Consider the following 458,024-nt stretch of genomic DNA (forward strand, 5'->3'; position numbering starts at 1 on the left):
ACGCCACATCGGAACATTCGCATGCACGGTGATTGCCATCCCGGAAACATGATGTGCCGGGACGAGGTGTTCCACATCGTCGACCTGGACGATTGCCGCATGGGCCCGGCGGTTCAGGATTTGTGGATGATGCTCGCGGGTGATCGCCAGGAGTGCCTGGGGCAGCTATCGGAATTGATGGACGGTTATCAGGAATTCCATGACTTCGACCCGCGCGAGCTGGCGCTGATCGAACCCCTGCGCGCCCTGCGCCTGATGCATTACAGCGCCTGGCTGGCGAGGCGTTGGGATGACCCGGCGTTTCCCCGCAGCTTCCCGTGGTTTGGCAGCGAGCGTTATTGGGGCGACCAGGTGCTGGCTCTGCGCGAGCAACTGGCGGCGCTGAATGAAGAGCCGTTGAAGCTGTTCTGACCGGACTGCATTCCAACAGTAACTGAAACCTGTGTGGGCCTGCGGTGGAACTACTTCCCAGCAAGGTTCACAGCAAAACTGGACAAATTTCCTTACAATCACTCTTTTGTTAGCTGCCTAAGCAAGGACTCTGCATGCAAGCCGCCAACCCGCGTCGCGGGTACATCCTGGGCCTGAGTGCCTACATCATCTGGGGTCTGTTCCCGATCTATTTCAAAGCCATCGCCAGCGTCCCGTCGGTGGAAATCATCATCCACCGAGTGCTCTGGTCCGCCCTGTTCGGCGCGGCCTTGCTGATGGTCTGGAAACACCCGGGCTGGTGGCGCGAGCTGCGGGACAATCCGCGGCGCCTGGCGATCCTGGCCCTGAGCGGCACGCTGATCGCTGCCAACTGGCTGACCTATGTCTGGGCTGTGAACAACGGGCGAATGCTCGAAGCCAGCCTGGGTTACTACATCAATCCGCTGGTCAACGTGTTGCTGGGCATGTTGATCCTCGGTGAACGGCTGCGGCGCATGCAATGGCTGGCGGTAGGATTGGCGGCGGTCGGCGTGGCCCAGCAGGTCTGGCAAGTGGGCAGCCTGCCGTGGGTGTCGCTGATGCTGGCACTGACTTTTGGCTTCTACGGGCTGATCCGCAAGCAAGCGCCGGTCAAGGCCTTGCCCGGGCTGGTGGTGGAAACCTGGATGCTGGTGCCGATCGCCATCGCCTGGCTGCTCTTCAACCCGACCGCCACCAGCGCCCAAGCCGCATTCTGGACCACTTCCGAAGCGTGGTGGCTGGTGGCGGCCGGTCCGGTAACACTGGTGCCACTGGTGTGCTTCAACGCCGCGGCGCGACACTTGCCGTACACCACGTTGGGTTTCTTGCAGTACATCGCCCCGACCCTTGTGCTGCTGCTCGCTGTGCTGCTGTTCGATGAACACTTGTCCTCCAGCACCCTGGTGGCATTCCTCTTCATCTGGGCCGGCCTGGCGGTGTACAGCATAGATGCCATGGTCGGCATGCGCCGCCGCGGCTGATCAAAAAACGCACACATCTCTACAGGCCACGCCCAGCGTGGCCTGCGCCAATCGATCCCAAGGTTATCCACAGCGTGGTCCCCGCCGTTTGTGCACAAGCCATTGAAAATTGGTGATTTTTTGACCATGACCCGCTAAGGCCCGACCGGCCTGGGCTGGCGATGGGTCTCTACAGGTTATCCACAGGCAGGCACAGTTTTTCCTTGGATAACCCGCGTCATGTCTCGTCGCTGAGTTTCAACTCGACCATCAATTCATCAGCCAGGTTTTCCAGGCATTCCTGCAATGTGTCCAACGAAAGGGTCAACGGCACGCCAAGGATCGCCTCGGCATGAAACAGCTGCTCGCTGCTCATGGGCGCGGGTCGGACGTGAGTGATCAAGCGCTCGACGTTCACACCCTGCTCGCTTAGCAGGCGAGTGATATCGCGCACGATACCCGGACGGTCATTGCCCACCAGTTCCATCGCGATAGGTTTCCAGGTGCAGGACTCTTCGATCGCATTCTCAGCGATCAACACACGAATGCCTTGGGCCGAAAGGCCTTGGAGGGCTTCGATCAACTCCTCATGGGACTCGGCCGGAACGCTGAGACGCAGGATTCCAGCAAACTGCCCGGCGAGTTGAGACATGCGGCCCTCCAGCCAGTTTCCGCCATGCTCGGCGATGCATTGGGCGATTCGCTCAACCTGCCCCGGTTTATCGGGGGCGAAAATGGTGATGACGAGATGGTCCATGACGCAGCCCTGTAATGGATGGAACAGACAGTATAGGCAAGGCTGCACGGCACGGAGGCGGAGCCACATTCAAGTTAATGTGTACAGTTGTTGAGATTTATCTGGAACAATCCATCTGTTTTTTGAGAACATCCCGTTCCGCGCTGTGACTGTACTGCTTTAGTCGGTCGCGGAACGACGCAATTAGTCTAATTTTCACAAGCGCAACTGATCATGTAGTATGCCGCAGCGCGCACTACATAACGGTAGCGCATGCTGTTTTACCGATGTCTGCCCAGGCAGGTCGCATCCCTGTAAAGCCCCGTCAGCAAGGCTTGATCACCCAGCCGCCAGCGATGGCATGTACTGGTCCAGGGGTTTGTGGTTTAAATGTCCCGAGGCTTCATTGTCAAAATCGAAGAGCTGAAAAGCGAAATAGCTGAGCAGAGTGAGGCAAGCAATGACTGAACACGTTCAAGTCGGTGGCCTGCAGGTCGCCAAAGTCCTGTTCGACTTCGTGAATAACGAAGCCATTCCCGGAACCGGCCTCACCGCCGACGCATTCTGGGCCGGTGCCGACAAGGTCATCCATGACCTGGCGCCGAAGAACAAAGCCCTACTCGCCAAACGCGACGACTTCCAGGCACGGATCGACGCCTGGCACCAGGCCCGTGCCGGCCAGGCCCACGATGCCGTGGCTTACAAAGCCTTCCTGCAAGACATTGGATACCTGCTGCCAGAAGCGGCGGACTTCCAGGCCACGACCCAAAACGTCGATGACGAAATCGCCCGCATGGCCGGCCCGCAACTGGTGGTGCCGGTGATGAACGCCCGCTTCGCCCTCAACGCCTCCAATGCCCGCTGGGGTTCGTTGTACGACGCGTTGTACGGCACCGATGCCATCAGCGAAGCCGACGGCGCGGAAAAAGGCAAAGGCTACAACAAGGTCCGTGGCGACAAGGTCATCGCCTTCGCCCGCGCCTTCCTCGACGAAGCCGCGCCGCTGGCGGCCGGCTCCCACGTGGACTCCACGGCCTACAAAATCGTCGACGGCAAGCTGGTGGTCACCCTCAAGGGCGGCAGCAACAGCGGCCTGCGTGACGATGCCCAGTTGATCGGCTTCCAGGGCGATGCCTCGGCACCGACCACCGTACTGTTGAAACACAACGGCCTGCACTTCGAAATCCAGATCGATGCCAGCACCCCGGTCGGCCAGACCGACGCCGCCGGTGTCAAAGACATCCTGATGGAAGCCGCGCTGACCACCATCATGGACTGCGAAGACTCGGTCGCCGCCGTCGATGCCGATGACAAAGTGGTGATCTACCGCAACTGGCTCGGCCTGATGAAAGGCGACCTGGCTGAAGAAGTCGCCAAGGGCGGCCAGACATTCACCCGCACCATGAATCCTGACCGCGTCTACACCGCCGTCGACGGTTCGAGCGTGACCCTGCACGGCCGCTCACTGCTATTCGTGCGCAACGTTGGCCACCTGATGACCATCGATGCGATCCTGGACAAGGACGGCAACGAGGTGCCGGAAGGCATTCTCGACGGCCTGATTACCAGCCTCGCGGCGATCCACAGCCTCAACGGCAACACCAGCCGTCGCAACAGCCGCACCGGCTCGGTGTACATCGTCAAGCCGAAGATGCACGGCCCGGAAGAAGCCGCGTTCACCAACGAGCTGTTCGGTCGCGTCGAAGACGTGCTGAACCTGCCGCGCAACACCCTCAAGGTCGGGATCATGGACGAGGAGCGCCGCACCACGGTCAACCTCAAGGCCTGCATCAAGGCCGCCAGCGAGCGCGTGGTGTTCATCAACACAGGCTTCCTCGACCGTACCGGTGACGAGATCCACACGTCCATGGAAGCCGGCCCGATGGTGCGCAAGGCGGACATGAAAGCCGAGAAGTGGATCGGCGCGTATGAAAACTGGAACGTCGACATCGGCCTGAGCACAGGCCTGCAAGGCCGCGCGCAAATCGGCAAGGGCATGTGGGCGATGCCGGACCTGATGGCGGCGATGCTGGAGCAGAAGATCGCTCACCCGATGGCCGGCGCCAACACCGCCTGGGTGCCGTCACCGACTGCCGCGGCGCTGCACGCGCTGCATTACCACAAGGTCGATGTGTTCGCCCGCCAAGCCGAACTGGCCAAGCGCGCCCGCGCGTCGGTGGACGACATCCTGAGCATCCCTCTGGCGGTCAACCCAAACTGGACGCCGGAGCAAATCAAGAACGAACTGGACAACAACGCCCAGGGCATTCTCGGCTACGTGGTGCGCTGGATCGACCAGGGCGTCGGCTGCTCCAAGGTTCCGGACATCAACGACATCGGCTTGATGGAAGACCGTGCGACGCTGCGTATCTCCAGCCAGCACATCGCCAACTGGCTGCGCCACGGCATCGTCACCCAGGAGCAGGTGATGGAAAGCCTCAAGCGCATGGCACCGGTGGTGGATCGCCAGAACGCCAGCGACCCGCTGTACCGCCCTCTGGCACCGGACTTCGACAGCAACATCGCCTTCCAGGCGGCGGTCGAACTGGTGATCGAAGGCACGAAGCAGCCGAACGGCTACACCGAGCCAGTACTGCACCGCCGCCGTCGCGAGTTCAAGGCAGCCAATGGGTTGTGATTGAGCGGTAGACAGCGCACCACGAAAAAAGCCCTGGTCGAAAGACCAGGGCTTTTTCATTTGCAATATCCGACTGCTTTTGTGGCGTGGGAGCTTGCTCCCGCTGGGGTGCGCAGCAGCCCTTCTTTCCGCTATTTCGAAACCTCACCAGCGGACTTGCGACTGCTGCGCAGTCGAGCAGGAGCAAAAAGCGGCCTAAAGGTCCATCCCCAACTCATGCTTGACCAACCCCAGCAGCTTATCGGTATCGATCGGCTTGAGCAGGAAATCCACTACGCTCAGGTGCATGGCTTCGATGGCGTCCTTCACGTCGGCGTCACCCGATACGATGATGATCGGCAGCGCGGCACGCTCGGACTCACGCACCAGGCGAACCAGCTCCAGGCCATCGACATGCCCCATGCGCAAGTCGGTAATCAGTAGGCCGATCGACGGCTTGGTTTCCAGCATCTTGAGCGCCGTTTCGCCACTGGCGGCGGTCATGCAGTGAATCCCGTCCAATGCCAGGATTTCCGACAACAGCTCACGAGCGTCCTTGTCATCGTCGACGATCAGGACGCGCTGCGGCGGCAGGTCAGGTTCAAGCATGACGGCACTCAGCGCCTCGCGCTCGGCGTCACTCAAAATATCGTGGTCGGACATGATGCTCTCTAAAGTTCTTGAATCGATCCCCTGGCACAGTGGTCAGACATCGTTCTGCGGCGCTTCAATGTGCACTTCGTCGGATTTTTTTCCAAGGGCCTTCCAAGAAGAATTTTCCGAGGCTAGGCGTAGGATATTTCTGTAGTTCCGGCCTTGTTGCGCCGACCTAGACTTACGTCCAATGGGCACTCCACGTTCAGAGGCCGACCATGGCGAAGAGATCCGACCACAACAATTCGAAAAAGATTGCGCAATGGTTATGAAAAAAGCGGACGCCTTCATCCAGGCAGGGAAAACCGCGGTGTTGCAGAACATCCAGGGGACGTTGCAATTCCTCCAGCGCTTCCCCCCGTTCAACCAAATGGAAAACGCCCACCTGGCCTATCTGGTGGAGCAATGCCTGCTGCGCTTCTATGGGCCGGGTGAAACGATCATCAAGCCGGCCGACGGCCCGGTAGAGCACTTCTATATCGTCAAGCAGGGCCGCGTGGTGGGCGAGCGCCCCCATTCGGCGAAGGGCGGCACCGAGACCACCTTTGAAATCACCACCGGCGAATGCTTTCCTCTCGCCGCCCTGCTGGGGGAGCGAGCTACCCGCACGGAGCACCGGGCCGGTGAAGATACGTTCTGCCTGCAATTGAACAAAGTGGCGTTCATCAAGCTGTTTGCCTTGTCCGGGCCGTTTCGCGACTTTGCCTTGCGCGGCGTCAGCAGCCTGCTCGACCAGGTCAACCAGCAAGTGCAGCAGAAATCCGCCCAGACGTTGGGTACGCAGTATTCGCTCAACACCCGCCTGGGCGAACTGGCGATGCGTCATCCGGTCAGTTGCTCCCCTGAAACGCCGTTGCGCGAAGCCGTCAAGCTGATGCACGAGCAACAGGTCGGCAGCATCGTGGTGGTGAATGAGCAGAAAGCGCCGTTAGGGATTTTCACCCTGCGCGACCTGCGGCACGTCGTGGCCGATGGTACTGGGGATTTTTCCGAGCCAATTGCGATGCACATGACCCAGGCGCCGTTTTTCCTTTCGCCGGACCACAGCGCCTTCGATGCCGCCATTGCCATGACCGAGCGCCACATCGCCCATGTCTGCCTGGTCAAGGAGCATCGCCTGTGTGGTGTTGTCTCGGAGCGGGATCTGTTTTCCCTGCAACGCGTGGACCTGGTGCACCTGGCGCGGACAATTCGCAATGCGCCACGGGTGGAAAACCTGGTCACCCTGCGCGGGGAAATCGGCCAATTGGTGGAGCGCATGCTGGCCCACGGCGCGTCGTCGACCCAGATCACCCATATCATCACCCTGCTCAACGACCACACCGTCTGCCGTGTCATCGAACTGACCCTGGCCGACAAGGGAGACCCGGGCGTGCCGTTCAGTTGGCTGTGTTTCGGCAGCGAAGGCCGCCGCGAGCAGACCCTGCACACCGACCAGGACAACGGCATCCTGTTCGAAGCCCGGGACGCCGCCCACGCTGCACAGATCCGTGGCCTGCTGCTGCCCATCGCCCAACAGATCAACCAGAGCCTGGCCCTGTGCGGCTTCACGTTGTGCAAAGGCAACATCATGGCCGGCAACCCCGAACTGTGCCTGTCCCGTGCCGAATGGGCGCGGCGCTTTGCGGCCTTCATCCGCGAGGCGACGCCGGAAAACCTGCTGGGCTCAAGCATCTATTTCGACCTTCGGGTGGTCTGGGGGGACGAGCAAGGCTGCGAGCAACTGCGCCAACAGATTCTCGATCAAGTGGCCGACAATCGCTTGTTCCAGCGCATGATGGCCGAGAACGCCCTTCGCCATCGCCCGCCCGTTGGGCGTTTCAGGGATTTCGTGCTCAGCCGCAAGAACGGCGAAAAAGCCACGCTCGACCTGAAAGTCCAAGGGCTGACGCCTTTCGTGGACGGGGCGCGTTTGTTGGCCCTGGCCAATGGCATCGAAGCCAACAACACCCTCGAACGCCTGCGACAACTGGTTGTCAAGGAAGTCATCGAACCGCTGGATGGCGCGGCTTATGAAGAGGCCTATCACTTCATCCAGCAGACCCGGATGCAACAACATCAGTTGCAGACCCGGGAAAACCTGCCTTACTCCAACCGAGTCGACCCGGACAGCCTCAACCACCTCGACCGGCGGATCCTGCGCGAGTCCCTGCGCCAGGCCCAACGCCTGCAAAGCAGCCTGACGTTGAGGTATCAACTGTGAGCCTGTTTTCCTGGCTGCGCCCGATCCAGCCGACGTTGCCCGAGGCTTTGCAACAACGCCTGGAAGCCCTGCCCGTAGCGGCCCAACTGACTGAATGCAGCCTGCGGGAACAGCGTTGGGTCGTGGTCGACCTGGAAACCACCGGCCTGAACCTGAACAAAGACCAAGTGTTGTCCATCGGTGCAGTGGTCATAGAAGACGGCGCCATCGACTTCAGCCAGCAGTTCGAGCGGACCTTGCAATGCGACAAGCAAAAGCTCGGGCCGAGCGTGTTGATCCATGGCCTGGCGCCAAGCGCCATCGCCGCCGGCAGCGACCCGGCCGAGGCCCTGTTGGCGTTCATGGAATTTGTCGGCGACAGCCCGCTGCTGGCGTTCCATGCGCCTTTCGACAGCCACATGCTCGGACGAGCATTGAAGGAATACCTGGGCTATCGCTTGCAGCATCCCTTCCTCGACGTAGCCGACCTCGCTCCGATGCTTTGCCCCCAGGCCCATATCCGCCAGGCGGGCCTGGACGACTGGATCGACTGGTTCAAGTTGCAAGTCTTCGACCGCCACAACGCCAGCGCCGACGCCCTGGCCACGGCGGAACTGGCGCTGATCCTGTTCAGCCGCGCCCGCCAGAAGGACATCCACAGTCCGCTGGATTTGCAACAACGCCTCGGGCATTGGAAACGGCGGCAGCAGGCGCCTTCGCTTTAATCCAAGCCCCGAGCACTCGGGGCCCGCTCCCTCGGAAGTATTGAGTTACTGGTCCCCGACCAGCGCCAATTGCTTTCCTTCCCCCGCCTCTGCCACAATCGCGAACAATTCTCGTTACTTAAAACATCGGTGATGCTTCGTGTCGTCAGTCCCCAGTCCCCACAGTGACCTGGTTGGTGCGTTGTACCGTGACCATCGCGGCTGGCTATTGGCATGGCTACGGCGCAACGTGGCCTGTGCGCAACGGGCCGAGGACCTTAGCCAGGACACTTTCGTGCGGCTGCTGGGTCGCGAGGAGTTAAAGGCGCCCCGCGAGCCCCGGGCGTTCCTGGTGGCGATCGCCAAGGGGCTGTTGTTCGATTACTTCCGTCGGGCCGCCTTGGAGCAGGCCTACCTCACCGAGCTGATGCTGGTCCCTGCAGACGAACAGCCGTCGGTGGAAGCGCAACAACTGATTCTCGAAGACCTGAAGAACATCGATCGCCTGCTTGGAAAGTTGTCCAGCAAGGCCCGGGCAGCCTTCCTCTATAACCGCCTCGACGGCCTCGGCCACGCTGAAATCGCCGAGCGCCTGGGGGTTTCAGTCCCGCGGGTACGGCAATACCTGGCCCAAGGCATGCGGCAATGCTACATCGCGCTTTATGGTGAACCGACATGAGTGCGGCGCTTGGCAAACCGGTTTCGGCCCGCGTCCTGGACGCGGCCATCGCCTGGCAACTGTCCCTGGACTCTGGCTGCGGCGGTCCTCACGAGCGCGAAGCCTTCGCCCAATGGCACGCCGCCGATGAGGAACACGCCCGCGCCTGGCAACAACTGGGCATGCTCGACCAGCGCTTCAGCATCGCCAGCGGGCCTGCCCGGGCCGCGTTGCTGCAATCAAAGGCCAGCATTCGTCGACGGGTGCGCAAGGTCGGCAGCGGCCTGGCCAGTATCGTCGCGGTCATCGGCCTGGCGCTGTTCGCTGGCGATCGTTACCTGCCGCTGGATTATTGGCTGGCCGACCAGCGCACCGCCACGGGCGAACAGCGCACGTTGCGCCTGGCGGACGGGACTTTGATCAACCTCAACACCCACAGCGCGCTGGACGTGCGTTTCGACGACAAGCAGCGGCGTATCGTCCTGCAGGAAGGCGAGATCCTGGTGGAAACCGGCCACAACGATCCGCGCCCTTTTATCGTCGAGACGCGCGAAGGCAGCATGCGCGCCTTGGGCACGCGTTTCCTGGTCAAGCTAGAAGATCAGGGCACACGCTTGAGCGTATTGAAATCCGCAGTGGCGGCGCATCCGCAGCGCAGCGATGAAGAACAGATCCTGCGGGAAGGCCAGCAAGTGCTGATGCGCCGGGATGGACTCGGGCCGACCTTGGCCTTGAACCCCGGCGCCGATGCCTGGACCCGCGGCATGCTGGTGGTGGATAACGCGCGCCTTGAAGACCTGGTCCAAGAGCTGGGACGCTACCGGCGTGGTTATCTGGGCGTCGAGCCCCAAGTGGCCGACTTGCGGATTACCGGCAGCTTTCCATTGCACGACACCGACCTGGCACTGGCCGCCCTTCTGCCGACCTTGCCGGTGCAGGTCGAACATCACACGCGCTGGTGGGTGATGGTGGGGCCTCGGGCTGAAGCCAAGCCCTGAAGCATATTGTTGTCAATGATGGCCTCATTGCGAGCTTGCTTGCGATGGGGCCATTCGCCCCCACAAAGCCACCGGCCGCAATCTGAATCTAAATTATTTTCATCAAGCCCTATCACATTTCGGATTTCATCCGGCACACAGGCAATTGAGAAATATTTCCATTCAGGAGCCGCCGTATGTCCCGCCCGCTTGAGACCCTGTTGCGCCCCAGCCTGTTGGCCGTTGCCATTGCCCTGGCTACTCCGTTGGCCTGCGGTCCGTTGCTTGCCGCCGAACAGGCATCCGCCGTTCGCGTCTACAATCTGCCCGCCGCACCATTGGCCGGCACCCTGAACCAGATCGCCAGCCAGGCAGGTCTCGCCCTGAGCCTGAATCCGTCCCTGGCGTCGGGCAAGACCTCGGCCCCGGTCCAAGGCCAATTCGATGCCACTGGTGCGTTGCGTGAAGCCTTGCGCGGCACCGGCCTGCAACTGGAGCAAAGCAGCGCCGGCACCTACAGCCTGGTGGCCGTGCCGGAAGGTGTGATGGTCCTGCCGGAAACCAGCGTGATCGGCGCGGGCATCAGCGAAACCGCGTGGGGGCCGACCGATGGCTACGCGGTCACCCGCACCGCCGCCGGCACCAAGACCGATACGCCGATCGTCGAGCTGCCCCGCTCGGTCTCGGTGGTCACGCGCCAGCAGATGGAAGACCGCTCGGTGCTCAACCTCAATGACGCGCTGCGCTACACCGCCGGCGTGCAGAGCAGCGGTTACGGTTCAGATTCCCGCAACGACTGGCTGCTGGTGCGCGGCTTCGTTCCCACTCAATTCCTTGATGGCCTGCCGCTGCCCAAGGGCAACTACGTCACGCCGAAAATCGAGCCCTGGAACCTCGAACGCATCGCCGTGCTTCGCGGCCCGGCCTCCTCGGTCTACGGCCAGACGCCACCCGGCGGCATGCTCGACATGGTCAGCCGCCGTCCACAGGCTGAAAGCAGCAATGAAGTTGAATTGCAGGCGGGCAGCAACGAACACAAGCAGATCAACTTCGACAGCACCGGCAAGGTCGATGACGAAGGCCAGTTCCTGTACCGACTCAGCGGCACCGTGCGCGACAGTAACGCCCAGGTCGATCACATCCCCGACAAGCGCTACAACATCGCCCCCAGCGTGACCTGGAATATCAACGACGACACCCGCCTGACCTTCCTGTCGCAATACACCCGCGACGACACCGGCATCACCGGGCAATTCCTGCCGCTGCAAGGCACCAAGCTGTCTTCGCCAGCGGGCAAGATTTCCCATCACAAGAACCTGGGTGATCCGGACTGGGAATTCTACGACCGCACCTACTACGCACTCGGTTACGCGTTTGAGCACCGTCTGAACGACACCTGGCAGTTCCGCCAGAACCTGCGCTATACCAAGAGCGACCTGGAAACCCAAGGCATCTCCGCCGGCGGCCAATTCTGGCCGGATGGCCCGGATCAATCGGTGGACGCCAACGGCAACGTCAAGCGCAGCGCCAGCGTCATCGACGAGGACATCAGCCAGTTCGCCGTGGATAACAATTTCCAGGCCGACTTCCAGACCGGCGTTCTGAACCACACGCTGCTGCTGGGCCTGGATCACCAGCGCTCCAACAGCAACTCGCGCTGGGATTGGGGTTCGACGGGCGTGCCGACCAGCAACATCAACAACCCGACCTACGGACAGGATTTTTCCAACGTCCAGTACTTCACGATGTACGACTACAACCAGAAGACCAACCAGACCGGCCTGTACTTCCAGGACCAGATCGCCTTGGACAACTGGCGCCTGACCCTCGGCGGCCGTGAGGACTGGATCCACACCGGCACCGTGTTCCACAACCAGAACGACGCGACCAACACCCAGCGCGACAAAAAATTCAGCGGCAACGCCGCATTGAGCTACGTGTTCGATAACGGGGTGACGCCGTATATCTCCTTCGCCCAGTCGTTCCAGGCGGCGGCAGGTTCAACCGTCAACAGCACCGAAGCGTTCAAGCCCACCGAAGGCGAACAGTACGAAGCCGGTATCAAGTATCAACCGCCCGGCACCAAGACCTTGCTCACCGCTGCGGTGTTCGACCTGACCCAGAAAAACAACTCCGTCACCGAAAACAACGTCACCCGCCAAGTCGGTGAAGTCCAAGTCCGCGGCCTGGAGCTGGAAGCGTCCGGCAATGTCACCGATAACCTGAAACTCGTCGGCTCCTACACCTACACCGACAGCGAAATCACCAAAGGCACCGCCGCCGAAGAAGGCAAGCGCATGGCCCAGGTGCCGCGCAACCAGGCCACCGCATGGGCCGACTACACCTGGCACAACGGCCCCCTGGACGGGTTCGGCGTGGGGGCCGGCGTGCGCTATGTCGGCGACACCTATGGCAACACCACCAATACCGATTGGGGCCACGTCAGTTCCTACACCGTGTACGACGCCTCGGCCCATTACGACCTGGGCCGCCTGAACAAAACGCTCAAGGGCGTCACGGTGGCCGTGGATGCGAAGAACATCTTCAACAAGGACTACCTGTCCACCTGCGATGGCTTCTATTGCTACTACGGCGACCAACGCAACGTCGTCGCCAGCGTGAATTACAAATGGTAAACGGTTAGCATTTGCGCAAACCTATTGAGGGTGCTCAGTTGGCAAGGCTGTTCAAGTAAGGAAAAACCATGGCGAGGGAGCTTGCTCCCGCTGGGCCGGGCCGACGCTTCGGGCGTAGCAGCCCCAAAAGCTTGGGATCGCTGCGCAATCCAGCGGGAGCACGCTCCCTCGCCACAATGGCTATCCCCAATGAACAGCGATATAGCCCCAGTGCCCCTCTCGCATTCGGATCGATCATGAAAAGCAAAACCATCCGCCGCTGGTCCTTCGTCCACACCTGGACCAGCCTGATCTGCACGGTGTTCCTGCTGATGCTGGCGATCACCGGGCTGCCGTTGATTTTCCATCATGAAATCGAGCACCTGCTGGGCGATGCGCCAGAGCTGCGGGAAATGCCGGCCGGCACGCCGCCGCTGGACCTTGCGCAGCTGGTGGAAAAAGCCAAGGCCCATCGTCCGGGCGAGGTGGTCCAGTATTTTGGCTGGGACGAGGATGACCCCAACGGCATCATCACCATCATGGCGCCGACGCCGGGCACCGAACCCAATTCCTCCCACACGTTCATGCTCGATGCGCGCACCGGCGAAGCCCTGGAAATGCCCTCGGCCAACGGCGGTTTCATGATGGTCATGCTGCGCCTGCACGTCGACATGTTCGCCGGTTTGCCGGGCAAATTGCTGCTGGCGTTCATGGGTTTCCTGTTCGTGATCGCCATCGTCTCCGGCGTGGTGTTGTACTTGCCATTCATGCGCCGCTTGAAGTTCGCCACGGTGCGCCAGGACAAATCCACGCGGCTGCGCTGGCTCGACCTGCACAACCTGATCGGCGTGGTCACGCTGGTGTGGGCATTGACCGTCGGCGTTACCGGTGTGATCGCCGCTTGCGCCGACCTGATCATCGCCGCATGGCGCAACGACAGTCTCAGCGCCATGGTCGAGCCCTATCGCAACGCGCCGCCATTGACCGAACTGGCGCCGGCAACCCGCTTGCTGGACATCGCCAAGGACGTCGCGCCAGGCATGGAACCAAGCTTCATCGCATTCCCTGGCACGCTGTTCTCCAGCGAACACCATTACAGCGTGTTCATGAAAGGCAGCACCCATCTGACTTCTCATCTGCTGACACCGGTGCTGATCGACGCCAGCACCCTGGACGTTACCGCCGTGGCCGAACGGCCGTGGTACATGGACATGATGAGCCTGTCCCTGCCCTTGCATTTCGGCGATTACGGTGGCCGGCCGATGCAGATTTTCTGGGCGACCCTGGACATCCTGACCATCATCGTCCTGGGCAGTGGTGTTTATCTGTGGGTCGTTCGGCGTAAGGCCGCCAAGCGCGCAACCGTCGGCGCGGAGGTCGCTCCGTGAGGCCTCGGCAGTCGAGTTTCTGGAAGGTGTTTGGTATTCCCGTGGTCATTGGCGCGTTGAGCGCGGCGGGGCTGTTTTCGGCGTTGTTGGGCGATGGCGCGTGGGATGCGGTGAGTTGGGTTGGATTGGGAATCCCGACGGTGCTGGGGACCTGGGGCTTGGTCAAGCGAGGATAGCCCCAGCCACGCTAGGGTTCACCACTCAACCGAGCACTCGCCAGCCGTCCCGCAACTGACTAGTCTAAGCCCTGCCCGCCCAATCGAGGATGCCCCGCATGTCCACACCCAGCATGACCCTGTTCCATAACCCTGCTTCGCCTTTCGTCCGCAAGGTCCTGGTGCTGCTGCACGAAACCGGCCAGCAGGACCGCGTGGCGCTGCAACTGAGTCAACTTACGCCGGTCAAGCCGGACCGGGCGCTGATCGATGACAACCCCTTGAGCAAGATCCCGGCCCTGCGGCTGGCCAACGGGACGGTGATCCATGACAGCCGCGTCATCCTCGACTACCTCGATCACCAGCACGTCGGCAATCCGCTGATCCCACGTGAGGGCGCGGCTCGCTGGCGGCGCTTGACCCTGGCCTCGCTCGCCGACGGGATCATGGACGCGGCGGTGATGATCCGCTATGAGACCGCGCTACGTCCTGCGGAAAAACACTGGGCCGAATGGCTCGATGCGCAACGGGACAAGATTCGTCGCGCCGTGGGCATGCTCGAAGCCGAGGCGATTGCCGAACTGGCCAGCCATTTCGACGTCGCCTCCATCAGCGTCGCCTGCGCCCTGGGTTACCTGGACCTGCGCCATCCCGACCTGGAATGGCGCAAGGCCAACCCCCAATTGGCGAAGTGGTTTGCCGAGGTGAGCTTGCGGCCTTCAATGGTCGAGACGGTGCCCAGGGTTTAGTTCTGTATTGGCTGCACCGACCTCTTCGCGAGCAAGCCCGCTTCTACAATCACTGGGCAATACCTGTAGGAGCGGACTTGCTCCGGACGGCGTCCGACGAATGGGCCAGCTCGGTTTCGAAGCAAACAACCCAGCAATCAGCGCCACCAACCGCTCCCCTTCACGCTGGTCCTCCCGCAACCCCAACAACCGACTCATTTCACCTCTCCCAGATCAAAGCTCATCGCCGCCGCAGGCTTCGCGCCCACCCCGTACCAGTCCAGCTTGCGGGTCAGCACCATGAACACGCCGAGCAGGCCGAACAGCAACAGCGAGCCCATCAACAGCGCGTAGTCTTCAGCATTCAGCAGGCCATAGAGCAAGCCGTACAACCCCGCCAACCCGGCTGAAAACCCCAGGCCGTGGCTGACGCTGCGCAGCACGTGGCAGACATAAAAACCGATCAACACCACGCAGGCACCGGCCGACGCCAGGTACGCCAGGGTGAAGCCGATGTGTTCCGACAACGACAACAGCAGCAAGTAGAAGAAGGCCAGGGCCACGCCCACCAGTGCGTATTGGACCGGGTGCACCGCCAGGCTCTTGAGCACTTCGAAGAGGAAGAACCCGGCGAAGGTCAGCGCGATGAACAGCAGCGCATATTTGATCGCCCGATCGCTCTTGAGGTATTGGTCCACCGGATCGACAAAACTCACGCCGAATGCACGACTGCGGAACGCTTCGCAGCCATCCCTGGGCTCGCACGCTTGCAGCGTTTCCAAGAGGTTGGTGGAGAAAAACGAGGTCTGCCAATCGGCACTGAAGCCCTGTTCATTGATTTCGCGATCGACCGGCAGGTAGTTGCCGATGAAGCTGGGGTGCGGCCAGTCGGCGGACAAGTGCACCTTGGTGGACTTGCCCACCGGCAGGATCTGCAGCTCACCGGTGCCTTGCAGGCGCAGGTCGAAACCGAAGGTCAGTTCCGGACTGCCTTGGGCAGTGATCATCGGCAGCGGCACATGTACGCCCTGCCCCAGCCAGCCAAGCCGTGAGCCGGGAAGAAAATCGACGGTCTGCTGGTTCAGCGTCAGGGTCAACGCATTCTCGATGCCGCGAATGTCGCTGATGCCGACGCTCAGGTACGGCTCGTCAAAGCGATAGTCGGCAAAGTCCTTCGCCGCGACGCCGTAGCGCTCCGGCACCTTGAAGCGCCCGTCGATTCGATTGTCGGCGTGGAACAAGCGCGCTTCGTAGATCCCCCGGGCACGGGTTTCGGTGCGGACCTGGCCGTCGAGTTCGAATTGCTCCGGCAAGAAGTACAACTCGCCACTTCGTTCGACGGTTTCCAGGAAACGCACGCCCGTCTTTTCGTTGGTATTCCAAACCTTCACGTCCTTGCGAAACGGCACGACGATCATCGGCCCGATCAGTTGCTGGCTGTGGCTGGAGCTGCGGGCAATGTCCTGCAGCACCCCATCGCGCAGTTCCTGGCGTTCATCGATAAGGCCGCTGATCATCAACAGCGGGATCATCAGCAAGAGGATCAAGAGGGCAATCATGCCCAGTTTTATAGCGAGACTGCGGTTCATGTGAGGCTCTCCCTGTTCGAATGGGGAAGAGTCTGGCGTGGCTGTGTGGGAGGTTTATGGGCGGAATGTGGAGATTGTGTGGAGATGGCGGCCCGTTCGCGAGCAATCCCGCTTCCACACTTGTGCTGACCTGTGGGAACGGGCTTGCTCGCGAAGGCCGCGCCTCGGTCTCAAGGCAACCGCAGCACCACTTCCACGCCACCTTCGACATTGCCGATGCTGAACGCCCCGCCATGCAACTGCACCACTTCCTCGACGAAGTTCAGCCCAAGGCCGGTGCTCTTGCGTCCGGTGCCTGGGCGCGGCAGTGAGTAAAAGCGCTCGCTCAGGCGCGGCAAGGCATAGTCGGGAATCGGCTCGGCCTGGTTGAACAGGCGGATTTCGACGAGGTTGCCGAGGCGCTCGGCGCTGATGCGCAGCAATCCTCCGGCGGGCGTGAAGTCCAAGGCGTTTTCCAACAGGTTGCCCAAAGCCTGGCGCAGCAAGAACGCCTCTCCCGTCAGCGTCAGGTCAGGCGCCATGTGCCGCTCGATCCGCAACTGACGATGTTCGATCCAGCCGCCGCGTGCCTCCAGCAGCTCTTCCATCATCGCCACCACCGGCACCGTCACTACGTCTTCCAGGCCTTGGCGCTGCTCGACTTGCGCCAGGTTGAGCAAACGCTCGATCAACTGCTGCATCCGCACGCTTTCGCTGTCGATGTTACTGACGAAACGCTGGCGCTGGGCGGTGGGCATGTCGCTCTGCAGCAGCTCGGCGGCGCCGCGGATCGCGGCCAGCGGACTTTTGAGCTCATGGGTCAGGGTGTGCACATAACGCTCGACGTACGCCTTGCCCTCAAGCTGGGTGCGCATGTGCTCCACCGCACCCGCCAATTGCTCGAATTCGCCGCCGCGATAATGAGGCACTTCCACCCGACGGCCCTGGCTGACCGCCTGGGCATAAGCCGTCAAGCGCCGCAATGCCGCGCTCAGCCACCATGAAAGCAGCGCGCCCAATAACAGGCCCAGCCCGATCAGACCGGCTCCGTAGGCGAGCAAACGCCGCTCCGTGCGGTCGATGTAAGGCTGCAACGAGCTGTTGGGCTTGGCCACCGTCACCACGCCGATGATTCGTCCGTTGTCGCGGATCGGCGCCCCGACGTGCATCACCGAAGAGGCCGGGTCGTCTGGATCGCTGCGGGTCGAGCGGGCGCCGTAGTGGCCGCGCAGGGTCAGGTAGACGTCGTTCCAGCGCGAATAATCCTGGCCCACCGCCACGCCACTGGAGTCCAGCACCACAATCCCTTTGCCATCGGTGACGTAGATGCGATGGCTGACCTGGTTTTTCGGCAGGCCCCAGATCGTCGCCGCCGGCTGGCGCTCGCCATAGGATTCGAGCAACTGCGGCCACCGGTTCTGGCTAAGCGTCCCGGCCTTGAAATCGTCCCGCAGGATCTCGGCCATCAGGTTGGCCGTATCCACCAGGGTTTCCTCGGTGGACTGGCGCACACCGGGGCGGATTTCCTCCATGACCGTGTTGAGCACGAAATACCCGGCCAAGCCAATAAACAGCACATAGGCAAGGAAGATGCGAATACCCAGGGACATCAACTATGCCCCGGGCTGTAGCTGTAGCCGAGGCCGCGGTGGGTCTGGATCGGTTCGGCCTCGGCCCGGACCAGGCGCAACTTAGCGCGCAGGCTCTTGATGTGACTGTCGACAGTGCGCTCGTAACCGGCGTCGCTGGCTACGCCGAGGGCATCGAGCAACTGTTCGCGGCTGAAGACCCGTTCGGGCTGCTCAAGCAAACAGTTCAACAACCGGAATTCGTGGCGAGTGAGGTTCAGCGGTTTGCCGCGGTAGCTGATCTGCACGCGATCATGGTCGACCTGGAACAACGCCGTGCCTGTCTCGGCGATCGGTCGCGGTGCCACTCGCTTGAGGATGGCGCGGACCCTGGCGGCCACTTCGCGCGGACTGAAGGGCTTGACCACATAATCGTCGGCGCCAATCTCCAGGCCTACCACCCGATCGATCTCGCCATCCCGAGCTGTAAGAAAAATGACCGGAACGTCGCTGAAACGTCTGATATTTTTACACGTCTCAAAACCGCTGATATCCGGCAGGCCTACATCGAGGATGATCAAGTCCGCAGGGGTATTTTTCTGGTGCTCAAGGGCAGCTGCGCCAAGGCTCAGCCAAGTGGTGTCAAAGCCCTCGCCCTGCAGCGCGAATACCAGCGTATCGGCGATGGCGGCTTCGTCTTCGACAATCAGAATATGAGGCATGGCGTCCGAGCCCGACAGGAAAGTTGCCGGAACGGTGCCCCAAGCCTCGGGGCGCGTCAATCGCGCAAATCAACAGTTCGGTTTATCTGCCGTAAACCGCCGCGCCGGGTTCACCGCTGCCTTGAACTCGCGCAAGGCCTTGGCGCCGATCAGCAGCGGGTAGTTGAAACTGCTGCGGTCGGTCAGGTTGACCTCCACGGTGCGCTTGACGTTACCCAGGCACATTTCCAGCTCCACCACCGGACGCTTGCTGGGCGCGATCTTTTCATCGTCGTCCTCGTCCTCTTCGGAACGGGTCTTGATCTTGCTGATGCGGGCGATCTTATGCTCGTAGATCTTGTTGCTCGCGTCTTTGGTCGCTAGGCGGAACCGCACCCAATCATCGCCGTCACGGGTAAACGTTTCGATGTCCTTGGCCGACAGCGAAGCGGTCAGCGCACCCGTATCCATTTTCGCCTTGAGCACTTCGCCGCCCATTTCCGGCAGCGCGATGTATTCATAGCGCCCGTACAGCGTGGGTTCGGCGGCCAACACCGGAAAGGCCACCAGGGAAAGCAGGGCTAGAACGGATTTCATGTAGGAAGCTTCCATTGTGGGAGTGGGATTTTAGACCGTGGCCGGTGAATTCGTTCGGTTAGTTTCGATAGCAATGCCTAAGAGTAAATTCAGCGAAACTTTCGTCCACGCCGATTTGGCCTGTCGCTCGAAGCTGCTTATCATGGCCCGCCCACCCGTTTTCAAGAGTCATCTATGCGCCGCCTGCTCACCGGCTGTCTCGTCACCCTGTTGCTGTTGCTCAACACCCTGGTGCTGTTCGGGCCGCTCATGGTGTTCGCATTGCTCAAGCTGATCCTGCCCGGACGCTTTCGCGACTATGCCTCACGGGCGGTCATGTGGATCGCCGAAACGTGGGCTGAGATCGACAAACTGATCTTTGCCCTGTGCATCCCCACTCGCTGGGACATTCGCGGTGGCGAAGGCCTGCGCGGCGACACCTCCTACCTGGTGATCAGCAATCACCAATCCTGGGTGGACATCCCCGCCCTCGTCCAGGCACTCAACCGACGCACGCCATTCTTCAAGTTTTTCCTCAAGAAAGAACTGATCTGGGTGCCCTTCCTGGGGCTGGCCTGGTGGGCCTTGGATTATCCCTTCATGAAGCGCTACACCAAAGCGTTCCTGGCGAAGAACCCGGAGTTGGCCGGCAAAGACCTGGAAATTACCAAGGCCGCTTGCGAGTTGTTCAAGCGCCAGCCGGTCACCGTGGTGAATTATCTCGAAGGCACCCGTTACACGCAGGCCAAAAGCCAGGCGCAGCAGTCGCCCTTCACTCACTTGCTCAAGCCCAAGGCCGGTGGCGTGGCGTTCGTGCTGGCGGCGATGGGCGAGCAATTGGACGCGGTGCTCGACGTCACGGTGGTCTATCCGCAGGAACGGATCCCCGGCTTCTGGGATTTGATCAGCGGCGCCGTGCCCAGGGTCATCATCGACATCCAGACCCGCGAACTGGACCCGACGCTATGGCAGGGCGACTATGAAAACGATCCGGTGTTTCGCCAGCATGTCCAGGACTGGGTCAACCAGCTCTGGGCCGAGAAGGACCAGCGCATCGCGACGTTGCGCAAAGAGCCCGAGTGATCAGATCCCGGCACCGCTTCCCCAGATGCCACCCAGGTTTTGCAGCAATGAACTGGCCACGCCCTGCTGACCGAGGTACTGCAAGATAATCGGCGCGAATTGGCCAATCATGCCGCTGTCCATGCCCAGCGCGCCGAAGGCGCTGTTCAGGTCGTTGGTGTCCTTGACGTTGCCCAGCAGCCCATCGAGCAAGGCATTTTTGCCCGACGCGTCGCCCAGCAAGCCACCCAATCCGTTGAGCCCGCCGATGGCGCTGTTGCCGGCGATCTGATCCAGCCCCGGCACGCTTTTGCTCAGTTCGGAGAACTGCGGCTCGCTGAGGCGGTTCCTTGCCAGCCCCAGCATCGCGCCGGCACCGCCAATGGCTTGCTCCGGGGTGATATCGAGCTCAGAGCCCAGGGAATTGAGCAGCCCGGCAGCTTCCGGCGCAGCGGCCACGGCGCCCTCCTGCTGATCGCCCTGCAGGGCCGACAACACGTTGGCCGCGTCACCGAGGCTGAACTGCGCGAAGGCCTGGCTGGCTGCCACTGACAACAGGCAAGACAGTGCAAAACCGCAAAAAACCTTCATCCAGACATTTCCTCTTGCCATGAAAAAGCCGCCCGGCAGTTGGACGGCTCATAGTGCAGCGTTGGACTGGAGTGGCAGGGGTTTGTTCAACGAGCCCCCGCGTCGCGTGGGGCCCCTGCCATCAACGTCACGGTTACCGTAAAGTGCCAAATCCTCCAGCAGAGCATGTCTATGAACGTACAAATCAGTGGCGGCGCCCTCGCGGTTATCCTGACAGGCATGCTCATCGCCTTCGGCGTCACCGAATGCCAGCGTGGCCCCTTGAATCCGGAACTCGCCGACAATCTCAGCGAGGCGGAAAAAACCTGGCTGACCATTGAGCATCGCATCAAGCGAACCGACCCCGCCCTCACCGAAGTGATTCGCGGCCAACAGTCACTGACCCTGCTCTACCGCCCAGAATCGGCCACGGAAGCGTCTGACCCGTGGGTCGATCGCATGCTGCGGGTGGTGGGCCATGGCCTGGCCGCTCTCAACGGCGCGCCCGGTGGCAAGGAATACACGCAAATCACGGTCAAGGCACGGATGCTCGTCGATGATGACGTGGAACTGGCCTACGACATGCCAGGCTTCGAGGCCATCAAGACGCAACAGGGCGGCTACGTGGACTTTGCCAGCACGCCACGCAGCATGACATTCAGCCGCGAGGCCTTGACCCAGGCCCAGGATTATTGCCGGGGTCCGAGCGGCCATGGGTTTTATCCAGCGTTCTGCGAGCGGATCAAAATGGCAACGGCACGTCAATAATCACCCATAAGCTTAATGTTTATAAGCGGCGCCCCAACCACGCAATTAAATACATGCAACGCCCATACAAATATAAACGCCTCTCACACATTCCACGACATCAACCGAACATTTAAACGAACATATTGTTTATAGGCTAGCGACCACACTTCACGAAAGTCCTACATTGAAAGCCACGACAAAATAACATCGACACAATTACAAACATTTCTATTATCTCGTCAAATAACGGCAGCCGCGATGAATGCTACGCTCCCTCATCTAACACCGACCAGAGCGGCTCGCGAAAACCAATGGCAGTTGCTCTTAACTTTTCTGTTGGGACTTAATAACCATGACAACGATGACTATCGACGCCAACCATGGGACAACGCCTCGCGCAGGAGAACTTGACCCCGAGTTCAATGGCGGAAATCTTCTCGAACTTCTAGGGGTCTCCGCCAATAATGTGGCGATCGGCCCCAACAACAATATTTATATAGCCGGAGCGACAAAAAAAATATTGGAGGAAGGCGACAGTGGCTTCGACCTTGACTATTGCATATCGGTTTTCACCCCTGACGGCACACCCGGCTCGTTCTACAACAACAGCAATATTATTCAAGGCGCTTACGCTTCAAATTTCCCAAGCGAGGCCTTCCGCATTTTCGTATCGCCGGACGGAAAGATCCTGACACTCGGGGCGGTATTGATTGATCGCGACAGCAATAAAATGCAATTCGGCCTGTCCCGCCACCTTCCAAATGGTGAGCTTGACTCTTCATTCGGCCATAAAGGCCACTCGGTTCTATCTTTTAAATTCGATCAGTTGCAGCTGGGACTGGCTAATCGCATAACAACCTCAAAAGATGGCGCCCCCAGCTATTTGAAACCCACGTTAGACGAAATATCATTATGCGTGCACGACAGCCGCATCTATATTGCGGGCAGAGCGATCAGGCCAAATTCCACACTAGGTCTTACACTGCTCATGTGTCTTGATGAGAGTGGAAACCTCGCAATGGATTTTGGCGATGGCGGGGCTGTCGTAATTGAATCGCCCGCAAAAATTGAAACGGTGCTAGCGAAGTTATTGGTAACCAATGAGCGCCTATATCTGGCGGGTTCCCTGGACGGTGTTCCGGCTTGGGCTCGCTTGCATTTGGACGGTCGCCTCGACACGAGTTTTGGCTCAGGCGGTTTCCTCCTGGGTTCCGTAGGCCCAGGCGTCATATACGCCACGGCTATTCACGGCAACTCCAAACTTCTCGGTGCCGGTTACAACGTACCCGATGGCCCTCCAGGTGGCATGCTGACAAGCATCGACAAGGACGGCGCAAAGGATACGGACTTCAATAATGGCGAACCCATCCTTCAACCCATAGAGCCAGACTTCAGATGGCGGGACTGCGCAATTGATCAGCGCGGGCATATCGTCGCCTGTGGCGAAACTGTACACATTCTAGATACGGGCACGAAATTGGTTTTCGGCCGCTACCTGCCAAATGGAACTTTGGATCTCAGCTTCGGGAATGGAGGCTTGTCACATTTTCACAAAAAGTGGCTCCTTACCAACCCAGCCATAGCTATACAGACGGACAACGCCATCGTTGTTGTAGCGATCAGTTTTGCAGACTTGAACTCACCCCCCGTGCACATCGTGTTTCGGCTGAAGGGATAATCCTCGCCGGCTCCGTATGAGGCGAGAGACCCAATATCCCGTAGACAGAAACGCTACTACCTTGCTGGGTTACCTTACTGAAACTAAAAAGGGCGACATCACTGTCGCCCTTCTTCCGTCCAGCCCTTTACCGCTTACGCCGCACTGAACAACTTATGCGGATCAATCACAAACTTCTTCGGCACGCCCGCGTCGAACTCGCCGTAACCCTTCGGCGCATCATCCAGGCTGATCACCTGCACACCGACGATTTCAGCAATGTTGATACGGTCCCACATGATCGCCTGCATCAGCTGGCGGTTGTACTTCATCACCGGGGTTTGGCCGGTGTGGAAGCTGTGGGATTTGGCCCAGCCCAGGCCGAAGCGGATGCTCAGGCTGCCCATTTTGGCTGCCGCATCGACGGCACCCGGGTCTTCGGTGACGTAAAGGCCGGGGATGCCGATCTTGCCGGCGACACGAACCACGCCCATCAACGAGTTGAGCACGGTGGCCGGGGCTTCGTGCTTGACGCCGTCGTGGCCATGGCCGCGGGCTTCGAAGCCTACCGCATCGACGGCGCAGTCGACTTCAGGCTCGCCCAGTAAGGCGGCGATCTGTTCGTGCAACGGCGTGTCCTGGGACAGGTCGGCAATTTCGAAACCCTGGGCCTTGGCGTGGGCCAGGCGAACCGGGTTGACGTCACCGATGATCACGACTGCCGCGCCCAGCAGGCGAGCGGAAGCAGCAGCGGCCAGGCCAACCGGGCCGGCACCGGCGATGTAGACAGTGCTGCCAGGGCCAACGCCGGCGGTGACGGCGCCATGGTAGCCGGTGGGCAGGATGTCGGACAGGCAGGTCAGGTCGCGGATTTTCTCCATGGCCTTGTCGCGGTCCGGCAGTTTCAGCAGGTTGAAATCGGCGTACGGCACCAATACGTATTCGGCTTGGCCGCCGGTCCAGTCGCCCATGTCCACATAACCATAGGCACCGCCGGCACGGGCCGGGTTGACGGTCAGGCAGACGCCGGTGTGCATTTCCTTGCAGGAACGGCAGCGCCCGCAAGCCACGTTGAACGGCACCGACACCAGGTCGCCGATCTTCAGGTTCTCGACATCGCTGCCCTTCTCGATCACTTCACCGGTGATTTCGTGACCCAGGACCAGGCCTGTCTGGGCGGTGGTGCGGCCGCGCACCATGTGTTGGTCGGAGCCGCAGATGTTGGTGGAGACTACGCGCAGGATGACGCCGTGCTCGATCTTCCTGCCGCGCGGGTCCTGCATTTTGGGATAGTCGATTTTCTGTACTTCGACCTTGCCGTTGCCGAGATACACGACACCACGATTACCGGACATGCTTTCACCTCGCTGTTGTTTTTATGAAACTGCGCCGCCCAGGCAGGCAGCGCGTTGATTGCTCGGGTTAGTGCTTGTGGCTTGTCTGTTTTTTGTCTCTCAGGGCCTCTTGGCGAGCCTGCTCGCGAATGGGCTGCGAAGCGGCCCTGGAAATTTAAAGAACGACCGTGCGATTGGCGTTCAAGAACACCCTTCGCTCAATGTGATACCCCACCGCCCGCGCCAACGTGAGCCCTTCGATGTCCCGGCCCTTGGCAATCAGGTCTTCGGGATAGTGGCTGTGGTCCACCACTTCCACGCCCTGGGCGATGATCGGGCCTTCGTCCAGGTCGTTGTTGATGTAGTGCGCCGTGGCGCCCACCAGTTTCACGCCTTTGTTATAGGCCTGGTGATACGGCTTGGCGCCCTTGAAACCCGGCAGGAGGGAGTGATGGATGTTGATCGCCTTGCCATCGAGCTTGCGGCACAGTTCCGGCGACAGCACTTGCATGTAGCGCGCAAGGATCACCAGCTCGGCGCCGGTGTCTTCGATCACCTGCCACACCTGCCGCTCCTGGGCCGGCTTGTCGTTCGGGTCCAGGGGAAAATGGTAGTAGGGAATCTGGTGCCAGTCGGCCAGCGGCTTGAGGTCCGGATGGTTCGAGACCACGGCCACCACATCCATGGAGAGTTGGCCGATGCGCTGGCGGTAGAGCAGATCGTTCAGGCAGTGATCGGCCTTGGAGACCATGATCACCACTTTGGGTCGGTAGTTGGGTGGCGTCAGTTCGAAGACCATGCCGAAGGCTTGCGCCCGCTCAGCCAGGCCCGCGCGAAAATTCTGCTCGTCAAAACCGTCGGGTTGGCGAAACTCCACGCGAATGAAGAAGCGCGCCGAGAGCCGGTCGTCGAACGAGTGATGCTCGGTGACGTAGCAGCCCTGCTCGAATAGAAAGCGGGTCACCGCGTCCACCGTGCCGAGCACGCTGGGGCAGTCGGCAGTCAGGATCCATGTGTCTGGGGCGCGGCTCATTGCGGTGACTCCTGTTCGAATTTAACGAAGCGACACAAAACCCCGTGGCGAGGGAGCTTGCTCCCTCGCCACATCAGCATTCCAAGGCCAAGAATCAGGCTTGCACGCTCAACCCATACTCCGCCGCCGCATCCTGCAGCCACAGCCACCAGTAATCGGAGAAGCTGCGGCGGATCACCAGTTCCCAGGTGTCTTCGGCAGTGTGGCGGATCACCAGTTGCGACTTGGCGAACACCGTGCCCACCGCCTTGCCCACCGGGAAGTTGCTTGGGTGGACATCGTAGCTGGTGGATTTCATCAGCACGTCGCGCACGTTCGGGCCGGACAGTTCGAGTATCTGCTGGCCGCCGCTGACGTTGACGATCTGGATGTGCAGGTCGCCCAGGGCTTCACGCAGCTTCTGCTCGGCGGCGAACTCTTCGCCGGTGGGGACTACCAACAGCCATTCATCCGGGCCGAGCCATTGCAGGCTGGTTTCGCCCTTGATGACGACGGTCAGGGCACCTGGCAATTCCAGGCCCAGGGCCTTGTGCACACCGGCGGCGAACGCCGGGTCGTGGCCGTCGCCCCGAAGGGTCAGGTGGCCCAGGAGTTTTTTCTCGCGCACGGTCACACCGGCATTCTTGCGACCCTTGCCCACCAGGCTGGCGAGGTCGGCATGATGCAGCGACGACTCGGCCTTGGCCCCGGTGGTTGGGCGTTGTTGGTACACGTTGACTGCGGTCATATGGAGCACCCGTTCCGTAGATTGATCGTTCCCACGCTCTGCGTGGGAACGATCAGGTATCAAATATTCTGCCGATCGCCTTTCGGATCGAAGAACACCGAAGAAACAATCTCTGCCTCGATCACGCTGCCGTCGGCCAATGGCGCGAACACCCGCTCGCCGAGGCGCTTGAGGCCGCCCTTGACCACGCCCATCGCAAACGAATAACCCAGGGAATTATGCGCATAGCTGGAGGTGACGTGGCCGACCATCGACATCGGGATCGCCTGCTTCGGGTTGAACACCAATTGCGCGCCTTCCGGCAGCCAGACATTCGGGTCGATCGGCTTGAGGCCCACCAGTTGCTTGCGGTCTTCACGCACGCAATCTTCGCGATTCATGCCGCGCCAGCCGATCCACGAGAACGGCTTGGTCCGGCCGACGCACCAGCCCATGTTCAGGTCGTCCGGGGTCATCGAGCCGTCGGTATCCTGCCCGACGATGATGAAGCCCTTCTCGGCCCGCAATACGTGCATGGTCTCGGTGCCGTACGGGGTCAGGTTGTACTTCTTGCCGGCCTCGACGATCTGCTCGAGCACGCCCATGGCGTAGTCGGCCTGCACGTTGATTTCGTACGACAGCTCACCGGTGAACGAGATCCGGAACACCCGGGCCGGCACGCCGCCCACCAGGCCTTCCTTCCAGGTCATGAACGGGAACGCGTCCTTGTCCAGGTCGATGTCGGTGACGTCGCCGAGCAGCTTGCGGCTGTTGGGGCCCGACAGGGTCATGGTCGCCCAGTGGTCGGTGACCGAGGTGAAGTACACCTTCAGGTCCGGCCATTCGGTCTGGTGATAGATCTCCAGCCATTGCAGTACGCGCGCCGCGCCGCCGGTGGTGGTGGTCATCAGGAAGTGGTTGTCCGCCAGACAGGCTGTCACGCCGTCGTCGAAGACCATGCCGTCTTCCTTGCACATCAGGCCGTAGCGGGCCTTGCCCACGTCCAGCTTGGTCCAGGCGTTGGTGTAGACGCGGTTGAGGAACTCGCGGGCATCCGGACCCTGGATGTCGATCTTGCCCAGGGTCGAGGCGTCGAGCAGGCCGACGCTGTCACGCACGGCCTTGCATTCGCGCTTGACCGCGGCATGCATATCTTCGCCGTTCTTCGGAAAGTACCAAGGGCGCTTCCACTGGCCGACGTCTTCGAACTCGGCACCGTTTTTCACATGCCAGGCATGCAGCGCGGTGAAACGCACCGGCTCGAAGATGTGCCCACAGTGCCGACCCGCCACCGCGCCGAAAGTCACCGGCGTGTAGTTCGGACGGAACATGGTGGTGCCCATCTGCGGGATGCTCACGTTCAGCGAGCGGGCCGCAATGGCCAGGCCGTTGACGTTGCCCAGCTTGCCCTGGTCGGTGCCGAAGCCCAGTGCGGTGTAGCGCTTGACGTGTTCCACCGACTCGAAGCCTTCGCGGGTGGCGAGTTCGATGGCGGCGGCAGTGACGTCGTTCTGCAGGTCGACGAATTGCTTCGGCGCCCGTGCGGTGGCTTTTTCATGAGGCACCTGGAACAGCGCCAGGGTCGGCTCTTCGTGACGGCTCAGGGCTTTGGGCAATACGCCCTCCACCGCTTTGAAGCCGGCTTCGCTGGCCGCGCGCACGCCGCCTTCAAAGCCGTCGGCCAAGCTATCGCCGAGGCTGTAGACGCCGTTCACACCACCGACGCAGACACGTTTTTGCGGTGCTTCGCCCGGTACGAAACCGAGGATGTCTTCACGCCAGATCGGCTTGCCACCCAAGTGCGAAGCCAGGTGGACCACCGGGCTGTAGCCGCCGGAGCTGGCCACCAGGTCGCAGTCCAGCCATTCGCCGGGGCTGGTGACTTTGTGGGCGCGGACGTCGATCGCGGCAACCCGTGCCCCGGTCACGCGCTTGCTGCCACGGGCCTCGATGACGGCGCTGCCGGTGAGGATCCGGATGCCCTTGGCGCGCGCTTCTTCCACCAGCGCGCCACGTGGGTTGCTGCGCGCGTCGGCGACGGCGACCACTTGCAGGCCGGCATCGAACCAGTCCAGAGCGACACGATAGGCGTGGTCGTTGTTGGTGCTCAGCAGCAGTTTCTTGCCCGGTGCCACGCCGTAGCGGCGGATGTAGGTGGACACGGCGCCGGCCAGCATGTTGCCCGGCACGTCGTTGTTGCCGTAGACCAGCGGACGCTCGCAGGCGCCGGTCGCCAGGACCACGCGCTTGGCGCGGACGCGGTTGATGCGCTGGCGAACCTGGCCGATCGGTGCGCGGTCGCCGAGGTGGTCGGTGAGGCGCTCATGGATGGTCAGGAAGTTATGATCGTGGTAACCGTTCACCGTAGCGCGAGGCAGCAATACCACTTCGGGCATCGAGCGCAGTTCAGCCACCGCGGCAGCGACCCATTCGGTCGCCGGCTTGCCGTCCAGGCTTTCACGGGAGTCGAGCAGGCTGCCGCCGAACTCTTCCTGCTCATCGGCCAGGATCACTCGGGCACCGCTGCGGCCGGCAGCCAACGCGGCGGCCAGGCCGGACGGGCCAGCGCCGACGATCAGCACGTCGCAGTGACGGTTCATGTAGTCGTAGGTGTCCGGATCGTTCTCGGTCGGCGAGCGACCCAGGCCTGCGGCCTTGCGGATGTACTTCTCGTAGGTCATCCAGAACGATTGCGGGTACATGAAGGTTTTGTAGTAGAAGCCCGGCGGCATCAGCTTGCCGCCGACCTTGCCGAGAATCCCCATCATGTCGTTGTTCACGTTCGGCCAGCCGTTGGTGCTGGTGGCGACCAAACCCTGGTACAGCGCCTGTTGCGTGGCGCGCACGTTCGGGATCTGCGTGGCTTCGGTGGCGCCGATCTGCAGCACCGCGTTCGGCTCTTCGGCGCCGGCGGCGAAGATGCCACGCGGACGGGAATACTTGAAGCTGCGACCGATGATGTCGACACCGTTGGCCAGCAGCGCAGCGGCCAGGGAATCGCCTTCGAAGCCTTTGTAGGTCTGGCCGTTGAAGGTGAATGTCAGCACTTTGTTGCGGTCGATCCGTCCGCCGTTGGACAGGCGATTGATCTGGCTCATACCTTCTCTCCCAGAGCCTGTGCAGCCGCTTTCGGACTGTCAGCCTTGTCGGTGAACTGCGGCTTTTCGCCGATCTTGTAGGTTTCGAGAATCTCGTAGGTCACGGTGTCACGGGTCGCGTTGAAATACTGGCGGCAACCGGCGACGTGGTCCCACAGCTCATGGTGCAAGCCGCGTGGGTTGTCACGGAAGAACATGTAGTCGCCCCACTCCTCGTCGGTGCAGGCGTTCGGATCCAGCGGACGCGGGATGTGCGCCTGGCCGGATGCATGGAATTCCTCTTCGGAGCGCAGTTCGCCGCAGTGAGGACAGAAGATGTGCAACATAGGGATTTCTCCTGTTAGTGGGCGACGGCAGCAGCGCCGTGTTCGTCGATCAGTGCGCCGTTGTGGAAACGGTCGATGGAAAACGGCGCGGCCAGTGGGTGCATTTCACCCTTGGCCAGGCTTGCAGCGAAGACGTTGCCCGAGCCCGGGGTGGCCTTGAAGCCGCCGGTGCCCCAACCGCAGTTGAAGAACATGTTCGGCACCGGGGTCTTGGAGATGATCGGGCAGGCGTCCGGCGTGGTGTCGACGATGCCGCCCCACTGGCGGTTCATGCGCACGCGGGACAACACCGGGAACATCTCGACGATGGCCTGGATGGTGTGCTCGATCACCGGGTACGAACCCCGCTGGCCGTAGCCGTTGTAGCCGTCGATACCGGCGCCGATCACCAGGTCGCCCTTGTCGGACTGGCTGATGTAGCCGTGCACGGCGTTGGACATGATCACGCTGTCGATAATCGGCTTGATCGGCTCGGACACCAACGCTTGCAACGGGTGGGATTCGACCGGCAGGCGGAAGCCCGCGAGCTTGGCCATGTGCCCGGAGTTACCGGCGGTGACCACGCCGACGCGCTTGGCGCCGATGAAGCCCTTGTTGGTTTCGACTCCGATGCACACGCCGTTTTCCTTGCGGAAGCCGATCACTTCGGTCTGCTGGATCAGGTCCACGCCCAACGCGTCCGCCGCCCGGGCAAAGCCCCAGGCCACGGCATCGTGACGGGCCACGCCGCCGCGACGCTGGACGGTGGCGCCCATCACCGGGTAGCGGGTGTTTTTCGAGCAATCCAGGTACGGGATCTCGTCGGCGACTTGCTTGGCGTTGAGCAGCTCGCCGTCCACGCCGTTGAGGCGGTTGGCGCTGACACGGCGCTCGGAATCACGGATGTCCTGCAGGGTATGGCACAGGTTGTAAACGCCGCGCTGGGAAAACATCACGTTGTAGTTCAGGTCCTGGGACAGGCCTTCCCAGAGTTTCATCGCGTGTTCGTACAGGTGGGCCGATTCGTCCCACAGGTAGTTGGAGCGCACGATGGTGGTGTTGCGCGCGGTGTTACCGCCGCCCAACCAGCCCTTCTCGACCACGGCTACGTTGGTGATGCCGTGTTCCTTGGCCAGGTAGTAGGCGGTCGCCAGGCCATGCCCGCCACCGCCGACGATGACCACGTCGTAGACCTTTTTCGGGGTCGGCGTGCGCCACATCCGCTGCCAGTTTTCATGATGGCTGAGTGAGTGTTTGAAGAGGCCGAAGCCCGAATAGCGTTGCATAGTCATTTACTCCAAAACCGACTCAGCGATAAACCGGGAAGTCCGCGCAAAGGGCCGCCACTTGTTGCGCGACATTGGCCTCGACATCGGCATCGCCGAGGTTGTCGAGAATGTCGCAGATCCAGCCGGCCAGCGTGACGCATTGGGTAACCTTGAAACCACGCGTGGTCACCGCCGGGGTGCCGATGCGCAGGCCCGAGGTCACGAACGGCGACTGCGGGTCGTTCGGCACGGCGTTCTTGTTGACGGTAATGTGGGCGCGACCTAGCGCAGCATCGGCGTCCTTGCCGGTCAGGCCCTGGCGAATCAGGCTGACCAGGAACAGGTGGTTGTCGGTGCCACCGGACACTACATCGTAGCCACGCTTGATGAACACGCCAGCCATGGCCTGGGCGTTATCGATCACTTGCTGCTGGTAAGCCTTGAAGCCAGGCTCCGCCGCTTCCTTGAAGCACACGGCCTTGCCGGCGATCACGTGCATCAGCGGGCCGCCCTGGGCGCCGGGGAATACTGCGGCGTTGAGCTTCTTCTCGATTTCTTCGTTGGCCTTGGCCAGGATCAGGCCGCCACGTGGACCGCGCAGGGTTTTGTGAGTGGTAGTGGTCACCACGTCGGCGTACGGCAGCGGGTTCGGGTACAGGCCGGCGGCGACCAGGCCGGCGACGTGGGCCATGTCGACGAACAGCAGCGCACCGACCTTGTCGGCGATCTGGCGGAAGCGTGGGAAATCCAGGGTCTTGGAGTAGGCGGAGAAACCGGCGACGATCATCTTCGGCTTGCACTCGACCGCCAGGCGCTCGACTTCGTCGTAGTCGATCAGGCCGGTGGTGGTGTCGATGCCGTATTGCACCGCGTTGTAGAGCTTGCCCGAGGACGAGACTTTGGCACCGTGGGTCAGGTGACCGCCGTGGGCCAGGCTCATGCCCAGGATGGTGTCGCCGGCTTGCAGCAAGGCCAGGTACACGGCGCTGTTGGCCGACGAACCGGAGTGCGGCTGGACGTTGGCGTAATCAGCGCCGAACAGTTGCTTGGCGCGCTCGATGGCCAGGGCTTCGACCTTGTCGACGTGCTCGCAACCACCGTAGTAGCGCTTGCCCGGATAGCCTTCGGCGTATTTGTTGGTCAAGCCGCTGCCCTGGGCCTGCATCACACGCTTGCTGGTGTAGTTCTCCGACGCGATCAGTTCGATGTGATCTTCCTGGCGTTGCTCCTCGGCATTCATCGCCGCCAGCAGTGCATCATCGTAGCCTTGGATTTGGTCTTGCTTGCTGAACATCGCGTCTCTCCCAGCGGCGGCGGTGCGCCTTTCGTCTCGGTGAGGCACGGACCGTTTCGGTCGTGCCCTTTGGATGCGATGGTATGGCCGGCGCAGGCAGGTCAAATGCCTATGGACGCCACGCAAAGGTGCGTTTACGACATGCGCTCAAATGGAATGGAGCACCGGCACTGTGGCGAGGGAGCTTGCTCCCGCTGGAGGGCGAAGCCCTCCCAAAAAGGCCCACGCAGATCTGCCTGATAAACAAGATGTCAGGTCTTGGGGCTACTTCGCAGCCCAGCGGGAGCAAGCTCCCTCGCCACGGGGTTAAGCCATTGCTTGGCGAACCGCGAGCAAGGCCAGGAAATGCGCGGGATAAAGGCCATACGCCCAGCGCCGCATCGGCAATGGATGAAAACGACTGGCATGTCGCAAGAGCATCAGCCCCAGCCATGGCGCAATCAGGCAAGCCACCAGCCCCCAAATCGCCACCGCATCCCCCAGCCATGCCGCGCCATACAAGACCCGCCATTGATTGGCCGCCACGCAGACCAATCCCGGCAGCAACGCGAAATACCAGGGCCGGCGAAACACCAGCAACATCGCCACCGGCAGCAGCACGCCGTAGAAGCCGAACATCAGCCGCGACGAAAACAGCGCTGCCAGCAGCAACGCCGTTGCGGCCAGGCATCGCGCCTCCAGCGTGGGCGTCTGCCAACAGCGCGCCACCAATAACCCAAGCATCAACGTTGGCATGACATTCAAGGTGGCGGGGTCGGGAATGAACAAGCGATAGGGAATTTCACTGACGGCACTGAACAGCAACAGCCAGCCCAGGTAGCGCCACGGGCTGCTGCTGGCATCGTTGCGCGCCAGGTTCGCCGCGATCGCCAGGCAGAACCACGCAAACGCCAACCGCCCCGGCACATACAACCAATCGGCGGAAAAACCGACATATCGCAGATGATCAAGGATCATCGACAACAGTGCCAGCCACTTGAGCAGGTCCAGCGCGCCATCACGTCGCCCCATGTTTATATCGACTCAATGACAAGGTCTTTTCCTGACAGAAACATCCCTTATGTTCCCCCATCAATCTTGGGTAAAGTGCGCACCAGAATCGTTCACGGCGTTGTGGACCCAAGCACGCCGAACCATGGAACCCCTCATCCGGGGAATTCCGCCAGGGATCTCTTACCCAGGACTCTCTATTCAAGGAGCAAGGCCATGACCGACAAGAGTCAACAATTCGCCAGCGACAATTATTCCGGCATTTGCCCCGAAGCCTGGGCGGCCATGGAAGAAGCCAACCAGGGGCACCAGCGCGCCTATGGCGATGACGATTGGACTCATCGCGCGGCAGATGGCTTTCGAGAGCTATTTAAAACCGACTGCGAAGTGTTCTTCGCGTTCAATGGCACGGCGGCCAACTCCCTGGCCCTGTCGTCGCTGTGCCAGAGTTACCACAGCGTGATCTGCTCGGAAACCGCCCACGTCGAAACAGACGAATGCGGCGCGCCGGAGTTTTTCTCCAACGGCTCCAAACTGCTGGTGGCTCGCACTGAAAACGGCAAGCTGACCCCCGAGTCGATCCGCGAGGTTGCCCTCAAGCGCCAGGACATTCACTACCCCAAGCCCCGCGTCGTCACCCTGACCCAGGCCACCGAAGTCGGCAGCGTCTATACGCCGGAAGAAATCCGTGCCATCAGCGTTACCTGCAAGGAGCTGGGGCTGAACCTGCATATGGACGGCGCGCGTTTCTCAAACGCCTGTGCCTTCCTCGGCTGCAGCCCGGCCGACCTGACCTGGAAAGCCGGCGTGGACGTGTTGTGCTTTGGCGGCACGAAAAACGGCATGGCGGTGGGTGAAGCGATCCTGTTCTTCAACCACGACCTGGCCGAAGACTTCGACTACCGCTGCAAACAGGCCGGGCAACTGGCGTCGAAAATGCGCTTCCTGTCCGCGCCCTGGGTCGGCTTGTTGCAAAACGACGCCTGGCTCAAGCACGCCCGCCATGCCAACCACTGCGCGCAATTGCTCGCCGAGCTGGTCAGCGACATTCCCGGCGTGGAACTGATGTTCCCAGTCCAGGCCAACGGCGTGTTCCTGCAACTGTCGGAACCGGCCATCGCCGCGCTGACTGCCAAGGGCTGGCGCTTCTACACCTTCATCGGCAAGGGCGGCGCACGCTTCATGTGCTCGTGGGACACCGAAGAAGCGCGAGTGCGGGAATTGGCGGCGGATATTCGGGAAGTGATGGCGGGCTAAGTAGAAACACACTCAAGACCGGGCCGGGACACCTGTGGCGAGGGGATTTATCCTTTCGCCACGGGTAAATCCCCGTAGGCACGAGTAAATCCCTCCAGGCACAGAGGGATTTACACCTGCCTGAGCGAGCAAATCAGAAATCGATCCGCACGTCCCCCTTCGGCACGCTGCAGCACGACAGGATGTATCCCTCAGCCTCGTCGTCTTCAGTGATCCCGCCGTTGTGCTCCATCTCCACTTCCCCGCCCAGCTTCAAGACCTTGCAGGTGCCGCAGATGCCCATGCCGCAGGCCTTGGGAATCATCATGCCGAGCTTGGCGGCGGCGGCGTGGACGGTTTCTCCCGGCCCCACGCGAATGCTCTTGCCCGATGAGGTGAATTCCACCATGTGCAGGTCCGCCGCGTCGATTTCAGGGGCGTCGGCCGCTTGTTCGGCCTGTTCCACGGCGTCGGCACGGGCTTCCGGTGGCGTGGCGCCGAAGGATTCCTCGTGATAACGCTTCATGTCGTAGCCGGCCGCTTCCAGCAGGCGCTTGACGGCGGTCATGTACGGGGTCGGACCGCAGCAGAACACTTCGCGCTCCAGGAAGTCGGGCACCATCAGTTCCAGCATCTTGTGGTTCAGATAACCGCGATACCCGGCCCACGGCTCGCCCAGGCCATGCTTTTCGCAGATCAGGTGCAAGCTGAAATTGTCGATCCGCGAAGCCATGTGCTCCAGCTCGCGGTGGTAGATGATGTCCTTGGGCGAGCGGGCGCTGTGGATGAAAGTCATGTCGACATTGGCGTTGGTGTCGTAGAACCAGCGCGCCATGGACATGCACGGCGTAATGCCCACGCCGCCACTGAGGTAGAGCACTTTCGGGCTCGGGAAATCGATGGCGTTGAACAGCCCCACCGGCCCGTGCACCGCCAGTTCCTGGCCTTCGTGCAGGGTGTCGTGCAACCAGTTGGAGACCTTGCCCCCGGGCACGCGCTTGATCGTTACGGAGAAACTGTAGGGCACGGACGGCGAGCTGGAGATGGTGTAGGAACGCATGATCGGCTGGCCTTCGATTTCCAGCTCCAGGGTGACAAACTGCCCAGGCTTGAAAAAGAACATGATCGGCTGGTCGGCCATGAAGCAAAAGGTGCGCACATCCCAGGTTTCCTGGATGACTTTGACGCAACGCACGATATGTCGGCCATTGGCCCAGGTCTGGGTCGTGACCGGGTTCAGGAAATTATTGGACATGCTGATCTCCACGGCCGACTGCCGGCCTTCATGAGGGCGATTGTGCGCAGGCGCCTGCGCCGCCATTTACCTATCTGCGACATTCACATACTTATCGCGACCAGCCCCCAACTACCGGGGCTTGCGCGTCGGGAACAGATTGGGCCATGTCGCCCATGGATAAGGTTGCGCCCCTGCGCGGCCCCACACTCGCCCCCACAGACAAACAGATTTTTTGCCTTGCGTAGCACAACCGATCAGCCACTTTTTTGATGGTCACGTAGAGGACCATGAGGACAAAACGATGGACGTCACCACTACCCTGAGCCTGGGCGATCCGCTGGAACCCGCACGCAAGGCCACCGCGCAGATGCTCCAAGAGCGCGAACGCACCTTTTCGCTGCCGCAACCGTTCTACAGTGATGAACGCCTGTTTGATATCGACATGCAGGAAATCTTCCAGAAGGAATGGTTGATCGCCGGCATGACCTGCGAAATCCCGGCCAAGGGCAACTACCTGACGCTGCAGGTCGGCAAGAACCCGATCATTGTGATCCGCGGTGCCGAAGGCGTGGTGCATGCATTCCATAACGTCTGCCGTCATCGCGGTTCGCGGCTGTGCACCAGCGACAAGGGCAAGGTCGCCAAGCTGGTCTGCCACTACCACCAGTGGACCTACGAGCTGGACGGTCGCCTGCTGTTCGCCGGCACCGAAATGGGCGCCGACTTCGACATGAAGCAGTACGGCCTCAAGCCGGTGAACGTGAAAACCGCTGGCGGCTACATCTTCATCAGCCTGGCCGAGAACCCGCCGGCCATCGATGACTTCCTGTCGACGCTGAACCATTACATGGAACCGTACGACATGGAGAACACCAAGGTGGCGGTGCAAACCACCTTGATGGAAAAGGCCAACTGGAAACTGGTGCTGGAAAACAACCGCGAGTGCTACCACTGCAACGCCTCGCACCCCGAATTGCTCAAGACCCTGCTGGAATGGGACGACGTCACCGACCCGCGCGCCGACCAGGCGTTCAAGGACCACGTGGCCGCCTCCGCCGCCGCCTGGGAAGCCGAGAAGATCCCTTACGCCCACGCCAGTTTCGGCCTGCGCAACCGTATCGTGCGCATGCCGCTGCTCAAGGGCACCGTGTCGATGACCATGGACGGCAAGCAGGGCTGCGCCAAGCTGATGGGCCGCATCAAGAACCCGGACCTGGGCTCGATGCGTATCCTGCACCTGCCGCACTCGTGGAACCACTGCATGGGCGACCACATCATCGTGTTCACCGTGTGGCCGATCAGCGCCCAGGAAACCATGGTTACCACCAAGTGGCTGGTGCACAAGGACGCGGTCGAAGGCGTCGACTACGACGTGGCCCGCATGCGCGAAGTCTGGGACGCCACCAACGACCAGGACCGTCGCCTGGCCGAAGAAAACCAGCGCGGCATCAACTCCACCGCCTACCAGCCGGGCCCGTACTCCAAGACCTATGAGTTCGGCGTGGTGAACTTCGTGGATTGGTACAGCGAGCGCATGCTCAACAACCTCGGAGCAGAACCGGCGCCTTACCTCAAGGGCGTTCCGGTACAAGGCTGAGCAGTCCATTGACGAACCCCGCAGACATCCTTGGATGCTGCGGGGTTTTGCTTTTTCCACTCGCTCAAGATGCAAGATTTCTACTGCATGTCATTCGCGTCGGAATCCAACGGCGTCTCGCCGATGACAATGCGGGAAATCTTGCCATCCAGGCCGTTCTCACGAACATAAACCAGCCTGAAATCGGCGTTATCCTCGTTGCGCTCGAACGTGCTGACCGTTATCGCTTCGTCGAGGCCGATATCGCGCTTGATATCGATGACGGCATAGTCATCCGTGATGCTACCGCTAGGCGAGTCATAGACCATCACACGCGTGCCCGCAGAAATGCCGCGTAACTTCATCGACCGCGCTTCATCATTCTCACAACCGCGCGCGGGCAATCTCAGGGACTGGCTTTGGCCTGCGGGAATGACGCAGGTGGTGTCCCCGACCGGACTGGCCTGATTCGCTTCATAAAAATAGAACCCGCCCTGAGTCAATGCAGCGGCATAGGAGAAGGCATCACCGGCCTGGTTGAAGTTGATCGCCAGGAAATTCGGCGCGGTACGCTTGCCCATCGCGACTGCGCAATGATTGTCCACGCGTCGCTCAAGCCAGGTCAGGTTGTTGTCCAAGGCCGCTGCGTGGTCCGCAGTCGCCCCCCAGGTGTGGAACTGATTCATCACGAACAGCCTCGGCCAATGACCAAATCCGGACGCCCATACGTGCGCGTCGTACTGTTCCCAACGCGATGGGCAGCTCCACTCGTGCTCCAGAACCGTGATGCCCAAGTCCCAGTAATTCTGGTTTTCCCACTGCTTGTCACGCAGCAGATGGAGGGTCTTGCCATCGATCTCATACGCTCCCGCGCTCCGGTCAGTCAGGATGACCAGGCGCCTGCCGCTGGCGATTATCTGGGCCAGCGTTGGCCAGGTGGGGTCTTCGGCGTAAGGACTTGGGTCGAACACCCAGTCCGCCAAGCCAGGTACACGGCTAAGCGCGTCTTGCAGGTTGATCCGGTCGACGTAGTTTTCCAGCAACAGGGTGACCACAACCTCCGGACTGCTGCGAAGGAACGGCAGGAACACGTCGTTCAATACGTCGACAAGCATCCGGTCATTACGCACATCGCAGCGCCCCGTCTCGCCTGCGTGGCAGAGGTAGACATCAGCCTCTCCCGACAGATTGCCGGGGTGCAGGTCCAGCATGAAGCCGCGCACGCCTCGCTCCAGTTGTGTGCGCATGTCGTCCACGTAACCGTTGTGTGCGGTCACCCAGGTGTATTGGTTGAAGGGTTTGCCGAGGTCATCGATGCCCGGCGCGGTTTCCCCCGCAAAAGCCGCGGACGCGGTCATCAACAGGGCGCCCGGAAGGCCCCACAGCTTTGGGATTTTCTTGAAAACAGACATTTTATCTTCCGTGAATGAACCGCCCTCCTCATGAGGACGGGAACCGTATTAACCGGAAGATAAAACGAGGCGTACAGCTCCAATCCATTTCTCGATATAAAAAAGCTCCCACAACGGATCTGCGACGCACCGAAGATTCCTTGTGGGAGCCTGCTCGCGAAGACGGTTTCACCTTTATCCAATCAACTCGAAGAAGACCACCTCACCGACCCATCCTCCCCATAGAACGTCTCGACAATCGCCTCCCCTTTCAGCGCCACCTTCACATACCCGTTCAGCACCCGCTCCGGATAAGCCTCGTCGCCCGCCAACTGGGTTTCCGACCACAACACCCGGGCATGTCCGTTCAACTCGCTCGTGGTGCCATAGGGAATCGCCCCATGCCCGGCGCAGCGCGCGTGCAAACCGCCTTGCGGCGCATAGCAGATGCCATTGTGCAAATGCCCCCAATACCAGTAATCCGGCTCACGCCCCAGGGCATCGCACACTGGTTGGTAAAGCGCGGTCTTGTGGTGCCCGGATATATCGAAGCCCTGATGATGGCTGAGGACCATGAGTTTCTTGCGCTTGGGCAGGGTTTTCATCCACTCGATCTGTTGGGTGTTGAGGGTGCCGTCCATGTACAGGTTCATCGCGTCCGAGGCGTACGCGCTGTCGAGGCCGACCACCAACCAGTCATCGTTGTACAAGGCGAAATAGCTGGTGCCCTGTTGCACCGGAAAACGCGCCGCCAGTTCCTTGAAATAGCCATGGGCGCCGCTGTACATCTCATGGTTGGAATTGAGGGTAAACGAACCGTGCTTGCCCTGCGGCCAGCCGGCCATGTCGACGTCCTCCTGGGAATGCGTGCCGGCGTAATAGACATCGCCCAGGTGAATGGTGAAATCCGCCTGGGCCAGTTGCATCTGGTTGGCGACGGCCACAGCGGGCGCATGGCTGTCGAACGGCCCGGTGCCCCAGTCGCCGGCGATGGCCAGCACCACGTCGTTGTCCATTTTCACCAGCGCCGGGTTCGTGGCGAACGGCGCATGGTGGCGCAGGTTTTCGATCCACTTGAGCAGCGCCTCGCTCCACAGCAGGTCCAGCAGTTCCCATTTGCGGCAGCCCAGTAACGTACCGTCCTTGAGCACGCGGGTCGGCAATTCTTCTTCTTTTTGCGGCAGGGGCGTGGCGTTGCCGATCTTGAGGATCGACAAGCCGTGGGCCAACTCCCACGGCACCGCCGGCTCGTCGTCAGGCAGATCCCCGTGATCGATAACGTGCCGGGCCTGGTCGTGGCCTCGTTGCAGCAGCTTGACGATGGCCTGGAACTCCTCGGGCTCCAGGTCGTTGACGAGTTTTTTCCAGGACATTTCCAGCCGCGTCACCAACCCGTGCAGGCGGACCTTGACCTTGTCGAACTCATGCTCCCAATGGTGCAGTAATGACATGTGGACGCTCCTTCGCTATGCCCTGGGCTACAGGGTTTTCATGAATTCGATCAGGGCCCGCTTGTCGACGTCCGACAGTTGCGTGCCATACAGGTGACCGCCGTTGTGGTTGCCTTCCAGGCGGGTGTCGTATTTGAAATCCGCCGACGCCTTCATCTGCGCGCCGCTGGTGATGAAGCCGACCTTCTCCTGGTCGTAGATGTCGGAGCCGGTGTAGAACACCTGCGGCCGCTGCTCCGGCGCTTGCAGCAAATCCCACAGGGTCGGCACCGAACCGTTGTGCAGGTACGGAGCCCGCAGCCAGATACCATCGGTGGGGGTGTTGCTGTAGCTCTGGGTCTTGCGGTAGGCGCCAAAGTCGAACGGCGGTTTCTTGAAGCCGTGGAAGGCCGTCACCAGGCCGGTGGTGAAGGAGTTCAGGCGATGGGGGTCGGTGCCCAACTGGTCGATGTTGGTGGTGACCTGGCCGGTGTCGCTGCGGCCGAAGTCGTGGCAGCCGGCGCAGTTTTTCTCCCAGATCGGTTTGCCCTGGGCCACTTTCCCCTGGTCCAGGGCGAACGGCCAGGCCGGTGCCTTGTGGCCCAGTAGCCAGTTCGTGACGCGGTTGAAACTCGGTGGCAGCACCGAATCGGGTGTCGCGCCCACGGCCATGGCCGCCGCGTAGTTGCGTTCGTGGATCTTGTTGTTATTGCCATCCCAATGCAGGTACATGGACTCCCGAGGTTTCTGGTTCCAGACCTGCGGCAGGTCCACGGTGCCGATGGTGGAATCATCCGGGAAGCCGAACACCACCATTTTGGTCGGGTTGAAGGTGTCGGTCCGTCCTGGCCCTTGGGCCGGGCGCAGCTTCTGCCAGGCGTACGCTTGTTTCTGCTTGAGCAACGCGCTCTTGGCCATCGGGATGATCAAGTAGCGGTTGTAGAGCTTTTCGAAAAAGCCCAGCTGGAACTTGCCGGTGATCGCAGCCATGACCGCGTCGGGGGTGAATTTCGGATCGCTGGCGCATTCGTAGGCGAACCACTGGAAGGCCTGCAGTTGCAGGGTATTGGCCGGCGCGGCGGCGACTGGCACCGCGACGTCAGTGGCATTGGCCCGGTAGGAGCCGGTGTGGCACAGGGCGCAGTTGGGCTCCACGGTCGGGTAGCCGAGCTGCCGCTTGGCCATGCCGATGGGCAAGTCGTTGCCGTTCTCATAGAGAAAACCGAACACCTCGTAGCCACCCGGCCTGGGCAGTTTTTCCGGACACATCTGCGGCAGCACGGCGAACAGGTAGTAGGGAATCCGCGCTTCGATGCCCAGGCCGATGGCGGCGTATTTGTAATGGTCTTCGTCGGAGGCGAAGTCCGGTTGTGGCACTTCCCGGATCATCTGGTACCAGGTCTGGTAGCCGATGAAACCCAACAGCAAGAGCACCACCAACGTGCCGACCTTGAAACCGTGGCTCTGCCAGCGCAGCGCCCAGCCGGCACGCCAATCCCGCCAACCGGCGCAGAGCAAGGCCAGGGGACGATTGGCCACCGGGCTGCCCAGGTACAGCAGCACGCCCAGGATCAGGAACATGCTCAAGTCGCCCATCAGCATCGGCACGAACAGCGAGCCCTGGTTGTTGGTGTTGATCAGGTAGACCCAGAACACCACGGCCACCAGCCGCGACAGCACGCACAACCATGAATGCACCACGAAACGCGGCGCGTTGAAGCCCGAGGGCATGTAGAACAGGCTGATCCCCACCAGCAACATGCCGGCGTTTTCCAGCCAGGGATCGGACAATACGGGCGGCAGACCGATCATGGACGTCAGCAACGCCGGCGCGAATAGCGCCGGGATCGCGAAGACCATGTTCATGACAATCCCGACCCAGATGACGCGTTGGAACCAACGGATGTAAGTGTTCATCGCATCCTTTTCCTTATTCTTGACTCACCACAAAACCCATGTGGCGAGCGAGCTTGCTCCCGCTGGGCCGCGTAGCGGCCCCCAAGACTTCAAAAGCGACGACTGCTTCGCAGCCGAGCGGGAGCAAGCTCCCTCGCCACGGAGGGCAGTCAGCTAGCCCAATGCAGTCTTCTCCAGGTGCTCAAGAATGATCGGATACACATCCACCACCGCATCCTTGCCGAACATGCAGTCGATGTGGCCGTACCCCGGTATTTCATGGCGACTGAACAGTTGCGGACCGTGCATGTCGCACAGCCGCTCGTAGGTCTTGAGGGTGCTTTGCGGCAAGTAGCACTGGTTGTCGGCGCCGCTGATGAAGCAGATCGGCAACTTCAGCCGGTCGAAATGCGGCATGTAGACGTCGTTGCCCTTGAAGTCCACCAGATGCCCCTTGCGCACGATCAGCGCCAGGTGCTCGAAGGTCTGGATGTTCGACTCGCCGAACAACTCATGCAGGTTGTCGTGCAGGGTTTCGTTGAGGGTGTCGTGGCGGTACAGCGAGGCGTACATGAAGGTAATGCGATGGCAGACCGGGTTGGTGCAATAACCCTGGGCCTCGATCCGGGCATAGCCGTTGAGGGCCTTGTCGTAGAGTTTGTTGAACCAGCTTTCCTTGGTGTCGGCGTACGCCGTCATGGACTTGATGCCGATGGCATCGAGCATGCCCGGCAAATGCAACCCGGCCTTCAGCCCGGTGGCGGTGGCGACCACCGTGTCGGCGGCGATCTGCGAGCAGACCACCGAGCGCACGCCCTGCAAGCCCGCCAGCATCGACATGAAGAAGGTCGTCGCGCCGTAGCAATGCACCACGCACTGCACGTCACGGGCCAGCGTTGCCTGCTGGATCTGCTCGATCGCTGCCTTGAAGTCGTACTGAGCCACCTGGTCGCCGTTCCATTCATGCTTGCTGGCCGGCAACAGGATGCTGACGCGCAGGTCCAGCAGCCAGACGTCGTATTCGTGCTTGCACAAATACTCCAGCAGGTTGGTGTGGATGGTGTCGGTGGAGAAGATATTCGAGCCCACGCCCAGGCCATGGACCAACATCACCGGCCCCTTGGTGCCGGCCTGGAAACGGGTCAGGCGCAACTCGACGTTGTCTTCGGTCTGGAAGAAATGCACCACCGGCGCTGGCGCGTCCAGCGGCCGTTTCAAGCGAGGCGGCGCGTCCGGGTTGAAGTAGACGTCGCCGGCGAAGACACCGCCGTAGCTCTCCCACAGGATCCCGGCGAAGAACTTGCCGAACCGCGCCAGTGCCTCCACGCGCTCGCGCTCATTGCGGGCGTTGAGCACTTTCATGGTGGTCATCTGCTTGGCGAAGTCGGCCGGCAGAATGTGCATCACCCCGGAGCCGATTACCGTGCCGGTCTTGTCCGGCCCGCGATACAGCGTGACGTAGAGCGTACTGGTGTCGTGCCAGATGTTCAGCACGCCATTGTCCTCGGGCACGGTCTTGAAGGCGCTGAAGAAGTAGTCGCTGCCATCCTCCGCGGTCAGCTTCATGTCGTAGTTCATGTGGCGCACGCCGACCTGTTCCTGGTACTGCTCGAACAGGTTGAACACGCCATTGCTGGCGACCAGCGGCTTGGGCGACAGCAGCGGCGCATCGAGGGTGCCCACCAGCGTCGCCGCATGCTCCGGTTCCTTGATCAGGCGATCGAGGTCGGCGGCGGTGATGGTCAGGGTGAATTCGATGGGTGAGTTATCGGCCTTGCCGCGCTTGGCCGCCGCTTCGTAAAGGTTGAGGTCGGTGCCTTGGGGCTCGGTGAACGCCGTGGAGAAGTAACCCTTCATGGTTTCGGTGAACTGCACGCCGAGGGTCGGCGCCGCCACCGGTTTGCGCGGAGCCGACGGCAGCGTGTAATCGATCAGCCAGCCGCGATCAGCCGCCAGCAACCCCATGTTGCGCTCACTCACCGCCGAAATGGTGAGCAGCGGGTTGACCGCCAGGGACGTCGGGATCACCGAGCCGTCCGTCACATACAGCCCCGGATAGACGTCGGTGCCACTGGCGCCGCTGAACACTTGGCCCTTGTGGTTGACCACGCCCTGGACTGCGTCCTCGCCCATCACGCAACCGCCCAGCGGATGGACCGAGACGATGCTGTGCTTGAGCAGCTTGGTCCAGATCGGGTTCTCGACCCAGATCCCGCCCAGGGCCTTGGTGCTCAGGTGCAGCCGTTCGTTGCCGAGGGTGACGTTCTCCTGTTCGCCGACACCGGGCCAGTCGATGCGCAGCTGATCCTGGTTATCGAGGACCATGCGGCCCTTGCCGTTGTCATGGCTCATGATCAGGTAGGTCTGCATGTTGTGCAGCGCGCCGTAATACGGGCCGCGCAGGAAGCTTTCGGCCTCGCGGCCCTTGTATCTGAGACTGGCACCGAAACCGGTGTCGGTGGGCACGCCGATCATCTCGGCGAACGCCGCCATGCTCGGCACCATGGCCCGGCCAAGGGCGCCGGGGATCGAGCCTTCCTCGATCACCATCCGGCTGCGCAAGTCGCCCTCGGTGCGCATATCGATCACCGACGTGATGCACGGCCCCACCGGCTCGAGCTCCTTGGCCGAATGGGCACCAAAGCCGATGCCATTGATAACCTGGTCGCAGTTGTGGCCAAAGCCGAGGATGTCACCGTTGCCGCTCATGTTTTCGCCCAACTGGGCAGACATCGACAGGCCCTTGTCCCGCGAGCGCAGCATGATCTCGGTGGAGCCCAGGGTGCCGGCGGACACCACGACGATGTCGGCGCGGACAAAAAGCGTCGGTGCCGAGAACATCTCGCGACCACTGTCCAGGTACTGGAAATGCACAATCCAGCCGTCGCCCTCGCGCTCCAGGTGCCGCACTTCGGCCTGGCAGAAAATCTCGGCGCCGTGGTTCCAGGCATCCGGCAGGTAGTTCATCAGCGTGGTGTTCTTGGCCTTGTTGTTACAGCCCGAGACGCAATCGCCACAGCCATTGCATGGCAGCTGTTCGACACCGACGTGATTGAGGTTATTGGGCAGCTTGTCGAAGGTCACGTTGATCGGCGGCTTGTAGAAATGCGCACCCTGCTTGAGGTAATCCGCTGATTTCTTGTGGGCGTCGAGCTTGGGCAGGTTCGGCGAGGATGCCGGATAGGGATTGGGCTTGAGCATCTCCCGTGCCCGGGCGTAGCCGTCCTTGAGCAGCGTGTCGCTGTGCTCGCGCATTGCCTGGGGCCAGCGTGGATCTTCGAAGACACCGGGTTCGGCTTCCAACGCGACGTTGGCGTTGATCAGCGAAGTCCCGCCCAGGCCACACCCGACCACAACGTTCTGCTGGGCGTTGACGTGCAGGTCGAACAACCCGGTCCGTGAACCGATGTGGCCGTCCGGGTCATGCACCTGCAGTTCCTCGGTGGCGGCGAGCAACGTGTTGGGATACTCGCCAGGCTGGATCTCCCGGCCCCGCTCCAGCAGGCAAACCTTGCGCCCGGCCCGGGACAAGCGTGACGCGGCAATGCCGCCGCCGTAGCCGGAGCCGATGACAATCACGTCGTAGTGTTCCTTGATTTCACTGATGGGGGTCGAGATCCGTGTCATGTTCAAGTCCTCTCAGGCAGAAGGGGCAACTCTGCGGTTGCCTGTAAATTCAAAGGCGCACGAACGCCTGGCCACTATCCCGTACGGGTTGAAGCGGCAGTCAACGGTGACCGGGGAAACACTCAGGCGTTATAGGCGTGCACGCTGATTGGCCGAGCGACGATGGATGCGTCGAGGCAGCGCGGTGGACGGCGTCGGGTTACACGTCGGGGCTGAATGGGGTATTGGAGTGGGGGCCTTGCTATCCATCGTGCGTTCTCCCTGAACCAGATATGGATAAAGTCTCGCTGTCCTTGTGCCATGAGTGAAGACAGGCGACACCTGTCCGTCAAGGCGGTTCCTTAGAACTGTATGAAATTTGATCTATCGCGTTTCGAGCTAAGCCAGCCGCGGCTTTCAGAACTCCGCAAACAAGTTATCCACATCGCCACCCACAGTAATTGGGGACAAATGTGCAGGTGACGGGGATCTTTGAGCGCCAATGTGAATAAAATCCGTGACTTAGCCAATGACAACGGTTTACTGACGGCTTGATCGTTTTTTGACCAGACCGATGCAGGTCGCGACCTACAAGGGCTGTAGCTCAGAGCGAACACCTTATCCACAGAACCGCCAACAGCGTTTGGGGGTAATTTTGACGGTTCTGTGGAAAACCCATGGAAGGCGCCGCAAATCGGCGTTTTCCGGTGATTTTTTCGGAGACATGTGGAGTTTGGCTATTATTTGATCAAATCTCTGAAAGAACCGCAGCGCTTGGCTTGTAGCGGATAGCGAACATCTTATCCACAGAAGCGCCAACAGAGATTGGGGGCAAGTTTTCCCCGGACGATGTTTTATTCACAGCAAAAAGCCAATTAAAACCGCGAGTTAGATTGGCTATTTTTTAAGCAAAGGGCTGGAGAGCGCGATTGGCATAGGCCGCAGCGAGGGGCGAACAGGTTATCCACAGAGGCGCGCACAAAGATTGTGGGCAAAACCAGAACTCCATGGGAGCGAGCCTGCTCGCGAAGGCGGTGTGTCACGCGAATCTTATATCGACTGACCTATAGCATTCGCGAGCAAGCCCGCACACAGGGGTTTATAGAGGGTCGGGGTTAGCGAACCACCCCCTCTTCTACCAGCAATTTTAGAATCGCCTGAGCCCCTTCCTCCGGGCTGACACCCTTGAGTACCTGCCCGCCTCCGCCGCTGGCCTTGGCGGTAGCGGCTTTCATCCGGTCGGCGCCGCTCTTGGCCTTGATCACTTTCAAGCGCTTGGGCCGGGGCTTGGCCGGTAGCAGAGCCGCCACCGCCAGCAAGGCATCGTCGATGATTTCGACTTCTTCAGCGTGCAATGCCCCACGCCGCGCCGGGCCGTAGGCGCTTTGCCGAGGTTTTGGCGCAGCGTTATCCACGGTGGCGAGAAACGGCAGGCGCACCTTGAGCCGTCGCCGCTGACCACGAGGCAAGGCTTGCAGCACCAGGGCCACGCCGTTTTCGATGGATTCGACCTGCGCCAGCCCCACCACCAACGGCCACCCCAGGTTCTCGGCCAGCAGGAACGGCAACATGCCCGAGCCTTCGCCGGTTTCCGCCTGGCTGCCGGTGAGCACCACTTGGGCGCCGGCATCCCGCAGATAGTCCGTCAGGGCCGGCAACGCGTCGGCCCCGTTCGGGTTCTCCAATACATGTAGCTCATCGAGCCCCATGCCCAGGTAGGCGCGCAGGGCCGGTTCGGCCACGTCGCCGGCGTGCAGCACTTGCAGGTCATTGCCGGCCAGTTGCAGGCCCAGCTCCACGGCGCGGGCGTCTTGCTCGGCACGCCGTGGCCGGCCGGAGGTCGGGTGGGCGCCGATGGAGACGAGGCTGATCACTTGGGTACTCATGAACGTTTCCTTAGCTTAAGCCGCATCGCGCCTGGCTTCGTTGCGGTAAGCCTCTACCGCCGCGATCAGGGCCTGGAGAATCGCCGCGCTGTCACCGATCACCGACAGGTCCGCACGCTTGATCATGTCGCAGCCTGGATCGAGGTTGATCGCCACCACCTTGTCGCAGGCGCCAATGCCTTGCAGGTGCTGGATCGCCCCGGAAATGCCCACGGCCACATAGACCCGCGCCGTGACCCAGGTGCCGGATGCACCGACCTGGCGATCGCGGGCCATGAAGCCGTCGTCCACCGCCACCCGCGAAGCGCCTTCGGTAGCGCCCAGGGCTGCGGCGGTCTGATGGAACAGCGCCCAGTCCTTGACCCCGTTGCCGCCGGAGAAAATGAATTCGGCCTCGGCCATCGGGATCGCACCCGGGTCCACGGCAACCGCGCCAAGATCTTCGATCCGCGACAAGCTACGGGCCACGCTTGTGGATAACTCCACCGGCAAGGCTTCGTGACGGGTTTCGCTGACCGGTTCGGCGCATTCGGCCGCCGCCAGGATCAAGCGCGCCAACGGTCGAGCCAAGTCTTGCAGGCCCGCACCGGCGCGACCGATGCATTCTTCGCCCTTGACCTGCCAGACCCGCGTGGCCGGGCGCTCGCCCAGGGCTGCGGCAAAGCGTCGGCCCAATTCACCACCGCCGCTGCGACTGTCAGGCAGCAGCCAGTGGCGTGGGTTGAACTGGTTATCCACAGCCCGCAAGCCTTGCACCCGTTGCTCCGGTGCATAACCGCTGAATTCCTCGCCCTCGAGTACCAGCAAGCGGTCGACACCCGCCGTGGCGAAGGTGCTTTCCTTATGCTCGCCAAACACCACGGCCAACACTGCGCCGTCGCTGCCGGCCAACTGATGGGCCAGGCCGAGCAAATCGCGGTCGTGGCTGCTGAGGCGGCCACCGACCATGTCCGGAACGACGCAAATGTGGAATGCCGGTTGCGGCACCTGATGCAGCGGCAATTGAACTTCGACGGCAGCGGTGCGCTTGCTCGCCCCACCTTGCTGGGCGCCGCTGCGGTCGATGCGCTTGATGCCGTTGGGGCCGATGAAACCGACACCATGTACATTCTTGCGGATGACGCCGTTGGGCCCCATCCAGCTGTGCTGCAACGGTTGCATGGCCGCGTGCAGCGGGTGCAAGCGGTTGCGGGCGATCCACTCGGCGCGAGGGTCGCGGCGGATGATGTCGCTCATTAATGCACCTCCGCAGGTTCACGTTTGGCCGGGGCCACGGGCTTGCTCGGGGCCGCGTCTTCCAGCAGCGCATCGGCCACCAGTTCGGCAATGTCCTTGATCATCGGTCGTGGTTCGACCACGCCTTCGAGCATCGCGGTGCATTGTGGACAACCCACCGCCACCAGTTCGGCGCCGGTTTCACGGATGTCGTCCATGCGCATGTCGGGAATGCGCTGCTTGCCCGGGATGTCAGTGATCGGCGCACCGCCGCCACCGCCGCAGCAACGCGAACGGAACCCGGAACGCTGCATCTCCTTGACCTCGATGCCCAGCGCACGCAGCACTTGGCGCGGCGCCTCGTATTCGCCGTTGTAGCGGCCCAGGTAGCACGGGTCGTGATAGGTCAAGCTGTCGCCCTTGTGCTGGCCGAGGTTCAGCGCGCCAGCGTCGATGATTTCCGCCAGGTAGGTGCTGTGGTGCTGCACCAGGTAGTTGCCGTCGAAGGCGCCGTATTCGTTTTTCAGCACATGGAAACTGTGGGGGTCGCAGGTGACGATGCGGTTGAAGCTGTACTTGGCCAGGGTCTGGATGTTGCGCTTGGCCAACAGCTGGAACGTCGCTTCGTCACCCAGGCGCCGGGCCACATCGCCGCTGTCGCGCTCTTCGAGGCCGAGCACGGCGAAGTCGATCTTCGCTGCCTTGAGCACTTTGACGAAGGCGCGCAGGGTGCGCTGGTTGCGCATGTCGAAGGCACCGTCGCCGACCCAGAACAGCACGTCGGTGGATTTCTTCTCGCTGAGCAGGTTCAGGTTCAGGTCCGCCGCCCAGTTCATCCGCCCGCCCGGGGCGAAGCCGCCCGGGTTGTCGGTGGCAATGAGGTTTTCCAGCACCTCGGCGCCCTTGTTCGGCGTCGCGCCTTTTTCCAGGGTCAGGTGGCGGCGCATGTCGACGATGGCATCGACGTGCTCGATCATCATCGGGCACTCTTCGACGCAGGCCCGGCAGGTGGTGCAGGACCACAGGGTCTCGGCGTCCACCAGGCCGTTGACGATCGGCTGGTGCGGATTGCCGCCGTGCTCACCTACCGGTTTACCTGGATACGGGCTGCCGGCGAATTTCGCATCGGTGCCGCCGGCCAGGCCGACGACCATGTCCTGGATGAGTTTTTTCGGGTTCAACGGCTGGCCGGCGGCGAACGCCGGACAGGCCGCTTCGCACTTGCCGCACTGCACGCAGGCGTCGAAACCGAGCAGTTGGTTCCAAGTGAAATCCTTGGGTTTTTCCACCCCCAGTGGTGCGGCGGGGTCGTTCAGGTCCAGCGGCTTCAAGCCCGTGGAGCGGCCGCCACCAAAGCGCTCGGCGCGGCGGTGCCAGGCCAGGTGCAGGGCACCGGCGAAGGCGTGCTTCATCGGCCCGCCCCAGGTCATGCCGAATAACAACTCCGACACGCCCCACAACACGCCGACACCCAGGATCGCCGCCACCAGCCAACCACCGAAGTTTTCCGGAAGGATGCCCGCCACCGGCAAGGTCACCAGGAAGAACGACGCCGAGAAGGCCAGCAGGCTTTTCGGCAGGCGCATCCACGGGCCTTTCGACAGACGCGCTGGCGGGTTGCGCCGGCGCAGATACATGAAGATCGCGCCCACGAACATCACCGCCGACATCAGCAGCAAGGCGTAGCCGAGGATGCGGTTGTGCAAGCCAAAACCGTGCACCAGGATCGCCAACACGATCGATGCCACCGCACCACCCGCCGTGGCGACGTGGGTGTTGGCAATGTATTTGTCCCGCGCCACCACGTGGTGCAAGTCCACCATGTAGCGCTTGGGCATGGCGAAGAGGCCGCCGATCAGGTCGACTTTCGATGGTCGTCCCCGGCGCCACATGTTCACCCGCCGCAGGGCGCCCAGGACCGCGAGGCCCAGGGCGGCGAACAGCAGGATTGGAAGAAGGGTGTTCAACATAGGTGTTGCTCCCAAAGACCTCAGGGTCATGTGCGCGCCAGTGAGAGCGACGCACCTACGTGTGGCGAGGGAGCTTGCTCCCGCTGGAGCGCGAAGCGCTCCCAAAACAGCCCCAGGTGTAAACCTGACGCTCCTCGACTGATCATCTGGGGCCGCTTCGCCCGAAACGTCGGGCCGGCCCAGCGGGAGCAAGCTCCCTCGCCACAGGTGATGGTGTTAAGCCGTTAGAAATCCTTGCACAGCCGCAGGGCGTCGTAGATGGCCGCGTGGGTATTACGCTGGGCCACGCAGTCGCCGATGCGGAACAGCAAGTAGCCATCGCCGCTCTGTTCCAGGCACGGCTGGGGCTTGATCGCGAACAGGGCTTCGACGTCGATCTGGCCCTTGTTGCGCGAACCCTCCTTGAGCGCGTAGTAGATTTCTTCGTCCGGCCTCACACCGTTCTCCACCACCACCTGGTCCACGACGCGCTCTTCCTTGGCACCGGTGTATTCGTTCTCCAGCACCGCCACCAGCTTGTCGCCTTCGCGGTAGACCTTCTCCAGCATCATGTCCCCGGTCATGATCACTTCCTTGGGGTACATGCTGCGGTAGTAGGTAGGGAACGACGTCCCGCCAATGGCCACGCCCGGCTTGATGTCGTCGGTGACGATCTCGACCTGGCTGCCCTTGTCGGCGAGGAAGTCGGCCACCGACATACCGGTGAACTCGCAAATGGTGTCGTAGACCAGCACGTTCTTGCCCGGCGCAACCTTGCCGTCGAGCACGTCCCAACTGCTGACCACCAGCCCTTCGGCGGCGCCCCAGTGTTCGTTCTGCTCCAGGTTCGGATGCCCGCCGACGGCCAGCACTACCACGTCCGGACGCAGGTCCATGATGGTCGCCGCGTCAGCCGCCACGCCCAGGCGCAGATCGACTTTCAGCCGCGCCAGTTCCAGCTGGAACCAGCGGGTGATACCGGCGATCTGGTCCCGTTGCGGGGCTTTCGAGGCCGTGGTGATCTGCCCGCCGATGAATTCCTTCTTCTCGAACAGGGTCACGTCGTGGCCACGTTCGGCGGCAACGCGCGCTGCTTCCATCCCGGCCGGGCCGGCACCGACCACCACGATTTTGCGCTTGGGCCCGGTGGACTTCTCGATGATGTGCGGCACGCCCATGTATTCACGGGATGTCGCGGCGTTCTGGATGCACAGCACGTCCAGGCCTTGGTACTGGCGGTCGATGCAGTAGTTGGCGCCGACGCACTGCTTGATCTGGTCGATCTGGCCCATCTTGATCTTGGCGATCAGGTGCGGGTCGGCGATATGGGCACGGGTCATGCCGACCATGTCGACGTAACCGCCCTCCAGGATCCGCGTGGCCTGGTTCGGGTCCTTGATGTTCTGCGCGTGCAGCACCGGGACCTTGACCACTTCCTTGATACCGGCGGCCAAGTGCAGGAACGGCTCCGGTGGATAACTCATGTTCGGGATGACGTTGGCCAGGGTGTTGTGGGTGTCGCAACCCGAGCCCACGACGCCGATGAAATCGAGCATGCCGGTGTCGTCGTAGTACTTGGCGATCTGCTTCATGTCCTCGTGGGACAAGCCGTCCGGGTGGAACTCGTCGCCGCACAGGCGCATGCCCACGCAGAAATCGTCGCCCACTTCGGCACGCACGGCCTTCAACACTTCCAGGCCGAACTTCATGCGGCCCTCAAAGCTGCCACCCCATTCGTCGGTCCGCTTGTTGACCCGCGGGCTCCAGAACTGGTCGATCATGTGCTGGTGCACGGCGGACAGCTCGACGCCGTCCAGGCCACCGGCCTTGGCCCGGCGCGCGGCCTGGGCGTAGTTGCCGATCACCCGCCAGATCTCTTCCGGCTCGATGGTCTTGCAGGTGGCACGGTGCACCGGCTCACGCACGCCGGACGGCGACATCAGGGTCGGCCAGTTGAAGCCGTCCCAGCGCGAGCGACGACCCATGTGGGTAATCTGGATCATGATCTTGGCGCCATGCTTGTGCATGGCGTCGGCCAGGTTCTGGAAATGCGGGATGATGCGGTCGGTGGACAGGTTCACCGAGCTCCACCATTCCTGCGGACTGTCGATGGCGACTACCGACGAGCCGCCGCAAATCGCCAGGCCGATGCCGCCCTTGGCCTTCTCTTCGTAATACTTCACGTACCGGTCGGTGGTCATGCCGCCGTCGGTGGCATAGACCTCGGCGTGCGCGGTGCTGAGCACGCGGTTGCGGATGGTCAGCTTGCCGATCTGGATCGGCTGGAACATTGCTTCAAAAGCCATGGCGCGATCCTCGACTTACAACGGCTTGACGATGAACAGGCCGTCGTCGTGGCCTTCTTCGGAACCGCCGTAGACCTGCTCGGCCACGGTGCGGATCTGACTGCCGCGCGCGGCGAGGATCTGGTCCATGGCGCCGGCGAACCAGCCGGTGAACATGTAGTCGACCTTGCGCCCGACCTTGCCGTACACATAGACGAACGCCGAGTGCTCGAGCTTGACGCTGGCGGTGCCTTTGTCCAGGTCGATGTCCTGGATCTTGAACAGGCCCCAGCCACGCTGGGACAGGCGCTTCATGTAGTGCTCGAACACCGCGACGCCTTCCAGGCCGTGGCATTCGGCTTCTTTTTCACACCAGTGCCAAGCGGATTTGTAGCCGGCCTTGTAGAGAATCTCGGCGTAGGCGTCGGCGCCCAGCACTTCCTCGATGCCCATGTGGTTGTTGACGAAGAAGTGACGCGGCACGTACAGCATCGGCAGGGCGTCGGACGTCCAGACACCGGTTTCGCTGTCGACTTCGATAGGCAGTTGCGGGGCGATCTTGGCCATGAAAACTTGACTCCGGAAATTCGTGATGTGCCTGCGGCGCGAGTGGCCGCAGGTAAAGGATTCAGTGATGCAGCGGGGTTTACTCGCCCCAGACGTCTTTAAGAACGTTCACCCAGTTCTCACCCATGATCTTGCGCACCACCCGCTCAGGATGGCCGCGCTTGAGCAGCGTCTCGGTGAGGTTCGGGAACTCGCCCACGGTGCGGATGCCCAGGGGGTTGATGATCTTGCCGAAGCTGGTCAGACGACGGGCGTAGCCCTTGTCGTGGGTCAGCATTTCGAAGAAATCCTGGCCGTGGCCCTGGGTGAAGTCGGTGCCGATGCCGATGGCGTCCTCGCCGACGATGTTCATGGTGTATTCGATGGCTTCGGCGTAGTCGTCGATGGTCGAATCGATGCCCTTGGCCAGGAACGGCGCAAACATGGTCACGCCGACGAAACCGCCATGGTCGGCGATGAACTTCAGCTCTTCATCGGATTTGTTGCGCGGGTGTTCTTTCAGGCCGGACGGCAGGCAGTGGGAGTAGCAGACCGGCTTTTTCGATTCGAGGATGACTTCTTCGGAGGTCTTGGAACCGACGTGGGACAGGTCGCACATGATGCCGACGCGGTTCATCTCGGCGACGATTTCACGACCGAAGCCCGACAGGCCGCCGTCGCGCTCGTAGCAACCGGTGCCGACCAGATTCTGGGTGTTGTAGCACATCTGCACCACGCCGACGCCGAGCTGCTTGAAGATCTCGACGTAGCCGAGTTGGTCTTCGAAGGCGTGGGCGTTCTGGAAACCGAAGATGATGCCGGTCTTGCCCTGCTCCTTGGCGCGACGGATGTCGGCGGTGGTTTTCACCGGGATCACCAGGTCGCTGTTCTCGCGGATCAGTTTCTGGCTGGCAACGATGTTGTTGATGGTGGCCTGGAAACCTTCCCACACCGACACGGTGCAGTTGGCTGCGGTCAGGCCGCCCTTGCGCATGTCTTCGAACAGGTCGCGGTTCCACTTGGCAATGATCAGCCCGTCGATAACGATGCTGTCGGCGTGCAATTCGGCTGGGCTCATCAGGCAGTCCCCTTGTTGGCGATTCATGCGCCGAATCGTGTGCCGGCGCTTTGGGGCCAGCATATGCCGGAGGGCCTTGGCGACCGGGTGCAAAAACGACAGGGGAATTGCCGAAAGCGTCAATCCGCGACAATGGACTACGATGCCCCCCCTCTGCCCATCTGTTATTTACCCGGCGCTTGCGCCAGAATCCGCGGCACCACTGGCTTTCACTGGATTTGAGCGACAACCCGATGAAATCGATTTTCCTCGCCCTGGCATTGATCAGCACCGTCGCCCATGCGACCGAAGACACCGAGCCCAACCCCTGCGACGAAGTTGAAAACGACGTCCAGACCCTCGCCTGTTCCGCCTACGGCAAAGCCGCCGCCGAGCAATTGCTCAGCGAAAACCTGCAAAGCCTCAATGAGCGCCTGCAAACCCGCTACGCCAGCGACAAGGCCCAGCTCAACGACATCACCGCCAAGGTCAAGGCCGCCCAGCAACTCTGGCAAAAACAGCGCGACGCCGACTGCGCCATCGCCGCCTTCCCGGCCAAACCCGGCAGCGACGCCTACAAGATCGCCGAAAACGACTGCATGGCCCAGGTGAGCGATGACAGGTCGGAGTTTTTGGAGTCGATTGGGCAGGAGTGATGCTTGAGCAGCCGCTTGGCACGGTAAGCTGCTTGCACAATTGGTAAAGGAATTCACATGAAAACGTGCGGCATCGAAATCAAAGGCAGCGAAGCGATCATCGCCGTTGCCTCGCTGGACCAGCAGGCGTTGAGCCACGTTACGCTGAGCACTAAGAAAATCGCCCTGGACGATGACGACGAAGCCGCCAACGTCAAGGCCTTTGCCGCCCAGGTGCGGACGTTCGTGACGGACAACGGCATCGAACGGATCACCATCAAGAAGCGCAGCAAGAAAGGTGAGTTCGCCGGTGGCCCGACCACGTTCAAGATCGAAGGGATATTGCAGTTGCTGGAAGGTTGCGAGGTGACGCTGCTGTCGCCGCAGACCATCAATGCGCAACACAAGAAGCACGACTTCGCCCTGCCAGCGACGCTGAATAAATATCAGCATGAGGCGTACAAGGCGGCGTGTTCGGCGTTGATGAAGAAATAGACCTGCTGACACCGCCGTGTGGCGAGGGAGCTTGCTCCCTCGCCACCGGAAATAGTCCAAGTTTCAACGCTGCTTGCGATACCCCTTCAACCACTCCGCAAACGCCTTGTCCTCGAGCGCATAACCACCGCGATTGGATTTCCACACCAATTCTTTTTCACGCAACGCATCGATACACGATTGGATGGTCTGGGTACCGGGCACGACTTCGCTTCCCATGCTCTTCAATACCTTGCTCACCGCCTCCAATGTTGAATCGGTGAAGGGCGCGAAGGGCTCGTTGTTCTGCGAGCGCTCGGCCATGACCTGCAACACGGCGCGTTGCGGCACCGTCAGGGCGTTCCAGGCGCTCTCGAATTCGGTCCAGACGCCGGCGCGCAGCATTTCGGCGCTGTTGCGCAGCAACTCCCCCAAATGGCTCGCCTCACCCAGTTCCAGGGCGATTTCGCCGATGACGCTGCGCAACATCTCCGGACGGCGACCTACCAACTCAAACGCCTGGTCCAGGTCATCGGCGTTGAACTGATTGGTCTGGGCCAAGTGTGCGTTCAAGTGGGTGGTGTACGCCTGGGTGAAGGCTTTGCCCAGCAAAGGAAACGGCGTAATGCTGGACCCATAGAACGGTTGGTTGCGACTCAGCACCAAGTGGGCGAGCTTATCGCGATTGGAACCGGTGAACACCAGCCGCAGGCCGCTGGTATCGCCCTCACGCCCCTGATTGAGCTGGTCACGGGCCGCCTTGAGACCGAACATCGCGTTGCCCCCGGCTTCGGTGGTCAATGCATGCTGGGCTTCGTCGATCACCAGCACCACGGTTTTCTCGGCAGCATGGTGCAACAGCTCCAGCGCCTGGGTCAGCGTCGCCCCTTCGGGCAGTTGCGGCTGGCTGAAATCCCAGGACAACGTGCGCAAGAAGCTGAGTTTGTCGATGCCAATGGACTTGGCAAGCTTGCGGATGCCTTTCTCATAAGGCACCAACGCGGCGGCAATGGCCGAGGCGATCAGTTCGGCAGGGTCCTTCTCCTTGTTTGCCCAAAGATCGACGTAGACCGCGAGCCAACCTCGCGCCTCGCATTCGGGAATCAAGTCTTCACGCAGGAAGGTACTTTTTCCGGTGCGCCTTGGCGCGGCCAGGAACAGGCCTGAGGTGTAATCCTGGATCCCGGCGCCAATCAGCCCGTCGACAATGTTGCGGGCCAGATCCGGACGCCGGAAGACAAAACCGGGGTGCTTGGACATGGTTTTATACTCAATTATGGCGAAAGGTATAATTTATAGCCGCGAGTATAATTGAGTATAAAAGCCTGTCAAACCGCCGCCCGCTCATCCCCCTGCCGCCGCCGATCCTCCCGCGGACACCGAGCAAACCGAGCCCGATAGCTGCGAGTGAAGTACGACGGCGATTCGAACCCACAGGCAATGCTCACCTCCAGCACGCTCATGTCGGTCTGGCGCAGCAGCTGCCGGGCCTTTTCCAGGCGCAGGCGCAGGTAGAAGTTGCTGGGCGTGTCGTTCAGGTGCAGGCGGAACAGCCGTTCGAGTTGGCGTCGGGTGACGCTGATCGATTCGGCCAGGGCCAAGGTGCTCAGGGGCGGTTCGCTGTGGGTTTCCATCTCACCGATGACGTGCACCAGCTTCTTGTTGCGAATGCCGTAGCGGTTGGCGATTTCCATGCGCTGGTGGTCTTTGCGGGGGCGGATGCGACCAAGCACGAATTGTTCGCTGACCTGGATCGCCAGTTCCGAACCGTGGGCCTGGCCGATCAGGTCCAGCATCAGATCAATGGACGCGGTGCCGCCCGCACAGGTGATGCGCCGGCGGTCGATTTCGAAGAGTTCCTGGGTCACGCTGAGCTGCGGATAGGATTCCTTGAACGCCTCGATCGCTTCCCAGTGCAGCGTGACGCGATGCCCTTCCAACAATCCCGCCTGCGCGAGGACTACGCTGCCGGTGTCGATCCCACCGAGGATGACACCATCGTTGTCCAGCCGGTGCAGCCAGCGCTCCAACACCGGGCTGACGAACTTCAACGGCTCGAAGCCCGCCACGATCCAGAGCGTCGCGCCTTTTTTCAAGGGCTCCAGCGCGGCGTCGGCGTTGACCGACATGCCGTTGCTCGCCAGCACCGCCCCGCCATCGGCGCTCAACACATGCCAGCGGTACAGCTCGCCGCGAAAGCGATTGGCGACCCGCAGCGGCTCGATGGCCGAGATGAAACCAATGGCCGAGAAACCCGGCAGCAACAAGAAGTAGAAATCCTGGGACATGGAGCGCACTCGGTTGGCGGGTGGCGTGCGGACCTTGATACGCCAGTTGCAAGCGGCGTTCAAGCATCCAGGTCGCTGCAGTGCAAGAGCACGTCGCCGCTGTGCGTTTTGAGCAAGCCCTGGCTGCGTACTTTGGCATCACCGGCGCGCAGACGCCGGAACCCATAACAACAAGCTGCCGAGGAACCCGACATGAAAAGACTGATCAGCTCCTGCGTTCTTGCACTCAGCGGTACCGCTTTCCTCAGTTCGGCCACCCTGGCAGCCGAGCCCGCCGCATGCCAGAACGTGCGCCTGGGCGTGGTCAACTGGACGGACGTCATCGCCACCAGTGCCCTGACCCAAGTGATGCTCGATGGCCTCGGCTACAAGACCAAGCAGACCAGCGCCTCCCAACAAATCATCTTCGCCGGCATCCGCGACCAGCGCCTGGACATGTTCCTGGGCTACTGGAACCCGTTGATGACCCAGACCATCACGCCATTCGTCGAGGCCAAGCAGGTCAAGGTGCTGGAGCAGCCCAGCCTCAAGGATGCCCGCGCCACCCTGGCCGTGCCGACCTACCTGGCCGACAAGGGCCTGAAGACCTTCGCCGACATCGCCAAATTCGAGAAAGAGCTAGGCGGCAAGATCTACGGCATCGAGCCCGGCTCCGGCGCAAACACCCAGATCAAGGCAATGATTGCCAAGAACCAGTTCGGCCTGGGCAAATTCCAGCTGGTGGAGTCCAGCGAGGCCGGCATGCTCGCCGCCGTGGACCGTGCCGTACGGCGCAAGGAAGCCGTGGTGTTCTTCGGCTGGGCACCGCACCCGATGAACGTCAACGTGCAAATGACCTACCTCACCGGCAGCGAAGATGCCCTCGGTCCGAACGAAGGCATGGCCACTGTCTGGACCGTCACCGCGCCGAACTACGCCGAGCAGTGCCCGAACGTCAGCCGCCTGCTGAGCAACCTGACGTTCAGTGCCGAAGACGAGAGCCGGATGATGCAGCCGTTGCTCGATCACAAAGATCCGCTCGAATCGGCGCGGCAGTGGCTCAAGGACCATCCGCAGGACAAGCAGCGCTGGCTCGAAGGCGTGACCACCTTCGACGGCAAGCCCGCCGCCGACAACCTGAAGCTCACCAGTAACTGACTGAACGTTCTCCCTCTGCGCAGCGCTTGTGGCCTGTACGGTTAATTCGAGCACTCAAATTCGAGTGTCAGGACTTGCCAGGCAAGGCGCCATGACGAGCCGTAAATTAGCCACACAGGCCACTAACTGCGCGGTGACTCACCACGCCTGAAGGAATCCGCACCATGAACCACGACGTCATTATCACCTGCGCACTCACCGGTGCTGGCGACACGACCGCCAAGAGCCCCCACGTGCCGGTCACCCCGAAACAGATCGCCGCCGCTGCCGTCGAGGCGGCGAAAGCCGGGGCCACGGTGGTCCATTGCCACGTGCGCGACCCGCAAACGGGCAAGTTCAGCCGCGACGTGGCGCTGTACCGCGAAGTGATGGAGCGCATCCGTGAGGCGGACGTCGACATCATCGTCAACCTCACCGCCGGCATGGGCGGCGACCTGGAGATCGGTGCAGGCGAACGGCCGATGGAGTTCGGTCCCAACACTGACCTGGTGGGCCCATTGACCCGCCTGGCCCACGTCGAAGAGCTGCTGCCGGAAATCTGCACCCTGGATTGCGGCACCCTGAACTTCGGCGACGGCGACACCATTTACGTCTCCACCCCTGCCCAACTGCGGGCCGGCGCCAAGCGCATCACCGAGCTCGGCGTGAAGGCCGAGCTGGAGATCTTCGACACCGGCCACCTGTGGTTCGCCAAGCAACTGATCAAGGAAGGCCTGCTGGACAACCCGCTGTTCCAACTCTGCCTGGGCATTCCATGGGGCGCCCCGGCCGACACCACCACCATGAAAGCCATGGTCGACAACCTGCCGGCAGACACGGTGTGGGCCGGCTTCGGCATCGGTCGCATGCAAATGCCGATGGCCGCCCAGGCGGTGCTGCTGGGCGGCAACGTACGGGTCGGGCTGGAAGACAACCTCTGGCTGGACAAAGGCGTACTCGCCACCAACGGCCAGTTGGTGGAGCGCGCTGGCGAAATCCTCAGCCGACTCGGGGCTCGCGTGCTCACTCCGGCTGAAGGCCGCAAGAAGATGGGCCTGGTCCAGCGCGGCTAAACCCGAATCCGTTCCTTGGATCTGCCGAGAAGGCAGATCCCATGTTCACGCAGACCCGCTCTCACCCTTTCAGATCACCGACCTTTCAGGAAACCACCATGAGCTTCATCACCGACATCAAGACCTTCGCCGCCCTGGGCAGCGGTGTCATCGGCAGCGGCTGGGTCAGCCGTGCCTTGGCCCATGGCCTCGACGTGGTCGCCTGGGACCCTGCGCCGGGTGCCGAAGCGGCACTGCGCAAGCGTGTCGCCAATGCCTGGGGCGCCCTGGAGAAACAAGGCCTGGCCCCTGGCGCTTCGCCGGATCGGCTGCGCTTCGTCGCCACCATCGAAGAATGCGTGCGCGACGCCGATTTCATCCAGGAAAGCGCCCCCGAGCGCCTGGAACTCAAACTCCAACTGCACAGCCAGATCAGCGCCGCCGCCAAGCCGAACGCGCTGATCGGCTCGAGCACCTCGGGGCTGCTGCCGAGCGAATTCTATGAAAGCTCGACCCATCCGGAGCGCTGCGTGGTCGGGCATCCGTTCAACCCCGTCTACCTGTTGCCGCTGGTGGAAGTGGTCGGCGGCAAGAACACCGCACCCGAAGCCGTGCAAGCGGCGATGCAAGTCTATGAATCTCTCGGCATGCGACCGCTGCATGTGCGCAAGGAAGTGCCCGGTTTCATCGCCGACCGCTTGCTCGAAGCGCTCTGGCGCGAGGCGCTGCATCTGGTCAATGACGGCGTGGCGACTACTGGTGAAATCGACGATGCCATCCGTTTTGGCGCCGGGTTGCGCTGGTCGTTCATGGGCACATTCCTGACCTACACCCTGGCCGGCGGTGATGCCGGGATGCGGCACTTCATGGCCCAGTTCGGCCCGGCGCTGCAACTGCCCTGGACCTACCTGCCAGCACCGGAGCTCACCGAAAAACTGATCGACGACGTGGTGGACGGGACGAGCGAGCAATTGGGGCAGCACAGCATTTCGGCGCTGGAGCGCTATCGTGATGATTGCCTGATGGCGGTGCTGGAGGCGGTGAAGACCACCAAGGAAAAACATGGGATGGCCTTCAGCGAATAAACATCCGCCTTGTGGCGAGGGCGCTCGCTCCCTCGCCACAGTTGTGTACACCAGCGACACTCTGTGGAGTTTCACAATGCCCACCCTCACCACTTACAAAACCCGAATCCTCCCCGAATGGGTCGACTACAACGGCCACTTGCGCGATGCCTTCTACCTGCTGATCTTCAGCTACGCCACCGACGCGCTGATGGACCGGCTCGGCCTCGACAGCCAGAGCCGCGAAGCCAGCGGCCACTCGTTGTTCACCCTCGAACTGCACCTCAATTACCTGCATGAAGTGAAGCTCGGCGCCCAGGTCGAGGTGCACACGCAGATCATCGGCCACGACGCCAAACGCCTGCATCTCTACCACAGCCTGCACCTGGTCGGCGGTGATAAAGAGCTGGCCGGCAACGAACAGATGTTGCTGCACGTCGATCTGGCGGGCCCACGGTCGGCGCCGTTCACCGAACCGACCCTGGACCAGCTCAAAGCCCTGCTCGACAGCCAGTCCGACTTGCCGACCCCGGCCTACATCGGTCGAGTCATTGCACTGCCCCCCGCCCGATAAAATCCCGAGGAGATCGCCATGCAACCCGTCGCCGCAATTGCCGACTTCCGCAGCTATCCCCTGGTCCACGCGTTGACCGCTGCGGCAGCGTTGGCCGACCGGGTTCATGTCACGTGGGCCGATGGCAGGATCAGTCCCTTTCATCACCAGTGGCTGCGTGATAATTGCCCGTGCTCGCAATGCGTCTATCGCGTCACCCGCGAGCAAGTCCTGGAAATCATCGATGTGCCCGAGGATTTGGCGCCCGGCGAAGTCGGCGTCGATGATGAAGGTCGCCTGTGCGTGGCCTGGCAGGACGGCCACCAAAGCCAATTCGACCCGGGCTGGCTGCGCGCCCACGCCTATGATGAACAATCCAGGGCCGAGCGCCTGGCGAGCAAGCCACAACGACAACTCTGGCAGCGCGACCTGCACCTGCCGGTATTCGAATACCAGGCGCTGATGGAGGACGCCAACGCGCTGCTCCAGTGGTTGCTGGCGGTACGCGACATCGGCCTGACCCAAGTCCGCGGCGTGCCCACCGAACCCGGCTCGCTGAAACAGATCGCCCAACGCATTTCCTTCATACGCGAGAGCAACTTCGGCGTGCTCTTCAACGTGCAATCCAAGGCCGATGCCGACAGCAATGCCTACACCGCTTTCAACCTGCCGCTGCACAGCGATTTGCCGACGCGGGAATTACAGCCGGGGTTGCAGTTCCTGCATTGTCTGGTGAACGACGCCGAGGGTGGCGAAAGTATTTTCGTCGACGGCTTCGCCATTGCCCAAGCCCTGCGCCAGGAAGACCCCGAGGCCTTCGACGCGCTGTGCCAGATCCCGGTGGAGTTTCGCAACAAGGACCGCCACAGCGACTACCGGTGCCTGGCGCCGATCATTGCGTTGGACGCCCTTGGGCAAGTCTCGGAAATCCGCATGGCGAACTTCCTGCGCGGCCCCTTCGACACCTCCGTCGAGCAGATGCCCAGGCTGTATCGCGCCTACCGCCGCTTCATCGCCCTGACCCGCGAACCGCAATTTCGCTTGGTGCAGCGACTCGAACCCGGGCAGCTCTGGTGCTTCGACAACCGCCGCACTCTCCACGCCCGCAACGCCTTCGACCCGGCGACGGGGGCGCGGCATTTCCAGGGGTGTTATGTCGATCGGGATGAGTTGCTGTCGCGGATTCTGGTGCTGCAGAGATAAATCACATCATCGTTCTTCGCGAGCCGCTCGCGAAGGCGTCTTGTGGGCAACCGGATATTGCGGATTTCCACAGGCAAAAAAATCCCCGATCAAGCCGTGACAGGATCGGGGCAGGAGCGTTACTGGAGGAGCTGTGGCGCGAGGGTGACCAAACCATCGTGATTCAGCTTGGGGCCAGTGTGCCCAGTCCAGGACCCGGCGAGTTAGCCGAAAACGACCCGCTCATAGTCATTCGTGACAGATCGACGATTCGCCCTTGCCGCCGCTTCGGGGGGCTACCAGAATCCAGGCACGACCCCAATCCCTGAACAAGGAAAAGCGTCATGATGTACGCCGATTTGATCGACCAGGAAGACCTGCTGGGCCACCTCAAGGCCCTGGGGCTGCAGATACCCAGCGGCGCCACTGCCGAGCAGGCATGCGAGTGCGCTGTGCGAGGGCTGGACAGGGCCCGCGCCAATGAACTGCGGCGGATGGTCAAGGACATGTACACCAGCAGCGCCACCATCCTGCCGGCCGTGCGCCAGGCGATCGACAAGCAGCTGTTGCCCGCGTTGACGCAATACCAGCAGAACCATAGCGGCTGATCGATCCGTTCTTGAGCAAGCCCCGCTCCCACATTTGGCCGAGTCTTCCATGGGAACTCGGTTGAATGTGGGAGCGGGCTTGCTCGCGAATACACGCGACTCGGTTTTAGAGCCTCACACTGGCAAACGTCGATTCATTACGCGCCTGGCTCAGTGCCGACAGCGGCCCGGACAATGGCGACAGCACCAGCGCTTGCGGCAGCGGCATCATCGCCACCTGTTGCGTGGTGTTGGAGCCGACGCGTTCGTCGCGCGGTGGAATGCCGAAGTATTCGCGGTAGCACTTGGAGAAATGCGGCGTGGAGACGAAGCCGCACACCGAGGCCACTTCGATGATCGACATCGGCGTCTGCTTGAGCAGTTGCCGCGCACGAATCAGTCGCAGCTTGAGGTAATAGCGCGACGGCGAGCAATGCAGGTACTTCTGGAACAACCGCTCCAACTGACGCCGGGACACGGCGACGTACACCGCCAGCTCGTCCAGGTCGATCGGCTCTTCGAGGTTGGCTTCCATCAGCGCGACGATTTCCTGCAGCTTCGGCTGGTTGGTGCCAAGCATGTGCTTGAGCGGCACGCGCTGATGATCCTGCTCGTTGCGGATACGCTCGTAGACGAACATCTCGGAGATCGCCGCCGACAGCTCCCGACCGTGATCACGGCTGATGAGGTGCAGCATCATGTCCAGCGGCGCGGTGCCGCCGGAGCTGGTGAACCGGTTGCGGTCGAGGGTGAACAGGCGCGTGCTCATCGACACCCGCGGGAAAGCCTCCTGCATCGCCGCCAGGCATTCCCAATGCACGCTGCAATCGAAACCGTCCAGCAGGCCGGCGCACGCCAGGGCCCAGCTACCGGTGCAGACCGCGCCAAGGCGACGGGACTGGCGGGCCTGGCTTTGCAGCCATGAGACATGTTCGCGGGTCACGGTGCGCTGGATGCCGATACCACCACACACGATGACGGTGTCCAGGGACGGCGCTTTGTGCATCGAGGCGTCCGGAGTGATCTGCAAACCGTCACTGGCCCAGACTTGGCCGCCATCGACGGTCAGGGTGGTCCAGCGGTACAGCTCGCGACCGGACAATTGGTTGGCCATGCGTAGCGGTTCCACCGCGGACGCCAGGGAAATCAGCGTGAAATTGTCCAGCAGCAGAAAGCCGATGGATTGAGGCGCACGGTTCTGGGGTTGGGCCCCGGAGTTGGACGTCGTCATCGCGGTATCTCCTCACACAAAGCGGGTGATGGCCTCAGGCGGAGGCTCTTGTTATTGCCCATCATTCTCTTGCGTGAGACGGGGCCTTTATCGGAATAGAGCAAATGCCATGCCTAAATTTGAATGGGCGTTCAATAACTCCTGAAAACGACATGCCGGCCTGTCTATATGAGGGGCCTGTCGAGGCTGGGTTCTAATTGCCATCAAGGGCGGCAGGCGCCTGCCAGGGCGGGCTGTGAGCAGATCGGTAGCACTTGTGGTAACTGGGCTGCGCCGTGTGCGCGACGGTTGTCACCGCAAGCGCGGGGACGAACGGTGGGGCGGCGTACAAAGGCGTGACCGACAAGTCACGTCTTATCTGTTTGCGACGCGCCAAAACGTGGCGAGTTTTTATAGCAGTGTGCATTTTACGAGCGGTTTTCGATCATTTTCATGGTGAGGGGATTTATCCCCCTCGCCACAAAATCAGCACTCCACCGCACTGACCGCCAAGCCGCCCCGTGATGTCTCTTTATATTTGTCGTGCATGTCGGCGCCGGTATCGCGCATGGTGCGGATTACCCGATCCAGGGAAATAAAATGCTGGCCATCACCGCGAAGGGCCATCTGCGCAGCGTTGATGGCTTTCACTGCCGCGATGGCATTGCGCTCGATACACGGCACCTGGACCAGGCCGCCCACCGGGTCGCAGGTCAGGCCGAGGTTGTGCTCCAGGCCGATTTCCGCCGCGTTGCACAGTTGTTCCGGCGTGGCCCCGAGGATTTCCGCCAGGCCCGCCGCCGCCATGGCGCAAGCCGAGCCGACTTCGCCCTGGCAGCCCACTTCCGCGCCGGAGATCGAAGCGTTCTTCTTGCACAGGATCCCCACCGCTGCGGCGCCGAGGAAGTAATCCACGACATTGGCGTCGGTCACCGCTTCGCTGAATTTCATGAAGTAGTGCAGCACCGCCGGAATGATCCCCGCCGCACCGTTGGTCGGCGCCGTGACCATGCGCCCACCGGCGGCGTTCTCCTCGTTGACGGCCAGGGCAAACAGGTTGACCCACTCCATCGCACTCAGGGTCGAGCCGATCACGTTCGGTTTGTTCAGCTCTTGCAGGCTGCGATGCAACTTCGCCGCACGCCGACGGACATTCAAGCCGCCGGGCAGGATGCCCTCGTGCTTGAGGCCCTGTTCGACGCAGTCCTGCATGGCCCGCCAGAGTTTCATCAAGCCGCTGCGAATCTCTTCTTCCGAACGCCAAACCTTCTCGTTGGCCATCATCAATTCAGCCACCCGCAGGTTGTGCGTGCGACACAGCGTGAGCAGTTCTTCGGCGCTGGAAAAATCATAAGGTAATTCGGTGGCGTCCAGATCCACCACGCCACTGGAGGCTTGGGCCTGGTCGACGACAAAACCGCCACCGACGGAATAGTAGGTATCGCGATGCAATTCGCCGCTTTCACCTTCGGCCACCAGCGTCATCGCGTTGGGGTGGAATGGCAGGTTTTCGTCAATCAGGCGCATGTCGCGGTCCCAGACGAAAGGCACCGGCAGGCGGCCGTCGAGCAAGAGGGTCTGGGTTTCGCGCAGCAACTGGATGCGCGTGACGATCTGCGACGGGTCAATCGCGTCGGGCCACTCGCTCATCAAACCCATGATCACCGCGTTGTCGCTGCCGTGACCGATGCCAGTGGCCGACAACGAACCGAACAGTTGCACCTCGACCCGACGCACATCGTGCAGCAGCGCCTTGGCCCTCAGCGCTTCGACAAACAGCGCCGCTGCGCGCATGGGTCCCACGGTGTGGGAACTGGACGGGCCGATACCAATCTTGAACAGGTCGAACACGCTGATGGCCATTGCCTTGACTCTCCAGAACGGTCACTTCCGGGCGCAGGAGCGCCCGGTGGCGCAGCTGCTACGCTCAACGCCGGGATGGCCGCATCATCGGGCTTTTGCCTTCGGTTTCAACGTCTGACACCGACGCAATCATGCCCAGCAACGCCGCGTTCCTTTCGCCCAGGTTTTACGACGTTTTTTGCGTCTCAGAAGCCAGTCGAGGGCTGAAAAAATCTGTAAACGACGTCACCAACACTGGATGCGACCCTCCCTGTACTGGATACGACGCGCCCTGTAGGCGTCAGATTTGCACTGGTACATGATCGGTTACGGCTCGTTTGCAAGGCCGCGTGCCACGAAGAGTGCCCACGCGCCACCAACCGCAACTCAAGAAAAGCAAAAAAGCGCGGTTGTCCCGACCGGACACTGCCGATAAAACACCAGGAGTCCACCCATGAAAGGTTCCACGCCGTTGTTGTTGGCCGCCATGCTGAGTCTTCCAATGCTGGCCAACGCTGCAGAACCCGCACAATGCAGTACCGTCAACTTCTCCGATGTCGGCTGGACCGACATCACCGTGACCACCGCGACCACCAGCGTCGTACTCGACGCCCTCGGCTACAAGACCAAGACCACGATGATTTCCGTGCCGGTGACCTACAAGTCCCTGGCTGATGGCAAGAACATGGACGTGTTCCTCGGCAACTGGATGCCGACCATGGAAAACGACATCAAGGCCTATCGCGAAGCCGGCACCGTGGAAACCGTGCGCGCCAACCTCGAAAACGCCAAGTACACCCTGGCGGTTCCCGAAGAGCTCTACAACAAAGGCCTCAAGGATTTTGCCGACATCGCCAAGTTCAAGAAGGAACTCGACGGCAAGATCTACGGCATCGAGCCGGGCAACGACGGCAACCGCTTGATCCAGAGCATGATCGACAAGAATGCCTTCGGCCTCAAGGACGCTGGCTTCAAGGTCGTCGAGTCGAGCGAAGCCGGCATGCTGTCGCAAGTCGATCGCGCCCAGCGTCGCAATACCGCCGTGGTGTTCCTGGGCTGGGAACCGCATCCGATGAACACCCGCTTCAAGATGAAATACCTCACCGGTGGCGATGAGTTCTTCGGCCCGAACTTCGGCCAGGCGACCATCTACACCAACACCCGCAAAGGCTACGCCCAGGAATGCAGCAACGTCGGCCAGCTGTTGAAAAACCTGGTCTTCACCCTGGACATGGAAAGTACGCTGATGGGCAACGTGCTGGACGACAAGATGAAGCCAGAGGCGGCCGCCAAGGCCTGGCTGAAGAAAAACCCACAGGTGCTCGATACCTGGCTGGCCGGTGTTACCACCATTGACGGTAAACCTGGCCTGGAGGCCGTGAAAGCCAAGCTCGCGCAGTAAAAAGCTTATGCCGGGCGGGTTCGCTCGCCCGGGCTGTTTATTCCTTGCATGCGGACGTTCACTACCATGCTTATTGATCAGAAAATACCCTTGGGCCAGTACATCGCGGGCTTTGTCGAATGGTTGACGCAAAACGGCGCCAACACCTTCGACGCAATCGCGATGTTCCTGGAAACGATGATTCACGGCGTGACGTTTGCGCTGACCTGGTTCAATCCACTGGTGCTTATCGGCCTCATCGCGCTACTGGCGCATTTCATCCAGCGCAAATGGGGCCTGACCGTTTTCGTCATCGCGTCCTTCTTGTTGATCCTCAATCTGGGTTACTGGCAAGAGACCATGGAAACTCTCGCCCAGGTGCTGTTCGCGACCCTGGTCTGCGTCTTGATCGGCGTGCCGCTGGGCATTGTTGCCGCGCACAAGCCGATGTTCTACACGATGATGCGTCCGGTACTCGATCTGATGCAGACGGTACCGACCTTCGTCTACCTCATTCCTACCCTGACCCTTTTCGGTCTGGGTGTGGTCCCGGGCCTGATTTCCACGGTGGTGTTCGCAATTGCCGCGCCCATCCGCCTGACCTACCTGGGCATCCGCGACGTTCCGGACGAACTGATGGACGCCGGCAAAGCCTTCGGCTGTTCCCGTCGCCAGCTCCTGTCGCGCATCGAATTGCCGCACGCCATGCCAAGCATCGCCGCAGGCATCACCCAATGCATCATGTTGTCGTTGTCGATGGTGGTGATCGCGGCGCTGGTCGGTGCCGACGGGCTGGGTAAACCCGTGGTCAACGCACTGAACACCGCTGATATCGCCCTGGGCTTCGAAGCTGGCCTGGCGATCGTATTGCTGGCGATCATGCTCGACCGAATCTGCAAACAACCCGACGCCAAAGTAGGGGGTGACGCATGAGCATAATTCGCTTTGAAGACGTTGACGTGATCTTCGCCCGGGACCCTCGCGAGGCCCTGAAGCTGCTTGACAAGGGCATGACCCGCAACGAAATCCTGAAGAAGACCGGGCAGATCGTCGGCGTGGAAAAGGCCAGCCTCGACATTGAAAAAGGCGAGATCTGTGTGCTGATGGGCCTGTCCGGCTCCGGCAAATCCAGCCTGCTGCGCTGCATCAACGGCTTGAACACGGTGAGCCGCGGCAAACTGTTCGTCGAGCACGAAGGCCGGCAGATCGACATCGCCTCCTGCACCCCCGCCGAACTGAAGATGATGCGCACCAAGCGCATCGCCATGGTGTTCCAGAAGTTCGCCCTGATGCCTTGGCTGACGGTGCGCGAGAACATCAGCTTCGGCCTGGAAATGCAGGGCCGGCCGGAGAAGGAACGCAAGAAGCTGGTGGACGAGAAACTTGAGCTGGTGGGCCTGACCCAGTGGCGCAACAAGAAACCCGACGAGCTGTCCGGCGGTATGCAACAACGCGTCGGCCTGGCCCGCGCCCTGGCGATGGACGCCGACATCCTGCTGATGGACGAACCGTTCTCGGCCCTCGATCCGTTGATCCGCCAAGGCCTGCAGGACGAACTGCTGGAGCTGCAGCGCAAGCTGAGCAAGACCATCGTGTTCGTCAGCCACGACCTGGACGAGGCCCTGAAACTGGGCAGCCGCATCGCCATCATGAAAGACGGGCGCATCATCCAGTACAGCAAGCCGGAACAAATCGTACTGAACCCGGCGGACGACTATGTGCGCACCTTCGTCGCCCATACCAACCCGCTCAACGTGCTCTGCGGTCGCAGCCTGATGCGCACCCTGGATAACTGCAAGCGCATCAACGGTTCGGTGTGCCTGGACCCGGGCGGTGACTCCTGGCTCGACCTGGCCGAAGGCAACACCATCAAGGGCGCCCGGCAGAACGGCGCCGCGCTGGACCTGCAAAACTGGGCGCCGGGGCAATCCGTCGAAGGCCTGGGCCGTTTCCCGACCTTGGTCGACTCCAGCATCGGCATGCGCGACGCCTTGCAGATCCGCTACCAGACCGGCAACAAACTGGTGCTCCACGATAACCAGAAAGTGGTCGGGATCCTGGGTGACAGCGAGCTGTATCACGCGTTGCTCGGCAAGAACCTGGGCTGAGCCCTCGCAAACAAGAACGCCGCGAGATGATCGCGGCGTTTTTGTTTGGGGTGCCAACTGCTGACAAGCCTTCCAGCCATCAGGCGCATTTGGCCTACATGCCAACCGACGAGTGTTATAAAGACATCCCCAAAAGTCCTCGCCCCGGCAAATAGCGACGACTTGTCATAGAACTTATTTTTTGTTGATTGAACGTTCAATCAAAACAAAATAGACTGGCTTTCGTTCCGGCAGACGACATTCGTGCGCCGGATGGCCTAAGGAGATGTGCTAGATGCCCAAGGTCGGTATGCAACCCATCCGCCGCCAGCAATTGATCGAAGCCACTTTGCAGGCCGTCGATCAGGTCGGAATGGGGGACGCCAGCATTGCGCTGATCGCCCGTTTGGCCGGAGTTTCGAACGGCATCATCAGTCACTACTTTCAGGACAAGAACGGCCTGATCGCGGCTACGGCCCAGTACCTGATGACTGTCCTGAGCGAGAACGTCACCGCGCGTCGTCAAGCGCTGACGGACTCGAGCCCGCGAGCTCACCTGAAGGTGATCATCGAAGGCAACTTCGACGCCAGCCAGGTCAACGGCCCGGCAATGAAAACCTGGCTGGCCTTCTGGGCCACCAGCATGCACCACCCGTCTTTGCACAGGTTGCAGCGGATCAACGATCACCGTCTGTATTCCAACCTGTGTTGCCAGTTCCGCCGCGTGTTGCCTGTCGACCAGGCGCGCAGTGCGGCTCGGGGCCTGGCCGCCCTGATTGACGGGTTGTGGCTGCGCGGCGCGCTGTCGGGAGACGCGTTCGATACCGCCCAGGCACACCAGATCGCTTACGAATACATGGATTTCCAATTGGCCAAGGCAGGGGCGCCAGAGCACACAGAACCGCTCGACGCCTGAACCGCCACCGCAGCGCGTAGTCAGCTATGAACGACACGCTCGGTGGTCAGCCAACCACTTATGCACTTGCGAGGACTTTATGGCCCGTTTCGAACTGCAAAAACTCTACATCGATGGCGCGTACAGCGATGCCAGCGGCGACGCCACTTTCGAAGCCATCAACCCGGCCAATGGTGAAGTGCTCGCCCTGGTGCAACGCGCGACGAAAGAAGACGTCGAACGCGCCGTGGTCAGTGCCGAAAAGGGCCAGAAAGTCTGGGCCGCCATGACCGCCATGCAGCGCTCGCGCATCCTGCGTCGTGCCGTGGACATTCTGCGCGAACGCAACGATGAGCTGGCCGCCCTGGAAACTCTGGACACCGGCAAGGCCTACTCCGAAACCCGCTACGTCGACATCGTCACCGGTGCCGACGTGCTGGAATATTACGCAGGCCTGGTGCCTGCCATCGAAGGCGAGCAGGTTCCGCTGCGCACCACTTCATTCGTCTACACCCGCCGCGAGCCCCTGGGCGTGGTGGCCGGTATCGGCGCCTGGAACTACCCGATCCAGATCGCCCTTTGGAAATCCGCCCCGGCCCTGGCTGCGGGTAACGCGATGATCTTCAAGCCAAGCGAAGTCACCTCGCTGACCACTCTGAAACTGGCCGAGATCTACACCGAAGCCGGCGTTCCAGCAGGTGTATTCAACGTGTTGACCGGCAGCGGCCGTGAAGTCGGCACCTGGCTGACCGAACACCCGCGCATCGAGAAAATCTCCTTCACCGGCGGCACCGATACCGGCAAGAAAGTCATGGCCAGCGCTTCGAGCTCCTCGCTCAAGGACGTGACCATGGAGCTGGGCGGCAAGTCGCCGCTGATCATCTTCGACGACGCCGACCTGGATCGCGCCGCCGACACCGCGATGATGGCCAACTTCTACAGCTCCGGCCAGGTCTGCACCAACGGCACCCGCGTGTTCGTGCCGAGCCACCTCAAGGCGGCGTTCGAAGCCAAGATCGCCGAGCGCGTGGCGCGCATCCGCATCGGTAATCCAGAAGACGAAAATACCAATTTCGGCCCGCTGGTGAGCTTCGCCCACATGGAAAGCGTGCTGGGCTATATCGAGAAAGGCAAAGCCGAAGGCGCGCGCCTGCTGTGCGGCGGTGGTCGCCTGACCGACGGCGAATTCGCCAAGGGCGCGTTCGTCGCCCCGACCGTGTTCACCGATTGCACCGATGACATGACCATCGTGCGTGAAGAGATCTTCGGCCCGGTGATGAGCATCCTCACCTATGAAACCGAAGAAGAAGTGATCCGTCGTGCCAACGACACCGACTTCGGCCTGGCCGCCGGCGTCGTGACCCGCGACCTCAACCGCGCCCACCGCGTGATCCACGAGCTCGAAGCCGGCATCTGCTGGATCAACGCCTGGGGCGAATCGGCGGCGCAAATGCCCGTCGGCGGCTACAAGCAATCGGGTGTAGGTCGCGAGAACGGCATCAGTTCGCTGACCAACTACACCCGCATCAAGTCGGTGCAGGTCGAGATGGGCGACTACACGTCGGTGTTCTGATCTGACACCGAACCTGGGGCTGGGGCTTTTGTGGCGAGGGAGCTTGCTCCCGCTGTGCTGCGAAGCGGCCCCAACTTCAAGTCCCAGACCATTCAGACAGAACACGGTCGCCCTGTTTGCGACTGCTACGCAGCCGGCCGGGGATACATCCCCTCGCCACAGGTAGCACAGGCGACCGCGACCTGAACCCAATTCCCGAAGAGGGTGCATTTCATGTCCCAAGAATTCGATTACATCATCATCGGTGCCGGCTCGGCCGGTAACACTCTGGCCAGCCGCCTGACCGAAGACGAAGGCGTCACCGTCCTGCTGCTCGAAGCCGGCGGCCCGGATTATCGCCTGGACTTCCGCACCCAGATGCCCGCTGCCCTGGCATTCCCTCTCCAAGGCCGTCGCTACAACTGGGCCTACGAGACCGACCCCGAGCCGCACATGAACGGCCGCCGCATGGAATGCGGTCGTGGCAAGGGCCTGGGCGGTTCTTCGCTGATCAACGGCATGTGCTACATCCGCGGCAACGCCCTGGATTACGACAACTGGGCCAAGCTGCCGGGCCTGGAAGACTGGACCTACCTCGATTGCCTGCCGTATTTCCGCAAGGCCGAAACCCGCGACATCGGCCCGAATGACTACCACGGCGGCGACGGCCCGGTCAGCGTGACCACGCCCAAGGCCGGCAACAACCCGCTGTTCCACGCCATGGTCGAAGCCGGCGTGCAGGCCGGTTACCCGCGCACCGAAGACCTCAACGGCTACCAGCAGGAAGGTTTCGGCCCGATGGACCGTACCGTCACGCCCAACGGCCGTCGCGCCAGTACCGCACGCGGCTACCTGGACGTCGCCAAGAAGCGCTCGACACTGACCATCGTCACCCACGCCCTGACCGACAAGATCCTGTTCGAAGGCAAGCGCGCGGTCGGCGTGCGTTACCTGGTGGGCGCCGCTGAAGAGCGCGTCGAGGCCCGGGCGCGCAAGGAAGTGCTGCTGTGCTCCGGCGCCATCGCCTCGCCGCAGATCCTGCAACGCTCCGGCGTCGGCCCGGCCAAGCTGCTGGAAAGCCTCGACATCCCCGTCGTCCACGACCTGCCGGGCGTCGGTGAAAACCTCCAGGATCACCTGGAGCTGTACCTGCAATACGCCTGCACCCAGCCGGTCTCGCTGTACCCGTCGCTGCTCTGGTACAACCAGCCGGCCATCGGTGCCGAGTGGCTGTTCAACGGCACCGGCATCGGCGCCAGCAACCAGTTCGAAGCCGGCGGTTTCATCCGCACACGCCCGGATTTCGAATGGCCGAACATCCAGTACCACTTCTTGCCGGTGGCGATTAACTACAACGGCAGCAATGGTGTGAAGGAACATGGTTTCCAGGCGCACATGGGCTCCATGCGCTCGCCGAGCCGTGGTCGGATCCAGGCCAAGTCCAAGGACCCGCGCCAGCACCCGAGCATCCTGTTCAACTACATGGCGACCGAGCAGGACTGGCAGGAATTTCGCGACGGCATCCGCCTGACCCGCGAGATCATGCAGCAGCCGGCGCTCGATCCGTTCCGCGGCAGGGAAATCAGCCCGGGGATCGAGGTGCAGACGGACGAGCAACTGGACCAGTTCATCCGCGAGCACGCCGAAACCGCGTTCCACCCATCCTGCTCGTGCAAGATGGGCACCGACGACATGGCCGTGGTGGACGGCGAAGGCCGCGTGCATGGCATGGAAGGCTTGCGCGTGGTCGACGCCTCGATCATGCCGATCATCACCACCGGCAACCTCAACGCGCCGACGATCATGATGGCCGAGAAAATCGCCGACAGGATCCGCGGCCGCAAGCCGTTGCCTCGCAGCACCGCGCCTTACTACGTAGCCGGCGATGCACCGGTGCGTGGCAGGCCGTTGCGTGAAGTGACCACGGCAGTGCAGTAACCACTCAAGACCGAGGCGCGGTCTTCGTCGGATCGCCGCCCGGAGCAGGCTCGCTTCCACAGGGGTTCTGAGGTGGACACAGGTTTTGTGACCACCGACGATCCCACCGTGGGAGCGACCCTGCTCGCGAAGGGGCCAGCCCATCCAGCATGGTCTCTGACTGCCGCATCGCAAAACTCCCATCTGCCTTGATCCCTCCCCCGCCCCAGGCCTACTCTAGAGCCACCGCGTCACTGCGCCGCACCTCGCTGCATCGCCACTCCAGACAAGGAGGTTCCATGTTCGACTTCCACCCCCAGCTCAAGCAGCGTTTTGCTGCCTTGCGCACGGGCGCTGAATTCTTTTCCCTGCGTTACGTGCGCGAGTCCGGCCAACACTTGTCGGTGCGCAAGAATGTCGCCGAACCGCCCAGCCTGGGCCATGACGAAGGGGCGATGCTCACCGTGAGGGTCAACGGGGTCGAGGCGTACGCTGCTACCAACGACCTGTCCCAGACCGGCCTGCAATCGGCACTGGAGCGCGCCGAGCAATACGCTCGCCAGCTCAAGCCCCACGCCCTGCTCGACCTGCGCGAGCAGACGGTGTCCAGCGACCGCGCCGATTACTTTTCGCCGCATTTCGACCAGGCGTTCCCTGCGCTGAGCGATTGTTACCAATTGCTCGGCGACGAGTCCGCCGCAGTGCCCCAGGACGAGCGCCTGGTGAACTGGCAAGCCAGCATCGGCCTGACCCAGGTCGAGCAGATCTACCTCAATAGCGCCGGCGCTGAACTGCGCCAGGCCCAACGTTTCATCTATCCGGCCCTGGACGTCACCGCCTTCGACGGCCAGGACAGCCAGACCCGCACCCTGGGCCGGGAAAACTTCGGCCAGCAAGGAGGCTTCGACGTGATCAGCCGTTGCGGCCTGATCGGCGCCGGGCCAAAAATCGCCGACCAGGCCCTGCAGCTGCTGATGGCGCCAAACACCCCGGCAGGCCCACGCGACCTTCTGCTGATGCCCGACCAGATGATGCTGCAGATCCACGAGTCCATCGGCCACCCGCTGGAACTGGACCGCATCCTCGGTGATGAGCGCAATTACGCCGGCACCAGCTTCGTCAGGACCAGCGATTTCGGACACTTGCAATACGGCTCCCGCCTGCTGAACGTAACCTTCGACCCGGACATTCCCGAGGAGCTGGCGAGTTACAGCCATGACGACGACGGCAGCGCCGCCAGCAAGCAATTCCTCATCCGCGAAGGCCTGCTGCTGCGTCCACTGGGCGGGGCACTTTCACAGTTCCGTGCCGGCCTCGACGGTGTCGCGAACAGCCGCGCCTGCGGCTGGAATCGGCCGCCCATCGACCGCATGGCCAACCTGAACATCGAGCCCGGCGACCAATCCCTGGAGCAACTGATCCAGGGCATCGAGCACGGCGTGCTGATGCGCACCAACCGTTCCTGGTCCATCGACGACGCCCGCAACAAATTCCAGTTCGGCTGCGAATGGGGCCAGTTGATCGAGAACGGCGAGCTCAAGGGCGTGGTGAAGAACCCCAACTACCGAGGTATTTCCGCGCAGTTCTGGAAAAGCCTGCGCGCCGTGGGCGACGCCAGCACCTCCCAGGTCCTCGGCACGCCGAATTGCGGCAAGGGCGAACCGAACCAGGTCATCCGCGTCGGCCATGCGTCGCCGGCCTGCGTATTCAGCAACGTGGATGTGTTTGGGGGAGATGCCTGATGAGCACCGTCAATAATCAAGCTGGGGCGTTCAAGGCACTGGTCGACTGGTTGCGCGACGCGCTGCACGAGCCTGAGCAATTCACCCTGGGCTACGCCGCCGAAACGTCGGCCTTCGTGCGCTTCAACCATGGCAAGGTCCGCCAGGCCGGCCAGGTGCAACAGGCCAATGTCAGTTTCAAGTTGATCAATGACGGCCGTCATGCCGACCTGCAGATCACCTTGTCCGGCGACACCGAGACCGACCTGCGACGCTTGGCCGACGGGCTGCAACAATTGCGCGAGACATTGCCGCTGCTGCCAGCCGATCCCTACCTGCTGCTCAACCACAACCATTGGCAGAGCACCAACGTGCAGGACCATCCGCTGCCGGACACCGACCAGGCCGTCGCTGAAATCACCCGCGCCGCCGAAGGCCTGGACCTGGTCGGTTTTTACGCCGCAGGTCCCATCAGCCGTGGCTTCGCCAGTTCGTCTGGCGCGTTCGGCTGGCATCAGGCCAACAGTTTCAACTTCGATTTCAGCCTGTTCCATGAAAATGGCCAGGCGGTGAAAGCCAGCTACGCCGGGCACGAGTGGAGCCACGACGGATTCGCCCGGCGCTTCGAGCAGGCCCGCGAGCAACTGGAATTCCTCGGTCGCCCGCTGCGCACCCTACCGCCCGGCGAATACCGCGCCTACCTGGCGCCGGCTGCGCTGGAAGAAATCATGGGCATGCTCAGTTGGGGCGGGTTCTCGGCCCGGGCAATTGCCAGCAAACAAAGCCCGCTGCAGAAGTTCTACGCCGGCGAAGCCCACTTCAGCCCCAACGTGTGGTTGACCGAGCAAGTCAGCGGCTCGTTGAGCCCGGCATTTTCCGACGAAGGTTATCCCCGCGATGACTTGGGACTGATCGCCAAGGGCACGGCTAACGCGCAGTTGGTCAACTCCCGCAGCGCCGCCGAATACGGCCTCGCCGCCAACGGCGCAAGCAGCTACGAATACCCCACGGCGCTGGACATGCAGGGTGGGCAACTGGAGCAGAAGTACATCCTCGAAGAACTCGGCACCGGGCTGTATATCAGTAACCTCTGGTACCTGAACTACTCGGACCAACCGGCGGCGCGACTGACCGGCATGACCCGCTTTGCCACGTTCTGGGTCGAGAACGGTCGGATCCAGGCACCGGTGAGCACGATGCGTTTCGACGACAGCGTCTACAGCCTGCTCGGCTCGCAACTCGAAGCGCTGACCCGGGAGCGGGAACTCCTGCTCTCGGCCAGCACCTACAGCCAGCGGGCCACGGCCTCGATGTTGTTGCCGGGGGCGCTGGTCAAGCGGTTGACATTGACGCTGTGACACGCGGCCCCCCGCGGCGAGGGAGCTTGCTCTCTCGCCACAAAAAGCGTTTTCGCCACAGGAAATTGTTCACTTTCCATCCAAGAGGTCCCATGCCCAACCGCGCTCCCCTCGACGCCGTCACCGCCCGCTGGCTCCCGTGGGTGGTGGCAATCGCTTTCTTCATGCAGTCCCTGGACGGCACCATCCTCAATACCGCCCTGCCCGCCATGGCCAGCGACCTGGCGGAAAACCCGCTGCGCATGCAGGGTGTGATCATTGCCTACATGCTCACCGTCGCCTTGCTGATCCCTGCCTCGGGCTGGATCGCCGACCGCTTCGGCACCAAGAAGATTTTCTTCGGCGCGATCCTGCTGTTCAGCTTCGGCTCGCTGCTGTGCGCCTTGTCCAATTCGTTGAGCATGCTGATCGGCGCCCGGGTGATCCAAGGCCTGGGCGGTGCGCTGATGCTGCCGGTGGGGCGGCTGGTGGTATTGCGGGCCTATCCACGTTCGGAGCTGGTGCGGATCATGGGCTTCATCACCATCCCCGGCCTGCTCGGCCCGCTGATCGGCCCGACCATGGGCGGCTGGATGGTCGAATACATGACCTGGCATTGGATCTTCATCATCAATCTGCCGGTGGGTGTGATCGGCTGCTACGCGGTGTGGAAGTTCATCCCAGACCTGCGCGGCACTGAGCGCACACGCTTCGATGGCCTGGGTTTCCTGTTGTTCGGTGCGGCAATGGTGCTGATCACCATCGCCATGGAAGGCCTGGGGGAACTGCACCTGCCGCACCTGCGGGTGATGTTGCTGCTGTTCGGCGGCATGGCCTGCCTGGCGGCGTATTGGTTGCGGGCCGGGCACGTCGAGAACGCGCTGTTCCCACCGTCATTGTTCAAGACCCGGACCTTTGCGGTGGGCATCCTCGGCAATCTGTTCGCGCGCCTGGGCAGCGGCGCCCTGCCGTTCCTGGTGCCGTTGTTGTTGCAAGTCGCCTTGGGTTATTCGCCCTCCCAGGCGGGGATGAGCATGCTGCCCCTGGCGGCCGCAGCGATGGTCGCCAAATCGGTCGCCCGGCCGCTGATCGAACGCTTCGGCTATCGCATCGTCCTGACCGCCAATACCCTGGCCCTGGGCGTGATGCTGGCGAGCATGGGCTTGGTCAGCGAGCAGACACCGTACTGGCTGTTGCTCGCGCATCTGGCAGTGCTGGGAGCGATCAACTCCCTTCAATTCACCGCGATGAACACCGTGACCTTGATCGACCTGGACGACGCCAGCGCCAGCAGCGGCAACAGCTTGTTGTCGGTGGTGGCGCAACTGTCCCTGAGCCTGGGCGTGGCTTGCGCCGGGGCCTTGCTCGGCGGCTTCACCGCCCAGGTTGGCAATGACGGCGTGGACACGGTGCTGGGCGCGTTCCAATTGACCTTCGTGACGGTGGGGATCATGGCGATGCTGGCGGCGACGATCTTTTCGCAACTGTCGAAGCAGGACGGGCGGCGGCAGAAGCGACCGGATGAGCACATCGAGCATTAAGCTGAGCTCAGCGGGCAGGCCGGTTTGGGGGCGCTTCGTACCTCAGCGGGGGCAAGCTCCCCCGCCACAGGGCTCCGCGGTCTGGCTACACAGCTCGTCCAGATCTTTCGAAGAAAGTGGCACGAGGCTGTTACACTGCGCGACATTTTGTTTTGCAGGCCCGTCCCGTGACCACCATCGCCACCGCTTTTAATACTTTGCCGCTGTCCGCCGCCATGCTGGCTAACCTCGAATCACTCGGTTATGCCCAGATGACGCCGATCCAGGCGCAAAGCTTGCCGGTGATCCTCAAGGGTATGGACCTGATCGCCCAGGCCAAGACCGGCAGCGGCAAGACCGCAGCCTTCGGCATCGGCCTGCTGAACCCGATCAACCCGCGCTATTTCGGCTGCCAGGCCCTGGTGATATGCCCGACCCGTGAGCTGGCCGACCAGGTCGCCAAGGAAATCCGCCGCCTGGCCCGTGCCGAAGACAACATCAAGGTCCTGACCCTGTGCGGCGGCGTGTCCTTCGGCCCGCAGATCGCCTCCCTCGAACACGGCGCCCATATCATCGTCGGCACGCCAGGCCGGATCCAGCAGCACCTGCGCAAGGGTTCGCTGGTGCTCGACGGCCTTAACACGCTGATCCTCGACGAAGCCGACCGCATGCTCGACATGGGTTTTTATGACGCCATCGAAGACATCATCCAGCAGACCCCGGAACGCCGCCAGACGCTGCTGTTCTCCGCCACTTACCCGGTGGGCATCAAGCAACTCGCCTCCAAGTTCATGCGTGACCCGCAGCAAGTGAAGGCCGAGGCATTCCACTCCGACGCGCAGATCGAGCAACGCTTCTACGAGATCTCCCCCGAGGAGCGCATGGACGCGGTGGTCAAGGTGCTGGCGCATTTCCGTCCGGCCTCTTGCGTGGCGTTCTGCTTCACCAAGCAGCAGGTCCAGGAAACCGTCGATCACCTGACGGCCAAGGGCATCTCTGCCGTGGGCCTGCACGGCGACCTGGAACAGCGTGACCGCGACCAGGTGCTGGCGATGTTCGCCAACCGCAGCACCTCGGTGCTGGTGGCCACCGACGTGGCGGCCCGCGGCCTGGACATCGATGCCTTGGACATGGTGATCAACGTCGAGCTGGCCCGCGACTCGGAAATTCACATCCACCGTGTCGGCCGCACCGGTCGCGCCGGTGAGAAAGGCATCGCCATCAGCCTGGTGGCGCCGTCCGAAGCCCACCGCGCCCAGGCCATCGAGCAACTGCAGAAGGCGCCGCTGAGCTGGGACCAACTGGACAACCTCAAGCCCCAGGGCGGCGGCCCGCTGCTACCGGCCATGAGTACGCTGTGCATCGGCGCCGGGCGCAAGGACAAGGTCCGCCCCGGCGACATCCTCGGCGCCCTGACCGGCGAGGCCGGCATCCCTGGCGCCCAGGTCGGCAAGATTGCGATCTTCGATTTCCAGGCCTACGTGGCGGTGGAACGCGGCATCGCCAAACAGGCCCTGCAACGCCTGAACGATGGCAAGATCAAGGGCCGGTCGTTGCGGGTGCGGATCCTCTGATTCCAGTTGACGCCCTTGCCACAAAAGCCCCTACCCCGCCGACCATCGAAACTTGAGGACACCGTTTTGCGCTCTACCGAAGTCGTGATCATTGGCGCTGGCGCCGCGGGCTTGATGTGCGCGCTGACCGCTGCCGGACGCGGGCGCCAGGTAATGTTGCTGGACCACGCCAACAAGGCCGGCAAGAAAATTCTCATGTCGGGCGGTGGGCGCTGCAATTTCACCAACATGTACACCGAGCCGGGCAATTTCCTCTCGCAGAACCCACACTTCTGCAAATCCGCCCTGGCCCGCTACACCCAGTGGGATTTCATCGCGCTGGTGGCCAAGCACGGTGTGCCCTATCACGAGAAAAAGCTCGGCCAGCTGTTCTGCGATAACAAGTCCAGCGACATCCTTGGCCTGCTGCTGGAAGAATGCGACCAGGCCGGCGTCAACCTGCACTTGGATACTTCGATCGAGCAGATCGAAAAGACCGAGGGCGGCTATCAATTGCAGACCACCCTTGGGCCCGTCGCCTGCCAGTCTCTGGTGATCGCCACCGGCGGGCTATCGATCCCGACCCTGGGCGCGACCGGTTTCGGCTATCAAGTAGCGAAGCAGTTCGGCCATCAACTGTTGCCGACCCGCGCCGGGCTGGTGCCGTTCACCATTACCGATCAGCTCAAGGCACTGTGCACCGAGCTGTCGGGTACATCGGTGGATTGCCTGGTGAGCTGCAACGACCAGAGCTTTCGCGAGAACATCCTGTTCACCCATCGCGGCCTGAGCGGCCCGGCGATCCTGCAGATTTCGTCGTTTTGGGAGCCAGGGGACACGGTGCAGATCAACCTGCTGCCCGACCACGACGTGCCGCAATGGCTGCAACAGCAACAGGCCGAACGCCCCAACAGTGAGCTGAAGACCCTACTGGGCGAGCTGTTCACAAAGAAAATGGCCAACCTGCTGGCAGACACCTGGTTCGTCTCCAAACCGATGAAGCAATATACCCACGCGGAACTGGCGGACATCGCCGAGAAGCTGGCGAGCTGGAACGTGGTTCCGGCCGGCACCGAAGGCTACCGCACCGCCGAAGTCACCCTTGGCGGCGTCGACACCCGTGAAGTGTCGTCCAAGACCATGGAGTCGCTGAAAAGCCCGGGGCTGTATTTCATTGGCGAGGTGCTGGACGTCACCGGGCACCTCGGCGGGTTCAATTTCCAATGGGCCTGGGCTTCGGGGTATGCGGCGGCGCAGTACGTCTGATTCCTCCCCATGTTGAGCCTGCTTCTGAGGCGAGGGAGCTTGCTTTCGCTCGACTGCGCAGTAATCGCAGAACAGGCACCACACTCTGTCTGAATAGACACAGCTCATAAGGAAGGGGCTGCTTCAGCCCAGCGGGAGCAGGCTCCCACGCCACAGGGTAGAGGTGTGTCCTTCGCATGCCGGAACACTTTTTGCTGCCAGATGTGATCGCCGCCATTGCATCGGCGTCCTTACTGCCTCAACTTAGCGTCATTGCCCGTCAGGCCCTTGCACTTCATGTCATCGACCTCGTTTAGCCAATCACTGCGTCGCCTTTGGGCGTTGGACAAGTTCAGTTATAGCGTGCGGGTGTTCATCGCCCTGACCGGCAGCATGGGCCTGTGCTGGTACCTGGATGAGATGGCGCTGCTGATTCCCCTGTTCCTGGGCATTATCGCCAGCGCCTTGGCCGAGACCGACGACAGTTGGCAGGGCCGTCTCAATGCGCTGGCGGTGACATTAGTGTGCTTCAGCGTTGCCGCGCTGTCGGTGGAATTACTGTTTCCGTACCCGATCCTGTTCATCGTCGCCCTGGCGTTGGCGGCATTCGGTCTGACCATGCTCGGCGCGCTGGGCGAGCGTTATGGGGCGATTGCCTCGGCGACCCTGATTCTCTCGGTCTACACCATGATCGGCGTGGACCAGCGCGGTGGCGCGGTCACCGATTTCTGGCATGAACCCTTGCTCCTGGTGGCGGGCGCCGCCTGGTACGGCCTCCTCTCGGTGCTGTGGCAAGCGCTGTTTTCCAACCAGCCCGTGCAGCAGAGCCTGGCGCGCCTTTTCCGTGAGCTGGGGCGCTACCTGAAGCTCAAGTCATTGCTGCTCGAACCGGTCCGCCAGCTGGACATCGAAGCGCGACGCCTGGAGCTGGCCCAGCAGAACGGCCGGGTGGTCGCCGCACTCAACAGTGCGAAGGAAATCATCCTGCACCGCGTTGGCAATGGCCGGCCGGGCTCGAAAGTCAGCCGCTACCTGAAACTCTATTTTCTCGCGCAAGACATCCATGAACGCGCGAGCTCTTCCCATTACCCCTATAACGCGCTGGCCGAAGCCTTCTTCCACAGCGATGTGCTGTTCCGCTGCCAGCGCCTGCTGCGCCAACAGGGCAAGGCCTGCCAGGCACTGGCCGAGTCGATCCAACTACGCCAACCGTTCGTGTACGACGACAGCTTCGCCGATGCCCTGAACGATCTGCATGCGTCCCTTGAATACCTGCGCATCCAGAGCAACCCGGCCTGGCGCGGGTTGCTGCGCTCGTTGCGGGCGCTGTCGGTGAACCTGGGCACGATGGACCGCCTGCTCAGCGACGCAAGCAACCCCGACGCCCTGGCCGATGCTACCGATAGCAGCCTGCTGGACCGTTCTCCGCGCAACCTCAAGGACGTCTGGCTACGCCTGCGCACACAACTCACCCCCACTTCGCTGTTGTTTCGCCATGCCCTGCGCCTGCCGCTGGCGCTGAGCGTCGGCTACGCCATGGTGCACTTGATCCACCCTTCCCAGGGCTACTGGATCATCCTCACCACATTGTTCGTCTGCCAACCCAACTACGGCGCCACCCGACGCAAGCTCGGCCAGCGGATCATCGGCACCGCCATCGGCCTGACGGTGGCCTGGGCACTGTTCGACCTGTTTCCCAACCCGCTGGTGCAATCGTGCTTCGCCATCGTCGCCGGCGTCATCTTCTTTACCAACCGCACCACCCGCTACACCCTCGCGACTGCCGCGATCACGATCATGGTGCTGTTCTGTTTCAACCAGGTGGGCGACGGCTACGGACTGCTGTTGCCACGGCTGTTCGATACCTTGCTGGGCAGCCTGATTGCCGGGCTGGCGGTGTTCCTGTTCCTGCCTGACTGGCAAGGTCGGCGGCTGAACAAAGTGCTGGCCAACACCCTGACCTGCAACAGCATCTATTTGCGGCAGATCATGCAGCAATACGCGGCAGGGAAAAGCGATGACCTGGCCTATCGCCTGGCCCGGCGCAACGCCCATAACGCCGACGCGGCGCTGTCCACCACGTTGGCGAACATGCTGATGGAGCCTGGCCATTTCCGTAAGGAAGCCGATGTCGGGTTCCGCTTCCTGGTGCTCTCCCATACCCTGCTCAGCTACCTGTCGGGCTTGGGCGCCCACCGGGGCACTGAGCTACCGACTGAGGTGCGCGAGTACCTGATCGACGGCGCGGGCGTAAAACTGGCGGCCAGCATCGATGAAATCGCCCAGGGGCTGGCGAGCAAACAGCCGATCGCCATCCAGAGTGACGAAGAAGAAGCCCTCGCCAGCAAGCTTGAGCAAATGCCCGATGAAATCGACGAAGGCCAGCGGCTGGTGCAGACGCAACTGGCATTGATCTGCCGCCAGTTGGGGCCGTTGCGCACCTTGGCGGCGCATCTGATTAAGGACACCAGTGGGGCTTGAGCGTTGCGACGGCCAAACCGGCCCCTTCGCCTGTAGGCTCGCGAAGGGCTATCAGCCACGCTGCGGTCTCACATCCCATGCGCCTTCAATAGCCGCTGATAACTCCCATCGGCCTTCATCGCCGCGATCTCGCGATCAAAGCCGGCCACGATCTGCTCATGCTCGGGGTTCTTCAGGCTGACCAGGATGTGCAGGCTGTTTTCGCTCAACGGCTTGGGCAGGAACTCCACGGCATTGCGCACCTTGGGGGACTCATGGGCCAGGTAGTAACGGGCGACGTACTCATCCTCCAGGGTCAGCTTCACCCGGTCGGCGGCCAGCATGCGCACGGCCATCGCGAAATTATGCACAGGGACCTTCTGCATCTGCGCATCCTCATCGAACGCCTTGGCGTAGGCGTAGCCGCGCACCACGGCGATGGGGTAGGCGTACAGCTGCTGGAGATTGTCGAACTCGATGGCCGCGTCCTTGCGCTTGATGAAGCGCACGCGATTGACGAGGTACTCTGCGGAAAACTGACCGATATGGGTGCGGTCTTCGGCGTACCAGGCATTGATCAGCACGTCATAGCGCCCTTCGCCGATGCCCAGCATCGCCCGGGCCCAGGGCACCTGCTCGAAGTCGCTGGCATAACCGGCCCGCGCCAGCGCAGTAGTGACGATGTCGGTGGCCAAGCCGCCATTGACCAGCGTCGAATCGGTGAAAGGTGGCCAGGCATCCGCGACCAGACGCAATTTCTGCGCGCAAGCGTGGTGGCTCAGCAACAGCAATCCGACCATAGCAAGAGCTCGATGCAATCGCGGCATGCCAAACATCCTTGACGGGTTCAAAGCCCGGTTTGTTTTTAGCCGAAACCCAAGGATGTCCTGGGACATCCGGTCCTAACGTTAGCTCATCGAAACCGTTGCGCAGTGCTGAAATCAAGATTACACAAAGAAGACAGGGCCGCGACACATCCATGATGGCATTTTGGCCTTTGTCGCAGATTTTTCGTCTCACCCCGCAAGAGACTTCCGACGCAAGGGCGCCTAATATCGGCATCAGGTTCTCAAGGAAATTCAAAAAAATGGACATCGACTGGGTTTGCAAACATCACAACGACCTGAACAAGGAACAGCTGTACGCCATCCTCAAGTTGCGCGCCGAGGTCTTCGTGGTGGAACAGAACTGCGCCTACCAGGATGTCGACGGGCTGGACCTGGAAGGCGACACCTGCCACCTGATGGCTTGGCGGGACAATCGCCTGATTGCCTACCTGCGCTTGCTCGATCCACATTCGCAAAACAGCGACGTCGTCATCGGCCGGGTGGTCATCGCGCCAGAAGCGCGCGGCCAGGGGCTGGGGCATATGCTGATGGAGCACGCCCTCCAGCAAGCGGAAAAGCACTGGCCGGGGACGTCGATTTCACTATCGGCCCAGGCGCATCTGCAGGGGTATTACGGGCGGTATGGGTTTGAGGTGGTGGGGGTGGAATATCTGGAGGATGGGATTCCACATATAGGCATGCATCGTCCCTGAGGTCCGCTTCGCGAGGGAGCCCGCTCCCACAGGAGTACGCATTTCAAATGTGGGGGCCTGCTCCGGGCGGCGATCTGACGAAGGCGCCAGGCGAGCCATTCTCAACATTCAGGGATAACCAAGCACCGTCTTGATCGGCTCCAGGTTCTGCTCGATCCATCCCCGATCGATCGCCCCCCAATCACGAATCCGATACTGCCCGGCATGGTTGCGCGCGCCTTTCTCTTGCTCGAATTCACAAATGATGTCCAGGTCCGCCAACGCCGCAACAGTGTCCTGGGCCGTACGCCGGGGCATGCCGGTGGCTTCGGTAAGGGCCGGGATGTTGCTGGCCAGACCGCTGTCGATCAGGTAAGCCACATACAGGCGGCGATAAAAGCTGCTCTTGGTCTTGCTGACGTCCATCCGCTCATTCCTTGTCTTGTTGCAGGTCTCGCCAGGTCAGGTACACCCGCAGGTCGAATTCCAACTGGTGATAGCCCGGCAGCATGTGTTCGCAGAGTTTATAAAACGCCTTGTTGTGGTCCGACTCCTTGAAGTGGACCAGTTCGTGCACCACGATCATCTTCAGGAACTCGGGCGCCGCGTCCTTGAACAACGAGGCAATGCGGATTTCCTTCTTGGCCTTGAGCTTGCCGCCCTGCACCCGCGACACCGCCGTGTGCAGGCCGAGTGCGCGGTGGGTCAGGTCGAGACGGTTGTCGAACAGCACCTTGTCGATCGCCGGTGCGTTTCGCAGGTATTGCTGCTTGAGATCCAGCGCATAACCGTACAATGCCTTGTCGCTCTGGATGGGGTGGCGACCGGGATAACGCTGGTGCAGGTAATCGCCCAGCCGATCCTGGGCAATCAATTGCTCCACCTGGGCTTGCAGCGCGGCGGGATAGGCCTGGAGGTACTTGAGCGGGGTCATCGGGCGCCAACACAATCACGAAAGGCCGCCAGTGTAGCGAATTCAGGCCTGTATCGCGCTCCAGTCGAATGGACGGGCAAACGCATCGGTATCTTCGGCCATCAAGGGCCTCGCCACTAAAAAGCCCTGAACATATTCACAACCGTGATTCTTGAGCCACTGGTATTGCGCCGCTGTTTCAACCCCCTCGGCGATGACTCTCAAGCCCAACTGCCCGCATAGATCGATGACCGAGGCGGCCAACGCGGCATCCCGTGGCGAGTCCGGCAAACGTGCGATCAAATGCCGGTCGAGCTTGAGCGTATCGAGCTCGAGGTCTCGCAGATGCGCCAGCGAGCAAGGGCCCGAGCCAAAATCGTCCAACGCCACCCGCACCCCGAGGTGACGCAGCAGCCGCAACTGTTTGTGCGTCTCGTCAGGGTTGCGCATCAGCGCATCTTCAGTCACCTCGACTTCCAGTTGCCGGGGCTTCAACGCATGGCGCTCCAGGACCTGGCGCAATTCGGTGACCAGGTTCGGCATGCCGAACTGGGTGCTGCTCAAGCTCACGCCCAAGACCAGATCATCCGCGAATACGCGTTCCCAGACTTTACGCTGGGCCGCGCTGCGATGATAAATCCAGCTACCCAGCCGGCTGATCAACCGCACCTCTTCCAGCAACGGCAGGAACAAGCCCGGCGGCACATCGCCGACGCTCGGATGCTGCCAGCGCAACAGCGCCTCGAAGCCGCGGGTGCGTCCATCGCGGATGCTCACCTGCGGCTGGTAGACCATATTGAAGTCGCGGTTCTCGATAGCCGAACGCACGCTCTCTTCCAGCATCAGGCGTGAACGGGCCCGACCGTTCATTTCGTGGTCGTAGAAACGATACTGCTGGCGACCGGCGCGCTTGGCTTCGTACATGGCAATGTCGGAGGCGCGCAGCAAACCGTCGAGGTTGGACCCGCAGTCCGGATAGGTCGCGATACCAATGCTGGCCCCCAGCGCCACGTCCATGCCGTCGATCTGCTGGCAGACCGAAACCCGCTCGATGAGCTTTTCGGCGATTTTCGCCGCCTGTTCGGGCAGTTCCAGATCCAACAGCGCCGTGAATTCATCACCGCCGAGCCGCGCCAGGATGTCGAACGGACGCAGGCACGCCTTCAGCTGTTCCGAGACCCAGCGCAGCACTCGATCACCGGCATCATGGCCCAAGGAATCATTGACCCGCTTGAAACCATCGAGGTCCAGGTACAACAACACCCAGTTGCTTTCCAGACGCTCGCTGCGCATCAGCAGGTTTTCGGCCGTCTGATAGAACCCGCGACGATTAAGCAGGCCGGTGAGGGGATCCGTGACGGCCTGGAACTCGAGCTGCTGGTGCAGGTGGCGTACCACAGACATGTCCTGGAGCGTGACAACCATGGCCTTCTGTTCCATCGGCAGCGGCGCGCAGGACAAGGCCACCGACACCTGCTGGCCAGGCGCGGTGCGCAAGACGGCATCGTGCAGCCGCCAGGTTTCGCCACGCCGATAGGCGGTATGGATCGCGGAATCAAGCCATTCCGGGATATGAGGCTTCTGCAGGAAATCGAGGAACGCCATGCCTTGCAATCGCTCGGCGGTGGCGTTGAGCAAGCGGCAGGTGGAAGGGTTGGCGAAACGGATACACCCGCTCTCGTCCACTACCAGGATTCCTTCGGCGGCGTTATCCAGCACCGAGGCGTTGAAGGCACGGGCGGCCTCCAAATCCTGACTCAGACGCTGCAAGGCCCGACGATTGCGCTGATGCTCCAGCAGGGCGTGCACCTTGGGCTTGAGGATCTGCGGGTCGAATGGCTTGAACAGGTAGTCCACCGCGCCACTGGCGTAGCCCTTGATCACCGCATCCTGGGATTGTTCATTGGCCGTCAGGAAGATGATCGGCGTGAGCCGCGTGCGCTGGCTGCCGCGCATCAGGCGCGCCACTTCGAAGCCGTCCATGTCCGGCATCTGCACATCCAGCAGCACCAGGTCGATATCGTGTTCGAGCAGCAGGTTAAGGGCCTCCACACCCGAGGACGCGGTCATCACCTGCCAATCCTGACGCTGCAATAACGCTCGCATGCTGAGCAGGTTTTCAGGGTAGTCATCGACAATCAAAAGGACAGAGCTGTCTTCGCCAAACGGGGGTTGCGCGCATTCCATGCTGCTTCTCTTATCGGGGCGCCATGTCCGTCTTGCTCGCAAGACGGACAACATACAGTGATCTCACTCTAGACCGGGATTTTGAAAAGCAGTAGGTGTCATCGCGCCATCATCCAGACAAAGCCCGAAATAGCCGACTAACGGTCACCCCTCTCAGGCACAAAAGCTGCAACGACAGCGCCGACAGTCAATTGACGTCAAACAATCGCCGAGCGGTCAACAAGAAAAGCCCCTATCCAGCGTTTCGACACGCTTCAAAAGGGCGGTTTAAAGCCTCCCGACGCGGCGTACACCTTTTACATCCGATACGTAGGAACCTGGACATGATCGATCTCGCAACCTGGAACTTGAGCATTCCTGAAGGCGCCCCACCGGCAACCATTCAAACCTCGCAACTGGTCCAAGGCTTCAAGAACCAGTACTTCAACTCTGAGACCGGCACCGTATTCTTTTGGGCTCCGGTGACAGGCGCCACCACGGCCAACGCCATTTACCCTCGCAGCGAACTGCGCGAAACCAACAGCGACGGCACGTTGCGCAACTGGCTTTACCCAGCGGCGGATAACAAGCTGGCCGCCACCTTGACCGTCGGCCAAGTGCCCAGCACCGGCAAGCTGGTGATTGGCCAGATCCACGCCAAGGACAGCACCAGCCCCATGGTGAAACTGGAATACCAGTACAAAACCTACAGCTCGACCGGCAACATCGTCGCCAAAGTGCGCATGCGCCCCGACGACGCAACGGGCCAAGTGATTACCATTGCCACGGGCATCAAGCTCAACCAGCCATTTTCGTACCTGATCCATCTCAACCGCGCAGGTCTCTTGACCATCAATGGCGCTGGATATCAGTGGAGCAGCACCGTCAGCAGCACCTGGAGCACCAAGCCGCTGTATTTCAAGGCAGGTGTCTATGTGCAAGACAACACCGGCTACGCCACCGAAGGCGGCAAAGTGACGTTCAGCTTGCTGGATATCGATCACAACCTCTAAGCCCTTCCCTACCGAGCAGCAGCATGGATCGCTGCCTGCCCGCGACCGACTCGCCTCCCTCCGTTCAATGTCGCAATGGCATCGCCAAAAAGCCATCGTTCAATAAAATTTTGACGCTCCCGACTAACGGTCGATTATCTGCGGCACAAAACCGCTAATTCCTACTCTGACGGTCTGCTGGCGCCAACGCTCCGCCGTACGATCGTGCCAATTTCTCGTCTGCGACCGCCTTGAGCCTCAGCAAACGCGCGTCTTAAAGCCTCCGGCTGTGGCGTAAATCATTTCTTCTTCTCAGAAAGGATCCGAACATGGTCGATATGGCAACCTGGAACCTGAGCATTCCCGAAGGCAGTCCGCCGAAAACCATCGAAACCCCTCGCCTGGTCGACGGGTTCAGGGATAAATATTTCAACTCCGAAGGCAGCACGGTGTACTTCTGGTCTCCCGTCACCGGCACCAAGACTGAAAATGCGATCTACCCCCGCAGCGAATTGCGTGAAACCTACAAGGACGGAAGGTTGCGTAACTGGGTTTATCCAGACGCCGACAATTTCTTGCGGGCAACGCTCGCCGTCAATCAAGTGCCCAGCAGCGGCAAGATCGTGATTGGCCAGATCCATGCGAAGGACAGCAGCAAGCCCATGGTCAAGCTGGAATACCAATACAAGGACGACAGCGCCACCGGCAACATCGTGGCCAAGGTCCGCATGCGTCCCGATGACAGCGAAGGCAGGGTTATCACCGTCGCCACGGGGGTGAAGCTCAACCGGTCGTTCTCCTACCGGATCCACCTGGATCGGACCGGCGACCTGGGCATTACCGCCGCTGGCAATAGTTGGTACACCACGGTCGGCGCCGCCTGGCGCGACAAGCCGTTGTACTTCAAGGCCGGGGTGTATGTGCAAGACAACACGGGCTATACCAGCGAAGGCGGGAAAGTGACGTTCAGCGCGTTGGATATCGATCACAACACCTGAGATTTCACTTCCGATAATCTCGTAGGAAACCCCCTCTTGTGGCGAGGGGATTTATCCCCGTTGGGCTGTGAAGCAGACCTCAACACCCTCACCAACGTCGCCCGGATTCTGGTCCAGGATGTCACTGACGTGTTCGGCGTCATCGAACAACGCGGCCTCCAAGACCAATAAAGCCCTCCCGACGGGAGATGTTCACCCTGTGGGAGATGCCCCCCCTGTGGGCGAGCTTGCTCGCGATAGCGCTGGGTCAGCAGCAGGGATGTCGACTGACACAGTGCTATCAGAATCTGTGTGTATACACCCAAATCCCAAACATAAAAAAACCCGCATCACTGCGGGTTTTCTCACAACGCTAAAACATCAATTAACCTTAGCGTTCAACTCACCTTTCAAATACCGCTGATACATCGCTTCCAAAGAAATCGGCTTGATCTTGGAAGCATTACCCGCCGTACCAAACGCCTCATAACGCGCAATACACACATCCCGCATCGCCGTTACAGTCGCGCCAAAGAACTTGCGCGGGTCGAACTCGCTCGGGTTGGTCGCCATCAGGCGACGCATCGCACCGGTAGAAGCCAGACGCAGGTCGGTGTCGATGTTGACCTTGCGCACGCCATACTTGATGCCTTCGACGATTTCCTCAACCGGCACGCCGTAGGTTTCCTTGATGTCGCCGCCGTACTGGTTGATGATCGCCAGCCACTCCTGCGGCACCGACGAAGAACCGTGCATCACCAGGTGGGTGTTGGGAATGCGCTTGTGGATTTCCTTGATGCGATCGATCGCCAGCACGTCGCCGGTAGGCGGCTTGGTGAACTTGTAGGCGCCGTGGCTGGTGCCGATGGCGATGGCCAGGGCGTCGACCTGGGTTTTCTTGACGAAGTCCGCGGCTTCTTCCGGGTCGGTCAGCATCTGGCTGTGATCCAGCACGCCTTCGGCGCCGATGCCGTCTTCTTCGCCGGCCATGCCGGTTTCCAGCGAGCCCAGGCAACCCAGTTCACCTTCCACCGAGACGCCGCAGGCGTGGGCCATGGCGACGGTCTGCTGGGTCACGCGCACGTTGTATTCGTAGTCGGTCGGGGTCTTGCCGTCTTCGCCCAGGGAACCGTCCATCATCACCGAGCTGAAGCCCAATTGGATGGAGCGCTGGCAGACGTCAGGGCTGGTGCCGTGATCCTGGTGCATGCACACCGGGATGTGCGGGAACTCTTCGATCGCCGCCAGGATCAGGTGACGCAGGAATGGCGCGCCGGCGTATTTGCGGGCACCGGCCGAAGCCTGGACGATCACCGGGGAGTCAGTCTTGTCAGCGGCTTCCATGATGGCGCGCATCTGCTCAAGGTTGTTGACGTTAAAGGCTGGGACGCCGTAGCCGAACTCGGCTGCGTGGTCCAGCATCTGACGCATGCTGATAAGTGCCATTGTGTGTATCTCTCCCGGTCGAGGGTCGTTAATCGTGCCAGCCTGCCGGAGCGGCGGCGGCTATTCAAGTCATTGCGGATCGGGGGTTGGCCCCGGCCCGCGTGTTCGGTGTCGCAAATCCAACGTCTTGCACAGATCCCCGTGGGAGCGGGCCTGCGATGTGTCTGTTACTGCGCCCTGCAACCACGCCCAATCAGGTCATTGGTGGCGACCCAGTACACCAGGCCTTCCTCGCCCTTGACGTGCAGCGCCAGCATGTCATCGCTGTACAGCGAGCCTTCAGCGCCCGGCTCCAGCTTGAGCCGATAAACCTTCTCGGCGCCGCCCAAGCGTACATCGACTTCCTTGCGCGCAGCGTCGGTATAACGCCAGAGCACCTTGGCTTCGCTGTCACATGTCCAACTCGTCCAGCCCTCTGCAACGGGTTCGGACGACTGCAAAAACCCCAGTTGCGAGCAACCGGCCAACAATGCCAACGCCATGACGGCGACAAAGCCTTTCATCCGTGTTCCCCAACCGACGGCGCAGGCCGCCGGCCTTGAGTTAATGAGTCTGACCCGTCAAGGGCAACCATGTTCCTTGACCGGCGCTTGCGTCTCGTATTTATCCAGGCCATCCGGCCCGGAGCGCTTGTTCAGCACCGGATTGGTCTCGGCCTGCCAGTCAGCCTGGTAGCAACCTTCCTCGGGCGCGGGCGCCGTATCATCCGGCGCCGTGCCTTTCGGGCTGCTGGAACAGGCGACCAGCAACGTCGCGGCCATCAGCGCCATGAACGTCTTGACCATCGGAACACTCCTTTGCCTGGTCAACGTCGCCTCAGGCCTTGGCCCGGCTTTCCAGGACTTCCACGGCTGGCAGCACTTTGCCCTCGACGAATTCGAGGAACGCGCCACCGCCGGTAGAAATGTAGGAGATCTGCTCGGCTACGCCATATTTATCGATGGCCGCCAGGGTGTCGCCGCCGCCTGCGATGGAAAATGCTGCGCTTTCTGCAATGGCCTGCGCCAGTACCTTGGTGCCGTTGCCGAACTGGTCGAACTCGAACACGCCGACCGGACCGTTCCACAGGATGGTCTTGGAGGATTTCAGCAGTTCGGCGAAGTTGGCTGCGGTTTGCGGACCGATGTCGAGGATCATATCGTCCTCGGCCACATCGGCAATCAGCTTGACGGTGGCGGTGGCGCTTTCGGCGAATTCCTTGGCGACGACCACGTCCACCGGCAACGGTACGCTGACCTTGGCGGCGATTTCACGGGCGGTGTCCAGCAGGTCCGGCTCGTACAGCGATTTGCCGACCGGGTGACCAGCGGCTGCGAGGAAAGTGTTGGCGATGCCGCCACCGACGATCAACTGGTTGCAGACCTGGCTCAGGCTGTTGAGCACGTCCAGCTTGGTGGAAACCTTGGAGCCGGCGACGATGGCCGCCATCGGTTGGGCGGGAGAACCCAGGGCCTTGCCCAGCGCTTCCAACTCAGCCGCAAGCAGCGGGCCGGCGGCGGCGACTTTGGCGAATTTCGCCACACCGTGGGTCGAGCCCTCGGCGCGGTGCGCGGTGCCGAAGGCGTCCATCACGAACACGTCGCACAGGGCAGCGTATTGCTGGGCCAGTTCATCGGCGTTCTTTTTCTCGCCCTTGTTGAAGCGCACGTTTTCGAACAGCACGACATCACCGGCCTTGACGTCGACACCGCCCAGGTAATCGGCCACCAGTGGCACGTCACGGCCCAAGGCCTTGCTCAGGTAATCGGCGACAGGCTTTAGGCTGTTCTCGGCGGAGAACTCGCCCTCGGTCGGACGGCCCAGGTGCGAGCAGACCATCACCGCCGCGCCTTTTTCCAGGGCCAGCTTGATGGTCGGCAGCGAGGCCAGGATGCGCGCGTCGCTGGTGACGACACCGTCCTTGACGGGGACGTTGAGGTCTTCGCGGATCAGTACGCGCTTACCTTGCAGATCGAGGTCGGACATCTTCAACACGGTCATGGGTCGCAATTCCTGGGTAACTGTTTAGAGAGCAGGTTTATTGGAAGCTGTTTGCAGGTAGTGCTCGGCAACGTCCAGCATTCGATTGGCAAAACCCCATTCGTTGTCGAACCAGGCCAGGATATTCACAAGCCTCGGCCCGGAAACGCGGGTCTGGCTGGCATCGACGATGGCCGAATGTGGGTCGTGGTTAAAATCACAGCTGGCATGAGGCAACTCGGTATAGGCCAATAAGCCTTTTAGCGGGCCGCGGGAGGCGGCTTCGCGCAGGATCCGGTTGACCTCGGTGGCGTCGGTATCGCTCACGGTCTGCATCGTGATGTCGAGGCAGGACACGTTGACCGTCGGCACCCGCACGGCTTTGGCCTGAATTCGCCCGGCAAGTTCCGGCAGCAGCCTTTCTATGCCACGCGCCAGACCAGTGGACACCGGAATCACCGACTGGAAGGCCGAGCGGGTACGCCGCAGGTCCTCATGGTGATAGGCGTCGATCACCGGTTGGTCGTTCATTGCCGAGTGGATCGTGGTAATGGACACGTATTCCAGGCCGATGGCCTGGTCCAGCAGTCGCAACAGCGGCACGCCGCAGTTGGTGGTGCAGGACGCGTTGGAGACCAGCAACTCTTCGCCGGTCAGGCAATCCTGGTTCACGCCATAGACAATGGTGGCATCCACGTCCGCTTCACTGGCCATCGGCTGGGAAAACAGCACCCGTGGCGCGCCCGCCGCAATGAAGCGTTGGCCATCGTCGCGAGTGTTATAGGCGCCGGAGCACTCAAGCACCAGATCGACGCCCAGCGACGCCCAATCGATGCCTTCGGGGGTGGCACTGCGCAGGACCTTCACGCAGTCGCCATTGATATGCAGACAATCGCCCTCGACCCGCACTTCGCCCGGGAACCGGCCGTGGGTGGAGTCAAAGCGTGTCAGGTATTCGATGCTGGCCATGTCAGCCAGATCGTTGATGGCCACGATCTCGAACCCAGCCTTCGCCCCTCGCTCGAACAACGCACGCAAGACGCAACGACCAATGCGGCCGTAGCCGTTGAGTGCAACTTTGTAGCGACGCGGTTGGGGCATGGGGGTTCTCTGACCTGTGAGTCCATTTAAGGCTACGGTGCCTGAACCGCCGCTATCACAAGCAAGCTCGCCCCCACAGGGTCCGTTGAAAAACCTTGTGGGAGCGAGCTTGCTCGCGAGGGCGCCGGAGACAACCTATGCGGATCAGTCTTCCAGCAGCTCTTCAGCCTGCCCCAGGATGTTATCCAGGGTGAAGCCGAATTCCTCGAACAGCGCTGACGCAGGGGCCGATTCGCCATAGGTGGTCATGCCGATCACGCGACCTTCCAGGCCTACGTACTTGTACCAGTAGTCGGCATGGGCGGCTTCGATGGCGATCCGCGCGCTGACTTGCAGCGGCAACACTGCTTGCTTGTAGCCGGCGTCCTGGGCGTCGAACACGCTGGTGCATGGCATGGACACCACGCGCACGTTGCGGCCCTGCTCGGTCAGCTTGTCGTAGGCCTGGACGGCCAGGCCGACTTCCGAACCAGTGGCGATCAGGATCAGCTCAGGTTCGCCGATGCAATCCTTGAGCACGTAGCCGCCACGGCTGATGTCGCCGATCTGGCCGGCATCGCGGGTTTGATGCTGCAGGTTCTGGCGGGAGAAGATCAGCGCCGACGGGCCATCATTACGCTCGATGGCGTATTTCCAGGCCACCGCCGATTCCACGGCGTCGCACGGGCGCCAGGTATCCAGGTTCGGTGTGCAGCGCAGGCTCGCCAGTTGCTCGATCGGCTGGTGCGTCGGGCCGTCTTCGCCCAGGCCGATGGAGTCGTGGGTGAACACATACAGGATGCGTTTCTTCATCAGGGCCGACATGCGCACCGCGTTGCGGGCGTATTCCATGAACATCAGGAAGGTCGCGCCGTAAGGCACCAGGCCACCGTGCAGGGCGACACCGTTCATGATCGCGCTCATGCCGAACTCGCGAACGCCGTAGTACATGTAGTTGCCGCTGGCGTCTTCGGCCGTTACACCCTTGCAGCCTTTCCACAGGGTCAGGTTGGAACCGGCCAGGTCGGCCGAACCGCCCAGCAGTTCCGGCAGCAGCGGACCAAAGGCATTCAAGGTGTTCTGGCTGGCCTTGCGGCTGGCGATGGTTTCGCCCTTGGCGGCAACCTCGGCAATGTAGGCAGAAGCTTTTTCGGCGAAGTCGGCTGGCAGTTCGCCGCTGAGGCGACGCACCAGCTCGTTGGCCAGTTCAGGGAATTCGGCGGAATAGGCGGCAAAGCGCTGGTCCCACTCGGCTTCGGCGGCGCGGCCTTTTTCCTTGGCGTCCCATTCGGCATAGATGTCGGCCGGGATTTCGAAAGGCCCGTGCTCCCACTTCAGCGCGGCACGGGTCAGGGCGATTTCCTCGGCGCCCAATGGCGCGCCGTGGCAGTCTTCCTTGCCCTGCTTGTTCGGCGAACCGAAACCGATGGTGGTCTTGCAGCAGATCAAGGTTGGCTGCGCGCTCTTGCGGGCCGTCTCGATGGCGATCTTGATTTCTTCCGGGTCGTGACCGTCGACGTTGCGGATCACCAGCCAGTTGTAGGCTTCGAAACGCTTGGGCGTGTCATCGGTAAACCAACCTTCGACTTCGCCGTCGATGGAGATGCCGTTGTCGTCGTAGAAGGCGATCAGCTTGTTCAGGCCCAGGGTACCGGCCAGGGAAGCGACTTCGTGGGAAATGCCTTCCATCATGCAGCCATCACCCAGGAACACGTATGTGTGGTGGTCGACAACGTCATGACCTGGGCGGTTGAACTGCGCTGCCAGGACCTTTTCCGCCAGGGCGAAGCCCACGGCGTTGGCCAGGCCTTGGCCCAGCGGACCGGTGGTGGTTTCCACGCCTGGGGTATAGCCATATTCCGGGTGGCCCGGGGTGCGGCTGTGCAGCTGACGGAAATTCTTCAGGTCATCGATCGACAGGTCATAGCCGGTCAGGTGCAGCAGCGAGTAGATCAACATCGAGCCGTGGCCGTTGGACAGCACGAAGCGGTCACGGTCGGCGAACGAAGGGTTGCTCGGGTTGTGCTTGAGGTAGTCGCGCCAAAGCACCTCGGCGATATCCGCCATACCCATGGGGGCGCCGGGATGGCCGCTGTTGGCTTTTTGCACGGCATCCATGCTGAGGGCACGAATGGCATTGGCACGCTCACGACGGCTGGGCATCGCTGATCTCCTGGGTTTTGAATAACGAAACTGAAAAAAGGCGAGCATTTTCCCTCACCCACCCGCCCCGGGGCAATCAGATACTCGTCCAAAGGCGATATTTGCGGCGGATAAACCCCCATCGGCCAGGTGAAACCTTTCCGCTGATGGTGGATAGAGTCAAGCACACCCGAGGAAGTGCCATTTATCGACCAATATCAAAACTTTTTGATATTGACCTTGCGATGCGCCAGACCCGTCACTAGACTGCCGCCCATGAATTTACGCGTGCCTTCCATTCGCCATGATGACAGCGATGAACTGGCGGCCCTTTGCAAGGCCGGCGGCGATCCGTTGCGGCTCAATGTATTGCGCGCCCTGGCCAACGACTCATTCGGGGTATTGGAACTGGCGCAGATCTTCGGCATCGGCCAGTCAGGCATGAGTCATCACCTCAAGGTACTGGCCCAGGCCGACCTGGTGGCGACGCGGCGCGAAGGCAATGCGATTTTCTACCGGCGCGCCCTGCCCCACAGCGACCTGCTGGGTGGCAAACTGCACGCCGCGCTGCTTGAGGAAGTGGACGAGCTGGACCTGCCGATGGAGGTGCAGGACCGCATCGCCCAGGTCCACGGGCAACGTGCCGCCGCCAGCCAGGATTTTTTCGCACGGGTCGCCGAGAAATTTCGCGCCCAGCAGGACCTGATCGCCGGGCTGCCGCAATACCGTGATAGCGTCGTGGCGCTGCTCGACAAGCTGAGCTTCGAGCCCTGCGCCACGGCGATGGAAGTCGGCCCCGGCGACGGCGCTTTCCTGCCGGAACTGGCGCGACGCTTCAGCCAGGTGACGGCGCTGGACAACAGCCCGGCCATGCTCGAACTGGCCCGCCAGGTGTGCGAGCGCCAATCCCTGGCTAATGTCAGCCTGCAACTGGCCGATGCCCTGAACGGCGTAGGCCTGCGAGCCGATTGCGTTGTATTGAACATGGTACTTCACCATTTTGCCGCACCGGCCGATGCGCTCAAGCACATGGCCAACCTGCTGCAACCGGGCGGTAGCCTGTTGGTGACAGAGTTATGCAGCCACAACCAGAGTTGGGCCAAGGAGGCCTGCGGTGATCTCTGGCTGGGGTTTGAACAGGACGATCTGGCCCGTTGGGCCACCGCTGCGGGTCTCGTGCCCGGGGAAAGCCTCTATGTAGGCTTACGTAATGGTTTCCAGATTCAGGTCCGCCATTTTCAGCGGCCGGCTGGCGACACTCACCATCGGTAACTTGTAGGAAAACATCGAGATGAGCGAATACTCCCTTTTCACCTCCGAGTCCGTGTCTGAAGGGCATCCGGACAAAATCGCCGACCAGATTTCTGATGCGGTGCTGGACGCCATCATTGCTGAAGACAAGTTCGCCCGGGTGGCGTGCGAGACTCTGGTGAAAACGGGCGTGGCGATCATCGCCGGCGAAGTCACCACTTCGGCCTGGGTCGACCTGGAACAGATCGTTCGCGATGTGATCCTGGGCATCGGCTACAACAGCTCCGACGTCGGCTTCGACGGCGCGACCTGCGGCGTGATGAACATCATCGGCAAGCAGTCCCCGGACATCAACCAGGGCGTTGACCGCGCCAAGCCGGAAGACCAGGGCGCGGGCGACCAGGGCCTGATGTTCGGCTACGCCAGCAACGAAACCGACGTGCTGATGCCGGCCCCGATCACCTTCTCGCACCAGTTGGTCCAGCGCCAGGCCGAGGCTCGCAAATCCGGCCTGCTGCCTTGGCTGCGCCCGGACGCCAAGTCGCAAGTGACCTGCCGCTACGAAGGCGGCAAGGTCGTTGGCATCGACGCCGTCGTGCTGTCGACCCAGCACAACCCGGAAGTGTCCTACAAGGACCTGCGCGAAGGCGTGATGGAGCTGATCGTCAAGCACGTGCTGCCTGCCGAATTGCTGTCCAAGGACACCCAGTTCCACATCAACCCGACTGGCCAGTTCATCATTGGCGGCCCGGTCGGCGACTGCGGCCTGACCGGCCGCAAGATCATTGTCGACAGCTACGGCGGCATGGCCCGTCACGGCGGCGGCGCGTTCTCCGGCAAGGATCCATCCAAGGTTGACCGTTCGGCGGCCTACGCCGGTCGTTATGTCGCCAAGAACATCGTTGCCGCCGGCCTGGCCGAGCGCTGCGAGATCCAGGTGTCCTACGCCATCGGCGTCGCCCAGCCTACGTCCATCTCGCTGAATACCTTCGGCACCGGCAAGATTGGCGACGACAAGATCATCCAGCTGGTGCGTGAAGTGTTCGACCTGCGTCCGTACGCGATCACCACCATGCTCGACCTGCTGCACCCGATGTACCAGGACACCGCAGCCTACGGCCACTTCGGTCGCACGCCGCAGACCAAGACCGTGGGCGACGACACCTTCACCACGTTCACCTGGGAAAAAACCGACCGCGCCGACGCCCTGCGCGCCGCTGCCGGCCTGTAATACCCGCCGCGATGAAAAAGCCCCTGGCGATGCAGAGTCGCCAGGGGCTTTTTTTCGCCTTTATGGCGAGAGGTGCTGCTACGTTCGCCGCGCCACCAACAAGAACGAAGCCGCGCTCGCCAACAGCCCCGCACACATCCGATTGAACAAGCGCTTGCCGCTTGGCCGTGCAAACAGTCGCCGCGCATAAATTCCCATATAGCAGTACAAGCCGATCGCCACGCACTCCAGGGCCAGGAACAGCCCGCCCAATACGGCGAACTGTTGGGTGACGGTGCCCGCACGATCAACGAACTGCGGCAAGAAAGCGGTAAACAACAGAATCGCCTTGGGATTGCCGATCGCCACCAGGAACTCCTGGCGCGCCAGGCTGGCCATGCTCATGGAAACGGTCGCCGCCTCGCCCCCGGACTCGGGCTGCGCACGCCACAACTGCACGGCGAGATAAAACAGATAGCCGGCACCAACCAGCTTGATGCACAGGAATAACAATTCCGAGGTGTGCAACACGGCGGTCAGCCCCACCGCTGCCAAGGTAATCATGATTGCAAATGCCAGCAGTCGACCGATACCGCCGCTGCACGCTCTGACAAAGCCATAACGCGAGGCATTGCTGATGGACAGCAGGTTGTTCGGGCCTGGCGCCATGTTTAGCGCAAAGCAGGCCGGGATGAAGACAGCGAGTGTCGTCAGGTCCATCGGTTGCACTCCTGGCATATCGGATCGAGCGTCCATTCTGCACCGGCCAACGACGTGTTCAAGGGACAGTTGTGCAACCAAATCGCCTTGGACTGTACCGTCCGCACTTCGCCTTCAGGTTTCGCAAAACCCGGTAACCCTCTGGGTCTCGCATCTTTTCGCACAGTGGCTAGCCTTCAGGGACTCAACCGAGCAAGGATGCTTCGATGCCACCGTTTTTGTACGCACTCGCCTGTCTTTTATTCATCGCCATACCCGCAATGGCCGCGCCTTGTCCCGACTGGCCCACGGAACGTGCGCGCGCAGAGATCACCGCGCTGCAGCAACAAATCGATATCTGGGACGACAGCTATCACCGCATCGGCCAATCCCAGGTGGCCGACGAACTCTACGATCAATCCCGCACGCAGTTGAGCCATTGGCGCGGCTGCTTCAATCTTCCGACAATCGATGATCCCCTGCGCTCAGCGGGCGGAACGGTGCGCCACCCTGTCGTCCATACGGGCCTGGAAAAACTGAAGGATGCCGAGGCCGTCGGTGCTTGGCTGCACCGTCGCGATGAGGTCTGGGCCCAACCGAAAGTCGATGGCGTGGCGGTGACGCTGGTGTATCGAAAGGGCCACCTGTACCAGGCGATCAGTCGCGGCGATGGGGTACTGGGGCATGACTGGACCGTTAACGCGCGAAAGATTCGCGCCATCCCGCAACGGCTGCGCCAAGCCATGGACCTGGTCGTCCAGGGGGAGTTGTACTGGCGCCAGGAGGGCCACGTCCAGGCCGACCGCGGCAGCATGAACGCCCGCGGGACCATGGCGGGCCTGATGGCACGTACCAACCTGACGACGCAAGACGGGATCTATATAGGCCTGTTTGTGTGGGAATGGCCAGAGGGGCCAGACACCCTGACCGACCGAATGGTTGCGCTGGGTGAGCTGGGCTTCGCTGACACCCTCGACTACAACCAACCTGTCCGGGGCCTGGCCGATGCCGAGCGGTGGCGCGACCACTGGTATCGCACCCCGCTGCCGTTTGCCAGCGACGGAATCGTTCTACGCCAGAGTCGTCGTCCTCCCGCCGATCGCTGGAAGGCCCGGGCGCCGTTCTGGAGCGTCGCCTGGAAATATCCGTATGCCCAAGCCATGGCCGAAGTACGCCAGGTGAACTTCAAGATCGGTCGCACTGGGCGTATCACGCCCGTCCTGGAACTTGAACGCATCCGGCTCGACGACCGGTGGATTCGCCGTGTAAGCGTCAGCTCGCTCAAGCGCTGGGAAGAGATGGACATTCGCCCCGGCGATCGGGTCGCCATCAGCCTGGCCGGCTTGACCATTCCGCGCCTCGATGGAGTCGTGCTTCGCAGCCTCGAACGCCAAGCAGTCAACGCGCCCGCAGTAGCCGACCACCATCTGCTGAGTTGCTGGCAACCCACGCCCGGTTGCGAAAGCCAGTTTCTGGCGCGACTGAACTGGCTCAGCGGCAAGCACGGTCTCGCCCTCCCCCATGTTGGCCCTGGGACTTGGGAAAAGCTGCTGGCCGCCGGTCGACTCGACGGATTACTGGATTGGTTGACCCTCGATGCCGCCGAGCTTGCTAACATTGCCGGTTTCGGAGAACGCAGCAGCGCCCGCCTGCTTGCCAGCCTGGGCAGCGCCCGGCAGCGGCCCTTTCACCTGTGGCTCAAGGCCCTTGGCCTGCCGCCTACAGCGCAGGCCAGGCTGGGTGGATCGTGGCAGGCGTTGGCCGAGCGCAGCACCGAACAATGGCAAGCCGAAGCCGGTATCGGGCCGGGACGCGCGGCGCAACTGAGCGCTTTTTTTCGCGACCCGCAGGTGCTGGCCTTGAGAGAAACACTACACACCGCTGGGATCGACGGTTTTTAAATCATCCTGGGGCGGTTGAACCCAAAGGGCGGAAACGCGTTCCAACAGCGCATCGACACAGACCGCCCGCAAGTCTTTATACGGAGTTGCTATGAATTTCCTGTCCCCCGTTGCCCTGCTCGCCTTGTGTGGCGTCATGGCTACGCCTTTGATGGCGACTGAGCAGCCCCCGGAACTGACCGGTTGCGCGGCAAAGCGCCAGGGCATCATCAATCAGATCGAACTGGCCAAGTCGCGAGGCAACCCGGACCAGCAAGCCGGCCTCGAGACAGCGCTGAACGAAGTCACCACCCATTGCACGGACGCGTCCTTGCGCAAGGAGCGGGAAAACAAGGTGCTCGAGGCCAAGCACGAGGTGAGTCGACGCCAGGCCGACCTGGAAAAAGCCATGAAAAAAGGCGACGCTGAACGGATCAACAAGCGCAAGGACAAACTGGCAGCTTCCCGCAAGGAATTGCAGGAAGCGGTGGATGAGTTGGACAAATAAGCTCCACCCTTGCGGCTGTTTTCATTCAGTAATCCCGAAATTCCTTGTGGCAGGCACTGCAGGCGTCTTCGACCTTTTGCACCGCCGGTCCCAACTGGCTGGCCCTGTAGGGCTGGACCTTGCTGATCGTCACCAACTCAGCGGTAGCGGTCTCAAGATTGCGGGCCATCTCCTGGAAGCGTGCCTGTTTTTGCCAGACCTCATCCGTGGCGCTGGTATGGTCTTCTTCACGAACCGGCGGGAAGTGCTTCCAGGGCTCGCGAGACAGTTGGTCCAGCTTGACCGCGCCGTCGGCGAAACGCGCGCCGTCGAACGGAACACGTCCACGCAGCATGCCGCCCAACTCTTCGTTGGTCTTGAGCATCTGTTTGAAAATAGCCTTGCGTTGGCCGAGGGGGGAGTTGGGATCCACACCACCGCAGCCGGATAACACCAGGCAGGCCAGCACGGCCATGGAAAATCGTCTTACAAACATCTTTGCCTCGGGGCAGGAAATGGCCGTTAGTATCCCCGGGGTCGTCAGAAAAGACCAATGGCCCTATCAACAATACGGGTTGTCGAGCGCGCGAAGGCACTCAACGACTGCAAAGGACATCTTCATGAATAGCCGCTTCAAGCCATGGCACAAACGCCTGGCGTTGACCCTGCCGTTGATCGCACTGCTGGCCGGCTGCAATCGCGGTGAAAAGGTCGAAGAGCCCAAGACCCATGCCCTCGCCACTTATGTCAGCGCTCCCTGGGAAGCATTGCCTTCGGTGTCCGATGAGGACTTGCTGGCCGGCTTCGGCTCATGGCGCAGCGCGTGCACCCGACTCAAGGCCGACGCGACCTGGGGCCCAACCTGTGCGGCGGCAGCCAATGTGTCGCAGACCCCACAGGCAGTGCGCGACTTTCTCAGGCGAACCCTGGACGTCTATGGTTTGCGCTCGGGGGACAACAGCCCCAACGGCCTGATCACCGGCTACTACGAACCGGTATACCCCGGCAGTCTCACACAGACCGCCACTGCCAATGTGCCGGTCTATGGCGTTCCGGAAGACATGATCATCGTGTCGCTGGACAGCATTTACCCTGAGCTCAAGGGCAAACGCCTGCGTGGCCGCCTTGAAGGCCGCGTGCTCAAGCCCTACGACGACGCGGCCACCATCGAAAACAACGGCGTGAAGGCGCCTGTCATCGCCTGGCTGACGGACCCGATGAACCTGCAATTCCTGCAGATCCAGGGTTCGGGACGCATTCGCCTCGACGATGGTCGCCAACTGCGCATCGGCTATGCCGACCAGAACGGCCATCCGTATCGCCCCATTGGCCGCTGGCTGGTCGAGCAGGGTGAGCTGAAGAAGGAAGACGTGACCATGGGCACCATCAGTGCCTGGGCCAAGGCCAACCCGAACCGTATTCCCGAACTGCTGGCGAGCAATCCGAGTTATGTATTCTTCAACCGCAACCCCGACAGCAACGAAGGCCCGAGAGGCTCGTTGAACGTCCCACTCACCGCAGGGTACAGCGTGGCGGTTGACCGCAAGGTGATTCCCCTGGGCAGCCTGTTGTGGCTATCCACGACTCGCCCGGACGGCAGCGCCTTGAACCGCCCCGTCGCCGCCCAGGACACCGGCGGGGCGATTGCCGGCGAAGTGCGGGCTGACCTGTTCTGGGGAACGGGCGACGCCGCCGGGCAACTGGCCGGGGACATGAAGCAACAAGGCCAGATCTGGATGCTGTGGCCCAAGGGCATGCCGCTGCCTCAGGTGCCGCAGGTGGCGAATGCAATCAGCGCCAATCATTGACGAATGAGCTGAATTGGCGGGCCCTTCAGCGAGCATGCTCGCGAAGAGGCCCGCACAAATCTCAAATATTCAGTAGTCAGGCTCAGGCCGAAACAAAGAAGAAACTCAGGACCAATCCCACCCCCACGAACCACACCAGCGAACGCAGGATCGCCCAGTCCGCCAAATAGCAAATGATGTACAGCAGGCGGCTGGTGATAAACAGCACCGCCAGCACGTTGATGGTCACCAGTTCGGCATTGCCGGCCAGGTGGGCGACGATCACGGCGGCGGCAAAGAACGGGGAGATCTCGAAGCTGTTCAGCTGCGCGGCGTAGGCTCGCCGGGGAGCGCCTTCGAGTGAATCGAGAAAGTCCCGGGGATCGTGGTTATCTTGCAGCCTATATTTCCCGCCTGCCTTGGCGATGCCGATACACAGGTAAGGCAGGAGGAAAGCGATCAAAACACACCACAGGGCAACCGTCATACCGCATTTTCCTTATTTGATTTTAGAGAATCGAGGGCAAGCGTCTCAGGAGTTATTACCAGCATGCCAACCAGCACCAGCCCGCAGGCTAAGAGTCGCGACCGGCCGAAAGGTTCTTTGCGGTGACGCAGCCCGAAGAGCGCAGCGCGGTTTGCACTGATCCTGGGCAGCGCCGTCGCTTCGGCGATCGAACCCAGCCGCATCGCCCATGACACCAGAGCGTAGCTGAACCTGGCCCCCGCAACCGACCGCCAGCCCCGGCACGGTCACCACCTTACATTGCGCCTGTAGAATTGACTCGCGATCCAGTAGCAGCTGTTTATACTGCACTCGACCACGCCGCACTCAGTTGCGCATAGATCAATTCCAATAATTCTGCTGCCGCCCCCGTTCGCTCGAACCAAAGCGTCGGCATGCGTATGCCTGATCAGAGCGTCAAGACTATAGACAGAGACCTTGCGCATGCCACTCGCCTTGCTTGCTTTGGCCGTTGCCGCTTTCGGCATCGGCACGACTGAATTTGTCATCATGGGCCTGCTGCCCGACGTCGCCCGAGACCTGGCGGTAAGTATCCCTCACGCGGGGCTGCTGATCACCGGTTATGCCTTGGGCGTGGTATTTGGCGCGCCGATCCTGGCGATCGGCACCGCGAACATGCCGCGCAAGGCCACGCTGTTGGGCATGACCCTTATGTTCATTCTCGGCAATGTGCTCTGCGCCCTGGCGCCGAACTACACCACGCTCATGGCAGCCCGGGTCATTACCGCCTTATGCCACGGCGCGTTTTTTGGTATTGGCTCGGTGGTGGCGGCCGGTTTGGTGGCGCCGAACAAACGGGCCCAGGCCATCGCGATGATGTTCACCGGCCTGACCCTGGCGAATGTCCTGGGCGTGCCGCTGGGTACGGCCTTGGGCCAATACGCCGGCTGGCGATCGACGTTCTGGGCGGTATCGGTGATCGGTGTGATTGCAGCCATCGCCCAGTGGGTCTGGCTGCCCAAGGAAATCCCCATGGACAAGGCCAACCTCGCCAGTGAGTTCAAGGTGCTGGGCAAGGCCAGCGTGTTACTGGCCCTGGGCATGAGTGTACTGGCCTCCACCAGCCTGTTCAGCGTATTCACCTACATCGCGCCGATCCTGCAGGACATCACCGGCGTCAGCCCTCATGGCGTCACCGTCATGTTGTTGCTTTTCGGGGTCGGCCTGACAGCGGGCAGTTTCCTCGGTGGACGCCTGGCGGACCGGCGCCTATTGCCGTCCCTGGTGGGCATGGCGCTGGCCGTGGTGCTGGTGCTCGCCGCCTTTAGCCAGACCAGCCGATCGGTGGTTCCGGCAGCGATCACTCTGGTGCTATGGGGCGTTTTCGCCTTTGCACTGTGCCCGATCCTGCAATTGCTGATCATTGACCAGGCCCACGAGGCCCCCAATCTCGGCTCGACCCTGAACCAGAGCGCCTTCAACCTCGGCAACGCCGCCGGTGCCTGGATCGGCGGGCTGGTCGTCGCCAGCGGTGCCGACCTCGCCGATCTGCCATGGACCGGCGCCCTGGTCGGCGGGCTGACCGTATCGACCGCCCTTTATTTTATTTTTCGGCAGCGTCGCCTGGACGCCGTGGCAGGCTTTGCCGACTGAGGGGTGTATTGGTTTCGCTGCGCACCTGCGCGTGGCTGATCAGGGCGAAGATGAAACTGCCACCGATGATGTTCCCCGCCAAGGTTGGCACGGCAAACACCATCCAGAAGTCCTCCCAGGACAGCTGGCCGGCAAACACCAGGTAAGACACTTCGGCCGAGCCGACGACGATGTGGGTGAAATCCCCAAGCGCCATGAGGTAAGTGATCATTACGATGATCCACATCTTGGCGCTTTCCATGGACGGGATCATCCAGACCATCGTGGCGATCATCCAGCCGGAAATGATGCCCTTGGCGAACATCTGGCCGGTGTCGTTTTCCATCACCTTGCGACCGATATCCAGGAAGGCCAGGTCGGTGCGCTGGTCGAAAATCGGCAGGTGCAGCATCACGTAGGCCACCAGCAACGTGCCGCACAGGTTGCCCACCAAGACCACGCCCCATAACCGGAACAACCGGCCAAAATTGCCCAAGGTTGGTTTGCTCATGATCGGGAGCACAGCGGTCAGCGTGTTTTCGGTGAACAGTTGCTGGCGTGCGAGGATCACCGCCAGGAAGCCCGCGCAATAGCCGAGACTGGCGATCACCTTGAAACCTTCGTGATCCGGCAACCGAGAGTTGAGCAACCCCATCGCCATCAACGACAACCCCATGGTCAACCCGGCTGCCAGGGCCGACCACCACAGCGCCGCCACGCTGCGCTCCAACTCCTGGTCGCCCTGGGTGCGGATGATTTCATGCAATACCGCCGCCCGGGGCGGCTGGTTGCGGTCGACCTCGTGCTGTTCCTCTGCTGAGAGATCAGGGGTCTTGCCGTCTTTTTGAGTGTCCATACAGCTCCTGAACCGGTGGCGTGATGTACCTACGACACACGGCGTCAGGAGCTGTTCAGTGGTGCCAGCAAATGAGAGGCATACCGCCTGCTCGCGAACGGCACGCCGCCGACCTCACTCGACGGCATCGTCCTTGAACTGGTCCTTGACGTACTTGATCTCGGTCCGGCCATGGGGCGCGGGCAAGCCGTCTTCGCCGAGATTGACGAAAACCATTTTTTCCACCGTCAGGATGCTTTTGCGGGTGATCTTGTTACGGACTTCACAGGTCAGGGTGATGGAGGTGCGACCGAACTCGGTGGCGGTGATGCCCAGTTCGATGATGTCGCCCTGGCGCGAAGCGCTGACGAAATTGATCTCTGAGATGTACTTGGTCACCACACGCTGGTTACCCAGCTGGACGATGGCGTAAATGGCCGCTTCCTCGTCGATCCAGCGCAACAGGCTGCCGCCGAACAGCGTGCCATTGGGGTTGAGGTCTTCGGGCTTGACCCATTTGCGGGTATGGAAATTCATGATCACTCCTGCGCGTCCGGCCGATGAATGTCCGCATCATGGCAGACCGGGCAGATACGCTCTACGCTGCGGCACCTATAACGATCATCGGCAATTTTGATTTGCCGACGGAAACCCTTTGGAAGATCCGATTAGCCCGTTATAATCGCCACCGCTTTATCCGGTCCACCCTTTGGACCGGTCCCGCCACCTGTCCGAGGGGCGCTGCAGCAGGCTCGACCTGTCAGGCTCGGATGGGGCGTTGCTTGTACGGGTTTGTCCGCACAGGCACTAAACGCACAACGGCGCCCATTCGCATACATTACGAATGGAGGCTCTTCATGAGCGCTGTAATCACGCCTGCTGCTTTTTCCGACTACAAAGTCGCCGACATGTCCCTGGCTGCCTGGGGCCGTCGCGAAATCATCATCGCCGAATCCGAAATGCCAGCCCTGATGGGTCTGCGTCGCAAGTACTCTGGCGAACAGCCATTGAAAGGCGCCAAGATCCTCGGCTGCATCCACATGACCATCCAGACCGCCGTGCTGATCGAGACCCTGGTTGCCCTGGGTGCCGAAGTTCGCTGGTCGTCCTGCAACATTTTCTCGACCCAGGACCAGGCCGCTGCCGCCATCGCTGCTGCCGGCATCCCGGTCTTCGCCTGGAAAGGCGAGACTGAACAAGAGTACGAGTGGTGCCTGGAGCAGACCATCCTCAAGGATGGCCAGCCGTGGGACACCAACATGATTCTTGACGACGGTGGCGACCTGACCGAGCTGCTGCACAAGAAATACCCGGCCGTGCTGGACAAGGTCCACGGCGTGACCGAAGAAACCACCACTGGCGTACACCGCTTGCTGGACATGCTGGCCAAGGGCGAGCTGAAGATCCCGGCCATCAACGTCAACGACTCGGTGACCAAGAGCAAGAACGACAACAAGTACGGCTGCCGTCACAGCCTCAACGATGCCATCAAGCGCGGCACCGACCACTTGCTGTCCGGCAAGCAGGCCCTGGTGATCGGCTACGGTGACGTGGGCAAGGGCTCGGCCCAGTCCCTGCGCCAGGAAGGCATGATCGTCAAGGTATCGGAAGTCGACCCGATCTGTGCAATGCAAGCCTGCATGGACGGTTTCGAACTGGTTTCGCCGTTCATCGACGGGATCAACGACGGCACCGAAGGCAGCATCGACAAGGCACTGCTGGGCAAGATCGACCTGATCGTGACCACCACCGGTAACGTCAATGTCTGCGATGCCAACATGCTCAAGGCCCTGAAGAAGCGCGCCGTGGTCTGCAACATCGGTCACTTCGACAATGAAATCGACACCGCTTTCATGCGCAAGAACTGGGCATGGGAAGAAGTCAAGCCACAGGTCCACAAGGTGCACCGCACCGGCGCTGGCAGCTTCGACCCACAGAACGACGACTACCTGATCCTGCTGGCCGAAGGCCGCCTGGTCAACCTGGGCAACGCCACCGGCCACCCAAGCCGCATCATGGACGGCTCGTTCGCCAACCAGGTCCTGGCCCAGATCTTCCTGTTCGGCCAGAAATACGCCGACCTGTCGCCGGCCCAGAAAGCCGAGCGCCTGACCGTGGAAGTGCTGCCGAAGAAACTCGACGAAGAAGTGGCCCTGGAAATGGTCCGCGGCTTCGGCGGCGTGGTCACCCAGCTGACCAAGCAACAGGCTGACTACATCGGCGTTAGCGTCGAAGGCCCGTTCAAGCCGCACGCTTACCGCTACTGATCGGCGTCGCCTGCTCTCCTTGTGGGAGCGGGCTTGCTCGCGAAGACGGAACTCCAGGCGCATCAATGCCGAATGATGAACCGCTTTCGCGAGCAAGCCCGCTCCCACATTGTGTTGCGCACGGCTCCAAGCCTACGAGTTTCCAAGGATATGACCATGTCCCAAGACCGTCGCTACAGCTTCGAGTTCTTCCCGACGAAGACCGATGCTGGGCATGAAAAGCTGATCGCCACTGCCCGCCAGTTGGCAAGCTACAACCCTGATTTTTTCTCCTGCACCTACGGCGCCGGCGGTTCGACCCGCGACCGCACGATGAACACCGTGTTGCAGCTCGAAAGCGAAGTCAAAGTCCCGGCCGCTCCGCATCTGTCTTGCGTGGGCGACAGCAAGGACGACCTGCGCAGCCTGCTGACCCAATACAAGGCTGCAGGAATCAAGCGCATCGTAGCCCTGCGCGGCGACTTGCCGTCGGGCATGGGCATGGCCAGCGGAGAGCTGCGCCACGCCAATGAACTGGTTGAATTCATTCGCGAAGAAACCGGCGAGCACTTCCACATTGAAATCGCCGCCTATCCGGAGATGCATCCGCAGGCGCGCAATTTTGAAGATGACCTGCGCAATTTCGTTCGCAAGGCCAACGCCGGCGCCAACAGCGCCATCACCCAGTACTTCTTCAACGCCGACAGCTATTTCTATTTCGTCGAGCGGGTTCGCCAGATGGGCGTGGACATTCCTGTGGTGCCGGGAATCATGCCAATCACCAACTACAGCAAACTGGCGCGTTTCTCTGACGCCTGCGGCGCGGAAATCCCGCGCTGGATCCGCAAGCAACTGGAAGCCTACGGCGACGACACGGCCAGCATCCAGCGCTTCGGTGAAGAGGTCATCACGCAAATGTGTGAACGCTTGCTGCAGGGCGGCGCACCGGGGCTGCACTTCTATACCCTGAACCAGGCCGAGCCTAGCCTCGCGGTATGGAACAACCTCAAGCTGCCGCGTTGAGCCCAGCCTGATGTACGGTACACAAAGGCCCTGGGACAACCAGGGTCTTTTTTTTCGCCTGTGCAAACCGAGCACACCCAGCCCGCGTGCCAGAGCGCTCTAGCTATTTGACAGGCTCTCGTCGTAACCTCCGGTCATGCCTGTATTCGCCCAGCTGACGACAATCCTCCTTCTCTTGTGCCTGAGCTTCACTGCCCAGGCCGAGAAGTTGCGCATCGTCACTGAACCCTGGGCACCCTATGTCTACGAGGAAAACGGCAAGATCCTTGGCCTGGATTATGAAACCACGGCCATTGTCTTCAAGCGCCTGGGCATCGATGTGGAATGGCAACTGCTGCCGTGGAAACGCTGCCTGGCCATGCTTGAGCAGGGGCTGGCGGACGGCGCGCTGGACATCTTCCAGAGCGATGAGCGCGATGCCCTGCTGCTTTACCCCAGCGAACCGCTATCGGACGTGGAGTTCGTCATGTTCTACGCCAATGCCCGCCCCCATCCTTTTCGTACGCTCGATGATTTGGACGGCCTGACCATCGGCACCTCGCCCGGTTACCTGTATAGTCAGGCGTTCCGAGAGTCGACACGGTTCAAGCGCGAAACGGCCCCCACCCATGAAGCCAACTTCGGCAAACTGCAGCTGGGTCGGATCGACCTGCTCATCACCGATCGCCGGGTTGGCCGGCATGTGCTCAATGAGCTGCGACTCGGCGACCAGATCACCGAGAATCCAGTGGTCGTCAGCCGCCAGAGCCAATACCTGGCGGTACGGCGCAGGGCCGGCATGGATTTGCTCGTGCAACGCTTCGGCGCTGAACTCAAGCGTTTCAAGCATGAACCGGCCTATGCTGAATTGAGTGCACGTTATGGCGCCATTCCGGTAGCCAAGGCGGCGGGGCAAGACGCGGCATCGCGCTGAAATGCACCGTTGAGCAGCAGGAAAGCAGCGCAACACGATTGCTCTGTTATACTCCGGCCTTCCCGCCAGGCTCACGCCCGGACGCCCGGTCTTGCAAAAGGCATCCCGACACCGCTACAGCGCAGCTTCCAGCCCGCGCGAGCCCTGTCCGGACCTGTCTTCCAGACCCGGCAGGACCGGACGGGATGAGGTCTCTGATCGACCGCATTCGCGCCAGGCAAGACTATCCCATTGGGCCAAGCCCTCACTAAAACAGGATTACTCATGTCCTTTGCTTCCCTCGGTCTCTCCGAGGCTTTAGTTGGCGCCATCGAAGCCGCCGGCTACACCCAGCCTACCCCGGTGCAACAGCGGGCCATCCCCGCCGTGTTGCAAGGTCGCGACCTGATGGTCGCTGCACAGACAGGTACTGGCAAGACCGGCGGTTTCGCCCTTCCCATCCTGGAGCGGCTGTTCCCCAACGGTCATCCAGACAAATCCCAGCGCCACGGCCCGCGCCAACCGCGCGTACTGGTCCTGACCCCCACCCGCGAACTGGCCGCCCAGGTGCACGAGAGTTTCAAGGTCTACGCTCGCGACCTGAAGTTCGTCAGCGCCTGCATTTTCGGCGGTGTCGGCATGAACCCGCAGGTCCAGGCCATGGCGCGTGGCGTCGATGTGCTGGTGGCCTGCCCCGGCCGTCTCCTGGACCTGGCCGGGCAAGGCAGTGTCGATCTGTCCCACGTGGAAATCCTCGTGCTGGACGAAGCTGACCGCATGCTCGACATGGGGTTTGTCCATGACGTGAAGAAAGTGCTGGCGCGCCTGCCGGCCAAGCGCCAGAACTTGCTGTTCTCGGCGACCTTCTCCAAGGACATTACCGACCTTGCCGGCAAGCTGTTGCACAACCCGGAACGTATCGAAGTCACCCCGCCGAACACCACGGTCGAGCGCATCGAGCAACGGGTTTTCCGCCTGCCGGCCAGCCACAAGCGTGCCCTGCTGGCGCATTTGATCACCACAGGCGCCTGGGAACAGGTCCTGGTGTTCACCCGCACCAAGCATGGCGCCAACCGCCTGGCTGAATACCTCGACAAACATGGCCTGCCAGCCGTGGCGATCCACGGCAACAAGAGCCAGAACGCCCGCACCAAGGCCTTGGCCGACTTCAAGGCTGGCGAAGTGCGCATCCTGGTCGCCACCGACATCGCCGCCCGAGGCCTGGATATCGACCAACTGCCCCATGTGGTCAACTTCGAGCTGCCGAACGTCGATGAAGACTACGTGCACCGTATCGGCCGTACCGGCCGGGCCGGTCGTTCGGGCGAAGCGATTTCCCTGGTCGCGCCGGACGAGGAAAAGCTGCTCAAGAGCATCGAGCGCATGACCAAGCAGAAGATTCCCGACGGCGATCTGATGGGCTTCGATGCCAGCACGATCGAGGCCGAGAAGCCGGAAGTACGCGAGCGTCCGGATGTTCGCAATCCGCGCAACCCACGCGGCCCGCGGGGCGATGGCCCGAATGGCGGCGGTGGCGGTCGCAAGGATAAAGGCAAGGACAAGGGCAAGGAAAAATCTGCCACCAACGGTCGCGGCGAACGCCCGGCCCGCGAGCAGAAGCCTCGCGAAGGAACGCCGGCCCGCGAACAGCAGCGCCCTGCTCCTCGCGCCGCGGCGGATCGTGCCCCTGACGAGTTCCTCGACGACGATATCGATAACTTCGGCAACCGTGTCGACTATGTGCCACAGCAGAAACCGGCCCAGGGACGCGGTCGTCGTCCTGGCGCCCCGGCACAAGGGGCAGGTTCGGGCGCACCACGCGGTGGCCAGCCACAAGGGCGCCAGAACGGTCCGCGTAACAGCAACGGCTCGTCCACCGGCACCCCGCCAGCCAAACGCAGTGGCCCGCGTAACGGCGCCCCACGTGACGGCCAGGCCCGCCGCGAAGAGTCCCGTCCTCGCCGCCAGGCCCGTGGTGATGACCAACCACGCCAGGAACCCGCCGTGCAGAACCCGCGTGGCAACCAGCCTAAAATCATCCACAAGGAATCGAAAACCGATCGTTTCCCGACGCCTGAACAGCTGGATCAATTGCCAAGCCGTCCCCGTGGCGAAAAACCGGCGTTGCTGACGCGCAATCGCTGAGTTTTTCCAAGTTGTAAAAAAACGCCCCTGGCCGCAAGACCAGGGGCGTTTTTTGTCAGGCGCGAACGTTACTTCGCTTTGACGCCTTCAAATGTCACGTACAGCTCGACCACGTCGGACGCTGGGCCCAGGTCCTTCTGCTTGCCGAAGTCGGAACGCTTGATGGTGGTGGTACCTTCGAAGCCGGCACGGTAGCCGCCCCACGGGTCCTTACCTTCGCCCAGGAAAGTCGCCTTGACCACGACCGGCTTGGTCACGCCCAGCAGGGTCAGGTCGCCGGTCACGTCGGCAGTGTTCTTACCGGTGGACTTGACGCTGGTGGATACGAAGGTGGCCTTGCCGAATTTGCTGGCGTCCAGGAAGTCAGCGCTGGCGATGTGCTTGTCGCGTTCGGCGTGGTTGGTAAACACGCTGGCGGTGTTGACGTTGAATTCGATCTTGCTGTCTTCAGGCTTGGCGGCGTCAAAGCTGAACTTGCCGTCGATGTCCTTGAAAGTACCGGTGATGTAGCTATAGCCCAGGTGGCTGATCTTGAAATCAACGAAGGCGTGCTGGCCTTCCTTGTCGACCACATAGTCTGCAGCCATGGCCTGGCCGGCGGACATCAGGGCAGAACCGATTGCCAGGGCGGCGAGCGTCTTTTTCAACATGCTTTCTATTCCTTTGGAGTCGAGGTTGAACATCAGGCTTGGCGCCCCAGCATTCGCTTGAGGGTCGCGTCACGGTCGATAAAGTGATGCTTCAATGCTGCCAACGCATGAAGGCCGGAAAAAATTACCAGCGCCCATGCGAGATACAGGTGAATCTGGCCGGCGACGTCTGCCTGATCGGGCAGTCCAGACACCAGCGCGGGTACTTCAAACAGACCAAACACCGAGATCCCGACACCGTCTGCGGTGGAAATCAGGTAACCGGCGATCATCACGGCGAACAGCCCGAGATACAGTGCGCTATGACCAAGCTTGGCGCCGACGCGAGTCAGGCGTCCGTAGGTTTCCAGTGTCGGCGGCGGCGGGCTGACGAAACGCCAGATCACCCGCAGCACCATCACCGCCAACAACACCAGGCCGATGCTCTTGTGCAGCTCCGGCGCGTCTTTACGCCAAGTGCTGTAGTAATCCAGCCCGACCATCCACAGGCCCAACGCAAACAACCCGTACACCGCGAGGGCAACGGCCCAGTGCGAAACGATGCTGACCCAGCCATAGCGAGAAGAAGAGTTGCGTAGCTGCATTGCTCATATCCTGTAAAAACTGTGACCAAGACTAGCGAGTTATCTATCGATTTAAAGCGGAAATTTTTGCTTTGAAATATCGAGAAATACGATGATCAGTCTGGGAGCTGTGCGTTAAGGAAAGATTAAAGCGATGGACTGCGTGATGGCGAGGCGGGTGCAGGAGGTCAGCTTGGGCTTGGAGGCCTCTTCGCGAGCAGGCTCGTTCTTGCCAAAGCCACTTATGGCCCACCGCCTCCTGGAGTCACTTGTTGATGCATTCAGCCCTATAAGGGTCTATGTCACATCTATAAACCAATTGAGGATCGTGCTTTTTTAGCACCGTACGGCCATCAGCACAGCCACCGACACCAAATACTGCCAATAGCATTAAGCCGCTATTAATTTCATATCAACTCCAGCTTCTACGAGGTTAAAGTTGCGAACTATTAATTCACCGAACACTCAGGCTTGTAGGGATCGAACACGCACTTGTAATCCATTTGAGGGTCCCGCTTCGGAGTCACCGGAACCATCAGGGGATCATGGCCTTCGCCATAGACACACCCATACATGGAAACCAGTACGACCACACCCATCACTATTTTCATACATCGCTCCTGTTTTTCGAGGAGCCTAGACTTATGGCGGGGTGCGTTCTATCGCCTGCTTCCGGTTAACGGGTGGGAAGTTTCCGATATATCGTAAAGAGGTGTAGGACGTCAGCGTTCGCTATACGACGCTGGGCGCTGGAGGACAGCGTCGGCGCGCCTGAATGTCGAAAAAAAAGCGGCCCTTGGGCCGCGTTTTTTACGCCTGAACGTTACTGAGCCTTGGTCTCAGTGGTCGTCGCCGGTTTGGCGACCGGCTTCTTGACCGGCTCGGCCTTCTTCACCGGGGCCTTGGCCGGGGATTTTTTGGCCGGTGCCTTGGCGGCCGGTTTTTTCGCCGCAGGCTTGGCCGCAGTTTTCTTGGCCGGCTCGGCTTTCGCCGGGGCCGGCGCTGGTGGTGCTACCGGGGCCGGCGCTGGAGCAGGTGCCGGTGCGGGCGCTGGAGGCGGTGCTACCGGCTCGGGGGCCTTGGCCGGCTCGGGCTTCTTGTCGTCATCCGAGCCACCGAACAGGTTGCTGAAGAAGTTGCCCTTCTTCGCTGCCACCGCGCCAGCAGCCGCCGCTGCGGCTGGGGCGACCTTCGGCGGTTCGAAGGATTTGCCAGCGGCCAGGTCTTCTACCTGGCTGGCGGCACGTTGGCCACTGCGCAGCGCGCCTTCCAAAGTGCCTGGATACATAGCGTCAGTGTGTTCACCGGCAAAGGCTACGCGCTGCAATGGCTTTTCCCACAAACGCCAGTATTTGCTGATCTGGCCCGGACCAAACGCCAGGTAAGCGCCGCCCATGGACGGGTCGGTGCTGTAGCGCCGGATTTCATAACCGGTGAATGCGCCACGGGCCTGTGGATAAAACGCGTGCAGGCGAATCAGCACCTGGTCGACCATCTGCTTGTCGCCGAAGGCCTGCATCACCCGTGCGTTGTCGCCGGACAGGTTGATGACCACGTTGGCGCCGCCCTTCATGGCCGGCTCGATCCACATCATGCCCAGGCCGGTGTTGCTGTAGATCTCACCCGACATGCGCGCCTTGCTGTCCCAGACCGGGGTCTTGAACTTGAGCATGATCTGGTCGCGCCAACCGTAGTTGGTGCCTTTGATCGCCCCCTGGTGCTGGGCATCCAGGGCCGGCGTCAGCTGGATCTTGTTCAGTGCGCGCAGCGGCACGGCGAGTACCACGTAGTCAGCCTGGTAACCGACGCTGCCGACCTTGACGGTGACGCCGTCCTTGTCCTGGGAAATGGCCGAGACCGGTGAACCGGTCTTGATGGTCTTCAGTTGCTTGACGAACGCCTGGGCCAATACCGGGCTGCCACCCAGCAGGCGCGAGGCGCGCCGGTCACGGTCGGACACGCCGCGATAGACGCGGTTCTGCTGGGCAAAATACAGCAGCGAAAGGCGCGAAGGCTCGTCATAGCGCGTGCGTATTTCCTGATTGACCAATTGCCGCGCGGTGGCGGGCAATTGCAAACGGTCGAGCCAGTTGGACACAGTGATCTGGTCGAGGGCGTGCAGCGTGTTGGTGGCCGCCGGGTTCAGCGGATCGTCGATGGACCGCGCCAGCTCATCCAGGGTGGTTTCATAGCGCTTGAGCGCTTCGGCTGTGGCGGGCTGTTTGGTCGCCAGGTCGGCGGCGGTGAAATAAGTGCCATCGATCAGGTAGCTGGGAGTCCGCACGAATTCCGGTGCCGGCGTGGTGCCCAGCTTGAAGGTGGAAACGTACTTGTTCAGCACAGGCTGGGTCTTTTCGTTGCCGATCCACTCGCTGGTGGCCATGCCCGACCGGCCACCCAGGCTCGGCTTGGCTTCCAGCAGGGTCACGGCCCAGCCCTTGTTCTGCAGCTCGTAGGCCGCCGTCAGCCCGGCCAACCCACCGCCGATGACGATGGCCGTCGGTTGTTTGTCCTTGGCCAGCGCCGAAACGCTGAACAGCCCTATCATCACCAGCGCACAGGCGCGCAGCCAACCAGCAGACATTCAACGAACTCCGGATTAAAACGTAGGAAATTTCAGCTTTCGAGCCAGTCGGCTCTCGGTTTTTCGAGCCAGTCGGCTCCGGGAACGGCGAAGAATACGTCAGCCATCAAAGCGCCGCCAGCGACGTCTATCGCCTTGTCCATAGTAGCCGGAACGACACAATGGGTTGTCCCCACGTCCGCCATTGCATAGGCTTGCGCGATTGTTTTGCCCGCGCCCGCCGCGAGCTGCCTCGAGGAGACTGTACATGGGCCTGAATAACCAGTGGATGCAACGCGACCTCGCGGTGCTGTGGCACCCCTGCACCCAGATGAAAGATCACGAACAACTGCCGTTGATCCCTATCAAGCGCGGCGAAGGCGTGTGGCTGGAAGACTTCGAAGGCAAGCGCTACCTCGATGCCGTCAGCTCCTGGTGGGTCAACGTGTTTGGCCACGCCAACCCGCGCATCAACCAGCGCATCAAGGACCAGGTCGATCAGCTGGAGCATGTGATCCTCGCCGGTTTCAGCCACCAACCGGTGATCGAGCTGTCCGAGCGCCTGGTGAAAATGACGCCCGAAGGCCTGACCCGGTGTTTTTATGCCGACAACGGCTCGTCCTGCATCGAAGTCGCGATGAAGATGAGCTTTCACTACTGGATCAATCGCGGCCAGCCCGCCAAGAAACGCTTCGTCACCCTGAGCAACAGCTACCACGGCGAAACCATCGCGGCGATGTCGGTGGGCGACGTGCCGTTGTTCACCGAAACCTACAAGGCGCTGCTGCTGGACACGATCAAGGTGCCCAGCCCCGACTGCTACCACCGTCCCGAGGGCATGGGCTGGGAAGAACATTCGCGAAACATGTTCGCGGCCATGGAACAGACCCTCGCCGAACACCACGGCAGCGTCGCCGCCGTGATCGTCGAGCCGCTGATCCAGGGCGCCGGTGGCATGCGCATGTATCACCCGGTGTACCTGAAGTTGCTACGCGAAGCCTGCGACCGCTATGGCGTGCACCTGATCCACGATGAAATCGCTGTCGGCTTCGGTCGCACCGGGACGATGTTCGCCTGTGAACAGGCCGGTATCACACCGGACTTCCTTTGCCTGTCCAAGGCCCTGACGGGCGGCTATTTGCCGCTGGCGGCGTGCGTGACCACCGATGACGTCTACAACGCGTTCTACGACGACTATCCGACGTTGCGCGCCTTCCTGCATTCCCACAGCTACACCGGTAACCCGCTGGCCTGCGCGGCGGCCCTGGCGACCCTCGACATCTTCGAAGAAGACAACGTCATCCAGACCAACCTGGCCCTGGCCCAGCGCATGGCGAGCGCCACCGCGCACCTGGCCGATCACCCGAACGTGGCAGAAGTCCGCCAGACCGGCATGGTGCTGGCCATCGAGATGGTCAAGGACAAGGCCAGCAAAACCGCTTACCCCTGGCAGGAACGCCGTGGCCTGGCGGTGTTCCAGCATGCCCTGGAGCGCGGTGCTTTACTGCGGCCGCTGGGCAGCGTGGTCTATTTTCTGCCACCGTATGTCATCACCCCGGAGCAGATCGATTTCCTCGCCGAAGTGGCCAGCGAAGGCATCGACATTGCCACCCGGGACAAGGTCAGCGTGGCGGTGCCGAAGGACTTCCATCCTGGCTATCGCGATCCGGGCTGACGACAAATTTCTCTGTGGCGAGGGAGCTTGCTCCCGCTGGGCTGCGTAGCGGCCCCATTTTTGCGATTGCTGCGCAATCGAGCGGGAGCAAGCTCCCTCGCCACAACAGCACTAGACCCAGCAGCAATGCACCCGTATCCAGAGAACGAAACATGAGACTGTCCCGCTTCTTTATCGACACACCCCTGAGCCTCGGCGACCACGAGCTGCCCGAAGCCCAGGCCCACTACATCGGCCGGGTGCTGCGCATGGCCGAGGGCGATGCGGTGCAGGTGTTCGACGGCTCCGGCCAGGAGTTTCGCGGGACCCTGGCCGAGGTCGGCAAGAAACGCGTGCGCGTGCAGCTCGACGAGCAGTTTGCCGGGCAGGCCGAATCGCCGCTGCGCATCCACCTCGGCCAGGGCCTGTCCCGCGGCGAGCGCATGGATTGGGCGATCCAGAAGGCCACCGAACTGGGCGTCAATGAGATCACACCGATCTTCACCGAGCGCTGCGAAGTGCGCCTCAAGGACGAGCGCGCCGACAAGCGCCTGCTGCATTGGCGGCAGGTGGCGATCAGTGCCTGCGAGCAATGCGGACGCTCCACCGTGCCGGTGATCCACCCGCCATTGCTGTTGGCCGACTGGTTGAAGCAGGCCGAAGCCGAATTGAAACTGGTGCTGCACCCGGTGGCCGATCCGCTGATCAGCCACCCCAAGCCATCGTCCCTGGCATTCCTGATCGGGCCCGAGGGCGGGTTGTCGGACGCTGAAGTAGAGCAGGCCAAGACCGCCGGCTACCACGCCGCCCGCCTCGGCCCCCGAGTGCTGCGCACCGAAACCGCGCCAGTGGTGGCGTTGGCAGTGGCGCAGCAGTTATGGGGGGATTTCTAAAAGTCTGATGTAGCTCCCACAGTAGATCGCGGATGTCCTTGCGACTTACTGCACCGGCTCACTGGTCGGCTTGGCAATGATCGCCTTCAATTCGCTGGTCATCGGGAATTCCAGGTTCAGACCCTTGGGTGGGATCGGCTTCTGGAACCAGCGATCGTAGATCGCGTTGATTTCCCCAGACTTGTACAGGTCCGCCAGGGTCGAGTTGACCAGCGCCAGGAACTGCGGATCGTCCTTGCGCACCATGCAGCTGTAGATTTCCCGCGATTGTTCTTCCCCGACCACGACCCATTTATGCGGATCACGCGCCTTGGCCCGCTCGCCGTAGAGCAGCGCGTCGTCCATGTAGAACGCCGCTGCCCGGCCGGTCTCGAGCATCTGGAAGGCTTCGCCGTGGTCCTTGGCGCTGATGACGAACATGTCGACTTTGTTGTCCTGGTTGTAGCTCTTGAGGAATCGCTCATTGGTGGTGCCGGCAGTGGTCACCACATTCTTGCCGCGCAGGTCGGCGAAGCTGTGGATACCGCTGTCCTTGGCGGTCAGCAGTTGGCCCTTCACGTAAATGAAACCGTAGGAAAACGCCACCTGCTTCTGCCGCTCGGCCGTTACGCCGGTGGAGCCGCATTCCAGGTCCACGGTGCCGTTCTGCACCAGTGGGATGCGGGTCTGGGACGTGACGAGGTTGTACTTCACGTTCAGTTGCGGCAACGCCAGTTGGTGCTGGATGCGCGCGACGATCTTGCTTGCCAGCTCCACCGAGTAGCCCATCGGTTTGCCGCTGTTGTCCGCAATGTAGGAAAACGGCACGGAGGCGTCGCGGTAGCCCAAGGTGATGCTCTTGCTGCTGGCGATCTTGTCCAGGGTGCCGGTCGGTGGCGCTTCATTGGCGAAAGCCGAGGCGCTCAGCAACAGGCTCAGGGTGCAGCCGATCAACGTGATTTTTTGCATTGTTATTCTCCGTTGCGGGTGGGTCATGCGGCGCGGGGCGTGAGGCCTCGCATGTCGATGGAAGGTGTACGTTGGCGGATCAGTTCACTGAGCAAGCGGCCGCTGCCGCACGCCAGGGTAAAGCCCAAGGCGCCATGGCCCAGGTTGAGCCACAGGTTGCGATAGCCGGTGGCGCCAATCAGCGGCACCCCGCTGGGCGTGGCCGGGCGCATGCCCGCCCACTCGATGGCGCGCTCGTAATTTCCAGCCAGGGGGAAGGTTTCCATGGCCTGGCGACGGATCAGGGCCAGGCGCCTGGGGTCTGGTGCCGGATCAAAACCGACGATGTCGACCATCGCCGCCACTCGCAACTGCTCACCGATGCGAGCGTAGACGACCTTGCGATCATAGTCGGTGATGCTCAGCTCCGGCGCCCGATGTCGCGCCTCGATCGGAACCGTCAGGCTGTAGCCCTTGAGCGGATACAGCGGTAGTCGCAGCCCAGGCACTGCAAGCGCTGCACTGCGATGGCCGGCGGCTATCACCACGGCGTCCACGTCCAGGCGATCTGCGCCCAGGTTGATCGCCTGCACCGTACCGTTAGCATGATGGACAGCAGTCACCGCACGCCCCAGGAGGAACTCGCAGCGCCCCGAAGCCCGTAGCCGCGCCGCCAATTGGAGGCAGAAAGCATGGCAATCGGCGACCTCCTCGTCCGGCGTGTAGATCCCGCCCACGAACGGCACGCCTGCCAGCGCGGGCTCCAGGCTGGCGCATTGGGCAGGGCCAAGTACTTGCTGATGCTCCAGATCAGTCACTCGCCGCCGAGCATGCTCGAAGTGGCGGCCGTTTCGAAACGTCACCAATTTGCCGTTGCGCCGCCAGTCAAAGCCATCGAGATGATCGTCTTCGCGCCAGGTCTGCAACGTCGCCTGGCTCAACAGCGCCAGGCGCAACAGATGCGCACCGTTGCGGCGGTTGACCGAGGTCCGGCACGCGGCGACAAACGACGCCATCCAGCGCCACTGGGCCGGGTCGAGGCGCGGGTGCAACTTCAGTGGCGAATCCGCGCGCAACATCCAGCCCAGGGCCTGCCAGGGCACCCCGGCATCCGCCAGCGGCGAGACGTAGCGATAGGACAACTGGCCGCCATTGGCGAAGCTGGTTTCGCTGCCCAGCGCGTCCCGGGCTTCGACGAGCGTGACGTCGATGCCTTCGCGAACCAGCGCATAAGCCGTCGCCACCCCGATCACGCCGCCACCGATGATGCAAACCCGCTGAGCCATGTCCATCTCACACCTGTTTCGAATGGCCCAAGGTTAGGATTGGATGACAGCGTTCGAACAATGAATAAAGATGGGCTTCCTATAAACAAAGGTTATGGGCTCGCCATGCGCCTTCGTCATATCGAGATTTTCCAGGCCATCCGCCAGACCGGCTCCATCAGCGGCGCCGCGCAGTTGCTGCACGTCTCCCAGCCGGCCGTGACCAAGGTGTTGCAGCATGCCGAGCAGCAATTGGGCTTTGCGCTATTCCTGCGAGTGCGCGGCAAGTTGCAGGCCACGCCTGAGGCGCTGGAACTGGAGCGCGAGGTCGACAAGGTCAGCGAAAGCCTTCAAGGCGTGCGGCGCCTGGCCCAGAGCCTGCGCCGCGAGCCGGGCCACAGCCTGCGGATCGGCGCCACGCCAGCCTTGGCCCTGTCGTTGATGCCGGCGGCGATCCATCAATGGACCCGACGATACCCCGACATCGTCTGCGAGTTATCCAGTGCCCACAGCCGCGAATTGACGCAAAACCTGCTGATGCGCGAAATCGACGTCGCCCTGACCTTGCAAGCGCCCGATCACCCTGGCCTCAAGGCCCAGGCCCTCGCCAGTGGCGTGTTGGTAGCCTTGGCACCAAATGGTCACTGGCCCGAGGCGACGATCGGCACGCCCATGCGGTTGCAAGCCTTGGCCGATGCGCCATTGATCGGCCTGTCCAGTACCGACCCGCTCTCGGCCAGGTTGGACGGTTACCTCAAGTCAGTGGAGCCGTCGCCACGCGTGAGCATTTCCGTGCAGACCTATTCACTGGCCCGGGCCATGGTCGAATCCGGCGCCGGGCTGGCGGTCATCGACCCGTTCACGGCTTTGGGCGCTTCGAGCGCCCGCACGGCCATCCGGCCCTTGTCGCCGCCGCTGCCCATTTCCCTGTACGCCGTGACCCGGGCCAACGAGGCCCCAGCCCATACGATGGGTGCCCTGCTGGAGATCTTTGCCAGCCAGGCCCAGGGGCAGCTGGATCGCCTGTTTGGAACGGCTCAAAGCACGTAGAACAGAATCGCCACGAAATGCAGCAGGCTGCCGGCGATGACAAACAGGTGCCAGATGCCATGGGCATGGCGCAGGCGATGGTCCAGCGCGAAGAAAATGATGCCGACGGTGTACAACACGCCGCCCGAAGCCAGCCAGGCAAACCCGGTGCTGCCCAGCGCCGCCAGCAACGGCTTGACCGCCACCAGGACGATCCAGCCCATTACCGCATAAATGACGATCGACAGGATCCTCGCTTCAGAGCGCGGCTTGATTTCCTGCAGGATGCCGATCAGGGCCAGCCCCCAGACAATCCCGAACAACGTCCAGCCCCACGGCCCGCGCAGGGTCACCAGGCAGAACGGCGTGTAGCTGCCGGCGATCAACAGGTAGATCGAAAAATGATCGACCTTCTGCATGATCTCTTTCTTGCGTCCGCGCACGCTGTGATAAACCGTCGAGGCGCTGTAGAGCGCCAGCAAGGTGAACCCATAGATCGCCACGCTGACGATCTTCCAGGGATCACCGGCCATCCCGGCAATCACCAGCAACCACACCGCGCCGATAAACGCCGCGACAGCCCCCACCAGGTGTGTCCAGGCGTTGAGTCGTTCCCCGTGATACATCCCAATCCCACCCCACATTCCGAAACTGGCGCCAAGGCTCAGGCCTGGCGCGGCAAAGTGCAATGCCTTGGCTTTTTTTAACTCGTGATAACGCTCCCTCGCCACAACAGCTCCCAAGCCACTTAAATCGCGTCGCCGGGAAGACATGGGGCACAATCAGCCCATACGAATAAGAGTCCACCCTCCCATGCTGATCGACGAAGAATTGACCCTGAAAAAACTCGAGGTGTTCCTGGCCTTCATGCGCACCGGCAACCTCGCGCGGGCGGCGGCCGAGTTGCAGACCAGCAATGTCAGCGTGCACCGGGCCATTCATTCCCTGGAGAGCGCCCTGCGTTGCCCACTGTTCAAGCATGAAGGCCGCAACCTCACGCCTTTGGAAAGCGCCTATGTTTTGGAAGAGCGTGCGCAGAGGCTGATCCAGGATGTGATCGAAAGCGTTCGACTGACCCGCGAGGCGGCGGGTTTTTCCGCTGAGCGCTTCAAGCTCGGCTCGCTGTACTCGCTGACGGTCAAGACCGTGCCCCAACTGATCATGGGCCTGAAAATCCGCCGCAGCGAACTCAACATCGACCTGATCATGGGCTCGAACATCGACCTGTTGTACAAGCTCAAGAACATGGAAGTCGACGCGATCCTGGTGTCGCTGGACGACAGCGTCAACGACCCGGACTGCGAGCAGATCGCGCTGTTTTCCGATGACATCTTCCTCGCTACCCCGGCCGACTCCCCCTTCGCCCAGCGCAGCGAAGTCGACCTGGCCGACGTGCGCAACGAGACCTTCATCACCCTGACCCAAGGCTTCGCCACGCATCAGGACGGTGTCCGGGTGTTCAAGCAAGCGGGGTTCGAGCCGAAGGTGGCGATGCAGGTCAACGACATCTTCACCCTGCTGAGCATGGTCAGCTCCGGGGTGGGTTATGCCTTGCTGCCGGGCAGGATCGCGGCGGTCTATGAAAACCGCGTGAAACTGATCCCATTGCAGGAAAAGTATCGGTTGCAACAGCACATTGGCGTGGTGTTCCTGAAGGCCAAGGAGCGTGATCCGAACCTGCTGGCGCTGTTGGCCGAGTGCCGGATGTATGCCAATCGCCAGGCCTGAGACCGAGTCTCGCCCTTCGCGAACAAGCCCCCTCCCACAGGGACACGCGGTCGACTGTGGCAGCGGGCCTGCTCGCGAAGAGGTCAGCGCGGTTAGCGAAGAGCCGAAGCCCTACCCCATCAACCCCCGCATGATCAAAAACAACAGCGAAGGCCCGAGCAAGCACCCAAGTGCCGTATAGAACGCCGCCGTCAGGCAGCCATACGGCACCAGCTTCGGATCGGTCGCCGCCAGGCCGCCGGCCACGCCACTGGAAGTGCCCATCAGCCCGCCGAAGATCACCGCGCTGCGCGGGTTGTTGAGGCCGATGAAGGGCGCCACGAACGGCGTCGCCACCATCACCAGGATCGCCTTGATCAGCCCGGCGGCAATGGACAGCGCCATGACCTCGGAGCTGGCGCCAATCGCCGCCCCGGTCACCGGTCCGACAATATAAGTCACCGCCCCGGCGCCGATGGTGGTGAGGCTCACCACATCGGTGTAACCGAAGGCCATCGCCACGCCAACGCCGGCAATGAATGAAGTCCCGACCCCGACGAACAAGGCCAGCACGCCAACGAAACCGGCGCGCTTGAGCTCCTCGACACTGACGCCGAACGCCGTGGCGACGATGGCGAAGTCCCGCAGCATGGCGCCGCCCAGAAGACCGATCCCGGACAGCAGCGGGATGTCCACCACGCCTTTCTGCCCACCGGTCATGGCCCCGCCGATGTACGAGAGCACCAGCCCCAGCAGGATGGCGATGGCCGAGCCGTGCAGGCGCCCTTTGGTGAACGTGTCGCTGATCCAGTAGGACACCCACATGGTGATGCCGACGATGGCAAAACCGCTGATCAGGCCGTAGCCGGTGATGACTTTCATCAAGGATTCGTACATGGCGGTCACCCTACCGTTTTCACGGACACGTTGGATTGAGGGTCCTTGTTGCCGATGCGCACCAGCACCGGCACCAACGCAAAGGCGATCACCACCGCCAGCGTCCCGGCCAGGATCGCCATCGGCCCGCCCTTCAAGGCGCCATAAACGTTTTGCTGCGCGGCCATCGCCACCACGATCGGGATATAGATGGCGCTCCAGAATTCCACGCCTGCCTCGGATTTGCCCGTGAACAGGCCGCGCTTGTTCAGGTAGCTGCCCAGGCCGATCAACAGCAGCATCGCAATGCCGACGCCGCCGACGTTGGCCGGCACGCCGATCAATTTGCCCAGCAGCTCACCGATGAAAATACCCGCCAGGGTACAAAAGGCCAGGAACGCCACACCGTAGATAATCATTGTCGTAGTCCTCAAAGTGCATCGTCGAAGTTGTTGTTTTTGTGCTTCGCCAGCTTGAGTCGGTGTCTAGGGTTGGCGGTGTCCCTCCTCATGCAACAGCGCTTGCAGGGTGTCGAGCCGCGCGCCGTCAAACGCCATGACGGTGCCCTGCTCGAACACCCGGCGCGCCAGCCCGGTCAGCACCGCGCCGGGTGGTAGTTCGATTTGCAGCCGCACGCCTCGTTCGTAGGCGCTCTGCACCGTGCCGCGCCAATCGACGACCCGGCACATGTTGAAAGCCAGGTCGTCGCGCAAGGCTTCGGTCTTGAGCACCGGCCGGGCGCGGCTGCCGCTGAGATAGCCCAGGGATGGCGCCTTCAACGACACGTTGGCGAATGCCTCGGACAGCGTCCGCGCCGGAGCCTCCAGCAACGGGCAATGGGATGGCACGCTGACCGCCAACCGACAGGCCTTGCCCGCGCCCTGGCGACGCGCCATTCCAGCAACGAGGCTCATGGCTTCGTCGCTGCCGGCAATAACCACCTGGTTATCGGCATTGATATTGGCCAGGTAGACCGGCGTTGTTTCACGGTGCACCTGGGCGAGCAAGGCTTCCACGGCGGCGAGGTCCAGGCCGATGATGGCGGTCATGCCATAGCCATGTGGATACGCCTGCTGCATCAATTCGCCGCGCAAGCTCACCAGTCGCAGCGCATCCGCAAAATCCAGCGCCCCGGCCACGACTGCCGCTGGATAAGCGCCGATGGACAACCCCGCCACGTAATCCGGTGCGGGAGCCTGCTCCAGCAACCGACGGGCCGCCGCCACGCCGGCAATCAGCAGGCACAGCTGCACGGCGCGGGTCGATTGCAACGCTTGGGCAGAGTCCAACAGCAAGACATCCTCGCCAAGCAGATCACTCGCCTCTTCCAGGATCTGCGGCGCCAATCCATGGAGCATGCCCACGCGCTGCGCACCCTGGCCGGGAAAGACGAAGAGGCTGCTCACGCGACCTGCTCCATTGAAGATTGCCAAGGATCGCTCACCAGGCGGGCCTGGATTTCGTTCTTGAGCAAGACCCGCCGCGACGAACCCGCCCACTCGCGCAAGGCGACGGCGCCGCAAGGGGTTTGCAACTGCATGTCCACGGCGCAGACCGAGGCATCCAGCAGCGCCAGCAGTTCCTTGGCCTGGAGACGATTCAGACGACGCGGCGTGCGCAGGATCAAATCCAGGTCACTGCGTTCATGCAACGCCTCGATGCCGGTGGCAAGCTCGAACCCGGCGCTGCCGCCGATGCCCCAGGCCCAACCGCTGGCATCGAGCAGCGGCCGCAGCCGGGCCAGCGCGTGCAAGGCCGGCAGGTCGCGACGGGATTCGACATGGCAAAGGTCTTCCGGGCGCACCCGGCGCTGGATCGCAGCTACTGGCATCGACGAGGCGTAACGCTGCTCCCGGGATCGACCACGCAAGCCCACCGCGATGTGACCAGGCGAGGCCAGCGCACGACGCACCACCACCGGTTGCCCGAGGTCGAGGGACTCGACAGCCCAGCCCGGCGCATCCGCAGGCAACTGCAAGGCAGTCATCCCCCAGAGCAGGTCATGGGCCAGGAACGTGCTCACCACTGCGCCCTCAGCAATTGGCGAACATGGCTGGAAGCTGCGCGATTGGCGGCCCCCAAACGTCCGCTGAGATCCCGAGGCGCACCGGCCGCCTCGTTGATCGCTTGTTGCAGGCAATCAATCACCCGGCCCAGATCCGCCACCGTCGGTTGCTCGATCTGTTCCACCGACAAGGTTTCCCAGAGCAAACCGAGGCTGGCGTAGCTGTCGATGTCATAGGCCATCGGCGGCACGCTGGCGGCCAGGGCTTCAAGCTCTTCGACGCTGCGCAGGGTGACCCGCGCCGCCGAGGCCTTGCCCATGGCGTGGACCATCACACCCGGGTCGCGCAGGGCGATCAAGCGGTTGGCCTGGTAGCCGTGGGCCAGGAACGCACCGGACATGGCCTTGCCCACCAGCAAACCAATCACCGGATGCCCGGCCAATCGGGCGCGGGCATAACTGTCCGCCGCGCCGGCCAAGGCCTGATGAATGCCCAAGGCTTCTTCGCGCCGGCCATAGGCCTGGCTGGGCACATCGACGATGGCGATCAGCGCACGTTTGCGCGGCGCATTGCGGTCGGCTTCGATGGCATCGTCAACAGCCTTGGCCAGGCCCCAGCCTTCGAGCAAGCCGACTTCGCCGTTGCGCGCCCGAGGGAAACGGTTGACGGGATCAGCCACCACGGCGAGCAGGCGCGCGGTTTGGTCGCCCAGTTGGACGTCAGCAGCTTTCAGCGAAGCAGGCAGACCGGCCAAAGGTTCGGCGCCGCCGCTCAGGGCCTCGAACCAGCGCAGGCCTCTCAATGAGTACGAAGTCATGGGCGTTCTCCCTGATACAGCTGGCGAACCGCTGCCGGTTCGATTTGCACGTCAGTGTCCAAGCGAGCCAGGCGTTGCAGGAACAGTTCGGCCTGGCCGCTGCGGTGTTCGTTGGGCACACCTAGATGCAACAGTTCGCCGACTTGTCGGCGGATCTGCTCGACGTCATCGGCGACGTAGCGGTCCACCAGCCCGGTCGCGTAGCGCTGCGCGCCACCGGTCAGGCTCCAGATGAATGGCCGGTCGCGGGAGTCGTATTCGTCGAGGCCGGCTTCCTGCTCGATCACTTGCGGACCGTTCAGGCCCAGCCGCGCTTCCTGGGTCACCAGCAGGTAACTGCACAACCCGGCGGCGATGGACATGCCACCAAAACATCCGACGCTACCGGCGACTACACCAACCACCGGCTGGTACTGACGCAAATCGACAATCGCCGAGTGAATCTCGGCAATCGCCGCGAGGCCGAGGTTGGCCTCCTGCAACCGCACGCCGCCGGTTTCCAGCAGCAACACAGCGCGGGTCGGAATCCCTTTGCGGTTGTCCTCGGCGGCCAGCTCCAATGCTCCGGCGATTTTTGCCCCGCCGACTTCACCGAGGCTTCCGCCCTGGAACGCGCCTTCGATGGCAGCCACGACAACCGGCAATCCGTCGAGGTTGCCCTTGGCGATCACCACGCCGTCATCGCTCTGTGGCACCACGCCCTGGCGCAACAGCCACGGCGACATGACCCGCTGGAACGGGTCAAGCAATTCGCGGAACGTTCCGTCGTCGAGCAAGGCCTTGGCCCGTTGCCGGGCACCAAGTTCGACGAAGCTGTGCTTGTTGAGCAGCGCTGCGCTGTCAGTCATGGCCGATCTCCTCGAAACCTTGTTCCAGGCGCAGACGCACCACGCCGGGGGTGGCGCCGAAATCATGGATGTCGATACTCATCGCCGGGGGCGTCTGGCCGTCGAACATGCGGGTGAACAAATGCTGCCAGCGTTGTTCGCTGCCGTTGACCGAGGTCTGCACCTGGATGGTCAATTTGCCCGCCAGGCCGGGTTCGATCAGCACTTCCAGGTCGCCCGAGCCGACGCAGCCCACCAGCGCCCGGCCCCGTGGCGGCTGCCCGGCAGGAAATTCAAAGGATAAGGTTTCCATCAGCACACTCCAGGGAAGAGGCCATCGCCGCGTTCGATGCGATCGAGGAACAGGCAGGCGGCGAGCAAGTCGGCAGCGCCGCCGGGCGAGGCGTTCAAGGCAATCAATTGTTGATCCAGCGCATGCAACTGGCGGCGACCGCCGAGGCTCGCGCTGCCACCGGCGTCGAGCACCGCTCTGGCGCCGTGCTGCATGGCCTGCAAACCGGCTTCGCCCGCGCGGTAGAGCACGCAGGTGTCGGCCAGGTTGGTCATGATCGCCAGCAAGGCATCGAGCCGGGCGTTCTGTTCGCCCGCACCCGCCGCCCGACTGCGCTTGAGTTGCGGCAGGCCCAGGCCGGTCACCGCCGGGAACGCCAGTTGCGCTTCTTCACGGGCACCGCGCACGCCGTAGCGTTGGGCGACCTGGGCGCCATGACTCAGGGGCTGCGGTGCATGGCGGTCGTTGAGCAGGGCCAGGCGAGCAGCGCGTAGAGTGACGGCGCCCGCGGCGTTGGCTTCAGGTTCCAGCGCCGCCGCAGCGACGAGCAAGCCCAAGGCCCAGATCGCGCCACGGTGGGTGTTCACGCCACCCGTGGTCACCAGCATGGCGGCTTCGCCTTCACGACCGATGCGGCCGAGGGCTTCGCGCAGCGGCAGGCCGATCTCGCCACAGTCGAGGGCGGCCTCGGCCATTTCCTTGAAGGCCGGCCACAGCGACAACGCCGAAGCGTGCATCAGGCCCAGGTGCAAATCGGTATGGGCGCCGCTGCCGCGCCGGTCCACCAGCGCCGGTTTGGGCGAGAGGTCGGCCTCGTCGATCAACGCATCCACCGCCAGGTCGGCCAGGCGCTCAGCGAGAGGTATCGGCGTGGGTTGCAGATTTAGGGCGCGCATTTACCAGCTCCTGAACTTGGCGGGCGGGTTGTAGAGGCCACCGGACCACTCCACCAGATCGGCCACGCTCTTGGCCGCGAGCAACTCGCGGGTGGCGTCGGTGCGGCGGATACCAAGGTCTTCCGGCAAGGCGATCAGCCCTTCGCGGCGCATGCGCGCGGTTTCCTTCGGGTCGTGGCGCAAGCCGATGGCAGTGACCCCGGCCACGGCGGCGATCATTGCCTGGCGCTCTTCCAGCGAGCGGGCCTTGTACAGGTAGGCGATGCCTTCTTCGGTCAGCAAATGGGTGACGTCGTCGCCGTAGATCATGATCGGCGCCAGGAGCATGCCGGCTTTCTTCGCCACCTCCACGGCGTCGAGGGTGTCGACGAAGGTCGGTTTGCCGCCCTCCTGGAATGTCTCGACCATCTGCACCACGAGCTTCTTGCCGCGTTCGAGCAACGGCGCCTCGCCATCGCCGTGGCGCATGTCGAGCCAGGCCGGCGTGCCGTGACGACGACCGCGCGGGTCGTGGCCCATGTTCGGTGCACCACCGAAGCCCGCGAGTCGGCCACGGGTCACGGTGGAGGAATGACCGTCGCCGTCCACTTGCAGGGTGGCGCCGATGAACAGGTCCACCGCGTACTGCCCGGCCAGTTGGCAGACCATGCGGTTGGAGCGCAGCGAGCCGTCGTGGCCGGTAAAGAACACATCCGGCCGGGCGGCGATGTAGTTTTCCATGCCGAGCTCGGTGCCAAAGCAATGCACACTTTCGACCCAGCCGCTTTCGATGGCGGGGATCAAGGTCGGGTGCGGATTGAGGGTCCAGTTACGGCAGATCTTGCCCTTCAGGCCGAGGGATTCGCCGTAGGTGGGCAGGATCAATTCGATGGCGGCGGTGTTGAAACCGATGCCGTGATTGAGGGATTGAACGTTGTGCTTTTCGTAGATTCCGCGGATCGCCATCATCGCCATCAGCACGTGCACAGGCTTGATGTGGCGCGGGTCGCGGGTGAACAGCGGCTCGATGTAGAACGGCTTGTCGGCCACCACCACGAAATCGACCCAGGACGCCGGAATGTCCACGCGGGGCAGGTCGCTGACGTCGTCCACCAACTGGTTGACCTGGACGATGACGATGCCGTCGCTGAAGGCCGCCGGCTCGATCAGCGCCGGCGTGTCTTCGGTGCTGGGGCCGGTGTAGATATTGCCGGCACGGTCGGCCATGAAACCGGCCGAGAGCACGACGTTGGGGATCAGGTCCACCACCAGCCGGGCATAGAGTTCGATGTAGGTATGGATCGCGCCGATTTCCAGCAGACCGTCTTCGAGCAACTGGCTGATGCGCAGGCTCTGGGTGCCGGCAAAGGAAAAATCGAGCTTGCGGGCGATGCCACGTTCGAACAGGTCCAGGTGCTCGGAACGACCAACGCTGGGCATGATCATGTGCAAGTCATGCAGCTTGCCCGGGTCGGCCTTGGCCAAGGAGCGCGAAAGGAAATCCGCCTGTTTCTGGTTATTGCCCTCCAGAACCACACGGTCGCCGGGCAGGATCAACGCCTCCAGCGCCGCGACGATCTTGTCGGTGGGCAACACCACACCATCGGCCAGCCCCTTCACCAGCCCGAGCCGCCGCTGCTTTTCGCTGCGCCGCCGCGTCCAGCGCGAGTCGGGGGATATTGTTGTTGTCATGACCACTCCACGGGTTCGCTGTCGTGGGGGTTACCTTAGGCGTGTTGCGGCGAGGGCATCAATCACGCCCGATGGCGGATCGTTACGGTGGGAGTAATTGTTTATGCTGGGCTTTGGGTCCCCTGGTCCGATAGAGACGTCGACCTGTCAACCTTGACAGTAGGCGAACAGTTTTTTTCAGCGCCCAATCTCGATTGCGGCAACTCGATATTGTTCCGATCCCTGCTCAAAAACGCCGCTTAGGAGAACAGCATGCCCTTCTATGAAGACGTCACCGATTTCAAAAATGGACAGCGGAACGGGTGGGAGAACGGCCCTGACTTACCCGATGGGACAATCGAACTCGAGAAAGGAAATTACTTTTGGAGAGGTAATCTGGAAGTTTCTTCCCAGGCATGGCCAATGATCCAACCTTCTCTTATGAAAACGTTTGATTTATCAGTTGAAGAGCGAAATAAGTACTACGACATAATATTTCACTACCGTATCCAGGAACGCCAAGCGGGCGAAGCGGGCGAAATAACCATCGCTATGTGCCCTGGAAATGTCCATTTTGAGGAGATTGTCGCTTGGATAGACAATGAAACTGAAATTAACCAATGGATAAAGGTGGTGGTGAAGCCAGCACGCTGGTTCGGCCCTTCACCGGTTCTTTGGATCGGCACACTAGGCTCGAGGCCCGACGATCGCCACCGAAAAATTGATATTGATAATATTACGATTCGGAACGTTCATCACCGTTCAATTGAGTTCCTTCGTTTAATCAGTTTGCGCTGAAAACTTTACTGAACATCTTTTCTTGATTTAGTTGATCGTACCGACTCAGGTACGATCAACCCGTCTGAACTCGTTTTAGTCCATGAGTTGCTAAGTCAACCCCGCCGCCATCACCAACTCCTCCAACGCCAACAGATCCGGCACTTTCGCCACGTGCTCCCCCACCTGCACCGCCGCCTGCTCCAGCCCGCACAGCGGCACATCGACGTAGCTCAACTGGCTATCGAGCTTGCAGGAACGGGGGATGCCTTGCACCAGCAGGGCAATGAAGCGCAGCTCCGGCCGGCCGCCCAGGGCGTTGAGCACGACGATGCGTACGCGCTCGCCCATCACGGTTTTCTGGCCGCAGGCCGACTCGAAGCTCAACAGCGGAATCTGCCGCTCGCGCCAGCTCACCCAGCCCAGGAACCACGGCGGGGTGTCCAGATCGAAGGCGCTGCTCTGGTAGTCGATCAGCTCCGCCACCGCCACGTTGGGCAGAATCAAATGCCGGTCGGCCAAGGGCAGCAACAGCCCCGTGAGATGGCTGGCGCGAAATTCATCCATGTTTTTTGCTCCAGTACGCGATGCTGTCGAGCAGCACCGATTCCTGGTACGGCTTGCCCAGGTAGTCGTTGACGCCGATGGCCATGGCGCGGTCGCGGTGTTTCTGGCCGGTGCGGGAGGTGATCATGATGATCGGCAGGTGCGCCAGGCGCGGGTCGTTGCGCACGTGGGTCGCCACTTCGAAGCCATCCATGCGCGGCATTTCGATGTCCAGCAGCATCAGGTCCGGCGTGTGTTCGGTCAACAAGGCGATGGCATCCACGCCGTCCTTGGCGGTGAGGACGTGCATGCCATGACGCTCCAGCAAACGACTGGTGACCTTGCGCACCGTTACCGAGTCGTCCACCACCAGCACCAGCAATGGCCGTTGCGGTTCGCCCTCGCCTTCAGTCGACACCTGGCGGCGCGGGACCTGGTGGGGCAAGGCGCGGATCGGTGCGAGCAGGTCGAGAATCAACACCACCCGGCCGTCCCCCAGGATCGTCGCCCCGGACAGGCCTTGCACCGCCGAGAACTGCGGGCCAAGGCTCTTGACCACGATCTCGCGAGTGCCGGTGGTGGCGTCGACTTGCACCGCGACATGCCGTTCGTTGCACTGCACCAGCAGCACTGGCAAAGGCTGGCTCTGCCCCAGCAACTTCGGCCGGGTGCCGGTTTTCAGCAGCTCGCCCAGGTAACACAGCTCGTAGCGTTGCCCGGCGTAGGTGTAGGTCGGCGGATCGAGCTGGTAATAGCCGTCCAGTTCGGCGGGCAATACCCGGACGATGCTCTCGATGGTGTTCAATGGAATCGCATACTGGTCTTCATGGCACTGGACCATCAGCGCGCGGTTGACCGACACCGTGAACGGCAGGCGAATGCGGAAGTGCACGCCCTGCCCCGGCGTCGAGTCGATGGACATGCTGCCCCCCAACTGCCGCACCTCTTCGTGGACCACGTCCATGCCGACGCCGCGCCCGGAAATCTGAGTGATCTTCTCAGCCGTGGAAAAGCCTGGCTGGAGAATGAATTGCAGTACGTCACGGTCGCTGATGTCGCTGTCGGGTGTCAGCAAGCCACGCTTGATCGCCTTGCGCCGAACCGCGTCCAGCGGCACCCCGGCGCCGTCGTCGCGGATGTCGAAGATGATGTCGCCTCCCTCGCGGGACAAGTCGAGGCTGATCCGCCCCTTGGCCGGTTTTCCGGCGGCGATACGCACATCGGCAGCCTCCAGGCCGTGGTCCACGGCGTTGCGCAGCATGTGTTCCAGAGGCGCGGCCATGCGTTCGAGCACGTTGCGATCCATCTCGCCCTCGGCATTGCCGACCACGAACTCCACATCCTTGCCCAGCTCTTGGGCGACTTGCCGGACGATGCGCTTGAGCCGCGGCAGCATGCGTTCGAACGGCACCATGCGCGTACGCATCAGGCCTTCCTGGAGTTCGGTATTGATACGTCCCTGTTGCTGCAGCAGGTTTTCCGCATCGTGGTTGCTGCGGTCGAGGGTTTCCTTGAGGTCGAGCAAGTCCGAGGCGGACTCGAACAGCGCCCGGGACAATTGCTGCAGTTGGGAGTGGCGGTCCATCTCCAGGGGATCGAACTCTTCGTAGCCCAGCCGCTCGGCCTCCACTTGCTGGCGACTGAGAATCCGCCCCTGGGTTTCGGTGTCGAGGCGGCGTAGTTGGTCGCGCATGCGCTCGATGGTGGTTTCCATCTCGCCCAGGGCAATGCGCGCGTCATTGACCTGTTGTTCGATACGGCCCCGGAAGATCGACGTTTCGCCGGCGAGGTTGACCAGGTCGTCGAGCAATTCGGCGGAGACCTTGACCGTGTCCGCGCCGTCGCCCGACACGGAGGGCTCGGGTCGCGCCGGCAGAGACGCCGGCGCCTGGACCGAAGCTGGCTCCGGTGCTGCAACAGGTTCAGGCGCGTCGCGCTCCTGCGGATGGCTCACCGCCTGGATCCGCGCAATCAATCGATCGCCCGGCGGGCACGGCTGACCGGCGCGGACCGCATCGAGCATCTGCGCCAGTCGGTCGTGACTGCTTTGCAGCAGGACAAATAGCTCGGGGCTCGGTTGCAGCAGGCCCGCCGACAGGCCTTCATAAAGATTCTCGAGCTCATGGGCGAGATCGCCGATGGGGGAAATTTCCACCATCCGCGCGCCGCCCTTGAGGGTGTGCAGATCTCTCAGCAAGGTCTCCACGGCCTGGCGATTGGCCGGGTCTTCCTGCCAGCGCAGCAACGCAGCGCCGGAGCTGTCGAGGATGTCGAAACCTTCCTCGAGAAAGATCTCCAGCAACTCGGGATCGTGCCCCGAGGCATCGCCCGTCGCAGTCGGTGTCTCGATGGCATTCGGCCGGTCCTGGCGGAACCGGTGAATGGCGTCGATCAGCGCAACGGGATCACCCAATGGCTGGCCTTGTTGCAGTTGCCCGAGCAACAGATCCAGGCGTTCGTGGCTGCTTTCGAGCAGTTGCGCCAGTTCCTCGCTGTAGCTGTAGCGGCGGTCCACCAGCCCCTCATAAAGGTTTTCCAACTCTTGGGCCAAGTCACTGACCGGTCGGATGCCCGCCATGCGCGCGCCACCCTTGAGCGTATGCAAATCACGCTGCAGCGATGACAGCGGCGCGCCGTTGTCCGGATCGGCGAGCCAGCGCTGCAAGGCCTGGGCGGCGCTTTCCAGGATGTCCTGCGCCTCTTCGAGAAAGATCGAAGCGATGTCATCGTCGACCGAGGTATCGGTGGTTGCGCCGTGTTCCATTTCGGCGGTCGCCTGGCTCAGCTCGCGGATGCTCAGGGTGCGGCTGCCGTCGCTGCGGATCAGCCCCGTAGCGGCTGGGTCGAGGCTGTCCTCGAGCAGTTTGCGAAGGGCCTGCACCCGCTCGGGCCGCGAATGCACATGCTGGCCGGCCGCCAACTCGTCGAGCATGTCGATCAACGCTTCGTGGGCGCGCTGAGCCTCCTGGAAAAAGGCGTCGCTGACCGCCAGGCTGCTTTCCTCGACCGCACCGTAAAGGTCCAGCAGCGCTTCGCAGAGCTCGTCCACCGGGTGCAGGTCAGCCAGGTGCGCACCTTCGCCCAGGGTGGTCAGCTCGTCGAGCAAGGCACTCAATTCCTGGCCTTCGGCGGGGTGTTGCTGCCAACGTTGCAACAGGTTTTCCGCGTCCAGCAGGATGTCCATGCCTTGGGCGAGGAAGTTATTGATCAACTGCGGATCACGCTTGGTCCGCGCGCCTTGATCCGCCGCGCCAGCCACTGCCTGCAAGCGCTCGACCAACAGCGACCGGGCCCGCTGGATCAAGTCCTCGGCACCGGCAATCGGTGCCTGCGGTTGGCTGTGTAACTGGCGCAGGCCGCGTCGCAGCAACCCCTCGCCCTCCAGCAGCAGTTCAATCTCATCCAGGTCCAATGCCAGCAGATGAGCCTTGTATTCCCGGGCCAGTTCGTCCAACGCCCCGGCGAGTTCGGCGATGGGCTGCACACCGGCCATCGATGCGCTGCCCTTGAGGGTGTGCAACGCCCGTTGCAGTTCGTCGCTGGCCTGCAGCGGCAGTTGTTCGGCGGCGTGATCAAGGAAGCGATCGAGCGTGGCGAGATGACCCTGGGCTTCGTTGTCGAAAATCTTCAAGAGCAGCGGATCGAGGGCAGTCACGTCCTGCTCGTCGTCATCCTCTTCTTCGCGGCCCTTGGCGAGGGCATGGGCGCGAGCGGCCAGGCGATCGACGTCGTCACGCTGGGATTGGCGATGATCGGCGAATTCGGTGATCAGCGCCGGCAGCAATTGCACGGTTTCTTCAATTAACCGAAGGACTGACGCGCCCGGTTCCACACTACGCTCCAGCACCCGATTGAGCAGGTTTTCCACCGCCCAGGCCAACTCCCCCAGGATCAACGCCCGCACCATCCGGCCGCTGCCCTTGAGGGTGTGGAAGGCCCGGCGCAGTTCCGTCAGCGCGCCGTGGTCGTCGGGATAGGCAGCCCAGCGCGGCAGGTATTCATTCAGCACATCCAGTACTTCGGCGGTCTCCTCGAGGAACACTTCGCGCAGCTCATCGTCCACCGGGGTTTCATCCGCCGGGGGCGGTAGCAGGCTGGCGGGCATGTTCCTCGCTGGCGGGTTGACCGCCGAGACCGGGCTGGCCAGGACTTCGGCCAAGGATTGCACGGTCTGCGGATCGTCCAGCTCCTGCAGGTCCTGCATGACCTGCGCTTCATTGGGGCTGAGCACATCGTCGAGCAATGGCACGCGGGCTTCGTCGGGGAAATACCCGAGGGCGCCCAGGCTGCGTTCGACCCCATCGAGCAGGCTCTCGGCAGGCTTGAGCGGGTCCTCGCTCAAGCGCTCCAGGTAATATTCCAGGCCGGTGATCACATCGGCCAGATGATCCAGCTCTTCCCAGCCCGGCCGGGCATGTTCGAGCAACAGATGCTCGTGGATGAAACCGTGGCACGCCTCCACGAGGCTGGCGGCACGGGTCAACGGAATCATCGCCAGCGCACCGCGCACCTGGGTCAGCAGCGCCGGTAAAGGCTGGAGTTGCTCGCTGTTCCAGTCCGCGTCGATGTAGTCGACGATCATGTCCTTGGCCTGTTGCAGGCAAGTGTGGGCTTCCTTGATGACGATCTGGTGGATCTGGGTCAGGTCGGTGGTCGGCAGGCGGTTGTCTTCGCGGCTTTCGGGTTCGACGGTGCCGACCATGCCGGCCAGGGTCGCCTCGACGTAGAGCAAGGCCCCGGCGACGTCCATCAGCGTTGCATCATCCGGCTCACGCTGGCCCTGGGCGAGGCTCAGCACCACGGCCAGTTGGTCGATGATCACTTTGCGCGGCTGGCCGAAACCCAACACCGCCAAGGTGTCGGCGATCTGTCGCAAAGGCGCCAGCAGGCTGTCGAGCTCGGTGACGTGCTGTCGATCGCTGCGCACGAACAGGTCCAGGCGCTCCTTGACCCGCACCAGTTCCTCGCAGAGCGCGGCCAGCACCGAGCGCATGGCATCGCGGTCGGGCCCGGCCAGGCGCGCGCGTTCTTCGTCGACCATCGCGCTGTCGGGCAGCGCGTCGTCCAGTGAGTAGCGTTCTTTCATGATCTGCATCTGCCCGCTGGGATGTTCGGCCTTGGCAATATAGAACAACAGGCTCTTGACCAAGTGTGACGGGGCCGGTTGATTGACGCCTGGCATGCCTTGCACCAGCAGGCGCTTGAGTTCCTTGTCGGCGTCCTTGAACAGACTGCGCAGCGCCGGGCTGTTGGCGATACGCCCCTCGCGCATGCCCTCGACCAACGCCGAAGCGACCTGCCACAACGCATTGAGCGGCGCCCCGGCGCACAGCGTCTCCAAACGGTGGAAGACCTTCGCCAGGTAGCCAAGGTGAGTGGCGTCGTCCTGTTCACGAAGCAACCCCACCAAGGCGACTTGCAAGGTTTGGCGCAGCTTGCGCAGGGTGCCTGGCAAGTCGGCCGGTTCGAGCCGCTTCAAGGCGTCATCGTTGAGTGGCGCGACATCCGGCAGCTGCGGACTGAACAGGCTGGTCTCCGACAACAGGCTTTCGCCCCGGGCACTGCGCAAGTCGTTTATCAACGGCAGCACCACCAACGGCAGGTCGCGACGGGCACCTTGCACACGCTCAAGATAGACCGGCAATTGGCCCAGGGCCTGGCGCAACAGGCTGATGGCCTCGTCGCGGTGGGCAATACGGTTGTCCTGCAGCGCGATGCACAGTTGCTCCATTTCTTCGGCGAGCAACGCCGCGCCATAGAACTCGACCATCTGCAGGCCACCATGGACCTGATGGATACAGGCCAGGCATTGGGCAAGGGCATCCGACGCCTGCGGGTCGTCCTCCGGGCGATTGAGTGCCAGATGAGCCTGCTTCAGCGTTTCGGCAATCTCGCCCTTGACCCATTCCAGGGCCACGTAGTCGTGCCGATCACCCATAACCACTCCAAATCAACAGTCATATGCCGCAGAGCGCATCAGCCCTTATCCCCATCCGCCACAGTTGCTGGCGGCAAGGTAAACCCCGACACCGAACGACGCAGCTGGCTGGCCATTTTCGCCAGGTTGCCGATGCTCTCGGCGGTGGCGGTAGAGCCGGAGGAGGTCTGCGAGGTGATCTGCTGGATCACGTTCATGGTCAGGGAAATCTGCCCTGCCGAGGTGGTCTGTTGCTGCGCCGCGTTGGAAATGCTCTGGATAAGCGCAGCCAGGGTCTTGGAAACCCCTTCGATTTCTTCCAGGGCAACGCCGGCATCCTGGGCCAGCCGGGCACCGCGCACCACTTCGGTGGTGGTCTGCTCCATGGAGATCACCGCTTCGTTGGTGTCGGCCTGGATCGCCCGCACCAGCGTCTCGATTTGCCGGGTCGCTGCCGAAGAACGCTCGGCCAACCGCTGCACTTCATCGGCCACCACTGCAAAGCCGCGCCCGGCATCGCCGGCCATGGACGCCTGGATCGCGGCGTTGAGCGCCAGGATGTTGGTCTGGTCGGCGATGTCGTCGATCAGGCTGACAATGTCGCCAATTTCCTGGGACGATTCGCCCAGGCGCTTGATGCGTTTGGCGGTGTCCTGGATCTGTTCGCGAATGTTGTCCATGCCATGAATGGTGTTGTGCACCACCTCGTTGCCCTTGTTGGCGATTTCCACGGAGCGCTCGGCCACCGCCGACGACTCGGCGGCATTGGCCGACACCTGGTCGATGGACTGGGCCATTTCATTGATTGAAGTCGATGCTTCGGAAATTTGCTGGGCCTGGTGCTCGGACGCCTGGGCCAGGTGCATCGCCGTGGCCTGGGTTTCCTGCACGGCTGCGGCGACCTGGCCGGCGGTGAGGTTGATCGTCGCCACCAGATCACGCAGTTGGTCCACCGAATAGTTGATGGAGTCGGCGATGGTCCCGGTGAAATCCTCGGTGACCGAGGCTGTGACGGTCAGGTCACCGTCGGCCAGGTCCTCGATTTCGTCCAGCAAGCGCATGATCGCGTTCTGGTTGCGCTCGTTCTTTTCCGCCGTCTCCCTCAGTTGGCGGTTGGTCTCGCGAACCATGACCAGGCCGATGAGGATGATCGACATCAACGCCAGCAGGCCCAATACGTAGCCGCCGATGGTGTTGACGGAACGCCCGCCCGCCAGGTTTTCGAACGCGGTGGCCAGGTGCGAGGCTTCATCGAGCAGGGTTTGCGACAGGTTGAAGATATTGCCCGCCGACTCACGGACCTTGAACAGCTCCGGCGAAGTTTCGAGGATTTCATCCACCGAGCCGGAGACAAACTCGAACAGTTCGCTGATGTCCGACAGGCGCGCCCGGGCGTCGCGATCCTGGACCTGGGAGATCTTCAAGGTCGGGTCGCCTTGCAGCATGCCATTGAGCACCTGGCCAAAACGCGCAGCGTCACGGCCAAAGGTATCGGCGGCCTGGCTGGCATTCTCGTCCCCGGCCAATACGGTGTTCACCGCGCCGAGGATCCGCTCGGCCAGCAGCGACTGGCGCTGGGCCATGGCGACCTGGGCGGCCGGTGCGCCACGTTGCAGGAGGATCTCGACGACTTTTTCGTACTCGACCTGCAGCTGTGGCACGGTTTCGGCCAGGGTCGCCGCGACCTGATGCAACGACAGGACGGTTTGTTCGCTGGAGAGGATGGCATCGGTGTTCTTCAGCAGCCGCTCCCAGTCCAACTGCACGGCACGCATCTGCGGGCGCAGGGTTGCAGGCGCCGGTGGCAGACCGGTCACGGGGTCGCCCTGTTTAAGGTAGCCCCAGCGCTGGGCGAAGTCGTTGCGCGCATCACTCAGCAGCTTGAACGCAGCCGCCTTGCCGGCCGCCGCCTCGGTGGCGTTCTTGGCGATGCGCTGGGACAACACCCGCAGCTCGCCAGCATGGCCGATGTACTGCTTGTCATAGGTAGATTGGGTGTTGAGGTACGCAAAGTTGGCGAACAGCAGCATGATGAAGACAATCAGCGCGACGAACAGCACGATGATCTGTGAACGACTGCGCGACGCTTCCAGTGGCTTGCCTGTTTTTGCTTTGATCATCGGTACTCGCCTGTCCTGCTCGAAACCCCAAACCAGCCACCGCAGCCTTCAAGCGGGAGCGAACCTGCTCGCGATCGCGTCGGATCAGTCGGCATTGATGCAACTGATCCACCGCCTCCGCGAGCAGGCTCATTCCCACAATGGCCTGCGTTGCGTTCTTTCAAACCGCCACATCCATGAACCCCGGCGACCGCGCCAGGGCAAACGGGCTGAACACCTGCCATTGCCGCTCGCCGGCGAAACGGCCCTGGACGAACGCCGATTCCGGGCCTTCCAGGGGGGCCGGGGGAATCGCTTCGAGGCTGTCCTTTGGGAAATGCTGCAGGCCAAGTACTTCGTCCACCAGCAATCCGGCAAAGACTTCGTCATGATCCACCACCAGCACCCGCCGCTGCTTGCGCACGCTGGACAGTTCGTGGCCGAAGAAACCGCACAGGTCCATCAGCGGCAACAAGCGCCCGCGCAGGTTAGCCACTCCGCGTACCCATGGCTTGACGCCGGGCAATGAGGTGTGGCGTGGCTCATGCAGCACTTCGCTGACCTCGCCCATCGGCGCCACGTACCAGTGTTCGCCCAGGCGAAAACCGATGCCGCTCCAACTGTCGCGATGTGCGGGCTGGGACGGCAGCTCCGCGCCCAGCAGCCGACAGCGTCGATCGATCTGGAGCAGCAGCTCGAATGCGGTCAGGGAGTGGCTCATGGCCGTGCGTTCAACCTGCCAGTACGTTATTCAAGGTCTTGATCAGGGTTTCTTCATCCACCGGCTTGGTCAGGTAGTCCTTCGCCCCCTGGCGCGTCCCCCAGACCTTATCGGTATCCTGATCCTTGGTGGTGATGATGATCACGGGAATGTGCCCGGTTTCAGGATCCTTAGTCAGCTGGCGCGTGGCCTGGAAACCGTTGAGGCCGGGCATGACGATGTCCATCAGTACCGCATCGGGTTTTTCCTGGCGGGCCAGCGCCACGCCATCGGCACCATTCTCGGCCTTCAGGACCTGGTGGCCGTGCTTTTCCAGCATGCCCGTCAACTTGTACATTTCAGTCGGCGAATCATCGACGATCAGAACTCGTGCCATGGTGTTCCCCATTCTTCTGGACCTCGGGCCCGAGGCCGAGCGTCATTAATGTGCCTGGTGCGACTGGACAGCGGCAAAGCCCGGGACATGGGCCTGTATCGCGCCCAGCAGTTCTTCCTTGCTGAAAGGCTTGGTCAGGAATTGATCGGAGCCGACGATGCGCCCCTTGGCCTTGTCGAACAGGCCATCGCGGGACGACAGCATGATCACCGGTGTCGCCTTGAAGGCGCTGTTGTTCTTGATCAGGGCGCAGGTCTGGTAACCGTCCAGGCGCGGCATCATGATGTCGACAAAGATAATGCCTGGATGATAATCGACGATCTTGGCCAGGGCATCGAAGCCGTCGATCGCCGTTATCACCTCGCAACCGACGTTGCGCAGCAAGGTTTCGGCGGTGCGGCGAATGGTCTTCGAGTCGTCGATGACCATGACTTTCAAGGCGCTGGGTTGCTGCTGCGTAAGATGCTCTGCCATTGCCACTGCGAACCGGTTTTTAACGCATAAGATTGATCGACAGCGCAAACCCTTGATGTTCAAGGCCCGCGCGTCGCATGGCAGCCTTTTTAGCACAGTCTCCAGCAACGATCTATCAGCCGCTCGGTACGGCGGTTTTTCCTTGACCGGCAATCTTCGGGGCGCCACTCTGACGCCACTTTTTCATGCCATTTCGTGCCCATCCAATTTTCGAGGAACCAAGCCATGAGCGTACGCGTCGGCATTGTCATGGACCCAATCGCCAGCATTTCCTATAAAAAGGATAGCTCGCTGGCCATGCTGCTGGCCGCTCAAAAGCGCGGCTGGGAGCTGTTCTACATGGAACAGCGCGACCTCTACCAGGCCGAAGGCCAGGCAAGGGCGCGGATGAAACCGCTGGAAGTCTTCGCCAACCCCGAGAAATGGTACGAACTAGGCCGGGAAAGCGACGCGCTGCTGAGCGACCTGGACGTGATCCTGATGCGCAAGGATCCGCCGTTCGACATGGAATTCGTGTATTCGACCTATCTGCTGGAGCAGGCCGAAAGCGCGGGCGTGCTGGTGGTCAACAAGCCGCAGAGCCTGCGCGATTGCAACGAAAAACTCTTCGCCACGCTGTTCCCGCAGTGCACGCCGCCGACCATCGTCAGCCGTCGCCCGGACGTGTTGCGCGAATTTGCCGACCATCACGGCGACGTCATCCTCAAGCCTCTGGACGGCATGGGCGGCTCTTCGATCTTCCGTCACACCGCCGGCCACCCGAACCTGTCGGTGATCCTGGAAACCCTGACCTTGCATGGCCAGCAGCAGATCATGATCCAGGGTTACCTCCCAGCCATCGTCGACGGCGACAAGCGCATCCTGATGATTGACGGCGAGCCCGTGGATTACTGCCTGGCGCGCATCCCGGCTGCTGGCGAAACCCGTGGCAACCTGGCGGCCGGTGGTCGCGGCGAAGCCCGTCCGCTGACCGACAAGGACCGCTGGATCGCCGCCCAGGTCGGCCCGACATTGCGGGAAAAAGGCTTGTTGTTTGTCGGCCTGGACGTGATTGGCGAGCACCTGACGGAAATCAACGTCACCAGCCCGACCTGCATCCGCGAGATCGACAATGCCTTCGGCACCGACATTGGCGGCATGCTGATGGATGCCATCGATCAGAAGCTCAAGGCACGTTGATCCAGATCCTGATGAAGGAAACCCACATTGCGTTATCATGCCCGGCCTGAAAAAACGTGATGTTGGTTTCCTTGTCATGACACTCCCGTCCGATCTGCCCCAAGAGCTCGCCCATCGTGGTGTGCGCCCGGCTGATCGTCTCGGCTTCACCCTGTTCCTGGCCGCGCTGATCCATCTGGCGGTGCTGCTGGGCGTCGGCTTTGCCACGGTCGAACCCAAGCAGATCAGCCAGACCCTGGAAATCACCCTGGCCACCTTCAAGAGCGAAACCAAGCCACAGAAGGCGGACTTCCTGGCCCAGGAAAACCAGCAGGGCAGCGGCACCCTGGAAGAGAAAGCGATTCCCAAGACCACCGAGATCGCGCCGTTCCAAGACAATAAAGTGCAAAAGGTGACCCCGCCGCCCGCCGCCAAGCCCGAGGTCCAGGAAACGACGCCCAAGGCTGCCGTCACCACCGTGGCACCGAAACCGAAAAAGGCCCCGGTCAAGGAAGAGGTCAAGCCCGATCCGAAGCCCAAGGCGCCGGAACCGACGTTCGACAGCGCGCAGTTATCCAGCGACATTGCCAGCCTGGAAGCCGAACTGGCCCACGAACAGCAGCTGTACGCCAAGCGCCCACGCATCCACCGCCTGAGCGCCGCCTCGACCATGCGCGACAAGGGCGCTTGGTACAAGGACGAATGGCGCAAGAAGGTCGAGCGCATCGGCAACCTGAACTACCCCGAAGAAGCCCGGCGCAAGCAGATCTACGGCAATCTGCGGCTAATGGTCTCGATCAACCGTGACGGCTCGCTGTATGAAGTGCTGGTGCTCGAATCTTCCGGGCAGCCATTGCTGGACCAGGCGGCCCAGCGGATCGTGCGCCTGGCGGCACCGTTCGCACCGTTTACCGGGGACCTGTCGGACATCGATCGGCTGGAAATCATCCGCACGTGGAAGTTCGCCCGGGGTGATCGGCTGTCCAGTAACTGATCCACATCGATGGTGGACACGGAACCTGGACTCGCCGCAGCCCCCTTGTGGGAGCGGTGTCACCTTCCAGATCGAGGCATTTGCTGCACATCCCCAGCTTGTCAGTTCGGCCCTGCGCCGCCACACTAGCGCTTATGAAAAACGTCAGCCCCACCTACCTCAAGCATCACTTCCTGATAGCCATGCCGCACATGGCCGATCCGAACTTTGCCCACACCTTGACCTATATCGTCGAGCACACGGCCAATGGGGCCATGGGATTGGTGGTCAACCGCCCGCAGGAACTGAACCTGGCGGACATCCTTGAGCAGTTGCGCCCCGACGTAGAACCGCCACTGCTGTGCCAGCACGTGCCGATTTTCATCGGCGGCCCGGTGCAGACCGATCGCGGCTTCGTGCTCCATCCGTCGGGCCCCAAATACCAAGCGACTGTAGACCTGGACGGCTTGTCGCTGTCCACTTCCCAGGACGTGCTGTTCGCCATCGCCGACGGCGTCGGCCCGGCAAAAAGCCTGATCGCCCTCGGCTATGCCGGCTGGGAACCCGGGCAACTGGAAGCCGAACTGGCCGACAACGCCTGGCTGACCTGTCCGTTCGACGCCGACATCCTGTTCGACACCAGCAGCGAACTGCGACTTGAAGCGGCGGCCAGTCGGCTGGGGGTCAACCTCAGCCTGCTCACCAGCCAGGCGGGACACGCCTGATGGCCCTGCGCCTGCTGCTGGGCTTCGATTACGGCACCAAACAGATCGGCGTAGCGGTCGGTCAGGTCATTACCGGCCAGGCCCGCGAGTTATGCACCTTGAAGGCGCAGAATGGCGTCCCGGACTGGAACCAGGTCGAAGCGCTGATCAAGGAATGGAAACCCGACGCCGTGGTGGTCGGCCTGCCGCTGAACATGGACGGCACGCCCAGCGACATGTGCCTGCGCGCCGAAAAGTTCGCCCGCCGACTCAATGGCCGCTACAACCTGCCCTTCTATACCCATGACGAGCGCCTGACCACCTTCGAGGCCAAGGGCGAGCGCCTGGTGCGCGGCGGGCAGAAAGGCAGTTACCGCGACAACCCGGTGGACGCCATCGCCGCCGCCCTGCTGCTGCAGGGCTGGCTTGATGCAAATACCGCCCTGTTCGAAACCTGATTTTTTTGAAAGCGCCGCCAAGGCGCTTTCTTCTAGCGATAAACCGAGTCACGAGCACCGACCCGGAAACCTGAAGGAGCCAGCATGAGCCTGCCCAATCCTGCCGAACTGATCAGCCAGATGGCGATCCGTCTCACGGCGCACCTGGAACAACGCGGCATCAGCGAACCGCGCTATATCGGCATTCGCACCGGCGGCGTCTGGGTCGCCCAGGCCTTGCTCGATGAACTGGGCAGCGATTCGCCGCTGGGCACCCTGGACGTGTCCTTCTACCGCGACGACTTCAGCCAGAACGGCCTGCATCCGCAGGTGCGTCCTTCGGCCCTGCCGTTCGAGATCGAAGGCCAGCACCTGGTGCTGATCGACGACGTGCTGATGAGCGGCCGGACCATCCGCGCCGCCATGAACGAACTGTTCGACTACGGTCGCCCGGCCAGCGTGACGCTGGTGTGCCTGCTGGACCTGGACGCCGCCGAGCTGCCGATCCGCCCGAACGTGGTCGGCGCGACGCTGGCGCTGGCCGCCCACGAGCGGGTCAAGCTCTCCGGGCCGTCGCCGCTGCAACTCGAACTGCAAGACCTTGCCCTTTAACTGCCCTTGTAAGAGTCCATCGCGATGACGCCTCTCGAAACCAAGCGCCCGCTGCAGCTCAACGATCAGGGCCAGCTGCGGCACTTCCTGTCCCTCGACGGCCTGCGCCGCGAGCTGCTGACAGAAATCCTCGACACCGCCGACTCGTTCCTCGAAGTCGGTGCCCGGGCGGTGAAGAAAGTCCCGTTGCTGCGCGGCAAGACCGTGTGTAACGTGTTCTTCGAAAACTCCACCCGCACCCGCACCACCTTCGAACTGGCGGCCCAACGCCTGTCGGCGGACGTGATCACCCTCAACGTGTCCACGTCCTCGGCGAGCAAGGGTGAAACCCTGCTCGACACCTTGCGCAATCTCGAAGCCATGGCCGCCGACATGTTCGTCGTGCGCCACGGTGATTCCGGCGCTGCGCACTTCATTGCCGAACACGTGTGCCCGCAAGTGGCGATCATCAACGGCGGCGACGGCCGGCACGCCCACCCGACCCAGGGCATGCTGGACATGCTGACCATCCGTCGGCACAAGGGCAGCTTCGAGAACCTGTCGGTGGCCATCGTTGGCGACATCCTGCACTCGCGAGTGGCCCGCTCCAACATGCTGGCCCTCAAGACCCTCGGTTGCCCGGACATCCGCGTGATCGCGCCGAAGACCCTGCTGCCCATTGGCGTCGAGCAATACGGCGTGAAGGTCTACACCGACATGACCGAAGGCCTCAAGGATGTGGATGTGGTGATCATGCTGCGCCTGCAACGCGAGCGCATGACCGGTGGCCTGCTGCCCAGCGAAGGCGAGTTCTATCGCCTGTTCGGCCTGACCACGGCACGCCTGGCCGGGGCCAAGCCGGATGCCATCGTCATGCACCCGGGGCCGATCAACCGCGGCGTGGAGATCGAGTCGGCGGTGGCTGACGGGCCGCATTCGGTGATTCTCAACCAGGTGACCTACGGCATCGCCATCCGCATGGCCGTGCTGTCCATGGCCATGAGCGGGCAAACGGCCCAGCGCCAATTCGACCAGGAGAACGCCCAGTGAAGCTCAGCATTCTCGGCGCACGCGTGATCGATCCAGCCAGTGGCCTGGATCAAGTGACTGATATTCATATCGATGCCTGCAAGATCGTCGCCCTTGGCGCCGCGCCGGCAGGTTTCGCGGCGGTCGAAATCCTCGACGCGAAAGGCCTGGTGGCAGCCCCCGGTCTGGTGGACCTCAACGTAGCCCTGCGCGAGCCGGGCTACAGCCGCAAAGGCAGTATCGTCAGCGAAACCCGCGCCGCCGCCGCCGGTGGCGTGACCAGCCTGTGCTGCCCGCCGCAGACCAAGCCGGTGCTGGACACCTCGGCCGTGGCCGAACTGATCCTCGACCGCGCCCGCGAGGCCGGCAACACCAAGGTCTTCCCGATTGGCGCACTGAGCAAAGGCCTCGAAGGTGAGCAACTGGCCGAGCTGATTGCCCTGCGCGACGCCGGCTGCGTGGCGTTCGGCAACGGCCTGAACAGTTTCCGCAACACACGTACCCTGTGCCGCGCCCTGGAATATGCGGCGACCTTCGGCCTGACGGTAATCTTCAATTCCCAGGACCATGATCTGGCCGAAGGTGGTCTCGCTCATGAAGGCCCGACCGCAAGCTTCCTAGGTTTGCCGGGCATTCCGGAAACCGCCGAGACCGTGGCCCTGGCCCGGGACCTGCTGTTGGTGGAACAAAGCGGCGTGCGCGCCCATTTCAGCCAACTGACCAGCGCCCGCGGCGCGGCGCTGATCGCCCAGGCCCAGGCCCGTGGCTTGCCAGTGACCGCCGACGTGGCGCTGTACCAACTGATCCTGACCGACGAAGCGCTGATCGATTTCAACAGCGTCTATCACGTCCAGCCACCACTGCGCACCCGCGCCGACCGCGATGGCTTGCGCGAGGCAGTGAAATCCGGGGTGATCTCGGCCATCTCCAGCCATCACCAACCCCACGAGCGCGACGCCAAGCTGGCACCGTTCGGCGCCACCGAGCCGGGTATCAGCAGCGTCGAGCTGCTGCTGCCGCTGGCCCTGACGCTGGTGGAAGACGGTTTGCTGGATTTGCCGACCTTGCTGGCCCGCCTGAGCGCCGGCCCGGCCCAGGCATTGCAGCTGCCGGCGGGGAAACTCGCGGTAGGCGCAGCGGCGGACCTGGTGCTGTTCGATCCTGGCGCGTCCACCCTAGCCGGTGAGGCTTGGCGTTCCAAGGGTGACAACTGCCCGTTCCTCGGCCATAGCCTGCCGGGTGTGGTGCGCTATACGCTGATGGATGGGCGGATTACCCACCAGGCCTGAAATCTGCGTCGCCTGCTTCGCGAGCAAGCCCGCTCCCACACTTGATCCGAGGTGCTCACAATCATGTGTTCACCGACGATCCCTGTGGGAGCGGGCTTGCTCGCGAATGCAGGCGACTCGATCTGCCTGTCTTAGTGAAAAGCCCCACGCTTCTGCGCGTTACGAATCGACACCTGGTCGTTCAGCGTCCAGAAGTCATACAGCACGCCCAGGAAAAATACCCCGCCGGTCAGCAGATATAGAATCCCGCTGAACCATTTGCCCTGATACATCCGATGTACGCCAAGTACCCCGAGGAACGTGAGCAGGATCCACGCCACGCTGTACTCGATCGGCCCAGGGGTGAATCGCAGGTCCGCTTCGCGGTCCATGGCCGGGATCAGGAACAGGTCGATCAACCAGCCGATACCCAGCAGGCCGAAGGTGAAAAACCAGATCGTGCCGGTGACCGGCTTGCCGTAGTAAAAACGGTGAGCGCCGGTAAATCCGAAAATCCACAGCAGATACCCAATGACTTTGCTGTGGGTATCGCGGATTGCTTCCTGCTGATAGCTGTTCATGAGTGGTCTCTTTTGCCTCGATAGAAAAATTTGTTCGGACTTTTTGTGACTTTTTTGTGTCTCGCCGACAAGCGGTACTGGGCGACCCGAGCCGGGGAAACGCCCGTAGAACGGGGCTTGTGTCTGACAATCGGGCCAAATTGTCGCAATTGCGCGCGGTACACGCTGGGTTTCGGATCGACAAACGGCCTCGGAATGCGAAAAAAAGCTGTTATAAAGTTGCGCGCTAACCTTTATGAGCCCTGCCTAATGCGTCCATTTTTCAAGACATGGCTGACCCTTTGCCTATTATTGCCACTGGCCGCCCACGCCACCAATCGTGAGCAACGTCTTCCCAACATTAATGGCTACACCCCGAAATCCCATGTTTCTGCTCCGTCGAGCAAGAACAAGCAAGGCGTCCAGCGCGTGAGCACGGCTCACAGCCGGTTGGTGCCTCCCATGGCGACCAAGACCACCAGCAACGTGTTGAGCCGCGCCGTGAATGTCCTCGGTACACCTTATCGTTGGGGCGGCAGCAGCCCAAGTAAAGGTTTCGATTGCAGCGGCCTGGTGAAATACGCCTTCAACGACTCCACGTTCGACCTGCCGCGCACGTCTAATGCAATGGCGGCCGGCCACGGCGAGAAAGTCGAGCGCAAGGACTTGAAGCCCGGCGACCTGATTTTCTTCAAGCTCAAGAGCCGCCGGGTCAACCATGTGGCCATCTACCTGGGCAACGACCGCTTCATCCACGCCCCTCGCCGTGGCAAATCGGTGACCATCGACACGCTGAACAAGCCGTATTGGAACACCCATTACGTGGTTGCCAAGCGGGTGCTGCCGAAAGAACCGGGTGCGATGCGCGTGGTTCAGCGCTGATCACCGGCCCCTGTGGCGAGGGGATTGATCCCCTCGCCACAGGGCTTGCCTTGCGCCCCCTCTAGAAATTGTCTGGCGTACGCGCCCGCTCCCGCGCGTGCTCGCGGCTGATCAATCCCTTGTTCAGCAGCTCCTTCAGGCACATGTCCAGCGTCTGCATCCCCAGCGAGCCACCGGTCTGGATCGACGAATACATCTGCGCGATCTTGTCTTCCCGGATGAGATTGCGGATGGCTGAGGTGCCGAGCATGATTTCGTGCGCCGCGACCCGGCCGCCGCCGATCTTCTTGACCAGCGTCTGGGAAATCACCGCCTGCAACGACTCCGACAACATCGAGCGAACCATGGACTTCTCGTCACCGGGGAACACGTCCACCACCCGGTCGATGGTCTTGGCTGCCGATGTGGTGTGCAACGTACCAAACACCAAGTGCCCGGTTTCAGCGGCGGTCAGCGCCAGGCGAATGGTTTCCAGGTCGCGCATCTCCCCCACCAGGATCACATCCGGATCTTCACGCAGGGCCGAGCGCAGGGCCGTCGAGAACCCCTGGGTGTCACGGTGCACCTCGCGTTGGTTGATCAAACATTTGCGCGGTTCATGGACGAACTCGATCGGGTCCTCGATGGTAAGGATGTGATGGTGCTTGTGGCTGTTGAGGTAGTCGATCATTGCCGCCAGGGTGGTGGACTTGCCTGAACCGGTCGGCCCGGTCACCAGCACGAGCCCGCGTGGGGCCTCGGTGATCTTGCGAAACACCTCGCCCATCCCCAGGTCTTCCATGGTCAGGACTTTCGAAGGGATGGTCCGGAACACCGCTCCCGCGCCACGATTCTGATTGAAGGCATTGACCCGAAACCGTGCCACGCCCGGCACGTCGAAGGAAAAATCGGTTTCCAGGAATTTTTCGTAATCCACTCGCTGCCGGTCATTCATGATGTCGTAGATCAATTCATGGACCTGCTTGTGGTCCAACGCCGGCAGGTTGATCCGCCGCACATCGCCGTCGACACGGATCATCGGCGGCAGCCCGGCAGACAGGTGCAGGTCCGACGCCCCTTGTTTGGCGCTGAACGCCAGCAGTTCAGTGATATCCATAGCGCTCCTCAATTCCAGTAGAATGCCGCGAACCTCAGACCCGCTGGCCTTTCTTTATGACCACGATAGCAGACAACATTGCTCAGGTTAGATCGCGCATCCATGCGGCGGAACAGGCCGCGCAGCGCACCGGACACAGCGTTCAACTGCTGGCCGTGAGCAAGACCAAGCCCGCCCAGGCCCTGCGCGAAGCCTATGCCGCCGGCCTGCGTGACTTCGGCGAGAACTACCTGCAGGAAGCACTGGGCAAACAGGCCGAACTGACCGACCTGCCCTTGATCTGGCACTTCATCGGCCCCATTCAATCGAACAAGACGCGCGCTATCGCTGAACATTTCGACTGGGTGCATTCCGTGGATCGCTTGAAAATTGCACAGCGTTTGTCCGAGCAGCGGCCAGCCGAGCTTCCACCGTTGAACATCTGCATCCAGGTCAACGTCAGCGGCGAAGCCAGCAAATCCGGCTGCACGCCCGCAGACTTGCCCGCCCTGGCCAACGCCATCAGTGCCTTGCCGCGCCTCAAGTTGCGCGGGTTGATGGCCATTCCCGAACCGACCGACGACCGCACCGAACAGGATGCCTCATTTGCCGCCGTCCAGCGCCTGCAAGCCAGCCTGGACCTGCCCCTGGATACGTTATCGATGGGCATGAGCCACGACCTCGAATCCGCCATTGCCCAAGGCGCCACCTGGGTGCGCATCGGTACTGCGCTGTTCGGGGCTCGCGACTATGGCCAATCGCCCAGCTGACTCACTCACTTTTTATAAGGACCCGTCATGAGCAACACGCGTATTGCCTTTATCGGCGCCGGCAACATGGCCGCCAGCCTGATCGGCGGCTTGCGGGCCAAGGGCCTGGAAGCTGCGCAGATTCGCGCCAGCGATCCGGGTGAAGAGACCCGCAACCGGGTGAGCGCCGAGCACGGCATCGAAACCTTCGCCGACAATGCGAAGGCCATCGATGGCGCGGACGTCGTAGTGCTGGCGGTCAAGCCGCAAGCGATGAAAAGCGTCTGCGAAGCCCTTCGCCCGAATCTACAGCCGCATCAACTGATCGTGTCGATTGCCGCCGGGATTACCTGCGCGAGCATGAACAACTGGCTCGGTGCCCAGCCGATCGTACGCTGCATGCCCAACACCCCAGCGCTGCTGCGCCAGGGCGTCAGCGGCCTGTTCGCCACCGAACAAGTGACCACCGCGCAACGCCAGCAGGCCGAACAATTGCTATCGGCCGTGGGCCTGGCAGTGTGGCTGGACACCGAGCAGCAACTGGACGCCGTCACCGCCGTCTCCGGCTCGGGCCCGGCGTATTTCTTCCTGCTGATCGAAGCCATGACCGCCGCCGGCGAAAAACTCGGCTTGCCACGGGAAACCGCTGCGCAATTGACCTTGCAGACTGCTCTCGGCGCCGCGCACATGGCGGTGTCCAGTGATGTCGATGCGGCGGAGCTGCGTCGCCGCGTGACCTCGCCGGCCGGCACCACCGAAGCGGCCATCAAATCATTCCAGGCTGGCGGCTTCGAAGCCCTCGTGGAAAAAGCACTCGGCGCCGCCGCGCACCGCTCGGCCGAAATGGCCGAACAACTGGGCCAATAAGGAGCCATTCATGATTGGATTGAACACTGCAGCGGTCTATGTCCTGCAAACCCTCGGCAGCCTGTACCTGCTGATCGTGCTGATGCGCTTCGTGCTGCAACTGGTGCGCGCCAACTTCTACAACCCGCTGTGCCAATTCGTCGTCAAGGCTACCCAGCCACTGCTCAAGCCGTTGCGCCGGATCATTCCGAGCCTGTTCGGCCTGGACATGTCTTCACTGGTGTTGGCGATCCTGGTGCAGCTGGCGCTGATGGCCCTGACCCTGCTGCTGACCTACGGCACCACCGGCAATCCGCTGCAATTGCTGATCTGGTCGCTCATTGGTGTGACTGCGCTGTTCCTGAACATATTCTTCTTCGCGATGATCATCAGCGTGATCCTGTCCTGGGTCGCGCCGGGCAGCCACAACCCAGGCGCCGAGCTGGTGAACCAGATCTGCGAGCCGGCCCTCGCGCCGTTCCGCCGCATCGTGCCGAACCTGGGTGGCCTGGACATCTCGCCAATCCTGGCGTTCATGGTGATCAAGCTGATCGACATGCTGGTGATCAACAACCTGGCGGCGATCACCATGATGCCGGAGATCCTGCGGGTGCTGATCTAAAGCACGCTGCAACTTTTCCTGTGGCGAGGGAGCAAGCTTCCTCGCCACCGATAGATCCAGTCACCACAGGGTTTGTATCAGCGGACAATCAGCGCCGCCGTTTGCTTGCCGCCTGCCACAGCGGTCTTTAGACTTACGCCTCATTTCAACGAGAGCAGGGTCGATGCCAGCTGCCTTTCCCCCCGATTCCGTTGGTCTGGTGACGCCGCAAATGGCGCATTTCAGCGAGCCCCTGGCCCTGGCCTGCGGCCGTTCGTTGCCAGCCTATGACCTGATCTACGAAACCTACGGCACCCTCAATGCCACGGCGAGCAACGCCGTGCTGATTTGCCACGCCTTGTCGGGGCATCACCACGCCGCCGGCTACCACAGCGCCGACGACCGCAAGCCCGGCTGGTGGGACAGTTGTATCGGTCCGGGCAAGCCCATCGACACCAACCGTTTCTTTGTGGTCAGCCTGAACAACCTCGGCGGTTGCAACGGCTCCACCGGCCCGAGCAGTATCAACCCGGAGACCGGCAAGCCCTTCGGCGCCGATTTCCCGGTGTTGACCGTGGAAGACTGGGTCCACAGCCAGGCGCGCCTGGCCGACCACCTCGGCATTGGCCAATGGGCGGCGGTGATCGGCGGCAGCCTCGGCGGCATGCAGGCCCTGCAATGGACGATCACCTACCCGGACCGCGTGCGCCATTGCCTGGCAATCGCCTCGGCGCCCAAGTTGTCGGCGCAGAACATCGCCTTCAACGAAGTGGCGCGCCAGGCGATCCTCACCGACCCCGAATTCCACGGCGGTTCGTTCCAGGAACACGGCGTGATCCCCAAGCGCGGGCTGATGCTGGCGCGGATGGTCGGGCATATCACTTATCTGTCCGACGACTCCATGGGTGAGAAATTCGGCCGTGGCCTCAAGAGCGAGAAGCTCAACTACGACTTCCACAGCGTCGAATTCCAGGTCGAAAGCTACCTGCGTTACCAGGGCGAGGAGTTCTCGGGACGTTTCGACGCCAACACCTACCTGCTGATGACCAAGGCGCTGGACTACTTCGACCCGGCGGCGAATTTCGACGATGACCTGGCGAAGACCTTCGCCAATGCCACCGCCAAGTTCTGCGTGATGTCGTTCACCACCGACTGGCGCTTTTCCCCGGCCCGTTCGCGGGAGCTGGTGGACGCGCTGATGGCCGCGCGCAAGGACGTCTGCTATCTGGAAATCGACGCCCCCCAGGGCCACGACGCCTTTTTGATCCCGATCCCGCGCTACCTGCAGGCGTTCGGCAACTACATGAACCGTATTACGCTGTGAGGACGCCATGAGAGCCGATCTGGACATCATCCAGGAATGGATCCCCGCCGGCAGCCGCGTGCTCGACCTGGGCTGCGGCAACGGCGAACTGCTGACCTGGCTGCGCGACAACAAGCAAGTCACCGGCTACGGCTTGGAAAACGACCCGGACAACATCGCCGAATGCGTGGCCAAGGGCATCAACGTCATCGAGCAGGACCTGGACAAGGGGCTGGGCAATTTTGCCAGCAACAGCTTCGACATCGTGGTCATGACCCAGGCCCTGCAAGCCGTGCATTACCCGGACAAGATCCTCGACGAAATGCTGCGCGTCGGTCGCCAGTGCATCATCACCTTCCCCAACTTCGGCCACTGGCGCTGCCGCTGGTACCTGGCGAGCAAGGGGCGGATGCCGGTGTCGGAGTTCTTGCCCTACACCTGGTACAACACACCGAACATTCATTTCTGTACGTTCGAGGATTTCGAAGAACTGTGCCGCGAGCGCAAAGCCAAGGTCATCGACCGTCTGGCGGTGGACCAGCAGCACCGCCACGGGTGGGCCAGCAAGCTATGGCCTAATCTGTTAGGTGAAATAGGCATCTATCGGGTCAGCAGCCCGGGCCTCGCCGACCACCGGGTCGCCGTATGAGCACCAGCCTTTTCAGGAGCACGACATGAAACGTCTAGCGTTGCTGTTAATCACCACCTGCCTGAGCGTCGGCGCCATGGCCGCCGATGTCATCAAGGCCGAGCGCAAGGAAGTGTTCGGTGACGTCACCGTGCACTACAACACGTTCAACTCCACCTTCCTGACGCCCGACATCGCCAAGGCCGCCGAGTTGATCCGCAGCAAGAACCAGGGCGTGATCAATGTCTCGGTCATCAAGGGCGGCAAGCCACTGATCGCCCAAGTCAGCGGGACGGTGAAGGACTTGACCAGCAAGACGGTCCCGCTCACCTTCCGCCAGATCACCGAAGCCGGCGCGATCTACTACATCGCCCAATACCCGGTGGACCAGCAGGAAACCCGCACTTTTGAAATCAAGGTGCAGACGGGCGACAAGATCAACACGATCAACTTCAACCAGGAACTGTTCCCGGGCCAATGATGAACCTTACCCAACTCGTACTGGCCAGCCACAACGCCGGCAAGCTCAAGGAACTGCAGGCGATGCTCGGCGGATCGGTGCAACTGCGCTCGATCGGCGAATTCAGCCAGGTCGAGCCGGAAGAAACCGGCTTGTCGTTCGTCGAGAACGCCATCCTCAAGGCCCGCAATGCAGCACGCATCTCCGGCCTGCCGGCGCTGGCCGACGATTCCGGCCTGGCGGTGGATTTCCTCGGCGGCGCGCCAGGCATCTATTCGGCCCGTTACGCCGACGGCAAAGGTGACGCGGCGAACAACGCCAAGCTGCTCGAAGCCCTCAAGGAGGTGCCTGAAGCCGAGCGCGGCGCACAGTTCGTTTGCGTGCTGGCCCTGGTGCGTCATGCCGACGATCCGCTGCCGATCCTCTGCGAAGGCTTGTGGCACGGGCGCATTCTCACTGAAGCCAGCGGCGAGCACGGTTTCGGGTACGACCCATTGTTCTGGGTACCGGAGCGCAATTGCTCCAGCGCCGAGCTGGGACCGGTGGAAAAGAACCAACTGAGCCACCGCGCCCGCGCCATGGCCCTGCTGCGTCAACGCCTGGGCCTGCAATGACCACCGACTCTCCCGCACCGCTGATCCACGGCGGTGCACAAACACCTCGGGCGCCGCTGCCGGTGCTGCCGCCCCTGGCGTTGTACATCCACATCCCGTGGTGCGTGCGCAAGTGCCCGTATTGCGACTTCAACTCCCACACCGCCAGCCCGCAGTTGCCGGAAGAGGAATACGTCGACGCCCTGTTGGCCGACCTCGACCAGGACTTGCATGCGGTCTACGGTCGCCCGCTGAGCTCGATTTTTTTCGGAGGAGGCACCCCGAGCCTGTTCAGCGCCCAAGCCCTGGGCCGATTGCTCAAGGGGGTCGAGGCGCGGATACCGTTCGCCCAGGACATCGAGATCACCCTGGAAGCCAACCCCGGCACGTTCGAGCAAGAAAAATTCCTCGCCTACCGGGCGCTGGGCATCAATCGCCTGTCCATCGGCATCCAGAGCTTCCAGCAGGCCAAGCTAGAAGCGCTGGGCCGGATCCATAACGGTGACGAGGCGGTGCGCGCCGCCGGCATGGCTCGCCAGGCCGGGTTCGATAACTTCAATCTCGACTTGATGCATGGCCTGCCCGACCAGTCCCTCGAAGACGCGCTGAGCGATCTGCGCCAGGCTATCGCCCTCAAGCCCACCCATTTGTCCTGGTATCAGCTGACGCTGGAGCCGAACACGGTGTTCTGGAACCAGCCGCCGACCTTGCCGGAAGACGACACGCTGTGGGACATCCAGGAAGCCGGGCAAGCCCTGCTCGCCAAACACGGCTACGCCCAATACGAAGTCTCGGCCTATGCCCAGCCCGGGCGAGCGGCGCGGCACAACCTCAATTACTGGAGCTTCGGCGACTTCATCGGCATCGGCGCCGGCGCCCACGGCAAGCTCAGCCATCCGGACGGGCGCATCGTGCGCACCTGGAAGACCCGCTTGCCCAAGGATTACCTCAACCCGGCCAAGCGTTTCCTGGCCGGCGAAAAAAACCTCGCCAACGAAGAGCTGCCATTCGAGTTCCTGATGAACGCCCTGCGCCTGACCGCAGGCGTGGAAGCGAGGCTGTACCCGGAGCGCACCGGGCTGCCACTTCAAAGCCTGGCCGAAGGCCGGCGCGAGGCCGAACAAAGTGGGTTGTTGCAGGTCGAACCGTCACGTCTGGCGGCGACCGAGCGCGGACAGCTGTTTCTCAACGACTTGCTGCAGAAATTTCTGAGCTGATCAATACAAGGAAATCGAATGGATCTGGTACTCGACCTGCTCGCCACCGTGTCCCGCTGGAGCCGCAGCAACCTGTCGGAAATCTCCCTGGCATTGGTAGGTTGCTTGCTGGTGCTGTTTGGTGCCGATATCAAGGGCTGGGTCGAACAACGCCTGGGCAGCATCGCCGGCGCGTTGCGCGTCCCGCTGATTGCCCTGCTGTGCATGATCGGCAGCGGCGCCGCGTTGATCTACGCCACGCCGTGGATCGTCCGGGGCTTGAGCCAGTTCAACAACTACAGCCTGGCGCCGGTATTGCTGGTGGTATTGGTGTTGATTGGTGTGGTGGCGGATCGGCGCTGAACCCCGCCTACACCTCAAAACAATGTGGGAGCGACGGTTCGGCGCTCCCACAGTTTTTATCGCGCGGTGTTTAGGACAGCTTCTCGAACTTCAAATCCCAAACCCCGTGCCCAAGCCGTTCGCCACGGCGTTCGAACTTGGTGATCGGCCGTTCGGCCGGGCGCGGCACGCACTTGCCGTCTTCGGCCAGGTTGCGATAACCCGGGGCGACGTTCATGACTTCCAGCATGTATTCGGCATAGGGTTCCCAGTCGGTGGCCATGTGCAGCACACCGCCGACCTTCAACTTGCTACGCACCAGCTCGGCGAACGACGCCTGGACGATCCGGCGCTTGTGATGGCGGCTTTTGTGCCACGGATCCGGAAAGAACAGCATCAGCCGGTCGAGACTATTGTCAGCCACGCAGCGGTTGAGCACTTCGATGGCATCGCAGTCGTAGACCCGCAGGTTGGTCAGCCCTTGAGTCAGGACGCCATTGAGCAGCGCACCCACGCCCGGACGATGAACCTCCACGCCAATGAAATCCTGCTCCGGCGCGGCAGCCGCCATCTCCAACAGCGAGTGACCCATGCCGAAACCGATTTCCAGCGAGCGCGGCGCTGAGCGGCCGAAAACCTGGTCGAAGTCGACCGGTGCGTCCGCCAGGGGCAGGACGTAAAGCGGGGCACCCTGCTCCAGGCCGCGTTGCTGGCCTTCCGTCATGCGCCCGGCGCGCATCACGAAACTCTTGATGCGGCGGTGCTGGCGCTCTTCGCCGTCTTCCGGAAGGACCGGCGTGTCGTTCGATTCAGTCATCAATGGCTCTTACTTGATCAGACCATCCAGCGGCGAGGACGCGCTGGCGTATAGTTTTTTCGGCATGCGACCGGCCAGGTACGCCAGGCGCCCGGCGACAATGGCGTGCTTCATGGCTTCGGCCATCAGGATCGGCTGCTGGGCGTGGGCGATGGCCGAGTTCATCAGCACCGCTTCGCAACCCAGCTCCATGGCGATGGTGGCGTCGGAGGCAGTACCGACACCGGCATCCACCAATACCGGGATCTTGGCTTCTTCCAGGATGATCTGCAGGTTGTACGGGTTGCAGATCCCCAGGCCGGTGCCGATCAGGCCGGCCAGCGGCATCACCGCGATGCAGCCGATTTCCGCCAGTTGACGGGCGATGATCGGGTCATCGCTGGTGTAGACCATCACGTCGAAACCTTCCTTGACCAGGGTCTCGGCAGCCTTGAGGGTCTCGATCACGTTGGGGAACAGGGTTTTCTGGTCCGCCAGCACTTCCAGCTTCACCAGGTTGTGGCCATCGAGCAGCTCACGGGCCAGGCGACAGGTGCGCACGGCCTCGATGGCGTCGAAGCAACCGGCAGTGTTCGGCAGGATGGTGTAGCGATCCGGCGGCAGGATATCCAGCAGGTTAGGTTCGCCCGGGTTCTGGCCGATGTTGGTGCGGCGCACGGCCACGGTCACGATCTCGGCGCCCGAGGCTTCGATGGCCAGGCGGGTTTCTTCCATGTCGCGGTATTTGCCGGTGCCTACCAGCAAGCGCGACTGGTAGGTACGACCGGCCAGGACGAAGGGCTTGTCGCTACGAACGATGCTCATGGGAAATCCTCTGTAGGGGTGAGGTTCTTGCGAAAGGCTGCGAAACCGAGGCGCCTAGCCGCCGCCGATGGCATGGACCACTTCGACGCTGTCGCCATCGTTCAACGTGGTGTCGGCATGCTGGCTGCGCGGGACGATATACAGGTTGAGTTCCACTGCGACACGGCGTCCGGCGAGTTCCAGACGGGTGAGCAGGGCCGCAACGGTTTCGCCGTCGGGCAGTTCAAGGGGTTCGCCGTTCAATTGAATGCGCATGCCGGATGCCGCCATCATTTTTAGGGGCTGGCATTCTAGCCCGATCAGTCTGGGCGACCCAAGCCATTCGTCATGAAATGGACTTGCTGGTCAGCTCAGCCGCCAGGCGGCAAGGCCCAGGCACAGCCAGCCAATCAAAAACGCCACGCCGCCGAACGGGGTGATGATGCCCAGCTTGCTGATCCCGGTGAGCGTCAGCAAATAAAGGCTGCCGGAGAACAGCAGGATGCCGACCACAAACGAAATCCCGGCCCATGTGACGATACGGCCAGGGATGTGCGTAGCCAACAATGCGACGCCAAACAGCGCCAGTGTATGCACCAGTTGGTAGGTAACCCCGGTGTGGAAAATCGCCAGGTAATCGGCGCTCAGGCGGTTTTTCAGGCCATGGGCGGCAAATGCTCCCAGCGCGACGCCGGTGAAGCCAAAAAAAGCCGCCAGCATCAGAAAGCTACGCAACATGGGAACTCCAGTCAGACTCGGTGGGCAGGGTCTGTATAATGGCCCGCTCGACGGGTTCGGCCAAGCCATCTCTATGCTGCGTACATTGTTTCGACGATTTCTCAAAGCCCTGCTCTGGTTCGCCGTCGGCAGCGTTGTGCTGGTGCTGCTGTTTCGCGTGGTGCCACCGCCGTTCACCGCGCTGATGATCGAGCGCAAGGTTGAGTCCTGGTTCGGCGGCGAGCCGATCGACCTGCAGCGTGACTGGCAGCCTTGGGACCGGATCTCCAACAGCCTCAAGGTCGCTGTAATCGCTGGCGAAGACCAGAAATTCCCCGAGCACTGGGGCTTCGACATCGGCGCGATCCAGGCCGCATTCGCCCATAACGGGCGCGGCGGTTCGATTCGTGGCGCCAGCACCCTTAGCCAGCAAGTCTCAAAAAACCTTTTCCTGTGGTCGGGCCGCAGTTGGCTGCGCAAGGGGCTGGAAGCTTGGTTCACTGCACTGATCGAGGTGTTCTGGCCCAAGCAACGGATCCTCGAGGTGTACCTCAACAGTGTTGAGTGGGATGACGGGGTGTTCGGGGCCGAAGCGGCGGCGCGGCATCACTTTCGCATCGGTGCCGACGGCTTGTCACGGCAACAGGCCAGCCTGCTGGCCGCGGTATTGCCCAACCCGCGGAAATGGAGCGCCAGCCGGCCGAGCCCCTATGTGCTTAGGCGGGCGGGGTGGATTCGCCAGCAGATGAACCAATTGGGCGGCGACAGTTATCTGCTGGAGCTCGATCGGGCGCGACGGGCGCCTTGGGCGCAGTAACCCAGCACCGTTCCCACAGGGATGAAGTTGACGTTTGCATCACACAAACAAAAACGCCCCGATCATCACTGATCGGGGCGTTTTTTATAGCTGCTACCGCAGGTCAAGCCGCGATCGACACCTTGAGCTTGTTCATCGCGCTCTTCTCAAGCTGGCGAATCCGCTCGGCCGACACGTTGTACTTCTGCGCCAGGTCGTGCAGCGTGGCTTTCTCCTCGGCCAGCCAGCGCTGGTAGAGAATGTCACGGCTGCGCTCGTCAAGCACTTCCAGCGCTTCGTGCAGGTTGGTGTTGGAGTTGTCACTCCAATCAGCGTCCTCCAGTTGTCGCGCCGGGTCATACCGGTGGTCTTCCAGGTAGTTGGCTGGCGATTGGAAAGCGCTGTCGTCGTCCGCTTCGGCGGCCGGATCGAAGGCCATGTCATGGCCCGTCAGGCGGCTTTCCATCTCGCGCACTTCCCGAGGCTCTACGCCAAGGCTTTCAGCCACGCGATGGACTTCGTCGTTGCTCAGCCAAGCCAAGCGTTTCTTCTGGCTGCGCAAGTTGAAGAAAAGCTTGCGCTGGGCCTTGGTGGTCGCGACTTTCACGATCCGCCAGTTGCGCAGGATGAACTCGTGGATTTCCGCCTTGATCCAGTGCACTGCAAACGACACCAGGCGTACACCCATTTCCGGGTTGAAACGCTTGACCGCCTTCATCAGGCCAACGTTGCCTTCCTGGATCAGGTCGGCCTGGGCCAGCCCGTAGCCGGAATAGCTGCGGGCGATATGTACGACAAAACGCAGGTGGGCGAGCACCATCTGCCGAGCCGCCTCAAGATCCTGCTCATAATAGAGACTCTCGGCCAGTTCACGCTCCTGCTCGGGCGTCAGCAATGGAATGCTGTTCACCGTATGCACATAAGCCTCGAGGTTCGCACCCGGGACTAGAGCATAAGCAGGTTGCAAAGAAGTGGTCATACGAAAAAACCTCCGACTCACATAACTCGTGCAGTTCAGCACTGCGAAAATTGACCGGGAACCGTAGGACAAGTTCCCACAAAAACTGAAAGGTCAATACGCGCAACAAATACTATTTTGGAGCAAGCTCACGCAGGTGGCGTGCTACCGCAATCCATGCACCGATATAACCCAACAGCACCGCGCCAAGCAAGAGCGACAGACCGTCGGCGGCTGGCACACCGGCCAGCGAGAAATCGCTGCCGTACAAACCGGCCAACCCCACTACCGCATCGTTCAGCCAGTCCAGGCCGAACGCCAATACGCCCCAGGACAGGATGCCGGCACCGAAGCCATACAGCGCTCCCATATAAAGAAAGGGCCTGCGCACATAACTGTCCGTCCCGCCGACGAGTTTAATCACTTCTATCTCGGTGCGGCGGTTTTCAATATGAAGACGAATGGTATTGCCTATCACCAAAAGTAATGCGGAAACCAGAAGCACCGTCAGACCGAAGACAAAGCGGTCGCCGAGCTTGAGGATCGCCGCAAGACGCTCGACCCAGACTAGATCAAGTTGCGCTTGTTGTACCTTCGGCAATTCGGAAAGTCTTTGTCTTAATGCTTCAAGGGTCGGCTTGTCGACCTCATTCGGGGTAACCAGCACCACGCCCGGAAGGGGGTTCTCGGGCAGTTCCTTGAGGGCTTCGCCCAGGCCGGATTGCTGCTGGAACTCTTCAAGCGCCTGCTCGCGCCCCACGTATTCGGCATCGGCCACGCCCGGCATGGCCTTGATCTGTTCACGCAGTGCCTCGCCTTCACCCGGCGTCGCATCCAGTTGCAAATAAAGGGAGATCTGCGCTGCTCGCTGCCAGGAGCCGCCCAAGCGCTCCACATTACTCAGCAGGAGCGACAAGCCCATGGGCAGGCTCAAGGCCACTGCCATGACCAGGCAAGTAAAGAAGCTGCCGATCGGCTGCTTGCCCAGGCGCCGCAGGCTGTCGAGCAGGCTGGCGCGATGGCTTTCGATCCAGGCGTGCAACAGCGTGGTGAAATCCGGGCCGTCGTCATCGTCGCGCTTTTTCTTTTGCGGCTGCGGATCGGTGCCCTTCGGGGCAACGCGTTCGGCCACTTTCGGGCTGCGGGTAGCACTCATACGCCTGCCTCCCCGTCGCCAATCAATCGGCCGCGTTGCAACGTGAGCATGCGATGGCGCATGCGTGCGATGAGCGCCAGGTCATGGCTGGCGATCAGCACGCTGGTGCCCAAGCGGTTGATGTCTTCGAATACGCCCATGATTTCCGCCGCCAGGCGCGGGTCGAGGTTACCGGTGGGTTCATCCGCCAGCAGCAAGGCCGGACGATGGACAATAGCGCGGGCGATACCGACGCGCTGTTGCTGGCCGGTGGACAGGTCGCCCGGGTACAGGTCGGTCTTGTCCGATAGGGCCACGCGCTCCAGCGCCGAGTCCACGCGCTTGTTGATTTCAGCCTTGGACAATCCAAGAATCTGCAACGGTAGCGCCACGTTGTTGAACACCGTGCGATCGAACAGCAACTGGTGATTCTGGAATACCACGCCAATCTGGCGCCGCAGATAGGGAATCTGGGCGTTGCTGATGGTGCTCAGGTCCTGGCCGGCCAGCAACAATTTGCCGGTGGTGGGCCGTTCCATCGCCAATAGCAGGCGCAGCAAGGTACTTTTACCGGCACCGGAATGGCCGGTAACAAACAGAAATTCGCCACGACGGACCCGAAAGCTCAGCTCATGCAAGCCGACGTGACCGTTCGGATAGCGTTTACCGACCTGTTCGAAACGAATCATGAATGCTCCCGCTCGGCAAACAATGCCTGGACAAACGGCTCGGCTTCGAAGGTGCGCAAATCATCGATGCCTTCACCCACGCCGATGTAGCGAATCGGCAGGCCAAATTGCTTGGCGAGGGCAAAGATCACCCCGCCCTTGGCGGTACCGTCAAGCTTGGTCAGGGCCAGCCCGGTCAGTTCGACGGTCTGGTTGAACTGCTTGGCCTGGTTGATAGCGTTCTGGCCAGTACCAGCGTCCAGTACCAGCAGCACTTCATGGGGCGCGTCGGCATCGAGCTTGCCGATCACCCGGCGAACCTTTTTCAACTCTTCCATCAGGTTGTCTTTGGTGTGCAGGCGACCGGCCGTGTCGGCGATCAGCACATCGATGCCACGGGCCTTGGCCGCTTGCACGGCGTCGAAGATCACCGAAGCGGAGTCGGCGCCGGTGTGCTGGGCGATCACCGGGATCTTGTTGCGTTCGCCCCACACTTGCAGCTGTTCGACCGCGGCGGCGCGGAAGGTGTCGCCCGCGGCGAGCATGACTTTCTTGCCTTCGAGCTGCAGCTTCTTGGCCAGCTTGCCGATGGTGGTGGTCTTGCCGGCACCATTGACGCCAACGACCAGGATCACGAACGGCTTGTTCTGCGAGGCAACCACCAGCGGTTTTTCCACCGGCTTGAGCAGGTTGGTCAGTTCGCCCTGCAGGGATTTGTACAGCGCATCGGCATCGGTCAGCTGTTTGCGGGCGACCTTCTGGGTCAGGCTCTGGATGATCACCGAGGTGGCCTCGACGCCGACATCGGCGGTCAGCAGGCGAGTCTCGATGTCTTCGAGCAATTCGTCATCAATGACCTTCTTGCCGAGGAACAGGCTGGCCATGCCTTCGCCAATGCTGGCACTGGTCTTGGACAGGCCCTGCTTGAGGCGGGCGAAGAAGCCGACCTTGTTCTCCTCGGCAGGACGCGGCGGCTCGGCCGATGCCGGAACCTCTGTCGGGGCAACCTCTGGCTCGGAAACAAGCTCAGGAACCGGAGGCACGACCACGGCGGCCGGTGTTTCCTCCGATTGCGTCGGGGCAGGAATTGGTGGGGTGACGTGGGGCGCCTGGGCGTCCTCGACCAATGCGACCGGCTCTTCCGCCACGGGCAGGGTCAGCCAGGGTGTCTGCCCGGCTGGCGGGGTCAGGGGTTGCTCATGCACTGGCCCATGCACGGGCTCGGCTTCAGCCTCGGCCGGTTGCAACACCGGCTCGGCAATCGGCAGGACAATGGGCGCAGCCTCTTCGACCACCGGTTCTTCGGCAGGCCCAGGCTGCGGTTGAGGCTGTTCGACTACGGTTTCCTGCGGCTTCTTGCGCAGCCATCCGAACAGGCTTTTTTTCTCGCCAGCCGCAGCTGGGGTCTTCTTGTCGTCGTTGGAACCAAACATGGAGGACGGCTATCTCACGGTAGCGACGCGCCTGGAGGGCGCCTCGGTGATAAATATTCGATGCTGAACAGACTGCGTTTCATCGAGCTTGTTCACGCGCAACAGATTGTCGAAATGTCCCCAGGACACCTCATGGTCGATTTTTTCGAAGGACTGGTACGGCATCGTCGGCGAAAACGCAGGGATAGAGAAGAAAACCCGACGTTTCTGCGCAGAACCCAGACAACCCAGGGCCGATAAAAGACCCGATAGGCGTGGCCGCCAGTAAAACGGACCGTTATCCTAGCACCTCCTCGCCTGCTGAGGCTAAGACCCGGCAGGCAGCCCGACAGGTTTAAACACGAATGAATGCTCTTGCCCGCCGCGCCGCAGGCCTGCTGCTCAGCACGGTTTGTCTGCCCTACTCAGCCTTGGCTGCCGATCCACAACCTACCCATGAATTCACCCTCGACAACGGCCTGAAGGTCGTCGTGCGCGAAGACCATCGCGCACCGGTGGTGGTTTCCCAAGTCTGGTACAAGGTCGGTTCCAGCTACGAAACGCCGGGCCAGACCGGTTTGTCCCATGCCCTGGAACATATGATGTTCAAGGGCAGCGATAAAATCGGCCCCGGCGAAGCGTCGCTGATCCTGCGCGACCTCGGTGCCGAAGAGAACGCCTTCACCAGCGATGACTTTACCGCCTATTACCAGGTACTGGCCCGGGATCGCCTGGGCGTGGCCTTCGAGCTCGAAGCCGACCGCATGGCGAGCCTGCGCTTGCCGCCGGAGGAGTTCAGTCGCGAGATCGAGGTGATCAAGGAAGAGCGCCGCATGCGCACCGACGACAAGCCGATGTCCAAGGCCTTCGAGCGCTTCAAGGCCATGGCCTATCCGGCCAGCGGTTACCACACGCCGACCATCGGCTGGATGGCCGACCTGGACCGCATGACCGTCGGCGAACTGCGTCATTGGTACGAATCCTGGTACGCCCCGAACAACGCGACCCTGGTCGTCGTCGGCGACGTGACGCCGGACGAGGTGAAGACCCTGGCCCAGCGCTACTTTGGCCCGATTGCCCGGCGCGACGTACCGGCGGCGAAAATCCCGCTGGAGCTGGCCGAGCCCGGCGAACGCAAGATCACCCTGCATGTACGGACCCAGTTGCCGAGCGTCATGCTGGCATTCAACGTACCGAGCATCGCCACCGCGACGGACAAGGCCTCGGTCAACGCCCTGCGCTTGATTTCGGCCCTGCTGGACGGCGGCTACAGCGGCCGGATCCCGACCCAGCTGGAACGTGGCGAAGAACTGGTCTCGGGCGGGTCGTCGAACTACGACGCGTTTACCCGTGGCGACACGTTGTTCACCCTGTCGGCAACGCCTAACACGCAGAAAAACAAGACCCTCGCCCAGGCTGAAGCCGGGCTGTGGCGCTTGTTGGAAGCGCTGAAGACGACCGCCCCGACCGCCGAGGAACTGGAACGCGTCCGCGCCCAGGTGATCGCCGGCCTGGTGTATGAGCGCGACTCCATTACCAGCCAGGCCACTGCGATCGGCCAACTGGAAACCGTCGGCTTGTCCTGGAAACTGATGGACACCGAGCTCGCCGAACTGCAAAGCGTGACCCCGCAGGATATCCAGAAGGCAGCCCAGCTGTATTTCACCCGCCCGCGCTTGAGCGTCGCGCATGTCCTGCCTGAGGAGAAAGCTCAATGAGTGAGCGCAAATCATCGCGCCCGGCGCTGATCGGCCTGGCGCTGGTCGCCTCGGTCGCCGCGCTGGCCTTTTACCTGTCGCCTACGAACAGTTCCGACGCCAGCCAGGCGCTGGACCAGGCCAAGTCAGGCAACAAATTGCAATCGCTGGCCGAACTGGACGATAAGGCGCCGAGCCGGCGCCAGCTCGATGTGCAAACCTGGAAAACCGCCGACGGCGCCAAGGTCCTGTTTGTCGAAGCCCGGGAATTGCCGATGTTCGACCTGCGCCTGACCTTCGCCGCCGGCAGCAGCCAGGACGGCGATGCCCCAGGCCTTGCCCTGCTGACCAATGCCATGCTCAACGAAGGCGTGGCCGGCAAGGACGTCAGCGCCATTGCCCAAGGCTTCGAGGGCCTCGGCGCGAACTTCGGCAACGGCGCCTACCGGGACATGGCCGTGGCCTCGTTGCGCAGCCTCAGCGCGACGGAAAAGCGTGAGCCGGCACTGAAGCTGTTCGCCGAAGTCGTCGGCAAACCGACCTTCCCCGCCGACTCGTTCGCCCGCATCAAGAACCAGATGCTTGCCGGTTTCGAGTACCAGAAACAGAACCCCGGCAAACTGGCGGGCCTGGAGCTTATGAAACGCCTGTATGGGAATCATCCGTACGCCCACTCCAGCGATGGCACCGAAAAGAGCATTCCACCGATAACCCTGGCCCAAGCCAAGGCCTTCCATGCCAAGGCCTATGCCGCCGGCAACGCTGTGATCGCGCTGGTGGGGGACTTGTCCCGCGCCGAAGCCGAAGCGATCGCCAGCCAGGTATCCGCCGCGCTGCCCAAAGGCCCGGCGCTGGCGAAAACCCCGCCACCGGTAGAGCCGAAGGCGAGCATCAGCCACATCGAGTTCCCGTCCAAGCAGACCAACCTGATGCTTGCGCAGTTGGGCATCGACCGCGACGATCCGGATTATGCCGCAGTGTCCCTGGGCAACCAGATCCTCGGCGGCGGAGGCTTCGGTACGCGATTGATGACGGAAGTACGGGAAAAACGCGGCTTGACCTATGGCGTTTACTCAGGTTTCACGGCGATGCAAGCTCGCGGTCCGTTCATGATCAATCTGCAAACCCGCGCCGAGATGAGTGAAGGTACGCTCAAGCTGGTGCAGGACGTGTTTGCCGATTACCTCAAGAACGGCCCGACCCAGAAAGAACTCGATGACGCCAAGCGCGAGTTGGCCGGGAGTTTCCCGCTGTCCACCGCCAGTAACGGCGACATCGTTGGCCAGCTTGGCGCCATGGGCTTCTATGATTTGCCGCTGAGCTACCTGGAAGATTTCATGCGCCAGTCCCAGGAACTGACGGTCGAGCAGGTCAAGGCAGCTTTGAACAAACACCTGAGCACCGACAAGATGGTCATCGTCACCGCTGGCCCGACCGTCCCGCAAAAGCCGTTGCCGGCGCTCACTGACAAACCTGCCGAGCAGCCGCTCGGGGTTCCGGAGCACTAATGGCCCGTTCATCGAGTTCCACCCGCAAACCCACGCACAACGGTGTGAACCAACTTCGCATCATTGGCGGTGAATGGCGCAGCCGACGCTTGAGCTTCCCGGATGCCCCAGGACTGCGGCCGACACCGGACCGGGTGCGCGAAACCCTGTTCAACTGGCTCGCACCCTACGTCGCGGGCGCCAAGGTGCTCGACCCGTTTGCCGGCAGCGGCGCGTTGTTTCTCGAAGCGCTGTCCCGTGGTGCCGCCATGGGCCAGGCGCTGGACGCCAGCAGCCTGGCGGTTTCCAGCCTGAAGGAACACCTCGGCACCCTGCGCTGCACCGTCGGCCAGGTGCAGACGGCCGACGCGCTGCGTTACCTCGACAGCCAACCGGCGACCCGCTTCGACCTCGTGTTCCTCGACCCGCCGTTCAATCAAAACCTGCTGCCGACAGTCTGCGCCTTGCTCGAGGAACGTCAGTGGCTGGCCGAGGATGCCTGGGTCTACACTGAAAGCGAGACCGCCCCGTCCACCCTGGGACTGCCGAGCAATTGGCGCCTGCATCGCGAGCAGAAATCCGGACAGGTCTTCTATGCACTTTGGCAGCGCAGTGCTGGAACCATCGTCCCGGACTGAACAGTAGAGAACTTGAAAAGTGCGGTACATAGTTACCGCCCATCACCAACCTGGAAACGCCACAGTGATTACACAATTTCTGTAATTCACTGAGGACGATACATCCATGGACTTTTTCCGCAGCCGGATGCTGCTTGTTTTTTGGCTGGCGCCACTAATCGCCCAGGCCGACTCCCCACCGACCCACGAATTCACCCTGGACAATGGCCTGAAGGTGGTGGTGCGCGAAGATCATCGTGCGCCACTGGTCAGCTCGCAACTCTGGTTCAGAGTGGGTTCGGCCGACGAAGCGCCAAGCCGTTCAGGGCTGTCTCACGCACTGGAACACATGGTCTACAAAGGTAGCCACAAGAGTTGTGCGGGCGAGGCCATGGAAATCCTGGGTTCCCTGGGCGCTCAATACAATGCCTTTACCGGGAAAGATTTCACCGTACATCATCAAACTCTTGAGCCTCGTCACTTGGGCGTCGCGTTCGAACTGATGTCAGACCTCATGTCAACTGCGCACCTGCGCGCCGAAGACTGGTTGCCGGAAATCGCCGTCATCCAGGAAGAACGGCGCGAGGGCCAGGACCAACCTGGGGAGCTGGCCCTGGAACGCTTTCTTAGCCTGGCCCACCTTTCAAGTGGCTACCGCACGCCCACCATCGGCTGGGCACACGACCTGCAGCGACTCGACATCGCTGACTTGCGCGACTGGTATCAAACCCGCTATGCGCCGGGAAATGCCGTGTTGGTCGTGGTTGGCGATGTCACGCTTGAACAGGTCAAGCGGCTGGCACAAAAGTACTTCGGTGCGGTAGCCGCCCGTCCTTTCACCATGGCGCGCGCACCGCTGGAGCTGGACCGACCCGGCGAGCGCAGGCTCATCCTTAATGTACCCGACGCCTCTCGGCAATTACTGATTGCGTTCAATGTCCCGGTGCTGGTGACCGCCGAGCCTCCACGAACCGTGCACGCGCTGCGCTTGCTGCAAACGCTACTGGCGGGTTCAAGCAGTGCCCGCCTGCAATCGCAGCTTCAATTCAAGACCTCGCTGTTCTCCACTCTATCCTCCCAGTACAACTGGCTGGCACGTGGCGACGGTCTTTTGTTGATCGACGGCCATATCTCCAATGCCTACACCGGCTCGCTCGATGACGCGGAGGCGCGCGTGTGGCAAGAAATTGAAAAGCTACGAACCCATCCCCCCGCGGCTGATGAACTGGAACGAGCCCGAACGCAACTGATCGCGCAAAACATTTACGGCCAGGACTCGATAGAAGGGCAGAGCTATTACCTCGGCGCCCTGGTAAGCAACGGTCTGCCCTGGCGATCGATGAACGACGAAATTGCCGACCTGAAAAAAGTGACTCCGGATGACATCCGACAAGCCGCCGCGACCTATCTGACCCGCGATCGCCTGGCCATAGCTCAAGTCCACCGGGAGCAAACCCATGAATAAACCAGCTCACGTAGGTTGTCATGCGTTGTTGGTCATCGCACTGTTGGGTTGTTGCGCACAGGCTTTGGCCGATACCGTTTCTCATAGCTCCAATTTGCGTCTGCAATCGCTTCTTGAGCCAGACATTGTCGCACCCCAGCCGCGCGCCCTGACCGTCAAGGGTTGGAAAACAACGGCAGGCAGCAAGGTCTTGTTCATCCGTACGACGGCAGCGCCGATGTTCGATGTCCATGTCAGCTTCGAGGCGGGAAGCGCCCGCAGCAATATCCCTGGCCTCGCCGGCGCAACCTACAACATGCTCAGCGAAGGCGTGCCAGGTATGGAAAGCCATCAAGCAATCATCGGCACCTTCCAGAGTCTGGGGGCGAGGCTCAGCATGGATATAGGTCTGCACCGCAGCGAATTTTCCTTGCGCAGCTTGAGCGAAGTGGAAAAGCGCGCTCCAGCCCTGCGGCTGTTTTCGCAAATGTTGGGCAGTCCTCTCCTAAGTGACGACGCATTGGTAAGGGCAAAAAACGAGGCGAAAGACATACTGCTGCGTGGCATACAGAACCCGACGAGCTTCGCGTTCCAAACCCTCAAGGAACAACTGGCCCCCGAACGTCCCTATGCTCAACCGACGTTCGGCACAAACGAGGCGTTGGAATCTCTGACGCGCCAAGCGGTACAGGACTTCCATCGGCAAGCCTACTCGGCTCCAACGGCGCAGATCACCTTGGTCGGCGACCTCACGCTCGAACAGGCGCAACTGATCAGCCAGCAGATCAGCAGCGCCTTGCCCGGCAGCCGCCAGGCCGTCGCCGGTCCCAACAGCTCCTCCTCGGCCGGCACGCCAAAAAACAGCCATATAGAACGGGAGCTGCAACAAACCCAACTTTTGCTCGCCCAGTCCACCGTGCCGCGCAAGCATGCCGACTACCTTGCGCTGGACGCAGCAAATATGATTTTCGAAAACCGATTGATGACGCAGCTGAGGGAAAAACGCGGCCTGGTGTATGGCACCGAGATTCTGCAGTGGGACTGGGCCGATGGCGCCCTGGCTGTCATCTCGCTTCGGACCAGTCCACACTTCAGCCAGGGCACTCAGACGTTGCTGCGCTCAATGTTCACCGACTATCTGCGCGACGGACCAACGCAACAGGAAGTTGACCAACTGAAACGCCGGATGAAGAGTTCGATTGCTCATGACACCGCCAACAATTCACAGATTCTCGATCAGTTGATCAAGATAAACCGATATGACCTGCCGCTGGATCTGGACCACACCGTCCAACAAATGCAGAAACTGACCCCCAAGCAAATAAAGGACGCACTGAATCGGCACCTTGAAGCCGATGGCTGGCACGTTCTGACGGTGGGCCCCACGGCTGAGCAGCAACCTTTGCCAGCGCCAGTGTCGCCGTCGGCCGATCCGCTCCAACAGGACATATGTCGCGCCACGCAGACCTTTATGGCAATTTAACGCTGCAGCGCCGGGCGCACCTTCACGCCTGGCGCCTATGCTTGAAATAACGAGATCCTACGTGCTTGCAGCTTCCTCCATGTCCAGCCAGCAATTTACACCGGCCTTTGGCCTGGCCAATCCACACCTGCAAACCTTGTGGGGGCCATTATGGCGAAAATCCTACCCCCTCAACCGTGAACGAGAGCGGCTGTGGCTGGAAGATGGCGACTTCCTCGATCTCGACTGGTACGGGCCCCATAGTGCCGACGCGCCGTTGGTGCTGGTGCTTCACGGGCTGACCGGTTCTTCCAGCTCGCCCTACGTGACGGGCTTGCAACGAGCACTCGACGACCAAGGCTGGGCCAGTGTCGCGCTGAACTGGCGCGGGTGCTCGGGGGAGCCGAACCTGCTGCCCCGCAGCTATCATTCAGGCGTCAGCGAAGACTTGGCAGCCACCCTGATCCACCTGCGGAGCCGACGACCATTGGCCCCCCTGTTTGCAGTGGGCTATTCCCTCGGCGGCAACGTCTTGCTCAAGCACTTGGGCGAGACCGGCAACGACAGCCAACTGCAGGGCGCGGTGGCCGTTTCAGTGCCGTTTCGCCTGGACCAGTGCGCCGACCGTATCGGACAGGGGTTTTCCCGGTTCTACCAAGCGCACTTCATGCGCGAGATGGTGGCCTACGTACGCAACAAACAACGCCAGTTCCAGCATGACGGACGCCACGAAGGGCTTGCGGCCCTGGCCGCGCTGGGCTCGCTGGACAACATGCGCACGTTCTGGGATTTCGATGGGCGAGTCACTGCGCCGCTGCACGGGTTTTCGGACGCGGCGGACTATTATCGACGCGCCTCCAGCCGCTATTTCATGGCGGGGGTCAAAACACCGACCTTGCTTATCCAGGCAGCCGACGATCCGTTCGTATTTCCCCACAGCTTGCCCGAGCCCGATGAGCTATCTGCGTCGACCCGGCTCGAACTGCATACCCGGGGCGGACACGTCGGGTTCGTCGACGGGACGTTGCGGCGCCCCGGCTACTATCTGGAAAGGCGCATCCCCAAATGGCTGGCGAGCCTGGGACACGGTTGAGCATTACTCGCCCTTCGCCACGCCCCGCTGTGGATCCGTGATCCACTCACTCCAGGAACCGGCATATAGCTTGCCCAACGGATATCCTGCCAGGCACAGCGCGAACAGGTTATGGCATGCCGTTACGCCGGAGCCGCAATAGGCCACCAAGCCGGTCGGCGAGCGATCACCGAGTTTTCCGGCAAAGCGCTGCTCGAGCTGGTCGGCCGGCAGGAAACGTCCATCGACGCCCAGGTTGTCGGTGAACGCCGCGCATTGCGCGCCCGGAATATGCCCGGCCACCGGGTCGACCGGCTCGACTTCCCCCTTGAATCGCGGCAATGCCCGCGCGTCCAGCAAGGTCATTTCCGGTTGGCCGAGGCGTTGCTGCAGCGCTTGCGCGTCCACCAGCAAATCCGCGTCCGGCGAACCATTGAAGGTGCCGGGCGCGATGGCAGGCGGATCGAGACTCAGGGGCAAACCCGCCGCGTGCCAGGCCTTGAGCCCGCCGTCGAGGATGTGGACGCCCTCACGCTTGCCCAGCCAGGCCAGCAACCACCAGGCCCGAGCGGCGTAGGCACCGGGGCCATCGTCATACAGCACGACGTCACTGTCGTTATTGATCCCCCAGGCCCGCAGGCGCGCAATCAACGCGTCAGGCTCAGGCAGAGGATGGCGCCCGGTCACACCCCTGACGACCGAGCCGCTCAGATCGCGCTCAAGGTCGGCGTGGGACGCACCGGCAATATGGCCTTCGGCGTAGCTGCGCTGGCCGTAGTCCGGATCTTCGAGGGCAAAACGACAATCAAGAATCACCAGCCCGGGCCGTGATCGCCTCTGTTCGAGGGCTTGGGGGCTGATGAGTTGCGCGATGGGCATGGCGAGCTCCTGTGGCTGAATCAAGCAGGTCCGACCCTTACTGCCCTTCTTCCAGGGTCTGGGCCAGGGGGACGTAGAATTCTTTGAACAACGCATCCACCGCTTCACGGGCCTGGTCGGTCACGAAACCCGCTTCGAGCACCAAGACCTGATACACGCCACGCTTGATGGCTTGTTCGCTCAGGTGATTGGAATTTTCCCGGGTGGTACACAGGAACCGTACCCAGGACGTGAGGATGATCCATGCGTTAAGGGTCAGTGATTCGATCTGCACGCGGTCCATTTTCAAGATGCCGGCAGCGACGAACCCCTCGTAGATCGCGGTGCCATGAATCAGGCAGCGCTGGGAAAATCGTCGATAACGAGCCGCTAGTTCCGGGTCACTGTCGAGCAGGTGCTCCAGGTCCCGATGCAGGAATCGGTAGCGCCACATCGCCGATAGCAATTCCTGCAGGTAAAAGCGCTTGTCATCCACCGTGGACAGGCGGCCCTGGGGCGGGCGCAAGAAGCTGTCCACCAGGTTTTCGTACTCACTGAACAGCACGGCGATGATCGCCTGCTTGTTGGGGAAGTGGTAATAGAGGTTGCCCGGGGACATCTCCATATGAGCGGCAATATGGTTGGTACTAACGCTGCGCTCGCCCTGCCGATTGAACAGCTCGAGGCTGTTCTGCACGATGCGCTCGCTGGTTTTCATTCGTGGGGCCATGGCTTGGGCTTTACTGAAAAAGTGATCGAAGGGCATCTTACGACCTATCGGTCACAGGATAAAACCCAAGCGATCTACAGAGGCTCATTTGACTTTTTAGAGCATAAGCTCTAGAAAGCACCGACTCCAATAAAAATCCGGTGCCCGCCATGCCCGCTGACGTTGCTTACCTGCACGAGTCCCAACAGCACCTGGACGAACTCCAGGCGCTCTTCAACGCCCAGCGCCAGGCCTACGCGGCTCACCCGATGCCGCCGGCCGAGCAGCGACGGCAATGGCTCAAGGCATTGGCCGAATTGTTGAGTACTGAACGGCAGGCCCTGATCGATGCCATCAGCGAGGATTTCAGCCACCGCAGTGCGGACGAAACGTTGTTGGCCGAGCTGATGCCGAGCCTGCACGGTATCCACTACGCCAGCCGGCACCTCAAAGGCTGGATGAAGCCCTCCCGGCGCAAGGTTGGCGTGGCTTTCCAGCCAGCGTCGGCCAAGGTGGTCTACCAGCCGCTGGGGGTGGTCGGGGTCATCGTACCCTGGAACTATCCGCTTTTCCTGGCGATCGGCCCCCTGGTCGGGGCGCTGTCGGCGGGCAACCGGGTGATGCTCAAACTCAGCGAATCGACCCCTGCCACTGGCTTATTGCTCAAGCAATTGCTGGCCCGGATATTTCCCCAGGACCTGGTGTCCGTCGTGCTTGGCGAAGCGGACGTTGGCATCGCATTTTCCAGGCTGCCGTTCGATCACCTGCTGTTCACCGGCGCAACCAGCGTGGGCAAGCACGTGATGCGTGCCGCCGCGCAGAACCTGACACCCGTTACTCTCGAACTGGGCGGAAAATCCCCCGCCATCGTTTCCAGTGACGTCCCGCTTGAACACGCCGCCGAGCGCATCGCCTTCGGCAAGACGCTCAACGCCGGACAGACCTGTGTCGCACCGGATTATGTGCTGGTGCCGCAAAACCGTGTCGGGGCGTTCGTCGAGGCGTATCGCGAGGCCGTGCGCGGGTTTTATCCGACGTTGATCGACAATCCGGACTACACCGCCGTCATCAACGAACGACAACTGGCGCGGCTCAACGGCTACATCGCCGACGCAACCAGCAAGGGGGCGTTGTTGATCGAGTTGTTCGAGCAAAGCCAGGGCCGACGCATGGCCCACAGCCTTCTGCTGAACGTCACGGATGAAATGACGGTCATGCAGGACGAAATTTTCGGGCCGCTGCTGCCTATCGTCCCCTATGAAACGCTCGACCAGGCATTTGCCTACATCAATCAGCGACCTCGTCCGCTGGCGCTTTACTATTTCGGCTACAACAAGACGGAACAGAATCGCGTGCTCAACGAAACCCATTCCGGCGGCGTCTGCCTTAACGACACACTGTTGCACGTGGCTCAGGACGATATGCCGTTCGGCGGCATTGGCGCTTCGGGGATGGGGCATTATCACGGACACGAAGGTTTCCTGACCTTCAGCAAAGCCAAGGGCGTGCTGGTCAAGCAGCGGTTCAACGCGGCGAAACTGATCTACCCGCCTTATGGAAAACCGTTGCAGAAACTGATCCAGAAGCTGTTCATCCGCTAACCAGCGTCTTCCCGGGTAATAACAATAATGAACCCAAGCCTGACCGATACGCCCACCCTGTCCCGACGCGGCTTGCTGCAACTGAGCTTCGGCGCCAGCGCCTTCCTGGTCACCGTCGGATTGGGCGCCAGCCTGAGCGGCTGCTCCTCCGGCGAACCGGCCCGCGGGCTGGCGGCATTGCGCGACAGCGACCTGCCATTCCTGCGCGCAGTGATCCCCGCCATGCTCGATGGCGCGACGACAGCTGGAACACGCCTCGTCGCCACCGATGCCACGCTGCAGAGCCTGGATCGAGGGCTGGCGCACCTGTCGCCAGCCATGCTCAAGCTCACACGCCAGTTGTTCGATGTGCTGACGCTGGGCGTTACCCGTGGGCCGCTGACCGGAATCTGGGGCGCGTGGGAAAACGCCAGCGCCGATGACATCCGACAGTTCCTGAGCCGGTGGGAAAATAGCTCGCTGAGCTTGTTGCGCCAAGGCCACGGCTCACTGCTGCAAATGGTGATGATGGCGTGGTACAGCCGGCCGGAGTCCTGGGCCCATTGCGGGTATCCAGGACCACCGTTGATTTCAAGCTAGCGCAGCCGTCCTGTGGAGCGGGTTTGCTCGCCAATGCAGTTGCACCTTCAACACCTATGCAAGCTGATCCACCGCCTTCGCGAGCAAGCCCGCTCCCACAGGTGACTGGTCGCCCAAAAATAACAACGAGCACCTGAACATGCCCTTACCCGACCCGTTCCGCGAAGGCCTCGCCCGTGGCTGGACTACCTACAACGGCGCGCAACTGACCCAGGACCTTGTGTTGGAGGCGGACGTGGCGATCATCGGCAGCGGCGCCGGCGGCGGCACCACGGCGGAAATTCTCAGCGCTGCCGGCTACAAGGTATTGCTCATCGAGGAAGGGCCGCTCAAGACCAGCCACGACTTCACGCTGCGCGAGGACGAGGCCTACACCAGCCTGTACCAGGAAGGCCTCGGGCGCATGAGCAAGGACGGCGCCATCACCATTCTCCAGGGACGCGCTGTCGGTGGCACGACGTTGATCAACTGGACTTCAAGCTTCCGCACGCCGCCGCAGACCCTCGAACATTGGGCGACCGAGCACAGCGTCAAGGGCCACAGCCCCGCCGAGATGGCGCCCTGGTTCGAACGCATGGAACAACGCCTCGGGGTGGCGCCCTGGATGATTCCACCCAACGCCAACAACGACGTGGTCCGCAAAGGCTGCGAACAACTGGGCTACGCCTGGCACGTCATTCCCCGCAACGTGCGGGGCTGTTGGAACCTGGGTTATTGCGGCATGGGCTGCCCGACCAACGCCAAGCAGTCGATGCTCGTCACCACCATACCCGCCACCTTGGACAAGGGCGGGACGTTGCTTTACCTGGCGCGGGCCGAACGTCTGGTCATCAAGGATGACAAGGTCATCGGCTTGGATTGCCTGGCCATGGATGAGCGTTGCGTGGCACCAACCGGGCGGCGCATCAAGATCAAGGCGCGGCACTACGTATTGGCTGGGGGCGGTATCAACAGCCCTGCCCTGTTGCTGCGCTCCGCGGCACCGGACCCGCACCAACGCTTGGGCAAGCGCACGTTCCTGCACCTGGTAAACATGTCGGCCGGCCAGTTCGACGACGTAATCAACCCGTTCTACGGCGCACCGCAGTCGATTTACTCGGACCATTTCCAATGGCAGGACGGTGTCACCGGCAAGATGTCCTACAAGCTGGAGGTGCCGCCGCTGCATCCGGCACTCGCCGCCACGCTATTGGGTGGCTTCGGCCCAGAGAACGCCATGCACATGGCGCAGCTGCCCCATACCCATGCCATGCTGGCGTTGCTGCGCGACGGTTTTCACCCCGATAGCCCGGGCGGCAGCGTTGAGTTGCGCAGCGATGGCACGCCGGTGCTCGACTATCAGGTTTCGCCCTACGCCTGGGATGGCCTGCGCCGGGCCTTCCACAGCATGGCCGAGATTCAGTTCGCCGGCGGGGCCCGGGCCGTCATGCCGATGCACAGCGATGCCCGTTATGTGCAAACCCTGGCCGAGGCCCGCGCGATGATCGACGGGCTCGAGCTTTCCCTCTACCGCACACGCCTGGGCAGCGCCCATGTCATGGGCGGCTGCGCCATGGGTGAAGACCCGGAGACTGCGGTGGCCGATAGTCTCGGCCGCCATCATCAACTGGGCAATCTTTCCATCCACGACGGCTCGCTGTTCCCCACCAGCATCGGCGCGAACCCACAGTTGTCGGTGTATGCATTGACGGCACAATTGGCGACATCCCTGGTCGAACGCCTGGGAAAACCTTGAAAACATGGATTATTCGCAGCGTCTATAGTGCTTTCCTGACCAACAGTCGACTTGGCCGACCGAGAAGGCTGCGATACCATCCGACTCCCCAACGGATTCCCGCCAGGACGACGCGATGAACCGAGTGTTGTACCCAGGTACCTTCGACCCTATTACCAAGGGCCATGGCGATCTGGTCGAACGCGCTTCGCGCTTGTTCGATCATGTGATCATTGCCGTCGCTGCCAGCCCTAAGAAAAACCCACTGTTCCCGCTGGAACAACGGGTGGAATTGGCTCGCGAAGTCACCAAGCACCTGCCCAACGTGGAAGTGGTCGGCTTTTCGACACTGCTGGCGCACTTCGCCAAGGAAAAAAATGCCAACGTGTTCCTGCGCGGCCTGCGTGCGGTCTCGGATTTCGAATACGAGTTCCAGCTGGCGAACATGAACCGTCAATTGGCGCCGGACGTCGAAAGTCTCTTCCTGACGCCGTCGGAACGCTACTCCTTCATTTCCTCGACCCTGGTGCGCGAAATTGCGGCGTTGGGCGGCGATATTACCAAGTTCGTCCACCCGGCCGTCGCCGATGCGCTGACCCTGCGCTTCAAGAAGTAGCCGGCTGTGCCGCGGGCCAGCCCCGCAGCACAGCGCAGTCCATCGCGCCCGCGTGCACTGTGCGCGTGATTGCGGCACAATTGCGCCTATTCGTTTTCAACTGCCCGGGCCCAACGCCCCGGCCGGAGCCTGCATGTCCCTTATCATCACCGACGACTGCATCAACTGCGACGTCTGCGAACCCGAATGCCCGAACGAGGCCATTTCCCAAGGCGAAGAGATCTACGTCATCGACCCGAACCTGTGCACCCAGTGCGTCGGCCATTACGACGAACCCCAGTGCCAGCAAGTCTGCCCGGTGGATTGCATCCCGCTGGACGAGGCTCATCCGGAGACTGAAGAACAGTTGATGGCGAAGTATCGCAAGATTACCGGCAAGGCTTGAGCCGGTAATTTGTAGCGTCCATACCGACCCCTTCGCGAGCTGGCTCGCGAAGGGGCTCTCAGCCGCTGCGAAGATTTAATTGTCGACCTCTATTCCTGCCGCTCGAACCCCTCCCCCACGCACCCCAGGCATCGCACGAACGTGGCTTTTGCCGGGTCCACCACCAATGCCTTGCCCGCATCGCCAACACCGCCACCCAGCGCGGTAAAGGGCAACGATACGACAAACGCCCCGGCACCGATCACGGTGGCGGCGAGCAGCAAAGGCCGCGCAATCAGCAAGTCGCCGATCATGGCGTAGGCGGGTGGGTTCTGGATGGTGTAGCGCGGATCACCGCTCTCGGTGTTTGCCGCGGCAGGCAAACTGGCACCCAGCAAGAGCGCCAGAACGAAAGGTCGAAGCAGATTCATGAGGCCATCCTTCGGCTAAATCAGTTGATTACTGACTATAGACCGTAGGACAAATCACTTCTGGCAGCGTGGACACCAGACGCTGGCGCGCTGCCCCAGGCGTATCTCCCGCAGTCCCGTGCCGCAGATCTTGCAGGTCTGCCCGCCTCGTCCGTAGACGAACAGTTCCTGCTGGAAATAACCAGGCTGCCCGTCTCCGCCGATGAAATCCCGCAGCGTGGTTCCGCCGCGCTCAATGGCATGGGCGAGGATGCGCTTGATCTCGATCGCCAGTTTCAGATAGCGCGCCCGGGAGATGCCCCCCGCTTCGCGACGCGGGTCGATCCCGGCGGCAAACAGCGCTTCGGTCGCATAAATATTACCCACGCCGACGACGACCGCGTTATCCATGATGAACGGCTTGACCGCCATGGAACGGCCCCGCGAAAGCTGGAAAAGTCGCTCGCCATCGAACAGATCGGTCAGCGGCTCCGGCCCAAGGCGGATCAGCAACTCATGGTTGAGCGGATCGAGGCTCCAGAGCATCGCTCCAAAACGGCGGGGGTCGGTGTAGCGCAGGGCCAGGCCGGACTCCAGTTCGATATCCACGTGTTCATGCTTGGCCGCGGGCATGCCGATTTCAACCAGCCGTAGATTGCCGGACATGCCCAGATGGCTGATCAACGTGCCGACTTCGGCATTGATCAGCAAATACTTGGCCCGCCGCTCCACCTGCACGATGCGCTGCCCGGAAAGGCGCACATCGAGGTCTTCAGGAATCGGCCAGCGCAAGCGGCGATCGCGTACCACGACGCGACTGACCCGCTGCCCTTCGAGGTGTGGCGCGATTCCGCGGCGCGTAGTTTCGACTTCCGGCAGTTCTGGCATGAGGCTCTCGACTAAGGCGAAGACTGGCGTTCAACGAGTGGCCAGGTCGCGTATTTCCTGTTTCTGGGTCTGGAAGTCATATTCCGACAACCCGATGTAATCGAGCACCAGCGGTCCAACACATTCCCATTCGTGATCATCGGCCTGGTTACCCAGCACGCGGTGGGAAGCGCAGATGTTTTCCGACATTTTCAGGATCGCCAACAGGTTTTTCAGTGGGCTGTTATTGCGCGAAGTCTCATCGCTGAAAATGGCCAGGGCGTTGTGGTGATTGGCGATGGCCTGGCTGACGTGGTCCGGCAGGCGCCAGGATTTGGAAGTGTAGTAACCGACCACGGCATGGTTGGTATTGAACACGCGGTTCTCGGTGTCCACCACGCGGCATTCGGCACTGGCGTTGGCGTAGGCTTCCTCCAGCACGCTCATGTAGGTGGGGAACTGCTTGAGCATCAGCGGCACACCACAGTCGTGGAACAACCCGAGGGCGTAGGCTTCATCACCATTTTGCAGACCGACGCGCTTGGCCAGGGTCAGGCAGGTCATCGCCACGTCCTGGGCCGTGTCCCAGAAGCGATTCAGGGTGACGATGGTGTCGTCGTGCAACTCACCCTTGATCGATTGGGCGTTGATCAGGTTGATGATCGAACGACTGCCCAAGAGGTTCACCGCGCGCTGGATCGAGGTGATCTTGTTGCTCAAGCCGTAATACGGCGAGTTGACGATCTTGAGCAAGGCCCCCGAGAGGCCGGGGTCCTGGGAGATCAGCTTGGCGATGGTCTCAAGGTCCGGGTCGGGCATGTACTGCTCCATCTGCAAATCCACCATGATTTGCGGCTGGGGCGGGACACTGATGCCTTGCAGGGAGTGTTGGATCTGTTCGGCGGAAAGCTCTTTGGACATGGATACGCACTCTGGGCCAGGCGGGGATTCTAACCCTTAAAGATGAATCCGACACACCGCCGGGTAGTCCGGCGGAACTTTCATTCAAGCCTCGGCTTCGGATTTTGTAGAGCCGACAGCCAAGCCTGCATACAGGCCTAGGTCGGCAGCCCACCCACTCAGCTTGAGGAGATTCTTTCATGCCCGGCTCCCTGAATGAAAAACGCGTAGCCATCCTGGTGACAAATGGTTTTGAGCAGGCCGAACTGACCGGTCCGAAACAGGCGCTGGAACAGGCCGGGGCCAAGGTGGAGATCGTTTCGGCCAGCGAAGGACAGGTCAAAGGCTGGAACCATGACCAGCCGGCGGACGATTTCCAGGTCGACCTGACCTTCAAGGCCGCCAATGTCGATCAATACGACGCTGTGGTGCTGCCCGGCGGAGTCCAGAACTCCGACACGATCCGCATCGATCCCGACGCACAGGACCTCGTCAAAGGCTTCGAGGCGGCCGGCAAACCCATCGCGGTGATTTGCCACGGTGGCTGGTTGCTGGTGTCGAGCGGGCTCGTCAAAGGCAAGACCATGACCAGCTACAAGACGCTCAAGGACGACTTGACCAATGCCGGCGCGAACTGGGTTGATCAGGAAGTCGTCACGGATGGCAAGCTGATCAGCAGCCGCCAGCCCGATGACATTCCTGCCTTCAATCGCGAGTTGATCAGCGCATTGTCTGCGTAAAGCCATGACGGCGAGGCGAGCGACGCTTCCTCGCCGCATGTCCAGCACAAGCCCCGCAAAGGTTGCAACACGGTATACTCCCGCTCTTTTTTCCGGAGCGACGTCATGTCCCTGCCTAGCCTGCGCCTCAAAGCCAACGCCGACCGTCGCCTGCGCGCCGGCCACCTGTGGGTCTACAGTAACGAAATCGACGTGGCCGCCACCCCGCTGCACGGTTTCAAGGCCGGCGACCAAGCCCTCCTCGAAGCCGCGGGCGGCAAGCCGTTGGGCATCGTCGCGATGAGCCCCAACAACCTGATCTGCGCGCGCTTGCTGTCCCGCGATGCGAAGCTGCCATTGGACAAGTCCCTGCTGGTCCACCGCCTCAATGTAGCGTTGTCCCTGCGCGAACGCCTGTTCGACAAGCCGTTCTACCGCCTGGTCTACGGGGACTCCGACCTGTTGCCTGGCCTGGTGGTGGACCGCTTCGGCGATATCCTGGTGGTGCAGATCGCCTCCGCCACCATGGAAGCCCATAAGGACGACGTGATCGCCGCCCTGACCCAAGTGCTCAAGCCCAGCGGCATCCTGTTCAAGAATGACTCCGCCGCCCGCGATGCCGAAGGCCTGGAGCGCTACGTCGAAACCGTATTTGGCCTCGTGCCGGAATGGGTTGCCCTGGAAGAGAACGGTGTGAAATTCGAAGCGCCGGTCATGGAGGGCCAGAAAACCGGCTGGTTCTACGACCACCGCATGAACCGCGCACGCCTGGCCCCCTACGCCAAGGGCAAGCGCGTACTGGACCTGTTCAGCTATATCGGCGGCTGGGGCGTGCAAGCCGCGGCGTTCGGGGCCAGTGAAGTGTTCTGCGTCGACGCATCGGCCTTCGCCCTCGACGGCGTGGAACGCAACGCGGCCCTGAACGGTTTCGCCGAAAAGCTGACCTGCATTGAAGGCGACGTGTTCGAAGCCCTGAAAGAACTCAAGGCCTCTGAAGAGCGTTTCGATGTCATCGTGGCCGACCCGCCCGCCTTCATCAAGCGCAAGAAGGACCTGAAGAATGGCGAAGGTGCCTATCGCCGCCTCAATGAGCAAGCCATGCGCCTGCTCAGCAAGGACGGCATCCTGGTCAGCGCTTCGTGCTCGATGCACTTGCCCGAAGACGATCTGCAAAACATCTTGCTGACCAGCGCCCGTCACTTGGATCGCAACATCCAACTGCTCGAACGCGGCGGCCAGGGACCTGACCATCCGGTGCACCCGGCCATCGCGGAAACACGCTACATCAAGAGCATTACGTGCCGCTTGCTGCCTAACAGCTAAGTCACCGCTGGGCGTAGCCACTGTCGCGCCCAGCACTTGAACATTGCAATTCCCGACGCAGCCCAGGCTGCGTTTTTTTTTGCGCGCCATGTAAGAAAAGTTACCGCAGCACGAAGACAAAGCCGACACTTACACTATTTGTATGAACTATCCCACGCAATTACTGGAGCCGTCCTACCTGATATTCGCTTGCCAAGCCCTCGCTAGAAACTATCATTGAACTGTCACACCGGAAGTGACAACCCTTAGAAGAAAACAACACTTATCAAGCAAGGAGCCCCATCATGAAAGCTATCACCCTGGAAGTTAACAAAATCGCCAACCTGGCAGGTTTGATAACGCCAAAAGTCCGCTAAGCAAGACGACGGGGCCGCGGATCGCCGGCACCTCGGCCCCATCTTTTCAATCACAGCGGAAACAATGCCATGCATATAAACCCTTGCCTGTTCATCCTGGCGCGCCCTCCGCATCAAATAGTATGGAACTATGAACAACACACTCAATACGAGCTGGACATCTATTACACCACTCGACTGGCGCAACTTGTAAACGACCCTTCCCGATTCGACCGTTCAAACCCCATCGATATGGAACTGGCAGACAAAGGGATATTGGTCGAGGGACCAGAGAAGCACATTGAATGGAAATGGGATGAGCTCTCGAAGATATTTCATATCGGGACGAAGAACATTCCTTGCGAAAACGTCCCCCGGAATGTGAATGAATGGGCAACGCTCTATCTCCACCATTGCGCCGAAGTGCTTTCCTCTCCACCGCCTCCAGCCAGGACAAAGCAGTATCCCGTCGAGCGAATCGCCCTGGAGCGCCCTTCATGGGGCGAGCTCGGAGAGGTCTCCCTGTTACGAACACTGCTCAACCGACGCACCTCCCGCTCATTCGACAATCGCCCCATTTCCCTCGACCAGGTCAGCACCCTTCTTTACCTGACCTTGGGATACCTGAACGAACGATCATGCCCCGACGCTGGATTCGACGCGCGACGAAGCAGCCCCTCGGGTGGCGGCCTCAATGCCTGCGAAGGATATTTATACGTACGTAACGTCAAGGGACTCGATACGGGCATCTATGCCTATCACCCGGACGAACATGCGATAAGCCTGGTCCGGAGGCTGCCGGATGAACCACTGGGCCAATTGTTGTGCGGGCAGCATTTCATCAATTCCCTGCCATTCGGACTGTTCATTACTTCGCGCTTCGACAAACTCTGGTGGAAATACGGGCACTCCCGCGCCTATCGGATGGCTTTTGTCGAGACAGGCCACGTCTCCCAGAGCTTCCTGATGGTTGCGACCGCCCTGGGCCTGGATACCTGGCTGACCGGGGCCTTGGCCGATCACCAGGTGGAGCGCCTGCTCGACCTTGAGCAAGCCCCCGAACAACCGCTGTTTTTTGTCGGCTGCGGCCACGGTGACAGCCAGGTCCACTGCCCCGAGCTGATGGCGTTGCTCGACAAACAGGACGTCATGCCATGAGCGGCCCGACCTCTGCCCGGGCATCGCGTTATACCTTGGGCGATTGGGACGGCAAGGCGGCCGTGCGAGCACGTCAAGACGACTATCGCTTGCCTGACGATCTTGAGCGGCAACTGTCGAGTCGGAACTGGTTTCCCCCGGCCTTCATTCCCTACATCGAACATCCATTGGTCATACAGGCGGGCCACTCCGTTGGCCAACGCCTCGCGGCCAATCACCTGGTGTACTTCCTCGATTACACGACGATGCTGGAGCACCGGGTCGTCAACCGCTCTGTTGAAACTCTTGTCCATGGCGAACTTGCCGTGCCGATTCCGAGGCAAATGAAAACTGCGGCGCTGCAGCTTTATACCGACGAAGGCTACCATGCACTGTTTTCCCATGAGGTGGCTGAACAGATCGCTACCTTCTATGGCATTCATGAGCGCCCTCCAGCCCGGCGAATCGGCCGGCTGCTGGAAGTGATCCAGAGGTGCCCCCTCCCAAACCGCCCTCTCGCATGGTTCCTGCTGGGATTCGTCTCCGAAACGATTATCGCCAGGGAGCTGCTGACCCTTACCCGGAAAACCCTGGTGAGCACGGTCTATCGGATGCTCCGGACCCATTTGGAGGACGAGGCGCGCCACAGCCGCTACTTCAGCGAGGTTTTCAGCTACCTCTGGCCGATCCTCGACGTAACGCAACGCCAACTGGCCGCAAGGCTCCTGCTGGAGATCATCGCGCTCTATTTTGAACCGGATATGCCCTGGCTGATGCGCAGCCTCGCCAGCGTGGGATTCGATGAGCCGGCATCGCGCCAGATCGTTGCCGGGATCGTGCTGCCACACGCTCATGCCGCACGGGTCAGGTCAGGCGCGGTGTCGACATTGCTGGCCATGAGACGGGCCGGTTTCTTTGACGATGACCACAACCGAGCGCTTTTCTGCGAGGCGGGGTTCATCGATGCCTGACCTATCCGAACGCCCTTCGATTCACAAGCGAGCCATTGTCGGCCTGCTGTCGATGCTGACGCTGCTGGGCGTATTCCCAATCGATGTTGTGCTGCCCTCATTCCCGGCACTGTCTGAACACTTTCGCAACTCATCGTCTGACATTGCCCTGTCCGTCAGCCTGTTCGCGGTCGGCATTGCGCTCTCCCAGCTATTGATAGGCCCGCTTTGCGATGCCTTGGGTCGTAAGAAACTGTTGTTGATCGGCATTGCCGTCTCTGCCATCGGTGCAGCGGGATGTGTATTCACGGACAATTTCTGGCTGTTCCTGTTATTTCGTATCATCCAGGCATTGGGTTGCGGTTGTTTTGTCATTTCCCAGGCCCTGATCCAGGATTTGTTCACCGGGGCGCAACAACAGCGCCTGCGTATTTTCCTGGTCACCTGCGGCGGCATCTTCATTTCCGTTTCGCCACTGGCCGGCACCGGCCTACAGAGCTGGATGGGTTGGCGCGGCAGTTTCATCGTGTTCATCGTCCTGGCCATCGGCGCATTTGCCGGCGCCTGTTTGCTCCTCGAAGGCGCGGTACAAGGCTGCCGATCCAGGCGGATGAGCCTCTTGGCGTCTTATCGAAACGTCTGCGGTCATTTCGGTTTCGTCGCCTATTGGCTGACGTCGGCGTTTGCGTTCTCCTGCCACTTTTCGTTCATCGTCATTTCGCCACTGATCTTTATCGAACAGTTGCAGCTCTCCCAGGAGGCTTTCTCAATGACATTGCTGGGCTATGGGCTGGCCTACATCGGCGGGGGCGCATGCGCGACCGTACTCAGCAACCGAATCGACTCGCACGCGCAGATCATCACCGGCCTGGGCCTGATCCTGGCGGCAGGTTTATCAATGCTGGTGCTCTTCAACATCTTGGGCCTTTCCATCACTACCGTGCTGCTGCCCATGGTTGTCTGTACCGCTGGCACAACGATTGCGCGCGCGGCAGCCCATACCCAGGCGATGAACATTTTTCCGGAGCAGGCCGGTACTTCCGCCTCGGCGGGCAGCGTGCTGATTTTTGTCACGGGCGGACTGACCAGCGCCGCCATCAGCCTTTCTCCGTTCGCCCTGCCCCTCACGCTGGCGCTGTGCCTGATAGCGTTCAGCCTCCTTGGCATAACGCTCAATGCCCTGGTCAGGCATCGTCACAGAGCGCTAATGCCCGGCTGAACGTTGCCAGTCGTCATCCCAAGCGTGACATTGGTGACAGATCAGCGCTTTGCGTCATTTCATCCTGACGCCAGCGGTGTAGAATCGCGACATTCATCGCCATTCATCCCCGGCGGGTTTATGAGCTCATGCTGAGGCGCGCAGCGATCCTGCAAAGTCATCGGCCATTTCCGGACACCGCCAATCCCGAGTGTTCCAGAGATCAATAGAAGCTCACTTCCCATTTGATACTTGATTAGCCGCCCGGAGTGCTCCATGCCTGATTACCGCTCGAAAACATCCACCCATGGCCGCAACATGGCCGGCGCCCGAGCCTTGTGGCGCGCCACGGGGATGAAGGATGACGACTTCAAGAAGCCGATCATCGCCATTGCCAACTCCTTCACCCAGTTCGTACCAGGCCACGTCCACCTCAAGGACCTCGGCCAACTGGTTGCCCGGGAAATCGAACGCGTCGGCGGCGTTGCCAAGGAATTCAACACCATCGCCGTGGATGACGGCATCGCCATGGGTCACGACGGCATGCTGTATTCGCTGCCGAGCCGCGAAATCATCGCCGACTCCGTCGAATACATGGTCAACGCCCACTGCGCCGACGCCATCGTCTGTATCTCCAACTGCGACAAGATCACCCCTGGCATGCTCATGGCCGCCCTGCGCCTGAACATCCCGGTGATCTTCGTTTCCGGCGGGCCGATGGAAGCCGGCAAGACCAAGCTCGCCAGTCACGGCCTGGACTTGGTGGATGCCATGGTCATCGCCGCTGACTCCAGCGCCTCTGACGAGAAGGTCGCCGAGTACGAGCGCAGTGCTTGCCCGACCTGCGGTTCGTGCTCCGGCATGTTCACCGCCAACTCGATGAACTGCCTGACCGAAGCGCTGGGCCTGGCATTACCGGGCAACGGTTCCACCCTGGCCACCCACAGCGACCGCGAACAATTGTTCCTGCAGGCGGGCCGGACCATCGTCGAGCTATGCAAGCGTTACTACGGCGAAAACGATGAGTCGGTGCTGCCACGCAACATTGCCAACTTCAAGGCATTCGAAAACGCCATGACCCTGGACATCGCCATGGGCGGTTCCACCAACACCATCCTGCACTTGCTCGCTGCCGCCCAGGAAGCCGAGATCGATTTCGACCTGCGCGACATCGACCGCCTGTCCCGCCACGTACCGCAACTGTGCAAGGTCGCGCCGAACATCCAGAAGTACCACATGGAAGACGTGCACCGCGCCGGTGGCATCTTCAGCATCCTCGGCTCGCTGGCCCGTGGCGGCTTGTTGCACACCGACCTGCCGACGGTGCACAGCAAGACCATGGCCGAGGCCATCGCCCAGTGGGACATCACCCAGACCACTGACGAAACCGTGCATCACTTTTTCAAGGCTGGCCCGGCGGGCATTCCGACGCAAACCGCATTCAGCCAATCGACTCGTTGGGAAACCCTGGACGACGATCGCGAGAACGGCTGCATTCGCAGCGTCGAGCACGCTTACTCCAAGGAAGGCGGCCTGGCTGTGTTGTACGGCAACATCGCCCTGGATGGCTGCGTGGTGAAAACCGCAGGCGTCGACGAGTCGATCCACGTCTTCGAAGGCAACGCGAAGATTTTCGAAAGCCAGGACAGCGCGGTGCGCGGCATCCTTGCCGATGAAGTGAAGGCCGGCGACATCGTGATCATTCGCTATGAAGGTCCGAAGGGCGGCCCGGGCATGCAGGAAATGCTCTACCCGACGTCCTACCTGAAGTCCAAAGGCCTGGGCAAAGCCTGCGCCTTGCTGACCGATGGCCGTTTCTCCGGCGGCACCTCGGGCCTGTCCATTGGCCACGCTTCGCCGGAAGCAGCGGCCGGCGGCGCCATTGGCCTGGTGCGCGATGGCGACAAGGTCTTGATCGACATTCCCAACCGCTCGATCAACCTGTTGATCAGCGACGAAGAACTGGCCGAACGCCGCATCGAACAGGACAAGAAAGGTTGGAAGCCGGTGGAAGTGCGTCCGCGCAAAGTCACCACCGCCCTCAAGGCCTACGCCCTGCTCGCCACCAGCGCCGACAAGGGTGCGGTGCGCAACAAGGCGATGCTGGACGGGTTGTAAGCGTCGACAGCGACAATAAAAATGCCCCGCCAAAGTGCGGGGCTTTTTTTGATTCCAGTTCGGCCCTTGGGGGTTTATCCCCTCGCCACAGGGTTCCTTGGTATCCCTGGATGGGAGCAAGCTCGCACACAGGGGGCCAGGGCTTATTGGATATCTTCCGGCTTGACGATCACCCAGTTCTTGTCCGCCGTCACCGGCAGCCCTTCCTTGGCCTGGGCCGCGGCGTGCTTGGCCATCATGCCGTTTATCTGGGTCATGTATTTGTCCTTGCGGTTGACCCACAAGTGAATGCCGCCCTTGGCCACGTCCACATCATGGAACAGCATGTAGCCGTCGCTGCTCGGCGTATCGCCGGCGACGAGCACAGGTTTTTTCCATTCGTCGATGTAGGTCAGGATTGCCGCATGCTTGCCGGCCATCCAGGTCGCCGGGGTCCACAGGTACGGTGTGTACTCCAGGTCCAGGTTGGCCTTCTCGTCATATTTGCCGTTCGTGATCTGTTTACGCGCAGTGGTCAGCTCGCCGGTCTTGCGGTCCTTGAGCAGCGTGGTCACGCCGATCACGTTCTGCGGCTTGAGGTTGTAGCCGTATTTCGGATCGGAGGCGACCATGCGCACCAACTCTTCGGAAGCGGCGGTCATGACATAGACTTCGATGCCGTTTTCCATCAGCTTGTTGTAAAGCTCGGCCTGGCCGGTGAAGATTTTCGGCGGGTTGACGTTGTACTGGACCACCTTGTCGCCATCGTAATAAGTCGTCGGCACCGGCTTGCCGGAAGCCATCAATTCGTCGACATACCCTTTCAATTCCTTGAGGGTGAAGCCGGAGAATACCTGGGCCACCCACGGGTAGCAGACCATGTCATCCACTTCGCACAGGCGATAGTAGTAGCTGAACAGGCTTTCCTTGTGATCCGCCGTGTCCTTGAACGGCATCAGCTTCAAGGACGGGTCGAGGGTTTCGCGGCTGATGAGGCCCTTGTTCTCCATGAACGGCAACAATGACTCCTCCAGGTCATAGCGGTAACTGGTGTTGTCCATGTCGAACACCGCGTAGTTACCCTTGTTGGCGTTGGCCGCGATCATCGCCTCCAGCGCCTTGGCCTGTTCCGCCGGCCAATGCTTGAGATCGGTGGCAAGCGCTTGGCCGGCGAGGCCCAAGCCTAGCGCGACAGCGAGCAAATGAGTTACGAGCTTCATCGGCGTTTACTCCCAGGTTGTAGGGGTTCGACGCTAACAAATGCCTGTGACAGATCCCGCCTGTGGGCGACCGCTTGCGTCTCGATAACGGCAGCGGCATGTCCGTGGGCGCCAGCGCCTTATTCCAAAAGCGACAGTAAACATTCTTTTTTAGTATTAATTCTTTAGATTTCAGGCTGTTAGGCTTTCCGGCTCACAGTCGCGGCGCTTGGCGGCTGGCAAAGTCTTATCGGAGTTTTTCATGAATGTACCGCTGATACTCAATCTGCTGGTGTTCATTGGCCTGCTGTTCGGCCTGGCGCAAACCCGCCACGGCACCTGGAGCCTGGCCAAGAAGGTCTTGTTGGCGCTGACGCTGGGCGTGCTGTTCGGTATCGCCCTGCATACGATTTACGGCGCAGGAAATCCGGTGCTCAAGGCGTCGATCGGTTGGTTCGACCTGGTGGGCAATGGCTACGTGCAGTTGTTGCAGATGATCGTGATCCCGCTGGTCTTCGCCTCGATCCTCAGCGCTGTAGCCCGCCTGCATAACGCCGCGTCCCTGGGCAAGATCAGTTTCCTGACCATTGGCACGCTGCTGCTCACCACCGCCATCGCCGCGCTGATCGGCATCGGCCTGACCAACCTGTTCGGCCTCACCGCCGAGGGCCTGGTGGCCGGCACGCAAGAGCTGGCAAGGCTGCAAGTGATCCAGAGTGATTACGCCGGCAAGGTCGCCGACTTGAATATCCCGCAGCTGTTGCTTTCGTTCATTCCGCAGAACCCGTTTGCCGACCTGGCCCGGGCGAAACCAACGTCGATCATCAGCGTGGTGATCTTCGCCGCGTTCCTTGGTGTCGCCGCGTTGCAGCTGCTCAAGGATGACGCCGATAAAGGCCAGAAGGTGATCAACGCCATCGACACCCTGCAAAGCTGGGTGACGCGCCTGGTGCGCCTGGTGATGAAGTTGACGCCCTACGGCGTGCTGGCGCTGATGACCAAAGTGGTCGCCGGTTCCAACCTGCAAGACATCATCAAGCTCGGCAGTTTCGTGGTGGTGTCGTATCTGGGGCTGGGCTTGATGTTCGTCGTCCATGGCCTGCTGGTATCGGCCGCCGGGATCAATCCGCTGCGTTTCTTTCGCAAGATCTGGCCAGTGCTGACGTTCGCCTTCACCAGCCGCTCCAGCGCCGCGACCATCCCGCTGAGCATCGAAGCCCAGACCAGCCGCCTCGGCATTCCCCGGTCGATCGCCAGTTTCAGCGCCTCGTTCGGCGCCACCATCGGCCAGAACGGTTGTGCCGGGCTTTATCCCGCGATGCTGGCGGTGATGGTCGCACCGACCGTGGGCATCAATCCACTGGATCCGATGTGGATCGCAACGCTGGTGGCCATCGTGACATTGAGTTCGGCCGGCGTGGCCGGTGTCGGTGGCGGCGCGACGTTCGCCGCGCTGATCGTGCTTCCGGCGATGGGTTTGCCGGTCTCGCTGGTGGCGCTGCTGATCTCGGTGGAGCCGCTGATCGACATGGGCCGCACCGCGTTGAATGTCAGTGGTTCGATCACTGCGGGGGCGATTACCAGCCAGGTGATGCAGCAAACTGACAAGGCGCTGCTCGATGCCGAGGAGCATGGGGAGTTGGCGCACGCTTGACGCGTGGCGCCTGCTCGCGAAGCTTTTTCTTTACAGCTTTTCCCAGACTTCGAAACTGTAGGCCGGCTTGTCCCCTTCCGCCGGATTCGGCTGGTTCGAGACCAATTTCCATTGGCTCGAATCAAACGCCGGGAACCACGCATCCCCTTCCGGGCTCAGCGCCACGCGGGTCAGGTATAGCCGATCCGCCTGATCCAGCGCCTGCCCATAGAGCTGGGCCCCGCCGATCAGCATCAGCTCATCCACACCCTGCTCCAACGCCCAGGCTTCGGCCCGCTCCACTGCGGCTTCAAGTGTGGAATAAACCTCCGCGCCTTCCAGAATCAGACCGGACTGGCGACTGACCACGATGTTCAAGCGACCCGGCAACGGTCGCCCCAGGGAATCCCAGGTCTTGCGGCCCATGATGATCGGCTTGCCCAGGGTAGTGGCCTTGAAGTATTTGAAATCCCCCGGCAAGTGCCAGGGCATGCTGTTGTCGATGCCGATCACACGGTTTTCACCGAGGGCTGCGATCAGGCTTAAGGGAAGAGTTTTTTTCATGACGGCGAGGATACCAGAGGCCCGGACCGGCGCCACAGCGGTTATGCTCTTTGCTCATTCGAGCAACGGAAGCCCCCGTGACAGAACTGCAGAACCTCTGGTTGACCGAGACGATACGCCTGCGTGAAGAACACGCCGGCCCGCTCGAGGACCAGGAAGCCAATCGCCTGGCCCGCGCGGCAGGAGGTGATCTATCCACCCGCATCCGCCACCGCGCCCGCTGGCTGGCCGACCGCGACGGCCTCGTCCAAGCCCTGCGCCACTGGCTGCAAGGCGCGCGCCTGGCACTGTTGGTATTGGCGGTGCTCGCCGTCGCGAGCGGCGCCGGCCTGGGGTTTGCCGCGCTCGGCGATGGACGTACGCCGGTGAATGTCTTCTGGGCCTTGGGTAGCTTGTTGGGGCTGAACGTGCTCCTGCTCATCGGTTGGGCCCTGGGCTTGATATTCGCCGGGGAACAAGGCGCCACGCTGGGACGCCTTTGGCTGTGGCTCAGCGAAAAACTCGCCCGCGATGCCAAGGCCGCCCAATTGGCGCCAGCCCTGCTGCTATTGCTGCAACGGCACCGACTCAATCGCTGGGCCCTCGGCGTGCTGGTCAACGGCTTGTGGCTGCTGGCGATGCTCAGCGCGCTGGTGATCGTATTGATGCTGATGGCGACCCGGCGTTATGGCTTCGTCTGGGAAACCACGATTCTTGGCGGCGAGACCTTTGTCACCATGACCCAGGTCCTCGGTGCGCTGCCCGCCTTGCTCGGCTTCAGCGTGCCGACCGTCGAGATGATCCGTGCCAGCGGCGACGCCGCGTTGAATATCGAAAGCGCTCGCCAGGCCTGGGCCGGCTGGCTGGTCGGCGTCCTGTTGGTCTACGGCTTGCTGCCGCGCCTGTGCCTGGCTTTGCTGTGCCTGTGGCGTTGGCGTCGTGGCCGCGCCAGACTTCGCCTGGACTTGAACCTGCCCGGCTACGCGCAGTTGCGCGAGCGATTGATGCCCAGCAGCGAACGCCTGGGAGTCAACGACGCCGCGCCCGCGCAACTGCACCGAATCGACAGCGCCATCGGCGCAATGGAAAGCGACGGCGCGTTGCTGGTGGCGATCGAGCTGGACGAACGTCCCTGGCCGCCAAAGCTGCCCGACTCTGTTAAAAACGCGGGCATCCTCGACAGCCGCGAGTCTCGCCACAAACTCTTGGAACAACTCTCACGCTTCCCTCCCGCGCGCCTGGCGATTGCCTGCGACCCTCGGCGTTCGCCGGATCGCGGCAGCCTTGCGTTGATTGCCGAACTGGCCCGCAGCGCCAGCGCTACCCGCATCTGGTTGTTGCAGGCGCCGCCCGGCGAAGCACTGGACGGCGAGCGCCTGGGGGACTGGCACAACGCGCTGCAACAACTGCAATTGCCATTCGCCGACTGCGCCCCGATGAACTGGCTGGAGACCGGCCATGACTGAACCCTTCAAGCCGTTGAAGCTCGCGGTGGTCGGCCACACCAATGTCGGCAAGACTTCGTTGCTGCGGACCCTGACCCGCGATGTCGGCTTCGGCGAGGTCTCCCATCGCCCGAGCACTACGCGTCACGTCGAAGGCGCTCGCTTGTCAGTGGATGGCCAGGCGCTGCTGGAACTGTACGACACGCCGGGACTGGAAGACGCCATCGCCTTGCTCGATTACCTCGAACGTCTCGAACGTCCCGGTGAGCGCCTGGACGGCCCGGCACGCCTGGCGCGCTTCCTTGACGGCAGCGAGGCCCGGCAACGTTTCGAGCAGGAAGCCAAAGTGCTGCGGCAGTTGCTCGCCAGCGATGCCGGGCTGTACGTCATCGATGCCCGCGAACCGGTGCTGGCCAAATACCGTGATGAATTGGAGGTCCTCGCCAGCTGCGGCAAGCCGCTGCTGCCGGTGCTCAACTTCGTCAGCAGTGCCCAGCATCGCGAGCCCGAGTGGCGCGAAGCCTTGGCGCGATTGGGCCTGCATGCGCTGGTGCGCTTCGACAGTGTTGCCCCGCCGGAAGATGGCGAACGACGCCTGTACGAAAGCCTGGCGCTGTTGCTGGAAAGCGCGCGCGGACAACTGGAGCGCCTGATCGTCGATCAACAGGCCCAGCGCCTGGCGCGCCAGCAGAGCGCGAAGCGCCTGATCGCCGAGCTGTTGATCGACTGCGCCGCCTGCCGCCGCAGTGTCGCCAGCGATGCCGATCTGGAGCACCAAGCCATCAGCCAATTGCGCGACGCCGTCCGTCAGCGCGAGCAACGCTGCGTCGAGGCCTTGCTCAAGCTCTACGCCTTCCGTGCCCAGGACGCAGCCGCCAGCGACTTGCCCTTGCTGGATGGTCGCTGGGGTGATGACTTGTTCAATCCCGACACCCTCAAGCAACTGGGCGTGCGGGTCGGTGGCGGAATCGCGGCGGGGGCTGCGGCCGGCGCCGGCGTGGACTTGCTGGTGGGAGGCCTGACCCTTGGCGCCGCCGCCCTGGCCGGAGCGATTGCCGGCGGTGCACTGCAAACCGCCCGCAGCTATGGCAACCGATTGATGGGCAAGCTCAAGGGCCAGCGTGAACTGACCGTGGACGACAACGTGCTGCGCCTGCTGGCCTTGCGCCAACGGCAATTGCTGCAAGCGATCAATCAACGCGGTCATGCGGCGATGGACAGCATCCGCATCGCCACGCCCCAGGACAAGACCTGGCGCGAAGGCAAGCTGCCCGAGGCCTTGAGCAAGGCTCGAGCGTATCCGCAGTGGTCGTCGCTCAATGCCAATCCTCGCTTGAGCCAGGCTGAGCGACAGGAACAGATCGAGCAGCTGGCCGGGCAGCTTTAGACCACCAGCCTGAGCCTTCTTTTGTGGCGAGGGGATTTATCCCCTCGCTACAAAAAAGCGGTTCGCCGCAACTATTCTGCGGCCAACTCGTTTAGCGCCGACGCCGCTTCAGCCAGCTCCAGTTCACTGAACACCCGCACGCCATGGCGCCTGAGCAACGCCGCCGTCACGCCCTCGCCAGGGACCTTCACGCCGCTGAACGTGCCGTCATAGGTCAGCAGGTTGCCGCACGAGGGGCTGTTGGCCTTGAGCACGGCGATGCGGATGCCGTGCTCGCGCACCAATTCCAGCGCTTGATAGGCGCCCGACAGAAACTGCACGGTCACGTCCTCGCCATCGGAGGTTATGACGGCCGCGTCGCCATCGAGCACCTGCGCACCCTGCCCTCCGGGGATCTCCGCTGCCGCCCGAGGCGTGGGCAAACCACCGGCGACTTCCGGACACAGGGGCACGATCCGACCCTCGTCGAGCCATTGCTGGAGCTGATCGAATGGCCCGCTGGCACCTGCGTCATAACGCACGCGGTGACCGAGCAGACAGCGGCTGACGAGGATCTTGTCCATGTTCAGAACAACTCGTTGCCGCGGCGTCGGAACCAACCGGTCAAGGACAGCCGCTCACGCGTCGCCGGCAACACTTCATGGGGAATGTCCCCCGAGAGAAACACCACCAGGCAGCCGCCCGTGGGCACTACGTCGTGCTCCGCACTTTCGTCCAGGTACATGCGCAACTGACCGCCGTGCTCCGGCAACCAGGCGTCATTGAGATAGAGCACCGCCGAGACCATGCGCCGATCATCGTCGCGAAAACGGTCGACGTGCTTGAGATAGAACGCGCCAGGCGGGTACAGGGCGAAGTGGCTCTCAAAGTCTTCCAGGCCAAGGAACAGCCCCCGGTTAAGGGCCTCGCGCAGGCTGTCCATCAGACCCAGGTAACGGTCGCAGGCTTCAACCTGGCCGGGCTCGATCCATTGGATGCGATCGCCACGAATCCCCTCGCGGATCTCCGAAAAAGGCCCGCGCCCAACGGCGGCCGGGGCCAGTTCACCTTCAGCGGCGCGCTGGCGGCATTCAGCCGCCAGGGCGCGCGTCAGCGCATCCGGCAGGAAGATGTTCTGCTGCGACCAGCCACGCTCGGCCAGGTCGTCGACGATACGTAACAGCAACGGATGATCAGAAGGTATTTGCATGGCGCGCATAGTATTCCTGTGCCTGCAAAACCGACAGCGCCGCGCAGCGGGTTGATCGCCCCTGTTGCACTGCAGTACGAACTTGATACGAATTCTCGACAAGTCCCCGCCCCCCACGGAGAATAGTCGGCTGCTGACAGGAGTCCCTATGCGCCGTTTGCTTTTCTCACTGTTGATGTTCTGCGTATTGCCCGCCTGGGCAGACAGCTACGACCAGTTGTACAAGGTCGCCGGCTGGCCGGAACAACGGGCGCATTTCAATGACGCCTTGAACGCCGCGCAGCAGCGCTATCAAAACAGCCTGCCGCCTGCGGTGTTCCAGGCGTTGGTGAACAACAGCAACCAACGGTTCGCGCCCCAGGCCATGGACCAACGGGCCGAGGCACAGTTGCGCAAGCATCTTGGCGATCCGAATCCGGCCCTGAGTTTCTTCCAATCGCCGCTGGGCCGCAAAGTTGTCGCGGCCGAACTGCTGGCGACCCGGCGCGACCAATTGGCAAAGAACGCCAAGGGCCTGCCGAAAATGCAAGCCAGCGACAATCGCCTGCTGATCATCGGTCATCTGGCCCAGGCCCTGCCCGCCCGTGAAGCCGGTGCCGAAGTCAGCCTGGCGATCGCCGGCGTGGCCGCCGACAGCCTGAGTTCGATGATTCCCGGCTTGCTGGGCGGTGGACAGGCCCAAGGCATGTTGAACGGCCAGCGCCAGCGCCTGATGGACCAGATCGGTACGGACCTGAACAACACGTTGCTGTACGTCTACCGTGACTTGAGCGACACCGAGCTGGAAGAGTTCGCGACCTTCGCCGAGTCGGCCGAGGGGCAGGCTTATTACCAGGCGGCGCTGGCGGCGATTCGGGCGGGGTTGGCGGTGGGGCAGAATCTGGGGCAGTAGTTCGGCACCGCCATCGCGGGCAAGCTCGCGGTGGCAATAGCCCGCTCAGCGCCGTATCCGGCTCATCCGCTTGCTCAAGAACTCAAACATCTCCTGGCGCATCGCCAACGCTTCATTCGCCAGGTGATGCCGCCCTTCAGGCAACATCAACACCTGCGGCCGATCGAACTTGCCCCGCAGCACTTGCAAGTTGTGCCGCCAATCCACTGTCATGTCCGCCTGCCCCTGCACAATCAGGGGTTGGCGCGGGCTGCTCGGCGCCGCCTCGATACGCTTGATCCACTGCGCGAGCGCGCCGACCCATGCGGTGGGCAGGCGCAACGGTTGCAGCGGATCAGCCTGCAGGAACGGCAAGAAATCCGGATCGGTGGAGTTCTCGGTGAACCGCCGGGCGATGCCAGTCACGAACGGCTTGAGCAGGTAATAACTGAGGCGCGACCAGCCCCAGGCGCGAGGCCGGACCAGGGGCGATAGCAGGATGACCTGGCCCTGGGCCGGGCTGTCAGCGCCCTGGCTGAGTACATGGTCCACCACGATCGCCCCGCCAGTGCTTTGGCCGCACAGGTGCCACGGCTGCGGCAAGCCCAGGGTTCGCGCTTCGACCAGCAGGCCCTGCAATGTCGCCTGGTAATCGGCGAAATCGCCGATGCTGGCGCGTTCGCCACTGGACAGCCCATGGCCCGGCAAGTCGCAGCTGATCACCACGAACCGCTGCTTCAGGGCCCATTCGATCAAATGCCGGTAAAGGCCCATGTGATCGTAATAACCATGAAAGACGAACACAGTCGCCACGGCGTTTTCCGGCCACCAGACCTGGCCGACCAGCTCATAGCCCGCGACGTCGAAACGACCCAAGCCCCTGCGCAATGCGCGTGCGGGGAAATCAAGTCCATAGAATCGCTGGTAGGCCTGCGCTTGCGCAGACAGCGGCTGCCACTGCGCCAAGGGTTGCAGGCTGGCGCGCAGATGATCAGGGTCGAAAGAAGCGGGCATCGGTATTCCAGGCAGAAGCGCATCGCGCGAAACAAGCTTTATAAGCCTGCGATATTCATCTGTCGCGCCGGGCATGGCAAGCTACGCGGCCTCAGAGGATCGACCCCATGCGCCCATCCCATCGCACGACCTTGCTTGCCAGCCTCCTCGCCCTCGCGTGCGCCGTCGTGCTGTGGCTCGCCTACGACTGGTTCCAGGGCCGATTCCTGAGGACATTCAGCCAACACACGGCGGTATTTTCCGGCGACCCCTTGCGCCTGCCTCCCGAACTGGCCGGCCCGGGCGCGATCCGCCTGGTGCATTTCTGGGACCCGGCCTGCCCATGCAACGTTGGCAATCAACAGCACCTCGCCGAGCTGGTCGATAAATACGCACCGCAGGGCGTGGAGTTCTATGCAGTACAGAAAACCGGCAGCCAAGGCCGCCTGCCTGCCACGCTGAACAGCCTAGAGGCACTGCCGGCGCTCCCCGGTTCGGAACAGATTCCTGCAAGCCCCGCGGTGGCGATCTGGGACCGCAGCGGCAAGCTCGCGTATTTCGGTCCGTACAGCGAAGGCTTGACCTGCAACTCGAGCAATAGCTTTATCGAACCGATACTTGAAGCACTAAGTGTTGACCGGAAAGTTAACGCGACGCATACGTTGGCGGTTGGCTGTTACTGTCCGTGGCCGACTTCAAATTGATCCAGGCAAACTACGATACGTATTGCTTAGATGCTTTCCTTGATCTCGCTAAGTTGGAGCTATTGCTCTTTTCTAGAGTCCTTGCTCGAACAGCGAGCCGGCACTGAACCGTTTGTCGGATCCAATTTTTCGAAAAGCTGCCGACCGGGCTGCTTTTCTGCCATGAACCCCCGTAAAACCGGACTTTCAGGGACTTTCAGCGTGATCTCACCGTTGAGCTGAATCGTTTAACAACCGTCGGCGCAACGTGAACTTTTCTTTAATCGGTTCTCTAAACCCGTACAGAAGATGTTGGTTACCCGTTCGATTGCGCGGCGGCGCTAGATACTGAGGAAGTTGTACACGCCCTTTTCATCGTTTTACTTGTCGACCCTCCTAAACCAAACAAAAAATGGAATCGTCAGTGATGCAAAAGTTGCTATGCGCTGCACTTTCCACTCCCACTAAAGAGGATGCTCTCAATCTTGAGGCATTTGCCCAGTGCGTGGCCCCGCTGGGGGTCGATGTGCTGTTGCGCGGCGAGACCGGCACCGGCAAGGATACGTTGGCGGAAAAAATCCATCGTATGTCTGGCCGCTCCGGCAAGTTCGTTGCAATCAATTGCGCCGCCATTCCCGAATCCCTCGCGGAGAGCCAGCTCTTCGGCGCCAATACCGGTGCGTTTACCGGTGCCAGCCAGAATCGCGCCGGGTTCGTCGAAGCCGCGCACAACGGCACGCTCTACCTGGATGAAATCGACAGCATGCCGCTGGGGCTGCAAGCCAAGCTGCTGCGAGTCCTCGAATCGAGGACGGTGCAACGGCTGGGCTCGACCCAGAACATCCCGGTGGACATGCGTGTCATCGCTTCGGCCCAGAGCCCGTTGGCGGACATGGTCGAGCGGGGCGAGTTTCGCCGGGACCTTTATTTCCGACTGAATATCATCAGCCTCAAATTGCCGCCATTGCGCAGCCGCAAGGAGCGCATCGTGCCGCTGTTCCAGTCGCTGGTGCGCCGTGAAGCCCAGGCCCTGGACCGGCCCTACGTCGCGCCTTCGCCCGCGCTGCTGCGCCAGTTGCTCGGCTACGCCTGGCCCGGAAACATCCGCGAGCTGCAATCGGCTGCCAAGCGCTACGTGCTGGGCCTGCCGGCGCTGCCCCGCGCCGAGCAGCTGGAGAACAACAGCTCGACATTGAAATTGAAAGAACATCTGCAGCAGTTCGAAAAGATCCTCATCGAGGACTGCATGCGCCGCCACCATCACTGCATCGACAAAGTCATCGCTGAGTTGGGCATCGCCCGCCGCACACTGTATTACCGGATGAAGTGCCTGCAAATATCGACGACTTGAGTAGATCGGTGGAACCGTTTTCCCAGCGGTCGCCACTCAATCGTCGAGACGTTCACGAGCGTCTTGCCATTCCACAATCCGGAGATACGACTATGAGTTTTGGTGGAGCTTCTCTCGCCGCCTCCATGGCTGCCATGCAGCAGATGGACGCCACGTCGGCGGCGATGACGACCATGAAATCCCAGTTCGACCAGCAGAAACTGGTTGCCGACACCATGAACGCCATTTCAGCGGAGTCGATGGACAGCGCGACCAAGGCCATCACCGCCATGGGGGAGGCATCGAAGAACATACGATTCTGACCCTCTCGCTCCAGCCCCGCTCCGGCGGGGAACCTCACGCGCGTTGGAGAGGAGGCCCTATGCAGATCCATTCGCCAGACAGCCTTCGTATTGCCAGGGATTCGCTCGGTGACGAGCCGACGCCGCGCCACGCCTCGACCGCGACTGGCCTGGCGAATCTGGTCGTCGAACACCTGACGCTGCATGGCGCAGGCAACCGGCTGCAGGAGTCGCTCGTTCGATGGAGCAGTGAACAGGGCTCGACAGGCGGGCAATCCCGGCCAGGCATGCCGAGCCCACAGGACAAGTGGGCCGCGCAGACCGAAGCGCCCTTGCACCTGGTGCTCGAAGATATCCTCGAAGAGATCAACGGCGGTACCGGCTCGACGCTTGATGTCGACAGCGACGATGCCTTCTCCCACGAAGACTTGTTAAACGATCTGGCGCAGATGCTCGCCCATCGCCGGCAACCCATCGGTGACAACGACGTCGACAGCCAGAGTGATTTCGGCAATGCCAACAACCCATTCTGCGGCGCGCTGTTCGGCGCCTGGGAACTGGAAGGCGAGTGCGCCACGCGGCGAAATCGCCATGACACGAGCCTGGCCCTGCTACTCAAGATCATCGCAGTGTTGGGCCGAAGGAAGCTGCTGACGCTGCTGGACGTCGACGAAGACGAAGGCCTGGCGCGCTACGAGCAGGACGACCTGGACCTGCTGTTCGAGGTCGCGGCATTCATGGACCAGCACCCGGCGCGATACCCGCCACCGACGAGCCTCGATGCACAGAAGTGGACATGGACCGAACGCATTGCCTGTGGCGCATGGCTGGACGCTCGCGAGACGCGGCTATTGCAACTTGCCCTGGAGGAACTGGACCTCGCCCTGGCCCGCTTGGCCGGCCAGCACGCCCCGATGCAGCGGCGCGGCCGACGCAACCGGGAAGAAATCGAATTTCACCTGAGCGTCACCGCAAGCACTCGCAACGTCTTGAGGCTGATGTACGCCTAAAGCATCACCCTGAACCTGGAGAACATCCATGACCCTGCAAGCCATCGACACCACCAGCGTTGCCTCCACCGCCACCAAACCCGGCGGCAGCCCGCACGCGCGGGCCGAGACCAGCGATGTCAGCTGGTTCAACGCGCAAATGCACGAAAAAACCCCCGTTCCGGACAGCGAAAACAACGTCGCGGCGAGGATCATCGATTCGCTGTCCAGCCGCTCCGGCGAGTTGCAGCGCCTGGAGGAACGCGCCAACCGGGACATGCTCAAGGCCATTCGCACCGCCGATCCCCAGGACATGTTGCAGTCGAACCGATCGCTGTCTTCCTTTCACCTGGAAAGCCTGATGACCGCGAAGATCGTCAGCAAGGGCTCCCAGGCGATCGAGAAGCTCACCAATCTCCAATAAAGGGACGCCAGCCATGTTCGCGCGCGCATTCTCCCCTCTAGTGCTGTGCCTGTTGCTCGCCGGTTGCGACGAAAGGACTGCGCTGCACAGCCACCTTTCCGAGCAGGATGCCAATGAAGTGATCGCCGAGCTGGCGGACAAGAACGTCGAGGCCAGCAAGCAGGTCGACAAGGATGGCTTGACCGTGCTGGTCGAACCGGCCGACATGAACAGCGCCGTGCAAGTGCTGGAAGCGGCCGGGCTACCGCGAAGATCGCGCTCCAGCCTGGGGGAAATCTTCCGCAAGGAAGGCGTGATCTCCACGCCGATGGAAGAGCGTGCCCGCTACATCTACGCATTGTCCCAGGAGCTCGAATCGACGCTGTCGCAAATCGACGGCGTGGTGCTCGCACGGGTCCATGTGGTCCTTCCGGAACGGGTCGCGCCAGGCGAGCCGGTGCAGCCGGCATCGGCCTCGGTATTCATCAAGCACACCAGCGCGCTCGATCCCGACAGCATCACGCCGCGAGTGCGCAACCTGGTCGCCAGCGGGATTCCTGGCATGGCCGACGCCGCCCAGAATCCGGCCAAGCTGTCGGTGGTCTTCGTGCCCGCCGCGGCTTATCAGGAACGGCGCAAGATGGCCTATTTCGGTCCGTTCCTGATGCAGGCCGATGACATCGGCTACTGGAGGGGCATGACCGTGGCGGCCGGCATCACGTTGTTCGCACTTCTGGCGGGCGCCATGTACGGCCTCTACCGGTTGTGGCGCAACGGCGTGCTGGTGCTGCCGCGCTTTTTCGATCGCAAGACCGGAACGCCGACGCCGCAACCGAGCGGTGCAACACCGTCGCTGTTTGCGGTAAAGAACCCGGGAGCCAAGCCTGACAGCAAGGGGACGGCAGCATGAAAACGGCGCTCGATTGGGTTCGCTGGTGGAGCCACGCGTGGCGCGAAGCCGACCCAGACTGGTATCCGCCAGCGCTTCGCCTGTTGACCGCAGCACAAATGGACGCCTTGGCGCGAGGGCATCATGCTGCACTGGCGCGCAGTTTCGGCATCACGCCCTGCATGCCGCCGCAGCCCAGCCCTTCGGTGCTGTCGCTATGCTGCGGCACGCCCCGAACCGTGCACCTTGCTTGCCAATTGGTGGCGAACACGTGCTCGCCGTCAACGGCATCCGATGAGCTTTGCCCACAGGACCGAGCCTGGTGCGAGCGCACCGCCAAGGCGCTGCGTCCCGGCCATTGGCTTGAACAAGGCCAGGATTCGCTCGCGCTGCTGCGCGCCTGGCTGGGAGAACGGACGTGGGAGCGGGCGCGCCTGGCCTTCCCTCGCAGCAGGATTATCGCCCTCCAATCGCAACCCTCCCCGCAGGCGCCTGGCGCCAAGCTCAATACGCTCTGGCAATCCGCCTGCTGGAAAGCCGAGCAAAGCCTGGCGCCCTCCACCACCCCAACGGAGACTCACGATGCTCGCCCGGCGCTCGCTTGAACTACGCCCCGACGGTCAAGGCCTGCAACAGTCCTACATCCCTCGAGAAACCCTGGCCGACTGCGGCCGGGCACAGGTTGTGCTCGAACAAGCCCAGGCCCAGGCCGCACAGCTGATTGCGCGCGCCGCCGAACAGGCCGACGCAGCAGTGATCGAGGCGCAAGCACAGTTCTGGAAGAAAGCCGAAACCGTGCTCGCCGCCTGGGAAACCCAGCGCCAGGCCATGTGGGAACGGATCGAGACCAGCGCCGCGCAGCTGGTCAACGAGGCCCTGGGGACGCTTCTGGAGGAGATTCCAGCGCAGTCACGCATCGATGCGCTCGTGCGTCAGCTTGCGACGCGCCAGGACGACCCCATCGAAGCCACCCTTCGCTGCCACCCCGCAGACCTGCCTCGCTTGACGCAAAGCTTGGGCACGGCTGGCGAACGTCCTTGGACGCCCATGGCGGACGCCAACATGGATGTTCACCAGCTGAGGCTGGAAACGCCAGGAGGTACGTTCCTGCTCGACTGGGAAACAGCCGTCGAGGCCTTGCGCCTGCCTGAATCGCAGCAATAGCACCAAGATCCCGTGGCGAGGGAGCTTGCTCCCTCGCCACGGGGGATTGCGCGCCCCTGAAGAACCGCGCGTCTCCCCTCCCGTTTCTTTTTCCTCACTTTTCGCGGAACCGCCACTGGCGTAACCACCACTCATCCGGTGAATACGTCTACCTCGGAGGAACCGTCCATGTCTTCTATCGATGCCATCCAGCGCCGCCTCGACACCTATTTCCAGCGCGCGACCGATAACGTCAACAACGCGGCAATCAACGCCGCGCAGAGCCAATCACTCGACGATATGCATTCGTTCGTGACCAGCATGAACGGCATGTCGGTGGCGGTGAACGCGGCGACTCAACAAACCGCCGCCCACCACAATCTCGCCAAGGCGATCATCGATGCAATGCCATGAGCTGCGCTCACAGCTCGCCCGCTGGAGCGCCAGCGTCGATGGCCCGGAGCATTTCGCCGTCGTCGTCGACGATGGCGAAGCAGCTTTCGACAAGCTTGAGGACGGCCTGCTGGTATCGGTCGAGTTGAACGCCCCGCAAAGCAACGAAGCCTCCCTGGAGGACATTTTGCGACTGGCGCAACCAAGCCTCTCGCGATTTCCCGGAGCGCTGGCCCGCTCGCCCCAGGACGAGCGGTTATGGCTACTGGCGCACCTGCCGCCGGACGCCCACGTCGACGACCTGGTCGAAGTGCTCGAAGCCCTGCTCAACCAGCGGGATACCTGGCAATCGATTCTCCATAAAGAACAACGTGCCGTGGCGCGACGCCCCTCGCACTTTCACTTGCTCGGAACAGGAATCCGCCATGCCTAACAGGTGGCTTGCACCGTACTGCTCGATGGCCTCAGGCAAGGTGAGCCTTGGCCGGTCGATCGCGCATCGCTGGACCAAAACCTCGCTGCTCGCGCTGGCGCTGGCTGCTGCCCTAGGCGCAGGCATGCCGGTCGAGGCGGCGGTCCCGACCGACTGGAAGAACACGCCATACGCCTACGACGCGCAGAACACGCCGTTGCCCAAGGTCCTCGGCGACTTTGCCAATACCTTCGGCGTGCAACTGGTGCTCGACGGTACGGTGAAGGGCACTGTCGATGGCCGGATGCGCGCCGACAGCCCCCAGGCGTTCCTCGATCGGCTCGGCCTGGAAAACCGTTTCCAATGGTTCATATACGGCAACACCATGTACGTCAGCCCACTGCAAAACCAGACCTCAAAGCGCCTGGAAGTGTCCGCCGACGCGGCACCGGACATGAAACAAGCCCTGACCGACATCGGCCTGCTCGACTCACGTTTCGGTTGGGGCGAGTTGCCCGACGAAGGTGTGGTGCTGGTCTCCGGCCCGGAACGCTACGTACGCCTGGTGGCGCGATTTGCCGAAGCGCGCAAGACGCCTGAAGAAAAGCAGGAAGTGATCAGCTTCCCGCTGCGTTATGCCACTGCCGCCGACCGCAGCGTCAATTACCGCGGCGATACGCTGGTGATCCCCGGGGTCGCGACTATCCTCAAAGGCCTGTTGGAAAGCCGCAGCGCGGTTTCGGGGGGAATGCAGGCCACTTCGCCGCAAGGCGCGTTCCAGAACATGCAGGCCCAGCAGTCCATGAGCATGGGCAACATCGAGCAGTTGGCGTTGAACGGCATGGGACGACCGAACACCAATCGCGTGCAACCGGGAGGGAACACGAGTTCCGGCGGCCGGGGGCGGATCCGCGTCGAAGCCGATGTGCGCAACAATGCGGTGCTCATCTACGACTCACCCAAACGGCGGGAGATCTACACACCGCTGATTCGTGATGTCGACGTCCCACGCAAACTCGTCGAGATCGATGCAATCATCCTCGACATCGACCGCACCCAACTGGCCGAGCTCGCCTCCAACTGGAACGTCGAGAGCGGCGACCTGATCGGCGGCGCCTCGATGATTCGCCCTGGCGCCAGCTCGACGGTGTTCATCCAGGACTACGGCGACTTCTCCGCACAATTGCGAGCCCTGGAAGGTCGTGGCCTGGCCTCGGTGGTGGCGAACCCATCGGTGCTGACCCTGGAAAACCAACCGGCGGTCATCGACTTCAGCCGGACCGAATACATCTCCGCCATCGGCGAACGCGTGGCCACCGTCGAGCCCATCACGGCGGGCACCAGCCTGCAGGTCGTGCCCCACACCATCGAGACCGGCGGTCGCAATCAGATCCAGATGTTCCTGGACATCGAAGACGGCCGCATCGAACCCTCGGAGGTCGGCCAGCAGACGCCCAGCGTACGCCGCGGCGTGGTCAGCACCCAAGCGGTGATGGGTGAAAGCCGCTCGTTGGTGGTGGGCGGTTTTCATACCGAGGAAACCGGCGACAACCTTGAGCGAGTGCCGTGGCTGGGGCGCATCCCGCTGATCGGGCCGCTGCTGTTCTCGTCAACCACGCGCGAGACCAGCCGCCGCGAACGGGTATTCATCCTGACGCCCCGCCTGATCGGCGACCAGGTCGACCCGGCGCGCTACATCTCCGCGCTCGACCGCGAACAGGTGGACAGCGCCATGGCGCGCCTGGAAGAACGGCGCAACGGCACCCGCCCCATCGGTCGCGTCGAGGTCAGCGATGTCTTGGCGCAACTGGCCGATGGCAACATTCCGGCGACGTTCAAGCAGGCCACCTCGATTCCTTACTCACCCGACACCCTGTGCGCGTTGCAACCGGGCTTGTCCCTGGATGCCGGCCGCGCCCAATGGTTCGCCGGCCCGGACTACGGCATCGCCGTGGGCGTGGTACGCAATGACGGCGACCGGCGGTTGCGCTTCGACGAAGCGAGCTGCAGCACCCGCTGGACCCTGGCGAGTTCCGCCTGGCCGAAGGTGTGGCTCGAGCCCGGTGAAGAAACGGAAGTGTTCGTCGTCATGAAACAACCCAAGCGCACGCCAGGCGGCGGACGCGCTTCCCTCTTGCAAACCAGTGCGAGGACCGCGCCATGAGTCGCACGCTGAAGCTGCTTGTCTTGTTGCTGAGCCTGCCGGTATTCGCCGGCTGTGCAAACCGCTGGGGCTGCGAGGGCGATGCCTGTGACCGCGCCGAACCCGATACCGGCCGCCTGGTGATCTGGTGGTCGCCGGGCATGCGCGGTGGCCTGGGCTCCCCCGAACACCCGCTCGACCACACGGTCGTTCCACTGGAGAACTGAAACGGTATGTCTTTTTCGGTACACAGCGTAAGCACGCGCCAGGCTTTTCAGAAAAACATCATCGCCGGCATCGCGACGTATTGGGAAATAGCCCCGGGCATCGAGTTTTGCTTGCGACGCGAGCCCCACAGCGTGGGGCTCGCCTTGCAGGTACAAAGCCAGGCACTGGGCGTCAATCAACTCCAGCGCGCGCTCGAACGCCGCTTCGCCCAGCCGAGTGACTATGCGCAGCTGTTCCTGTTTCTCGATCCGCAGCGGGCATTGGTGGTCTGGCAAGCGCTGCCCGAGGCGCCGATATCCTCGGAACTGCTCGATGAGATCCAGTCCAGGCAGTTATCGCTGCTGGGCCTGGAGGACCTTGACGACTATTGCGTCACTTATTAAGGGAGGCTTCATGATGGCCACACCGCTCGCCCAACGCCTGATCGCGGCGCTGGCGGAACATCTGCATACCGATCTTCAGCTGGAGGGCGGCGTGTGCGCACTGTACGACACGAACAATCGCGAGGCCGTGATCATCGAGCTGCCTGATCACGGCGACGTCGCCATCCTGCATTGTTCGATCGAGGTGCCCCTGCACACGCCCGGCCTGCACAAGCGCTTGCTGGAACTCAACTTTCGCCTGGACTTGCTCGCCGGCAGTTGGCTGGCCCTGGACGACCAGGGCAGCGTTCGCTTGTGTGCCCACTGCCCGTTGTCGATGCTGGATGAAGCGCAGTTCTGCCATTGGATCGTGGGCTTCATCGCGCAGGTCGGCGAGGTGCGTACACGCTTGGTAGCGTCCGCAACGCCAACGGCTTCACGTCCAGCCTCGCTCAATGCGAGCCGCCCGCGACTGGTCTAGACAGAACGTGGCGAGGGATTTATCCCTCGCCACGGGTTGTTCCTGCAAAGTGATCACGAATCCTACCGAAGCTTCATCGCCTCGCCACCCTCCTGCATGACTTTACGTGCGGTGTCCATGAAGCCCTTGGTGACCTCCGTCACCGTATCGCTCATCAGCTTGGCCATGTCGGCGGAGCTTTTGACCAGCACCATGGCGCTCTGGCGCTCCTCCATTTGCATTTGCATGTCGAACTGCCTTTCCATCAATTGCCTTTGACGGGTCTCCATTTCATTCATGAACGAGTCGGGCGTGCGAGGTGCCGGCGTTGAGCTGGACCCTTGCGTGTCATCCAGCGGCCGATCCTCGGCCCTTGCCGTGCGGTTCGCGCCCCGGGTGCGGGGCCGGCCACGTTGATGCACCGCAGGGGGCATCGACGACGAACGCCCTCGCTCGTGCAGGCTTTGGGTGCCGGTGCGCTGCTGGGCCTCGCGAGGCTGCTGGCTCAGCGAGGGTGAGCGCGATGAGTGCAAGCCTTCGGTGCCATGCAGGGCACCGGTGCTCCTTATGGATAGCGGATTGGGTTCAGGCATGGGAAATCTCCACGAGTCGATGGGCGTGCAAGGTGCACTGTCGGCAAGCAGGCATCGCTCGGGCGAGCCTCGCTCCCTAGCTGAGTGGTATCTCCCGGTGCGGCGGTTCCATCGTTCTCAGCGCAGGTTCAGTTCGGGGATTTCGATCACGTCGCCCTTGGCTTCGTCATCCAGCTCGCGCAGCACCCGATAGATGTGCGCAACGGCCTGGAGCGTCTCCCTCGGGATGTAACCACCAACGTCTTCGCGGTAAATCGTCCGCGCCAGCCAGATACATTGGATGACCGGGATCCGCGCCGCCTTCGCCCGCTCGATCAGCGCGCGGGCATCGGCGTCGACCCCTTTGGTGATCAACTGCGGCAACGGTGTTTCTTCCGGTCGGTAGAGCAGTGCGACGGCGAAGTGAGTGGGGTTGACCACCACCACGTCGGCCTCCTCCACCGGCTTGGTTTCCTTGCCGGCGGGTTGGTCGATCAATTGCCGGGCCAGGCTGCGGCGATGCATCTTGACGTGGGGGTCGCCCTCCATTTCCTTGAACTCCTTGCGCACCTCTTCCTCGCTCATGCGCAAGCGCTTGGCGAAGAAATACTTCTGCAAGCCGAAATCGAGAATCGCCAACACCAGCAACACGCCCAGGCAAATGTGCATGATGTGCCGGAACAAGCCGGCAAGCCCGCGCCAATAGCTGTCGAGGTCTCCATTGACCAGACTGATCAACGACCCGAGGGCAGGCATCGTCACCAGGTACAACACACTGGCAATGAACACCGCCTTGACCAGCCCCATGAACAGCTGGATCAGCGCCTGGGCGGAAAACATCTGCTGGGCCTGGTTCAACGGATTCAAGCGATTCGGATCGGGCTGGAGGGCCTCGGGTGCGAACAGGAAGCCGAACTGCACCCAACCGGCGATCAGGCGCGTGGCAATGGCCAGCCCCACGGTCATCAAGGTAAAACTCAGTAGCACGCCGCCGGCATGGGCCAGGGTTTCCTCGAAGGCGCGGACAAAGTCGCCATCGAGCCGGTGCAGCGGGAACGCGACCATGTCGCCCAGCGCCTGCATGCTGTTATCGGCCTGGGTCAATGCCACTTCGGTGACAGCCGTGAGCACAAGCAGGCTGCTCAGGTCCTGGCTCTGGCCGACCTGACCCTTCTTGCGTGCGTCGCGGATTTTTTTCGGCGTCGCCTGCTTGGTCTTTTCGCCGCTGTCTTCGCTCATGTACGAGCCCCTCCTTCAGGGCGCCGGCACTAACAGATGCAGCAGATGACGGATCTCTGCATATCGGCTGAGACGGCCGGTCATCGCGTCCCACAGCGTGGGCAGGTAGAACAGCAGGAAGCCCAGGCCGACCAGGCTCTTGGCCGGCATGGCGAGGACGAACACCTGCAATTGCGGGCTGTACAGGCTCAGCAGGGCCAGGGCGAATTCCACCAGCAACAGCAAGCCGATGAAGGGCGCTGCGTAGAGCATCATGTGCATGAACATCTCGCCAAGCAGCCCGAGAAACACGCCGAAGCCATCCGCGCCGGGCAACGGAAACCAGACCGTGGGCGACCACACCAGGTAGCTGTCCCAGATCACTTGGGTCAGCGTGCCGATGCCGAGAGTGGCGACCAGCAACAGGATGGTCATTTCCTTGAACAGATGGCCCAAGGGCGTCGTGTCGGTGCCGAGTGCAGGGTTCAATTGCCCGCCGATGAGCGCGCCACGCTGGTTGTCGAGCAAGGCCCCCACCGATTCGTAGAGCCAGAACGGCATCGCCAGCAGCACGCCCAGCAGCAGGCCCAGCAAGACCTCCTTGAACATCAGCCCGCCCAGGGTCAGCCAGTTGGCCTGGGCATCAATCAACGCCTGGCGAATACCCGGCGCGGGCAGCATGCCCAGGGCAAACACCACGGCGTGGCGTGGCAAGCCTCGCAGGTGCTGGAAGCAGAACACCGGGACCAGGTACGCCACCGGATAAATGCGCGCCATGCCGAGGGCGATCGACAGCAGCAAGTCGAAATAGGGAACGAACGCCTGGGCCGTCATCAGGTGCTGGCCATCAGTTCAAATGCCCGGCGTAGCAGCCCCAGCAACTCGCCGCCGATCCAGCGACCGGTAAACAGCAAGGTCAACCCCACTGCCACCAGCTTGATACCGAAGGGCAAGGTCTGGTCCTGGATCTGCATCAAGGCCTGCACCAGGGAAGTCAGCACGCCGACGATCACCGCCACGATCAAGGGCGGTGCGGAAAGCAGGACCACCAGCAACATGCCCTCCTTGAACAACGTCAGCGCGTCCATCGCGGGCCCTCAGAGATAGGAGTAGAAAAGACTGTCGAGCAGTTGCGTCCAACCTTGCACGAGGACGAACACCAACAGCTTGAGCGGCAGCGAGATGGTCATCGGCGCGACCATCTGCATGCCCAGCGCGAGCAGCAGGTTGGACACGATGAGGTCGATGACGATGAAGGGGATATAGATCAGGAATCCCATCTGGAAGCCTGCTTCGAGCTCCGACAACATGAAGGCCGGGATCAGCAGCATCAGGTCGTCGCGACTGGCTTGCTCGGCACGCTCCTTGGGCCACATGCGCTGGGTGTTTTCCAGCAGGTGGGCGAGGATGTCCGGGTTGGTGTTGCGCGACATGAAGGCCTGCAACGGCTTTACCGCGTTCAAGGCAGAACCTTGCAGTGCCTCGGTGTTGCTGAAATCCAGGGGTCGCTCCTTCAGCTCTTCGGCGATGTCATGGCCGACCGGCGCCATGATGAACAGTGTCGCGGCCAACGCAATGGCATACAGCGCCATGTTCGGCGGCACCTGCTGCACACCGATGGCGTTGCGGGTGATGGTCAGCACGATGGCGATCTTGAGGAAGGCGCTGCAAATGATCAGCAGCAGGGGAACCAACGAAATCCCGCCGATGAACAGCGCCAGCAGAAAGGGGTCGACCCCCTGGAAGCTCATCCAGCCACATCCACGCGGGTGATTTGCAGGCCGAGCCGGCCATCCACGTCCACCAATTCGCCATGGGCCAGGGCACGTTCGCCATGGAACAACGCCGCCGTGCCCGGCGCCACGCCTTGAATCTGAAGCACCGAACCGGGGGCCAGGTTGCGCAGCTCGCCCAGGGCCAGGCTCAAGCGGCCACAACGTATCGTCAGTGCCACGGACAGGTCATCGAAGCGCTCGCCGACGGCGGCCGGCTGGTAGCCCGGCGCATCGGCGTCTTGCGCGTGCGCATCGCCAGGCAATGGGTAATCAGCCGCCATGGGCGCTTCGGCGTCGGGTTCGTAGCCGGTGGTGTCGTCCCACTCGGGCGTCAGGATGTCGGTGTCGGCGGTGGTGCTCATATCGGTTTCCTCCAAGGCGAGCAAGGTCAGGCGCAACGGTGCGGCACGATCATCGACCCGCACCTGCAAACAATGCCGGCCCAGGCGAATCAGCCCCTGACCGGATGAATCGAACAGCGCGGATTCCGGCACCAGCACGTCACCGGGGCGCAGCGCAGCCAAGTGCCCGGCAGCCAACACCAGGTGTCCGAGCGGCAGCGGGACATCCAGCAGAACATCCTCGCGCCAGGGCGCCAGCCGCCGCTGCCAGGGCGCGGCGCGGAGCAGCCCCAGCAGGGTTGCCCCGCCGATGTGCAGCTGGTTCGTGACATGCGCCGCGCCCAGCTGAACGTCGATCCTGCAGGCAATGCCCTCGGCCACCGGTGCGGCGAGCGGCCGGAGAAAACCGAATGCCTGGCGCAAGGGCTCGCTCAGGGTTTGCTGGAACAGCGCCCAGAACCAGGCGTCATCCGAACCCGGCTCGGCAGGCATGACCACCGGGCATTCTCCGAACAAGCTGAGTAGCGGGCCGGGCTCGTCGAGGGCCAGGACACCATGGGCGCACGCCAGCCCATACGGCGCACTTCCCCCGACGCCGCTGCCCAGGGTCAGTTGCACAAGACCTGCTTCACCGGCCACCTGAAAGGGCAAACTGACGCCAGTTCCCAATAGCTGCCGGGCGACGGCGGCGTCGCCGCTCATCGTTGGCAACGCCAATGCTTGTACGCTCATGTCACGCTCGCCTCGTCTTCGTCGGTAACACGTACCGTCACCGGTTGGCCCAGGCTCTGGGCCAAAGCTTCTTCAAGGCGTCCGGATCGACTCGACAGCCGCGCACGCGCGCCTTCGGTTTCGCCGCTCAGGCCGATGTCCCAGCCGGACGCCCCGCCCAACCGCTGCGCAGAGACCCTGATGCGCCCCAGATGGGGAAGGTGCAGCAGCAGGTCCAGTTGCTGGTCGACCGTCGCTCGCAGCCGTGGCGACAGTTGGTCGACAAAGGCTTCCACTTCGCCGCTGTCCTGGCCCACCAGCCCCGACAGGGAACCGGTGCCGGCGGTGTCGTCCTCACAGCCGCCTTGTGGCGCATCGACCCACTGGCGAAACCAGTAGCCATCGCTGCGCTCCGCCACGGGTTCCGGGTCGCGCCCGGTTGCAGGCGCAGGCTCGCGCACCGCCGGACGACTGGCCTGGCTCACATGGGCCGGCAATTGTTCATACGCTCGAGGGGCGTGACGAACGGGTGGCGCGAGAGGGGATGTCGATTCACCGCGCAGGGTGCGTTCATTCATCACTGGGATCCTCCACCAGGTAATCCATCATGGCGCTGAGCTTTTCCAGGTCGCGCCTACGCCTTTGCAACCGCTGCCGGGCGGCTTCGGTGCTGCGCGCCTGTTGCGCCTGTTCCTCGTCGAGCGCCTGCAAGGCCTGCGCTTGCTCGGCCAGTTCGCCGATCAGGCGCCGTTCCTCGGTGCTCCAGGCATTGAGCTCACACACACTCAGCGCACGGCCGCGGTGCTCGCCGTACAACGCCTCGCGCTGCGTCACCTGCTGTTCGCTCGCGGCCTGCCAGCGCACCCGCGCGGCGGCAACCGCTGCTTCACGCTCGCGCAACAGGTCGCGCTGTTGCCGCCAGGCCCGTTCGGCTTGCGCTTCGCGGTGCCGACGCACCGGCGCCAGGGCGTCCAGATCAGCCCGGGACATAAGCGGTCAACTGCTGGAGATGGGCGAACGTCGCCGCAAACGGCTCCGGCTCGCGCAGGTCCTGGCGCAGGAATGCGTCCAAGGCGCTGCGCGATTCCACCGCCAGGTCGGTCAAGGGATCGGCGCCGGCCTGGTATTCGCCCAGGCGCAGCATCAGTTCGATTTGATCGTAGGCCGAGAGCAAGCGGCGCAGATTGATGCCCGCGCGCAGGTGCTCGGCCTCGGCCACATTGGCCAAGGTCCGCGACAGGCTGGCAAGCACGTCGATGGCCGGGTAGTGACCGCGTTCGGCGAGTTTGCGCGACAGGACGATGTGACCGTCGAGCAGCGAACGCACTTCGTCCGCCACCGGGTCGTTCATGGAATCCTGTTCGATCAGCACCGTGTACAACGCGGTGATCGCGCCGTCATTGCTCAGCCCGGCCCGCTCAACCAGGCGCGGCAACAGGCTGTACACCGAAGGAGGCAGGCCGCCGCGTCCCAACGGCTCGCCGGCGGCCAGGCCGATTTCCCGTTGCGCACGGGCGAACCGGGTCAGCGAATCGATGAGCAGCAGGACGCGTCGGCCCTCGGCACGAAAACCCTCGGCCAACGCCGTGGCGGTGAATGCCGCGCGGGCGCGCTCCATGCTGGAACGGTCGGACGTCGCGCACACCAGGACCGCACGGGCACGCAGTTCATCATCCAGCTCATGGTCGAGGAATTCGCGCAGCTCGCGCCCCCGTTCACCGATCAGGCCGAAAACGATTACGTCGCAGTCGACGTTGCGGGCGATCTCCGCCAACAGCGTCGTCTTGCCGCAACCGGCGCCGGCAAACAATCCGACACGTTGGCCTTCGCCGAGGGTCAGCGCTGCGTCGATGGCGCGCACGCCTGTCATCAGCGGCCGCTGGATGCGCGGCCGTGCAGTCGGCGGCGGGGCTTCGCCGATCACTTGCGAGGCATATGGCACTTGAGGTCCGGCGAACGCCCCAACGCCGCCCTCCAGCAGAGGCCGACCAAAGCCATCCAGCACCTGGCCCAGCAATTGCGGCCCGACGATCACCCGATGCGGCATGCCCAACGGTTCCACGGCCGCGCCGACACGAACGCCCTCCAGGCCGCCGAGGGCGCTGAGCAAGGCGTCGTGACGGTCGAAGCCGACGATCTCGGCCAGCAATGGCTCGCGTGCATCACGCTCGACTTGGCAGAGGTCACCGATCTGCGCCCCTGGCAGCCGGCATTGCAACAGGATCCCGCTGACCCGCTGCACCCGTCCACGCACCATGACCGGCGCGAATCGGCGCAGGCGTGCCCGCTGCCCGGCCTCCCAGCTCTCCAAACGGGCGATGGCGGCTTGCATCACCACGTAACCTCGTAGCGTTGCTCGCCTTCGAACGTCACCTTGCCGCTGTCGATGGCGGTCAGCCGCAGGCCATCGATCTGATCCCCCAGGAACAGCCGGCGCCCATCGGAGGTGACGACGTGACCACGCTTGCCACCAACAATCTGGGCGATCTGAAACGGTAGTTGCGTCAATCGTTCCTTGACGTTGGCGGTGATCTCGACCGACGTATCGTAGCGAGCATGGAAACGCTCCATCAGCCGCTCGACCACCGCCAGGCGCTGACGCGGCAGCTCGCCCACCAGCGCCAGCCGACCGTCCTGTACCTCGGTCCGCACATCGGCATCCAGGTCTCGTTCCTGGAGCATGCGATCCAGCTCCAGGCGAACCGCCTCCACCGTGTCCAAAGCAGCCTTGGCCTGCTTGTGCTGCTGCACCGCACTGGGCGCCACCGTCGGTGCCGGTTGGCTGGTAAAGGCCCAGGCGCTGGAGGCAACGGTGATCACCGCCACCGCGATCCCCACGCGCTTGGGCCATGACGGCCGCGCTGCAGGTTTATGGGCATCGCGCTCGACTGTCAGGTGCGCAGCGTCATCCAGGGCCGCGTCTTCGGGCCAAGGTTGGTCGGCGGGAGCCAGGCACAGCCAGATGCCGGCGATGGAAAAAGGCGTATTGCCCGGCAACGGCCCGGGCGATGCCCAAGGTTGGCCTTGCCCGTCACACACTGCGCCCTCCAGTGATTCCAGCAGCCATTGGCCCTCGACCTGCCTGAGAGTCGCGTGACGGCCGCAGACACCTGGGTCGTATAGCGCAAGGTCGGCATCCTCCGCCGCCCCGACCACCCATTGCTCACCTACCAGCGGCAACGCCGCACCTCGGTGCAGACCACTCAATACACGCAGCTCGAACATGGCCAACTCCTCAAGGCGCGACAGATGTGCGCCGGCAATCCGCTTGAAGGACGGGGCACGGGTGGCCCTCGTCCACTGTCACAGCCAGGCCAGTGAACGCGCCTGGAATCACATCGTTACGCGCGGCAGCGCTGTTCGCGTGCCAAGGGGAAAGACCCATCATGCGGCCTCCTCGATTTGCAGTTTTTCCTGCTCCAGATCAAAACGTCCCAACACGGTGACCTGGGCATTGCTGTGCAACTCGCTGAAGGCAAGCACGGGCACGTGGTTGAACTCGTCACGCAGCAGGTCACGCAGCGGTGCGCGCAAGTCCTGCGCCACCAACAGCACCGCCGTGCGCTTGGCCCGCAGCGGGAAACCTTCGCGCAGTTGCAGGACCAGGGCGCGGGTGTGCACGCTTTCCAGGGCAAAGAAAGTTTCCGTCTGGGTCTGGCGCAGCGCATCGCGCAGCAAGCCTTCGGTCTCCGGCGTCAACAGCCAGACGTGCAGGCCGTCTTCATCGCGGTACTGGTGGTAGATTTGTGATTTGAGGGCGATGCGCGCGTAGTCGGTCAGCGCACCGACGTCGCGCTCGTGCTGCCCATGCTCGATCAATGACTCGGCGATCAGGCGCACCGCCCGCAGCGGCACGCCTTCGCCCGCCAGGCGCTGCAGCACGGCGGCGAAACGGGCCAGCGGCATGGTCCTCTGCAACTCCTGCACCAGCTCTGGCTGCCCAGCTTCGAGCCAGCTGAGAATCGACTTGCTCTCCTGCAAGCCGAGGAACTGCGGGCCGGTGGCAAACATGGCGCGGCTCATGCGTTCCACCAGCAGCTCGCCCGCAGGCACCGCTTCCACTCGCTCGTCCGCCAATAACGGGTCGCCGGGCGCCAGCCATAGCCACTGATGCTCGTCGCGCACCTCGCTGCCGACCTGGGCATCCTGCGGCTCGAACGGCAGCGGCCCGCGCGCAACGGCCACGCGGTCACCGAAGGTGGCCCGCAACATCGGCACCTCATGCACGCAGAAGCGGAACTCATCGTCTTCCAGGAGCGCGCTGTACTCGATCTCGAACGGCGGCAAGGTCAGGCCAAACCCGGCAACCAGCGCGTTGCGCTTCTTGCGGATCGCCTGGATGACGTCTTCGGCGGCCGGGTTGCCTTGCATCGACTTGGAAAACTGCAAGAGATAGGCACGGGTCGGGTCGAAGCTGCGCAGGTCTTCGGCGCCATTGTGTTCCGGCGTGACGGTCGCTTCAGGTTGTTCGCCTTCGCGAGCCTTTCGCGCGCGCCCATACAGCTGGATGATGCCCGCCGTGCCGGTGATCACGGCAATGACGATGAACACCAGCGTCGGCATGCCGGGCAAGGCGGCGAAGCCGAGCATGCCTACCGAAGCGATCACCCAAGCCTTGGGCTCGGCGGTCAATTGCTGCGCGATTTCCTTGCCGACGCTGCTGCCCGCCGGCTGCCCTTCCGGCGACACGCGGGTAATGATCATGCCGGCGGTGAGGGAAATCAGCAGTGCAGGAATCTGCGCGATGAGGCCGTCACCGATGGTCAACACCGCATACAAGTGCATCGAATCGGACGCGCTCATATCGTGCTGGACCATGCCGACCGAGAAGCCGCCGATGAGGTTGATCACCACGATTACCAGGCCGGCGATGGCGTCGCCCTTGACGAACTTCATCGCGCCGTCCATCGCGCCGAACAGTTGGCTTTCCTTGTTCAATTCTTCACGACGGCGGCGCGCTTCGCTGACGTCGATCAGATTGGCGCGCAGGTCGCTGTCGATGGACATCTGCTTGCCCGGCAACGCGTCCAGCGTGAACCGCGCCGCCACTTCGGCGACCCGCTCGGAGCCCTTGGTGATCACCAGGAAGTTGACCACCGTCAGGATGAGAAAAATGACCAGCCCGACCGCAAGATTGCCTCCGACCACAAAATTGCCGAACGCCTGGACGATGTGGCCGGCGTCACCCTGGAGCAGGATCAGCCGCGTGGTCGCCACCGACAGTGCCAACCGGAACAGCGTCGTCAACAACAGCACCGCCGGAAACGACGAGAACGCCAACGGGCGCGGCAGGTACAACGAGAGGACGATCAGCAGGCAGGAAATGCAGATGTTGATAGCGATCAACGCATCGACCACCGACGTCGGCAACGGCAGGATCAACATGAACACGATGCCGAGTACCACAAACGCCCCGGCCACTTCGATACGCCGCACCGCCGCGTTGGCGACTTTGTTCAACAGGGCGATCATGACTGCGCTCCAATAACCGGTTCGGCGGTCTGTCCGCGGGTCTCGCCACGGGAGCGTTCATCGAGCAGCACCAGCAGATTCTTCAGCGCGGTCTGGCGGCTTTTCGCGTCACGCCAGAGCGCCAGCGGCAACCGCTTGAGCAACGGGTACAAGCCGTTCAGGGAGACCAGTTGATCGCGCTCCTGGTCGCCGCCCAATTCACGGCCGATGCGACGCACTTCTGCCGAAGACAGGCCGCTGCTGACAAACCCCAGCATGCGCTGGAGCAGTAACACAGCAGTGAGCTGGCTCGCCGGGCAGCTGTAGGCCAGTTGCTCCAGCAGTCGCCGGCAGCTTTGCAACACGCTGCTCAGTTGTGTCGACGCCGCCAGGCCGATCAGCAGCGTGCGCAGCAACGCCGTAGGCCGCGAAGGCGCATGGGCAGCGATGTCGTCAGCCAATGCGCGGCGCATCATGTCCAGCCCAGACACGAACGAGGCTTCACCAAACAGGCCCAGCAGTGCCTGCATCATGGTGGGCAATGATTGTTTGAGCACCACGGTGTCGTAATAAAGGCGCCGTACCGCCTGGCGCAATTCAGGATCGCCGCCGGAGGCGCGCAGGGCCTCGGCGATGTTCATGCCCGCCTGGATCTGCGCCCCATATCGCTCGCGCAAGAGTTGCAGATAGTCACGAGCACGCTTGGCTTCGACGAGACGGCCCTGCGCCTCGGCATCGAGCAGTGCCTGCTTGAGGATCAGGTCGGTACGGGCCGGATCACCGCCCGTGGACTGCACCAATTCTTCAAGCACCGGCTGGCCATTGAGCAACACGCCGGCCTGGGCCGCCATGGCGCCCAGGCTCTGCTTGCCGGGATGGCCGAGCTGGTCGTACCACTCTTCCAACTGCTCACGGGTCTCGACCCGCACCTGGCCCACCTCGCTGCGGGCGTTGCGGATGCGGCGCTGGCTCAGCGCCTTGGTGTTGCGTTCCACGTGATGGCTGAAGGTCATGCCGACCTCCTCCATCGAACTGGACTGGGCGGCCTGCGACGATTCCACAGGCCTGCCAACGCCCGCGACGGCCGATGCGGCCTGGGCGAGATTGACGGCAATGTGCGCGTTTGTCGGGGCTTCTACTTTCATGATGACCGGGAGCGTGGTTTCGGACGCTCAGTGGGTGGCGGCGATCTACCATTCGGTTCCATAGTCGCCACGCACTTTTTCGAAGCGAACGACGGTGCTCACCATCGGCACTGTTTCGAGGAATTGGCCGGTGCAATTTCATGCAGTGGACTCCAGGGACGCCGTGCATGACCTTGCACAAATAGAGCAATAGCACTAACAGAAAATACTTAATTTTCAATCGCTTAGCACACAAACACGGCTTGGCACAGGTCCTGCTGAAGGGGAAATGTCGACAGACGGGTCGACACCATGGAACCCATTCAGAGGGATTTATTGATGAACAGCCTGAACCTCATGCTCCCCCCGCAAACCTCACCGACACGCCCCAGTGCGCCAGGTGTCAGCTTCGGCGAGGAGCGCAAGCTGCGTCTGTTTGTGCAAAAGCGCGTCCTCAATCAGGACGACGCCGACGACATCATCCAACTCACGTATCTGGAAGCCTGGCGCAACCAGGAGAAATTCAAGGGCCTGGCCAAGCCGGACACCTGGCTGTGCGGCATCGCCTTGAACCTGATCCGCAATCACTTCCGCCGCTTCTATGCGCAACCGCCGCTGAGCACGTTCGATGAGAGCGATTTCAACGAATCCAGCGAGGACATAGACCTGAGTGAACTGTGCGACAACCATCGGCTGCTGGACCGCACGTTGTTGGCGATGGACGCGCTGCCCAAGGACATGCGCGACACCTTGTGGACCGCCGTGGACACCGAAAGCAGCTACCGCGATGCCGCCGAACGGCTGGGCGTGCCCATCGGCACCGTGCGCTCACGGTTGTTTCGCGCCCGTGAACAACTCAAGCGAAGCGTCTATGGAGAAGCCCGGCCATGAACAACAATCGTTTGAACAGCCGACCCGACCTGCCACGCGGCGTGCGCCGCTATACGCCCGACGACCTGCCGGTGATGACGGATATCTTCAACGAAAGCGCTCTGGGGGGAACCAGCTCTCCTGTGCTCAGAGCGTTTTCCCTGAAGGAAATGACGTTTTTCGTCGATTGCTTCGTCAAGGAAGGTGATCCGATCTACGTACTCGAACGCGGTGGCGAGGTCGTCGCCTGGCTGATTGTCAATCGCTTCTGCTGGGGGGCCCAGGCCTGTCGGTTGACCGGTGAGGTGTCGATCTATGTGCGCAACGACCACATCGGCAGCGGCGTCGGCATTCGCCTGGGCCAGGCCGCCGTGGTCCTTGCCAGGCAGTATGGTTTCGAGACGCTGGTGGCCTGGATCATCGAGCACAACGAGGCGAGCAAGCGTGGCGTGCAAGGGTTGGGCGCGACGCAATGGGGACGCTTTCCGGGCATCGCCCGGTTCGCTGACAAACGTGCGGATGTGGTGCTTTACGGGCTGCACCTGATACCCATCGAGACCACACCCATTACCGCTTCAGCACCTGCGCCAACATTTGAGGCCAGCCTGGCGTGAGTGCGCGGCTCGTCTGGCAGCCTGTCGGACGAGCCGCAACATTCATCGGCTTTCAGGCCCATGCCATTTTTTGCACAACCTTATCAATCCACCGACCAGCACACCGGCAACGCATCCGGTCCTCGAAAGTTGGGCACATAGCGCCAGCGCACAGCGGCTGGATCAACGGCCAGTCGCAGACCCGGACAGCGCCGCAGCAGCGTATTCAACGCAATCTCCAACTCCTGCCGGGCCAACGATGCGCCCAGGCAATAATGCGTGCCCTTGCCAAAGGACATGTGCGGGCAGGCCGGGCGCGTGACATCGAGCGTGTCGGGATTGGCGCACATCGCCTCGTCGCGATTGGCGGAACCCACCACCGCCACCAGCAACTGGCCCCGCTGCAAGCGCTGCCCTCCCAATTCAGTGTCCTGGGTGACGAAGCGGACCATCGCCCGCTCCACCGACGAGTCATAACGCAAAAGTTCTTCGACCGCGTCCGTCATCAGCGCTGGCTGGTCACGCAAGCGGGCCAGTGCCTCGGGGTGCTGCAAGAGCATGTGCACGGCGTTGCCGATCATCGACGCCGATGTTTCGTGACCTGCGATGATCAGCAACGCGATCATGCTGCACAGCTCGCTTCGGCTGAGCCTGCTGCCCTCTTCCTCGACCTGGGCCAGGGCCGAGACCAGATCATCGGTTGGCTGGGCACGGCGCTGGTCGATCAAGGCGAGCATGTAGCCGGCAAACTCGTTGTAGCAGCGCTGCAACTCGCTCAGGTCATGGCCCACCTGCCGGACGATCAGGTGGGACCAGCGTCGAAAGTCCTCGCGGTCACGGGCAGGGACACCGAGCAGTTCGGCGATGACCGTGATGGACAAAGGAAAGGCATATTCGCTCACCAGATCCATCCGCCCGTCCGGTTGGACGGCGTCGAGCAACGTCTCTGCGATCTGTCCGATACGCGGCCGCATGGCGTTGACCGCCTTCAACGTGAAAGCCTTGTTGACCAGCCGACGCAGCCGGCGATGGCTTTCCCCGTCGCGGTTGAGCATGTGGTCGTTGAGGAATGCAATGGACTGCTCGCCACCGAGCATCGCCGCAAACCGCGGATCGATCCGTGACGGATCACGGGCAAAACGCTCGGTGTCCAGCAGCACCTCCTCGACTTCCCGGGCACCGGTGACGTACCACATCGGCAACTGTCCTTCGGGCTGGCTGAGGAACACCGGGGACGCCTGGCGCAACGTCGCATAGTGCCGGTAGGCCTCGCCGCGAAACGCGTCGCTGTTCAGGTCAAGGGTGCGCTCGTAAGGCATCGACATTCTCCGGGGGTAGGAATCAATGCTCATGAGTGGCTGGGCTCGGCAAAAAAGATCCCTGTGGAAAGACTTCCGCTGGGTCAATGAACCGTTTCCCCAGCCCCCGTCACTCAAGGGAGAATCCCAACCCCGCATGGAGCTCACATGACGCATGCACTTACCATCCATGGCCACTGCAACCCTCGCTTCGAGTCGGTCAAGAAGGCCTTTATCGGGCTGATGCAAAGCCCTTTCGAACGCGGCGCCGCCCTGTGCATCCAGATCGACGGCGAAACGGTGATCGACCTCTGGGCCGGCATCGCCGGGCCGGAGCCCGCCAGCCATTGGCAGCACGACACGCTGCTCAACCTGTTCTCCTGCACCAAGCCCTTCACAGCCGTGGCGATCATGCAGTTGGTCGGCGAAGGCCGCCTGGACCTGGACACGCCGATCTGCCATTACTGGCCCGAATTCGCCAATGCCGGCAAAGCCTCCATCACCTTGCGCCAGGTGCTCTGCCATCGCGCCGGGCTGCCGGCGCTGCGCACGCCCCTGGCACCGGAAACCCTTTACGACTGGGACACCATGACCGGCCTGATTGCCGGGGAACAGCCGTGGGCCGACGCAGGGAAACGGCAGACCTATTCGCCGTTGCTGTTTGGCTGGATTCTCGGTGAACTACTGCGCCGGGTAGACGGCCTGAGCCCGGCGCAGAGCATCCACCAACGGGTGGCGATGCCGCTTGGGCTGGATTTCCATATTGGCCTGGATGACGCAACCATCGCTCGCTGCGCCTACATGGCGCGTACCAAGGACGACGTCGACGACGAGGCCTTCGGGCGAGTGTTGCAGTACGTGCTCACCGAGCCGAATGCAATGAGCTCACTGGCCTTCGCCAATCCACCGATGGTACTGGGGCGCAGCAACGAAGCTGGCTGGAAACGCATGACCCAGCCGGCTGCCAACGGTCATGGCAACGCCCGCAGCCTGGCCCAGTTCTACGCAGGCCTGCTCGACGGGCGGTTGCTGGAGTCGCCGCTGCTCAACGAAATGCTGCGCGAGCACAGCGCCGAATACGACCCGACTATCCAGACTCCCACGCGGTTCGGCCTGGGCATCATGCTCAACCAGTCGGATGTGGCGAACGGCAGCTACGGCATGGGGCCCGAGGCTTTCGGCCACATGGGTGCCGGCGGCACCATCGGTTTCGCCGACCCCGAGCGCGGCGTGGCGTTCGGCTTCGCCTGCAACACCATTGGCTCCTACGTCTTGATGGACCCTCGCGCCCGAGGGCTGGCAAATGTCGCGATGGGTTGCCTGTAAGGTTTGATCGCCGGCTCACACCCCTGGCGGAGCCGCTTGCGCGACCTGCGGCTCCGCCACCCCATTCTCCGGAGCGGCAACGGCTTGCTCTTCGACACTCACCCTGGGCAACGCCGCCTTGGCGATCATCTCCGGTTGCGCCAGCAGCCTGCGAGACGCTTCCACGGGCATCAACAGACGCCCCCCGACCCGGCCGCGTCCGGCCGGGTTGAGCATGCGCAGCTCCCGCTCATGGACGCCCGATAACTGCGCCAGCTGCGCCAGGTCCACCGGCTGCGCCAAGGCGACCATCTGGAAGTAGGGCTGGTCGGCGATCGGTGCCAGGCTCACGCCATATTCTGTGGGCGTGTTCACCAGTTGCGACAACGCCAGCAGCCGCGGCACGTAGTTCTGGGTCTCGCCGGGCAGCGACAGGTTCCAATAATCGGTCGCCAGTCCCCGCGCGCGGTTGCGCACGATGGCGTCGCGCACCCGACCTTCACCGGCGTTGTACGCGGCGAGGGCCAGCAACCAGTCGCCGTCGAAATATTCGTGCAGGTAGGACAAGTAATCCAGCGCAGCGCGGGTGGACGACGGAATGTCCCGGCGTTCGTCGTAGTCGCCACGCTGCTGCAGCTGGTAACGGCGGCCAGTGGCCGGAATGAACTGCCAGAGTCCCATGGCTTGGGCAGGCGATCGTGCATTGGGATTGAACCCGCTCTCGATCGCCGGCAGCAACGCCAGCTCCAGCGGCATGTTGCGTTTGTTCAGTTCGCCGACGATGAAGTGCAGGTAGCGACTGCCGGCCCGTCCGGTCTGGGTGAGGAACGCCGGGCGCTCCATCAACCAGCGGCGTTGCTCATCGATGCGCGCCACCCCTTGGGTCTTGGCCAGCAGGGAAAACCCCTGGCGCATGCGTGCCCACAGGCTGCCACCGCTTTGCGGCGATGATTCGCCAATCTTGATGATCGTGTCGGTGGGCGCCGGTTCAAGCCAGCGCAACTGGGCGCGGTACGGTTCATTGGCGAAGCGGTCGCCGATGGTCAGTTGGGGTTCGAGGTGCTGGCACCCGTACAGCAAGGTACCCAGGGCCAACATGGACAACCCTCTGGGGACAGCGCGAAGGGCCGGCGACGGTGCAAGTGATCGGGACATGGCGGTCAACCTTGAATGAGGTGGCGCCATTGGGTGGCAGATCACTTGCCAGCGGTTCCACACGGTGGAGTGGAACCGAAATGGCGCTGCTGTCACTCATCAGGGGCAGCAGGCGCTCGTCGGTGCCTGGATGACAATGCGAGGTCAATCATGGCGTCACCCACCTATTGCAAGCTGATCGATCAGCTCTGCGAACTCACGATGATCCCTACCCCGTCAGCGTTCTATGAACAGGCGAACCTGTCGGTCAAGGAGGTCGACTTCTCCCTCAAGCACACGCCTGGCGTGGGCGAGGGCGACGTTTTCATCTACTGCGGCTTCGGGCCGTTGCCAGTGGCAAATCGCGAAGCAGTCATGCAACGGCTGCTGGAAACCAACCTGTATCTGCTGAGCGGCGCGTTCTGCCCGTCGCTGTCGTACAACCGCGACAGCGAACAGGTGGTCCTGATCGGCCACGTCCCCCTGGACAACCTCAGCGCCGAGCGCCTGCTCGGGCTGATGGGCGGTGCCGCCGACATGGCGCTGATCTGGCGGGACGGCTACTTCTTCGACGGCGCCGGCCCGAACCAAGCCGCCAAGCCCACCCAGCAAAAAACCACCCCGCGCAGCGCAGGGCTCAACAACGCCCTGTCGATCTAGGAAGGAGAACACGACATGCCAGCAGTATCAGTAGGCGGAACCTCAAGTTCGGCGCCGTTACCCCAACAGGACGATCGGATCACACCGGTAAGACCCAGCCTGTCCGATCAGGTCCGTCCATCCACCACGCCCTTGGTGCCTTACCACTTTGAAGGGAAAGCGAGCAGCAAGACCCAGGAAACGCTCCAGGTCAAACAGAATCGTTTGGAAGGAATGATCGGCAGGCTCGGCAAGAAGGACCCACAAAGTGACCCCATCGGCTTTGCACGAGCGCACATGAGCCTTGAAGGCAAGGTATTGAGCTACGCCCCAGGAACCAGCTATCAAGACGTTCAGAAACATCTCGCGCAACTCGGCGGCACGCCACACCCGATGCTGTCAGGCCAGGAAGAAACCGAAGCATTCGCCAAGGATTTCAACGAGTACCTGGCCAAGAACGAGGGCGACAGGGAAGAGAGCGGAGGTTTCAAGGCAGTCTGGGACAAGCACTGCGAACGCGTTGGTAACACCCTCGGTGCCTATCATTCGCTGTGTCAGGAAGTGATCGATCAAACCCCGGGAGAAGATGATCTCAAGCTGCTGCGCAGCAGTCATGAAGCCTTTCGCGGCTATGCCAAAGGCGTCATGCAAGCCATGACGCAAGACATGCCCAAGCGGCTGAACACGTTCATGGAAAGCCGGATCGAGCACGCGCAACAAGCGGCGAGCAACGAGAGCCTTCCCCAGGCCGACCGAGACAAGGCGAGGGATGAGTTAGGGCAGTTGCGTGAGGTCAACAAAGAGCTTGGCGGATTGCTGAAGAAGGACGACGACAAACCCAGCAAACTGGCAGCGGCGACGAAAAAAAACGAGGTGCTGGACACCGCGCTGAAGAACGTCGCACGCCAGGACTACGTGGCCGAACTCAAGACCCATAGCGGCTTCGTGACAGGCCTGGCTGTATTTGCCGACGCTGGGATCCCCCAGGGCTTCGCGTCTGCCGGACACTTCGGCGCCGCCACCGCGGCGATCGACGAGGCGATGGCGGACCAGTCCTTCGGAAAACATGTGGCGGCGACGTCAACCGTCCTGGGTACCGCCCACAAGGTGATCAGCGATGGCCTGCGCCCGTTTGTCCAGGTCGTCGTCGACAAGACGATCGGCCGAGGGCTGGAAAAGGTCGATCCGCTGGCGGTATACCCCAAGGCCCTGCAAGACATCACCGTGAACGGACGGCGGGTTGCCAACCCACAACGCGATACCATCGACGCGACACAGAGCGAAAAGCGAGCTGATTTCAAACTGAAACAGAACGCCAACAATTTTGGCACCATGAGCGGCGACTTTACTGGTTACCTCGCCTTCGGCGCGGCCCATGCGGTAAGGGACACGATAGATCAGTTCACGTCCGTCAACGCCTCCGGCATCGCGGCTCGCAGTGTCGCCTCTGCAGTAGGCGGCACCTTCATGGCGGGCGGACAGGCGGTAGCCAAATATGCCCAGACCCACGGCGATGAGCAAATCCCCACCTACCGCGTCACGAAGGAAAACCGCGAGTGGAAAGAACTCCTGCCCAAGGCGCTTGCCGAGGCGAAAGGCAAACTCAACCCGATCAGCATGGCCAATGTCACTGACCTCGCCAACCGGATCGTGGGGGTGGGCCCAGGGATCGCCATGCGCACCGGCGCTGGGGATGCCGCCGCGGTGGGTGAAAACCCTGAAGTCAAAGAGAAAATGGAGCAGATCGTCACGACCTTCTTCTCGTCCGGCCTGACGCTGCTGCCATTCTTTGCCAACAGCGTGGCCGCACCGCTCGAGAACAAGGCACTGGGCGATGGCACTGACGACCTTGCCAAGCGGGCGCAGGTACCGTGGCAGAACGTAACCAACCCTAACCGGGACACCCTGCCCCACACCCAGACCGAAGGCTTGACCCGCAACCTGGAGAACGTCTATCACGTCACCCGTGGCCTGACCCAGATTGTTCCGCAGAGCAGCCTCTCTGCGCTCAACATCACTGCCGACTTCGCCAAGGGGTTGGCAACGGGGCCGAAAAAAGCGGGCGATGGGGTCGAACTGGCGGAACGCGGAGAAGCGCCACCGCTTGGCGGACCGTCCACCGAAGCCACTCCCACCCGACCCAGCTGACGAAACCGCCGGGCCATCGCCAGACGGTCCGGCATCCTCCTTTCCACCCTGGCCACAGGCAAACGCCCCTGTGGCCAGCCCTCGCGACACACTTCGACGCTCATCCCCTCGCCACGCAATTCGGTTGATCAGGAAAAATCCCTCCGAGGAACGATGCACCGGCAAGCGGTTGCATGTTAAACAGGGAATCAACAGCAAGATCATGGGACCGCTGTCACTCGAATAAGGATCAACCATGAAACGCACCCTCGTCGCCTTCCTGTCGCTGATCGTCACCGCAATCATCGTCGCGGGCGGCTACCTCTACAGCAAGCAGCCCACCCGCCAGGGCACGGTGCAGTTGGAGGGGCTGCAAGGCTCGGTGACGGTGCGCTACGACGAGCGCGGCGTGCCGCATATCCGCGCCGAGAACGAAACCGACCTGTATCGTGCGCTGGGTTATGTCCACGCCCAGGACCGGCTGTTCCAGATGGAAATCATGCGCCGCCTCGCCCGGGGCGAGCTGGCCGAGATCCTCGGGCCCAAGCTGCTCGACACCGACAAGCTGATGCGCAGCCTGCGCATCCGCGAGCGCGCCGCCAGTTACGTCGCCGAGCAGGATCGACAATCGCCGGCCTGGATCGCGACGCAGGCATACCTGGACGGCATCAACACCTATCAGCAAACCCACACGCGGCCGCTGGAGTTCGACGTGCTGGGCATTCCCAAGCGTCCCTTCACCGCCGAAGACACCGCCAGCATTGTCGGCTACATGGCCTACAGCTTCGCCGCTGCCTTTCGCACCGAACCCTTGTTGAGCTACGTGCGCGACAAACTCGGCACCGATTACCTGAACATCTTCGACCTTGACTGGCAGCCCCAAGGTGTCCTGCCGCAGGGCCCTGCAAGCGCTCCGGCACTCACCGCCCTCGATTGGAAAGACCTCAACGCACTCGCACGCCTGAGCGAACAGGCCTTGGCCGACAACGGCCTGCCGCAGTTCGAAGGCAGCAACGCCTGGGCGGTCTCCGGCAGCCGCACCCAAAGCGGCAAGCCCTTGCTGGCGGGCGATCCGCATATCCGCTTTTCAGCGCCGTCGGTGTGGTACGAGGCGCACCTTTCGGCGCCGGGGTTCGAACTCTACGGCCAGTACCAGGCCCTGATGCCGTTCGCCTCGCTGGGCATGAACAAGGACTTCGGCTGGAGCATCACCATGTTCCAGAACGACGACCTGGACCTGATCGCCGAAAAGATCAACCCGGACAACCCCGAACAGATCTGGTACCGCGACCAGTGGGTGGACATGACCCGCAGCGAACAGCAGATCGCCGTCAAGGGCCAGGCCCCGGTGACACTGGTGCTGCGCCAGTCACCTCACGGCCCGATCGTCAATGATGCCCTCGGCGCCAATGCCGGCAAGACCCCGATCGCCATGTGGTGGGGGTTCCTGGAAAGCCGCAATCCGATCCTCGAGGCGTTCTACCAGCTTAATCGTGCCGACACCTTGGCCAAGGCCAGGGGCGCGTCGACCAAGATCCATGCGCCGGGCCTGAATGTGGTCTGGGCCAATGCCAAGGGCGATATCGGCTGGTGGGCCGCGGCGCAATTGCCCAAGCGGCCGGCCGGCGTGAAGCCAGGCTTCATTCTCGACGGCAGCAGCGCCGAAGCGCAAAAGGACGGCTTCTATCCGTTCAGCAGCAACCCCCAGGAAGAAAACCCGGCCAGGGGCTACGTCCTCTCGGCGAATTTCCAGCCGGTGGCGGCCAGCGGGATCGAGATCCCCGGCTACTACAACCTCGCCGACCGGGGCCAGCAACTCGATCTGCAACTGAGCGACAAACAGGCCAAATGGGACATCCAGACCACCCAGAAACTGCAACTGGGTACTACCACCGCCTATGGCCCGCGTCTGCTCGCGCCCTTGCTGCCGATATTGCGCGAAACGGCCAGCGACCCGCAGGAGCGCAAATGGGTCGAGCAATTGGCCCAGTGGAAGGGTGACTACCCACTGGATTCCGTCAGCGCCACGCTGTTCAACCAATTTCTGTATGACTTGGCCAACACGGCCCTGCGCGATGAACTGGGCGATGGGTTCTTCGAAACCGCACTATCGACCCGGGCCATCGACGCCGCGCTGCCACGCCTGGCGGCCACGAAGGACTCGCCGTGGTGGGATGACCGCTCGACGCTGGGCACCGAAACCCGCACCGACACGGTGATGAAGGCCTGGGGAAGAACCCTCGCTCACCTGAAGGCGACACTGGGGGACGACCCCTCCCAATGGCAGTGGGGCCAAGCGCACACCCTGGCCCATGGGCATCCCCTGGGTCAGCAGAAGCCGCTGGATCGGATCTTCAACGTCGGCCCGTTCGCGGCTCCGGGCACCCATGAAGTACCGAACAACCTTTCGGCCAAGATCGGCCCTGCGCCGTGGCCCGTGACGTACGGCCCTTCGACCCGGCGCATCATCGACTTCGCCGACCCGACCCACAGCGTCACCATCAACCCGGTCGGCCAGAGCGGCGTACCGTTCGACAAGCACTACGAGGACCAGGCCGAAGCCTACATCGAAGGGCTGTATCACCAGGCGCACCTGGCCGAGGAAGAGGTCACCGCCAACACCCGCGGCACCTTGAAGTTGCTGCCCGCCAGGGTCGAGCCCTAAGCCTCGCGTGAGTATTTGTTTAAAAGACAGCCTTGGACATCATTGATGGGCAAGACTGCAACGGTCCCACCTCGTTCATCACAATGGAGTCGATGCAATGTTCAATAACTGGTCCGAACTGCTGCCCACCATCAAGAGCGCCTTTGGCGCCCTGGGCAAAAGCAACCCGAAAATGGTCGAGGCCTACACCGCCCTGGGTAAGGCCGCGGCCGACAACGACGTGCTCGATGCCAAGACCCGCGAGCTGATCTCCATCGCCGTTGCGATTACGACACGTTGTGACGGCTGCATCGGCGTACACACCGACGCCGCCATCAAGGCCGGCGCTACCCGCGAAGAGATCGCCGCCACCCTGGCGACAGCGGTCTCGCTGAATGCCGGCGCGGCTTATATTTATTCGCTGCGGGCGCTGGAGGCCCATGACGCGCTGAAGAAGTGAAGGGCGAATAACCCCGCAGGCCGCTATCGCGTTTGCAGGCGACAAAAACACCTGTGGGAGAGCTTGCTCGCGAAAGCGGTGTATCGGCCAACATGAATGTTGAACGTACTGCCGTCTTCGCGAGCAAGCTCGCTCTCCCTGTGTCGGTCAGACCGACGCGGTATCGGCTCGGCGGACTTCCGGTTGTTTCCAGGAATCGGCGGCGCTTTCCTCGATGGCTTGCTGGATCGCTCGCTTGCGGTTCTCTTCGGCGCGGCGGCTGAAGTACCAGACCAGGAAAGTCACCAGGGACACCGCCAACAGGATCAGGCTCGCCACGGCGTTGATTTCCGGTTTCACACCCAGGCGTACCGCCGAGAAGACTTCCATCGGCAAGGTCGTCGAACCAGGGCCGGAAACGAAGCTTGCCAGCACCAGGTCGTCCAGCGACAACGCGAACGACATCATGCCGCCCGCCGCCAGCGACGGCGCGATCATCGGAATGGTGATCAGGAAGAATACCTTCCACGGCCGCGCACCGAGGTCCATGGCCGCTTCTTCGATGGACAGGTCCAGCTCACGCAAGCGCGCTGACACCACGACCGCCACATAGGCTGCGCAGAACGTGGTGTGGGCGATCCAGATCGTGACGATGCCACGCTCCTGGGGCCAACCGATCATCTGCGCCATGGCCACGAACAGCAGCAGCAACGACAGGCCAGTGATTACTTCCGGCATTACCAGCGGCGCGGTGACCAGGCCGCCGAACAGCGTGCGGCCCTTGAAGTGGGTGATGCGGGTCAGCACGAAGGCCGCCAGCGTGCCCAGGGCCACCGCGGCAATCGCCGTGTAGCAGGCGATTTCCAGCGAGCGCATTACCGAGCCCATCAATTGGCTGTTGTCCAGTAGGCCGACGTACCACTTGACCGACCAGCCGCCCCACACCGTCACCAGCTTCGAGGCGTTGAACGAGTAGATCACCAGGATCAGCATCGGCGCGTAGATGAACAGCAGACCCAGCACCAGCATCAGGCTTGAAAAACTGAAGCGCTTCATTCCTTGCCCTCCATTTCCTTGGCCTGACTGCGGTTGAACAGGATGATGGGCACGATCAGGATCGCCAGCATCACCACCGCCAGGGCGGATGCCACCGGCCAGTCACGGTTGTTGAAGAATTCCTGCCACAGCACTTTGCCGATCATCAGGGTTTCCGGGCCGCCCAGCAGTTCCGGGATCACGAATTCGCCCACCACCGGGATGAACACCAGCATGCAGCCGGCGATGATGCCGTTCTTGGACAGCGGCACGGTGATTTTCCAGAAGCTGTTGAAGGTGCTCGAACCCAGGTCCGACGCGGCTTCCAACAGGCTGGCGTCATGCTTCACCAGGTTGGCGTACAACGGCAGGATCATGAACGGCAGGTAGGAATAAACCACGCCGATGTAGACCGCCAGGTTGGTATTGAGGATTTGCAGCGGCTCGCTGATCCAGCCCATGCTCATCAGAAAGCCGTTGAGCAAGCCGTTGTTGCTGAGGATGCCCATCCACGCGTAGACACGGATCAGGATCGCGGTCCAGGTCGGCATCATGATCAGCAGCACCAGCACCGTCTGCATCTCTTTGCGGGCGTTGGCGATGCCGTAGGCCATCGGGTAGCCGATCAGCAGGCACAGGGCGGTGCTGATCAGGGCCATTTTCAGCGAGCCGAGGTAGGCGGCGATGTACAGATCGTCCTCGCTCAGCAACACATAGTTGGCGAGGTTGAGCAGCACTTGCAGCTTCTGGTCGACGTAGCTGTAGATCTCGGTGTACGGCGGGATCGCCACGTCGGCTTCGGCGAAGCTGATCTTCAGGACAATGAAGAACGGCAGCATGAAGAACAGGAACAGCCAGACGAAGGGCACCCCGATGACCAACTGGCGGCCACCGGGCGTTATTCGGGCGAGTCGGCGTTTGAGTTTGCGCATGTTCATGAGCGAAGCACCACGCCGCTGTCATCTTCCCACCAGACGAACACCTGGTCGCCCCAGGTCGGACGCTGGCCACGGCGCTCGGCGTTGGCCACGAACGACTGCACCAGCTTGCCACTCGGCAATTCGACGTAGAACACCGAGTGGCCGCCCAGGTAGGCGATGTCGTGGACTTTGCCGCTGGACCAGTTGTGCTCGCAGGTCGGCTGTTCGGGAGTGACCAGCAGTTTTTCCGGGCGAATGGCGTAGGTCACGGACTTGTCCTGCACCGAGGTGCTGATGCCGTGGCCGACGTAGATGTCGCGGTCCAGGTCTTTGCAGGTCAGCACCGCGTGGCCCTCGGCGTCGTCCACCACTTCGGTCTCGAAGATGTTGACGTTGCCGATGAATTCACAGACCAGACGACTGGTCGGGGTCTCGTAGATGTCGATCGGGCTGCCGATCTGGGCGATCCAGCCCAGGTGCATGATCGCGATGCGCTCGGCCATGGTCATAGCCTCTTCCTGGTCGTGGGTCACCATGACGCAGGTCACGCCGACCCGTTCGATGATCTCCACCAGTTCAAGCTGCATTTGCGAGCGCAGCTTCTTGTCCAGGGCGCCCATCGGCTCGTCGAGCAGCAACAGCTTCGGCCGTTTGGCCAGGGAACGGGCCAGGGCCACGCGCTGGCGCTGGCCGCCGGAGAGCTGGTGCGGCTTGCGCTTGGCGTACTGGCTCATCTGCACCAGCTTGAGCATCTCGGCCACGCGGGCGTCGATCTCGGCCTTGGGGATCTTGTCCTGTTGCAGGCCGAAAGCGATGTTCTGTGCCACGGTCATGTGGGGGAACAAGGCATAGGACTGGAACATCATGTTGATCGGCCGCTCATAGGGCGGCATGTCGGTGATGTCCACGCCGTCGAGGAAAATCCGCCCCTCCGTGGGCCGCTCGAAACCTGCCAGCATGCGCAGCAAGGTGGATTTGCCCGATCCCGAACCTCCGAGCAAGGCAAAGATCTCGCCTTTCTTGATTTCCAGGGACACATCGTCCACGGCAATCGTCTCGTCGAACTTCTTCGTGACCCGGTCGATCTTGACCAGCACCTGCTTGGGTGTCTGGTCGCCCTCGAGGGCTTTCTTATAGGCGCCGGAGGCAACTGCCATTTACGAAACTCCCACAAAATTTGCAGCTCGCCCAAGACGGGCGAACCTTATAAAAGTTAGAGCGCTTAACGCTATTTACCCGACTTGACCTTGGTCCAGCTGCGGGTCATGAGTCGTTGGATCTTGGGCGGCAACTCGGAGTTGACGTAGAGCTTGTTGACAACTGCCTGCGGCGGATAAACCGCTTCGTCGGTGCGCACTTCCTGGTCCATCAGCTCGCCAGCCTTGGGGTTCGGGTTGGCATAACCGACCACGTCGCTGACCTGGGCGATGACCTCAGGCTTGAGCAGGTAGTTGATGAATGCATGGGCCTCCTTGACGTTGGAGGCGTCGCGCGGGATCGCCAGCATGTCGAACCAGAGGTTGCCGCCTTCCTTGGGGATCACGTAGGCAATGTTGATGCCCTTGCCGGCCTCGCTGGCCCGCTCGCGGGCCTGGAAGATGTCGCCGGAGAAACCGGCGGCCACGCAGATCTCGCCATTGGCCAGGTCGGAAATGTACTTGGAGGAATTGAAGTAGGTCACGTAGGGCCGGATCTTGAGGAGCTGGGCCTCGGCCTTCTTGTAGTCTTCAGGGTTCTGGCTGTTGGGATCCAGGCCCAGGTAATTGAGCATCGCCGGGATCATTTCGTCGCCCGAATCGAGGAACGAAACGCCGCAGTTGGAGAGCTTCTTGATATTTTCCGGCTCGAACAGCATCGCCCACGAATCGATCTTGTCGACGCCCAGGACCGCCTTGATCTTCTCGACGTTGTAGCCAATGCCGTTGGTGCCCCACAGGTAAGGCACGGCGTATTGGTTACCCGGGTCGTTCTTTTCCAGGCGCTTTAGCAGCGCAGGATCGAGGTTGGCGTAGTTGGACAGCTGGGACTTGTCGAGCTTCTGGAACGCCCCGGCCTTGATCTGTTTGCCCAGGAAGTGGTTGGACGGCACGACCACGTCATAGCCGGTGCGACCGGCCAGCAACTTGCCTTCCAGGGTTTCGTTGGAATCGAACACGTCGTAGACCGGCTTGATCCCGGTGGCTTTCTCGAAGTCCGCCAGGGTCGATTCGCCGATGTAATCCGACCAGTTATAAATATGCACGGTGGAGGCTGCCTGGACACTGACGGCGAGTGTCAGGCCGGCACCGACCAGCAAGGCGTTGCGCAACAAAGAAAAGACAGGCACGTGGAGGTCCTCTTAAATAGTTGGGCCCAAGTTGCCCCCGTGCCGGGTCACGATGTGCCCTGCAACAAAACCGGCGCGCAACTTACCCTCGATAAACCGATCCAGCAAAACTTTTAATTATTTAATTGCTCCGGTTGACGCCGTCGCGGGGGCGGCGAAAACCGGAGCGTATTTCAAGCCGGCTTATTTACCGGATTTGATCTTGGTCCAGCTGCGGGTCAGGATCCGCTGGGTGGCCGACGGCAAGTCGGCGATGGCGTACAGCTTGGCCTTCACTTCGTCCGATGGATAGATGCTCGGGTCACCAGAGATTTCCTTGTCCACCAGCGGGGTGGCAGCCTTGTTGCCGTTCGGGAAACGCACGTTGTCGGTAATCTCCGCCATGATTTCCGGCTGCATGATGAAGTTCATCCACTTGTAGGCGGCTTCGACGTTTTCAGCATCCTTCGGAATGGCAACCATGTCGTAGAACGAACCGGCACCTTCCTTCGGAATGGTGTAGGCCACTTTCACCTTGCCGCCAGCCTCGGCCGCACGGCTCTTGGACTGCTCGATATCACCCGAGTAACCCACGGCCACGCAGATGTTGCCGTTGGCCAGGTCCGAGATGTATTTGGAAGAGTGGAAGTAACCGATCGATGGGCGCAGCTTGAGGAACAGTGCTTCGGCTTCAGCCAGTTGCTTCTTGTCCTGGCTGTCGGTCGGGTAACCGAGATAATGCAGGGCCACCGGAATCATTTCGGTTGGCGAATCGAGGAAGCTCACACCGCAGCTCTTGAGCTTGGCGATGTTCTCCGGCTTGAGCAGGGTGTCCCAGGAATCGATCTTGTCGACGCCCAACGCGGCCTTGACCTTCTCGGGGTTGTAACCAATGCCGATGGTGCCCCACATGTAAGGGAAGGCGTGTTTGTTGCCCTGGTCGCTGGCATCGCCGACAGCCTTGAGCAAGTCGGTGTCCAGGTTCTTCCAGTTCGGCAGCTTCGACTTGTCCAGCTCTTGGTAGACGCCGGCCTTGATCTGCTTGGCGAGGAAGTTGTTCGACGGCACTACGACGTCATAGCCAGACTTGCCGGCCAGCAACTTGGCTTCCAGCGTCTCGTTGCTGTCGAACACGTCGTAGACGACCTTGATCCCGGTTTCCTTCTCGAACTTGGCGACCGTGTCCGGCGCGATGTAGTCGGACCAGTTATAGACGTGCAGTACTTTGTCGTCCGCCTGGACGGCGCCCGCCATCACGCCCATCAGGGACATGGCGAGGAGGGTCTTGCCAGCGATCTTCATACCTAATGCCTTCATGAAAAAATGCTCCAGTTATTCTTCTTAGCCACAGTTCAGTAGCCGACTCTCTGGCAACTTGAACAGCTGCGGTAGTCTGGCAAGTTACAGGGCAGGCTTTCAACCAAAGCCCAGTCTTTTGTTCATGCCGGGCGAGGCCCATGCCGGCACCTCGCTCAGAGCCTAGCACTTAGCCCTGTAACGCACTGAGCGTCAGGTCCAGGCAATGCCGCGCCTTGGTCACCAACTCGTCGATCTCGGCCTTGCTGATCACCAGCGGCGGCGCAATGATCATCGTGTCCCCCACCGCGCGCATGATCAGGCCGTTATCGAAGCAGAACTGCCGGCAGATCATGCCCACGCCTTTGCCTTCATAGCGTTTGCGCGTGGCCTTGTCCTGCACCAGCTCGATCGCCCCCAGCAAGCCGACACCGCGCACTTCACCCACCAGCGGATGATCGTTCAGTTCCCGCAGGCGTTGCTGCAAATAGGGTGCCGTTTCGCCGTGGACACGCTCGATGATCTTTTCTTCGCGCAGGATGCGGATGTTTTCCAGGGCCACTGCGGCGGCGACGGGGTGACCGGAGTAAGTGAAGCCATGGTTGAAATCACCACCCTCGTTGAGCACCTCGACCACATCGTCGCGCACGATCAGGCCGCCCATGGGGATGTAGCCGGAGGTCAGGCCCTTGGCGATGGTCATCATGTGCGGTTTCAACCCGTAAAAGTCGGTACCGAACCACTCACCGGTACGCCCGAAACCACAGATTACTTCGTCGGCCACGAACAGGATGTCGTACTTGGCGAGGATTTCCTTCATGCGCGGCCAGTAGCTGTCCGGCGGCACGATCACACCGCCGGCGCCCTGGATCGGCTCGGCGATGAACGCGCCGACATTGTCCACGCCGATCTCTAGGATCTTCTCTTCCAACTGGTTCGCCGCCCAGATGCCGAACTCTTCAGGGCTCATGTCGCCGCCTTCACCGAACCAGTACGGTTGGGCGATGTGGACGATGCCCGGGATCGGCAGGTCGCCTTGCTCGTGCATATACGTCATGCCACCCAGGCTCGCGCCGGCGACGGTCGAACCGTGATAACCGTTCTTGCGGCTGATGATGACTTTCTTGTTCGGCTGGCCCTTGATCGCCCAGTAGTGGCGGACCATGCGCAACATGGTGTCGTTGCCTTCCGAGCCGGAGCCGGTGAAGAACACGTGGTTCATGCCTTCCGGGGCGATATCGGCGATGGCCTTGGACAATGCCAGTACCGGCGGGTGGGCGGTCTGGAAGAACAGGTTGTAGTACGGCAGCTCCCGCATTTGCTGGCTGGCGGCGTCCGCCAGTTCATCGCGGCCATAGCCGACGGCCACGCACCACAGGCCGGCCATGCCGTCGAGGATCTTGTTGCCTTCACTGTCCCAGAGGTACACGCCCTTGGCGTGGGTGATGATGCGCGGGCCTTTCTCTTTGAGCTGTTTGAAATCGCTGAACGGCGCCAGGTGGTGATCGTTGCTCAAGGCCTGCCATTCACGGGTTTGCGGGTTGTTGCGGGTCATGCAAATTCTCCTTTATTCCATTTGGGGGCGGGGCCTGTGGCAGCCCCGCCCGGCGCATCAGACGGCAAAGAGCAGGAATTCCCGCTCCCACGAACTGATGACGCGCTTGAAGTTTTCATGCTCGGCCCGCTTGACCGCGACGTAGCCCGTGATGAATTTCTTGCCCAAGTACTTCTCGATGGTGGTGCTGTTCTCCATGCGCTCCAGGGCATCTTCGATGGTCAGCGGCAGGCGCAAGTTGCGGCGCTCATACCCACGGCCCACCACGGGCGCGCTCGGGTTGATGCCTTCGACCATGCCGATGTAGCCACACAACAGGCTGGCGGCAATCGCCAGGTACGGGTTGGCGTCGGCGCCCGGCAAGCGGTTTTCCACCCGACGGTTCTGCGGCCCGGCATCCGGCACCCGCAGGCCCACGGTGCGGTTTTCTTCGCCCCACTCCACGTTCACCGGCGCCGAGGTGTCGGGCAGGAAGCGGCGGAAGGAGTTGACGTTGGGCGCGAACAGCGGCAACAGCTCGGGAATGAATTTCTGCAGGCCACCGATGTGGTGCAGGAACAGGTCGCTCATGGTCCCGTCTTCGTTGGAGAAGACGTTCTTGCCGGTTTCCTTGTCGATGATGCTCTGGTGCAAGTGCATCGCACTGCCCGGCTCGCCGGTCATGGGCTTGGCCATGAACGTGGCGGCCACGTCGTGCTTGAGCGCCGCCTCGCGCATGGTGCGCTTGAACACCAGGATCTGGTCGGCCAGGGACAGCGCGTCGCCGTGACGGAAATTGATCTCCATCTGCGCGGTGCCGTCCTCGTGGATCAGCGTATCGAGGTCCAGCTCCTGCAATTCGCACCAGTCGTAGACGTCTTCGAACAACGGGTCGAATTCGTTGGCCGCTTCGATCGAGAAAGACTGGCGACCGGTTTCCGGGCGACCGGAACGACCAATCGGCGGCTGCAGCGGAAAATCCGGGTCGTCGCTGCGCTTGGTCAGGTAGAACTCCATTTCCGGCGCGACAATCGGCTGCCAGCCCTTGTCTGCGTAGAGCTTGAGCACCTTTTTCAGCACGTTGCGCGGCGACAGCTCGATGGGGTTGCCTTGCTTGTCGTAGGAGTCATGGATCACTTGTGCGGTGGGCTCGATGGCCCAGGGCACGAGGAAGACTGCGTTTTCGTCCGGGCGGCACATCATGTCGATGTCGGCAGGGTCGAGCAGTTCGTAATAGATGTCGTCTTCGACATAGTCGCCCGTTACGGTCTGGAGCAGGACGCTCTCGGGCAGGCGCATGCCTTTTTCGGCAATGAACTTGTTGGTCGGCGAGATCTTGCCCCGGGTGATGCCGGTCAGGTCGCCAATCATGCATTCGACTTCTGTGATCTTGTGGTCTTTCAACCAATCGGTGAGCTGGTCGAGGTTGTTACTCATAAATGCCTCTAGGCGTGAGTTTCCTGGCTGCTATTAGTAGTCAGGCGTTGTTTGACGCATCGGCGTCGCGTTGTGTTGCCCTTGCTCTGCAGGCATCGCCAAACGCCTGGAAGATTGCAAGGTAGTACGGATTAGAGCCTACCGCCCACTCCGGGTGCCATTGCACACCTAAAGCAAAAGCCTTGCCTTGTGCCACCGAAACGGCCTCGACCAGGCCATCCGGCGCGAGGGCTTCGGCCCGCAAGCCCGGTGCCAGTCGCTCGATGCCCTGGCTATGGATCGAGTTGACATCGATCTGCGGCGGCAGGCCCAGGCCCGCCAGGACGCCTCCGGGCTGGATATGCACGGCATGGGCCGGACCATATTGGACCTCCACCGGCTGGGTGTCGTCTTCACGATGATCGATGAACGTTCCGACTTCATGAACTTTCTGATGCAGGGTGCCGCCAAAGGCTACGTTCATTTCCTGGAAACCGCGGCAGATGCCCAGCACCGGGACGCCCGCATTGACAGCGGCGCGGATCAGCGGAAGGGTGATGGCGTCCCGTGCAGGATCATGGGCAGTGCCTGGCGCGCTGGCCGGGCCTTGATAGTGAAAAGGTTCTACATTGGAAGGAGAGCCGGTAAAAAGAATACCGTCCAGGGCGTCCAGAATATCGGACGGTGCGAACAGATCCGCCAGGGATGGGATCAGCACCGGCAGGCCCTTGGCGGCTGTAGCGACAGCCCGGACGTATTTGTCGCCAGTGGTGTGATACGCATGCAAACCGATCTGCCTGGAGCAGGTCGTGACGCCGATTAACGGCAGGCGAGACATGAAGCACCCCGGTATTATTGCTGTTATGGGTTTGAATCGAGCTTAGCCTTGTTCATTTTTTTACACAACACCCCCGTAAAAAATACAACACGGCACGCTCAAGCCTGCGGGCGCCAAGGCCTTCAAAGGGAAAAAAACGCCCCAAATTGCCTCAAAAATGCCCGTCGGGTGCTTTTTTAGGGCAAAAAAGGCCCTGCTTGACTTCGGCATGCCGTTCGGGTTGACTGGCTTTCGAAGAGATCAATGATTGATATTTTTAACAACAAAGGTGTTGCATCATGTCGGTACCCCCGCGTGCCGTTCAGCTTAACGAAGCGAACGCGTTCCTTAAGGAACATCCTGAGGTTCTGTACGTTGACCTTCTGATTGCGGATATGAATGGTGTGGTGCGCGGCAAGCGCATCGAACGCACCAGCCTCCACAAGGTTTACGAGAAAGGCATCAACCTGCCGGCCTCTCTATTTGCCCTGGATATCAACGGCTCGACGGTGGAAAGCACCGGGCTGGGCCTGGACATCGGCGATGCCGACCGCATCTGCTATCCCATCCCCGGCACCCTGAGCAATGAACCCTGGCAGAAGCGCCCGACCGCGCAACTGCTGATGACCATGCACGAACTCGAAGGCGATCCGTTCTTTGCCGACCCTCGGGAAGTCCTGCGCCAGGTCGTGACCAAGTTCGATGAACTGGGCCTGACCATTTGCGCCGCGTTCGAGCTGGAGTTCTACCTGATCGACCAGGAGAACGTGAATGGCCGCCCGCAACCGCCCCGCTCGCCGATTTCCGGCAAACGCCCGCATTCGACCCAGGTCTACCTGATCGATGACCTCGACGAATACGTCGACTGCCTCCAGGACATCCTGGAAGGTGCGAAGGAGCAAGGCATCCCCGCCGACGCCATCGTCAAGGAAAGTGCCCCGGCGCAGTTCGAAGTGAACCTGCACCACGTCGCCGACCCGATCAAGGCCTGCGACTATGCAGTCCTGCTCAAGCGCCTGATCAAGAACATCGCCTACGACCATGAAATGGACACCACCTTCATGGCCAAGCCGTACCCGGGCCAGGCAGGCAATGGTTTGCACGTCCACATTTCGATCCTGGACAAAGACGGCAAGAATATCTTTGCCAGCGAGGATCCCGAGCAGAACGCCGCATTGCGTCACGCGATCGGCGGTGTGCTCGAGACCCTGCCCGCGCAGATGGCTTTCCTCTGCCCGAACGTCAACTCCTACCGCCGTTTCGGCGCACAGTTCTATGTGCCGAACTCGCCGACCTGGGGCCTGGACAACCGCACCGTGGCGCTGCGCGTACCCACCGGCTCCGCCGATGCCGTGCGCCTGGAACACCGCGTCGCCGGCGCCGATGCCAACCCGTACCTGCTGATGGCCTCCGTGCTGGCAGGCGTGCACCATGGCCTGGTCAACAAGATCGAGCCCGGTGCGCCGGTCGAAGGCAACAGCTACGAGCAGAACGAGCAGAGCCTGCCGAACAACTTGCGCGATGCCCTGCGTGAATTGGACGACAGCGAAGTCATGGCCAAGTACATCGATCCGAAGTACATCGATATCTTCGTGGCCTGCAAGGAAAGCGAACTGGAAGAGTTCGAACACTCGATCTCCGACCTCGAGTACAACTGGTACTTGCATACCGTGTAAGCGGTTGCGGTAAAAAAAGAACGCCGCAGGCCATATGGCCTGCGGCGTTTTTTTGAGCGCTTACAACCCCCTCGCCACAGATAAAATCCCACGCCACAAGAAATCTTCTTCACCAAGTGCAGGTATGGACCATCCGCCCGCTCTGCGTACAATGCCCGGCAGCCCCGCAGGAGACATCCATGACGCGCATCGCCACCCCTCGCAAACCCCGCGCACGCAGCCAGGCCCGGATCGATACCATTCTCGATGCCGCCCGTACGCTGCTTGCCACCGAAGGCGTGGCCAGCCTGTCGATCTACAGCGTCGCCGAACGCGCCGGGATCCCGCCCTCCTCCGTCTATCACTTCTTCGCCAGCGTCCCGGCCCTGCTCGAAGCCCTGACCGCCGATGTCCACGCCGCCTTTCGCGCGTGCCTGCAAGCGCCGATCGACCACGCGGCCCTTCACCACTGGCATGACCTGTCACGACTGGTAGAACAGCGCATGCTGGCCATCTACAGCCAGGACGCCGCCGCTCGCCAGTTGATCCTGGCCCAGCATGGCTTGACCGAAGTCACCCAGGCCGACCGCCAGCACGACGTTGAGCTGGGCGCGCTGATGCACACCGTCTTCGCCCGGCATTTCGAGCTGCCGACACTGCCGTCCGACGTGGATGTGTTCGCCCTGGCGATGGAGCTGGGCGACCGCGTCTACGCCCGCTCGGTACAGCAACACGGACAAATCACCCCGCGCCTGGCCGAAGAAGGCATGCGGGTGTTCGATGCGTACCTGGGGCTTTACCTGCCGCCCTATTTGCCCAAACGAGAGACGCCCTGATCCTGGGCTGCTCCCGCTGGGCCGGTCCGACGCCTCGGACGCAGCAGCCCCTCGAACCTCATGGGGCGCATGTAAACACCGCCAGAGACCAAAAGCCCCGAAGGGCTCACGCCGTCCGGGGCCGCAGGTCAAGCATCGCTCACAACTTGGCGATGGAGACCTCGGTTGATTTGACGAAGGCAATCACCTCGCTGCCGATCGCCAGTTCCAGCTCTTTCACCGAGCGGGTGGTGATGACCGATGTGACGATGCCCGAAGCGGTCTGCACGTCGATTTCCGACAGCACATCGCCTTCGACGATTTCCTTGATGGTGCCTTTGAACTGGTTGCGGACGTTGATGGCTTTGATGGTCATGGTGTCGATTCCTGTCTGGATGAAGTTATTGCGCCCAACGCAACTGCGTGGGCAAGGGTGAAACGGGTTCGGGTGCCGGCGGTTGGCCGGGCAAGGACAGCACACGGTCGAGGACTTCGGTTTCCAGGCTCGCCAGGCGATGCGAGCCGCGAGCGCGGGGGCGTGGCAGGTCGATGGTCAGGTCGAGGCCGACCTGGCCGTCCTCGATCAGGATGACCCGGTCGGCAATCGCCACCGCTTCGCTGACGTCGTGGGTCACCAGCAGCACCGTGAAGCCGTGTTGCAGCCACAAGCGTTCGATCAATTGCTGCATCTCGATCCGGGTCAGGGCATCGAGCGCGCCCAGGGGTTCGTCGAGCAACAGCAGGCGCGGCTGGTGGATCAGCGCGCGGGCCAGGGCCACCCGTTGCTTCTGGCCACCGGACAACGACGCCGGCCATTCATGGGCGCGATCCGCCAGGCCCACGGCATCCAGCGCCTGCGAGGCTTGCGGCCGCCAGTCGCCCTGGAGCCCGAGGCCAACGTTGTCGATGACCTTTTTCCAGGGCAACAGGCGCGCTTCCTGGAACATCAGCCGGGTGTCCTCCCGTGCAGCGCTCAGCGATGCCGAGCCGGCCAACAGCTGGCCGCCCGAGGGCTGATCGAGGCCGGCGAGCAAGCGCAGCAAGGTGCTTTTACCGCAGCCACTGCGGCCGACAACCGCGACGAATTGCCCGGCCGGGATATGCAGGTCGATATCTCTCAATACCTGGCGCGCACCAAACGTCTTCTGAAGATTGCGCACCGCCAGCGGGATGCCCCGCAGCAAGCGCGGAGGTTGTTGAGCGCTCATGCAACACCTCCCTTGCTTACTTGATAGGCCGGATGCCAGCGCAGCCAGACCCGTTCGAGGCCACGGGCGGCGAGGTCAGCCAGCTTGCCGAGCACGGCGTACAAGAGAATCGCCAGCACCACCACGTCGGTCTGCAGGAACTCCCGGGCATTCATCGCCAAGTAACCGATACCGGCGCTGGCCGAGATGGTTTCCGCCACGATCAGCGTCAGCCACATGAAGCCCAGGGCAAAGCGCACGCCCACCAGGATCGACGGCAAGGCGCCCGGCAGGATCACCTGGCGAAACAGGCTGAAACCGGACAAACCGTAGCTGCGAGACATTTCCACCAGCGCTGGGTCGACGTTACGGATCCCGTGATAGGTGTTGAGGTAGATGGGGAACAGCGTGCCCAGCGCCACCAGGAAGATCTTCGCCGACTCGTCGATGCCGAACCAAAGGATCACCAACGGAATAAGCGCCAGGTGCGGGACGTTGCGTATCATCTGCACGGAGCTGTCCAGCAGCCGCTCGCCCCACTTCGACAGGCCCGTGATAAAGCCCAGGGTAAGGCCGATGCCGCCACCAATCAGGAAGCCGACCGCTGCGCGCCAGCCGCTGATAGCCAGGTGAGTCCAGATTTCGCCGCTGCGCACCAGGCTCACGCCAGCCTCGATCACCGCGACTGGCGCCGGCAGGATCCGCGTGGATAACCAGCCGGCCGACACCGATAACTGCCACGTTGCAAGCAACAGCAATGGCACCGTCCACGGCGCGAGGTTGTGGATAATTTTCCTCATGGCCGCCTCAACTCTGGGACGCGGCTTTAGGCAGGATGTCATTGGCGACCATCTCGCCGAACGGACTCACGTAGCCTTGGCTTTTCGGCAGCTCCGGGCGTTCCACATCCAAGTGCGGGAATAGCAGCTCCGCCACCCGATAAGACTCTTCCAGGTGTGGATAACCCGAGAAGATGAACGTGTCGATGCCCAGGCCGGCGTATTCCTTGACCCGCGCGGCCACGGTCGGGCCATCGCCCACCAGTGCCGTCCCGGCGCCGCCGCGCACCAGGCCGACACCGGCCCAGAGGTTGGGGCTGACCTCCAGCTTGTCGCGGCGACCGCCGTGCAACGCGGCCATTCGCTGCTGGCCCACCGAGTCGAAACGCGCCAGGGAAGCCTGGGCGCGGGCAATGGTTTCGTCGTCCAGGTGGGAGATCAAGCGGTCGGCCGCTTGCCAGGCCTCGGCGTTGGTTTCACGCACGATCACATGCAGGCGAATGCCGAAGCGCACGGTACGCCCCAGCTTCGCAGCCTTGGTCCGCACCTGTTGGATTTTTTCCGCGACGGCCGCCGGGGGCTCACCCCAGGTCAGCACCATGTCCACCTGCTCGGCGGCCAGATCCTGGGCCGCTTCCGACGAGCCGCCAAAGTACAGCGGCGGACGCGGTTGCTGGATCGGCGGATAGAGCAGCTTGGCGCCCTTCACGCTGATGTGTTCACCGTTGTAATCCACGGTCTCGCCTTCCAGCACCCGACGCCAGATCCGGGTGAACTCCACCGACGCTTGATAGCGTTGTTCATGATCGAGAAACAGCCCGTCGCCGGCCAGCTCATCCGGATCGCCGCCGGTGACCAGGTTGAACAGCGCACGTCCTCCCGATAGCCGATCCAAGGTTGCAGCCTGACGCGCCGCCACCGTTGGGGAAACAATCCCGGGGCGCAGGGCAACCAGGAACTTCAAGCGCTGGGTCACCGGAATCAACGACGCGGCCACCAGCCACGAGTCTTCGCAGGAGCGTCCGGTAGGAATCAATACACCGCCGAAACCCAGCCGATCGGCGGCCTGGGCGATTTGCTGCAAGTAACCATGATCGACGGCGCGGGCACCTTCAGCGGTGCCAAGGTAATGACCGTCGCCGTGGGTGGGCAGGAACCAGAAAATATTGAGGCTCATGGAGTGGTCTCCTAAGGGATCGAATTACTGCGCGTTCGCAACGGCCGCCGGCGGCGTCCAGATCACGTCCTTGATGCTCAAGGGCTTGGGAATCAACTTGAGCTGGTAGAAGCTGTCGGCGATTTTCTGCTGCGCCGCCACCACCTCCGGCGTGAGGAACAACGCCCCGTAGCCTTGGCGTTTCACAGACGTCAGGGTGATGTCCGCCGGCAGGCCAAGCAGCGGCGATACCTGTTGGGTCACGTCTTCAGGGTTGGCCTTGGACCATTCGCCCACCGCCCGCACTTCTTCCACCAGGGCCGTGATCACCTGGGGATTTTTCTGCGCGTAGGGTTTGGTCGCGAGGTAGAACTGATGGTTGTCGACGATGCCTTTGCCGTCCCGCAAGGTGCGGGCCTGCAATTGCTGTTCAGCCGCGGCCTGGTACGGATCCCAGATCACCCAGGCGTCCACGCTGCCGCGCTCGAACGCGGCGCGGGCGTCGGCTGGCGGCAGGAAAACCGTCTGGATCTCGGAATATTCAAGGCCGGCATCTTCCAGTGCCCGTACCAGCAGGTAATGGACATTGGAGCCTTTGTTCAACACGACCTTCTTGCCCTTGAGGTCCTGCACCGACTGGATCGACGAGCCCTTGGGCACCAGGATCGCCTCACTGTGGGGGGCTGGCGGTTCGTAGGCGACATAGAGCAAGTCCGCGCCGGCCGCCTGGGCAAACACCGGTGGAGTTTCACCGGTGACGCCAAAATCGATGGAACCGACATTCAAGCCTTCCAGAAGCTGGGGGCCGCCGGGAAATTCGGTCCATTGCACGTCGACGCCCTGGGCGGCGAGGCGTTTCTCCAATGTCCCCTTGGCCTTGAGCAGCACCAGCGTGCCGTACTTCTGATAGCCGATCCGCAAGGTTTCGGCTTGAGTCTGGGTAATGACGCCGAGGGACACAGCCGCAGCAAACAGAGCGACCAGCCCGCGACGCAAAATGACAGTGCGCATGGCGCCTCTCCTTTTTGCTGTGGGGTTTTGGCTGCACCTGCTTGGCCGTTGACGGCTGAGTAAGGTGGAGTTGAAGCAGGGATGTAGCGGTCAAATGCTCCAGCGAGCACTCAACAGACGTTCGTTCAATGCGCTGGGGTCGAGCGGCCTGGGCCGACGGGCCATGGCGCTGTAGAACTGTTCAAGCGCTTCGTCCAGGCGCTGCTGCAAGGCAGGCGTCAATTGCGCCTGGGCACTGCCTTCGCCATAGGCGATCTGGCTGTCTTCGGCAAAAATCCCATGGAGCATTTCCTGGGCCTTGAGTGCCGACAGCACGGGCTTGAGGGCATAATCTACCGCCAGCATGTGGGCGATGCTGCCGCCGGTTGCCATCGGCAACACCACTTTGTGGGCCAGGGCCCGTTCCGGCAGCAGATCGAGTACGGTCTTCAGCGCACCGGAAAAAGACGCCTTGTACACTGGCGTGGCGATGAGCAGGCCGTCGGCATTTTCAATCTGGGCCAGCAGGTCAATCACTTTGGGACTGTCGAAGCGGGCATGGAGCAGATCCTCTGCAGGGAAATCACGTACCTGATAACTCACCACTTCTACACCTTGCTGTTGTAACCAACGTTGCGAGCGCTCCAACAGCACTCCAGAACGGGAGCGCTGGCTGGGACTGCCGCCGAGCGAGACAACCAACATGCCAACCATTCCTTAAAAGTCACGTGCGATTCGCGATGGGCGATCTCGCTGGATGGAGCAAACCATAACAGCGCCATCATATATCTTTAAATCATATTTATTCATTTGGTTATTCCTTGAAGAGATAACCAATTGTCTTTTCCAGTCGCAATAAGAAAGGCCGTCGAAACGGCCAAATCCTTGATGCCCCCACAGGATCCAGTCAACTCGGACTCGGTGTCAGCGATTGGGCTGCGGCGTAAGGCGCAAGTACGGCTTCACCGCGCGATAGCCCTTGGGAAAGCGCTGCTTGAGTTCTTCTTCATCCTTGAGCGACGGCACGATCACCACTTCATCACCGTCCTGCCAGTTGGCCGGGGTGGCGACTTTGTAGTTGTCGGTCAGTTGCAGGGAATCGATCACCCGCAAGATTTCGTTGAAATTGCGGCCAGTGCTCGCCGGGTAGGTGATCGTCAGGCGGATCTTCTTGTTCGGGTCGATCACGAATAATGAGCGCACGGTCAAGGTATCGCTGGCGTTGGGGTGAATCAGGTCGTACAGGTCCGAAACCTTGCGGTCGGCGTCAGCCAGGATCGGGAAGTTCACGACGGCATTCTGGGTTTCGTTGATGTCTTCGATCCACTTGTGGTGCGAATCCACCGGGTCTACCGACAGAGCGATGGCCTTGACGCCGCGCTTGGCGAATTCGTCCTTGAGCTTGGCGGTGAGGCCCAGTTCAGTGGTGCACACCGGCGTGAAGTCCGCCGGGTGGGAGAACAGCACGCCCCAGCTATCGCCGAGCCATTCATGGAAGCGAATCTTGCCGGCGCTGGAATCCTGTTCGAAATCGGGGGCGATGTCGCCGAGTCTGAGGCTCATGGTGCGGCTCCTGGGTGGTTTCATGAGCGCAAACTGTGCACCGGTTTTCATCGTTTTAAAAAGAATGAATACCCATTTATCTAGATCATTAGGAAATATAAAAAACTGTTCACTGGTGCCGTAACGCATACCGGCCCAAGATCATTCCCGAGGTTTCGAGAAGGCCTCGAGTTGCTGAAAAGAGGAGGGTTTCGGGGAAGGCTACAGGGGTGGGCCGAACCGAAACGCGAAAGCCCCGCCCGGCGTGATGCCGGGCGGGGCTTTTTTTGTCTTGCGTCTACGATACGGAAATTCTTGATGCGATTTCAGAACGAGCGGCTAGGATAGGCGGCATGAACACTCAAGCTTTGTACTCATCTGCAAAACCGTTTGCCTGACCTGCTGGCGGTATACCTGTTCGGCAGCCATGCACAGGGCGATGCCGGGCCTGACAGCGATGTCGACCTGGCTGTGCTTTTGTCCGGCGAGATCGATCCAGTGTCCCTATGGCAGCTTTCGGGGGACCTGGCGGACATTGCTGGCAGTCCGGTGGATCTGATTGATCTACGGGCGGCAACCACTGTGATGCAATACCAAATCGTGACCCTTGGCCAGCGACTCTGGGCCAAAGACGTACAGGCGGGATTGTTCGAATGCTTCATTCTCAGCGAGAAGACCGCGCTCGATGAGGCTCGGGCGGGATTGCTCAAGGTTATCCAGGAAGAAGGCAGCGTATATGGCCGATGACGTACTGATCAACAAAGCCGCGAGCATCGAACGTTGCGTTGCGAGAGTGCGAGAGGAATACGAGAAGAACCCCGCTACTTTTGCTACGGATTTCACTCGCCAGGATTCGGCCGTCCTGAACATTCAGCGTGCCTGTGAAGCGGCGCTGGATATGGGACAGCATTTGATTCGCCGTGAACGACTGGGTATCCCGCAAAGTGCCCGCGATACCTTCGAGTTGCTTTTTCAGGGCGGCTGGATCGAAGAAGGGTTGGTGAAAAACCTGAAGAACATGGTGGGGTTCAAGAATATCGCCGTGCATGACTATCAAGCCCTGCAATTGCCGATCCTGGTGGCGATCATTACCGGGCACTTGGATGACTTTCTGGCGTTCAGCGGCTTCATTCTGCGTAAGGATGCGACGAAGGCCAAGGGATGAAGCCGTATTCGGCTCGTTGAGCCAAAAACGCAAAAGCCCCGCCCGGCGTGATGCCGGGCGGGGCTTTTTTACTTCGCTACGCCTTACATGAAGTTGTAGGTGTAGTTGAAGATTACGCGAGTCTGGTCCTGGTCATCACCCACACCGCTGCTGCGGTAGCTACCGTGACGCACGGTGGTACCGAAGCCTTTCAAAGCGCCCTGCTGGATGACGTAGTCGACACGCATGTCACGTTCCCACTCGGAGTATTCGCTCGTGCCGGAGGCTGTTTTGACGTCGTCACCACGCAGGTAGGAAACGGCAGCCTTCAGGCCTGGAACGCCCAAGGAAGCGAAGTCGTAGGAGTATTGACCGAAGGTGGTGTTTTCACCGGCACGGACAAACCCGTTGATCATGCTATCGGTGAACAGGTAGAAGCTTGCGCCACCAGCACCTTCAGGACGGCCGTTGCTGTCAACCACGTTGCCCTGGTTCAGGTAGACAAAGCCACCGTCATCGCCGACTTGTTGATGACCCAGCAAGAAAGCACTGCCACCCAGGGTGTAGGTGAACATGGCGCTCCAGGTCTTGTTATCGACCTCGCCCGGGGTCTTGGCATAGCCATTGTTGTTGTTAAAGCGATAGCCCGCGTCGCCGTTGCGGCCATCCGAGCTGCTGTCGAAGTAACGCAGATCAGTCTTGAACGATTGGCCTTCGCTGATCGGGAAAACGTGTACCGCGCCCAGGAAATGCTGCTTGTAGTAATCCTGCAGGTTGGCGTAGTAGTACTGCAGCGTCAGGTCTTTGGTGACCTTCCAGTCAGCACCTGCGTAACGGAACTGGTTGCTTTCCTCGGTACCGCCCGCGACCGCCAGACCAGTGCTGTTGCTCGATGCCCGACCTGTGGCGTGTTCCAACTGGCCCGCGTTGAAAGTGACGTTGTCGAGATCCTTGGAGGTGATGGTGCCACCTTCAAAGGTCTGTGGCAGCAAACGGCTGTCGTTGGCAACCAGGATCGGCAGGTTAGGCGCCAGCGCACCACCGAGGTGAGCTTCGGTCTTGGAGAACAATGCCTTCACGTTACCGGACAAACGGCTCCACTCATGCACCGCCGAGCCATTCGTGTCAGCAGGCATGTAGGAACCAGCGTTACGGCCCCGGCCGCCATCGAGACGGATCCCCACCAGTGCCTGGGCGTCGATACCGAAACCAACGGTACCTTGCGTGAAGCCAGACTTGTAGTCGAACTTGAGGCCGGTGCCCGTTTCGCGCAGATCCTCGCTGCCCGTTTCATGGTTGTCGTTATTGAAATACAACGTACGAGAACTGACAGACGCCTTGCTGTCTTCAATGAAACCGGCGGCGCCTGCCTGCTGCGCCAATACCCCAAGGGCCACTGCCATGGCCAAGGTGGACTTCTTCATGTATCGCTCCTCTCGTTTTCTAATTCTTGTGTGTCTTTGGTTCCGGTTCGAACGCCCGGAATCCGCGGATGCGCGATTAGCGCCAGACCGTGACTGGCAAGTCAACCGTAACCCTTTCGGACTACGACGAAGGTCTAACCCCGCGACACCGGCCCGAAGAATAAAGGATTTTTTATAAATCCAAATAGAATTGTTTCAACAGTTTTCAGCGCAGTTTGACATAAGAGTGCCATCACCGCTTCATCAAGCCGTGACATGCCTTATCGGCGACGCAGAGGATTACTGAACGGTCATTTCGCCAGGGATTTACCAGACCCCGTGATGCCGGGCGACGAAATGAGTTTGCGCGCCTCCTGCGCCTTCGATCCTGTTCACGGCCGCTCGCGTATGCCGCGATCTTGACCGGTTCCAGACTAGCTGCTCATTGTCTGAAATCAAGAAGACCGCGGTAAAGCGGGGCCGCCTACAGGGACTTTTCGAAGATCTTCGAATTGCGCTGATAGTTGTAGAGCGACGCCCGGGCCGCAGGCAGGCGCTCGACAGTGCTGGGTTCGAAGCCCCGCTCACGGAACCAGTGGGCGGTCCGCGTCGTCAGTACGAACAGCGTCTTGAGCCCTTGGGCACGGGCCCGGGTTTCGATCCGCTCCAGCAACTCATCGCCCCGGCCACCGTGGCGGTACTCCGGATTCACCGCCAGGCAGGCCAGCTCACCGGCATCCGAATCGGCGATCTGGTACAGCGCCGCGCAAGCGATGATCATGCCTTCACGCTCGACCACGCTGAACTGTTCGATCTCGCGCTCCAGCACCTCGCGGGAACGACGCACCAGGATGCCCTGCTCTTCCAACGGGCTGATCAGGTCCAGCAATCCGCCGACGTCTTCGATCGCCGCCTCACGCACCACCTCGAACTGCTCCTGTGCTACCAGCGTGCCGCTGCCGTCACGGGTGAACAATTCGGCCAGCAGCGCGCCATTCTCGGCATAGCTGACGATGTGGCTGCGCGCGACACCGCCACGGCAGGCCTGGGCCGCCGCATCCAGCAGTTCGGCTTGATAGTCGCTGCCCAGACGCTGCATGTGGGCCGGGACCTGTTGCGGACGCAACTCGCGAACCAGTCGCCCATCTTCGCCGATCAGGCCTTGCTCGGCGCCGAACAGCAGCAATTTGTCCGCTGCCAGGTCAATGGCCGCACGAGTGGCGACGTCTTCGCAGGCCAGGTTGAAGATCTCCCCCGTGGGCGAATAGCCCAACGGTGACAGCAAGACGATGGAGCGCTCGTCCAGCAGCCGATTGATGCCTTTGCGATCGACCCGGCGCACCTCGCCGGTGTGGTGATAATCCACGCCTTCAAGCACGCCGATCGGCCGGGCGGTGACCAGGTTGCCGCTGGCGACCCGCAACCGCGAGCCTTGCATCGGCGATGACGCCATGTCCATGGAAAGGCGCGCCTCGATAGCGATGCGCAACTGGCCGACCGCGTCGATCACGCATTCCAGCGTCGCGGCATCGGTGATGCGCATGCCGTGGTGGTAATGGGGCGTCAGGCCACGGGCAGCAAGACGGGTTTCAATCTGCGGGCGCGAACCATGGACCAGCACCAGGCGCACGCCAAGACTGTGCAGCAGCACCAGGTCGTGGACGATGTTGCCGAAATTAGGGTGTTCCACCCCATCGCCGGGCAGCATGACGATGAAGGTGCAGTCGCGGTGGGCATTGATATAAGGCGAAGCGTGACGAAGCCAATTGACGTATTCGGGCATGAACCTGGACCTGTAATAAATAACAGCCGAAAAAAGACGAAACAGAACGCACAGCGGGCTGGTGGTTATCGTCGGAACAGGCTTGGCGACACGCGCGCTCTCCTCATGTGATGAATACGGGCCCGCACGGGGGCAATTTAACCGGCCGTGGCCGGCGTCAGGCAGTAATGACCGATCAACTGACGCAGCAATTGCACGGTAGGTTGCAAACGTGACATTTCAAGGTACTCGCCGGGCTGATGGGCGCAGGCGATATCACCAGGACCCAGCACCAGGGTTTCGCAGCCAAGGCGCTGAAGATAAGGCGCTTCGGTGCCGAACGCCACTGCTTCGGAGCGATAACCCGTCAGCCGCTCGGCCACGCGCACCAATTCGGCATCCTCGGCCTGCTCGAACGGGGGCACCTCGGGAAACAACGGCGCGTAGTCGATCTTGACCTTGTGGCGTTCGGCGATGGGGTCGAGCTTCTGCTGGATCGCTGCCCGCAGCACCTGCGGGTCCATGCCTGGCAAGGGGCGCAAGTCGAATTCCATGGAGCATTGGCCACAGATCCGGTTGGGATTGTCACCGCCGTGGATGCAGCCGAAATTCAGCGTCGGTTGCGGCACGGTAAATTGCGGATTACGGAATTCACGCTGCCATTGCAACCGCAAGCCGCGCAGCTCACCCATGGCGTCGTGCATGGCTTCGAGGGCGCTGTGGCCCAGGCTTGGGTCGGATGAGTGGCCGCTGCGCCCGAGAATATCGATGCGCTCCATCATCACGCCCTTGTGCAGGCGAATCGGCCGCAGGCCGGTGGGCTCGCCGATCACCGCAGCGCGGCCCAATGGCCGGCCGGCATCGGCCAGGGCGCGGGCGCCGGCCATGGAGCTTTCTTCATCGCACGTGGCGAGGATCAGCAACGGTTGCTTGAACGGTTGGTCCAGCAGCGGCTTGACCGCTTCGATCGCCAGGGCAAAAAAACCTTTCATGTCGCAACTGCCCAGGCCCACCCATCGCCCATCGACCTCGGTGAGTTTCAGCGGATCGGTCTGCCACAACGCGCCGTCGAACGGCACCGTGTCACTGTGGCCAGCCAGCACCAGCCCGCCGGGGCCCGTGCCGAAACTCGCCAGTAGATTGAACTTGCCGGGGCTGACCTGTTGGATGTCACAGGAAAACCCAAGCTCGGTGAGCCAGCCCGCCAGCAGCTCGATAACGGCGCCATTGGACTGGTCCAGCGTCGCCTGGGTGCAACTGACCGATGGCGCAGCGATCAGGGCAGCGAATTGATCTTTCATGGACGGCAAAGGCATCGCTGGCTCCGGACTTGCAGATTGAAGTCCATCATAGAGCCATCGAGCGCAAGGATGGAACCGTTCGGCGCGTAGGCTCGAGGAGTCCTGTACACTGCACGGCCTTGGCAGCCACACCTTCCCCCGGCTGCGCACCCGATCCCTGGATTTTCCGGCCATGCAGAAAGAAACCGAAATCAAACTCCGCGTCAGCCGCGAGACCCTGGCAGCGTTGCGTGAGCATCCGCTGTTGAAAAAACGCAACAAGAGTGGCTGGGAACGCCACGAACTGATGAACCAGTACTTCGACACGCCGGAACGTGACCTGGCCCGGGCCAAAGTCGCCCTGCGCCTGCGTCGCGACGGCGAAGAGGTGATCCAGACCCTCAAGACCCGCGGCCAGAGCGTCGCCGGTCTGTCCGAGCGCAACGAATACGACTGGCACCTGCCCAAGGCCAAGTTGGACCTGAAGAAACTCGAGGGCGAGTGCTGGCCCGAGGCGCTGGCAGACCTGGATAAAAAGACCCTCAAGGCGATCTTCACCACCGACTTCGTTCGTGAACGCGCCGAAATCGCCTGGGGCCGTGGCAAAAGCAAAGTGGTCATCGAAGCCGCGCTGGACGTGGGCCACGTCGTGGTCGGTAAGCAGAAGGAAGAAATCTGCGAGCTGGAGCTGGAACTGCGTGAAGGCGAACCTGCCGCGCTGTTGGAGCTGGCCGCCGAGCTGGCCGCGACCTTGCCCTTGATGCCTTGTGATATCAGCAAGGCCGAACGCGGCTATCGCCTTCATGAAGCGGGCAGCTACGCCCTGAGCCTGCCAGCTCCGCAACTGAGCGCCGAAACACCGCTGGACGATGCTTTCGCGGCGCTGAGCTGGCATTTGCTGGGCAGCAGCCAGCGCCTGGCCGAGCAATATCGCTTCAACGGCCACTGGCGCCTGCTGCAGGACTGGGTCGAAAACCTCGCCGAACTGCGTGCATTGCTCAGCAGCCTCGGCCAGGCCGCGCCGCGCCAATCCACCCACGACCTGCGGGTTGCCCTGGACGCGCTGCTGGAAGACTGGCGTCCGCTGGTCCAGGCCGGCCTCGAAGACGAAGACGTGCGCAAGGCGGCACCGGAGCAGTTCCTCGAAGAACTGCAAGACCCGCGCTGGGGCCTCTTCTCCCTCCAAGCGTCACGCTGGCTGCTGGCCCGCAGCTGGGCCGCCGACCGCAACACCCGTGGCAACCGCCAGGGCGCGGCGCAACTGGGCAGCTGGTTGCCACGCCTGTTGAGCGAAGAAGCTTCGTCCTTGCAACTGCAACGTTACCAGCAGCAGCCAGAAGACCTGGCCGAGCAATTGCCGCGCATCGAACGCATCCAGGCCTGGCTGCATCATGCCCGCCAGGTGCTGGAAATTGCTGAGATGGACCGGCTCTACGGCGAATTGAACAAGCTGGCGCAATTGGCCAACGAACCGATCACCGACGAGCTTCTGGATGCGCGCAAGCAACAGGCGATCGCGGTGTATCAGAACCGGGCCTGGAAGACTTTGCTGCGCCTGTAACACCGCTTCGCGAGCAGGCTCGCACACAGGGGTTCAGCGTTAGAGTCAGATTTTGTGACCGCTGAAATTCAACTGTAAGAGCGAGCTTGCTTCGGACGGCGATCCGACGATGGGGCCGGCCCGCACACCTGCAGAAGCTTCAGCGCACCACCGGCAAACTCGTCGTGGACTTGATTTCCGACAGCGCCACGATCGAGTTCACTTCCTGGATCCCCGGCACCATCGACAGCTTCTCGAAAAAGAAGCGCTCGTAGGCCTCGATGTCCGCCGTGACAATGCGCAGCAAGAAATCCACCGACCCCATCAGCACGTAGCATTCCAGCACCTCAGGGAAGCCGCGGATCGCCTCGGTGAATTCGGTGAAATTCGAGCGTCCGTGAGCATTGAGCTTTATTTCGGCGAATATCTGCGTGTTGAGGCCGATTTTCTTGCGATCCAGCAGCGTCACTTGCCCGCGAATGATCCCCTCCTCCTTCATCCGCTGAATCCGACGCCAGCAAGGCGATTGGGACAGACCTACCTGCTCGGCGATCTGCGCACTGGAAAGCGAAGCGTCTTCCTGCAGCAAGGCCAGTATCCTGCGGTCATAAGCGTCCAGCTCGTTTTGCATAAATAAAGCCCAGATAGATCAAAATACGATTAATTCAATTCGGCTAATCCGCCCAATCAGCCCATCTTAGATAAGAAATACCCCGGCGCCCATGTAAAGATTTCTCCCGAACTTCTGGAGACTTCCCCATGCCCTCATTGGAATCCGTCAGCACACCAGTGCTTCGTGCCGACGCCTGGCACACCGCCAACACCCATTGTCGCGCTCACTATCATTTGCTCGGGGAAGCCGAGCCGGACCTGCCCTGCCGGGTGCTCAATCTGTTTGCCTTGCAAGGCCTCACGCTGGAAACGGCGCGGATCGAGCGCCTCGACGATCTGCTGTCGATAGAGATCCTCTTGGCCGGGCTGAGCTGGCACCGCGCGCAAGTGATCGCCGAAAAATTGCGTAACCTAATCAGCGTCTGTTCGGTGGACTTGCAGGACGCCGATATTGCGCGGGCCGGGCCGGTCCTGGCGGCCGGTTGAGAGCATCCAGGCAAGAATTGGAAACGCATTGGTCGGGTAGTGGCCCAACGGTCCATAGGGTCGGGACTATTCTTTTGCAGAACGAGCCAGGACGCCGAAGCGTCTGTATCGCGGCTTTGCTGCATTAGTCCAATAGGAACCCGAACGCCCATGTCCACCAAACACGCCACTCAGGACCGCTGGCTGGACCTCAACGACCTGCTGCGCCAATTGGTCACCCAAGGCCTCATCAGCCAGGATTCGGCCGAGACTGCGCTCAATGCCCGCCGGCGCCATAACGCCAACAGCCAGCTACACCCATTGGAATTCATCGCCAACCAGCATCTCGACGACCTCAGCCGCCCCGGCAAGCGCCTGGACCTGGAGAACCTGACGCTATGGCTGGCCCAGCAGGCCGACCAGCCCTACATGCGCATCGACCCTTTGAAGATCAACGTGGCGGCTGTTACGCCGTTGATGTCCTACGCCTTTGCACAGCGCCACAAGATTCTCGCGGTCGCGGTGGATCGCGACGCCGTCACGGTCGCCAGCGCCCAGCCCTATGTCAGCAGTTGGGAATCAGACCTGACCCACGTGCTCAAATTGCCGGTCAAGCGCGTGGTGGCCAACCCCGTCGACATCCAACGCCTGAGCGTGGAGTTCTATCGACTGGCCAAGTCGGTCAGCGGCGCGACGACGGTCGACCAGCAACCCAGCAACCTGACCAATTTCGAACAACTGCTCAACCTGGGCGCCAGTGACCAGGAGCCGGACGCCAACGACGCGCATATCGTCAATATCGTCGACTGGCTGTTCCAGTACGCGTTCCAGCAACGGGCCAGCGATATCCATATCGAACCGCGCCGGGAGCAAGGCACCGTGCGCTTTCGCATCGACGGCGTGCTGCACACCGTCTACCAATTCCCGCCACAGGTGACGATGGCCATCATCAGCCGGCTCAAGAGCCTGGGCCGGATGAACGTCGCGGAAAAGCGCAAGCCCCAGGATGGCCGCGTCAAGACCAAGACCCCGGATGGCGGCGAGGTGGAGTTGCGACTGTCGACCTTGCCCACCGCGTTCGGCGAGAAAATGGTCATGCGGATCTTCGACCCGGAAGTGCTGCTCAAGGATTTCGACCAGCTCGGCTTTTCCGCAGACGACTTGCGCCGCTGGCAGGACATGACTCGCCAGCCCAACGGCATCATCCTGGTCACGGGTCCCACCGGGTCCGGCAAGACAACCACCCTGTACACCACGCTGAAGAAACTGGCGACGCCGGAAGTGAACCTCTGCACCATCGAAGACCCGATTGAAATGGTCGAGGCCTCCTTCAACCAGATGCAGGTCCAGCACAATATCGAGCTGTCCTTTGCCGCAGGCGTCCGCGCGCTGATGCGACAGGACCCGGACATCATCATGATCGGCGAGATTCGCGACCTGGAGACCGCCGAAATGGCGATCCAGGCAGCGCTCACCGGACACCTCGTGCTCTCGACCCTGCACACCAATGATGCACCGAGCGCGATCAGCCGCCTGCTGGAACTCGGCGTGCCGCATTACCTGATCAAGGCCACGGTACTCGGGGTGATGGCCCAGCGCTTGGTGCGGACGTTGTGCCCCCATTGCAAGGCGCCCCTGACCCTGGACGAAGACGACTGGCAAACCCTGACACGTCCCTGGCAGGCGCCACTGCCCACCAACGCCCAACAGGCCGTCGGTTGCTCGGAATGCCGTGACACCGGTTATCGCGGGCGCGCCGGGGTGTACGAGATCATGCAGTTGAGCGACAGCGTAAAAGGCCTGATCCACCCTGACACCGACCTGCTGGCCGTGCGCCGCCAGGCGTTCAAGGAAGGCATGCGCAGCTTGCGGCTTTCTGGCGCGCAAAAGGTGGCGGCGGGCTTGACCACTGTCGAGGAAGTATTGCGGGTCACACCTCAGAGCGAGCAAAAGTAGGCACGGTCCGGCTAAAGGACCGGAAAACTCCCACGAACATACCGGAACGGACCGTAGCGAAGATAATGGCCGCTTGCCCTACACTCAGGGTTCGCAGGTCCATTCAATCCGCACAGGGAACCGTCATGCAGATCGGTAGCGTACTTCTACTTTTCATCGGCCTCGTGGTCGCCATCCTGTTCATGGGGTTCAAGGTCGTGCCCCAGGGCTACCAATGGACGGTCGAGCGGTTCGGCCGCTACACCAATACGCTCAAGCCGGGCCTGAACATCATCATCCCGGTGATGGACCGCATCGGTCGCAAGATCAACGTCATGGAAAGCGTGCTGGACATCCCACCCCAGGAAGTCATCACCGCCGACAACGCCACGGTGCAGATCGACGCCGTGTGCTTTTTCCAGGTGGTCAATACGGCCCAGGCCGCCTACGAGGTCAACAACCTCGAGCACGCCATCCGCAACCTGTTGCAAACCAACATCCGCACGGTGCTGGGTTCCATGGAGCTGGATGCCATGTTGAGCCAGCGCGACGGTATCAACGAGAAATTGCTGCGCACCGTTGATGAGGCCACGGCACCTTGGGGCATCAAGATCACGCGGATCGAGATCAAGGACATCAGCCCGCCGGCCGACCTGATGGCCGCCATGTCAGGGCAGATGAAAGCCGAACGTATCAAGCGTGCCCAGATCCTCGAAGCCGAGGGCTTGCGAGCGTCGGCGATCCTCACCGCCGAGGGCAAGAAACAGGCACAGATCCTCGAGGCCGAGGGCAGCCGCCAGGCCGCATTCCTCGAGTCCGAGGCCCGCGAGCGCCAGGCGCAGGCCGAAGCCCTCGCCACCCAGGTGGTGTCCCAGGCGATTGCCGACGGTAACGTCCAGGCCGTGAACTACTTCGTTGCGCAAAAATACATCGATGCGCTGGGCCAATTAGCCTCGGCCAACAATAGCAAGGTAATCCTGATGCCGCTGGAAGCCAGCCAGGTCATCGGAGCGGTCGGCGGCATTGGCGAAATCGTCAAGGCCACCTTCGACAGCAAGAAAGCCTGAGGCGCGCCTATGTGGGAGTTCCTGCAGCAGATGTCTTATTGGGACTGGCTGGCGCTGGGCGTCATCCTGTTGATCCTGGAAATATTCGGCGCCGGCGGATACCTGTTATGGATTGGCATGGCCGCCGCTGCGGTGGGCGTGTTGACCTTCGTCCTGCCGCAAATGGCGTGGGAGGTGCAGTTCCTGCTGTTCGGCCTGTTCGCTATCGCGACAGCCCTGTATTGGTGGCGACGCCAGCGCAGCGCTATCCGCCAGAGCGACCAGCCGCACCTGAACCTGCGCGGGCAGGAGCTGATTGGCAAGATATTCCAGGTCCATGAGGCGATCGTCGATGGGCGCGGCAAGATCAAGGTGGCCGATGGCGTTTGGTTGGCCAAAGGGCCCGATCTGCCTGTTGGCACAAGGGTCAGGGTAGTGGCGCAAGAAGGTACCGTGTTGACGATTGAAAAAGCTGACTGACGTGTCATGGAACTGAACCGGGGCAACGGCAATCCAAAATCATAGTTAACCCTGTGGAGTCACCTATCATGCGTCTCAAACTTGCTGTCGCGACCCTGGCCTTGCTTTCTCTTCCCGTGGGCTCGGCAATGGCCGACACGTTTTGGCGTAACGTCATCTCATCCGGTGCGACCACCGGTTCCACCTACCTGACCTTCAAGGATAACAAGCTGATCGTCGCCGCCCAGGACGACGCCGGCAGCTTCGTCGCCAGTGACGGCGGCATTCGTGGCCCTTACCTGGAAGCGGCCATGCAGAAAGTGCGTGCCGACAACCCAGGCCTGCAAGCCACCGACATGGAACTGGCCAACGCGATCCTGGCGAAAAACGCCGTCGCCCAGGAGTGATTCCGGGCCAATAAAAAATGCCGCTCGATCGAGCGGCATTTTTTTGCCCGGAGATTACCCAAGGCTGTCCCGTCTTATTCGCCGATTGCAGCCTTGTAGCCGGTAGCGTCCAGCAGCTTGTCCAGCTCGGACGCATCGCTTGGCATGAGTTTGAAGATCCAAGCCCCGTAAGGATCGGAGTTCAACAACTCTGGCGAACCACTCAATTCTTCGTTGACTGCAATCACTTCTCCGGCAATCGGGGAGTAGATGTCAGAAGCGGCCTTGACCGATTCCACCACACCGGCCTGATCGCCCGCAGCAAAAACCTTACCGACTTCAGTCAGCTCGACAAACACCACGTCGCCCAACGCTTCCTGCGCGTGGTCGCTGATGCCCACGGTGACGCTACCGTCGGCTTCCAGGCGAGCCCACTCGTGGCTTTCGGCGAAACGCAGTTCGGCAGGGATATCGCTCATAATTCTGTGTCCTCAAGAGAAAGTGTCAGCGGCCAGCGGCCCGCCGCAAAGGGTTAGATCAGGGTTTTGCCATGGCGGACGAAGGTCGGCTTGACCACTCGTACCGGATACCACTTGCCACGAATTTCCACCTCGGCACGGTCAGCCGTAGCCATCGGAACACGTGCCAGGGCAATGGACTTGCTAAGCGTAGGAGAAAAACTACCACTGGTGATCTCTCCTTCGCCAACATTGGCGATACGGACCACTTGGTGGGCGCGTAGCACACCGCGCTCTTCCAGTACCAGCCCCACCAGTTTGTGCTGTACGCCAGCGGCGAGTTCAGCCTCCAGCGCAGCGCGACCGATGAACTGGCGGTCCGCGGGTTCCCAGGCGATGCTCCAGGCCATGTTCGAGGCCAACGGCGAAACATCCTGGTGGATGTCCTGGCCGTAGAGGTTCATGCCGGCTTCGAGGCGCAAGGTGTCGCGCGCGCCCAGCCCGATGGGAGAAATGCCGGCACCCACCAGGTCGTTGAAAAAACTCGGGGCTTCATGGGCCGGCAGGACAATCTCCAGGCCGTCCTCGCCGGTGTAGCCGGTCCGGGCGATGAACCAGTCACCGTCGGCGCGACCTTCGAAGGGCTTGAGCTGCTGGATCAACTGGCCGCGTGGTTGCGTGACCAGCTCGGCGATCTTGTGCCGGGCCTGGGGCCCCTGGATAGCCAGCATCGCCAGTTCGGCACGCTCGTGAAGTTGTACCTGGTAATCGCCGAGCTGCGCCTGCATCCAGGCCAAGTCCTGATCTCGGGTCGAGGCGTTGAATACCAGCCGGTAACCGTCCTCGACGCGATAGATGATCATGTCGTCGACAATGCCGCCGCGCTCGTTGAGCATGGTGCTGTACAACGCACGACCGGTGTCCTGCAAGCGATCAACGTCATTGGCCAGCAAACGCTGTAGCCAGGCTTTGGCCTGGGGACCGGCGACGTCGATCACGGTCATATGGGATACATCGAACACACCGCAGTCGCGGCGCACCTGATGGTGCTCTTCAACTTGCGATCCATAGTGCAAGGGCATATCCCAACCGCCAAAATCGACCATTTTCGCGCCGAGGGCGAGATGAAGGTCATACAGAGGCGTACGCTGTCCCATGGGTTTCTCCTTCCGGGCTTGGCGAAGGTGCGGACGGGTACTGCCACAGCCCGAACGCCTAAAAAAAGGATTTTTCTGACGCTCCTAGCTACCCTGTCCGACAGACGGACCGCACCGAATGCCGCGCATTGTATCCGCATGATCCAGGACTGGCACCTAGGCGTGTGCTCTATTCACTGAGAACGCGCCGGTGGGCCGAACGCCGTATCAATCCGATGACCGGCAGCAATCCCACCAGCACCAGGGTCAGCGCCGGCAACGCAGCTCGCGCCCATTCCCCTTCGCTGGTCATCTCAAAAACCCGTACCGCCAGCGTATCCCAGCCAAACGGGCGCATCAGCAATGTCGCGGGCATTTCCTTGAGCACGTCAACGAACACCAGCAGCGCAGCGCTCAAGGTGCCTGGGAGCAGCAACGGCAGATACACTTTGAAAAACAGTCGTGGCCCACTCACCCCAAGGCTTCGTGCGGCTTCAGGCAACGACGGACGAATACGCGCCAGGCTGCTTTCCAACGGGCCGTAGGCCACGGCCAGGAAACGCACCAGGTACGCCAGCAACAGCGCCGACAAGCTGCCCAGCAGCAACGGCTTGCCCGCGCCTCCGAACAGGGTCGACAGCGGAATGACCAGTTCGCGGTCCAGATAGCTGAACGCAAGCATGATCGACACCGCCAGCACTGACCCAGGCAAGGCGTAACCCAGGTTTGCCAGGCCGACACCGGCGCGGATGGACCGGGTCGGCGCCAGGCGCCGAGCGAAGGCCAGCAGCAAGGCGACGCTGACCGTGACAAGGGCTGCGAGACCACCCAAATAGAGGGTATGGACAATCAGCCCGGCATAACGCTCGTCCAGGTCGAAACGACCGCGCTGCCAAAACCACACCACCAATTGCGTGACGGGAATGACAAACGCACAGGCAAAGACCAGCAGGCACCAGCCGCTGGCCGCCAGCGCCTTGAGTCCTCGCAAGGGGTAGAGCGCCTGCACACGCGGTCGCTCGTTGCCGGCCCGTTGGGCGCCCCGGGCGCGGCGTTCCCCATAGAGCACCACCATGACCGCCAACAACAGGAGGCTGGCCAGTTGGGCGGCACTTGAGAGGCTGAAGAAACCGTACCAGGTCTTGTAGATGGCCGTGGTAAACGTGTCGAAGTTGAACACTGACACCGCACCGAAGTCCGCCAGGGTTTCCATCAGCGCGAGCGCCACGCCAGCGCCGATTGCCGGTCGAGCCATCGGTAGCGCTACGCGCCAGAACGCCTGCCACGGCGACTGCCCGAGGACCCGGGCCGCTTCCATCAAGCCCTTGCCTTGCGCCAGGAAAGCGCTTCGCGCGAGCAGATAGACATAGGGATAGAAAACCAGGACCAGGACCAGGATTACCCCGCCAGTGGAGCGTACCCGAGGCAGGCGCAGGCCACTGCCGAACCATTCGCGCAGCAGCGTCTGCACCGGACCGGCAAAATCCAGCAGGCCAACGAAGACAAACGCCAGTACATAGGCGGGGATCGCGAACGGCAGCATCAACGCCCAATCGAGCCATCGTCGGCCAGGGAACTCGCAGAGGCTGGTGAGCCAGGCCAGGCTCACGCCCAGCAGCGTCACGCCGACACCCACGCCAAGAATCAACGTCAGGGTATTGCCCAACAGGCGCGGCATCTGAGTGTCCCAGAGGTGGGACCAGATTTGCGGATCGATGCTCTGCCAGGACAGCAGCAGCACACTCAGGGGCAACAAGACCAGCGCAGCGACGGCGAAGACCAGGGGATACCAGCGGCGTTGGGCGGGGTGGGTCAAGGAAAGCTCTCTTCTGATGTCATCGCTGACAAATGGTCTCATGTGGCGAGGGAGCTTGCTCCCGCTGGGCTACGAAGTAGCCCCAACGTCGAGATCATGCCCCGTCAGATAAACCTCGGCCGATATTCCGGGAGGGCTTCACCCTGGAGCGCCAGCCCGGTCCCGCGGGAGCAAGCTCCCTCACCACTCTTCATCGAATGACTGAGGGCAGTCTCAATTCCAGCCAGCGCGGTCCATCATGCGGATGGCTTCGGCCTGGCGTTTACCCGCGACTTCCACCGGCAACGTATCGGCCTTGAACTCCCCCCAGGCGGCGACCTCCTTGGAAGGCTTCACTTTCGGGTTCGCCGGGAACTCCTGGTTCACGTCGGCAAAGATGCTTTGCGCTTCAGGCGTGGTCATCCACTCCACCAGCTTCTTCGCGGCTTCCGGGTGCGGCGCATGCTTGGTCAAGCCAATGCCCGAGAGGTTGATGTGCACGCCCCGATCGGCCTGGTTCGGCCAGAACAACTTGACCTTCAAGTCCGGCTTCTGCTGGTGCAGGCGGCCGTAGTAGTAGGTGTTGACGATACCGACATCACACTGGCCGGCATTGATCGCTTCAAGCAGCGCAGTGTCGTCGGAAAACACGTCGGTGGACAGGTTCTTGACCCAGCCCTTGAGGATTTCCTCGGTTTTTTCCGCGCCGTGGGTTTCGATCAGGGTCGCGGTCAGGGACTGGTTGTAGACCTTCTTCGACGTCCGCAGGCACAAGCGGCCTTCCCACTCCTTGCCCGCCAGCGCCTCATAAGTGGTCAACTCGCCCGGTTTGACCCGGTCTGTGGAGTAAACAATGGTCCGCGCCCGCAGGCTCAGGCCGGTCCAGGCATTGGAAGACGCGCGATATTGAGCTGGGATGTTGGTGTCGATGACCGACGAGGTGAAGGGCTGGAGAATCCCCATCTGCTCGGCTTGCCAGAGGTTGCCGGCGTCCACGGTGAGCAGCAGGTCGGCGGTGGCGTTTGCACCTTCGGCCTTGATCCGCTGCATGAGCGGCGCTTCCTTGTCGGTAATGAACTTCACCGCTACGCCGGTCTTCTTGGTGTACGCATCGAAGACCGGTTTGATCAATTCATCGATGCGCGAGGAATAGACCACCACCTCATCGGCGGCCTGGGCGGCGGAAGTGCCAATCAGGGCCAGGGCGAGGGCGGACAGCAGGCGTTTAGTGGCCGACATGGTAGCGGTCTCTCGGTAATGAACGGAGCGCAAATGATAAGGACTCACATTTAGCACCACAATCGGACAGTGGGCAGACACGTTTCCAAATGTTGCACGGGTGACGTTGCGGTGGCTGCTCGCGATAGGCCATAAGCCCAAAACACCGTTCAGGCCTTGGCCAAATCCGGCAGATCCCCCATCAACCCGAGCGCCTCGCGCACAAACAGCGCCTTGGCCTCAGGCAGGCGGTCCACCAGTTTCAACCCGGTGTTACGCAACCAGCGAACCGGCAGCGGATCGGCCTGGAACAAGCGCTCGAACCCCTCCATCGCCGCCATCAACGCCAGGTTGTGGGGCATGCGTCGCCGCTCGTAGCGACTCAATACCTTCACATCCGCCAAGCGCTCGCCGCGTGCGGTCGCTTGCAGCAGCACTTCGGCCAGCACGGCGGCGTCGAGGAAACCCAGGTTCACCCCCTGCCCCGCCAATGGATGGATGGTATGGGCCGCATCGCCGATCAGTGCCAGTCCTTCTGCCACGTAGCGCTTGGCATGGCGCTGGCGCAGCGGCACGCACAGCCGCGGATCGGCGCTCAGTACCGTGCCGAGCTGGCCTTCGAAGGCGCGCTCCAATTCGTTGCAGAACGCGCTGTCATCGAGCGCCATCAAGCGCTGCGCTTCATCGGGAGTGGTGGACCAGACGATCGAGCACCAATCGTGCTGGCCGTCACGCTCGAGCGGCAGGAACGCCAGCGGGCCGTTATCGGTGAAGCGCTGCCATGCCGTCATTCGATGCGCCCGGGCAGTGCGCACGCTGGTGACGATGGCGTGATGCAGGTAATCCCATTCGCGCGTTGCCACGCCGGTCAGGCGGCGCACCGCGGAATTCGCGCCGTCGGCGGCAATGACCAGCGGTGCGCGCAAGGTGCGGCCATCGGCCAGGGTCAACAGCCAGTCGTCGCCGGAACGACGCATCTGCTCCAGCCGGGCATTGGCCAGCAGGCCCAGGTCGCAGTCATGCAGGCGATCCAGCAGGGCGTCCTGCACCACGCGATTCTCGACGATGTGCCCAAGCGCCTCGGCATGCAGGCTGGCGGCCGAAAAATGAATCTGCCCGGTGCCGCTGCCATCCCAGACGTGCATGTCGGTATAAGGGCTGGCACGCCGGGCGGTGATGCCCTCCCAGACGCCCAGGCGATCGAGGATCCGCTGGCTGGCCGTCGACAAGGCACTGACCCGGGGCTCGAATGCGGCTTGGGCATCGAAGGGCTTGACGCTCATCGGGCTGCCGTCGAGCAGCAGCACTTGCAAGCCACTGCCCTGCAAGGCCAGCGCCAGGGCGCTGCCGACCATACCGGCACCGACGATAAGCAGATCTGCACGCAATTCCATGCTTTAAGCCTGTGTTGCTGGCGACATCAGCCGCCGTTGGAAGGAATGATCGGGATCAAGCATCAGGGCGTATTCCCAATCCCATCGCTTGGCGGGCGAACCAGCGCTTGGCGGGTGGCAGCAGGTCCAGGCCCAGCAGGCCGAGATTGCGGCCCAGGGACACCAGCGGCAGGTCGCTGCTGAAAAGCCGCGTCACCTGGTCGGAGAAACCCACGGTCAGGGCCTGGTCCATCCGCTGGCGCTCGCGATAGGCTTGCAACACCGCGAAATCACCAGGCGTGCTGTCGCTCTCGAGCAACGCATCAGCCAAGGCCTGGGCATCGCGCAAGGACAGGTTGAAGCCTTGCCCGGCAATCGGATGCAAGCTGTGGGCGGCATTGCCCAGGATGGCCAGGTGCGGACGCACCTGTTCCTCGGCCTCCACCAGCGCCAACGGATAAAGATGCCGCGCGCCGACTTGCTTCAAGGTGCCCAGGCGATAGCCGAACACATTCTGCAGCTCACTGAGGAAACTGCGCTCATCGAGCGCTGCCAGCCGTTGCGCATCCATGCCCTGGCGCGTCCAGACCAATGCACAGCGATTTTCCGGCAGCGGCAGCAAGGCCATCGGGCCTTCGTCGGTGAAGCGTTCGAAAGCCATGCCATTGTGCGCTTCGCTGGGCGTGATATTGGCGATCAAGGCACTCTGGTCATAGGGACGGTTGCGGACCCCGACGCCAAGCTGTTCCCGCAGGCCCGAACGCCCGCCGTCGGCCAGTACCGCGAGGTCGCATTCCAGCACTGTTTCATCATCCAGGGTCAGGCGATAGCCCGCGACTTGCGGCTCCATGCGGGTCACCTGCGCAGGGCAGCGCCAACTGACGACTTCCTTGTCCAGGCCTTGCCACAGGCACTGGCCGAGCCAGGCGTTTTCAACCACATAGCCGAGGGCCGGCACGCCCTCCTCCATGGCGGACAGCCGCGCCGTGGAAAACCGCCCTCGGTCGGACACATGGATCTGCTTGATCGGCTCGGCCCGGCGGGAAATTTCCTGCCACAAGCCCAAGCGTTGATAAATCTGCCGCGCACCGAACGAAAGCGCCGATGAACGCGCATCGTAGCTCGGTTGCCAGGCGTCACCGGGGGCGAAGGGCTCGATCAGCATGATCTTCCAGCCCCTGGCCTTGGCACCGGCCTGCATGGCCAACGCCAGGCTCGCGCCGACCAGGCCGCCACCGATGATCGCTACGTTGACCCGGTTCATGCGGCTTGAGCCCGTGCGGCGGCCATCAAGGCCTCGATTTCGGCGACCGTTTTCGGCACGCCGCGAGTCAGGATTTCACAACCGGTCTTGGTCACTACCACGTCATCCTCGATGCGCACGCCAATGCCGCGCCATTTTTTCGCTACGTTGCGATTGTCCGGCGCGATGTAAATGCCCGGTTCAACGGTCAAGGTCATTCCAACCTCCAACACTCGCCACTCGCCACCCACCCGGTATTCCCCCACGTCGTGCACATCCATACCCAGCCAATGGCCGGCGCGGTGCATGTAGAATGCCCGGTGGGCTTCGCTGGCGATCAATTCATCGACCTCGCCTTCCAGCAGCCCAAGGCGGACCAGCCCCTCGGTAATGACCCGGACCGTCGCTTCATGGGCCTGGTTCCAGTGCTTGTCCGGCGCAATTTCGGCAAACGCGGCTTCCTGGGCGGCCAGCACCACTTCGTATATCGCTTTCTGCTCGGCAGAAAACTTGCCGCTGACCGGCCAGGTGCGGGTGATATCGCTGGCATAGCAATCGATCTCGCACCCGGCGTCGATCAACACCAGGTCGCCCTCCTTGAGCAGCGCGTCATTTTGCTGGTAATGCAAAATGCAGCTGTTGCGCCCCGCCGCGACAATGGAACCGTAGGCCGGCATTTTTGCCCCGCCCTTGCGAAATTCATAATCGAGCTCGGCTTCCAGGCTGTATTCGTACAGCCCCGGCCGCGCCGCCTGCATGGCCCGGATATGCGCCTGGGCGGAAATCCGCGCCGCTTCGCGCATCACTTTCACTTCCGCCGCCGATTTATACAGGCGCATGTCGTGCAGCAGATGATCCAGGGCAACGAATTCGTTCGGCGGCTGGGCACCGAGGTGGGCCTTGGAGCGGATCACGTTGATCCACTCCATCAGGTGCCGGTCGAACTCAGGGTTGCTGCCCATCGCCGAGTACACCCGGTCGCGGCCTTCGATCAGGCCCGGCAGGATGTCATCGATATCGGTGATGGGGAATGCGTCGTCGGCGCCGTAGTCGCGGATCGCCCCCTCCTGGCCGGCGCGCAGGCCATCCCACATTTCACGCTCGGCGTTGCGCTCGCGGCAGAAGAGGATGTACTCGCCATGGGCCCGGCCGGGCATCAGCACGATGACCGCCTGCGGTTCGGGAAAGCCGCTGAGATACTGGAAATCGCTGTCCTGGCGATAGACGTGCTCGACGTCGCGGTTGCGGATCGCAACGGCGGCGGCGGGCAGGATTGCGATGCTGTTGGGTTCCATCTGCGCCATCAAGGCCTTGCGGCGACGGCCGTATTCCGACTTCGGGATATGAATCATGGGCAGACGGTGTTCCCTTTCAAGCGATCAGTGCAGGGACGGCTTGGTGGCCGGCTCAGCGGTTTTCTTGGTCTCTGTGAACAGTAGCAGTGGCGCGACCCGCAGGTACTCCATGACTTCCATATAGTCGCTTTCGCCATCGTCGGACTCTTCCAGGGCATCCTGCACTTGGGAGATTGCTGCCAGGTCTTGAAGGACTTCTTTCGCTTCGTCGCTCAGGGCGTATTCGCGGCGGGTCAGGCCAAAACCGGCGAGGAAGCCCTGGCACCACTGGCCGAGCGCAGCGGCGCGTTCGCTCAGCGGCGCATCGTCGGTCGGCAGCAGCAAGACGACGGTCATGTCGTCGCTGGTCAACTCACCCTTGACCATTTCCTGCAGGCCGATGAGCGCATTGCGCACATTGTCTGCCGGCTCGCCTTCGAGCAGCTCGGCGGCGTCGGCCAGCCAGCCATCGGCGTCGAAACCGGCGCCGGCGCAGCTGCGGCCGAGCAACAGGCCGTGCAGTTCGGCAGGCGAGACAGGATGGCCGCTGGCGCTCAGCAGGGTGGCGAATGCTTGATACGGGGAATTCTGAATGGGCATGGGCAGCTAGGCGCCAGACGGCGCTATGTCTAGAATGGAGGCCTTGTATCCTACATCGACAGACTCGCCAAGACCATTAAAGGCTGTGCGACCCTTATTCCCCATCAGACACAATCTTCAGTGGACACAATGGAAGACACCGACCTGCAAGCGCTGATGGCCAGACTCGAGCTGCTAATTGAACGGGTCGAGCAACTTAAGAGCCAAAACGGACTCCTATTAGCTCAGGAAAAAACCTGGCGCGAGGAACGCGCGCACCTCATTGAAAAAAACGAAATCGCCCGGCGTAAGGTCGAATCGATGATTTCGCGCCTCAAGGCCCTGGAGCAAGACTCATGAGTTCAAGCAATAGCGTAACCGTGCAGATCCTCGACAAAGAGTATTCGATCATCTGCCCCCAGGAAGAGCGCAGCAACCTGGTGAGCGCCGCCCGTTACCTGGACGGCAAGATGCGCGAGATCCGCAGCAGCGGCAAAGTCATCGGTGCCGATCGCATCGCCGTGATGGCCGCCTTGAACATCACCCACGACCTGCTGCACCGCCAGGATACGCCCGACGTACAGGTGAGCGGCTCGACCCGTGAACAGGTTCGCGACTTGCTGGATCGGGTGGATCTGGTGCTCGCCACCGATCCGGACGTCAGCAAGGGCTGATTCACGAAGCTGCCTGGGGTATACTTGCGTCACTCCCTGGGGTGCTTGCCAGTTGGTGATGTCCCTGAGCCGATACGCACAACCACGGGGGTTGCACGTTGGGGCCGGTGTGCATGTCCGCTTGACGGAAAGCCTTAACGCCTCCTGCAACTTCCACCTTGAACTTTCGGGTTCAAGGGCTAAGCCGACAGCGGTTCATCCGGGGAGCCTGATTCTTGACGCAATGCCAGTCATCATGACTGGCATTGTCGTTTCTGGCGTTTGGCATTTCTGCTCCCCTCGTTTGCGGTTACGCTGTCTCGGTGTCCCCGTCTCGTGAAGCCTCGATATGACCGAACCTGCGTTGCCGACCCGCCCGCAACTTCGCCGCCTGCTGCGCCAGGCCCGTCGCGCCCTGACGCCGGCCCAGCAACGGGACGCCGCCCGAGGCCTTTACAGGCAACTGGCCCAGCACCCGCTTTTTCGTCGCGCACGACACATCGCCCTGTACCTGCCCAACGACGGCGAGATCGATCCACGCCTGCTGCTGCGCGCAGCCCAACGCAGGGGCAAGGCGACTTACCTGCCGGTGCTCAGCCCATGGCCGCAGACCAAAATGGTCTTCCAGCGAATCCATCCCGGCGAGAAGATGCAACCCAATCGCTTTCGCATCCCCGAGCCGCGCAAGAATATCGCCCGCCAGCGCAAGGTCTGGACGCTGGATCTGGTGCTGTTGCCGCTGGTCGGGTTTGATGATGCCGGAGGTCGGCTGGGCATGGGCGGGGGATTCTACGATCGCAGCCTGGCGTACCTGTCCCGCCGCAAACAATGGCGCAAGCCGACCTTGCTGGGACTGGCGCACGAATGCCAAAGAGTCGAGCGATTGGCGCAGGCAAGCTGGGATGTGCCGCTGCAAGGAACGGTCAGCGACAGGCGTTGGTACATTGCGCGATAGACGCCGCGCAAATCAGCGGCGCCTGGGAGATGAGCTCAGCGCTTGAGCGATGGCGCAGGCTGGGTGATGTCCATCGGAACATCGTTCTTGCTGCTCCACAAGCTCTGGGCGTAACCCGTGGTCACGACACCCAGGCCGAACAGAATGACCAGTATCCACAACAAATCCGGTTTGCGTTTCATCGATTGCCCCCCTCAAGGCATATCACACACGATGACAGCAGCGGTTTTCTTATTGGCCGTGCAGCAGCGTCAAGCTTGGAAGGCCGGCATTTTGCGGCAACCCGGACCCACACGCAAACTCTGACGTCAACCGACTGTCGGTTTGTCATAAAATCGCTGAACTATTTTCGTGTACATCGCCCAGGAGTAGAAATCATGGCCTATTGGCTGATGAAATCCGAGCCCGACGAATTGTCCATCCAGGGCCTGGAAAAGCTCGGCCACGCGCGCTGGGACGGGGTTCGCAACTATCAGGCGCGCAATTTCCTGCGGGCCATGGCGGTTGGCGACACGTTCTTTTTCTACCATTCCAGTTGCCCGGAGCCAGGCATCGCCGGGATTGGCAAAATCATCAAGGCAGCCTATCCCGATCCCACGGCCCTGGAGCCTGACAGCCACTACTTCGACGCCAAGGCCAGTGCGGAAAAAAATCCCTGGACCGCCATCGATGTCGCCCACGTAGAGACGTTCGCTCGTGTGCTCAAGCTCGACTACCTCAAACAGCAGGCCGCCCTGGCCGAAATGCCGCTGGTGCAGAAAGGCTCGCGGCTGTCGGTGATGCCGGTGACGGCCGAGCAGTGGGCGACGGTGATCGGCTTGAAACCTTGAGCAATGCAGCGACTAGTCAACCGTCTTCGCAAAAGGGCCCGCCTGGCCACCACAAGACTTATTGAATGATCAGGTTGTTGAACAACAGATCATCGACCATCGGCTTGCCGGTCTCGTCATTCATCACTTGCTGGGTCTGCTTCAACGCTTCCTGACGCAGTTTTTCCTTGGCTTCAAGGTTGTTCATGGTCTCGGTCGTCTGCTGGGCGAACAGCGCAACCAACTGGTTGCGAATCAACGGCTCGTTCGCTTTCACCGCCGCAGCAGCGGCATCGCCGGTCACGCGCAGGGCCACGTCAGCCTTGTAGACTTTAAGCCTGGTCGTACCGTCCAGCCCATAGTTGCCCACGAACGGTGGGCTCAAGGTGATGTAGCTGACTTTCGGCGCCTCGCCTTCCTTGGCTTCCTTGCTCTCTTCGGCCATCGCTGCCACAGGCAACGACAGGGCCAGCATCAACATGATCCACGCTTTCACATTTCACTCCTCATCCGGTTTGCGGCCCAGCATACCGACCCGTCGTCCAAGCACAAGCTTATGGCCGGCTATCAGGGCGGGGCATGCTCGTTGACCCATTGACTCCCACACCTACACTTATCGGCCATCACTCCCAAAGGAATAGCCCTGATGAAAGCCGTGCTGTGCAAAGAATTCGGCCCTGCCGAATCGCTGGTGCTGGAAGACGTCGCCAGCCCTGTCGTGAAGAAGAATGAAGTGTTGCTGGATGTGCACGCCGCCGGGGTGAATTTTCCTGACACGCTGATCATCGAGGGCAAATACCAGTTCAAGCCGCCCTTCCCGTTCTCGCCGGGCGGCGAAGCGGCAGGGGTCATCAGCGAGGTAGGGGAGAAGATCAGCCACCTGAAGGTCGGTGACCGGGTCATGGCCCTGACCGGCTGGGGCAGTTTCGCCGAACAAGTGGCGGTGCCGGGCTACAACGTGTTGCCGATTCCCTCCTCCATGGATTTCAACACGGCGGCCGCCTTCAGCATGACCTACGGCACATCGATGCACGCTCTCAAGCAGCGAGCCAACCTCCAGCCCGGAGAAACCCTGCTGGTACTCGGCGCCTCCGGCGGCGTCGGCCTGGCGGCAGTGGAAATCGGCAAGGCCATGGGCGCCCGCGTCATCGCTGCCGCCAGTAGCGCGGAAAAACTCGCCGTGGCCAAGGCCGCCGGCGCCGACGAACTGATCAACTACAACGAAACCAGCCTCAAGGACGAAATCAAGCGCCTCACCGACGGCCAAGGCGCCGACGTTATCTACGACCCGGTGGGTGGCGATCTTTTCGACCAGGCCGTGCGCGCCATTGCTTGGAACGGCCGGTTGCTGGTGGTCGGGTTTGCCAGCGGACGCATTCCCGAACTGCCGGTGAACCTGGCCCTGCTCAAGGGCGCCTCGGTGGTCGGCGTGTTCTGGGGCTCCTTCGCCCAGCGCCAACCCCAGGACAATGCCGCCAACTTCCAGCAATTGTTCGGCTGGTTCGCCGAAGGCAAGCTCAAGCCGCTGGTGTCGCAGGTGTACCCGCTTTCCAATGCCGCCCAGGCGATCAACGATCTGGGCCAGCGCAAGGCTGTGGGAAAAGTGGTGGTGCAGGTTCGCTGATTGCGTGCCTCACCGTTTTATGACCTGTACCGGGTCGAAGCCCTGCGACCCGGTTCCGCCATTCCCATAACGTCTTTCATTTATATCTGAGCGACATGTTCATAAAAGAACATGCGATATCCAGAATTTCCGCTGTTTGGCCGATGCGAACCGATGCTATTTTCGGTAACGAAACTGTAACATTCGCATCCGCAGTCAAAACAAGAATTCTGGAGCTCTTGAATGTTTGCTTTCTTTCGACCTGCCGCACATCAGGCAGCCCTGCCTGAAGAAAAAATAGACAGCACCTACCGACGCCTGCGCTGGCAGATCTTCGCCGGGATTTTCATCGGCTATGCCGGTTATTACCTGCTGCGCAAGAACTTCTCGCTGGCGATGCCGTATCTCATCGACGAGGGCTACACTCGTGGCCAGCTTGGCCTGGCCATGTCGGCCATCGCCATTGCCTATGGCTTGTCGAAATTCCTGATGGGCCTGGTGTCCGACCGCTCCAACCCGCGCTATTTCCTACCGTTCGGCTTGCTGGTATCAGCCGGGGTGATGTTCATTTTCGGTTTCGCGCCCTGGGCAACCTCCAGTGTGACGATCATGTTCATTCTGCTGTTCATCAACGGCTGGGCCCAAGGCATGGGCTGGCCGCCAAGCGGACGGACCATGGTGCACTGGTGGTCGCAGAAGGAGCGCGGCGGCGTGGTATCGGTCTGGAACGTGGCGCACAACGTCGGAGGTGGCCTGATCGGTCCGCTGTTCCTGCTGGGGATGGCCTGGTTCAATGACTGGCACGCGGCATTCTATGTGCCCGCTACCGTGGCGCTCGCCGTTGCGGTGTTTGCCTTTGCGACCATGCGCGACACCCCGCAGTCGGTGGGCCTGCCACCGATCGAGAAGTACAAGGACGACTATCCGGAAGGCTACGACGCCAGTCACGAGAACGAATTCAGCGCCAAGGAAATCTTCGTCAAGTACGTGCTGCGCAACAAAATGCTCTGGTACATCGCCATGGCCAACGTCTTCGTCTACCTGCTGCGCTACGGCGTGCTGGACTGGGCCCCGACCTACCTCAAGGAAGCCAAGGGCTTCACGGTGGATAAAAGCTCCTGGGCCTACTTCTTCTACGAATGGGCGGGTATTCCGGGGACGCTGTTGTGCGGCTGGATGTCCGACAAGATCTTCCGTGGCAACCGTGGCCTGACCGGCATGGTGTTCATGGCCCTGGTGACCGTGGCGACCTTGGTTTACTGGCTGAACCCGGCCGGCAACCCGACCGTCGACATGATTGCCCTGGTGTCCATCGGCTTCCTGATTTATGGCCCGGTGATGCTGATCGGCTTGCAGGCTCTGGAATTGGCGCCGAAAAAAGCCGCCGGTACCGCCGCAGGCTTCACCGGCCTGTTCGGGTACCTGGGTGGCTCGGTCGCGGCCAGCGCCGCCATGGGCTACACCGTGGACCATTTTGGCTGGGACGGCGGTTTTGTGCTGCTGGTCGGTGCTTGCCTGCTGGCGATGGCGTTCCTTGCGCCAACGCTGTGGCACAAGCAGATCGCCAGTCAGAGCCGCGAAGCAGTCGCCTGATCCCCTATTGATCGGCAGCGCTTGAGCCGCGCCTCCAGATTCCGGTCTGGCATGGCGTGGCTGCGCAGGGCGTGGATGGTCTGCTCGACATAATCGCGAGTCGTGCCATAACGCCCGCAAGCGCTTTCGAACACCTGGCTCAGCACATGGTCCGGCAAGTTGCCGGCATAGCTGGGCAGGTGTCGCTCCAGCACGAAGCCCAGGGCCTGCACCCGATTGCCATCCTCGAGACGGCAACTGAGCCAGTGCGGGCGATAGGACGGGACCGGCATTTCGCGTTGCCACAGGGCAAACAGCGAGTCCTCGAGATTTTCCTCCGGCAACCGGTAGGCGAAACCGCTGCACGAACCGCCACGGTCCAATCCGAACACCAACCCGGGCAGCTCCGGAGTGCCGCGATGCTCATGGGACCACAGGTACAAGCCGCGATGGTAACCATGGACCCGGCCTCGCACCCGCTCCACCGCCGTGCATTCCGGACGCCAGATCAACGAACCATAGGCGAACAGCCAGACCGGTCCGCCCTGATGAAGGCTCATGGTCGATCGCATCGAGGCGAGCAATTGTTCGCGGGTCAGCTGCGCACCCAGCTCGAGCCGGGGCGGGTACAGGGCGCAGGTTATGGCGGATTCGATAGCGGTCATGGCCGTTAGCGGTTGGCTTCTCAAAAATATGGGGACGCCAGGGTGTTGACGTTCGTGTGGAGCGAGGCAAGTTAAATGCCATCCCGACGCTATATACGTTATCGGTATCTGCCCGGCCGACTAAATACCGAAACGCAATATATGAAGTTATATCGAGGGGACATGGCCTTTTGTCGCGAGGGGAGCTTGCGCCCTCGCCACAAGGCATAACTCAAGGCTAGGTTGGCTCAAGCCCTTGGCGCATACGCAAACACGTCCGCGCGCATTTGATGGGCGTCCATGCCAGCTTCCACCAGCGCATCGAGTGTGGCGTAGATCATCGCCGGCGAGCCGCTGGCGTAGACGTGTACGCCGGAAAGATCGCTGAGGTCCTCGCATACCGCTTCGTGGAGCATCCCGCAACGCCCTTTCCAACCGCACAGGTCGCTGACGACCTTATGCAGGTACAGGTTCGGGAGTTCCTTCCACTCGTCCCAATGCTCGATCTCATAGAAGTCTTCGGGACGCCGCACGCCCCAATACAGATGCACCGGGTGCTTGAACCCCTGGGCGCGGCAGTGCTCGATCAGGCTGTGCATCTGGGCCATGCCGGTTCCGGCAGCGATGAGCACGAGCGGACCGTCGGGAAGCTCGGAAAGGTGAGTGTCGCCGAAGGGCATCTCGATGCGCACATTGGGGTTGCGCTGCAGTTGCTCCAGCAGCTTCTGTGCACTGCTTTCGCGCACCAAGACATGCAATTGCAGCTCGCGTCCGGAATGCGGCGCCGAAGCCAGGGAAAAAGCCGATTTCTCGCCGTTTTCCCGTTCGATCATCAGGTACTGCCCGGCGTGATAGCGCGGTGGCTTTCCCGCTGGCGCCCGCAGGCGCACTCGCCAGACATCGCCACCCACGTCGGCGCACTCGATGACCTGGCATGCCAGGTTGCGTACCGGCAGTTCGCCCGGCGCCAGCACGCCATCCCACAACACCACGCAGTCCTCCAGCGGCTCGGCGATGCACGTAAAAATCTCGCCATGATCACGTATTTCACCGGCCTGCTCCACGCGACCTTCCACCAGCAACGCGCCACACACGTGGCAGTTGCCGTTGCGACAGCTCTGCGGGCAGTCGTAGCCCAGGCGCCGCGCGCCGTCGAGAATCCGCTCGGCCGGCTGTATCTCCAGCACCGCGCCGGAAGGCTGCAAGGTTACACGCATCAATCTATTCCTAACTGATTCCAGATGGCATCGATCCGTTGGGTAACGGCTTCATCCTTGACGATAACCCGGCCCCACTCACGGGTGGTCTCACCGGGCCACTTATGCGTGGCATCGAGCCCCATCTTCGACCCCAGGCCGGACACCGGCGAGGCGAAGTCGAGGTAGTCGATCGGCGTATTCTCGATCATTACCGTGTCACGCTTGGGGTCCATGCGCGTGGTGATGGCCCAGATCACGTCGTTCCAATCCCGTGCGTTGATATCGTCGTCAGTGACAATAACGAACTTGGTGTACATGAATTGTCGTAAAAACGACCAGACGCCCAGCATGACCCGCTTGGCATGCCCCGGATACGACTTCTTCATGGTCACCACGGCCATGCGATAGGAGCAGCCTTCGGGTGGCAGATAGAAATCGGTGATCTCCGGAAACTGCTTTTGCAGGATCGGCACGAACACTTCGTTCAGCGCCACGCCGAGAATCGCCGGCTCATCAGGCGGACGACCGGTGTAGGTGCTGTGGTAGATCGGCTTGATCCGATGGGTGATGCGCTCGACGGTAAACACCGGGAAGCTGTCCACTTCGTTGTAGTAACCGGTGTGGTCACCGTACGGCCCTTCGTCGGCCATTTCGCCGGGGTGGATCACGCCTTCAAGGATGATCTCGGCGGTGGCCGGCACTTGCAGGTCGTTGCCGCGGCATTTCACCAGCTCGGTGCGATTGCCCCGCAGCAGGCCGGCGAAGGCATATTCGGAGAGGCTGTCGGGCACGGGCGTGACAGCACCGAGGATGGTCGCCGGGTCCGCGCCCAGGGCCACCGACACCGGGAATGGCTGGCCGGGATGTTTCTCACACCACTCACGGTAATCCAGCGCGCCGCCGCGATGGCTCAGCCAGCGCATGATGACCTTGTTGCGACCAATCACCTGCTGGCGATAGATGCCCAGGTTCTGGCGGTCCTTGTTCGGCCCCTTGGTGACGGTCAGGCCCCAAGTGATCAGCGGCCCCACATCGCCCGGCCAGCAGGTCTGCACCGGAAGCATGGCCAGGTCGACATCGTCGCCCTCGATCACCACTTCCTGGCAGATAGCGTCCTTGACGACTTTCGGCGCCATGGAAATGATCTTGCGGAAAATCGGCAGCTTGGACCAGGCGTCCTTCAGGCCTTTCGGCGGCTCGGGTTCCTTGAGGAACGCCAGCAGCTTGCCGATCTCGCGCAGTTCGCTGACGGCCTCGGCGCCCATGCCCAGGGCCACGCGCTCCGGTGTGCCGAACAGGTTGCCCAGCACCGGAATGTCATAACCCGTGGGGTTTTCGAACAACAGCGCCGGGCCTTTTGCGCGCAGGGTGCGGTCGCAGACCTCGGTCATTTCCAGGACGGGTGACACTGGCACCTGGATGCGCTTGAGTTCGCCGCGCTGTTCCAGCCCGCTGATAAAGTCGCGCAAGTCGCGATACTGCATGCAAAGCCTCATGGTGTCCGTGGCGTTCGGGGGCCCGAGTTTAACGCCGCCCGTTCGCAATAGTGAATGCACGGACAGCAAAAAGCCGGGTTTCCCCGGCTCTTGCTGGCCTGCTCGATTTACTTGCGTTTCATCGACAGGAAAAACTCATCGTTGGTCTTGGTCGTTTTCAGCTTGTCGACCAGGAACTCGATGGCAGCGACTTCATCCATCGGATGCAGCAGCTTGCGCAGGATCCACATGCGCTGCAACTCGTCATCGGCCGTCAGCAATTCTTCGCGACGGGTGCCGGAACGGTTGATGTTGATGGCCGGGAACACACGTTTCTCGGCGATGCGACGGTCCAGGGGCAGTTCCATGTTGCCGGTGCCCTTGAACTCTTCGTAGATCACTTCGTCCATCTTCGAGCCGGTCTCGACCAGCGCGGTGGCGATGATGGTCAGCGAGCCGCCTTCCTCGATGTTCCGTGCCGCACCGAAGAAACGCTTCGGCTTTTCCAGCGCGTGGGCATCGACACCACCGGTCAGCACCTTGCCGGAGCTCGGGATCACGGTGTTGTAGGCACGGGCCAGACGGGTGATGGAGTCGAGCAGGATCACCACGTCCTTCTTGTGTTCGACCAGGCGCTTGGCCTTCTCGATCACCATTTCGGCAACCTGCACGTGGCGGGTTGGCGGCTCGTCGAACGTCGAGGCGACCACTTCGCCACGCACGGTGCGCTGCATCTCGGTCACTTCTTCCGGACGTTCATCGATCAACAGCACGATCAGGTGAACTTCAGGGTTGTTGCGGGCGATGTTGGCCGCGATGTTCTGCAGCATGATCGTCTTGCCCGCTTTCGGCGGTGCCACGATCAGGCCGCGCTGGCCTTTGCCGATAGGTGCGCACAGGTCGATGACACGACCGGTGAGGTCTTCGGTGGAGCCGTTGCCGGCTTCCATCTTCATGCGCACGGTCGGGAACAGCGGGGTCAGGTTCTCGAAGAGAATCTTGTTCTTCGCGTTTTCCGGACGGTCGAAGTTGATCGTGTCGACCTTGAGCAGGGCGAAATAACGCTCGCCTTCCTTCGGAGGGCGGATCTTGCCAACGATGGTGTCACCGGTGCGCAAGTTGAAGCGACGGATCTGGCTCGGCGAGACGTAGATATCGTCCGGGCCGGCGAGATAGGAAGCGTCTGCGGAGCGAAGGAAGCCGAAGCCGTCCTGGAGAATCTCCAGCACGCCATCACCGGAGATTTCCTCGCCGCTTTTCGCGTGCTTCTTGAGCAGGGAGAAAATCACGTCCTGCTTGCGCGAACGGGCCATATTTTCTATGCCCATCTGTTCGGCCAATTCGAGCAGTTCGGTAATCGGCTTTTGCTTGAGTTCAGTCAGATTCATATAGGAATGACGTAATCATTTATGGAGGGGGGAAATTAAGCTTTTGGCTTAATGAGGCCGCGCCGCGGAGAAGGCGACAGGATCGCGTACTTATTCGAAAGGAGAGCGTCGGCGACGGCTTGCAGGGGGCAATGGAGAAACCAGTGCGGGGCCGAATGTAACACCTCGATTTGCGAGCGTCTAGCCCCGAACAACGAAAAAGCCCCGCGATTTGCGGGGCTTTTGGCAGGACATTCGACGCTTAGATGTTGGCGTCGAGGAATGCCGCCAGTTGCGATTTCGACAGCGCGCCCACCTTGGTGGCTTCGACGTTGCCGTTCTTGAACAGCATCAGCGTAGGAATACCGCGCACGCCGTGCTTGGCCGGGGTTTCCTGGTTTTCGTCGATGTTCAGCTTGGCAACGGTCAGCTTGCCCTTGTAGGTCTCGGCAATCTCGTCCAGGACCGGAGCGATCATTTTGCATGGACCGCACCACTCAGCCCAATAGTCGACCAGTACCGCGCCTTCGGCCTTGAGTACGTCAGCTTCGAAGCTAGCGTCGCTAACGTGTTTGATCAGATCGCTGCTCATGGAAATCTCCGGGGTAATCAGCAAAAAAACGTGGCCCATCATAACGACCCTTCCCGGGTTCAGGAAGCCGCAGTTGATTGAGTCTCGCTATAGCTGCCGACGGGTTTGCGTATGGCTCGGATCACGAAGCGGTCGGAGCAATAAACGAAATACCCGTGCGCAACGCAGCATTACGTACATGTTCCTGCATGGTTTTTTGCGCTGAAACCGATGCACGACGGGCCAGGGCGCGAAGAATCTTGCGGTGTTCCTGCCAGGTTTCCATTGCCCGCTCCGCCCTGATGAACGGTAGTTTCTGGCTCTCGAGGAAGATCTCGGCGCTGGCGGTGAGGATGCTCAGCATCGCCTGGTTGCCGCTGGCCAGCAGGATGCGCCGATGGAATTCGAAATCCAGTTGCGCCGCAGCGTCGAAATCCCCGGCCTTCAATTCCCGGCGCATGGCCTCGACGTTGTCCTCCAGCGCATCGAGCTCATCGGCACTCAACGTCACGGCTGCCAATCCGGCTGCGAAACCTTCGAGGGCATAGCGCAGCTGAAAGATATCCACAGGCGAGGCCTGGGCGGCGAAAGGCCAACCCGGTGTCGAGTCGTGACCTGCGGCTTGCGCCGGGGCCTGCACAAAAACGCCCCGGCCCGGCTGTACGCTGATCATTCCCAGGGCGCTCAACGACGAAAGCGCTTCGCGCAGGGACGCCCGGCTAACCCCCAGTTGCAAGGCCAGGTCCCGTTGCGAGGGCAGTGCATCGCCCGGGCCGAAGCCTTCGTCGGCGATCAGTTTGCGGATGGCTTGCAGCGCCACCTCAGGAACGGCACGAGCGATGGAATTCATGATTTTCCAGACAAACCGGGCAAATGAGCGGCTAGTTGTAAAGCTATTCGCCGCGCCCGGCAAGTCGTGCCCCAGCAGGGTTCGGCGCCCAATGCCGACGCTCGATAAAGGTGCGAAACGCTGCGCAACTGTTCAGACCAGTCAGACCGAACGGCGCCTGCAAAACCGTGGCTTTGGCGGATCAAGCGGGAGTTTGGCATGCCCTGTGCTCTGCCCAATTGCAGAAACCTCACCATCGACCGCGGAGATTCACCCATGATCCAGCGTTGCAGCGTCCTGCTCACTGCCCTGTTTGCCAGTTTGATGCTTTGCCAATTGCCCGCCCACGCCGATGGCCTGGAGGATGTGGTCAAGCGCGGCACGCTCAAGGTCGCCGTGCCCCAGGATTTCCCGCCGTTCGGCTCGGTCGGCCCGGACATGAAGCCGCGCGGCCTGGATATCGACACGGCGAAGCTGCTGGCCGACCAGCTCAAGGTCAAGCTGGAACTGACGCCAGTCAACAGCACCAACCGCATCCCTTTCCTGACCACCGGCAAGGTCGACCTGGTGATTTCCAGCCTGGGCAAGAACCCGGAGCGGGAAAAGGTCATCGACTTTTCCAGCGCCTACGCGCCGTTCTACCTGGCCGTATTCGGCCCGCCCGATGCCGCCATCAACAACCTGGACGACCTCAAGGGCAAGACCATCAGTGTCACTCGTGGCGCCATCGAAGACATCGAGCTGACCAAGGTCGCCCCCGAAGGCACCACCATCAAGCGCTTCGAAGACAACAACTCGACCATCGCCGCCTACCTGGCCGGCCAGGTTGACCTGATCGCCAGCGGCAACGTGGTGATGGTCGCCATCAGCGAACGCAACCCCAAGCGCGTCCCGGCATTGAAAGTGAAACTCAAGGATTCGCCGGTGTACGTGGGCGTCAACAAGAACGAGCCGGCATTGCTGGACAAGGTCAACCAGATCCTTGCCACCGCCAAGACCGACGGCAGCCTGGAGAAAAACTCCCAGACCTGGCTCAAGCAACCGCTGCCGGCCGATCTCTGACCGTCGCTTGAGAGGCTGAGCATGGCTTATCAGTTCGATTTCCTACCGGTGGTGCAAAACACCGAACTGCTGTTGCGCGGTGCACTGTTCACCTTGGAACTGACAGCCATCGGTGCGTTGCTCGGGGTTGGCCTGGGCATCGTCGGGGCGGTGGTGCGGGCTTGGAATATCCGTCCGTTCGCCCCGATTTTTGGCGTGTATGTGGAATTGATCCGCAATACGCCGTTCCTGGTGCAGTTGTTCTTCATCTTCTTCGGCTTGCCGTCCCTGGGCCTGCAGATTTCCGAGTGGCAGGCGGCGGTGCTGGCCATGGTGATCAACCTCGGCGCCTATTCCACCGAGATCATCCGCGCCGGCATCCAGGCGATCCCGCGAGGGCAACTGGAAGCCGCCGCGGCCTTGGCGATGAGTCGCTTCGAGGCCTTCCGCCATGTGGTGCTGCTACCGGCGCTGGGCAAGGTCTGGCCGGCCTTGAGCAGCCAGATCATCATCGTGATGCTCGGCTCGGCGGTCTGCTCCCAGATCGCCACCGAAGAACTGAGCTTCGCAGCCAACTTCATCCAATCGCGCAACTTCCGCGCCTTTGAAACCTACGCACTGACGACGCTGATCTACCTGTGCATGGCGCTGTTGATCCGCCAGTTCCTGAATTGGATCGGGCGTCGCTACATTGCCAGGAGCAGCCAATGAGCGATTTCACTTTCTGGGACGTGGTGCGCAACCTGCTCACCGGCCTGCAATGGACCCTGGCGCTGTCGCTGGTGGCGTTTATCGGCGGCGGTGTGATCGGCTTGCTGGTGATGGTCCTGCGCATTTCCAAAAACGCCCTGCCCCGCAACATCGCCCGCACCTACATCGAACTGTTCCAAGGCACGCCGCTGTTGATGCAACTGTTCCTGGTGTTTTTCGGCGTAGCCCTGGCCGGGATTGAGATCTCACCCTGGATGGCGGCGGCGATTGCCCTGACGCTGTTCACCAGCGCGTATCTCGCGGAGATCTGGCGCGGTTGTGTCGACTCGATTTCCAATGGCCAGTGGGAAGCCTCCGCGAGCCTGGCCCTCAACCCCCTGGAACAATTGCGCTACGTGATCCTGCCCCAGGCCCTGCGCATTGCCGTGGCGCCGACGGTTGGCTTCTCCGTGCAGGTGGTCAAGGGCACGGCCGTCACGTCGATCATCGGCTTTACCGAACTGACCAAGACCGGCGGCATGCTCGCCAACGCCACGTTCGAGCCGTTCATGGTCTATGGCCTGGTCGCCCTCGGTTACTTCTTGCTCTGCTACCCCTTGTCCCTCAGCGCGCGCTACCTGGAAAGGAGACTGCATGCCTCTGCTTAGAATTTCCGCCCTGCATAAATACTACGGCGATCATCATGTGCTCAAAGGCATTGACCTGAGCGTCGAGGAAGGCCAGGTCGTCGCGATCATCGGCCGCAGCGGCTCGGGCAAGTCCACCTTGCTGCGCACGCTCAATGGCCTGGAGTCGATCAACGATGGCGTGATCGAAGTCGATGGCGAATACCTCGATGCCGCCCGCGCCGACCTGCGCAGCCTGCGGCAGAAAGTCGGGATGGTGTTCCAGCAGTTCAACCTGTTCCCACACCTGACGGTGGGCGAGAACGTGATGCTCGCACCGCAGGTGGTACAAAAAGTCCCCAAGGCCAAGGCGGCCGAACTGGCGCGGCAGATGTTGGAGCGGGTTGGGCTTGGCGAAAAATTCGACGCCTTCCCTGACCGTCTGTCCGGTGGTCAACAGCAACGGGTGGCGATTGCCCGCGCCTTGGCGATGTCGCCCAAAGTGCTGCTGTGCGATGAAATCACCTCGGCGCTGGACCCGGAGCTGGTCAACGAAGTGCTCAGCGTAGTGCGGCAACTGGCCAAGGAAGGCATGACACTGATCATGGTCACCCACGAAATGCGTTTCGCCCGGGAAGTGGGCGACAAACTGGTGTTCATGCACCAGGGCAAGGTGCACGAGGTGGGTGATCCGAAGGTGCTGTTTGCCGATCCGCAGACAGCGGAGCTGGCCAACTTCATCGGTACGGTCGAGCCTGCCTGATTTTTGCTGCAGGAGAAAAACCCTGTGGCGAGGGGATTTATCCCCTCGCCACAAAGGCACCCTGCAGACTGCTCTGGCTCAAGGGTTTGGCTCAGGTGCGTTGGCGTAAGCGGTCGATCGTGGCAGGATGGCAAGGTTATCGACCGAGACTTTCTGACCATGCCGCCATCCCAAGCCAAGAATCTGTCCCTGATCGCCGCCATTGACCTGGGCTCCAACAGTTTCCATATGGTCGTCGCCAAGGCCCAGAACGGGGAAATCCGCATTCTTGAGCGGCTCGGCGAGAAGGTCCAGCTGGCCGCCGGGATCGACGAAGAGCGCCAGTTGAGCGAGGAGTCCATCCAGCGCGGACTCGATTGCCTCAAGCGTTTTGCCCAGCTGATCAACGGCATGCCCCTGGGCGCTGTGCGGATCGTGGGCACCAACGCCCTGCGCGAGGCGCGCAACCGTGGCGAATTCATCCACCGCGCCGAAGCGATCCTCGGCCATCCGGTGGAGGTCATTTCCGGACGTGAAGAGGCTCGCCTGATCTACCTCGGCGTCTCCCACACCTTGGCCGACACCCCCGGTAAACGCCTGGTGGCGGACATCGGCGGCGGCAGTACCGAATTCATCATTGGCCAGCGCTTCGAGCCGCTGCTGCGCGAAAGCCTGCAGATGGGTTGCGTGAGCTACACCCAGCGTTATTTCCGCGACGGCAAGATCACCCCGGCCCGCTACGCCCAGGCGTATACGGCGGCGCGCCTGGAAATCATGAGCATCGAACATGCCCTGCACCGGCTGACCTGGGACGAAGCCATCGGCTCCTCGGGAACCATCCGAGCCATCGGCCTGGCGCTCAAGGCCGGCGGCCATGGCAGCGGCGAAGTCAATGCCGAGGGCCTGGCGTGGCTCAAGCGCAAGGTGTTCAAGCTCGGCGATTCGGACAAGATCGATTTCGAAGGCATCAAGCCCGACCGACGAGCGATCTTCCCGGCGGGCCTGGCAATTCTCGAAGCCATCTTCGATGCCCTCGAACTGCAGCGCATGGACCATTGCGAAGGTGCCCTGCGCGAAGGCGTGCTCTATGACTTGCTCGGGCGTCATCATCACGAAGACGTGCGCGAGCGTACCCTGGGCTCGCTCATGGAGCGCTACCACGTCGATCAGGAACAAGCGACGCGGGTCGAGCGCAAGGCGCTGCATGCCTTCGACCAGGTGGCCGACGATTGGGACCTGAACGACGGCGTCTGGCGCGAACTGCTCGGTTGGGCCGCCAAGGTGCACGAGGTGGGCCTGGACATCGCCCACTACCATTACCACAAGCACGGCGCCTACCTCATCGAGCATTCGGACCTCGCGGGTTTCTCCCGCGAAGACCAGCAGATGCTCGCACTATTGGTACGCGGTCATCGCCGCAATATTCCAAAAGACAAATTCGCCGAGTTCGGCGACGACGGCATCAAGCTGATTCGCCTGTGCGTGCTGCTACGCTTCGCGATCCTGTTCCACCACATCCGCGGCACCCAGCAAATGCCCCAAGTGGCGCTGCATGCCGACGGCGATCAACTGGATGTGATGTTTCCCGAAGGCTGGCTGGAAGAGAACCAACTGACCCAGGCTGACTTTGCCCAGGAAGCCGAATGGCTGACTCGGGTGGGGATTTTGCTGAACATTCACTGAGTCCAGCGACACGAACCTTTGTGGCGAGGAAGCTTGCTCCCGCTGGAGGGCGACGCCCTCCCAAGGCGTTGGGCTGCTGGGCAGCCCAACGGGGATAAATCCCCTCGCCATAGCAAGCTCCCTCGCCACTAAGGCCTAGCTCGCCCCAGGACGTTTAACTAACCGCCAGCACCGGGCTGCTCAAGCGCTCCAGCAACGTCGCCTGGGCGCTGCGCGGGTTCTGGTTGCCGGTCGGCGTGTTGCGGATGTAACGACCATCCGACTGCAGGCTCCAGCTGTGGGTATTGTCGGTGAGGTAGCTTTCCAGCTCCTTCTTGACCCGCAGGATCAGCTTCTTGCCCTCCACCGGGAAGCAGGTCTCGACACGCTTGTCGAGGTTGCGCTCCATCCAGTCGGCGCTCGAAAGGAACATCTGCTCCTCCCCGCCATTGAGGAAATAGAACACCCGGGTGTGCTCCAGGAAACGCCCGATGATCGAGCGCACATGGATGTTGTGGGACACCCCCGGAATGCCCGGTCGCAAGCAGCACATGCCGCGCACCACCAGGTCGATGCGCACGCCCGACTGGCTGGCCTTGTACAGCGCACGGATGACTTTAGGATCGGTCAACGAGTTGAACTTGGCGATGATGTGCGCGGGCTTGCCGTCCAAAGCGAACTGGGTTTCCCGGGCAATCATGTCGAGCATGCCTTTTTTCAGGGTGAACGGCGCATGCAGCAGTTTCTTCATGCGCAGGGTCTTGCCCATGCCGATCAACTGGCTGAACAATTTGCCGACGTCTTCACACAGGGCGTCATCGGACGTCAGCAAGCTGTAGTCGGTATACAGACGGGCGTTGGCCGCATGGTAGTTACCGGTGCCCAAGTGGGCGTAGCGCACGATCTCGCCGGCCTCACGGCGCAGGATGAGCATCATCTTGGCGTGGGTCTTGAAGCCCACCACGCCGTAGATCACCACCGCACCGGCCGCTTGCAGGCGGCTGGCCAGCTGCAAGTTGGACTCTTCATCGAAGCGTGCGCGCAATTCGATCACCGCCGTGACTTCCTTGCCGTTTCGCGCCGCGTCCACCAGTGCATCGACGATTTCCGAGTTGGCACCACTGCGGTACAGCGTCTGGCGCACTGCCAGGACGTGAGGATCCTTGGCGGCCTGGCGCAGCAAATCGACCACCGGGGTGAACGACTCGAAGGGGTGCAGCAGCAAGATGTCCTGCTTGCTGACGACACTGAAAATGTTTTCGCTGTTTTGCAGCAATTTCGGAATTTGCGGCGTAAACGGCGAGTATTGCAGCTCCGGATGGCTATCCAGGCCAGTGATGCTGAACAGACGTGTCAGGTTGACCGGGCCATTGACCTGGTACAACTCGGTCTCATGCAGGTTGAACTGCTTGAGCAGATAGTCGGACAGGTGTTTCGGGCAGGTGTCGGCCACCTCCAGGCGCACCGCATCGCCATAACGACGGGAGAACAGCTCGCCGCGCAGGGCGCGGGCCAGGTCTTCGACGTCCTCCGTGTCCACCGACAGGTCGGCGTTGCGGGTCAGGCGGAACTGATAGCAGCCCTTCACCTTCATGCCCTGGAACAGGTCATCGGCGTGGGCGTGGATCATCGACGACAGGAATACATAGTTGTCGCCCGGGCCGCCGACGTCTTCCGGCACGCGAATGATGCGCGGCAGCAGGCGCGGCGCCGGAATGATCGCCAGACCGGAATCGCGACCGAAGGCGTCGATGCCTTCCAGCTCGACGATGAAGTTCAGGCTCTTGTTGACCAGCAGCGGGAACGGGTGCGTCGGATCGAGGCCGATCGGCGTGATGATCGGTGCGATCTCGTCGCGGAAATAGCGGCGCACCCAGGTCTTGATCTTGGTGTTCCAGTTGCGCCGGCGGATGAAGCGCACCTGGTGCTTTTCCAGCTCCGGCAGCAGGATGTCGTTGAGGATCGCATACTGGCGGTCCACATGGCCGTGGACCAGCTCGCTGATGCGCGCCAACGCCTGGTGCGGTTGCAGGCCGTCGGCGCCGGCCTGTTCACGGGCGAAGGTGATCTGCTTCTTCAGGCCGGCGACGCGAATCTCGAAGAACTCGTCCAGGTTGCTGGAAAAGATCAGCAGGAATTTCAGCCGTTCCAACAACGGATAGGACTCGTCCAGCGCCTGCTCCAGCACGCGGATGTTGAACTGCAGTTGCGACAGCTCGCGATGGATGTACAGGCTGCTGTCATCCAGGTTGGGGATCGCAATCGCCGGTGCCGGCGCCGGCTCGGGCGCGGCCGCAGGGGCTGGCTCCAGCTCCGCTGGCGTTTCGGCGACTGGCTCGGCCACGGGCTGAGCGTCTTTTACGGCAACTTCTGTGAGTCCTTCGGTATTCATCGCAAGTTCCTGGGAGGCTATTTTTGCTCTCGTAACAATTGGGCGGCACGCACGGCAAAGTACGTCAGGATGCCATCAGCACCCGCGCGCTTGAAAGCGGTCAGGGACTCCAGAATCACCCCTTCGCTCAGCCAGCCGTTCTGGATCGCTGCCATGTGCATCGCGTACTCGCCGCTGACCTGATACACAAAGGTCGGCACTTTGAATTCATCCTTTACCCGACAGAGAATGTCGAGGTAAGGCATCCCCGGCTTGACCATGACCATGTCTGCCCCTTCTGACAAGTCGGCAGCCACTTCGTGCAAGGCTTCATGGGTATTGGCCGGGTCCATCTGATAGGAGGCCTTGTTGGCCTTGCCCAGGTTGAGGGCCGAGCCGACCGCGTCGCGGAACGGACCGTAGTAGGCACTGGCGTACTTGGCCGAGTAAGCCATGATGCGCACGTTGACGTGCCCGGCCACTTCCAAGGCTTCGCGGATCGCCTGGATCCGACCGTCCATCATGTCCGATGGCGCCACCACCTGGGCACCGGCCTCGGCGTGGGACAGCGCTTGCCTGACCAGCGCATCGACGGTGATGTCGTTCTGCACGTAGCCTTCTTCGTCGAGAATGCCGTCCTGCCCGTGAGTGGTGAACGGGTCCAGCGCCACGTCGGTGATCACCCCCAGCTCCGGGAAACGTGCACGAAGGGCACGGGTCGCGCGCTGGGCGATACCCTCGGGGTTCCAGGCTTCGGCGGCGTCCAGGGACTTGAGACCCGCAGGCGTGACCGGAAACAGCGCCAGCGCCGGGATTCCCAGTTCGACCCACTCGGCCGCTGCTTCCAGCAGCAGGTCGATGGTCAGGCGCTCAACGCCCGGCATCGAGGCCACCGCCTCACGGCGATTCTCACCGTCCAGAACGAACACTGGCAGGATCAGGTCATCGACGGTCAGTACGTTCTCGCGCACGAGCCGACGAGAAAACTCATCCCGGCGGTTGCGACGCAGGCGAGTGGCGGGAAACAGACGATTGGCGGGGGTAAAGCTCACGGCAGACTCCTGAGCCCGCAGACGGGCGAGCGTGACAGTTATAAGCGGCCATTATGACGAACACATGACAGTTGTGCTAAAGCGCGACCGGTAGTCGCAGTCATTGTCTTCTGTAGGAAATGTTCACGTCGAGACACATTTCGATACTTTCCTGAATGTGCCTGAAGGGTTAGGCTGCGCGTTCATTTCGCCAGCACCCAGACAATGCTCCAACAATTTCTGCACGACTTCGGCTACCTGGCCCTGTTCATCGGCACGTTCTTCGAAGGCGAAACTATCCTCGTGCTCGCAGGCTTCCTGGCGTTCCGTGGCTACATGGACATCAACCTGGTGGTGGTCGTGGCATTTTGCGGCAGCTACGCCGGCGATCAGCTGTGGTATTTCCTCGGGCGCAAGCACGGTCGCAAGCTCTTGGCACGCAAACCGCGCTGGCAGTTGATGGGTGACCGGGCACTGGAGCACATTCGCCGACATCCGGACATCTGGGTCCTGAGCTTTCGTTTCGTCTACGGCCTGCGCACCGTAATGCCGGTGGCCATCGGCTTGTCGGGCTATCCGCCGGGCCGCTACCTGTTGCTCAACGGTATCGGCGCGGCGATCTGGGCCACGGCGCTGGCCGCCGCCGCGTATCACTTTGGCGCGGTGCTCGAAGGCATGCTGGGCAGTATCAAGAAATACGAATTGTGGGTCCTCGGCGCCCTGCTGGTGCTGGGCTTGGGCCTGTGGCTGCGCCGTCGCATCAAGAATGCGCGGCTGGCCAGGAAGACCCTCGAGGCCGAGCGACAGGAACAAGCCAGGGCCAGCGAATCTACGCCAGGCGAGTGAGTCGGGTGCGACAGCAGTAAAGCCCGATGCCACTGATCAGGCTGTAGCTCAGCAGCCCGACCCAAGCCATCGGGCTGGCCGGCCACAACCCGGCCACCGGTGCCAGCCATGCCAACGGTACGTTCGCCGCCAGCCGCAACAACTCCATCTTCAGCGCCCACGGGCGATTCTCCAGGGCCACGCCCAAGGCAAACACCCCCAACGCAATAACTCCCCAGCCCAGTATCAAGGCGGCGGCCGACAGACTGTCTTCAAGGTTCATCAGGTAGCTGCCCAGGGCGATATAGACACAGAACTGCAGCGCGACATACCACTGCTGTCGTCCGTCCAGCGGCACTTCGAATTTGCGGAACTGGCTCAGGTCTGGCTTGTTCAGCGGATATCGGGCAGCCACGTCAGCCGGGCGCCAACCGGTGGGCATGAACCAGATCCGCAATTTGTCCCACCAGCGCCCGGCCCGCCGGGCATCGGCCCAAAGCTGCCCATAGAACTGCAGATTCGCCCACAGCGGATTCCAACTGGCCAGCGGCGTAGTCACGCCAAAAACCACCGGCTCGTTCTCGTCCTCTTCCTGGAACGTGCCAAACAGACGGTCCCAAATAATGAACACCCCGCCGTAGTTGCGATCCATGTAGAGAGGGTTCTGCGCATGGTGGGCACGATGATTGGACGGCGTGACGAAGCACCATTCCAGCCAGCCGAGCTTTGGAATGTGTTGGGTGTGTACCCAGAATTGGTACAGCAGGTTCAGCGCCGCGACGCTGACGAACACCACCAGCGGCACGCCCAGGACCGCCAGCGGCAAATAGAAAATCCAGCTCAGCAAGAAGCCGGTACTGGTCTGGCGCAACGCGGTGGAGAGGTTGTAGTCCTCGCTCTGGTGATGCACGGAATGGGCGGCCCAGAGGATGTTGCGCTCATGGCCCATGCGGTGCAGCCAGTAATAGCAAAAGTCATAGCACACAAAAGCAACCACCCAGGCCCAGGCCTGGTCGGCCGGCAGCTGGAAGATCGCCAGGTGCTCCAAGGCAACGGCATAGGTGACCAAGCCGACGCCCTTGGTCAGCAGCCCGGTAGTGGTCGACAGCACGCCGGTACTCAAGCTGTTGATGGCGTCCGCCAGGCGATAGTGGCTCACGCCACGCCAGCGATCGGCCAGCAACTCGACGGCAATCAACACGAAGAAAAACGGCACGGCATACAGAATGAAATTCATGATGCGACCCGGACAGGCAAGGCAGGGAAGATAATCGGCAGGTTAGGTGTAGCTGCCCGATACCCCTATGGCAACGAGTGACAAATTAGTAGACATTTAACGCCATGAATCTGGAGAAAAGCCCATGAGCAAAAAAGTTGCAGTGATCCTTTCCGGCTGTGGCGTGTATGACGGCGCAGAGATCCACGAAAGCGTGATCACCTTGCTGCGTCTCGACCAGCGCGGTGCGCAGGTCCAATGTTTCGCCCCGAACATTGCCCAACTGCATGTCATCAACCATCTGACTGGCGAGGAAATGCCCGAAAGCCGCAACGTGCTGGTGGAATCGGCGCGCATTGCCCGAGGCGACGTGAAGGACCTGCGCGAAGCCAAGGCCGAGGACTTTGATGCGCTGATCGTGCCCGGCGGCTTCGGCTCGGCGAAAAACCTGTCCAACTTCGCCGTGGAGGGTGCCGGCTGCACTGTCCAGCCCGAAGTCCTGGCGTTGACCGAAGCCTTTGCCGAGGCGGGAAAACCGGTGGGGCTGATGTGCATCTCACCCGCCCTCGCGGCGAAAATCTACGGTCCGGGCGTGAATTGCACCATCGGCACAGATGCCGACACGGCGGCGGCCGTGACCAAGATGGGCGGGAATCATGAAGAGTGCCTGGTCACCGATATTGTCGAGGACACGGCGCGTAAACTGGTCAGCACACCCGCCTACATGCTGGCCAAGAACATCAGCGAAGCGGCTTCGGGCATCAACAAGCTAGTCGACCGGGTGTTGGAGCTGACGCACGAGAACGACGCCTGACCCCACAAAGGGCTCCAGGCCAGGCTCAAGAATTTCGAGCCAAGCGCGTCAATATCCGATCCAGCGCATTGGCAAACCCCTGCTTGTCCCGCTCGCTGTAAGCCGCCGGGCCGCCGCCCATATGGCCTTGCTCGCGCAAGTCGGTGAACAGGTTGCGCACCGCCAGGCGATCGCCCATGTTCTGCGCGTCGAATTCCTTGCCCCTGGGGTCCAGGGCGGCGACGCCCTTCTTCACGAGGCGGTCTGCCAGCGGCACGTCGGAGCAGATGACCAACTCACCCGGGACAGCGTGTTCCACCAGGTAGTCATCCGCCGCATCAGGACCGCTTGGGACCACGATCAGCTTGACCAAGGCAAGGCCCGGCTTGATTTGCGGTTGCCCCGCAACCAGCACCACTTCGAACTGGCGCTTCAAGGCGAACTTGACCACCAGTTCCTTCGCGGCCTTGGGGCAGGCGTCGGCGTCTATCCATACGCGCATTCGGTCAATCCTCTTTCAAAAGCTTCGCGAGCGGGCTCGCTCCGACAATGCATAGCCTACATCCTGTGGGAGGGAGCCTGCTCGCGGAAAGAGCTCAGGAAACCGGCACGCGACGTTTTTCTGCGACCCAACTGCGCCCGTACAGCACCACGATCGCCAGGATAGCCACCACTTGTGCGGCCAGCGAGTAAGCATCGGCATGAATGCCCAGCCAATCGAACTCGAAGAACGCCACCGGCCGCGTGCCAAAGATCCCGGCCTCCTGCAATGCTTTCACGCCATGGCCGGCGAACACCACCGACAGCGCACAGAGCAACGCGGCATTGATGCTGAAGAACAGCGCCAACGGCAGTTTCGCCGAACCACGCAAGATCACCCAGGCCAACCCGACCAGCAACACCAACGCCGTCGCGCCGCCAGCCAACACGGCGTCATGGCCGGCGGGTCCCGCTTGCAGCCACAAGGTCTCGTAGAACAGGATCACTTCGAACAATTCGCGATAGACCGAGAAAAACGCCAGGATCGCGAATCCGAACCGGCCACCGCCGCCCACCAGGCTGCTCTTGATGTAGTCCTGCCAGGCCGCTGCGTGGCGCCGGTCGTGCATCCAGACACCCAGCCACAACACCATCACGCTGGCGAACAGTGCCGTGGCGCCTTCAAGCAATTCCCGCTGCGCGCCGCTGACATCGATCACATACGCCGCCAACCCCCACGTCGCCAGGCCGGCAAGCAATGCCAATCCCCAACCGATGTTGACGCTGCGAACCGCCGACTGTTGGCCGGTGTTGCGCAAGAATGCCAGGATCGCCGCCAGCACCAGGATCGCTTCCAGGCCTTCGCGCAACAGAATCAGCAAGCCGGAGATGTAGCTCAACGACCAACTCAAGCCATCGCCACCCAACAGGCCGGCGGACTCCTTCAACTTGGCCTTGGCCGCGTCCAGGCGCTGCTGGGCCTGGTCCACGGGCAAGCCATCCTGCAAGGACTGACGGAAAGCCATCAAGGCCTTTTCAGTGTCTTTGCGCACCGTGGCGTCGACGTTATCGAGGGAGCTTTCCACCAACTCGAAGCCTTCCAGATAAGCCGCGACGGACAGATCGTAGGCCTGGTCATGATCACCAGCACGATACGCCGCGATGCTTTTATCCAACGTCGTGGCGGTGTAGTCGAGCAATTGGGCCGGGCCGCGCTGTACTTGCGGCGGCTGGGCACGTTGGGCGCGGAATGTCGCCGCTGCCGCAGGCCCTTGGGCTGCGAGGACTTCGGCTGGGGTCTGGCGGGCAAGGTCGGCGAGGTTGTAGGTCAGCTCGCTTTTGGCCGCAGCCGGGTCGGCGCTGAAGCTGGCAATGTAAGTCGCCAGGTCCCAGCGTTGGCGATCGTCGAGCTGATCGGCGAAGGCCGGCATGTCCGTGCCCTCGACGCCCATGCCCAGGGTGTTGTAGATCGCATAGAGGCTCAGCCGATCCAGGCGCTGGCCGTCACGCAGGTTCGAGGGCGGCGGCTCTAGGCCGACGCCGGCCGGACCATCGCCAGCACCGGCGTCTCCATGGCAAACCGAGCAATTCTGGGCATACAGCGGCGCGCCGCGTGCCGGGTCCGGGGTAATGATCGGCGCCTGGCTGACTTCATACGCCACCGCCAGCCTTGCCCCCAATTGCCGTGCCAGGCGGGCGACGTCGTTGCCGTCCCGGCGGTCGCTGATAGCACCGCGCAGAGTACCAATACCCTGGGTCAATTCAGCCTTTTCCGGCTTGTTCGGCAGCGCAGCGATCAGCCCTTCCAGTACCTGGGTGAACTCCAGTTGCTCGCGGTATTCGGAGTCGTCGATGACGTTTCCCGCCTCGACAGTCGCCGGGTAATCCGCCCCGATGTAATCCAACAAATGCAGGGCCTGAGGGGCGCCTTCGGCAGTGTCAGCCAGCAGATCGGCGCTGCATAACGCCAGCAACGGCAGCGCTAGCCAGGCGAGGAAACGAAACGGGGCAGCCATGAATGACTCTCGATTGGAAATAAGAAGTAACACATTGTTCACTTCCAATGCGCTTGGCTCAAGCACCGATGTGTTTCCCCCGCACATTTTCATCGGATCTTCATGCTTTGCAGGTGACATCACAAAAACATCATTTAGAGATTAAAAAGCCACTACTGCTTCAAACCTCCTGTTTATAATGCGCCGCCCTCTTATTTGTTGAAGGCATAAGAGCTCCTCTGGTCATGAGGAACCGACGGCGCCAATGCCCCGTTCGTGGATCGCCCCAGCCCGACCCGCACAACAGGCTGATACTCAGGGAAGAAGTGTTCATGGCAACCCGTGCCTATTTCTCGGTCGCCCTCTGCGCGACCACGCTGCTGTCCGGCTGTTCGGCCTTTCGCAACTACGACAGTGAGCTGGCCCAGACCAATCAACAGCTGGCCTCTGGCAACGTCGACGCCGCATTGACCCTGCTCGAAAAGAACAACAGCAGCCAGGACAAAGACCTGCTTTATTTCTTCGAAAAGGGTGAGCTGCTGCGCGCCAAGGGCGACTTGTCCGGCAGCCAGACGGCCTGGACCAATGCCGACCAACAGGTCGGCCAGTGGGAAGACGCGGTCAAGCTCGACACAGCCAAATATCTCGCGCAGTTCGGCAGTTTCCTGGTCAACGACAAGGTTCGGCGCTACGAGGGATATGACTATGAAAAGGTCATGCTCACCACGCAGATGGCCCTGAACCTGCTGGCCGTGAATGACTTCGACGGCGCTCGGTTGCAGATCAAGAAGACCCACGAGCGCGAGGCGGTGATCGCCGACCTGCGGGACAAGGAATACCTCAAGCGCGAGGAAGATGCCGAGAAACAAGGGGTCAAGACCGAGTACAAGGACCTCAAGGGTTACCCGGTCGCCAGCCTGGACGCGCCGGAAGTGGTCAGCCTGAAAAACAGTTACCAGAGCGCGTTCAGCCATTACCTGGCAGGCTTCGTCTACGAGGCGCTGGGTGAAAAAGACCTGGCCGCGCCGGGTTACCGCAAAGCCGCCGAACTGCGGCCCAACACCCCGCTGCTGGAACAAGCACTGCTCAACCTCGACAAGCCTGCCGCCAAGGGCGACGACAGCGACATCCTGATCGTGGTGCAGAGCGGTCTCGCGCCGTCCCGGGATTCGATCCGTATCCCGCTGCCCCTGCCCATCAGCGGCAACGTTGTCATCACACCGCTGTCGTTCCCGCTGATCAAGCCGGACACCTCCACCGCCACGTTCGCCCAGATCGGCGTCGACGGTCGGCAACTGGACCTGACCCAACTCAACAGCACCACGGCCATGTCGCGCAGGGCCCTGCGTGATGACATGCCGGGGATCATCCTGCGCACCACCGTGCGCGCGGTGACTCGTGGCGTGGCGCAAAAGCAGATCAACGAAACCAACCCCCTGGCCGGCCTGGCCGTGGGCATTACCTCGGCCGTGCTTGAAGGCGCGGATACCAGGACCTGGCGCACCCTCCCGGACTACACCCAGGTGGTGCGCCTGCGCCTGAAGAAAGGCGAGCACCAGGTCACCTTGCCAAGCGCGGTAGGCGGCTCGGTCGTCAAGGTCAAGGTCGATCAGCGATACCAGGTCATCAGCCTGCGGGCGGTGGGTAACCAGGTATTCGCCGGCGGCCTGGCGGCCCAGGTCATCCCGAGCGCCAATCCCACCGCCATCGCACTCAAGCAACCTTAAGAACGGAGTCTTGTTCACATGCGTTTTAAACTGATCGCCGTTGGCGCCCTGGCCTTGCTGGCCGGTTGCGCCACCCCACCGCCACCGGAGCCGGGCAGCGCCGCCAGCAAGGTCGTGGCGATGGGCAAGACCAAGAACATCGTGGTCGGCGCCATGCGCGTCGCCCGGGAAAACGGCTACATGACCGTCAGCGTGCAGCTGAGCAATACCAGCTTCAACAACAAGAACATGTACTACCGCTTCGCCTGGCTGGGGCCGGAAGGCTTCCCCATTGCGGAGGAGGAAAGCTGGAAAAGCCTGACGCTTTACGGCGAACAGACCCGCTTCCTGCCGGCCATCGCACCGACGCCCAAGGCTGTGGATTTCCGCTTGGAAATCAACACGCCGTAAGACAGATACACGTTCCTGTGGCGAAGGGATTTATCCCCTCGCCACAAAAACAAACTTTAGTTGAGAGCACCCAATGTTCCTACGCATTTCCTTCCTCGCCCTCGCCGCCCTGCTCGTCAGCGGCTGCGCCAACAACTCGCCGGTGCTGGGCAACAAGAACATCAGCTATGGCGATACCAAGGCCGTGGAAACCGTCACCAACGAATTCGGCTCCACCGATCTGCAAATGATCGCCGAATCCATGACCCGCTCCCTCGCCCAGTCCGGCGTGCTGCAGGGCCGTCCGGTGGTCCAGGTCTATGACGTGAAGAACAAGACCAGCGAGTACATCGATACCCGGGAAATCACCACCAGCATCAAGACCCAACTGATGAAGACCGGCGCCGCGCGCTTCGCCAGCGACAACAACGCCATGGACAGCCAGGTCGACCAGCTGAAGTTGCAGAACCAGAGCGGCTTGTACAAAAAGAGCACCGTGGCCAAGACCGGCAACATGATCGCCGCCAAATATCGCATCGAGGGCTCCATCAGCTCGATCGTCAAGCGCAGCGAAGACTACAAGGACGTGTTCTACAAATTCAGCCTGCAACTGATCGACGTCGAAAGTGGCCTGGCCGAATGGATGGACGAAAAAGAAATCCGCAAGACCACGGAGCGTTAAGCCATGCGCACATGGATCGGCATGATGGCCCTGGCTTGCGCATTCACTGCGCAAGCGGCCCCAAAAATCGCGGTGACGGACTTGGCGTATCAAGAGCGCGTCGAGGAATACATCCACACCGTTTCGGCCCAGAGCAACTTCCAGGCGAGCCCGTACAGTGCCAGCGCTTCGTCGAGCTACGACGAAATGGAGGCCACCAGCAGTTACATCGAGCAGGGTGAGCTGCGCAAGTTCACCGGCGATATCAAGGGCGAGATCCTGCGCAGCGCAATGTTCCAGCTGGTTCAAGGCACGCCTTATACCGCCTCGTCCAAGGGCGACGTGTACGACGTGATCAAGCGCATCAAGGCGGGGAATTTCAAGGGCGCCGACTACGTGCTGTTCGGCACCGTGTCGGACATCGATTTCACCCGCGACATCAATGAGCTGGGCACTGCCGACAGCTACTCGGCGGTGCTTGCCCTGACGTTGGTGGCGGATTTCAGCTTGATCAATACCAAGACCTTCGAAATCACCTCGGCCTTCACCGCCATGGGTGAAGGCCAGGACACCAAGCTGCTGAACCACCGGGACGTGCGCATCAGCCTCAATCGGCCACGGGTCGTACGTGAAGTGTCCAAGGCGCTGGGGGAAGATGTGGCGCGGCAGTTGAGCGAACAGCTCGGCGGGCCAGTCCATGAACAAGCCGGCGAACCCGCGCAACGCAACAACCTGCCGAGGGATACGGCGCCGGTGATCCTGCGCTGATCAATATCGGGAGGGCATTCTGTGGCGAGTAAGCTTGCTACCTCGCCACAGAATGCCTCCGTACAGACTTTAGCTACACCGCAGCCTTGCGGATCGTCGCCAGCAACCCCGCCGCACCAATGAACAATCCGGCAAAGGTCCTGTTCATCCGCCGTTGCTGCTTGGGAGTACGCAACAGGCGCAGTACCTTGGACGCCAATCCGGTATACCCGGCCATGACAATCAGATCGACACAAACCATGGTCACGCCCAGGATCAAGTATTGCTTGACCAGGGGTGCGTGAGGATCGATGAACTGCGGCAGCACCGCGAGCATGAACACCAGGGCCTTGGGGTTGCTGATGTTCACCAGGAAACCGCGAAACACCAACGCCAGGGGCTTGCCGATGGGCCGAACAGCCGCGTCGTCGCTGAGGTCGCCGGGAATCGCCCGCCATTGCTTGACGCCCAGGTAGACCAGATAGGCCACGCCGAACCATTTGATCGCGTAGAACGCGGTGGACGATGCGGTAAGGATTGCGCCGACGCCTGCCGCGACGATCGCGATTTGCAGTGCCAGGCCCAACTGCAGGCCCAAGGCATTCCAGTAGCCACGCCAGAAGCCGTACTGAAGACCACTGGACATCGAGGCAATGGCACCGGCGCCCGGTGACAGACTGATAACCCAACAAGCGGCAAAAAACGCCAGCCACGTTTCTAGCAACATTGCACACCTCGGCTCGGATCCGTCGAAACGAATAAGCTAATGCGCCGCCTTGCGGATAACCACTGTTTTCTTCATGCGCCGGCAAATAAGGCTATTCGACGAAACCGCCAACCGGGAACGCCTCGCTGCCGCGCCAGCGCCGCACCGACCGCTGGAAGAACAGGCTATTGGGCACCTGCACCATGGAGCTGCCGGTGCCGAGTTCCTCGGGCTCGATCAACGTGGTGTAGAGCAGATTGATCGCCACCACCCGCCCCTTGATGCCAGGCTTGTCGGTCGCCTCCACTAGCTCGACCACGTCGCCGAGACGGAACGGCCCGACGGTGTAGATCAGGATCGCGCAAAGCAGGTTCGACAACACGCTCCAGATGGCGAAGAACGCGACCGCCGCAACGGCAACGAAGCCCGACAGCGCAGTCCACAGCACCGTGGCCGAGACACCGAGGCGTTCCAGCGCCACCAGCACGGCACTGCCCATGATCAACCAGCGCAGCACGCCACGCAGAATGATCACCAGCTGGGTCGGCAATGGATAGCGCTCGCCGAGCCCCGTGAGGAAACGCGCGACGAAACGCTGGGCAACATAACCTACCAACAGGATCAGCAGGATTTGCACACCGAGCCAGATCGGTTCGATCCACATGACAGGTATGGGCAAGGACAACGCTTCCATCAGGACAACGCCTCCAGCTCCGCTTGCAGGTTTTCCAGCAACTCCAGGGCTTGCATCCACGCCTCCTCAAGTTCCGCTTCCCGAACCTTCAGCTTGGCCTGTTCGGCCAGCAGGTCACGCAGCTCATCCTTGCGTGCTGCCTCGTAGAGACCACTGTCACCGAGGCTGGTTTCGATTTTTTGCAGCTTTTCATGCAGCTTGCCCAGCTCGGCTTCGAGCTTGTCGGCCTCGCGCTTGTGCGGCGCTAGTTGCTGACGCAACGCCGCGGCGGCCTGGCGCTGTGCTTTCTTGTCGGTCTTGTCCGGGTTTACCGGCGTGCTGCTGACCGGTGCGTTGCGTTGGCGATAATCCACCAGCCAGCGCGCATAGTCCTCCAGATCACCGTCGAACTCTTCGACCTTGCCGTCTGCAACCAGATAGAAATTGTCCGTCGTGCTCTTGAGCAAGTGCCGGTCGTGGGAGACCACCAGCACCGCGCCACTGAACTCCTGCAAGGCCATGGTCAGGGCCAGGCGCATCTCCAGGTCCAGATGGTTGGTCGGTTCGTCGAGCAGCAGCAGATTCGGCCGTCCCCAGGCGATCAACGCCAGCGCCAGACGCGCCTTCTCGCCACCGGAGAAATTCAACACCGGTTCGTCGATGCGCGCCCCGCGAAAATCGAAACCGCCGAGGAAATCCCTGAGTGTCTGCTCGCGCTCGGTTGGCGCCAGGCGCTGCAAGTGCAGCAGTGGGCTGGCCTTGGCATCGAGGGAGTCCAACTGATGCTGGGCGAAGTAGCCAACGACGGTGTTTTCACCCCGCGTCAGGCGCCCGGCCAAAGGCTCGAGCTCACCGGACAGGTTTTTGATCAGGGTCGACTTACCGGCACCGTTAGGCCCCAACAGACCGATCCGCGCACCAGGAGTCAGTTGCAGCTTGACCTTTTCCAGCACGGTTTTATCGCCATAGCCCAGTCGCGCATCGGACAAGTCGATCAGTGGGCTGGAAATCTTCGACGACTCGCGGAAAACAAAATCGAATGGCGAATCGACGTGGGCCGCCGACAGCTCTTCCATCCGCTCCAGCGCCTTGATCCGGCTCTGCGCCTGGCGGGCCTTCGTGGCCTGGGCCTTGAAGCGGGCGATGTAGCTTTCCATGTGCGCCCGCTGGGCCTGCTGCTTCTCGTAGGCTTGCTGTTGCTGTGCCAGGCGTTCGGCGCGGGCGCGCTCGAAGGCGCTGTAGCCGCCACGGTACAAGGTGAGCTTGCGCTGGTCGACATGGGCGACGTGATCCACGACGGCGTCGAGGAAATCCCGGTCATGGGAGATCAGCAGCAGCGTGCCGGGATAACTCTTGAGCCAGTCTTCGAGCCAGATGATCGCGTCGAGGTCCAAGTGGTTGGTCGGTTCGTCGAGCAACAACAGGTCCGACGGGCACATAAGGGCCTGCGCCAGGTTCAGGCGCATCCGCCAGCCGCCGGAGAAATCGCCGACCTGACGGTCCATCTGCTCATTGGTGAAGCCCAGGCCGGCGAGCAATTTACGCGCGCGGGCATCGGCGGTGTAGCCATCGGCACTGTCGAGTTCCGAATGCAGCCGGGCCTGTGCGGCACCGTCGTGGGCCGCTTCGGCCGCCGCCAGGTCACTTTGCACCTGACGCAGGCGCAGGTCGCCATCGAGCACGTAGTCCACCGCCAGGCGTTCGAGAGTATCGACCTCCTGGCGCATGTGGGCGATGCGCCAGTCCGCAGGCAGGAAGCAGTCGCCGGAATCCGGGTGCAACTCGCCGCGCAACAAGGCGAACAGGCTCGATTTGCCGGCGCCGTTGGCACCGATGAGGCCAGCTTTGTGGCCGGCGTGCAGGGTCAGCTCGGCGTCTTCTAGCAGACGTTGCGGGCCACGCTGTAAAGTCAGGTTCTGAAGTCGAATCATAATGGCGGCGGAGTCTACCAGCTTCGCTCGCAACTGGCGCGAGTAGCACGATGTCCTCTGATCTGTGGAGCTTTTCAATCAACCTCTATGCCAAGCCCGGCGTGGAATCTGCGTGCCTGGCCTTGCAAGCGGATGGCGCGAATGTCTGCCTGGTGCTCTGTGGGTTGTGGTTGGAGCAACGCGGTGTGAGCTGTGATGAGCAAAAGCTACAGCAGCTTCAGCATCTGGCCGGCCCCTGGGACTCCAGCGTCGTGCAGCCATTGCGGGCATTGCGCACCCAATGGAAAAAACCCGCGCTGGAGGATCCGAGGCTGGGTGGATTGCGAGAACAGATCAAGAAACTGGAACTGGAAGCCGAACGGCTATTGCTTGAGCGGCTGGAGGCAACCGCCAAGGACTGGCCGACGGGACAAGCTGCGGATTCAGCGCAATGGTTGCGAAAGCTTGCCGGCCCAGCCAACCGCGACGCGCTGCAGCAGCTGCGCGTCGCGGTCTCCGGCGCTTAGGAAGCGCGGGTTGGAGTGGTGCTTGGGGCGGTGGCTACGCTCGGGTTCAGCGCCGGTGCTGGCGTGCCGGTCGTGGGCGCAGGGGTCGCCGTTGGGGCTGGCGCGGCAGGTTTGGCAACCGGAGCAGTTGCCGGTTTTGCAGCGGCAGGCTTGGCAGCGGCCGGCTTTTTCACGGCTGGCTTCGCAGCGGGCTTGGCTGCAGGTTTGGCAGCGGCCGGCTTGGTCGCCGCAGGCTTGGCCGCAGCCGGTTTAGCCGCAGGCTTAGCCACAACTTTGGCAGGCGCCTTGGCAGCAGCGGGTTTGGCCGGCGATTTCGCAGCAGGCTTGGCAGCGACAGGTTTTGCAGCAGCGGCCTTGGTCGCCGCTGGCTTGGCAGCCGGCTTCGCAGCGGGTTTGGCGGCCGCTTTGACAGCCGGTTTGGCAGCGGTGGCTTTCGTTGCAGCGGGCTTGGCAGCGGCGGTTTTAGCGGCAGGCTTGGCGGCCACTTTTGCAGCAGGCTTGGCGGCGACAGGTTTGGCTGCTGCTTTCACGACAGGCTTGGCGGCAGCCTTGGCGGCTGGCTTTTTCGCAACGGGTTTCACTGCGCTGGCAGCGACCGGTTTCTTCACGGCAGGTTTAGTGACTGGCTTGGCCGCCACCTTGGTTGCGGTTTTTGCCGCGACAGGTTTAGCCGCCGGCTTCTTGGCCGATACAACGGCAGGTTTGGCCGCGCGAAGAGACAGCGCCTTGCTTGCGGCTTCCTGGACGCGGCCGACACCTTGGGCCAGCTTCAGGCTTTCCTGGGCGTCACGCTTGAGTTGCAGGATGTAGGAACGGGTTTCGGACTGACGATCCTTCAGGGCATCGAGCAGGTCCTCGAGCTCTTTCATGGCGTCCTTGGCCTTGGCTTGTGCCTTGGCCTTGCCGGCAGTTGCTGCGTCTTGCAGCTTGGTGCGCGACTTGTGCAGTTTTTCCTGCGCCTTGCCGCGTTGTTTTTCCAGCTTGGCGAGCAATTTTTCAGCATCAGCCAGGGCTTGGGAGCAGGCATTTTCCAGATGCTCGAGCAAGCTGCCCGACAGTTGTTGGAGCAAGTGCAACGGAGTGTTTACAGGCTTCTTGGTGGCCGACATGGTTTACCTCCTGACTGACGTGAGTGCGGCTCATACTAGACCTCTGCTGCAACCGCCGCTAGGGCATGTTGACACTACACAAGGCGTTGCGTTGCACGGGACAAAAAATCTTCTGCGCCATCGCCTGGGCAAATCACTTTTACTGTCAGCGGCACTGGCATAATCCCTCGAATCGAGGCCGGAGCAAGTACACATGTCGCGTCACCTTTTTTTACTTCTTTGCATGGTTTTCCCCGTGGCCCAGGCCACCGAAAAAACCAACGCAAACGACGCCCGGGACCTGGCCTACAGTCTGGGCGCGAGCCTGGGGGAACGCCTGCGCCGAGACGTGCCCGACCTGGAGATCCAAGCCTTGGTCGAGGGCCTGCAACAGGCTTACCTGGGCAAGCCGCTGGCGTTGGAGGATGAACGCATCGAACGCATCCTGGCCGAACACCAGGCGCAGTTGACGGCGCAAGCGGCACCCGCCCAGGACGTAGCGGCGCTAAAGACCGAGCAGAAATTTCTCAGCGATGAGAAAGGCCGGCCTGGTGTCCAGCAGTTGCCGGACGGCATCCTGCTGACCGAACTAAAGCCAGGCAGTGGCGCGAAAGCCGGCCCCCACGGCAAAGTCCAAGTGTTGTATGTCGGTCGGTTGCCGGACGGCACCGTGTTCGATTCCAACCATCAGGCGCAGTGGTTCAACCTTGATAGCGTGATCGATGGCTGGCGCAGCGCACTGCCGCAGATGCCGGTAGGCGCGAAGTGGCGACTGGTGATTCCTTCAGCCCTGGCCTATGGCGCCGAAGGTGCCGGAGACGTGATCCCGCCTTTCACGCCCCTGGTCTTTGAAATCGAACTGCTGGGCGCGGCGACCTGACGGGCACAAACGAAAAACGGCGCGCAATGCGCACCGTTTTCTGTCGAGAAAGTTGGCTCAGGCCTGGACCGCAGCTTCTTCCTTGTGAGCGTTGTGCAGGACTTCGATCAGGCAATCTTCCAGTTCGAAACGTTCGTGCAACAAGCCGCCCAACTCCTTGAATTTTTCCGCTACGCATTTGCCCTCATCGCACAGGTCATTGAAGGCCAGCAGCTTCTCGGTGATGACATCGATGCGCGGATAAATCGTGTCGGCCAGTTCCAGGCCGCGCTTGTCGTTGAAGGCCTTGGCCTCGCCCGTCAGTTGCTCGTAGATCTCGAAATGACCGGCGGATACATAGTCCACCAGCACACCGCAAAACTCCTGCAGGGGCTTGCGGCTTTCACTCAGTGCCTCAGGCTTGTCGCCAAGCGCATCATAGGCTCGAACCAGTTCATGACGCTCCTGCAACCAGCGGTCGATCAGCAGATGCACCCCACCCCAGCGTTCCTGAGCATTCTGACAACTTTCGAGCATGGTGATTTCTTCCCTTCTGAGTCACGCCCCTCGCCGTCTGAAACATACGCCTGAATGATCAGGAGCAAGGCAGACACAACATGATCGAGTGGCATGATTCCAATGATACGTGCGGGCCAGATTATGCCCGCGCGACAACTGCTTCAAGGTACGCAGGAGATAAAGTTCATACAAGTGTTTAATCCAGCGCCCGGACAAACTGCGACGTCTTGCCGCTGAATGGCCCTACCAGGGCATCCCAGGCCAGGCGCAGCAGCAGGTAAGTCATCGAAACAGCAACAGCCAGAAAAAACAGCAGGCTCCATTCGGGAATGCTCAGATCAAACAGGGTCCAGGTCACTGTCGCGCAGTCGATCAAGCCATTGGCAACATGACGCATGGCGTGCCACCACGAGTCCGCGCCTCTCAGGTGAGTGACGCAGTCAGGTAGAAGCTCCACCGAATCGGTTTGCGCCAGGACATTGCGCCACGCCAGCACCAACCCGCCCGAAGCAAAAGCCCCACCCATCGCAGCATATATAACGCTGCCTTTTTGACCAGGGCCATGCACGCAGGCCGCCAGGCAGCTCATAAAGAACAGCATCAGGCACAACCGCTGCAAGATGCACAGACTGCAGGGGGAAAGGCCGACCACATATTCCAGGTAACTGGCAATGCCAATAGCCAGGGCTGCGGCGATGGAAGCCATGAGAAACAAGAAGCGTGAGCTGGCCAAAGACATGGCGAATCCGTAACAGAAGAGACAGGCTGTAACGGTAGAGGAAAGCCCTCGGGCCTTTCAAGGCAGCCCCACGCAGACACTTCACCTGGGATGTAGCGAATTCCCGACAGGCATAAGGGGATTTAGCTCAGTCCGCTGTAGGACTTTACTGAAGGAATAATCAAAACCCCAAAACCGGGCCGGGATCCACAACCGTTTGCCTCAAGAATATCCGGCCGCTGCGGCGAAGGACCCACACCGACCTCAACACTTGCTGATCACTGTCTCAAGTCGTCAGGACCTGTGGCGAAACCGGTAAGGGCGCGGCCAGAAGACGTTCATCCAGCAACCCCAACCCCTCCTGGAACAGTTGGTTACTACGCTCGGCATCCCCCAATTGCGCCAGCAGCCGCGCCAGTTCGGCGCAAGCCTCAGGGTTGCGCTGCATGCGCAAGCTGCTTTCCAGATAATCCCTCGCCTTGCCCCACAGGCTGTTTTGCAGGCACAGGCGTCCCAGCGTCAAGAGCAGGCCAGGATCATCCGGATGTTCCTTGAGCCAGCCCTCAGCCACTTGCAATTGCCGGATCGGATCAGCACCGCGGACCAGGCCATACAAGCGCGCCAAGTGGCTATCGTAATTTCGCTTGAGCGCGGCGCGCAGCACCTCTTCGGCCTCGACCTGGGCGCCCAACTGCCGAAGCTGCTCGGCATAAGCCAATACCAGTGCCGGCTCCTGGCGCTGGGCGGAGGTCAATTGCTGCCATGCGCGGTTGAGCGATTGCAAACCGACGCTGCCATCGGCTTCGCGGTGAGCTACCAGGGTGAGGTTTTCACCCCAGGCGCGACGCTCCAGCTCTGCCAGTTCAGCGGCAGGCAGGACCTTGTCCTTGCGCAACTCGGGCAACAGTCGGATCACCGCGGACCAATCCCCACGCTGCTGATGCAAACGTTGCAGCTGGCGCAAGGCCTGGGCGTTATGAGGGTGGCGTTCATGCATGGCTTGCAGCGTACTCAACGCACCGTCGGTATCGCCCCGGTCCATTTGCAACTGCGCGTGCGTCAGCGCGATCGCAAGCTCCGCCTGGGGCTGACGCTCCAAGGCGCGCTCCAGCAAACTATCGCTCTGGTCGTACAGGCCCTGCTCATTGGCCGCGCGGGCGGCTCCAAGGTAATACAGCAACGGCTGGCGTTCGGCTTCGGCGGCGCGGTGCAAATGCCGCTGGGCACTGGCCCACCGTCCTTCGGCCAGGTCCAACTGGCCGTGCTCGATCGCGACCTGGACACGACGACTGCGGTTGCGCCGCGACCATGGGTTGACGACGCCGGTGGAAGTGGTCACCAGTCGGATCAACGCGCTTATGCCCCGCCACAGCAGCCAGAGCACTGCAATCAATGCCAGCGTAACCCATAGCCCGGCCTCGTAGCGGAAGTTCTTGTACGCCACCAACACGTAACCCGAATGCTCGGCGATCGCCACGCCCAGCACGGCGGCGACGGCGATGACCACGAATAGAATCACGTAGAGGCGCTTCATGGCGTGGCCTCCTGCTCGCCTGCCTTGGGCATTGGCTTGACCGATTCTTCGGCATTCACGTTGCGGCGCTCAAGGTAGGCCTGGACGGCGCTGAGACTGCCTGCCAGGTCCGGCGTGACCACGGTCACCGGCATCTTGCCCAGCTCAACGACTCGTTCCAGCATGATCTTGCTTTGGGGGTTGTCCTGGTTGAAGTTGTTCTTGAGGACATCCCGGGCTTCGGCCAGTGCCTGGGTGTATACCGGAGCCTGGCCGTTGAGGGCAGCCCATTGCGCCTGCTCCAGTGCCAGGCTCAGCGCCAGGCGCACCTGCATCAAGCTCTGGCCGGCCAGGAGCGGACGGACATTTTCATCGGCATTGAAATCGATGCGGATGTAGCGCGAGATCTGATCCCACCACTGCGCCCACCGGCTTGCCCCATCGCCATCGGCGGTCAGCCCGAGCAGGGATTCACCACGATCCTTGTATTCGGGAGCGATCTCCGACAACTGCAGGACCTGGTCACGCAGGGCGCCCAACTGGAGGAACAGGCCGGTGCGATCCGGCTGCTCCGTGCTGCGCAACGCAGCGAGAGTCTTGGCCAGTTGTTCGCGGGCAGCGAAGGAACCGGGATCGTTTTGCTCGCGCAGGATTTCATCCGCGCCCTGCACCAGTGCCTGGGCACTGCTGATGTCCTGCAGGGCAGACAGTCGCAGACTGGCCAGGCGCAGCAAGTGCTCGGCTTCGGCCAGGCGCCAGTCCTTGCGGCTGGCACCGAGCACGGTTTCCAGGCGCTGGTTCAGGCGCTGCTGGTCACCTTGCAGTTGAGCGACCTGACGCCGCCGCTCTTCCAGCTCTTGAGCCGGAGGCAGTTGTTCCAGGCGTTCACTCAGGCGCTGCTCGTTGAGCTTGAGGTTCTGCGCCTGGTCATTGAGTGCCTGGACCTGGGTGGCCTGCTGCTGGGTGTTGGCTTGCAGATGACGCAATTGCCAAACGCCCCACCCACCCACGGCCACGCCGGCAGCGCCCAACAATAAAGCGACAATCGCCAGTCCGTTTCCGCGACGCGGCGCGACCGGGGCCGAGGCCGAGGCGTCTACCGGAACATCGATCGCTGGCTGGTCTTGATCTTTTGGCAAGGCTGTTTCGCTCACGTATCCATCCTTTGCATTAGAAAACGGCACGGATTGTTCCCGTAAAGCCGCCAGCAAAGCCGCGGCACTGGCGCCACGGCAATCCACAACTGTCCGGGCCCCGGCGGCACGCGCCATCTCGGCGACCCTGGGGCTTGGCACAAACAAGGGTAGCCGCGCCAGGGCGGCCCACGCATCACCGGCCAGCCGGTGCAGATGCTCGAAGCTCTGCCCACTGCTGACCACCAGCGCGTTCAAGCGTTCCGCTTCGACCTTCGCCGGTAATTCACCTTCGGCATAGTTCGGCAAGCCGCGACGGTACAGCTCCAGGTAATCGACACTAGCACCTTGCTCACGCAAACGCTCTGCCAGCAAACCGCGACCACCCTCTCCACGCACAATCAAGACACGTGGCTCAGGCCGGTCGATAGCCTGGCGCAACGTTGCCAGCTCAAGCAAGGCTTCGCTGTCATCGCCGTCATCAGGGTAAGAAACGCGGAGGCCGGCGTCGGCAAGAATCTGCCCGGTCGCAGCGCCCACGCTGAACCATGGCTGGTCAGGAAGACGCGGCCAATATTGGCGCAGCAACTCCACGCACAAGCGTGCCGCAGGCTTGCTCACCACGATCACCGCGCAGTACTGATCCACGGCCTTGAGCTTGGCTCGCTCGGATTCAGGCAGGGGGATCGGCGTGATATCCAGCAGCGGCAGGCTGCTGCCATATACCCCCGCCTCTGCCAGGACAGCCGCCAGCGCAGACGACTCTTGCGCCGGCCGGGTCAGCAGCAGGCGCCATCCCGTCACGCGTGGCCTGCCTCGCCGTAGACCTTCTTGAGGATGTCGTCGGCCCCTTGGCCCAGCAGATCCTCGGCGACGCGCACACCCAATGCCTCGGCATCGCGACGCGGCGCCCGCGCCTCGGCGCTGAGCAGTTTTCCACCACTCGGGTCGCCCACCAGGCCGCGCAACCAGACTTGCTCACCTTCAAGGACGGCGTAGCAGGCAATCGGCACCTGGCAGCCTCCGTTCAAATGCTTGTTGAGGGCGCGCTCGGCGAAGACTCGAGTGGCCGTGTCTTCGTGGTGCAGCGGCGCCAGCAGGGCATGGATCTCGCTGTCAGCGCTACGGCACTCGATGCCCACCGCCCCCTGTCCGCCGGCGGGCAGGCTGTCGTCGACGCTGATGGCCGAGGTGATGCGATCTTCGAAACCCAGGCGGATCAAGCCCGCGGCGGCGAGGATAATAGCGTCGTATTCGCCGGCATCGAGCTTGGCCAGGCGCGTATTGACGTTGCCACGCAGGAAACGGATCTGCAGATCGGGACGACGAGTCAGCAGCTGCGCCTGGCGGCGCAGGCTCGACGTGCCCACCACGCTCCGGGCAGGCAGCGCGTCAAGGCTGGAGAATGTATTGGAGACGAATGCATCGCGCGGGTCTTCCCGCTCACAGATGCAAAAAAGGCCCAGGCCTTCGGGGAAGTCCATGGGCACGTCTTTCATCGAATGCACGGCGATGTCGGCTTCGTTGTCCAGCAAGGCTGTCTCCAGCTCCTTGACGAACAAGCCCTTGCCACCGATTTTCGACAGTGGCGAGTCCAGCAGCTTGTCGCCGCGACTGACCATGGGCACCAGCGTCACGACCAGGCCCGGATGGGCCGTTTCGAGGCGGGCTTTGACGTATTCGGCCTGCCAGAGGGCCAAGGCACTTTTACGGGTGGCGATGCGGATCTCGCGAGGGGACATGGATCAATCCGTACTTAAAAGATACGGCAGATAATAACAGCTCAGCCAAATCCGCTTTGACTTGAATCACGACCCCGCGGCCTCCCTGGCCCCCAACCCTGGAAATGGAACGCCTGATGGCGGGCGCTAGAGCTGCTGCATCATCTTGCGGACGCCCGCTACATGCCGTCGGCTGACGATCAGCGCATCACCATTGAGCCCCTTGAGGTACAGCTGGAAATGTCCAAGGGGCGTACGTTGCAAGCGCTCGATACGCTCGCGGGCCACCAGGGCATTGCGGTGGATGCGCACGAACCGCTCGCCGAATTCGTCTTCCAGGGCCTTGAGTGGCTCGTCCAGCAACACTTCGCCACTTTCGTGGCGCAAGGTCACGTACTTGTGGTCGGCAATGAAATAGACGACCTGGTTCAGGGGTATCAGCTCGATGCCCTTGCGGGTCCGCGCGCTGATATGGCTGCGCGGGCCGCTGCCGCTTTCGGCGGCCGGACGGGTGAGCGCCGCCAATTGCGTGCGATTCGGCCGCTCAGCCTTGCGCAGTGCCTCTTCCAGCGCCTCGACCGCGACGGGCTTGAGCAAATAGCCCACGGCACCGGCCTGCAGGACCTCGGGGGGAAAGTCATCCCGAGTGGTACAAAACACCACCGCTGGAGGTGACTCGCGCTCGCAGAGCCTTGCCGCGACTTGCAACCCGTCGAGGCCGGGCATGCGAATGTCGAGCAGCACGATATCCGGCTTGTGGCTGTCGATAAGGGCCAATGCCTCTTCGCCATTGGTGGCGCTCGGCTCCAGGACACTGTAACCCTCGAGTTCGCCGAGCAGTCGGCTCAGGCGCTCGCGGGCCAGTGGTTCGTCATCAACGATCAGGACATTCATATTGCGCTGGATTCCTGCGTGAGTCTCGCACAAGGATAGCGTAGACAGGGGAAGTGACATCCGTCACCGCGATCCACGCTAAGACTGGTCCGAGGGCCAAAAAGTGCCGCGAGGCGGTTGTCTATCTTTACCAGCGCTTGCCGACCGATGCTCGAGGCCTGTTGTCGCACAGCGTCGCCACAGGGTTTGTTAAGACTCGATCTGACCAATATGAGCACCCCCCTTTATTTGGTGCGTCCGATGCGTCCAGGATGAAAAACCAAAGCCCTACCGTCCACTGTAGACGGTTGCCACGACGATATTGCTCAATCGAAAAATATCGTTGCGCGAAAAAGCCTTCTGGATCCCTGGCATTTGCGGCAAAAAACCTGCCGACCAGTGCCAGCGCCAGCCCCGGCAACCCTGTTATCATCCGGGGCAGCCTTTAACCGCTACCTTTTTCCAGCCGATCACGAGCGAATTCATGAGCACTGACAAGACCAATCAGTCCTGGGGCGGCCGCTTCAGTGAACCCGTCGACGCCTTCGTCGCCCGCTTCACCGCCTCCGTCAATTTCGACCAGCGCCTGTATCGCCACGACATCATGGGCTCGATCGCCCACGCCACCATGCTGGCCAAGGTCGGCGTGCTCACCGATGCCGAGCGCGACAGCATCATCGATGGCCTGAAGACCATCCAGGGCGAGATCGAGGCCGGCCAGTTCGACTGGCGTGTCGATCTCGAAGACGTGCACATGAACATCGAGGCGCGCCTGACCGATCGCATTGGCGTGACCGGCAAGAAGCTGCACACCGGCCGCAGCCGCAACGACCAGGTCGCCACCGATATCCGCCTGTGGCTGCGCGATGAGATCGACCTGATCCTCGCCGAGATCACGCGCTTGCAAAAAGGCCTGCTGGAGCAAGCCGAACGCGAAGCCGAGAGCATCATGCCGGGCTTCACACACCTGCAAACGGCTCAACCTGTAACGTTCGGGCATCACATGCTGGCCTGGTTCGAGATGCTCAGCCGCGACTATGAGCGTCTGGTGGATTGCCGCAAGCGCACCAACCGCATGCCCCTGGGCAGCGCCGCGCTGGCCGGCACCACCTACCCGATCGACCGTGAGTACACCGCCCGACTGCTGGGCTTCGACGCCGTGGGCGGCAACTCGCTGGATAACGTCTCGGACCGCGATTTCGCCATTGAATTCTGCGCCGCCGCGAGCATCGCGATGATGCACCTGTCGCGCTTCTCCGAAGAGCTGGTGCTGTGGACCAGTGCCCAATTCCAATTCATCGATTTGCCCGACCGCTTCTGCACCGGCAGCTCGATCATGCCGCAAAAGAAAAACCCCGACGTGCCGGAACTGGTACGAGGCAAGAGCGGCCGAGTATTCGGCGCGCTGATGGGCCTGCTGACCCTGATGAAAGGCCAACCGCTGGCCTACAACAAGGACAACCAGGAGGACAAGGAGCCGCTGTTCGACGCCGCCGACACCTTGCGCGATTCGCTGCGGGCTTTCGCCGACATGATCCCGGCCATCAAGCCCAAGCATGCGGTCATGCGCGAAGCAGCCCTGCGCGGTTTCTCCACCGCCACTGACCTGGCGGACTACCTGGTGCGTCGTGGCCTGCCGTTCCGCGATTGCCACGAAATCGTCGGCCATGCCGTGAAATACGGCGTGGACAGCGGCAAGGACCTGGCGGAGATGAGCCTGGACGAACTGCGCCAGTTCAGCGATCAGATCGACCAGGACGTGTTTGCCGTGCTGACCCTGGAAGGCTCGGTCAACGCCCGTGACCACATCGGCGGTACCGCGCCGGCGCAGGTCAAGGCCGCCGTGGTGCGTGGCCAGGCCCTGATCGCCAGCCGCTAAAGCCTGAAGCATCGCGAGCAAGCTCGCCCCACATCGGATCTTCGTGCTCACCCCATCGTGGGCTGACTCAAGATCTGAAATGGGAGCGCGCCTGCTCGCGAAGGCGCCCCCAAAAGCGCAAGAAATCTACTTCCTGGCGGAAATCTTAGCCAAAAACGCCGGCATCTCTGCCTCCCTGTCCGCCGCTATCCGTTGCACATGCGGATTCTGCCCCAGCAGTTCCATCAAGGCCTTCGCCTTCGGCATATCAGCCAGCAAATCGATATCGAACACCTTCTTGCCCACCTGCAAGGCCAGCGAAAGGCTGTAGTAGAAATACAGGTCAGCGAGACTCAGGCTGTCGCCCGCCACGTAAGGCGAAAACTTGCCATGCCGATCGAGCGAAGCGAACCCCAACAGCAATTCGGCCTTGGATTTTTCCTTGATGGCATCAGCCACAGGCATGCCGAAAAACGCTTCCGGGTAACAGGCACGCCCAGGCAGCTCGATGTACAGCTCGATTTCCCGGCACAAGGCCAATACCTGGGCACGCTCGAACGGGTCCGCAGGCAACAGGGCCTTGCCCGGCTGGGTTTGCTCGATGTATTCGAGAATCACGCTGGTCTCGTTGATGAAACCCTGCTCGGTCTTCAGCACCGGCACCTTGCCGCGCGGGCTGATGGCCAACGCTTCCGGAGTCTGGGCGCCGAAGAACTGGACCTCTTCGAAAGGCACCCCTTTCTCCAGCAACGCCAGCTTGACCATGTTGTAATAATTGCTGACAGAAAAACCATAAAGCTTGAGCATTCCATAGCCTCCAGGCCGTGCGGGGTTGGCAGCCTTGGGTTATAGACCGCCAAGGTGTTTCGCGCCAGGCGCATCACGCCCCTGAATGCAGGTAAACTGGCGCCCTTTCCTACAGGAGCCTGCCATGAGCGAGCCCATCGACATCGACAACGACGAAGAAGAATTCGTCGAGAACACGCTGATCCAGGCCATCGAGAACCAGATCGAAAGCGATAATCCACCAGCGGCCAAGGCCACGTTCAACAAATTGACCCTGGTGGGGTATGAGCGTGAAGAAATCCTCAACCTGATGGCCCACGTGCTGGCGGTGGAAATCGACGCGATCCTGGAAGAAGACCGTCCGTTCAATACCGAATGGTACGAAGGTGCGCTGCGCGCCCTGCCCGAGTTGCCACCGGAAATGAACTGAACCGCTCTTGTGGCGAGGGCGCTTAATCCGGCTGGACCGCGACGCGCTCCCGAAATGCTCACGGCTGCCGCGCACTCGGGCGGGAGCAAGCTCCCTCGCCACGGAGCACCGTCCTAAACAAAAAAGCATGACATTGAGACTGGACAGCTCGGCCAAGTGCGCTCACCTTAGTGACGCTGTCGTCCAAATTCCTAGAAAGTCTGGAGTCCTTATGTCGCTTACCCCTGAGCTGGTTGCCGAACTGGAAATCCTTGCACTCTTCAACCTGGACAGTTCCCAGGAAGGCCTGAAAATCCATCAGACCGCTGCCCCCAAAGCCATCGCCGCTGCCCAACGCCTGTTTGACAAAGAACTCATCACCCAACCCGATGGCGGTTACCTGACCAGCCTGGGCCGTGATGCCGCACAGAATGTGCAAACCGTCCTGACGATCCTCAGCGTGCAAGAAGCCGCCTGATTCTCTCCTCGCCCACGGAAGTCCCTGCATCGGGATTTCCGCAGGCGCACAGGCTCTTTCGTAAAAAATCCTGACGTCACCATCATTTTCAGCTTAAGAATTCCACGACTCGGGCGCTAACCTGCCATCACTTGTGCTTTCCCACGTTCGACGCCGCGAGCCGGTTTGAGCTGACATGACCCGCAACCACGAAATACGCCCCGATCTGGACGAGGGAATCGACCGCAAGGTCCTGAGCCAGTTGCGCGCGCGTTTCCTCAAGCTCAATACCGGACGCATGGAGCGCGCCCTCGAAGGGTTGTCGACCCGCCAACAGGGCGTGTTGACGTTGCTTCCGCTGTTTTTCCACGTCAACCATCCGCTGCTGCCCGGCTATGTCTCGGGCAGCACGCCCGCCGGGTTGTCGAATTACGAGCCCGACACAAACGTCCTCGCCGAGGCCCAACGGCTGACCCGCTCGTTCTCCTATAAAGCACGACATGGCAGCAACCCACCGCGACCGATCCTCGGCCTGTTCCTGATGGGCAGCCTCGGCACGCTCGCCCAGGCCGACCAGAGCGACATGGATGTGTGGGTTTGCCATGGGCCGGACCTGAGCGACGATGAGCTGGCCGAGCTGCGGAAAAAATGCCAACTGCTGGAAACCTGGGCCGCGACCCAAGGCGCCGAAGCGCACTTTTTCCTCATCGACCCGGCGCGATTCGTCCGCGGCGAGCGGGACAACCAACTCAGCTCCGATGACTGCGGCACCACCCAGCATTATCTGCTGCTGGACGAGTTCTACCGCACCGCCATCTGGCTGGCCGGGCGCACGCCAATCTGGTGGCTGGTGCCGGTGTATGAAGAAGAAAACTACGAGCAATACACCCATACGCTGATTTCCAAGCGTTTCATTCGTGCCGACGAAACCCTGGACCTGGGGCATTTGGCCTACATCCCGCCGGGGGAGTTCGTCGGCGCCGGGCTCTGGCAGTTGTTCAAGGGCATCGAATCGCCTTACAAGTCGGTGCTCAAGCTATTGCTGACCGAGGTCTACGCCAGCGAGCACCCGGACGTCCGCTGCCTGAGCCTGCGCTTCAAACAGGCGGTGTTCGCCAATCGCCTGGATCTGGATGAGCTGGACCCGTACATGGTCGTTTATCGCCGCCTCGAGGAATATCTGATCGCCCGCGGCGAGCCGGAACGCCTGGAGCTGATCCGGCGCGCGTTGTACCTAAAGGTCAATCGCAAGCTTACCGGCCACGCTCGCAGCAGTGGCTGGCAGCGCAACCTGCTGGAGCGCCTGGCTCGGGAGTGGGCCTGGGACCAGCGTCAACTGGCCCTGCTCGATAGCCGTAGCCAGTGGAAAGTCCGCCAGGTGAGCAATGAGCGGCGGGCACTGGTCAACGAGCTGACCTACAGCTATCGCTTCTTGACCGAGTTCGCCCGCACCGAGAAAACCGTCAGCCTGATCAACAAGCGCGACCTCAATGTTCTCGGTCGGCGGCTGTATGCGGCCTTCGAGCGCAAGGCCGACAAAATCGAATTCATCAACCCTGGCATTGCTCCGGACTTGGCGGAGGACACCCTGACACTGGTCCAGTCGCCAAACAAGAAAGAGCCTGGGCAGAACCAGTGGGGCTTGTACAACGGCAGCCTGAATGCCTTGGAATGGGAAAACTTCGCGCCCATCAAACGCAGCCGAGAGCTCCTTGAATTGCTCACCTGGTGCCATCGCAACGGTGTGATCGACAGCAGCACGCGCTTGGCGCTGCACCCTGGCGAAAGCGACCTGAGCGAGTTCGAGCTGTTCAACCTGCTGGGCAGCCTGCAACAGGCCATCGCCTTGCCCCTGGCCACGGTCGATGAAGTCCAGTTGCTGCACGCCAGCGTACCCAGCGAAGTGCTGATCCTGGTGAACGTCGGCGTCGACCCGCTCAAGCATCACCGCGACCTGAACATCCTGATGACCACCGAGCGCACCGATTCCCTGAGCTACGCCGGGGTTCGGGAAAACCTGGTGCTCACCCTCGACCAGGTCACACTCAATAGCTGGAATGAGGTACTGGTCAACCGCTTCGATGGCGAGCATGCCCTGCTCGATTGCCTGCGCGACTACCTCAACGCCTTGCCCACGGCACAACGCCAACCGCGCGTGCAGGTCCGGTGCTTCTGTCATAACCGCGCGCAATTCATTGCGCGCCGGGTCGAAGAAGTCATCGAGACCACCCAGGCCTTGCTACTGAGCAAACTCAACTACCGGTATCTGCTGCAAGTCCAGCAGCACTATCACGTACTGGAATTGGTGCCGGGCCAAGTCAACCACGTGGCGCTGGGCAGCCTGTCGGCGCTGATGGATTATCTCGCAGAAGAGCTGACCGCCTACAGCCCGCTGCACCTGGATTCAATGGCGCTGGAAGACCACGACGTGGCGCTGATCCTGCCCATGGGTCAACCCGAGTGCATCCAGGTGTTCTACAGGGTCTACGAAGACGAAGCCGAGCTGTATGTGCTCGATGAACTCAATGCGTTGTGGCAACAGCGCTTGCCATATCACGATGAACAAAGCCTGCTGGTACCGCTGCAACGTTTCCTGCAATCGGTGCTGTACCGCCGCGATGCCCTGCTGCCGATGGACGTTGCCCAGCCGCTGGCGCTGGAAATCCTGTATTACCAGCTCCTGCCTTCGGGTAACGGGCGGGCTCGGCGGGTCGAGTCACGGCCGGCACCGCAGACGCCCATCAACAAGCCCTTTTATGACGTGCAAGGGATCATCGGCAAAGCAGCGCATGGGCAGGTGCACGTCACCCTGTATTGCGACCAGCGGGAATTTTCGGAATTGGAGCATGGCGACCAACTGTTCCAGGTGGTCGCCAGGGAAATCGTCGGGCAGCGCCGCGAAGCCGAACGCTATCGCTGCTATATCACCGACCTCGACCTCTCCGGCCTGGTGGGCGACGGCGCGTGCTCAAGCATTCTGTACCTGCGCTACAAGGCCGACCTGGAGCGCGCACTGAACGAGGCACTGATTCAGGTCTGACAGGATTCAGAACGCGCAATCACCGCCATTGACCGGCTGCGACTCGACTTCCAGCAACGTCAGTTTCAGGGTCTTGCCACCCGGGGCAGGCCAGTCGATGTGCTGGCCTACCTTCAAGCCCAGCAAGGCACTGCCAACCGGTGCCAGGATCGAAATCTTGCCCTCGTCGGCGTTGGCATCCTGGGGATAAACCAGCGTCAGATGGTAATCCTTGCCGCTGCTTTCCTCTCGGCAATGCACTCGCGAATTCATGGTCACGACGTCGGCGGGCACTTCATCGTGGCCCACCAGGGTCTCGGCGCGATCCAGTTCGGTTTGCAAGGCGATCACGCCAGGGAGTGTTTCATCCAGGCTATCGATCAGGCGCTCCAGACGCTGCACGTCCAGGCGAGTAAGGGTGATTGAAGGTGCGGTCATGATCCAGGCAGACTCCTTTCTTCTGCACGAAAAAAGCAAAACCCCGCCACATAAAGGCGGGGTTTTCACTCGCCTCGATGAGTTGAGGCGTTGCTGGACACTACCACAGCTCAAAAAATATACAACCCGGGCGCTTGTCCATCCAATAAGTGGCTACTTCAGGGATCGGCGCTTGAGCGCCTCGGCACAAATAACCCGCCGACGCTCATCATCAGCCGAGCGCCACTCGCGAATATCCTCCACATGCCGGAAACAACCCAGGCAGACCTTTCGCTCGTCGAGCTTGCACACACTGGTACAAGGCGACGGCACGGCCGGGCTGACATTGCTGTAGAGCGGCTTGGGCGGCCGCGCCGGGACGGTCTGGCTCACCGAGTCACAGCCCTTCGAAATCGAATTCGACGTCAGCCTGCTGCTTGACGATGCGTTCGAGCATCTCGCCCAACTGCTCTTCGCTCTTGTCGCACATCCAGCGCTCGCTTTCCTCGTCGTAATCGAAGTGGAAGCCACCGGACACCGCCGCCAGCCACAACTGCCGCAACGGCTCCTGGCGGCTGAAAATCAACTGGCTGCCGTTCTCGAACTTGACGGTAAGTACACCGGCGGAAATTTCCAGGTCGATGTCCATGTCGCTGTCATCGAAGATATCCTCCAGTTTTTCCTGGGTTTCATCGACCAGATCGTGGAAACGGGCTTCGGACAAACTCATTGCGGCAACCTCAAAAATGTCTGATCGGGCTCAAGCGCCGCAAGATACGGACGCGCCCGGCTGAATGCAAAGGATAACGACCAAGGGCCCGTGGGCGCTGAACATTGTCCACCGAACGCGCCCACCTGGAGTGCAAGGCCCGCCGGACGGGCGCCCCGTTGCATAGGCAAGCTGACGGGTGGCCGGTATACTCCGGCGCAATTAACGCATTTTCAAGGATTTCGCCATGAAGCGCCTGATCTCTTCCCTTGCTGCGCTCGTCGCGGTTGCCTGCCTTGTGACAGCCTGTGGTCAAAAAGGTCCGCTGTACCTGCCTGATGACAGCAAGTCCCCTGAAGAGCAGGCCAAGTCGTCGCAATCCAAATCCCACGCGCACGACACCCAGACCACTTACTAAGGGACCGCCATGGACGCTTTTAACTACCGTGGCGGGGAGCTGTTCGCGGAAGGGGTTGCCCTGTCCGCGATCGCCGAACGTTTCGGCACGCCGACCTACGTCTACTCCCGTGCCCACATCGAAGCCCAATACCGGACATTCGCCGATGCCCTCGAAGGCATGCCGCACCTGGTGTGCTTCGCTGTAAAAGCCAACTCGAACCTGGGCGTGCTCAACGTCCTCGCGCGCCTGGGCGCTGGCTTCGACATCGTGTCCGGCGGCGAGCTTGAGCGCGTGCTGGCCGCTGGCGGCAGCCCCGACAAAATCGTGTTCTCCGGCGTCGGCAAGACCCGCGAAGACATGCGTCGCGCCCTGGAAGTCGGCGTGCATTGCTTCAACATCGAATCCACCGACGAGCTGGAGCGCCTGCAGGTGGTCGCCGCCGAGCTGGGCGTTCGTGCGCCGGTCTCGCTGCGCGTGAACCCGGACGTCGACGCCGGCACCCACCCGTACATTTCCACCGGCCTCAAGGAAAACAAGTTCGGCATCGCCATTGCCGACGCCGAGGATGTGTACGTACGCGCCGCCCAACTGCCGAACCTGGAAGTGCTGGGTGTCGATTGCCACATCGGCTCGCAACTGACCACCCTCGAACCGTTCATCGACGCCCTCGACCGCCTGCTGGCGCTGGTGGATCGCCTCGGCGACTGCGGCATCTACCTGCGTCACATCGACCTGGGTGGCGGTGTCGGCGTGCGTTATCGCGATGAAGAGCCGCCACTGGTGGCCGACTACATCAAGACCGTGCGCGAACGCCTTGAAGGCCGTGACCTGGCGCTGATGTTCGAGCCAGGCCGCTACATCGTCGCCAACGCCGGCGTGCTGCTGACACAGGTCGAATACCTCAAGCACACCGAGCACAAGGACTTCGCCATCGTCGACGCGGCCATGAACGACCTGATCCGCCCGGCGCTGTACCAGGCCTGGATGGACGTCACCGCCGTGCGCCCGCGCGATACCGCGGCCCGCGACTACGACATCGTCGGGCCGATCTGCGAAACCGGCGATTTCCTTGCCAAAGGCCGTGCGCTGGCACTGGAAGAAGGCGATCTGCTGGCCGTGCATTCGGCGGGCGCCTACGGGTTTGTCATGAGTTCCAACTACAACACCCGCGGCCGCTGCGCCGAGGTGCTGGTGGACGGTGATCAGGCATTCGAAGTACGCCGCCGCGAGACGGTAGCCGAACTGTTTGCCGGCGAAAGCCTGCTGCCGGAGTAATACCATGCTGCTGCGTTTTACCAAGATGCACGGCCTGGGCAATGATTTCATGGTCCTCGACCTGGTCAGCCAGCACGCGCACATCCTGCCCAAGCATGCCAAGCAATGGGGCGACCGGCACACCGGCATCGGTTTCGACCAGTTGCTGATTGTCGAGGCACCGAACAACCCGGACGTGGATTTCCGCTACCGGATCTTCAACGCCGACGGTTCGGAGGTGGAGCAGTGTGGCAACGGCGCGCGCTGCTTCGCCCGTTTCGTGCTGGACAAGCGCCTGACCGCCAAGCGGCAGATTCGCGTCGAGACCAAAAGCGGCATCATCGAACTGGATGTGCGCAGCGACGGCCAGATCGGCGTCAACATGGGCGCCCCGCGCCTGGTGCCGGCGGATATCCCATTCCAGGCACCGGCCCAGGCCCTGAGCTATACCGTTGACGTCGACGGTACCCCGGTGGAACTGGCGGCGGTCTCCATGGGCAATCCCCATGCGGTGCTGCGCGTGGACGACATCAACAGCGCACCGGTACACACCCTGGGGCCGAAGATCGAAAATCATCCGCGCTTCCCGGCACGCGTCAACGTCGGTTTCCTGCAGGTCATCGATCGCCACCGCGCCCAACTGCGTGTCTGGGAACGTGGCGCCGGGGAAACCCAGGCCTGTGGCACAGGCGCTTGCGCCGCCGCGGTCGCCGCGATCAGCCAGGGCTGGATGGATTCGCCATTGTTGATCGACCTGCCCGGCGGACGCCTGTCCATCGAATGGGCAGGCCCAGGCCAACCGGTGATGATGACCGGCCCGGCCGTACGCGTATACGAAGGACAAGTTCGTCTTTGAGTGAGCCAAAGCCATGACCGACAAGCCAAAGGTTCCAGCACCGCAGCCCGACGAATCCCCGAGCCTTCCAGACGCTGCGGCCGTGGCCGCGTATCTGGAGGCGCATCCGGACTTTTTCGTCGAGCACGAAGACCTGCTTGCAACGATGCGGATCCCCCATCGGCGCGGCGATACCGTGTCGCTGGTCGAACACCAGATGAAAATCCTGCGTGAGCGCAACATCGAAATGCGCCATCGCCTCTCGCACCTGATGGACGTCGCCCGGGACAACGACCGGCTCTTCGACAAGACCCGTCGGCTGATTCTCGCACTGATGGACGCGAGCACCCTGGAAGACCTGGTGATGAGTGTCGAAGACAGCCTGCGCCAAGACTTCCAGGTGCCCTTCGTCAGCCTGATCCTGTTTGGCGATAACGCCATGCCAGTGGGACGCTGGGTTACCCACGCCGACGCGCAGACGGCCATCGGCGGCCTGCTCACGGAAAACAAAAGCGTCAGCGGCAGCCTGCGCGAGCATGAGCTGGACTTCCTGTTCGGTGAAGAACAGCGCAAGCAGATCGGCTCCACCGCCGTCGTCGCAATTGCCCACCAGGGCGTGCATGGCGTGTTGGCCATCGCCAGTCGCGATCCGCAGCACTACAAGAGTTCGGTGGGCACGCTGTTCCTGAGCTACATCGCCGAAGTCACCGGCCGGGTGCTGCCACGGGTTGCCGGTTCGCTGCGTTCGGTACGCTGAGGATGGAGCGGCAACTGGACGCCTACTGCGAACACCTGCGCAGTGAGCGCCAGGTGTCGCCTCACACCTTGTCGGCCTATCGCCGCGACCTCGAAAAGGTACTGGGCTGGTGCCAGAAGCAGAACATCGAGAGCTGGGCGGCCCTGGACATCCAGCGCCTGCGCAGCCTCGTTGCGCGTCTGCATCAACAGGGACAATCCTCCCGCAGCCTTGCGCGATTGTTGTCGGCGGTGCGTGGCCTGTATCACTACCTGAACCGCGAAGGCCTGTGCGATCACGACCCGGCCACCGGCCTGGCACCGCCCAAAGGCGAACGCCGGCTGCCCAAGACCCTCGACACCGACCGTGCCTTGCAATTGCTCGATGGCGCCGTCGAGGATGACTTCATGGCGCGCCGGGACCAGGCGATCCTTGAGCTCTTCTATTCCTCCGGTCTGCGGCTTTCCGAACTGACGGGGCTGGACCTGGACCAACTGGACCTGGCTGACGGCATGGTCCAGGTACTCGGCAAAGGCAGCAAGACCCGCCTGCTGCCCATCGGCCGCAAGGCCCGGGAAGCCCTGGAACTGTGGTTGCCGCTGCGAGCGATGACCAATCCGGTCGATGACGCGGTATTCGTCAGCCTGCAAGGCCGCCGGCTAGGCCCGCGGACCATCCAATTGCGGGTCAAGGCCGCCGGCGAACGTGAACTCGGGCAGAACCTGCACCCGCACATGCTCAGGCATTCGTTCGCCAGCCATCTGCTGGAGTCTTCCCAGGACCTGCGCGCCGTCCAGGAACTGCTCGGCCACTCGGACATCAAGACCACCCAGATCTATACCCATCTGGATTTCCAACACCTGGCGACGGTCTATGACAGTGCCCACCCCAGGGCCAAACGCATCAAGGGCGACGAATCATGACCATCGAGCTCATCACTTTCGACCTGGACGACACGCTATGGGACACCGCTCCGGTGATCGCCAGCGCTGAAGCCGTCTTGCGCCAATGGCTGGCCGACAACGCACCCGACCTGGGTGATTTTCCGGTGGAGCGCCTGTGGACGATCCGCACCCAAGTGCTCAGCGAAGAACCCAACCTCAAGCACCGCATCAGTGCACTGCGCCGGCGCGTGCTGTTCCGGGCGCTGCAAGATGCCGGCTACGACCAGTGGCGGGCCTCGGAACTGGCGGACCAGGGATTCGAGGCGTTCCTGCATGCGCGTCATCAACTGGAAATTTTTCCCGAAGTCGAGCCGACCCTGGAAATCCTCGCCAATCATTTCGCCCTTGGCGTCGTCACCAACGGCAATGCCGATGTGAGTCGCCTGGGGCTGGCGGATTACTTCAAGTTCGCCTTGTGCGCCGAAGACATCGGTATTGCCAAGCCTGATGCAAGGTTGTTCCAGGAAGCCCTGCAAAGGGGCGGCGCCACGGCGCAAACCGCCGTGCATGTGGGCGATCACCCGGGCGACGACATCGCCGGCGCCCAGCAGGCCGGCCTGCGCGCTGTCTGGTTCAACCCGGCGGGCAAGGCATGGGATGCCGATCATGCACCGGACGCGCAAATCCGCAGCCTGACCGAACTGCCGGGATTATTGGCAGGATGGCATAGCCAGCGCTGAGCCCTGGAGAAGCGGTGTACTGCGTGCTATGCCAGGCGCAAATCCCACTGGGAATGCACCGGGCTTAAAAGCTGCATCCATGAAAAAGCCCGCAGCGACGGCGGGCTTTTTCAGCAAGCAAGGGCAGATACTCAGATAGGGCGGCTGCCGTACTTGTTGTCAGGCTTCTTGGGCGGATCGGCGACCACGTTGGCCTCCACTTCCTGCACCTTTCCGCCCCTGGCCAGGAATTCCTCCATGGCCTTGGCGAGCGCATCACGCTCCTTGTTCTTGGCCTCTACGCTTGGCAACTCGTCGACCGATACCGCGGCCTTGGCCTTGCCTTTGGCAGTCGGGACCGGAACATCGGCACCGTCGTCGTCAGCAACATCTTCAGCCGCCGCTTCCAGGCCTTCTTCGGTCTCGTCCTCGTCACCTACTTCGAGGTCGTCGTTTTCCAGATCATCGTCGCTCATGTTCTACCTCATGACTTGCGAAAAGCAGATTAGTTATAGCCCAGCTTCGCCATCTGTCGAAGGCTGCCAGAAAAAATTCAAGATCCGCCGGCAATCAGCGGTCATGCCCCTTCACCGTGCAAGGTGGCGAGGACTTTGCGAGCACCGCCATGATCACGGTGCTCGCCCAGATAAACGCCTTGCCAGGTACCCAACGCCAACTGTCCCGCCGTTACCGGAAGGCTGAGCTGACATCCCAGCACACTGGCCTTGAAGTGCGCCGGGAGGTCGTCCAGGCCTTCGTCGTTGTGCTCATAGCCGGCGGTTCCTTGTGGGATCAGCCGATTGAAAAATCGTTCGAAGTCTCGACGTACCGCCGGATCGGCGTTCTCGTTGATGGTCAACGAGGCCGAGGTATGCTGCAGCCACAGATGCAACAGACCGACCCGACAGGCCTTGAGTTCAGGCAGGCCGGCGAGCAACTCGTCCGTCACCAGATGAAAGCCCCGGGGCCTCGCCCGCAGGGTTATCAGCGTCTGTTGCCACATACAGATCTCCGCACGTTCGGCGCGCATTCTAGCGCGCTCTGGAAAAAAACAAAGGGCCTAATATTCCTGCCTCGATGTAAGTCTTTGGCGGTAGAAAAACCCATGTCGCATACACAACAAAAGGCGTCGGAAAAAACCAGCCCGCCTTGTGAGCAATGACAAATTCCAGGCAAAAAAATGCCCGGCGAACCGGGCATTTTTTTTTGCGCGTTGCTTACAGGTTGTAGCCACGCTCGTTGTGCTGGGCCAAGTCCAGGCCTACAGCTTCTTCTTCCTCGGAGACACGCAGGCCCATGACGGCGTCCAGTACCTTGAGGATGATGAAGGTCACGACCGCGGTATAGATCACGGTGAAGCCGACACCTTTGAATTGAATCCACACTTGCGCGCCGATATCGGTCACGGTGCCGAAGCCACCCAGTGCCGGAGCAGCGAACACGCCGGTCAGGATCGCACCGAGGATACCGCCGATGCCGTGCACGCCGAAGGCATCCAGGGAGTCGTCATAACCGAGTTTGCGCTTGAGGGTGGTGGCGCAGAAGAAACACACCACACCGGCTGCCAGGCCGATGACCAGTGCGCCCATCGGGCCCACGGTACCAGCGGCGGGGGTGATGGCGACCAGGCCAGCCACGACACCCGAGGCGATGCCCAGTGCGCTTGGCTTGCCGTGGGTGATCCACTCGGCAAACATCCAGCCCAGCGCCGCCGCAGCGGTAGCGATCTGGGTCACCAGCATCGCCATGCCGGCGGTGCCGTTGGCGGCGACAGCGGAACCAGCGTTGAAACCGAACCAGCCCACCCACAGCATGGCCGCGCCCATCAGGGTGTAGCCGAGGTTATGTGGCGCCATCGGAGTGGTCGGGAAGCCTTTGCGCTTGCCCAGCACCAGGCAGGCTACCAGGCCGGCGATACCGGCGTTGATGTGCACCACGGTGCCGCCCGCGAAGTCCAAAACGCCCCAGTCCCACATCAGGCCGCCGTTGCCGGACCAGACCATGTGCGCAATCGGCGCATACACCAGGGTGAACCACACGCCCATGAAGATCAGCATGGCGGAGAACTTCATCCGCTCAGCGAACGCACCGACGATCAGCGCCGGAGTGATGATGGCGAAGGTCATCTGGAAGGTGATGAATACTGCTTCAGGGAACAACGCCGCCGGGCCGGTCAGGCTGGCCGGCGTGACGCCCGCGAGGAACGCCTTGCCCAGGCCGCCCACGAAGGAATTGAAGTTGACGACGCCCTGCTCCATGCCGGTGGTGTCGAACGCGATACTGTAGCCATAGATGACCCACAGGACACTGATCAGACCAGTAATGGCGAAGCACTGCATCATCACGGAAAGAATGTTTTTCGACCGAACCATGCCGCCGTAGAACAGCGCAAGGCCAGGGATGGTCATGAACAGGACAAGAATCGTGGCAGTCAACATCCAGGCGGTGTCGCCGGAGTTGAGGACTGGGGCTGCCGCTTCTTCCGCCATGGCCAGGCCAGGCATTACGAAGGACAACAGGGCTCCTAGCCCTGCGAATTTACGCAGAGTCATATTGTTTTCTCCTGGGGCGTTGGGTTTGACGGCTTAGATAGCGTCGGTATCGGTTTCGCCGGTACGGATGCGAATGGCCTGTTCCAGATTGACCACGAAGATCTTTCCGTCACCAATCTTGCCGGTGTTGGCGGCCTTGGTAATCGCTTCGATGACCCGATCAAGATCCTTGTCGTCGATGGCAACATCGATCTTCACCTTGGGCAGGAAATCGACCACGTATTCCGCGCCGCGATACAGCTCGGTGTGACCTTTCTGCCGCCCGAAGCCTTTGACTTCAGTAACGGTAATGCCCTGCACGCCGATTTCGGACAGCGACTCGCGTACGTCGTCCAGCTTGAACGGCTTGATGATGGCAGTGACTAGCTTCATGAAACTCTCTCCCGAATTGGTGGACTTGCCCCAGGAAAACAAACCCGACTCAAGTCTAAGCGCAGTGCCTGGCTTTGTAACGCGTCGTCGGCCCAAGTTGCCCGACCGGCGCCAGCTGACTACTCCTGACGAAACTCCCCGCTCCGCCTGCTGCACTGCATTCGTCACAGCGACTGCATCAGTGCATGGGTCATCAGCCACTAAGCAGAAAGCTTGCCATCTGTACCCAACCTCCCTGATTTCAACCCTTTACCCGTTGCGCCGGCCTGCGCCGCGCCAGGAACCGGAGCGATACGCACAACAACGGTGCGACGGTGCCCGGGGTCGTGCGCGAAAAGCGTGCAACCCGATCCGCGAATTGACTATAGACACTGCGTGATACACTGGCCGCCATTGTTTCCAGGACACCTGACATGCTCGCGCCCAAAGATCTACTCGACGCCCTGAGCGGCCACGCCTCCCGCCTGTTGAGCGGCGACACGCCACTCCCCAGGAATGAAATCGAAAGCCAGTTCAAGGCCTTGCTGCAAAGCGGGTTCAGCAAGCTGGACCTGGTCAGCCGGGAAGAATTCGACAGCCAGATGGTCGTGCTGGCCCGCACTCGGGCGCGGCTGGAGAGCCTGGAAGCGAAGGTGGCCGAGCTGGAAGAGCGCCTGGCTCCGGCTCCGGCCCAGGATTAACCCCCCGGCTCACGTGACGGGCTTTGGCGGGGCACTCAAGCACTCGCCACCCGCTGAGCCTGGTCCGGAGTGAGTGCCAGCGGCAGCTCCAGGATAAACAGCGCGCCGCTGCCCGGCCCGGCGCTCCGGACAGTCAGATCGCCGCCCAACTCGTGCGCTGCCAGGATGCAACTGTGCAAACCAAAGCCGTGGCCGTCGACACGCGTGGTGAAGCCGTGCTCGAACACCCGCGCGAGATTGTCTTGCGCAATTCCCTCGCCATTGTCCTCGACCTCGACCCGTACGCGCCCATCGTCAATGACCCTCAGGCGCAGGATGATCTGCGGCGACCGGTTCGCACCCGCCTCCAGCGCTTGCTTGGCGTTGTTGATCAGATTGACCAGGATCTGCAGCACTCGATGCTTGTCCAGCGGCATTTGCGGGACATCACTGAACTCCTTGATCAGTGTGATGTGGTGGCGGGCCAGGGACACATCGCAAATGCGCACGACATCCTCGACCAGCTCTCGTAGCGAACCCGACTCCAGGACGCTGGCATTGCCGGCGTAGGACTGCTGGGTGGCGACGATTTCCTTGATGTGATCGATTCGGCGGGTCAACTGCGCCAACTCGGCGATCATGACCTGCTGCTCGATTGCCAGCGCATCGGCCAGCTTGTCCAGATAGTCCGGTAGCGCGCGCCCTTTCGGATCGCTGCTGATGAAATCGCCAAGATCGTCGGGGTGCTCTTTCATCAGTTGGGCAACCTTGGCCACGCCCGGCCCCTTCGACGTGTGCACCTTCTCGTAGAGAACCTGGGCGGAAACGTTGACGCTGTTGAGCACATTGCCTACGTTGTGCAGCACATTGGTGGCAATTTCCGCCATGCCGGCCCGGCGAGCCGTGGTAACCAGCTCAGCCTGCGCCTCGCGCAACTCGTCGTTGACCCTGGCCAACTGCTGCGGGCTGGGGATTTTCAAGGCCGCGGGTATCAGGCGGATCAACAGGATGGCAGTGATCACCGAAGCAATGGCGGTGATCACCTTGACCAGCGCCGACAGCCAATAATAAGGGTGCCAGATGGTCAGGATTTCCATTATGTGGCTGGTTCCGCAGGCCAGGATAAACACCCCGAACGCCGCGATCATCCAGTCGAACGGGACGTCCTTGCGCTTGTTGATGAAGTAGATGAGCGTGAACGGAATCGAGATATAGCTGAGGGTGATCAGGCTATCGGCGATCACGTTGGTCCACAACAGATCGGGACGCCACATATAGCAATGCCCGTGGGGCATGAAGCGCTTGTCGGTCAACAGCGCCAACAGATCGTTCATTTTCACTTCCTCGTTGTGCCGGTGATCCCGCCAAGTGCCGTGCGGACAAATCCAGCGTAGCAGAGCCCTCCTCCGTACTGTTTGCCCCAGGATGACGCCATCGCCCCGGTAATATCCTGCGAAGATTTCGCCGTGAAACCAGCTCCCGGCTCAGTTTCGCCGGACTAATCTTCAAGGGCCGCAGGACGCGGCCCTCCAACAGTCAAGGAACGCTACATGTCGCTCGCCATCGTCCATAGCCGCGCCCAAGTGGGGGTCGAAGCCCCTGCCGTTACCGTTGAAGTTCATCTCGCAAATGGCTTGCCGTCGCTGACGATGGTCGGCTTGCCGGAAGCGGCGGTGAAGGAAAGCAAGGACCGGGTGCGCAGCGCGATCATCAATTCGGGACTCAATTTCCCAGCGCGGCGCATCACCCTGAACCTCGCGCCGGCAGATCTTCCCAAGGACGGCGGCCGGTTCGACCTGGCGATTGCCCTGGGGATCCTGTCGGCCAGCGTGCAGGTGCCGACCTTGATGCTGGACGACGTGGAGTGCCTCGGCGAACTGGCCTTGTCCGGTGCCGTACGACCAGTGCGCGGCGTGCTCCCCGCAGCGCTGGCGGCGCGCAAGGCTGGACGCATGCTGATGGTGCCCCGGGCCAATGCCGAGGAAGCGTGCCTGGCGTCGGGGCTGAAAGTGATTGCCGTGGACCACCTGCTCGAAGCGGTGGCGCACTTCAACGGCCACACCCCCGTCGAGCCCTTCGTGTCCAACGGGCTGCTCTCGGCCAGCAAACCCTATCCCGACCTCAGCGAAGTGCAAGGCCAGGCTGGGGCCAAGCGCGCATTGCTGATCGCGGCGGCGGGGGCTCACAACTTGTTGTTCAGCGGCCCGCCGGGCACAGGCAAGACATTGCTGGCGAGCCGTTTACCGGGATTGTTGCCGCCGCTGGTCGAAAGCGAAGCCCTGGAAGTCGCGGCGATACAGTCCGTCGCCAGTGGCGTGCCGCTAAGCCATTGGCCGCAACGGCCGTTTCGCCAGCCACATCATTCGGCATCCGGCCCGGCGCTGGTGGGTGGCGGGTCGAAGCCGCAACCGGGGGAGATCACCCTCGCCCACCACGGCGTACTGTTCCTGGATGAGTTACCGGAATTCGACCGAAAGGTCTTGGAAGTCTTGAGGGAGCCCCTCGAGTCGGGACACATCGTGGTGTCGCGTGCCCGGGATCGCGTGCGCTTTCCAGCGCGCTTCCAACTGGTCGCGGCCATGAACCCGTGCCCCTGTGGATATCTTGGCGAACCCAGCGGCCGCTGCTGCTGCACGCCGGACATGGTGCAGCGGTATCGCAACAAGCTGTCCGGTCCGCTGCTCGACCGTATCGACCTGCACCTGACCGTGGCGCGCGAAGCCACGGCGCTGAATCCCAAGGGCGCACCCGGTGACGATACCGCCACAGCAGCCGAGCGCGTGGCCGAAGCCCGTGAGCGCCAGCAAACCCGCCAAGGCTGCGCCAACGCCTTCCTCGACCTGTCGGGGTTGCGCCGTCATTGCAAACTGTCCCCGACCGACGAAGCATGGCTGGAAACCGCCTGCGAACGATTGACCCTGTCGCTACGGGCCGCCCATCGCCTGCTGAAGGTCGCCCGCACCCTGGCCGACCTTCAGCAATTGGAACGAATCAGCCGCGAGCACCTGGCCGAAGCCCTCCAATACCGGCCCGCAACGCCATGAAAAGGGTCACGGCTTGCTCAGGTCCACCAACGGCGTGTCGCGCACTTCGGTTTTTCGATCGCCCTGGATGTCATCGATGCGCTTCAGAGCCTTGTCCACAGCCCCCTTGTCAGCCAGGAGGCTGTAGTGAATCTGGAACTGCTTGCGCTCTTTCGGTGCAATGCCAGGCACCAGGCCCAGCGGACGCTGGTAGCGACGGTTATAGGAAAAGCTGGTGCCAGGCTCCAGACCGGTCACATAGCCCTGGCCTTGGGTATCGGTATTCTTCCACAGGGAAAACACTGGAAGCGTACCGGTGTTGAAGCCCACCGCCACGCCGAGACTTCCGGCCTTGTTGTGCAGCACGGTCAGCGTATCGCCCTTGGCGTCGGCGTAAGGCACGACGTTGTAGACGGTTTCATCGTAATCCTTGGTAGGGGCTCGATAGGTGGTCCAATCCTTCAGGTCACCCTTGGCCTTGTCATTGAACGGCGAGACCTGTTTGACCGGCGCTGCGAAGCGAGCCCCCTGTTCCAGGAACGGCGTGCTGAAATTGCTGTGGTAGAGCGCCTGGTATTCCTTTGGATAATCGCCATTGTTGGTCAGCGTGTCGTTGAGGGCAAAGGTCACGCTACCGGGTTCGGTGACCAGCTCGGTCTGGACCGAGAAGTCGACCTTCTTGAACGCCTGCTCCTTCAACTCGCCGCGCAGCGTGATGGCGTAAGGAGGTTTTTCATCGATGTGCAACGTTACCTTGTTCGCCGGGATGTTCGCGGCGCGCCCATGCAAAGTGAGCAGTTCGCCGTTGTCCATGCCCGGATGGCCTACCCATTCGTAGCCGCAGCGAGTCACCAGTTCATTGAAGCCTTCGAGCCAGCCCAGGCCACCTCGGCCGTTAAGTTCGATGAATGATGGATTGACCACTTCCTTGACCGGTGAATCCCAGCCCATGCGTACATCGCCGACCGAAGCCTGCAACACGTTCATGCCGCGGGTGGGGACGACTGAGAGCTTCATGGTGCCATTGTCGATGTCGACGATGCTGACGCCCTCCTGGCGACCGCCATGGAGGGTACGCATCGTCACGGAAAACGGCTTGTCGGTTTTCACGCCGAGTTGCTGGCTGGTGATTTGCCAGGGTTGGGCGGCCTTATCGGTGTCAAGCAGGACGTAATCCCACGCCATCGCATGGGAAGCAGCGCCCATGGCGCCGAGGGCAACGAAGAGTTTGAGCGAATTCATGGAAACGGCCTTTTCTTGGAGTTGTGCGGATTTTATAGACTTGAAGAAACGTTTCAGCAAGCCGAAAAACAGCAATCACCTTAAAAAATCCGCGGGTAAGGATTTGAGAGTTTCTATGCGGGCGAGCCTGCTCGCGGTGACCTTTCGCCCAGACAACCCGAAACCCCGTGGCGAGGGAGCTTGCTTGCTCTCGACTACGCAGCGGTCGCAAGCCTCGACGTTGGGGGCTGCCGGGAGAAGGCCCGGGGGCCTGCTTCGCAGGCCAGCGGGAGCAAGCCCCCTCACCACAGGGGTCGGGTTGGCTTGCTATGGATGGGACTTCAGCGGAACCGATCGACTTCCTTGCGCAGGTCCTGCGCCAGTTTTTCAAGTTCCTTGGCGGTGATCGCCAGGTTCGACACCACTTCGCGCTGTTCGCTGTTGGCCATCGCAATGCTCTGCAAGTTGCTGCTCAGCAGGGTCGCGGTGCTGCTTTGTTCCTGGGTCGCGGTGGTGATCGCAGCGAATTGCTGGCCGGCGGAGCGGCTTTGCTCATCGATTCGCGCCAGGGCCGAGGCCACGTTGGCGTTACGCGACAAGCCTTCCTGCATGAGCAGATTGCCCTTCTCCATCGTGCTGATGGCGTTGCCGGTTTCTTGCTGGATGCTGTTGATCATCCCGGAAATTTCGTCGGTGGCCTGGCGAGTGCGCGAGGCCAGGCTACGAACCTCGTCGGCCACGACGGCAAAACCACGACCTTGTTCGCCGGCTCGGGCGGCTTCGATGGCGGCGTTCAGCGCCAGCAGGTTGGTTTGCTCGGCAATCGAGGTGATCACACCGACGATGCCGCCGATTTCCTGGGAGCGCTGGCCCAGTGTGTTGATGACCGTGGCAGTGCTGTTCAAGGCACCAGCAATCTGCTCCAGGGACGACGATGCTTCCTCCATCGAGGTCCGACCGATCCGGGTTTGCTGGGCATTGTCCTGGGCCAGGCGTTCGGTATTGCCCATGTTATCGGCGATGTTCAGCGAGGTGGCGCTGAACTCTTCCACTGCCCCGGCCATGCTGGTGATTTCTCCGGACTGCTGCTCCATCCCTTCGTACGCGCCGCTGGACAATCCGGACAGCGCCTGGGCACGACTATTGACCTCTTGCGAAGCTTTGCGGATGTGCTCGACCATGGTCGACAAGGCGTGGCTCATCTGGTTGAACGCACGGGCCAGTTGGCCGATTTCATCGTGGCTCGAAACATTCAGGCGCACGCTCAGGTCGCCGGCACCCAATGCTTCGGCCTGACGCACCAAGTCGCCGAGCGGAGCCAGTTTGCTGCGCAACAGCCACACCGCCGCGCCTACCGCCAGCAACATGGCCAGCAGGCTGCCGATCGCCAGTTGTGTGCCGACGCTCCAGGTCACTGCGTTGATCTCGGTTTTCGGCATGCTCGCCACGACGGCCCAAGGCCCGCCCTCGAACGGCACGGCGACACTGTAGAATTCTTCCGCGGTGTCGGCCCAGAAGGCACCCTTGCCCGGCTTCTTGATCAGCGCCGTGATGGCGGCGGTAGCGTTGTCGAGCGCCTGCACGCCAGCCGGCGGCACCAGCCATTTGTTCTGTTCGTCCAACAACGCCAGCGAACCGGTCTGGCCGATGCGGAACCGCTTGAGGTTTTCGAATTGCGCATTCTGCGCATCGGTGTAATCGAATCCTACATACAGCACCGCAATGATCTTGCCGCTGGTGTCGCGTACAGGGGTGTACTGCGACATGTAGAAACGTCCGAAAAGCAAGGCTCGGCCGATATAGCTCTGGCCGCTGATCACCGGGCCATAAGCCGGGCCGGCACGGTCGAGCACAGTGCCGATGGCCCTTGTCCCGTCCTGCTTGCTGACCGATGTACTGACGCGGATGAAATCGTCACCGCTGCGCACGAATATCGTGGCTACCCCGGCGGTCATCGCCTTGAACTCATCAACTTCCTTGAAGTTGTTGTTCAGCACTTCATTGCCCAGGCTCAAGCCAGGAGTCTGCACGCCCGCCACCGTCACCGGCTGGTCCGGGTGAACGCTCAAGCCTGCGCTGAAACGCTTCTCGAACAGCCCCGCCAGCCGCTGCGTGCTTTCGCGCAACGTACTGTGGAACGTATTGAGCTGGTCGGCCATCAGGCGCGCTTCGCTGGCCAAGTGCTCTTCACGGGTGGAAAGGTTTGCGGCGTCCAGCGAACGCAAGGCAAAGACGGTACTGCCGGAGATCACGACCGCCAATATCACGGCGAGGGCAAGGCCTAGCTGCGAGGCGATCCGGGCACGGGGTTGAGACATGACGGCTCCTGGCCGAGAGACCGGATCGTCCTGATCACGTCGCACGCTCGGCATTTTGATTCGATGAGGATTGAATGGGCCCTTTCTGAACGAAGGTTCTATGTTCACGGAGTCGGCCAGGATGCCGAATACTTGAGCGCCTTGGAGGGAATAATACCAAGTGGCTAGCACGGCACCTTCATCGTTTCAGCCCAGGCGCTCGACCTCGGGTAGCTGCATGGCCTTGACCTCGCCCTGAAGAAAGTCGCTGAGCCTGCGCAGACGTTCACCTCCGGGCCGGGTTTTCGGCCAGACCAAATAATAATGCTCGCCGCTGGCAACGGCCGTCGGCCACGGCAGGCTCAAGCGTCCCTGGGCCACATCCTCGGCGACCATCAACAAATCCCCCATGGACACACCGTAGCCACGCGCGGCCGCGATCATGCCCAGCTCCAACGTATCGAACACCTGCCCGCCCCTGAGCGAGACCTTGTCCGACAAGCCCATGCGCTGCAACCAATTGCGCCAGTCCCGGCGATCCGGAGTGGGGTGCAACAGCTCGGCCTTGGCCAATCGCGCCGCATCCCAAGGCTGATCATTGAGCAAATTCGGAGCGCCTACCGGGATCAATTCCTCGGGGAACAGCAAGCTGGCCTCCCAATCCGCAGGAAAATGCCCATTGCCCAGCAGTACCGCGCAGTCGAAGGGCTCGGTGTTGAAATCCACCGAATCGACGTCCATCCAGGCGCTCGTCAGTTGCACTTCGTTGCCGGGTTGCAAATGACGGAAGCGGCTCAGGCGCGCCAGCAGCCAGCGCATGGTCAGGGTCGACGGCGCCTTCATCCGCAGAATGCCGTCCTCGCCATGCAACGTGTGGCAGGCCCGCTCCAGCGCCATGAACCCTTCCCGCACGCCCGGCAACAGCAGGCGCGCCGCCTCGGTCAGTTGCAGGTTGCGCCCGCTGCGCTGGAACAGCCGACAGGCAAAGTGATCTTCCAACGTGCGGATGTGCCGGCTGACGGCGCTCTGGGTGATCGAGAGCTCCTCGGCGGCGCGGGTGAACGAGCTGTAGCGCGCGGCGGCCTCGAATGCCCGTAGCGCATAAAGCGGAGGAAGACGACGAGACATTGCAAAAGCTCCAAGACGCGGTTTGCAAACCCTACCAGAAACCCGTCAAGCATGAGTTTTAATCATGCCAGCGATCGTTTTTATCCTTTTGTGCAATCTGCCGGGAGGGCCGAGAATCGTCGCTCTACTGCCTTGTTTGAACATGGAGCGTGATGATCATGCAGCATCCTGCGCGTACCGAACTCTGGGCCATCCTGCGGCTGGCTGGGCCGTTGATTGCTTCGCAGTTGGCGCACATGTTGATGGTGCTGACCGACACCCTGATGATGGCTCGCCTGAGCCCCGAGGCCTTGGCCGGCGGCGGGCTTGGGGCGGCGACCTATTCGTTCGTATCGATTTTCTGCATCGGCGTGATCGCGGCGGTGGGCACCTTGGTAGCGATCCGCCAGGGCGCCGGCGACATCGAAGGCGCCACCCGGCTGACCCAGGCCGGATTATGGCTGGCCTGGTTGATGGCGCTGGTGGCCGGCCTGCTGCTGTGGAATCTCAAGCCGGTGCTGCTGATGTTCGGCCAGACCGAAACCAACGTGCTTTCCGCCGGGCAGTTTCTGCTGGCACTGCCGTTCGCGCTGCCCGGTTATTTGAGCTTCATGGCGCTGCGTGGCTTTACCAGCGCCATCGGGCGGGCCACGCCGGTGATGGTGATCAGCCTCGGCGGCACGGTGGCCAACTTCCTGCTCAACTATGCGCTCATCACCGGCATGTTCGGCCTGCCAAAGCTCGGCCTGATGGGAATCGGCCTGGTCACGGCCATCGTCGCCAACTGCATGGCACTGGCGCTGGCCTGGCACATTCATCGGCACCCGGCCTATCGTGCCTACCCATTGCTTGCCGGGCTGTCGCGGCCCAACCGCCAATACCTCAAGGAGCTGTGGCGCCTTGGCCTGCCGATTGGCGGCACTTACGCAGTGGAAGTCGGTCTGTTCGCGTTCGCTGCCCTGTGCATGGGCACCATGGGCAGCACGCCGCTGGCGGCGCACCAGATCGCCCTGCAGATCGTCTCGGTGGCCTTCATGGTTCCGGCGGGCATGTCCTACGCCATCACCATGCGCATCGGCCAGCATTACGGTGCCGGGCAATTGCTCATGGCGCGCCTGGCCGGGAGGGTCGGGATCGGCTTTGGCGCGGCCGCCATGCTGGCGTTTGCCATGGTGTTCTGGCTGCTGCCGAATCAGTTGATCGGCCTGTTCCTGGACCATGAAGACCCGGCGTTCCGCCCGGTCATCGAGCTGGCGGTGAGCCTGTTGGCCGTGGCGGCGTGGTTCGAGCTGTTCGACGGTACGCAAACCATTGCCATGGGCTGCATCCGCGGACTGAAGGATGCCAAGACCACCTTTCTGGTCGGCCTGGGCTGCTACTGGCTGATCGGCGCGCCGGCGGCGTGGTGGATGGCTTTCCAATTGCACTGGGGCCCAACCGGCGTCTGGTGGGGCCTGGCGCTGGGGCTGGCCTGCGCGGCGGTGAGCCTGACGTTGGCATTTGAGTGGAAGATGAAGCGGATGATTCTCAGCGAGCCGGGGCAGCGCAGCTTCGAAGCGATCCAGGCCAAATGAACTTGCTCCCACCGGGTTTGTGTCAGCTGATTTCCAGCATCGATTGCTGGTCACCCTCGAACGTCAGGTATTCCACCAACTCCACCAGCGGCAACGGCTTGCTGATCAGGAACCCCTGCACCTGATCGCATCCGAAACCGCGCAGCAAGTCCAACTGCTCGCGGGTCTCGACGCCTTCGGCCACCACTTCGAGGTTGAGGTTATGGGCCAGGTTGATCATCGCGTGCACCAGCTTGCGGTTCTCCTCACGCTGTTCCATGCCGCCGACGAAGCTCTTGTCGATCTTGAGCAGCGCAATCGGCAGGCTGTTGAGGTGCACGAACGAAGAGAACCCGGTGCCGAAATCGTCCAGGGAAAACCGCACCCCCAGGCGTCCCAGGGCATCCATGGTCTGCTTGACCAGTTCGCTGCGACGCATGACGGCAGTTTCGGTGAGTTCGAATTCCAGCCACTGGGCCTCGACGCCGCGTTCGGCAATCAGTCGACTCAGGGTCGGCAGCAGTTGGCTGTCCTGGAACTGCCGGAACGACAGGTTGATCGCCATGTGCAGCGGCGCCAGCCCGCGCTCGCGCAGGGCCTGCATATCGCGCAGGGCACGGGAGATCACCCAGTAGCCCAACGGCACGATGAGGCCACTTTGCTCGGCCAGCGGCACGAACTCACTCGGCGGCAACAACCCGCGCTCGCCATGACGCCAGCGTACCAGGGCTTCGAGGCCGACAATCGTGCCATCGGCCAGGTTCAGCCGAGGCTGGTAATGCAATTCCAGTTCATCGCGACGCAATGCCCGTCGCAGCTCGCTTTCCAGGTCGGCGAGGCTGCGGGCATTGCGGTTGATGCGCTCATTGAAGATGTGAAAGGTGCAGCCTTGGGTGCTCTTGGCCTGCTGCATGGCAATATGGGCATGCCACATCAAGGGGTCCGCGCCGGCCTGCGCCCGGGCGTGGGCAATGCCCAGGCTGCAACCGATCAACAGGCTTTCACCGTCCACCCAGTACGGTTCGGCCATGGCTTCGGTGATGCGTTCGGCCATCCACTCCGCTCGTTGGGGCGCGCGGCGGGTGTCGATCAACAGGGCGAACTCGTCGCTCCCCAGCCGGGCCAACTGATCGCCGGCCTCCAGCGCGCCCTTGAGCCGCGAGACCACTTGGAGAATCAAACGATCGCCGGCCTGGTGGCCGAGGGCGTCATTGGCGTGGCGGAAATTGTCGAGATCCAGGTGACCGAGGGCCAGGCCACGGCCTTCATTTTCAGCCAGGCGCGCCGCCAGCAAGGTCTGGAAGCCCTGGCGGTTGGCGATGCCGGTCAAAGGGTCCTGCTCGGCGAGCCGTTGCAGGGTGTTTTCCAGCACCCCTCGCTCGCGCACGTGACGCAGGCAACGGCGCAGCGTCGCCTCGTCGAGGGTGTCGCGCACCAGCCAGTCGCTGACGCCATCCGGGGACGCCGCAGGCTCGTGCTCAAGCAACAGAACCGTCGGCAGACGACAACGTCCCGGCCCCGGCTGCAGGGTAGCAACGGTCAGCAGCACCGCGTTGCGGTTGTCCTCGAACAGGCTGCTGACCGAGTCCCAGCTCGGGGCACTGATCAACACGACCGAGGGCCCCAAGGGCGCCAGGCACTCGCGCAGTATCGCTGACCACTCAGGCGTTTCGGCCAACAACAGCAAACGCAAGGGTTCGACAGGCGTAGACAAGCTGACTCCCTAGACTCTGCAAGGTGGTAGGCGCGGGGCATTATGACGCGCCAATGGTCAATCACCAATGCCAATGGTTCTCAAACACCCACTTTTGAGGGTTTATTCACCCAAAAACGAACGTTAGACCTAAATTCTGTCCGCATCCTGAGGGAAAGTCACAAAAGCGGCAATTGCAATGATGTGTCGCGTCACAAGTCGGACAGGCCAGCACAATTCTCAGAGCCTGTTAAAATGCCGGCCCATTTCGCAAACGACTCCCTGAACCCTGTCATGTCCCGACTCAATCCCCGGCAGCAAGAAGCCGTGAACTATGTCGGCGGCCCTCTTTTGGTGCTCGCCGGTGCAGGCTCCGGCAAGACCAGCGTGATCACCCGCAAGATCGCGCATTTGATCCAGAACTGCGGCATCCGCGCCCAGTACATCGTCGCCATGACCTTCACCAACAAGGCCGCCCGGGAAATGAAAGAGCGGGTCGGTGGCCTGTTGCGCGCTGGCGAAGGCCGCGGCCTGACGGTCTGCACCTTTCACAACCTGGGCCTGAACATCATCCGCAAGGAACACGCGCGGCTGGGCTACAAACCGGGCTTCTCGATTTTCGACGAGACCGACGTCAAGGCCCTGATGACCGACATCATGCAGAAGGAGTACTCGGGCGACGACGGCGTGGATGAGATCAAGAACATGATCGGCGCCTGGAAAAACGACCTGATCCTGCCGCCCGAGGCCCTGGAAAACGCCCGCAATCCCAAAGAACAGACCGCCGCCATCGTCTATGCCCACTACCAGCGCACGCTCAAGGCGTTCAACGCGGTGGACTTCGACGACCTGATCCTGTTGCCGGTCAAGCTGTTCCAGGACCACGCCGACATCCTCGAGAAATGGCAGAACAAGGTCCGCTACCTGCTCGTGGACGAATACCAGGACACCAACGCCAGCCAGTATCTGCTGGTGAAGTTGCTGATCGGCAAACGCAACCAGTTCACCGTGGTGGGCGACGATGACCAGTCGATCTACGCGTGGCGCGGCGCACGGCCGGAAAACCTCATGTTGCTCAAGGAAGACTATCCCTCGCTCAAAGTGGTGATGCTGGAGCAGAACTACCGCTCCACCAGTCGCATCCTGCGCTGCGCCAACGTGCTGATTTCCAACAACCCCCACGAGTTCGAAAAGCAACTGTGGAGCGAAATGGGGCACGGCGATGAAATCCGCGTGATCCGTTGCCGCAACGAAGACGCCGAAGCCGAGCGCGTGGCCATGGAAATCCTCAGCCTGCACCTGCGCACCGACCGGCCGTACAGCGACTTTGCGATCCTGTACCGCGGCAACTACCAGGCCAAGCTGATCGAGCTGAAATTGCAGCATCACCAGGTTCCCTATCGCCTGTCGGGGGGCAACAGCTTTTTCGGTCGCCAGGAAGTGAAGGACCTGATGGCCTACTTCCGCCTGATCGTGAACCCGGACGACGACAACGCTTTCCTGCGGGTGATCAACGTGCCGCGCCGGGAAATCGGTTCGACCACGCTTGAAAAACTCGGCAACTACGCCACCGAGCGCAAGATCTCGATGTACGCCGCCACCGACGAAATCGGCCTGGGCGAGCACCTGGACAGCCGCTTCACCGACCGCCTGGCACGCTTCAAGCGTTTCATGGACAAGGTCCGCGAGCAGTGCGCCGGGGAAGATCCGATCTCGGCGCTGCGCAGCATGGTCATGGACATCGACTACGAGAACTGGCTGCGCACCAACAGCTCCAGCGACAAGGCCGCCGACTACCGCATGAGCAACGTCTGGTTCCTGATCGAGGCGTTGAAGAACACCCTGGAAAAAGACGAAGACGGCGACATGACCGTCGAGGACGCCATCGGCAAGCTCGTGTTGCGGGACATGCTCGAACGCCAACAGGAAGAGGAAGAAGGCGCCGAGGGCGTGCAGATGATGACGCTGCATGCCTCCAAGGGCCTGGAATTTCCCTACGTGTTCATCATGGGCATGGAAGAAGAAATCCTGCCGCACCGCTCCAGCATCGAGGCCGACACTATCGAAGAAGAACGGCGCCTGGCCTATGTCGGCATTACCCGGGCACGCCAGACGCTGGCCTTCACCTTCGCCGCCAAGCGCAAGCAATACGGCGAGGTGATCGACTGCGCCCCGAGCCGCTTCCTCGATGAGCTGCCGCCGGACGACCTGGCGTGGGAAGGCAACGACGATACGCCGACGGAAGTCAAAGCCGTTCGCGGCAACAATGCCCTGGCGGATATACGCGCGATGTTGAAGCGTTAGACTATTTTTCACCTATTCCAGGCGCTGAACGCGTCATCAGAGGAGGCTTCATGGAAGCCCTGCACCAGAAAATCCGCGAGCTAGGCATCGTGCTGTCCGACCAGGTCCTGAAGGTCGATGCGTTTCTCAACCACCAGATCGACCCGCAGTTGATGAAGCTGATCGGCGATGAGTTTGCCGCGCTGTTCAAGGATTCGGGCATCACCAAGATCGTCACCATCGAAGCCTCGGGCATTGCCCCGGCGATCACGACCGGGCTGAACCTTGGCGTGCCGGTGATCTTCGCTCGCAAGCAACAGTCTCTGACCCTGACGGAAAACCTGCTGTCGGCCACCGTATATTCGTTCACCAAGAAGACCGAAAGCACCGTTGCCATCAGCCCGCGTCACCTGACCAGCAGTGATCGGGTATTGATCATTGATGACTTCCTGGCCAACGGCAAAGCCTCCCAGGCGCTGATCTCCATCATCAAGCAGGCCGGCGCCACCGTTGCCGGGCTGGGGATCGTGATCGAGAAGTCGTTCCAGGGCGGCCGCGCGGAGCTGGACGCCCAAGGCTATCGCGTCGAGTCGCTGGCTCGGGTGAAGTCGTTGGCGGGTGGGGTCGTGACCTTTATCGACTGATCCCCCGTTCAACCCTGGGGGAGTTGCGGGCCGCTAAGGTGCAGTCGCCTTGAGTCCCGCCAGCAGCAGCCGCTGGTACAACTCCTCCTTCAGCCCTTCCGGGGTCGTCAACTGCATCCGCTCCAGATGCCCGGCAAACTCCCAGGGCTCCGGCGCATCCAGCGCGGCTTTGCCCAGTTCCAGAATCTCGGTGAGCTTGAACTTGCTCTTGAGCCAGTTCAGCGCCCGCAACAAGTCCCGCTCGACCCCATCGAAATCGCAGCCCAGCGGATATTCGGGAAACAGGTTCGGATGCCGTGCCTGGATCGCCTGCAAACGCTCCGATGTATTGTCGGCAAAGCGTGGATCGAGACGAAAATCCTTCGGCAGCTTGCCAGCATTTTGCGCTTGCTCGATCAGCCCGGGCTGGAAGCGCGAGTCGCTGATATTCAGCAACGCCTCGATCACCGCGGCGTCGGTCTTGCCCCGCAGGTCGGCGATGCCGTACTCGGTTACCACGATGTCGCGCAGGTGCCGGGGAATCGTGCAGTGCCCGTAGTCCCAGACAATATTGGAACTGACCACCCCTCCTGACTCTCGCCAACTGCGCAACAGCAGGATCGAGCGCGCTCCTTCCAGCGCATGCCCCTGGGCAACGAAGTTGTACTGCCCGCCCACGCCGCTGAGTACCCGCCCATCTTCCAATTGATCGGCCACCCCGGCGCCCATCAAGGTCATGGTGAAGACAGTGTTGATGAAGCGTGCATCGATGCGTTGCAAGCGCTTGAGCTGCTCCTGGCCGTACAACTCGTTGATATAGCTGATGCGCGTCATGTTGAATTCACGCAGACGGCTCTGCGGCAGCTCCCGCAGACGCTCGTAGAAACTGCTCGGACCGAGGAAGAACCCACCGTGTATGCAAATGCCGTCGGGTTGCGCCGCCTCGTCGAGTGTCCCGGCGTTGGCCTGCGCCTGGGTCGGCTCGTCGGGATAGACCTTGCGCCGGATGATCCCGGCCTCCGCCAGCACCAGCAAACCGTTGACGAACATCTCACTGCATCCATACAGCCCCTTGGCGAATGGCTCGACGCCGCCCTCACGCTCGATCAACTGCGCCCACTGGCTGAGGTTCACATCTGCCAGCAGGGCCTGGTAACCGGCGTTATCGGCTTGGCGCGCCAGCAGTGCCGCCGTCAATGCGTCGCCCATGGAGCCGATGCCGATCTGCAACGTACCGCCGTCGCGCACCAAGGTACTGGCGTGCAGGCCGATCAGGTGGTCCTGGATACCCACCGGCATGTTCGGTGTGGAGAACAGCGTGTGGCTGTCCTTTTCGTCGATCAGCAAGTCGAAGTCGTCGATGCCTATTTCCGCATCCCCAGGCATATAGGGCAAATCGCTATGGACCTGGCCAACCATGAGAATCGTTTCCCCCGCCTCGCGCCGCTTGGCAATCATCGGCAACAGATCCAGGGTAATGTCCGGGTTGCAGCTCAGGCTCAAGCGATCCGGATGCTCGGGGTCGCTCGCCACCAGTTGGGCGATCAGGTTCAGGCCGGCCCCGTTGATGTCCCGGGCCGCGTGGCTGTAGTTGCTGCTGACATAGTCCTGCTGGGCGGACGCGCTGTGCAGAAGGCTGCCGGGCTGCATGAAGAATTGTTGGACGCGTATATTGGCCGGCAGGCTGTCGCGCTGCAGGTCGGCGAGGTAATCGAGTTCGGGATAATCGCCGAAGACCCGTTCGACGAAGGGTTCGAGGAAGCGCTTCTGCAACCCATCGCCCAGGCTCGGTCGGCCCAGGCTCAGCGCCGTGTAGAGGGTCAGTTGTCGCTCGGGCAGTTGCGCGATGCGCCGGTACAGCGCGTTGGCGAACAAGTTGGGCTTGCCCAGCCCCAGGGGCATGCCGAGGTGGATATGCGTGGGCAGGCGCTCGAGCACATCATCCACCGCCTGTTCGATTGAACACAACTGCACCATCCGACCCTCCGGGACATTCCATGAATGTGGGTTGGACCGAGCTTGCCGGGTCTTGGTTGCGATGAACAGTCCTGAAAAATCCCAGGCGCAAAAAAGCCGCTCGTAAGCGGCTTTTTTGTGAGTGATGCGGGCGTATTACAGGCCAGACATCTCTTTGATGGCGCCTTTGAGCTCTTCATCGGAGCAATCGGCGCAGGTGCCTTTCGGCGGCATGGCGTTAACGCCGGTGATGGCCTTGGCCAGGATGCCGTCGAGACCACCTTGATGGTCGGCGCGTTCTTTCCAGGCTGCCTTGTCGCCAATTTTTGGAGCGCCCAGCAAGCCCGTGCCGTGGCAAGCATTGCAATGCTTGGCAATCACGTCTTTTGGCGCCTTGGCACCGCCAGCGCCGCCAGCCGCAGTGGCCACTTCCATTCCCTTGCATTCCTTGCCCTGGACGCAAACCTGGCCTACGGGTTCAAGGCGCTTGGCGATTTCATCGTTGGGCGCCGCTTGAGCGCTCGCAGCCCATAGGGCCAATACGGTTGCTGGTGCAGCCAGCATTTTCATAATTAGGTTCACGCGTACACCCTCAATGGTGGCTAGTCACGCCTGCGGCCACGGTTTGCAGGCGGGCGCAAGTATAGCGGTAAGCCTGTCACTTCGAAACAACCCCAAAGTCACAAGGGTCTTGTTTGTCATGACAGCCCAACAGGTGGGCGCCTATGCCGTGCGGGCCTGGCGCCTCTTGGTCTAGAAATTGGCCGGCGTGGCTGCGCTGATCAGTCGCGCCGGCACGTCGAACGGATTACGGAAACGGTGTGGCTTGGTGCTTTCGAAATAGTAGCTGTCGCCCGCCTCGAGCACGAAGGTTTCGGCACCGACGACCAATTCCAGCCGCCCTTCCACCAGGATTCCGGTTTCCTCGCCTTCATGGGTGAGCATCTCGTCACCGGTGTCGGCGCCAGGCGGATAGATTTCATTCAAAAACGCAATCGCCCGGCTCGGGTGCGCCCTGCCTACCAGTTTCATGGTCACGGCGCCGTCGGAGATGTCGATCAGTTCGTTGGCTTTGTAGACGATCTGGGTCGGTTTCTCCTGGAGGATTTCTTCGGAGAAAAACTCGACCATGGACATGGGAATCCCGCCAAGGACCTTGCGCAGCGAGCTGATCGAGGGGCTCACGCTGTTCTTCTCGATCATTGAAATGGTGCTGTTGGTGACGCCCGCGCGCTTGGCGAGTTCACGCTGGGAAAGGCCTTTGAGTTTACGAATGGATTGCAGTCGTTCACCGACGTCCAATGCTGGAGCCTCCAGGGAATCAGGTTGTGTGTAAAGTGAGCGTTATCATGGCGACAGCGTTCAGTATTTACAACACCTTGGCCCGAATCCTGTGCGGTGAAGCGACTTTCGGTAGGTCACGCTGGGTGTCAGCCCTCGGAATAGAGCCTTGGCACCCGCCGCAGGTTGCAGAAAATCTGGTAGGGAATCATGTCGGCAGCCTTCGCCACGTCACTGGCGAGGACATTCTTGCCCCACAGCTCCACGGTTGAGCCAAGCCCGGCTTGAGGAATATGGGTCAAGTCAACGGCCAGCATGTCCATCGATACCCGTCCGACCAGTTGGCTAGGCTGCCCGTCCACCATCACTGGCGTACCGTTGGGCGCCTGGCGCGGATAGCCGTCGGCGTACCCCATGGCAACCACACCGACTCGGGTCGGTTGCGCCGTGACAAAGCGCGCGCCATAACCCACGGGCTCGCCGGCGGGAAGTTCACGCACGCTGATGATTTTCGATTCCAGCGTCATCACCGGTTGCAGGCGCGAAGCAACGGCATTCGCCTCCTCGAAAGGTGTCGCGCCGTACAACATGATGCCGGGCCGCACCCAGTCGCTGGGAATCTGCGGCCAGCCCAGCACTGCCGGCGAGTTGCGCAGACTGACCTCGGCCATCAAGCCCTGGCGGGCCTGCTCGAAGACCGCCAGTTGCTGAAGGCTGCTGGTGTCGTGCAGTTCATCGGCACGGGCGAAGTGGCTCATCAATACAATCTTCGCCACCTTGCCACTGGCCAGCAGGCGCCGATACGCCGGCTGGAAATCGTTCGGGTGCAATCCAACCCGATGCATGCCCGAATCGAGCTTGAGCCAGACCGTGATCGGTTTGCTTAGCGTCGCGCGTTCGATCGCTTCGAGTTGCCATAATGCATGCACCACGCACCACAAATCATGCTCGACGATCAAGGCAAGCTCATCGGCCTCGAAAAACCCTTCCAGCAGCAGGATGGGCCCGCGAATCCCACCGGCCCGAAGCTCCAGGGCCTCTTCGATGCACGCCACCGCGAAGCCGTCCGCCATATCTTGCAAGGCTTCGGCGCAGCGCACCGCGCCGTGCCCATAGGCGTCGGCCTTGATGACCGCAAGAGCCTTGGCCCCCGTAACTTCGCGGGCCAATTGATAGTTGTGACGCAGGGCTTGGAGATCGATCAGGGCACGGGCAGGACGCATGGCGGCAGGCTTCTAGGCAGTCATGAGTAAAAAAACCGGCGCGGGCTGACGGCTTCAACCATCAACAGCGCCGGGAGAGGGAGAGTTTCGCCAGCTTTCAGGGCAGCGCAGCCACGACGGACAGTTCCACCAGGATCTGCGGTTCGCACAACTTGGCCTCCACCGTGGCGCGCGCCGGGGCGACGCCCTTGGGCAGCCACTTGTCCCAGATTGCGTTCATGCCCGCGAAATGGGCATCGATGTCCTTCAGGTAGATGGTCACCGACAGCAAGCGTTGCTTGTCGGTCCCAGCCAGGTCCAGCAGGCGCTCGACATTGGCCAGAGCCTCGCGAGTCTGCTGCTCGACTCCGGCGCTCATGTCGTCGCCGACCTGTCCGGCCAGGTAAACGGTGCCGTTGTGCATGACAACCTGACTCATGCGGTCATTGGTGAGCTGGCGCTGGATTGCCATGTTTTGCGGACTCCTGGGGTTTGCTGCCATAACGGGAAATATCGAGGCCTTCGGCGCTGATCTGCGGCTTTTTCTTCGCCATCAGGTCCGCCAGCAGGCGACCGGAACCGCAAGCCATGGTCCAACCGAGGGTGCCGTGGCCGGTGTTCAGGAACAAATTCTTGAACGGGGTAGCACCCACGATGGGTGTGCCGTCCGGGGTGGTCGGGCGCAGGCCTGTCCAGAAACTGGCCTGGGCCAAGTCTCCGCCCCGAGGATAAAGGTCGTTGACGATCATCTCCAGGGTTTCGCGCCGACGCGGGTTCAGCGAGAGGTCAAAACCGGCAATTTCCGCCATGCCACCGACGCGAATACGGTTGTCGAAGCGGGTGATCGCAACCTTGTAGGTCTCGTCGAGAATGGTCGAGGTCGGTGCCATTGCCGGATCTGTGATCGGCACGGTCAGCGAGTAGCCCTTGAGCGGGTAAACCGGCGCGCGGATACCGAGGGGCTTGAGCAGTTGCGGCGAATAGCTGCCCAGGGCCAGGACATAACGGTCGGCCGTTTCCAGCTTGCCGTCGATCCACACGCCGTTGATACGGTCACCGGCGAAATCCAGGCGCTCGATGTTCTGGTCAAAGCGGAATTGCACGCCGAGCTTCACGGCCATTTCCGCCAGGCGAGTGGTGAACATCTGGCAGTCGCCGGTCTGGTCGTTGGGCAGGCGCAGCGCACCTGCGAGGATGTCGGTGACATTGGCCAAGGCCGGCTCGACGCGGGCGATGCCTTCGCGATCGAGGACTTCAAAGGGTACGCCGGACTCCTTCAACACGGCGATGTCCTTGGCCGCGCCATCGAGCTGGGCCTGGGTGCGGAACAGTTGGGTAGTGCCGAGGCTGCGGCCTTCGTAGGCAATGCCGGTTTCGGCGCGCAACTCGTCGAGGCAGTCACGGCTGTATTCGGACAGGCGAACCATGCGCTCCTTGTTGATCGCATAGCGGCTGGCGGTGCAATTGCGCAGCATCTGCGCCATCCACAGATATTGATCAATGTCGGCAGTGGCCTTGATCGCCAGCGGTGCGTGACGCTGCAGCAACCACTTGATGGCCTTGAGCGGCACACCCGGCGCGGCCCAAGGCGAGGCGTAACCTGGCGACACCTGCCCGGCGTTGGCGAAGCTGGTTTCCATGGCAGGCGCCGGCTGACGGTCGACCACCACCACTTCAAACCCGGCACGGGCCAGATAGTAAGCACTGACGGTACCGATGACGCCGCTACCCAAGACCAGAACGCGCATGTTGAAACCCTCATCGCGGATAACCGCTGACGTTTGTTATACAAAGCTTAGATGCGCGCAGTGTAAAAAAGATCAGCCAGTGCTTTTCACTATATAAACACCTATATTTGGCGAGAATTCTCGGCAAAAACCGTTTTCATGGAGGCGCATCACCTGTGCGTACCAATACCCAGACCAAACGCGAGCTGGACAAGATCGACCGCAACATCCTGCGCATCCTCCAGGCGGACGGGCGAATTTCCTTCACCGAGTTGGGGGAAAAGGTTGGCCTCTCCACGACGCCGTGCACCGAGCGGGTCCGACGCCTGGAGCGCGAAGGCATCATCATGGGCTACAACGCCCGGCTCAATCCGCAACACTTGAAGGGCAGCCTGCTGGTGTTCGTCGAGATCAGCCTCGACTACAAGTCCGGCGACACCTTCGAAGAATTCCGACGCGCAGTGCTGAAATTGCCTCACGTGCTGGAGTGTCACCTGGTGTCGGGGGATTTCGATTACCTGGTGAAGGCGCGGATTTCCGAGATGGCCTCGTACCGCAAGCTGCTGGGCGACATCCTGCTCAAGTTGCCCCACGTGCGCGAGTCCAAGAGCTATATCGTGATGGAGGAAGTGAAGGAGAGCCTGAACCTGCCGATTCCGGATTGAGCCCGGCTCCAGGCCGCTAGACCAGCACCTGGCGGGTGCTGGCCATGTATTCATGAATCTGCTTCTCGACACGCGGATGGATCAACTCCACCGGACGTCGACCATTGGGGCACGGCAGGGTCGCCGTCGTACCAAACAGCCTGCAGATCAGCGGCCGCTCGTCATACACCGTGCAACCGTTCGGCCCCAAGTGCACACAGTCGAGCGCCTCCATGGCGGCATCTTGCTCGGCGCGGGTCTTGCGCGGCAGGCGAGCCATTTCCTCCGGCGAGGTGGTCACCGGACCGCAGCAGTCGTGACAGCCCGGTACGCACTCAAACGTAGGAATCTGCTGACGCAGCGTGCGGATTTTTTGACTGTTGCAGCTCATCGAGGCGGTTACCGGGTCTGGACAGGCTTGGATTGTGCCTTAAAAGCCGCAGGCCAGACACCGCCAGCCGACCAGTGTTGCCGACGGAGGAAAGCACGGCTTATGCTCCGTAAAATTTCTCAAACACAACAATCAGGATTACGCACATGAACGCCCGTGTTCAGCAACCTGTCCCGAGCCACGCGCACGCCGCCTCTTATTACGCCGCCAGCAGCCTGCCGCAGCCGGACCATCCGGTGTTGCAGGGCGAACTGGTCGCGGACGTCTGCGTGGTGGGCGGCGGGTTCTCCGGGTTGAACACGGCCATCGAACTGGCCGAGCGCGGGATGAGCGTGGCACTGCTGGAAGCGCACAGGATCGGCTGGGGCGCCAGCGGGCGCAACGGCGGCCAGTTGATTCGCGGCGTTGGCCACGGCCTCGACCAGTTCGCGTCTGTCGTCGGCACCGACGGTGTTCGTCAGATGAAACTGATGGGGCTCGAGGCGGTGGAAATCGTCCGGCAGCGAGTCGAGCGTTTTCAGATTTCCTGCGACCTGACCTGGGGTTACTGCGACCTCGCCAACAAACCTGGCGACCTCGAGGGCTTTGCCGAAGACGCCGAAGAGCTGCGCAGCCTGGGTTATCGCCATACGACCCGGCTGCTGCAAGCTGACGAGATGCACAGCGTTGTCGGTTCGGATCGCTACGTCGGCGGGTTGATCGACATGGGCTCGGGCCATCTGCATCCGCTCAACCTGGCGCTGGGAGAAGCGGCGGCGGCCCAGCAACTGGGGGTTCGACTCTTCGAACGATCAGCCGTCACCCGCATCGACTATGGCCCTGAAGTGAAGGTGCATACCCAGCACGGCTCGGTCCGCGCCAAGACGCTGGTACTGGGCTGCAACGCCTACCTCAACGGCTTGAACCAGCAATTGAGCGGCAAAGTGCTGCCGGCCGGCAGCTACATCATCGCTACCGAGCCGTTGGGCGAAACTCAGGCACGTGCGCTATTACCGCAGAACATGGCGGTTTGTGATCAGCGGGTGGCGCTGGATTACTACCGGCTTTCAGCGGATCGCCGCTTGTTGTTCGGTGGGGCTTGTCATTATTCCGGGCGCGATCCGCAGGACATCGGCGCCTACATGCGTCCGAAAATGCTCAAGGTTTTCCCTCAGCTAGCGGACGTGAAGATCGACTATCAATGGGGCGGGATGATCGGCATCGGCGCCAATCGCCTGCCGCAGATCGGTCGCCTCAAAGACCAGCCGAACGTGTATTACGCCCAGGCCTACTCCGGCCATGGAGTAAACGCCACGCACCTGGCGGGCAAACTGTTGGCCGAAGCGATCAGTGGCCAGCAGGGAGTTGGCTTCGATTTGTTTGCCCAGGTCCCGCACATGACGTTCCCGGGCGGCAAGCATTTGCGCTCGCCACTCCTGGCATTGGGGATGTTGTGGCATCGGTTGAAAGAACTGGTGTGACTGTGGCGAGGGAGTTGGCTCCCGCGCCATAGGCTTCTATCGATTCAAAGTCGCCAGAACGGCTTCAGGCCTTCCGCCCGAGCCTGCTCCCGACTCAGCCCGATGTCACGCAACTGTTCGGTCGACAGGTCGAGCAAGGCTCTGCGTGTATGCAAACGATGCCAGAACAGTCCCCAGCGACTCAGGCCGGGCGGAGCATTGCGCAAGTCCCCGCTGCGCAGCTCCTTCGCCTGCCCAGCCGCCAGTTCCTGACTGTGTAACGTCAGCCGCACATCGCTCAAGCCGTTCATTTTGATCGCTCCTGTTTACTTGGGTAGCCAGAGCTTTCATGATGCGCGGACAGCCACAAGCAATACAGATTCAACCGATACCTTTTATAACCATACAGATTGGGCATTTTCGACACTGAATCGAAGTTTTGTGCCACAACTGTATGGGTTGTCGCTTTCCTACTTCATCGAGAATGCACCATGACTCTGTACGTGAATCTCGCCGAGCTGCTCGGCACCCGTATCGAACAGGGCTTCTACCGCCCCGGTGACCGGCTGCCGTCGGTGCGTGCCTTGAGCTCCGAACATGGGGTGAGCCTGAGCACGGTCCAGCAGGCTTATCGCATGCTGGAAGACAGCGGCCTGGCGACGCCGAAACCCAAGTCCGGTTATTTCGTCCCGGTCAGCCGGGAACTGCCGGACCTGCCAGCGGTAGGCCGTCCAGCCCAGCGCCCGGTAGACATTTCCCAATGGGACCAGGTGCTCGAACTGATACGCGCCATACCGCGCAAGGACGTGGTGCAACTGGGCCGCGGCATGCCGGATATCCACTCGCCGACGATGAAACCCTTGCTGCGTAGCCTGGCGCAGATCAGCCGGCGGCAAGACATGCCCGGCCTGTATTACGACAATATCTACGGCAACCTGGAACTGCGCGAACAGATCGCCCGGCTGTCGCTGGATTCCGGCTGCCAACTGGGCGCCAACGACCTGATCGTCACCACCGGGTGCCATGAAGCATTGTCCGTCAGCGTTCGCGCCACGTGCGAGCAAGGGGACATCGTCGCGGTGGACTCTCCCAGCTTCCACGGCGCCATGCAGACGCTCAAAGGCCTGGGCATGAAAGCCTTGGAAATCCCCACCGACCCACTCACCGGCATCAGCCTGGAAGCCTTGGAGCTGGCGTTGGAACAATGGCCGATCAAGGCCATACAGTTGACGCCTAGCTGCAACAACCCGCTGGGCTACATCATGCCCGAGGCCAACAAGCGCGCCTTGTTGACCTTGGCACAGCGTTTCGATGTGGCGATTATCGAAGACGATGTGTATGGCGAACTGGCTTACACCTACCCACGCCCACGCACGATAAAGTCCTTCGACGAAGACGGTCGCGTCCTGCTCTGCAGCTCTTTTTCCAAGACCCTGGCGCCGGGCTTGCGAGTGGGCTGGGTTGCACCCGGCCGCTATCTGGAACGGGTGCTGCACATGAAATACATCAGCACCGGTTCTACCGCGCCGCAGCCCCAGATCGCCATTGCAGAATTTCTCAAGGCTGGCCATTTCGAGCCGCATTTGCGCAGGATGCGTGGGCAATACCAGCGAAATCGCGACGTAATGATCGACTGGGTGAGCCGATATTTTCCCCAGGGCACCCGCGCCAGTCGCCCCCGGGGCAGCTTCATGCTCTGGGTCGAACTGCCGGAAGGTTTCGATACGCTGAAGCTCAACCGCATGCTTCATGATCAAGGAGTACAGATCGCCGTCGGCAGTATTTTTTCGGCGTCAGGCAAGTACCGCAATTGCCTGCGCATGAACTACGCGGCCAAGCCAACGGCACAAATCGAGGATGCCGTGCGCAAAGTCGGCACAGCAGCCGGCAGACTGCTGGCGGACGTGCCCGATGGTCCCTGAGCGGTGCCCGCCCACACCCAAGGCACCGCGGAGCTCAGCCTTCCTGGCAAGCCACCTCGAGACGGTCGTAGGGTTCGGTTGAAGCGGGCAATTGGCGGGTGTCGAATTCCAGACGGCAGACTCGCTCATCGGCACGCGTCACGTTGAGCCGAACCACGTCGGGGGCGTCCTCCAGGTAGACCAGGCCAGCGTCGACTACCGTCGTCAGGTACTGCCCCTCATGGTCATAGACGCCCAGGCCTTTCGCCACGGGCGCGCCTTCTTCGTTGCGCACGTACAGCATCAGACGGCGAACCATGCCGGCCTGGAAGTCGAGCCGCGGGACCGCGCCACGCGCCGCGCGCACTTCTTGGAACCCGTTAGGCACTTCGACGTTGCGCGGCAAGCTGACCGTGTCGATCTCAATGCGGCTCGCCTGGTAGGCCGGCAACGCGGCCGCCACTGCACGCCCCGCGCCGTCGGTCCAGACGGGCCCTTGGGAAGTGCCAATCTTGATTCCCGCGGAGTCGCCGACCTTGAGCAGACCAAACGTGTCGCGCAGCGGATACGGCGAAGGCGTAACACCCTCCTCATGCATCGCCAGCCCGCCGCGCAACGTCAGGTCATAATGACGCGCGCCAGCGCTGGTCTGGGCATATCCCAGCTCGGCGCTGGTGTAACGGGGCAAGGCGTTGAGCCTGGCATTGAGGTCGTTCCGGCCATCGGCGGAACGGTCTGCACCGATGCTGTAACCCAGGCTGTCACTGACCTGCTCGGTATAGCGCGCGCCCGTACGCAGCCCCCGTGAATCATCGTGACGAGCGGAAGTGCTCAGCCTTCGGTTACGCCCCAAGGGCACACCAACATTGGCGAACACACCGGTCCTGCCTGCCTGTTCAGCCCGGTCATGCTCGACACTCAATGAAAACGTCGCCCAATCGAATGCCCGTGACCATGCCGTACTGATGCGCGAGTTGCCGTTCCCGCCCGCGCCTTTGTAGCGAGTCAGCGATCCGCTGATTGCGCCCCACGACGAATCCGCCCGCCTCAGCGATAGACTCCAGTGATGGGTCGCCCGGGCAAACGGATCACCAACGGCAGGGTCGAGACTCGCCTCGGACAGATATCGAAACCCGGAACTGCGCTGGCCGGCCGTCAGTCCGACGGTTAGCCCGGCGCCCACCACGGTGTTGAGCCTAGCCTGCACTTCTTGGCCACGAGTGCCTGGCGCCGTGCGTGAACCTAGCTGTTGCAGGCCTAGTATTGTCGTTCGGGTCAATGCCTGGGAGATCCCCCAGCCCACGGACTGGTACCCTTCGGCCCCCATCCACCCTGCGCTTGTCTGGGTCTGCGGGCCCCATCGCCAATCCCGGCTGGCCGCAAAGAAAGCCGGCGTGTCACGCTCGCCCCCAGCGAACTGCCTGATCTTGCCTGCCGCCAACCCATAACTGGATACAGCCCCGAGCCTTGCCGGACGCACATCCGCGGCAGGCACATGAAAGTCGCGACGTTCGCCGTTCTCTTCAAACACGCTGACTTGCAGGTCCACCCGGTCACTGATCAACGGTAGATCGCGCAACGTGAACGGCCCCGCGGGCACCAGCGTGGTGTAAATCACTATTGCGCTCTGGCGGACCTCGACCCGGGCCGTCGAATAGGCCAGCCCGTGGACCAACGATCCAGCCCCCAACCCATCCGCACCCGACGAAAGCGCATTTTCAGGAAAGATTTGCACACCCGTGAAAGGTCCCGTGGAAAACAACGGCGAACGCATATTCAACTGGCCCAGTTGAACATGCGCATCGAAGCGCTCCCACGTCTTGGAAGCCTGGGTGTACAACGTCTCGAAACGCGTTACGCCCTGGAACGATGTGTAGTTCTGGCGACTGCGGACCACCCAATCTCCCGCATTGAAGCCCAGTTCGGTGCCCACGCTGCGATAGGAGCTGGACTGGCCGGCAGCGGAGCCGGCAATGACCAGCGCGTCGTAGTTCAACACGCCGGCCACACCCCCCGAATCCCAGCTTCCACGGCTCTCGGCGGGTCTCAAGAGCCAGTCTGCGGGGACCACCAGATGCACAAGGTTTTGCCCAGGATCGAGCCGCACCTGAGCACCGGCCAACCCTTGGGTAACAGATACGCACTGCGAATCGCCAGCGCCGGGATACGCATTAAACGACGTGGCAATACCCGCGCGCTCAAGCAGGTTCGCATCGAGGCACAGCTGCCCTTCACTATCGAACCTCGCCATGACCTGCCCGGATGGAATGCCATTGACGCTCAAGGCGACACGATGGCGCCCAGCAGCAAAGCGTGCGGCGCGGCGAAAATATTCGGCGACATCCGGATCCACTCCCCGGGCCTGCAGCACCGAGCGGTCAAATTCAGCGGATGCTTGTGCCGAGGCCTCGGCCCGGGCAATCGACATCAAGACCAGGCTGCCGCCAAGCCGCCAAAGGACACCCAGGCGCATTATTGCAGGCTCAAGCGTGCGTCATGACTCGCCGCCGCAAACCCGTAGGTAGTGGCTGGGAACAGCCGCACATGGGTGCCCAGGCTCGAGGGGGTGGTGAACGTCAACGTTTCCCCAGGCAAAATATAGGTCCGCCCCAGATCAAGTGTCGTACCGCCTGGAATCAAACTCACTGATCTTGCCAGCCTGACGACGTAGGGGCTGGGATTGCTCACGCTGACCTGCCCGGTCTTGGCGCTCCAGACCAGTCGCGTCCAAGGCATTCGCTCAATCGCCAGGTGTGCCGGGCGAATAATGACCGGGATGTTCTGACGCACGCCCATGGAAATCTGTGCGCCACCAGCCGCGGGACGCGCCTTGATGCCTTCGAACACCACGCGCTTGAGCCGCTCCGTCTGCAAAGGAGCGCCACTGTGCAGGATAAAACGCACCTGCTGGCTCTGCCCGGGCTCGACCCGAGCCACAGGCGGATTGACCAGGAGCAACGGCTCCAAGTCCTCTGGAACATCCAAGACAGAGCTGTAAAGCAGCGCCGGTTGTTCATCGGTGTTCTTGATATTCAGAGTCGCCTCACCCTTGCCCTGATCGACAATCACTACCGGCGTTTCCGGGACCATTCCAGCGGCCTGGGCGCTGGAGGCTATAAATGGCAGGCACAACGCTGCCACCGTGTTCAATACCGGCAAGCAATTTCGCAAAAACATGGGAATCTCCAGAAGCACCGGCCGAGACATGCCTGGCATGTCTCGTCGGCAGCAAACCAACCCGCCGGAGCGCAGACTTTTCAGGTCATTGCAGGCCTTTCAACGCTCACGACGCTCCGTCACTTTTAGGCGTCAGAGGTAAAACACATCGAACGTGACCGAACCATCAAGATCGAACTCATCGGTAGTCGGCGGCAACTCGGAAGTGGCGCGGATGGCCGCGGCGACTTTCATCGGCAATGTATGAAGACGAGCAGGAGCAGGGCCGTTTGCCAAGCTTGAACCCCAGGAGTAAGTCGTCGGCGCATTGGTAATCAAACCATTGGTCGGAACACTCCAGCTCGGATTGGCCAGCGTTCGCGCCAGCAAGATCTGCGGGACACCATCAGCCCGCGGCAAGCCACTCAACAGACCGAAACCACCGATTCCAACCCCCTGGGTGCTGCCCAGGCCGTAATACAGTTCTTCGCCCGAACGACCATTGAATGCCAGACCGGGAACCTTGGATGCACCGCGATTATCGGTGACGGCAATCTCCACGGATGCCGGGGCGCTACAGGTGATTTGCAAGCTGATATCGCGCTGGGGAAGATCGTTCTGCCTGTCGGGCGCCAGGGTCGAAGAGAAAATCCGACCGAGATTGACATCGCTACCGCCAGCAAATGCCGGAATGCAGGATGTCGGGATAACGCGGCCTGTCACGTTCAAATCAACACTGGCCGCCTGGGCGATCAAGGGTGTAGAGGCAGCGGCCAAACAGCTGGCCAAGAGTAGTTTTTTCATAGTCACGTACCTGCAAAAGAGAAAGGGATGCAGCCATGCAATGGCAATCGGGGAAAGAGAACCAACCACCCGTCCAATGCCTGCGTATCGTTGCCCATCAGGTAGGATTTTTATGTAGGAAAAGACTTTGCAAGGAACTGGCTTTTTCAGCATGGCTTGTGGCCTTTCAACTTCTGTAGCAAGTTCCCACAGCCTGAGGCGTCGTATCCCGCAAACAGGATGAATCACAAAGCCATGCCATACTTCCTCGCAACGATCCGGGACGACTTGATTTGAGACCACATTCGACGCTGCCCTTTGCTCTGCTGCTTGCGACGCTTCTCTGCGGCTGTACGAGCCTGGACATTTCTCGCGAGCCCAGCCAGGCGTTGCCAGCGGAGCAATCGACATTCGGTCGCTCAGTCCAGGCCCAGGCCGCGCTTCACGAGGGTCGCTCAGGTTTTCGCTTGCTATCGGACAGCACCGAGGCCTTCACCGCCCGTGCCGAATTGATCCGCAATGCCCAGAGCAGCCTGGACTTGCAGTACTACATCGTCCACGACGGGATCAGCACGCGAATGCTGGTGGACGAGTTGCTCAAGGCCGCCGACCGGGGCGTGCGCGTGCGCATCCTGCTGGACGACACCACCAGCGACGGGCAAGAGCAGACCATCTCGACGCTCGCTGCCCACCCCAACATCCAGATCCGTCTGTTCAACCCTTTGCACCTTGGGCGCGCCACTGGCGTGACCCGCAGCCTCGGACGGCTCTTCAACCTGTCATTGCAACACCGCCGCATGCACAACAAGCTTTGGCTGGCGGACAACAGCATGGCGATCGTCGGGGGCCGAAACCTGGGTGATGAGTACTTCGATGCCGAACCCAACCTGAACTTCACCGACATCGACCTGCTCGGCGTCGGACCGGTGGCCGAGCAGTTGGGACATAGCTTCGACCAATACTGGAACAGCGCCCTGAGCAAGCCCATCGAACAATTCATGTCCCATCGGCCCGCCGCCCAAGAACTGGTCGAAAGCCGCTTGCGCCTGCAAGCGTCCCTGGAGCAGACGCACAAGGAAAACCAGGCGCTGTATCAACAGCTGACCACCTACAAGACCCAGCCACGCCTGGATACCTGGCGCAGTCAATTGATCTGGGCCTGGAACCAGGCGTTGTGGGATGCGCCGAGCAAAGTGCTGGCAAGGGATGAGCCTGATCCCCAATTGCTGCTGACGACGCAACTGGGGCCGGAGCTGAGCGGAGTGAGCGAGGAGTTGATCATGATCTCGGCCTACTTCGTTCCCGGCCAGCCGGGCCTGGTGTACCTGACCAGTCGCGCCGATGCCGGCGTATCGGTGAGCCTGCTGACCAACTCGCTCGAAGCCACTGACGTGCCTGCGGTGCACGGCGGCTATGCGCCGTATCGCAAGGCCCTGTTGCAGCACGGCGTGCGCCTGTTCGAACTTCGACGACAGCCGGGCGATGATGGCAGCAGCCCGCATCTGTTCTATAGCAAGTCCTACGGCGAGTCGGACTCCAGCCTGCACAGCAAGGCGATTATTTTCGACCGGCAAAAGTCCTTCATCGGCTCGTTCAATTTCGACCCGCGCTCGGTTCTGTGGAATACCGAGGTCGGTGTGCTGGTGGACAGCCCGGAGCTTGCCGACCAAGTGCGCGAGCTGGCCTTGCAGGGCATGGCGCCGACCCTGAGTTATCAGGCCCGGCTCAAAGACGGAAGGTTGGTCTGGACCACTGAAGACAACGGCAAGCTACACGACCTGGACCGTGAGCCTGGTAGCTGGTGGCGTCGGTTCAATGCCTGGTTCGCCACCACCATCGGGCTTGAGAGCATGCTTTAGACGGGCTGTGTCGCTCCGAAAGCCCCTTGTCGCAACAACAGGATCACCAACCCGAACGCCCCTGCCGCCATGAACAGGGGCAGCGCATGCCCGCTGATCCATTGGCTGCCCGCCCCCGCCAGCAAAGGACCGACCAGGCATCCAATCCCCCAAAGCTGAGCGATATGAGCATTGGCCCGCACCAGCGCATCGTCGCGATAACGCTCGCCGATCAGAATCAGCGACAGGGTGAACAGCCCTCCCGCGCTGGCGCCAAACAGTACCCACAGCGGCCAGATGAAGAGCGTGTCGATCAACAGGGGCACCGCCAGGCTGGACACCATCAAGACCACCGCGCAACCAGTGAACAACGACCGACGCGAAAGGCGATCGGCCAAGGCACCGATGGGCAGTTGCAGCAAGGCATCGCCAACCACCACCGTGCTGACCATCGCCAGCGCGACATCGGCGCCAAAGCCCTGGCGCAAGCAATAGACCGGCAGCAGTGTCAGGATCATGGCTTCGAATGCGGCGAACAACGACACGGCCCAGCCAATCGCCGGCAAGCCACGGCAGAATTCCCACAGATCCTTGAAAGTGACCGCGCTGGCTTCGCTGGTGGGCGCCCCGCTGCGGCCAAGCAACAGCAACGGCGAGACCAGTAGCAGGCCGACACCCACCCAGAAGCCATAGTCGTGATCGGTCCCCAATGCGCCCAGCAGCAACGGGCCGGACAATTGACTCAGGGCATAGCTGCTGCCATACAGCGCCACCAACCGACCGCGCCATTGTTCGATGACCAGTTGGTTGATCCAGCTCTCGCCAAGAATGAACACCAGCGTCAGGACCACGCCAATCACCAACCGCAGCAGCAACCACACCGGATAGCTGGGCAACAGCGCCAGCAACCCGATGGACAGCGCCCCACCCCAGAGGCACAGGCGCATCAACGCCGCCGTGCCGAAGTACGCCGCCAGCCGGCTCGAAACCTTGGCCCCGACCAGTACCCCGACCGCCGGCATGGCAGCCATCACGCCGATGGCGAACGAGCCGTAGCCCCAGCCCTCCAGGCGCAGCGACACCAGCGGCATGCTCACGCCCAGCGCCAGGCCGACACTCAGGACAGACGCCAACACGGCGAAATAAGTCGCCCAACGCATTTCCACGCTCCTGTGGATAGATTTCAAGCGTTGTACATAACAGTTTGGGAGCGGGCTTGCTCGCGAAAGGGGAATGCCAGTCAACAGAACCGTTGAATGTAAAACCGCCTTCGCGAGCAATCCCGCTCCCACAATGGTCTATCGGCAAGCCCCGGGTGAATCCGGAGCTGTCATTTCGTCATAGCTTGATCCAGGTCGCCTTCAGCTCGGTGTACTTGTCGAATGCATGCAACGACTTGTCCCGGCCGTTACCCGACTGCTTGAACCCACCGAACGGCGCGGTCATGTCGCCGCCGTCGTACTGGTTGACCCAGACGCTGCCGGCGCGCAGTGCCTTGGCGGTCAGGTGAGCCTTGGAAATGTCCTTGGTCCACACAGCGGCTGCCAGGCCATAAGGCGTGTCATTGGCGATCTGGATGGCCTCTTCGGCGCTGTCGAAGGCGATGACGGACAATACCGGGCCGAAAATCTCTTCCTGGGCAATTTTCATCGCGTTGCTCACGCCGTCGAAAATCGTCGGTTCGACATACGTACCGCCGGTTTCCTCGAGGATCCGCTTGCCGCCCGCCACCAGTTTGGCGCCATCGCTGTGACCAGCCTCGATATAGGACAGTACGGTATTCATCTGCTGGGTATCGACCAGGGCGCCGACATTGGTGGCTGGGTCCAGCGGGTTGCCGGGCTTCCAGCTCTTGAGCGCCTCGATCACCAGCGGCAGGAAGGTGTCCTTGATGGAACGCTCCACCAGCAGGCGCGAACCGGCGGTGCAGACTTCGCCTTGGTTGAAAGCGATGGCGCTGGCGGCGGATTCGGCGGCGGCTTGCAAGTCCGGGGCATCGGCAAATACGATGTTCGGGCTCTTGCCGCCGGCTTCCAGCCAGACGCGCTTCATGTTGGATTCACCGGAATAGACCATCAATTGCTTGGCGATCCGCGTAGAGCCGGTGAACACCAGCGTATCGACATCCATGTGCAAGGCCAGGGCCTTGCCAACGGTGTGGCCGTAGCCCGGCAGGACGTTCAGCACGCCTTTGGGAATGCCGGCCTCAATCGCCAGGGCAGCGATGCGGATCGCGGTCAACGGGGATTTTTCCGAAGGCTTCAGCACCACGGAGTTGCCTGTGGACAAAGCCGGGCCGAGCTTCCAGCAAGCCATCATCAGCGGGAAGTTCCACGGCACGATCGCGCCGACCACTCCGACGGGTTCGCGGGTCACCAAGCCCAACTGATCGTGCGGCGTAGCGGCCACTTCGTCGTAGATCTTGTCGATGGCTTCACCGCTCCAGCTCAGTGCCTGGGCGGCCCCGGGCACGTCGATATTCAGCGAGTCGCTGATGGGCTTGCCCATGTCGAGGGTTTCCAGCAGGGCAAGCTCCTCGGCGTTCTGCTTGAGCAGGTCGGCAAAGCGAATCATCGCGGCTTTGCGCTTGCTCGGCGCCAGGCGCGACCAGACGCCGGAATCGAAGGTGGAGCGGGCATTTTCGACGGCGCGCTGGGCGTCGGCCACGTCACAACTGGCGATCTTGCCCAGCAGGCGCCCATCGACCGGGCTGAGGCAATCAAAGGTTTCGCCGGACACCGCATCGGTGTGTTCGCCGTTGATGAACGCGCGGCCTTCGATCTTCAGGTCGCGGGCACGCTGTTCCCAGTCGGCACGAGTCAGGGTGGTCATGCGAGTGTCCTCCTCTTATTGGGTAGGAACGCCGCGGCACCCGCAGCGCTCAAGAATTCTGCCCGGCCAGCCGGTTTTCGGCGCTGTTTTCGGCACGGAACATCCGCCACCCTAAACCAGCCGCCGGGGATGTTTCAATATATTTGACACAAGGCTGGCAAACGACCTTGCGATGTTCGTTTTAATAAACATAGACTCGACGCTTCCAAGCCATCACCGGAGATCAAGCGCATGAGCATCGAGGACATCGTCGATTTCGGCCAGGCCAACACCCCCGCCGATCGTTACCGCCCGGATCCGGCCAAGGTGCTCAAGGGGGATCCCGAACAAGCGGTGTTCAATCATTACAACAGCCCATGCGGCCAGATGAATGCCGGGGTCTGGGAAGGCGCCGTCGGCCAGTGGACGGTCAACTATACGGAGCACGAATACTGCGAAATCGTCCAGGGCGTCTCCGTGCTGCGCGACAGCGATGGCAATGCCAAGACGCTTCGGGCCGGCGATCGCTTTGTGATTCCCGCGGGATTCAAGGGCACCTGGGAGGTGCTGGAACCGTGCCGCAAGATCTACGTGGTGTTTGAAGCGAAAGCCTGAGTTGCACCGTAAAAGCCAGTGACACTTAATCAATGGTCATCTGGCGCAGCGACAACTAAAACGTTCCACAGGCACCACGCAAATTATCGTCGCAGCAGCACGCGCAGGACGCGCGGGCAACCCGAACGGTGAGTGCCTCAACTTTTGAATTATTAGCAAGGAGGCTAGAAATGCCTGATCGAAACGACGTCATTGTCACGCCCACACCTAACGATCAATGCGACATCACCATCGCCCGGTACACCATCGGCCAAAAATGCACACCTGAATTACTTGAAGAGGTTCGAGCCCTGGCCAACGGGGCCCCTGTTCGGGCTACCGGGCCCAAATACCCTACAAGCTGGGATCTTCGCCCGCGACGTATCAATCTTCAGACCGATGCCAACAGGATCATCATCGGCATCAAATGTGGTTGACCGCTAAACCAACAAAAAAGGGCCCGTATCTCACGATACGGGCCCTTTTTTGTAAGAGGGAAAAATCAATTACTTGATTTTGCCTTCCTTGTAGATCACGTGCTTGCGAACAACCGGATCATATTTCTTGATCTCGATTTTGTCCGGGGTAGTACGCTTGTTCTTGTCGGTAGTGTAGAAGTGACCAGTACCGGCGCTCGAGATCAAACGAATCAATTCACGCATGATTAGCTCCCTTAAACCTTGCCATCGCGACGAAGTTCGGCCAGCACGACACTGATGCCACGCTTGTCGATGATGCGCATGCCCTTGGCAGATACGCGCAGACGTACGAAACGTTTCTCTTCTTCAACCCAGAAGCGGTGATGCTGCAGGTTCGGCAGGAAACGACGACGGGTTTTGTTGTTTGCGTGGGAAATGTTATTCCCAGTCACCGGACCCTTACCGGTAACTTGACAGACTCTAGACATGCCTCAGCCCTCTAAACCTCATGCCCAACCCGGCATGGGTTGGCCGCTTAATCTCTCAGTCATTTGGCGCCAGGCGCCGCGTTTCTTTAAGGGTCTTACCGGCTACACCTACAGTGAAGGAACCGGGCCCCTAGAAAAGAGCGCTGCTTTATACCAGAAAGACCCAGGCACAACAACAGCCGGTGTGATTTGTCTTCGTTGTAAATCGTCGCCCAACAGCCCCAGGCGGCTGGCGCAAGGGTCGGCGACGCCCTTACCGCTCGTCGTGGCGCGCAGGTTTTTTCTGGTCGATGGCGAGTTCGCGCCCAGGACACCTTCTGCGAAGCGCAGGAAAGAGTGCCGGAAAATGCAAAAAGGGGATAGTCATTTGCAGGCGAGGCCACTAGGGTAGACCTTTTCCAGACTGCACTCGCAGATGGGCCTCCGACCTGCACAGGAAATCAAATCATGCGCCTCGCTGCCCTATCACTGTTGCTCGCCCCTCTGCTGATCAGCCCGCTGGCCCAGGCCGCCGCCCTGAGCGTATGTACCGAGGCCAGCCCGGAAGGGTTCGATGTCGTTCAATACAATTCACTGACCACCACCAATGCTTCGGCCGACGTGCTCATGAACCGCCTGGTGGACTTCGACACGGCCAGCGGCAAGGTGGTGCCGAGCCTGGCCGACAGTTGGGAGGTCTCGCCCGATGGCCTGACCTATGTCTTCAAGCTGCGTCCCCGGGTCAAGTTCCATCGCACCGACTATTTCACACCGCGCCGCGACCTGACCGCCGAAGACGTCAAGTTCAGCTTCGATCGCATGCTGGATCCGGCCAACCCTTGGCACAAGGTTGCGCAAAGTGGCTTCCCTCACGCCCAGTCCATGCAACTGCCGGCGCTGATTACCAAAATCGACGCGCTGGACCCTCTGACCGTGCGATTCACGCTGGGCCACGCCGATTCGACTTTCCTGGCCACATTGAGCATGGGTTTTGCCTCCATTTATTCAGCCGAGTACGCCGACCAATTGATGAAGGCCGGCAAGCCGGAACAACTCAACAACCAGCCCATCGGCACCGGCCCGTTCATTTTCAACCGCTTCCAGAAAGACGCCTCGATTCGCTACAAGGCCAACAACGAATACTTCGGCGGCAAGCCGCAGGTAGACCCTCTTATCTTTGCCATCACCCCGGACGCCAACGTTCGCCTGCAGAAACTGCGACGTAATGAATGCCAGATCGCATTGTCGCCCAAGCCACTGGACGTACAGGCTGCCAAGCAGGAGCCCACGCTGAAAGTGGAACAGACTGACGCTTTCATGACCGCTTTCCTGGCGATCAACAGCCAACACCCGCCCTTGGATAAACCGGAAGTCCGCCAAGCCATCAATCTTGCCTTCGACAAGGCCAGTTACCTCAAGACTGTTTTCGAAGGCACCGCCGAAGCGGCCAACGGTCCTTACCCACCGAACACATGGAGCTACGCCAGAAACCTGCCCGGCTATGCCCATGATCCGGCCAAGGCCCGGGACTTGCTCGCCAAGGCCGGTTTAAAGGAAGGCTTCAAGACCACAATCTGGACCCGCCCTTCCGGCAGCCTGCTCAACCCCAATCCAAGCCTGGGGGCACAGTTGCTGCAATCGGACCTGGCGGAAATCGGCATCCAGGCGGAAATCCGCGTGATCGAATGGGGCGAGCTGATCCGCCGCGCCAAGGCCGGCGAGCATGACCTGCTGTTCATGGGCTGGGCTGGGGATAACGGTGATCCGGACAATTTCCTCACCCCGCAATTTTCCTGCGCGGCGGTCAAGTCCGGCACCAACTTCGCCCGTTATTGCAACCCGGACCTGGACAAGCTGATCAGTGCAGGCAAGACCACCAGTGAACAAGGCGTGCGCACCAAACTCTACGAACAGGCCCAGGCGCAGATACAGCAGCAGGCCCTCTGGCTGCCGTTGGCGCACCCGACCGCCTTCGCGTTGACCCGCAAGGATGTGCAGGGTTATGCGGTGAGCCCGTTTGGGCGCCAGGATTATTCCAAGGTCAGTCTCAAATAACCCTGCCTGAAGCGCTCCCACAAGGATTCATATCGTCAGATCCGACCTCACATCCACCCATACTCCGCCATGGACAGCGGCTCCCCGTCACCGATGATGAAATGGTCGAGCACCCGCACATCGATCAGCTCCAGAGCCTCCTGGAGCCGCTCGGTGAGCACGCGGTCGGCTTGGCTCGGCTCGGTGTTGCCGGAAGGGTGGTTGTGGCACAGGATCACCGCGGCGGCGTTGTGGGCCAAGGCTCTCTTGACCACTTGGCGAGGATGGACGCTGGCGCTGTCGATCGAGCCGCGAAACAGCGCCTCGAAGGTCAGCACCTGATGCTTGGCATTGAGGAACAGGCAGCCAAACACCTCATGGGGTTCGTGGCGCAGCATTGATTTGAGATACTCACGAACCGCGAACGGGCTTTCCAGCGTGGTTCTTTCCCGGGCCCGCTCAGCCAAATGCCGACGACTCATTTCCTGGGCGGCTTGTAGCTGGGCAAATTTTGCCGGCCCGAGGCCCACATGGCTGCTGAAAGTGATCTGGTCCGCTTCCAGCAGCGCGCGCAGGCTGCCAAACTGGATCAAGAGTTGTCGCGCCAGATCCACCGCGCTTCTACCCGCCACGCCCGTGCGTAAAAAAATCGCCAGCAGTTCGGCGTCTGAAAGGCTCCCCGCCCCCGACGCCAACAACCTTTCCCGCGGCCGTTCGGCCACGGGCCAATCCCGAATACTCATGGCATCTCCCTGATAGTGGGCGCCGCTGTTCCGTAGCGGACGCTGTGATATCTTAGCCCATCTTTTTTGCAGGCGATTTTCACCCAGGCAGGCTGCTGCCGAGGGGTTCGTCTTGCACTGACCACTGAAATCGAAAGGCAGGCCTATGCAGCGGCTGTATCGGAAACGCATCGTTCTGGGCGTCGGCGGCGGCATTGCCGCCTACAAGAGCGCCGAGCTGGTTCGCAGGCTTATCGACCAGGGCGCGGAAGTGCGGGTCGTCATGACCCGTGGCGGCAGTGAGTTCATCACCCCGTTGACCATGCAAGCCCTGTCCGGACACCCGGTCCACCTGGATTTGCTCGACCCTGCGGCTGAAGCAGCCATGGGCCACATTGAACTGGCCAAGTGGGCCGACCTGGTGTTGATCGCCCCGGCCACGGCCGACCTGATCGCCCGCCTGGCCCAGGGTATCGCCGACGACCTGCTGACCACCCTGGTGCTCGCCACCGACGCCGTGGTTGCCGTCGCGCCGGCCATGAACCAGGCCATGTGGCGCGACCCGGCTACCCAGGCCAACCTGCAATTGCTGGAAAGCCGCGCCCTGAAAGTCTTCGGCCCAGCCTCCGGCAGCCAGGCCTGCGGCGATGTCGGCATGGGTCGCATGCTTGAGGCCACCGACCTGGCCCAGTGCGCCGCCGATTGCTTCAAGCGCGAGGCCCTGACGGGCAAGCACGTGCTGATCACCGCCGGGCCGACCCAGGAAAACATCGACCCGGTGCGCTACATCACCAACCACAGCTCCGGAAAAATGGGCTTCGCCCTCGCCGAAGCGGCCGTCGAGGCTGGCGCCCGAGTGACGCTGATCACCGGCCCGGTGCACCTGCCGACCCCAGACCGGGTCACGCGCATCGACGTGGTCAGCGCGCGGGACATGCTCGCGGCCTGCGAAGCGGCCATCCCGTGCGACCTGTTCATCGCCTCGGCTGCGGTAGCGGACTACCGACCTGAAGTCGTCGCCCCGCAAAAATTGAAGAAAGACCCTACAAGCGGCGACGGCCTGCTCCTGCAAATGGTGCGCAACCCGGACATCCTGGCCACCATCGCCACTCGTCCCGATCGTCCGTTCAGCGTGGGTTTCGCCGCCGAAACCGAACACTTGCTCGATTACGCGGCGCGCAAGCTCAAGGACAAGAACCTCGACTTGATTGTCGCCAACGACGTCGCCAACCCGAGCATCGGCTTCAACAGCGAAGAAAACGCCTGCAGCGTGATCGACCGCCAGTTGCACGCCACGCTTTTCGCCCAGACCAGCAAGGGCAAGATCGCCCGCCAACTGATCACTTTCATCGCCGAACGGCTGAACCAGGTTTAATTCCAATGCACGCGCTACAAGCCAAGATCCTCGACCCTCGCATCGGCAACGAATTTCCGCTGCCGCAATACGCTACACCGGGCTCCGCCGGTCTCGACCTGCGGGCGATGCTCAAGCAGGACACGGTGCTGGAACCGGGCCAGACCCTGCTGATTCCTACCGGCCTGTCGGTGTACATCGGCGACCCGGGCCTGGCCGCGCTGATCCTGCCGCGCTCGGGGCTTGGCCACAAGCACGGCATCGTGCTGGGCAACCTGGTAGGCCTGATCGATTCCGACTACCAGGGCGAACTGATGGTGTCGTGCTGGAACCGCGGCCAGACCGCTTTCAACATTGCCATCGGCGAGCGCATTGCCCAACTGGTGCTGGTGCCGGTGGTCCAGGCTCACTTCGAGCTGGTCCAGGAATTCGACGAAAGCCAGCGTGGCGCCGGCGGTTTCGGGCACTCCGGTAGCCATTGATGCGGCGTTTGCGGCCGGGCGCCCTGCCCGGCTGCTTTATTAAGCTTCTGTTTCAGGACTAAATATGCGTAACGGCTGCCGACGAGGTTTCCCACCCGGAATCAAGGTTTTAGACCGTTCAGACCGGGATAACGCTGTCTCATGGCACTTTCCCACCGCGAACTCTCTGCCAAAAACGTCGTCATACCCTTCAGCTTGAGCCTGCCGACGCCAAATGTCGGTGTGTCCAGTCACTTTCCTGAGTAGAGCGCCCCGCCCATGAACACCCCAGCCGCAATTGCCCCGATCTTTCCCGACAGCATCTTCCGCGCCTACGACATCCGTGGCGTCGTGCCGGAAACCCTGACGGCTGAAACTGCCTATTGGATTGGCCGCGCCATCGGCTCCCAGAGCCTGGCCCAGGGCGAACCGAACGTGAATGTTGGCCGCGATGGCCGCTTGTCCGGCCCGGAACTGGTCGAGCAACTGATCAAGGGCATCGCCGACAGCGGTTGCCATGTCAGTGATGTCGGCCTGGTGCCAACACCGGCGCTGTACTATGCCGCCAACGTGCTGGCCGGTAAATCTGGCGTGATGCTCACCGGCAGCCACAACCCGTCGAACTACAACGGTTTCAAGATCGTCATCGCCGGCGACACCCTCGCCAACGAGCAGATCCAGGCGCTGCACACCCGTCTCAAGACCAATGACTTGAGCAGCGGCAAGGGCACCGTGACCAAGGTCGACATCCTCCCGCGCTACAACGATGAGATCGTCAAGGACGTAAAACTCGCCCGCCGATTGAAAGTGGTGGTCGATTGCGGCAACGGCGCGGCCGGCGTGATCGCACCGCAATTGATTGAAGCCCTGAATTGCGAAGTCATCCCGCTGTTCTGCGAGGTCGACGGCAACTTCCCGAACCACCACCCGGACCCGGGCAAGCTGGAAAACCTGCAAGACCTGATCGCCAAGGTCAAGGAAACCAACGCCGACCTGGGCCTGGCCTTCGACGGCGACGGCGACCGCGTGGGCGTGGTGACCGAGACCGGCAGCGTCGTATTCCCGGACCGCCTGTTGATGCTGTTCGCCAAAGACGTAGTGGCGCGCAACCCCGATGCTGAGATCATTTTCGACGTGAAATGCACCCGTCGCCTGGTGCCGTTGATCAAGGAATACGGCGGTCGCCCGCTCATGTGGAAAACCGGCCACTCGTTGATCAAGAAAAAAATGAAACAGAGCGGCGCCCTGCTGGCCGGCGAAATGAGCGGCCACATCTTCTTCAAGGAACGCTGGTTCGGTTTTGATGACGGCATCTACAGCGCGGCACGCCTGCTGGAGATCCTCAGCAAGGAGCAATCCAGCGCGGAAGAGCTGTTCGCAACCTTCCCGAACGATATTTCTACGCCAGAAATCAATATCCATGTGACCGAAGAGAGCAAATTCAGCATCATTGATGCACTGCACGACGCCCAGTGGGGCGAAGGCGCCGAACTGACCACCATCGACGGTGTGCGGGTCGACTACCCACAAGGCTGGGGCCTGGTTCGCGCCTCCAACACCACACCGGTGCTGGTGCTGCGTTTCGAGGCCGACAACGAGGCCGAGCTGCAGCGCATCAAGGATGTTTTCCACACCCAACTCAAACGTGTTGCACCTGATCTCAAACTACCGTTTTGATTTTTGAATCACCACCGGAGCCCTGAATGACCCTCGAACGCGAAGCCGCCGCCAACACCGCCAAGGTCCTGTCCGAAGCGTTGCCTTACATCCGACGCTATGTCGGCAAGACACTGGTGATCAAGTACGGCGGCAACGCGATGGAAAGCGAGGAGCTGAAAACCGGCTTCGCCCGCGACATCGTTCTCATGAAAGCCGTGGGCATCAACCCGGTAGTAGTACACGGTGGTGGCCCGCAGATCGGCGACCTCCTCAAGCGGTTGTCGATCGAGAGCCACTTCATCGATGGCATGCGCGTCACCGACGCGCAGACCATGGACGTGGTGGAAATGGTCCTCGGCGGCCAGGTCAACAAGGACATCGTCAACCTGATCAACCGCCACGGCGGCAGCGCCATCGGCCTGACCGGCAAGGACGCCGAGCTGATCCGGGCGAAGAAGCTCACCGTCACCCGCCAGACTCCGGAGATGACCCAGCCGGAAATCATCGACATCGGTCACGTGGGCGAAGTGGTCGGCATCAACACCGACCTGCTGAACCTGCTGGTCAAGGGCGACTTCATCCCAGTCATCGCGCCAATTGGCGTGGGCGCCAACGGCGAGTCGTACAACATCAACGCCGACCTGGTGGCCGGCAAGGTCGCCGAGGCACTGAAGGCCGAAAAGCTGATGCTGCTGACCAACATTGCCGGCCTGATGGACAAGACCGGCAAGGTCCTGACCGGATTGTCGACCCAGCAAGTCGACGACCTTATCGCGGATGGCACGATCTACGGCGGCATGTTGCCGAAGATCCGTTGTGCGCTGGAAGCGGTCCAGGGCGGTGTCGGCAGCTCGCTGATCATCGATGGTCGCGTGCCGAATGCGATCCTGCTGGAGATCTTCACCGACACCGGCGTAGGTACCTTGATCAGCAATCGCAAGCGTCCTTAAGCGATACCGTTAAAAAAAGACCCCGCTCAATCTGGTTGAGCGGGGTCTTTTTTTACACTTTTGCAGATGCTCTTGTGGCAAGGGAGCTTGCTCCCTCGCCACAAGAGCCAATCAGCGGTTTTCTCAGACGCCGAACTGTGCCCGATAAGCCTCTACCGCCGGCAGATGCTGCTTGAGCTGCGGATCGTCGGCCAAGAATTCCAGCACCTGGTTCAGCGACACAATGCTGATCACCGGAATGCCGAAGTCACGCTCCACTTCCTGGATCGCCGACAGCTCGCCGTTGCCGCGCTCCTGGCGGTTCAGGGCGATCAGCACACCGGCAGCCTTGGCGCCTTCCTGGGAAGCGATGATCTGCATCACTTCGCGAATGGCGGTGCCCGCAGTGATCACGTCGTCGATGATCAATACTTCGCCGGTCAGCGGCGCGCCGACCAGGCTGCCGCCTTCGCCGTGGGCCTTGGCTTCCTTGCGGTTGAAGCACCAGGGCAGGTCGCGGCCGTGGTGTTCGGCCAGGGCGACAGCGGTGGTGGCGGCCAGCGGGATGCCTTTGTAGGCCGGGCCGAACAATACGTCGAACGAGATGCCGCTCTCGACGATGGCTGCGGCATAGAAACGGCCCAACTGCGCCAGGGCGGTTCCACTGTTGAACAAGCCCGCATTGAAGAAGTACGGGCTGGTGCGCCCGGACTTGAGGGTGAATTCACCGAAGCGCAAAACGCCGCGATCGATGGCAAAGCGAATGAAATCGCGCTGATACGCCTGCATGAAAAAAGCCTCAAATACCGCGGATTTAGCTAAATAGGTACACGGCGTGTATCATACACGCACGTGATTTTTGGGGCCATTTATGCGGATCATCAGTGTGAACGTCAATGGTATTCAGGCTGCAGTCGAGCGTGGTTTGCTCAGTTGGCTGCAAGCACAGAATGCCGACGTCATCTGCCTGCAGGACACCCGCGCCTCCGCCTTTGAACTGGACGATGCAGCCTTCCAACTGGATGGTTACTTCCTTTATGCCTGCGATGCCGAAGTCCCCGCCCAAGGTGGCGTGGCTCTGTACTCGCGGCTGCAACCGAAGGCTGTCATCAACGGTCTCGGTTTCGAGACGGCGGACCGCTACGGGCGCTACCTGCAAGCCGATTTCGACAAGGTCAGCATCGCGACCTTGCTGCTCCCTTCGGGGCAGAACGGCGATGAAGATTTGAATCAGAAATTCAAGTTGATGGACGACTTCGCCCGTTACCTTGATAAACAGCGGCGCAAACGTCGCGAGTACATTTATTGTGGCTCGCTGTACGTGGCGCAGCAGAAGCTGGATATCAAGAACTGGCGCGACAGCCAACAGTCTCCTGGCTTCCTGGCGCCGGAACGGGCCTGGATGGACGAGATCATTGGCAACATGGGTTATGTCGACGCCCTGCGTGAAGTCAGCCGTGAAGGCGACCAATACAGCTGGTGGCCAGACAACGAGCAGGCCGAGATGCTCAACCTCGGCTGGCGTTTCGACTACCAGTTGCTGACGCCCGGGTTGCGCCGCTTCGTACGCAGCGCCCGCCTGCCGCGCCAGCCACGGTTCTCGCAGCATGCGCCGCTGATCGTGGACTACGACTGGACGCTGACGATCTAAGCGTCATTCGCACCCATAAAAAAACCGACAGCAATGTCGGTTTTTTATGAGCGTTCATTCAAATGTGGGAGCTGGCTCCCACAAGGGCAATGCACCATTGATCGTTATTTAACCAACCGCCAGGTAAACGGATACCGATACGGCTGCCCTTCATTGGCTTTCACGCCACCAATGATGGTCAGCACCAGCGCACCGATGGCCACCAGGCCGAACAGGAAGAAGCCGATGACCACAATCATCAGCAGCAGGCTGATCGCCGAGGCAATCGCCACGGTGATCTGGAAGTTCAGCGCTTCCTTGCCCTGGGCATCGATGAACGGGTCGGATTCACGCTTGAGTTGCCAGAGCACCAGCGGCCCGATCAGCGTGCCAAACGGAATCCAGATCCCCAACAAGGCGGACAGGTGACAAAACATTGCCCATTGCCGCGCTTCTTTGCTCGGTTGGGGCAACAGGACTTGCTCATCACTCATGACATTCTCCTTGTCTGAAGCGCCTAACGATCAGTCGGCCAATGCGGCCTTTTGCAATTCGAAGATTTCGTTCATGCCTTTCTTCGCCAGCTCCAGCATAGCGTTCAATTCTTCCGGCTGGAACGGCGCGCCTTCGGCGGTGCCCTGCACTTCGATAAAGCCACCGGCGCTGGTCATGACCACGTTCAGGTCGGTCTCGGCGGCGGAATCTTCCAGGTAGTCCAGGTCCAGCACCGGCTCGCCCTGGTACATGCCCACGGACACGGCGGCGATCATTTGCTTGAGCGGGTCGCCGCCCTTCAGCCCGCCGCGCTTCTTGATCACTTTCAAGGCATCGACCAGCGCAACCATCGCACCGGTAATGGACGCCGTACGGGTGCCGCCGTCAGCCTGGATCACATCGCAATCGACGTACAGCGTGACATCGCCCAGCTTGGACATGTCCAGCGCGGCGCGCAGCGAACGGCCGATCAGACGCTGGATCTCCAGGGTCCGGCCGCCCTGCTTGCCACGGCTGGCCTCACGCTGGTTCCGCTCGCCGGTTGCGCGCGGCAGCATGCCGTATTCGGCGGTCAACCAGCCCTGGCCCTGGCCCTTGAGGAAACGAGGTACGCCGTTTTCGACGCTGACGGTGCAGATGACCTTGGTATCACCGAATTCGACCAGTACGGATCCCTCGGCGTGTTTGGTGTAGTTGCGGGTAATGCGGATCGAGCGAAGCTGATCGGCAGCGCGACCACTTGGACGTTTCATAGGGAACACCTGTACAGGGGACGGAAAACTGCCGGACATTATAGAGCCGTGGGCCGCTAGAGGGCAGTTCTAAAAAACCGATGCGACAGGTGAGCACGCCCGAAGTCCCGACCGACGGGCTGCAGCGCTTTTGTAACCGGAGCTGTTTGGGCGCATGCGTCCCACTGCGCTACAATCCTGCGCCTTTGCTGTTCTTCAGCATCAATCCACAGATCCCAGGCCCCACGAACCACGGTTGTGGCCGGCTTGCATAGCGAGGAATCCCCATGGTGCACAGCATGACCGCCTTCGCCCGTGTCGAAAAGGCCGGCGCCCAAGGCACGCTGAGCTGGGAATTGCGCTCGGTCAATAGCCGCTACCTGGAGCCGCACCTGCGCCTGCCAGAGTCCTTCCGCGACCTCGAAGGCGGTGTGCGCGAAGCGCTGCGCCAGGGCCTGTCCCGGGGCAAACTGGAATGCACCCTGCGTTTTACCGAAGAAAGCAGCGGCAAGACGCTGCAAATCGACCGCGAGCGCGCGGCACAACTGGTCGCCGCTGCCGAAACCGTCGCCAGCCTCATCAAGAATCCCGCCCCCCTGAACCCGCTGGAAGTCCTGGCCTGGCCAGGCGTCCTGGTAGGTGACGCCAGCGATCCACAGGCGCTGAACGCCGAGGCGCTGGCGCTGTTCAACCAAGGCCTGAAAGAACTCAAGGCCGGTCGCGAACGCGAAGGCGCGGAGCTGGCTCGGCTGATCAACGAGCGCCTGACGTCCATTGAAGAGGACGTCACCACACTGCGCGAACTGGTCCCGCAGATGCTCGCCACCCAGCGCCAGAAAGTCCTCGACCGCTTCGCCGACATGAAGGCCGAGCTGGACCCGCAGCGCCTCGAACAGGAAATGGTCATGCTCGCGCAAAAGAGCGACGTGGCCGAAGAACTCGATCGCCTGAGCACCCACATCATCGAAGTCCGCCGGGTGCTCAACTCCGGCGGCGCGGCCGGTCGCCGCCTCGACTTCCTGATGCAGGAGCTCAACCGCGAAGCCAATACACTGGGCTCCAAAGCCTTCGACCCGCGCAGCACGCAGGCGGCGGTCAACCTCAAGGTGTTGATCGAGCAAATGCGCGAACAAGTGCAGAACATTGAGTAAGGCTAACCCGACATGACCCACAGCACCGGCACTCTCTACATCATTTCCGCGCCTTCGGGCGCCGGCAAGACCAGCCTGGTCAAGGCCCTGATCGACGCCGAGCCGCAGATCCGCGTCTCGGTCTCGCACACCACCCGCGCCATGCGCCCGGGCGAAGTCAACGGCGTGAACTATCACTTCGTCGATCGCGAAGAGTTCGTGAAGATGGCCGAGCACGGCGACTTCCTCGAGCGCGCCGAGGTCTTCGGCAACCTCTACGGCACATCGCAAAGCTTCCTGCAGCAAACCCTCGACGAAGGCCACGACCTGATCCTGGAAATCGACTGGCAAGGCGCCGAGCAGGTGCGCAAGTTGATGCCCCACGCCCGTTCGATCTTCATCTTGCCGCCGAGCCAGCAAGCCTTGCGCCAGCGCCTGACCAACCGCGGCCAGGACAGCGACGAAATCATCGAGGGCCGAATGCGCGAAGCAGTCAGCGAGATGAGCCACTACGTCGACTACGACTACCTGATCATCAACGACGATTTCGCCCATGCGCTGGACGACCTGAAGGCGATTTTCCGCGCCAGCCAGCTGCAACAGAAACGCCAACAGCAACGTTTCGGTAAATTATTGGCCGAACTGCTGGGCTGAACAGCCCTTCCCAAAACCGCTGCGACGGCTTTACATTGGTACTCGCAGCGCGCCGAGGGGTTTGGTTAAAAAATCAGCGCTTCCCTAAACGCTGGTGTTTTTTTAAACTGTCGAGTCCGCTCGCCCAACCGGGCAGCGCGCATATTGCATTCGCTCCGAGGAATACCATGGCCCGCGTAACCGTTGAAGACTGCCTAGAACACGTGGAAAACCGCTTTGAGCTGGTCATGCTCTCTACCAAGCGTGCCCGTCAACTGGCCACCGGCGGCAAAGAGCCATTGGTCCAGTGGGAAAACGACAAGCCTACCGTGGTAGCGCTGCGTGAAATCGCCGAAGGCCTGATGAGCTACGAGTTCATCGCCAACGCTGAAATCGTTGAAGACGAACCGCTGTTCGCAGCGTTCGAGGACGAGTCCAACGAGGCGGTCTAAGCCTATGCCTGGTCGACGTAGCACGGCGCGGGGTCACAGCAGACGGCAGGAGTCATCATCATGCCGAGCATAGACGCCCTCGCCGATCGCTTATCGGCCTACCTCGGCACGGACCAGGTCAACCTGGTCCGCCGAGCCTATTTCTACGCCGAACAAGCCCACGACGGCCAGCGCCGCCGCAGCGGCGAGGCGTACGTCACGCACCCGCTTGCGGTGGCGAATATTCTTGCCGACATGCACATGGACCATCAGAGCCTGATGGCGGCCATGCTGCACGACGTGATCGAAGACACCGGCATCGCCAAGGAAGCGCTGCAAGCGCAGTTTGGCGAAACCGTGGCCGAACTGGTCGACGGGGTCAGCAAGTTGACCCAGATGAACTTCGAGACCAAGGCCGAGGCCCAGGCCGAGAACTTCCAGAAAATGGCCATGGCCATGGCCCGCGACATCCGCGTGATCCTGGTCAAGCTCGCCGACCGTTTGCACAACATGCGCACCCTGGAAGTGCTGTCTGGCGAAAAACGCCGGCGCATCGCCAAGGAAACCCTGGAAATCTACGCACCCATCGCCAACCGCCTGGGCATGCATGCGATCCGCATCGAGTTCGAGGACCTGGGCTTCAAGGCGATGCACCCGATGCGTTCGGCGCGCATCAACCAGGCCGTCAAGCGCGCCCGGGGCAACCGCAAGGAAATCGTCAACAAAATCGAAGAGTCCCTGAGCCATTGCCTGGCGATCGACGGCATCGAAGGCGAAGTCAGCGGGCGACAGAAGCACCTCTACGGCATCTACAAGAAAATGCGCGGCAAGCGCCGGGCCTTCAACGAGATCATGGACGTCTACGCGTTCCGGATCATCGTCGACAAGGTCGATACCTGCTACCGCGTGCTGGGGGCTGTACATAATTTGTACAAACCGTTGCCAGGGCGCTTCAAGGACTACATCGCGATCCCCAAGGCCAACGGCTACCAGTCGCTGCACACCACGCTGTTCGGCATGCACGGCGTACCGATCGAGATCCAGATCCGCACCCGCGAAATGGAAGAGATGGCCAACAACGGCATCGCTGCCCATTGGCTGTACAAATCCAGCGGCGACGAACAACCCAAGAGCACCCACGCCCGCGCGCGGCAGTGGGTCAAGGGTGTGCTGGAAATGCAGCAGAGGGCTGGCAATTCCCTGGAGTTCATCGAGAGCGTGAAGATCGACCTGTTCCCGGACGAGGTCTATGTCTTCACGCCCAAGGGCCGGATCATGGAGCTGCCCAAAGGCTCCACGGCCGTGGACTTTGCCTATGCCGTGCACACCGACGTCGGCAACAGCTGCATCGCCTGCCGCATCAATCGCCGCCTGGCACCGTTGTCCGAGCCATTGCAAAGTGGCTCCACGGTGGAAATCGTCAGCGCCCCCGGCGCGCGACCCAACCCGGCGTGGCTCAACTTCGTGGTCACCGGCAAGGCCCGCACGCATATCCGTCACGCACTGAAGCTGCAGCGCCGCTCCGAATCCATCAGCCTGGGCGAACGCCTGCTGAACAAGGTGCTAAACGGTTTCGACAGTTCGCTGGACAAGATCCCGACGGAACGCGTGCAGGTCATGCTCAACGAATACCGTCTCGAATTGATCGAAGACCTGCTCGAAGACATTGGCCTGGGCAATCGCATGGCCTACGTCGTCGCCCGCCGCCTGCTTGGCGAAGGCGAACAGCTGCCAAGCCCTGAGGGCCCACTGGCGATTCGCGGCACCGAAGGCCTGGTGCTCAGCTATGCCAAGTGCTGCACACCGATCCCGGGCGACCCGATTGTCGGCCACCTGTCCGCCGGCAAGGGGATGGTGGTGCACCTGGACAACTGCCGCAACATCAGCGAAATCCGCCACAACCCGGAAAAATGCATCCAGCTTTCGTGGGCCAAGGATGTCACCGGCGAATTCAACGTCGAACTGCGCGTCGAGCTGGAGCACCAGCGCGGCCTGATTGCCCTGCTGGCCAGCAGCGTCAACGCCGCCGACGGCAACATCGAGAAAATCAGCATGGACGAACGCGACGGTCGTATCAGCGTCGTCCAACTGGTGGTCAGCGTGCACGACCGTGTGCACCTGGCCCGCGTGATCAAGAAACTGCGCGCCCTGACAGGGGTCATCCGCATCACCCGGATGCGCGCATAGCGCCTCACCCGCCCACATTACAAGGAGTCATGAATGACCAAGACCGTAATCTCCAGCGACAAGGCCCCGGCCGCCATCGGCACTTACTCCCAGGCGATCAAGGCGGGTAATACCGTGTACATGTCCGGCCAGATCCCGCTGGACCCGAAAACCATGGAGCTGGTCGAGGGCTTCGAAGCCCAGACCGTGCAAGTTTTCGAGAACTTGAAGGCCGTGGCCGAGGCTGCCGGCGGCTCATTCAAGGACATCGTCAAGCTCAACATCTTCCTCACCGACCTGAGCCACTTCGCCAAGGTCAACGAGATCATGGGCAAGTATTTCGACCAGCCTTACCCTGCCCGCGCCGCCATTGGCGTGGCCGCCTTGCCAAAAGGCGCCCAGGTCGAGATGGACGCTATCCTGGTCATCGAATAAACAACCCGGCGCAGCCTCACCCGTTGCGCCGTTTTCGTTCTGAAAGGATTCCTTCATGCGCAAAGCGCTTGCCTTCTCGCTGCTTGCCCTCCTCCTGAGCGGCTGCGCCAGCAACCCTGCCGACCGTGACATCAGCGGCACCTGGATCAACCAGGCCGCCATCGACGCTGCCGCCAAGGGCGGCCCGCTTCGCGAAGCACTGCAGGCCTACGGGCCAAACCTGGAATGGGACGTCAACACCCGGGCCGGCCAGGCGCGCTACACCAATGGCTTTGAAAACGTTGAAGGCAAGTTGCTGGGCGAAGAAGACGGCGCCTGGAAAGTCAACTTCTACGGCAGCTCCGCCAGCGAACTCAAGCGCGACGGCGACCAGTTGAGCCAGACCGCTACCGAGAACGAACCACAGCAGGTGTTCGACCGTGCGCAAGTACAGGTACCGGAAGGCGCACCGATTGGCGCCAGTTTCGAACGAGCCCTGTATTCGGCTTATCTCGGCGGCACCTGGAACATTGCCGAAGGTCCCGGCCAGGGTGCCACCGTGCAATTCCAGCCTGATGGCCAGGTCAGCGGCTTGCCGGGCGCCGATCGCTACGCCTTGTGCCTGGCTGGCGGCTGCGCCTCCATGAGCAATGGCAACGACAATATCTGGCTACAGCAGAACGGCCTGGGCAACACCTGGATCTTTGCCCGCGACGGCAAGAAGCTGGAAATCTTCGAGACCGTCAACGCGTCTCTCGCCGATGAAATTCCATCGTTCACGCCGGGCGCTCGCAAGTGGGTGCTTGAAAAACAATAGGAGCCCCGACGGGTCCCCCTGTGGGAGCTTGCTCGCTCCCACAGTTTGTTTTGAGGTGACTGTAAATCAGCAGCGCCCTTCCAGAATCGCCGCATACCCCTCGCGAAAACTCGGATAACGCGGCACCCAGCCCAACGCCTTCGCCCGGGCATTGCTGCAGCGCTTGCTGCCGGCGCGGCGCACGCTGGCGTCTTCGGCCCATTCGGTGACGCCCATATAATCGCGCAACCAGCCCACCACCTCGGCCAGCGGCGCGGGGGCATCGTCGACACCGATGTAGCAGTCTTCCAGCGTCCGGCCCTGATGATCAGCTTTCAGCAGGTACGCCAGCAGGCCGGCGGCATCGTCGGCGTGGATGCGATTGGCGTACAGCGGTGGATCGATCACCACGCGATAGCCTTGGCGTACCTGGCTCAGCAGCCATTCCCGGCCCGGTCCATAGATGCCGGTCAGGCGCACACGACTGGCCGGGATGCCGCTGTCGAGCGCCAATTGCTCGGCCTCCAGCATCACCTGTCCGGAATAACCGCCCGCCTCGGTAGACGAGCTTTCATCGACCCATTCGCCTTTCTGCTGCCCGTACACACTGCTGCTGGACACGAAAAGCAATCGCCTGGGCCGCTGGCCATGCTGTTCCAGCCAGCCCAACACATGCCGTAACCCTTCGACATAAGCCGTGCGATAGCCCGCCTCGTCATGATCGGTGGCGGCGGCGCTATAAACTACATAATCCAAGGGGCCCGTGGGCCAATCAGCGGGGCATTGCTCGCTGAACAAGTCTCCTGCGACGCCGACAACCCCCGCCGGCAGGTTCGAAACCGTACGCCGCAAGCCATGGACGCGCCAATGCTCGGCCACCAGTTGGCTGGCCAGGCGACCACCAATATCACCGCAGCCGGCGATCAAAACAGAAGGCGCGGACATCATGAACTCCTCTGGAAAAGCCGCAGACTAGCCCTCGAGAGGGACGAGCGGCTAGCCATACGCGAAAAAAAGTTACTGTATTACTTTTGTTAACAAGAATTACTTGCAATAATGCTCGCCACTTTTGTTCTCGGCCTCACGAGGCCTGGAAGAACATCAACCTTCTTTAATTCTCAGGTCCGGCCAGCATGACACGCTCTCTCTCTTCCGCTTCGCCAACCAACCGACCTCGCGCCTGGAGCGCAGTGGCAGCCTTGTTGCTCAGCCTGATGCTGGCGCCAAGCGCCGCCTTCGCTGATGCCCAGGCGCCCGCCACGACACCGGCCACCACGCCTACGGCCGCCCAGGCACCCGCCGACCCGGCCGCCCCCGTTGCGACGCCCGTGGCCACCGATCCGGCCCAGGCCGTCGAGGCCGACACTCCCCAAGTGCTCGAAGCGGACAATACCCTGGGCATGGCCCACGACCTGTCGCCCTGGGGCATGTACAAGAACGCCGACGTGGTCGTCAAAGCCGTGATGATCGGCCTGGCCATCGCCTCGATCATCACTTGGACCATCTGGATCGCCAAGGGCTTCGAACTGCTGGGCGCCAAGCGCCGCCTGCGGGGTGAAATCGCCGCGCTGAAAAAAGCCGCCACGCTCAAGGAAGCCAGCACCACCGCCGGCAAGGAAGGCACCCTCGCCAACCTGCTGGTGCATGACGCCCTCGAAGAGATGCGCCTGTCGGCCAACAGCCGCGAGAAGGAAGGCATCAAGGAGCGCGTCAGCTTCCGCCTCGAGCGCCTGGTCGCGGCCTGCGGTCGCAACATGAGCAGCGGCACCGGCGTGCTCGCTACCATCGGCTCCACCGCGCCGTTCGTCGGCCTGTTCGGTACCGTGTGGGGGATCATGAACAGCTTCATCGGCATCGCCAAGACCCAGACCACCAACCTCGCCGTCGTCGCCCCCGGCATCGCCGAAGCCTTGCTGGCGACCGCACTGGGGCTGGTTGCGGCCATCCCGGCGGTGGTCATCTACAACGTCTTCGCCCGCTCCATTGCCGGCTACAAGGCCCAGGTTTCCGATGCTTCGGCCGAAGTCCTGCTGCTGGTCAGCCGCGATCTCGATCACCTGCCGCCCGAGCGTGGCTCGCAACCGCACATGGTGAAAGTGGGGTAATCGGCCATGGGCCTGCATTTGAAAGAAGGCGCAGACGACGATCTGGCCGAGAACCACGAAATCAACGTCACGCCATTCATCGACGTGATGCTGGTGTTGCTGATCATCTTCATGGTGGCCGCCCCGCTCGCCACCGTGGACATCAAGGTTGACCTTCCGGCATCGACGGCCAAGCCATCGCCACGGCCGGAGAAACCGGTGTTCCTGAGCGTCAAGGCCGACCAGCGCCTGTTCCTGGGCGAAGAGGAAATCAAGGTCGAGAGCCTCGGCCCGACCCTGGACGCCAAGACCCAGGGCAAGAAAGACACAACGATCTTCTTCCAGGCCGACAAAGGCGTGGACTACGGCGACCTGATGAGCGTGATGGACGCCCTGCGCGGCGCCGGTTACCTGAAGGTCGGCCTGGTCGGACTCGAGACGGCGCCGAAGAAATGATCACGACGCGCCAAAAGCTGACGCGTTACAGCGGTAGCCTGGCCGTGGTGCTGGGCGTGCACGCGCTGGCCATCGCACTGACGCTGAACTGGACGACACGTGCGCCCATCGAGTTGCCGCCCCAGGCGATGATGGTCGAACTGGCCCCGGTTCCAGCACCGCCACCGCCTGCCCCGCCGAAAGTCGTCGCACCGCCGCAACCGCCCGAGCCGGTGGAAGAGCTGCCGCTGCCGAAACTGGCCGAAGCACCGAAGGCGGAAATCGCCGTGCCCAAGCCGGTCAAGCCCAAGCCGAAGCCTCAACCGCCCAAGCCCAAGCCGGTGGAGAAGAAGCCGGAGCCGCCGAAGGAAACACCATCGGAGCAAAAGCCCGCCGACACCCAGCCCACCCAGGCCCCCACCGAAAAGTCGGCGCAGCCGGCCCCAGGCCCTTCGCCCGCGCAAATGGCGGCCAAGGCCAGCTGGCAAGGCACGCTGCTGGCGCACCTGGGCAAATACAAGAAGTACCCGGCGAGCGCCCAGGCACGCGGCAAGGAAGGCATGAACCGCTTGCGGTTCGTGGTGGATGCCGAGGGCAACGTCGTGTCCTTCGAACTGGTGGGCAAGTCAGGCAACGCCGATCTGGACCGGGCCACCCTGGAAATGATCCGTCGCGCCCAACCGCTGCCCAAGCCACCGGCCGACCTGTTGACCAACGGCACGGTCGAACTGACGGCGCCGTTCCTGTATTCCATCGACAAGCGTCGGCGCTGAGCTCAAATTGCAAGCCCCTGTTCCAGGGGCTTCTTATTTTCTGGCGAGTGTCGCACCGCGCCTCCAGTCTGATAACGTGCGTCTATCGATTGCAGCCGGTATGCTTGGCTCGCAACTTCACGGACGTTCGCCATGACCCTCACAGAATTACGCTACATCGTGACCCTCGCCCAAGAGCAGCATTTCGGCCACGCGGCCGAACGTTGCCATGTCAGCCAGCCGACACTCTCGGTGGGCGTGAAAAAGCTTGAAGACGAACTCGGTGTGCTTATTTTCGAGCGCAGCAAAAGCGCGGTGCGCCTGACCCCGGTGGGTGAAGGCATCGTGGCACAGGCGCAAAAAGTGCTGGAACAGGCACAGGGCATTCGCGAGCTGGCCCAGGCCGGCAAGAACCAGCTGACCGCCCCGTTGAAAGTCGGCGCGATCTACACCGTCGGGCCGTACCTGTTTCCGCACCTGATTCCACAACTGCACCGGGTCGCCCCGCAGATGCCGTTGTACATCGAAGAAAACTTCACCCACGTGCTGCGCGACAAGCTGCGCAACGGCGAGTTGGACGCGATCATCATCGCCCTGCCGTTCAACGAAGCCGACGTACTGACCTTGCCGCTCTACGACGAACCTTTCTACGTCCTGATGCCGGCCCAGCATCCCTGGACCCAGAAGAAAACCATCGACGCCGGCCTGCTCAACGACAAGAGCCTTTTGTTGCTCGGCGAAGGCCACTGCTTCCGCGACCAGGTGCTCGAAGCCTGCCCGACGCTGACCAAGGGCAGCGAAGGCGCCAAGCACACCACCGTGGAGTCCAGCTCCCTGGAAACCATTCGCCACATGGTCGCTTCGGGCCTGGGCATTTCGATCCTGCCGTTGTCGGCGGTGGATAGCCACCATTACTCCCCCGGCGTGATCGAAGTCCGCCCGCTGACGGCGCCGGTGCCGTTCCGTACCGTTGCCATCGCCTGGCGCGCCAGCTTCCCGCGACCCAAGGCCATCGAGATCCTCGCCGACTCGATCCGCCTGTGCTCCGTGGCCAAGCCGCCCGCCGCCAAGTAAGCCGTTGCCATGACTGAGCTGTCGAAAGTGCCGGTGACGACACTCAAGGGTGTCGGTGAAGCCATGGCCGAGAAACTGGCCAAGGTCGGCCTGGAAAACCTCCAGGACGTGCTGTTTCACCTGCCGTTGCGCTATCAGGATCGCACCCGCGTGGTGCCCATCGGTCATTTACGGCCCGGGCAGGATGCCGTGGTGGAAGGCACCGTCAGCGGCGCCGACGTGGTCATGGGCCGGCGTCGCAGCCTGGTGGTGCGCCTGCAGGACGGCACCGGCGGGCTGAGTCTGCGCTTCTATCATTTCAGCAATGCGCAAAAGGAAGGCCTCAAGCGTGGCACCCGCGTGCGCTGCTACGGCGAGGCCCGGCCCGGTGCATCGGGGTTGGAGATCTATCATCCGGAATACCGCGCCATCACCGGCGACGAACCGCCGCCCGTGGCGGAAACCCTGACGCCGGTCTACCCGCTCACCGAAGGCCTGACCCAACAGCGCCTGCGCCAGCTCTGCCAGCAGACGCTGACGATGCTGGGCCCCACCAGCCTGCCGGACTGGCTGCCCAAGGAGTTGGCGCGCGATTATCAACTTGCACCGCTGGCCGACGCGATTCGCTATTTGCATCACCCACCCGCCGACGCGGATGTGGAAGAACTCGCCCTCGGCCACCACTGGGCCCAGCATCGCCTCGCCTTCGAAGAGCTGCTGACCCATCAGCTGTCCCAGCAACGCCTGCGCGAAAGCCTGCGCTCGCTGCGCGCCCCGGCGATGCCCAAGGCGACGAAACTGCCGGCGCGGTACCTGGCCAATCTCGGTTTCACCCCCACCGGCGCGCAGCAGCGGGTCGGCAACGAGATCGCCTACGACCTGAGCCAGCCCGAGCCAATGCTGCGGTTGATCCAGGGCGACGTTGGCGCGGGCAAGACCGTGGTCGCCGCCCTCGCCGCGCTGCAAGCCTTGGAAGCGGGCTATCAGGTGGCGTTGATGGCGCCCACCGAGATCCTGGCCGAACAACACTTCATCACCTTCCACCGCTGGCTCGAACCCCTGGGCATCGAAGTCGCCTGGCTGGCCGGCAAGCTCAAGGGCAAGAACCGCGTCGCCGCCCTCGCGCAGATCGCCGAAGGCGCGCCGATGGTGGTCGGCACCCATGCGCTGTTCCAAGACGAGGTGCAGTTCAAGAACCTTGCCCTGGTGATCATCGACGAACAGCACCGCTTCGGCGTCCAACAGCGCCTGGCCTTGCGGCAGAAAGGCGTCGGCGGGCGGATGTGCCCGCACCAATTGATCATGACCGCGACGCCGATCCCGCGGACCCTGGCGATGAGCGCCTACGCCGACCTCGACACTTCGATCCTCGACGAACTGCCCCCGGGCCGCACGCCGGTCAATACCGTGCTGGTCACCGATACCCGACGAGTGGAAGTCATCGAGCGCGTGCGCAGCGCCTGCGCCGAGGGCCGGCAGGCCTATTGGGTTTGCACCTTGATCGAAGAGTCGGAAGAGCTGACTTGCCAGGCGGCCGAGACCACTTTCGAGGACCTCACCGCCGCGCTCGGCGAGCTGAAGGTCGGGCTGATCCACGGTCGCATGAAGCCCGCCGAAAAAGCAGCCGTGATGGCCGAATTCAAGGCCGGCGCCCTGCAGTTGCTGGTCGCCACCACCGTGATCGAAGTCGGCGTCGACGTCCCCAACGCCAGCCTGATGATTATCGAGAACCCTGAGCGCCTGGGCCTGGCGCAGCTGCACCAGCTGCGTGGCCGGGTCGGCCGGGGCAGCGCCGCCAGCCATTGCGTGCTGCTGTACCACCCGCCGCTGTCGCAGATCGGCCGCCAGCGCCTGGGCATCATGCGCGAAACCAACGACGGTTTTGTCATCGCCGAAAAAGACCTCGAACTGCGCGGCCCGGGTGAAATGCTCGGCACGCGCCAGACGGGTCTGCTTCAATTCAAGGTGGCCGACCTGATGCGCGACGCCGACCTGCTCCCGGCGGTACGCGATGCCGCCCAGGCGCTGCTGGAGCGCTGGCCCGACCATGTCAGCCCGTTGCTGGACCGCTGGCTGCGCCATGGGCAGCAATACGGCCAAGTGTGAGCACGCGCTCAGTTTTCTGGACGCGCCTTCTGGACAAGCTGGTTATACTGACCCACTTGTAGGAAAACGGATACAGACCATGACTGAAGCTGCCCTCGTCCCCGAAACCCCGCACGCTCCGTCTGTTATTCGGCAATTGCTCGAGAAACTGGGCATCGCCTTTGACGAAGTCATCGAGCGGCCGGGCCTCAACCCCGCTCGCAAAGTGCAGGCCGTGCTGTTGCATGATGCCGTCGGCGCGCTCATGGTCCTGTTTCCGCAAAGCCAGTTGCTGGACCTCAACCGCTTGGCCGAACTCACTGGCCGCAAGCTCACGGCGGTGCCGACCGAGCGCCTTGAACGCATGCTCGGCAAACACAGCCTGAGCCTGCTGCCCGGCCTGCCCGCGCTGACCAGTTCGCCCTGCCTGTACGAAGAAGGCCTGCTGCGCGAGCCCAAGCTGCTGATCAACTCGGGCGAGCCGGGGCTGCTGCTGGAAGTCACCAGCGAAGCGTTCAAGACCATGCTCACCAAGGCCAGCGCCGCGACGTTCGGCGAGCCGTTGAGCAATATCACGCCCAACCTGGACCGCCCGGACGACGACCGCAAGGAAATCACCCTGGCCGTGCAGGCGTTCACCGCGCGGCGCATCCAGCAACGGCTGGAAGAAACCATCGAAATCCCGCCGCTGGCTGAAACCGCGCAAAAAATCATCAAGCTGCGGGTCGACCCCGACGCCACCATCGACGACATTACCGGCGTCGTTGAAACCGACCCTGCCCTGGCCGCCCAAGTGGTGAGCTGGGCCGCATCGCCGTATTACGCATCACCGGGCAAGATTCGTTCGGTGGAGGACGCCATCGTCCGCGTGCTTGGCTTCGACCTGGTGATCAACCTGGCCCTGGGCCTGGCGCTGGGCAAGACTTTGAGCCTGCCCAAGGATCACCCGCAACACACCACGCCGTACTGGCAGCAATCGATCTACACCGCCGCTGTCATCGAAGGCCTGACCCGCGCCATGCCCCGCGCCCAGCGCCCGGAAGGCGGCCTGACCTACCTGTCGGGCCTGCTGCACAACTTCGGCTACCTGCTGCTGGCCCACGTGTTCCCGCCGCACTTCTCGCTGATCTGCCGGCACCTGGAGGTCAACCCGCACCTGTGCCACAGCTACGTGGAGCAACACCTGCTGGGCATCAGCCGCGAGCAGATCGGTGCCTGGCTGATGCGCTACTGGGACATGCCCGATGAACTGGCCACCGCCCTGCGCTTCCAGCACGACCCCCACTACGATGGCGAATACGCCGCCTACCCGAACCTGGTATGCCTGGCCGTACGCCTGCTGCGCTCACGCAGCATCGGCTCCGGCCCCGACGAAGACATCCCGGATGCGCTGCTCGATCGCGTCGGGCTGTCTCGGGAAAAGGCCAATGATGTGGTGAGCAAGGTGCTTGAGGCCGAAGTACTGCTGCGGGAACTGGCTTCGCAGTTCAGCCATTGATGGCCGGCTGGGAGTGGAGCCTTTTTGTGGCAGGGGAGTTGGCTTCCCCCGCCACCGATCCACAGCCACTCAAGCCAGATAGCGGACGAACCAGCTTCCAAAGGTGCGGGGCAAAACTATGCCGGGTCGCCGCGTAAAACCGCTAACGACAATCCGTCCGTCTGGCATTAGCGCCATGTCCTCGACAGTCGCCTCATAGTCTTCTTCGTTAAAAAGCACAAAGCCACTGCCATTGAAGGTCAGGTCCAACGAACCATCAGAGCGCAAACGCGCCGTCAGTGCTTTGTCTACTCCCGTGTCAATATAACCGGCCCTGCCGACAGTGCCCGCGGCGACGATGGAACCGTCTGCCTGCCATGCGCAGCGATGCCAGTTATGCCCGTTATCCACCAACTTAGAGAACAGTGGCTGCCCGCTATTGAAAGCAAAATCGAGAAATCCATCGTGAGTTAACACAAACATCAGACCCTGCCTGTCGTAGCCTTGGTCTGCGTCGGGCCAAGAATCCCCTGCAACAACAATCGCGCCGTCGCTTTCTCTCACCGCCAGCGCATTCGCATACGCGTAACGGAGATTCGGAACGGTCATAAAGCCCTTGCCGGCATTGAAACTGGTATCGAGACGTCCCGTTGCATCCAGACGCATCACATAAATACTGGAATCCAGAGTGTCGTTGCGATCTTCCCCGAAAACCAACACTTTGCCATCTGCTTGAAGGGCAACACCTTTGACAGTGGTACCGAAAAGGGGAATACCTGGCAACTCGATGTCCACGGATCCACTTCCGTTAAACGTGTCGTCAGGAGTGCCATCCGGGTTAAGACGAAGCACCACCCAGTGTGAACGGTTGATGCCGACATATACCAAACTGCGCAGAATGATCTTTCCATCCGGCTGCTCAACTGCAGAGGGGCCATTATCGGCTGAAGATCGCGTAGCCTGTGCGGAGGGTCCTCGGTCCTGCCACCTAAACGTCACCGGCCCATCTTCCCTACCTTCACCCCCTGGCTCAAGATGGAACGGAACCCAGCGCACACCATCCTTGCCAAAGGCCGTATTCAGTTGCCCATCTTGTAAGAACCGCACGAGATAAAGACCGTAAGAACTGGTCACCTTCACCAGCCATCCACCATCAATTAGGCCGCAGATGTCGATGATCTCGTCTAAACGTGCATCTAGGGAGAACTCCAGTACGCCCGTCCCGGCTCCACCAAACTCCCTATCGATCGACCCATCCTCGTTCACTTTCGCCAATCCGAAGGCGCCGGTTTTTTCCGGTAAGAGCACGGTGATCAGTAGCTTGTTGCCAGCTAGCGGCAGGATGGCTTGCGTGAAGTGGCCTCCTAATTCACCGGTCGGCCATTTCAACACCCCACCTTCGGCAAAGGTCGGGTCCAACGTACCTGAGTTTTCAGGGTGAGTGGATCGAGACATGATTATGGCTCCTATCAAGAAATGAAATCCAATACGGATATCGAGTCATGGAGCCTTCAAACAGCCGCGCATACACCTGTCATTGCTGACAGTTCTTTCAACCATTTAGGGATAAAAATTCAGTCTGCTAAGCCAAACCATTGCTCAAGACTTCGGCTTGGCCTTCTTCGGCTTCAAATACTTGGTCAGCCCTTGGAACCAGATCACCAGCGCCGGGTTGCCCTTGATCTGGATCGACTTGTCCTGGATCCCCGTCATGAACGCCAACTGCTTGTTCTTGGCCTGCATCGTGGCAAAGCCATAGGCAGCGTCCTTGAACGCGATGGCGAAGGCCGGCGTTGGATAAACACCCGACTGGCTGGTGATGCGCTGGTTCTTCACGGTGAAGTGCCGGGCAACCTTGCCGTCCAGGGTTTGCAGCTGGAACACCAGCTCTTTGTCGCCCAACTGCTGCTGGAACGCCGGATTGGTGCGGCTGGCCTTGCCCATCAACCACCCCAGCATCCACAACAGGAAACGAAATTTCATCGGCACAGCCTCGTGAGAAAAATGAACGGCTGGCGCAGTTTAGCGATTCTTCAGCGGAACGCCATCATCGAATCCGTTTAGCGGAAGATCGGACATATTTTGCGCATGATGACTGCCAAGTCACGTTTAGAAGCGACATTCGCTTGACTTCAGGTCTATCGGACATTTCCTTCAAAACGGCGAGCTGTTCATGAACTAGGCAGCGCAACCGAGCGCGGCTAACCTCTGTTCGTCATCCCAAAAAACGGTGACACGGACGTGCAAGTCCGGACTGGTACGCAATTGTTTATGGCTATTGATCGAGCATTTTTTTATGCTCGCGTCCGTTATGGCAATTGTGCGTGGGAGACCTTCGGGTCTGCCGGCGGTACCGGACCGGTCTTGCACACCTACGTACAGTTGCCACCTCTTCGAATGCAAGCGAAAGGATGTCGACCCCAACTCTGGTACATAGATATGGTCAAGCATTCACCGAATCCACCGCAGAAAGAACACAAATCCCGCGTCGAAAAAATCGAAGAACAACGGCTCGAAGACGCCACCAACCGCGCCCTCGACTACTACCTAAAACCCCAACCCGCCCCGCCGCCGGAACCCGATAAAGACCAGCTCTTCATCGTCTCCCCGCACATCGACACCGAAACCCTGCTCGCCAACGTCTCCGAAGACCTGCTCTCCATCAGCACCATCGCCGCCGACCTGGCCGACGACATCGACGAATCACGCCGCTGCATCGCCCTGGCGATCAGCCGCATGGCCGATGGGGTGCAGTTATTGGTCGAGCGGGCGTTGGATCATTTGGAAACGAAGGGGGTGACGGCGACTGCAGCCAAGGGATAGGCCCGACATCGAGGCAAGCCGAGCCGACGCCATTGCGAGCATGCTCCCACAGAAGAAACACGGCCTCACCAAAAGCCAGGTCGGCCCTAAGGCCGCCTCGGCTTGGCTTCTGATCTACGGGCCCCGTTAACCACGATGGCCGAACGCAGGCATTGCGCAGTGGGCTAACCCGGCATGGATGCCGGGTTAGCCGCGCGGGGTCATGGATGTCCCTTCGCGGCGGCCCACGGAGCAATGCCTGCGTTCGGGCATGCCGAGCCTAGGCGAGGCACCGAGTGGTGGGGCCAAGCCTTTTTTGCTTACTTTTTTTGGCGTCTGAAAAAAAGTGAGTCGCCGTAAGGGCGAAACCGCCAGCCGCCATCACCGCAGCAACGGATATGCACCCGATCAAACATTCGGGCAAGGCACCGGAGCCCAGTCACCCAGGTCCGGGTTTTTGCACATGCTGTTCACCTGAGTAGTACCCGCGCTGGCAACCTGCTTGCTTTCATCCTGCTTGGCCTTGGCGGTCTGCAGGGTCTTCTCGGTGGCGACCGCTTCTTTGGGCACGGTTGGCAGCACCGGTGGCTTCTTCGCCGGCTTCACGATTTTCTTGGTCTTGGTACTGGTCTGCGCCACAACCTGGGTAGTGTCAGCCGTCGCTACGGTCACCACGTCGGTACGCTGCACACCCACTTGCTGCAGGTCTTTCTCGTAAGCCTGGGTGTAGTTGTTCAGGTCTTCGGCAGCCTTGCCGTTCACCGCAACGATCAGGTCGTTCGACTCTTTCAGGCCAGCGACGATTTCCGCCAGGCGCTTGCGACCCTCGGTGTCGTTGACAGTCTTGGCCTTGCGGTCGGCAACCAGTTTGCTGAATGCGTTCTGGTAGCACTGCTGGGAAGCCCTTGCGTACGCGGTGCTGCGGTCGATGTCCGAAGCGCTCTTGCTGACGTCGGCGGCGTAGGAGGCGATGCGCATGTTGTCGTCGGCGATCTGCTTCTGGCGTTCGGTGTAGTAACCGGCAGCACCACCGGCGAAGGCGCCGCCCGCGGCACCGATGGCGGCGTTGCGACCACGGTCTTCCTTATCGGCGGTCAGGGCGCCCAGCAGCGCACCACCGACGGCACCGACGGCTGCGCCGGTGACGACCGACTTGGTCATGTTGCCTTCGGTGGAACGCAGGTGTTGCACCGGCTCGTAGCAGTTCGGGTAGTACTCGACCTTGGTGCTCGACGCGACCTTGGAGGTCGGCGACGTGGCGCAACCGGTCAGTACGGTGCTGAAGCCGACAGCGACCAGCAGCAGGTGACGCTTGGAAACCGAAGCCAAAGGTTTACGGGAGAAAAGCATAGTTGTGTTCTCGTTTAAGTGTTGACCAGCTCAGCGCGGCGCTATCGCCGCCTGAGTCCCTTCCAAGCTCGCTGACAACGAACACTCAAGACCGCTGAGCATTCGATGCGAGCAATTCCTTCAATATCGCCGCCGGGTCGGCTCGTTTCTGCTGACGATAAGCCCCGACATGACGAACGAATAATGTTGCACGCGCCACCAGGCTCTTGCCCAGTACCGGTTTGCGCTCAAGCTCTTCCTTGATGCGCTGGAACTGCGCCTGGATCACGACATCGGTGTAGCGCGTGCCGGTTGCCAGGTTGTCGATGTAGATCGCCACCGCGCCGTCCAGCGCACTGCGCCCGTTATCGATGGCCGTGGCGAACAGCGTGGCGCTGGCCTCGTCCTTGGCGTCCAAGGCCGCCTGCCGACTGTTCTGCAGGTTGGTCAGGCGAATGTTGTAGTTGTTGATGGTCTCGGCCACCAGGGCCGAAGACTGGATCAGGTTGCCCGCCGCTTCCTCGCGCTGCTGGGCGATGAGCGAGACGTTGCGCTTGAGCTCTTCGTTGACCAGGCCCAGCTCGGCTTGCAGGCGTGGATCAGCGCTGGCGGCGATGATGCTGTCCAATCGCTTGGTCGGGTCGTCGGCGTCATCGATGGCATCGGTCAGGGACGCGAGTCGCCCTTCTTTCTGCCACTGGGCGAACAATTCCTTGTACCGCGAACGCGGCGCCGACAACGCGCCGACGGCCACGCGGAAACCAGTGGTTTCGTTGCTCTGCTCGGTGCCGTCGGCGGCAAACAGCGGGTACTCGCGGCGCATGCCGGTGAACAACGTGCCCTCGCCTTCCAGGTAATTGCCGCCCTTGACCACAAAGCCGCCATAGGCGCCTTGGCGGCGACCGGCATGCACCAATTGAAAGGATTCCTGGACCATCTCGGCGGCGTTACCGACCACGTCGAACAAGCCGATGGGGTTCGGCAACCTGGTGCCGATGGGCATCAGCCGCGCGGCCTGGCCGGTGCCGCCGGCAACCTGGTTGAACACCGCCCAATCGGCCAGCGGCCCGTCGCTTTCGCTGCCTTCCAGGCGTCGTGGGAACAGTCGGCCTTCCAAGTCTTGACGGCTGACGGCGTGCCCACCCCGGGCGGCGAATTCCCATTCCACTTCGGTGGGCAGGCGCACGAAGCCCAGGCCGCCGTCCTCGGCGGACGTGCCGCGACCGCTCACCGGCAGCAGGTCCTTGTGATATTTCATCAGCCAGGCGCTGTACACCGCCGAGAAGCGCTCGGCTTCGAACTTCGACAATTTCACCTTGGGCAACCGCCCCGCCACGCCTTGGGGCAACTCGGCTTGCAAGGTTTCGCAGGCCGGTGCCGGCTCACCGCTGGCCAACGACTGGGCCTGGGCCATGACCTGGGCGTACTGGCGGGCGGTGACTTCGTATTTGCCGATGAAATACAGCATCGGCTTGAGCGGCGTCTTGGCGTCGGTCTTTGGCATCAACGGCGTGATGGTCTTGTTCCAGTCCTTGGGCAGGTCCTTGAGGGTGAACTGGCCGTTGATGAAGTCCCGGCGATAACCGGAGATGAATGACTGTTGATAGCCCGCCTCGCCCTCGCTGAACGGATAACCGAGGCTGATCTCGCGATCGTCCAGGGTGCCCTGGGCGAGGATGTAGACGTAGCGGAACACCATTTGCCCTTCACATGGCAGCGGCAGGCTGACGTCGTCGGGCAATGGCTTGGGGTTGTCCAGCTTGTCCGTGCTCTCATCTGCCCAGGCCAGGCTGGCCAGGCTCAGCGCCACGGCGGCGCCCAATAACTTATACATCGCGAATTCCTTCACACGCCTGGATGCGCGCCACCCGCCAGCCACCACATGCCGCCGCGACGGCGCTGACGCCGAGCACGGCCACCAGGGCCAAGGTGTAGTGACGCACCAGCAGATGACTGGCGTATTCACCGGGCATCTGCGCAAATAAATGATTCAGGCCCGACTGCGCCAGGCCATACAGCCCGGCGCTCAGCAGGGCCGCAAAGGTGGCGCTGTAGAGCGCCTGCAACACCACGAACAACAACAGCGCCGCCGTGGACACGCCCAACAGGCGCAACACCGACAGTTCCCGGCGCTTGCGCTCGACCGCCGCCAGGGCACCGGCAAAAATCGCCGCGAACGCGCCGGCCAAGGCCAGCCCGGCGATGATCCAGAACACGATCGACAGATTGCGGCTCAGCGATTGCACTTGGGCGATGGTCTGGGCCTGGGTCGAGACCAGCAGGTTCTGCCCGGCGAAAAACTGCCGCAGTGGCTCGACATCGCCGAGGCTGCGGGCATACAAGCGAAACGCCGGATACACCCGTTGCCCGCCCATGCCCACCGCATCGCCCGGCCAACCGAACGCGGGCACGGCACGACCGTCGCGGTAATCTTCCGCCGCTTCGAGCAAGGCCAGCGGCGCGAACAAGCCATCCCGGGCGAAGGCTTCCAGCGGCAACACGTGCAGCACTTGCACCTGGGTGCGCTGCGCCTCGCTGCGACCGGCCACTTGCCGACCGAAACTGGCCTGCAACCAATCACCGGCCTTGGCCCCGAGCTTTTCAGCGGCGGTCTGGCTGAGCACCACTTGATCCAAGCCTTGCGGCACCGGCAGATGATCGAACAACGGATCGCCAGCGGCCGTGGGAATCATCTCGACCGTGACCACCGATACCGCGCTGCTCAAATCCGCCGTCGCCGCGATCTGCCGGGTGCGCGGCAAGGCGAAGGCGACGTCGCTGCGCTGGCCCAGTTGTTCGACGAATCCGGCGCTGAAACGACCACCGCCCAAAGGGATGATTTCCCGGGTGGCCGGGTCGTTCTGCAAGCGTTCGGTCAGGCTGCTGACCAGGCCGAACTTCAGGCCGAACAGCACCAACAACGGTGCCACCACGGCCACCAACGCCAGCACCGAACACGCCGACAGCCACGCATCGTTGCGGTAATCCTGCCAGGCCAGGGAAGCCACCAGCGCGCCGCGCATCAGCAAGCCTCCCCGAGCGTGGCGGTAACGCCGCCATCGGTATCGCGACGGCAACTGATGCGCCGCACTTGCAAGCCGATGGCGCGGGCCAGCGCTTCGTCATGGGTCGCGACCACGCAGCAGACACCGTGCTCGCGCGCCTGAGCCACCAACAACTGCATGACGCGTTCGGCGTTCAGCGGGTCGAGGGCGGCGGTCGGCTCATCGGCCAGCAACAGGCGCGGGCCGTGGGCCAAGGCCCGGGCGCAACTGACCCGCTGGCGTTGGCCGACGGAAAGGTCCGCCGGTTTCTTGTCCAGTTGATCGGCAATGTCCAGTTGTCCGGCCAGGCGCTTCACGCTGCCGTCATCCTTCAAGCCCAGCAGTTTGCGCGACAACTCGATGTTGCCGCGTACGTCCAGGAAGCCCAGCAGGCCACCGGTTTGCAGAACATAGCCCAGGTGCCGGCTGCGCAGCTCGGCCAAGGCGCCTTGTTGCGACGCACGCCACAGTTTGGCGATGTCGAGCGGCGCGTTGGCCGGCGTGAAGTCGAACTGCGCGGCCTGATCCGGTGCGAGCACCAGCGCCAGCAAGTCCAGCAGCGTGCTCTTGCCGCAGCCGCTGGGGCCGACCACCGCCAGTTGTTCGCCCGCGCGCAGCTGCAGCCGTGGTATCACCAGGCTGTAGCGTTGGCCGCCGGTACCCCGGCTTTTGTGCACTGCGCTCAGGTTCAGCATCACGGCAGCGTCGACAACGGAACGCGGTACAACGCATCGCCCGGCTCGGCATCGCCGAAGCGCACCCAGTTGGCGAGGTCGTTGTGGAAGGTTTCGTAGAGGCGAATCTTCGATTCGAGTTCGTCGATGAAGTCCTCCTGCTCGGCGACGCTCAACGACAACCACAAATCCTGGGTCATGTTCAGCGATTTGCTGCGGTATGGCAGGCCTTCCAGGTACTCGCCGAGAATCCCGCCCGTGGCGAGGTTGCCACCCTTGCGCAGGGCCGACGGATCGCGGCTCATGTAGGCACTGGCGCTGGCGATTTCCTGGAAGAAATCCTTGGGCGAACTCTGGGTCTTGCGCGCCGCGTCGACGATCAGTTTCAGCGATTGTTGAAGGTCGTTGAGTTGCAGCTTGGTCAGCATCACGCAAACCTGGAACGCCGGCAGCGCCGGGTTGGTCAGGTCGCGGTCGGCGGTCCAGGCGCTGACCAGTTGCGGCGCCTGGCTGGCGGATTTGCGCCCCAAAAAGTCCATGTGCATTGCATAGCCGACCGCGGCCGATTTGTCGGCCAGGCTTGGCGCGGCGCTGAGCAACGGTACGCTCTGTGGCTTGTTGCTGCGCACTTGATGGACGAGGTCGGCGAACACCGAACCGATCTCGTCAACACGCTCGCCGAACTTGCGCACGTCGGCACCCGGCACCGGAATGTACAGGTCACCGATCTGCGGGTTGGCGTCGGCGGTCAGGGTGCGGTATTGAGTCTGCGCACCGCCATGGGTTTTCTTGCCTGCGTCGCTGAGCAGGTGCAGGGCGTAGATCTTGATCTGCTTGCCCAGCGCAGCCTGGCGCACTTCGGCCTCGTTCATTTGCGTGGCGGCAAACGGGTCGTTCTTGCGCAGGGCGCCGGCGTCGGTCACCAAGAGGATCAGGCGCCCGCCATAACCGGACCAGTCCATGCCTTCGACGGCTTCCATGACCCCGGCAAACGCATCTTCGTTGAACGAATGGCTCGACACCGTGGACGCCTTGACCTGCCGCGCCAATTCCAGGAAGCGTTGCGGGTCGCGGCCCTGTTCAAGGGTGATCAAGGTCTTGGCGACGTATTCCAGGCCCGGCGTTTTCTTGGTGCTGCTGCGAAAACCCACCATGCCGAAGCTGACACTGTCCAACTCGCCGCGCTCGGCGATGCGGGTTTGCAGTTGATGGACCACGTCGCGGACCTGGTCGATGTAGGGTTGCATCGATACGGTGGTGTCCACCACCAGCACCACGGCGGTACGGAACGCGTCGGCGTTGGCGGTGGTGATCGGCGTGTTGCTCGCAGCCTTGGGGGTACTGCCGGGATCGATGGACGCCACGTTCAGCAACTGCACCGGCTGACCGTTTTCATCGAGGCTCTCGCGGGAATCGAAGATCGGCAAGAGATAAAACTGGTTCTGTGGCACGGCGGTGGCGGCGGGTTCCAGGGCCAGCACTTGCTGGTTTTCCTGGGGGCTCTGCTGGGCCTTGAGCAACACATTCCTGGCCGCCGAAGGGTTAGCCAGGAGCTTTTCCACTTCGCCAGGCTGACGCAGGAACATCACCGGCGCACGGCCGGAACGTTCGGTGAACTTGAGCACCAGGCTCTGCTTCCAGTCGCTGACCTGGGCGGCGGGCAACCAGCCGTCGCTGCGCCCGTCGGTGGCTGCGCCGACCCGTACCCAGGCGCTGCCATCGATGTCTTTGCGCTGATACACATATAGCACCGAAAACGCTGGCAGCGCCTTGCCCGGTGCGGCGCCCGGCGCGTCGGCGAGTTTCGCCCCCGGCTTGCTGAGCACACGCTGGAACAGGGTCTTCTTGCCGGCCATCAGCAGCGGACGCTGGCCGCCGTCGACCTCGGCTGCCACGGGCGGCTGGGCCGCAGGGGTGACCGCAGGCACGTCGGGAGTCTTCGGTGGCGACACTTGCGGCGGCTTGGCCGAGGGGGTCGTGGCCACTGGCGTCTTACCCTCTTTGCCATCGTCACCGGCCAACCACCAATAACCCGCGCCGCCCAACGCCAGCGCCACGGCGACCGCCACGGCGGCCAAGGCGAACACCGGCCCCTTGCGTTGCTCCGAGACCGTGGATTGCGGTGTTGGCTTGATCGGCGAAGGTACAGGTTTGGATTGTGGCTGTGAGTAAGCCGGCCCGCTGGGAATGTCGATGGAAACGGGCGTCAGGCCCGCCAAATCATCCACCGCAGGCGGCGCGACAGGCAGTTCAAACGACAACGGCCGGATCAACGTCGCTTCCGCAGATGCCTCCGGCAAGTTATCCAACGCGCGCAGCAACGCCGCCGCATCCGGGAAACGCTCCGCCGGATCCTTCGCCAACAACTTGCGCAACACGTCCTGGTAACGGCCGTGATGCACCGGCAACTCCGGCAACGGTTCGGTCAGGTGCGCCAGGGCCGTGGAGAGTGCGTCATTGCCGGTGTACGGCAGCTTGCCGACGAGGATTTCGTAGAGCACTACGCCCAGGGCGTAAAGGTCGGCGCGGCCGTCGATGTCTTGTCCACGGGCCTGTTCCGGGCTCATGTAGCTGGGCGTGCCGACGGCAAAGCCGGCCTGGGTGAATTGGGTGCGGTCGTCCAGGGACTTGGCGATGCCGAAGTCCGACAACACCGCCGTGCCATCGGCGCGGAAGAGGATGTTGGCCGGCTTGACGTCACGGTGGACCAGGCCCAGCCCGTGGGCATAGCCCAGGGCCGAGGCGATCTGGCGAATGTAGGTCAGCCCCTGCTCCGGCGTCAGGCCCGCGGCGATGCGTTCCTTGAGCGTGCCGTTGGGCAGGTATTCCATCGCCATGTAATACAGCTCACCGACGTTGCCGATGTCATGGATGGTGACGGTGTGCGGGTGCGACAGGCGCGCCAGGGTCTTGCCTTCGCGCAAAAAGCGCTCGCAGAACGTCGGGTCGGCTGCCAGGGCGGCGGCCATGACTTTCAACGCCACCTTGCGCTCCAGCGAGCGTTGGGTCGCCAGGTACACGCTGGCCATCGCGCCTTCGCCGATCTCGCCGTCGATGTCGTAGCCGGGGATGACAATGTTCAGGGTCAAGCTCATGACGGCACCTTCACGACGACCACGGTGATGTTGTCCGGCGCGCCGCGCATCAGGCCCAGGGACACCAGGCTGCTGGCGATTTCGCCGGGCTCGTCGTGGCTCAATACTTCACGGATTTCCTCGTCCTCGACGGTCTTGGTCAGGCCGTCGCTGCACAACAGATAGCTGTCGCCGGGCACCAACAGCAGTTCGGTCAGCGCCAGGTTCAGTTGCGCCTCGACACCGATGGCGCGGGTGACGATGTTGGCGCGCGGATGCACGCGGGCCTCGGCTTCGCTGAGCAGGCCGCTGTCCTGCAAGTCCTGGACGTAGCTGTGATCCCGGGAGATGCCTTCGAGCACGCCGTCGCGCAGGCGATACAAACGGCTGTCACCGGCCCATAGGCACATGCCACGCAGGTCGCGGGCGGCCAACACCACCACGGTGCTGCCCATCATGGTCACGCCACGATTGGCGGTTTCTTCCCGCACGGCGGCGTTGACCCGCAGCAGGTCGCTTTGCAGCGCCGCGACGTATTCGTCCAGCGAACGTCCCACGGCAATGCTGCGCAGGCTGTCGACGATCAGGCTGCTGACATAGTCGCCCGCCGCGTGTCCGCCCATGCCGTCGGCCACCACCCAGAGGCCATTTTCCGGCAGGTCCAGGCAGGCGTCTTCGTTGACCTGGCGGACCATGCCGACGTGGCTCTTGCTTGCAGACTTGATTGCTTTTCCGGCACTTGGACGCATCTACACAACACCTTCTTGGCCGAGCAAAAATTGCGCAAAATCAGCCGCCGCCGGTAATCCCTGGCAGCGCATCAAACCGGGCGCGATGCGCTCCGAACCCTGGCCCCACCACAGGCTCGCGCCTTCGCAGGACGACTCGGCCAGGGCGCTCATGCGCCGTTGCGGGTCGGTGGCATCGAAGCGATGCAGGCTGGCGAAGCGACTGCTCGGGGTGCGCGGCAGGTACATCGGGCCGCCCAAGGTTTCCAGCTGTTCGTTGAAGGCTTCGAAACTCGCCTCCACGCTCAGCGTGCTCAGCAACAGATTCTCGACCCGCTCGAACCAATCGTCCGCGCCACCGACCACCGAGGCCGGGTCGGCATCCGGCTCCAGCAATACCGCGATGGTCAGCGGGAAATAACGCCCGACCCGATCGATGCTCGGCATCACCACGCCCACTGCCGCATCCGGCCCGCACACACCCGGTGCGACCATGAAGCGCCACAGCGGACTGACCAGATAGGCGTCCAGCCAACGCTCGCCGAGGCTGCTCTGGCTGGCGAGCAAACCCGCCGCCAACCAGGAGTCCCACGGGCCGATAAAACCCTGGGGCAAGCCACGGCTGACGAAATCCCCGCGGCTGGCCAACTTTCCATAGAAGCCCGGTGTACTCATAGCCGCTCCGGGAGGCTGAAGCCGCTGAGCACCCGGCTCTTGAATGGGTTGAAGGCGCTGTTGGCCCGCAGCTCATAAGAGGCGCTGGCGCCATCGACCCGCAGCCGCAGATTGAAGCGGTCCGGCGAGTTGCCGGCGGTCAGGTCCGATTGCTCCAGCAGCCGGAACCAGGCCCACGGCCCGTCCAGGGTAATGCCGGAACGACCGCTGGACGCCGGCGGCATGATCGAGATCCGCACCACGCCGATGCTGCCGGGGTTCGGCCATTGCATGGCGGTCGGACGGCTCGGGCCGTGGTCGTAGCTCAGTTGCTGGCCGTCGAGGTCGAGCAAAAACTGGGTGATGGTCGAGTCCATCGCCACCGGCTTGAGTTCGAAACGCACCATCGGCTGCGTGCCGCCGGAACGGAAGAAGGCATCGCGAATGGTCGCTGCGCGCTGGAAGGTTTGCAGCACGCCTGGAGAAATGCCGAGCTTCTGCGCCGCGCCCGGCTGCCAGCGCCAGGTCTGGGTCGAAGTATCCACGTACGGTTGCAGGTACTTGCGGAAGTAGTTGTCCATCACCCCGCCGACGCCGAAGAACTGGCCGAAGTCATCCAGGGTCGCGTCTCGCGCGCTGCCCGGCGACATGGGGTAGCGCCCGGCCAGGGACTGGCGATAGATGTTCACCACTTCGCTGGTCCAGGCGGCGTTCAGTTGGTTGCGCACCCCACCCATCATGGTGTTGGTGGTGGAGTTGACTACCGACTTGACCAGGCCCTGCACCAGCGGCGGCTGGCGTTCGGCGTTGAGGCTGACGCGGGTGGCGGCGGCCGATGCCTGGTTCTTGGCTTCGCCGAGCAAGGCATCTCCGCTGGCACCGACCATGGCGCTGACTTGCACGTACAGCGCGTTCATATCGGACAGCAGGCCATCGATGGCCGCAGGTTCGCCTTCGTTCTTGTTGACGATGCTGTTGAGCTCGGCGAAATGCGCGGTGATCGGGTCGTCGTTCGCTGCCGGCGCGTTTGGTGTTGCCTGCTCCTGGCCAAGCAGGCTGCCAAGGCGTTCCTTGAGCTTGTCCACGCCGTCTCCCGCCGGCACGCCTTGAGCGGCCAGCAGACGTTCATCCTGTTGCAGGTCGGTTTCCTTCGCCACCGCCACCAACAGCTTTTTCAACGGCGAGGTCGGGCCGGAAATCACCCGCAGCACATCGGCGGCCTGGGCCACGCTAGTGATCGGCACAAAGTCGATGTCGGCCAGCAAGGCATCCCATTGGCGCAGGTAGTCCTGGAAGTACAGGCGCCGCACATCGGCGGCCAGGCTGGCGACGTTCTGCTGGTCGGCCTCTTCATGGCCCAGCACCCATTGCTCTTCGGCCAGGGTGCCGGTCTGGCTCAGGCTGCTGAGCAAGAAGCCCTGGCGGTAGCCCTTGACGGTGAAGAACCCGCTCAAGGGTTCGCCCAATGGCTTGCCGCTCTTGCGGCTGAACACTAGCGCGGCGTCACGCCCGGCGGCTTCGTTGATGCGAAAGTCCGGAATGCCTTCGGGCAGTTTCTGGCGCTTGATGCGGTCGTAGACGCGCTGGGCCACCGGCAGTTGTTGCAACTGGCGGCGCAGGTCTTCGATCAGGCGTGGGTCGAGGCGCGCGGTCGGTGGACGGCGCTCGAAGATCGCCTGCAAATGTCCGGTCAGGGCCTGGCGCTGCTCGGCTGGCAGATCGCGTGGCAGGCTGCGATCCCAATCCAGGGCGATCCACGCCTTGATGAAGTCGGCATCGTAATGCTCGTTATCAGCGAGCATCAGGTACGCCTTCAAGCCTTCGTAGAGGAAATCCGAATTGCCGCCGCTGTGCAGCTGCTCTTCGATGCGCGTCAGCAGGCGCGGCGCGAATACCGCGATCAAGAGCTTGCGGTAGACGCTGCCGGACTCGGCTTCGAGCATGTCGCCCTGGTACAGGCCCAGGCCCTCGGCCCAGTCGGGCGCGTCATCGGCCAAGTGCTTGACGGCATTGAGCAGCGGCAACACCGCGAGGACGTCGCGTTGCGCCGGGCTGAGGTTCTGCACGGTCTGGCCCAGTGGCGCGACCTTCTGGTCGACCTGAGCGATGTAGGCCTGGTTGGCGCGGTAGCTGACCCACCACAACGTGCTGACCACCAATACCAACACCACTGTGGAGGCCAGCACGCCACGGGCGATCCATTTGCGCCGCCGCTCGACCTTAGGATCGACACCCACCAACCCGCGCTCGGCAAACGCCACGGCGGTGAAGAGTTTTTCGATGAAGTAGCTGCGCCCGGTGCCGGTCTGGCGCGCCAGGTGCTGGCGGTCCAGGTTCATGCTTTGGGCCATGGAGCCGATCAGACGATCGATCGGGCTGCCTTCCTGGGTGCCGCTGGTGAAATACACACCGCGCAGCAACACCCGCTCTTCAAAGGCGTTGGGTTTGAACACGCCGTCGAGGAAGCTTTGCAGGCAATCCTTCAAGGCACCGAACTGCTGAGGGAAGCCGTAGATAAGGTCGCGCCGCGCCGGGTCGCGCTCTTGTTGCAGGCGTTCGACCAAGCGGTCGTTGAGACGCTGTTCCAGCAAGGCAAATTCGCTTTGCAGGTGCGCCAGCGGGCTGTCGCTGCTCTTGCCGTCGTCGAGGGCAAACGTCATGCCCCAGACCTGGGCGCGTTCTTCCTTGCTCAGGCTGTCGAAGTACTCCATGAAGCCCGGCACCAAGTCGAGCTTGGTCAGCATCAGGTAGACCGGGAAACGCACGCCCAGTTGGGTGTACAACTCCTGGATCCGCAAGCGAATCGCCGCGGCATGGGCGGCGCGCTCGGCGTCGCTGCCCAGCAGCAGGTCGGACAGGCTGATGGCAATGAACGCGCCATCGATCGGCCGACGGGCCCGCTGTTTTTTCAACAGGCCGAGGAAGCCCAGCCAGGCCGCTTTATCGACGGTCGCGTCGCTGTCCTGGGTGGTGTAGCGACCAGCGGTGTCGAGCAGCACGGCCTCGTCGGTGAACCACCAATCGCAATTGCGCGTGCCGCCGACGCCGCGCACGGCACCGGCGCCGAGCTGCGCAGCCAACGGGAAATGCAACCCGGAGTTGACCAGCGCCGTAGTCTTGCCGGAGCCCGGCGGACCGATGATCACGTACCACGGCAGCTCGTAGAGGTTACGGCGCTCGTCGCCGCCGAGCTTGGCTTTCTTGAGCAAGGCCAAGGCCTCGTCCATGCGCTGGCGCAGGGTTTCGAGTTCTTCGGCAGTGGCGATGCTGGTGGGGTCCGGCGGGGTCTGCGCGGCCAGGCTGCGCATCACTTCGGCGGCCTGGCGGCGGGCTTGGATAATGCGCAGCACCCGGTAGGCGATCCACACCGCGAACACGAGGATGATCAATGTCCAGCGCCGGCCTTCAGGCACCAGCCAATCAAGCAGCGGACCAACGAACCAGATGATCAGGCTCAGGGCAATCAGCCCCAGCAACGGTATGACCCAGCGGATCATGAAACTGAAAAACGCCTTCACTCGACCCCCTCCGCCAACACTGTGATTTCAACCCGTCGATTGCGCGCACGGCCTTCGGTCGTGGCGTTGGAGGCCAGCGGCTCGGTGTCGCTGCGGCCTTCGGCGCTGAAGCGCTCGGGTTGGCCGGTCTTGGCCGAAAGAATGTCCAGCACCGAACGGGCCCGCGCCTCGGACAAGGCCCAGTTGGAAGGGAATCTCAAGGTGGCAATCGGCCGATTGTCGCTGTGCCCGGTCACCAGCACCTGGCCCTTGACCTTGCGCACCGCGTCGGCGATGCGCAGCATCAACGGCTGGAAATCGTCCTTGATGCTGGCGCTGCCGGAGGCGAACAGTTCATCGCCACGGATGGTCACCACCGAACGGTCGACGGCGTCTTCCACCGCCACCTTGCCGGAGCGGATTTCATCCGCGAGGAAACCGGCCAGGCGTGGGCGCTCGATCACTTTCGGCTGCACCACGGGACGATCGATGGTCTGCACTGGGATCTCACCGAGGAAGTGAATGTTCTTGAACACTGGTTCGGCATCGGAGGCCAGCTTCATGCGCAGGCCGAACAACAATGCCAATAGCAGCGCCGCGCCGATGGCCACGGCGATCCACGGCGGCATGAATTGCGCCAGTCGATCACGGGCCACGGTGACACCGCGCCAGTGCGGCGACAGTTCGCGCTCGTACTCGCCACGGGCGCTGCGGATGACGCCAGCGGTACGTTCGCGCAACGCTTCGAGTTGGCTGCGACCGTCGTTCATCACGCGGTAGCGGCCCTCAAAGCCCAGGCACATGCACAGGTACAAAAGCTCCAGCAGATACAGGCGCTCGCGCGGGCTTTGCAGGCAATGTTCCAGCAACTGGAACACCTTCTCGCCGCCCCAGGCTTCGTTGTGCACGGTGATCAGCAGGCTTTGCTTGCCCCAGTCGCTGGTGCCGCCCCACGGTGTGCTCAACACCGCCTCATCGAGGGCGGTGCACAAGGCGTAGCGGGCCAGCAATACATCGTTGCGCACCACGCCGGCGGCCTCGGCGCGCTCTTCGAACTGGCGCAGGTACGCCAACAGTTGTGCGCGCAAACTGGCCGGCGCCGGGTGGGCGATGGTGCTTCGCAGGCGCGTCAACAAGGCCAGCAGCGGGCCGGCGGCGCTTTCCAGCGGATTGAGGCCCTGGGCCTTGCCCGTCAGGACCGGCGCGGCCGGCATCGACAGCGGCGCCGGTGCGGGTGCCGGCTGCTGGCGTGCCGGGTCCGGACGAAACGGATCCGCGCCACGGCCACCGGGCGTCGGCATGAACTGGGTACGATCGTCGTTACTCATCGCGGTTTATCCTCGGATCGCCCAGAACGCCAGGTTCAGCCCTGGGAACTGACCGGCGATATGGAACGCAAAGCCACCGGAGTTGCTGAGTTGCTGCCAGTGGTCGCTGCCCCGGTCCAATTCGTAATAGGTGGAGCCGGCGTGGTACGGCAACTGGCGCGGCGCCACCGGCAGCGGCAGCAGGCCGATGCCCGGCAGCTGCAGGTTGACCAGGTCGCGGATGTGTTCCACCGAACCGACCTTGCTCTGCTGGCCGAAGCGGCCGCGCAGGGTTTCGGCGGGCACGTCGGCGCGCACCACCAGGATGAAGCTGGCGCTGTCGAGCAGGGTCTTGTCGGCGAGCATCGCCACGTGGATGCCGTAGGCTTTCTCGACAATCGGGATCGGCGTCGCCTTGCTGTCGATCAGCATCGACAGGGCCTCGCGCAGGGCCTGCATCACCGGCGCGTAGCTGAGCGCCAGGTCGTCGTGTTGATAAGGCGGGTATTGCTGCGGCCGTCGTCCGGAGGCGGTGAACGTCGAGAACTCGCCGGCCAGGCTCACCAGCTCGCTGTAGAAACGCTCGGGATGCAGCGGGCTCAACTGGCTCAGGTGCTGGATCAGCGGCTGGGCGCGGTTGACCAGCTGCAACAGCATGAAGTCGGCAATTTCCGAGGCGCCACCGGCACCGGACGCCACCACCCGCCCGGCCAGGGCTTCGCCGCGTTGATGCAGCAGGCCCAGCAGTTCGCTGCGGAACGCCGCCAGCGGCTTGGAGGCGCTGACATCCAGCAACGGCGGGATGTAGGCATCATCGAGCACCAGCGCCCGGTCGGCGCGTTTCTCCTTGATGCGCACTACGCCAATCGCGGCGTAGTCGCCGATGCCGTCCTGTTCAGTCAGCAAGCGCAACGCCCGGGAACCGAGGGCCACCGGCGCGCGGTTTTCGAACGGCGCGTTGTCGTCGCGCACTTCGCACACCTGGCTGACATAACGCGCGGCACCGAGGTCTTCGCCTTCGTCCACGGTGTCGCGGGAACCGGCGCGCTTGAGCGGCAAGGCCAGATACACCACGCCGTCGCGCTGGTTGTCATCGACGTTCAGCGGCGTCGGCGCCACGTCGTCCTGGGGAATATTGAACGGCGTGCCGTCCGGCAGCAGGCCCCGCGCCGAGATGATCGCCAGCTTGCCCTGGGCCAGCAGGCCCTGGTCGATCAGCAATTCGGAAAAACCCCAGGCGCCGGCCGACAAGGGGCGGCTGCGTGCGTCGATGAGGTTTTCCAGGTAACGGTCGTGCTGTTGGAAGTGCTGCGTTCCAATGAACATGCCTTCCGACCAGACCACGCGATTGTTCCAGGACATGGGGGCTCCGATTGCTTATTGGGCAGGGCTGGATGGGGCAACGACGACGGCGCTGCGCACGGCGCGCACATCGAGGCTGATCTGGTATTCGGTGTATTGGCGCGGCGGGACATTCATGACCGTGCGCCACAGCGATTGGTCCAGTTCGCGATAGCCCACCAGGATTCCGATATGACGGGTGGCCGGGTCGAGGTCGCGTTGCAGGCTCGATTGCTGGCCGGGTTGGATCAGCACCTCGTCCTGGTCGATCAGGTCGGCACCGAGGGTTGCCTGGGCCCGCTCGGCCAAGGCGAAATAATCGGAACGGCCAAACGTCGCGGCATTTTTCAATTCGAAAATGCGCACCCGGACCGGGGCCGGCTGGCCGGTGGCGCCGGGGTTGAGACCAGCGATGGCATGGAAATGCAGTTCGATGGCGGCGGTGTCGGCCTCAGCTTCTTCGGGCTGGGGGTTGGCCGCATCCTTGGCGCACGCCGTCAGCAGAAGCGCGGTGGCAACTGCGAGTAAAAACCTGGGAATCATCCTGCGTCCTCAATGACGTTTGAGCTATCCGTTGTTGTCTTGATCAGTCTTGTTATAAGGCGGCGGCGCTCAACGGCGTCGCTGTCGTGTGCTGTGTTCTTCGTAGGCGCGGCTGAACTCACGACCGAACAGGTCCTGGAAATCCTCCTGGGCTTCCCGGGAAATGTTGCTATAGAGCTCGGTGAATTGCTGCCAGTACTGGGCCTGTCGCGAGCCGCTGAAAATGCCTGACAGCCCGCCAGGCTTGCCCATGCGCTCTTCCAGTTGCGCCGGCTCAAAACGCGCCAGCAAATGTTTGATCGCCGCTTCCACGCCGGCCATGACCGCCAACTGGTGGGCACGCAAGTCATCGAAACTGTCGCGCACCGCCGCGTCCGGCGCCATGAACGCCTGGTTGCCATGGCGCAGCAGCAACAGCAGCGCTTCGTCGACATTGGGGGCGAACTTCAGCGGGTTGTTTTCCACCGGCTGGATCATTGTCTGCTGGATGCGGAACTCACCCTTGAGGCTGCTGCGGGCGCGCAGCACATCGATCAGGCCTTCGACCATCAACCGATAGCTGCGCCCGATGCTTTCCATCTGGGCTTCGGCGTTGGCCTTGTCCAGGCGCAGTTGATCCAGCCCGGCGCCGCGCAGGAAGGCTTGGAGCAGGTCGGGTTGAGAACTCTGCACCGGGGTGGGCGTAGGCTCGACACGGCTGACCGGCGCTTCTGGCGGTGGCGCGGATTCAATCGGCGCGACGACCTCAACCATCGGGATGGGCGGAGCAGGTACAGGCTCAAGCACGGGCAGCGGCGGCACGCAAACCGGTTCAGACAGCGGCGCGACAGGAATCGATGCCACCGGCGCAGGCTTGTCACTGAACAAATCCCAGTCTTCCGGGATGACCGGGGCCGATGTCACCGCCACCGGCTCGAACACTGGCTCAACTACAGGCGGCGGGCTCGGGCGCGGAATCGGCGTCGGCGGACGGAAGTCGTGTTGCTCGGCCGGCACATGATCCGGCTGGGTGGCCGGCGGGACGCTGGTCGGGGTGAGGAAATCGAACAGGTCCGGCAGGGTATCCATCGACGATACGCCCTGGAAATGCGCCGGCGTGCTCATGGGCATTGGCGAAGGCGTATTCACCGGGGCACTCTGGCGCCCCATCAAGGCTTCGAAGCTGCTCGGTGCTTCGGCGAACGGATTGCTGTCGGTCATCGGCAAGTCGAAGTCCACCCTGGCCTGGATCTCGTAGTCACCAATGCGGATCACTTCGCCGTCCTGCAACGGCTCGCTATTGCCTTTGCGCAAACGAATACCGGCCTTGACCAATTCCACACCATTAGTGCTGTTATCGGTCAAATAATAACGCCCGTCCTTGTATTGGATGATGCAATGTTTGCCCGAGACCAAACGCTCCGGATCCGGCAATACCCAATCATTATCGGAACTACGGCCAATTGCCATCACTCCCTGGCCCAAGGTCTTTTCAGAACACTGTCCGGGAGTAATCTTGTGATAACTAGTGATAGTCAAACACAGCGGCATCTCGCCTCCTTGCTGAATACTTCTTGTCGCCGACGATACATGAGACCTGGACCCCGGCCCTTGCGTAGCAAAAACCTTGCTAGCGACGGGGAACGGCTTTTTGCCAGCACAATGGCTGATCTTAACCGGCCTGCGTGACAAAAAAACCTGCTTCAGTGCGTACTCCGACCTATGGGTCGCGCGGGTTGTTAAGCACCTCACAACTGTCACATCGGCGAAATAGCTTACCTTGACAACGGATAAGTACTACACCAAAAATGCACAACTTCTTGAATATACATGATGGCACTTTAAGATCATCTCGCATCTATAGCGCCATTATCGTCAAGGAACATGTGAAGTTTCATCCGAAACTTGCGTGTGCACTGCCCGACTTCTTCAGCGGGTGATAGGGAGATCGATCCAAGTGGATGTGCCTTTGTTGCTCGCCGCCGTTTCCGCGAATTCGCCTTGCGGTGAAGACCTGGAATATGACGCGGATTTCTTGCGCCTGGAACGCGATTCCCGAGGCCAGCCCGAACGCAGCATGGGCGATTCGATCCTGCCTGCCGAGCCTCCCGAGTGGCGCAGCATCCAGCAGCAAAGCCTGGACCTGCTGCAACGCAGCAAAGACCTGCGCATCACCCATTTCCTGCTGCAAAGTTCCCTGGCCCTGGAAGGCATTCCCGGCCTCGCCCGCGTACTGACGCTGATCAGCGAACTGCTCAAGCAATACTGGGCAGAGCTGCACCCACGCCTGGACGCCGATGACGACAACGACCCCACCGTGCGGATCAATGCCCTCGCCGGCCTGACCTCGGACGTCACCATTCGCCTGCTGCGCGAGAGCATCCTGGCCCGCTCCCGGACGTTCGGCGCCGTCAGCCTGCGCGCCGCCGCCAATGCCAGCGGCTTGCAAAGTTTTCCCGATGAAAACCTCGGCGCCGAACAACTCGCCGGCGCCCTGCTCGACAGCGATCCCGAGCAGTTGGAAACCATCCGCGCCGCCCTGCTGGAAGCCCGCAGCGCCGCCGAAGCCATCGAACAGCAAGTCAGCGACCAGGTCGGTTCCGCCCAGGGCGTGGACCTCGGCCCGTTGAAACAGCCGCTGAAAATGGCCCTGCAGATTCTCGGTCAGTTCGCCCCGCAGAGCGGCGACAGCGACCTTGCCGATCCCGTCGAACCCGACCACACCGCGCCGGTTGAAAACGCCAGCGTACCGAGCGCGCCGCGCAACAGTACCGTCCCAGGGGAAATCAACAACCGTGACGATGTGCTGCGCAGCCTGGACCGGATCCTGGCGTACTACACCCGCCACGAGCCCTCCAGCCCGCTGCCGGTGCTGTTGAATCGGGCGAAGAATCTGGTGCATGCCGATTTCGCGGCGATCGTGCGCAATCTGATTCCCGACGGCATGAGTCAATTTGAAAACCTGCGCGGCCCGGAAAGCGAATAAAAAGCGAGCGGATCACGCAGTCACGTCATAGGTACCCCCGATGACGCCAACACCGTCGCTCAAGCGACCAGGAGCAGCAACGTGGCGAAGCAAAGTTCTCAGAAATTCATCGCGCGCAACCGCGCGCCTCGAGTGCAGATCGAGTACGACGTCGAGCTCTACGGCGCCGAGAAAAAGGTCCAGTTGCCCTTCGTCATGGGCGTCATGGCCGACCTCGCCGGCAAGCCCGCCGAGCCTCTGGCACCGGTGGCCGATCGCAAGTTCCTCGAGATCGACGTCGACAACTTCGACTCGCGCCTCAAGGCCATGCAGCCGCGCGTGGCGTTCCATGTGCCTAACGAACTGACCGGCGAAGGCAACCTGAGCCTGGACCTGACCTTCGAAAGCATGGACGACTTCAGCCCAGCGGCCGTGGCTCGCAAGGTCGATTCGCTGAACAAGTTGCTCGAGGCGCGCACTCAGTTGGCCAACCTGCTGACCTACATGGACGGCAAGACTGGCGCCGAGGAAATCATCATGAAGGCGATCAAGGACCCAGCGCTGTTGCAGGCCCTGGCGAGCGCGCCGAAGCCCGCCGACGCAGAGCCCAAGGCTTAAGGACTAACGATCATGAACGATTTGGTACGCGACAATCAGCCCCAGAACCTGGGCGCCACCGAAGAAACCAGCGAGTTCGCCTCGCTGCTGCTGCAAGAATTCAAACCCAAGACCGAACGCGCCCGCGAAGCCGTCGAGACCGCCGTGCGCACCCTGGCCGAGCAGGCCCTGGCGCAGACCGACCTGGTGTCCAACGACGCCATCAAGTCGATCGAGTCGATCATCGCCGCCATCGACGCCAAGCTCACCGCCCAGGTCAACCAGGTCATCCACCACCCGGACTTCCAGCAGTTGGAAAGCGCCTGGCGTGGCCTGCACTACCTGGTCAACAACACCGAGACCGACGAGCAGCTCAAGATCCGCGTGCTCAACATCTCCAAGCCTGACCTGCACAAGACCCTGAAGAAATTCAAGGGCACCGCGTGGGACCAGAGCCCGATCTTCAAGAAGATGTACGAAGAAGAATACGGCCAGTTCGGTGGCGAGCCTTACGGCTGCCTGGTGGGCGACTACTATTTCGACCAGTCGCCACCGGACGTGGAACTGCTGGGCGAACTGTCGAAAGTCTGCGCCGCGATGCACGCGCCGTTCATCGCCGCGGCTTCGCCGACCGTGATGGGCATGGGCTCCTGGCAGGAACTGTCGAACCCGCGCGACCTGACCAAGATCTTCACCACCCCGGAATACGCCGGCTGGCGTTCGCTGCGTGAATCGGAAGACTCGCGCTACATCGGCCTGACCATGCCGCGCTTCCTGGCGCGCCTGCCGTATGGCGCCAAGACCGACCCGGTGGAAGCCTTCGCCTTCGAAGAGAACACCGACGGCGCCGACAGCTCCAAGTACACCTGGGCCAACGCTGCCTACGCGATGGCGGTGAACATCAACCGTTCCTTCAAACACTTCGGCTGGTGCTCGCGCATCCGTGGCGTGGAGTCGGGCGGCGAAGTGGAAAACCTGCCGGCCCACACCTTCCCGACCGACGACGGCGGCGTGGACATGAAGTGCCCGACCGAGATCGCTATTTCGGACCGCCGTGAAGCGGAACTGGCGAAGAACGGTTTCATGCCGCTGCTGCACAAGAAAAACACCGACTTCGCCGCGTTCATCGGCGCCCAGTCGCTGCAGAAACCGGCCGAATACGACGACCCGGACGCCACCGCCAACGCCAACCTGGCCGCGCGCCTGCCGTACCTGTTCGCCACCTGCCGTTTCGCCCATTACCTGAAGTGCATCGTGCGCGACAAGATCGGCTCCTTCAAAGAGAAGGACGAGATGCAGCGCTGGTTGCAGGACTGGATCCTCAACTACGTCGACGGTGACCCGGCGCACTCCACCGAGACCACCAAGGCCCAGCATCCATTGGCTGCCGCCGAAGTGATCGTCGAAGAAGTCGAAGGCAACCCGGGGTACTACAACTCCAAGTTCTACCTGCGCCCGCACTATCAGCTCGAAGGGCTGACCGTGTCGCTGCGCCTGGTATCGAAACTGCCGTCGGCCAAGGGCGCGTAAATAGAGGATTTGTTGGAAAAGGCTCGCTCCTGTGCAGGAGCGGGCTTGCTCGCCAATGCGTCGGGTCAGTCGGCGTCGATGCTGGATGACGCACCGCATTGGCGAGCAAGTCCGCTCCCACAGGTTCGGTGTCTTGACTGACGTTCAAAGTAATTTCGCAAGGTCAGCGTCAACCAAACAATGTGGTAGAGACCACACAGGGAGAAAACATGGCTGTTGATATTTTCATCAAGATCGGCGACATCAAGGGCGAGTCCATGGACAAGGCCCACAAGGACGAGATCGACGTCCTGAACTGGAGCTGGGGCATGTCCCAGTCCGGCAACATGCATGTCGGCAGCGGTGGTGGCGCGGGCAAGGTCAACATCCAGGACCTGTCGCTGACCAAGTACGTCGACAAGGCTTCGCCGAACCTGATGATGCACTGCGCCAGCGGCAAGCACGTCGACAAGGTCAAGCTGACCGTGCGCAAGGCCGGCGGTGAAAGCCAGGTCGAGTACATGATCATCAACCTGGAAGAAGTGCTGATCACTTCCCTGAGCACCGGTGGCTCGGGCAGCGATGATCGCCTGACCGAAAACATCACCCTGAACTTCGCCAAGGTGCTGGTCGACTACCAGCCGCAGAAAGCCGACGGCACCAAGGAAGGCGGCCCGGTCAAGTTCGGCTGGAACATCCGTCAGAACGTCAAGGTGTAATCGAACACGCCCCCGGTGCCACGCGCCGGGGGTGTTTGGTGCTTGCTCGAATCCAATTCTTTCCCACGTGGTATCTGAGTCATGGCCAAGCCTTCGTTTGTCAATTTGTGGAAAGCGTATTCCGATCTGCTGGTGGCCCACCCCGACGCAAAACCTTGTGAAGGCCCCTGGGCAAACCAATGCGCCATACGCATGAGCCTGACGCTCAATGCGGAGAAGACCATCAAGGTCAACAAATCCACCTACACCGAACCCAAGTGTGCGCATGAACACGCCAGGGGGGCCGAATCGCTGGCCAATTGGTTGTGGAAACATCATCTCGGACGGCCAACCATCCTTGGCAACAGTGCCGAGGAACGCCGCAAATTGATGGGAAAAACCGGACTGATTTTCTTCAAGGACTGCTTCCAGCAATCTGGGGAGTCTGCAGAAGGTCGTACCGGTGACCATATCGATTTATGGAACCGTGGCCTGACCCAGACCAACGATCTTTTCTACAGATCCAAAGCCGTCTGGTTCTGGGAGCTCGCGTAATGAAAAAGCCCCTGCTCGCCGCAGGCCTGGCGATGAGCCTGGTCAGCCTGAGCGCATGCGCCGAGCATGCCGATACGCCGACGACCCAGGCTGTTTTCGTGGGTCAGCCGCTCAGCCTGGTTGACGACCAAGGTCAATGCACATTAGTCAAACCCGACCAGAGCCGCATGAAGCTGGACATGGAATGGCCGTGCGGCTTCAGCCTGGATAAACAGCAGAAGCTGCGCGTCGAAATGTTCAATGACATTCCGATATTGGCGGTCTGGCGCAGTGAACACATGCCGGCCCCCAGCCGCGATTGCCTGAGCAAAATGCAGGCTATTCGTCAGATGCCGACAGGTTTCGAGGCGGGAACGGTCAGCGTCTATGCGGCTTGCGGCTCCGGCGGCGACCAAAAAATGTATGTAGCGCCTTTCACGTGGTAACCGAAATCGCCACCCGCGATCGCCTGCAACCGTCCCTGCTGGACCGGCTGACCGACGACGATCCGACCAACCCCAAGGAAAGCGCCGACAAGCGCGTGCTCTCCCTGACCCAATTGAAAGCCTCGGTGCTGCGTGACCTGGCGTGGCTGCTCAACACCACGTCGTTGCTCGACGCCGATGCCACGCTGCACACGCCGGCGGGCACCTCGGTGGTGAATTTCGGGCTGCCGGCACTGGCCGGCAACAGCGCGTCGAACGTCGATGTCTCGGCCCTGGAAACCTTGATCCACCAGGCCATTGCCACCTTCGAGCCGCGCATCCTGCGCCACACCTTGCGCGTGCGGGCCCGGGCGACGGCCGAAATGAACCACAACGCCCTGAGCTTCGAGATCGAAGGCGACCTCTGGGCCCAGCCGGTGCCGCTGCGCCTGATGCTGCAAACCGACCTGGACCTGGAAACCGGCCACGTGCGCGTGGTCAACGCTGACCAGCGGAGACGCCCATGAACCCGCGCCTGCTGGAGCTGTACAACCAGGAACTGCACCACGTGCGCGAAAGCGCGGCGGAGTTTGCCAAGGAATATCCGAAGATCGCCAGTCGGCTGACCTTGGCCGGCATGGACTGCGCCGACCCGTATGTCGAGCGCCTGCTCGAAGGCTTCGCCTATTTGACGGCGCGGGTGCAACTCAAGCTCGACGCCGAATACCCGACCTTCACCCACAACCTGCTGGAAATCGCCTACCCGCATTACCTGGCGCCGACGCCGTCGATGACGGTGGTGCAGATGCAGGCCGACCCGGACGAAGGCTCCCTGAGCAGTGGTTTCCCGCTGCCGCGCGATACCGTCCTGCGCGCCGCCCTGGGTCGCGAATCCCAGACCTGCTGCGAGTACCGCACCGCCCACGCGGTGACGTTGTGGCCGTTGCAGGTCAGCCAGGCCGAATATTTCGGCAACCCGTCCGCTGTGCTCGGGCGCCTGGCCGCCAGCGAACCGAAAGCCAAGGCCGGCCTGCGCCTGACCCTGCGCACCGGCGCCGAACTGCCGTTCAACAGCCTGGCGCTGGACAATCTGCCGTTGTACCTCAGCGGTGCCGACGAGCAACCCTTCCGTCTTTACGAGCAACTGCTGGGCAACGCCTGCGCGGTGTTTGCTCGCCAGCCCGGCGGCAATTGGGTTGAACGGCTGCCTCAGGATGCGTTGCGCTCCCAGGGTTTCGATGATGCCGAGGCCGCGCTGCCAGTGGTGTCGCGGGCCTTCCAAGGCTATCGCCTGTTGCAGGAATACTTCGCCCTGCCCCACCGTTTCCTGTTTGTCGACTTCACCCAGTTGAGTCGCGCAGTCAAGCGCTGCGATGGCCAGGAACTGGAGTTGATCGTGCTGTTCGACCGCCACGATCCGAGCCTGGAAGGCAGCGTCGGCGCCTCGCAGTTCCTGCCGTTCTGCACCCCGGCGATCAACTTGTTCCCCAAGCGCCTGGACCGCATTCATTTGTCGGACCGGGTCAACGAACACCACGTGATTGCCGACCGCACCCGGCCGATGGATTTCGAAGTGCATTCGCTGACGGGGCTGACCGGCCACGGCACCGGGCCGGAGCAACCGTTCCTGCCGTTCTATGCGGTGCGCGATCCGTCCCGCTATGGCCGCGACAAAGCCTATTACACCGTACGGCGCGAACCGCGGGTGCTGTCCAGCGACCAGCGTCGCAACGGCCCGCGCTCGACCTATGTCGGCAGCGAGACCTTCGTCAGCCTGGTAGACAGCCAACAAGCGCCCTACCGCCACGACTTGCGCCAACTGGGCGTGACCGCGCTGTGCACCAACCGCGACCTGCCGCTGTTCATGAGCGTCGGCAACGGCAAGACCGACTTCACCCTCGCCGACAGCGCGCCGGTGGGTGCGGTGCGCTGCGTGGCCGGGCCAAGTCGCCCGCGGGCCAGCCACGCCCACGACGCCAAGGCCTGGCGATTGATCAGCCAGTTGTCGCTGAACTACCTGTCGTTGAGCGAACAAGGCCAAGGCGCCGCCGCCCTGCGTGAACTGCTGCGCCTGTACGGCGACAGCAACGACGCGGCGCTGCAATTGCAGATCGAAGGCCTGCGCGAGGTCAGCAGCAAGCCCTGTACCCGGCGCCTGCCGATGCCCGGCCCGATCGTCTTTGGACGTGGCCTGGAAATTACCTTGGAATTCGATGAAAACGCGTTTCGCGGCACCGGGGTGTTCCTGCTCGGCGCGGTGTTCGAGCGCTTCCTGGCACGCTACGTGTCGATCAACAGTTTTACCGAGACGGTGATCCGTACCACCGAACGCGGCGAGATCATGCGATGGAAAGCCAAGCCCGGACGTCGTCCGACCCTGTGAGTACCCTGGAAGCGATGCACCAGGAACCCTGGGAATACGACTTCTTCCAGGCGTTGCGGCGCATCGAATGCGAAACACCCGAGCTGCCGCGCCTGGGCCATTCCCTGCGCCTGGCCGATGACCCGTTGCGCCTTGGACAACAGGCCGAGTGCACCTTCGCCCCCGCCACCCTCGCCTCGGTGCAACCGGGTGTCGATGGCGCGCCGGCGCGCATGGAACAGTTCTTCTTCGGCCTCGGCGGCCCCAACGGCCCGATGCCGCTGCACATCACCGAATACGTGCGCGAACGTCAGCGCAACAATGGCGACAGCACCAGCAAGCGCTTCCTCGATGTGTTCCACCATCGTCTGCTCAGCCTGTTCTACCGGGCCTGGGCCGAAGCGCGGCCGACCGTCAGCCACGACCGCCCGGACGATGATTATTGGTCCGCACGCCTGGCGGCCCTCAGCGGCCGGGGCATGCCGAGCTTGCTCAACCAAGGGCTGATCCCCGACACGGCGAAGCTGCACTACAGCGGCCACCTCTCGGCGCAAACCCGCTACCCGGACGGCTTGAAGGCGATCCTCAGCGAGTATTTCGGCCTGCCGGTGGAGATCGAAGAGTACGTCGGCCAATGGCTGGAACTGCCGGAGCGCAGCCGCGTCGGTGTCAGTGCCAACCAGCTGGGCGTGGACTTCTGCCTGGGTCGCTTCGTGTGGGATCGCCAGCACAAATTCCGCATTCGCCTGGGACCGCTCAAGCTCGTCGACTACATGGGCATGCTGCCCGGCAGCCAACCGTTCAATGAGCTGGTGGCCTGGGTCGCCGAATACCTGGGCCACGAGCTGGACTGGGACCTGAACCTGGTCCTGGAACAGCCCGAAGTGCCCGCACTACAACTCAATGGCCGTTTCCGCCTGGGCTTCAATACCTGGCTGGGACGTCCTGAAACAGATGCCAACGATTTAATACTGGCCAGGCATTACGCCGAACAGGCCAACACCTCACAGACCTCAAGGAGCCATGAGCATGGGTGAAATCAGTCGCGCCGCGTTGTTCGGCAAACTCAACAGCGTGGCCTACAAAGCCATCGAAGCCGCCACCGTGTTCTGCAAGTTGCGCGGTAACCCATATGTGGAACTGGCCCACTGGTTTCATCAGTTGCTGCAACTGCAGGACTCGGACCTGCACCGCATCATCCGCCAGTTCAACATCGAGCCGGCGCGCCTGGCCCGTGACCTGACCGAGGCACTGGATCGTTTGCCACGGGGTTCGACGTCGATCACCGACCTGTCCTCCCATGTCGAAGAGGCCGTGGAACGCGGCTGGGTCTATGGCAGCCTGATGTTCGGCGAAAGCCAGGTGCGCACCGGTTACCTGGTGCTGGGCATCCTCAAGACGCCAAGCCTGCGCCACGCGCTGCTGGGCCTGTCGTCGGAGTTCGACAAGGTCAAGGTCGAAGCCCTGAGCGAGCGCTTTGACGAATACGTCGGCGACTCGCCGGAAAACGCCCTGACCGCCAGCGACGGTTTCAACGCCGGTGCCGTGCCGGGTGAAGCCAGCGGCGCCATGGCTCCAGCCGCCATGGGCAAGCAGGAAGCCCTCAAGCGTTTTACCGTCGACCTCACCGAGCAGGCCCGCAGCGGCAAGCTCGACCCCATCGTCGGCCGTGACGAAGAGATCCGCCAACTGGTGGACATCCTCATGCGCCGCCGGCAGAACAACCCGATCCTCACCGGCGAAGCCGGCGTGGGCAAGACCGCCGTGGTCGAGGGCTTTGCCCTGCGCATCGTCGCCGGTGACGTGCCGCCATCCCTCAAGGACGTAGAACTGCGCAGCCTCGATGTGGGCCTGTTGCAGGCCGGCGCGAGCATGAAAGGCGAATTCGAACAACGCCTGCGCCAGGTCATCGAAGACGTCCAGGCCTCGCCCAAGCCGATCATCCTGTTCATCGACGAAGCCCACACCCTGGTGGGTGCCGGTGGCGCCGCCGGCACGGGCGACGCCGCCAACCTGCTCAAGCCGGCGCTGGCTCGCGGCACCTTGCGCACCGTGGCCGCCACGACCTGGGCCGAGTACAAGAAGCACATCGAAAAAGACCCGGCCCTGACCCGTCGCTTCCAAGTGGTGCAAGTGGCCGAGCCGTCGGAAGACAAGGCCCTGCTGATGATGCGCGGCGTGGCCTCGACCATGGAAAAACACCACCAGGTGCAGATCCTCGACGAAGCCCTGGAAGCCTCGGTCAAGCTGTCCCACCGCTACATTCCCGCGCGCCAGTTGCCGGACAAGTCCGTGAGCCTGCTGGACACCGCCTGCGCCCGTGTCGCCATCAGCCTGCACGCTGTGCCGGCCGAAGTGGACGACAGCCGTCGGCGCATCGAAGCGCTGGAGACCGAACTGCAAATCATCGCCCGTGAGCACGCGATTGGCGTGGTCATCGGCACTCGCCAGACCCACAGCGAAAGCCTGCTGAGCGCTGAGCGCGAACGCCTGGCCGAACTGGAAAGCCGCTGGGCCGAAGAAAAAACCCTCGTGGACGAATTGCTGGAAACCCGCGCCACCCTGCGCGAACGCGTCGGCGTGGTGGACAGCGAGGACGGCAGCGAAACCAGTCACCAACTGCGCGAGAAACTGGTGGACTTGCAACAACGCCTGACCGCCCTGCAAGGTGAAACCCCGCTGATCCTGCCGACCGTGGATTACCAGGCCGTGGCCTCGGTGGTCGCCGACTGGACCGGTATCCCGGTGGGGCGCATGGCCCGCAACGAACTGGAAACCGTGCTCAACCTCGACCAGCATCTGAAAAAACGCATCATCGGCCAGGACCATGCCTTACAGATGATCGCCAAGCGCATCCAGACCTCCCGCGCCGGCCTCGACAACCCGAGCAAGCCGATTGGCGTGTTCATGCTTGCCGGCACCTCCGGCGTGGGCAAGACCGAAACCGCCCTGGCCCTGGCCGAAGCCATGTACGGCGGCGAGCAGAACGTCATCACCATCAACATGAGCGAGTTCCAGGAAGCCCACACGGTGTCCACACTCAAGGGAGCGCCACCGGGCTACATCGGCTACGGCGAAGGCGGTGTGCTGACCGAAGCCGTGCGACGCAAACCATACAGCGTGGTGCTGCTGGACGAGGTGGAAAAAGCCCACCCGGACGTGCATGAAATCTTCTTCCAAGTCTTCGACAAAGGCGTGATGGAGGACGGCGAAGGCCGGGTGATCGACTTCAAGAACACCTTGATCCTGCTGACCACCAACGCCGGCACCGAGTTGATCGCCCAGGTCTGCAAAGACCCGCAGAACGTGCCCGAGCCGGAAGAAATCGCCAAGGCGTTGCGCCAACCGCTGCTGGAAATTTTCCCGCCGGCCTTGCTCGGCCGCCTGGTGACGATCCCGTACTACCCGCTCAGCGACGAGATGCTCAAGGCCATCACCCGCCTGCAACTCAACCGCATCAAGAAGCGCGTGGAGAGCACCCACAAAGTGGCCTTCGACTACGACGACGCGGTGATCGATTTGATCGTCTCGCGTTGCACCGAAACCGAAAGCGGCGGGCGCATGATCGACACCATCCTGACCAACAGCCTGTTGCCGGACATGAGCCGCGAGTTCCTGACTCGCATGCTCGAAGGCAAGGCCCTGGCCGGTGTGCGGATCAGTGCCGTGGACAACGAACTGAAGTACGATTTCAGCGACGCAGCCTGACCTGATAGAACTGGAGCAAATGTGGGAGCGGGCTTGTTCGCGAAAGCAATCTGTCAGTGCCATTGATGTTGACTGACACAACGCCTTCGCGAGCAAGCCCGCTCCCACAGTGGGTATTCGGTTCCTTCAGTTACTACCATTTGCACGGGACATTCGATGCTATTCAACCAAGCCTCACGCCTGGCCAAGATCACCAGCCCACTGGGTCCCGAGGTGCTATTGCTCAAGGACATGGGCGGCGGCGAAGAGTTGGGGCGGCTGTTCAACTATGAATTGCAGCTGCACTCGCTGGACAACGCCATTGACCTCAACCAGGTACTCGGCAAGCCGATGTGCGTGAGCGTTCAGCTGGACGGCGGTGGCGAGCGACATTTTCATGGCATCGTGGCGCGCTTCAGCCAGAACGTCGACCAGGGCCAGTTCGCCAGTTACCAGGCCACGCTGCGGCCCTGGCTGTGGCTGCTGACGCGCACCTCTGATTGCCGGATTTTCCAGAACCTGACCATCCCGCAGATCATCAAGCAGGTGTTCCGCGACCTGGGTTTTTCCGATTTCGAAGATGCTCTCAGCCGCCCGTATCGCGAGTGGGAATACTGCGTCCAGTATCGCGAGACCAGTTTCGATTTCGTCAGCCGCTTGATGGAGCAGGAAGGCATCTATTACTTCTTCCGTCACGAACAGGGTCGCCATGTGCTGGTGCTGGCCGACGCCTATGGCGCCCACACCACCGCGCCCGGCTACGGATCGGTGCCTTATTACCCGAAGAACGAGCAGCAGCGCGAACGGGACCACATCCACGACTGGCACCTGGCGCAGGAAGTCCAGCCGGGTTCGCTGGAACTTAACGACTATGATTTCCAACGCCCCAGTGCGCGCATCGACGTGCGCTCGGCCATGCCCCGCCCACACACGGCGGGTGACTATCCGCTGTTCGACTACCCTGGCACCTACGTGCAAAGCGAAGACGGCGAACACTACGCCCGCACCCGCATCGAAGCCTTGCAGACCCTGCATGAACAAGTCGAGCTGGCAGGCAACGCCCGGGGCCTGGGTTCGGGGCATCTGTTCAGCCTCACCGGCTTCACGCGCCAGGACCAGAACCGCGAATACCTGATTGTCGGCGCGCGCTATTACCTGTCCCAGGAAAGCGGCGAGAGCGGCGTCGGCGCGCCTTCGGCGCAATTCGAAAGCAGCCTGACCTGCATCGACGCCCAGCAGAGCTTTCGTCCGATGGCGATCACCCACCGGCCTATCGTCAAAGGTCCACAGACGGCGTTGGTGGTGGGTCCTAAAGGCGAGGAAATCTGGACCGACCAGTTCGGCCGGGTAAAGGTGCATTTCTATTGGGACCGTCACGACCAATCCAACGAAAACAGTTCGTGCTGGATTCGGGTGTCGCAATCCTGGGCCGGCAAGAATTGGGGCTCGATGCAGATCCCGCGCATCGGCCAGGAAGTGATTGTCAGCTTCCTTGAAGGTGATCCCGATAGGCCGATCATCACCGGTCGCGTGTACAACGCCGAACAGACCGTGCCCTACGATTTGCCCGAGAACGCTACCCAGAGCGGCATGAAAAGCCGTTCAAGCAAGGGCGGCACGCCGGCGAACTTCAACGAAATCCGCATGGAAGACAAAAAGGGCGCCGAGCAGTTATACATCCATGCCGAGCGCAACCAGGACATCGTGGTCGAGGTGGACGAGAGCCATTCGGTGGGCCATGACCGCAACAAAAGCATCGGCCACAACGAAACCGTGACCATCGGCAACAACCGCCTGCGCATTGTCAAGCAGGAAGACATCCTCTCGGTGGGCCAGCGCAAGACCGACAGCATCAGCCAGAGCTACGTCATCGAAGTGGGCGAGAACCTGCGTCTTGTATGCGGCGAGAGCATCCTGGAGCTCAACGCCAGCGGCCAGATCAACCTGACCGGCGTGCAGATCAGCTTCTATGCCAGCGGCGACGCCGAGTTCAACACCGGCGGCGTGCTGCACCTGAACAATGGCGGCGGCCCCGGTGCCACGCCGGACGGCCAGGGCGTCAAGGCCAGTATCGACGCCAACATCAGCGCCGCGTTCCCCAAGGGCTAATTTCGAGATTTATGCGCCATGACTTACCGCCTCAATGAATTCCAGCTCCAGCTGCCGCCAAGCGAGTTGCTGGACGCGACGATCAACATCCTCAAGTTCCCTGAGCTGGGCACCTCCCTGATCGTCAGCCGCAGCCTGCTGGCCGAGGGCGAAACCCTGCAGAGCAACCTCGACGACCAGCTCAAGCGCCTGGACAAACAAGTCCAGGACCTGCGCTGCCAACCGGGCGCCACACTGCGGGTGGGCGCCAACCAGGAAGTCGAAGCCATCGAGCTGCGCAGCCAGTTCAACAAGGGCAACGAAAAAGTCTTCCAGTATCAACTGGCGCTGGTGTTGCCGGGCACGCGCAAGATGCTTGCCCTGAGTTACGTCAAAGCCGAGAAACTGGGCGATGCCGAAGCGGCGCATTGGGCGACGATCAAGGGCTCGCTGGTATTCGACGTCCCGGCTTGATGAGCACATTGCATGTCTGATGCACTCTGGGCCGCCCGGCTAGGCGACGCGCTGAACCACACCTCGATGATGGCCGATATCCTCGGCGGAGTCCTGGAAGTGGCCGCGAACATTGCGATCACCGCGGTGGCGACGGCTGCCGTGGTGGCGGCCACGGGCATTACCGTTGCCACCGGCGGCTTGGGTTGCTTCCTGCTCGGCGCGGTGGTGGGCGCCGTGGTCGGCCTGGCCATGAGCAAGACCGGGGCTGACAAGGGGTTGAGCAATATATGCGAGGGCATCGGCAATGCTCTTTTCCCGCCCACGGTGCAAGCCAACATCCTCACCGGCTCCACCAACACCCTGACCAACAACATCCCTGCCGCCCGCGCCGCCGGGGCGATCGAGTCCCATGTCGCGCCGGCCGGCACCGAACTTGAGGCACCCGAAGCCGAACCCAGCTACCTGGACATGGCCGAGAATTTCTTCTCGCAAATGTGGCGTCCCACCGTCGCCGTGCCCGCGCCCGGTGCCGTGCCCAAGCCGCTGGACATGATCACCTGCATGAAGCATCCGCCGATGCCGCCGCAATTCCTGGCAGAAGGCTCGGACAAAGTCACCATCAACGGCCAGCCCGCCGTGCGCAGTGGTGACCGCAGCACCTGCGATGCCACCGTGGTGTCCTCCGGGCTGATTTCACCCGACGTGACCATTGGCGGTGGCTCGGTGGTGGTGCGCGAGATCCGCAGCGGCAAGACCCCAGGCGTAGGCCTGGCGGTCACGGCGTTGCTGATGCTCAAGGGCGGCAAAGGCAAATTCCTCAGCAACCTGCCGTGCATGCTGGTGGGCGGCGCGGCGTCGATGGCGGTCAGCAGCGCGATGGGCGCAGCGGCCAATGCCGCCATGGGCTCGTCGAACCCGGTACACGCCGCCACCGGAGCCAAGGTCCTGGGCGATGTCGAGGAGATGGACTTCATCCTGCCCGGCATCCTGCCGATTGACTGGCAACGCTTCTACAACAGCCGTGACGAACGCCATGACGGGCTGTTTGGAGCGGGCTGGAGCGTGCCCTATGAGGTACGCGTCGAGATCCTGCCTCATGCCGAGGGCGGCGAAACGCTGGTCTACACCGATGAACAGGGCCGGCGTATCGACATGGGGTCGATTCCCTTGGGCGGCGCTGTATTCAGTGCTGGAGAAGGCCTGAGCGTACGGCGGCATGCCAACGGCCAATTGCTGATCGAAAGCGCGGACGGGCTCTACCGGCTCTTCGAACCCGCACCGGGCACTGCAACGTTGCTGCGCCTGGACCAACTCGGCGACCGCAACGACAACCGCATCCACCTGGACTACGACGACTCCGGACGCCTGGTACGACTGCGCGATACCTTCGACCTCACCGGCATCGCGCTGGCCTACGACGCTCGCTGGCCGCAGCGGGTCGAACGCATAGACCGGCTTTATGCCGATGAGCGCCGCGAAGTATTGATGCACTACGGCTACGACGCCCAAGGTGATCTCGCCTTGGTCCGTCAGTCCAACGGCCAGGTGAAGCGCCGCTACGCCTACGATGCCGGACGCAGGATGGTGGAACACCAACTGCCCACCGGACTTCGTTGTTTCTATGAATGGGGCCGGGTTGAAAACCTGGAGTGGCGGGTCGTGCGCCACTGGACGGACGCAGGCGACATCTACACGTTCGACTATGACTTGGCTGCCGGAACCACGCGCATCACCGACGGTTTGAATCGTATCAGCACCCGGCGCTGGGATGCCCGCTATCAGATCACCGAAGCCACCGACGCGCTGGGCCGCACCTGGGCCTTCCAGTGGAACGACGAAAGCCAGCTACTGACAGCGACCGCCCCCAACGGCGGCCAGCATCAGTTCAGCTATGACGACGCCGGCAACCTCTGTGAAACCCGCGACCCACTGGGGCGCATCGAATCGACCGTGTGGCTCGAGCATTGGGCCCTGCCGCTGGCTGAAACCGACGCGGCAGGCAACACCTGGCAGTATCGCTATGATTCACGCGGCAACCGGATCCGTGAAACCGACCCGCTGGGCCACGTCACGCGCTATCGTCACGACGCCCACGGCCAGGTGGTGGAAATCATCGACGCCGCCGGCAAACGCAAGACATTGCGCTGGACGCCCCTGGGCCAACTCAGTGAACACACCGATTGCTCCGGCTATACCACTCGCTTGAGTTATTGCGAGCGAGGTTTGTTGCTCAGCAGCACCGACGCGCTGGGAGAGCGGACGCTGTTCAGCTACGACGATCAGGGAAGGCTACTGAGCAAGCAATTGCCGGACGGACGCATCGAGCAATATCAGCGCGATGCGAGCGGGCAAGTGATTGGCTACAGCGACCCGGCCGGGCACACCACCCGTTTCCAACATACCTTGAGCGGGCAGCTGCAGGTACGCACCGACGCCCACGGCCGCCGGGTGGAACTGAGCTACGACAACTACGGGCGGCTGCTGGCGCTGACCAACGAAAATGGCGAGAGCTACCGGTTTGCCTGGGACGCCGCCGATCGCCTGGCCGTCGAACACAGCCTGGACGGCAGCCTCAAGCGCTACGCCTACGATCCACTGGACAATGTGACCCGGGTGGAAGCCGTTGCGGTGCCCGGCAGCACCGACCTGGACCTGTCGCCGCAGGCTCCAGTCATCCATGAACTGCAACGCGATGCAGTGGGACGCCTGACAGCGAAGGTCACCGAAGACGGACGCACCGAGTACAGCTACGACGCCCTCGACCAGGTCAACGCCGTCGCGTTCACCAGCAACACCGGTGAACAGCAGAAGATCGGCTTCGGTTACGACGCACTGGGGCAATTGATCGTCGAGCAGAGCTGGGCCGGGCGCCTCGAACATCGCTATGACGAATTGGGCAATCTGACCCAGACGTTGCTCCCCGACGGTCGCTGGCTGAACCGCCTGCACTACGGCAGCGGCCACCTGCACCAGATCAACCTCGATGGCCAGGTCATCAGTGATTTTGAACGCGACCGCCTGCATCGCGAAGTGCTACGCACCCAAGGCCGCCTCAGCACCCGTAGCGAATATGACCGCAGCGGCCGCCTGCGGGCTCGCCAACGTCGGCAGCAGGATCAATCCACTTTGTTGCCAGCGATGGTGCGGTCACTGTTTGGCTTTGACGCCAGCGACCAATTGGTCGAACGCTTCGACAGCCAACCCGATGGCGCCCATCGCCACTTGCTGCACTACGACGCCACGGGTCGCATTCTTGCTAGCCAGGACAACCTCCAGGGCCAGCGCGAAGGCTTCGCTTACGATCCGTCCGCCAACTTGCTTGACGGGCTGTCGTCCGGCACGGGTCGAGTCGCACATAACCGCTTGCTGACCTACCAGGACAAGCGCTACCGCTACGACGGTTTCGGTCGCATGGTCGAAAAGCGCGGTGCCCGGCGCGGCGTCCAGCGTTTTCGCTACGACGCCGAACAGCGCCTGGTGGAGGTTCGCAACGATAACGGCTCGGTCGTGAAGATGACCTATGACCCGTTGGGTCGACGTATCGAAAAAGCCCACTACGACCGCCACGGCACCTTGCTCGGCCGAACCCGTTTCACCTGGGATGCGCTGCAACTGTTGCAGGAGCACAGCGACGGCCAGACCAGCCTCTACATCTACGCCGACGACAGCCACGAACCCCTGGCGCGAGTCGACGGCCTGGGCGAGCAACAGAAAGTCCGTTATTACCACAACGACTTCAATGGCCTGCCCGAACAGCTTTGCGAAGCCGACGGCCATACACTCTGGCGCGCCCGCTACCATGTATGGGGGAGCACGGCCGAAGAGCTTCGCGAACCGTATTACATCGAAGAACAGAACCTGCGTTTCCAGGGCCAATACCTGGACCGTGAAACCGGGCTGCACTACAACACACTGCGCTACTACGACCCGGACATCGGGCGCTTCACCACACCGGACCCCATCGGCCTGGCCGGTGGGCTGAATCTCTACCAGTACGCGCCGAATCCGGTGAGCTGGATCGACCCCTCAGGGTTGATGAAATGCTCCACGCCGCCCAAGGGTCGCAAGGTCAACCGAACGGTCTATCGCTTTGAAGAGCCTGGACGGATCAGCACGACTTGGACGGCACACAAGTGGAACGTTGCCGCCCGGCACCGCTATACCGCCCCTGGACTGGGCGGTGTCTATGGCGCCAACTCGCGCAAGACCGCCATGGGCGAGGTGAATCACTGGGGCGTGGACCTGTCCACGCGGGTGCTGGTTAGCAAAAAAGTGCAACTCAATAACGTCCTGGACCTGACCCGGGCCGATGTGCGCAAGCAATTGGGCGTATCGCTCAAAAGCATCACCGGCAACAAATACACCCAGACTCATCAGATCGGCGCCTGGGCCAAGGCCAACGGCTATGATGGGATCCTGGCGCCGTCGGCCCGAAACCCGACAGGCAGCAACTTGATCTCCTTCGAAGGTTTTTAGTATGGGCTTGGAAGACGAATACGTCGGTGATGCCGGTTGGCAAAGCTTCGTGCAAGTGTACGAAGAGGATTACCTCAACGATGACGCCCGAGCCCTGGCCAAGGCCATGGATGACCATCTGGACATGGCCGTTGTGCTCTGCGGAAAAATGGGACGCGAGAGAGCGCTGCAGTGGCTGGAACGGTCCGTGCCTGCCCTGGGCGACAAACGCCCGGCCGATTGCCTCAAGTCGCCGAAACTGATCAAGCGCCTGAGAATGGCGCTGATGAGCATGCCGTAGTCGAGCGGTAGGAGAACTCGGCGGAAGCCCCTGAAAGGCACGTTTTCCTACAGAAATATCGCATCAACCGATTGCGGTTGCTGCACAACCGAGCGGGAGCAAGCTCCCTCGCCACGGGTTTTCGGGTGAATCCGAGGGTGTGTTTATTCGCTGTCCCTTAGCTTTCCACCAAGCCACACATCCTTGCGCCTTTGCCTACAACTACGCCAGAATCCGCCGGCTTGTGCGCCTTGCTCCCGGGTTCTATCGTTTGCCTGCCACTGCTCATCAGTGGTCGGGTTTAGTAGCCCGAGGTTTTCCCGCAAGATGCATGAGTCCTCAACTCAGGCAGGTATCTCAATTCCTGTCCTTGATGGTGACTGTGCGCAGGGCGCTTCGGCGCGCCGGCAATGCTGGAATCCCCGGTCTACTAACCTGCGTACAGCCGCCACCCTTCTTTTAGTAGGGACAGGGTCGCGGCCTAATTTGAGGATTCCAGCTTATGTTCAAGATAACGCCAAACCCTCCAGAAGCAGACCCCAACTCTCCTTATCTGGACGGCCTCAACGCCAAGCAACTCGAAGAAGCCACTACCCGCGCACTGGACTTTTATCTGAAGCCCAAACCAACAAGACCTAAAGAAACCATAAAGCCCGGCCAGCTATTCACCGTAGTAAAAGACCTCGACAACGAATGCCTGTTGGCCAACCTCAGCGAAACCCTGGCCTCAGCCGATGCGATGGTCAATGAACTGGCGTTCGATATGGAAGGCTCCAACCGTCACGTGCTGCTTGGGATCCAGCAATTGATCGAGCTGGGTTCGTTGCTGGCGAATCGCGTGTTGGATAACGTCGATCCCCGATAGCCGCCGCACCGCAAGCGCCTGTGGCGAGCGGATTTATCCCCTCGCCACAGGGGCTTGCGGTGGATTAACAGATGGTTGCTATCTAACAGCCACAAAAAAAGGCATACCGATCACCTTCGGTATGCCTTTTTTGTTGCCGCTTCCTTCCCTCGATCGAGGTACTCGCCGCAATTATGGGTTGACGCTGTCCTTCAAGGATTTGCCCGGCTTGAACGCAACGGTGTTGCTGGCCTTGATTTTCACCGGCTCGCCGGTTTGCGGGTTCTTGCCAGTGCGGGCGCCGCGGTGGCGTTGCAGGAAGGTGCCGAAGCCCACCAGGGTCACGCTGTCCTTGCGGTGCAGGGCGCCGGTGATTTCTTCGAGGACGGCGTTGAGGACGCGGTTGGCTTGTTCTTTGGTGAGGTCCGCTTTTTCCGCGATGGCGGCGGCGAGTTCTGGTTTACGCATGAATGAAGCCCCTTTGACGGTTTTTTTGTTGTTATGTCCGTGCTGTTCTCTTCGGAACAACCCCTAAGGCGCCGCAGGCTCTACTCTGCGGCAGACGGGAGTGAGGATGGCACGGGGCCGCAACCGGCGCCAGTGGCCGGCGGGTGTTTGTGGCGTCAAAAGCAGGGTATTTACGACAGAACGACCGCCATTTACGCCAGCAGCGCCGGAAGCTGCTTGTTCAGCGCCAGTTTCTCCATCACAGCCGCCCCCGTCAGGGCGTAACCCAGCAAATTGCCTTGGGTATCGCGGCACAAGGCCTTGATGTCGGCGCCCTGCCCTTCGACGCTCCAGACGCCTTCGCTGCCCCGTGGCGGTGGCGAAACCACCAGTGGGCACACCGGCGTCTTGACGGTGATCGGCATGGCGCCATAGCTGACAGCGGTCGGGTTGCCGGCCAGGGTTTGAGCCAGGGCGCGGGCGCAACTCATCAGCGGCATGACGTAGAGCAGGTTCAAGCCATCGACCTCGGCGCAATCACCCAAGGCGTAGATATTGGCGTGGGAAGTCTTCAGGTGACGATCGACCACCACGCCGCGGTTGACCAGCAGGCCGGCCGCGGCGGCCAGGTCGATGCGCGGGCGCAGGCCGATGGCCGAGACCACCAGGTCGCAGGTAATCACTTGGCCATCCGACAGGTGCGCTTCCGATCCATCGCCCACCCGTTGCAGGCGATTGAGCACCGGCCCGAGGTGGAAACGCGCGCCGAGGCTTTCCAGCCCGGCCTGTACCGCTGCCGCGGCGGCAGGGTGCAACAGCGTCGGCATGACTTGTTCGCACGGGGCCACCAGCTCGACTTCATAGCCGCCGAGGATCAGGTCGTTGGCAAATTCGCAGCCGATCAGGCCGGCGCCGAGCAGCAGCACCCGGCGCTTGCCAGCGGCGGCGGCGCGAAAGCGGGCATAGTCTTCAAGGTCATTGATCGGGAAGATCAAGTCTGCGGCATCGCCTTGCACCGGCACACGTACGGTTTCAGCGCCCCAGGCCAGGATCAGGTCGCGATAATTCACCGCCTCTTCGCCGATCCACAGGCGCTTGTGGCCCGGGTCGATGCCGCTGATGCGCGTGTGGGTGCGCACCTCAGCGTTCAGTTGGCCGGCCATCGCGCCGGGTTCGGCCATGCTCAGGCCATCGGCGTCTTTGTTCTTGCCAAAGCCGGTGGAGAGCATCGGTTTGGAGTAGGAGCGGCCGTCGTCCGCGGTAATAAGCAGCAACGGGGTTTCGCTGTCGAGCTTGCGAAATTCCCGGGCCAGGTTGTAACCGGCCAGGCCAGTACCGACGATAACGACAGGTGCGCTCATGTTGCTCTCCGTTTATGAAACGATCAGTTGATTTCGATCATTTCGAAATCCATCTTGCCGACGCCGCAGTCCGGGCACAGCCAGTCTTCCGGTACATCTTCCCAACGGGTGCCGGGCGCGATGCCATCGTCCGGCCAGCCATCGGCTTCGTTGTAGATCAGGCCACAGACGATACATTGCCACTTCTTCATTCCAATACTTCCTCAAGATGTCAGGCTTTGGCCGGTATTTTCCGGCTCAGGGCGGTTTTGTACTGATCGATCGCGACAGATGCAAGCGGCATCGGCGCGACGGCGGGTTGGCTCGGCCAAAACCGCCGACCGGCATGGTAAGCTCGCGGCCTCATTTGCTGCCATTCAAGACCCCTGTGCCGCCGACAAATTCGATATTTCCTACACTTCAATGGCTGCCTCAACACCTGCTATCGCCCCGCCCGGATGCGTGCGTCATGGACTGGCTATTCGACGAAGGCTCCCTGACCCGGCGTCTGACAGGCCTGTCGGATGATCACTTCAGCGTGACGCCGTTGTTCGAAGGCTGGCAGCCGTTGCGCGCCGACGAATGTGCTGCACTGGACCTGGCCGAGGGCAGCGAGGGTTGGGTGCGCGAAGTGTACTTGCGCGGCCACGGCGAGCCTTGGGTGTTTGCCCGCAGCGTGGCGGCGCGCAGCGCGTTGCAGGGCGACGGCTTGCAGATGGATGAACTGGGCAGCCGCTCGTTGGGCGAGCTGTTGTTTTGTGACCAGGCGTTCCAGCGTCGGGCGATCGAGGTCTGCCACTACCCGAGCCAATGGCTGCCGCCGCAGGTTCGCAGCAACGCGTTATGGGGCCGTCGTTCTCGTTTCGACCGCGGTGCGTTGAGCGTGCTGGTGGCGGAAGTGTTCCTGCCCAGCCTGTGGACGGTCGCCCGCGCCTATTCGGAGAATTGCTGATGTACGTGCAACTGCTCAAATCCTTGAACCGCCTCAATCCGCGGGCCTGGGACTTCGTGCAACTGACGCGCATGGACAAGCCCATCGGTATTTATCTACTGCTGTGGCCGACGTTATGGGCGCTGTGGATTGCCGGCGAAGGCTCGCCATCCGTGGCCAACATCGTGATTTTTGTACTCGGCGTGGTGCTGACCCGCGCCGGCGGCTGCGTGATCAACGACTGGGCCGACCGCAAGGTCGACGGCCACGTCAAACGCACCGAGCAACGTCCACTGGTGAGCGGCAAGATCAGCTCGAAAGAGGCGCTGGTGTTCTTCGCCGTGCTGATGAGCGTGAGCTTCCTGCTAGTACTGTGCACCAACGCGCCGACGATCCTGCTGTCCCTCGGCGGCCTGGCGCTGGCGTTCAGTTACCCGTTCATGAAGCGCTACACGTATTACCCGCAAGTGGTGCTGGGCGCGGCGTTTTCCTGGGGCATGCCGATGGCGTTTACCGCCGAAACCGGCCATCTCCCGGCGGCTGCATGGTTGTTGTACATCGCCAACCTGCTGTGGACGGTGGGCTATGACACCTACTACGCGATGACCGACCGGGACGATGACCTGAAGATCGGGGTGAAGTCCACGGCGATCCTGTTTGGCGATGCCGACCGGGTGATCATCCTGACGTTGCAGGGCCTGGCCTTGGGCTGCCTGCTGTTGGCCGGGTCGAAATTCCAGCTGGGCGGCTGGTTCCACCTGGGGCTGCTGGCCGCCGCCGCGTGTTTCGCCTGGGAGTTCTGGTACACCCGTGGCAGGGACCGGATGCGCTGCTTCAAGGCGTTCCTGCACAACCATTGGGCCGGGTTGGCGATTTTCGTGGGGATTGTGTTGGATTACGGGTTGCGTTGAGTCAAGCCGATCCGGCGCAAACATGAACCTGTGGCGAGGGAGCTTGCTCCCTCGCCACGAAAAGCGGTTCGAGCAGTCAGTCAGGGCTTGGCGACATGCCAAACTTTACCCTTTTCGTCACCGGTCTTTTCACCCGCCTTCTTGTCGTCGATGTAGGTGTAAAGCGGCTTACCCTTGTAGGCCCACTGTGACTTGTTATCGTCGCGGGTAATTACGGTCCAGTCACCGCTGGGCGTGGCGGTGCTGTCAGCCATGAGCGGCGGCCAGTTGGTTGCGCATTGGCCGTTGCACATCGATTTGTCGCCTGCATCCTTGTCGAACGTATACAGCGTCATGCCCTCATGCGTGGTCAGCACGCCATCCTTTGCCATCGCCGGCTCGCCCGCCGCAAACGCCATCCCAGGCAATGCCAGCGCAGCCACCAGCCCCAGCACCTTGATGGATTGGGTGAAGTGATTCATGGAAACCTTCCTTTGTAGTTGTCAGGATTCGGACTGAAAAGCGTAGTCCAGGATCCCCTTTGCTGCCGCGCACAGAAATTTCTGTCACACGACTGCAATAATTCCGTTATCTAATGCGGCGCAAGACAGTTAAATGACAAGAGGATTACCCCATGGTTGGCAGGAGCATTCTGATCGTCGACGACGAGGCGCCCATTCGCGAGATGATCGCCGTTGCGTTGGAGATGGCCGGCTATGACTGCATGGAAGCAGAAAATTCTCAGCAGGCGCACGCCATCATAGTCGACCGCAAGCCTGACCTGATCCTGCTGGACTGGATGCTGCCGGGCACGTCTGGCATCGAGTTGGCGCGGCGCCTCAAGCGCGATGAGCTGACCGGCGACATTCCGATCATCATGCTCACCGCCAAGGGCGAAGAGGACAACAAGATCCAGGGCCTGGAAGTCGGCGCCGACGACTACATCACCAAGCCGTTCTCCCCACGGGAACTGGTGGCGCGTCTCAAGGCCGTACTGCGTCGTGCCGGACCGACCGACGGTGAAGCGCCCATCGAAGTCGGTGGCCTGCTGCTCGACCCGATCAGCCACCGCGTGACCATCGACGGCAAGCCCGCCGAGATGGGCCCGACCGAATATCGCCTGCTGCAATTCTTCATGACCCACCAAGAGCGCGCCTACACCCGCGGGCAACTGCTGGACCAAGTCTGGGGCGGCAACGTGTATGTCGAGGAGCGCACCGTGGACGTGCACATCCGGCGCCTGCGCAAGGCCCTCGGCGATGCCTACGAGAATCTGGTACAAACCGTGCGCGGCACCGGTTATCGTTTCTCGACAAAGGCCTGATACGAGCCCTTACCGCCCGACAAGCTGACAAGGACGCGCGTTCACGTGAATCAAAACTGGCATGGCACCCTCATCCGCCATATGTTGTTGCTGGTTACCGGATGCCTGCTGATCGGCCTGATCAGCGGGTATTACGGCTGGAGCCTGGCCGTGGGGCTGGCGCTTTACCTGGCCTGGACTCTCAAGCAATTGCTGCGCCTGCATGAGTGGCTGCGCCTGCACCAACCCGACGAAGCGCCGCCCGACGGCTACGGCCTGTGGGGCGAGGTGTTCGACAGCATCTATCACTTGCAACGGCGCGACCAGCGCGTTCGGGGCCGCCTGCAGGCGGTGATCGACCGCGTCCAGGAATCCACGGCCGCGCTGAAAGACGCAGTGATCATGCTCGACAGCGAAGGCAACCTGGAATGGTGGAACCGCGCCGCCGAAACCCTGCTGGGCCTCAAGACGCCCCAGGACAGCGGCCAACCGGTGACCAACCTGGTGCGCCACCCGCGCTTCAAGGAATATTTCGAGCAGGACAATTACGCCGAACCCCTGGAAATCCCCTCGCCGACCAATGATCGGCTGCGCATCCAGCTCTACATCACCCGCTACGGCAACAACGAGCATTTGATGCTGGTGCGCGACGTGACGCGCATCCACCAATTGGAACAAATGCGTAAAGACTTCGTCGCCAACGTTTCCCATGAGCTGCGTACGCCGCTGACGGTGATCTGCGGTTACCTGGAAACCCTGCTCGACAATGTCGAGGAGGTGAACCCGCGCTGGAGCCGGGCCCTGCAGCAGATGCAGCAGCAAGGCGGGCGCATGCAGACCTTGCTCAACGATCTGCTGCTGCTGGCGAAACTGGAAGCCACCGATTACCCGTCGGACAACCAGCCCGTGCCGATCGACGAACTCCTGCAGATCATCGTCGAAGATGCACAGGAACTGTCCGGCCCCAAGCAACAAGCCATTACGCTCGAAGCCGACCCGGCCATCCAGCTCAAGGGCAGCGAGGCGGAACTGCGCAGCGCGTTTTCCAACCTGGTGTTCAACGCGGTCAAGTACACGCCGGAACAGGGAAGAATTCACGTCCGCTGGTGGGGCGATGAACAAGGCGCGCACCTGAGCGTGCGCGATTCGGGCATCGGTATCGACAGCAAGCACCTGCCGCGCCTGACCGAACGCTTCTACCGGGTCGACTCCAGCCGCAACTCCAACACTGGCGGCACCGGGCTCGGATTGGCCATCGTCAAACACGTCCTGCTGCGCCACCGCGCACGCATGGAAATCAGCAGCGTGCCCGGCCACGGCAGCACGTTCACCTGCCATTTCGCCCCGGCGCAGGTGGTTCGCGCACGCGTTTCGAATCGCGACGAGTGATGCCGACCAGCTCTTGCCACTAGGCAATCGCCAAGTCAGCCGCTACATTGGCTGACTTGCGCCTGCCTCTTCAGGCGCTGATTTCCTTCTCATACCAACATACGGAACCTGCAAAACTCCATCATGGACCCTTCCCCTGGTTTGTCCCTCGTCTCACTCTTCGCCGAATTCGGCATGATTCTTTTTGCTCTGGTCCTGGTCCTGCTCAACGGTTTTTTCGTTGCGGCCGAATTCGCCATGGTCAAGCTACGCTCGACCCGGGTCGAGGCCATCGCCGAGCAGCACGGCTGGCGCGGGCATATCCTGCGCACCGTCCACAGCCAGCTCGACGCGTACCTTTCGGCCTGCCAGCTGGGCATCACCCTGGCGTCCCTGGGCCTGGGCTGGGTCGGTGAGCCGGCGTTCGCCCATATCCTCGAACCGCTCCTGGGCGCGATCGGTGTCGAATCGCCGGAAGTGATCAAGGGCGTGTCGTTCTTCACCGCGTTCTTCATCATTTCGTACCTGCACATCGTGGTCGGTGAGCTGGCGCCCAAATCCTGGGCGATCCGCAAACCCGAACTGCTGTCGCTATGGACGGCTGCGCCGCTCTATCTGTTCTATTGGGCCATGTACCCGGCGATCTACCTGCTCAACGCCAGCGCCAACGCTATCCTGCGCATTGCCGGCCAAGGCGAGCCCGGCCCGCATCACGAGCACCATTACAGCCGCGAAGAACTGAAACTGATCCTGCACTCCAGCCGTGGCCAGGATCCGAGCGACCAAGGCATGCGCGTGCTGGCCTCCGCCGTGGAAATGGGCGAGCTGGAAGTGGTGGACTGGGCCAATTCCCGGGAAGACCTGGTGACGCTGGAGTTCAACGCGCCGCTCAAGGAAATCCTGGCGATGTTCCGTCGCCACAAATTCAGCCGTTACCCGGTGTACGACAGCGAGCGCCAGGAGTTCGTCGGCCTGCTGCACATCAAGGATCTGTTGCTGGAACTGGCGGCGCTGGATCACATTCCCGAGTCGTTCAACCTGGCCGAACTGACCCGGCCACTGGAGCGCGTGTCGCGGCACATGCCGCTGTCGCAGTTGCTGGAGCAGTTCCGCAAGGGTGGCTCGCACTTCGCCCTGGTCGAGGAAGCCGACGGCAACATCATCGGCTACCTGACCATGGAAGACGTGCTGGAAGTGCTGGTAGGCGACATCCAGGACGAACACCGCAAGGCCGAACGCGGCATCCTGGCCTACCAGCCGGGCAAGCTGCTGGTACGCGGCGACACGCCGCTGTTCAAGGTGGAGCGCCTGCTGGGGATCGACCTGGACCACATCGAAGCCGAAACCCTGGCCGGGCTGGTCTATGAAACCCTCAAGCGCGTGCCGGAAGAGGAGGAAGTGCTGGAAGTCGAAGGCCTGCGCATCATCATCAAGAAGATGAAGGGTCCGAAGATCATCCTGGCGAAGGTGTTGATGCTCGATTGAGTGTCAACTCGCGCGCAAGTTGAAGGCATAACCCATTGTGGCGAGGGACCTTGCTCCCTCGCCACAAAAAGCCCTCCGAATCTCCAGTGCTACTACTGCTTGCCCACTGCAAAGTTGGGCAAGTCGCCCACCGGCTGGTTGAACTGGTAGGGAATCGACACCAGCCCCAGCCCGGTATTGCGCTGCACCACGAAGTGCAAGTGCGGGCCGGAGCTGTTGCCGGTGTTGCCCGACAGCGCCAGCGGCGTACCCACCGACACCCGCTGCCCTTCCCGTACGCTCACCGAGCCCTTTTGCAGATGCAGGTACACGCCCATGGTCCCGTCATCGTGCAGCACGCGCACGAAGTTGCCGGAAGGGTCGGTGCCGCGCCCGGTCTGCTCGTTTTCGGTCTTGATGACCACGCCCCCCCGCGCGGCGATGATCGGCGTGCCTACAGGCATGGCGATGTCCATGGCGTAGCGGTTCTTCGGACCGTAGTGGCTGTATTGGCCGTTGGCACCCTGGCTCAGCCGAAACGGCCCACCGCGCCACGGCAGTGGGTAGCGATACGCCTGCGCCGTGCCTGCGGGGTCGCCCAGGGAATACTCGAACCGCGGGGTATACACCAGCGGCCTGCCGGGCCGGGTAGCCGTGAGCAGCGCCAGGCGCAGGTTGCTGCGCGCTGGCATTACTCGGCGAATCGGCCGGCTCGGCGCGCCGCTCACATTGCGCAGCCCAGCGAAACTCAGCTCGATCTCCACGGGCGCATACAGGTCGTTGCGTACATAAACCGCGTCCGCGCCCTTCTGCTTCCGGATGTCGAGATACACCTGCCGCTCGAGGCGCTCGACCATGCGATCGCGGAACACGAACACCTGGGCGCCTTTGCTGGGGCGGTCACTATAGGACACCACGCCATTGGCATCGGTGGATTTGTAGATGGTCATGGCCAGGGCCGGGGTGGCGGCCAGGACAAGACCACAGGCGAACAGCAACGGCACGAGCATGGGCAAGAATTCTGTCGAAATGAAGGCCTGCAAAGCAGCCTAGCAGCTGGGATGGACCAGCGTAGTCGACGGATGTTTCAAAATTGGATCGCAGAGGGCGTTAGATCGGATGGCCTCATCGCGAGCAAGCTCGCGATGTCGGACTGAAGCGCGCCGCCGGATCAGGCGCCCGGTACGAAGTGCTTCTGCGCAGTGCCGCGGGCGATCAGGCGGGAGATGTAGTCGAGTTTCTGTGGGTCTTTGTCGACGAAGCGGAAGGTCAGTTGCAGCCATTCGCTGTCCGGCGTCTGCTCGTGGGCGACGATGGCGTGGAGGTAGCCGTTCAGACGAGCGGTCTCGGCGTTGTCGCCCTGCTCCATGTCCAGCACCGAGCTTTCCAGCACTTGTGGCAGGGTGTCGGTGCGCTTGACCACCAACAGCGCTTCCTTGAGGCTCAGGGCCTTGATCACGCATTGCTGGGTGCCGCTGGACAGGCGCAGCTGGCCTTGCCCGCGATTGCTGGTCGGCGCGGACGCGGCAGGTGCCTTGACGGGCGGGCTGTTGAGCAGACCACGGGCCGGGGCGGCAGCCGCAGCGGGCGCAGGCGCAGCGGCCGGGGCGGCGGGCTTGGCGAACGGGTTCGCTGCGGGCGCTGAAGCGGCAGCCGGAGCAGCCTTGCCACCGGTCAGGGCGCTGAGGGAGTCATTGCCAAACGCCGAGTTCATCTTGGTCGGGGCGCTGTTCATCAACGTGTCGAGCTTGCCGACCTTGTTCAGGGCCTGCTTGACCTTGGTCAGCAGTTGCTCGTTGGTGAAGGGTTTGCTGACATAGCCGGACACGCCGGCCTGGATCGCCTGGACCACGTTTTCCTTGTCGCCACGGCTGGTGACCATCACGAACGGCATGCCCTTGAGGTTGTCCTGCTGGCGGCACCAGGTCAACAGTTCCAGGCCGGACATCTCCGGCATTTCCCAGTCGCACAGCACCAGGTCGAACGCTTCACGGGCCAGCAGGGCCTGGGCTTTCTTGCCGTTCACCGCGTCTTCGATGCGGATACCTGGGAAGTAGTTGCGCAGGCACTTCTTCACCAAGTCACGAATGAACGAAGCATCGTCCACGACCAACACACTGACCTTACTCATCCAGATACACCTCTAAAAAATCCCGGCAAGCATACCGCCTTACTGATGGCACATTGCCAAAAACCTTCAGTCACGCCGGGACTTTTCGTTCGCGGGGTGCTGCTTTCGGTTAAAAAAACCGCAAAAAAAAGCCCGACCAGAAGGCCGGGCGCTTTTCTTGGCAATCTTACTTATCGTCAGTTTCACCGGGAACATTAGCGGTTTCGGACGGGGTGCCCTCCACTTCTTCCTTCATCCGCTTGAGACCCATGTGCCGCACATCGGTGCCGCGCACCAAGTAGATCACCAGTTCGGAGATGTTGCGCGCATGATCGCCGATACGCTCCAGGGAACGCAGCACCCAGATGATGCTCAACACCCGCGAAATCGAGCGCGGGTCTTCCATCATGTAGGTCGCCAGCTCACGCAGGGCGGTCTTGTACTCGCGGTCGATGATCTTGTCGTATTGGGCCACCGACAGCGCCAGGTCGGCGTCGAAACGGGCGAAGGCGTCCAGCGCGTCGCGGACCATGTTGCGTACTTGGTCGCCGATGTGGCGCACCTCGACGTAACCGCGCGGGGCTTCGCCTTCTTCGCATAACTGGATTGCACGACGGGCGATCTTGGTGGCTTCGTCGCCGATCCGCTCAAGGTCGATCACCGACTTGGAAATGCTGATGATCAGGCGCAGGTCGGAAGCAGCCGGTTGGCGACGGGCCAGGATACGCAGGCACTCTTCGTCGATGTTGCGTTCCATCTGGTTGATCTGGTCATCGATTTCGCGCACTTGCTGGGCCAGGCCGGAATCGGCCTCGATCAGCGCGGTCACCGCGTCGTTGACCTGCTTTTCCACCAGCCCGCCCATCGCCAGCAGGTGGCTGCGCACCTCTTCCAGCTCGGCGTTGAACTGCGCGGAAATGTGGTGGGTAAGGCCTTCTTTACTAATCATCTTTGGCGTCCTTGGAGCGTCCGGTAAGGTGCGGCGGACCGCAGCGTGAAGTCAATGAGCAACTACGGCTGACTAGCCGTAACGACCGGTGATGTAGTCCTCGGTCTGCTTCATGGCCGGATTGGTAAACAAGGTGTCGGTGTCTCCAAACTCCACCAGCTTGCCCATGTACATGAACGCGGTGTAGTCCGATACCCGTGCCGCCTGCTGCATGTTGTGGGTCACGATGACGATGGTGAACTTGGACTTGAGCTCGTAGATCAGCTCTTCGACCTTCAGCGTCGAGATCGGGTCGAGTGCCGAGCAAGGTTCGTCGAGCAGCAGGACTTCCGGTTCCACGGCGATGGTGCGGGCGATGACCAGGCGTTGCTGCTGGCCGCCGGACAGGCCCAGGGCCGACTCGTGCAGGCGGTCCTTGACTTCGTCCCACAGCGCCGCGCCCTTGAGCGCCCATTCAACGGCTTCATCAAGGATGCGCTTCTTGTTGATGCCTTGGATGCGCAGGCCGTACACCACGTTTTCGTAGATGGTCTTCGGGAATGGGTTGGGCTTCTGGAACACCATGCCCACGCGCCGACGCAGCTCGGCCACGTCCTCGCCCTTGCGGTAGATGTTATTGCCGTAGAGGTTGATCTCGCCTTCGACGCGGCAACCGTCCACCAGGTCGTTCATGCGGTTGAAGGTACGCAGCAAGGTCGACTTGCCGCAGCCCGACGGGCCGATGAACGCGGTGACGCGTTGTTTCGGGATGTTCAGGCTGACGTCGTACAGCGCCTGCTTCTGACCGTAGAACAGGTTCAGGCCGGGCACTTCGATGGCGACGGTTTCCTGAGCCAGGTTCAAGCTCTGCTTGTCGCGGCCCAGGGCCGACATGTTGATGCCGTGTGTATGTGCTTCGTGTTGCATGGGAGGCTCCCTGTGCTAACAAATTCGGTTCGGTTGGCCAACTGAGCGGCCATGCCAATCTGTATAGGTGGGAGCAAGCTCGCTCCCACCTGAAAATCAACTATCCAGCGCTTTGTATTTCTCGCGCAGGTGGTTACGGATCCACACTGCCGACAGGTTCAAGATCGCGATCACCAGCACCAGCAGCAGCGCCGTGGCGTAGACCAACGGTCGGGCGGCCTCGACGTTGGGGCTCTGGAAGCCGACGTCATAGATATGGAAGCCCAAGTGCATGATCTTCTGGTCCAGGTGCAGGTACGGGTAATTACCGTCCAGTGGCAGCGACGGGGCCAGCTTCACCACGCCCACCAGCATCAACGGCGCCACTTCGCCAGCGGCACGGGCCACGGCGAGGATCATGCCGGTCATCATTGCCGGGCTCGCCATCGGCAGGACGATCTTCCACAGGGTCTCGGCCTTGGTCGCGCCGAGGGCCAGGGAGCCTTCGCGCACGGTCCGTGGGATCCGCGCCAAACCTTCCTCGGTGGCGACGATCACCACCGGCACCGCCAGCAGCGCGAGGGTCAGGGACGCCCAGAGCAGGCCCGGGGTGCCGAAGGTCGGCGCCGGCAAGGCTTCGGGGAAGAACAGCCGGTCAACCGAACCGCCCAGCACGTAGACAAAGAAGCCCAGGCCGAATACACCGTAGACGATGGCCGGGACACCGGCGAGATTGTTCACCGCGATGCGGATCAAGCGGGTCATGGGCCCTTGGCGGGCATATTCACGCAGGTAGACCGCCGCCAGCACGCCGAACGGCGTCACGATCATCGCCATGATCAGCGTCATCATCACCGTGCCGAAAATCGCCGGGAAAATCCCGCCTTCGGTGTTGGCTTCACGCGGGTCGTCGCTGAGGAATTCCCAGACCTTGCTGAAATAGAAACCTATCTTGGTGAACGTACCCATGCCGTTTGGCTGGTAGGCGTGCACCACTTTGCCGATTTCGATTTCCACTTCCTTGCCGTTGGCATCGCGGGCCGTCAGGCTGTCGCGGTTGAACTGCGCGTGCAAATCGGAGAGGCGCGCTTCGATGTCCTTGTAGCGGGCGTTGAGTTCGGCGCGTTCGCTTTCCAGGTCGGCCTGGGCGGCGGCGTCGAGCTTGCCGTCCAGTTCCAGCTTGCGACCATGCAGGCGGATACGTTCCAGGCCAGCGTTGATCGCGCCGATGTCGACTTTTTCCAGGGTCTTGAGCTCGTCGGCGAGTTGGTTGACACGTTCGATACGCGCCTGCAACTGCGGCCAGGCGGCTTCACCCTCGGCGATGACCTTGCCCTGTTCCTTGACGTTGACCAGGTAACCGTAGAAGTTGCCCCACTCGCGACGCTCAAGGGCCATGAGCTCTGGCGGTGTGGTCTGGTTGGTCAGCCAATCGCCAACGATCCAGGTGAAATCGGTGCCGTTGAGGTCACGGTTGCCGACCTTCACCAATTCGCGGGTCATGAACTCCGGGCCTTCGTCCGGCACCGGCAGGCCGGCGCTTTTCAGGCGCTCGCGAGGGACTTCTTCTTTCTGTACGACTTCGCCTACCACCAGGTGCGCAGGCATGCCCGGTACGTTGTAGCTGGCGTGGATCAAGTCGGCCGGCCAGAAATGGCCGAGGCCGCGCACGGCGATCACCGCCAGCAGGCCAATGGTCATGATGACCGCGATGGACACCGCGCCACCGCTGATCCAGACGCCTGGGGCGCCGCTCTTGAACCATCCTTTCAGGGAGTTCTGTTTCACAGACTTCTACCTTTCTTAAAGCGACGAATATTTCTTGCGCAGACGCTGACGGATCAGCTCGGCGAGGGTGTTCATGACGAAGGTGAACAACAGCAACACCAGGGCCGACAGGAACAGCACGCGGTAATGGCTGCCGCCGACTTCCGACTCGGGCATTTCCACCGCCACGTTGGCCGCCAGGGTGCGCAGGCCTTCGAACAGGTTCATTTCCATGACCGGGGTGTTGCCGGTGGCCATCAGCACGATCATGGTCTCGCCCACTGCGCGGCCCATGCCGATCATCAGCGCCGAGAAGATGCCCGGGCTGGCGGTGAGGATCACCACGCGAGTCATGGTCTGCCACGGCGTGGCCCCGAGGGCCAGCGAGCCCAGGGTCAGGCCGCGCGGCACGCTGAACACAGCGTCCTCGGCGATGGAGTAGATGTTCGGGATGACCGCGAAACCCATCGCCAGGCCGACTACCAGGGCGTTGCGCTGGTCGTAGGTGATGCCCAGGTCATGGGAGATCCACATGCGCATGTCGCCACCGAAGAACCAGGCTTCCAGGTACGGGCTCATGTACAGCGAGAGCCAGCCCACGAACAGGATGACCGGAATCAACAAGGCGCTTTCCCAGCCGTCCGGCACCCGCAGGCGAATGGATTCCGGCAGGCGGCTGAAGACGAAACCGGCGACCAGGATGCCGATCGGCAGCAACATCAACAGGCTGAAGATGCCTGGCAGGTGCCCTTCGACGTAGGGCGCCAGGAACAGGCCGGCGAAGAAACCGAGGATCACCGTCGGCATCGCCTCCATCAGCTCGATCACTGGCTTGACCTTGCGGCGCATGCCCGGGGCCATGAAGTACGCGGTGTAGATCGCGGCGGCAATGGCCAGCGGCGCGGCCAGCAGCATCGCGTAGAACGCAGCCTTCAAGGTGCCGAAGGTCAGCGGCGAAAGGCTCAGCTTGGGTTCGAAATCGGTGTTGGCGGCGGTCGATTGCCAGACGTATTTAGGTTCGTCGTAGTTTTCGTACCAGACCTTGCTCCACAACGCGCTCCAGGACACTTCCGGATGCGGATTGTCCAGTGCCAATGGTTGCAGCTTGCCGCCCTGCTCAACGATCAGGCGGTTGGCCCGTGGCGACATGCCGAACAGGCCCTGGCCGTCGACTACCTGGTCCACCAGCAAGGTGCGGTGGGCGGTGCTGTGGAACACGCCGAGCTTGCCGGCGGCGTCCAGGGCCACGAAACCCTTGCGACGCTCTTCAGCGCTGATTTCAACGATGGGCGCGCTGCCCATCTGGAAGGCACGAATCTGTTTGAAGCGCAGCTCGCCGTCCGGATCGCGGGCCATGAACCACTGGGCCAGGCCGCCCTTGGAATCACCGATGATCAGCGAAATCCCGCCGACCAGTTGAGCAGTCGCTGTGACTTCTGCGTCGGCGTTCTCCAGAAGTTTGTAGCGGCCGTTGAGGCTCTTGTCACGCAGGCTGAAGACGTCGGCCTGGGCGCGACCGTTGACCACGTACAACCATTGCTGGCGCGGGTCGACGAAGATGTTCTTCACCGGCTCGGTCATCTGCGGCAGGTCGATGCGGGTCTGCTCGTTGGTGACTTCACCGGTCATCATGTTTTCTTCGCTGGTCAGCGACAGCACATACAACTGCGCCCCACTGGAACCGGCGAGCAGCAGGGTCGAATCGGTGGCGTTGAGGCTGACGTGCTCCAAGGGCGCGCCCTGCTCGTTCAATGCAATCGGCGCCTCGCCGTAAGGGTATTCGATGGCGGGCGAGATGGTTTTCTTGCCGTCTGGATAGCTGACTTTATAGGTGTGGCGGAACACCAGGGCCTGGCCGTTGGAAAGACCGATTGCCACCAAGGGGCTGCCAGGCTGGTCTTCGCCAATGGAGGTCACGCTGGCGCCGGCCGGAATCGGCAGGTCGACGCGGCGCAGTTCGGCGCCGCTGTCGAGCTCGTAGAACAATGCCTGGCCCTTGTCGGAAACACGCATGGCCACCTGGTTCTGCTCTTCGATGGCGATCATCAGGGGTTTACCGGCGTCTTGCATCCAGGCCGGGGTGATCGGGTCCTTGGCGGTCAGGTCCGCACCCTGGAACAGAGGCAGCACCACGTAGGCAAGGAAGAAGAAAATCAAGGTAATGGCGGCCAGGACGGCGAGCCCGCCGACCAGCACGTACCAGCGGGTCAGGCGATCCTTGAGCGCGCGGATGCGGCGCTTGCGTTGCAGCTCAGGCGTATTGAAGTCAATGCGCTTGGGAGGGGAAGTCGTAGTCATTGTGGAGTTGGCCAGATCATTCATGCGCACACCCTAGCGATCCTGTATGACAGAAAGATGACAGTGAAGTGACGCAACAAATCCGCCGCCAGCTAGAAGCGGCAGCGGACGGGAAATTGGCCGCGAGAGTGACGTCCACCCCCGCAGCAGCCCGGGCGTTGGCCCAGGCTCAGGTATTACTTCTTGGCGACGCTGCCGCCTTCCGACAGACCCAGGTCAGCCAGTGCCTTGGCGGCTACTTTGGCTGGCAACGGGATGTAGCCGTCCTTGACCACGACTTCCTGGCCTTGCTTGGACAGGATCAGCTTCACGAACTCAGCTTCCAGCGGGGCCAGAGGCTTGTTCGGCGCCTTGTTGACGTAAACGTAGAGGAAACGCGACAGCGGGTACTTGCCGTTCAGAGCGTTCTCTTCGCTGTCTTCGATGAATTCGCCGCCTTCTTTCTTGGCCAAGGCAACGGTTTTCACGCTGGCGGTCTTGTAGCCGATACCCGAGTAGCCGACGCCATTAAGCGAGCTGCTGATCGACTGCACGACCGAAGCCGAACCTGGCTGTTCGTTGACGTTTGGCTTGTAGTCGCCTTTGCACAGGGCTTCTTCCTTGAAGTAGCCGTAGGTGCCGGACACGGAGTTACGGCCGAACAGTTGCACTGGCTTGTTGGCCAGGTCACCAGTCACGCCCAGGTCACCCCAGGTCTTGACGTCGGCCTTGGCGCCGCACAGGCGAGTCGAGGAGAAAATCGCATCGACCTGAGCCATGGTCAGGCCTTTGATTGGGTTGTCCTTGTGTACGAACACAGCCAGGGCGTCCACGGCAACCGGGATTGCGGTTGGCTTGTAGCCGTATTTCTGTTCGAAAGCCTGCAGCTCGTTATCCTTCATCTTGCGGCTCATCGGGCCCAGGTTGGAGGTGCCTTCGGTGAGCGCGGGTGGCGCGGTGGAAGAACCGGCCGCTTGAATCTGGATGTTTACGTTCGGATATTCTTTCTTGTAGTTCTCGGCCCACAAGGTCATCAGGTTGGCCAGGGTATCGGAGCCGACGCTGGACAGGTTGCCCGATACACCAGTGGTCTTGGTGTAAGCCGGAATTGCCGGGTCAACACCAGCGGCAACCGCGTTGGCAGTCGCAACGCCAGCAGCGACAAAGGTCATTGCCGCCATCAAACGCTTCAGTTTCATGCCTTACTCCTAGCAGATAGGTGTGTTAAGTCGGCCAAGTATTGGGAAGCCGTGTGAACACTCTATGGCTGAAATATGACAATTGGATGAAAGGCCAGTATTGGATTTTGCGGGGGTGTCGTGGCGAGGGGCTGTTTAGCGCCCCTTTTTCCAAAGATACCCACCAATCACCATCCCCATTCCGCAGATGATCGCCACGTAATACGCCGGCCCCATCGGGCTCTCTTTCAACAGCAGGGTCACGATCATCGGCGTCAACCCGCCGAAAATCGCGTAGGCCAGGTTGTAGGAGAACGACAGGCCGCTGAAGCGCACCACGGCCGGGAAGGCATTGACCATGACGAAGGGCACCGCGCCGATGGTACCCACCAGCAAACCACTCAAGGCGTAGAGCGGGAACAGCCACTCGGGGTGAGTGAACAGGCTGTGGTAAAAGGTCCAGAACGTGACCAACAACAAACCGCTGCCGAAGACGAACACCCGGCCCGCGCCAAAGCGGTCGGCCAGCACACCGGCTCCAATGCAACCAAAACTCAGGAATACGATCGCCAGGCTATTGGCCTGCAACGCCGTGGTCGGACTGAAGTGGTACACCGTCTGCAACACCGTCGGGGTCATCAGGATCACCACGATGACGCCGGCCGACAGCAGCCAGGTCAGCAGCATCGAAATGGCGATGGCGCCGCGATGATCGCGCAGCACGGCGCGCAACGGAACCTCTTCGGCCAGCGCCTTGCGCAGTTGCAGTTCGGCAAACACCGGGGTTTCGTGGAGCCAGCGGCGCAAGTACACCGAAAACAGGCCAAACACACCGCCCAGCAGGAATGGGATCCGCCAAGCGTAATCCGCCACTTCCACTGGCGTATAAATGCTGTTGATGGCGGTGGCGACCAGCGAACCCAACAGGATTCCTGCCGTCAGGCCGCAGGTCAGCGTGCCGCAGGCATAGCCGATATGGCGCGCCGGCACATGCTCGGAAACGAACACCCAGGCCCCCGGTACTTCGCCACCAATGGCTGCGCCCTGGATCACGCGCATCAGCAACAACAGGATCGGTGCCCACATGCCGATCTGCGCATAGGTCGGCAACAGCCCCATGATCAGGGTCGGCACAGCCATCATGAAAATGCTCAAGGTGAACATTTTCTTGCGCCCCAGCAGGTCGCCGAAGTGGGCCATGACGATCCCGCCCAGCGGCCGGGCCAGGTAACCGGCGGCAAAAATGCCAAACGTTTGCATCAGGCGCAGCCATTCGGGCATTTCGGCAGGAAAAAACAGTTTGCCGACCACGGTGGCAAAGAACACGAAAATAATGAAATCGTAGAACTCCAGCGCGCCGCCCAGGGCAGAAAGCGACAGGGTCTTGTAGTCGTTGCGGGTCAGCGGACGGGCGGGTTGCGCGGGCGTCGCCGTGCTCGAAGGCGCAGTGGTCATGGCAAGGGTTTCTCTTATAGTCGGTTCTCGGCCCGACAACACTGATGAGAGCCCGGGCAGGTTCGGCACGATAGCAAATTGTTCGAAAAAGCACATAGAGGCGCGTAATTGACAGTCAAAATCAGAACCCAGTGGTCGTCGCGACGTCTATCGCCCGATATACTCGCAACCTTGCGACACTCTGTAAGGGGTTGCTGTGCGAAAACGTCGTTGGTGATGTAGTACGAATCAGCCGGTTTCGCAGAGTTTCCCTTTGGCACGCCTTTACGAAAAACGTGACGAACGTGGCAGTTCGGGCTGAATCGTTTTTTACAAAGACGGCTATTCACCTGAAAGACAAGACAGAGTTACGGGTCAGAGGCACCCCCGGCATGATAGAGCTCGAACAAGAAGATCCAATCCCGCAAGGCGACCTGGCCTTGCAAATCACCGCGCTTCCCCGCGATACCAACGGCTTCGGGGACATTTTCGGCGGCTGGCTGGTGTCCCAGATGGACCTGGCCGGCACCGCGATGGCCAGCAAGGTGGCGGGCGGGCGCGTGGCGACCGTGGCGATTGATCGCATGGCGTTCCTGGTGCCGGTGGCGGTGGGTGCGCAGTTGTCCTTCTATACCCAGGCGTTGGAAATCGGCCGTAGCTCGATCCAGATGATGGTCGAGGTGTGGAGCGACGATCCGTTGTCCAGCGAATGGCGCAAGGTCACCGAAGCAGTGTTTGTCTTCGTCGCCATCGACGGCAGTGGACGCACCCGCTCGGTTCCACCCCGCGCCCGTTAAACGCGGCGACCGTTTTGCGGTCCATTGCAGTCCATGTTCCTGAACGAGATGCGCAATATGCCTACGCCCAATGTCGAAGCCGTCAAACTGGATGAACTGAATGGTTGGCGCATCCGCCACGGTCAGGCCGAGTTGCTGGTGGCCCAGCAGGGCGCGCATATCCTCAGCTATCAAGTGGACGGCCAGCCGCCGCTGATCTGGCTCAACGACCAGGCGACGTTCCAGACGGGCAAGAGCATCCGCGCCGGCGTGCCAGTGTGCTGGCCCTGGTTCGGCAACCTGACCCGCAATCCCGACAGCGTCCAGGCGATGCGCGTCAGCAACGAACCGGCCACGGCCCACGGCCTGGTGCGAGCGATGGATTGGGAGCTCAAGGGCATCGAGGCCGAAGGCGAGAGCCTGAACATCGAATTCGTGCTGCCCTACCCTGAAAATGGCCTGCCGGGATGGCCTCACCAGGTCGACCTGACGCTGACCATCGTGATGGACGAGCAGTTGCATATCCGTCTCACCAGCCATAACCGTGGCAGCGAAACCGTCAGCCTCAGCCAGGCGCTGCACAGCTATTTCGCCGTCAGCGATGTGCGCAACGTGCAGGTCGATGGCGTCGACGGCTTGAACTACATCGAGACCCTGGACGATTGGAACACCCATACCCAGGCCGGTGCCCTGCGCTTTGCCGGCGAAACCGACCGCATCTACCTCGATACCCCGCCGACGCTGAGCATCGTTGACCCGCACTGGCAACGACGGATCGAACTGACCAGCAGCGGCTCGCGCTCGGCGGTGATCTGGAACCCCTGGACCGAACGGGCCAAGGCCTTTAGCGACATGGCCGACGATGGCTGGCAGCGCATGCTGTGCATCGAGACGGCCAATGTGATGGGCGATGTGGTGACGTTGTTGCCGGACGCCAGCCATACCTTGGGCGTGAGCATTTGCAGCAAGCCGCTCTAAGCCACACCAAAAGACCTGTGGGAGCGGGTCGCTCCCACAGTTGAAACTGTGTCAGGCCAACCGGCCCGTTACAAATCCGCCTCCTGCACCACCCTCACCTTCTCCGCATCCAGCGCATACGCCGCGCTCGCCAGGTCGTTGTCGACCTTCTCGATCTTCAGCGTGCCCGTCACCCAAAGGGGCGTATAGATGTCGTCCAGCTTCACGCCCTTGGGATATCGCACCAACACCAATTGATTCGGCGGCGGCGGAGGAACGTGGATGCAGGCGCCCGGGTAAGGCACCAGGAAAAACAATGTGCTGCGGCCCTTGGCGTCGGTCTCCAAAGGGACCGGATACCCGCCAATGCGCAGGTGCTTGTCATTCATCGACGCCACGGTCTTGGTCGAGTACATCACCGCCGGCAAGCCTTTGCTTTGCTTGAGGCCACCTTTTTCGGTGAAGGTGCCGCTGGCTTCGGGGGAGTCGTGATCGATCTCGGGCATCGCTTCGAGGGCTTTCTGGTCCGACTTGGGCATCAGTTCGAGCCAGTCGGTTTCCGGCAGCTCGGCGGCGTGGGCCAGGCCACTGCCCAGCAAAAGAAGGGTCAATACTAGACGGCGCATGAAAGGGCTCGGCAATGAGTGGAATGTGACGCCGGGCAGTTTAGCCCTCTCCGTGCGCCGCGCGGAGAGGGCTTCATCTGGTTTGATCAGTTTCTTTTGATCAGGCCGTAGATCACCAGCAATACGACCGCACCCACCAGGGCGCCAATGAAGCCAGCGCCTTCGCCAGCCTGATAAATACCCAGGGCCTGGCCGCCGTATGTGGCCGCCAACGAACCGCCAATACCGAGCAGGATGGTCATGATCCAGCCCATGCTGTCATCGCCGGGCTTCAGGAAGCGCGCGAGCAGGCCAACGATCAAGCCGATAAAAATGGTTCCGATGATTCCCATGGCATTTCCCTCTGGTTGAGACTAAAGCCAAAGCCCAGTCGGGCTTTGGCACTTAGCCATGAGAGAGATAAGCCGATGAATGGTTCCACCGATGTTGCAGACTATTGCTCGGCAATCAGCGTTTCGACCTTGATGATCTGCTGTTCGAGCGTGGCGCGATCGGCGCAACGCAGGTTGGCGTGGCCGACCTTGCGCCCCACTTTGAAGGCCTTGCCATAGTGATGCAGGTGGCAGTCGGCAATCGCCAGGACTTTCTCACTGTCCGGCACCTTGCCGATGAAGTTCAGCATCGCGCTTTCGCCGACCTTGGCGGTCGACCCCAGCGGCAGCCCGGCCACCGCCCGAAGGTGGTTTTCGAACTGGCTGCACTCGGCGCCTTCAGTGGTCCAATGCCCGGAGTTGTGCACCCGCGGGGCGATTTCGTTGGCCTTGAGGCCGCCGTCCACTTCAAAGAATTCGAACGCCATGACGCCGACATAGTCGAGCTGCTTGAGCACGCGGCTGGAGTAGTCTTCGGCCAGGGCTTGCAGGGGATGGTCGGTGCTGGCGACGGACAACTTGAGGATGCCGTCCTTGTGAGTGTTGTGCACCAGCGGGTAGAAGCGGATTTCACCGTCGCGGGCACGCACGGCGATCAGCGAGACTTCACCGGTGAACGGCACGAAACCTTCCAGCAGGCAACCGACGCTGCCCAGCTCGGCAAACGTACCGGCAACGTCTTCAGGGTTGCGCAGGACTTTCTGGCCCTTGCCGTCATAACCCAGGGTACGGGTCTTGAGCACGGCCGGCAGGCCGATGGAAGCGACCGCAGCATCAAGGTCAGCCTGGGACTGGATGTCGGCGAAGGCAGGCGTCGGAATTCCCAGGTCCTTGAACATGTTCTTTTCGAACCAGCGGTCACGGGCGATGCGCAGGGCTTCGGCGCTCGGGTAGACCGGGACGAACTGGGACAGGAAGGCCACGGTTTCGGCCGGGACGCTTTCGAACTCGAAGGTCACCAGGTCAACTTCATCGGCCAATTGGCGCAGGTGATCCTGGTCGCCATAGTCGGCCCGCAGGTGTTCACCCAGGGCGGCGGCACAGGCGTCCGGCGCCGGATCCAGGAAAGCGAAGTTCATTCCCAGCGGCGTACCCGCCAGGGCCAACATGCGACCCAACTGGCCGCCACCGATTACACCGATCTTCATTCGTCAACAACCTCAGGCAATGCGTGGGTCCGGATTGTCCAGGACGCTGTCTGTCTGCTCAGCGCGGAATTTTTTCAGCACGGTATGGAATTGGGGATGCTTGGCGCCCAGGATACTCGCCGACAGCAAAGCCGCATTGATTGCCCCGGCCTTGCCGATGGCCAGGGTAGCGACCGGGATGCCGGCTGGCATCTGCACGATCGACAGCAGCGAATCGACACCTGAGAGCATCGAGGATTGCACCGGCACGCCCAGCACCGGCAGGTGGGTCTTGGCCGCACACATGCCTGGCAAGTGAGCCGCACCGCCGGCGCCGGCGATGATCACTTCGATGCCACGCGCCTCGGCTTCTTCGGCGTACTGGAACAGCAGGTCCGGGGTACGGTGGGCGGAAACCACTTTCACCTCGTAAGGGATGCCGAGCTTTTCCAGCATATCGGCGGTGTGGCTAAGGGTGGACCAATCGGACTTGGAGCCCATGATCACGCCAACCAGTGCACTCATCGTCGTGCCTCTTCTCTCTGGGCGCCCTCGGGCGCGTCAAAAAACAACAAGCCACGCGGGAAACCAGCGTGGCTTGTTGTACGAATTATGGCCGGGTGAACCGACCGAAGGCCGGGCAGTATACCTTAATGAAGCGGATAAACAGCACCTGCGACGACCATCTGTCATGCGCTGCAAAAAGCGTGATTTCCTGACCAAAAAGTCAGCGCCTTGTCATTCATGGATAACTACATATTTTGATCAAGAAGTTAAATTTCCAAGTTATAAGAATCCTTATAACTTTAGCGCGGTACCGACAACCTGCTTCCACTCAGCAATGATTAATCAACAAGGATGTTCAAATAATGAAAGATACGATCGCGATACTCGTCTGCCTCCATGACGACTTGAAAGGTTATGAATACAGAAAACTGTCTTCCGATCATTTCGTCTGGCTCAAGACCGAACTCGAGCTTATCTCCGGACGTGAAGTAATAATTACTTTCGCCCGCCCCCAACCCCCTTATTCCCATTTGCGCAGATTCGACTATAAAGGCGCAGATGCTTCCAGTAAATTGAGGGCATGGAGAAACGCGGCCCAGGATTGGCGCTACGAAACACTGCGGAATAACGATTATGATCCAAGGCTCACCAAGACGCTGCTGCTTACCAAAGATAACATCAATAAAACCATTTCCGGCATCGCCGAACTTGGGGGCCACTTCGGTATCGCCTCCATCAGGACTTACAATACCCCAGCCCATGAGATAGGCCACCTGTTCAACGCTGATCATAAAGACAGCGTCATTGAATACGACGGCTGGTGGAAGGACTCGATCATGCATGCCGATAGTTACTCAGACTTGCGTGGCAACACCTACCGGTTTTCCGAAAGCAACAGGGAAAATATTCGTCAGTATCTAATGGATTAAATGACCGCTCCGGCCTTGTTGCCAAGATTGTTCAAGCACATCCATTCAGCCAACGGAGCTCGCCACACCTCCCTCAAGCTTGCGCCAAAGCAACCGCACATTGGCCTTGCGCACCAGGGCACAGCGGTACAGGCGGATCTCCAGCGGGACATGCCACTGCGCCCCGCCGCAGATCACCAACTCGCCCCGGGCCAGTTCGTTGCGCACACTCAAGTGAGGGACCCAGGCAATGCCCAGCCCTTCCAGCGCCATGCTCTTCAGGCTGTCGGCCATGGCCGTCTCGTAGACGGTGGTAAACCGCAGGGCCCGCTGGCGCAACAACTGGTTGACCGAACGCCCCAGGAACGCCCCGGCGCTGTAGGCCAACAAAGGCACGCTGGCCTCGCCTTCGAGGTCGAACAACGGCCCGCCCTGCGCATCGGCCGCGCACACTGGGAGCATCTCGGTCTGGCCCAGGTGCAAAGAAGGGAAAATCTCCGGGTCCATCTGCATGGCCGAATCCGGATCGTAGAAGGCCAGCATCAAGTCGCAGCCCCCTTCACGCAAGGCATGGACGGCATCGCCAACGTTGGTCGCCACCAGGCGCGTGGCGATGTTCATCCCTTCGTTGCGCAATTGCGCTATCCAGCGTGGAAAGAAGCCCAGTGCCAAGGAGTGGGCGGCGGCCACTTGGATGACTTCGCCCTGCCCGCCCTCCAGATGATGCAGGTGCCGGAGCACCTCGCCCAACTGCTCGACCACCGTACGCGCCGTGACCAGGAACAGTTGCCCTGCCGCCGTCAGTTCGATCGGCGTACGCGAGCGGTTGACCAGCGTCAGCCCAAGGGCTGCTTCAAGGCTGCGAATCCGTCGGCTGAACGCCGGCTGTGTCACGAAACGCCGTTCGGCCGCCTGGGAAAAGCTGCGCGTCGCGGCCAGGGCACTGAAGTCCTCGAGCCATTTGCTTTCAAGATTCATCACCGCCCTCCCGGGACGCACCAAAACAGGTCACACGTTCGCCGCATCGTCGGCGTCACACGCGCATTATGCCGAATATGCATAGGCCAGTGTTTAACAGCATTGGCCCAAATTTTTCTGAAAGCCTAGGATTCACAGCGTTCCGGCTCTGACCGGGTTCTTATTGAGATGATTTCCATCATGTCCTCCGCTGCATCATTCCGCACAGAAAAAGACCTGCTTGGCGTACTCGAAGTACCGGCGCAAGCGTATTACGGCATCCAGACCCTACGAGCGATCAACAACTTTCGCCTGTCAGGTGTCCCGATTTCGCATTACCCCAAGCTGGTGGTCGGTCTGGCAATGGTCAAGCAAGCCGCCGCTGACGCCAACCGCGAGCTGGGCCAGCTCAGCGAAGCCAAGCACGCTGCCATCAGCGAAGCCTGTGCACGATTGATCCGCGGCGATTTCCACGAAGAGTTCGTGGTGGACATGATCCAGGGCGGCGCCGGCACGTCGACCAACATGAATGCCAACGAAGTCATCGCCAACATTGCGCTGGAGGCCATGGGCCACCAGAAGGGCGAATACCAGTACCTGCACCCCAACAACGACGTGAACATGGCGCAGTCCACCAACGACGCCTACCCGACCGCGATCCGCCTGGGCCTGCTGCTGGGCCACGACGCGTTGCTGGCCAGCCTCGACAGCCTGATCCAGGCGTTCGCCGCCAAGGGCGAGGAATTCAGCCACGTCCTGAAAATGGGCCGTACCCAGCTGCAAGACGCCGTGCCGATGACCCTGGGCCAGGAATTCCGTGCCTTCGCCACCACCCTGAGCGAAGACCTGGCGCGCCTGAAAACCCTCGCGCCTGAACTGCTCACCGAAGTGAACCTGGGCGGCACCGCCATCGGCACCGGCATCAACGCCGACCCACGCTACCAGGCCCTGGCCGTACAGCGCCTGGCAACCATCAGCGGCCAGCCGCTGGTGCCAGCCGCCGACCTGATCGAAGCCACCTCCGACATGGGCGCCTTCGTGCTGTTCTCCGGCATGCTCAAGCGCACCGCGGTCAAGCTGTCGAAGATCTGCAACGACCTGCGCCTGCTGTCCAGCGGCCCACGCACCGGCATCAACGAAATCAACCTGCCGGCCCGCCAGCCAGGCAGCTCGATCATGCCAGGCAAGGTCAACCCGGTGATCCCGGAAGCGGTCAACCAAGTGGCGTTCCAGATCATCGGCAACGACCTGGCCCTGACCATGGCGGCCGAAGGCGGCCAACTGCAACTGAACGTGATGGAACCGCTGATCGCTTTCAAGATCTTCGACTCGATCCGCCTGCTGCAACGGGCCATGGACATGTTGCGCGAGCACTGCATCGTCGGCATCACCGCCAACGAAGCGCGCTGCCGCGAACTGGTCGAGCACTCGATCGGCCTGGTCACCGCACTGAACCCGTACATCGGTTATGAAAATGCCACCCGTATCGCCCGTGTCGCCCTTGAAAGCGGTCGCGGCGTGTTGGAGCTGGTGCGCGAAGAAGGCTTGCTCGACGACGCCATGCTCGACGACATCCTGCGCCCGGAAAACATGATTGCCCCGCGTCTGGTCCCACTGAAGGCTTGATCGACGCGACCACTGCTCACCAGGTCGAGGGACTAGACACCTCTCACCTTTTGAGGGCTTGGGGACTCGTTCCCCAAGCCCTTTTTTTTAACAAAAAGCTGCAAGCAAGACAGAACTGTAGGAACGAGCTGACACTCGATAAACAGCGACGCGCTGCCGTTGTACCCCGCGTCTCTCGCCATCGCGAGCCGGCTCTCTCCCGCAAGAACCTGACCGAAAGGCCAGGAGATACAAGGGTTCGTTTCGTCGCATGCACCACAACTGTGCAGACGGGCGCCGCACTGATAGGTATAGTGCCGCCCCTCTTCGCATGAGTGGTCGTCGTCAACGAGGCCTCACAACATGCGAAAACCGAACTAATAACAAAACCCGCGAAGTGGACCGGGACGAAACATCGCCCTCTCTGTCGAGCCGCGTGCCGACCGATGTAACAGGATGTTTCCAAATGGCCATCATCGCTTAAACAAAAAACAGCGAGGAATACTCATGCTCGAAGTCATCAACGACTTCCTCTCAGGGAAAGTGCTGATCGCGCTCATTGTCGGGCTCGGTGGCTACTTCACGATCCGCTCGCGTTTCGTCCAGTTCCGTCATTTCTTTCATATGTTCGCGGTGTTCCGTGACAGCCTGAAAAGCAGCACCGACCAGCTCAGCTCGTTCCAGGCCTTGATGCTCAGCCTGGCTGGCCGCGTCGGCGCGGGCAACATCGCCGGTGTCGGCATTGCCGTGACCCTCGGTGGTCCGGGTGCCGTGTTCTGGATGTGGGTGACCGCCCTGGTCGGCATGTCCAGCAGCTTCTTCGAATGCTCCCTCGGCCAGCTCTACAAGCGCTGCGACTCCGAAGGCCAGTACCGTGGCGGCCCGTCCTATTACATCCAGCACGGCCTGCAGAAGCGCTGGTTGGGCATGATCATGGCGTTCCTGCTGCTGATCACCTTCGGCTTCGCCTTCAACGGCCTGCAAGCCCACGCGGTCACCCATTCCCTGAACAACGCCTTCGGCTTTGACACCACCTATACAGGCCTGGGCCTGGCGGTGCTGCTGGGTCTGGTGTTCATCGGCGGGATCAAGCGTATCGCCAAGGTGGCCGACCTGCTGGTACCGGTCAAGACCCTGGCCTACATCGGTGTGACCCTCTACGTGATCGTGCTGCAGTTCGAACACGTACCGGGCATGCTGGCGACAATCGTCAAGAGCGCCTTTGGCCTGGACCAGGCTTTTGGCGGCCTGATCGGCAGCGCCATCGTCATGGGCGTCAAGCGTGGCGTGTTCGCCAACGAAGCCGGCCTGGGCAGCGCGCCTAACGTCGCCGCCGTCGCGTCGGTCGAGCACCCGGTTGCACAAGGTGTGGTCCAGGCGTTCAGTGTGTTCCTCGACACCTTCGTGATCTGCACCTGCACCGCGTTGCTGATCCTGCTGTCGGGCTTCTATACCCCGGGCTTCGAAGGCGACGGCATTGCCCTGACCCAGAACTCCCTGGCAGCCGTGGTCGGTGACTGGGGCCGAGTGTTCATCTCCGTAGCCTTGTCGTTGTTTGTGTTCACCTCGATCCTCTACAACTACTATCTGGGTGAGAACAACCTGCGCTTCATGCTCGGCGAAAACCGCAAGGCACTGATGGCGTATCGCACCCTGGTCCTGGCATTGATTTTCTGGGGCGCCATCGAGAACCTGGGCACCGTGTTCGCGTTCGCCGACATCACCATGACCCTGCTGGCTTTCGTCAACCTGATCGCGCTGTTCCTGCTGTTCAAGGTCGGCATGCGCATCCTGCGTGACTACGATGACCAGCGTGCGGCCGGCATCAAGGTTCCTGTCTTTGACTCGAGCAAATTCCCGGACCTGGACCTGGACCGCAAAGCCTGGCCTGCGACCCCGTCGGCATCTGCCGCCGATGCCGGCAACGCTCCGGCGAGCCTGGCTGCAGCGCAACGCTGATCAACAGTCTGTTTGAAAAAAACCGGGCGCACCCCCAGCGCCCGGCGTGACACAACACAAGGTCGGCGTCATGCTCGACCTTATGTTGTGGCGGCTAACCCAAGCGGCCGTCTTCATCCTCGGAGAACACCCCCAATGAATGCCTCGACCTACCCTGCCGCCCAGCACGTCATGGTGCTCTACACCGGCGGCACCATCGGCATGCAAGCCAGCGCCAACGGCCTGGCCCCGGCGTCCGGCTTCGAAGCGCGGATGCGCGACTACCTGCACAGCCAGCCTGAACTGGTAGTGCCGCAGTGGCGCTTCCGGGAGATGTCGCCGCTGATCGACAGCGCCAACATGACCCCAGCCTATTGGCAGCAACTGCGCGAAGCGGTGGTCGATGCCGTGGATGTGCAGGGCTGCGACAGCGTGCTTATCCTGCACGGCACCGACACCCTCGCCTACAGCGCCGCCGCCATGAGCTTCCAGTTGCTGGGCCTGCATGCGCGGGTCTGCTTCACCGGTTCGATGCTGCCCGCCGGCGTGACCGACAGCGACGCCTGGGAAAATCTCAGCGGCGCGCTGGTTGCCCTTGGCCACGGCCTGGCGCCAGGCGTGCACCTTTATTTCCACGGGGAACTGCTGGCGCCGACCCGTTGCGCGAAAGTACGCAGCTTCGGGCGCCATCCGTTCAAGCGCCTGGAACGCCAGGGTGGCGGCATCAAGGCGACTTCTCTGCCAACCCAGTTGAATTACAAACAGCCGAAGCAACTGGCGAACGTCGCAGCGCTGCCACTGTTCCCCGGCATCGGTGCCGAAATCATCGACGGTCTGCTGGGCAGCGGCATCCAGGGCCTGGTGCTGGAGTGCTACGGCAGCGGTACCGGGCCGAGCGACAACCCGGCGTTCCTGGCCAGCCTGGAGCGGGCGCGGGACAGCGGTGTGGTGGTGGTCGCCGTCACCCAATGCCATGAAGGCGGCGTCGAGCTGGACGTGTACGAAGCCGGCAGCCGTTTGCGCGGCGCTGGCGTGTTGTCGGGCGGCGGCATGACCCGCGAGGCAGCGTTTGGCAAGTTGCAGGCGTTGATTGGCGCTGGATTGCCGGTGGATGAGGTTCGGCGGTTGGTTGAGCTGGATCTGTGTGGCGAGCTGATCTGACGGCCTGCAAAGTTTTTGGCCGGCATATAACTTGCTCCGTCTCCAGCCTCCCAAGGCTGGAAACGGACCATGCTGCATTCCCACCTCACGACACTCAACGCCGTCTCCCTGGTGCTCGACGCCTTCAAGCATGACGGCCTGCCACACGATGCATTGCTGGCCGGCAGCGGCATCAGCACGGCGGACTTGAGCCGGGCCGACACGCGCATCACCACCAACCAGGAGATGCAGGTCTGTGCCAACGCCGTCGCGCTCAAGCGGGATATCGGCTTGGAACTGGGCCGCAACATGCACGTTTCGTCCTACGGCATGCTGGGATACGCCCTGCTCACGAGTGCCACCTTAGGTGACGCTTTGCGTCTCGCGCTGCGCTACCCGGCGCTGTTGGGAACACTCTTCGAGCTGGCCCTGGAAGAGGACGGCGAGCACATCTGGCTCAGCGCTGGCGACTATCGGGAAAACCCGGCCCTGGCGGCGTTCAACGCCGAGTTCTGCATGGTCTCGCTGAAGGTAATCTGCAACGATTTGCTCGGTCACCCGCTGCCCTTGCGCGCAGCGCGGTTCGAACACCCAGCGCCGGATTACCACGCGCGCTACGCCAATCTCTTCGACTGCCCGGTCCGCTTCGATAGCATCGACAACGCCTTTGCCTTCGATCGCCATTGGCTGGAACAGCCCCTGCCGCTGGCCGACCCCATCACTCATCACGCCATGGCCGAACGCTGCCGCCGGCAGAACACCGAATTCACCGGCCGCCAGGCCTGGCTGGGACGCATCCGCCAACTGCTCGTCGCGCAACTCGATGCCGCCCCAGGCCTGGAGGGCTTGGCCGAACAAATGAACTGCTCGGCGCGCACCCTGCGCCGGCACCTCAAGGATCTGGGTTGCAGCTATCAGGAACTGCTCGATGAGCTGCGCTTCGAACGGGCCAAGCAGATGCTCTGTGAAGACCGACTGCCGATCTACCAGATCGCCGAACTGCTCGGTTTCAGTGAAACCGCGAGCTTTCGCCATGCCTTCGTACGCTGGAGCGGCGTGGCGCCGAGTCGGTTCAGGACGTGAAAGTTGGCTTCAAACACGATCCCCGTGGCGAGGGAGCCATAGACTCACGCCCCGAACCAGCGCACACCCGCGCCAACAAGGGGCGATTTACGGTCAAACCTTTTGGCCATTTCGATCCCCTTTTGGCCTTTCCTGCCGTTCTCCTAAACCCTGCGTGGCGCAAGACTTGATCCAGCGAATCAGCCCTGCGGAGAACAAGAATGCTGACGATCTACTCAGACGATCACCACCTGCACCATGGACGCTGCGAATTGATGGACGGGCAGTTGATGCCCTGTTTCGAGATGCCGTCCCGGGCCGACCATGTGCTGGAGCGGGTCAAGGCTCGGGCGCTGGGGCCGGTGGAGGCGCCGCAGGATTTTGGCCTGGCGCCGATCCTGCGTATCCACAGCCCGGCGTATCTGGAATTCTTCAAGGGCGCCTGGGAGCGTTGGACCGAGTTCAACCGCGACGGTGACCTGCTGCCCTACACCTGGCCGGCCCGCACGTTGCGCACGGTGATGCCGACCAGCCTGCATGGCCAACTCGGCTATTACAGTTTCGACGGCGGTGCGCCGATTACCGCCGGCACCTGGCAAGCGGCGTACAGCGCAGCCCAGGTCGCCCTCACCGCCCAGGCCGACATCCAACGCGGCGCCCGTAGCGCCTTCGCGCTGTGCCGTCCGCCGGGGCATCATGCCGCTGGCGATTTAATGGGCGGTTATTGCTACCTCAACAACGCCGCTATCGCCGCCCAAGCCTTTCTCGACCAAGGGCACAAGAAAGTCGCGATCCTCGATGTGGATTATCACCACGGCAACGGCACCCAATCGATTTTCTACGAACGTAGCGACGTGTTGTTCGCCTCGATCCACGGACACCCGGAGGCGGAGTTTCCATTTTTCCTGGGCTACGAAGATGAGCGCGGCGAAGGCGCCGGCGCGGGCTTCAACTTCAACTACCCTTTGCCGGCGGGCTCAGGCTGGGACACGTGGAGCGCCGCCCTGGAGCAAGCCTGCGGTGAAGTCCAACGCTACGACGCCGACGTCATCGTCGTATCCCTGGGCGTGGACACGTTCAAGGACGATCCGATTTCGCAGTTCAAGCTCGACAGCCCGGACTACCTGGCGCTGGGCAAGCGCATCGCCGCCCTCGGCAAACCGACGCTGTTCGTGATGGAAGGCGGCTACGCGGTGGCAGAAATCGGCATCAATGCCGTGAACGTCCTTGAAGGTTTCCAAAGCGCCCAATGAGGAACATCAGCATGAACAGACTCAAGCGTTTGATCGCCCCGGCCCTGTGCGCCGCGCTGCTGTGTGGCGCCGCCCAGGCCGAGGAGCGTACGTTGCGCGTCTACAACTGGTTCGACTACATCACGCCCAAGGCACTGGACGATTTCAAGGCGCAGAACAGCCAGGTCAAGTTGATCTACGACATCTTCGACACCAACGAAGCCCTGGAGGCCAAGCTACTGACGGGGAACGCCGGTTATGACGTGGTGGTGCCGTCCAATGTGTTCCTGGCCAAGCAGATCGAAGCCGGGGTGTTCCAACCGCTGGACCGCCGCAAGCTGCCGAACTGGAACCACCTCGATCCCAAGCTGATGAAGCTGATCGAAGCCAACGACCCCGGCAACAAATTCGCCGTGCCCTACATGTACGGCACGATCCTGATCGGCTTCAACCCGGACAAGGTCAAGGCAGCCCTGGGCGACAACGCGCCGGTGGACAGTTGGGACCTGATCTTCAAGGAAGAAAACATCAGCAAGCTCAAGCAGTGCGGCGTTGCCCTGCTTGATTCGCCGTCGGAAATCCTGCCCCTGGCCTTGCAGCACCTGGGCCTGGACCCCAACAGCAAGAAGCCGGCGGACTACACCAAGGCTGAAGCGCTGCTGTTGAAAATCCGGCCTTACATCACGTATTTCCACTCGTCCAAATACATGGCGGATATCGCCAATGGCGACATCTGCGTAGCCGTCGGTTATTCCGGCAGCTTTTCCCAAGCGGCCAACCGCGCCAAGGAAGCCAAGAATGGCGTGACCGTGGACATGCGCCTGCCCAAGGAAGGCGCGCCGATCTGGTTCGACATGCTCGCGATCCCCAAGGGCGCGAAGAATCCGGACGATGCCTACACCTTCATCGACTACTTGCTGCAGCCCAAGGTGATCGCGCCGATCAGCGACTTTGTCGGCTATCCGAACCCGAACAAGGACGCCACCGAAATGGTCGACCCGGCGATCCGCGGCAATCCCAACCTGTACCCGACCGAGGCGGCCATGGCCTCGCTGTACACGTTGCAACCGTTGCCCAGGGATGCCGAGCGCGCACGCACGCGGGCCTGGACGCGAATCAAGTCCGGCCAGTAACCAGGAGATCCATACATAGTTACCGCCTTCTCCGTCCCCTGTCTCCCTAGCATGAAAACCCCGAAGCGTTCGGCTTCGGGGTTTTCATCCATCTGCAGACAAGGACGTTCAAATGACACCAGAGCCAACCGGCACCCTCCCGGCCTCCGATGTGAATATCAGAGGTGCGCTGCTCAACCAGCTACTCGCGGGCCCCACATACCCAGAAGTGGCCGCCGTGCTCCTGCGGGATGCGCTCAAAGATCTCTATCCCGCCTTGGATATCAACCCTTTTACCACTGTCGTTGGCGAATCAGCCTGGGACATCGTCGACGGCGACATCGTAGAGCGCCCTAGCCTCTTTATTACCCTTAGCGATTTGCTGGCGGCACGGGTGGACACCG

425 protein-coding genes, 1 other RNA gene, 6 pseudogenes and 1 riboswitch (2 of these 433 running past the window's edge) are annotated in these 458,024 nt (G+C 61.8%); of the genes and pseudogenes, 215 read left to right on the forward strand and 217 right to left on the reverse strand.

The features are described 5' to 3' along the window. Together JZ00_RS06495 and rarD are read left to right on the forward strand one after the other, a co-directional pair. Positions 1-411, forward strand: the end of a protein-coding gene (locus JZ00_RS06495; RefSeq protein WP_039590683.1) for a serine/threonine protein kinase. 564 nt of this gene lie to the left of the window's left edge; only the last 411 of its 975 coding nucleotides appear in the window; its start codon lies off the left edge, out of view; the stop codon is at positions 409-411. Between the two features lie 134 nt (positions 412-545). Beyond that, positions 546-1,433, forward strand: coding sequence for an EamA family transporter RarD (rarD, locus tag JZ00_RS06500; RefSeq protein ID WP_039590681.1), 888 nt, complete (start codon positions 546-548; stop codon positions 1,431-1,433). A gap of 217 nt (positions 1,434-1,650) precedes the next feature. On the opposite strand, the gene JZ00_RS06505 is transcribed toward rarD, so the two are convergent. Beyond that, positions 1,651-2,169, reverse strand: a complete 519-nt coding sequence (locus JZ00_RS06505) for a glycine cleavage system transcriptional repressor (protein WP_039590680.1) — start codon at positions 2,167-2,169, stop codon at positions 1,651-1,653. Between the two features lie 439 nt (positions 2,170-2,608). Here JZ00_RS06505 and JZ00_RS06510 point away from each other — a divergent pair, with 439 nt between their 5' ends. Further along, the gene (locus JZ00_RS06510; RefSeq protein WP_039590679.1) at positions 2,609-4,786 is read left to right on the forward strand and encodes a malate synthase G; all 2,178 of its coding nucleotides are present in this window, start codon (positions 2,609-2,611) and stop codon (positions 4,784-4,786) included. A gap of 195 nt (positions 4,787-4,981) precedes the next feature. Here the strand turns inward: JZ00_RS06510 and JZ00_RS06515 are convergent, their stop codons facing one another. Further along, positions 4,982-5,428, reverse strand: a complete 447-nt coding sequence (locus JZ00_RS06515) for a response regulator (RefSeq protein ID WP_039590678.1) — start codon at positions 5,426-5,428, stop codon at positions 4,982-4,984. 253 nt (positions 5,429-5,681) lie between these two features. On the opposite strand from JZ00_RS06515, the gene JZ00_RS06520 reads away from it, so the two are divergent. The 8 genes from JZ00_RS06520 (at position 5,682) to JZ00_RS06555 (ending at position 14,847) form a co-directional block, all read left to right on the forward strand. Next, complete coding sequence (locus JZ00_RS06520; RefSeq protein WP_039590676.1) at positions 5,682-7,622, forward strand: putative nucleotidyltransferase substrate binding domain-containing protein; 1,941 nt, start codon at positions 5,682-5,684, stop codon at positions 7,620-7,622. Beyond that, positions 7,619-8,326: a 3'-5' exonuclease gene (locus JZ00_RS06525; protein ID WP_039590674.1), complete on the forward strand. Its 708-nt coding sequence runs from the start codon at positions 7,619-7,621 to the stop codon at positions 8,324-8,326. Before JZ00_RS06520 ends, JZ00_RS06525 begins: the two co-directional genes overlap by 4 nt. A gap of 139 nt (positions 8,327-8,465) precedes the next feature. Continuing rightward, positions 8,466-8,984, forward strand: coding sequence for an RNA polymerase sigma factor (locus tag JZ00_RS06530; protein ID WP_039590672.1), 519 nt, complete (start codon positions 8,466-8,468; stop codon positions 8,982-8,984). Beyond that, entirely contained in the window at positions 8,981-9,961 is a 981-nt protein-coding gene (locus tag JZ00_RS06535) for a FecR domain-containing protein (RefSeq protein WP_039590670.1), read from the forward strand. The genes JZ00_RS06530 and JZ00_RS06535 overlap by 4 nt, the downstream gene beginning before the upstream one ends. Before the next feature lie 176 nt (positions 9,962-10,137). Next, positions 10,138-12,576, forward strand: coding sequence for a TonB-dependent siderophore receptor (locus tag JZ00_RS06540; protein ID WP_039590668.1), 2,439 nt, complete (start codon positions 10,138-10,140; stop codon positions 12,574-12,576). A 236-nt stretch (positions 12,577-12,812) separates the two neighbouring features. Then, the gene (locus JZ00_RS06545) at positions 12,813-13,943 is read left to right on the forward strand and encodes a PepSY-associated TM helix domain-containing protein (protein ID WP_039590666.1); all 1,131 of its coding nucleotides are present in this window, start codon (positions 12,813-12,815) and stop codon (positions 13,941-13,943) included. Continuing rightward, positions 13,940-14,119: a hypothetical protein gene (locus JZ00_RS06550; RefSeq protein ID WP_039590664.1), complete on the forward strand. Its 180-nt coding sequence runs from the start codon at positions 13,940-13,942 to the stop codon at positions 14,117-14,119. Before JZ00_RS06545 ends, JZ00_RS06550 begins: the two co-directional genes overlap by 4 nt. 98 nt (positions 14,120-14,217) lie before the next feature. Further along, positions 14,218-14,847, forward strand: coding sequence for a glutathione S-transferase (locus tag JZ00_RS06555; RefSeq protein ID WP_039590662.1), 630 nt, complete (start codon positions 14,218-14,220; stop codon positions 14,845-14,847). Between the two features lie 194 nt (positions 14,848-15,041). Here JZ00_RS06555 and creD read toward each other — a convergent pair whose 3' ends face one another. The 4 genes from creD to rloA2 form a co-directional block, all read right to left on the reverse strand. Continuing rightward, positions 15,042-16,415, reverse strand: coding sequence for a cell envelope integrity protein CreD (creD, locus tag JZ00_RS06560; RefSeq protein ID WP_039590661.1), 1,374 nt, complete (start codon positions 16,413-16,415; stop codon positions 15,042-15,044). Between the two features lie 170 nt (positions 16,416-16,585). Continuing rightward, complete coding sequence (gene creC, locus JZ00_RS06565) at positions 16,586-18,004, reverse strand: two-component system sensor histidine kinase CreC (protein WP_039590660.1); 1,419 nt, start codon at positions 18,002-18,004, stop codon at positions 16,586-16,588. Further along, on the reverse strand, positions 18,004-18,684 hold the full coding sequence (gene creB, locus JZ00_RS06570) for a two-component system response regulator CreB (RefSeq protein WP_039590659.1): 681 nt from the start codon (positions 18,682-18,684) through the stop codon (positions 18,004-18,006). The genes creC and creB overlap by 1 nt, the downstream gene beginning before the upstream one ends. 69 nt (positions 18,685-18,753) lie before the next feature. Continuing rightward, positions 18,754-19,260 (reverse strand): retropepsin-like aspartic peptidase RloA2, encoded by a 507-nt coding sequence (rloA2, locus tag JZ00_RS06575; RefSeq protein WP_039590658.1) that lies wholly within the window; start codon positions 19,258-19,260, stop codon positions 18,754-18,756. A gap of 174 nt (positions 19,261-19,434) precedes the next feature. Here rloA2 and JZ00_RS06580 point away from each other — a divergent pair, with 174 nt between their 5' ends. After that, complete coding sequence (locus tag JZ00_RS06580) at positions 19,435-20,322, forward strand: acyltransferase (RefSeq protein WP_039590657.1); 888 nt, start codon at positions 19,435-19,437, stop codon at positions 20,320-20,322. On the opposite strand, the gene JZ00_RS06585 is transcribed toward JZ00_RS06580, so the two are convergent. Continuing rightward, positions 20,323-20,892 (reverse strand): DUF2780 domain-containing protein, encoded by a 570-nt coding sequence (locus tag JZ00_RS06585; RefSeq protein WP_039590656.1) that lies wholly within the window; start codon positions 20,890-20,892, stop codon positions 20,323-20,325. It abuts the gene before it with no gap. A gap of 171 nt (positions 20,893-21,063) precedes the next feature. Here JZ00_RS06585 and JZ00_RS06590 point away from each other — a divergent pair, with 171 nt between their 5' ends. After that, positions 21,064-21,639, forward strand: a complete 576-nt coding sequence (locus JZ00_RS06590) for a hypothetical protein (RefSeq protein WP_039590655.1) — start codon at positions 21,064-21,066, stop codon at positions 21,637-21,639. A 334-nt stretch (positions 21,640-21,973) separates the two neighbouring features. After that, a complete protein-coding gene (locus JZ00_RS06595) occupies positions 21,974-23,299 on the forward strand; it encodes an NHL repeat-containing protein (protein ID WP_082112051.1) in 1,326 nt (441 codons plus the stop codon). 134 nt (positions 23,300-23,433) lie between these two features. Here JZ00_RS06595 and fdhA read toward each other — a convergent pair whose 3' ends face one another. The 8 genes from fdhA to JZ00_RS06635 form a co-directional block, all read right to left on the reverse strand. Then, the gene (gene fdhA, locus JZ00_RS06600; RefSeq protein ID WP_039590652.1) at positions 23,434-24,633 is read right to left on the reverse strand and encodes a formaldehyde dehydrogenase, glutathione-independent; all 1,200 of its coding nucleotides are present in this window, start codon (positions 24,631-24,633) and stop codon (positions 23,434-23,436) included. A 154-nt stretch (positions 24,634-24,787) separates the two neighbouring features. After that, complete coding sequence (gene purU, locus JZ00_RS06605; protein WP_039590651.1) at positions 24,788-25,645, reverse strand: formyltetrahydrofolate deformylase; 858 nt, start codon at positions 25,643-25,645, stop codon at positions 24,788-24,790. 94 nt (positions 25,646-25,739) lie between these two features. After that, positions 25,740-26,372, reverse strand: a complete 633-nt coding sequence (locus JZ00_RS06610) for a sarcosine oxidase subunit gamma (protein ID WP_039590650.1) — start codon at positions 26,370-26,372, stop codon at positions 25,740-25,742. 59 nt (positions 26,373-26,431) lie between these two features. Continuing rightward, positions 26,432-29,449 carry a sarcosine oxidase subunit alpha gene (locus JZ00_RS06615; RefSeq protein WP_039590648.1) on the reverse strand — a complete coding sequence of 1,006 codons (3,018 nt, stop codon included), beginning with the start codon at positions 29,447-29,449 and terminating at the stop codon, positions 26,432-26,434. After that, complete coding sequence (locus JZ00_RS06620; RefSeq protein WP_039590645.1) at positions 29,446-29,775, reverse strand: sarcosine oxidase subunit delta; 330 nt, start codon at positions 29,773-29,775, stop codon at positions 29,446-29,448. Before JZ00_RS06620 ends, JZ00_RS06615 begins: the two co-directional genes overlap by 4 nt. 14 nt (positions 29,776-29,789) lie before the next feature. Further along, complete coding sequence (locus JZ00_RS06625) at positions 29,790-31,040, reverse strand: sarcosine oxidase subunit beta (protein ID WP_030139293.1); 1,251 nt, start codon at positions 31,038-31,040, stop codon at positions 29,790-29,792. Between the two features lie 22 nt (positions 31,041-31,062). Further along, positions 31,063-32,316, reverse strand: coding sequence for a serine hydroxymethyltransferase (gene glyA, locus JZ00_RS06630; RefSeq protein WP_030139294.1), 1,254 nt, complete (start codon positions 32,314-32,316; stop codon positions 31,063-31,065). Between the two features lie 306 nt (positions 32,317-32,622). Then, positions 32,623-33,327, reverse strand: a complete 705-nt coding sequence (locus tag JZ00_RS06635; protein ID WP_082112052.1) for a TraX family protein — start codon at positions 33,325-33,327, stop codon at positions 32,623-32,625. A gap of 195 nt (positions 33,328-33,522) precedes the next feature. Here JZ00_RS06635 and JZ00_RS06640 point away from each other — a divergent pair, with 195 nt between their 5' ends. Further along, the gene (locus tag JZ00_RS06640; RefSeq protein WP_039590636.1) at positions 33,523-34,563 is read left to right on the forward strand and encodes a threonine aldolase family protein; all 1,041 of its coding nucleotides are present in this window, start codon (positions 33,523-33,525) and stop codon (positions 34,561-34,563) included. 133 nt (positions 34,564-34,696) lie between these two features. Here JZ00_RS06640 and gbcB read toward each other — a convergent pair whose 3' ends face one another. Continuing rightward, complete coding sequence (gbcB, locus tag JZ00_RS06645) at positions 34,697-35,797, reverse strand: glycine-betaine demethylase subunit GbcB (RefSeq protein WP_039590878.1); 1,101 nt, start codon at positions 35,795-35,797, stop codon at positions 34,697-34,699. A gap of 283 nt (positions 35,798-36,080) precedes the next feature. On the opposite strand from gbcB, the gene gbcA reads away from it, so the two are divergent. Beyond that, positions 36,081-37,376, forward strand: a complete 1,296-nt coding sequence (gbcA, locus tag JZ00_RS06650) for a glycine-betaine demethylase subunit GbcA (RefSeq protein ID WP_039590635.1) — start codon at positions 36,081-36,083, stop codon at positions 37,374-37,376. Positions 37,377-37,456: 80 nt separating this feature from the next. On the opposite strand, the gene JZ00_RS06655 is transcribed toward gbcA, so the two are convergent. From JZ00_RS06655 to JZ00_RS06705, 10 genes are all read right to left on the reverse strand, one after another. Further along, complete coding sequence (locus JZ00_RS06655) at positions 37,457-38,767, reverse strand: PI-PLC domain-containing protein (RefSeq protein ID WP_052742288.1); 1,311 nt, start codon at positions 38,765-38,767, stop codon at positions 37,457-37,459. A gap of 182 nt (positions 38,768-38,949) precedes the next feature. Further along, positions 38,950-40,197, reverse strand: a complete 1,248-nt coding sequence (locus JZ00_RS06660; RefSeq protein WP_039590632.1) for a metallophosphoesterase — start codon at positions 40,195-40,197, stop codon at positions 38,950-38,952. A gap of 27 nt (positions 40,198-40,224) precedes the next feature. Continuing rightward, positions 40,225-42,093 carry a c-type cytochrome gene (locus JZ00_RS06665; RefSeq protein ID WP_039590631.1) on the reverse strand — a complete coding sequence of 623 codons (1,869 nt, stop codon included), beginning with the start codon at positions 42,091-42,093 and terminating at the stop codon, positions 40,225-40,227. A gap of 153 nt (positions 42,094-42,246) precedes the next feature. Next, complete coding sequence (locus JZ00_RS06670) at positions 42,247-45,699, reverse strand: GMC oxidoreductase (RefSeq protein WP_039590628.1); 3,453 nt, start codon at positions 45,697-45,699, stop codon at positions 42,247-42,249. Positions 45,700-46,793: 1,094 nt separating this feature from the next. Beyond that, a complete protein-coding gene (gene etfB / locus JZ00_RS06680; RefSeq protein WP_039590625.1) occupies positions 46,794-47,564 on the reverse strand; it encodes an electron transfer flavoprotein subunit beta in 771 nt (256 codons plus the stop codon). 15 nt (positions 47,565-47,579) lie between these two features. Further along, a complete protein-coding gene (gene etfA, locus JZ00_RS06685) occupies positions 47,580-48,800 on the reverse strand; it encodes an electron transfer flavoprotein subunit alpha (protein ID WP_039590623.1) in 1,221 nt (406 codons plus the stop codon). Next, entirely contained in the window at positions 48,800-50,749 is a 1,950-nt protein-coding gene (gene dgcB / locus JZ00_RS06690) for a dimethylglycine demethylation protein DgcB (protein ID WP_039590621.1), read from the reverse strand. The genes etfA and dgcB overlap by 1 nt, the downstream gene beginning before the upstream one ends. Positions 50,750-50,973: 224 nt before the next feature. Next, positions 50,974-53,034 carry a dimethylglycine demethylation protein DgcA gene (gene dgcA, locus JZ00_RS06695; RefSeq protein WP_039590620.1) on the reverse strand — a complete coding sequence of 687 codons (2,061 nt, stop codon included), beginning with the start codon at positions 53,032-53,034 and terminating at the stop codon, positions 50,974-50,976. A 15-nt stretch (positions 53,035-53,049) separates the two neighbouring features. Then, positions 53,050-53,580, reverse strand: a complete 531-nt coding sequence (locus tag JZ00_RS06700; protein ID WP_018612374.1) for a DUF5943 domain-containing protein — start codon at positions 53,578-53,580, stop codon at positions 53,050-53,052. 79 nt (positions 53,581-53,659) lie between these two features. Then, a complete protein-coding gene (locus JZ00_RS06705) occupies positions 53,660-54,637 on the reverse strand; it encodes a dipeptidase (RefSeq protein ID WP_030139307.1) in 978 nt (325 codons plus the stop codon). 233 nt (positions 54,638-54,870) lie between these two features. Here JZ00_RS06705 and JZ00_RS06710 point away from each other — a divergent pair, with 233 nt between their 5' ends. Both JZ00_RS06710 and JZ00_RS06715 read left to right on the forward strand, forming a co-directional pair. Then, on the forward strand, positions 54,871-55,272 hold the full coding sequence (locus JZ00_RS06710; protein ID WP_039590618.1) for a lysozyme inhibitor LprI family protein: 402 nt from the start codon (positions 54,871-54,873) through the stop codon (positions 55,270-55,272). 57 nt (positions 55,273-55,329) lie between these two features. Then, entirely contained in the window at positions 55,330-55,746 is a 417-nt protein-coding gene (locus tag JZ00_RS06715) for a DUF3010 family protein (RefSeq protein ID WP_039590617.1), read from the forward strand. Positions 55,747-55,809: 63 nt separating this feature from the next. Here the strand turns inward: JZ00_RS06715 and JZ00_RS06720 are convergent, their stop codons facing one another. After that, the gene (locus JZ00_RS06720; protein ID WP_039590616.1) at positions 55,810-56,985 is read right to left on the reverse strand and encodes an ATP-binding protein; all 1,176 of its coding nucleotides are present in this window, start codon (positions 56,983-56,985) and stop codon (positions 55,810-55,812) included. 68 nt (positions 56,986-57,053) lie between these two features. Then, a complete protein-coding gene (locus JZ00_RS06725; RefSeq protein WP_039590615.1) occupies positions 57,054-58,013 on the reverse strand; it encodes a GlxA family transcriptional regulator in 960 nt (319 codons plus the stop codon). Between the two features lie 192 nt (positions 58,014-58,205). Here JZ00_RS06725 and JZ00_RS06730 point away from each other — a divergent pair, with 192 nt between their 5' ends. From JZ00_RS06730 to JZ00_RS06755, 6 genes are all read left to right on the forward strand, one after another. Next, the gene (locus tag JZ00_RS06730; protein ID WP_039590614.1) at positions 58,206-59,150 is read left to right on the forward strand and encodes a choline ABC transporter substrate-binding protein; all 945 of its coding nucleotides are present in this window, start codon (positions 58,206-58,208) and stop codon (positions 59,148-59,150) included. 164 nt (positions 59,151-59,314) lie between these two features. Next, positions 59,315-60,202 carry a beta-keto acid cleavage family enzyme gene (locus JZ00_RS06735; protein ID WP_039590613.1) on the forward strand — a complete coding sequence of 296 codons (888 nt, stop codon included), beginning with the start codon at positions 59,315-59,317 and terminating at the stop codon, positions 60,200-60,202. A gap of 98 nt (positions 60,203-60,300) precedes the next feature. After that, a complete protein-coding gene (locus JZ00_RS06740; protein ID WP_039590612.1) occupies positions 60,301-61,266 on the forward strand; it encodes an L-carnitine dehydrogenase in 966 nt (321 codons plus the stop codon). A gap of 76 nt (positions 61,267-61,342) precedes the next feature. Then, positions 61,343-61,819, forward strand: coding sequence for a thioesterase family protein (locus JZ00_RS06745; protein WP_039590611.1), 477 nt, complete (start codon positions 61,343-61,345; stop codon positions 61,817-61,819). Between the two features lie 18 nt (positions 61,820-61,837). Continuing rightward, the gene (locus JZ00_RS06750; protein WP_039590610.1) at positions 61,838-63,001 is read left to right on the forward strand and encodes a gamma-butyrobetaine dioxygenase; all 1,164 of its coding nucleotides are present in this window, start codon (positions 61,838-61,840) and stop codon (positions 62,999-63,001) included. A gap of 323 nt (positions 63,002-63,324) precedes the next feature. Continuing rightward, complete coding sequence (locus JZ00_RS06755; protein ID WP_039590609.1) at positions 63,325-63,588, forward strand: hypothetical protein; 264 nt, start codon at positions 63,325-63,327, stop codon at positions 63,586-63,588. 106 nt (positions 63,589-63,694) lie between these two features. Here the strand turns inward: JZ00_RS06755 and gbdR are convergent, their stop codons facing one another. Both gbdR and JZ00_RS06765 read right to left on the reverse strand, forming a co-directional pair. Next, entirely contained in the window at positions 63,695-64,798 is a 1,104-nt protein-coding gene (gene gbdR / locus JZ00_RS06760; protein ID WP_039590608.1) for a choline metabolism transcriptional regulator GbdR, read from the reverse strand. Positions 64,799-65,263: 465 nt separating this feature from the next. After that, the gene (locus tag JZ00_RS06765) at positions 65,264-66,640 is read right to left on the reverse strand and encodes an L-serine ammonia-lyase (RefSeq protein WP_039590606.1); all 1,377 of its coding nucleotides are present in this window, start codon (positions 66,638-66,640) and stop codon (positions 65,264-65,266) included. A 433-nt stretch (positions 66,641-67,073) separates the two neighbouring features. Here JZ00_RS06765 and JZ00_RS06770 point away from each other — a divergent pair, with 433 nt between their 5' ends. The 12 genes from JZ00_RS06770 to yccS all read left to right on the forward strand — a co-directional run bounded on the left by JZ00_RS06770 (position 67,074) and on the right by yccS (position 84,308). Beyond that, a complete protein-coding gene (locus tag JZ00_RS06770; RefSeq protein ID WP_039590604.1) occupies positions 67,074-68,021 on the forward strand; it encodes a choline ABC transporter substrate-binding protein in 948 nt (315 codons plus the stop codon). A gap of 66 nt (positions 68,022-68,087) precedes the next feature. Continuing rightward, complete coding sequence (choW, locus tag JZ00_RS06775) at positions 68,088-68,933, forward strand: choline ABC transporter permease subunit (protein ID WP_039590603.1); 846 nt, start codon at positions 68,088-68,090, stop codon at positions 68,931-68,933. Beyond that, positions 68,930-70,108 (forward strand): choline ABC transporter ATP-binding protein, encoded by a 1,179-nt coding sequence (gene choV, locus JZ00_RS06780; protein ID WP_039590601.1) that lies wholly within the window; start codon positions 68,930-68,932, stop codon positions 70,106-70,108. The genes choW and choV overlap by 4 nt, the downstream gene beginning before the upstream one ends. Positions 70,109-70,382: 274 nt before the next feature. Continuing rightward, entirely contained in the window at positions 70,383-71,003 is a 621-nt protein-coding gene (betI, locus tag JZ00_RS06785; protein WP_039590600.1) for a transcriptional regulator BetI, read from the forward strand. 79 nt (positions 71,004-71,082) lie between these two features. After that, positions 71,083-72,555 (forward strand): betaine-aldehyde dehydrogenase, encoded by a 1,473-nt coding sequence (gene betB, locus JZ00_RS06790; protein ID WP_039590599.1) that lies wholly within the window; start codon positions 71,083-71,085, stop codon positions 72,553-72,555. 213 nt (positions 72,556-72,768) lie between these two features. Continuing rightward, on the forward strand, positions 72,769-74,472 hold the full coding sequence (gene betA, locus JZ00_RS06795) for a choline dehydrogenase (protein WP_039590596.1): 1,704 nt from the start codon (positions 72,769-72,771) through the stop codon (positions 74,470-74,472). A gap of 278 nt (positions 74,473-74,750) precedes the next feature. Continuing rightward, complete coding sequence (locus tag JZ00_RS06800) at positions 74,751-76,193, forward strand: TldD/PmbA family protein (protein WP_039590594.1); 1,443 nt, start codon at positions 74,751-74,753, stop codon at positions 76,191-76,193. Further along, positions 76,193-77,530 (forward strand): TldD/PmbA family protein, encoded by a 1,338-nt coding sequence (locus JZ00_RS06805; RefSeq protein WP_039590592.1) that lies wholly within the window; start codon positions 76,193-76,195, stop codon positions 77,528-77,530. Before JZ00_RS06800 ends, JZ00_RS06805 begins: the two co-directional genes overlap by 1 nt. A 92-nt stretch (positions 77,531-77,622) precedes the next feature. After that, positions 77,623-79,050 (forward strand): multidrug transporter subunit MdtD, encoded by a 1,428-nt coding sequence (gene mdtD, locus JZ00_RS06810; RefSeq protein ID WP_039590590.1) that lies wholly within the window; start codon positions 77,623-77,625, stop codon positions 79,048-79,050. 215 nt (positions 79,051-79,265) lie between these two features. Then, positions 79,266-80,603, forward strand: a complete 1,338-nt coding sequence (gene dbpA / locus JZ00_RS06815) for an ATP-dependent RNA helicase DbpA (protein ID WP_230633492.1) — start codon at positions 79,266-79,268, stop codon at positions 80,601-80,603. Positions 80,604-80,669: 66 nt separating this feature from the next. Next, complete coding sequence (locus JZ00_RS06820) at positions 80,670-81,848, forward strand: BaiN/RdsA family NAD(P)/FAD-dependent oxidoreductase (RefSeq protein WP_039590587.1); 1,179 nt, start codon at positions 80,670-80,672, stop codon at positions 81,846-81,848. A gap of 276 nt (positions 81,849-82,124) precedes the next feature. Then, entirely contained in the window at positions 82,125-84,308 is a 2,184-nt protein-coding gene (yccS, locus tag JZ00_RS06825) for a YccS family putative transporter (protein ID WP_039590585.1), read from the forward strand. Positions 84,309-84,376: 68 nt separating this feature from the next. On the opposite strand, the gene JZ00_RS06830 is transcribed toward yccS, so the two are convergent. Further along, entirely contained in the window at positions 84,377-85,114 is a 738-nt protein-coding gene (locus JZ00_RS06830; protein ID WP_039590583.1) for a substrate-binding periplasmic protein, read from the reverse strand. Positions 85,115-85,374: 260 nt separating this feature from the next. On the opposite strand from JZ00_RS06830, the gene JZ00_RS06835 reads away from it, so the two are divergent. Next, the gene (locus JZ00_RS06835; protein WP_039590581.1) at positions 85,375-85,827 is read left to right on the forward strand and encodes a GNAT family N-acetyltransferase; all 453 of its coding nucleotides are present in this window, start codon (positions 85,375-85,377) and stop codon (positions 85,825-85,827) included. A 108-nt stretch (positions 85,828-85,935) separates the two neighbouring features. On the opposite strand, the gene JZ00_RS06840 is transcribed toward JZ00_RS06835, so the two are convergent. Genes JZ00_RS06840 through JZ00_RS06850 form a run of 3 tightly spaced genes read right to left on the reverse strand, consistent with a single transcriptional unit; the run spans position 85,936 to position 88,906 of the window. Next, positions 85,936-86,232, reverse strand: coding sequence for a winged helix-turn-helix domain-containing protein (locus tag JZ00_RS06840; protein ID WP_039590580.1), 297 nt, complete (start codon positions 86,230-86,232; stop codon positions 85,936-85,938). 4 nt (positions 86,233-86,236) lie between these two features. Continuing rightward, positions 86,237-86,740 carry a YgjP-like metallopeptidase domain-containing protein gene (locus JZ00_RS06845; protein WP_039590579.1) on the reverse strand — a complete coding sequence of 168 codons (504 nt, stop codon included), beginning with the start codon at positions 86,738-86,740 and terminating at the stop codon, positions 86,237-86,239. 42 nt (positions 86,741-86,782) lie between these two features. Further along, complete coding sequence (locus JZ00_RS06850) at positions 86,783-88,906, reverse strand: putative bifunctional diguanylate cyclase/phosphodiesterase (protein ID WP_039590578.1); 2,124 nt, start codon at positions 88,904-88,906, stop codon at positions 86,783-86,785. 323 nt (positions 88,907-89,229) lie between these two features. Between JZ00_RS06850 and JZ00_RS06855 the strand changes: the two genes are divergently transcribed. The 3 genes and pseudogenes from JZ00_RS06855 to JZ00_RS31390 form a co-directional block, all read left to right on the forward strand. Further along, positions 89,230-89,898, forward strand: a complete 669-nt coding sequence (locus JZ00_RS06855) for a polysaccharide lyase family 7 protein (protein WP_039590576.1) — start codon at positions 89,230-89,232, stop codon at positions 89,896-89,898. A 308-nt stretch (positions 89,899-90,206) separates the two neighbouring features. Next, complete coding sequence (locus JZ00_RS06860) at positions 90,207-90,875, forward strand: polysaccharide lyase family 7 protein (protein ID WP_039590574.1); 669 nt, start codon at positions 90,207-90,209, stop codon at positions 90,873-90,875. 69 nt (positions 90,876-90,944) lie between these two features. Continuing rightward, a pseudogene (locus JZ00_RS31390) lies at positions 90,945-91,046 on the forward strand (fructose-bisphosphate aldolase); the annotation flags it as partial. A gap of 189 nt (positions 91,047-91,235) precedes the next feature. On the opposite strand, the gene fba reads toward JZ00_RS31390, so the two are convergent. From fba to tkt, 6 genes are all read right to left on the reverse strand, one after another. Continuing rightward, positions 91,236-92,300, reverse strand: coding sequence for a class II fructose-bisphosphate aldolase (gene fba, locus JZ00_RS06865; RefSeq protein WP_003177554.1), 1,065 nt, complete (start codon positions 92,298-92,300; stop codon positions 91,236-91,238). Positions 92,301-92,467: 167 nt separating this feature from the next. Continuing rightward, positions 92,468-92,803, reverse strand: a complete 336-nt coding sequence (locus tag JZ00_RS06870) for an MliC family protein (RefSeq protein WP_039590570.1) — start codon at positions 92,801-92,803, stop codon at positions 92,468-92,470. A 57-nt stretch (positions 92,804-92,860) separates the two neighbouring features. After that, entirely contained in the window at positions 92,861-93,085 is a 225-nt protein-coding gene (locus JZ00_RS06875) for a hypothetical protein (RefSeq protein ID WP_039590569.1), read from the reverse strand. 31 nt (positions 93,086-93,116) lie between these two features. Next, positions 93,117-94,280, reverse strand: coding sequence for a phosphoglycerate kinase (locus tag JZ00_RS06880; RefSeq protein WP_039590567.1), 1,164 nt, complete (start codon positions 94,278-94,280; stop codon positions 93,117-93,119). Between the two features lie 24 nt (positions 94,281-94,304). Continuing rightward, positions 94,305-95,360, reverse strand: coding sequence for an erythrose-4-phosphate dehydrogenase (gene epd, locus JZ00_RS06885; RefSeq protein WP_039590559.1), 1,056 nt, complete (start codon positions 95,358-95,360; stop codon positions 94,305-94,307). A gap of 144 nt (positions 95,361-95,504) precedes the next feature. After that, entirely contained in the window at positions 95,505-97,502 is a 1,998-nt protein-coding gene (tkt, locus tag JZ00_RS06890; protein ID WP_039590558.1) for a transketolase, read from the reverse strand. 255 nt (positions 97,503-97,757) lie between these two features. Here tkt and JZ00_RS06895 point away from each other — a divergent pair, with 255 nt between their 5' ends. After that, the gene (locus JZ00_RS06895; protein WP_039590556.1) at positions 97,758-98,753 is read left to right on the forward strand and encodes an ArsR/SmtB family transcription factor; all 996 of its coding nucleotides are present in this window, start codon (positions 97,758-97,760) and stop codon (positions 98,751-98,753) included. 19 nt (positions 98,754-98,772) lie between these two features. Further along, entirely contained in the window at positions 98,773-99,963 is a 1,191-nt protein-coding gene (metK, locus tag JZ00_RS06900) for a methionine adenosyltransferase (protein WP_030137860.1), read from the forward strand. A gap of 78 nt (positions 99,964-100,041) precedes the next feature. On the opposite strand, the gene JZ00_RS06905 is transcribed toward metK, so the two are convergent. Further along, positions 100,042-100,662, reverse strand: a complete 621-nt coding sequence (locus JZ00_RS06905) for a LysE family translocator (protein ID WP_039590554.1) — start codon at positions 100,660-100,662, stop codon at positions 100,042-100,044. A 206-nt stretch (positions 100,663-100,868) separates the two neighbouring features. Between JZ00_RS06905 and ligB the strand changes: the two genes are divergently transcribed. Together ligB and JZ00_RS06915 are read left to right on the forward strand one after the other, a co-directional pair. Further along, positions 100,869-102,542, forward strand: coding sequence for an NAD-dependent DNA ligase LigB (gene ligB, locus JZ00_RS06910; RefSeq protein WP_039590552.1), 1,674 nt, complete (start codon positions 100,869-100,871; stop codon positions 102,540-102,542). Between the two features lie 91 nt (positions 102,543-102,633). Then, complete coding sequence (locus JZ00_RS06915; protein WP_039590550.1) at positions 102,634-103,029, forward strand: DUF1090 domain-containing protein; 396 nt, start codon at positions 102,634-102,636, stop codon at positions 103,027-103,029. A 25-nt stretch (positions 103,030-103,054) separates the two neighbouring features. Here the strand turns inward: JZ00_RS06915 and JZ00_RS06920 are convergent, their stop codons facing one another. Beyond that, complete coding sequence (locus JZ00_RS06920) at positions 103,055-103,504, reverse strand: c-type cytochrome (RefSeq protein ID WP_039590548.1); 450 nt, start codon at positions 103,502-103,504, stop codon at positions 103,055-103,057. A gap of 124 nt (positions 103,505-103,628) precedes the next feature. On the opposite strand from JZ00_RS06920, the gene mltA reads away from it, so the two are divergent. Further along, on the forward strand, positions 103,629-104,816 hold the full coding sequence (gene mltA / locus JZ00_RS06925; RefSeq protein WP_039590547.1) for a murein transglycosylase A: 1,188 nt from the start codon (positions 103,629-103,631) through the stop codon (positions 104,814-104,816). An 82-nt stretch (positions 104,817-104,898) separates the two neighbouring features. Here the strand turns inward: mltA and JZ00_RS06930 are convergent, their stop codons facing one another. Both JZ00_RS06930 and JZ00_RS30015 read right to left on the reverse strand, forming a co-directional pair. Beyond that, positions 104,899-105,282, reverse strand: coding sequence for an MAPEG family protein (locus tag JZ00_RS06930; RefSeq protein WP_039590545.1), 384 nt, complete (start codon positions 105,280-105,282; stop codon positions 104,899-104,901). Continuing rightward, a pseudogene (locus JZ00_RS30015) lies at positions 105,279-105,512 on the reverse strand (hypothetical protein); the annotation flags it as partial. The pseudogene JZ00_RS30015 and the gene JZ00_RS06930, both read right to left, overlap by 4 nt. Positions 105,513-105,744: 232 nt before the next feature. On the opposite strand from JZ00_RS30015, the gene JZ00_RS06935 reads away from it, so the two are divergent. Then, a complete protein-coding gene (locus JZ00_RS06935; protein WP_039590544.1) occupies positions 105,745-106,914 on the forward strand; it encodes an MFS transporter in 1,170 nt (389 codons plus the stop codon). On the opposite strand, the gene JZ00_RS06940 is transcribed toward JZ00_RS06935, so the two are convergent. Continuing rightward, entirely contained in the window at positions 106,865-107,749 is an 885-nt protein-coding gene (locus JZ00_RS06940; protein WP_039590543.1) for a formate/nitrite transporter family protein, read from the reverse strand. The genes JZ00_RS06935 and JZ00_RS06940 overlap by 50 nt on opposite strands. Before the next feature lie 114 nt (positions 107,750-107,863). Then, positions 107,864-108,265, reverse strand: a complete 402-nt coding sequence (locus tag JZ00_RS06945) for an acyl-CoA thioesterase (RefSeq protein WP_039590542.1) — start codon at positions 108,263-108,265, stop codon at positions 107,864-107,866. A gap of 190 nt (positions 108,266-108,455) precedes the next feature. Beyond that, positions 108,456-108,562: riboswitch (S-adenosyl-L-homocysteine riboswitch) on the forward strand. Between the two features lie 23 nt (positions 108,563-108,585). On the opposite strand from JZ00_RS06945, the gene ahcY reads away from it, so the two are divergent. The 4 genes and pseudogenes from ahcY (at position 108,586) to JZ00_RS06965 (ending at position 114,034) form a co-directional block, all read left to right on the forward strand. Further along, positions 108,586-109,995 (forward strand): adenosylhomocysteinase, encoded by a 1,410-nt coding sequence (gene ahcY, locus JZ00_RS06950; RefSeq protein WP_039590541.1) that lies wholly within the window; start codon positions 108,586-108,588, stop codon positions 109,993-109,995. Between the two features lie 156 nt (positions 109,996-110,151). Continuing rightward, entirely contained in the window at positions 110,152-110,997 is an 846-nt protein-coding gene (metF, locus tag JZ00_RS06955) for a methylenetetrahydrofolate reductase [NAD(P)H] (RefSeq protein WP_039590539.1), read from the forward strand. A gap of 136 nt (positions 110,998-111,133) precedes the next feature. After that, positions 111,134-111,942: pseudogene (locus JZ00_RS06960) on the forward strand (substrate-binding periplasmic protein); the annotation flags it as partial. A 232-nt stretch (positions 111,943-112,174) separates the two neighbouring features. Next, positions 112,175-114,034 carry a DEAD/DEAH box helicase gene (locus tag JZ00_RS06965; RefSeq protein WP_039590537.1) on the forward strand — a complete coding sequence of 620 codons (1,860 nt, stop codon included), beginning with the start codon at positions 112,175-112,177 and terminating at the stop codon, positions 114,032-114,034. Between the two features lie 68 nt (positions 114,035-114,102). Here JZ00_RS06965 and JZ00_RS06970 read toward each other — a convergent pair whose 3' ends face one another. From JZ00_RS06970 to JZ00_RS06985, 3 genes are all read right to left on the reverse strand, one after another. Beyond that, the gene (locus tag JZ00_RS06970; RefSeq protein ID WP_039590536.1) at positions 114,103-114,684 is read right to left on the reverse strand and encodes a YceI family protein; all 582 of its coding nucleotides are present in this window, start codon (positions 114,682-114,684) and stop codon (positions 114,103-114,105) included. A 32-nt stretch (positions 114,685-114,716) separates the two neighbouring features. After that, a complete protein-coding gene (locus JZ00_RS06975) occupies positions 114,717-115,268 on the reverse strand; it encodes a cytochrome b (protein WP_039590535.1) in 552 nt (183 codons plus the stop codon). 802 nt (positions 115,269-116,070) lie between these two features. Continuing rightward, on the reverse strand, positions 116,071-117,831 hold the full coding sequence (locus JZ00_RS06985) for a flavin monoamine oxidase family protein (RefSeq protein WP_039590530.1): 1,761 nt from the start codon (positions 117,829-117,831) through the stop codon (positions 116,071-116,073). A gap of 247 nt (positions 117,832-118,078) precedes the next feature. Here JZ00_RS06985 and JZ00_RS06990 point away from each other — a divergent pair, with 247 nt between their 5' ends. Together JZ00_RS06990 and JZ00_RS06995 are read left to right on the forward strand one after the other, a co-directional pair. After that, positions 118,079-119,485, forward strand: coding sequence for an adenosylmethionine--8-amino-7-oxononanoate transaminase (locus tag JZ00_RS06990; RefSeq protein ID WP_039590529.1), 1,407 nt, complete (start codon positions 118,079-118,081; stop codon positions 119,483-119,485). 152 nt (positions 119,486-119,637) lie between these two features. Then, on the forward strand, positions 119,638-120,357 hold the full coding sequence (locus JZ00_RS06995) for a 16S rRNA (uracil(1498)-N(3))-methyltransferase (protein WP_039590528.1): 720 nt from the start codon (positions 119,638-119,640) through the stop codon (positions 120,355-120,357). Positions 120,358-120,402: 45 nt separating this feature from the next. Here the strand turns inward: JZ00_RS06995 and JZ00_RS07000 are convergent, their stop codons facing one another. Both JZ00_RS07000 and JZ00_RS07005 read right to left on the reverse strand, forming a co-directional pair. Next, the gene (locus JZ00_RS07000; protein WP_039590527.1) at positions 120,403-121,305 is read right to left on the reverse strand and encodes a transporter substrate-binding domain-containing protein; all 903 of its coding nucleotides are present in this window, start codon (positions 121,303-121,305) and stop codon (positions 120,403-120,405) included. Positions 121,306-121,328: 23 nt separating this feature from the next. Next, positions 121,329-122,570: a D-amino acid dehydrogenase gene (locus JZ00_RS07005; RefSeq protein ID WP_039590872.1), complete on the reverse strand. Its 1,242-nt coding sequence runs from the start codon at positions 122,568-122,570 to the stop codon at positions 121,329-121,331. A 105-nt stretch (positions 122,571-122,675) separates the two neighbouring features. On the opposite strand from JZ00_RS07005, the gene JZ00_RS07010 reads away from it, so the two are divergent. Continuing rightward, complete coding sequence (locus JZ00_RS07010; protein WP_039590526.1) at positions 122,676-123,599, forward strand: LysR family transcriptional regulator; 924 nt, start codon at positions 122,676-122,678, stop codon at positions 123,597-123,599. On the opposite strand, the gene trhA is transcribed toward JZ00_RS07010, so the two are convergent. Beyond that, positions 123,587-124,204, reverse strand: coding sequence for a PAQR family membrane homeostasis protein TrhA (trhA, locus tag JZ00_RS07015; RefSeq protein ID WP_039590525.1), 618 nt, complete (start codon positions 124,202-124,204; stop codon positions 123,587-123,589). The two genes, JZ00_RS07010 and trhA, sit on opposite strands and share 13 nt — an antisense overlap. A 187-nt stretch (positions 124,205-124,391) precedes the next feature. On the opposite strand from trhA, the gene JZ00_RS07020 reads away from it, so the two are divergent. Next, positions 124,392-125,306, forward strand: a complete 915-nt coding sequence (locus JZ00_RS07020) for a LysR family transcriptional regulator (RefSeq protein ID WP_039590524.1) — start codon at positions 124,392-124,394, stop codon at positions 125,304-125,306. A gap of 111 nt (positions 125,307-125,417) precedes the next feature. On the opposite strand, the gene madM is transcribed toward JZ00_RS07020, so the two are convergent. The 9 genes from madM to mdcA all read right to left on the reverse strand — a co-directional run bounded on the left by madM (position 125,418) and on the right by mdcA (position 132,670). Continuing rightward, entirely contained in the window at positions 125,418-126,182 is a 765-nt protein-coding gene (gene madM, locus JZ00_RS07025) for a malonate transporter subunit MadM (RefSeq protein WP_039590523.1), read from the reverse strand. A gap of 5 nt (positions 126,183-126,187) precedes the next feature. Continuing rightward, a complete protein-coding gene (gene madL, locus JZ00_RS07030) occupies positions 126,188-126,580 on the reverse strand; it encodes a malonate transporter subunit MadL (protein WP_039590522.1) in 393 nt (130 codons plus the stop codon). A 66-nt stretch (positions 126,581-126,646) separates the two neighbouring features. Next, positions 126,647-127,567, reverse strand: coding sequence for a malonate decarboxylase subunit epsilon (mdcH, locus tag JZ00_RS07035; RefSeq protein WP_039590521.1), 921 nt, complete (start codon positions 127,565-127,567; stop codon positions 126,647-126,649). Beyond that, positions 127,564-128,184, reverse strand: coding sequence for a malonate decarboxylase holo-ACP synthase (locus JZ00_RS07040; protein WP_039590869.1), 621 nt, complete (start codon positions 128,182-128,184; stop codon positions 127,564-127,566). Before JZ00_RS07040 ends, mdcH begins: the two co-directional genes overlap by 4 nt. Beyond that, positions 128,181-128,984, reverse strand: a complete 804-nt coding sequence (mdcE, locus tag JZ00_RS07045; RefSeq protein ID WP_039590520.1) for a biotin-independent malonate decarboxylase subunit gamma — start codon at positions 128,982-128,984, stop codon at positions 128,181-128,183. The genes JZ00_RS07040 and mdcE overlap by 4 nt, the downstream gene beginning before the upstream one ends. After that, entirely contained in the window at positions 128,981-129,832 is an 852-nt protein-coding gene (locus tag JZ00_RS07050; RefSeq protein ID WP_039590519.1) for a biotin-independent malonate decarboxylase subunit beta, read from the reverse strand. Before JZ00_RS07050 ends, mdcE begins: the two co-directional genes overlap by 4 nt. Beyond that, on the reverse strand, positions 129,825-130,124 hold the full coding sequence (locus JZ00_RS07055) for a malonate decarboxylase subunit delta (protein WP_039590517.1): 300 nt from the start codon (positions 130,122-130,124) through the stop codon (positions 129,825-129,827). The genes JZ00_RS07050 and JZ00_RS07055 overlap by 8 nt, the downstream gene beginning before the upstream one ends. Further along, positions 130,124-130,999 carry a triphosphoribosyl-dephospho-CoA synthase gene (locus JZ00_RS07060; protein ID WP_039590515.1) on the reverse strand — a complete coding sequence of 292 codons (876 nt, stop codon included), beginning with the start codon at positions 130,997-130,999 and terminating at the stop codon, positions 130,124-130,126. The genes JZ00_RS07055 and JZ00_RS07060 overlap by 1 nt, the downstream gene beginning before the upstream one ends. Further along, complete coding sequence (gene mdcA / locus JZ00_RS07065) at positions 131,000-132,670, reverse strand: malonate decarboxylase subunit alpha (protein WP_039590514.1); 1,671 nt, start codon at positions 132,668-132,670, stop codon at positions 131,000-131,002. Between the two features lie 252 nt (positions 132,671-132,922). On the opposite strand from mdcA, the gene JZ00_RS07070 reads away from it, so the two are divergent. Further along, entirely contained in the window at positions 132,923-133,447 is a 525-nt protein-coding gene (locus JZ00_RS07070) for a hypothetical protein (RefSeq protein WP_039590512.1), read from the forward strand. A 90-nt stretch (positions 133,448-133,537) separates the two neighbouring features. Here the strand turns inward: JZ00_RS07070 and JZ00_RS07075 are convergent, their stop codons facing one another. The 6 genes from JZ00_RS07075 to pilG all read right to left on the reverse strand — a co-directional run bounded on the left by JZ00_RS07075 (position 133,538) and on the right by pilG (position 143,559). After that, the gene (locus tag JZ00_RS07075; RefSeq protein WP_039590509.1) at positions 133,538-133,993 is read right to left on the reverse strand and encodes a chemotaxis protein CheW; all 456 of its coding nucleotides are present in this window, start codon (positions 133,991-133,993) and stop codon (positions 133,538-133,540) included. Then, positions 133,986-139,910, reverse strand: coding sequence for an Hpt domain-containing protein (locus JZ00_RS07080; protein ID WP_039590507.1), 5,925 nt, complete (start codon positions 139,908-139,910; stop codon positions 133,986-133,988). Before JZ00_RS07080 ends, JZ00_RS07075 begins: the two co-directional genes overlap by 8 nt. Positions 139,911-139,948: 38 nt before the next feature. Next, entirely contained in the window at positions 139,949-142,009 is a 2,061-nt protein-coding gene (locus JZ00_RS07085; RefSeq protein WP_039590505.1) for a methyl-accepting chemotaxis protein, read from the reverse strand. Positions 142,010-142,169: 160 nt separating this feature from the next. Continuing rightward, positions 142,170-142,709, reverse strand: coding sequence for a chemotaxis protein CheW (locus JZ00_RS07090; protein WP_039590503.1), 540 nt, complete (start codon positions 142,707-142,709; stop codon positions 142,170-142,172). 10 nt (positions 142,710-142,719) lie between these two features. Then, positions 142,720-143,085: a twitching motility response regulator PilH gene (pilH, locus tag JZ00_RS07095; RefSeq protein ID WP_039590866.1), complete on the reverse strand. Its 366-nt coding sequence runs from the start codon at positions 143,083-143,085 to the stop codon at positions 142,720-142,722. Positions 143,086-143,130: 45 nt separating this feature from the next. Further along, a complete protein-coding gene (gene pilG / locus JZ00_RS07100) occupies positions 143,131-143,559 on the reverse strand; it encodes a twitching motility response regulator PilG (protein ID WP_039590502.1) in 429 nt (142 codons plus the stop codon). 225 nt (positions 143,560-143,784) lie between these two features. Between pilG and gshB the strand changes: the two genes are divergently transcribed. The 7 genes from gshB to JZ00_RS07135 all read left to right on the forward strand — a co-directional run bounded on the left by gshB (position 143,785) and on the right by JZ00_RS07135 (position 149,740). Then, positions 143,785-144,738 carry a glutathione synthase gene (gshB, locus tag JZ00_RS07105; protein ID WP_039590500.1) on the forward strand — a complete coding sequence of 318 codons (954 nt, stop codon included), beginning with the start codon at positions 143,785-143,787 and terminating at the stop codon, positions 144,736-144,738. A 76-nt stretch (positions 144,739-144,814) separates the two neighbouring features. Continuing rightward, positions 144,815-145,711 carry an energy transducer TonB gene (locus JZ00_RS07110; RefSeq protein ID WP_039590864.1) on the forward strand — a complete coding sequence of 299 codons (897 nt, stop codon included), beginning with the start codon at positions 144,815-144,817 and terminating at the stop codon, positions 145,709-145,711. Between the two features lie 134 nt (positions 145,712-145,845). Beyond that, on the forward strand, positions 145,846-146,415 hold the full coding sequence (locus tag JZ00_RS07115; protein WP_039590499.1) for a YqgE/AlgH family protein: 570 nt from the start codon (positions 145,846-145,848) through the stop codon (positions 146,413-146,415). Then, positions 146,415-146,852 (forward strand): Holliday junction resolvase RuvX, encoded by a 438-nt coding sequence (gene ruvX / locus JZ00_RS07120; protein ID WP_039590497.1) that lies wholly within the window; start codon positions 146,415-146,417, stop codon positions 146,850-146,852. Before JZ00_RS07115 ends, ruvX begins: the two co-directional genes overlap by 1 nt. Positions 146,853-146,936: 84 nt before the next feature. After that, on the forward strand, positions 146,937-147,443 hold the full coding sequence (pyrR, locus tag JZ00_RS07125) for a bifunctional pyr operon transcriptional regulator/uracil phosphoribosyltransferase PyrR (protein ID WP_039590496.1): 507 nt from the start codon (positions 146,937-146,939) through the stop codon (positions 147,441-147,443). Between the two features lie 24 nt (positions 147,444-147,467). Beyond that, positions 147,468-148,472, forward strand: a complete 1,005-nt coding sequence (locus JZ00_RS07130; protein ID WP_003177495.1) for an aspartate carbamoyltransferase catalytic subunit — start codon at positions 147,468-147,470, stop codon at positions 148,470-148,472. Beyond that, a complete protein-coding gene (locus JZ00_RS07135) occupies positions 148,469-149,740 on the forward strand; it encodes a dihydroorotase (protein WP_039590494.1) in 1,272 nt (423 codons plus the stop codon). Before JZ00_RS07130 ends, JZ00_RS07135 begins: the two co-directional genes overlap by 4 nt. A gap of 131 nt (positions 149,741-149,871) precedes the next feature. Here JZ00_RS07135 and JZ00_RS07140 read toward each other — a convergent pair whose 3' ends face one another. Continuing rightward, the gene (locus JZ00_RS07140) at positions 149,872-150,300 is read right to left on the reverse strand and encodes an NINE protein (RefSeq protein WP_039590492.1); all 429 of its coding nucleotides are present in this window, start codon (positions 150,298-150,300) and stop codon (positions 149,872-149,874) included. A gap of 249 nt (positions 150,301-150,549) precedes the next feature. On the opposite strand from JZ00_RS07140, the gene JZ00_RS07145 reads away from it, so the two are divergent. Then, positions 150,550-151,161 carry a C40 family peptidase gene (locus JZ00_RS07145; RefSeq protein ID WP_039590490.1) on the forward strand — a complete coding sequence of 204 codons (612 nt, stop codon included), beginning with the start codon at positions 150,550-150,552 and terminating at the stop codon, positions 151,159-151,161. A gap of 61 nt (positions 151,162-151,222) precedes the next feature. On the opposite strand, the gene JZ00_RS07150 is transcribed toward JZ00_RS07145, so the two are convergent. Further along, on the reverse strand, positions 151,223-152,257 hold the full coding sequence (locus JZ00_RS07150) for a type IV pilus twitching motility protein PilT (RefSeq protein WP_039590486.1): 1,035 nt from the start codon (positions 152,255-152,257) through the stop codon (positions 151,223-151,225). Between the two features lie 56 nt (positions 152,258-152,313). On the opposite strand from JZ00_RS07150, the gene JZ00_RS07155 reads away from it, so the two are divergent. From JZ00_RS07155 to JZ00_RS07195, 9 genes are all read left to right on the forward strand, one after another. Then, entirely contained in the window at positions 152,314-153,006 is a 693-nt protein-coding gene (locus tag JZ00_RS07155; RefSeq protein WP_039590485.1) for a YggS family pyridoxal phosphate-dependent enzyme, read from the forward strand. Between the two features lie 27 nt (positions 153,007-153,033). Further along, on the forward strand, positions 153,034-153,852 hold the full coding sequence (gene proC / locus JZ00_RS07160; RefSeq protein ID WP_039590481.1) for a pyrroline-5-carboxylate reductase: 819 nt from the start codon (positions 153,034-153,036) through the stop codon (positions 153,850-153,852). 10 nt (positions 153,853-153,862) lie between these two features. Next, positions 153,863-154,453, forward strand: a complete 591-nt coding sequence (locus JZ00_RS07165) for a YggT family protein (RefSeq protein WP_039590480.1) — start codon at positions 153,863-153,865, stop codon at positions 154,451-154,453. Between the two features lie 163 nt (positions 154,454-154,616). Then, complete coding sequence (gene metX / locus JZ00_RS07170; RefSeq protein WP_039590479.1) at positions 154,617-155,756, forward strand: homoserine O-succinyltransferase MetX; 1,140 nt, start codon at positions 154,617-154,619, stop codon at positions 155,754-155,756. Between the two features lie 7 nt (positions 155,757-155,763). Beyond that, complete coding sequence (gene metW / locus JZ00_RS07175) at positions 155,764-156,384, forward strand: methionine biosynthesis protein MetW (protein WP_039590478.1); 621 nt, start codon at positions 155,764-155,766, stop codon at positions 156,382-156,384. 25 nt (positions 156,385-156,409) lie between these two features. Further along, positions 156,410-156,844: a DUF4426 domain-containing protein gene (locus JZ00_RS07180; protein ID WP_039590476.1), complete on the forward strand. Its 435-nt coding sequence runs from the start codon at positions 156,410-156,412 to the stop codon at positions 156,842-156,844. Further along, the gene (rdgB, locus tag JZ00_RS07185; RefSeq protein WP_039590473.1) at positions 156,841-157,437 is read left to right on the forward strand and encodes an RdgB/HAM1 family non-canonical purine NTP pyrophosphatase; all 597 of its coding nucleotides are present in this window, start codon (positions 156,841-156,843) and stop codon (positions 157,435-157,437) included. Before JZ00_RS07180 ends, rdgB begins: the two co-directional genes overlap by 4 nt. Beyond that, the gene (hemW, locus tag JZ00_RS07190) at positions 157,434-158,633 is read left to right on the forward strand and encodes a radical SAM family heme chaperone HemW (protein ID WP_039590471.1); all 1,200 of its coding nucleotides are present in this window, start codon (positions 157,434-157,436) and stop codon (positions 158,631-158,633) included. The genes rdgB and hemW overlap by 4 nt, the downstream gene beginning before the upstream one ends. 18 nt (positions 158,634-158,651) lie before the next feature. Continuing rightward, positions 158,652-158,975 (forward strand): DUF3392 domain-containing protein, encoded by a 324-nt coding sequence (locus tag JZ00_RS07195; RefSeq protein ID WP_014340681.1) that lies wholly within the window; start codon positions 158,652-158,654, stop codon positions 158,973-158,975. A gap of 70 nt (positions 158,976-159,045) precedes the next feature. Here the strand turns inward: JZ00_RS07195 and trmB are convergent, their stop codons facing one another. The 4 genes from trmB to JZ00_RS07215 form a co-directional block, all read right to left on the reverse strand. Beyond that, positions 159,046-159,771, reverse strand: coding sequence for a tRNA (guanosine(46)-N7)-methyltransferase TrmB (trmB, locus tag JZ00_RS07200; RefSeq protein ID WP_039590470.1), 726 nt, complete (start codon positions 159,769-159,771; stop codon positions 159,046-159,048). A 9-nt stretch (positions 159,772-159,780) separates the two neighbouring features. Next, the gene (locus JZ00_RS07205) at positions 159,781-160,575 is read right to left on the reverse strand and encodes a thiazole synthase (RefSeq protein WP_003177480.1); all 795 of its coding nucleotides are present in this window, start codon (positions 160,573-160,575) and stop codon (positions 159,781-159,783) included. Between the two features lie 54 nt (positions 160,576-160,629). Continuing rightward, a complete protein-coding gene (gene thiS / locus JZ00_RS07210; RefSeq protein WP_039590469.1) occupies positions 160,630-160,830 on the reverse strand; it encodes a sulfur carrier protein ThiS in 201 nt (66 codons plus the stop codon). Between the two features lie 90 nt (positions 160,831-160,920). Continuing rightward, on the reverse strand, positions 160,921-161,292 hold the full coding sequence (locus tag JZ00_RS07215) for a DUF423 domain-containing protein (protein WP_039590467.1): 372 nt from the start codon (positions 161,290-161,292) through the stop codon (positions 160,921-160,923). 73 nt (positions 161,293-161,365) lie between these two features. On the opposite strand from JZ00_RS07215, the gene mtgA reads away from it, so the two are divergent. Next, a complete protein-coding gene (mtgA, locus tag JZ00_RS07220) occupies positions 161,366-162,088 on the forward strand; it encodes a monofunctional biosynthetic peptidoglycan transglycosylase (protein WP_039590462.1) in 723 nt (240 codons plus the stop codon). Positions 162,089-162,191: 103 nt separating this feature from the next. Here the strand turns inward: mtgA and rpoH are convergent, their stop codons facing one another. From rpoH to ftsY, 4 genes are all read right to left on the reverse strand, one after another. Beyond that, entirely contained in the window at positions 162,192-163,046 is an 855-nt protein-coding gene (gene rpoH, locus JZ00_RS07225) for an RNA polymerase sigma factor RpoH (RefSeq protein ID WP_039590460.1), read from the reverse strand. A gap of 112 nt (positions 163,047-163,158) precedes the next feature. After that, positions 163,159-164,181 (reverse strand): permease-like cell division protein FtsX, encoded by a 1,023-nt coding sequence (gene ftsX, locus JZ00_RS07230; protein WP_039590458.1) that lies wholly within the window; start codon positions 164,179-164,181, stop codon positions 163,159-163,161. After that, a complete protein-coding gene (gene ftsE, locus JZ00_RS07235; RefSeq protein WP_024778908.1) occupies positions 164,178-164,849 on the reverse strand; it encodes a cell division ATP-binding protein FtsE in 672 nt (223 codons plus the stop codon). The genes ftsX and ftsE overlap by 4 nt, the downstream gene beginning before the upstream one ends. Further along, the gene (gene ftsY / locus JZ00_RS07240; protein ID WP_039590455.1) at positions 164,846-166,261 is read right to left on the reverse strand and encodes a signal recognition particle-docking protein FtsY; all 1,416 of its coding nucleotides are present in this window, start codon (positions 166,259-166,261) and stop codon (positions 164,846-164,848) included. Before ftsY ends, ftsE begins: the two co-directional genes overlap by 4 nt. A gap of 344 nt (positions 166,262-166,605) precedes the next feature. On the opposite strand from ftsY, the gene JZ00_RS07245 reads away from it, so the two are divergent. The 6 genes from JZ00_RS07245 (at position 166,606) to JZ00_RS07270 (ending at position 174,040) form a co-directional block, all read left to right on the forward strand. After that, positions 166,606-167,958, forward strand: coding sequence for a M16 family metallopeptidase (locus JZ00_RS07245; protein WP_039590453.1), 1,353 nt, complete (start codon positions 166,606-166,608; stop codon positions 167,956-167,958). Further along, on the forward strand, positions 167,955-169,445 hold the full coding sequence (locus tag JZ00_RS07250; RefSeq protein WP_039590451.1) for a M16 family metallopeptidase: 1,491 nt from the start codon (positions 167,955-167,957) through the stop codon (positions 169,443-169,445). Before JZ00_RS07245 ends, JZ00_RS07250 begins: the two co-directional genes overlap by 4 nt. Beyond that, positions 169,445-170,062 (forward strand): 16S rRNA (guanine(966)-N(2))-methyltransferase RsmD, encoded by a 618-nt coding sequence (gene rsmD / locus JZ00_RS07255; protein ID WP_039590449.1) that lies wholly within the window; start codon positions 169,445-169,447, stop codon positions 170,060-170,062. The genes JZ00_RS07250 and rsmD overlap by 1 nt, the downstream gene beginning before the upstream one ends. Before the next feature lie 106 nt (positions 170,063-170,168). Beyond that, positions 170,169-171,506 carry a M16 family metallopeptidase gene (locus tag JZ00_RS07260; RefSeq protein WP_039590448.1) on the forward strand — a complete coding sequence of 446 codons (1,338 nt, stop codon included), beginning with the start codon at positions 170,169-170,171 and terminating at the stop codon, positions 171,504-171,506. Between the two features lie 28 nt (positions 171,507-171,534). Beyond that, entirely contained in the window at positions 171,535-172,968 is a 1,434-nt protein-coding gene (locus JZ00_RS07265) for a M16 family metallopeptidase (RefSeq protein WP_235433056.1), read from the forward strand. Between the two features lie 79 nt (positions 172,969-173,047). Next, positions 173,048-174,040: a hydrolase gene (locus tag JZ00_RS07270; RefSeq protein ID WP_039590446.1), complete on the forward strand. Its 993-nt coding sequence runs from the start codon at positions 173,048-173,050 to the stop codon at positions 174,038-174,040. A gap of 3 nt (positions 174,041-174,043) precedes the next feature. On the opposite strand, the gene JZ00_RS07275 is transcribed toward JZ00_RS07270, so the two are convergent. Both JZ00_RS07275 and JZ00_RS07280 read right to left on the reverse strand, forming a co-directional pair. After that, positions 174,044-174,898 carry a sulfurtransferase gene (locus JZ00_RS07275; protein WP_039590441.1) on the reverse strand — a complete coding sequence of 285 codons (855 nt, stop codon included), beginning with the start codon at positions 174,896-174,898 and terminating at the stop codon, positions 174,044-174,046. Positions 174,899-174,935: 37 nt separating this feature from the next. Then, positions 174,936-175,607 carry a TetR/AcrR family transcriptional regulator gene (locus JZ00_RS07280; protein ID WP_039590862.1) on the reverse strand — a complete coding sequence of 224 codons (672 nt, stop codon included), beginning with the start codon at positions 175,605-175,607 and terminating at the stop codon, positions 174,936-174,938. A gap of 149 nt (positions 175,608-175,756) precedes the next feature. Here JZ00_RS07280 and JZ00_RS07285 point away from each other — a divergent pair, with 149 nt between their 5' ends. From JZ00_RS07285 to JZ00_RS07305, 5 genes are all read left to right on the forward strand, one after another. Continuing rightward, the gene (locus JZ00_RS07285; RefSeq protein ID WP_039590439.1) at positions 175,757-177,187 is read left to right on the forward strand and encodes a coniferyl aldehyde dehydrogenase; all 1,431 of its coding nucleotides are present in this window, start codon (positions 175,757-175,759) and stop codon (positions 177,185-177,187) included. A gap of 27 nt (positions 177,188-177,214) precedes the next feature. Next, positions 177,215-177,766, forward strand: coding sequence for a hypothetical protein (locus JZ00_RS07290; RefSeq protein WP_039590437.1), 552 nt, complete (start codon positions 177,215-177,217; stop codon positions 177,764-177,766). Between the two features lie 139 nt (positions 177,767-177,905). Beyond that, entirely contained in the window at positions 177,906-179,501 is a 1,596-nt protein-coding gene (locus JZ00_RS07295; protein ID WP_039590435.1) for a GMC family oxidoreductase, read from the forward strand. A 115-nt stretch (positions 179,502-179,616) separates the two neighbouring features. Continuing rightward, the gene (gene coaD, locus JZ00_RS07300; RefSeq protein WP_007897855.1) at positions 179,617-180,096 is read left to right on the forward strand and encodes a pantetheine-phosphate adenylyltransferase; all 480 of its coding nucleotides are present in this window, start codon (positions 179,617-179,619) and stop codon (positions 180,094-180,096) included. A gap of 133 nt (positions 180,097-180,229) precedes the next feature. Further along, positions 180,230-180,481, forward strand: a complete 252-nt coding sequence (locus JZ00_RS07305; RefSeq protein ID WP_003206534.1) for a YfhL family 4Fe-4S dicluster ferredoxin — start codon at positions 180,230-180,232, stop codon at positions 180,479-180,481. 89 nt (positions 180,482-180,570) lie between these two features. Here the strand turns inward: JZ00_RS07305 and JZ00_RS07310 are convergent, their stop codons facing one another. Genes JZ00_RS07310 through JZ00_RS07320 form a run of 3 tightly spaced genes read right to left on the reverse strand, consistent with a single transcriptional unit; the run spans position 180,571 to position 182,658 of the window. Next, positions 180,571-180,891, reverse strand: a complete 321-nt coding sequence (locus JZ00_RS07310; protein ID WP_039590430.1) for a hypothetical protein — start codon at positions 180,889-180,891, stop codon at positions 180,571-180,573. A gap of 54 nt (positions 180,892-180,945) precedes the next feature. Next, on the reverse strand, positions 180,946-181,758 hold the full coding sequence (gene mutM, locus JZ00_RS07315; RefSeq protein ID WP_039590426.1) for a bifunctional DNA-formamidopyrimidine glycosylase/DNA-(apurinic or apyrimidinic site) lyase: 813 nt from the start codon (positions 181,756-181,758) through the stop codon (positions 180,946-180,948). Between the two features lie 30 nt (positions 181,759-181,788). Beyond that, positions 181,789-182,658 (reverse strand): HDOD domain-containing protein, encoded by an 870-nt coding sequence (locus JZ00_RS07320; RefSeq protein WP_039590425.1) that lies wholly within the window; start codon positions 182,656-182,658, stop codon positions 181,789-181,791. A 179-nt stretch (positions 182,659-182,837) separates the two neighbouring features. On the opposite strand from JZ00_RS07320, the gene JZ00_RS07325 reads away from it, so the two are divergent. The 6 genes from JZ00_RS07325 to ilvD all read left to right on the forward strand — a co-directional run bounded on the left by JZ00_RS07325 (position 182,838) and on the right by ilvD (position 190,417). Continuing rightward, positions 182,838-183,377 (forward strand): type 1 glutamine amidotransferase domain-containing protein, encoded by a 540-nt coding sequence (locus JZ00_RS07325; RefSeq protein ID WP_039590424.1) that lies wholly within the window; start codon positions 182,838-182,840, stop codon positions 183,375-183,377. Positions 183,378-183,482: 105 nt separating this feature from the next. After that, positions 183,483-184,679: a class I SAM-dependent rRNA methyltransferase gene (locus tag JZ00_RS07330; protein WP_039590422.1), complete on the forward strand. Its 1,197-nt coding sequence runs from the start codon at positions 183,483-183,485 to the stop codon at positions 184,677-184,679. A 425-nt stretch (positions 184,680-185,104) separates the two neighbouring features. Continuing rightward, positions 185,105-186,172 carry a SagB/ThcOx family dehydrogenase gene (locus JZ00_RS07335; RefSeq protein WP_039590420.1) on the forward strand — a complete coding sequence of 356 codons (1,068 nt, stop codon included), beginning with the start codon at positions 185,105-185,107 and terminating at the stop codon, positions 186,170-186,172. Then, positions 186,169-187,122 carry a diiron oxygenase gene (locus tag JZ00_RS07340; protein ID WP_039590418.1) on the forward strand — a complete coding sequence of 318 codons (954 nt, stop codon included), beginning with the start codon at positions 186,169-186,171 and terminating at the stop codon, positions 187,120-187,122. Before JZ00_RS07335 ends, JZ00_RS07340 begins: the two co-directional genes overlap by 4 nt. Next, positions 187,115-188,320: an MFS transporter gene (locus JZ00_RS07345; protein ID WP_039590417.1), complete on the forward strand. Its 1,206-nt coding sequence runs from the start codon at positions 187,115-187,117 to the stop codon at positions 188,318-188,320. The genes JZ00_RS07340 and JZ00_RS07345 overlap by 8 nt, the downstream gene beginning before the upstream one ends. Positions 188,321-188,575: 255 nt before the next feature. Then, positions 188,576-190,417, forward strand: coding sequence for a dihydroxy-acid dehydratase (gene ilvD / locus JZ00_RS07350; protein ID WP_039590415.1), 1,842 nt, complete (start codon positions 188,576-188,578; stop codon positions 190,415-190,417). Positions 190,418-190,560: 143 nt separating this feature from the next. Here ilvD and JZ00_RS07355 read toward each other — a convergent pair whose 3' ends face one another. After that, the gene (locus JZ00_RS07355) at positions 190,561-191,616 is read right to left on the reverse strand and encodes an HAD family hydrolase (RefSeq protein WP_039590414.1); all 1,056 of its coding nucleotides are present in this window, start codon (positions 191,614-191,616) and stop codon (positions 190,561-190,563) included. A gap of 241 nt (positions 191,617-191,857) precedes the next feature. Here JZ00_RS07355 and JZ00_RS07360 point away from each other — a divergent pair, with 241 nt between their 5' ends. Further along, the gene (locus JZ00_RS07360; protein WP_039590413.1) at positions 191,858-193,249 is read left to right on the forward strand and encodes an L-cystine transporter; all 1,392 of its coding nucleotides are present in this window, start codon (positions 191,858-191,860) and stop codon (positions 193,247-193,249) included. 30 nt (positions 193,250-193,279) lie between these two features. On the opposite strand, the gene JZ00_RS07365 is transcribed toward JZ00_RS07360, so the two are convergent. Next, positions 193,280-193,792: a dihydrofolate reductase gene (locus tag JZ00_RS07365; protein ID WP_039590860.1), complete on the reverse strand. Its 513-nt coding sequence runs from the start codon at positions 193,790-193,792 to the stop codon at positions 193,280-193,282. A gap of 77 nt (positions 193,793-193,869) precedes the next feature. Here JZ00_RS07365 and JZ00_RS07370 point away from each other — a divergent pair, with 77 nt between their 5' ends. Beyond that, a complete protein-coding gene (locus JZ00_RS07370; RefSeq protein WP_039590412.1) occupies positions 193,870-195,237 on the forward strand; it encodes a DUF2868 domain-containing protein in 1,368 nt (455 codons plus the stop codon). Then, positions 195,230-196,603, forward strand: coding sequence for a GTPase/DUF3482 domain-containing protein (locus JZ00_RS07375; RefSeq protein WP_039590408.1), 1,374 nt, complete (start codon positions 195,230-195,232; stop codon positions 196,601-196,603). The genes JZ00_RS07370 and JZ00_RS07375 overlap by 8 nt, the downstream gene beginning before the upstream one ends. A gap of 71 nt (positions 196,604-196,674) precedes the next feature. On the opposite strand, the gene JZ00_RS07380 is transcribed toward JZ00_RS07375, so the two are convergent. Together JZ00_RS07380 and JZ00_RS07385 are read right to left on the reverse strand one after the other, a co-directional pair. Further along, on the reverse strand, positions 196,675-197,166 hold the full coding sequence (locus tag JZ00_RS07380; protein WP_039590407.1) for a 2-thiouracil desulfurase family protein: 492 nt from the start codon (positions 197,164-197,166) through the stop codon (positions 196,675-196,677). Between the two features lie 2 nt (positions 197,167-197,168). Continuing rightward, complete coding sequence (locus JZ00_RS07385) at positions 197,169-197,801, reverse strand: 2OG-Fe(II) oxygenase (RefSeq protein WP_039590406.1); 633 nt, start codon at positions 197,799-197,801, stop codon at positions 197,169-197,171. Positions 197,802-197,940: 139 nt separating this feature from the next. Here JZ00_RS07385 and JZ00_RS07390 point away from each other — a divergent pair, with 139 nt between their 5' ends. After that, on the forward strand, positions 197,941-198,684 hold the full coding sequence (locus JZ00_RS07390; protein ID WP_039590401.1) for a DUF2059 domain-containing protein: 744 nt from the start codon (positions 197,941-197,943) through the stop codon (positions 198,682-198,684). Between the two features lie 45 nt (positions 198,685-198,729). Here the strand turns inward: JZ00_RS07390 and bipL are convergent, their stop codons facing one another. Next, positions 198,730-199,677 (reverse strand): phospholipase BipL, encoded by a 948-nt coding sequence (bipL, locus tag JZ00_RS07395; RefSeq protein WP_039590400.1) that lies wholly within the window; start codon positions 199,675-199,677, stop codon positions 198,730-198,732. Between the two features lie 107 nt (positions 199,678-199,784). Between bipL and JZ00_RS07400 the strand changes: the two genes are divergently transcribed. From JZ00_RS07400 to JZ00_RS07465, 14 genes are all read left to right on the forward strand, one after another. Further along, positions 199,785-200,360: a DUF6436 domain-containing protein gene (locus JZ00_RS07400; protein ID WP_039590397.1), complete on the forward strand. Its 576-nt coding sequence runs from the start codon at positions 199,785-199,787 to the stop codon at positions 200,358-200,360. 406 nt (positions 200,361-200,766) lie between these two features. Then, entirely contained in the window at positions 200,767-201,690 is a 924-nt protein-coding gene (locus JZ00_RS07405; RefSeq protein WP_039590395.1) for a sigma 54-interacting transcriptional regulator, read from the forward strand. A 92-nt stretch (positions 201,691-201,782) separates the two neighbouring features. Beyond that, a complete protein-coding gene (locus tag JZ00_RS07410; protein ID WP_029612820.1) occupies positions 201,783-201,992 on the forward strand; it encodes a hypothetical protein in 210 nt (69 codons plus the stop codon). A 59-nt stretch (positions 201,993-202,051) separates the two neighbouring features. Then, the gene (locus tag JZ00_RS07415; RefSeq protein WP_039590394.1) at positions 202,052-202,981 is read left to right on the forward strand and encodes a type III secretion protein; all 930 of its coding nucleotides are present in this window, start codon (positions 202,052-202,054) and stop codon (positions 202,979-202,981) included. A 28-nt stretch (positions 202,982-203,009) separates the two neighbouring features. Further along, positions 203,010-203,384, forward strand: coding sequence for a type III secretion system inner rod subunit SctI (sctI, locus tag JZ00_RS07420; protein WP_039590393.1), 375 nt, complete (start codon positions 203,010-203,012; stop codon positions 203,382-203,384). A gap of 13 nt (positions 203,385-203,397) precedes the next feature. After that, positions 203,398-204,273 carry a type III secretion system inner membrane ring lipoprotein SctJ gene (sctJ, locus tag JZ00_RS07425; protein ID WP_039590392.1) on the forward strand — a complete coding sequence of 292 codons (876 nt, stop codon included), beginning with the start codon at positions 203,398-203,400 and terminating at the stop codon, positions 204,271-204,273. Further along, positions 204,270-204,857, forward strand: a complete 588-nt coding sequence (locus JZ00_RS07430; protein WP_039590391.1) for a hypothetical protein — start codon at positions 204,270-204,272, stop codon at positions 204,855-204,857. The genes sctJ and JZ00_RS07430 overlap by 4 nt, the downstream gene beginning before the upstream one ends. Then, positions 204,835-205,416: a type III secretion system stator protein SctL gene (gene sctL / locus JZ00_RS07435; RefSeq protein ID WP_039590390.1), complete on the forward strand. Its 582-nt coding sequence runs from the start codon at positions 204,835-204,837 to the stop codon at positions 205,414-205,416. Before JZ00_RS07430 ends, sctL begins: the two co-directional genes overlap by 23 nt. A gap of 168 nt (positions 205,417-205,584) precedes the next feature. Beyond that, positions 205,585-205,809: a type III secretion protein gene (locus JZ00_RS07440; protein ID WP_039590389.1), complete on the forward strand. Its 225-nt coding sequence runs from the start codon at positions 205,585-205,587 to the stop codon at positions 205,807-205,809. Beyond that, positions 205,796-206,221, forward strand: coding sequence for a type III secretion system chaperone (locus JZ00_RS07445; RefSeq protein WP_039590388.1), 426 nt, complete (start codon positions 205,796-205,798; stop codon positions 206,219-206,221). The genes JZ00_RS07440 and JZ00_RS07445 overlap by 14 nt, the downstream gene beginning before the upstream one ends. Beyond that, complete coding sequence (gene sctC / locus JZ00_RS07450) at positions 206,214-208,364, forward strand: type III secretion system outer membrane ring subunit SctC (protein WP_039590387.1); 2,151 nt, start codon at positions 206,214-206,216, stop codon at positions 208,362-208,364. Before JZ00_RS07445 ends, sctC begins: the two co-directional genes overlap by 8 nt. Then, positions 208,361-208,570, forward strand: coding sequence for an HrpT family type III secretion system protein (hrpT, locus tag JZ00_RS07455; protein ID WP_039590386.1), 210 nt, complete (start codon positions 208,361-208,363; stop codon positions 208,568-208,570). Before sctC ends, hrpT begins: the two co-directional genes overlap by 4 nt. A gap of 6 nt (positions 208,571-208,576) precedes the next feature. Then, a complete protein-coding gene (locus tag JZ00_RS07460) occupies positions 208,577-208,954 on the forward strand; it encodes a hypothetical protein (protein ID WP_039590385.1) in 378 nt (125 codons plus the stop codon). Positions 208,955-208,964: 10 nt separating this feature from the next. After that, on the forward strand, positions 208,965-209,414 hold the full coding sequence (locus JZ00_RS07465) for a type III secretion system chaperone (RefSeq protein ID WP_039590384.1): 450 nt from the start codon (positions 208,965-208,967) through the stop codon (positions 209,412-209,414). A 62-nt stretch (positions 209,415-209,476) separates the two neighbouring features. On the opposite strand, the gene JZ00_RS31185 is transcribed toward JZ00_RS07465, so the two are convergent. The 12 genes from JZ00_RS31185 to JZ00_RS07525 all read right to left on the reverse strand — a co-directional run bounded on the left by JZ00_RS31185 (position 209,477) and on the right by JZ00_RS07525 (position 220,606). Further along, positions 209,477-209,986 carry a type III effector gene (locus tag JZ00_RS31185; RefSeq protein ID WP_196304809.1) on the reverse strand — a complete coding sequence of 170 codons (510 nt, stop codon included), beginning with the start codon at positions 209,984-209,986 and terminating at the stop codon, positions 209,477-209,479. A gap of 117 nt (positions 209,987-210,103) precedes the next feature. Beyond that, on the reverse strand, positions 210,104-211,204 hold the full coding sequence (sctU, locus tag JZ00_RS07475) for a type III secretion system export apparatus subunit SctU (RefSeq protein ID WP_039590383.1): 1,101 nt from the start codon (positions 211,202-211,204) through the stop codon (positions 210,104-210,106). Positions 211,205-211,219: 15 nt separating this feature from the next. Beyond that, complete coding sequence (sctT, locus tag JZ00_RS07480) at positions 211,220-212,017, reverse strand: type III secretion system export apparatus subunit SctT (protein WP_039590380.1); 798 nt, start codon at positions 212,015-212,017, stop codon at positions 211,220-211,222. Beyond that, on the reverse strand, positions 212,017-212,271 hold the full coding sequence (gene sctS, locus JZ00_RS07485; RefSeq protein WP_039590378.1) for a type III secretion system export apparatus subunit SctS: 255 nt from the start codon (positions 212,269-212,271) through the stop codon (positions 212,017-212,019). The genes sctT and sctS overlap by 1 nt, the downstream gene beginning before the upstream one ends. Positions 212,272-212,280: 9 nt before the next feature. Further along, positions 212,281-212,934, reverse strand: coding sequence for a type III secretion system export apparatus subunit SctR (gene sctR, locus JZ00_RS07490; protein WP_039590376.1), 654 nt, complete (start codon positions 212,932-212,934; stop codon positions 212,281-212,283). Beyond that, positions 212,931-214,031 (reverse strand): type III secretion system cytoplasmic ring protein SctQ, encoded by a 1,101-nt coding sequence (gene sctQ, locus JZ00_RS07495; RefSeq protein WP_039590375.1) that lies wholly within the window; start codon positions 214,029-214,031, stop codon positions 212,931-212,933. The genes sctR and sctQ overlap by 4 nt, the downstream gene beginning before the upstream one ends. Next, positions 214,028-214,588, reverse strand: a complete 561-nt coding sequence (locus tag JZ00_RS29710; protein WP_052742289.1) for a type III secretion system HrpP C-terminal domain-containing protein — start codon at positions 214,586-214,588, stop codon at positions 214,028-214,030. Before JZ00_RS29710 ends, sctQ begins: the two co-directional genes overlap by 4 nt. Continuing rightward, entirely contained in the window at positions 214,581-215,000 is a 420-nt protein-coding gene (locus JZ00_RS07505; RefSeq protein WP_039590373.1) for a hypothetical protein, read from the reverse strand. Before JZ00_RS07505 ends, JZ00_RS29710 begins: the two co-directional genes overlap by 8 nt. Then, positions 214,987-216,342: a FliI/YscN family ATPase gene (locus tag JZ00_RS07510; protein ID WP_039590371.1), complete on the reverse strand. Its 1,356-nt coding sequence runs from the start codon at positions 216,340-216,342 to the stop codon at positions 214,987-214,989. Before JZ00_RS07510 ends, JZ00_RS07505 begins: the two co-directional genes overlap by 14 nt. After that, complete coding sequence (locus JZ00_RS07515; RefSeq protein WP_039590368.1) at positions 216,342-217,235, reverse strand: FHA domain-containing protein; 894 nt, start codon at positions 217,233-217,235, stop codon at positions 216,342-216,344. The genes JZ00_RS07510 and JZ00_RS07515 overlap by 1 nt, the downstream gene beginning before the upstream one ends. 159 nt (positions 217,236-217,394) lie before the next feature. Then, entirely contained in the window at positions 217,395-219,482 is a 2,088-nt protein-coding gene (gene sctV / locus JZ00_RS07520; RefSeq protein ID WP_039590366.1) for a type III secretion system export apparatus subunit SctV, read from the reverse strand. Continuing rightward, positions 219,479-220,606: a TyeA family type III secretion system gatekeeper subunit gene (locus JZ00_RS07525; RefSeq protein ID WP_039590365.1), complete on the reverse strand. Its 1,128-nt coding sequence runs from the start codon at positions 220,604-220,606 to the stop codon at positions 219,479-219,481. Before JZ00_RS07525 ends, sctV begins: the two co-directional genes overlap by 4 nt. 318 nt (positions 220,607-220,924) lie before the next feature. Between JZ00_RS07525 and JZ00_RS07530 the strand changes: the two genes are divergently transcribed. Both JZ00_RS07530 and JZ00_RS07535 read left to right on the forward strand, forming a co-directional pair. Next, on the forward strand, positions 220,925-221,476 hold the full coding sequence (locus JZ00_RS07530; RefSeq protein ID WP_039590363.1) for an RNA polymerase sigma factor: 552 nt from the start codon (positions 220,925-220,927) through the stop codon (positions 221,474-221,476). After that, positions 221,473-222,069, forward strand: a complete 597-nt coding sequence (locus JZ00_RS07535; protein ID WP_039590362.1) for a GNAT family N-acetyltransferase — start codon at positions 221,473-221,475, stop codon at positions 222,067-222,069. The genes JZ00_RS07530 and JZ00_RS07535 overlap by 4 nt, the downstream gene beginning before the upstream one ends. A gap of 83 nt (positions 222,070-222,152) precedes the next feature. Here the strand turns inward: JZ00_RS07535 and JZ00_RS07540 are convergent, their stop codons facing one another. Beyond that, on the reverse strand, positions 222,153-223,367 hold the full coding sequence (locus tag JZ00_RS07540; protein ID WP_039590360.1) for a cytochrome P450 family protein: 1,215 nt from the start codon (positions 223,365-223,367) through the stop codon (positions 222,153-222,155). Between the two features lie 147 nt (positions 223,368-223,514). On the opposite strand from JZ00_RS07540, the gene JZ00_RS07545 reads away from it, so the two are divergent. After that, positions 223,515-224,672 carry an EstA family serine hydrolase gene (locus tag JZ00_RS07545; RefSeq protein ID WP_039590358.1) on the forward strand — a complete coding sequence of 386 codons (1,158 nt, stop codon included), beginning with the start codon at positions 223,515-223,517 and terminating at the stop codon, positions 224,670-224,672. Between the two features lie 15 nt (positions 224,673-224,687). On the opposite strand, the gene JZ00_RS07550 is transcribed toward JZ00_RS07545, so the two are convergent. Then, the gene (locus JZ00_RS07550; protein WP_039590356.1) at positions 224,688-225,806 is read right to left on the reverse strand and encodes a transglycosylase SLT domain-containing protein; all 1,119 of its coding nucleotides are present in this window, start codon (positions 225,804-225,806) and stop codon (positions 224,688-224,690) included. Between the two features lie 150 nt (positions 225,807-225,956). Here JZ00_RS07550 and JZ00_RS07555 point away from each other — a divergent pair, with 150 nt between their 5' ends. From JZ00_RS07555 to JZ00_RS07570, 4 genes are all read left to right on the forward strand, one after another. Further along, positions 225,957-226,445, forward strand: a complete 489-nt coding sequence (locus JZ00_RS07555; protein WP_039590354.1) for a type III secretion system chaperone family protein — start codon at positions 225,957-225,959, stop codon at positions 226,443-226,445. A gap of 15 nt (positions 226,446-226,460) precedes the next feature. Next, positions 226,461-228,572 (forward strand): hypothetical protein, encoded by a 2,112-nt coding sequence (locus JZ00_RS07560; RefSeq protein ID WP_039590353.1) that lies wholly within the window; start codon positions 226,461-226,463, stop codon positions 228,570-228,572. A gap of 235 nt (positions 228,573-228,807) precedes the next feature. Continuing rightward, entirely contained in the window at positions 228,808-231,216 is a 2,409-nt protein-coding gene (locus JZ00_RS07565) for a penicillin acylase family protein (RefSeq protein WP_039590351.1), read from the forward strand. 97 nt (positions 231,217-231,313) lie between these two features. After that, positions 231,314-231,655, forward strand: a complete 342-nt coding sequence (locus JZ00_RS07570) for a carboxymuconolactone decarboxylase family protein (RefSeq protein WP_039590349.1) — start codon at positions 231,314-231,316, stop codon at positions 231,653-231,655. A 147-nt stretch (positions 231,656-231,802) separates the two neighbouring features. On the opposite strand, the gene JZ00_RS07575 is transcribed toward JZ00_RS07570, so the two are convergent. The 8 genes from JZ00_RS07575 to JZ00_RS07610 form a co-directional block, all read right to left on the reverse strand. Next, positions 231,803-232,690, reverse strand: a complete 888-nt coding sequence (locus tag JZ00_RS07575; protein ID WP_039590347.1) for an ABC transporter permease subunit — start codon at positions 232,688-232,690, stop codon at positions 231,803-231,805. Beyond that, positions 232,687-233,607, reverse strand: a complete 921-nt coding sequence (locus JZ00_RS07580) for an ABC transporter permease subunit (RefSeq protein WP_039590345.1) — start codon at positions 233,605-233,607, stop codon at positions 232,687-232,689. Before JZ00_RS07580 ends, JZ00_RS07575 begins: the two co-directional genes overlap by 4 nt. Beyond that, on the reverse strand, positions 233,604-234,746 hold the full coding sequence (locus JZ00_RS07585) for an ABC transporter ATP-binding protein (RefSeq protein WP_039590344.1): 1,143 nt from the start codon (positions 234,744-234,746) through the stop codon (positions 233,604-233,606). Before JZ00_RS07585 ends, JZ00_RS07580 begins: the two co-directional genes overlap by 4 nt. 71 nt (positions 234,747-234,817) lie before the next feature. Continuing rightward, positions 234,818-235,915: a polyamine ABC transporter substrate-binding protein gene (locus JZ00_RS07590; RefSeq protein ID WP_039590342.1), complete on the reverse strand. Its 1,098-nt coding sequence runs from the start codon at positions 235,913-235,915 to the stop codon at positions 234,818-234,820. A 183-nt stretch (positions 235,916-236,098) separates the two neighbouring features. Next, positions 236,099-237,196, reverse strand: a complete 1,098-nt coding sequence (locus tag JZ00_RS07595; RefSeq protein WP_039590340.1) for a polyamine ABC transporter substrate-binding protein — start codon at positions 237,194-237,196, stop codon at positions 236,099-236,101. A gap of 184 nt (positions 237,197-237,380) precedes the next feature. Beyond that, the gene (locus JZ00_RS07600) at positions 237,381-238,745 is read right to left on the reverse strand and encodes an aspartate aminotransferase family protein (RefSeq protein ID WP_039590338.1); all 1,365 of its coding nucleotides are present in this window, start codon (positions 238,743-238,745) and stop codon (positions 237,381-237,383) included. Between the two features lie 57 nt (positions 238,746-238,802). Then, positions 238,803-240,161 (reverse strand): glutamine synthetase family protein, encoded by a 1,359-nt coding sequence (locus tag JZ00_RS07605; RefSeq protein ID WP_030138097.1) that lies wholly within the window; start codon positions 240,159-240,161, stop codon positions 238,803-238,805. Positions 240,162-240,201: 40 nt separating this feature from the next. After that, complete coding sequence (locus JZ00_RS07610; RefSeq protein WP_039590335.1) at positions 240,202-240,978, reverse strand: gamma-glutamyl-gamma-aminobutyrate hydrolase family protein; 777 nt, start codon at positions 240,976-240,978, stop codon at positions 240,202-240,204. Positions 240,979-241,256: 278 nt separating this feature from the next. On the opposite strand from JZ00_RS07610, the gene JZ00_RS07615 reads away from it, so the two are divergent. Together JZ00_RS07615 and JZ00_RS07620 are read left to right on the forward strand one after the other, a co-directional pair. Continuing rightward, positions 241,257-242,633, forward strand: coding sequence for a glutamine synthetase family protein (locus JZ00_RS07615; protein WP_039590333.1), 1,377 nt, complete (start codon positions 241,257-241,259; stop codon positions 242,631-242,633). A gap of 179 nt (positions 242,634-242,812) precedes the next feature. Further along, positions 242,813-243,448: a TetR/AcrR family transcriptional regulator gene (locus tag JZ00_RS07620; protein ID WP_039590332.1), complete on the forward strand. Its 636-nt coding sequence runs from the start codon at positions 242,813-242,815 to the stop codon at positions 243,446-243,448. A 139-nt stretch (positions 243,449-243,587) separates the two neighbouring features. Here the strand turns inward: JZ00_RS07620 and JZ00_RS07625 are convergent, their stop codons facing one another. The 7 genes from JZ00_RS07625 to JZ00_RS07655 form a co-directional block, all read right to left on the reverse strand. After that, the gene (locus JZ00_RS07625; RefSeq protein ID WP_003177394.1) at positions 243,588-243,803 is read right to left on the reverse strand and encodes a TOBE domain-containing protein; all 216 of its coding nucleotides are present in this window, start codon (positions 243,801-243,803) and stop codon (positions 243,588-243,590) included. 25 nt (positions 243,804-243,828) lie between these two features. Then, entirely contained in the window at positions 243,829-244,635 is an 807-nt protein-coding gene (gene ssuB, locus JZ00_RS07630) for an aliphatic sulfonates ABC transporter ATP-binding protein (RefSeq protein ID WP_039590328.1), read from the reverse strand. Further along, complete coding sequence (gene ssuC, locus JZ00_RS07635; protein WP_039590326.1) at positions 244,632-245,414, reverse strand: aliphatic sulfonate ABC transporter permease SsuC; 783 nt, start codon at positions 245,412-245,414, stop codon at positions 244,632-244,634. Before ssuC ends, ssuB begins: the two co-directional genes overlap by 4 nt. 7 nt (positions 245,415-245,421) lie before the next feature. Beyond that, positions 245,422-246,570 carry an FMNH2-dependent alkanesulfonate monooxygenase gene (gene ssuD / locus JZ00_RS07640; RefSeq protein WP_039590325.1) on the reverse strand — a complete coding sequence of 383 codons (1,149 nt, stop codon included), beginning with the start codon at positions 246,568-246,570 and terminating at the stop codon, positions 245,422-245,424. Positions 246,571-246,594: 24 nt separating this feature from the next. After that, positions 246,595-247,560 (reverse strand): sulfonate ABC transporter substrate-binding protein, encoded by a 966-nt coding sequence (locus JZ00_RS07645; protein ID WP_039590323.1) that lies wholly within the window; start codon positions 247,558-247,560, stop codon positions 246,595-246,597. A gap of 90 nt (positions 247,561-247,650) precedes the next feature. Beyond that, positions 247,651-248,244 carry an NADPH-dependent FMN reductase gene (gene ssuE / locus JZ00_RS07650; RefSeq protein WP_039590321.1) on the reverse strand — a complete coding sequence of 198 codons (594 nt, stop codon included), beginning with the start codon at positions 248,242-248,244 and terminating at the stop codon, positions 247,651-247,653. A gap of 219 nt (positions 248,245-248,463) precedes the next feature. Continuing rightward, entirely contained in the window at positions 248,464-249,102 is a 639-nt protein-coding gene (locus tag JZ00_RS07655) for a peroxiredoxin (protein ID WP_003206652.1), read from the reverse strand. A gap of 369 nt (positions 249,103-249,471) precedes the next feature. On the opposite strand from JZ00_RS07655, the gene mntA reads away from it, so the two are divergent. Both mntA and hepT read left to right on the forward strand, forming a co-directional pair. Beyond that, complete coding sequence (gene mntA, locus JZ00_RS07660) at positions 249,472-249,828, forward strand: type VII toxin-antitoxin system MntA family adenylyltransferase antitoxin (protein WP_235433057.1); 357 nt, start codon at positions 249,472-249,474, stop codon at positions 249,826-249,828. Then, complete coding sequence (gene hepT / locus JZ00_RS07665) at positions 249,818-250,246, forward strand: type VII toxin-antitoxin system HepT family RNase toxin (protein WP_039590318.1); 429 nt, start codon at positions 249,818-249,820, stop codon at positions 250,244-250,246. Before mntA ends, hepT begins: the two co-directional genes overlap by 11 nt. An 83-nt stretch (positions 250,247-250,329) precedes the next feature. Here hepT and JZ00_RS07670 read toward each other — a convergent pair whose 3' ends face one another. The 3 genes from JZ00_RS07670 to argE form a co-directional block, all read right to left on the reverse strand. Further along, complete coding sequence (locus JZ00_RS07670) at positions 250,330-251,649, reverse strand: OprD family outer membrane porin (RefSeq protein WP_039590315.1); 1,320 nt, start codon at positions 251,647-251,649, stop codon at positions 250,330-250,332. Between the two features lie 463 nt (positions 251,650-252,112). Further along, positions 252,113-253,411 carry an amino-acid N-acetyltransferase gene (gene argA / locus JZ00_RS07675; protein ID WP_039590314.1) on the reverse strand — a complete coding sequence of 433 codons (1,299 nt, stop codon included), beginning with the start codon at positions 253,409-253,411 and terminating at the stop codon, positions 252,113-252,115. Positions 253,412-253,548: 137 nt separating this feature from the next. Beyond that, entirely contained in the window at positions 253,549-254,706 is a 1,158-nt protein-coding gene (argE, locus tag JZ00_RS07680) for an acetylornithine deacetylase (RefSeq protein ID WP_039590313.1), read from the reverse strand. Positions 254,707-254,863: 157 nt separating this feature from the next. On the opposite strand from argE, the gene JZ00_RS07685 reads away from it, so the two are divergent. Further along, positions 254,864-256,231, forward strand: coding sequence for a CYTH domain-containing protein (locus JZ00_RS07685; protein ID WP_039590311.1), 1,368 nt, complete (start codon positions 254,864-254,866; stop codon positions 256,229-256,231). A gap of 139 nt (positions 256,232-256,370) precedes the next feature. On the opposite strand, the gene JZ00_RS07690 is transcribed toward JZ00_RS07685, so the two are convergent. Then, positions 256,371-256,841, reverse strand: a complete 471-nt coding sequence (locus tag JZ00_RS07690) for an Lrp/AsnC family transcriptional regulator (protein WP_039590310.1) — start codon at positions 256,839-256,841, stop codon at positions 256,371-256,373. Between the two features lie 128 nt (positions 256,842-256,969). Between JZ00_RS07690 and JZ00_RS07695 the strand changes: the two genes are divergently transcribed. The 5 genes from JZ00_RS07695 to JZ00_RS07715 all read left to right on the forward strand — a co-directional run bounded on the left by JZ00_RS07695 (position 256,970) and on the right by JZ00_RS07715 (position 261,134). Then, the gene (locus tag JZ00_RS07695; RefSeq protein WP_039590308.1) at positions 256,970-257,308 is read left to right on the forward strand and encodes a hypothetical protein; all 339 of its coding nucleotides are present in this window, start codon (positions 256,970-256,972) and stop codon (positions 257,306-257,308) included. Positions 257,309-257,458: 150 nt separating this feature from the next. After that, positions 257,459-259,243 carry a GspE/PulE family protein gene (locus tag JZ00_RS07700; RefSeq protein WP_039590307.1) on the forward strand — a complete coding sequence of 595 codons (1,785 nt, stop codon included), beginning with the start codon at positions 257,459-257,461 and terminating at the stop codon, positions 259,241-259,243. A 125-nt stretch (positions 259,244-259,368) separates the two neighbouring features. Next, positions 259,369-260,289: an SPFH domain-containing protein gene (locus tag JZ00_RS07705; RefSeq protein WP_039590305.1), complete on the forward strand. Its 921-nt coding sequence runs from the start codon at positions 259,369-259,371 to the stop codon at positions 260,287-260,289. A 9-nt stretch (positions 260,290-260,298) separates the two neighbouring features. Further along, complete coding sequence (locus JZ00_RS07710; RefSeq protein ID WP_039590303.1) at positions 260,299-260,748, forward strand: NfeD family protein; 450 nt, start codon at positions 260,299-260,301, stop codon at positions 260,746-260,748. Between the two features lie 65 nt (positions 260,749-260,813). Then, positions 260,814-261,134, forward strand: coding sequence for a DUF2388 domain-containing protein (locus JZ00_RS07715; RefSeq protein ID WP_186707601.1), 321 nt, complete (start codon positions 260,814-260,816; stop codon positions 261,132-261,134). 74 nt (positions 261,135-261,208) lie between these two features. On the opposite strand, the gene gcvH is transcribed toward JZ00_RS07715, so the two are convergent. From gcvH to JZ00_RS07755, 8 genes are all read right to left on the reverse strand, one after another. Further along, positions 261,209-261,592 (reverse strand): glycine cleavage system protein GcvH, encoded by a 384-nt coding sequence (gcvH, locus tag JZ00_RS07720; RefSeq protein WP_039590299.1) that lies wholly within the window; start codon positions 261,590-261,592, stop codon positions 261,209-261,211. Between the two features lie 53 nt (positions 261,593-261,645). Next, positions 261,646-262,728 carry a glycine cleavage system aminomethyltransferase GcvT gene (gene gcvT / locus JZ00_RS07725; protein WP_039590298.1) on the reverse strand — a complete coding sequence of 361 codons (1,083 nt, stop codon included), beginning with the start codon at positions 262,726-262,728 and terminating at the stop codon, positions 261,646-261,648. A gap of 169 nt (positions 262,729-262,897) precedes the next feature. Further along, positions 262,898-264,523, reverse strand: a complete 1,626-nt coding sequence (locus JZ00_RS07730; RefSeq protein WP_039590296.1) for an ABC transporter permease — start codon at positions 264,521-264,523, stop codon at positions 262,898-262,900. Positions 264,524-264,736: 213 nt separating this feature from the next. Continuing rightward, on the reverse strand, positions 264,737-265,741 hold the full coding sequence (locus tag JZ00_RS07735) for an extracellular solute-binding protein (protein ID WP_039590294.1): 1,005 nt from the start codon (positions 265,739-265,741) through the stop codon (positions 264,737-264,739). Between the two features lie 149 nt (positions 265,742-265,890). Beyond that, a complete protein-coding gene (locus tag JZ00_RS07740; protein WP_200900475.1) occupies positions 265,891-267,108 on the reverse strand; it encodes a 2-octaprenyl-3-methyl-6-methoxy-1,4-benzoquinol hydroxylase in 1,218 nt (405 codons plus the stop codon). 61 nt (positions 267,109-267,169) lie between these two features. After that, positions 267,170-268,357: a 2-octaprenyl-6-methoxyphenyl hydroxylase gene (gene ubiH / locus JZ00_RS07745; RefSeq protein WP_039590287.1), complete on the reverse strand. Its 1,188-nt coding sequence runs from the start codon at positions 268,355-268,357 to the stop codon at positions 267,170-267,172. Continuing rightward, complete coding sequence (gene pepP, locus JZ00_RS07750) at positions 268,354-269,688, reverse strand: Xaa-Pro aminopeptidase (protein WP_039590285.1); 1,335 nt, start codon at positions 269,686-269,688, stop codon at positions 268,354-268,356. The genes ubiH and pepP overlap by 4 nt, the downstream gene beginning before the upstream one ends. Before the next feature lie 27 nt (positions 269,689-269,715). Further along, positions 269,716-270,270 carry a YecA/YgfB family protein gene (locus JZ00_RS07755; protein WP_039590279.1) on the reverse strand — a complete coding sequence of 185 codons (555 nt, stop codon included), beginning with the start codon at positions 270,268-270,270 and terminating at the stop codon, positions 269,716-269,718. Between the two features lie 129 nt (positions 270,271-270,399). Here JZ00_RS07755 and JZ00_RS07760 point away from each other — a divergent pair, with 129 nt between their 5' ends. The 4 genes from JZ00_RS07760 to JZ00_RS07770 all read left to right on the forward strand — a co-directional run bounded on the left by JZ00_RS07760 (position 270,400) and on the right by JZ00_RS07770 (position 271,857). Further along, a complete protein-coding gene (locus JZ00_RS07760; RefSeq protein ID WP_030138125.1) occupies positions 270,400-270,609 on the forward strand; it encodes a TIGR02449 family protein in 210 nt (69 codons plus the stop codon). After that, on the forward strand, positions 270,606-270,923 hold the full coding sequence (locus JZ00_RS07765) for a cell division protein ZapA (RefSeq protein ID WP_039590276.1): 318 nt from the start codon (positions 270,606-270,608) through the stop codon (positions 270,921-270,923). The genes JZ00_RS07760 and JZ00_RS07765 overlap by 4 nt, the downstream gene beginning before the upstream one ends. Before the next feature lie 30 nt (positions 270,924-270,953). Beyond that, a non-coding RNA gene (gene ssrS / locus JZ00_RS30020) (6S RNA) lies at positions 270,954-271,133 on the forward strand. 118 nt (positions 271,134-271,251) lie between these two features. Next, entirely contained in the window at positions 271,252-271,857 is a 606-nt protein-coding gene (locus tag JZ00_RS07770) for a 5-formyltetrahydrofolate cyclo-ligase (protein WP_039590274.1), read from the forward strand. A 35-nt stretch (positions 271,858-271,892) separates the two neighbouring features. On the opposite strand, the gene JZ00_RS31190 is transcribed toward JZ00_RS07770, so the two are convergent. After that, positions 271,893-272,039 carry a hypothetical protein gene (locus JZ00_RS31190; protein ID WP_152668410.1) on the reverse strand — a complete coding sequence of 49 codons (147 nt, stop codon included), beginning with the start codon at positions 272,037-272,039 and terminating at the stop codon, positions 271,893-271,895. Positions 272,040-272,234: 195 nt separating this feature from the next. Between JZ00_RS31190 and JZ00_RS07775 the strand changes: the two genes are divergently transcribed. After that, positions 272,235-272,687: an EVE domain-containing protein gene (locus JZ00_RS07775; RefSeq protein ID WP_039590272.1), complete on the forward strand. Its 453-nt coding sequence runs from the start codon at positions 272,235-272,237 to the stop codon at positions 272,685-272,687. 58 nt (positions 272,688-272,745) lie between these two features. Here JZ00_RS07775 and JZ00_RS07780 read toward each other — a convergent pair whose 3' ends face one another. Continuing rightward, positions 272,746-273,162 carry a flagellar basal body-associated protein FliL gene (locus tag JZ00_RS07780; RefSeq protein ID WP_039590271.1) on the reverse strand — a complete coding sequence of 139 codons (417 nt, stop codon included), beginning with the start codon at positions 273,160-273,162 and terminating at the stop codon, positions 272,746-272,748. A 150-nt stretch (positions 273,163-273,312) separates the two neighbouring features. Here JZ00_RS07780 and JZ00_RS07785 point away from each other — a divergent pair, with 150 nt between their 5' ends. Beyond that, positions 273,313-274,290 (forward strand): NADPH:quinone oxidoreductase family protein, encoded by a 978-nt coding sequence (locus JZ00_RS07785; protein WP_039590265.1) that lies wholly within the window; start codon positions 273,313-273,315, stop codon positions 274,288-274,290. Between the two features lie 222 nt (positions 274,291-274,512). Continuing rightward, on the forward strand, positions 274,513-275,862 hold the full coding sequence (glpT, locus tag JZ00_RS07790; RefSeq protein WP_039590263.1) for a glycerol-3-phosphate transporter: 1,350 nt from the start codon (positions 274,513-274,515) through the stop codon (positions 275,860-275,862). On the opposite strand, the gene JZ00_RS07795 is transcribed toward glpT, so the two are convergent. From JZ00_RS07795 to JZ00_RS07820, 6 genes are all read right to left on the reverse strand, one after another. Beyond that, positions 275,838-276,506: a gamma-glutamylcyclotransferase gene (locus JZ00_RS07795; RefSeq protein ID WP_039590261.1), complete on the reverse strand. Its 669-nt coding sequence runs from the start codon at positions 276,504-276,506 to the stop codon at positions 275,838-275,840. The two genes, glpT and JZ00_RS07795, sit on opposite strands and share 25 nt — an antisense overlap. A 227-nt stretch (positions 276,507-276,733) precedes the next feature. Beyond that, complete coding sequence (locus JZ00_RS07800; RefSeq protein WP_039590259.1) at positions 276,734-277,702, reverse strand: CDP-6-deoxy-delta-3,4-glucoseen reductase; 969 nt, start codon at positions 277,700-277,702, stop codon at positions 276,734-276,736. After that, positions 277,702-279,168, reverse strand: coding sequence for a 4-hydroxy-3-polyprenylbenzoate decarboxylase (ubiD, locus tag JZ00_RS07805; RefSeq protein WP_039590257.1), 1,467 nt, complete (start codon positions 279,166-279,168; stop codon positions 277,702-277,704). Before ubiD ends, JZ00_RS07800 begins: the two co-directional genes overlap by 1 nt. 119 nt (positions 279,169-279,287) lie before the next feature. Further along, positions 279,288-280,547, reverse strand: a complete 1,260-nt coding sequence (gene rho / locus JZ00_RS07810) for a transcription termination factor Rho (protein ID WP_003206716.1) — start codon at positions 280,545-280,547, stop codon at positions 279,288-279,290. A gap of 241 nt (positions 280,548-280,788) precedes the next feature. Beyond that, entirely contained in the window at positions 280,789-281,118 is a 330-nt protein-coding gene (gene trxA / locus JZ00_RS07815; protein WP_003206727.1) for a thioredoxin TrxA, read from the reverse strand. A 121-nt stretch (positions 281,119-281,239) separates the two neighbouring features. Then, on the reverse strand, positions 281,240-281,947 hold the full coding sequence (locus JZ00_RS07820) for a FadR/GntR family transcriptional regulator (protein WP_039590248.1): 708 nt from the start codon (positions 281,945-281,947) through the stop codon (positions 281,240-281,242). A gap of 255 nt (positions 281,948-282,202) precedes the next feature. On the opposite strand from JZ00_RS07820, the gene JZ00_RS07825 reads away from it, so the two are divergent. The 5 genes from JZ00_RS07825 to ppx all read left to right on the forward strand — a co-directional run bounded on the left by JZ00_RS07825 (position 282,203) and on the right by ppx (position 286,708). Next, positions 282,203-282,988, forward strand: coding sequence for a transporter substrate-binding domain-containing protein (locus JZ00_RS07825; protein WP_039590247.1), 786 nt, complete (start codon positions 282,203-282,205; stop codon positions 282,986-282,988). Positions 282,989-283,009: 21 nt separating this feature from the next. Then, entirely contained in the window at positions 283,010-283,678 is a 669-nt protein-coding gene (locus JZ00_RS07830) for an amino acid ABC transporter permease (RefSeq protein WP_039590246.1), read from the forward strand. Beyond that, on the forward strand, positions 283,675-284,325 hold the full coding sequence (locus JZ00_RS07835; RefSeq protein WP_039590245.1) for an amino acid ABC transporter permease: 651 nt from the start codon (positions 283,675-283,677) through the stop codon (positions 284,323-284,325). The genes JZ00_RS07830 and JZ00_RS07835 overlap by 4 nt, the downstream gene beginning before the upstream one ends. Beyond that, positions 284,312-285,046 (forward strand): amino acid ABC transporter ATP-binding protein, encoded by a 735-nt coding sequence (locus tag JZ00_RS07840; RefSeq protein ID WP_039590243.1) that lies wholly within the window; start codon positions 284,312-284,314, stop codon positions 285,044-285,046. Before JZ00_RS07835 ends, JZ00_RS07840 begins: the two co-directional genes overlap by 14 nt. 159 nt (positions 285,047-285,205) lie before the next feature. Next, positions 285,206-286,708 carry an exopolyphosphatase gene (gene ppx, locus JZ00_RS07845; RefSeq protein ID WP_039590241.1) on the forward strand — a complete coding sequence of 501 codons (1,503 nt, stop codon included), beginning with the start codon at positions 285,206-285,208 and terminating at the stop codon, positions 286,706-286,708. A 154-nt stretch (positions 286,709-286,862) separates the two neighbouring features. Here the strand turns inward: ppx and ppk1 are convergent, their stop codons facing one another. Continuing rightward, the gene (gene ppk1, locus JZ00_RS07850; protein WP_039590239.1) at positions 286,863-289,079 is read right to left on the reverse strand and encodes a polyphosphate kinase 1; all 2,217 of its coding nucleotides are present in this window, start codon (positions 289,077-289,079) and stop codon (positions 286,863-286,865) included. Positions 289,080-289,096: 17 nt separating this feature from the next. Further along, on the reverse strand, positions 289,097-290,110 hold the full coding sequence (gene hemB / locus JZ00_RS07855) for a porphobilinogen synthase (protein WP_039590237.1): 1,014 nt from the start codon (positions 290,108-290,110) through the stop codon (positions 289,097-289,099). 204 nt (positions 290,111-290,314) lie between these two features. Between hemB and JZ00_RS07860 the strand changes: the two genes are divergently transcribed. Further along, positions 290,315-290,935 (forward strand): DedA family protein, encoded by a 621-nt coding sequence (locus JZ00_RS07860; RefSeq protein ID WP_039590236.1) that lies wholly within the window; start codon positions 290,315-290,317, stop codon positions 290,933-290,935. On the opposite strand, the gene JZ00_RS07865 is transcribed toward JZ00_RS07860, so the two are convergent. Then, entirely contained in the window at positions 290,919-292,151 is a 1,233-nt protein-coding gene (locus JZ00_RS07865; protein ID WP_039590234.1) for a sterol desaturase family protein, read from the reverse strand. The genes JZ00_RS07860 and JZ00_RS07865 overlap by 17 nt on opposite strands. Before the next feature lie 124 nt (positions 292,152-292,275). Here JZ00_RS07865 and elbB point away from each other — a divergent pair, with 124 nt between their 5' ends. Next, positions 292,276-292,944 carry an isoprenoid biosynthesis glyoxalase ElbB gene (gene elbB, locus JZ00_RS07870; RefSeq protein WP_030138150.1) on the forward strand — a complete coding sequence of 223 codons (669 nt, stop codon included), beginning with the start codon at positions 292,276-292,278 and terminating at the stop codon, positions 292,942-292,944. Positions 292,945-292,969: 25 nt separating this feature from the next. Here the strand turns inward: elbB and JZ00_RS07875 are convergent, their stop codons facing one another. After that, the gene (locus JZ00_RS07875) at positions 292,970-293,425 is read right to left on the reverse strand and encodes a YaiI/YqxD family protein (protein WP_039590232.1); all 456 of its coding nucleotides are present in this window, start codon (positions 293,423-293,425) and stop codon (positions 292,970-292,972) included. Positions 293,426-293,519: 94 nt separating this feature from the next. After that, a complete protein-coding gene (locus JZ00_RS07880; RefSeq protein WP_039590231.1) occupies positions 293,520-295,418 on the reverse strand; it encodes a cytochrome c/FTR1 family iron permease in 1,899 nt (632 codons plus the stop codon). Positions 295,419-295,729: 311 nt separating this feature from the next. Between JZ00_RS07880 and JZ00_RS07885 the strand changes: the two genes are divergently transcribed. The 4 genes from JZ00_RS07885 to JZ00_RS07900 all read left to right on the forward strand — a co-directional run bounded on the left by JZ00_RS07885 (position 295,730) and on the right by JZ00_RS07900 (position 298,922). After that, a complete protein-coding gene (locus tag JZ00_RS07885) occupies positions 295,730-297,124 on the forward strand; it encodes a COG3014 family protein (protein ID WP_039590229.1) in 1,395 nt (464 codons plus the stop codon). A gap of 18 nt (positions 297,125-297,142) precedes the next feature. Further along, complete coding sequence (locus JZ00_RS07890; RefSeq protein ID WP_039590227.1) at positions 297,143-297,514, forward strand: YcfL family protein; 372 nt, start codon at positions 297,143-297,145, stop codon at positions 297,512-297,514. Between the two features lie 73 nt (positions 297,515-297,587). After that, a complete protein-coding gene (gene lpoB / locus JZ00_RS07895; protein WP_039590225.1) occupies positions 297,588-298,175 on the forward strand; it encodes a penicillin-binding protein activator LpoB in 588 nt (195 codons plus the stop codon). 3 nt (positions 298,176-298,178) lie between these two features. Further along, on the forward strand, positions 298,179-298,922 hold the full coding sequence (locus JZ00_RS07900; RefSeq protein ID WP_039590223.1) for a hypothetical protein: 744 nt from the start codon (positions 298,179-298,181) through the stop codon (positions 298,920-298,922). A 73-nt stretch (positions 298,923-298,995) separates the two neighbouring features. On the opposite strand, the gene rhtB is transcribed toward JZ00_RS07900, so the two are convergent. From rhtB to JZ00_RS07915, 3 genes are all read right to left on the reverse strand, one after another. Beyond that, the gene (rhtB, locus tag JZ00_RS07905; protein ID WP_039590220.1) at positions 298,996-299,628 is read right to left on the reverse strand and encodes a homoserine/homoserine lactone efflux protein; all 633 of its coding nucleotides are present in this window, start codon (positions 299,626-299,628) and stop codon (positions 298,996-298,998) included. A 91-nt stretch (positions 299,629-299,719) separates the two neighbouring features. Continuing rightward, the gene (locus JZ00_RS07910) at positions 299,720-300,301 is read right to left on the reverse strand and encodes a mechanosensitive ion channel family protein (protein WP_039590218.1); all 582 of its coding nucleotides are present in this window, start codon (positions 300,299-300,301) and stop codon (positions 299,720-299,722) included. Next, a complete protein-coding gene (locus tag JZ00_RS07915; RefSeq protein WP_039590217.1) occupies positions 300,301-302,211 on the reverse strand; it encodes an ATP-binding cassette domain-containing protein in 1,911 nt (636 codons plus the stop codon). The genes JZ00_RS07910 and JZ00_RS07915 overlap by 1 nt, the downstream gene beginning before the upstream one ends. A 50-nt stretch (positions 302,212-302,261) precedes the next feature. Between JZ00_RS07915 and JZ00_RS07920 the strand changes: the two genes are divergently transcribed. Next, a complete protein-coding gene (locus tag JZ00_RS07920; RefSeq protein ID WP_039590216.1) occupies positions 302,262-302,717 on the forward strand; it encodes a TIGR02444 family protein in 456 nt (151 codons plus the stop codon). On the opposite strand, the gene JZ00_RS07925 is transcribed toward JZ00_RS07920, so the two are convergent. After that, positions 302,714-303,826: an AlgP family protein gene (locus JZ00_RS07925; RefSeq protein ID WP_039590214.1), complete on the reverse strand. Its 1,113-nt coding sequence runs from the start codon at positions 303,824-303,826 to the stop codon at positions 302,714-302,716. The two genes, JZ00_RS07920 and JZ00_RS07925, sit on opposite strands and share 4 nt — an antisense overlap. A gap of 193 nt (positions 303,827-304,019) precedes the next feature. On the opposite strand from JZ00_RS07925, the gene JZ00_RS07930 reads away from it, so the two are divergent. After that, complete coding sequence (locus JZ00_RS07930; RefSeq protein WP_039590212.1) at positions 304,020-304,685, forward strand: FKBP-type peptidyl-prolyl cis-trans isomerase; 666 nt, start codon at positions 304,020-304,022, stop codon at positions 304,683-304,685. A 57-nt stretch (positions 304,686-304,742) separates the two neighbouring features. Here the strand turns inward: JZ00_RS07930 and JZ00_RS07935 are convergent, their stop codons facing one another. The 8 genes and pseudogenes from JZ00_RS07935 to JZ00_RS31195 form a co-directional block, all read right to left on the reverse strand. Continuing rightward, a complete protein-coding gene (locus JZ00_RS07935; RefSeq protein ID WP_039590209.1) occupies positions 304,743-305,201 on the reverse strand; it encodes an Rsd/AlgQ family anti-sigma factor in 459 nt (152 codons plus the stop codon). A 178-nt stretch (positions 305,202-305,379) separates the two neighbouring features. Further along, positions 305,380-305,922, reverse strand: coding sequence for a disulfide bond formation protein B (locus JZ00_RS07940; protein WP_039590208.1), 543 nt, complete (start codon positions 305,920-305,922; stop codon positions 305,380-305,382). 265 nt (positions 305,923-306,187) lie between these two features. Next, positions 306,188-307,435 (reverse strand): heme biosynthesis protein HemY, encoded by a 1,248-nt coding sequence (locus tag JZ00_RS07945; RefSeq protein WP_039590205.1) that lies wholly within the window; start codon positions 307,433-307,435, stop codon positions 306,188-306,190. Next, a complete protein-coding gene (locus JZ00_RS31395; protein ID WP_039590850.1) occupies positions 307,432-308,568 on the reverse strand; it encodes a uroporphyrinogen-III C-methyltransferase in 1,137 nt (378 codons plus the stop codon). Before JZ00_RS31395 ends, JZ00_RS07945 begins: the two co-directional genes overlap by 4 nt. Before the next feature lie 36 nt (positions 308,569-308,604). Next, positions 308,605-309,351: pseudogene (locus JZ00_RS31400) on the reverse strand (uroporphyrinogen-III synthase); the annotation flags it as partial. Further along, positions 309,348-310,289 carry a hydroxymethylbilane synthase gene (hemC, locus tag JZ00_RS07955; RefSeq protein ID WP_039590202.1) on the reverse strand — a complete coding sequence of 314 codons (942 nt, stop codon included), beginning with the start codon at positions 310,287-310,289 and terminating at the stop codon, positions 309,348-309,350. The pseudogene JZ00_RS31400 and the gene hemC, both read right to left, overlap by 4 nt. 126 nt (positions 310,290-310,415) lie before the next feature. Continuing rightward, complete coding sequence (locus JZ00_RS07960) at positions 310,416-311,162, reverse strand: LytR/AlgR family response regulator transcription factor (RefSeq protein WP_039590200.1); 747 nt, start codon at positions 311,160-311,162, stop codon at positions 310,416-310,418. Next, positions 311,159-311,308, reverse strand: a pseudogene (locus tag JZ00_RS31195) (sensor histidine kinase); the annotation flags it as partial. The gene JZ00_RS07960 and the pseudogene JZ00_RS31195, both read right to left, overlap by 4 nt. Before the next feature lie 317 nt (positions 311,309-311,625). Between JZ00_RS31195 and argH the strand changes: the two are divergent. Then, positions 311,626-313,020: an argininosuccinate lyase gene (argH, locus tag JZ00_RS07965; RefSeq protein ID WP_039590849.1), complete on the forward strand. Its 1,395-nt coding sequence runs from the start codon at positions 311,626-311,628 to the stop codon at positions 313,018-313,020. 126 nt (positions 313,021-313,146) lie between these two features. Here argH and JZ00_RS07970 read toward each other — a convergent pair whose 3' ends face one another. Beyond that, entirely contained in the window at positions 313,147-313,806 is a 660-nt protein-coding gene (locus JZ00_RS07970) for a glutathione S-transferase family protein (protein WP_039590198.1), read from the reverse strand. Between the two features lie 124 nt (positions 313,807-313,930). Between JZ00_RS07970 and JZ00_RS07975 the strand changes: the two genes are divergently transcribed. The 3 genes from JZ00_RS07975 to JZ00_RS07985 all read left to right on the forward strand — a co-directional run bounded on the left by JZ00_RS07975 (position 313,931) and on the right by JZ00_RS07985 (position 317,691). Then, positions 313,931-314,215 (forward strand): hypothetical protein, encoded by a 285-nt coding sequence (locus JZ00_RS07975; RefSeq protein WP_039590196.1) that lies wholly within the window; start codon positions 313,931-313,933, stop codon positions 314,213-314,215. A gap of 211 nt (positions 314,216-314,426) precedes the next feature. Next, positions 314,427-314,672: a TIGR02647 family protein gene (locus JZ00_RS07980; RefSeq protein WP_039590194.1), complete on the forward strand. Its 246-nt coding sequence runs from the start codon at positions 314,427-314,429 to the stop codon at positions 314,670-314,672. A gap of 175 nt (positions 314,673-314,847) precedes the next feature. After that, positions 314,848-317,691, forward strand: a complete 2,844-nt coding sequence (locus JZ00_RS07985) for a class I adenylate cyclase (protein ID WP_039590192.1) — start codon at positions 314,848-314,850, stop codon at positions 317,689-317,691. 6 nt (positions 317,692-317,697) lie between these two features. Here the strand turns inward: JZ00_RS07985 and rnk are convergent, their stop codons facing one another. From rnk to cyaY, 3 genes are all read right to left on the reverse strand, one after another. Then, positions 317,698-318,108 carry a nucleoside diphosphate kinase regulator gene (rnk, locus tag JZ00_RS07990; RefSeq protein ID WP_039590189.1) on the reverse strand — a complete coding sequence of 137 codons (411 nt, stop codon included), beginning with the start codon at positions 318,106-318,108 and terminating at the stop codon, positions 317,698-317,700. A 153-nt stretch (positions 318,109-318,261) separates the two neighbouring features. After that, entirely contained in the window at positions 318,262-318,480 is a 219-nt protein-coding gene (locus JZ00_RS30030; protein ID WP_080942599.1) for a DUF1289 domain-containing protein, read from the reverse strand. A gap of 4 nt (positions 318,481-318,484) precedes the next feature. Then, positions 318,485-318,817 carry an iron donor protein CyaY gene (gene cyaY, locus JZ00_RS07995; protein ID WP_039590186.1) on the reverse strand — a complete coding sequence of 111 codons (333 nt, stop codon included), beginning with the start codon at positions 318,815-318,817 and terminating at the stop codon, positions 318,485-318,487. Positions 318,818-319,043: 226 nt separating this feature from the next. Between cyaY and lptM the strand changes: the two genes are divergently transcribed. Genes lptM through JZ00_RS08025 form a run of 6 tightly spaced genes read left to right on the forward strand, consistent with a single transcriptional unit; the run spans position 319,044 to position 323,645 of the window. Beyond that, positions 319,044-319,214: an LPS translocon maturation chaperone LptM gene (gene lptM, locus JZ00_RS30040; RefSeq protein WP_039590185.1), complete on the forward strand. Its 171-nt coding sequence runs from the start codon at positions 319,044-319,046 to the stop codon at positions 319,212-319,214. Positions 319,215-319,223: 9 nt separating this feature from the next. Continuing rightward, positions 319,224-320,471: a diaminopimelate decarboxylase gene (gene lysA, locus JZ00_RS08005; protein WP_039590183.1), complete on the forward strand. Its 1,248-nt coding sequence runs from the start codon at positions 319,224-319,226 to the stop codon at positions 320,469-320,471. A gap of 4 nt (positions 320,472-320,475) precedes the next feature. Beyond that, entirely contained in the window at positions 320,476-321,306 is an 831-nt protein-coding gene (dapF, locus tag JZ00_RS08010; protein ID WP_039590182.1) for a diaminopimelate epimerase, read from the forward strand. Positions 321,307-321,319: 13 nt separating this feature from the next. Beyond that, positions 321,320-322,042, forward strand: coding sequence for a DUF484 family protein (locus tag JZ00_RS08015; RefSeq protein WP_039590181.1), 723 nt, complete (start codon positions 321,320-321,322; stop codon positions 322,040-322,042). A 2-nt stretch (positions 322,043-322,044) separates the two neighbouring features. After that, the gene (xerC, locus tag JZ00_RS08020; RefSeq protein WP_039590180.1) at positions 322,045-322,944 is read left to right on the forward strand and encodes a tyrosine recombinase XerC; all 900 of its coding nucleotides are present in this window, start codon (positions 322,045-322,047) and stop codon (positions 322,942-322,944) included. Beyond that, the gene (locus JZ00_RS08025) at positions 322,941-323,645 is read left to right on the forward strand and encodes an HAD family hydrolase (protein ID WP_039590178.1); all 705 of its coding nucleotides are present in this window, start codon (positions 322,941-322,943) and stop codon (positions 323,643-323,645) included. Before xerC ends, JZ00_RS08025 begins: the two co-directional genes overlap by 4 nt. 131 nt (positions 323,646-323,776) lie before the next feature. On the opposite strand, the gene sutA is transcribed toward JZ00_RS08025, so the two are convergent. The 4 genes from sutA to glnK all read right to left on the reverse strand — a co-directional run bounded on the left by sutA (position 323,777) and on the right by glnK (position 326,548). After that, positions 323,777-324,100, reverse strand: a complete 324-nt coding sequence (gene sutA, locus JZ00_RS08030) for a transcriptional regulator SutA (RefSeq protein WP_003206813.1) — start codon at positions 324,098-324,100, stop codon at positions 323,777-323,779. A gap of 101 nt (positions 324,101-324,201) precedes the next feature. After that, positions 324,202-324,627 carry a secondary thiamine-phosphate synthase enzyme YjbQ gene (locus JZ00_RS08035; RefSeq protein WP_039590847.1) on the reverse strand — a complete coding sequence of 142 codons (426 nt, stop codon included), beginning with the start codon at positions 324,625-324,627 and terminating at the stop codon, positions 324,202-324,204. 214 nt (positions 324,628-324,841) lie between these two features. Beyond that, entirely contained in the window at positions 324,842-326,176 is a 1,335-nt protein-coding gene (locus JZ00_RS08040) for an ammonium transporter (RefSeq protein WP_039590177.1), read from the reverse strand. A gap of 33 nt (positions 326,177-326,209) precedes the next feature. After that, complete coding sequence (gene glnK, locus JZ00_RS08045; protein ID WP_002555808.1) at positions 326,210-326,548, reverse strand: P-II family nitrogen regulator; 339 nt, start codon at positions 326,546-326,548, stop codon at positions 326,210-326,212. Between the two features lie 413 nt (positions 326,549-326,961). Between glnK and JZ00_RS08050 the strand changes: the two genes are divergently transcribed. Continuing rightward, positions 326,962-327,228, forward strand: coding sequence for an accessory factor UbiK family protein (locus tag JZ00_RS08050; protein ID WP_039590176.1), 267 nt, complete (start codon positions 326,962-326,964; stop codon positions 327,226-327,228). 35 nt (positions 327,229-327,263) lie between these two features. Here the strand turns inward: JZ00_RS08050 and JZ00_RS08055 are convergent, their stop codons facing one another. After that, a complete protein-coding gene (locus JZ00_RS08055; protein ID WP_039590175.1) occupies positions 327,264-328,541 on the reverse strand; it encodes a sensor histidine kinase in 1,278 nt (425 codons plus the stop codon). 216 nt (positions 328,542-328,757) lie between these two features. Here JZ00_RS08055 and JZ00_RS08060 point away from each other — a divergent pair, with 216 nt between their 5' ends. Next, the gene (locus JZ00_RS08060; protein WP_039590174.1) at positions 328,758-330,251 is read left to right on the forward strand and encodes a YifB family Mg chelatase-like AAA ATPase; all 1,494 of its coding nucleotides are present in this window, start codon (positions 328,758-328,760) and stop codon (positions 330,249-330,251) included. A gap of 6 nt (positions 330,252-330,257) precedes the next feature. On the opposite strand, the gene JZ00_RS08065 is transcribed toward JZ00_RS08060, so the two are convergent. From JZ00_RS08065 to JZ00_RS08075, 3 genes are all read right to left on the reverse strand, one after another. After that, positions 330,258-331,472, reverse strand: coding sequence for an aldose 1-epimerase family protein (locus JZ00_RS08065; protein WP_039590173.1), 1,215 nt, complete (start codon positions 331,470-331,472; stop codon positions 330,258-330,260). A gap of 320 nt (positions 331,473-331,792) precedes the next feature. Beyond that, positions 331,793-333,769: a methyl-accepting chemotaxis protein gene (locus JZ00_RS08070; protein WP_039590172.1), complete on the reverse strand. Its 1,977-nt coding sequence runs from the start codon at positions 333,767-333,769 to the stop codon at positions 331,793-331,795. Between the two features lie 186 nt (positions 333,770-333,955). Next, positions 333,956-334,876, reverse strand: coding sequence for a LysR substrate-binding domain-containing protein (locus tag JZ00_RS08075; RefSeq protein ID WP_039590170.1), 921 nt, complete (start codon positions 334,874-334,876; stop codon positions 333,956-333,958). 152 nt (positions 334,877-335,028) lie between these two features. Between JZ00_RS08075 and JZ00_RS08080 the strand changes: the two genes are divergently transcribed. Continuing rightward, on the forward strand, positions 335,029-336,429 hold the full coding sequence (locus tag JZ00_RS08080) for a NorM family multidrug efflux MATE transporter (RefSeq protein ID WP_039590168.1): 1,401 nt from the start codon (positions 335,029-335,031) through the stop codon (positions 336,427-336,429). A gap of 22 nt (positions 336,430-336,451) precedes the next feature. On the opposite strand, the gene JZ00_RS08085 is transcribed toward JZ00_RS08080, so the two are convergent. Next, the gene (locus tag JZ00_RS08085) at positions 336,452-338,122 is read right to left on the reverse strand and encodes a putative bifunctional diguanylate cyclase/phosphodiesterase (protein ID WP_039590166.1); all 1,671 of its coding nucleotides are present in this window, start codon (positions 338,120-338,122) and stop codon (positions 336,452-336,454) included. A gap of 273 nt (positions 338,123-338,395) precedes the next feature. Between JZ00_RS08085 and rep the strand changes: the two genes are divergently transcribed. Both rep and JZ00_RS08095 read left to right on the forward strand, forming a co-directional pair. Further along, positions 338,396-340,405 carry a DNA helicase Rep gene (gene rep, locus JZ00_RS08090; RefSeq protein WP_039590845.1) on the forward strand — a complete coding sequence of 670 codons (2,010 nt, stop codon included), beginning with the start codon at positions 338,396-338,398 and terminating at the stop codon, positions 340,403-340,405. Between the two features lie 50 nt (positions 340,406-340,455). Beyond that, complete coding sequence (locus JZ00_RS08095; RefSeq protein WP_039590165.1) at positions 340,456-341,028, forward strand: xanthine phosphoribosyltransferase; 573 nt, start codon at positions 340,456-340,458, stop codon at positions 341,026-341,028. A 33-nt stretch (positions 341,029-341,061) separates the two neighbouring features. On the opposite strand, the gene JZ00_RS08100 is transcribed toward JZ00_RS08095, so the two are convergent. The 6 genes from JZ00_RS08100 to dadA all read right to left on the reverse strand — a co-directional run bounded on the left by JZ00_RS08100 (position 341,062) and on the right by dadA (position 347,194). Then, positions 341,062-342,984: an acetyl-CoA hydrolase/transferase C-terminal domain-containing protein gene (locus JZ00_RS08100; protein ID WP_039590163.1), complete on the reverse strand. Its 1,923-nt coding sequence runs from the start codon at positions 342,982-342,984 to the stop codon at positions 341,062-341,064. 135 nt (positions 342,985-343,119) lie between these two features. Further along, a complete protein-coding gene (locus JZ00_RS08105) occupies positions 343,120-343,533 on the reverse strand; it encodes a c-type cytochrome (protein WP_039590161.1) in 414 nt (137 codons plus the stop codon). Positions 343,534-343,716: 183 nt separating this feature from the next. Continuing rightward, the gene (locus JZ00_RS08110; RefSeq protein ID WP_030138196.1) at positions 343,717-344,265 is read right to left on the reverse strand and encodes a cupin domain-containing protein; all 549 of its coding nucleotides are present in this window, start codon (positions 344,263-344,265) and stop codon (positions 343,717-343,719) included. Positions 344,266-344,393: 128 nt separating this feature from the next. After that, positions 344,394-345,467 carry an alanine racemase gene (alr, locus tag JZ00_RS08115; protein WP_039590157.1) on the reverse strand — a complete coding sequence of 358 codons (1,074 nt, stop codon included), beginning with the start codon at positions 345,465-345,467 and terminating at the stop codon, positions 344,394-344,396. 97 nt (positions 345,468-345,564) lie between these two features. Then, positions 345,565-345,918 carry a RidA family protein gene (locus JZ00_RS08120; protein WP_039590155.1) on the reverse strand — a complete coding sequence of 118 codons (354 nt, stop codon included), beginning with the start codon at positions 345,916-345,918 and terminating at the stop codon, positions 345,565-345,567. Then, positions 345,890-347,194, reverse strand: a complete 1,305-nt coding sequence (dadA, locus tag JZ00_RS08125; protein WP_039590153.1) for a D-amino acid dehydrogenase — start codon at positions 347,192-347,194, stop codon at positions 345,890-345,892. The genes JZ00_RS08120 and dadA overlap by 29 nt, the downstream gene beginning before the upstream one ends. 155 nt (positions 347,195-347,349) lie before the next feature. Here dadA and JZ00_RS08130 point away from each other — a divergent pair, with 155 nt between their 5' ends. Then, on the forward strand, positions 347,350-347,838 hold the full coding sequence (locus JZ00_RS08130; RefSeq protein WP_003206849.1) for an Lrp/AsnC ligand binding domain-containing protein: 489 nt from the start codon (positions 347,350-347,352) through the stop codon (positions 347,836-347,838). A gap of 16 nt (positions 347,839-347,854) precedes the next feature. On the opposite strand, the gene JZ00_RS08135 is transcribed toward JZ00_RS08130, so the two are convergent. Then, positions 347,855-348,208: a YkgJ family cysteine cluster protein gene (locus JZ00_RS08135; protein ID WP_030138200.1), complete on the reverse strand. Its 354-nt coding sequence runs from the start codon at positions 348,206-348,208 to the stop codon at positions 347,855-347,857. 146 nt (positions 348,209-348,354) lie between these two features. Here JZ00_RS08135 and JZ00_RS08140 point away from each other — a divergent pair, with 146 nt between their 5' ends. Further along, the gene (locus JZ00_RS08140; protein ID WP_039590150.1) at positions 348,355-349,668 is read left to right on the forward strand and encodes an NAD(P)/FAD-dependent oxidoreductase; all 1,314 of its coding nucleotides are present in this window, start codon (positions 348,355-348,357) and stop codon (positions 349,666-349,668) included. Positions 349,669-349,712: 44 nt separating this feature from the next. Here JZ00_RS08140 and JZ00_RS08145 read toward each other — a convergent pair whose 3' ends face one another. Further along, a complete protein-coding gene (locus JZ00_RS08145; protein WP_039590144.1) occupies positions 349,713-349,958 on the reverse strand; it encodes a DUF1127 domain-containing protein in 246 nt (81 codons plus the stop codon). Between the two features lie 180 nt (positions 349,959-350,138). On the opposite strand from JZ00_RS08145, the gene JZ00_RS08150 reads away from it, so the two are divergent. Further along, complete coding sequence (locus JZ00_RS08150) at positions 350,139-351,569, forward strand: aminotransferase-like domain-containing protein (protein ID WP_039590141.1); 1,431 nt, start codon at positions 350,139-350,141, stop codon at positions 351,567-351,569. A gap of 34 nt (positions 351,570-351,603) precedes the next feature. Here JZ00_RS08150 and JZ00_RS08155 read toward each other — a convergent pair whose 3' ends face one another. The 3 genes from JZ00_RS08155 to JZ00_RS31405 all read right to left on the reverse strand — a co-directional run bounded on the left by JZ00_RS08155 (position 351,604) and on the right by JZ00_RS31405 (position 355,898). Next, positions 351,604-354,021 (reverse strand): fimbria/pilus outer membrane usher protein, encoded by a 2,418-nt coding sequence (locus JZ00_RS08155; protein ID WP_039590139.1) that lies wholly within the window; start codon positions 354,019-354,021, stop codon positions 351,604-351,606. After that, positions 354,021-354,725 carry a fimbria/pilus chaperone family protein gene (locus JZ00_RS08160; protein WP_045157288.1) on the reverse strand — a complete coding sequence of 235 codons (705 nt, stop codon included), beginning with the start codon at positions 354,723-354,725 and terminating at the stop codon, positions 354,021-354,023. Before JZ00_RS08160 ends, JZ00_RS08155 begins: the two co-directional genes overlap by 1 nt. 132 nt (positions 354,726-354,857) lie before the next feature. Continuing rightward, entirely contained in the window at positions 354,858-355,898 is a 1,041-nt protein-coding gene (locus tag JZ00_RS31405) for a DUF1120 domain-containing protein (RefSeq protein ID WP_235433058.1), read from the reverse strand. On the opposite strand from JZ00_RS31405, the gene JZ00_RS08170 reads away from it, so the two are divergent. After that, positions 355,781-357,346 carry a phospholipase D family protein gene (locus JZ00_RS08170; RefSeq protein WP_039590127.1) on the forward strand — a complete coding sequence of 522 codons (1,566 nt, stop codon included), beginning with the start codon at positions 355,781-355,783 and terminating at the stop codon, positions 357,344-357,346. The genes JZ00_RS31405 and JZ00_RS08170 overlap by 118 nt on opposite strands. Here JZ00_RS08170 and JZ00_RS08175 read toward each other — a convergent pair. Together JZ00_RS08175 and JZ00_RS08180 are read right to left on the reverse strand one after the other, a co-directional pair. Further along, positions 357,343-358,485, reverse strand: a complete 1,143-nt coding sequence (locus JZ00_RS08175) for an MFS transporter (RefSeq protein ID WP_039590126.1) — start codon at positions 358,483-358,485, stop codon at positions 357,343-357,345. The two genes, JZ00_RS08170 and JZ00_RS08175, sit on opposite strands and share 4 nt — an antisense overlap. 178 nt (positions 358,486-358,663) lie before the next feature. Then, positions 358,664-360,157, reverse strand: coding sequence for an aldehyde dehydrogenase (locus tag JZ00_RS08180; RefSeq protein WP_039590125.1), 1,494 nt, complete (start codon positions 360,155-360,157; stop codon positions 358,664-358,666). A 231-nt stretch (positions 360,158-360,388) separates the two neighbouring features. Here JZ00_RS08180 and JZ00_RS08185 point away from each other — a divergent pair, with 231 nt between their 5' ends. Together JZ00_RS08185 and JZ00_RS08190 are read left to right on the forward strand one after the other, a co-directional pair. After that, positions 360,389-360,751, forward strand: coding sequence for a cupin domain-containing protein (locus JZ00_RS08185; RefSeq protein ID WP_039590124.1), 363 nt, complete (start codon positions 360,389-360,391; stop codon positions 360,749-360,751). 170 nt (positions 360,752-360,921) lie between these two features. After that, on the forward strand, positions 360,922-361,167 hold the full coding sequence (locus JZ00_RS08190; protein WP_046509440.1) for a peptidase inhibitor: 246 nt from the start codon (positions 360,922-360,924) through the stop codon (positions 361,165-361,167). Between the two features lie 69 nt (positions 361,168-361,236). Here JZ00_RS08190 and rpmG read toward each other — a convergent pair whose 3' ends face one another. Both rpmG and rpmB read right to left on the reverse strand, forming a co-directional pair. Continuing rightward, positions 361,237-361,392: a 50S ribosomal protein L33 gene (gene rpmG, locus JZ00_RS08195; RefSeq protein ID WP_003177274.1), complete on the reverse strand. Its 156-nt coding sequence runs from the start codon at positions 361,390-361,392 to the stop codon at positions 361,237-361,239. 11 nt (positions 361,393-361,403) lie between these two features. Further along, positions 361,404-361,637: a 50S ribosomal protein L28 gene (rpmB, locus tag JZ00_RS08200; RefSeq protein ID WP_003177273.1), complete on the reverse strand. Its 234-nt coding sequence runs from the start codon at positions 361,635-361,637 to the stop codon at positions 361,404-361,406. Positions 361,638-362,084: 447 nt separating this feature from the next. Here rpmB and JZ00_RS08205 point away from each other — a divergent pair, with 447 nt between their 5' ends. Then, entirely contained in the window at positions 362,085-363,671 is a 1,587-nt protein-coding gene (locus tag JZ00_RS08205) for an ABC transporter substrate-binding protein (protein ID WP_039590117.1), read from the forward strand. Between the two features lie 47 nt (positions 363,672-363,718). On the opposite strand, the gene radC is transcribed toward JZ00_RS08205, so the two are convergent. Further along, the gene (radC, locus tag JZ00_RS08210) at positions 363,719-364,393 is read right to left on the reverse strand and encodes a RadC family protein (protein WP_039590116.1); all 675 of its coding nucleotides are present in this window, start codon (positions 364,391-364,393) and stop codon (positions 363,719-363,721) included. Between the two features lie 145 nt (positions 364,394-364,538). On the opposite strand from radC, the gene coaBC reads away from it, so the two are divergent. The 4 genes and pseudogenes from coaBC (at position 364,539) to argB (ending at position 368,796) form a co-directional block, all read left to right on the forward strand. Then, positions 364,539-365,747, forward strand: coding sequence for a bifunctional phosphopantothenoylcysteine decarboxylase/phosphopantothenate--cysteine ligase CoaBC (coaBC, locus tag JZ00_RS08215; RefSeq protein WP_039590114.1), 1,209 nt, complete (start codon positions 364,539-364,541; stop codon positions 365,745-365,747). 5 nt (positions 365,748-365,752) lie between these two features. Next, the gene (dut, locus tag JZ00_RS08220; protein WP_039590112.1) at positions 365,753-366,208 is read left to right on the forward strand and encodes a dUTP diphosphatase; all 456 of its coding nucleotides are present in this window, start codon (positions 365,753-365,755) and stop codon (positions 366,206-366,208) included. A gap of 252 nt (positions 366,209-366,460) precedes the next feature. Continuing rightward, positions 366,461-367,864, forward strand: a pseudogene (locus JZ00_RS08225) (phosphomannomutase/phosphoglucomutase); the annotation flags it as partial. Positions 367,865-367,890: 26 nt separating this feature from the next. Further along, positions 367,891-368,796, forward strand: a complete 906-nt coding sequence (argB, locus tag JZ00_RS08230) for an acetylglutamate kinase (protein ID WP_025216133.1) — start codon at positions 367,891-367,893, stop codon at positions 368,794-368,796. 123 nt (positions 368,797-368,919) lie between these two features. Here the strand turns inward: argB and pyrE are convergent, their stop codons facing one another. Further along, on the reverse strand, positions 368,920-369,564 hold the full coding sequence (gene pyrE / locus JZ00_RS08235) for an orotate phosphoribosyltransferase (protein ID WP_039590108.1): 645 nt from the start codon (positions 369,562-369,564) through the stop codon (positions 368,920-368,922). An 82-nt stretch (positions 369,565-369,646) separates the two neighbouring features. Here pyrE and JZ00_RS08240 point away from each other — a divergent pair, with 82 nt between their 5' ends. Next, on the forward strand, positions 369,647-370,426 hold the full coding sequence (locus JZ00_RS08240; RefSeq protein ID WP_013694557.1) for an exodeoxyribonuclease III: 780 nt from the start codon (positions 369,647-369,649) through the stop codon (positions 370,424-370,426). Between the two features lie 104 nt (positions 370,427-370,530). Here JZ00_RS08240 and JZ00_RS08245 read toward each other — a convergent pair whose 3' ends face one another. Both JZ00_RS08245 and rph read right to left on the reverse strand, forming a co-directional pair. Next, complete coding sequence (locus JZ00_RS08245; RefSeq protein ID WP_039593637.1) at positions 370,531-370,899, reverse strand: DUF4870 domain-containing protein; 369 nt, start codon at positions 370,897-370,899, stop codon at positions 370,531-370,533. A gap of 30 nt (positions 370,900-370,929) precedes the next feature. Next, positions 370,930-371,652 (reverse strand): ribonuclease PH, encoded by a 723-nt coding sequence (gene rph, locus JZ00_RS08250; RefSeq protein ID WP_003177262.1) that lies wholly within the window; start codon positions 371,650-371,652, stop codon positions 370,930-370,932. A 266-nt stretch (positions 371,653-371,918) separates the two neighbouring features. On the opposite strand from rph, the gene JZ00_RS08255 reads away from it, so the two are divergent. The 6 genes from JZ00_RS08255 (at position 371,919) to JZ00_RS08280 (ending at position 377,222) form a co-directional block, all read left to right on the forward strand. Next, positions 371,919-372,782 carry a YicC/YloC family endoribonuclease gene (locus JZ00_RS08255; protein ID WP_039593636.1) on the forward strand — a complete coding sequence of 288 codons (864 nt, stop codon included), beginning with the start codon at positions 371,919-371,921 and terminating at the stop codon, positions 372,780-372,782. A gap of 12 nt (positions 372,783-372,794) precedes the next feature. Further along, a complete protein-coding gene (gene gmk / locus JZ00_RS08260; RefSeq protein WP_039593635.1) occupies positions 372,795-373,415 on the forward strand; it encodes a guanylate kinase in 621 nt (206 codons plus the stop codon). 167 nt (positions 373,416-373,582) lie between these two features. After that, on the forward strand, positions 373,583-373,846 hold the full coding sequence (gene rpoZ, locus JZ00_RS08265) for a DNA-directed RNA polymerase subunit omega (protein WP_003177259.1): 264 nt from the start codon (positions 373,583-373,585) through the stop codon (positions 373,844-373,846). 60 nt (positions 373,847-373,906) lie between these two features. Further along, positions 373,907-376,012, forward strand: a complete 2,106-nt coding sequence (spoT, locus tag JZ00_RS08270; RefSeq protein WP_039593634.1) for a bifunctional GTP diphosphokinase/guanosine-3',5'-bis pyrophosphate 3'-pyrophosphohydrolase — start codon at positions 373,907-373,909, stop codon at positions 376,010-376,012. Between the two features lie 33 nt (positions 376,013-376,045). Further along, positions 376,046-376,426 (forward strand): RidA family protein, encoded by a 381-nt coding sequence (locus JZ00_RS08275; protein ID WP_030142177.1) that lies wholly within the window; start codon positions 376,046-376,048, stop codon positions 376,424-376,426. A gap of 55 nt (positions 376,427-376,481) precedes the next feature. Continuing rightward, complete coding sequence (locus JZ00_RS08280) at positions 376,482-377,222, forward strand: hypothetical protein (RefSeq protein ID WP_039593633.1); 741 nt, start codon at positions 376,482-376,484, stop codon at positions 377,220-377,222. Positions 377,223-377,288: 66 nt separating this feature from the next. On the opposite strand, the gene JZ00_RS08285 is transcribed toward JZ00_RS08280, so the two are convergent. Then, positions 377,289-378,146 (reverse strand): NAD-dependent epimerase/dehydratase family protein, encoded by an 858-nt coding sequence (locus JZ00_RS08285; RefSeq protein WP_039593632.1) that lies wholly within the window; start codon positions 378,144-378,146, stop codon positions 377,289-377,291. Between the two features lie 188 nt (positions 378,147-378,334). Between JZ00_RS08285 and exbB the strand changes: the two genes are divergently transcribed. From exbB to JZ00_RS08315, 6 genes are all read left to right on the forward strand, one after another. Next, a complete protein-coding gene (gene exbB, locus JZ00_RS08290; protein ID WP_039593631.1) occupies positions 378,335-379,306 on the forward strand; it encodes a tonB-system energizer ExbB in 972 nt (323 codons plus the stop codon). Between the two features lie 6 nt (positions 379,307-379,312). Then, positions 379,313-379,741: a TonB system transport protein ExbD gene (gene exbD / locus JZ00_RS08295; protein WP_030142181.1), complete on the forward strand. Its 429-nt coding sequence runs from the start codon at positions 379,313-379,315 to the stop codon at positions 379,739-379,741. Further along, positions 379,738-380,493: an energy transducer TonB family protein gene (locus tag JZ00_RS08300; protein ID WP_039593630.1), complete on the forward strand. Its 756-nt coding sequence runs from the start codon at positions 379,738-379,740 to the stop codon at positions 380,491-380,493. Before exbD ends, JZ00_RS08300 begins: the two co-directional genes overlap by 4 nt. A 132-nt stretch (positions 380,494-380,625) precedes the next feature. After that, positions 380,626-381,546: a hydrogen peroxide-inducible genes activator gene (locus JZ00_RS08305; protein WP_039593629.1), complete on the forward strand. Its 921-nt coding sequence runs from the start codon at positions 380,626-380,628 to the stop codon at positions 381,544-381,546. A 9-nt stretch (positions 381,547-381,555) separates the two neighbouring features. Further along, entirely contained in the window at positions 381,556-383,631 is a 2,076-nt protein-coding gene (gene recG / locus JZ00_RS08310; protein WP_039593628.1) for an ATP-dependent DNA helicase RecG, read from the forward strand. Between the two features lie 79 nt (positions 383,632-383,710). Beyond that, positions 383,711-385,108 (forward strand): aminoacyl-tRNA deacylase and HDOD domain-containing protein, encoded by a 1,398-nt coding sequence (locus JZ00_RS08315; protein ID WP_039593627.1) that lies wholly within the window; start codon positions 383,711-383,713, stop codon positions 385,106-385,108. Positions 385,109-385,177: 69 nt separating this feature from the next. Here the strand turns inward: JZ00_RS08315 and JZ00_RS08320 are convergent, their stop codons facing one another. Continuing rightward, positions 385,178-386,542 carry an NHL repeat-containing protein gene (locus JZ00_RS08320; protein WP_039593626.1) on the reverse strand — a complete coding sequence of 455 codons (1,365 nt, stop codon included), beginning with the start codon at positions 386,540-386,542 and terminating at the stop codon, positions 385,178-385,180. 144 nt (positions 386,543-386,686) lie between these two features. Beyond that, positions 386,687-387,070, reverse strand: coding sequence for a hypothetical protein (locus tag JZ00_RS08325; RefSeq protein WP_039593625.1), 384 nt, complete (start codon positions 387,068-387,070; stop codon positions 386,687-386,689). Positions 387,071-387,526: 456 nt separating this feature from the next. On the opposite strand from JZ00_RS08325, the gene JZ00_RS08330 reads away from it, so the two are divergent. Beyond that, a complete protein-coding gene (locus JZ00_RS08330; RefSeq protein ID WP_039593624.1) occupies positions 387,527-387,910 on the forward strand; it encodes a DUF6124 family protein in 384 nt (127 codons plus the stop codon). A 387-nt stretch (positions 387,911-388,297) separates the two neighbouring features. Here the strand turns inward: JZ00_RS08330 and tagQ are convergent, their stop codons facing one another. The 12 genes from tagQ to tagH form a co-directional block, all read right to left on the reverse strand. Next, positions 388,298-389,239, reverse strand: a complete 942-nt coding sequence (gene tagQ, locus JZ00_RS08335) for a type VI secretion system-associated lipoprotein TagQ (protein ID WP_046509464.1) — start codon at positions 389,237-389,239, stop codon at positions 388,298-388,300. Between the two features lie 85 nt (positions 389,240-389,324). Beyond that, a complete protein-coding gene (locus JZ00_RS08340; protein ID WP_039593623.1) occupies positions 389,325-391,052 on the reverse strand; it encodes a formylglycine-generating enzyme family protein in 1,728 nt (575 codons plus the stop codon). After that, positions 391,045-392,241, reverse strand: coding sequence for an ABC transporter permease (locus JZ00_RS08345; RefSeq protein WP_039593622.1), 1,197 nt, complete (start codon positions 392,239-392,241; stop codon positions 391,045-391,047). Before JZ00_RS08345 ends, JZ00_RS08340 begins: the two co-directional genes overlap by 8 nt. Continuing rightward, positions 392,241-392,957: an ABC transporter ATP-binding protein gene (locus JZ00_RS08350; protein ID WP_039593621.1), complete on the reverse strand. Its 717-nt coding sequence runs from the start codon at positions 392,955-392,957 to the stop codon at positions 392,241-392,243. The genes JZ00_RS08345 and JZ00_RS08350 overlap by 1 nt, the downstream gene beginning before the upstream one ends. Further along, positions 392,957-396,031: a serine/threonine-protein kinase gene (locus JZ00_RS08355; protein WP_039593620.1), complete on the reverse strand. Its 3,075-nt coding sequence runs from the start codon at positions 396,029-396,031 to the stop codon at positions 392,957-392,959. Before JZ00_RS08355 ends, JZ00_RS08350 begins: the two co-directional genes overlap by 1 nt. After that, positions 396,028-396,759 carry a PP2C family protein-serine/threonine phosphatase gene (locus JZ00_RS08360; RefSeq protein ID WP_039593619.1) on the reverse strand — a complete coding sequence of 244 codons (732 nt, stop codon included), beginning with the start codon at positions 396,757-396,759 and terminating at the stop codon, positions 396,028-396,030. Before JZ00_RS08360 ends, JZ00_RS08355 begins: the two co-directional genes overlap by 4 nt. Beyond that, the gene (gene tagF / locus JZ00_RS08365; RefSeq protein WP_039593618.1) at positions 396,760-397,413 is read right to left on the reverse strand and encodes a type VI secretion system-associated protein TagF; all 654 of its coding nucleotides are present in this window, start codon (positions 397,411-397,413) and stop codon (positions 396,760-396,762) included. Beyond that, positions 397,410-400,910 carry a type VI secretion system membrane subunit TssM gene (gene tssM / locus JZ00_RS08370; RefSeq protein ID WP_039593617.1) on the reverse strand — a complete coding sequence of 1,167 codons (3,501 nt, stop codon included), beginning with the start codon at positions 400,908-400,910 and terminating at the stop codon, positions 397,410-397,412. Before tssM ends, tagF begins: the two co-directional genes overlap by 4 nt. Beyond that, positions 400,907-402,217, reverse strand: a complete 1,311-nt coding sequence (locus JZ00_RS08375; protein ID WP_039593616.1) for a DotU family type VI secretion system protein — start codon at positions 402,215-402,217, stop codon at positions 400,907-400,909. Before JZ00_RS08375 ends, tssM begins: the two co-directional genes overlap by 4 nt. 6 nt (positions 402,218-402,223) lie before the next feature. Beyond that, complete coding sequence (tssK, locus tag JZ00_RS08380) at positions 402,224-403,558, reverse strand: type VI secretion system baseplate subunit TssK (protein WP_039593615.1); 1,335 nt, start codon at positions 403,556-403,558, stop codon at positions 402,224-402,226. A gap of 15 nt (positions 403,559-403,573) precedes the next feature. Continuing rightward, positions 403,574-404,080: a type VI secretion system lipoprotein TssJ gene (tssJ, locus tag JZ00_RS08385; protein WP_039593614.1), complete on the reverse strand. Its 507-nt coding sequence runs from the start codon at positions 404,078-404,080 to the stop codon at positions 403,574-403,576. Positions 404,081-404,149: 69 nt separating this feature from the next. Continuing rightward, positions 404,150-405,610 (reverse strand): type VI secretion system-associated FHA domain protein TagH, encoded by a 1,461-nt coding sequence (gene tagH, locus JZ00_RS08390; RefSeq protein ID WP_039593613.1) that lies wholly within the window; start codon positions 405,608-405,610, stop codon positions 404,150-404,152. Between the two features lie 406 nt (positions 405,611-406,016). Between tagH and tssA the strand changes: the two genes are divergently transcribed. The 15 genes from tssA (at position 406,017) to JZ00_RS08465 (ending at position 424,980) form a co-directional block, all read left to right on the forward strand. Next, positions 406,017-407,045: a type VI secretion system protein TssA gene (gene tssA, locus JZ00_RS08395; protein WP_039593612.1), complete on the forward strand. Its 1,029-nt coding sequence runs from the start codon at positions 406,017-406,019 to the stop codon at positions 407,043-407,045. A gap of 81 nt (positions 407,046-407,126) precedes the next feature. Next, on the forward strand, positions 407,127-407,642 hold the full coding sequence (gene tssB, locus JZ00_RS08400; protein ID WP_025216163.1) for a type VI secretion system contractile sheath small subunit: 516 nt from the start codon (positions 407,127-407,129) through the stop codon (positions 407,640-407,642). A gap of 12 nt (positions 407,643-407,654) precedes the next feature. Then, positions 407,655-409,151, forward strand: a complete 1,497-nt coding sequence (gene tssC, locus JZ00_RS08405) for a type VI secretion system contractile sheath large subunit (protein ID WP_030138240.1) — start codon at positions 407,655-407,657, stop codon at positions 409,149-409,151. A gap of 209 nt (positions 409,152-409,360) precedes the next feature. Next, positions 409,361-409,849 (forward strand): Hcp family type VI secretion system effector, encoded by a 489-nt coding sequence (locus tag JZ00_RS08410; RefSeq protein ID WP_030138239.1) that lies wholly within the window; start codon positions 409,361-409,363, stop codon positions 409,847-409,849. A gap of 81 nt (positions 409,850-409,930) precedes the next feature. Further along, entirely contained in the window at positions 409,931-410,383 is a 453-nt protein-coding gene (locus tag JZ00_RS08415; protein ID WP_039593611.1) for a type VI secretion system amidase effector protein Tae4, read from the forward strand. A 32-nt stretch (positions 410,384-410,415) separates the two neighbouring features. Then, entirely contained in the window at positions 410,416-410,808 is a 393-nt protein-coding gene (locus tag JZ00_RS08420; RefSeq protein ID WP_230633494.1) for a hypothetical protein, read from the forward strand. Beyond that, positions 410,802-411,314 carry a type VI secretion system baseplate subunit TssE gene (gene tssE, locus JZ00_RS08425; RefSeq protein ID WP_039593609.1) on the forward strand — a complete coding sequence of 171 codons (513 nt, stop codon included), beginning with the start codon at positions 410,802-410,804 and terminating at the stop codon, positions 411,312-411,314. Before JZ00_RS08420 ends, tssE begins: the two co-directional genes overlap by 7 nt. Next, the gene (tssF, locus tag JZ00_RS08430; protein WP_039593608.1) at positions 411,311-413,170 is read left to right on the forward strand and encodes a type VI secretion system baseplate subunit TssF; all 1,860 of its coding nucleotides are present in this window, start codon (positions 411,311-411,313) and stop codon (positions 413,168-413,170) included. The genes tssE and tssF overlap by 4 nt, the downstream gene beginning before the upstream one ends. Continuing rightward, a complete protein-coding gene (tssG, locus tag JZ00_RS08435) occupies positions 413,134-414,186 on the forward strand; it encodes a type VI secretion system baseplate subunit TssG (RefSeq protein ID WP_039593607.1) in 1,053 nt (350 codons plus the stop codon). Before tssF ends, tssG begins: the two co-directional genes overlap by 37 nt. Next, positions 414,179-416,857 carry a type VI secretion system ATPase TssH gene (gene tssH, locus JZ00_RS08440; protein ID WP_039593606.1) on the forward strand — a complete coding sequence of 893 codons (2,679 nt, stop codon included), beginning with the start codon at positions 414,179-414,181 and terminating at the stop codon, positions 416,855-416,857. The genes tssG and tssH overlap by 8 nt, the downstream gene beginning before the upstream one ends. 156 nt (positions 416,858-417,013) lie before the next feature. Next, the gene (locus JZ00_RS08445) at positions 417,014-418,945 is read left to right on the forward strand and encodes a type VI secretion system Vgr family protein (protein ID WP_039593605.1); all 1,932 of its coding nucleotides are present in this window, start codon (positions 417,014-417,016) and stop codon (positions 418,943-418,945) included. 18 nt (positions 418,946-418,963) lie between these two features. Continuing rightward, positions 418,964-419,398 carry a DcrB-related protein gene (locus JZ00_RS08450; RefSeq protein WP_039593604.1) on the forward strand — a complete coding sequence of 145 codons (435 nt, stop codon included), beginning with the start codon at positions 418,964-418,966 and terminating at the stop codon, positions 419,396-419,398. 12 nt (positions 419,399-419,410) lie between these two features. Further along, positions 419,411-423,856, forward strand: coding sequence for an RHS repeat-associated core domain-containing protein (locus JZ00_RS08455; protein ID WP_039593603.1), 4,446 nt, complete (start codon positions 419,411-419,413; stop codon positions 423,854-423,856). 1 nt (position 423,857) lies between these two features. Continuing rightward, positions 423,858-424,136 (forward strand): antitoxin Xre/MbcA/ParS toxin-binding domain-containing protein, encoded by a 279-nt coding sequence (locus JZ00_RS08460; RefSeq protein WP_039593602.1) that lies wholly within the window; start codon positions 423,858-423,860, stop codon positions 424,134-424,136. A 481-nt stretch (positions 424,137-424,617) separates the two neighbouring features. After that, positions 424,618-424,980: a DUF6124 family protein gene (locus JZ00_RS08465; protein ID WP_039593601.1), complete on the forward strand. Its 363-nt coding sequence runs from the start codon at positions 424,618-424,620 to the stop codon at positions 424,978-424,980. A 171-nt stretch (positions 424,981-425,151) separates the two neighbouring features. On the opposite strand, the gene JZ00_RS08470 is transcribed toward JZ00_RS08465, so the two are convergent. The 3 genes from JZ00_RS08470 to JZ00_RS08480 all read right to left on the reverse strand — a co-directional run bounded on the left by JZ00_RS08470 (position 425,152) and on the right by JZ00_RS08480 (position 426,958). After that, positions 425,152-425,427 carry an HU family DNA-binding protein gene (locus tag JZ00_RS08470; protein WP_003213368.1) on the reverse strand — a complete coding sequence of 92 codons (276 nt, stop codon included), beginning with the start codon at positions 425,425-425,427 and terminating at the stop codon, positions 425,152-425,154. 191 nt (positions 425,428-425,618) lie between these two features. Continuing rightward, positions 425,619-426,767: an NAD(P)/FAD-dependent oxidoreductase gene (locus JZ00_RS08475; protein ID WP_039593600.1), complete on the reverse strand. Its 1,149-nt coding sequence runs from the start codon at positions 426,765-426,767 to the stop codon at positions 425,619-425,621. Between the two features lie 23 nt (positions 426,768-426,790). Continuing rightward, a complete protein-coding gene (locus JZ00_RS08480; protein WP_030138222.1) occupies positions 426,791-426,958 on the reverse strand; it encodes a rubredoxin in 168 nt (55 codons plus the stop codon). Positions 426,959-427,134: 176 nt separating this feature from the next. Here JZ00_RS08480 and JZ00_RS08485 point away from each other — a divergent pair, with 176 nt between their 5' ends. Together JZ00_RS08485 and ubiA are read left to right on the forward strand one after the other, a co-directional pair. Beyond that, positions 427,135-427,698 carry a chorismate--pyruvate lyase family protein gene (locus JZ00_RS08485; RefSeq protein ID WP_045157339.1) on the forward strand — a complete coding sequence of 188 codons (564 nt, stop codon included), beginning with the start codon at positions 427,135-427,137 and terminating at the stop codon, positions 427,696-427,698. Then, a complete protein-coding gene (gene ubiA / locus JZ00_RS08490) occupies positions 427,698-428,588 on the forward strand; it encodes a 4-hydroxybenzoate octaprenyltransferase (RefSeq protein WP_039593599.1) in 891 nt (296 codons plus the stop codon). The genes JZ00_RS08485 and ubiA overlap by 1 nt, the downstream gene beginning before the upstream one ends. 80 nt (positions 428,589-428,668) lie before the next feature. Here the strand turns inward: ubiA and JZ00_RS08495 are convergent, their stop codons facing one another. Beyond that, complete coding sequence (locus tag JZ00_RS08495) at positions 428,669-429,049, reverse strand: COG4315 family predicted lipoprotein (RefSeq protein WP_039593598.1); 381 nt, start codon at positions 429,047-429,049, stop codon at positions 428,669-428,671. Between the two features lie 152 nt (positions 429,050-429,201). Between JZ00_RS08495 and phoB the strand changes: the two genes are divergently transcribed. The 3 genes from phoB to JZ00_RS08510 all read left to right on the forward strand — a co-directional run bounded on the left by phoB (position 429,202) and on the right by JZ00_RS08510 (position 432,723). After that, on the forward strand, positions 429,202-429,891 hold the full coding sequence (gene phoB, locus JZ00_RS08500) for a phosphate regulon transcriptional regulator PhoB (RefSeq protein ID WP_003177195.1): 690 nt from the start codon (positions 429,202-429,204) through the stop codon (positions 429,889-429,891). An 81-nt stretch (positions 429,892-429,972) separates the two neighbouring features. Beyond that, entirely contained in the window at positions 429,973-431,259 is a 1,287-nt protein-coding gene (gene phoR, locus JZ00_RS08505) for a phosphate regulon sensor histidine kinase PhoR (protein WP_230633498.1), read from the forward strand. 123 nt (positions 431,260-431,382) lie between these two features. Continuing rightward, on the forward strand, positions 431,383-432,723 hold the full coding sequence (locus tag JZ00_RS08510) for a hemolysin family protein (RefSeq protein WP_039593596.1): 1,341 nt from the start codon (positions 431,383-431,385) through the stop codon (positions 432,721-432,723). A gap of 92 nt (positions 432,724-432,815) precedes the next feature. Here the strand turns inward: JZ00_RS08510 and JZ00_RS08515 are convergent, their stop codons facing one another. From JZ00_RS08515 to JZ00_RS08550, 8 genes are all read right to left on the reverse strand, one after another. Next, on the reverse strand, positions 432,816-433,712 hold the full coding sequence (locus JZ00_RS08515; RefSeq protein WP_039593595.1) for a peptidoglycan DD-metalloendopeptidase family protein: 897 nt from the start codon (positions 433,710-433,712) through the stop codon (positions 432,816-432,818). Positions 433,713-433,873: 161 nt separating this feature from the next. Next, positions 433,874-434,833, reverse strand: a complete 960-nt coding sequence (locus JZ00_RS08520) for a response regulator (protein WP_039593594.1) — start codon at positions 434,831-434,833, stop codon at positions 433,874-433,876. Positions 434,834-434,999: 166 nt separating this feature from the next. Beyond that, positions 435,000-435,761, reverse strand: a complete 762-nt coding sequence (gene phoU, locus JZ00_RS08525; protein ID WP_030139132.1) for a phosphate signaling complex protein PhoU — start codon at positions 435,759-435,761, stop codon at positions 435,000-435,002. A gap of 72 nt (positions 435,762-435,833) precedes the next feature. Further along, positions 435,834-436,667: a phosphate ABC transporter ATP-binding protein PstB gene (gene pstB / locus JZ00_RS08530; protein WP_039593593.1), complete on the reverse strand. Its 834-nt coding sequence runs from the start codon at positions 436,665-436,667 to the stop codon at positions 435,834-435,836. 96 nt (positions 436,668-436,763) lie between these two features. Next, positions 436,764-438,434 (reverse strand): phosphate ABC transporter permease PstA, encoded by a 1,671-nt coding sequence (pstA, locus tag JZ00_RS08535; protein WP_039593592.1) that lies wholly within the window; start codon positions 438,432-438,434, stop codon positions 436,764-436,766. Positions 438,435-438,449: 15 nt separating this feature from the next. Continuing rightward, on the reverse strand, positions 438,450-440,483 hold the full coding sequence (locus JZ00_RS08540) for an ABC transporter permease subunit (RefSeq protein WP_196304816.1): 2,034 nt from the start codon (positions 440,481-440,483) through the stop codon (positions 438,450-438,452). Positions 440,484-440,887: 404 nt separating this feature from the next. Beyond that, positions 440,888-441,889: a phosphate ABC transporter substrate-binding protein PstS gene (locus tag JZ00_RS08545; RefSeq protein WP_039593590.1), complete on the reverse strand. Its 1,002-nt coding sequence runs from the start codon at positions 441,887-441,889 to the stop codon at positions 440,888-440,890. Between the two features lie 135 nt (positions 441,890-442,024). Beyond that, positions 442,025-443,323, reverse strand: coding sequence for an MFS transporter (locus tag JZ00_RS08550; protein ID WP_039593589.1), 1,299 nt, complete (start codon positions 443,321-443,323; stop codon positions 442,025-442,027). Between the two features lie 371 nt (positions 443,324-443,694). On the opposite strand from JZ00_RS08550, the gene JZ00_RS08555 reads away from it, so the two are divergent. Next, the gene (locus tag JZ00_RS08555; protein WP_030139126.1) at positions 443,695-444,099 is read left to right on the forward strand and encodes an acyl-CoA thioesterase; all 405 of its coding nucleotides are present in this window, start codon (positions 443,695-443,697) and stop codon (positions 444,097-444,099) included. A gap of 57 nt (positions 444,100-444,156) precedes the next feature. Further along, positions 444,157-445,056 (forward strand): D-hexose-6-phosphate mutarotase, encoded by a 900-nt coding sequence (locus JZ00_RS08560; protein ID WP_039593640.1) that lies wholly within the window; start codon positions 444,157-444,159, stop codon positions 445,054-445,056. Positions 445,057-445,124: 68 nt separating this feature from the next. Here the strand turns inward: JZ00_RS08560 and JZ00_RS08565 are convergent, their stop codons facing one another. From JZ00_RS08565 to purE, 4 genes are all read right to left on the reverse strand, one after another. Further along, positions 445,125-445,661 (reverse strand): DUF3299 domain-containing protein, encoded by a 537-nt coding sequence (locus tag JZ00_RS08565; protein ID WP_082112055.1) that lies wholly within the window; start codon positions 445,659-445,661, stop codon positions 445,125-445,127. A gap of 86 nt (positions 445,662-445,747) precedes the next feature. Beyond that, positions 445,748-445,993 carry a GlsB/YeaQ/YmgE family stress response membrane protein gene (locus tag JZ00_RS08570; RefSeq protein ID WP_039593587.1) on the reverse strand — a complete coding sequence of 82 codons (246 nt, stop codon included), beginning with the start codon at positions 445,991-445,993 and terminating at the stop codon, positions 445,748-445,750. A 101-nt stretch (positions 445,994-446,094) separates the two neighbouring features. Then, positions 446,095-447,180 carry a 5-(carboxyamino)imidazole ribonucleotide synthase gene (locus JZ00_RS08575; RefSeq protein ID WP_039593586.1) on the reverse strand — a complete coding sequence of 362 codons (1,086 nt, stop codon included), beginning with the start codon at positions 447,178-447,180 and terminating at the stop codon, positions 446,095-446,097. A 12-nt stretch (positions 447,181-447,192) separates the two neighbouring features. After that, positions 447,193-447,684: a 5-(carboxyamino)imidazole ribonucleotide mutase gene (gene purE, locus JZ00_RS08580; RefSeq protein ID WP_003196369.1), complete on the reverse strand. Its 492-nt coding sequence runs from the start codon at positions 447,682-447,684 to the stop codon at positions 447,193-447,195. 344 nt (positions 447,685-448,028) lie between these two features. Here purE and JZ00_RS08585 point away from each other — a divergent pair, with 344 nt between their 5' ends. Then, the gene (locus JZ00_RS08585; protein WP_039593585.1) at positions 448,029-448,595 is read left to right on the forward strand and encodes a zinc metalloprotease; all 567 of its coding nucleotides are present in this window, start codon (positions 448,029-448,031) and stop codon (positions 448,593-448,595) included. A 45-nt stretch (positions 448,596-448,640) separates the two neighbouring features. Here the strand turns inward: JZ00_RS08585 and JZ00_RS08590 are convergent, their stop codons facing one another. Next, positions 448,641-449,552, reverse strand: coding sequence for a LysR substrate-binding domain-containing protein (locus JZ00_RS08590; RefSeq protein WP_039593584.1), 912 nt, complete (start codon positions 449,550-449,552; stop codon positions 448,641-448,643). A 180-nt stretch (positions 449,553-449,732) separates the two neighbouring features. On the opposite strand from JZ00_RS08590, the gene aspA reads away from it, so the two are divergent. From aspA to JZ00_RS08625, 7 genes are all read left to right on the forward strand, one after another. Then, positions 449,733-451,157 (forward strand): aspartate ammonia-lyase, encoded by a 1,425-nt coding sequence (gene aspA / locus JZ00_RS08595; RefSeq protein ID WP_030139110.1) that lies wholly within the window; start codon positions 449,733-449,735, stop codon positions 451,155-451,157. A gap of 486 nt (positions 451,158-451,643) precedes the next feature. Further along, entirely contained in the window at positions 451,644-453,095 is a 1,452-nt protein-coding gene (locus tag JZ00_RS08600; RefSeq protein WP_039593583.1) for an alanine/glycine:cation symporter family protein, read from the forward strand. A 135-nt stretch (positions 453,096-453,230) separates the two neighbouring features. Continuing rightward, positions 453,231-454,235: an asparaginase gene (locus JZ00_RS08605; protein WP_039593582.1), complete on the forward strand. Its 1,005-nt coding sequence runs from the start codon at positions 453,231-453,233 to the stop codon at positions 454,233-454,235. A 69-nt stretch (positions 454,236-454,304) separates the two neighbouring features. After that, positions 454,305-455,297, forward strand: coding sequence for an AraC family transcriptional regulator (locus JZ00_RS08610; protein ID WP_039593581.1), 993 nt, complete (start codon positions 454,305-454,307; stop codon positions 455,295-455,297). Positions 455,298-455,497: 200 nt separating this feature from the next. After that, positions 455,498-456,529, forward strand: a complete 1,032-nt coding sequence (locus JZ00_RS08615) for a histone deacetylase family protein (RefSeq protein ID WP_039593580.1) — start codon at positions 455,498-455,500, stop codon at positions 456,527-456,529. Positions 456,530-456,540: 11 nt separating this feature from the next. Beyond that, positions 456,541-457,641, forward strand: a complete 1,101-nt coding sequence (locus tag JZ00_RS08620; RefSeq protein ID WP_039593579.1) for a polyamine ABC transporter substrate-binding protein — start codon at positions 456,541-456,543, stop codon at positions 457,639-457,641. Between the two features lie 112 nt (positions 457,642-457,753). Continuing rightward, on the forward strand, positions 457,754-458,024 hold the start of the coding sequence (locus JZ00_RS08625; protein WP_039593578.1) for a dermonecrotic toxin domain-containing protein. It continues 4,328 nt past the right edge of the window; 271 of the gene's 4,599 nt are visible here — the first part of the coding sequence; its start codon is at positions 457,754-457,756; its stop codon lies beyond the right edge, outside the window.

Origin of the sequence: Pseudomonas frederiksbergensis, assembly GCF_000802155.2 — a bacterium.
GTDB classification, from domain to species: Bacteria; Pseudomonadota; Gammaproteobacteria; order Pseudomonadales; family Pseudomonadaceae; genus Aquipseudomonas; species Aquipseudomonas frederiksbergensis_A.

Coding starts and splice junctions, on each gene's coding strand:
- rarD (WP_039590681.1), top strand. CDS start 546: ATGCAAGCCGCCAACCCGCGTCGCGGGTACATCCTGGGCCTGAGTGCC.
- JZ00_RS06505 (WP_039590680.1), bottom strand. CDS start 2,169: ATGGACCATCTCGTCATCACCATTTTCGCCCCCGATAAACCGGGGCAG.
- JZ00_RS06510 (WP_039590679.1), top strand. CDS start 2,609: ATGACTGAACACGTTCAAGTCGGTGGCCTGCAGGTCGCCAAAGTCCTG.
- JZ00_RS06515 (WP_039590678.1), bottom strand. CDS start 5,428: ATGTCCGACCACGATATTTTGAGTGACGCCGAGCGCGAGGCGCTGAGT.
- JZ00_RS06520 (WP_039590676.1), top strand. CDS start 5,682: ATGGTTATGAAAAAAGCGGACGCCTTCATCCAGGCAGGGAAAACCGCG.
- JZ00_RS06535 (WP_039590670.1), top strand. CDS start 8,981: ATGAGTGCGGCGCTTGGCAAACCGGTTTCGGCCCGCGTCCTGGACGCG.
- JZ00_RS06540 (WP_039590668.1), top strand. CDS start 10,138: ATGTCCCGCCCGCTTGAGACCCTGTTGCGCCCCAGCCTGTTGGCCGTT.
- JZ00_RS06545 (WP_039590666.1), top strand. CDS start 12,813: ATGAAAAGCAAAACCATCCGCCGCTGGTCCTTCGTCCACACCTGGACC.
- JZ00_RS06555 (WP_039590662.1), top strand. CDS start 14,218: ATGTCCACACCCAGCATGACCCTGTTCCATAACCCTGCTTCGCCTTTC.
- creD (WP_039590661.1), bottom strand. CDS start 16,415: ATGAACCGCAGTCTCGCTATAAAACTGGGCATGATTGCCCTCTTGATC.
- creC (WP_039590660.1), bottom strand. CDS start 18,004: ATGTCCCTGGGTATTCGCATCTTCCTTGCCTATGTGCTGTTTATTGGC.
- creB (WP_039590659.1), bottom strand. CDS start 18,684: ATGCCTCATATTCTGATTGTCGAAGACGAAGCCGCCATCGCCGATACG.
- rloA2 (WP_039590658.1), bottom strand. CDS start 19,260: ATGAAATCCGTTCTAGCCCTGCTTTCCCTGGTGGCCTTTCCGGTGTTG.
- JZ00_RS06580 (WP_039590657.1), top strand. CDS start 19,435: ATGCGCCGCCTGCTCACCGGCTGTCTCGTCACCCTGTTGCTGTTGCTC.
- JZ00_RS06585 (WP_039590656.1), bottom strand. CDS start 20,892: ATGAAGGTTTTTTGCGGTTTTGCACTGTCTTGCCTGTTGTCAGTGGCA.
- JZ00_RS06590 (WP_039590655.1), top strand. CDS start 21,064: ATGAACGTACAAATCAGTGGCGGCGCCCTCGCGGTTATCCTGACAGGC.
- JZ00_RS06595 (WP_082112051.1), top strand. CDS start 21,974: ATGACAACGATGACTATCGACGCCAACCATGGGACAACGCCTCGCGCA.
- fdhA (WP_039590652.1), bottom strand. CDS start 24,633: ATGTCCGGTAATCGTGGTGTCGTGTATCTCGGCAACGGCAAGGTCGAA.
- purU (WP_039590651.1), bottom strand. CDS start 25,645: ATGAGCCGCGCCCCAGACACATGGATCCTGACTGCCGACTGCCCCAGC.
- JZ00_RS06610 (WP_039590650.1), bottom strand. CDS start 26,372: ATGACCGCAGTCAACGTGTACCAACAACGCCCAACCACCGGGGCCAAG.
- JZ00_RS06615 (WP_039590648.1), bottom strand. CDS start 29,449: ATGAGCCAGATCAATCGCCTGTCCAACGGCGGACGGATCGACCGCAAC.
- JZ00_RS06620 (WP_039590645.1), bottom strand. CDS start 29,775: ATGTTGCACATCTTCTGTCCTCACTGCGGCGAACTGCGCTCCGAAGAG.
- JZ00_RS06625 (WP_030139293.1), bottom strand. CDS start 31,040: ATGCAACGCTATTCGGGCTTCGGCCTCTTCAAACACTCACTCAGCCAT.
- glyA (WP_030139294.1), bottom strand. CDS start 32,316: ATGTTCAGCAAGCAAGACCAAATCCAAGGCTACGATGATGCACTGCTG.
- JZ00_RS06635 (WP_082112052.1), bottom strand. CDS start 33,327: ATGGGGCGACGTGATGGCGCGCTGGACCTGCTCAAGTGGCTGGCACTG.
- JZ00_RS06640 (WP_039590636.1), top strand. CDS start 33,523: ATGACCGACAAGAGTCAACAATTCGCCAGCGACAATTATTCCGGCATT.
- gbcB (WP_039590878.1), bottom strand. CDS start 35,797: ATGTCCAATAATTTCCTGAACCCGGTCACGACCCAGACCTGGGCCAAT.
- gbcA (WP_039590635.1), top strand. CDS start 36,081: ATGGACGTCACCACTACCCTGAGCCTGGGCGATCCGCTGGAACCCGCA.
- JZ00_RS06655 (WP_052742288.1), bottom strand. CDS start 38,767: ATGTCTGTTTTCAAGAAAATCCCAAAGCTGTGGGGCCTTCCGGGCGCC.
- JZ00_RS06660 (WP_039590632.1), bottom strand. CDS start 40,197: ATGTCATTACTGCACCATTGGGAGCATGAGTTCGACAAGGTCAAGGTC.
- JZ00_RS06665 (WP_039590631.1), bottom strand. CDS start 42,093: ATGAACACTTACATCCGTTGGTTCCAACGCGTCATCTGGGTCGGGATT.
- JZ00_RS06670 (WP_039590628.1), bottom strand. CDS start 45,699: ATGACACGGATCTCGACCCCCATCAGTGAAATCAAGGAACACTACGAC.
- etfB (WP_039590625.1), bottom strand. CDS start 47,564: ATGAGTACCCAAGTGATCAGCCTCGTCTCCATCGGCGCCCACCCGACC.
- etfA (WP_039590623.1), bottom strand. CDS start 48,800: ATGAGCGACATCATCCGCCGCGACCCTCGCGCCGAGTGGATCGCCCGC.
- dgcB (WP_039590621.1), bottom strand. CDS start 50,749: ATGTTGAACACCCTTCTTCCAATCCTGCTGTTCGCCGCCCTGGGCCTC.
- dgcA (WP_039590620.1), bottom strand. CDS start 53,034: ATGGCTTTTGAAGCAATGTTCCAGCCGATCCAGATCGGCAAGCTGACC.
- JZ00_RS06700 (WP_018612374.1), bottom strand. CDS start 53,580: ATGGCCAAGATCGCCCCGCAACTGCCTATCGAAGTCGACAGCGAAACC.
- JZ00_RS06705 (WP_030139307.1), bottom strand. CDS start 54,637: ATGAGCCCAGCCGAATTGCACGCCGACAGCATCGTTATCGACGGGCTG.
- JZ00_RS06710 (WP_039590618.1), top strand. CDS start 54,871: ATGAAATCGATTTTCCTCGCCCTGGCATTGATCAGCACCGTCGCCCAT.
- JZ00_RS06715 (WP_039590617.1), top strand. CDS start 55,330: ATGAAAACGTGCGGCATCGAAATCAAAGGCAGCGAAGCGATCATCGCC.
- JZ00_RS06720 (WP_039590616.1), bottom strand. CDS start 56,985: ATGTCCAAGCACCCCGGTTTTGTCTTCCGGCGTCCGGATCTGGCCCGC.
- JZ00_RS06725 (WP_039590615.1), bottom strand. CDS start 58,013: ATGTCCCAGGATTTCTACTTCTTGTTGCTGCCGGGTTTCTCGGCCATT.
- JZ00_RS06730 (WP_039590614.1), top strand. CDS start 58,206: ATGAAAAGACTGATCAGCTCCTGCGTTCTTGCACTCAGCGGTACCGCT.
- JZ00_RS06735 (WP_039590613.1), top strand. CDS start 59,315: ATGAACCACGACGTCATTATCACCTGCGCACTCACCGGTGCTGGCGAC.
- JZ00_RS06740 (WP_039590612.1), top strand. CDS start 60,301: ATGAGCTTCATCACCGACATCAAGACCTTCGCCGCCCTGGGCAGCGGT.
- JZ00_RS06745 (WP_039590611.1), top strand. CDS start 61,343: ATGCCCACCCTCACCACTTACAAAACCCGAATCCTCCCCGAATGGGTC.
- JZ00_RS06750 (WP_039590610.1), top strand. CDS start 61,838: ATGCAACCCGTCGCCGCAATTGCCGACTTCCGCAGCTATCCCCTGGTC.
- JZ00_RS06755 (WP_039590609.1), top strand. CDS start 63,325: ATGATGTACGCCGATTTGATCGACCAGGAAGACCTGCTGGGCCACCTC.
- gbdR (WP_039590608.1), bottom strand. CDS start 64,798: ATGACGACGTCCAACTCCGGGGCCCAACCCCAGAACCGTGCGCCTCAA.
- JZ00_RS06765 (WP_039590606.1), bottom strand. CDS start 66,640: ATGGCCATCAGCGTGTTCGACCTGTTCAAGATTGGTATCGGCCCGTCC.
- JZ00_RS06770 (WP_039590604.1), top strand. CDS start 67,074: ATGAAAGGTTCCACGCCGTTGTTGTTGGCCGCCATGCTGAGTCTTCCA.
- choW (WP_039590603.1), top strand. CDS start 68,088: ATGCTTATTGATCAGAAAATACCCTTGGGCCAGTACATCGCGGGCTTT.
- choV (WP_039590601.1), top strand. CDS start 68,930: ATGAGCATAATTCGCTTTGAAGACGTTGACGTGATCTTCGCCCGGGAC.
- betI (WP_039590600.1), top strand. CDS start 70,383: ATGCCCAAGGTCGGTATGCAACCCATCCGCCGCCAGCAATTGATCGAA.
- betB (WP_039590599.1), top strand. CDS start 71,083: ATGGCCCGTTTCGAACTGCAAAAACTCTACATCGATGGCGCGTACAGC.
- betA (WP_039590596.1), top strand. CDS start 72,769: ATGTCCCAAGAATTCGATTACATCATCATCGGTGCCGGCTCGGCCGGT.
- JZ00_RS06800 (WP_039590594.1), top strand. CDS start 74,751: ATGTTCGACTTCCACCCCCAGCTCAAGCAGCGTTTTGCTGCCTTGCGC.
- JZ00_RS06805 (WP_039590592.1), top strand. CDS start 76,193: ATGAGCACCGTCAATAATCAAGCTGGGGCGTTCAAGGCACTGGTCGAC.
- mdtD (WP_039590590.1), top strand. CDS start 77,623: ATGCCCAACCGCGCTCCCCTCGACGCCGTCACCGCCCGCTGGCTCCCG.
- dbpA (WP_230633492.1), top strand. CDS start 79,266: ATGCTGGCTAACCTCGAATCACTCGGTTATGCCCAGATGACGCCGATC.
- yccS (WP_039590585.1), top strand. CDS start 82,125: ATGTCATCGACCTCGTTTAGCCAATCACTGCGTCGCCTTTGGGCGTTG.
- JZ00_RS06830 (WP_039590583.1), bottom strand. CDS start 85,114: ATGCCGCGATTGCATCGAGCTCTTGCTATGGTCGGATTGCTGTTGCTG.
- JZ00_RS06835 (WP_039590581.1), top strand. CDS start 85,375: ATGGACATCGACTGGGTTTGCAAACATCACAACGACCTGAACAAGGAA.
- JZ00_RS06840 (WP_039590580.1), bottom strand. CDS start 86,232: ATGGACGTCAGCAAGACCAAGAGCAGCTTTTATCGCCGCCTGTATGTG.
- JZ00_RS06845 (WP_039590579.1), bottom strand. CDS start 86,740: ATGACCCCGCTCAAGTACCTCCAGGCCTATCCCGCCGCGCTGCAAGCC.
- JZ00_RS06850 (WP_039590578.1), bottom strand. CDS start 88,906: ATGGAATGCGCGCAACCCCCGTTTGGCGAAGACAGCTCTGTCCTTTTG.
- JZ00_RS06855 (WP_039590576.1), top strand. CDS start 89,230: ATGATCGATCTCGCAACCTGGAACTTGAGCATTCCTGAAGGCGCCCCA.
- JZ00_RS06860 (WP_039590574.1), top strand. CDS start 90,207: ATGGTCGATATGGCAACCTGGAACCTGAGCATTCCCGAAGGCAGTCCG.
- fba (WP_003177554.1), bottom strand. CDS start 92,300: ATGGCACTTATCAGCATGCGTCAGATGCTGGACCACGCAGCCGAGTTC.
- JZ00_RS06870 (WP_039590570.1), bottom strand. CDS start 92,803: ATGAAAGGCTTTGTCGCCGTCATGGCGTTGGCATTGTTGGCCGGTTGC.
- JZ00_RS06875 (WP_039590569.1), bottom strand. CDS start 93,085: ATGGTCAAGACGTTCATGGCGCTGATGGCCGCGACGTTGCTGGTCGCC.
- JZ00_RS06880 (WP_039590567.1), bottom strand. CDS start 94,280: ATGACCGTGTTGAAGATGTCCGACCTCGATCTGCAAGGTAAGCGCGTA.
- epd (WP_039590559.1), bottom strand. CDS start 95,360: ATGCCCCAACCGCGTCGCTACAAAGTTGCACTCAACGGCTACGGCCGC.
- tkt (WP_039590558.1), bottom strand. CDS start 97,502: ATGCCCAGCCGTCGTGAGCGTGCCAATGCCATTCGTGCCCTCAGCATG.
- JZ00_RS06895 (WP_039590556.1), top strand. CDS start 97,758: ATGAATTTACGCGTGCCTTCCATTCGCCATGATGACAGCGATGAACTG.
- metK (WP_030137860.1), top strand. CDS start 98,773: ATGAGCGAATACTCCCTTTTCACCTCCGAGTCCGTGTCTGAAGGGCAT.
- JZ00_RS06905 (WP_039590554.1), bottom strand. CDS start 100,662: ATGGACCTGACGACACTCGCTGTCTTCATCCCGGCCTGCTTTGCGCTA.
- ligB (WP_039590552.1), top strand. CDS start 100,869: ATGCCACCGTTTTTGTACGCACTCGCCTGTCTTTTATTCATCGCCATA.
- JZ00_RS06915 (WP_039590550.1), top strand. CDS start 102,634: ATGAATTTCCTGTCCCCCGTTGCCCTGCTCGCCTTGTGTGGCGTCATG.
- JZ00_RS06920 (WP_039590548.1), bottom strand. CDS start 103,504: ATGTTTGTAAGACGATTTTCCATGGCCGTGCTGGCCTGCCTGGTGTTA.
- mltA (WP_039590547.1), top strand. CDS start 103,629: ATGAATAGCCGCTTCAAGCCATGGCACAAACGCCTGGCGTTGACCCTG.
- JZ00_RS06930 (WP_039590545.1), bottom strand. CDS start 105,282: ATGACGGTTGCCCTGTGGTGTGTTTTGATCGCTTTCCTCCTGCCTTAC.
- JZ00_RS06935 (WP_039590544.1), top strand. CDS start 105,745: ATGCCACTCGCCTTGCTTGCTTTGGCCGTTGCCGCTTTCGGCATCGGC.
- JZ00_RS06940 (WP_039590543.1), bottom strand. CDS start 107,749: ATGGACACTCAAAAAGACGGCAAGACCCCTGATCTCTCAGCAGAGGAA.
- JZ00_RS06945 (WP_039590542.1), bottom strand. CDS start 108,265: ATGAATTTCCATACCCGCAAATGGGTCAAGCCCGAAGACCTCAACCCC.
- ahcY (WP_039590541.1), top strand. CDS start 108,586: ATGAGCGCTGTAATCACGCCTGCTGCTTTTTCCGACTACAAAGTCGCC.
- metF (WP_039590539.1), top strand. CDS start 110,152: ATGTCCCAAGACCGTCGCTACAGCTTCGAGTTCTTCCCGACGAAGACC.
- JZ00_RS06965 (WP_039590537.1), top strand. CDS start 112,175: ATGTCCTTTGCTTCCCTCGGTCTCTCCGAGGCTTTAGTTGGCGCCATC.
- JZ00_RS06970 (WP_039590536.1), bottom strand. CDS start 114,684: ATGTTGAAAAAGACGCTCGCCGCCCTGGCAATCGGTTCTGCCCTGATG.
- JZ00_RS06975 (WP_039590535.1), bottom strand. CDS start 115,268: ATGCAGCTACGCAACTCTTCTTCTCGCTATGGCTGGGTCAGCATCGTT.
- JZ00_RS06985 (WP_039590530.1), bottom strand. CDS start 117,831: ATGTCTGCTGGTTGGCTGCGCGCCTGTGCGCTGGTGATGATAGGGCTG.
- JZ00_RS06990 (WP_039590529.1), top strand. CDS start 118,079: ATGGGCCTGAATAACCAGTGGATGCAACGCGACCTCGCGGTGCTGTGG.
- JZ00_RS06995 (WP_039590528.1), top strand. CDS start 119,638: ATGAGACTGTCCCGCTTCTTTATCGACACACCCCTGAGCCTCGGCGAC.
- JZ00_RS07000 (WP_039590527.1), bottom strand. CDS start 121,305: ATGCAAAAAATCACGTTGATCGGCTGCACCCTGAGCCTGTTGCTGAGC.
- JZ00_RS07005 (WP_039590872.1), bottom strand. CDS start 122,570: ATGGCTCAGCGGGTTTGCATCATCGGTGGCGGCGTGATCGGGGTGGCG.
- JZ00_RS07010 (WP_039590526.1), top strand. CDS start 122,676: ATGCGCCTTCGTCATATCGAGATTTTCCAGGCCATCCGCCAGACCGGC.
- trhA (WP_039590525.1), bottom strand. CDS start 124,204: ATGTATCACGGGGAACGACTCAACGCCTGGACACACCTGGTGGGGGCT.
- JZ00_RS07020 (WP_039590524.1), top strand. CDS start 124,392: ATGCTGATCGACGAAGAATTGACCCTGAAAAAACTCGAGGTGTTCCTG.
- madM (WP_039590523.1), bottom strand. CDS start 126,182: ATGTACGAATCCTTGATGAAAGTCATCACCGGCTACGGCCTGATCAGC.
- madL (WP_039590522.1), bottom strand. CDS start 126,580: ATGATTATCTACGGTGTGGCGTTCCTGGCCTTTTGTACCCTGGCGGGT.
- mdcE (WP_039590520.1), bottom strand. CDS start 128,984: ATGACTTCGTACTCATTGAGAGGCCTGCGCTGGTTCGAGGCCCTGAGC.
- JZ00_RS07050 (WP_039590519.1), bottom strand. CDS start 129,832: ATGACTGACAGCGCAGCGCTGCTCAACAAGCACAGCTTCGTCGAACTT.
- JZ00_RS07055 (WP_039590517.1), bottom strand. CDS start 130,124: ATGGAAACCTTATCCTTTGAATTTCCTGCCGGGCAGCCGCCACGGGGC.
- JZ00_RS07060 (WP_039590515.1), bottom strand. CDS start 130,999: ATGCGCGCCCTAAATCTGCAACCCACGCCGATACCTCTCGCTGAGCGC.
- mdcA (WP_039590514.1), bottom strand. CDS start 132,670: ATGACAACAACAATATCCCCCGACTCGCGCTGGACGCGGCGGCGCAGC.
- JZ00_RS07070 (WP_039590512.1), top strand. CDS start 132,923: ATGCCCTTCTATGAAGACGTCACCGATTTCAAAAATGGACAGCGGAAC.
- JZ00_RS07075 (WP_039590509.1), bottom strand. CDS start 133,993: ATGGATGAATTTCGCGCCAGCCATCTCACGGGGCTGTTGCTGCCCTTG.
- JZ00_RS07080 (WP_039590507.1), bottom strand. CDS start 139,910: ATGGGTGATCGGCACGACTACGTGGCCCTGGAATGGGTCAAGGGCGAG.
- JZ00_RS07085 (WP_039590505.1), bottom strand. CDS start 142,009: ATGATCAAAGCAAAAACAGGCAAGCCACTGGAAGCGTCGCGCAGTCGT.
- JZ00_RS07090 (WP_039590503.1), bottom strand. CDS start 142,709: ATGAGCCACTCCCTGACCGCATTCGAGCTGCTGCTCCAGATCGATCGA.
- pilH (WP_039590866.1), bottom strand. CDS start 143,085: ATGGCACGAGTTCTGATCGTCGATGATTCGCCGACTGAAATGTACAAG.
- pilG (WP_039590502.1), bottom strand. CDS start 143,559: ATGGCAGAGCATCTTACGCAGCAGCAACCCAGCGCCTTGAAAGTCATG.
- gshB (WP_039590500.1), top strand. CDS start 143,785: ATGAGCGTACGCGTCGGCATTGTCATGGACCCAATCGCCAGCATTTCC.
- JZ00_RS07110 (WP_039590864.1), top strand. CDS start 144,815: ATGACACTCCCGTCCGATCTGCCCCAAGAGCTCGCCCATCGTGGTGTG.
- JZ00_RS07115 (WP_039590499.1), top strand. CDS start 145,846: ATGAAAAACGTCAGCCCCACCTACCTCAAGCATCACTTCCTGATAGCC.
- ruvX (WP_039590497.1), top strand. CDS start 146,415: ATGGCCCTGCGCCTGCTGCTGGGCTTCGATTACGGCACCAAACAGATC.
- pyrR (WP_039590496.1), top strand. CDS start 146,937: ATGAGCCTGCCCAATCCTGCCGAACTGATCAGCCAGATGGCGATCCGT.
- JZ00_RS07130 (WP_003177495.1), top strand. CDS start 147,468: ATGACGCCTCTCGAAACCAAGCGCCCGCTGCAGCTCAACGATCAGGGC.
- JZ00_RS07140 (WP_039590492.1), bottom strand. CDS start 150,300: ATGAACAGCTATCAGCAGGAAGCAATCCGCGATACCCACAGCAAAGTC.
- JZ00_RS07145 (WP_039590490.1), top strand. CDS start 150,550: ATGCGTCCATTTTTCAAGACATGGCTGACCCTTTGCCTATTATTGCCA.
- JZ00_RS07150 (WP_039590486.1), bottom strand. CDS start 152,257: ATGGATATCACTGAACTGCTGGCGTTCAGCGCCAAACAAGGGGCGTCG.
- JZ00_RS07155 (WP_039590485.1), top strand. CDS start 152,314: ATGACCACGATAGCAGACAACATTGCTCAGGTTAGATCGCGCATCCAT.
- proC (WP_039590481.1), top strand. CDS start 153,034: ATGAGCAACACGCGTATTGCCTTTATCGGCGCCGGCAACATGGCCGCC.
- JZ00_RS07165 (WP_039590480.1), top strand. CDS start 153,863: ATGATTGGATTGAACACTGCAGCGGTCTATGTCCTGCAAACCCTCGGC.
- metX (WP_039590479.1), top strand. CDS start 154,617: ATGCCAGCTGCCTTTCCCCCCGATTCCGTTGGTCTGGTGACGCCGCAA.
- metW (WP_039590478.1), top strand. CDS start 155,764: ATGAGAGCCGATCTGGACATCATCCAGGAATGGATCCCCGCCGGCAGC.
- JZ00_RS07180 (WP_039590476.1), top strand. CDS start 156,410: ATGAAACGTCTAGCGTTGCTGTTAATCACCACCTGCCTGAGCGTCGGC.
- rdgB (WP_039590473.1), top strand. CDS start 156,841: ATGATGAACCTTACCCAACTCGTACTGGCCAGCCACAACGCCGGCAAG.
- hemW (WP_039590471.1), top strand. CDS start 157,434: ATGACCACCGACTCTCCCGCACCGCTGATCCACGGCGGTGCACAAACA.
- JZ00_RS07195 (WP_014340681.1), top strand. CDS start 158,652: ATGGATCTGGTACTCGACCTGCTCGCCACCGTGTCCCGCTGGAGCCGC.
- trmB (WP_039590470.1), bottom strand. CDS start 159,771: ATGACTGAATCGAACGACACGCCGGTCCTTCCGGAAGACGGCGAAGAG.
- JZ00_RS07205 (WP_003177480.1), bottom strand. CDS start 160,575: ATGAGCATCGTTCGTAGCGACAAGCCCTTCGTCCTGGCCGGTCGTACC.
- thiS (WP_039590469.1), bottom strand. CDS start 160,830: ATGCGCATTCAATTGAACGGCGAACCCCTTGAACTGCCCGACGGCGAA.
- JZ00_RS07215 (WP_039590467.1), bottom strand. CDS start 161,292: ATGTTGCGTAGCTTTCTGATGCTGGCGGCTTTTTTTGGCTTCACCGGC.
- mtgA (WP_039590462.1), top strand. CDS start 161,366: ATGCTGCGTACATTGTTTCGACGATTTCTCAAAGCCCTGCTCTGGTTC.
- rpoH (WP_039590460.1), bottom strand. CDS start 163,046: ATGACCACTTCTTTGCAACCTGCTTATGCTCTAGTCCCGGGTGCGAAC.
- ftsX (WP_039590458.1), bottom strand. CDS start 164,181: ATGAGTGCTACCCGCAGCCCGAAAGTGGCCGAACGCGTTGCCCCGAAG.
- ftsE (WP_024778908.1), bottom strand. CDS start 164,849: ATGATTCGTTTCGAACAGGTCGGTAAACGCTATCCGAACGGTCACGTC.
- ftsY (WP_039590455.1), bottom strand. CDS start 166,261: ATGTTTGGTTCCAACGACGACAAGAAGACCCCAGCTGCGGCTGGCGAG.
- JZ00_RS07245 (WP_039590453.1), top strand. CDS start 166,606: ATGAATGCTCTTGCCCGCCGCGCCGCAGGCCTGCTGCTCAGCACGGTT.
- JZ00_RS07250 (WP_039590451.1), top strand. CDS start 167,955: ATGAGTGAGCGCAAATCATCGCGCCCGGCGCTGATCGGCCTGGCGCTG.
- rsmD (WP_039590449.1), top strand. CDS start 169,445: ATGGCCCGTTCATCGAGTTCCACCCGCAAACCCACGCACAACGGTGTG.
- JZ00_RS07260 (WP_039590448.1), top strand. CDS start 170,169: ATGGACTTTTTCCGCAGCCGGATGCTGCTTGTTTTTTGGCTGGCGCCA.
- JZ00_RS07270 (WP_039590446.1), top strand. CDS start 173,048: ATGTCCAGCCAGCAATTTACACCGGCCTTTGGCCTGGCCAATCCACAC.
- JZ00_RS07275 (WP_039590441.1), bottom strand. CDS start 174,898: ATGCCCATCGCGCAACTCATCAGCCCCCAAGCCCTCGAACAGAGGCGA.
- JZ00_RS07280 (WP_039590862.1), bottom strand. CDS start 175,607: ATGGCCCCACGAATGAAAACCAGCGAGCGCATCGTGCAGAACAGCCTC.
- JZ00_RS07285 (WP_039590439.1), top strand. CDS start 175,757: ATGCCCGCTGACGTTGCTTACCTGCACGAGTCCCAACAGCACCTGGAC.
- JZ00_RS07290 (WP_039590437.1), top strand. CDS start 177,215: ATGAACCCAAGCCTGACCGATACGCCCACCCTGTCCCGACGCGGCTTG.
- JZ00_RS07295 (WP_039590435.1), top strand. CDS start 177,906: ATGCCCTTACCCGACCCGTTCCGCGAAGGCCTCGCCCGTGGCTGGACT.
- coaD (WP_007897855.1), top strand. CDS start 179,617: ATGAACCGAGTGTTGTACCCAGGTACCTTCGACCCTATTACCAAGGGC.
- JZ00_RS07305 (WP_003206534.1), top strand. CDS start 180,230: ATGTCCCTTATCATCACCGACGACTGCATCAACTGCGACGTCTGCGAA.
- JZ00_RS07310 (WP_039590430.1), bottom strand. CDS start 180,891: ATGAATCTGCTTCGACCTTTCGTTCTGGCGCTCTTGCTGGGTGCCAGT.
- mutM (WP_039590426.1), bottom strand. CDS start 181,758: ATGCCAGAACTGCCGGAAGTCGAAACTACGCGCCGCGGAATCGCGCCA.
- JZ00_RS07320 (WP_039590425.1), bottom strand. CDS start 182,658: ATGTCCAAAGAGCTTTCCGCCGAACAGATCCAACACTCCCTGCAAGGC.
- JZ00_RS07325 (WP_039590424.1), top strand. CDS start 182,838: ATGCCCGGCTCCCTGAATGAAAAACGCGTAGCCATCCTGGTGACAAAT.
- JZ00_RS07330 (WP_039590422.1), top strand. CDS start 183,483: ATGTCCCTGCCTAGCCTGCGCCTCAAAGCCAACGCCGACCGTCGCCTG.
- JZ00_RS07335 (WP_039590420.1), top strand. CDS start 185,105: ATGCATATAAACCCTTGCCTGTTCATCCTGGCGCGCCCTCCGCATCAA.
- JZ00_RS07340 (WP_039590418.1), top strand. CDS start 186,169: ATGAGCGGCCCGACCTCTGCCCGGGCATCGCGTTATACCTTGGGCGAT.
- JZ00_RS07345 (WP_039590417.1), top strand. CDS start 187,115: ATGCCTGACCTATCCGAACGCCCTTCGATTCACAAGCGAGCCATTGTC.
- ilvD (WP_039590415.1), top strand. CDS start 188,576: ATGCCTGATTACCGCTCGAAAACATCCACCCATGGCCGCAACATGGCC.
- JZ00_RS07355 (WP_039590414.1), bottom strand. CDS start 191,616: ATGAAGCTCGTAACTCATTTGCTCGCTGTCGCGCTAGGCTTGGGCCTC.
- JZ00_RS07360 (WP_039590413.1), top strand. CDS start 191,858: ATGAATGTACCGCTGATACTCAATCTGCTGGTGTTCATTGGCCTGCTG.
- JZ00_RS07365 (WP_039590860.1), bottom strand. CDS start 193,792: ATGAAAAAAACTCTTCCCTTAAGCCTGATCGCAGCCCTCGGTGAAAAC.
- JZ00_RS07375 (WP_039590408.1), top strand. CDS start 195,230: ATGACTGAACCCTTCAAGCCGTTGAAGCTCGCGGTGGTCGGCCACACC.
- JZ00_RS07380 (WP_039590407.1), bottom strand. CDS start 197,166: ATGGACAAGATCCTCGTCAGCCGCTGTCTGCTCGGTCACCGCGTGCGT.
- JZ00_RS07385 (WP_039590406.1), bottom strand. CDS start 197,801: ATGCGCGCCATGCAAATACCTTCTGATCATCCGTTGCTGTTACGTATC.
- JZ00_RS07390 (WP_039590401.1), top strand. CDS start 197,941: ATGCGCCGTTTGCTTTTCTCACTGTTGATGTTCTGCGTATTGCCCGCC.
- bipL (WP_039590400.1), bottom strand. CDS start 199,677: ATGCCCGCTTCTTTCGACCCTGATCATCTGCGCGCCAGCCTGCAACCC.
- JZ00_RS07400 (WP_039590397.1), top strand. CDS start 199,785: ATGCGCCCATCCCATCGCACGACCTTGCTTGCCAGCCTCCTCGCCCTC.
- JZ00_RS07405 (WP_039590395.1), top strand. CDS start 200,767: ATGCAAAAGTTGCTATGCGCTGCACTTTCCACTCCCACTAAAGAGGAT.
- JZ00_RS07410 (WP_029612820.1), top strand. CDS start 201,783: ATGAGTTTTGGTGGAGCTTCTCTCGCCGCCTCCATGGCTGCCATGCAG.
- JZ00_RS07415 (WP_039590394.1), top strand. CDS start 202,052: ATGCAGATCCATTCGCCAGACAGCCTTCGTATTGCCAGGGATTCGCTC.
- sctI (WP_039590393.1), top strand. CDS start 203,010: ATGACCCTGCAAGCCATCGACACCACCAGCGTTGCCTCCACCGCCACC.
- sctJ (WP_039590392.1), top strand. CDS start 203,398: ATGTTCGCGCGCGCATTCTCCCCTCTAGTGCTGTGCCTGTTGCTCGCC.
- JZ00_RS07430 (WP_039590391.1), top strand. CDS start 204,270: ATGAAAACGGCGCTCGATTGGGTTCGCTGGTGGAGCCACGCGTGGCGC.
- sctL (WP_039590390.1), top strand. CDS start 204,835: ATGCTCGCCCGGCGCTCGCTTGAACTACGCCCCGACGGTCAAGGCCTG.
- JZ00_RS07440 (WP_039590389.1), top strand. CDS start 205,585: ATGTCTTCTATCGATGCCATCCAGCGCCGCCTCGACACCTATTTCCAG.
- JZ00_RS07445 (WP_039590388.1), top strand. CDS start 205,796: ATGCAATGCCATGAGCTGCGCTCACAGCTCGCCCGCTGGAGCGCCAGC.
- sctC (WP_039590387.1), top strand. CDS start 206,214: ATGCCTAACAGGTGGCTTGCACCGTACTGCTCGATGGCCTCAGGCAAG.
- hrpT (WP_039590386.1), top strand. CDS start 208,361: ATGAGTCGCACGCTGAAGCTGCTTGTCTTGTTGCTGAGCCTGCCGGTA.
- JZ00_RS07460 (WP_039590385.1), top strand. CDS start 208,577: ATGTCTTTTTCGGTACACAGCGTAAGCACGCGCCAGGCTTTTCAGAAA.
- JZ00_RS07465 (WP_039590384.1), top strand. CDS start 208,965: ATGATGGCCACACCGCTCGCCCAACGCCTGATCGCGGCGCTGGCGGAA.
- JZ00_RS31185 (WP_196304809.1), bottom strand. CDS start 209,986: ATGCCTGAACCCAATCCGCTATCCATAAGGAGCACCGGTGCCCTGCAT.
- sctU (WP_039590383.1), bottom strand. CDS start 211,204: ATGAGCGAAGACAGCGGCGAAAAGACCAAGCAGGCGACGCCGAAAAAA.
- sctT (WP_039590380.1), bottom strand. CDS start 212,017: ATGACGGCCCAGGCGTTCGTTCCCTATTTCGACTTGCTGCTGTCGATC.
- sctS (WP_039590378.1), bottom strand. CDS start 212,271: ATGGACGCGCTGACGTTGTTCAAGGAGGGCATGTTGCTGGTGGTCCTG.
- sctR (WP_039590376.1), bottom strand. CDS start 212,934: ATGAGCTTCCAGGGGGTCGACCCCTTTCTGCTGGCGCTGTTCATCGGC.
- sctQ (WP_039590375.1), bottom strand. CDS start 214,031: ATGAGCGTACAAGCATTGGCGTTGCCAACGATGAGCGGCGACGCCGCC.
- JZ00_RS29710 (WP_052742289.1), bottom strand. CDS start 214,588: ATGAATGAACGCACCCTGCGCGGTGAATCGACATCCCCTCTCGCGCCA.
- JZ00_RS07505 (WP_039590373.1), bottom strand. CDS start 215,000: ATGTCCCGGGCTGATCTGGACGCCCTGGCGCCGGTGCGTCGGCACCGC.
- JZ00_RS07510 (WP_039590371.1), bottom strand. CDS start 216,342: ATGCAAGCCGCCATCGCCCGTTTGGAGAGCTGGGAGGCCGGGCAGCGG.
- JZ00_RS07515 (WP_039590368.1), bottom strand. CDS start 217,235: ATGTTCGAGCTGCGTGTATTGAGTGGTCTGCACCGAGGTGCGGCGTTG.
- sctV (WP_039590366.1), bottom strand. CDS start 219,482: ATGATCGCCCTGTTGAACAAAGTCGCCAACGCGGCGGTGCGGCGTATC.
- JZ00_RS07525 (WP_039590365.1), bottom strand. CDS start 220,606: ATGAAAGTAGAAGCCCCGACAAACGCGCACATTGCCGTCAATCTCGCC.
- JZ00_RS07530 (WP_039590363.1), top strand. CDS start 220,925: ATGAACAGCCTGAACCTCATGCTCCCCCCGCAAACCTCACCGACACGC.
- JZ00_RS07535 (WP_039590362.1), top strand. CDS start 221,473: ATGAACAACAATCGTTTGAACAGCCGACCCGACCTGCCACGCGGCGTG.
- JZ00_RS07540 (WP_039590360.1), bottom strand. CDS start 223,367: ATGCCTTACGAGCGCACCCTTGACCTGAACAGCGACGCGTTTCGCGGC.
- JZ00_RS07545 (WP_039590358.1), top strand. CDS start 223,515: ATGACGCATGCACTTACCATCCATGGCCACTGCAACCCTCGCTTCGAG.
- JZ00_RS07550 (WP_039590356.1), bottom strand. CDS start 225,806: ATGTCCCGATCACTTGCACCGTCGCCGGCCCTTCGCGCTGTCCCCAGA.
- JZ00_RS07555 (WP_039590354.1), top strand. CDS start 225,957: ATGGCGTCACCCACCTATTGCAAGCTGATCGATCAGCTCTGCGAACTC.
- JZ00_RS07560 (WP_039590353.1), top strand. CDS start 226,461: ATGCCAGCAGTATCAGTAGGCGGAACCTCAAGTTCGGCGCCGTTACCC.
- JZ00_RS07565 (WP_039590351.1), top strand. CDS start 228,808: ATGAAACGCACCCTCGTCGCCTTCCTGTCGCTGATCGTCACCGCAATC.
- JZ00_RS07570 (WP_039590349.1), top strand. CDS start 231,314: ATGTTCAATAACTGGTCCGAACTGCTGCCCACCATCAAGAGCGCCTTT.
- JZ00_RS07575 (WP_039590347.1), bottom strand. CDS start 232,690: ATGAAGCGCTTCAGTTTTTCAAGCCTGATGCTGGTGCTGGGTCTGCTG.
- JZ00_RS07580 (WP_039590345.1), bottom strand. CDS start 233,607: ATGAACATGCGCAAACTCAAACGCCGACTCGCCCGAATAACGCCCGGT.
- JZ00_RS07585 (WP_039590344.1), bottom strand. CDS start 234,746: ATGGCAGTTGCCTCCGGCGCCTATAAGAAAGCCCTCGAGGGCGACCAG.
- JZ00_RS07595 (WP_039590340.1), bottom strand. CDS start 237,196: ATGAAGATCGCTGGCAAGACCCTCCTCGCCATGTCCCTGATGGGCGTG.
- JZ00_RS07600 (WP_039590338.1), bottom strand. CDS start 238,745: ATGACCCGCAACAACCCGCAAACCCGTGAATGGCAGGCCTTGAGCAAC.
- JZ00_RS07605 (WP_030138097.1), bottom strand. CDS start 240,161: ATGAGTAACAACCTCGACCAGCTCACCGATTGGTTGAAAGACCACAAG.
- JZ00_RS07610 (WP_039590335.1), bottom strand. CDS start 240,978: ATGTCTCGCCTGCCGTTAATCGGCGTCACGACCTGCTCCAGGCAGATC.
- JZ00_RS07615 (WP_039590333.1), top strand. CDS start 241,257: ATGTCGGTACCCCCGCGTGCCGTTCAGCTTAACGAAGCGAACGCGTTC.
- JZ00_RS07620 (WP_039590332.1), top strand. CDS start 242,813: ATGACGCGCATCGCCACCCCTCGCAAACCCCGCGCACGCAGCCAGGCC.
- JZ00_RS07625 (WP_003177394.1), bottom strand. CDS start 243,803: ATGACCATCAAAGCCATCAACGTCCGCAACCAGTTCAAAGGCACCATC.
- ssuB (WP_039590328.1), bottom strand. CDS start 244,635: ATGAGCGCTCAACAACCTCCGCGCTTGCTGCGGGGCATCCCGCTGGCG.
- ssuC (WP_039590326.1), bottom strand. CDS start 245,414: ATGAGGAAAATTATCCACAACCTCGCGCCGTGGACGGTGCCATTGCTG.
- ssuD (WP_039590325.1), bottom strand. CDS start 246,570: ATGAGCCTCAATATTTTCTGGTTCCTGCCCACCCACGGCGACGGTCAT.
- JZ00_RS07645 (WP_039590323.1), bottom strand. CDS start 247,560: ATGCGCACTGTCATTTTGCGTCGCGGGCTGGTCGCTCTGTTTGCTGCG.
- ssuE (WP_039590321.1), bottom strand. CDS start 248,244: ATGTTGGTTGTCTCGCTCGGCGGCAGTCCCAGCCAGCGCTCCCGTTCT.
- JZ00_RS07655 (WP_003206652.1), bottom strand. CDS start 249,102: ATGAGCCTCAGACTCGGCGACATCGCCCCCGATTTCGAACAGGATTCC.
- hepT (WP_039590318.1), top strand. CDS start 249,818: ATGGCCGATGACGTACTGATCAACAAAGCCGCGAGCATCGAACGTTGC.
- JZ00_RS07670 (WP_039590315.1), bottom strand. CDS start 251,649: ATGAAGAAGTCCACCTTGGCCATGGCAGTGGCCCTTGGGGTATTGGCG.
- argA (WP_039590314.1), bottom strand. CDS start 253,411: ATGCCCGAATACGTCAATTGGCTTCGTCACGCTTCGCCTTATATCAAT.
- argE (WP_039590313.1), bottom strand. CDS start 254,706: ATGCCTTTGCCGTCCATGAAAGATCAATTCGCTGCCCTGATCGCTGCG.
- JZ00_RS07685 (WP_039590311.1), top strand. CDS start 254,864: ATGCAGAAAGAAACCGAAATCAAACTCCGCGTCAGCCGCGAGACCCTG.
- JZ00_RS07690 (WP_039590310.1), bottom strand. CDS start 256,841: ATGCAAAACGAGCTGGACGCTTATGACCGCAGGATACTGGCCTTGCTG.
- JZ00_RS07695 (WP_039590308.1), top strand. CDS start 256,970: ATGCCCTCATTGGAATCCGTCAGCACACCAGTGCTTCGTGCCGACGCC.
- JZ00_RS07700 (WP_039590307.1), top strand. CDS start 257,459: ATGTCCACCAAACACGCCACTCAGGACCGCTGGCTGGACCTCAACGAC.
- JZ00_RS07705 (WP_039590305.1), top strand. CDS start 259,369: ATGCAGATCGGTAGCGTACTTCTACTTTTCATCGGCCTCGTGGTCGCC.
- JZ00_RS07710 (WP_039590303.1), top strand. CDS start 260,299: ATGTGGGAGTTCCTGCAGCAGATGTCTTATTGGGACTGGCTGGCGCTG.
- gcvH (WP_039590299.1), bottom strand. CDS start 261,592: ATGAGCGATATCCCTGCCGAACTGCGTTTCGCCGAAAGCCACGAGTGG.
- gcvT (WP_039590298.1), bottom strand. CDS start 262,728: ATGGGACAGCGTACGCCTCTGTATGACCTTCATCTCGCCCTCGGCGCG.
- JZ00_RS07735 (WP_039590294.1), bottom strand. CDS start 265,741: ATGTCGGCCACTAAACGCCTGCTGTCCGCCCTCGCCCTGGCCCTGATT.
- ubiH (WP_039590287.1), bottom strand. CDS start 268,357: ATGAACCGGGTCAACGTAGCGATCATCGGTGGCGGCCTGGTCGGCGCG.
- pepP (WP_039590285.1), bottom strand. CDS start 269,688: ATGATTCATATCCCGAAGTCGGAATACGGCCGTCGCCGCAAGGCCTTG.
- JZ00_RS07755 (WP_039590279.1), bottom strand. CDS start 270,270: ATGCCCATTCAGAATTCCCCGTATCAAGCATTCGCCACCCTGCTGAGC.
- JZ00_RS07760 (WP_030138125.1), top strand. CDS start 270,400: ATGGAAGACACCGACCTGCAAGCGCTGATGGCCAGACTCGAGCTGCTA.
- JZ00_RS07765 (WP_039590276.1), top strand. CDS start 270,606: ATGAGTTCAAGCAATAGCGTAACCGTGCAGATCCTCGACAAAGAGTAT.
- JZ00_RS07770 (WP_039590274.1), top strand. CDS start 271,252: ATGACCGAACCTGCGTTGCCGACCCGCCCGCAACTTCGCCGCCTGCTG.
- JZ00_RS31190 (WP_152668410.1), bottom strand. CDS start 272,039: ATGAAACGCAAACCGGATTTGTTGTGGATACTGGTCATTCTGTTCGGC.
- JZ00_RS07775 (WP_039590272.1), top strand. CDS start 272,235: ATGGCCTATTGGCTGATGAAATCCGAGCCCGACGAATTGTCCATCCAG.
- JZ00_RS07785 (WP_039590265.1), top strand. CDS start 273,313: ATGAAAGCCGTGCTGTGCAAAGAATTCGGCCCTGCCGAATCGCTGGTG.
- glpT (WP_039590263.1), top strand. CDS start 274,513: ATGTTTGCTTTCTTTCGACCTGCCGCACATCAGGCAGCCCTGCCTGAA.
- JZ00_RS07795 (WP_039590261.1), bottom strand. CDS start 276,506: ATGACCGCTATCGAATCCGCCATAACCTGCGCCCTGTACCCGCCCCGG.
- JZ00_RS07800 (WP_039590259.1), bottom strand. CDS start 277,702: ATGCGTGTAACCTTGCAGCCTTCCGGCGCGGTGCTGGAGATACAGCCG.
- ubiD (WP_039590257.1), bottom strand. CDS start 279,168: ATGCAGTATCGCGACTTGCGCGACTTTATCAGCGGGCTGGAACAGCGC.
- rho (WP_003206716.1), bottom strand. CDS start 280,547: ATGAATCTGACTGAACTCAAGCAAAAGCCGATTACCGAACTGCTCGAA.
- trxA (WP_003206727.1), bottom strand. CDS start 281,118: ATGAGCAGCGATCTGATCAAACACGTTAGCGACGCTAGCTTCGAAGCT.
- JZ00_RS07820 (WP_039590248.1), bottom strand. CDS start 281,947: ATGAATTCCATCGCTCGTGCCGTTCCTGAGGTGGCGCTGCAAGCCATC.
- JZ00_RS07825 (WP_039590247.1), top strand. CDS start 282,203: ATGATCCAGCGTTGCAGCGTCCTGCTCACTGCCCTGTTTGCCAGTTTG.
- JZ00_RS07830 (WP_039590246.1), top strand. CDS start 283,010: ATGGCTTATCAGTTCGATTTCCTACCGGTGGTGCAAAACACCGAACTG.
- JZ00_RS07835 (WP_039590245.1), top strand. CDS start 283,675: ATGAGCGATTTCACTTTCTGGGACGTGGTGCGCAACCTGCTCACCGGC.
- JZ00_RS07840 (WP_039590243.1), top strand. CDS start 284,312: ATGCCTCTGCTTAGAATTTCCGCCCTGCATAAATACTACGGCGATCAT.
- ppx (WP_039590241.1), top strand. CDS start 285,206: ATGCCGCCATCCCAAGCCAAGAATCTGTCCCTGATCGCCGCCATTGAC.
- ppk1 (WP_039590239.1), bottom strand. CDS start 289,079: ATGAATACCGAAGGACTCACAGAAGTTGCCGTAAAAGACGCTCAGCCC.
- JZ00_RS07860 (WP_039590236.1), top strand. CDS start 290,315: ATGCTCCAACAATTTCTGCACGACTTCGGCTACCTGGCCCTGTTCATC.
- JZ00_RS07865 (WP_039590234.1), bottom strand. CDS start 292,151: ATGAATTTCATTCTGTATGCCGTGCCGTTTTTCTTCGTGTTGATTGCC.
- elbB (WP_030138150.1), top strand. CDS start 292,276: ATGAGCAAAAAAGTTGCAGTGATCCTTTCCGGCTGTGGCGTGTATGAC.
- JZ00_RS07875 (WP_039590232.1), bottom strand. CDS start 293,425: ATGCGCGTATGGATAGACGCCGACGCCTGCCCCAAGGCCGCGAAGGAA.
- JZ00_RS07880 (WP_039590231.1), bottom strand. CDS start 295,418: ATGGCTGCCCCGTTTCGTTTCCTCGCCTGGCTAGCGCTGCCGTTGCTG.
- JZ00_RS07885 (WP_039590229.1), top strand. CDS start 295,730: ATGGCAACCCGTGCCTATTTCTCGGTCGCCCTCTGCGCGACCACGCTG.
- JZ00_RS07890 (WP_039590227.1), top strand. CDS start 297,143: ATGCGTTTTAAACTGATCGCCGTTGGCGCCCTGGCCTTGCTGGCCGGT.
- lpoB (WP_039590225.1), top strand. CDS start 297,588: ATGTTCCTACGCATTTCCTTCCTCGCCCTCGCCGCCCTGCTCGTCAGC.
- JZ00_RS07900 (WP_039590223.1), top strand. CDS start 298,179: ATGCGCACATGGATCGGCATGATGGCCCTGGCTTGCGCATTCACTGCG.
- rhtB (WP_039590220.1), bottom strand. CDS start 299,628: ATGTTGCTAGAAACGTGGCTGGCGTTTTTTGCCGCTTGTTGGGTTATC.
- JZ00_RS07910 (WP_039590218.1), bottom strand. CDS start 300,301: ATGGAAGCGTTGTCCTTGCCCATACCTGTCATGTGGATCGAACCGATC.
- JZ00_RS07915 (WP_039590217.1), bottom strand. CDS start 302,211: ATGATTCGACTTCAGAACCTGACTTTACAGCGTGGCCCGCAACGTCTG.
- JZ00_RS07920 (WP_039590216.1), top strand. CDS start 302,262: ATGTCCTCTGATCTGTGGAGCTTTTCAATCAACCTCTATGCCAAGCCC.
- JZ00_RS07925 (WP_039590214.1), bottom strand. CDS start 303,826: ATGTCGGCCACCAAGAAGCCTGTAAACACTCCGTTGCACTTGCTCCAA.
- JZ00_RS07930 (WP_039590212.1), top strand. CDS start 304,020: ATGTCGCGTCACCTTTTTTTACTTCTTTGCATGGTTTTCCCCGTGGCC.
- JZ00_RS07935 (WP_039590209.1), bottom strand. CDS start 305,201: ATGCTCGAAAGTTGTCAGAATGCTCAGGAACGCTGGGGTGGGGTGCAT.
- JZ00_RS07940 (WP_039590208.1), bottom strand. CDS start 305,922: ATGTCTTTGGCCAGCTCACGCTTCTTGTTTCTCATGGCTTCCATCGCC.
- JZ00_RS07945 (WP_039590205.1), bottom strand. CDS start 307,435: ATGAAGCGCCTCTACGTGATTCTATTCGTGGTCATCGCCGTCGCCGCC.
- hemC (WP_039590202.1), bottom strand. CDS start 310,289: ATGTCCCCTCGCGAGATCCGCATCGCCACCCGTAAAAGTGCCTTGGCC.
- JZ00_RS07960 (WP_039590200.1), bottom strand. CDS start 311,162: ATGAATGTCCTGATCGTTGATGACGAACCACTGGCCCGCGAGCGCCTG.
- argH (WP_039590849.1), top strand. CDS start 311,626: ATGAGCACTGACAAGACCAATCAGTCCTGGGGCGGCCGCTTCAGTGAA.
- JZ00_RS07970 (WP_039590198.1), bottom strand. CDS start 313,806: ATGCTCAAGCTTTATGGTTTTTCTGTCAGCAATTATTACAACATGGTC.
- JZ00_RS07975 (WP_039590196.1), top strand. CDS start 313,931: ATGAGCGAGCCCATCGACATCGACAACGACGAAGAAGAATTCGTCGAG.
- JZ00_RS07980 (WP_039590194.1), top strand. CDS start 314,427: ATGTCGCTTACCCCTGAGCTGGTTGCCGAACTGGAAATCCTTGCACTC.
- JZ00_RS07985 (WP_039590192.1), top strand. CDS start 314,848: ATGACCCGCAACCACGAAATACGCCCCGATCTGGACGAGGGAATCGAC.
- rnk (WP_039590189.1), bottom strand. CDS start 318,108: ATGACCGCACCTTCAATCACCCTTACTCGCCTGGACGTGCAGCGTCTG.
- cyaY (WP_039590186.1), bottom strand. CDS start 318,817: ATGAGTTTGTCCGAAGCCCGTTTCCACGATCTGGTCGATGAAACCCAG.
- lptM (WP_039590185.1), top strand. CDS start 319,044: ATGAAGCGCCTGATCTCTTCCCTTGCTGCGCTCGTCGCGGTTGCCTGC.
- lysA (WP_039590183.1), top strand. CDS start 319,224: ATGGACGCTTTTAACTACCGTGGCGGGGAGCTGTTCGCGGAAGGGGTT.
- dapF (WP_039590182.1), top strand. CDS start 320,476: ATGCTGCTGCGTTTTACCAAGATGCACGGCCTGGGCAATGATTTCATG.
- JZ00_RS08015 (WP_039590181.1), top strand. CDS start 321,320: ATGACCGACAAGCCAAAGGTTCCAGCACCGCAGCCCGACGAATCCCCG.
- xerC (WP_039590180.1), top strand. CDS start 322,045: ATGGAGCGGCAACTGGACGCCTACTGCGAACACCTGCGCAGTGAGCGC.
- JZ00_RS08025 (WP_039590178.1), top strand. CDS start 322,941: ATGACCATCGAGCTCATCACTTTCGACCTGGACGACACGCTATGGGAC.
- sutA (WP_003206813.1), bottom strand. CDS start 324,100: ATGAGCGACGATGATCTGGAAAACGACGACCTCGAAGTAGGTGACGAG.
- JZ00_RS08035 (WP_039590847.1), bottom strand. CDS start 324,627: ATGTGGCAACAGACGCTGATAACCCTGCGGGCGAGGCCCCGGGGCTTT.
- JZ00_RS08040 (WP_039590177.1), bottom strand. CDS start 326,176: ATGACTCTGCGTAAATTCGCAGGGCTAGGAGCCCTGTTGTCCTTCGTA.
- glnK (WP_002555808.1), bottom strand. CDS start 326,548: ATGAAGCTAGTCACTGCCATCATCAAGCCGTTCAAGCTGGACGACGTA.
- JZ00_RS08050 (WP_039590176.1), top strand. CDS start 326,962: ATGCTCGCGCCCAAAGATCTACTCGACGCCCTGAGCGGCCACGCCTCC.
- JZ00_RS08055 (WP_039590175.1), bottom strand. CDS start 328,541: ATGAACGATCTGTTGGCGCTGTTGACCGACAAGCGCTTCATGCCCCAC.
- JZ00_RS08060 (WP_039590174.1), top strand. CDS start 328,758: ATGTCGCTCGCCATCGTCCATAGCCGCGCCCAAGTGGGGGTCGAAGCC.
- JZ00_RS08065 (WP_039590173.1), bottom strand. CDS start 331,472: ATGAATTCGCTCAAACTCTTCGTTGCCCTCGGCGCCATGGGCGCTGCT.
- JZ00_RS08070 (WP_039590172.1), bottom strand. CDS start 333,769: ATGTCTCAACCCCGTGCCCGGATCGCCTCGCAGCTAGGCCTTGCCCTC.
- JZ00_RS08075 (WP_039590170.1), bottom strand. CDS start 334,876: ATGTCTCGTCGTCTTCCTCCGCTTTATGCGCTACGGGCATTCGAGGCC.
- JZ00_RS08080 (WP_039590168.1), top strand. CDS start 335,029: ATGATCATGCAGCATCCTGCGCGTACCGAACTCTGGGCCATCCTGCGG.
- rep (WP_039590845.1), top strand. CDS start 338,396: ATGTCCCGACTCAATCCCCGGCAGCAAGAAGCCGTGAACTATGTCGGC.
- JZ00_RS08095 (WP_039590165.1), top strand. CDS start 340,456: ATGGAAGCCCTGCACCAGAAAATCCGCGAGCTAGGCATCGTGCTGTCC.
- JZ00_RS08100 (WP_039590163.1), bottom strand. CDS start 342,984: ATGGTGCAGTTGTGTTCAATCGAACAGGCGGTGGATGATGTGCTCGAG.
- JZ00_RS08105 (WP_039590161.1), bottom strand. CDS start 343,533: ATGAAAATGCTGGCTGCACCAGCAACCGTATTGGCCCTATGGGCTGCG.
- alr (WP_039590157.1), bottom strand. CDS start 345,467: ATGCGTCCTGCCCGTGCCCTGATCGATCTCCAAGCCCTGCGTCACAAC.
- JZ00_RS08120 (WP_039590155.1), bottom strand. CDS start 345,918: ATGGCAATCCAGCGCCAGCTCACCAATGACCGCATGAGTCAGGTTGTC.
- dadA (WP_039590153.1), bottom strand. CDS start 347,194: ATGCGCGTTCTGGTCTTGGGTAGCGGCGTCATCGGTACCGTCAGTGCT.
- JZ00_RS08135 (WP_030138200.1), bottom strand. CDS start 348,208: ATGAGCTGCAACAGTCAAAAAATCCGCACGCTGCGTCAGCAGATTCCT.
- JZ00_RS08140 (WP_039590150.1), top strand. CDS start 348,355: ATGAACGCCCGTGTTCAGCAACCTGTCCCGAGCCACGCGCACGCCGCC.
- JZ00_RS08145 (WP_039590144.1), bottom strand. CDS start 349,958: ATGAACGGCTTGAGCGATGTGCGGCTGACGTTACACAGTCAGGAACTG.
- JZ00_RS08150 (WP_039590141.1), top strand. CDS start 350,139: ATGACTCTGTACGTGAATCTCGCCGAGCTGCTCGGCACCCGTATCGAA.
- JZ00_RS08155 (WP_039590139.1), bottom strand. CDS start 354,021: ATGCGCCTGGGTGTCCTTTGGCGGCTTGGCGGCAGCCTGGTCTTGATG.
- JZ00_RS08160 (WP_045157288.1), bottom strand. CDS start 354,725: ATGTTTTTGCGAAATTGCTTGCCGGTATTGAACACGGTGGCAGCGTTG.
- JZ00_RS31405 (WP_235433058.1), bottom strand. CDS start 355,898: ATGTCGATTGCTCCGCTGGCAACGCCTGGCTGGGCTCGCGAGAAATGT.
- JZ00_RS08175 (WP_039590126.1), bottom strand. CDS start 358,485: ATGCGTTGGGCGACTTATTTCGCCGTGTTGGCGTCTGTCCTGAGTGTC.
- JZ00_RS08180 (WP_039590125.1), bottom strand. CDS start 360,157: ATGACCACCCTGACTCGTGCCGACTGGGAACAGCGTGCCCGCGACCTG.
- JZ00_RS08185 (WP_039590124.1), top strand. CDS start 360,389: ATGAGCATCGAGGACATCGTCGATTTCGGCCAGGCCAACACCCCCGCC.
- JZ00_RS08190 (WP_046509440.1), top strand. CDS start 360,922: ATGCCTGATCGAAACGACGTCATTGTCACGCCCACACCTAACGATCAA.
- rpmG (WP_003177274.1), bottom strand. CDS start 361,392: ATGCGTGAATTGATTCGTTTGATCTCGAGCGCCGGTACTGGTCACTTC.
- rpmB (WP_003177273.1), bottom strand. CDS start 361,637: ATGTCTAGAGTCTGTCAAGTTACCGGTAAGGGTCCGGTGACTGGGAAT.
- JZ00_RS08205 (WP_039590117.1), top strand. CDS start 362,085: ATGCGCCTCGCTGCCCTATCACTGTTGCTCGCCCCTCTGCTGATCAGC.
- radC (WP_039590116.1), bottom strand. CDS start 364,393: ATGAGTATTCGGGATTGGCCCGTGGCCGAACGGCCGCGGGAAAGGTTG.
- coaBC (WP_039590114.1), top strand. CDS start 364,539: ATGCAGCGGCTGTATCGGAAACGCATCGTTCTGGGCGTCGGCGGCGGC.
- dut (WP_039590112.1), top strand. CDS start 365,753: ATGCACGCGCTACAAGCCAAGATCCTCGACCCTCGCATCGGCAACGAA.
- argB (WP_025216133.1), top strand. CDS start 367,891: ATGACCCTCGAACGCGAAGCCGCCGCCAACACCGCCAAGGTCCTGTCC.
- pyrE (WP_039590108.1), bottom strand. CDS start 369,564: ATGCAGGCGTATCAGCGCGATTTCATTCGCTTTGCCATCGATCGCGGC.
- JZ00_RS08240 (WP_013694557.1), top strand. CDS start 369,647: ATGCGGATCATCAGTGTGAACGTCAATGGTATTCAGGCTGCAGTCGAG.
- JZ00_RS08245 (WP_039593637.1), bottom strand. CDS start 370,899: ATGAGTGATGAGCAAGTCCTGTTGCCCCAACCGAGCAAAGAAGCGCGG.
- rph (WP_003177262.1), bottom strand. CDS start 371,652: ATGAAACGTCCAAGTGGTCGCGCTGCCGATCAGCTTCGCTCGATCCGC.
- JZ00_RS08255 (WP_039593636.1), top strand. CDS start 371,919: ATGGTGCACAGCATGACCGCCTTCGCCCGTGTCGAAAAGGCCGGCGCC.
- gmk (WP_039593635.1), top strand. CDS start 372,795: ATGACCCACAGCACCGGCACTCTCTACATCATTTCCGCGCCTTCGGGC.
- rpoZ (WP_003177259.1), top strand. CDS start 373,583: ATGGCCCGCGTAACCGTTGAAGACTGCCTAGAACACGTGGAAAACCGC.
- spoT (WP_039593634.1), top strand. CDS start 373,907: ATGCCGAGCATAGACGCCCTCGCCGATCGCTTATCGGCCTACCTCGGC.
- JZ00_RS08275 (WP_030142177.1), top strand. CDS start 376,046: ATGACCAAGACCGTAATCTCCAGCGACAAGGCCCCGGCCGCCATCGGC.
- JZ00_RS08280 (WP_039593633.1), top strand. CDS start 376,482: ATGCGCAAAGCGCTTGCCTTCTCGCTGCTTGCCCTCCTCCTGAGCGGC.
- JZ00_RS08285 (WP_039593632.1), bottom strand. CDS start 378,146: ATGTCCGCGCCTTCTGTTTTGATCGCCGGCTGCGGTGATATTGGTGGT.
- exbB (WP_039593631.1), top strand. CDS start 378,335: ATGACACGCTCTCTCTCTTCCGCTTCGCCAACCAACCGACCTCGCGCC.
- exbD (WP_030142181.1), top strand. CDS start 379,313: ATGGGCCTGCATTTGAAAGAAGGCGCAGACGACGATCTGGCCGAGAAC.
- JZ00_RS08300 (WP_039593630.1), top strand. CDS start 379,738: ATGATCACGACGCGCCAAAAGCTGACGCGTTACAGCGGTAGCCTGGCC.
- JZ00_RS08305 (WP_039593629.1), top strand. CDS start 380,626: ATGACCCTCACAGAATTACGCTACATCGTGACCCTCGCCCAAGAGCAG.
- recG (WP_039593628.1), top strand. CDS start 381,556: ATGACTGAGCTGTCGAAAGTGCCGGTGACGACACTCAAGGGTGTCGGT.
- JZ00_RS08315 (WP_039593627.1), top strand. CDS start 383,711: ATGACTGAAGCTGCCCTCGTCCCCGAAACCCCGCACGCTCCGTCTGTT.
- JZ00_RS08320 (WP_039593626.1), bottom strand. CDS start 386,542: ATGTCTCGATCCACTCACCCTGAAAACTCAGGTACGTTGGACCCGACC.
- JZ00_RS08325 (WP_039593625.1), bottom strand. CDS start 387,070: ATGAAATTTCGTTTCCTGTTGTGGATGCTGGGGTGGTTGATGGGCAAG.
- JZ00_RS08330 (WP_039593624.1), top strand. CDS start 387,527: ATGGTCAAGCATTCACCGAATCCACCGCAGAAAGAACACAAATCCCGC.
- tagQ (WP_046509464.1), bottom strand. CDS start 389,239: ATGCTTTTCTCCCGTAAACCTTTGGCTTCGGTTTCCAAGCGTCACCTG.
- JZ00_RS08340 (WP_039593623.1), bottom strand. CDS start 391,052: ATGTATAAGTTATTGGGCGCCGCCGTGGCGCTGAGCCTGGCCAGCCTG.
- JZ00_RS08345 (WP_039593622.1), bottom strand. CDS start 392,241: ATGCGCGGCGCGCTGGTGGCTTCCCTGGCCTGGCAGGATTACCGCAAC.
- JZ00_RS08350 (WP_039593621.1), bottom strand. CDS start 392,957: ATGCTGAACCTGAGCGCAGTGCACAAAAGCCGGGGTACCGGCGGCCAA.
- JZ00_RS08355 (WP_039593620.1), bottom strand. CDS start 396,031: ATGAGCTTGACCCTGAACATTGTCATCCCCGGCTACGACATCGACGGC.
- JZ00_RS08360 (WP_039593619.1), bottom strand. CDS start 396,759: ATGCGTCCAAGTGCCGGAAAAGCAATCAAGTCTGCAAGCAAGAGCCAC.
- tagF (WP_039593618.1), bottom strand. CDS start 397,413: ATGAGTACACCGGGCTTCTATGGAAAGTTGGCCAGCCGCGGGGATTTC.
- JZ00_RS08375 (WP_039593616.1), bottom strand. CDS start 402,217: ATGAGTAACGACGATCGTACCCAGTTCATGCCGACGCCCGGTGGCCGT.
- tssK (WP_039593615.1), bottom strand. CDS start 403,558: ATGTCCTGGAACAATCGCGTGGTCTGGTCGGAAGGCATGTTCATTGGA.
- tssJ (WP_039593614.1), bottom strand. CDS start 404,080: ATGATTCCCAGGTTTTTACTCGCAGTTGCCACCGCGCTTCTGCTGACG.
- tagH (WP_039593613.1), bottom strand. CDS start 405,610: ATGCCGCTGTGTTTGACTATCACTAGTTATCACAAGATTACTCCCGGA.
- tssC (WP_030138240.1), top strand. CDS start 407,655: ATGAACGATTTGGTACGCGACAATCAGCCCCAGAACCTGGGCGCCACC.
- JZ00_RS08410 (WP_030138239.1), top strand. CDS start 409,361: ATGGCTGTTGATATTTTCATCAAGATCGGCGACATCAAGGGCGAGTCC.
- JZ00_RS08415 (WP_039593611.1), top strand. CDS start 409,931: ATGGCCAAGCCTTCGTTTGTCAATTTGTGGAAAGCGTATTCCGATCTG.
- JZ00_RS08420 (WP_230633494.1), top strand. CDS start 410,416: ATGAGCCTGGTCAGCCTGAGCGCATGCGCCGAGCATGCCGATACGCCG.
- tssF (WP_039593608.1), top strand. CDS start 411,311: ATGAACCCGCGCCTGCTGGAGCTGTACAACCAGGAACTGCACCACGTG.
- tssG (WP_039593607.1), top strand. CDS start 413,134: ATGGAAAGCCAAGCCCGGACGTCGTCCGACCCTGTGAGTACCCTGGAA.
- tssH (WP_039593606.1), top strand. CDS start 414,179: ATGGGTGAAATCAGTCGCGCCGCGTTGTTCGGCAAACTCAACAGCGTG.
- JZ00_RS08445 (WP_039593605.1), top strand. CDS start 417,014: ATGCTATTCAACCAAGCCTCACGCCTGGCCAAGATCACCAGCCCACTG.
- JZ00_RS08450 (WP_039593604.1), top strand. CDS start 418,964: ATGACTTACCGCCTCAATGAATTCCAGCTCCAGCTGCCGCCAAGCGAG.
- JZ00_RS08455 (WP_039593603.1), top strand. CDS start 419,411: ATGTCTGATGCACTCTGGGCCGCCCGGCTAGGCGACGCGCTGAACCAC.
- JZ00_RS08460 (WP_039593602.1), top strand. CDS start 423,858: ATGGGCTTGGAAGACGAATACGTCGGTGATGCCGGTTGGCAAAGCTTC.
- JZ00_RS08465 (WP_039593601.1), top strand. CDS start 424,618: ATGTTCAAGATAACGCCAAACCCTCCAGAAGCAGACCCCAACTCTCCT.
- JZ00_RS08470 (WP_003213368.1), bottom strand. CDS start 425,427: ATGCGTAAACCAGAACTCGCCGCCGCCATCGCGGAAAAAGCGGACCTC.
- JZ00_RS08475 (WP_039593600.1), bottom strand. CDS start 426,767: ATGAGCGCACCTGTCGTTATCGTCGGTACTGGCCTGGCCGGTTACAAC.
- JZ00_RS08480 (WP_030138222.1), bottom strand. CDS start 426,958: ATGAAGAAGTGGCAATGTATCGTCTGTGGCCTGATCTACAACGAAGCC.
- ubiA (WP_039593599.1), top strand. CDS start 427,698: ATGTACGTGCAACTGCTCAAATCCTTGAACCGCCTCAATCCGCGGGCC.
- JZ00_RS08495 (WP_039593598.1), bottom strand. CDS start 429,049: ATGAATCACTTCACCCAATCCATCAAGGTGCTGGGGCTGGTGGCTGCG.
- phoB (WP_003177195.1), top strand. CDS start 429,202: ATGGTTGGCAGGAGCATTCTGATCGTCGACGACGAGGCGCCCATTCGC.
- phoR (WP_230633498.1), top strand. CDS start 429,973: ATGTTGTTGCTGGTTACCGGATGCCTGCTGATCGGCCTGATCAGCGGG.
- JZ00_RS08510 (WP_039593596.1), top strand. CDS start 431,383: ATGGACCCTTCCCCTGGTTTGTCCCTCGTCTCACTCTTCGCCGAATTC.
- JZ00_RS08515 (WP_039593595.1), bottom strand. CDS start 433,712: ATGCTCGTGCCGTTGCTGTTCGCCTGTGGTCTTGTCCTGGCCGCCACC.
- JZ00_RS08520 (WP_039593594.1), bottom strand. CDS start 434,833: ATGAGTAAGGTCAGTGTGTTGGTCGTGGACGATGCTTCGTTCATTCGT.
- phoU (WP_030139132.1), bottom strand. CDS start 435,761: ATGATTAGTAAAGAAGGCCTTACCCACCACATTTCCGCGCAGTTCAAC.
- pstB (WP_039593593.1), bottom strand. CDS start 436,667: ATGCAACACGAAGCACATACACACGGCATCAACATGTCGGCCCTGGGC.
- JZ00_RS08540 (WP_196304816.1), bottom strand. CDS start 440,483: ATGCAAGACGCCGGTAAACCCCTGATGATCGCCATCGAAGAGCAGAAC.
- JZ00_RS08545 (WP_039593590.1), bottom strand. CDS start 441,889: ATGAAACTGAAGCGTTTGATGGCGGCAATGACCTTTGTCGCTGCTGGC.
- JZ00_RS08550 (WP_039593589.1), bottom strand. CDS start 443,323: ATGACCACTGCGCCTTCGAGCACGGCGACGCCCGCGCAACCCGCCCGT.
- JZ00_RS08555 (WP_030139126.1), top strand. CDS start 443,695: ATGATAGAGCTCGAACAAGAAGATCCAATCCCGCAAGGCGACCTGGCC.
- JZ00_RS08560 (WP_039593640.1), top strand. CDS start 444,157: ATGCCTACGCCCAATGTCGAAGCCGTCAAACTGGATGAACTGAATGGT.
- JZ00_RS08565 (WP_082112055.1), bottom strand. CDS start 445,661: ATGCGCCGTCTAGTATTGACCCTTCTTTTGCTGGGCAGTGGCCTGGCC.
- JZ00_RS08570 (WP_039593587.1), bottom strand. CDS start 445,993: ATGGGAATCATCGGAACCATTTTTATCGGCTTGATCGTTGGCCTGCTC.
- JZ00_RS08575 (WP_039593586.1), bottom strand. CDS start 447,180: ATGAAGATCGGTGTAATCGGTGGCGGCCAGTTGGGTCGCATGTTGGCC.
- purE (WP_003196369.1), bottom strand. CDS start 447,684: ATGAGTGCACTGGTTGGCGTGATCATGGGCTCCAAGTCCGATTGGTCC.
- JZ00_RS08585 (WP_039593585.1), top strand. CDS start 448,029: ATGAAAGATACGATCGCGATACTCGTCTGCCTCCATGACGACTTGAAA.
- JZ00_RS08590 (WP_039593584.1), bottom strand. CDS start 449,552: ATGAATCTTGAAAGCAAATGGCTCGAGGACTTCAGTGCCCTGGCCGCG.
- aspA (WP_030139110.1), top strand. CDS start 449,733: ATGTCCTCCGCTGCATCATTCCGCACAGAAAAAGACCTGCTTGGCGTA.
- JZ00_RS08600 (WP_039593583.1), top strand. CDS start 451,644: ATGCTCGAAGTCATCAACGACTTCCTCTCAGGGAAAGTGCTGATCGCG.
- JZ00_RS08605 (WP_039593582.1), top strand. CDS start 453,231: ATGAATGCCTCGACCTACCCTGCCGCCCAGCACGTCATGGTGCTCTAC.
- JZ00_RS08610 (WP_039593581.1), top strand. CDS start 454,305: ATGCTGCATTCCCACCTCACGACACTCAACGCCGTCTCCCTGGTGCTC.
- JZ00_RS08615 (WP_039593580.1), top strand. CDS start 455,498: ATGCTGACGATCTACTCAGACGATCACCACCTGCACCATGGACGCTGC.
- JZ00_RS08620 (WP_039593579.1), top strand. CDS start 456,541: ATGAACAGACTCAAGCGTTTGATCGCCCCGGCCCTGTGCGCCGCGCTG.